Origin of the sequence: Corynebacterium appendicis CIP 107643 (assembly GCF_030408415.1) — a bacterium.
Classification (GTDB): Bacteria; Actinomycetota; Actinomycetes; order Mycobacteriales; family Mycobacteriaceae; genus Corynebacterium; species Corynebacterium appendicis.
Window position 1 is genome coordinate 1,586,309 of record NZ_CP046976.1, and the last position, 456,146, is coordinate 2,042,454.

Sequence of the window (456,146 nt, forward strand, 5' to 3'; positions counted from 1 at the left end):
GGACGTGGAGGGTGACCGAGATGCGGTCGGAGACTTCGAGTCCCTCGTTCTTGCGGGCGTCCTGCAGGCCACGGATGACGTCGGCTGCCCAGCCCTCGGCCTCAAGCTCCTCGGTGAGGGCGGTGTCGAGGACGACGAGGCCGTCCATGCCCTCCACGCGCGCGGTGGAATCCGGGTCGGCGGCGACGAGGCGCTCGGTGTACAGATCCGGGGTGAGAACCAAGTCGCCGTCCACGACGACATTTTCGCCGTCGTGGACGTAGTTACCGGCCTTGACGTTCTTGATCGCGCGCTGGACGTCCTTGCCCAGCTTCGGTCCGGCGACCTTCGCGTTGACAACCACCTCGAAGGAACCTGCGGAATCGACGTCCTGTGTGAGCTCGACGTTCTTCACGTTGACCTCGTCGCGGATGACCGACTCAAACGGCGCGAGAGTGTCCGCCTCCGGCAGCGCGACCTTGAGGCCCGGCAGCGGCAGACGGTTGCGCAGCTTCTTCGCTTTGCGCAGCGAGGACGCCGCGGAGCACACCGCGCGGGTGGCGTCCATCGCGGCGACGAGCTCGTCGTCAGCCGGGAAGTCCGCAGCATCCGGGTAATCCGCCAGGTGCACGGAACGCTCACCGGTGAGGCCGCGCCACATTACCTCGCCGATGTACGGCAGCAGCGGAGCCACGGTACGGGCAAGGACCTCGAGCACCGTGTAGAGGGTGTTGAACGCCTCCGGGTGCTCCTCCTGGCCCGCCCAGAAGCGGTCGCGGGAGCGGCGCACGTACCAGTTGGTCAGGGTGTCGGCGAAGAGACGGATCTCCTCGCACGCTCCGGAAATGTCGGTGGCTTCGAGGGCCGCGCCGGTGTTCTTCACAGTGTCGTGCAGCTTCGCCAGGATGTAGCGGTCGAGCACGTTGTCCGAGCTCGTGTCCCAGGTCGCCTCGCGGTCCGAGTACAGCTGCAGGAAGGTGTAGGCGTTCCAGATCGGCAAGATCGCCTGGCGCACGCCGTCGCGGATGCCCTGCTCGGTGACGATCAGGTTGCCGCCGCGCAGGATCGGGCTGGACATGAGGAACCAGCGCATCGCGTCCGAGCCGTCGCGGTCGAAGACCTCGTTCACATTCGGGTAGTTGCCCTTGGACTTGGACATCTTTTGGCCGTCGGAACCCAGCACGATGCCGTGGGCGACGACCTTCTTGTACGCGACGCGGTCGAACAGCGCGGTGGACAGCACGTGCTGGACGTAGAACCAACCGCGGGTCTGGCCGGAGTACTCGACGATGAAGTCCGCGGGCTGGCGGGTGTCGAATTCTTCCTTGTTCTCGAACGGATAGTGGTACTGCGCGAACGGCATGGAGCCGGACTCGAACCAGCAGTCCAGCACGTCCGGGACGCGTCGCATGGTGGACTTGCCTGTCGGGTCGTCCGGGTTCGGGCGGGTCAGCTCGTCGATGTACGGGCGGTGCAGCGATTCCGGACGCACGCCGAAGTCGGCCTCGAGCTCGTCGAGGGAGCCGTAGACGTCCACGCGCGGGTACTCCGGGTTGTCGGACACCCACGCCGGGACCGGGGAGCCCCAGTAGCGGGTGCGGGAGATATTCCAGTCGCGGGCGCCCTCGAGCCACTTGCCGAACTGGCCGTCACGGATGTGGGACGGGATCCAGTCGATCTCCTGGTTCAGCTCGACCATGCGGTCGCGGATGTCCACGACCTTCACGAACCACGCCGGAAGAGCCATGTAGATCAGCGGCTCGCCGGAGCGCCAGGAGTGCGGGTAGGAGTGCACGATGGTCTGGTCGCGCACGACGCGGCCGCGGGCTTTGAGGTCGCGGATGATGTCGCGGTTGGCGTCGAAGACGAGCTTGCCCTCGTAGTCCGGGACGAGCGAGGTGAACTTGCCGTCCGCATCGACCGGGATGACCAGGCCGATGTCGTATTTCTCACAGGTGATCATGTCGTCCTCACCGAAGGCGGGAGCCTGGTGGACGACACCGGTGCCGTCTTCAGTGGTGACGTAGTCGGCGAGCAGCACCTGGAAAGCATTCGGCTGATCCGCGAAGTAGTCGAAGAGCGGCTCGTAGGTGATGCCCTCCAGATCCGCGCCACGGTAGGTGGCCAGGACCTCAAGGTTCTCCCCAAGCTCCTTCGCGTAGGATTTGATCAGATCGGTCGCGAGGACAAGCTTGGCACCGGCGAATTCCGGCACAGAGGAGTCCTCGCCAACGCGGACCAGGGAGTACTCGATCTCCGGGCCCACAGCCAACGCCAGGTTCGACGGGGTCGTCCAGGGGGTGGTGGTCCAGCCGATGAAGGCGGAGTCGATAAGCTCCTCGTGCCCCTTGGTGTCCTTGATGGGGAACGTGACGGTGACCGTCGGGTCCTGGCGCTCCTTATACGCGTCGTCGAGACGGGTCTCCTGGTTGGACAACGGAGTGTGCTCCGCCCAGGAGTACGGCAGGACGCGGAAGCCCTGGTAAATCAGGCCCTTGTCGTAGAGCTCCTTGAACGCCCACATGACAGACTCCATGTATTCCGGGTCCATCGTCTTGTAGCCGTTCTCAAAGTCCACCCAGCGCGCCTGGCGGGTGACATAGTCCTCCCACTCGTCGGCGTAGTGCATGACGGACTTGGCGCAGTACTCGTTGAACTGGGCCAGACCCATGTCCTCGATCTGAGCCTTGTCGGTGATGCCGAGCTGCTTTTCCGCCTCGAGCTCGGCGGGCAGGCCGTGGCAATCCCAGCCGAACACGCGCGGGACGTGGTAGCCCGTCATGGTGCGGTAGCGCGGGACGATGTCCTTGACGTAGCCGGTGAGCAGGTGTCCGTAGTGCGGTAGGCCGTTCGCGAAAGGCGGGCCGTCGTTGAAGACGTACTCTTCGCAGCCCTCGCGGTTGTCCAGGCTGGCCTGGAATGTCTTGTCCTCGTTCCAGTAATCGAGGACGATCTTCTCCATGTCCGGGAATTTCGACGAGCCCCCGGTCATATCCACCTTGGGGTACACGCCGCCGACGCCTTGCTTGTCTGCCATGATTCCTCCACGCACATCATCGTGCGGGGACGCAGGCGACTGCGCGGTACCACCCCGCTTGGGACCCACCAGGTGGATCCCCACTTCATTGTGGTGAAGGATTGACGTATCCCTTTGCACGTCCGGTTCTACTGGGCCAGCGGCCGACAGCGGCCGCTGGCTGTTCTTCCGGAAACGCTCCCCGGTGATGGCCGGATCGTTGCGTGTCTGGTTCTGACATGGGTCAGTGTAGCGCGAAACGAAAAGACCTGCCCCACAGGGTGGCAGGTCTTGTCGCTTGAGCGTTCAAGAAGTTCGCGCCTACTTCTGGTTCACGTCGCCGCCCGGGGCGGACGTGCCACGGGTCTCGAGCTCCTCGAGCTGGGACTCGAGCAGCGTCTTCAGGCGGGTGCGGTACTCGCGCTCGAAGGTGCGCAGCTCGGCGATTCGGGACTCGAGTGCGGTCTGCTGCTGCTTGACCGTGTTCATGATCTCGGTGTGCTTGCGCTCAGCGTCGTTCTTCAGCTTGGTCGCCTGCTCCTCAGCCTGGCGGATCTGTGCCTCGGCGCGGGAGTTGGCCTCGTTGGTGGTCTCCTCAGCCTTGCGCTCAGCGTCGCTGACGAGCTTGTTGGCGCGCTGCTCGGCTGCCTGGGTGGTCTCCGCGGCCTTCTTCTCGGCGTCGGACACCTGGGTGGTGGCGTTAGCGCGGGCCTCTTCGGTGACGCGCTGGGACTCTTCCGCCGCCTCGCGGGTGAGGCGGTCGGCGGTCTCCTGCGCAAGCTCGAGGACACGGGCTGCCTGGATGTGTGCCTCGCCGGTGGTCTTGGGCTGCTCCTGGTTGACCGGGCGGGAAATGCTCTGCGCCTGTGCGTCGCCCTTCTGGGACTGGGCCTGAGCCTCGGCCTGCTTGCGTGCCTGTGCGGCCTCTTCGCGGGCGGAGCGGATCTCCGCGTCGGCTGCCTCGGCGCGGGAGCGGGCTGCCTTGGCCTCGTCCTCGGCGTCCTTCAGGCGTGCCTCGTACTCCTTGCGAAGCTTGGCCTCGATCTCCTCGCGGATCGCACGCTCGTCGACCTGGTTGGTGGACGGTGCGCCAGCCGCAGCTGTGGCCGGAGCGCCGCTGCCGGAGCCGAGCTCCTCAACGCGTGCGCGGAGATCGTCGTTCTCATCCTGCAACTGGGCGAGAGTGTCCTCGACGAGGTCGAGGAACTGGTCGACCTCGTCCTCGTTGTAGCCACGCTTACCAATCGGCGGCTTGCTGAAAGCGACATTGTGCACGTCAGCTGGTGTCAGCGGCATTTGCGTTCCCTTCAAGTAATGACGTTTGTTGCCGGCCCAGTGTGGACCAGTGGCACGGTCTAGGCTTAGAGCCTAGCTGACAGTAGTTATACCCTCAACGTTTACCCGAGGGTGAGTTTCAAGTTGTTATTTCCTGAACCCTATCTAAAAACTACGTCGCCAGCTAGAGGAAGATGCCGCGGATCAGCGCCTGCAGCACGGCCAGCGCCAAGAACAGCACGATGACGCTGACATCCAGCGCCACTCCACCGAGCGGCAGCGGTGGAATGTATTTGCGCAGCAATTTAATGGGCGGGTCCGTGACCACGAAGAAGAATTCGCCCGCCACCATGAACCACCGCGGCGGGTCGAAGTGCTTGGAGAAGGACTGGATCATCTCGATGATCAGCCGCACGATCACGCACAAGGTGTACAGACCGACGATTGAGTAAAGGACGGCTCCGATCATATTCACGGGGACCTACCCTACCTAGGCGCGTGCGCCGGACGAAGTGACGGTGTTCGCAAATTAGCGGATGTGAGCGGCGCGCTCGAGCTCGCTGACGGTGGTGCGCGCGTTCTCTGGGACGATGGCGAAGACGAGGTGCTCGTCGCCGGTGCGGGAGAGCTTGTGCATCTTGCCGCGGGCAGCGAAGCAGAGACCTGCGGCGAAGTCGATCAGGCGCATTGCGGTCGGCTTGTCCACGTTGGACAGGTCCATGACCACAGCGTCGCCGTCGCGGAAGGGCTCGCCGATCTCCTTGGCGTCGTTGTAGTTGCGCGGGCGGACGCTGATGATCGCCGCGGAGTAGTCGCGCGGTTCGTAGCTGTACTCGCGCTCGCGGGTGCGCGGCTCAGCGGCGGTCGCGGTACGGGAGTACGCGTTCGCGCCTGCCTCTTCGTAGGCCGGGTCGTCGTAGTACGGGTCGTTGGCCGGATCGTACTGGCCGAGGCCGAAGAATTCCTTGAGGCTGTTAGAGAAGGACATGCGCGTAAGTCTCCTGTTCGCGGGGTGTTTTATGGAGTCCGGTCTAGCGTTGTTCGTCAGCCTACGGGGCGTGCTCCCAACAGCCCGGTTCCGACACGCACCACGGTCGATCCGTGCGCAATTGCTTCCGCGAAATCGCCCGACATTCCCGCTGACAGACGCAGGTCACGGCCGAGTTTTTCCGCGTACGCGTCGCAGATGCTTCTCGCCGCCGCGAACACCTCGCCCGGAACCGCTTCACGGGGCGGGACCACCATGAAGCCGGAGAAAAATAGGTGCTCGGCATTCTCGACGGCGGCGACGACGTCGTCAAGAAGCGCCACGTCGTCGCGCGGCACTCCCCCGCGGTTCGCGTCGTTATCGAAGGAGAGCTGGATCAGGCACGGCAAGGTGTCAGCGGTGCGGTCGCCGCGCTCGAGCGCCAGCCCCATCCCACGGTCGAGACCATTCGCGAGCTTCACCGAATCGACGGAGTGGACCTCGCTCGCCCACCGTGCGACGGCATTGGCTTTTTTCGACTGGATCTGGCCGATCATGGCGAACCGCATTTCGATGCCCGCCTCGGCGAGCTCATCGACCTTTCCCCGCGCTTCCTGCTCGCGATTCTCCCCCACCAACTCGATGCCCAGGTCGGCGAGGACCCCGACGTCGGCTGCCGGGTGGAATTTGGTGACAGGAAGAATACTCACGCTGCCCGGCTCGCGGCCGGCCTTTTCTTCGGCAGCGCGGACCTCGACTTGGAGCGACTCCCATTTGGCTGCGATCTCGTCGCGGCGCTCGTCGGTGAATTCCACTAGTTCTCCCTCCCGGAATCGTAAGAATTGCCCGTCAGCCAGATCACACCTGCTTGGCGTCCCGTTGTGCCCTCGCGCCGGTACGAGAAGAAGCTCTCGTCGGTGACCGTGTCGCGGGGGTCGGCGTCGATGTGCGTGACACCGGCGCTCATCAGCTGGCGGACCAGGCCGGCGCGGATGTCCAGGCCCGGCGTGCCCTTTTTCGTCCGCGTGCGGGACCCGGGCAGATGCTTCTCCACGTCGTCGGCCATCTCTTGGGGCACCTCGTAGGATTCGCCCGCCGCGGCGGGGCCGAGCAGAGCCTGAATATTAGCCGGTTCGGCTCCGAGTTCGCGCATCTTCTCCACCGTGCGCAACACGATCCCGTTGCGGGCCCCGAGGCGTCCCGCATGCGCGGCGGCGACGACGCCTGCGTTGTGGTCGGACAGCAGCACCGGCACGCAATCGGCGACGAGCACGCACAGCGCCAGCTGCTTCTCGGTGGTCACGATCGCGTCGGTCGCCTCGACCGGTTCGCCCTGTGGCCCGTCGACGACGGTGACGTTGTTGGTGTGCAGCTGCTCCATCCACACGAACCGCTGCGGGCCGAGCCCGGAAATCTCGGCGAGGCGCGCCCGGTTAGCTCTCACGTCGTCGGCAGAGTCGCCGACGTGGGCACCAAGGTTGAATGAATCGTACGGGGACGCAGAAACCCCGCCCGCACGGCTGGTGAACAGCATGCGGACGGGGCGGCTGGTGGTGTCAATCATGACACCCAAGGCTACTACCGGAGGAAGTCCGGCACGTCGAGGTCGTCGCCGCCGCGGGAATCGCGGGTGTCCTCGTATCGGCGGGACGGGCGGTACTCGCGCTCACGCTCGTACTCGCGGTCGGAGTTAGTGAAGAGGCCGCCACGGGACTCGTCGTAGCGGTGGCGCGGGGTGTACTCGTCTGCAGGTGCGTCGGCCGGTTCTTGGCGGTCACCGGACTCGAACAGGGAGCTGGACGACGGCGCCGGGGTCGGGGTCTCGCTAGCCGCGGCCGGCTCGACCTGGACCTGCTGGGGCTCGACGGCGTGGCTGGCACCCTGGTCTGCCTGCTCCTGGCTCGGAGCCTGTGGGCGGGCGTTGGCTTTCTCGTCGAAACCGGTCGCGATGATGGTCACGCGGACCTCGTCCCCCAGGTTGTCGTCGATGATGGTGCCGAAGATGATGTTGGCGTCTTCGTCGGCCTTCTCCTCGACGATGGAGGCCGCGTTGTTGACCTCCATCAGACCCAGGTCGGAGCCGCCGGCCACGGAGATGAGCACGCCCTTGGCACCTTCCATCGTGGTCTCCAGCAGCGGGGAGTTGATGGCCTGCTCCGTAGCAGTCATGACCCGGTTCTCGCCGCGGGCGGAGCCGACACCCATGAGCGCGGAGCCGGCGTCGGCCATGACGGAGCGGACGTCCGCGAAGTCGACGTTGATCATGCCCGGGATGGTGATCAGGTTGGTGATGCCCTGGACACCGTTGTAGAGCACCTCGTCGGCGGCGCGGAAGGCCTCCATCATGGACAGGTCGGCTTCGCCGAGCTGCAGCAGACGGTCGTTCGGAATGACGATGACGGTGTCGCAGACTTCCTTCAGCGCGTCGATGCCCTCGAGCGCCTGGCGGGTGCGGCGCTTGCCCTCGAAGGAGAACGGGCGGGTGACCACACCGATGGTGAGTGCGCCCATCTTCTTCGCGATGCCTGCGACGACCGGTGCCGCGCCCGTACCCGTGCCACCACCCTCGCCGGCGGTGACGAAGACCATGTCGGAACCCTTGAGGGATTCCTCGATCTCCTGCTTGTGATCCTCGGCGGAGGTGCGGCCCACCTCCGGGTTAGCGCCTGCGCCGAGACCGCGGGTCGCCTCGCGGCCGATGTCGAGCTTGGTGTCTGCGTCAGTGAACAGGAGCGCCTGGGAGTCCGTGTTGATGGCGACGAACTCGACACCCTTCAGGCCCTCTTCGATCATGCGGTTCACTGCGTTGACACCGCCGCCGCCGACACCGACAACGCGGATCATGGCGAGGTAGTTGCTGGGTGAGGTCATGGGTGTGTGCTCGCCTTTCAGATAACGGGGTCGTGTGATTCAAAGACGCCTCCCATCATGACCAACCGCAGCGGAATTTCGGCGAATTTTTTCGGCGTGTCGGCACCCTCAACCTCTACTTTAGGGTTTTGACCTGGCCTTTTACAGAAACCCTCGAGTGGTACGACTATCTCACGGTGATTAGCTGCGGGTTGGTCACGTTGAATTCTTTGCCTTCGCGCTGCAGCACCGTGTCCACCGCGAGCGATTTATTTTCGTTGTCTTCGCTCGCGCCCCACACGATGGTGCGGTCGTCTTTGAGGTTGAGCACGAATTCGTACTTTGATTTCGCCTCGATGGACTTCACGGCACCGCGGCCGGTGTCGCTCAACGCGGCGGCGATGTCGACAGCGTCCTTGCGCACAGTGTCGTCCGCATCAGCTTCCCCGGTGAGCTCAACTGAGTCTTCGGGTGGGGTGTCCACCGCGAATTCTTTGCCTTCACGGTCAATCAGGTGCGTGCCCTCGGAGGAGTCGCGGTACGCGACAGCCACGTTCTCCACCACTTCAACCGAGATGGTCGACGGCCACTTCCTGGACGCGGTCGCGGATTTCACCCACGGTAGGGAGACCACATTGGAGGCGGTCTGGCGCATATTCACCTGCGCCAGCGGCGTTCCCTCGGCCACATCCGCGGCGGCGACCACGTCCTCGTTGTCGAGGTGCGCATTGCCGTCCACTTCCACGTTCTTCACCGAGAACAGCGGGGTGAAGTAGACAACGGCCCACAGGACCGCCAGCACGACCAGGCCGACGCCCGCAATGCCGGCAATGCGGCGCCACGGCACCTCGCGGCGTCCGCGGGCATTGGTCGTCTTCTCCTTCGACCGGTTACCAGACCGGTTCGACCGCTCCGTGTACTTCGAGCGCGCGCGGTCAAGCGAGTTTTCTTCCCGGAGCTCGCGGCCGCGCTCATCGCCGTCGCCGGTGCGGTCGTCGTCGCCGTGGGGCGGGGTCACGGATGTTGACATGGGGGCTACTCCGCTTCCTCGCCGGTGTCTGCGAAGGTGCCGGCAGAAGCACCCGCCAGTGCTTCGAGAATCGGGTCGGCGAGCATCGTGACGGTGCCCGCACCCATCGTGATCACGACATCGCCCGGGGCAGTCACGGACGCCACGGAGGCGGGCGCGCGGGAGAAGTCCGGCTCGTAGACGACCTCGGTGTCGTCGGAGATGTGCTGGGTGATGATGCGGGAGTCCACGCCTTCCACGGGCGCTTCGCGGGCGCCGAAGATGTCGAGGACCACGGCGGCGTCGGCAAGCGACAGCGCGTCGGCGAATTCCTTCGCGAAAGCCTGCGTGCGCGAGTAGAGGTGCGGCTGGAAGCACACGACGACGCGTGCGCCGTTGCCCTCGGACTCGACCTTGCCGCGCGCGGCGGAAAGCACCGCGTAGACCTCCGTCGGGTGGTGGGCGTAGTCGTCGTAGACGCGCGTGCCGGTCTGCTCTCCGGCGGTTATCTCCCCGCGCAGCTCGAAGCGGCGGCGCACGCCGGTGAAGCTGCTCAGGCCTTCGGCGAGCTTGCGCGGATCCGCGCCGGCGATAGCGCAAGACAGCAACGCCGCGGCGGAATTGAGCACCATGTGGCGGCCCGGCAGAGCGAGGTGGTACGCGACCGTGCCCTCGTGGCCCGGAACGCGCAGGTCCACGGCGGCCTCAGTGACGTGGCCTTCCACAGACTCGTCGCTGACCACAGCGCCGGTGGGAATCTCCGGGTGACGGGCGGCCGCGTCGGCAGTGCCGTAGCCCAGAACGGAAATGCCGCGCTCTTTCGCGCGGAGGCCGCAGCGCACAGTCGCCTCGTCGTCCAGGCACACAACCAGCGTGCCGTCGTCCGGAAGGCGGTCGGCGAAATCGTCGAAGACTTGGTAGTAGCTCTCCGCGGAGCCGAAATAGTCGAGGTGGTCCGGCTCAATATTGGTTATCACGGCGACGGACGGGCGGTAGCGCAGCAGCGATGCGTCTGATTCGTCGGCTTCCGCCACGAAGATGCGGCCGCTGCCGTGGTGGGCGTTGGTGCCCGCACGGTTGAGCTGCCCGCCGATGGCGAAGGAGGGGTCCTCCCCCGCCGCCTGGAGCGCGACGACGGCCATCGATGTGGTCGAGGTCTTGCCGTGCGTGCCGGCGAAGAGCACCTGGGTGTAGCCCTCCATGAGCTCGCCCAGAAGGTCGGAGCGGCGGATCACCGGAATCCCGCGCTCGGCGGCGGCGACAAGCTCCGGGTTGTCCTTCGGGATGGCCGCGAAGCTGGTCACCACCGCGGTCGGCTGCGCTCCGGCGAGTTCGAGGTTCTCCGCCGCGTGGCCCACGGCGATGGTGGCGCCCTGAGCGCGAAGTGCGCGGACCGGGCGGGAATCCTTTACGTCGGAGCCGGTGACCACGGCACCGCGGTCGAGGAGGATGCGGGCCACGCCGGACATGCCGGAGCCGCCGATGCCGATCAAGTGGACCCGCGAGAGGTCGATGGGGGCCGCAGAAGTCATGGTTTCCTTTCTCCGATGATGCGCCGCGCGATTTCGTCCGCGGCATTGCCTGCCCCGGAATCATCGAGGGCAGCACGCATGGCGGCGGCGTTGCCACCGGGGCCGAGAATGCCGTTGACGGCTTCGACCAGGGCGTCGGGGGTGAGATCGGCGTCATCGATACGCACTGCTGCGCCCGCGTCGACGACGTGCGCCGAGTTCAAGCCCTGCTCGCCGTTGCCGTGCGGCAGCGGAATGTAGATCGCGGGAACGCCCGCCGCGGAATTCTCCGCCACCGTCATCGCTCCGGAGCGGCAGATGACCACGTCGGCCACCGCGTAGGCGGCCTCCATGTCGTCGATGTACGGCACTGCGGTGTAGCGCTCGTGTGCCGGCGGCGCGTCATTCTTGCGGCCGTATGCGTGGAGCACCTGGTAGCCCGCGGCGGTAAGTCGGCCGACCGCCCCCTGGACCGCGGTGTTGATGCTGCGCGCACCTTGGGATCCGCCGGTGACCAGCACGGTCGGGCGCTGCGGGTCAAGGTTCCATGCCTTGTAGCCGCGCTTCGCCTTCACCCCGTCGTCGTCCACGCCGACGCCCGGGCGGACCGGAATGCCGAGGACTTCGCCGGGCATGCCGGAATCGGGCACAGCGTTGAAGCCGGTACCGCCGAGTTTCACGCCGAGCTTGTTCGCCATGCCGGCAAGGGCGTTGGTCTCCAAGACGTAGAAGGGGATGCGCAGCGACCTCGCGGCAAGGTACGCCGAGGCGGAGACATAGCCGCCTGTGCCGAAGACAGCGCCGGCCTGCGTCTTCTTCAACGTGGCGCGGGTCTGTGCCACGGAGCGGATGAGCTTCGCGGGGACGCCGAGCAACTTCAGCGGTTTCTTGCGCGGAATTGGCACAGGCTCGATGAGCTCGAGCGGGAAGCCGCGGGCAGGAATGATCGTCGTTTCCAGGCCTTTCTCCGTGCCGAGCGCGGTGACCTCCGCGCCGTAGGAATCGCGCAGCACTTCCGCCACTGCCAACGCTGGTTCAATATGGCCGGCAGTGCCGCCGCCGGCCACAACGATGTGTTGTGTTGTCACTGGGTGAATCAACCGCCTTTTCTATCCGGCGCGGCGGGTGTCGTCGGTGTTCCGGTGATTCCGGGGCTCCCTGTTCGCGCGTGGCTCATCGTATCGCGTCCGTGCCGCCGGTCGTTGGCCGCCAACTCTTGCGTCGCCGCGGGACGCATTCCGGAACGCTTCCCGTGGCTGTACCCGACCGCGCTCCCTTGCCCCGCGCCCCTGTCGTTGAGGTTGGCGCTCTGTGCGGCGCTCTTCCTGCGGGGCAGGATTGCGGCGGGCGGTGACCGGAGTGCCGTAGCGCTTGTTCGGTTGCGCCTTCTTCGCCGGCCGTGCGCCAGAGCGCGGGCGGGGTTCCGCCGAGCTCGGCTCGCGGAGGAAAAACAGTCGGTCGAAAAGCGGGCGGCCGTAGTTCTGCATCGAGGAGACAGCGCCGGGCTCGTGGCGCGCCACCGAGGCGACCAAGCCCATCGCGCCGAGGGTGATCACGGCAGAGGTGCCGCCTGCGGAGATCATCGGCAGCTGAATACCGGTCACCGGCAGCAGGCCGATGACGTAGCCGATGTTGATGAATGCCTGGGAGACGATTCCGGTAGTGATCGATGCGGCCAGCAGCGCCTGGTACTGGTTCGCCGCCAGGCGGGCGGTGCGCAGGCCGAAGAAAAGCAGCATGGTGAACAAGATGATCACCAGCGCGCCGCCCCACAGGCCGAGCTCCTCGCCGATGACGGCGAAGATGAAGTCGTTTTTCGCCTCCGGCAGGTAGAACCACTTGGCGCGGGACTGGCCGAGACCGACGCCGAAGAGCGAGCCGTCCGCCAGTGACAGGAAGCCCTGGTAGGACTGGAACGCCACGCCGCGGGTGTCCTCAAAGCGACCGAAGAGAGCGTCGAAATACACGTGGAAGCGCTGGGAGCGGAAGCCGCCGGCGGCCATCACGCCCGCGAACAGCAGGACGCCGAACCCGGCGACAATACCGATGAACTTCCAGGAGATTCCCGCGAAGACGAGGATGAAGGCCACCACGATGCAGAAGGACACGGCCATGCCGAGGTCCCCCTGCGCGGCGATGAGCACCACGCACACCACGGCGACGGCGGCGAACGGCATAAACCCGTTGGTCATGTCGAACATGCGGCGCGGGTCTTTATTCGCCAGGATCGACGCACCCCAGACACAGATGGCTACCCTGGCCACCTCTGACGGCTGGAGCTGGAAGCCGCCGATATAGATCCACGACTGGGAGCCGACTTCCTCTCGTCCGGTGCCGATGCCGGGCAGCAGCACCGCGATGAGCAGCAGGATCGAGATCACCATGAGGATGAGCGCGATTTTCTGCACCCGTTCGGGAGGTATTTGCAGCGCCACCCAGAACACGAACAGGCCCATGGCCACCACGATGACCTGCTTGAGCGGCTGCGCCCAGACAGAAGAATCGTTGAGCGCCGACCAGGTCATCGAGGAACTGGTCACCATGACCACGCCGAGGCCGGCGAGCACGAGCACGATCGTGCGCACCATCGTGTAGTCCAGCAGCGGGCGCGCGTCCATCCACGCATTCAAGCGGGCCAACGCCCGGGCCATGCCCGACGAGTACTGGCCGCTAGCGTTCCGCGGGCGCGCTTGCCCGGGCCGCGGCGCTTGTTTCGCGTGTGGCTTACGGGGCTGGTGTGGCCGTGGTGGGCGCTGAGCTGCTGTGGTCATCGTGTTTCACACTGCCTTAAACGTCGTGTTTTCCGGCGAGGGCGCGCGCAGCGTCGGCGAAGATATTTCCCCTCTGCGCCATTCCGGAGTACATGTCCAGGCTCGCCGCAGCCGGCGCCAAGATCACCGCATCGCCCGGACGCGCCTGCCCAGCGGCAAATTCGACAACCGCGCGCATAGCATCTTCGGGGTCTGTGCTGTCCGTCAGGAAGACAGGGACATCGGGAGCATGCTTATCGACGGCGCGTGCAATCTCTTCCCTGTCCACCCCCAGCAACGCGACCGCCCGGAACTGGCTGGCGTGGTCGGCGACGAGCTTGTCGACATCGGCGCCCTTGAGCTGGCCGCCGGCGACCCAGACGATCTTGCCATCACCGGCACCCCGCAGTGCGGAGTCCGCCGCGTGCGGGTTGGTCGCCTTGGAGTTGTCGATCCAGTCGACGCCGTCTGCGCTGTGGACCACCGCTCCCCTGTGGCCGGACACTTCGTAGGAATGCAGAGCCCGGTCGATCTGTGCCGGGGTGGCGCCGCGGGTGATAGCGACTGCCGCGGCGGCCAGCGCATCGAGGGTTCCGGCGGTTCCGGCGGGCTCGATGCCGTCGATACGCGTGATCGTCGCCGGTTGTGCCCCGATGCGCGAAACAATGCTGCCGTCGACGATGCCGACCTGGTTGTCCTCCGGTTCACCGAGAGTGAAGCCGATGATGTCGCTGCGGCCGGATTTCCCGGCGTAGGCACGCACGTGCTCGTCGTCGATGCCCGCCACTGCCGTCGAGTAGGTGAGGACCTTCGCCTTCGCCTCTGCGTACGCCTCGAAGCTGCCGTGCCAGTCGATATGGTCGTCGGCAAGGTTGAGGAGCAGCCCCGCATCGGCGGTGAGGTCGTGGGACCAGTGGAGCTGGAAGCTGGAGAGTTCGGCGACGAGGACGTCGATGCGCGGTGCGCTCAACAGAGCGTCGCCCACCGCAATGCCGATATTTCCGCAGGCTTCCGCCCGCTTACCGGTGTAGGTGCCCGCCTCTTCCATGATTCGCGCGAGCATTCCCGTCGTAGTCGTCTTGCCGTTGGTGCCGGTGACCACGAGCCAGTCACGCGGCGGGCCGAAGAAGCTGTTCTGGTCAAGCAGGAAGCACAGCTCGACATCGCCGATCACCGTGCAGTCCATGTCCTGCGCGGCGAGGAGGAGCGGAGAATCCGGGCGCCAGCCCGGAGAGGTGACCACGAGCGGGTACTCGGTGACCCGCTCGGCGGCTTCCGCCGTCGTCATGGTGCGGCAGCCGGTCGCCTCGTGCACGGCTGCGCGGTTGGCTTCGTTGTCGTCGGCGACAGCGAAGAAGACGCCCGCCTCACGAAGCAGCTTCGCGGTTCCCAGGCCGGACACTCCGGCGCCGGCGACGAGAACTCCGCCGGAGAGCAGGATGGAGAAAATCCCGTTCACGCTCGAGGTGGAGTGTGCGCTTGGGGTCATGCCAGGTTCACCCCGGTGGCTGAGAGCCATTCGGTGTAGAACACCGCCAGGCCGAGGACAACGGCGATGGCGCAGATGAGCCAGAAACGGACGACCACGGCAGTCTCCGCCCAGCCGCCGTTTTCAAAGTGGTGGTGGAACGGCGCCATGCGGAACACGCGCTTGCCGGAGGTCTTGAACACCGCCACCTGGATGACGACGGAGGCAGCCTCAATGACGAAGAGGGCGCCGATGACGACCATGAGCACCTCGGTGCGGCTGGCGATGGACACACCGGCGACAAGGCCGCCAAGCGCCAGCGAGCCGGTGTCGCCCATGAAGATCTTTGCCGGAGCGGCATTCCACCACAGGAAACCGATGCAGGCGCCCAGACCGGCGGAGCACAGCACAGCCAGGTCGAGCGGATCGCGCACGTCGTAGCAACCGGCGCCCGGAGCCTGGGCGCAAGAGTTCCGGAACTGCCAGAAGGTGATCAGGGTATAGCCGAACATCACCAGCGCCGTGGACCCGGCCGCGAGACCGTCGAGGCCGTCGGTGAGGTTCACCGCATTCGACCACGCCGCGATGAGGAAGTAGACGAAGATCAGGAAGAAGATGGTGCCCAACACGGCGCCGCCGACGGCGATGTCGAAGGTCTCGATGTCGCGGATGAAGCTCAGCTTCGTCGAGCCCGGGGTCAGCCCCGTACGGTCCTGCGGAAACTGCAGGAGCAGGAAGCCGAAGATTAGTGAGACAGCCAGCTGGCCGACCAGCTTGGCCGTCTTGTTCAGACCGAGATTGCGGCTGAAGAAAAGCTTGATGCCGTCGTCGGCGAAGCCGAGCAGACCCAAGCACATGGTCAGCCCGAGCACGAGCAAACCCGAGGCAGTGAATCCGCCGTGGCCGGTGGCTGTGCCCCAGATTCCTACGGCCACATAGGCGACGAGAATGCCAAGCAGGATGGCGATGCCGCCCATCGTCGGCGTGCCGCGCTTGCGGATGTGGGAGGCCGGTCCGTCTTCGCGGATTTCCTGGCCTTTGCCGGCACTGGTGAAGTACCGGATCAGAAGCGGTGTGGTGAAGATGGCGACGAGGAAGCTGATGGCCCCCGACATGATGATCTGGGTCATGGTTGGCTACCTCGTGTCTTCCTGATTGGTCTGCGTGAGCGGCGGGGCGGGGGTTGTCGGCGCGGCATTCGGCCCGTCGGCGAGCAGCGTTTCAGCCACCCGCCACAAGCCGACGGCGTTGGATGCTTTGACCAGCACCACATCGCGGTCGTCGCGGCTGCGCCAGTTCTCCTCCCCTGGCGGGGCGGTGCGCACAATCTCGCCGACGACGCCGGCCGCCTCGTCGACGCCGCGGGCGCTGTGCGTTTCGATGCCGCGTTCTGAGGCGCGCTCAGCCAGGACACGGGTCTCCTCGCTCTGTCCCACCACGACGAGGTGCGTGACACGGTAGCGCGCAAGCTCATCGCCGAGTGCGCGGTGCGCCTCGACCGAATCAGAGCCGAGTTCGCCCATTTCTCCCAGCACCGCGATGGACCGCACACCCGGGCGAGCGGCGGCGGTGAAGCCGAGCGCCGCAATACCGGCGCGCATGGAGTCCGGGTTCGCGTTGTACGCGTCGTTGATCACGGTCAGGCCGTCGGCTCGGGTGTTCACGTCCATCCGGTTCACCGACACACTGTGCGCATTCGACAGCGCATCGGCCACCGTCGCCGCATCCAGCCCGGCTTCGATGCCGACAGCGGCTGCCGCGAGAGCATTGGAGACCTGGTGGGCGCCGAAGACCTTCAGGCTCACCCGCTGCGGGTCCCCTGCGGGGGAATGCATGGTGAAGGCGGCACGCGCGACGTCGTCAAGCTGAATGTCCGTGGCGTAATAGTCAGGCGCATCCCCTTGAGGTGTGGCGACGTTGTCAGCGGAGAAGCACACGACGCGCCCCTGCGTGCGCGGCGTCATGCCCGCGACGAGCTCGTCGTCGGCGTTGAGGATGGCCACGCCGTCGGCCGGCAGAGCTTCGACGAGCTCTCCTTTCGCCTGGGCGATATTCTCGCGCGAACCGAATTCGCCGAGGTGCGCACTGCCGACATTGAGCACCACGCCGATGTGCGGCGGAGCAATGCTGGCCAGCTGGGCGATGTGCCCGATATTGCGGGCGGACATCTCCGCGACCAAGAAGTCTGTGTTCTCCGTGCAGCGCAGCACCGTGTACGGCAGGCCGATCTCGTTGTTGAACGATCCCGGCGGGGCGACCGTCTCCCCGCCGCGGCCGAGCACATTCGCGATGAGGTCCTTCGTGGACGTCTTGCCCGCGGACCCGGTCACGCCCGTGATGCGCAAGCCGTGCTTATCGACGAGCGTGCGCGCCACATGCGCCGCCAATTTCGTCATCCCGGCGACGACGGCGCGGGCTGAACCATCGGGATCCCCCGCGGCGAGGTCCGAATTATCGCCCTCGATGGCGTCGACGGACGGCAAAATGACGGCGGGAACCCCGACTTCCCGGGCGACGAGCGCACCGACCGCGCCACGCGCGATCGCGGATTCGGCGAAATCGTGGCCGTCGACATTGCTGCCCGGCAGGGCGACGAAGAGGCCTCCGGCGGTGATCTTGCGCGAGTCGAACTCGACGTAACTGGTCACCGTCGCATTCGGGTCGGCGGTCTCGCTCAGCGTGCCGCCCGTGACCCGCGCGATGTCTTCCAGCGTCATCGGAATCATGCCTGGTCCTCCTTACTTGTCGTTCCTGCTGGTGCCGTGTCGAAGCCATTGTCGGCCAACGCCTTACGCACTTCTTCCCTGTCGTCGAAGTGGTGGGTGACATCGCCGACGATCTGGCCGACTTCGTGGCCTTTACCCACGACGATAACCGCGTCGCCAGGCTGTGCCCACGCGACGAGTTGTTTGATCGCGTCTGCGCGCGAATCGGACTCGCGGATCTCCACGCTTCCGCTCTCTGCTGCTTCCTCCGCTCCCGCGCGGACTGCCGCGCGGATGGCGGCCGGGTCCTCCGTGCGGGGGTTGTCGTCGGTGACGATCACCAGGTCGGCGCGGCGCGCAGACTCTGCGCCCATGATGGCGCGCTTCGACTGGTCGCGGTCGCCGCCGGCGCCGACGACGATGCCGACGCGGCCGTCAACCTGCTCGCGCAGAGAATCGAGAGCCGCGGCGATCGCTGCGGGCTTGTGGGCGTAGTCGACCACGGCGACGAATTCCTGTCCCGCGTCGATTCGCTCCATGCGGCCGGGCACGGCAGCTCCGCTAACGCCCTTGAGGAAGGTCTCCACGTCGATGCCCGCCGCGTCGGCAAGCGCAGTGGCCAGCGCCGCGTTGGCGACGTTGAATGCGCCCGGCAGCGGCAGGCGAGTCTCGACCGCGGTGCCGTGAAGCGTGACGGTGATGTCCTGGGCGCCGCTGTCCGTGGTGCTGTTCAGCGTCGCCGCGCAGTCAACATCCTGCTGGCCACGGGTGCCCACGGTGACCACGGGGCGGTTGCCGCCGGATGCACGCTCCGCCATTTTCCGGCCCCACTCATCATCGACGCAGATGACGCTCGTCTCCGTCGCCACCGGCGATCCTTCCTCAAAGAGCAGCGCCTTGGCGTCGAAATACTCCTCCATCGTCGGGTGGAAGTCCAGGTGATCCTGCGAAAGGTTGGTGAAGCCGGCAACGGCGAAGCGCGTTCCGGTGACGCGCCCGAGAACCAGCGCGTGGGAAGAGACCTCCATGACCACGTGCGTGACACCGCGGTCCACCATGAGCGCGAAGAGCTCTTGCAGTTTCGGCGCTTCCGGGGTGGTTAGCGACGTGGGCACGTCCTCGCCCTTGATGCGGGTGCCGGTCGTGCCGATCAAGCCGACAGCGCAGCCAGCCGCGGTCAGTCCGGATTCGAGCATGTACGTCGTCGTGGTCTTGCCAGACGTGCCGGTGACGCCAATGACGGTCAGCTTTTCCGACGGGCGGCCGTAGATCTCGGCGGACACGAGCCCCAGGATCGCGCGGACATCGTCGACGACGAGCACCGGGCGGGTCTCCCCCGCCTTAGCGAGAATGTCCCAGCCTGCGTGGTCCGTGAGAATCGCGGCCGCCTTCGAAGAGGCGGCGTAACTGGCGCCGTGCGCCCGGGTTCCCGGGAGCGCTGCGAAGACTGAACCCGCCTCAACGGCGTTGGAGTCGAGGCTGATGCCGGTGACGGTCAGCGTCTGCTCCGGTGCGTTCTCGACGCGTGCGCTGGCGACCTCTGCCACCGTGTCGAAGGCGACGGCGGCCGCAAGAGTCTTGTCCGTGTCGTTCATGACCACTCCTCGCTTTCTCTACTGGGCCTGCAGGACCATCGGCTCGCCCGGGTCCGGGCTCTGGGAAATATTCTCGCGGTTAATCAGCCAGTTGGCGATCTCAGTGAAGATCGGCGCCGAGGACTGTCCGCCTCCGCCGCCCTCGAGCGGCCCGCGCTCCGGGTCGTCCAGCATGACGGCCACGACAAAACGGGGATCATCCGCCGGTGCGACGCCCGCGAACGTGATCCAGTAATCCGAGTTCGAGTACGCGCCGGTATCCGGGTTCACCTTCTGGGCTGTGCCGGTCTTACCGGACAGTTGGTAGCCCGGGATGGAATTGCCCTGGGCGGTGCCGCTGTTCACGCCGTTTGGGTCGTCCTGGAATGCTGCGCGGAACATGTCCACGACAGTCTTCGCGGTCTTCTCGCTGACCACGCGCGTACGTCGCGGGTCGTCCTGCGGGATCTCCTCGCCGGTGGGCTGGGTGACCGACTTGACCACGCGCGGCTCGATGCGTTCGCCCTCGTTCGCCATCGCCTGGTACACGCTCGCCAACTGCAGCGTCGTCACGGACATGCCCTGTCCGATCGGCAGGTTGGCGAAGGTGCCGCCGGACCACTGCTCGCGCGCCGGAACGAGACCCGAGGACTCGTTCGGCAGCTCGATGCCTGTGGACTGGCCGATGCCGAAGCGCTGCAAGTAGTCGTCGAAACGCTCCTCACCCACCTTCTGGGCGAGCATCAAAGTGCCCACGTTGGAGGACTTACCGAAGATGCCGGCTGTGGTGTACGGCGCGACATCGTGCTGCCACGCGTCTGCGACGGTCACCCCAGACATCTCGATAGACCCCGGCACCTGGTGCACCTCGTTTGGTGTGGTCAGGCCCTCCTCGAGCGCTGCCGCCGCCGTGATGATCTTGGCCACGGAGCCAGGCTCGTACGGGTGGGAGATCGACGGGTTCTCGAAATTGCGGCCCGAATCGATCTGGCGCTCCAAGTCGCCGTTCGGGTCGATCGTGTTGGTGTTCGCCATGGCCAGCACTTCGCCGGTCTTGGCGTCGAGCACGACCGCCTCCGCTTCCTTCGCCTTCGCGTTCGACTTGGACTGCTCCAGCAGCTGCTGGACATACGCCTGCAGGTCCAGGTCGACGGTGAGTTCAACCTGCGCACCGTCCACGACAGGGACGACATCGCGCAAGGTGCCGGGGATCGCCTGGCCGTTCGCGGAGACGTCCTCGGTGGAGCGACCGTCGATGCCGGTGAGAATGGAGTCGCTGGAGGCCTCGAGGCCGAACTGGCCCTGGCCGTCCATAGACACACGCCCGACGATATTCTCGCCGATCGCACCGTTCGGGTATTCGCGGATGTCTTGGCGGTCCGCAGCGACCCCGTGGAACTTCTCGGCGACCTTCGCCGCGACATCCGGGTCGACGTTGCGCACGAGGACCTCGTAGTCGCTGTCGGCGTGAAGCTTTGCCAGGATGTCCTTGGAATTCACTCGCGGGGTGGGCAATTTGTCTTTCTCGCCCGAGGACTTCTTATCGTCCCGGTCCCTGTCATCCTTGTTATCCGAGTCCTCGCCCTCGGGATCCTGCACCTGATCGTCGTCGATCATGGTGGGAATCTCATTGGCCATCTGGCGCAGGATGTCCTCGACGCGCGCGTCCTGCTGCGCTTCCGCTTCTGCGCGGCTGGCGCCGTTTTCGTACATCTCGTTGCGGGCGATCTCGCCGAGCTCGCGGCGCAGTGTCACCGGGGAGACGGTCAAGGAACGGGCCTTCATCGTGTAAGCCAGGAAGTTTCCTTCGCGGTCCACGATCGCCCCGCGACGTGCCGGGTCCTCAAAATCGCGCTCGCGCTGCTCCGCCGCGACAGTCTGCAGTTGCGGACCCCACTTCAACTGCACCCAGGCAAGACGCCCGACAAGAATGAGTGCCACCACGAGGAAGAAGGCGGTGAGAATTCGCATGCGACTGGCAGTAATGACTTTTTGTGCGGGCACGTCCCGCACCTGCCGCTTCCGCGGGTCCATTCTGCTCACGTCGCAGACTCACCTACTTCTCTTGTGCCGTGGCGCCCAGTGATTGCCTTCATCTTGCCCCGATCACAGGGCCAGGTTATGACCGCCACACACGAACGTGGAACTAAATCCCTCGATAAACCAATTGCCAGTCAGTTCGCTGGCCGTTAGAAGCCGCCGGGCAGTGCCGGAAGGGCACCACCTGCCGGTGCTTCCTGAGCCGACGCCTCCGGCGTGTCTGCTGCTGGTGCATCAGCCGCGGGAGCCGCTGGTGCAGCTGGTGCGGACGGCGCAGCTTCGCGGCCGTTGGACTGGCTGCCCGGCGTCGGCAGCGACGGTGCGGCACCGCGGCCTGTCGGCAGCGAGTTCGACGGCAGGGCCGACAAGTTGTCGACGATATCGCGCGTGGCATCGCGGTCACTCGTCGCCTTGTCGGTGCGGATAGTCTCCTCGTTCACATCGACAATGCGCAGGTTCTTCTCCGGGTCGGCTTCCCGGGTCTCATTCGCCTTACCGTCGGCCGCGACATCGATAATGCCCGGCTGGACCGGAACGACCATTCCAGCGGCGTCAGCCTTCGCCGCGACCTCTGCGGCGGCACGGCTGTCTTCGACGTTGCGGTTGAGCGTCTCGATCTCGTTGTTGAGCGTGCGCTCCTGGCTCTGCAGCTGCTCGATGGTGAACGTCTGCTGGGTGGACAGGGCCGACAGCAGCATCGCACCGAAGATACCCAAGATCAGCAACGGCAGTGCCATCAGCGACATGGTGGAGAACTTCCGCTTCGCCTCTGTCGTGGTGACGCGGCGGCCGCGGACGGACACGACCTGCTTCGAACCCAGACGGCGCGGGCCACGCGGAACATGCGGGGCAATACGCGGCTTGAGTCCGCTCGGCGCCGGCGCTGTGCGTGTGCGCTCAGCCTGACGGGTCGTGCGCTGCGGGGCGCGTTCCAGCAGTGCAGTCGAGCCACCGGCGTTATTACCGGCGGTGAGGTCTCGGCTTACTCCCATGGTCGTGGTTCCCTTCGCTTGTCGCCGTGCTGAGTGTGATTGGTTGGTCCGGAAGCTCATCGCGCGCCCCCGGGCGGATCGCTGTCTAGCTTCTCCACCGCACGAACCCGCACTGAGGCGGCCCGTCGGTTCAGCTCGACCTCTTCATTCGGGGCCTGTTCGGCTCCGCGAGTGACTAGACGAAATTTCGGTGCCATGCCCGGCAGCTCCGCGGGGAGTCCGGGCGGAGTCTTCGATTCCGTCATCTCCGCGAACGCTCGCTTGACCAGCTTGTCCTCGTGGGACTGGTAGCTCATGAACACTGCGCGGCCGCCTTCACCGAGCGCGTCGGCGACCATCGGAATGACGTTCTCCAGTGCTTCGAGTTCGCGGTTGACTTCCACACGAAGCGCCTGGAATGTGCGCTTGGCCGGGTGACCTCCCGTGCGCCGGGTGGCTGCCGGAATCACGTTGTAGAGCAACGCAACCAAACGGCCGGAGCGGTCGAACGGCTGTTTCTCACGCTCAGCGAGCACCGCAGAGGCAATCTTTCCCGCGAAGCGCTCGTCGCCGTAGGTCTTCAGCACACGCGCGAGGTCCCCGTGGCTGTAGGTGTTCAAGACATCCGCTGCCGTGAGCCCGGCGCTCGGATCCATACGCATATCCAGTGGCGCGTCAACGCGGTACGCGAAACCGCGCTCCTCCTGGTCGAGCTGCATCGACGAGACCCCGAGGTCAAAGAAAGCGCCCGCCAATCCCGTGGTGCGGACGCGATCGAATGCCGGGTTCGCGTTGTTTTCCACTTCCTCGCCGAGGCAGTCGAACCGGCCTCGGACCGGCACGAATCTGTCGGCGAACTTTTCGAGGCGCTTTGATGCCTGTTCCAAGGCGGCAGCGTCACGGTCGATGCCGATCACCGTGACCTCAGGAAATTCAGACAGGAAATATTCGGTGTGCCCGCCGGCACCCAGCGTGCCGTCGACGATCACAGCATCGGTGCCGAATTTCTCCACCGCCGGGCGGAGCAGATCGCCCATACGGTCGCGCATGACGGGGACGTGGCCGTGGTTGGCGTCGATACCGAAGTCCATGTCGGATTTCTGCGCTATATCGTGTGCCACTATGGTCCACCCCCCTTAATGCCCTGTGTGCGGTGTTTCGGATTAGGTCTGACTGCGGTTGAAAGAGTGTGCTCTAGCGGGGAACGTGTAGAGCCCTGCTCGGGGCGGTCATTCTGATATCGGGGAAGTACACCAGAACGACTCGCGCCCCGAGCAGAGTCCGTACACGCTCTCCGCCCGCCCGCTTAGAGCAGGCCCGAGAGAATGTCGTCCTCATCGGCCGCCGAGAAGGCAGCCTCCGTATTTTCTTGGTATTTCTGCCAGGACTCGGCGTCCCAGATTTCCAAGAAATCCACCGAACCGATGACCACGCATTCCTTGGACAGGTTCGCGTAGTCCCGGTGCGCCGGCGACAACGTGATGCGACCAGAACCGTCGAGCGTCTGCTCATCCGCACTTGCCGCCAAGTTACGGATGAACGCACGCGCCTTCGGGTTCGTGCGGGAGACCGCCGCCGCCTTACGTGCGCGGGCCGCGAACTCCTCGCGGGGATAGACCGCCAACGAGTGGTCTTGCCCCTTGGTCACCATCAGTCCGTCCGCCAGTCCCTCGCGGAATTTGGCGGGCAGTGTCAGGCGCCCTTTGTCGTCCAGCTTCGGGGTGTAGGTGCCAAGAAACATCCGGCGCCCTACCTTCCTTCGCTCGACGACTCCGGCTGTGAATTTTTGTCAGATCCGACCCGGCATCGTCACACCGGCCCTTCACTGTGCCCCACTTTAACCCACTATCCCCCACAAACGCCACATTGGAACTCAAAAATCTTTCCGAGTGTCTTGAATTCGCAGTTCAACACACGAATCCCACGTGGCGCGTCCACCCGCCCCCCGCGCCATATCCCACCACAACCACCTCACAACATCCGTTTTGACTACTTCAGCACCTTTCTCACCACCATGCCGCGAGCGCATCCCCGCAGGAAAACTGGATAACGACACCTGAAATAAGACCCGGTGGGTGAAAGTGGGGACTCCCGGTGGGCCGAAGTGGGGAGCCAAGAGTGAGGGCACGTTGAGGCACGAAAAAATCCCCCTCACGTCTCCGTGAAAGGGATCAGGAAAGCCGTCTAAAAATTATGCGGCCGCAGAAAGTTTGCGCTACTGACCTTCGAAACGCCGGCGGAAGTTCTCCTCCATGCGGGAACCGCGTCCTTCGCGGCGCGGTTGCGGACCAGCACTCTTGGAACGCGTTGCCGGCGGGATGTCAGACGGGGCACGCAGCCCCCACACGCCACCGATGAACATGACCACGAATCCAAGGATGCTGAGCGCGATGAACCAAAGACTTTCGGCCGCCAGAGCGACCCCAGAGATCAGCAGCACGAGACCCAGCACAATGAGGGCGACAGCCCGCATCGTCGGACGGAAGCCACCGCCCGCGGATCCGCGCTCGGGCGCGGAGGCCACAGACGACCCGAACTTCGGATCGTCGGCCATCAGCGACTCCTCGATTTCGCGGAGCAACTTCTGTTCCTGCTCAGATAAAGCCACTTTCACTCCCAGCCTGGTTTGGTCGCTGTCTTCTCTGAACTACAACGCTCAGGGGCATCGTTTTGTTCCCTCATCATACCGCCCCATCCCTCAAACAGGACAGTCGCAGCAGGCTAGGCCGCAGACATATCACTTCCCTCCCCAGCAGCCTCCGCAAAGAATTCTTCCGCCAGCTCAACAAGACGCCCCACATCGGCCACTCGAGGCTTCAGCTCGATCCCCGAGGCGACCCGTCCCCTCAGGCGCGAGAAGCCCGAGAACGTATTCGCCCAGTACGTTCCGCGGGATCCCGTCAGGGCCAGCTTCTCCCAGGCGCTAGTGGGCAGACGCTTACGCTTTGCAACCACCGTGGACTGAGCGATTACAGCCCCGGCTGTGCGCAGTGCCGCCCGATATGCGCTCTCCAACGCCAAGTCATACGAACCGGCGGCGAGCTGCGCGTGCGCATCCGCAAGAAGCGCACGAGCCGATTCGAGAAATTCGTCATGCCGCGATGCGACGGGCACCACTCCGTACACCGCACCAGTCGTTGCCGAAATAACGCTAGACATGTAAACCTCCTCCTCGTCTCGCCGTATCGTGCGGCGTTCGATTTCCTGCTTCTATTCCTGCTTCCAACTGCTTTTGTGACTTTCACACTAGAAAGCGACATCAACACAACCCACAAACAATTCGAACACGTTTTCGAGTCTGCTGATCTACAGAACGCGCTCGACCCCTCTGAGCTGGGGCAACCAGGACACACGGTTGTGGATAACGGGGATTTCAACGCAGGCGACCGCGACGCATGGTTCGATGGACAGCGTGTCCGTCACTATCCGCGAGCTGTCCCCGCACGAGTTCTCCGCCATGGCGCCCGAACTCGTGGGGCTCTACATCACGGCCATGCGCTACCCCATTTCCATCCACAATCAGCGGGTATCGGTCTGGCGACGCGATTCGACGGAGGAAGACTTCGCCGCCGTCGCTGCTTTCGACGAAGGGAAACTCGCCGGAATCGCGTACGGGTTCAAGGGATCTGAGCGGCGATGGTGGGATCAGCAGCTCCGCCGCGGGCTGGTGAATAGCCACGCCATGACCCCGAAAATGATCGACATCGTGGAAAATTACTTCGAGTTGGCGGAGATTCACGTCGCGCCCCGGCTCCAGGGCCACGGCATCGGCAGAGTTTTGATCCAGCGACTGCTGGAGCGGGCGCCGCAGCCTTATGTCTTGCTGTCCACCCCCGAGGTCCCCAAAGAGAGCAACGCCGCGTTCGGGCTGTACCGCTCACTCGGTTTCGGGGATGTGCTCCGCAGTTTCCAATACACCGGCGATCCACGGCCCTTCGCCGTGCTCGGCCGGACATTGCCGCTGGAAAATACGTCCCCGGTAGAGTGAGCGGTAATCGTCCCCACCCTGCGGTTAGAAGGAGTCACCACCTTTGAGCGAGCGCACACCTCACCTTGCGGTAGCAGACATCCCGGCGGCGGTGGAACGGGAACTAGAAGTGTTCTTCCAGGAAAACGCCGCAAAGATCAACCAGATCGGCGCTCCAGTCGCTGAGGCAGTGGGCCATTTGCGCGACTTCGTTCTCGGCGGCGGAAAGCGTATCCGCCCCACATACGGCTGGGTCGGCTATGCCGCGACCGCAGGGAAGAATTGCGCCGAATCCCCCAATGCAGTGCTGCGAGCGGTGAGCGCGCTCGAATTGATCCAAGCGTGTGCGCTCATCCACGACGACATTATCGACGCTTCCGACACCCGGCGCGGTAAACCGACCGTCCACCGCGCGATCTCAGCCGAACATGCAAACCGCAGCTGGCACGGGGATTCCGACACGTACGGCGAAAACGTTGCGATTCTCATCGGCGACCTCGCGCTGGCGTGGGGCGACGATATGTGGCGTTACTCCGGGGTGAGCGACGAGGCGCTGAAGCGCGCGGCTGAACCGTGGCGCGGCATGCGCGCGGAAGTGATCGGCGGGCAGATTCTCGACATCGCGCTGGAAGCGTCCGGCAGTGAGAGTGTGGAGCTGGCCGATTCGGTGAACCGGTACAAAACTGCCGCGTACACCGTCGAGCGCCCGCTTCATCTAGGAGCGGCACTGGCAGGAGCAGGCGAAGAGACTATTGCGGCTCTCCGCGGATACGGACGCGACATCGGAATCGCATTCCAGCTTCGCGACGATCTCTTGGGAGTCTTCGGCGACCCGGCAATCACCGGCAAGCCAGCAGGCGACGATCTGCGCGAAGGCAAGAGGACTGTGCTCTATGCCTTGGCGCTGCGGGCAGCCGACGACTCCGACCCGGCTGCAGCAAAGAAGCTCCGCACCGGAATCGGAACTGCAACCGACGCTGACGATATCGCCGAGCTCGCCCGCATCATCGAGACGACCGGCGCAGTGGACGTGACGGAAGACCGGATCACCCGGCTCACCGAGTCCGGCCTCAAGCATCTTGAAAGCGCGGACTTTACCGCCGATGCCGTTGAAACACTCACCGCGTTGGCTATCAAGTCCACGGCACGGCGTAAATAGAGACGTTGACCGAAATGACCGCACGACTTTCCCCGACAGCCGCCTGGTGGCTGGGTACCGCTGGCGCTGCCTTGATGATGGTCGGTTCCTTCGGTGCCGGCGCGACGCGCAACCGCGGTGGCGTACTCGACGCATTTGGCATCAGTTTTCTGTCGTACGGCCACGGCCGGGGTTTGCTCAACATCGCGCTCACCGCGGGTCTCGTCCTGCTCGTCGTCGGCTGGGTCGCCGCCGGACGGTTTGTCCTGGCCGACCGCACCGAGCCCGGCGTGCGCGACCGCTTCGAATTCGCCAAAGCATCGCTGTGGTCCGCCACTGCCCCACTGTTGCTCGCCGCGCCGCTGATGTCGCGCGATGTGTACTCCTACCTCATGCAGGGCGCGATGGTGCGTGACGGATTCGATCCGTATTCGGAAGGTGCCGCCATCAACCCCGGCCCGTACTTGCTGGAGGTTTCGCACGACTGGCGTAACACCACGACCCCCTATGGGCCGTTGCACCTGTGGATCGGCAACGGAGTGACGAGCTTCGTCGGCGACAACGTCATGGCGGGCATCATCTGTTACAAGTTCATTTCACTCGCCGGCTTCGCCACTATCGCTTGGGCGGTTCCCCGCATTGCGCGTCGCCTCGGCGGCGATCCGGCACTTGCACTGTGGTTGGGCGTGGCTAATCCGGTGATGCTGGTCCACATGGTCGGCGGCATGCACAACGAGTCAGTAATGGTCGGCTTGGTCAGCCTGGGCCTGGTCGCCTGTCTGTCGCGCCGTTTCCTGCTGGGCACCGTGCTCATCGGTGTGGCCGTCTCCCTCAAGGCGACCGCGGCTGTGACGCTGCCGTTCGTCGTGTGGATGGCCCTTCACTGCTACGCGCCTGAAGGCACCCGCCTCACCCGCCGCGTGGGCGTGTTCATGGCGGCTGGCTTCGCCGTCGTGAGCGCGTCGGTGGCCACCGTCGCGGCAGTAACGCTCGCATCCGGCACGTCGTGGGGCTGGCTGGCGGAAATCTCCGGCAACTCCAAGGTGGTCAATCCGCTTTCTGGTGCGACGCTTGCGGCCGAGGCAATCACGCCATTCCTGCAGCTTTTCGACGAAGAATTCCCCTACAACACCGTTCTCGGTGTGACGCGAACCATCGGTTCAGTGCTGATGCTGGCGGGGCTCGTGGCCGTGTGGTGGCTTTTCCGCCAGAACGAGCGCCGCAACGTCATGGGCATGGCGCTGGCCTACATGGTCGCCTTCGTGTTCAATGCGGTGACCCTGCCGTGGTACTTCGCATCGTCGGTGTCCGTGGCAGGCACATTCACCCCGGCGCGATGGCTCACACGCCTGACCGTCGGGTTGTCGGTGATCGTCGCGCTGGCGTTCAGCGGCAGTGGAAACCACCACTTTTACAACGTGGCGTGGATGCTTCCTGCGCTCATCGCCGGCTGGTGCGCGGCGGCGTATGTTCTGCCGAGGTCTAAAACGCCATCGCCTGCGCGCGCCTGATCACTTCGCGGGCGCCGTGCCCGTGCAGGGCGTCGATCGGGCGGCCCGGCAAGCTGTCGTCCTCAGTGAACAGGTAGGCCAGGATCTCGTCCTGGTTGAAGCCTCCGTCGAGCAGGACTGTGATGGCGCCGGCGATGAACTTGGACAGCTCGTTGCCATCCTCGAGCATGACCTCGGGGATGACCCTTGCTCCGTCTTTCTGGTACGACACGAGCTTGCCGGCGTTGACGTAATCGTGGACCTTGGTCACGGGCACGCCGAGACGCTCCGCCACCTCGGGGAAAGGCAGCAGCGTTTCACCGCTCAGCAGGGCGTCGAGGTCGTGTGCGTTGGGGTCATGCTCTGTAGAACTCACGCACACCACCTTACGCACCGCATGCCATCTACCGGTTGAGGTGGCGCGTGCACCATACTGGGTGGCATGACTCACCTCGCAGCCGGCGATGTGCTGGAAGGCCGGTACATCATCGACCGTCCCATTGCGCGCGGCGGCATGTCCACTGTGTACCGCTGCCTCGACGACCGTCTCGGCCGCGAGGTGGCCGCGAAGGTGATGGACGAGCGCTACCTCGACGACGAGGTCTTCCTCGACCGGTTCGCGCGCGAAGCCCGGGCAATGGCGCAGCTGAGCCACCCGAATTTGGTGAATGTCTACGATTTCGGAGCCGACGGCGAGGATGTCTTCCTCATCATGGAGCTGATCACGGGAGGCACGCTGCGGGAGCTGCTCGCCGAGCGCGGGCCGATGCCGCCGCATGCCGCCGCCGCTGTCATGCGCGCCATGCTCACGGGGCTGTCCGTGGCGCACCGCCGCGGTCTCGTCCACCGGGACATCAAACCGGACAACATCCTCATTAACGGCGACAGCGCAGTTAAGCTCGCTGATTTCGGTCTCGTGCGGGCGGCGAGCGATGCGCAACATTCCACGGACCAGATCGTGGGCACGGTCGCCTACCTCTCCCCCGAGCAAGTCGACGGCACGGAGATCACCCAGGCCTCCGACGTGTATTCCGCTGGCATCGTCCTTTTCGAGCTCCTCACCGGAACAGTCCCCTTCGACGGGGACACGTCCCTCGGCCACGCGATGGCGCGCCTGCGGTTGGATGTCCCTGCGCCGTCGTCGCGGATGCAAGGCGTGCCGATGCTTTTCGACGAGCTCGTCGCCACCGCCACCGCCCGCGATCCCCGCGAACGCTTCGCCAACGCACAAGAGTTTCTCGACGCCCTCGATGACGTGGCCGCTGAACTGGAACTGCCGAAGTTCACTGTCCCTGTGCCCACGCAATCTGCCGCGAACCGTGCCGCGGCGATCCCCACGAGTGTGACGCAGCTCGAAACCCCGGAACCGGAACCCGAACCGGCGCCTGTGCCCGAACCAGAACCAGAGCCCGGTCTCTTCGGCCGGCGCGACCCCTACGGGTACCGGGATCGTGACGAGCCGCAGGAACCGTACGGCGCAGCGCTCCCGCCGGCGGCTCCGGCACCGGTTCCCGCACCGTACGAACCTCATGTGCCGCCGCACGAGCGCATGGACGGACAGCTGGATGGCCGAGAACGTCAGCGTGAGCGCGAGGCGGAGCAGCCGCCGGTGGAGACGAACCGTTCGGCGGCGGCCATGGTCGTGGCTCTCCTACTCATAACAGCAGCCACCGCAGCAGTCGCTGTCGGTGGCTGGTGGTTCGGCTCCGGAGCCTACGGGGAGATCCCCGAGGTCCTCCGGATGGCTGAGTAGAGCGGGGACACCCCCGCTTTCAGACTCTGCTAGTTGCGGAGCATCTCCGCGACCAGGAACGCGAGTTCGAGGGCCTGCTCAGTGTTCAGGCGCGGGTCGCACGCGGACTCGTAGCGGCCCGGCAGGTCGATGTCGGTGATGTCCTGCGCGCCGCCGAGACACTCGGTAACGTGCTCGCCGGTCAGCTCGATGTGGATGCCGCCCGGGTGGGTGCCCAGGTGGCGGTGCACCTCGAAGAAGCCCTGGACCTCATCGATGATCTTGTCGAAGTGGCGGGTCTTGTAGCCGTTCGACGCGGTGAAGGTGTTGCCGTGCATCGGGTCGGACTGCCAGACCACCTTGTGGCCGGAACGCTCCACGGCATCGACGATGCCCGGCAGAACCTCGCGGACATTCTCGTGGCCCATGCGAGCCACCATGGTGAGACGGCCCGGCTCGCGGTTCGGGTCGAGCTTCTCGGCGTAGGCGACAGCTTCCTCCGGCGTGACCTTCGGTCCGAGCTTGATGCCGATCGGGTTGTCGATCAAAGCGGCGAAGTTGACGTGGAAGTCCTCCATGCCGCGGGTGCGCTCACCGATCCACAGCTGGTGCGCGGAGAGATCATAGAGCTTGGTGTCGCCTGTCTCGTTCTCAGCGAGACGGAGCATCGCGCGCTCGTAGTCGACAAGGAGTGCCTCGTGGGACGCGTAGATCTCGGAGGTGCGCAGCTCACGGTCGTTCACGCCGCAGGCATCCATGAAGTGGAGCGAGCGGGTGATCTCGCGGGACAGCGCCTCGTAGCGCGCGCCGGCGGCGGAATTGGCCACGAACTCGCGGTTCCACGCCTCGACGCGGTAAAGGTCAGCCGTGCCGGAGGTGGTCAGCGCACGGACCAGGTTCATCGCCGCGGACGAGTTCGCGTACGCGCGGATCATGCGGGCCGGGTCGTGGCGGCGGGATTCCTCGGTCGGCTCCACACCGTTGACGATGTCGCCGCGGTAATTCGGCAGGCCGTTCCCGTCCAGGTCGGAGGAGCGCGGCTTGGCATACTGCCCGGCGATACGCGCCAGCTTCACCACCGGAGTCGATGCACCGTAGGTCAGCACGACTGCCATCTGCAGCAGGGTCTTAATGTTGGCGCGGATGTGCGGCTCGGTGTTGGACTCGAAAGTCTCGGCGCAGTCACCGCCCTGCAGCAGGAAAGCTTTGCCCTTAGCCACGTCGGCAAGCTGGCTCTTCAGCTTGTGGATCTCGGGAGCCACCACCACCGGCGGGACAGACTCGAGAATCTTGCGCACATACAAGGACGAGTTCTCATCCCATGACGGCTGCTGCTTCGCATCGCGGGAGATGGCGTCCTGGAACGCCTCGTTGATGTCTCCCGGCAACGGCGGCAGATCGGGCAACACTTCTTTGGGGATGTCTACAGTCCAACTCACCCCTTAACTTCTAGCACGTTTGGTGCGCCGTACCTAGCGAAAGTGGGAAATGAGCTTGGCTTATTCTCCCCGCGAGCTCGCGTGGCCACGACGATCGAGGGGCAGCGAGCGCGCGCAGATCTTGAATTTAAGGAGATTATGGCGCGCGTCGACAAGCGCGTCATGGTTGCCGTTGGGTGCGGGAGGAAGCGTCGGGCGGCCCGCCATATCCCAGTACTGGCGCAGCTCGCGGGTGTAGCGCGGCATCTCCTTCGGGAATTTGGCCATATCGCCCCACAGCTGCGCCAGGACGACATGATCGTACGCGCCCACCCACGCCCACAATTCGGGCTTGGAATCGGCGGCGGTGAGGAACGCGAAGACCTCGTCGCGGATCTTCTGTTTCGGCTTCCACTCGGGACGCTGCGGGTTGGGCAGCTTCTCCAGGACGTTTTCGCGCACCCAAGGATTCGCGCGCGAGGCATCGAAATCGGTGGACACGGCGTAGTATTCGCGTCCGTCCTCGGCGACGATGCCGATGGAGATCAGCTCGATTGTCGTGCCGTCCTCGATGAACTCGGTGTCGTAGAAGTACCTCACTGCATGTTCTGCCAGTCAGGCTCCGTGCCCTCCGGGTATCCGTTGCCGGCCTCGAGCGACTTCTTCACGTCACCGGCGTACGCGTCGACGTATTCGTAGCCGGACAGCTCGACGAGGCGCTCCATGAAGAAGTCGGTGAACGGGCGCCATACTGCGGAATCGTTCGGCTCGTACCCGTTATCGCGCGCCCACTGGTGCGGGTCGACGGGCTCGCCGATCTTCACGCGCACCTTTGCCGGGCGCGGAATCCAAGAGCCGATCGGGTTCGCGTTGCGGGTGCCGATCATGGCGACGGGAATGCACGGCACTCCGGACTCCATGGCTACGCGCGCCATACCGGTCTTGCCCTTGTAGATTCGGCCGTCCGGGGAGCGGGTGCCCTCCGGGTAGATGCAGAACAGGTCGCCTTTGTCGAAGACGTCCTGGGCGACCTCGAGCAGGTGCGCGCCGGCATCCTTCGCCTGACGGTCGATGGGCACCTGGCCCACAGAGGTGAAGAAGAATTTCTGGATGCGACCGACCACGCCCGGCGCAGTGAAGTACTCCTGCTTCGCCGGATGCACGAGCTGGCGCGGGCACACGAGCGGGAAGTAGAAGGAATCCATCACTGCCTGGTGGTTGGACACCATGAGTGCGGGGGCGCCTTCCGGCGGGATGTGCTCGAGCCCTTCAGTTTCGGGGCGGTTCCAGATCCGCAGCCACGGCCCGATCAGGATGTACTTGAAAAACTTGTACCACTTGTTGTTCATGTTTCCTTCTAAACCATGTTTCGGGCCAAATCAGCAACGCCAATCATACCTGCCTGCGCGCCGAGCTCAGCGGTTTCGAGACGCGGAGTGGGACGGAAGCCGGATCCGACGACACCGGAGTTCATGCCCGTGCGGGCAGTATCCATGAACAGGTCCGCGTCCTGGCTCACTCCCCCGCCGAGCACGATGAGCTCCGGGTCTAAAACATCACACACAATCGACAGGCCCTGCCCGAGCCACTGCGCGAAATGGTCCATGGTGGCCAGCGCGAGCGCGTCGCCGGAACGTGCGGCGGCGACGACATCGTTGCCCGACGCACGCTTATCGACGACGCGCCGGTACAGCCCGCACCCGTCGAACCCGCCGCGTTCTGCGATCTCTACAGCAGTATCCACGAGCGCTGTGCCGGAAGCGTAGCGCTCGAGGCAGCCCCGTTTGCCGCAGGAGCAGGCGCGCCCGCCGGGCACGACGGTCAAATGCCCGAATTCGGGCGCTGTGCCGAACGAGCCGCGGTAAATCTCCCCGTGGTGCATGAGCGTGGCGCCGATGCCTGTGCCCACGGCGAAAAGCACCCATGTGTCGGCATCTTTCGCGGCACCGAAGCGGTATTCGCCCCACGCCGCCGAATTAGCGTCGTGTTCCAAGCGCACAGGCAACTCGAGCTCTTCCTGCAGGATATCGCGCACAGGAGCGTTGTCTTTCCAGGGCAGGTGTGGCGCGAAGCGGACGACTTCGCAGGCCGGGTCCAAAAAGCCTGCGGCCGCGACGCCGACGGCGCTGACGGAATGCTTGCGGCGGAGTTGCTCCACCAGCTCCACGATGGCGTGGACGAGGCTGTCCTCGTCTTCCGGCGTGTGGGTGGACACCGTGTCCAGCACCGTGCCCGACGCATCGACTACTCCTGCGCGGGTGTTCGTGCCGCCAATGTCGAATCCGATGGTGAGCGGAACAGCGCTCGGGTCGCTTTCAGCGGTTTCGGCGCGGTTGTGCGTAGGCATGAGTCAATATTCTAGCCCCGGCAGTTCGGGTCCTATATTTCCTCTGCTATTCCGTCTGCGTATAACCCGATACTCGCTGTGTCTCTCGTCTCTCCTTTACACAGCTCCCGGGGGCTCAAGGAGATCCGCGAGGCGCTGCCCCAGCACGTTCCAGGAGAAGTGCTCTCCCACGAACGCGCGTCCGGCTTCGCCCATTGCGGCGCGCCGCTGCAGGTCCCTCAAAAGCTCGATCACTGCTGCGGCGATCTCGTCTGTGTCGTTGCCGTCGGCGACGATCCCGGAAGCATCCGTCACCGTCTCAGGCGCGCCGCCGGAATTACCGGCGATGACGGGCACACCGCACGCCTGGGCCTCGAGGTAGACGATGCCTAGGCCCTCGACGTCGAGACCTCCTCCCCTCGTGCGGGCCGGCATGGCCATGATGTCTGCGGCGGCGACGACATCGCGCATCTGCTCCCGCGGCAGGCGGCCGAGAAAGTGCACGTCGCTGGCGACCCCGTGCAGGTGCGCCAGTTTCCGCAGTTTCGGCTCGTAGTTTCCCTCCCCCACGACAACGAGAGAAGCGCCAGGAACGGCGGCCTGCACACGCGGCCAGCATTCGATCAACCGGTCCTGCCCTTTCCGCGGCACGAGGCGCGAGGCCACCACGACGAGTGGGCCGGCCCCGAGTCCGTGCCTGCTGCGCGCGGCGGCCCGCTGCTCAGGAGCAGCTGGACGGAAGAAGTCGGTGTCCACTCCAGACGGCAGGGGGACGAAGTCTGCCCTGTCCCCGAACGCAGAATGAAATCGGCGCAGCGTGTATTCGGAGATATAGGTGACTGCGTCGGCGGCATTGCCGATGCGGCGCAGCACCTGGCGTGCGCCCGGCACCATCGACCAGCCGACCTCATGGCCGTGGGTGGTGGCGACGATCTTCTTCGCTCCCGCTTTCCGCGCCGCTGGCGCCATCACGGCCAATGGCGCGGCCGCACCGAACCAGACGGTGGTGATGCCGTGCTGGGCAATCAGCTCGTGCATGCGGCGCACCGTCGCCGGAGTCGGAAGCATCACCGAAGCGGGCCAGCGGTGGACGGTGTAGCTCAACGTGGCGTCGTAAAGCGATGCTTCCTGCTCGTCTTGCGTGGAGGCGAAGACGACGAGCGACCCGCTGCCGCGTAGCCGGACGAATTCTTCCGCAAAATCCCGCAGATACGACTGAATCCCGCCGACGGTGGGCGGGAAATCATTCGTGACGAGGAGTGTGGTCATGCCCCTCTAGTAACGGACAGCGCCCTGAACAGGCATGGAGTTCATCGGGACGACCTGGACCGGGATGCCGTAGTCCGACGCGTGGACCACCTGGCCGTTGCCGACGTACATCCCCACGTGGGTCACGCCCGGGTAGTAGCCGATGATGTCGCCCGGCTGAAGCTCAGACAACGGCACCGACGTGCCACCCGCGAGCTGGGCGCTGGACGTGCGCGGAATCGACTTGCCGTTCTGCTGGTACGCCCAGTACATCAGGCCGGAGCAGTCGAACTGGTTCGGACCGGCGGCACCCCAACCGTACGGGGATCCGATCTTGGACAGTGCGGCACCGACAACACCGTTCGCGTTCGCCGACGGCGGGACGTCGAGCGCCACCGGGCCATTCTTGGACTCCCAACGGGAACGCTGTTCCGGCGTGAATGCGTCAACACGTTTCTCCACGTCCTTGACCTGGCCGTCCAACTCGCGGCGTTCCCGCTCGAGCTTCTTGCGCTGGCCCTCCAACTCGGACTGGCGGTAATTCGCCACTGCCACCGCGATATTCGCGTCGGTCGCCCGCTGGGCGGCGACCTGGTTCAGCTTCTGCGACTCGTCGAGCATGCGCTGCGCAGAGCGGGACAGCGAGCCGAGGTACGCAGCGCGGTCGATTGCTTCCTGCGGGTTGGCGGACTCGAGCGCGTTCACGTTCGCGTCGTTGGAGAGGTTGCGATACTGGACGCGCGCCTGGTAGTCCACGTCGCCCTGAGTTCTATGTTGGGCTTTGGAAGCCTTGCGGGCGGCACGCTGTACTTCTTCGGCGGTCTTCTTCAGCGCCTTTACCTCGCGCTCACCCTTAGCGATGTTGTCCTCGATCTCCTTGACCTCTTCCGCCTTCGCGGTGGCCTTCTCGGAGATCTTCTCCATCTCCTTGATCAGGTCGTTGCCCTCGTCGGCATGCGCGGGCACAGCGACGCCGCCGAACGCGACAGCCACCGTCACCAGACCGGCGGCAGCGGAAGTCATAGTGAAGCGGCTGAGGCCACGGGAGCTCAGAGGGGAAGCAGCGCGGTCGATGCCCATGTCGGGAACCTCTACTTTCAAAAACACAGACGCACCCCCCGTTGAAAAGGGGGCACAGCGAAGGATCTATGAGGATTACAAACTTGTAACAAAGTTAATCGGCGGGAGGCCCCCGGTCAAACGCCCAGAACACTTATTTTCCGGAACATCTAACCCTGTGACCACAGTGAATATTGAGAAAAAGAACCGGCCGCGGACATCCCGTTGTTTTAGGGGGCCGCGGCCGGTTGAGCACTGAGAGCTCGTGACGCTTAGAAGCGCACTGCCGAGTGGATCGGCATGTAATTCAGCGGGCGGTAGCTCACCGGGGTACCGGAGTTCAGCGCGTCGATGATCTGGCCGTTGCCGGCGTAGATACCGACGTGGGACGCGCCACTGTAGTAAACGACGATGTCGCCGGGCTGCAGGTCCGAGATAGCGACGTTGCGGCCTGCGGAAGCCTGCGCACCGGAGGTACGCGGAATCTGCTTGCCAGCCTGGGCGTAGACCCAGGAGGTGAAGCCAGAGCAGTCGAAGGCGTTCGGCCCGGCGGCACCGTAGACGTACGGGGAGCCGATCTTGGATTTGGCGATGGACACGATGCGGTCACCCTGGGACTGCTGCGGCTTCGGGGCAGCCTTGGTGACAGCGCGGTACTCGGTCTGAGCCGGTGCCGGGGCGTACTTCGCCTCGACGCCGTTGATCCAGTCGCTGAAGCCCGGGACATTATTGACTCCCGGAACATTCTTCACTGCGGTGATGGCAGCGCGGACATCAGCATTCTTGTCTGCCTTGCCGGCGAGGGACGGGATCCACTGCTCGATGCCCGGGACGCTAGCAATGCCCGGGACGTTCTCGATGCCCGGAACCTCGGCAGCGATGCCGGTGTTCGGGACCTTGACCTGAGCCGCTTCTGCGGTGGCCGGTGCGAAAAGGGTTGCACCCGCGACGAGCGCGGAGGCGGTAGCGATGCTGCGCTTTGCAGTCGCGTTGTGGCGGCGGTGCTTAGCCATGGACAATCTCCAATATCTTCCAGTGACGCCTACCGGGTTAGCTGTCGGGTTCGGTGCAGGAATTCACCTCGGGTTGCTCCGGCACGCTCTACGCGCGCTCCTTGCTTCCCTTTCACCCCAGGAAACGTTCTCGGTTCCCCGGCTTCCATTCCCGCCATGGGGCGAAATGGAATTCGGCTTAGTGTTCTGATGTCTTATCGCTTGCGCCTCTGTGGCCGCAAGGTCTCAGATAGGTTACGAAATGGACACGGACGTTGTCTAGCGACGCGCCCGTTATCGTTTCGTAATCTTTCTCGGCGTCCAGATTATCGGACATTATATGTTCTGAACGTTTAACTGGGAAATTATCTATCATCGCGGCTTTTTCAGCTGACCAGCACAGATAGGAACGGTAAATGCAATCGGGAGGGCTCTTTCGCGAGTCACGGAGACGGCGCAAATAAAACTGTGACACTCGCCACACTGTTACAAAAACGCTATAAACAAGAGGAAACCCCCTCTCCCACCCCGGTTCAGTTCCGGGTGGTCAGGAGAGGGGGTTTTAACCGCGTGCGTTTAGCGCTTACTTGCGCTTGCGCTCGATGGCGCCCGCGTCACGGTCGGAGGCACCCTTCTCGGCCTCGAGGGCACGGAGGGTCTCAATCTCCTCGTGGTGGTTGGCGCGCTTGATCTCGTTACGCTTGGCGGTGATCGAAGGATCATCCGGCGAGAAGATACCGGAGGTCTCCGAATCTGCGTAGCCGAGTTCGTTGAGCTGCTTCGGCACTCGTGCACCGGCGTACTCCAGCGGGATCTGGTGGCCGTCGGCGTCGACCGGACCCAGCGGCTGGTGGACTCCGACAAAGGCGCCGTTCGGCAGCTTCTGGATGACACCGGTCTCAAGGCCGTGCTCCAAGACCTCACGGTCGCTGCGCTGAAGACCCACGCAGATGCGGTACGTGATGAAGTACGCGAGCGGCGGCAGAACAATCAGACCGATACGGCCGATCCAGGTCATCGCGTTCAGCGAAATCTGGAAGTGGTACGCGAACAGGTCGTTACCACCGGACAGCGTCAGCAGCAGGAAGAAGACCAGGCCCATGACGCCGATGCCGGTGCGGACCGGAACATCGCGCGGACGCTGAAGCAGGTTGTGGTGGGCGTCGTCGCCGGTGACCTTCTTCTCGATGAACGGGTAAGTCAGCAGCAGGACCACCATGATGCCGGCCATCAACGCCACCCAGAACACGCCCGGGATGGTGTAGTTGCCGAGGTAGAGTTCCCACGCCGGCATGACACGGGCGGCACCATCAGTCCACAGCATGTAGATATCCGGCTGGGAACCAGCGGAGACCTGCGACGGGTTGTACGGGCCGATATTCCAGATCGCGTTAATGGTGGTGACACCAGCCATCAGTGCGAGAACACCGAAGACCAGCATGCCGAAGCCCACGGCCTTCACGGCGAAGACGGGCATGATTCGGATACCGACAACATTGTTCTCGGACCGGCCCGGTCCCGGGAACTGGGTGTGCTTCTGGAACCAGACGAGCAGCAGGTGCGCCGCGATGAGTGCAAGGATGATGCCCGGCAGGATCAGCACGTGCAGGATGTAGAAGCGGTCCAGCATGAGGTCCGACGGGAAGTCGCCGCCGAACATTGCCCAGTGCAGCCAAGTGCCGATGATAGGCAGACCGACGATGATGGCGGACATGATTCGCAGGCCGACACCGGAGAGCAGGTCGTCCGGCAGCGAGTAGCCCATGAAGCCCTCAGCCATGCCCAGCAGGATCAGGGTCACGCCGATGATCCAGTTAGCCTCACGCGGGCGACGGAATGCGCCGGTGAAGAAGATGCGGAGCATGTGGGCGAACATCGCCATCATGAACATCAGGGCGGCCCAGTGGTGCATCTGCCGGACAAAGAGACCGCCACGGACCTCAAAGGAGATGTCCAGTGCCGTCGCGTATGCGCGCGACATCTCCACACCGTTGAGCGGCAGGTAGCCACCGTCGTAGATGACCTTGGTGATAGACGGGTCGAAGAACAGGGCCAGGTAGACACCGGTCAGCAGCAGGATGATGAAGCTGTACAGCGCCATCTCACCCAGCATGAAGGACCAGTGGGTCGGGAAGACCTTGTTCAGCTGCGGGCGCAGCGCGCCCGAGATAGTGAACCGCGAGTCAGCGTTGTCCGCGGCTTGCGCCAATTTGGTACTCATTATGACTTACGCTCCCAGAATGCCGGGCCGACGGGCTCAATGAAGTCCCCGCGGGCGATGAGGTAACCGTCTTCGTCGATTTCAATAGGCAGCTGCGGCAGAGCGCGGGCCGCCGGGCCGAAGACCGGCTTGCCGTGCTCCAAAGCATCGAACTGCGATTGGTGGCACGGGCACAGAATGCGGTTGGTCTGCGCCTCGTAGAGAGAGGTTGGGCAACCGATGTGGGTGCAGATCTTCGAGTAGGCGTAGTAATCGCCGTAGTGGAAGTCTTCCTGCCCCTCGCGCTCGACAACCTTGGCCGCGTCGGAGGAACGCAGACGGATCAGCATGACTGCATTGCGCGGGCCGTGAATCGAGTGCATGTGGTTCTCGTACACGTCGCGCTCGGCGTCGTACTTGTCGCCGTCGTTGACATCCTCTTCGAGGAGGGGGAAGACCGTCTCCATCGAAGCGGCGTCCAGATCCTCCGGGCGCATGCGCACCAGACGGGAGACACCAGCGGTGCTGTAGTGCTTGCCGGCATCGGTGTCGTGCAGCTCGGCAATCGCGGAGGTGTCGCGGCCGAGGTACAGCTTCTTGCCCTCGCGAGCCAGGGACCAGCCCTGGGTCCACAGGGTGCCGTCGCCGTTGTAATTCATCTGGTGACGCACGCGCCACGGGTTCTTGATGATGCCGCCGAGCGGGGCGATGATGACCAGGCCGGCCATAAGGCCAGCGCCCCCCAGGAGGCCCTTCATGACATTACGACGGCCGAGAGTGGAGGTCTGCCATGCGTCATTCAGCAAAGCCGTCGTGGTGCGGCGGTCAAGCTCGGAGGAACGGCCGTCGTGGCGGCGCTGAACCGCGATCTCCTCTGGGATGAACTTCTTGACGTACTGAACAATCGCGACACCGAGCGCGATCAGGGACAGACCGGAGGTCAGACCCAGCAGCGGGGTGTAGAGGCTGAAGAGGCCCAGGCCCTCCTGGCTGTGGAAGCGGGGCTCCCACGGCCAGAACAAGTACACGCCGAGGAACGCGAGCCCGGCAATGATCGAGATCGCCAGCCAGATGTTCACGCCAGCAGCGGCGCGCTTCTCAGCCGGATCGTTCTCGAGCGGGAAGCGCTCCTTCCGGTACGCCACCGTGACGTCGTCAAGCTCGGTGCCCAGAGCAGCAAGCTCGGCGTTGCTCATCTTGTCCAGCTCTTCGCTGGTGTAATTCTTCTTTACTTCATTGCTCATGAGCGCGATCCAATCCACATTGCGGCTGCACCGATGAGGGTGACGCCGATGATCCACATAGCCAGACCCTCAGCAACAGGGCCGATGCCGCCCAGTGCCCAGCCAGCCGGGCTCGGGGTCTCCTTGGACGACTTGATGAAGGCGATGATGTCGCGCTTCTCGTCAGCGGTCAGCTGACGGTCGGAGAACTTCGGCATGTTCTGCGGGCCGGTCAGCATCGCCTGGTAGATCTCCTGCTCGTTGGCAGGATCCAGCACAGGCGCGTACTTACCGGAGGACAGCGCGCCGCCGCGTCCGGTGAAGTTGTGGCAGGACGCGCAGTTCAGGCGGAACAGCTCGGAACCGCGGGCAACGTCGGCGGCCTGAATGTCGCCGTCGAAGTTCTTGCCGCGCAGCTCCTCCATCGCGATGGAGCCGTCCTCGTTGTACACGAGCTCCGGGCCGCCGCCGTTAGCTGCAACATATGCGGCCATAGCCAGTGTCTGAGCTTCGGAGTAGCGCGGCTTCTTGCGCTCAGCCTGAGCGTCGTTGGACATCATCGGCATACGGCCGGAGTTGACCTGGAAGTAGACGGCGCCTTCGCCGGTGCCGATCAGGGAAGGACCGCGGTCCTTCACGCCCTGCAGGTTCGCACCGTGGCAGGTGATGCAGGCCTGCTCGTAGAGGTCTTTACCTTCCTGAATCAGCGCTTGGTCATCGCGTTGGGCGGTGGCCACCTGCGCATCCGGGGTCAGGGCCGTAGCCAGCAGGCCGGCACCCGAGAGACCGATGCCGAGCGCCAGAGCGCCGGCGGCGGAACGGCGCATCCTGCGGCGGTTCCGCGCCTTCTTTGGGGTGTTATCCATGTTGTTCCCTTAAGCGAAAATCAGTGGTTAGTGCTTACGTCCGGTCAAGGCCGCGCTACTGAACCAAGTAGAGAGTAACGAACACGCCGATCCACACGACATCGACGAAGTGCCAGTAGTAGGAGGTCACCATGGCGGCAGTTGCCTGAGCCGGAGTGAACTTCGACTTGGCCACACGGAGCATGACCACGACGAAGGCGATAATGCCCGCGGTCACGTGCGCCATGTGGAAGCCGGTGATGATGTAGAACACCGATCCGTACACGCTGGACTGCGGGGTGACCCCCGCCATGACCATCTCGGTCCACTCGAATGCGACGAGGCCCAAGAAGACCACGCCGAGCACGATGGTCACGGTGAACCATTTGCGCAGACCGAAGACATCGCCCTTCTCAGCGGCGAAGACACCGAGCTGAGAGGTGACCGAGGAGGTCACTAGGACGATGGTGATGATCGTGCCGAAGACCACGTTGAGGTGGTCCGTTTGGTTCGACCAGTCACCGGTGGACATGCCGTTTGCGCGCGAGGTGAAGTACATCGCGAACAAGCCGGCGAAGAACATCAATTCTTGGGCGAGGAACACGATCGTTCCCACGCTGACCATGTTCGGTCGGTTCAGCACAGGGAGACGGTCGGGCGCTGTCGCCATACCTGGGTTCGTTGTTGCAGTCGTCACGCGTATCAGTATCGCCTTTTTCAACCATAAAGTCACCTTGTTCACCCCCGAATTTTTCATGTGAGCACAACGAGGACCAGCCGTTTTCTTTCTGTTTCCTGCGCGTGTCGGTCCCCATAAAAGTTCCGGGAACTATTTGGGCTCGCTTTACGCCGTTCATCGGTGCAGGTCACCGGCGGACAGAATTTTCCATTCTGGTCCCCCCGCGATTCCGGACAGCTCCTGCACGCATGCACCAAAGCGGCCGTGATTTTCTTTTAGTTCCCAGGTGTGACCGGATTCACATTTAATCCCTGGGGAAACGGTACCCGACCCCTACTTTCGTATGCCCCCCCACTCGGCGCGGATATATAGGTATATCGGCGTGAAAAATCCCCGCACCGATCATGATGTCAGGTGCGGGGTAGGGCGCGCGAAGCGTGGAAGGCTTAGTGCTTCTCGCGCGGGATGCCGTACTGCAGGTTCAGCTTGGTGGTCGCCCAAATGAGGACAACAGCACCGAGAGCCAGCAGCCACAGCTGCCAGAACGCGATGCCAAAGGCCATCAGGCAGATGCCACCGGTCATGGCGAGCGGCCAGATAGAGCCCGGGGAGAAGAAGCCCAGGACGCCAGCACCGTCCTCGACCTCTGCCTCTTCCCAGTCCTCCGGGAGGACATCGCTGCGGTTCTCGGTGAAGTTGAGGTAACCACCGAGCATGAACGAGAAGGCAGACGCCAGGATAAGGGCGACACCGCCGGCCCATTCATAGCCGTAGAGGTATGCGTCGTCGCCGACGTAGTTAGTGCCGAAGGCGTAGATGACCGCCGTGATGGTCAGAAAGACGCCGATGGCGTAAAAGACTTTTGCTCCAGCTCCCATTGCTTTTCCCTAGCCTCTCTTAGACATTCTGCACGGCGTTGTCGCCGCCGCGGGTTCCGGTTCGGTCGGAGTTGAACGGACGGGTGGACGTTGCAAACGGCTCTTCGCCGATGGACTCGAGGGCCTCGGAGTTAGCCGCGTCAGGGTTCTGCTCGCGGAAGCTCATGTAGTCGCGGAACTTCTCCGGGGAGACCGCACGGATCTCGAAGTTCATCATCGCGTGGTAGGTACCGCACATCTCGGCACAACGGCCAACGAAAGCGCCTTCCTCGTTGATCTCCTCGATCTGGAACTTACGCTCCTGCTGGTTCTTCTCCGGGTGCGCGTAGACGTCGCGCTTGAAGAGGAACTCTGGAACCCAGAACGCGTGGGACACGTCGCCGGATGCAAGACGGAACTCAATCGGGGTGTTCGTCGGAAGAACAAGGACCGGAACTTCCTCGGTGGTGCCGACAGTCTCGATCTGGTTGTAATTCAGGTAGGAGTTGTCGCCCATCGAGTTGCCGTGGATCGGGTTCGGGTTGTGAACACCCTCGGCATCCTTCTGGGAGTCCTCGGCGATCTTCTGGCGCTCAGCGTCAGTGCCGTCGTAATCGGAGCCCGTCGGGGAGAGCTCGGCGCCGACGTGCGCGTAGCCGAACTTCCAGTTCCACTGGAAACCGGTGACATCAACGGTGACTTCCGGGTTCTTGTCCAGCGCCACGACCTTGGTCTGTGCCTGAATGGTGAAGAAGAACAGCACCATCACGATAATGATCGGAAGGATGGTCAGTCCCAGCTCCAACGGGACGTTGTACTGCAGCTGCTTCGGGAACTCACCAGCCCCTTTCTTCTCGCGGCGCTTTCCACCCCACGCGAAGATCGCGTAAAGGAAGATGCCCCACATGATGATGCCGATGATCCATGCAGCGAGCCAGACCCAGACCCAGAAGTTGTACATGCTTGCACCCTCAGGGGTGATGGGGTCCGGGAAACCCATGTCGAGCAAGTTCGACAATGCGCTCGGCGGTTCAGCCTCACAGCCGGCGAGACCGAAGCCGCTCAGGGCGAGCAGCCCTGCGACTCCGAGTTTCTTGGCCAGGCCACGGTTCTTTGCCGTATCCACGTGTGTCTGCCTTCCTATCCACACAAACGAAAAAGCTGTGAATATTCTCCAATCCTCCACCTCGACTGTCAGGCAGCCTGAGGCGAGCAGAGCAAAATATTCCTACCCAGTCAGAATAGATTATCCGCGCGCCGGACCTAACCCGCTCCCGTCCGCATGTTCCGCCTGTCCAGCCCGCCACCGGGCACCGCAGTTGAACAGAACCGTTTACCCGCTGGTTACCGGCCACGTCTGCAGCCCCGGACATCTACTGGGAATCCTCGGTGTGCCCGCCGTCACAGAATTTCCTAGAAATATCAACCGGAAGTTGCACCCCTATTGGGGACGGGCTAAAGGTGGGTCCTGAAGGGGCCTGCGCCACGCGGACACGAGCAAATTCCGGCCGTGCAGGGCGGGGCTTCTATTGTGGGTAGAGCTGAACTCATTTTCCTTGAATGACCATCTAAGGAGCCTTTCCCATGTGCGGTCTTCTCGCCATGCTGACCAGCTCGTCTGACGCTTCGCGCTTCGCGGAGGCAGCGGAGCGGGCCCTCCCCTGTTTCCACCACCGAGGCCCGGACGCCGCGGGCACCTGGCACGACGAGGACGCCGTCTTCGGATTCAACCGCCTCGCCATCATCGATCTGGAGCACTCGCACCAGCCGCTGCGCTGGGGCCCGGCCGAGAATCCGGAACGCTACGCGCTGACTTTCAACGGCGAAATCTACAACTACGTCGAGCTGCGCGAGGAGCTCACCGCCGCTGGCCTGAGCTTCAACACCGAGGGCGACTCGGAGACGATCGTGGTGGGTTACCACCACTGGGGCGAAGACGTGGTCAAGCACCTGCGCGGCATGTTCGCCTTCGCCATCTGGGACACCGAGACCCGCTCGATGTTCGTGGCGCGCGACCAGTTCGGAATCAAGCCGCTGTACTACGCCACCACCGAGGCAGGTACCGTCTTCTCCTCCGAGAAAAAGGCGATCATGGAGATGGCCCCGGAGCTCGGTCTGGACCTGAGCCTTGACCGCCGCGCGATCGAACACTACGTCGACCTCCAGTACGTCCCGGAGCCGGAGTCGCTGCACTCGTCTATCCGCCGCCTCGAGTCCGGCTGCACCGCCACGCTGACCCCGGGCGGCGAGGTCCACGCGAAGCGCTACTTCAACCCCCAGTTCAATGTCGTCCCGGTGGCCAAGGGCGATGAGCACCAGCTGTTCATCAAGATTGCCGGGGTGCTCGAGGATTCCGTCGCAAAGCACATGCGCGCTGACGTGACTGTCGGCTCCTTCCTCTCTGGCGGCATCGACTCGACTGCGATTGCGGCCTTGGCGAAGCGCCACAACCCGGACCTGCTCACCTTCACCACGGGATTCGAACGCGAGGGATATTCGGAGGTCGACGTCGCCGCGGAATCCGCTGAAGCGATCGGTGTCGAGCACATCGTCAAGGTCGTCTCGCCTGAGGAATACGCCGACGCGATTCCGAAGATCATGTGGTACCTCGACGATCCGGTCGCGGACCCGTCGCTCGTGCCGCTGTTCTTCGTCGCGCAGGAGGCCCGCAAGCACGTCAAAGTCGTCCTGTCCGGCGAGGGCGCAGACGAGCTGTTCGGCGGCTACACCATCTACAAGGAGCCGCTCTCCCTCGCTCCGTTCGAGAAAATGCCCGACCCCTTGCTGAAGGGCCTGAACAAGCTCGGGCAGATCCTGCCGGAGGGCATGCGCGGCAAGTCCCTGCTGGAGCGCGGCACCACCCCGATGGAGGCCCGCTACTACGGCAACGCCCGCTCCTTCAATTTCGACCAGCTGCGCCGCGTCCTGCCGTGGGCGAAGCCGGAATGGGACCACCGCGAAGTCACCGCCCCGATCTACGCGCGTTCACAGGACATGGATCCGGTCGCGCGCATGCAACACCTCGACCTGTTCACCTGGATGCGCGGCGACATCTTGGTCAAGGCCGACAAGATCAATATGGCCCACTCCCTCGAGCTGCGCGTGCCGTTTTTGGATAAGGAAGTCTTCGCCGTCGCGGAGACCATTCCGCACGACCTCAAGATCGCGAACGGCACAACCAAATACGCGCTGCGCAAGGCGATGGAACAGATCGTTCCGCCGCACGTGCTGCACCGAAAGAAGCTCGGCTTCCCGGTGCCGATGCGTCACTGGCTGGCCGGCGACGAGCTCTACGGTTGGGCGCAGCAGACCATCAAGGAATCGCAGACCGACGACATCTTCAACAAGCCCGAGGTGCTGGAGATGCTCAAGGAGCACCGCGACGGCGTGTCCGACCACTCCCGGCGCCTGTGGACCGTCCTCGCGTTCATGATCTGGCACGGCATCTTCGTCGAGCACCGCATCGACCCCGGCATCGAGCAACGCGACTACCCGGTCAAGCTCTAACGCTCTCCTTCGCCCCCCACCCCCACTACCCCGCCTCGCGGCACGTTCCGTGCCTGCACGCGGGGTAGTGCTGTCTCTACCCCGATCGCATGAACAGAGCTACTGACTTCATTCTCGCGCGGCTGTTCAATGGGCACCATGACAACGACACAGCCAACGACGACGCAGCCAAAGCCGAAGAAGACCGGACGCAGAATACTGACCGTAATAGGGGTGCTCTTTCTCGCGGCCGTGCTCGTCGCTGCAGCCGCCGTGTACTTCTACGGCCCGGCGGTATCAGCAATGACGACCGGCAAGGCGCGTTTCCTCGGCACCGATTCGCCGAAGCGTTACACCGCGACCGTGCTACAGCTCGCCGAGCAGGGCATCTACAGCGATTCGGAGGAATTCGCGGCTGCCAGCGAGCACGCGAAGGAGGTAGCTGAGGACGCGGATTCCGTCGACGACGTGCGCGGTGCGCTTGACGACGCCATCCATGCCGCCGGCGGCAAACACTCGCGCCTGTTCTCCCCGGAACAGGTCGAACAGCGCGCCACTGACGCCGCAGGCAGTACCGCGGGTGCGGGCCCCGCTGTCGACGTGAACGGCGGCGTCGCCGTTGCCACCGTGCCGGGCGTCACCCGCCACGCTGACGTGCAGGGCTACGCCGACACGCTCGCGGGCGGGCTGTCCCAGGCGCGCGATGGCGGCGCATGCGGCGTGGTCGTGGACCTGCGCGGCAACGGCGGCGGCGACATGGGGCCGATGCTGGCGGGCCTGTCCCCCGTCATCCCCGACGGGACGGCGATGGAATTCGTGTATTCCGGCAGGACCATGGCGGTGAGCGTCAACGGCAATTCCGTCTCCGGCGGCGGCACTCCCCTGACCACCGACGGCGGCAAATGGGACGCCCCGACCGCGGTCCTGGTCGACGAGGAGACCGCGTCGTCAGGCGAGGCGACCATGCTGGCGTTCCGCGGACTGGACAACTCCCGCAGCTTCGGCGCTCCAACGGCCGGCTTCGCCTCCGCGAACACAGTCTACGACTTCCCCGACGGCAGCGAACTGACGCTCACGATCGCGAAGGACCGCGACCGGGAGGGCCAGACCTACGCCGAAGAACCGATCGAGCCTGACACGAAGACCGAGTCAGGCGACACCGCCCTCGCCGCGGCCCAGAAGTGGCTGCGCGACGAGCACGGCTGCCAGTAACTGCACCCACGCCAGACTGCAATTTCGAGGCGCCCCGCCGGCGCAACAGGACAAAAAGAAACGCGCCCCGCACAAAACGGGGCGCGATTTCGTCGCTCGCTAGGGGCCTGCCGGCTGACTGTTAGTTGAAGGAGTCGCCGCAGGCGCAGGAACCGCCGGCATTCGGGTTGTCGATGGTGAAGCCCTGCTGCTCGATGGTGTCAGCGAAGTCGATCTCGGCACCCATCAGGTACGGGACACTCATCTTGTCCACCACGAGGCGGACACCGCCGACGACGTCGGCCTTGTCGCCGTCGAGGTCGCGGTCGTCGAAGTAGAGCTGGTAGCGCAGCCCGGCGCAGCCACCCGGCTGAACGGCGATGCGCAGGGACAGGTCATTGCGGCCTTCCTGGTCCAGCAGCGCCTTCGCCTTGGCGGCGGCTGCCTCGCTGAGCTTCACGCCTGTTGCGGAAGTCGGTGCAGTCATGAACGTTTCTCCTTGCCTACGAATCGTTTCAGGTTCCCGAGCCTACTCCGGGCCGGCACCTCGGTGCTAGTGCACCCTAACTTGCGCTGGTCACGCTTCAAAAGGCTGGGGCGCAACGCAGCTGTACGCCACAACACCACCGGGCGCACCCGTATTCCCACCAGCCCACGGGGGTTTTGTAGCCTAGAGTGCGTGAAACTTCCCTGGCAGAAATCCGATGCCCGCGCGGCCGAGAGCGCAGCCGCCGACAGCGGCTCCACCAAGCTCGACCTCGGCGGTGACGCCGCGAAGGACGCTCCCGCGAAGCAGAAATCCGCCTCCGCGGGATCCGGTGCAAAAAAGGACGTGAAGAAAAGCGACCGGCCCCTGGACAAGGACGGCAAGCCCCTGCCGAAGGGCTACACCCCGCCGAAGGGCCGCCCGACGCCGAAGCGCTACGACCAGGAGGTCAAGCGAGGCGTGGTGCGCGACCCGAACGCGATGTCCAAGCCGCAGCAGGCGCAGAAGCGCAAAGAGCTGAAGGCTTCCATGTCCAAGGAGGAGTGGAAGGACTACAAGAAGCAGGAGCGCGCGCAGCGCCGCGAGCGCAACAAGGAAGTCCAGGCACGCATGGACGCGGGCGACGAGCGCTACCTGATGGACCGCGACAAGGGCGATGTCCGCCGTTACGTGCGCGACTGGGTGGATTCGCGCCGCTTCCTGGCCAATTACATGCTGCCCACGATGGTGGTCCTGCTCGCCATCATGATCCTGGGCACCTTCCTCCCCCGAGTGGCGGAGATTCTCTCGCTGGTGTCCATGGTGTTCATCGTGGCCATCTTCGTCGAGGCGGTGCTGATCGGCCGCCGCGCGAATCGCGCTGTGCGCGAGAAGTTCCCGGAGACGGACGAGACGGGCTTCGGTTTGGGCATGTACGCCTACTCGCGCGCTTCTCAGCCGCGGAGCTGGCGCACCCCGAAGCCACAGGTCGAGATCGGCTCCAAGGCGTAGCGCTTACGGCGCAGAAAGCAGGCCCACTCGACCATGAGCGTTTCACTGGTCTTCGATCAGGTACCCACACCGGACAGTGCCGTTCAGGCACGGGTGCGCGCCGCAATGACGGAGAACCCTCGCGGGGCGTCGTTCGGCAGACTCGCGGCCGTCGGAGCGTGGGTCGCTGGACGGCAGGGAGAGGCTCCCCCGCGTCCGATCCAGTCGCCGCGCATCGTCGTCTTCGCCGGCGACCACGGCATCGCCGCGCGCGGGGTGTCCGCGTACACACCGGAGGCCTCCGTGCTGCAGGCCGACGAGATCGACGCGGGCGCGGCACCCGTGAACACGTTGGCGCGCATTGCCGACGCCCCGGTGGAGCTCATCCGCGTCAGCCTCGCCGACAGCGCCTCGCTCATCCGCGAAGCATCCGGCGCGATCGATGTCGAGGACGCCATGAGCGACGACGAGTTCGTCCGGGCCGCGGAGCTCGGGCGCACCGTCGCGGACACCGCGATCGACTCGGGCTGCGACCTCGTCGTCGTCGGTGATGTCGGCGTGGGCAACACCACGGTGGCGGCCGCCGTCATCGGCGCGCTCACCTTCACCGAGCCCGTCGTGGCGGTCGGCCGCGGCAGCGGGATCAACGACGAGACATGGAAGGTCAAGGTCGCCGCCGTGCGCGACGCGATGTTCCGCGCCCGTGACGTGCACGACGATGTCGCGGAGGTCCTCCGCCGCATTTCATCGCCGGATTTCGTCGCCGAGGTCGCGTTCATCGCGCAGTGCGCGGCGCGGCGCACGCCAGTGCTTATCGACGGCGCGTTCCCCTCCGCCGCCGCCTACGCCGCCGAACGGCTCGCACCGGGGGTGCGCGAGTGGCTGCTCGCCGGCCAACTCAGCCCGGAGCCCTGCCACACCGTGTCCCTGAAAGCCCTCGACCTGACACCGGTCGCCGCGTTGGACATGACCACCGGCCAGGGCGCCGGCGGCGCGGCCGTCCTGCCGCTGATCACTGCGGCTGTGGAGCTCGTCGCCGACGAGATGCGCTCCCAGGACGGCGCCGAGCAGTAGCAGCCCCCCCCTACTTCGCGGGCACCAGCGTGTGCAGCCAGCCGTGGGTGTCCTCGACTTCTCCGCGCTGGATCTGGGTCAGGCGCTCGCGCATCTTCATGGTGACGTCGCCGGCCTCGTTGCCGTTGACGGTGAAGTCGATGTCCTCGCCCGCGATGTGGCCGACCGGGGTGATCACGGCGGCGGTGCCGCACGCGAAGGATTCGGTCATCTTGCCGTCGGCAACGTCGTTCTTCCAGTCGTCGACGGAGATGCGCACCTGCTCGGTGGCATACCCCAAGTCTTCGGCGACCTGCAGCAGCGAGTCACGGGTGATGCCCGGCAGCAGCGAGCCGGAGAGCTCCGGCGTGACCACCTTGACGTTGTCGGCCTCGGAACCGTAGACGAACATGAGGTTCATGCCGCCCATTTCTTCGATGTAGGTGCGCTCGATGGCGTCCAGCCAGACGACCTGGTCGCACCCCTGCTCTTGCGCCTGGGCTTGGGCGAGCAGCGAGGCCGCGTAGTTGCCGGCGAATTTCGCGGCGCCAGTTCCACCCGGCGCGGCGCGGACGTAGTCCTCGGAGATCCACACTTTGACCGGAGAAATGCCGCCTGAGAAGTATGCGCCAGCCGGGGACGCGATGACGTAATAGGTGTAGCTGCTCGCCGGTTTGACGCCCAGGCTGATCTCCGTGGAGATCATGAACGGGCGCAGGTACAGCGCCGCTTCGCCGCCAGCCTCCGGCACCCAGTCCGCGTCGATGTCGACGAGCTGGCGCAGGGACTCGAGGAAGAGTTCGTCGGGAAGCTCCGGCATCGCCAATCGGTCCGCGGAATTCTGCATGCGGTGGGCGTTTTTCTCCGGGCGGAATGTCGCGATCGACCCGTCCGGCTGGCGGTACGCCTTGAGGCCTTCGAAGATGGCCTGGCCGTAGTGGAACACCATGGATGCCGGATCGAATTCCAGCGGGGCGTACGGCTGCACGCGAGCGTTGTGCCAACCCTTGCCCTCGGACCAGTCGATCGCGACCATGTGGTCGGTGAATTTCTGGCCGAATTTCGGGTCGGCGAGAATCTCGGCGCGCTGCTCGTCGCTCGCCGGGTTCTCGTTTTTCTGCACGGTGAATTCCAAGTTCGTCATGCTGCCCAAGCATACGCCCGCGGTGAACCACCGCAGCCTGTTAGCCAAACCCAGCTCTGGCGTAGGATCGGCCGCGAGAATCGCACGTAGTCATTGTCTTTCGAAGGAGTATGCGTTCAATGCTTCCTCACACCACCGGTGTTCTTCCATCTCACGGCACGCTGCCCAGCGTCGACTTCGCGGCACACGCCGACAGCACGCTTGTCGACGGCGCCGCGCGACTTATCCCCATCGTTCAGGGCGAGGCTCTGGAGCTGCCGGTGTCCGCGCTGACCCGCGACGGGCTGCTGGAAGCGCTCGAAGCTGTCGGCGCGAAGGGCTCGCACGGCGAGATCGTCAAGGTCGCGCTCGAAGGAGTCCTCTATATTGCAGTCGGTCTGGGCGAGGACACCTCCGCCACCTCTGTCCGCCGCGCAATGGGCGCTGCTGCCCGTGCTCTCAAGGGTGTCGACCGCGTGGTCGTCTCGGGCGAGTTCGGTGTCGGAGCCATCGTCGAAGGCCTGCTGCTCGGCGGCTACACCTACTCCGGTTTGAAGTCCGAGGACAGCGGTGACGGCGAGGCCGACGGGCAAACCGACGAGCGTCCGTCCGCTCCGCAGATCACGGTGATCGGCCGGGACGACGAGCGCGCGGAATTCGAGGCGGCAGCCACCACCGGCCACGCTGTCGCTCTGGCCCGCGACCTGGTCAACACCCCGTCCAATCTGCTCTACCCGGAGGTCTACGCCTCCTACGCGGAGAAAATCGCCACCAATGCGGGCCTGACCGTGGACATCCTGGACGAGACGCAGCTGCGCGAACAGGGCTTCGGGGGCATCACCGCCGTCGGCCAGGGCTCCGCGCATCCTCCGCGCCTGGTGCACCTGACGTGGGCGCCGGAGAACGCCTCAGCGGAGACGTCGATTGCGCTGGTGGGCAAGGGCATCACTTTCGATTCCGGCGGTGTCTCCCTCAAGCCTGCCAACGGCATGGAGCAGATGGTGATGGACATGGGCGGTTCCGCGGCTGTGCTCGCCACCTCCTGCGCAGTGGCGGCACTCGATATTCCGGTGCATCTGGAGGCCTGGATGCCCATGGCGGAGAATATGCCGTCCGGTTCCGCACAGCGGCCGGGCGATGTGATCACCCATTACGGGGGTATTACAAGCGAGATCATCAACACAGATGCGGAGGGCCGCCTCGTTCTCGCCGACGCGATTGCGCGAGCTTGCGAGGACTCTCCCTCCCACCTGATAGAGACCTCCACGCTCACCGGCGCGCAAATGGTGGCACTGGGCAAGCGCACCTTCGGCGTGATGGGCAGCGACGAACTGCGCGACCGTATCGCCGAAAACGGCCGCGAACTGGACGAACCTGGCTGGGCAATGCCGCTGCTCGAGGAGCACGAGGAGGAGATATCCTCCAAAGTCGCCGACGTGAAGAACGCCAACAGCGACCGCTTCGGCGGCATGGAATTCGCGGCTACCTACCTGTCCCGCTTCATCGGCGAGGACACCGAATGGGCGCACGTCGATATCGCCAGCCCCGCCTGGAACAGCGGCGCGCCACACGGCTTCACCCCCGGCCGCGCCACCGGCGTTCCGGTGCGCACGCTGGTCGAGACCATCCGAGGCCTCGTCTAGCCTGAGCTATTCGCCGCGCTCGAACCGGGCGCGGCGTTCCTTTTGCTCGGCGCGCTTGCGCAGGATCCGCTCCTGCTCCATCCGCTTGCGCATGCGGTCGGGATAACCGGTTTCCTCGACATCGTAAAGCGAAATGCCCAAAAGCTTGGCTACCGCGTCGATCCCTTTCGGCCCGCCGATGCGGCGGCGCGTGAACTCGCCGTTCTCTGCGACGAGCACGACCGACATCTCGTTGACCAGCGTTTCCGGTTCAACGAACCCCTCAACGAAAGCGCGCTCCTCCGCCCAGTGTTTGAGGTACTGGGCGTCTTCGGGCCGCACGGTCTCGCCGGGGCCGCGAGGGGGCTTTATCGGCGAGTTCTTTTTGCGGGAACCGAAGATATTGAACACGCACAACATCATATAAGGCGATATAAAACACACCCCAAAGCGGACATCCGCGGACGCGCTTAACTGGTTAAGCAGGTACGCTGGTGGCGTATCACCGTCTGCAAATTTTTGAGGAGACTCCATCAACATGGCTCACTCTGTAGAGATGCCCGAGCTGGGCGAATCGGTCACCGAAGGAACCATCACCACGTGGCTGAAGGAAGTCGGCGACACTGTCGAGGTCGACGAACCTTTGCTCGAGGTCTCCACCGACAAGGTCGACACCGAGATCCCGTCCCCGGTCGCCGGCGTTCTGCTGGAAATCAAGGCTGACGAGGACGACACCGTCGAGGTCGGCGCTGTCATCGCTGTGGTCGGCGACGAGGGCGAGCAGCCCTCCGGCGACAACGACAGCGACTCCGCTGCTGCTTCGGAGGCTGAGGACGAGGAGAAGACCGAGTCCGCACCGAAGAAGAAGCCCGGCGGTTCCGGTTCCGCTACCGATGTCGAGATGCCGGAGCTCGGCGAGTCCGTCACCGAGGGCACCATCACCACCTGGCTGAAGGAGATCGGCGACGAGGTCGAGGTCGATGAGCCGCTGCTCGAGGTCTCCACCGACAAGGTCGACACCGAGATCCCGTCCCCGGTCGCAGGCACGCTCGTCGAGATCCTGGCTGAGGAAGACGACACCGTCGAGGTCGGCTCCGTCATCGCCCGCGTCGGTGACGCTGATGCCGTCGCTTCCAGCGAAGAAGAGGACGTCGCTGACGCCGACGAAGAGGTGGAAGAGGACAACTCCGCCGCAGGCGAGGGCGACAACCCGGAGGACGCACCGAAGAAGTCCGCTTCCAAGTCTTCCTCCTCGAACAAGAAGGGCTCCGGCGAGTCCACCGATGTGGAGATGCCGGAACTCGGCGAGTCCGTCACCGAGGGCACCATCACCACCTGGCTGAAGTCCGTCGGCGACATGGTCGAGGTCGACGAGCCGCTGCTCGAGGTCTCCACTGACAAGGTCGACACCGAGATCCCGTCCCCGGTCGAGGGCACCCTGCTGGAGATCCTCGCCGAGGAAGACGACACCATCGAGGTCGGCGCCGTGATCGCACGCATCGGCGACGCTGAGGCCGCCGCTTCCGACTCCTCCGACGACGATGAAGCCGCCGAGGAGGCCGAGGAGGAGAAGCCGAAGGCTGAGGCTCCGAAGAAGGAAGAGAAGAAGACCGAGCCGAAGAAGACTGAGAAGTCCGAGTCCACCAACACCTCCGCGAAGGTCGACAACGGCGGCAAGGTCCCGTACGTGACCCCGCTGGTGCGCAAGCTGGCCTCCAAGCACGGCGTCGACCTGAACAGCATCGAGGGCACCGGCGTCGGCGGCCGCATCCGCAAGCAGGACGTCATCGCCGCTGCCGAGGGCGGTTCCGCGAAGGGCGCCGAGGCTGCAGACACCAAGGCTGCGGACACCGCCGCCGCTTCCTCCGAGCAGGCATCCGGCCCGCGCGCACGTTGGTCCACCAAGGCTGTGGACCCGGCCAAGCAGGACCTCATCGGCACCACGCAGAAGGTCAACCGCATCCGCGAGATCACCGCTTCGAAGATGGTCGAATCCCTGCAGACCTCGGCGCAGCTCACCCACGTGCAGGAAGTCGATGTCACCCGCATCGCGGACCTGCGCAAGAAGGTCAAGCCGGCATTCGTCGAGAAGCACGGCGCGAACATCACGTTCCTCGCCTTCTTCGTCAAGGCTGCGGCTGAGGCTCTGGTCTCCCACCCGAACGTGAACGCCTCCTACGACAAGGAGACGAAGGAGATCACCTACCACGAGGATGTCAACATCGGCATCGCCGTTGACACCCCGATGGGCCTTTTGGTGCCGGTTCTGAAGAAGACCCAGGACATGTCCCTGGCTGAGATCGCTCAGGGCATCGGAGACCTCGCTGCCCGCGCCCGCGACAAGAAGCTGCGCCCGGACGACCTGTCTGGCGCTACCTTCACGGTCACCAATATCGGCTCTGCTGGCGCGCTGATGGACACCCCGATCCTCACTCCGCCGCAGTCCGGCATCCTGGGCACCGGCGCGATCGTGAAGCGTCCGGTCATCGTCACCGAGGACGGCATCGACTCCATCGCGATCCGCCAGATGTGCTACCTGCCGTTCACCTACGATCACCAGCTCGTTGACGGTGCTGACGCAGGCCGCTTCATCACCACCATCAAGGACCGCATCGAGGCAGGCGACTTCGAGGACGACCTGGACCTCTAAATTTATTCTGACCCTGGGTTCCTAAGACGGCCCGGCACTGACCACCACGGTCAGCTGCCGGGCCGTTTTTCCTGCAAAAACATGCGTTTAACGCAGCGGATACACTGGTTCATATGGCACAAGATTCGACTGAAAACAAGACGAAGAAGAACAGCTACAAGTCCTTCCGCAACGAGCCCCGCCAGTTCATGGAGCAGGCGCTCGGTGGACTCGTGGCCGCGCACCCGAATGCGCAGTGGCACGAGGAAGGCTTCATCAGTCTGAATGAGACAGGGGCTGATGGCAACGGCGACCGCGTCGCGGTGATCTCCGGCGGCGGTTCCGGCCACGAGCCGATGCACGCCGGCTTCATCGGCTCAGGCATGCTCGACGCGGCGTGCCCGGGCCTGCTGTTCACCTCCCCCAATGCAGTCCAGATCACTGCGGCGACCGACTGGGCGGACCGCGGCAAGGGTGTCGTGCACGTGGTGAAGAACTACACCGGCGACGTCATGAACTTCACTGTCGCGGCGAATAGCTCCGACGCCGAAGTGGCCACTGTGACCGTCGCGGACGACGCGGCCACCGAGATCGACGAGGAGGACGACTCCCCCGGCCGGCGCGGCACCGGTGCCACGATCATCGTGGAGAAGATCGCCGGCGCCTCGGCCGCGCGCGGCGACGACTTGGCTACGGTCGCCGCGACCGCCCAGAAGGCCGCCGACCAGTCCCGCAGCATGGCTGTCGCGCTCATGCCGGGCCATCTGCCCACCAGCGACCGCCAGACTTTCGACTTGGCGGAAGGCGAGATCGAGATCGGTGTGGGCATTCACGGCGAGCCGGGCGTAGAGCGCCGCGACACCACCCAGGGCGAGCGCCCGACTGCGACGGCACTCGTCGGCGAGTTGCTGGACGGCATCGCCGAATCCCTCAAGAACGCCGATGTGGCACTCGATGGCGCCGACGTCGTGCTCCTCGTCAACGGTCTCGGCGGTGCGAGCGACCTCGAGCTGGACCTCATATTTGGCGAGGCCCTCTCCCAGCTGTCCGACCGGGGTGCCACCGTGCGCCGCGGTTTGGTCGGAACGCTGGTCACCTCGCTGAATATGGCGGGCGTGTCCCTGACCGTCTCCGTCGTCGACGATGAGCTACTCGAGCTCATCGATGCTGACACCACTGCACCGTCGTGGCCCGCGGTCGTCGCCGACCCGCAGTACACCGCGGCCCGCACGGTCGACGACCAGAAGGCGCCCGACGAGGGCGGCGAGAATGAGTGGCTCAGCGCATTCGCGGAGCGCCTCGGAAAGTCCTACGACGACTTGACTGAGCTGGACCGTGTTGCGGGCGACGGTGACTTCGGGCAGAACCTCGAGGCTGCCTTCGGCGATATTGAGACTCCGCTCAAGGGCACCGACGCCGAGGTGCTCGAGTTCTTCGCCCACCGCATGCTGGTGCGCGCCGGCGGCACTTCCGGTGCGGTTCTGGGCACTTTCTTCCGCGAGTTGGGCGACGCGTTCGCCGAAGCGGAGGTCGATTCCCGCAATGCCGATGCCGCCGACTTCGCGCGCGCACTCAGCGCGGGCCTGAAAAACGGCGTCGACGCGATCACCGAGCTCGGCGGTGCGAAGGAAGGCGACAACACCTTGATCGATTCGCTGGCACCGGCAGCGAAAGAAGCGGCAAAGCTCGCCGACGGTTCAGCCGCGGGCTCAATCCGCGAGGTCCTCGAGCAGATCCATGCCCCCGCTGTCGAGGGCGCCAAGTCCACCCGCGGCATGCAAGCGAAGAAAGGGCGCGCCTCGTACCTGGGCGAATCCGCCGCCGATGTGCCGGACCCCGGCGCGATCGCGATCACGTGGCTGTTTGGCGAATCAGCCGTTGACGAGTTCTAAAACGTGGTTTTCTAGACTCTCAGACAAACGTGTATACGTGACGCACCCAATACTGCAAGGAGCTAGTTGACGTGGATTACATTTCCCGCCACATCGGCCCGACGGACAACGAGCGCAAGGTCATGCTCGACGCCGTGGGCTACGGTTCGATCGACGAGCTTGTGGCCGCCGCTACCCCGGCGGGCATCCTGGCGAAGGAGCCGCTCGATCTTCCCGCACCGCTAACGGAACAGGAAGCGCAGAACCGTCTTCGGGAATTGGCCGGCAAGAACACTGTGCTCAAGGCCTTCCACGGCCAGGGTTTCTCGTCCACCATCACTCCGCCGGTCATCCGCCGCGGCGTGGTCGAGGACGCCGGCTGGTACACCGCGTACACCCCGTACCAGCCGGAGATCTCCCAGGGCCGCCTGGAGGCACTGCTCAATTTCCAGACGATGGTGCAAGACCTCACAGGCCTGCCGATCGCGAATGCGTCGCTTCTCGACGAAGCCTCTGCCGTCGCCGAGGCCATCGGCCTCATGTCCCGCAAGGTGAAGAAGGGCCGCCGCGTGCTTCTCGACGCACGCCTGCACCCCCAGGTCATCGCCGTCGCCGCGGAGCGCGCCCGTGCCCTGGATCTCGAGGTGGAAGTCACCGCGCTCGACTCGAACCTGGTCGGCGAAGACTTCGTCGGCGTCGTGCTGGCGTACCCGGGCACCGAGGGCGATATCGTCGACCCGCGCCCGGTGATCGAAGCGATCCACTCCCGCGGCGGCCTCGCCACCGTGGCCGCCGACCCGCTGTCGCTGCTGCTCCTGGAATCCCCGGGCGAGCTCGGCGCAGATATCGCCGTGGGCACCACGCAGCGTTTCGGTGTGCCGTTGTTCTACGGCGGCCCGCACGCCGCGTACATGGCTGTTTCCGACAAGCTCAAGCGCCAGATGCCGGGCCGTCTCGTAGGCGTGTCCGTCGACACGGAGGGGTACCCGGCCTACCGCCTGGCGCTCCAGACCCGCGAGCAGCACATCCGCCGCGAAAAAGCCACGTCCAATATCTGCACCGCCCAGGCGCTGCTGGCGGTCACCGCCTCGATGTACGCGGTGTACCACGGGCCGGAAGGCCTGCGCGAGATCGCGCAGCAGGTGCATGAATGGGCGGGGCGCTTCGCAGCGTCGATAAGCGGTGCGGGCTTGACCGTCAAACACGACGCGTTCTTCGACACCGTGGCTGTCGCCGTGCCGGGCCGCGCGCAGGGCATTGTCGATGCCCTGGCGGAATCCGGCTACCTCGTGCGCGCCGTCGACGAGGACACCGTGGCCGTCAGCTTCGGCGAGGACACCGAGGAAGCCGATCTCGCGGCGCTGCTCGGCGGCTTCGGCATCATCAACGAGCCTGCGGCGGAGTCTGAGAGCAATCTTCCGGCCGAGCTCGCCCGCACCACCGAAGTGCTCACCCACGAGGTGTTCAACACCCACCACTCCGAGACGATGATGATGCGCTACATCCGCTCGCTCGGCGACAAGGATCTGGCCCTCGACCGCACGATGATCCCGCTGGGATCGTGCACGATGAAGCTCAACCCGACCGCGGGGCTGGAGGCCATCACGTGGCCCGGCTTCGCCAACATCCACCCGTTCACCCCGGACAAGTACACCGAGGGCTGGCGCGAGCTGATCAGCGAGCTCACCGCTTGGCTGGTCGAGATCACCGGCTACGACGCGGTGTCCGTCCAGCCGAATTCCGGCGCGACCGGTGAGCTGGCCGGCCTGCTGGCCATCCACCGCTACCACGTGGCCAACGGCGACACCGAGCGCGACATCTGCCTCATTCCGGCATCCGCGCACGGCACCAACGCGGCCTCCGCGACGCTGGCGAACCTGCGCGTCGTCGTGGTCAAGACCGCCGACGACGGCTCCATCGACATCGCCGACCTGGACGCGAAACTCGAGCAGTACGGCGAGCACGTCGCCGCCATCATGATCACCTACCCGTCCACGCACGGCGTGTACGAGGAGACGGTCACCGAGGTCGCGGACAAGGTTCACGCGGTCGGCGGCCAGGTCTACATCGACGGCGCGAACATGAACGCCCTGACCGGCCTCGCCCGCCCGGGCGATTTCGGCGGCGACGTCAGCCACCTGAACTTGCACAAGACCTTCACCATCCCGCACGGTGGCGGCGGCCCGGGTGTGGGCCCGATCGGCGTGGGCGCGCACCTCACCCCCTTCTTGCCCGCCGACCCGCAAATCAGCGGCGAGGACGCGGCCAAGGAATCCGCAGAGGGTGCCGGTGTGCCGATCTCCGCGACCACCTACGGCTCCGCAGGCGTGCTGCCCATTTCCTGGGCGTACATTGCCATGTCCGGTGCCGCGGGTCTGGCGTCTGCCACCCGCAACGCCATCCTCAACGCCAACTACCTGGCGCACGAGCTGAACTACTCGTTCCCGGTCCTCTACACCGGCAACGCCGGTCTGGTGGGCCACGAGTGCATCATCGACCTGCGCGAGATCACCGACGCCTCTGGGGTCACCGCCGCCGATGTGGCCAAGCGCCTCGTCGACTACGGCTTCCACGCCCCGACCCTGGCGTTCCCGGTGGCGGGCACGCTCATGATCGAGCCGACCGAATCCGAGGACATCGCCGAGCTGCAGCGCTTCGTCACCGCGATGCGCTCCATCCGCGCGGAGATCCAGGACATCATCGACGGCAAGGTCGCCTACGAGGACTCCGTCATTCACCACGCGCCGTACACCGCGCGCAGCCTGGTCACTTCCGACTGGGACTACGCATTCACCCGCGAGGAGGCCGCCTACCCGGTCGAGTCTCTGCTCACCGCGAAATACTTCCCGCCGGTGCGCCGCATCGACGAGGCCTACGGCGACCGCAACCTCGTCTGCGCTTGCCCGCCACCGGAGGCCTTCGACCTCGCCGCGGACACCGAAGACGGCGAGATCATCGAGCCGACCGTCACCGAAGAAAACAGCAAGTAAAGGAGCCCACACATGCCACAGACCCCGCTGCAGGCCAAGCACGAGGCGCTCGGCGCGTCGTTCACCGACTTCGGCGGCTGGACCATGCCGCTCAAGTACGGCAGTGAGCTCGAAGAGCACCGCGCCGTCCGCAACGCCGTGGGCATCTTCGATTTGTCCCACATGGGCGAGATCGACGTCACCGGTCCGGATGCGGGCGCCTACCTCGACTACGTGCTCATCTCCAACCTGTCCAACCTCAAGGTGGGCAAGGCGAAGTACTCGATGATCGTCGACGACAACGGCGGCATCCTGGATGACCTGATCACCTACAAGTTCTCCGACGACCACTTCATGGTTGTGCCCAACGCCGCGAATACCGCGACCGTCTGGGCCGCCTTCCAGGCGCGCACCGAGGGCTTCGACGTTGAGATCCGCAACGACTCCGAGGCGGTCGCTCTCATCGCCGTCCAGGGCCCGGGTTCGCTCGAGGCGCTCACGCCGTTGCTTGCCGACGACCCGGCGCCCCTCGCCTACTACTCCGGCGCGTGGACCACGCTGAAGGCTGACGGCTCCGACGTGGAGGTCTTCGTCGCCCGCACCGGTTACACCGGCGAAGACGGCTTCGAGCTCTTCTGCGTGAACGAGGACGCCGAGAAGGTGTGGGATGCCGTGATCGATGCCGGCATCCCCTGCGGTCTCGCTTCCCGCGACTCCCTGCGTCTCGAGGCCTCCATGCCGCTCTACGGCCACGAGCTCACCGCCGAGATCACCCCCGTCGAGGCGGGCATGGGCCGCGCCTTCGCCAAGAAGGAAGCCGACTTCGTGGGCAAGCAGGCGCTCACCGGACGCGAGCCGTCCGTCGTCATCGCCGGTCTGACCTCTGAGGAGCGCCGCGCCGCCCGCGAGGGCGCCGAGATCTTCCTCGCCGACGACAACGGTTCCGAGCAGCGCATTGGCACGGTCACCTCGGGCCAGCCCTCCCCCACTTTGGGCCACCCGGTGGCTCTTGCGCACATCGACCCCCTGCACGCTGAGCCGGGCACTAAAGTGGAGGTCGACATCAGGGGTAAGCGATACGCCTACACCATCACCGAGACACCGTTCTACTCCCGAAAGGACAAATAGCCATGTCTGATCTGCCCCAGGAATTCTCCTACTCCGAGGACCACGAGTGGGTCAACGCCGCCGCTGACGCAGTCGAGGGACAGACCGTGCGCGTCGGCATCACTTCTGTCGCCACCGAACGTCTGGGCGAGATCGTCTTCGCTGAACTGCCGGCAGTCGGCGACACCGTCACCGCTGGCGAGACCTGCGGCGAGGTGGAGTCCACCAAGTCGGTGTCCGATCTCTACTCCCCCGTCACCGGCAAGGTCACCGCAGTCAACGAGGAGATCGAGGACAGCTACGAGGCGATCAACGAGGATCCTTTCGGCGAAGGCTGGCTCTTCGAGGTCGCCGTCGAATCCTCCGGCCCACTTATGACCGCCGAGGAGTACGGCGCCGCCAACGGCCTGTAAACACCGCGTTGAATTTCTGAGCGGCGGGAGGTCTACCATGTAGGGCATGACCGCCCCGCGTGAACCGTTCTTCCCCGCCCACCTCTCCATCCGAGCCTCAGATTCCCCACTTGACGTGCGGGAACTGGGGCTCGTGGACTATTCGGAGACCTGGGAGCTGCAGGCGAAGCTCGCCGAGCAACGCGCCAACGGCGAGATCGGCGACACCCTCCTGGTCCTCCAGCACCCGAACACCTACACCGCGGGCAAGCGCACCCAACCGGAGGACATGCCGGACAACGGCCAGCCCGTCGTCACCGTCGACCGCGGCGGCCGCATCACCTGGCACGGCGAGGGCCAACTCGTCATCTACCCCATCATCAAGCTCGCCGACCCTGTCGATGTGGTCGACTTCGTCCGTCGCATCGAGGAGGCCATGATCGCCACGATCCGCGACCTCGGCGTGGAGGAAGCCGGCCGTATCGACGGCCGCTCAGGGGTGTGGGTGCCTGCGGATGATCCGTCGATAGGCTTGCGCCGCGACCGCAAAGTCGCCCAGCTGGGAATCCGCATCACCCGCGGCGTGACCATGCACGGCCTGGCCGTGAACTGCAACAACACACTTGAATACTTCGGCCACATCGTCGCCTGCGGCATCAGCGACGCCGACGTGACCACGATGAGCCTCGAGCTCGGCCGCGACGTCACCCCGGACGAACTCGCGCCCCCGCTCATCCGCAATCTCGACCGTGCGCTGTCCGGCGAACTCGCTGTCGCCGACCACACGATTTCGCGCGGCTGACTCTAAACGGGGGCCTGTAGCCAGCGATATTCGCACGTTCGCTCGGACGGCATTAACGTTGAAGCCGTGACTGTCGCAGAAGAAGGACGCAAGCTGCGCCGCGTAGAAAAGCGCAACGCGCAAACCCCCATCGAATCCAAGCCGCGCTGGATCCGCAACGCCGTGAAAACCGGCCCCGAATACGAGGACATGCGGAAGAAAGTGAAGGGTGCTTCCCTTCACACTGTGTGCCAGGAAGCCGGCTGCCCCAATATCCACGAGTGCTGGGAATCCCGCGAGGCTACCTTCCTCATCGGTGGCGCGAACTGCTCCCGTCGCTGTGATTTCTGCCAGATCAACTCCGCGAAGCCGGAGCCGCTTGATCGTGAAGAACCGCAGCGCGTCGCAGAATCCGTCCGCGAAATGCAGCTCAACTACTCCACCATCACCGGTGTCACCCGCGACGACCTCGAGGACGAGGGCGCGTGGCTGTACGCCGAGGTGGTGCGCAAGATCCACAAGCTCAACCCGCACACCGGCGTGGAGAACCTCACCCCGGACTTCTCCGGCAAGCCGGACCTGCTCCAGCAGGTCTTCGAGGCAGAGCCCGAGGTGTTCGCCCACAACCTGGAGACGGTGCCGCGCATTTTCAAGCGCATCCGCCCCGCCTTCCGCTACGACCGTTCCCTGGACGTCATCCGCCAAGCGCGCGACTACGGGCTGATCACCAAGTCCAACCTCATCCTGGGCATGGGCGAGACCCGCGAGGAGGTCCTCGAGGCGCTCGCCGACATGCACGATGCGGGCACCGACATCATCACGATCACCCAGTACCTGCGCCCCGGCCCGATGTACCACCCGATCGAGCGTTGGGTGAAGCCGGAGGAATTCATCGAGTACCGCGACGCCGCGTACGAGATGGGTTTCGCTGCCGTCATGTCCGGCCCGCTGGTCCGCTCTTCCTATCGCGCGGGCAAGCTCTACGTCGAGGCCATGAAGTTCCACGGTCGCGAGCTACCGGAGAATCTGAAGCACCTCGCGCAGACCTCCCAGGGCGCCACCGACCAGGAGGCGGAGACCCTGCTGAACAAGTACGGTGCGTCCGAGGAGACCCCGGTCGTCTCCGCCGGCCGCCCCGCTGTGGGGCTCGGCATGCCGGGCATCGGCGCCGACTAAGGCTCCAGGCCTTAACCGCCCGGCTTCGCGCCAGATCCAGCTATCTGCATCCAGCTAGTTGCCCCGAAAGGGGCGATTAGCGGGATCCAGGTAGCTGATTTTCTTTCGGCACGACGGCGCGTGTGCTTATCGACGAAAAACAATCCCCAGCCGAGTGGCCTCGGCTGGGGATTGAACCGTTGGTGGGGCTACCGTCTACCCCTACTTTTTAGCGGTCGGGATATTGGAGCCGACCCTCATTGCCTCCGGGTTGTCGCGGGAATCGTCCGTGCCGCCGTCCTTGAACAGCGGGCGGTCGAGCACGACAGACGGGACGGCGAAGGCGTCCACGAGCACCTCGGACCACGGGCCGAGGGAGTCGACCAGGTCGTTGATGGAGGCGCGGGCTGCCTTGACGCGGCCAGAGGAGATCACGTTGTGCTCCTGGTACCAGCCAGCCTCGCGGACGATGGTGTCCAAGACGAACAGGTGGCGGACCTGCTCGAAGACAGCGCGCTCGGTGGAGCCGACCGGCAGGGAGCGTTCCGCCTCGATCATGGCCTGAACCATGAGGTTCTCGAGGTAGGCCCACGCCGCGTTCAGCATGTGGTCCTGGGCCTTGTCGATGACCTTGGCGGCCTCGGCCTTGTCCAGCTTGCGTGCGCCCTGGATGCGGCGGATCAGGGAGCGCATGACCAGCTGCTCGCGCATCTGGACGACCTTCAGCTGGTAGTCGGCGTCGAACAGCGACGACTCTTCGTTGGTGAAAGTGTCCACCACGGACTGGACGGTGGAGCCCAGGCCGGCGCGGCTGCGGAAGATGTCGGTCACGTTGGTGGCCGCGAACTTCACGATGTCCATCGCGGACGGGTTAGCCATCTCGCTGGTGTAGGCCGTCAGCAGGTTCTTGCCGGCCAGCTGCAGCAGGACGGTGTTGTCGCCCTCGAACGTGTTGTACACGTCGGTGTCTGCGCGGTAGGTGGTCAGCAGGTTCTCCGACATGAAGCCGGCGCCGCCGCAGGCCTCGCGGCACTCCTGGATGGTGTCCGTGGCGTGCTCGGTGGCCACAGCCTTGAAGGCCGCCGCAAGGGTCTCCATTTCGCGGGACGCGAGCGCCTGCGCATCGGTCGGGTTGGTCACGGACCACTCGCCGGACGCCTGGCGCTCGGTCTGGTCCGCGTAGCGTGCCGTCAACTGGTTCTGCAGCAGCTGGAGCGCGTAGGAGCGTGCCAGCGGAATGATCAGGCGGCGACGGTGCGCGCGGTAGTCGATCAGCTTGTCCTCAGTGCCAGTGTCGCCGTAATCGAACTGGCGGCGCTGGTGCGCGTACTTCAGGGCGATCGCCAGGGAGGACTTGGTCGCACCTGCGCCGGCGGCGCCGACGGCGAGGCGGCCGCGGATCAGGGTGCCCAGCATGGTGAAGAAGCGGCGGTTCTTCGAGTCGATCGCCGAGGTGTAGTTGCCTTCCTCGTCGACGTCGCCGAACTGGTTCAGCAGAGCCTCGCGCGGGATGCGGACATTATCGAAGGTCAGGGTGCCGTTGTCGACACCGAGCAGGCCGCCCTTGTGGCCGTGGTCGCCGATGGACACGCCCTCGACAGGGGAACCGTCCTCCTCGCGGATGCGCACCACGAAGCAGTGCACGCCGTGAGACTCCTCCACACCCGGGGTGTAGAGCTGAGCGAAGACTGCGGACCAACGGCCGTCGCGTGCGGTGTTGCCGATGTAGACCTTCGTCGCGGACGGAGACGGGGAGTTGATCACGAACTCCTTGGTCTCCGGGTCGTAGGTTGCCGTGGTCTCCAGCTCCTGGACGTTGGAGCCGTGGCCGCGCTCGGTCATGCCGTAGGCGCCGAGCTTGGACAGGTCCATGGCGCCCTGCGCGTACTCGCGGTGGCGCTCGGTGCCGAGCACGTCCACAGCGCCACCCCACAGGCCGAACTGCACGCCGGACTTGATAGCCAGCGAACCGTTGAACTGCCCGAGCAGGTCTAAGCCAAGAATGCCGATATGAGCCTCGCCGGAGCCACCGTTGGCCTTGGAGAATGCGGTCTGCATCATGCCCGAGGCAGCCACCATTTTGACCTTTTCCAGCAGGGCAGCGCGGATTTCCTCGACGGATCCCTCGATCATCGGCAGCGATTCTTCGCGGTTGAGCTGCTCGCGGATGTTGTCCTTCTGCTCTTCCCACTGGCCGTCAAGCAGCGTTTTCAGTTTGCCCGCGACTGCTGCGTCCGGGGTCTCCGGCAGTGCCTGCGGGGAACGGGATTCGGGATGCGCCTTCTGGGGGCGGCGCTCCAGATTGACCTTGCGGACTTTATCCTCAACAGAAGTCATGATGCCCTTCTTTCCTTGAATGCTTCCTCTATTGGGTTGGGGTGTGGTGGTTTAGCGCTCGACGATCGCGACAACGCCCTGGCCGCCTGCCTCGCAGACGGAGATCAGGGTGCGGCCGCCACCGTTTTCCTCGAGGGTCTTCGCCGCGGAAGCGAGGATGCGTGCACCGGTCGCCGCGAACGGGTGGCCGGCTGCCAGCGAAGAGCCCTTGACGTTGAGCTTGGAGCGGTCGATGGAGCCCAGCGGGGCGTCCAGGCCGAGGCGCTCGCGGCAGTAGGTCTCGTCTTCCCAGGCCTTGAGGGTGGCAAGCACCTGGGAAGCGAATGCTTCGTGGATCTCGTAGAAGTCGAAGTCCTGCAGGGTCAGGCCGTTGCGCTCGAGCAGGCGCGGAACTGCGTAGGTCGGAGCCATCAGCAGGCCGTCCTTGCCGGAGACGAAGTCCACGGCGGCCAGCTCAGAGTCGACCAGGTACGCGCGGACCGGGAGGTTCTGCTCCTCCGCCCACTCCTCGGAACCCAGCAGGACTGCCGCGGCGCCGTCGGTAAGCGGGGTGGAGTTGCCAGCGGTCATGGTGGCGGTGCCACCGTGCTGCTCCGCGTCCTTCTTGCCGAAGACCGGCTTGAGCTTGGACAGCTTCTCCACGGTGGAATCCGGGCGGAGGTTCGTGTCGCGGTTGACGCCCAGGAACGGGGTCATCAGGTCGTCGAAGAAGCCCTCGTCGTACGCCTTTGCCAGGTTCTGGTGGGAGGTCGCCGCCAGCTCATCTTGGGCCTCACGGGTGATCTCCATCTCGCGGGCGGTGATTGCAGCATGTTCACCCATGGACAGGCCGGTGCGCGGCTCGCCGTTCTGCGGCTGCTCCGGAGCGAGCTGGCTCGGACGGATGGAACCGGCGAGCTTCAACTGGTCCTTCACGGACTTCGCGTTGGACAGACGGATCAGCGTCTTGCGGAGGGTGTCGTTGACAGCCAGCGGCGCATCCGAGGTGGTGTCGGAACCGCAGGCGATGCCGTTCTCGATGCGGCCGAGGGCGATCGCGTCAGCGACCTGGATAGCGGAGGTCAGCGACGTGCCGCAGGCGTGTTGCAGGTCGAAAGCCGGGGTGGAAGGCGCCAGCTCGGAGCCGAGCACGGACTCGCGGACGAGGTTGAAATCGCGCGCGTGCTTCAGCACAGCGCCGCCGACGACGAGACCCATCTCTTGGTCCTGCAGGCCATAGCGTGCGACCAGACCGTTGAGGGTCGAGGTCAGCATGTCCTGGTTAGAGGCCTTCGCGTACTCCTTATTGGAACGCGCGAACGGGATACGATTTCCGCCGAGGATGGCTACTTTGCGGGGTTGATTCATGCTTATTTCCTGCACTTCCCATGGAGCTCGAGGTAAGTAACTGCTGTTCAGTCGTTTACCGTGAGGATTTTGTCTGACATTTTACAAAGTTCGAACTTTGTAAGGTTCGTCACCATTGCGATCTTATAATAGTATCCGACACAGAGCTACCGAATTGATACGGTCGCAACCCCCAAAAGCAGAAGGAGATAATTGTGGCATCGAAAGGCCTCCTCGAACAGTTCATCAACTCCCCTCTCGCCGCTAAGGCGGGTGTCCCCCAGGGCTACCCCCTGCGCCGCTACAAGCAGGGCGAGGCCCTTCTCCACGGCCCGGTCGTCGTCGGCGGCAACGGCCGTCTGGCCGACCAGATCACCACGCTCCTAGATGGCCCGTACAAGCTGATTAAGGCTGAAGCCGACACCAAGCGTGCCGGCATCGTCTTCGACGCCACCGCACTGGAGAAGCCGGAGGACCTCGTCCAGCTCTACGAATTCTTCAACCCGCAGCTGAAGAAGGTCTTGGACAACGCCCGCATCGTCGTCATCGGCACCACCCCGGAGCTTCTCGAGTCCGCTGATGCCCGCATCGCCGCCCGCGCACTCGAGGGCTTCACGCGCTCCCTGGCCAAGGAAATGCGCAAGTCCGCGACCGTCCAACTCGTCTACGTCGACCCGGCGATCGACGGCGCTCAGATCAACAAGGTCGAGTCCACTCTCCGCTTCCTCCTGTCCGGCAAGTCTGCCTTCGTCGACGCGCAGGTCATCCGGATCACCCCGGTCGATGTCCAGCTGCCGGAGAACTGGGACAAGCCGCTCGAGAGCCGTCTGGCCGTCGTGACCGGTGCCGCCCGCGGCATCGGCGCCACCATTGCTGAAACCCTGGCCCGGGACGGCGCCAAGGTCATTTGCGTGGACATCCCGCAGGCTGGCGAGGGCCTGGCCGCGACCGCTAACAAGGTAAAGGGCACCGCTCTCCCGCTCGACGTCACCGACCCGAAGGCTGCCGAGGAGATCGCCAAGCACGCCCAGGAGCGCTACGGCCGCAAGATCGACACCATCGTCCACAACGCCGGTGTCACCCGCGACAAGCTGCTCGTCAACATGGACGAGGGCCGTTGGAACATGGTCCAGAACATCAACCTCGTCGCACCGGTGCGCATCACCGAGGCACTGCTCGACGCCGACGCATTCGCTGAGAAGCCGGCCATCATCGGTGTTTCCTCCATGGCTGGCATCGCGGGCAACCGCGGCCAGACCAACTACGCCACCACCAAGGCTGGCGTAGTCGGCTTCGTCGACGCCCTCGCTGACCGCATCGCAGAGGCAGGCGGCTCCATCAACGCCGTCGCACCGGGCTTCATCGAGACCGACATGACCGACGCTATGCCATTCGGCCCACGCGAGGTCGGCCGCCGCCTGAACTCCCTGAACCAGGGCGGTCAGCCAGTCGACGTCGCCGAGACCGTCGCATACTTCTCCGCACCGTCCTCCGTCGCTGTCAATGGCAACACCGTCCGCGTCTGCGGCCAGAACCTGCTGGGAGCGTAAACACGATGACTACTCCTGTAAACAAGGGCAACGACGGCAACGACCCGAAGAAGAAAGCCGAAGCAGCCGCCGCCGACGCTCAGGCTGAAGTCAAGGAAACTGCAGCCAAGGCTCAGAACAAGGCCGAAAATGTCGCCGGCAAGGCAAAGGATGCCGTCGACGGGGTGAAGGAAAAGGTCGCCGACACCGCTGAGAAGGTCGAGCAGAAGATTGAATCTCAGGACGAGCCGAAGACCTCCACGAAGGCACCGTCGGGCGGCAACCGCACCTACGAAAACCTTTCGTCCATCCCGGACATGAAGGCAATCAACCGCAAGATCTTCCTCAGCGCGATCCCGGGTATCGGCGGCACCCGCGAAGCGAAACAGGACCCGACCTCGGCAATCCAGGTAAGCGGCATCAAGGTGGACAAGGCCAACCTGGCCGACTACACCAGCGCGACCGGGCTGCGCCTGGGCAACGACCTGCCGCCGACCTACTTCTTCGTTCTTTCCTTCCCGCTGGTCATGGAACTGCTCTCCCGCCCGGACTTCCCGTACGCGGCGATGGGCGCGGTGCACGTGACCAACGTGATCGAGCAGACCCGCACGCTCAAGATCGACGACACCTACACCATCCGTTCCCACGGCGAGAACCTGCGCCCACACCGCCGTGGACTGCTGGTGGACATCGTCACCGAAATCTTCGTCGAGGGCGACGACACCAACAAGCCGGTATGGCGCCAGACGTCGACCTTCCTGGGCATGGGCGCGAAATTCGCCAAGTCGGCCGATGTCAGCGTGACAACCCGCGCGGAGGATTCCGGCAAGGTCCTGCCCAAGCCGGAACTGCCGGAGTTCAAGCCGAACGCCCGTTGGCGCTGGAACGGCTCCAATGTCGACGCGTACGTCGAGGCCTCTAACGACCACAACCCGATTCACACCTCCAACCTGGGTGCGAAGCTCTTCGGCTTCCCGGCGCGCATCGCCCACGGCATGTACTCCGCCGCGGCTGTGCTCGCCCCGCTGGAGGGCCGTCTGCCGGATGCGCTGCGCTACTCCGTCGAGTTCGTCAAGCCCGTGGTGATTCCGGCGCAGGTCGCGCTGTGGACCATCAAAGAGGACGACGGCTCTCACGACATCCAGCTGCGCGGTTCCTCCAAGCCGGAGAAGCTGCACCTCAACGCGGAGATCACCCCTCTGTAAGCAGTAAACGCCTGAGCGCTAATTGCACGAACCCGCCGCCCCTCACCGCGAGGGAGGGCGGGTTTTCGCATGGAGGCAGTCAAGGCCGTGGTAGTTCGTGTCCTGCGCGGACTCTTCGATACTCTGGTGGCCATGGCAAAGGACAAGAAGGCAACCGCAGCCGATAAATCCGCGAAGAAGGAGATGCGCTCGGCGAAGCGCACGAAGCGCAAGCAGACTCGTTCGCAGATTTGGCAGGCGTTCAACCTCCAGCGCAAGCGCGACAAGAAGCTGATCCCGCTGATGCTGGCGGCGATCGTCGGCGTGGCGCTGCTGTTCTTCCTCATCGGCCTGCTGTTCGGCGGCGAATGGTTCATGCTCGTGCCGGGCATCCTGTTCGGCTTCGTGCTGGCCATGTTCATCTTCACCCGCCGCCTCGAGGGCTCGATGTACGAAGAGGTCGGCGACACCCCGGGCGCTGCCGGCTGGACGCTCGAGAACATGCGCAACACCATGGGCATCGTGTGGATCACCAAGACCGGCGTCGCCGCGAACCCGCAGATGGACACCGTCCACCGCGTGGTGGGCAACCCGGGCATCGTGCTCGTCGGCGAGGGCGACCCGAAGCGCCTGAAGCCGATGATGGACAAGGAACGCAAGCGCATCGACCGCCTGGTGGCGGGCGTGCCGATCCACGAGATCCTCGTGGGTTCCGGCGAGGACCAGGTTCCGCCGAAGAAGCTCCAGCGCACCCTGTTGAAACTGCCGAAGAACTACGGCAAGGACGAGGTCTACTCCGTCAACGCGAAGCTCGAGGCGATGGACAATATCCGCGGCGGCCAGCGCGCCGGCCTGCCGAAGGGCCCGATGCCGCACCAGGCGCAGAATATGGCAGGCATGAACCGCAAGATGCGCCGCATGCAGCAGCGCAAGGGCAAATAGGAATTATTCCAGCTAAATCCGCTCGTTAGCCGCTCACGGTTACGAGCGGATTACTGCTGTGCCGGTCGCGCGGTCGTGCATGCCGCGACCGTTGGCGTCGACAATCGCTGCGGGGAAGATGAAGCCCGTCAAGATGGTGCGCACCGCTGCGCGCCAGAAGCCGACGGTCTCGCCAGGCTTATCGACGCGGGCGACGCCCATCCCCAGCACCGCCATTCCCGGCGTGCGGGCGAACAGCCAGCCGGTGATGATCCCCATGATCCACCACAGGAAATAGGTCAGTGTTGCCGTTCCACCGAATGCGTCGGTGTTCATGACGATCAGGCCGGAGATGATCCAGCAGATTCCCCAGTCAATGAACACGCCCACCGCGCGCCGCATGACGGAGGCCATGGCGCCGGGACCGGACTCCGGCAATCCGAGGTTCTCCCCCGGCCAGCGCACGACCGCGTAGTCGTCGCCGCCTGCGGGCTGGGGCGAATGTTTTTCGGCGTTGCCGCCACGCTGCGCATTACCCATGGTCATCAAGGATAGAGCACGGTGTTTTCATTCCGAATTCGCTCTTGAGTACACCGGCGGAGACATTCCTGTTGCATGTAACATCGGTTGAAGCACCCAATTTGCACTCAAGGAGTTATTCACCGTGGGCTTTGACAATATCCAGGACACAATGAAGTTCATCAAGGACGAAGAAGTCGAATTCGTTGACGTCCGCTTCACAGACGTTCCTGGCATCGAGCACCACTTCAGCATCCCAGCTTCCATGTTCGACGAGGACGCTGTCGAGGCAGGCCTGGCATTCGACGGTTCGTCGATCCGCGGCTTCACCACTGTCGACGAATCCGACATGATCCTGATGCCGGATCTCGCCACCGCGCAGATCGACCCGTTCCGCAAGGCGAAGACCCTGAACGTGAAGTTCTTCGTCAACGATCCGTTCACCCACGAGGCGTTCTCCCGCGATCCGCGCAATATCGCGCTGAAGGCGGAAGAGTACCTCGGATCCACCGGCATCGCCGACACCTGCTTCTTCGGCGCTGAGGCGGAGTTCTACCTGTTCGATTCCGTTCGCTACTCCGCCGAGGCCCATAAGTCGTTCTACGAGGTCGACTCCGTCGAGGGTTGGTGGAACCGCGACCGCGAGCTGGAAAACGACGGCACCCCGAACCTGGGCAACAAGACTCGCATGCAGGGCGGCTACTTCCCGGTCCCGCCGTACGACCAGACCCTCGATGTCCGCGACGACATGGCCCTGAACCTGGCCAAGGCCGGATTCGACATTGAGCGCTTCCACCACGAGGTGGGTTCCGGCGGCCAGCAGGAGATCAACTATAAGTTCAACACCCTGCTGCACGCCGCGGACGACCTGCAGACTTTCAAGTACATCATCAAGAACACCGCCAAGAAGTGGGGCAAGACCGCGACGTTCATGCCAAAGCCGCTGGCTGGCGAGGCCGGCTCGGGCATGCACGCCCATCAGTCCCTGTGGAAGGACGGCGAGCCGCTGTTCTACGACGAGTCCGGCTACGGCGGCCTGTCCGATATCGCCCGCTTCTACATCGGCGGCATCCTGCACCACGCCGGCGCTGTCCTGGCGTTCACCAACCCGACGCTGAACTCCTACCACCGCCTGGTGCCGGGCTTCGAGGCCCCGATCAACCTCGTGTATTCGCAGCGCAACCGCTCCGCCACGATCCGTATCCCGATCACGGGCACCAATCCGAAGGCGAAGCGCATCGAGTTCCGCGCGCCGGACCCGTCGGGCAACCCGTATCTCGGTTTCGCCGCGATGATGATGGCTGGCCTGGACGGTGTGAAGAACCGCATCGAGCCGCACGAGCCGGTGGACAAGGACCTCTATGAGCTCCCGCCGGAGGAGGCCAAGTCCATCCCGCAGGCACCGACCTCGCTCGAGGCCGCCCTGGCTGCGCTGGAGGAGGACCACGACTTCCTCACCGAGGGCGATGTCTTCACCGACGACCTGATCGAGACCTATATCAAGCTCAAGCACGACAACGAGATCACCCCGTCGCGCATGGGCCCGACGCCGCTCGAGTACGAGCTGTACTTCGACGTCTAAAGCACAGTGATATGCCTGGGGTCCGAGTTTCATCTCGCCCTAGGCGCTTGTTCTTCACGCCCGGTCACTGACGCATGTTCTAGCCATTTTGAGTCGAAACAGGCGTGGTTCACCTTTCCGCATAGACTTTGGGATACAAGGTCGATACGGGTATAGGAGGTGACCATGAAGGACCAAGACCCGTCAACCGAGACTCAGCACGCCCTCGAACTCAAGCTCAATGGCGAAATGGGCGCTATTGATGCCAAGACAGTTGTTGATGGACTCGAACTTCTCAGAAAGTTGGTCGGGAGCTTCACTCCCGGGCGAGGCCCAGTCAAAATGGCATCCCTCCGCTCCGGAAGCGCGGTGACTGGCGTTGTGGCCACACCTGAAGTGGAAACAACGATTCTGCGCGCCATAGATTCGATTCGTGATCACAAGGAAATGCCTTCTAACTGGTCATCTAAGCAGGCGACCCTATTGCAGGACTTGGCGAAGCTATCTAACCGCAGCGGCGTTGACTCAACTGAGCTCTCGGGCAGTTCCAGTCTGCGCGTCACGCAACTCGATTCCGCTCTGCTTGCGTCCATCCAGGAGGCGATGAAGAAGACTCCCATTTCGATCGGCTCTGTGGTCGGGACACTCTACAGTTACCAAGTCAGCGCTAAAGGGCTTAGCGCGAAAATGCGTGACTCACTCACCAACGAAGACGTGAGAGTACTTTTCGATGAAGACCTCGACGAAGCAATCCGCAGCAACCTTCGAGGGCTAGTCGAAGTGTCGGGCGTATTGAAAAGGCACCCTGAAACCAATGCGCCCGAGGAGATAAGCGCTAAGAGTGTTGAGGCACTGCCAATCAAGACGGTTCCTGTTTCGGGGCGCGGTATTTGGCGGCGATTGAAAGAAGAAGGAACGACAGCACAGGACATGATGCGTGCGCTCCGCTCCGAAGGAACCAACGCCCATGGATCGTAAGGAAGAACCAGTCCGCGTTGCCGTGGATTCGAATCTCTTTATCAGCTTGTTTCTGGACGAAGATGAGAACCTCAACGACCGCACCGAAGCGGTGTTGGGTTACGACGGATTCGATGTGGTTCTATCCACGTTGGTTGGCATCGAAGGCGTCGGAGCCGTCGGAATGCGCAAAGGAGCCAGCATTGGCCCTATCGATAACGAAGAAATCCAAGCCGCCCGCAGATTCTTCGATAATGCGGACGTTTTATGGATGGAAGTCAACCGCAAAGTCATGCTTCGCGCCCGTGATTACTCCACACAGTTTGTGATCAAACCGCCAGACGCCACTGTTCTTGCTTGTGCGGTCGAATCTGGCTGCGAGTATTTATTTACGAATGACGTCGGCCTCATAAAACACTCTGACTCGATCCCTGGAATTGAGATATGTCCTCCTCCGCCGCTCACGTTCTTCCCAGGTGAAGAGAAGGGATTCGTTCTTCCAGATCAACCGGGTGGCGAAGCTGAATTGCCTGATTGAGGCTTTCGAAAAGGCTTCAGGAGCTAATTACAGGTTTGACGCATATCGGCGACGGAGCATCATCTGTCCATTCCCCGGAGTGTTTCAGCTACCGCGCGCCCCACGGCTTTCCTTCCCCGGAGAGGTCGTGGGGTTTTATATTTCGCACAATCAGCGTAGATGATTACCATCAGCTGAGTGACTGATAAGTTCCGCCAACTGCCTCCGCCCGGCCCCGCTTGGGGCGGCAGCCTCATGGGCACGTCGATCGTCGCGCGTCTGCTCGTCGAAAAGCAGATGATGTTCGGCGCGAGCGTCTTTAGCGCGATCGCCTGCGTGATCCTCGTGGTGCTCGTGTACGGTTTCGCGCGTTACCGCCACCCGAGCTTCGAGCGCACCACCATGGCGGAATGGTCGATGTTCTTCATCGGCATCTTGGCACTTGGCGCCGCGCTCTCCGGCGTCACGGGCGAGGGCGTGTACCGCCTCATTGGCTTCTGGATCGGTGCGCCCGTCACGGTAGTCACGTGGGCAATCCAGCTCACACGTTTCGACGGCACGCCCCGCTTCACCTGGGGACTGCCTCTCGTCGGGCCGATGATTTCGGCGTCAGTGGCGGGCTGGCTCGCCCGCGATTACGGCGAGATCTACCACATCATGGGCACGGTCTTTTTCGCCATGTCGATCCTGACCGCGGTGCCAGTGTTCATCCGTGTCTATTGGGCGGCGTGGCACCGGAAAGTGGACCTGCGCGGACCGAATTCAGCGACCGCGTGGGTTCCACTCGGCGTTGTCGGCCAGTCCACGACGGCAATGCAGATCCTCTACCCCGGTCCGGTCTCGATCTTCTACGGCCTGATCGCGCTCGGCATCGCCATTCCGCTGGCGCTGTTCGCGATGTTCACCTTCTACCCCAATGTCGTGCGTTGGGTCGAATACTCCCCGGCGTGGTGGTCGTGCACCTTCCCACCGGGAACAATCAGCATGGGTGGCCACCAGCTGGCCCTCGTCAACGGATCGGAGTGGCTCGATGTTGTCGCGCTGAGTATCCCGCTTCTCCTCATCATCCACTGGTCGCTGTGCTCGGGACGCTTTTTGAGCTGGGTGGCAGAAGGACGCCCCAACAAGTCGGAGGTATAAGCCGGTTCCCCCGTTTCCCGGCGAACACGCCTGAGCACATATATATTGGGGCCGTCCGTACAACTGCTCGAAGAAGGCGATGATGACACTTCCGAACACGCCAGGCCCGAACGGCAATCACGGCAACCACGGCACCCCCGGCCCGAGCAGCCCCCACCAACAGTGGGGCAACCAGCCGCACGGACCCGGCGGCCAGCATCCTGCTGGCTCCACCGCCGCGTCGACAAGCTCTTTCTCGATGCCAGGGTGGCCGACGTTCGCGTCGATCGGCTTGTTCCTCCTCACGCTGATCAGCAGTTTTCTTCCCATCCTGAAGATCAAGACGGATCTGGACGCGCAGCGCGCCCAGATCGAGGAAACACTCGGGGATTCCGCCGGAGATTACGGCATCGACGTCGAGGACTTCGTGCTCGACTTCTCGGCCTCCATCAACTGGTGGGCCCAGGTCAAGTTCGACGGCAGCAAACTCGGCGAAATGACTCAAGAGGCTGAGGAAGAGATCGTCGGCGCGGCCGACCTTAACGCTGACCAGGTCCTGCTCATCGCGCTGACCTCGATGGTGCTCATCGCGTACCTCGCCTCCATCGTCCTGGGCTTCTTCAAGCAGGAGCGTTTCAGCGCCATTGTCGGCCTCGTTGCCGCTGCGCTCCAGGTGATCGCGATCGTCATTGCCGTGGTCAATTACGCACGCGCCAACGGCGACGAAGAGATCAATGAGGTCGCGCCGACCAGCCTTGGCAGCGGCTTTTGGATCTGGCTGCTGCTTGCCATCGCCGCCATCGCGGTCTTCGTCTACGCCCTGATCAACAGCATGTCCAACAAGTCGGCCAAGGCACCGGCCTTCGCCGGTCCCGGACGGCCCGGCCAGCCGGGACAGCCGCAGGGCTTCCAGCAGAACCAGCAGTTCCCGCCGCAGGGCCAGCAGGGTCCGGGGTTCAACCCTGGCCAGCAGGGACCGGGCGGCGGCAACCCGTACCAGCAGTACGGCCGCTAAATAGCGCCCCACCACCCGACGGCGATTGCTTACGTGCTGATCACGCGCCGCACATTGACGTCGACCTCGTAGCCGGCGACGAGGCCGCGCGACCCGTACTGCCACATCACGGGAGGTTGCTTTCCAACGCTCCCCGGCCACTGGCGGCCGTCGAGAAGTTCCCGCGGCGGCCCGGCGCGATCCGCGCCGTACTCGGCGGCCCATACAGCGCCGAATTCGGCGGTCGCGGCGCCGAACATCCGCCAGCGCCAATAGCGCGGGTAGGTGTAGATCCCGGCCACGGTCACCCCGCGCGCGGCGAATTCGTCGCGCGCCTGGCGCACATGGTCCACGCGCAGACCGGCGGGAGTTTCGCAGTCGATCCAGACTGGATACACCCGCGGCCCCATCACCGCACAGGAGGCCTCGACCTGCTCAGCGACGGTGGTTCCCTCGGACGGGTTGCGCAGGTAGTGGTAGGCCTCGACGGGCAATCCGGCGCGGCGGGCATCGTCGACATGCGATGCGTACGTCCGGTCGCGGTAGGTGCCGTCGGTGGTGCGCACGACGACGAACTGGATGCCCTCGGCAGCCGCCTGCACCAGGCTCAGCCCGTCCTGGTGCTCGCTGACGTCGATGCCGATCTGGATTCCGGGGGCATCAGGCGTGGCAGGATCCGTCATTGATTCCTAGCGCTTGGAAAAGCCCATGCGCGGCGTGAATGCCGCCGGGTGCTTGCGTTGGGCGACGGCATCGGCGATGACTAGGCGCCACTTCGGGTCGGTCACAGGCATCTGGGCGATGGAGAACCAGCCGGTCTCGGTGTTCTCGTCGTCGCCGACTTTCGGCTCGGCGGCGGGGTTGTCGGCCTCGAGGCGGATGGCCACGGACATGTAGGTGGCGTTGTCGCCGTTGGCGTGCACGACCGGACCGACGGCACCGACGCCGAGCAGAGCAGCGGCAGATGCCGCAATGCCGGTCTCTTCTTCCACTTCGCGCACGGCTGCGTGGTGCGGTTCCTCGCCGGGGTCGCAGATCCCCGTCACGGGCGTCCACGCACCGTTGTCGGAGCGCTTGACAAGGAGCACGTCGGGCACCGCCCACGGGGAGTCGTCGGTGGAATCGCGCAGCACCACGGCGGTGACCGCGGGAATCCACATCAGGTCCGTGCCGATCTTCTTCCGCGTCTCCACGATGAATTCGGGGATGGGCATGTGTGCGCACCTTTCTGTCCGGAAGATTCGAGCGAGTTCGCCGTCCAAGTCTACGTCCCGCGTCCCCGCGCGGGAGGGCGGGTGAACTAACATCATGTGCATTATGAGCACGCAGGGCACACCACCATCACGCACGCAGGACAGCGCCAGGGACGTGCCCCGCCGCGTGCCAGCGGGCGCGTTCATCGTCGGTTTCGGGGCCCTGGTTCTCGTGTGCGTCGTGCTCACGGTCGGGCTGTTCAATTACGAGTCGTCGGCGCAGGAGCGCGCATCAAGCACGGCCACCAGCACAGCGTCGAGCACGTCAAGCACGCAGGACACCCCGACGGTGACCACGGTGACGGGCCCGGACGGGCAGACGAGTGTCTCGCGCCCGCCGAAGCCGACACCGCCGGAGACGAGCGAGGAGCAGGTGCGGTCGTCGATACGCGCGCACTACATCGAGAACGCGGAAACAGCCCGCACGTACACGGGCGTCGCGGTAACAGGCGACATCACGGAGACCGCGCTGAACGACATGCCGGAATTCACAGGGCACGTCAGCCGCCTGCTCGAGCAGAATTGCGTGGATTCGATGGCGCTGACCACACCCGATAATGTGCGCGTGACCTTCAACGGCTTCTGCTACTCCACGATGCCGGGCGAGACGTTCGAGCGCATGTTGGAGGTGGCGCTTGACGGCGAGGCGGATTCGATCGATTTCGCGCACAACCCGTCGTACGGCGGCAACAACTACGTGTCGATGACGTGGTACGTCGACGATGAGGAGCAGGCCGCGCGCGTCCACGAGACGTGGCACGAGGTGCGCCGCCCGCGCGCGGTGGAGGAGGTCCGTTTTTCCACCTACTCGCCCGAGGCGGTTCACCGCCTGGTCAAAGCGCGCGGCCGGGCCGACGCATGGACGGAAGACGAACGGTTCTAAGCATTCGCTTATCGACGTCTCCCCTGCCGCCTACCAGGTCTGCTCCACCCAGTCGACGCCGGGGACGACTCGGTCGATGACTTCCTTGACCTGGTTGTAGTTGGAATACGACATCATCTTGGTGTCGGCGCCTTCTGCGTCGCACGGCTCGCCCGCGCGGCCGGCTTCCGTACCGGAGACGACGCCGATGATGCTGGCGCGCCCGCCGATGAGGTAGAACACCGGCCCGCCGGAATCGCCCGGCAGCGCGCACACGTGGGCGATATCGCCGTAGGTTTCCCGCTCGGTCTCGGCATCGGTGCGGATGATCTGGCTGCGTCCGGACGCCTCGAACTGGCCGCAGGTGAATCCGGTGGTGGCGCCGGTCTTGCAGATCTCCTCCCCGGCGGGAATGTCCCCGGGGTACAGCGCCGTCTCGATCGGCTTGCCCACCAGGTCCATGTAGCGGTCGGGGTCGGTGATTTCGATGATGCCGACGTCGATGTCCCCGGTCTCCCCCACATCCTCGCTGAAAAGGCCCGAGTAGATGTAGTGGCCGACCTCCACCGAGTAGTCCTGGGCAGTCTGCGCGTACGTCGGCCACACCAGGTCGCCTTCGTTGCCGCAGTGGCCGGCCGTGACAGCGTAATTGCGCCCGTCGGGTCCGCTGAAACTGAAGGCCACGGTGCACGACTGCGCCGTGAACTGCTCGCCCGGCTGCGGGTAGTGGTCCGTCGCCTGGATCTTCGTGCCCGGCGCCCACAGCGCGAATGCGGGCGAGGAGACCTGCACGCCCATCGGCGGTTGTTCCGCTGGCTGCTCCGGATTCTCGCCGTTCTCTCCGTCGCCCTGCTGTTCGCCGGGGCGCTGGACGTGCTCGCGCCCCTGGCGCTCTTCCGCCGTCGGTGTCGGGTCCTGCGCCGTGGTCACTCCCAGCCACGCCACGGAGGCGACCATGAATGTGGCGATCACGACCAGAGCCGCCCACAACCCCAACCCCGCCGAGGAATCGCGCTGCTGCACGTGCTGGTGCGCCTGCGGCTGCGGCGTGCGGCCCGCTTCGTAATACGGGTACGAAACATCGGCGGGCTGTGCGGCGTGTTTAGGAGTTCTGCTCTCCGGCATCTGCGTCATCGGTGGTGCTCTTCTCGGCGTAGTCGCCCTTGTCGCCCTTCACTCCGAATTCCTTGATCAGGTTCATGTCGCGGAGGAATTTCTCCGGGTCGAATTCGGTGTAGTGCTCAGGTCCTGCGAACTGCTCCTGGGCCATGGTGGGTCTCCTTGTGCGCTAGCTGTTCTGCCCGGCCGCGGCTGCGTCTGCAGCTGTCTCGGCGATGTACTCCTTGACGGCCTCGGCGTCGTTCGGCATGTCGACCACGTGGCGCTCAGCGTCCATGATGTGCGCGAAACGCTCGGGCACGTCGGGCTCCTGCCCGGTGGCCTCCACGATCGTCTCGGAGAATTTCACCGGCAGGGCGGTCTCCAGCACGACGATCGGGGTGTCCACTTTATCGGCCACACCGCGGGCGACGAAAACGCCGTCGGCGGTGTGGGGGTCGATGAGGACGTCGTGGTCGGAGTGGGTGGCACGGATCGTCGATACGCGGTCCGCGTGCGTCGATGTGCCGGACAGGAACCCGTAGCGCGTGCGGATCTCCTCCATGATGTGGTCCTCGAGCTCGAATCCGTCGGCTTTGGCTTTGACGCCGAAGAGATCCGCGGTCTGGTTCGCGTCGCGCTCGATGACGTCGAAGATGAAGCGCTCGAAATTGGATGCGCGGGAGATGTCCATCGACGGCGACGACGTCGCGTGCGTCTCGGCCGCCGAGCGCGGGCGGTACTGGCCGGTGGTGAAGAACTCGTGGAGGACGTCGTTCTCGTTCGTCGCCACGATCAGCTTGTCCACGGGCAGGCCCATCTGCTTGACGATGTGACCCGCGCAGATGTCGCCGAAATTGCCGGTGGGAACCGAAAAGGAGATCTGCTCGTCGTTGCTCTCGGTGACCTTGATGTAGGTGGAGACGTAGTAGACGGTCTGGGCAAGCAGGCGCGCCCAGTTGATGGAGTTGACCGCGCCGATGTGGTGCTTGGACTTGAACGCGGCGTCGGCGTTGACCTCCTTGACCACGTCCTGGCAGTCGTCGAAGACGCCGTCGAGGGCGATATTGAAGATATTCGGCTCGTCGAGGCCGAACATCTGGGCCTGCTGGAACGGCGTCATGCGGCCGGCCGGGGTGAGCATGAAGACGTTGATGTTGTGGCGGCCGCGCATCGCGTACTCCGCCGAAGAGCCGGTGTCGCCGGAGGTGGCGCCGAGAATATTGAGGGTCTCCTCGCGGCGGGCCAGCTCGAATTCGAAGAGCTCGCCGAGCAGCTGCATCGCCATGTCCTTGAACGCGGCTGTCGGCCCCTCGGACAGGTGGGCGATGTAGAGGTCGTCCTCCAGTGTGCTCACCGGAACGATCTCCTCGTCGGCGAAGACCGGGGTGCGGTAGGCGTTCGCGGTGAGTTCTTCGATCTTCGCCGGCGGGATATCGCTGACGAAGAGCTTGACCACCTCGGCGGCCAGCGCCGGGTAGCCGCCGTCGGCGAGCACACCGCGCCACTGCGTCAGGCGCTCCTCAGTGATCCGCGGGTACGCCACGGGCACGTACAGGCCGCCGTCGGAGGCGAGCCCGGACAGCAGGATGTCGGTGAACTTGTTCGGAGCAGCTGATGCGTCGCGCGTTGAGATGTAATCCACCTAGAGCAGTCTACGTGCTCTCCATCACCAGATAGAAGGCAGGGGGTAGCGCGACGCAGGGTGGCCAGCGAATTTAACGGCTGTGCGCGCCGGGCGGATCCTGTCGCCCGGTGAGGATGTCCATGATTCCGCGCACGGCATTCTCCCCCAGCACCGGCAGGACGCGGTCGTCGAAGCCGGCGGTGTCGCGCGCCTGACGCGGATCGCGCGTGTACCGCGCGGCCCGCTCGTCGTCCCTTCGCGCCATGCTTACCGACGGCGCCGCCACCGAGACCTTCAGCGTCGTGCCGTCCAGTTCCAGCGAGGTGGCGGAGTCCGCGCCGGCGGTGCGCGCGGCGTCCACCAGCGCGACGAGGTCGCCGTAGGTCGCGTCGTTCAGGTCGATCGACAGATTCACAGCCATGCCCGCCAGCATAGTTGCGCGCGCCAAACCTAGTCGTCGTACTCGAAAGACGGCTTCTCGCCCCAGAACACTTCCTCCACGACTCCGTGCGCCCGGCGCGTGAGCTTCAGGTAATGGTCCAGGAAGGCCTGCGCGTCGTGAGGGTCGCAGCCGGCGGCGCCGGCGACCTGGTTGAGCTGCGCGCCCGGCCCGGGCAGCTGGTCGGTGCGCTTGCCGGTCACCAGCACGAGCGCGTTGCGCGCCTCGGTGGCGAGCAGCCACGCCTCGGTCAGCGTGCGCGCCTGGGATGGCGCGATGATGTCCCGCGCTTCGTCGGTGACCAGGAAGTCCAGCACCTCGAGAGTGGAGGTGTTGTGCAGCTCGTCGTATTCGTGGGCGTGCATCATGGTGAGCAGCTGCACGGTCCACTCGATATCCGACAGCGCGCCGCGCCCCAGCTTGGTGTGGGTGGTGCGGTCCGCGCCGCGGGGCAGGCGCTCGTTGTCCACGCGGGCCTTGATGCGGCGGATCTCGCGGATATCGGCCTCGCTGGCCCCGCCTTTCGGGTACCGGAACGGGTCGACCGCGTTCAGGAAGGCGGTGCCCACCTCCCTGTCGCCGGCGACATAGGTGGCGCGCAGCAGCGCCTGCTTCTCCCACACCGCGCCCCATTCTTTGTAATAGCGCTCGTAGGAGGCGATGGTGCGCACGACGGGCCCGGACCGCCCCTCGGGTCGCAGACCCAGGTCGACTTCCAGCGGCGGGTCGCCGGACGGCTTGGACAGGCGCTTGCGCATTTGGTCGATGATCCTTGCCGCCCACGCCAAGGCCTCGGTCTCGTCGACACCCGCGGCGGGTTCGGCGACGACGATCACGTCGGCGTCCGAGCCGTAGCCCAGCTCCTGCCCGCCGAGGCGCCCCATGCCGATCACCGCGATGCGCGCCAGCGGCTCCTCCTCCCCGCGGGCGATGAGGTCGGCGCGCACCTCCGCGCGGATCCCCGCCTCGAGCACAGCGTCCCAGACCCAGGACAGCTGCTCGCAAACCTCGCGCACGTCCATGAATCCGAGCAGGTCGGCAGAGGCGATGCGCGCCAATTCAGCGCGGCGCAGCGAGCGCGCGACTTTCACGGCTTTGTCGGGGTCGGCGTGGCGCTTCGTCGCGGCCACCAGGGCTTTGTACACGCGGTCCGGCGCGGTATCCAGAAGCTTCGGCTGCGAGGCCCCGTCGCCGAGCTGTTTGACCACGTCGGGCGCGGAGATAATCAAGTTCGCCGCGTACGGGGAGGTGCCCAGAATGTGCATGAGACGCTCGCCGACGACGCCCTCGTCGCGGAGCATGCGCAGAAACCACGCCTTATCGACGGCCGCCTCCGACAGCTTCCTGTAGTTCAGCAGCCCCGCGTCCGGGTCGGCGGTCTCCCCCAGCCACGCCATGAGCGTGGGCAGGAGGATCTGCTGCAGCTTGGCTTTGCGCGAGGTGCCCTTCGCCAGCGCCGAGAGGTGCTCGAAGGCGCGGTCGGGGTGGGTGTATCCGAGAGCCTTCAGGCGGGCCTTCGCCGCGTCGGCACCGAGACGTGCCTCACCCACGCTCATCTCCGCGATCGAGTTGAGCAGCGGGCGGTAGAACAGGCGCGTGTGCAGGTCGGTGATCTTCTTGCGCTCTTTTTTCAGGCGCCGGTCCAGCTCGTCGACGGCGGACGCCGTCGGCGAGGAGATGAACCCGGAGGTCAGCGCGAGCCAGCGGCGGTTCTGCACGTCGTCATCGGCGGGCAGCGTGTGGGTGCGCTTGAAGCGGTGCAGCTGGAGGCGGTGCTCGAGCAGGCGCAGGAACTCGTAGGCCTCGACCAGGTCGGCTGCGTCCTCGCGGCCGATGTACCCGCCGGCGGACAGCGCATCGATGGAGGTAATGGTGTTCTGGGTCTGGACGGAGTCGTCGATACGCCCGTGCACGAGCTGGAGCAGCTGCACGGCGAATTCCGCGTCGCGCAGGCCACCGGTGCCAAGCTTCAGCTCGCGCGAGCGCATGTCCTCCGGCACATTCGACAGCACGCGGCGGCGCATCGCCTGGACGTCCTCGACGAAGGAATCGCGCTGGGAGGACTCCCACACCATCGGCCGCAGCCGGTCGTAATAGGCCTGGCCGAGCTCCATGTCGCCGGTCATCGGGCGGGCTTTGAGCAGCGCCTGAAATTCCCACGTCTCCGCCCAGCGCTTGTAGTACGTCTCATGGGAGTCGAGGGTGCGCACCAGCGCGCCGGACTTGCCCTCCGGGCGCAGGTTCGGGTCGACATCGAAGAACGCGGCATTGCCCACCGCGGTCATCTCGCTGGCCACGCGCGTCGCCTTCGCGTCGGCGGGTTCCGCGACGTAGATGACGTCCACGTCCGAGATATAGTTCAGCTCCCGCGCACCGCACTTGCCCATCGCGATGACGGCGAGTTTTCCGTCGTAGTCCTCGTCGCCGTGCACCGCGTACACCCCGACAGCCAGCGCCGCGGTCAGCGCGGCATCCGCGATCGTGGTCAGCAGCTCGGTCACCTCGCCGTAGCCCAGCTCCTCGTGCTGCGCGCCGTAGCCCTTGAACGCGGAATACGTCCCCGCCAGATCCGCCGCCGCCACGCGCATGACCAGCGTGCGGTACGCGTCTTTGAGCAGCTTCTTCGCCTCCGTGCCCGTCACCGCGGCACGGTAGGTACCCGCACAATCGCAGCGTGACGACGCCGTCGGGTCCCCCTCGACCGGCTTAGCCCCAACCGCGCCCAACATGACCTGGAAGATCTCCTCGGAGCGGGGCAACGGTTCGCTGAGCAGCTTCCACTCCTCCGGGTGCGCCACCAAGTGGTCGCCTAGGGCTGTGGAGCCTCCCAACAGGGCGAAGAGGCGGACGCGGAGCACGTCGTCGTCGATAAGCGCTTGGCGCAATTCCTCGTAACCGTCTCCGAGCGCCTCGGCGAGACGGAAACTCGTGTTGAGCGTGAGGTCCGGGTTGCCCGAACCCCCGAGCGTGTAGAGAACGTCATTGTCGCTCCAGCCGAGCTTTTCCAAGTCCTCGGCGGCGTTCGCCCCGGTGAGCGCAAGTTGGGCAGGCGACGGTGAGCTGCTGCGGGCCATGGTTCCTTTCTTAGAGGTTGAGATTATGGGCCAATTCCCACGGCGTGATCTGGTCCTCGTAGGAGTGCCACTCGTCCCACTTGGAGCGCAGGAAGAACTCGAAGACCTGCTCGCCCAGCACTTCTGCCATGAACTCGGACTTCTCCAGCACGCGCAGCGCCTCGTCGAGCGACCCCGGCAGATCCTTGTAGCCCATCGCGCGGCGCTCGCGGCGGGTGAGCGCGAAGACATCGTCCACGGCCGGCTCGCCGAGCTCCATGCCCTCCTCGATGCCGTGCAGCCCGGCCGCGAAGATTGCCGCGTACGCCAGGTACGGATTCGCCGCCGAGTCGATCGTGCGCACCTCGATGCGGCGCGACAACGGCTTGTGCAGGCGGTACGTGGGCACGCGCACCATGGCGGAACGGTTGGACACGCCCCACGTCGCCGCCGTCGGCGCCTCGGAGCCGAACTGGAGGCGCTTGTACGAATTCACCCACTGGTTCGTCACCGCCGAGATCTCGCCCGCGTGCTCGATGACGCCGGCGATGAACTGGCGCGCCGTCGCCGACAGCGAATACTCGTCGTCCGGGTCGTGGAACGCGTTGTCCTCGCCCTCGAACAGCGAGAAGTGCGTGTGCATCGCCGACCCGTTGTGCTCCCGGAACGGCTTCGGCATGAACGTGGCCAGCACGCCATTGAACTCCGCCACCGTCTTCACCACGTAGCGGAACGTGATCACGTTGTCCGCCATCGTCAGCGCGTCCGTGTGCCGCAAGTCGATCTCCTGCTGCCCCGGCGAGCCCTCGTGGTGCGAGAATTCCGTGACAATCCCCATGTACTCCAACGCAGAGATCGCTTGACGACGAAACCGCGGCGCCGCGTTCTGCTTCGCCTGATCGAAATACCCGCCGTCGTCGACCGGCGTCGGCTCATCGCCCTTGAGCACGTAGAACTCGATCTCCGGGCTGGCCATGCACTCGAATCCCGCGTCCGCCGCCTTGGACAGCTGGCGGCGCAGCACCTGCCGCGGATCCGCGTACAGCGGGTTGCCGTCCGGCATCGAGATATCGCAGAACATCCGCGCCGTCTGCAGCCCGTCCTCCACGTCGAACGGCAGCGGCTGGTACGTCGACGGATCCGGCTGCAGCAGCGTGTCCGATTCGGAGACGCGCGAAAAGCCCTCGATCGACGAGCCGTCGAAACCCACGCCCTCGTCGAACGCCGCCTCAAGCTCCGCCGGGGACATCATGACCGTCTTCAACTCCCCGAACAAGTCCGTGAACCAGAGGCGGATGAAGCGGATATCGCGCTCCTCGACATCGCGCAGAACGTTTTCTTGTTGGTTGTTCATGCTTCCCAGACTAGTGAGCGATACCCGGCCAGACGCCACATCGCGTTAGGTAAACTGGCGGTGAACAAGATCCATTTTTGCTCCGACATTTGCAAAGAAGGCCAGATCCAATGAGCACCCAACCGTTTATCGAGGTCGAGGCTAAGTTTGCCGTCGATGACACCATCGCTGTCCCCGACCTGACAGCCCTTACCGCCGTCGAATCCGCCGGCGAGACCGTCCGACACAGCCTGTCCGCCATCTACTACGACACAGCGGACCTGCGCCTGACCCGCGCCAAAGTGACGCTGCGCCGCCGCACCGGCGGCAAGGACGACGGCTGGCACATCAAGCTCCCCGGCACGACCGGCCGCACCGAGCTCCACGCCGAGCTGACCGACCCCTCGACGCCGCCCGACGAGCTTCTCGACGCCGTGCGCGCCATCATCCGCCGCGAGCCCCTATCCCCCATCGCCCAGGTGGACAACGACCGCGCAGAGACCCCGCTGTACGACGCCGCCGGCGACCAGGTCGCCGAATTCTGCGACGACCGCGTCACCGCCTGGTCCCTTCTTCCCGGCGGCCAGCAGACCACCTGGCGCGAATGGGAAGTCGAACTGTCCGGCGAGCTCGCCGAGACCGTCGACGGCAACGCGCTGTTGCACGAGGCCACCTCGCTGCTGATCAACCGCGGCGCCCGGAAGTCCGCCTCCCCGTCCAAGCTCGCCACCGCCCTCGGCGACTCCGCCGCGGCCGCGCCCGTCCCGCCGTACATGAGCGCGGAAGGTCTCGACGAGGGCTCCCCCGCCAAGGCCGTCGTCGACTCCCTGCGCGTCCAGCGCGACCGCCTCGTCGAATGGGACCCCAAGGTCCGCAACGACGAATGGGATTCCGTCCACCAGATGCGCGTGGCCACCCGCGAGCTCCGCAGCCTGCTTGAGACCTTCGAGGGCATTCTCGCTGGCGACCAGCTCAAGCACGTGGAAAGCGAGCTCAAGCAGCTCGCCGCCCTGCTCGGCACTGCCCGCGACGCCGAAGTCGTCGAAGAACGCTTCATCGGCCTGCTCGACTCCGACACCACCGGCATGATCGACGGCCCCGCCTCCGAGCACGTCCGCGGCGACATGCGCCGCGAATACGAGCGCGCCCACCGCCGCATTTTGCGCACCCTCGACTCCGAGCGCTACCTGACGCTTCTCGACGACATCGACGCCCTGCTCGCCAACCCGCCCCTCGCCTCCGACGCTCCGGCCGACGAGGAAGCCGGCGCGGCTGATTCCGGCTCCGCTCCCGGCGAAGCTGGCTCCGAGACTGCGTCTGCCGAGTCCGCTTCCGGAGAGTCCGCTCCGGCCGAGACCCGCTCCTCCGAGGAGATCCTCTACGAGCACCTCGAGCGCGGCTACAAGAAGCTGGCGAAGCGCCACAAGTTGGCCCGCGAGCACTACCCGGACACCTCGCTGCCGCTGCACGACCGCGAAGAATATGTCCACGACGTGCGCAAGGCCGCGAAGAAGCTGCGCTACTCCGCAAACGCCGCCAAGGACAGCGGCCTGAAGGCCGGCAAGCTGTCCAAGGCGTGCAAGGAGCTCCAGGAGATCTTGGGCGACTACCAGGACGCGGTGACCTCGTGGGACCGCATCGAGAAGCTCGCCGCGGGCGCCCGCCAGCGCGGCGAGGATACCTTCGCCTACGGCATGCTCTACCAGCGCGAGATGTCCCGCGGCGACAAGGCGCTCGAGGACTACCCGAAGGCGTTCAAGGAGGTCAAGAAGGCCTTCAAGAAGGTGGAGCCCAAAGACAACTAGCGCCCGGCGGATGACCGCCAAGCGCTAGGACAAGGAATCAAAGGGAGTTATTTCTCCCACGAGGCCGGCTGACCCCAGTTGTCGTCGGCCTCGTCCTGTGCCTCGGCAGCCTCGTTGCGCTGCTTCGCGGTCTCGAGGGCGTGCTCGGCCTCCTCGCGGGTGTCGTACGGCCCCATGCGGTCGTCCCAAGAGCCCTCCTTGCCCTGGGACACTTCGCGGGTGCTGGGGTTGAAGTAGAACTTCTCGTCGCTCATTGTCGAATCCTTTCGGCGGGGTGCGCACGCATACTAGTGCGCTCTGGCGACCAGGCTACCTGGGCACGGTTGGTACTGTTGTGTGGGTAAATTCGCCCGCCCGACCGCGCACCGAAAGGACAGTGCATAACACCCATGGCTGTGTGGACCGCCCCTGAGACTCCCGCGTTCGACCGCATCGTCGATGCTCACCGTAGCCACACCGGGAACGCGCCCGCCCACACCGCTGACGCGCCGGGCACCTTCATCGTTGTCGGCGAGAATTCCGACCACTTCGGCGGCATCACCATCGTCGGCCTGACCGGCCTGCGCGCTGCCGCGGCAGTCAGCCCGCGCGCGGACAGCACCATCGCCGTCCACGCCGAATTCGCGGGCGTCACGGTCGACGAGACGGCCGACTGCGCGCGCATCGCACAGCTCGCCGACCGGGACGAGCCCGGCGCGGATCCCGCCAACGCAGCCGACGCCAACAGCGACGACTCCGGTAGCGCCGAGGCCTTCGAGCACACCCTGGCGGTGCGCTTCGGAGGGCTGGTTCACACGCTCGTCGGCAGGCAGATGCTCTCGCGGGACACGGCGGGCATGGACATCACGGTGATCGCGGACCTTCCGCTCGGCGCGGGGCTGGGCGCGCTGCATGCGGCGGACGCGGCGGTGGCGCTGGCACTGCTCGGCAGCGACGAAGAGGTCGACACGGCTCCCCTGCGCACCCGCCTGGCCGACATCGCGTCGCAGTCGGCGCGCACGTTCTCCCACCTGCCGGTGCTGCGTGCCCGCCACTCGGCGGCCCTGCGCGGCAAGGAGGGCACGGTGTCCGTCATCGATTACGCCGACGGTTCGCTCACCCAGGCGCCGCACCCGGCGAAGGCGGAGGTGCGGATCGTGTCGGTGGCGCCGTCGCACGGGGAGGCGTTCGCCGATAAGTCCCGGGCCGTGCAGGAAGGCCGTGAGTTCATCGACGACGCGTGCGCTAATTTCGGTGTCGCGTCGCTGCGGCAGCTGCCGAATGCGGCGGACCGCGTCGTCGAGTGGGTCGACGCCCGCCACCAGGTCCACGGGAAAGATTCCGCGCCCACGCTCGAGACTGCCCGCGCATGGGTCGATTTCGGGGAGGCGGAAACGGAGTTGTCCGCGACTGCCGCACGCGCGCTGCGCTCCATGCGCGCCGACGAGTTCTTCGAGGTCATCGGCGCTCCCGAGCAAACGCCGGGGCTTCCCGCGCCGGACCAGATCGTCCAGCTTCTTACGCTGCGCGGCGCACGCGCGGCACGTCCCGCGGCCGCGGGCATGTCCGCCGCCGCGCTCGCCTACATCCCGAGCGCGAAGGCGGACAACGCGATCGCGGACCTCGCCGCCGACGGGCTCGCCGTCGTGGAGATCACGCCCGGCGCGCCCGCACGCGTCACCAGCTAGTCAGCGGGCCACGCGAAGAGCACTTCGCGCTTATCGACGTCCGCCCTCACCAGCGACATCCCCACCTCCGTCGCCTCCTCCGGGGTGCCGGCGCACTCGGCGAGCACCGGCGGGTCGGCGATGAAGACGCGGGCGGTGTCGGATTCTTCGTTTGTCTGCAGCACCACGCCGGTGAAATTCTCCCCCACCCACGGCTGCAGCACGGTCGCCTCGGTGAGGTTGAGGCAGGCGCGATCGACGGTGTTGGCCAGCTGGGACGTCCGGCCCATGGTCTTGAGCACCCGGGCGGTGTCGTCGTGCACCCACTGCGGGATCTCGGTGCCGGCGCACAGCGCCAGGCACACCTCGGTGGCGTACCGGTCGACTAGGCGCCGCAGCGGTGCTGTCACGTGCGAGTAGTAGCCGCCGATGCCGGCGTGGACCTCCGGCTCGTCGCCAGTAAGCGCGACGTATCCGGCACCGCGCAGCAGCTTCTGTGCCTCACGCATCACGGCCATGCCGCGCGGGGTGTCCGCATCGACGGTCTGGAGGAATTCACCGATATCTTCGCCCTGTGCCAGCTCGTAGCCCAGCGCGCGGACCTCGCCGCGGAACGCCCGCTCCGCCTTCTCCTCCGCAGGACGCAGCGTCCGCAAAAATCCCACGCCCGCGTCCTCCATCATCCGTCCCGCCGCCATGCCAGTGAGCAGAGAGATCTCCGAGTTGAAGTCCATGACGGGGTGGCGGGGCTCGATGAGGAGCTCGAAGCGGCCGTCGTCAAGCTCGACGACGCGCACAGACGGGACGCGCAAGTTGATCGCGTGTCTGCGTAGCGACGACGCCGCCCGCAACTGCCCCACGTCCGGCAGCAGCGCGATCGACGGGTGCAACTCACTGTTGTCCATGTCCTCCTGCACGCCGTCGTAGTCGAGGCGCGCGACGGAGCGGACCATGGCGCGCTCCACGTTCGTGTCCGTGAGCTCGCCCCGCGCGTCCAGCTCGAAGGTCCACAGCACCGCCGGCTTGTCCTCGTCGGGAAGCAGCGACGCGGAGCCCTCGGAGAGCTCCTCCGGGTGCAGTCGCGCCGGCTCGTCCGGCAGGTAGATGGTTTGGCCGCGCTTCAGCGATTCCTCGTGCAGCGCGCTGCCCGGCTCCACGAACGCCGCGACATCCGCGATGGCATAAAAGACCCGGTAGCCCTCGCCGCTTTTCTCGATCGCCACCGCCTGGTCCAAGTCCATCGACCCCGCCGGGTCAATGGTGACGAACTCGATGTCGCGCGCGTCCCGCCGCTGGTCCGCGTACCTGTCGTGCGCATTCGCCGCCTCGGCATGTAGCTTGGGCGGAAAATCCGTGGGCACGTCGAATTCGTCGGCGATCGCCCGGAAATCAAGTGGCGCGGCATAGAGCTTCATGGGGGCCAATTGTGGCAGAAACTGGGCGAGTGAGTCGGCCTATGAGCCGGATTCTGTGCCCCACCCCGTGCGGGGAGGAGCGGCGATCATCCATCTAGGGCGCCGGTTGCCCGGCGCCTCGAGCAGCTACCTTCGAACTGGGCGGGCAGCCTCGTAACGTCCGACGATCCCTGCGTTCGCGGCAGGGATTCTTGCCTTGCTCCCGGTGGGGTTTACCTGGCCGGTTGTGTCGCCACATCCGCCGGTGCGCTCTTACCGCACCCTTTCACCCTCACCCGGTTTCCCGGGCGGTCTACTTTCTGTTGCACTTTCCCGCGGGTCGCCCCGGGTTGCCGTTAACAACCACCGTGCCCTGTGGAGTCCGGACTTTCCTCGACCCCTGCCAGCCCACATGCGTGGCGGTACAGGGCGCCGCGATCACCCGGCCGACTCACTCGCAGCGCATAACTGTACTCTGTACCCGCCTGTCAGCGGAAGTGGGCGACGTCGTTGAAGCAGCGGACCACGCCGAGCTCACCGTAAAACTCCACCACGCTGATCGATGCCAGGTCCAAAAACATGTGCTTGAACGTCTCCGGCCCCGACGCCAGCGCCTGCCGCATCACCGACTTGATCGGCGTCATGTGTGTGACCACCAGCACGGTCTGCCCCTCGTGCGCTTCCTGCAGCTTCAGGCGCGCGCGGGTCACCCGTCGGTGCGCGGCGCTCACGCTCTCACCTTCCGGAGGAGCTTTGCTTGCCGACGCCTCCCACGCCCCGAATTCCTCCCCGTACTTCCCTTTCGCCTCGTCCCGGGTAAGCCCCTCGAAGACCCCGAAGTCCATCTCCCGGAACCCGTCGACCGTCTCGATCTCGGATGCGTCCATCCCCAGCGCCTCCGCGCAGGCTTCTGCGGTCTGCTGCGTCCGCTTGACCGGTGACGCCACGATCGCGTCGATCTGCCCGAACCGCGCCACCGCCTGCGCCACCGCAGCTGCCTGCTTCTCGCCCAACTCTGTTAGCGCTGGGTCCGACGAACCGCTGTACCGCTTCTCCGCCGAGTGCTCCGTCTGGCCGTGCCGGACTAGCACGAACCGGGTGCGCGGTTGTTCGTTGCCGTGCCAGTGCGCCGGGCTGGCGGTCTCGTGGCTCTTCGACGGTTTTTGGAGAGAGGCGGGCGTCGATAAGCTCTCGTGCTCGACGATGCCCGGCCTCGCGCCTTTCGCCGCTGCGTCCATCGCGACGTTGGACAGCTCGTCGGCCTTCTTGTTCTTCGCGCGCGGCACCCACGAGTACGTCACCGCGCTGAAGCCGGCGGCGATATTGCGCGCGTCGAGCGCCAGCTTCTTCATGTCCGGGTGCTTGATTTTCCAGCGGCCCGACATCTGCTCGACGACGAGCTTGGAGTCCATGTAGACGTCCACCTCGGTCGCACCGAGGTCGCGCGCCGCCTCGAGCCCGCGCAGCAGGCCGTGGTACTCGGCGACGTTGTTCGACGACTTCTGGCCCACGACGTACGCGATCTCCGCGAGCGTCGTGCCGTCATCGTCGTAGACGACGCTTCCCGACCCCGCGACCCCCGGGTTCCCCCGCGAACCGCCGTCGGTGTAGACCGTGACCTTCACTTACACCCCTTTAATCCGTGACGCGGACGAGCAGCGTGCCGCAATTCGGGCAGGTCGGCAGCTCGTTCTCGGGGACCGCCATGACCTCCGCGCGCTCGGCCGGCGGCAGCTGGAGGAAGCAGCTGTTGCAGGTGCGGCCGTTGAAACGCGCGGCGCCGACCGTCGCGTAGACGCCGAGCACGTCCGACGGCAGCTCCGCGCGCAGGGCGTCGGTGTCGACTTCTTCTTTCGCCGGGACCGCCTCAGCCGCGCGGCGCGCCGCCTCGATCTTGCGGTCGAGATCGTCGAGCTTCGCGCCGTGCACGTCGCGGTTGTTGCGCAGCGCCTTGACCTCGCCGTGCGCCTCCTTGAGCTCGTAGAGCAGGTCCGCGATGCGCGACTTCGCCGCGTAGCGGTCGTGCTCCAGATCCTTGCGGCGCTCCGGGTCCGTCTCAGCAGTGAGCTGGCGCTTGTCGTCGAGCTCGCGCTTCTTCAGCTTGCGCTCGTCCTCCTGGATGCGCAGGATCTCCGCCTCCAAGTCGTCGACCGCGAGCTGCGCGGCCGCCGCCGCATTCGCCAGACCGGGGCGCTGCGCCTCGAGCTTCTCCAGCTCCTCCTGCTCCGGCGACGCCGCCGCGTCGTGAGCCTGGCTGCGCTCCGCCTCCGCGAGCGCCAGCAGCGTGCGTTGCTTATCTAGTTCCAGTTCCACGTCAGCCTTCTTTCTTATGTCCTAATCAGTGCGGTTCGCGTTCGTCTGCGGGTGCGCCGAGATCGTCCACGGGTCGGTGCGCAGCGTGATGATCCCAGTCGCCACCTCGGGGCACGCCGCCGCGACGATCTCGCTCGCCTGCTGCGTCCACGGGAATTCGCTCGCCCAGTGCGCGGTGTCGATCACGGCGGGGCCACCGGCGCGCAGGTGCTCGTCGACGGGGTGGTGGCGCAGGTCGGAGGTGACGTACACGTCGACACCCAGACCGCTAACGGCGTCGAGGAAGCTGTCGCCGGAGCCGGAGGAGACGGCGACCTTCTGCACCATCTGGTCGGGGTCTCCAGCGGCGCGGACACCCCAGGCAGTCTCGGGCAGGGCATCGGCGACCTGCTGCGTGAACTCGCGCAAGGTCATCGGCTCGGGCAGCTCGCCCACGCGGCCCAGGCCGGTCGCGCGAGACAAATCCCCAGTTGGAGCGAGCTGCACCACGTCGAACGCGGGTTCTTCGTAGGGGTGCACCTCGCGCAGCACCTCGGTCAGACGGCCACGCAGGCGCGACGGCGCGACGAACTGCACGCGGGTCTCCGGCGCGGAGTAGTGGGAGCCGACTTCGCCATCGGCGGGGTCGGCTCCCGGCTGCGGGGTGAAGCCGCCGCGGCCGTCCCACTGGAAGGAGCAGTGGGAGTAGTTGCCGATTGCGCCGGCGCCGGCGCTGAAAAGCGCGTCCATGACGGCAGTGATGTCTGCGGGCGGGATGTGCACGCCCCACAGGTCCTGGGCGTCAGGGTCGACGACCTTGATGGGGCGGCCGGGCGTGATGCCGACGAGCTCGGCGAGCATGTCGGACACGCCGGGGCGCGCGGAGTCGGCGTTGGTGTGCGCCGCGAACAGCGCGCAGCCGCCGCGCACGAGGGTGTGCACGACCTTGCCCTTCGGGGTGTCCGCGGCGACGGAGGTGACACCGCGCATGAGCAGCGGGTGGTGCACGACCAGCATGTCTGCGCCGAGCTCGACGGCTTGTTCGGCGACGGCCTGGGTGCAGTCGAGGGCGAACGCGACCCGCGCGACCTGCGCGGACGGGTCGCCGCAGATCAGCCCGACGGCATCCCAGCTTTCGGCGAGGCGCGGCGGGTACGCGGTCTCCAGCGCCGCGACGACATCAGCAACAGTCGTAGTCATATTGTCCCAGTCTAGGTCGATTGCCGCCGCGGATACGCACTGCCATGCTGGGGTGCGTGATTACTCTGCTTCTCGACGTCGACGGCACCCTCATCGACTCCTTCCCCGGCATCCGCGCCGGCTTCCTGCACGCGCTCGACGCGGTCGGCTGGGAGCGCCCGTCCGAGGAGTTCACCGCGCGCATCCCGGGCCCGCCGATAGAGGAAACGCTCGCGAGCCTCGGCATGGACGACACCACGCGCGAGAGGGCTTTCGCCGCCTACATGGATTTCACGCGCGCGGGCGGGTGGCAGCGCGCGGAGGCATTCCCCGGGATGCGCGACCTCCTCGAAAGCTGGAAGGACGAGGGGCTCCAGGTGGTCACGGCGACGTCGAAAGGCGAGAGTTTCGCGCGCGCCATCTTGGAGCGCGAGGGCATGCTCGAATTCATCGATTTCCTTGGCGCGGCGCAGGAGGACGGTCCGCGGCGCCGCAAGGCCGACGTCATCGCGCACGTGCTGGATAATGTGGACGTGGGCCGCGGGCTCATGATCGGCGACCGCCTCCACGACATCGAGGGCGCCGCCCAATTCGGCTTCTCGACGGTTGCCGTCACCTGGGGTTACGGCACCCCGGAAGAATGGGACCAAGCGTGGGCGACAGCGCGCACGCCGGCCGAGCTCGCCGACATCGTCGCCGCATTCAAGGAGGAACAGTGATCCACATCGACTTCGTCTGCACCGGCAATATCTGCCGCTCGCCGATGGCGGAAGTCATCGTGCGCCAGAAGCTTATCGACGCCGGGTTGGACCCCTTTGTCCGCGTCACCTCCTCCGGCATCGGCGGCTGGCACGTGGGCCATCCCGCCGACGAGCGCGCCCTGGCCGAGCTGTCCGCCCACGGCTACGACGGCTCTGCCCACCGCGCCCAGCAATTCGGCGGCGAGCAGATGGACGCCGACCTGATCGTGGCGCTTGCCACCCGACACGTCTCCGAGCTCGTCGCCCAAGGCGTGGACGAGAAAAAGGTGCGCCTGCTGCGCTCCTTCGACCCTGCCGCACCCGAGCAGGCCAGCGTCGAGGACCCCTACTACGGCGGGCCCGAAGGCTTCACCGTCACCCGCGAACAGATCGAAGCAGCCGCCGACGGCATTCTGGATTGGGTGCGCTCCCGGGTAGACTAGCCCGCGTGACCGAGCCAAAGAACACACCGATCTGGAGGACATTCCTCACTCCCGGATGGGTACTGGCGCTCGTCTTCGCCGTCGCGTTCTCCTGGTTCGCCATCACGTGGCTCTCCCCCTGGCAGCTGGGGAAAGACCACGACATCCAGGAACGCAACGAACGGATCGAGAAGGCGTTCGAGGGGGAGGCGGTGGACGTCGATAAGCTTCTCGACGCTTCCGCCGACGACGAATGGACGCGCGTCACCATGTCCGGGCACTACCTCCCCGACCAGGAGCTCATCTTGCGTTTGCGCCCCGTCGAGGGTGCGCCCGCGTTCCAATCGCTCGTGCCGTTTCAGCTCGACAGCGGCGAGGTGATCCTGGTCAACCGCGGCTGGGTGCCCGCCGACGACGGCGGCACCGCCGTCCCGGAGATCTCCGCCGCTCCTTCCGAGCCCGTCACGTTGACCGGCATGATCCGGCTCAGCGACACCTCCGCGATGGACCCCCTCGAGGAGCAGGGCTACACCATGGTGCAGACCATCAACACGCAGCAGGCCTCCTCCCTGACCGGCGTCGACATGGCCGCCCCCTACGCCCAACTGCTTGCCGACCAACCCGGTGTCCTCAACTCCATCCCCCTCCCCGTCCTCGACCGCGGCAACCACCTCTCCTACGGCCTCCAGTGGATCGCATTCGGCATCATGGCGCCCGCCGGACTCGCCTACTTCATCTACTCCGAAGTGCGCGAACGCCGCCGGTATGCAGCCGAGCAGCAGGAAATGGCTGCGCTGGCCTCCTCCGAAGCTGCCTCCGCTCCCTCCGGCGAGCCTTCCCCTGCTTCCGCTGCCCCCGCTCGCGCCCGCTACGGGCGCACCCGCAGCAACCCCTGGGCCGCGAAGTCCGACGAGGAGCGCTTCTAGCTTTTTCTGCAGCCTTTTGTTGCCTTCTGCGAGGCCGTGCTACTGTTTCTCCCACGCGCGCCGTTAGCTCAGCTGGAAGAGCAACTGGTTTACACCCAGTAGGTCGGCGGTTCGAGCCCGTCATGGCGCACCAGTTTGCCACAACAGCTCCACAAATGTACGAGCGAAAACGCTTTATCCGGCCGTTGCGTCAAGCCATTGTGGCTACCACCAGCGAGCTCCACGTGAGAATCCTGCGCCATCGTCGTCGACACGACCCTTACTCGGGGCTTCACCCCCCGCCACATCGACCTCTGGGCAGTCTTCGACCGTGCCTTAACAGGCAGCCAGCGGTAATCAGCATGTTTCGTCGCTCAACAATTTTTGTGTGCCGCACGCATAGCTGGATTAGAGCATATTGCGCTAAGTAGGTCGCCGTACGGGTTGAGTCTAACCGCTCCCGCGGATCGCACGATTTACTCGGTTATTCTACGATTCCTGCACTTAACGCATCTTCGTAAGTGAAGTCGTCGTATCCGTCCATGTGGTTTGGCCGTTTTTGATTTCGTTCCCAAAGCCAGCCGGTACACATGTTCTGAAAGTCGGCGCTACTTTCGTACTGCATTACGTCGCCGATCGTGTCCGCTCTCGACAGCCGGTCTGCCCACCACTCCGCCTCGGCCTTCTCCGAGGGCGGGACACGGTTTTCATTCAGTTCGCGTCTAACTCCCGCCCCCTCGATTGGTGCGCTGGCCTGGGTGTACTCGTTGCACCTTTTCCCTTCCCACACCATGCGCTTAGCTTCCTCGTCTTTAAACCCGTCCACGCCAGTCGAACACGCAGCGGCTGGAATAACGGTGATCGCTGCAACTAGGAGTAGAAGTCGTTTCATGCTGGGTATTTCCTTTCCTCTGGGTTGGTCACACGATGAAGCGTCCTGGGTTTCGTTCCGCTTATTTTGCGACCACGGTTGGTGTGGCTGTGTGTTGATAGTAGAGAGTTTCTTTCTCCTGTGGCGTGATGTAGCCGAGGGATTCGTGAAGACGCTGGTTGTTCCACCAGTACACCCACCGCAATGTGGCGAGTTCGACCTCAGCGACTGAGGTCCAGGGCCGGTGCGGGTAAATCAACTCCGTCTTGTACAACCCGTTGATTGTCTCAGCCAACGCGTTGTCGTAGGAGTCGCCGACACTTCCCACGGACGGATCAACCCCTGCCTCGGCGAGGGCTTCACCATAGCGAATGGAGACGTATTGCGACCCGCGGTCACTGTGATGGATTAGACCCTCAGCCCGCAGATCGCCGGCGCTGTGCAACGCGTGCTCGAACGCCTCCAACGGCAGCTCATCAGTGCGCATGCTGGCCCGCGTTGCCACTCCGACGATCTTGCGGGTGTAGACATCGGTGATAAACGCCGTGTACGCAAACTCGGACGGGCCCGGCCCCCGGAAAGTAGACACCGTGGGGGTGAAATTATTGGCTTTACTCTAGCGCATTGTTAGGAAGCGTGAGATTCGTACTCAATGGGTGTGAGGTACTTGCACCAGGAATGCCTTCGGGTGGTGTTGTAGCGCGCACACCATGCGAAGACGTCGCGCCGGCAGACTAGCTGATTGGAAAAGACTTTCTGGTCTTTGAGCACTTCTCGTTTCAACGCCGCGTTAAACGACTCCGCGAGTGAATTATCAGCGCTGCTGCCAACTGCTCCCATCGACTGGGTGACGTTGAGTCTTCGGCAGACAGCCTGAAACTGCGATGAGGTATACACGCTGCCATGATCTGAGTGGAAGATCGCCCCGGAGAGACTGCCACGGGTACGGCGAGCATGCTCGAGCGCTTCTTCGACGAGGTCGGTGCGCATGTGGTCTGCGATCGCGAAGCCGACGAGCATCCGCGAGTAGCAGTCAATCACAGAAGCCAGATACATATTCGACCCGTCTGCGATCGGCAGATAGGTAATATCGCCGACGAGGATCCTATTGGCAGCTGGCGCAGTGAAGTTACGCTTGACCAGGTCAGCGAATATAAAGCGATGACTCCCGCGCTGCGTTGTCGTGACCTTACGTTTTTTCGTGTAGCCGCGCAGCTGAAGCTTCCTCATAATCCGGGCGATGCGCTTATGGTTGACCGGTCCGGTGCTACTGTACGCATCGTTGAAAGTCAGCTCGGCGGCAATGCGTTTTGCGCCGTAGAGCTGCTTCTTGTCGTCGAAGATGGCCTTCACCTTGGCTCCGAGTATGGCATCATCAACCAGTCTGCGGTGCCGCTGGGTGCTGCTAGCTTTCCATTTGTAGTAGGAGCTGCGGTTTAACCCGAGTACGGTGCACATCCGCTTGACCGAGTAATCGGTGCGGTGGTCATCAACGAACCGGAAGCGGATCACCAGTTCGTCTCTTCCATGAAATATTTGGCTGCCTTACGCAAAATATCGCGTTCTTCTTTCAGGCGGGCGTTTTCCTGTTGCAGCTGACGTAGCTTCTCAGCATCGGTCAGTTGCCTCGCACGATCAGCACGTAAGCCCGCTGAAAACTGGGGTTTCGTGCCAGTTCCGTACTTATCAACCCATACGCGAAGCGTGGAGCGGTTGATCCCTAAATCAGCGGCCGCCGCGTTCAACGACACCTGTGGATCGTTCTCGTACATCGCGACCGCGTCGCGCTTGAACTGATCCGAATAAACCTTCCTAGGCATGGAGGTAGATTACCTTTCCCCGACTCAACACAGCCGGAATCAGAGGTGTCTACCAAACAGGGGTCAGGTCCGACATCGTGCGCACGTAGGTGATGTCAGCGACCCACAATCGGTGCGGCGCTAACGCGGTGAAGTCACGATTGACCAAATCAGGGCGGTTGTCCGGTGCTTTCGCCGGAACCGTCGTCACAGGGTTTCTCCCACGGCGTGTGCCCCGAATCCCGGCGAGCTTCATCAACCTGGCTGTTTGATCCCGGCCGATGTCCCACCCAGCCCTGCGCATCGCCTTCCACATTTTGCGGACGCCGTAGACACTGAAGTTGTCCTCGAAGATGCGAACCAACTCCGGGATCAGCATGCTGTCGGACAATGTTCGCGCTTATGGTACCCGTGTTTTCGCCGCACGGTAGCCACGCGAGGAAATGAACCAACAATCTGTCGCACCCAATGTGCGGCAGATGGCCTCGACCCCGAAGCGATCGCGATAGGTATCGATGTAATCGATCATCATCTGGTGGGACGGTCGAGCTCCGCTACCAAAAAAGCCGACGCTGTCTTCAAGATCTCGTTGGCCCTGCGCAGCTCCTTGTTCTCTCGGCGCAAGCGCTTGAGTTCGTCCTCAACGGATTCACTTTGGCCCGCCTCGTCCTTCTTGCGCGCAGGATCGCGTTTGATCCAACCATGAAGCGTGTGCGCAGGAATATCGAGCTTCTGACCGACTTCCGACGCCGCTGCCCACATTGAGCAACCCTCAAGCTCGATATGTTCCTCAGCAAGACGAACCGCCTTCGCCTTGAACTCAGTGCTGCAAACCCTTGGCATGAAACCAATCCTTCCCTAGAAAAGATCGGAACCAGACCCAGGACGCTTCATTTCTTGGTTCCCTTGGCAATCCGATGGATGTCCTGGCTGGTTTCGACCGTCAGGCTGCTTGTGCTGCCGGCGTCAAGCCCGCCACGTATGTCGAGTGGGAGAAGGCCCACGAGGTTTACTTCGGAAAGACCCGCTCCACCCGTAAGCAGGCGCAGGCGGTGCGTATTGCGCGCCAGACGGGCAAGTCGTTGGATCAGATTCTGTTTATCGAGCAGCAGGTCAAAGCCGTCGGCTCCGAGAAAGACAAGTGGAAGCTGCGCCTGGCGTTGTTGTCCGTGCGCGGTAATTATGAGACGTTGAAGCGCCGCGCGAAAGACATCGTTCCCGACCCGGATGCTGATAAGCCTGCCCCGGAGTCCAGCGTCCGGTTCGGCCGGTCACGCAAAGGCAAACGCACATTTAGCGCCACCGGTGACGACCGCGATATCGCCGCCCTTGAACACGCCCTACGCCAAAACCTCGACGCGGATCGCCCTGAAGGCCCGCAGATGTACGAGGCGTTTCACGACCTGCTCCACAACGAGGGGGCTGTTGCCGCCGCTGTGCCGCGCCCGTTGGTGCAGATCCCGCTTCCGGACTATGTGACAATCCTCGCCGGCCACGGCGACGAGACCATCCTAGGCCTGTCGGATGGCACCACCATGACGGGTGCGGAGTACTTGACCCACCACCACTCGAAGGATCTCGAGGTGGCGTTGTTTCACCCGCAGGCCGGTGCGGTGAACCTGTACAACACCAAACGTTTCGCCAACGCCAAGCAGCGGGATTTGGCGCGTGCGACGCTGACAACGTGTCCGGTGCCGGATTGCCGGCACGCCGCCGATAATTGCGAAGTCCACCACATCACCCCATGGGTCCGTGGCGGGCCAACCAACATGGACAACCTGGCGGTGTTGTGCAGGTACCATAACCGCACCAACGACGACGACCCCCACCGCGACCACAGGGGACGAATACAGATGCGCGGCGGGACCCCAGTGTGGGTTTCACCGCGCGGAACACCAGTGCCGAACACCACACACCAATACGGTGCCATGCACCTTCTGTTCGGGACATAGCCGGGGGACCACCACACCCCGCGGCCACTTCCGCGCGCCAACACCACGCCGACATTGCGATCACGCACGCCCTGCGGCCGCGTTGGCATGCGCAAAAGGTGTTCACGGGCCCTGCTGGCGGAAATCCCTGTTGGTGCGTGGCCGCTCTACTGGCCGCTCGCGGGGCGAGCTGGCGGCTGAACCGACGCAGCGCGCGCAAGCGTGTTCGCGCGCAACCGTGTTTCCGTGTTTCAAGCGGACTCGGTTCGAGCCGAATCAGAAACGAACCCGGGCCGTGGCGCCGCGAAAATCGGGCAAAACGGGGGTAGCGAAAGCGGTTTTGAGCGGGTTGGTGGTGAATCTCACAGGGGTGAGGGGATCGTCGAGAAGCGAAATGCTCTGAGCAGCGCTATTTCTTCGCTCCGGCGCTGCGCAGGCACGACCCCTGCCATTGGCCGAGACGGTCCGCTTTCGTCTGAACAAGGCCCGCGAGCTGGGCAGACTCGGAAATATCGCCCGGGTGGACCTCACCGGGCTGATTCGCACCCGGAGTCAGGAGCCAAATGCGGCCGGAGTCGGAGAGATTGCGGGTGGCATCGACCAGCGAATCGACGAGATCGTCGTCGTCAGCGCGGTGCCAAAGGAGGACGACGTCGCAAAGCTCATCCGTATCGTCGTCAAGCAGGGCCTCCCCGATCGCATCCTCGATGGACTCCGAAATCGACGCGTCGCAATCGTCGTCCCAACCGAGCTCCTGGACAATCTCGCCCTTAGTAATACCGAGCTTGTCCACGTAGTTTGCGGCACCAGCGGCGCTCACTATTTCCACTTCCTCCTTGAATGGCGAATACGAATACAGCCAGGATACAGCCCGACTTACCCCCGCGGGCGACGGTTGCGAAAAGAACGTATCCTGGAAGCTTGTAGGCACCGGCGAGTTCGTGCCGGACGTGCATGTGTCGAAACGTCCTGACGTGCGAAAAGCTGGTGGAAAACACACCACGAAATCGGAGGATGGTCTTGTCTGACCCTCAAAACCTGAACGATTCGAACGTCCCCCTCATCCGCGACGGCGTTGCATCGTACCTGCACGACGCTGATCCGGAAGAAACCAAGGAGTGGATGGATTCGCTGGACGGTCTCCTGGAGACCTCCGACCCGGACCGCGCACGCTACCTCATGCTGCGCCTCCTCGAGCGCGCATCCGCACGGCGGGTGCCGATGCCGTCAATGACGTCCACTGACCTGGTCAACACCATCCCGACCAAGCTCGAGCCGGACTTCCCCGGGGACGAGGCAATGGAGAAGCGCTACCGCCGCTGGATCCGCTGGAACGCCGCCATCATGGTGCACCGCGCCCAGCGCCCCGGCATCAAGGTTGGCGGGCACATCTCCACGTACGCGTCTGCCGCGGCACTGTACGAGGTCGGTTTCAACCACTTCTTCCACGGCAAGGACGCCCCGCAGGGCGGCGACCAGGTCTTCATGCAGGGCCACGCCTCCCCGGGCATGTACGCCCGCGCCTTCCTTGAAGGTCGCCTGACCGAAGACCAGATGGACGCCTTCCGCCAGCAGCACTCCCGCCCGAATGAGGGCATGCCGTCCTACCCACACCCGCACGACATGCCTGAGTTTTGGGAGTTCCCGACTGTGTCCATGGGCCTTGGCCCGATGAACGCGATCTACCAGGCACGGTTCAACAAGTACCTGCAGGACCGCGGTATCAAGGACACCGACCAGCAGCACGTCTGGGCATTCCTCGGCGACGGCGAGATGGACGAGCCGGAGTCCCGTGGCCTGCTCCAGATCGCACGCATGTACGAGCTGGACAACCTGACCTTCGTGGTGAACTGCAACCTGCAGCGTCTCGACGGCCCGGTTCGCGGCAACGGCCAGATCATCCAGGAGCTCGAGTCCTTCTTCAAGGGTGCAGGCTGGAACGTCATCAAGATCGCCTGGGGCCGGGAATGGGACGAGTTGTTCGAAAAGGATGAGGACGGCGCACTGGTCAATCTCATCAACAACACCACGGACGGCGACTTCCAGACCTTCAAGGCCAACGACGGCGCCTACGTCCGCGAGAACTTCTTCGCCCGCGACGAGCGCACCGCCAAGCTCGTTGAAGACTGGTCCGACGAGGAGATCTGGAATCTGCGCCGCGGCGGCCACGACTACCGCAAGGTCTACGCCGCGTACAAGAAGGCGCTCGAGACCAAGAACGGCAAGCCGACGGCCATCCTCGCGCTCACTGTCAAGGGTTACGGCCTCGGCCACAGCTTCGAGGGTCGAAACGCAACCCACCAGATAAAGAACCTAACGCCGGACGACCTGAAGCTGTTCCGCGACATGCAGGAAATCCCGATCTCCGACGAAGAGCTGGAGAAGGACCCCTACCTGCCGCCGTACTACAATCCGGGCCCGGACTCCGACGAAATCAAGTACATGCTCGAGCGCCGCAAGGAGCTCGGCGGCTACCTGCCCGAGCGCCGCGAGAACTACACGCCGCTCGAGGTGCCGGACCTGGAGAAGACCTACAAGGCCCTGTTCAAGGACTCCGGCAAGCAGAAGGTCGCCTCCACCATGGCGCTCGTCCGCGCCTTCAAGGCGCTCATGCGCGACAAGGAGATCGGCAAGCGCGTCGTCCCGATCATCCCGGACGAGGCCCGCACCTTCGGCCTCGACTCCTGGTTCCCGACCCTGAAGATCTACAACCCGAAGGGCCAGAACTACGTCCCGGTCGACCACGAGCTTCAGCTCTCCTACCGCGAGGCCCCGGAGGGCCAGATCTTGCACGAGGGCATCACCGAGGACGGCTCGTCGGCAAGCTTCATCGCCGCCGCAACAAGCTATGCGACGCACGGTGAGCCGATGATCCCGATGTACATCTTCTACTCGATGTTCGGCTTCCAGCGAACCGGCGACAACTTCTGGGCTGCCGCCGACCAGATGGGCCGCGGCTTCATCATCGGCGCAACCGCCGGCCGCACCACCCTGACCGGCGAGGGCCTCCAGCACATGGACGGCCACTCCCACGTCCTCGCGTCCACGAACCCGGCAATCGTCGCGTACGACCCAGCGTTCGCATACGAGATTCCGTACCTGATCAACCGCGGTATCGACCGCATGTACGGCCCGGACGGCGGCGAGAACGTCATGTACTACCTCACCGTCTACAACGAGCCGATGCACCAGCCGGCACGCCCGGAGAACCTAGACGTCGAGGGCCTGCACAAGGGCATCTACCTCTACGACCGCGGCGAGGAGAAGGAGAACAACGTCTCCCTCCTGGCTTCCGGTGTCGGCATGCCGTGGGCACTTCGCGCTCAGGAGATCCTTCAGAACGAGTACGGTGTCGGCGCAGCCGTCTACTCCGTCACGTCCTGGACCGAGCTCGCACGCGACGGCGCCGCCCGCAACAAGGCACGCATCCAGAACCCGGCCGAGGATCCGGGCGAAGCATTCGCGACCACGCAGCTCAAGCAGACCGAAGGCCCGTACATCGCGACGAGCGACTTCACCACCGAGCTGCAGGAGATGATCCGTCCGTACGTTCCGGGCCGCTACACCGTGCTCGGCGCCGACGGCATGGGCTTCTCCGACACCCGCGAGGCCGCGCGCCGCTACTTCAACATCGACGCCGAGTCCATGGTTGTCGCAGCGCTGACCTCGCTTGCCGACGAGGGCAAGATCGACATCTCCGTCGCCGCCCAGGCCGCCAAGGACTTCAAGCTCGACGACCCGACCGCTGCGGTTCCGGCTTCCCCGAGCAACGACGACTAAGTCGATTGATGTCTCGCGAGGAGTTCTATCCCCGCGTTAGCGCCCGATGAGCTCTCCGCCCCACCGTGGGTGGGGAGCTTTTCGCGTGGTTGGGCATCGGCCGGCTTTCAGCTCATAGAATGGGGCGCATGGAACTTTCGCAACGCCTCGACTTGGCCAAGCTCGGACTGGATCCGGATCTCGTCCCAGAGGACACGGACAACGACGACAAGGCCGTCGCAGCCGAGGGCAGCACCATGGCTCAGCTGGCCAGCCTTTTCGCCAAGGTCGGCGCCGTTGAGGACGCTGAGGCGGTCAGCGCGGAGGACACGTTCGACAGCCTGGGCGTCGATTCCCTGACGCGTATCGAGCTCGCGGTTCGCGCGGAGGAGCACTTCGGGGTGCGCGTCGACGCGGACACGCTCGATCCCGCGTCCACCGTGGGCGAAATGGCCGCGTTCTTCAGCGACAACACAGCCAACACGGACAGCACGCGCTAATCGACGCTCACCCCAAACCCGAACGTCTCCCCCACCTCCGTCAGCGCGGCGCGGAGTGTCGCCAACTCTTCCTCCGGCGCTTCGATGACTTCACGGCAGCTGACGGTCCCGGCGCGCGACGGTTCCCTGCGCCACCGCGTGAACCAGGGCACGTCCCACACACTCACCAACGACGGTGCGACCTCGGACTCACTCAGATGCTCATGCATGAGTCCCTCGACACGGAGACGCAGGTGGCTCGGCATGCAGGAGATCCGCAGAACACAGCGGTGCGTTACGCGGGCTGCCTTCTCCCCGCCTGCTGACTCATGAGCACACGCGGATCCAGCGCTCATCGCGGCGTCGCTGCTGGCCATCTCGCAGGCATCGACGCGGACATGAGGGGATGCGGCCAGGGTGGTAGTCATGGCGGGGAGAGATCCTTTCGTTAATGGAACGCACCCCGGCAATTCGGCCGGGCAATTCGCGCAGTGCGCACAGTGCGCGCAGCGGGCGGATCGCGGTGGTGCGCCAGACGAGGTTCGTCTTCCCCAACGCCCTCATGTGACTCTTGGCAATTGTTGCTTCGCTCGAGTCACACGGGCAACCCTCAATAACCGCTTGACACCCCCATTCACTCGAGCTGCGGTTGAGGGTTTGCGGTGTTCGCCGGGGAGAGCGGCGAACATATAAGACTGCTACTTGGTGGCAGGCAGCACAGCCCAGCCGCCCTCTGAATCGCGCCCCTCGGAGTCGACATAAACGCGGTAGAGAGCGCTCAAGAATTCGTCGCGGCTAGCAGGCTTGTGGTGCGGAATCGGCGCCGCACCCTGACGGGAGGAGCGGCCGGAGGCGCGGCCCGGGGAACGGCCGGACTTGACGCGGGCGTCCGCGTCAGCACCGGACGCGCGGGCGGCCGAGCCCCGGCCGTGGAGCGGCTCGGCGGCGCCGCGGAGTGCTTCGCGGACTTCGCCCTTGGTGGGCATCATGCCGTCATCGGCGAGCGGGTCGTCGGAGGGGTGGGAGGAGGTGGTGTGGCGCCAGCGTCGTAAAGCTTTTGGCTCGAGTTTGCGCATGGGGGTGAGCATGACCCGCGCCCACGTGTTCATGGGGGCGTTGTCCATGGTGACGGGGACGTACCAGCCGGCCCAGTATGCGGCGGTGCCGAGAATGAAGGCGACGAGCGGCGCGGCGGCGATCGCGGCGGTGGCATGTCCGGCGTTGTAGAGGACCATGGCGGTGATCGACCCGGCGATGGCGGGCACGACGTACATCTGCTGGTCATTGAAGATGCGCGGGATGCGCCCGATGAGCACTTCCCGGATGACCATGCCGCCGGTGGCGGTGAGGATGCCCATGAGGATGCAACCCGGCCACGCGACGCCGGCGCCGATGGCTGTGACGGTGCCTGTGGTGCACCAGACGCCGAGGATGACCATGTCACCGTGGAAGCGCGCAAGTTCCCAGATGTAGCCCCGGAGGTTGGCGTAGAAGGACACGGCGGCGCCGAGGACGGCGATGGAGATGTACCAGGGGTCGGCAAGCGCGGCGACGGGGGTGTTGCCGATCAGGGCGTCGCGCATCATGCCGCCGGCCATACCGGAGATGATGGCGATGAGGATGAACCCGACTGCGTCGAATTTCATGCGCCGTGCGACGGTCCCGCCGATGATGGCGTTGAGGAAGACGCCGATCAGGTCGAGAATCGCGATCGCTTGGCCTACTGCATTGTCAATACCACCGAAATACACGCATGTATCGTAGCTAAACTAGCTCGGCGAAAATGCTGGTACTGGTTTCTTGCCACAGGGGTTTGGCCCAGTCGCCGAATTCGCGGTCGGTAAGGGCGACCATCGCGGCGCCGGCGGCGGGCGAGTCGGACCAGCTGGGCACGACCCAGAGGTAGGTGCCGGCCATGCCGAAGTGGCCGACGGTGTCTTCGGGCATGTTGTCGCCGGTCCAGTGGGGGTCTTTGTGGTCCTTGATTTCGAAGCCGAGGCCCCACGGACACGGCTTCTGCATGCCGTAGCCGGGCACGATGCCGCGCAGGTCGCCGAATTGGTTCGTGAACGCGTCGCGAACGGTCGTTTCCGCGAGCAACGTCGGTGCGAGAAGTTCGCGTACAAACAAGAGCAAATTATCGACGCTCGACCTTCCCCCATGCCCCGCTGACCCGTAGATCTCGGTCGAACTCATGCCGAGGGGCTCGAACACCCCCTGCGCGGCGTAGTCGGTGAAGGTCATGCCGGTCTCGTCTGCGAGGCGCTCGGCGAGAATCTCGTAACCCGCCGAGGAGTAGATGCGGCGCTCCCCTACCGGCTTCAGTGGCTCGCGGCTGTCGAAACCGACTCCCGACGCATGCGCCAGGAGATGCCGCACCGTGGATCCTTCCGGCCCGCACGGGGTGTCCAGCTCGAAGACCCCCTCCTCCACGGCCATGAGGAAGGCGTAGGCGGACAGCAGTTTGGTCACGCTGGCGAGCTCGAAGACGTGCTTCTGATCTCCGAAGGTGCTGGGCTCATCGGCTGCGCCGGGGGCGATCAGCGCGGCGGCGACGGTGTCGGCGGGCCAGTTTTCAAGGTGCGGGGCGAGTTGCATGCCCGCCAGCCTAGCGCGGCAGCGACTAAAGCTGAGGGAGGTGCTACAGCAACGGAAACCGAAAACGGGAAGGTCAGGGCTGGGTGTGGGAAAGGGAGGAAATCGGGGGCGATGAGCCTGTAAGCTGCCGTCCATGAGCGCCACAACCGAAACAAAGCGCAAGGAAAGTACGAACGAGTCGGCGGGATTCCTCGGCTGGATCGAGAAGATCGGCAACAAGCTGCCGGATCCGTTCTGGCTGTTCGTGATCCTCTCGGGAGTCGTGGCGGTGTCGTCGTGGCTGGCGAGCCGGGCGGGACTGAGCGCGGTCGACCCGTCGTCGGGCGAGGAAATCCACGTCGAGAACCTCCTGACGGGCGAAAATCTGTCGCGGATGGTCTCCGACGCGGTGGAGAATTTCATCACGTTCCCGCCGCTCGGCGTGATTCTCGCGGTGATGCTCGGCGTCGCCATCGCGGAGAAGACCGGCCTGCTGTCTGCGCTCGTGCGCCGCATGGTGGTGCGCGTCAGCCCGAAGATGCTCACCTTCATGGTGGCGCTCGCGGGCGTGACCGGGTCTGTCGCGTCCGACGCGATCTACGTGATTATCATTCCGCTCGGCGCGATGGCGTTCTACGCGGTCGGCCGCTCCCCGATCGTCGGCGCGATGGTCGCGTTCGCGGCATCGTCCGCAGGCTTCAACTCGTCGCTGATCCTCAATATCACCGACCTCCTGCTCGCCGGCATCTCCACATCTGCGGCACAGCTTGTCGACGAAACCTACGTCGTCTCCCCCCTCGCCAATATCTTCTTCGTCATCCCGTCTGCCGTGGTTCTGTCACTGATCATCACGGCAGTCACCGAGTTCTACGTGGACAGGAAAGCCAAGCAGCTTATCGACGACGACCACATCGACACCTCCGAACTCGCCTTCGACGACGAGGCGAAGCCGGACGACGCTGACGATGCTTCTGCCGATGCTTCCGAGGGTGAGACTGGGGCTTCTTCCGCTTCCGCCTCTGACTCTCCGGACGATTCCGAGGGCGCCACGCAGGAGGACCTCTCCTTGTCTCCCCTGGAGAAGAAGGGCCTGTTGTGGTCCGGCATCGCGCTGATCGCGTTCCTCGCCGTCTACTTCGCCCTGCTGTTCGTGCCCGGCTCGCCCTTCGCGCGCCCGGACGAGGGCTTCATGCAGTCCCCGCTCATCCAGGCCATCGCCGTGCCGATCGCTCTGGCGTTCTTCCTCAGCGGTCTTGTCTACGGCCTGATCGTCGGCACCGTGAAGTCCGCCGCTGACATCCCGGCGTTCATGGCCAAGGGCCTGGAATCCCTGCTGCCGATGATGGTGCTCTTCTTCGCCGTCGCCCAGTTCCTCGCCTGGTTCCAGTGGTCCAACCTCGGCTCCTGGACCGCGATCCGCGGTGCCGAGCTCCTGCAGAGCTGGGACCTGCCGAACGTCCTGCTCTTCGCCGCATTCGTGCTGATGGTTGCCCTGCTCAACCTCTTCATCACCTCTGGCTCCGCCCAATGGGCACTCATGGCCCCTGTGGTCGTCCCGATGATGATGTACGTCGGCATCGCCCCCGAAGTCACCCAGATGCTGTTCCGCATCGGCGACTCCCCGTCGAACATCATCACCCCGATGTCCCCCTACTTCGCCGTCGCCCTGACGTTCCTACAGAAGTACTACAAGAAGGCCGGTGTGGGTACCCTCATGTCGCTGGCGCTGCCCTACTCCATCGCCATGTGCGTCGGCTGGTTCCTGTTCTTCCTCATCTGGTACTTCCTCGGCATCCCGCTCGGCCCCGAAGCGCCGATGACCTACGACGTGTAGCGAGCAGCTCAAAAACGGTGTTGCCTGAAAATGCCACCAAGAAATGTGAAATCGTGTTAGCAAGAACAGCTAAAAACAGCGTCTGAGCACCTGATTTTGGCTTTCTTTGGTAACGCGCTAAGGTTACATTTCGTTGCACCGAGCACGGAAGCAACACCAAAATATTCCTCCATAGCTCAGTTGGCAGAGCATTCGACTGTTAATCGAAGGGTCACTGGTTCGAGCCCAGTTGGAGGAGCGCTTATATTCACCCCGCCACTAGCTTTCGAGCTGGTCGCGGGGTGTTTTTATTGTGCAGCGGAGGCGGATGGAATAAGGGTGGCCCCGCGTGTCGTTACGTGAAGCGTTGTCCGGGTGCCGCGGATGGATCTGGACGCGAAAAGCTCCCCGACGAGTAGCGAGCCTACGGTCGGGCTACGACGACAAAAACTAAGGAGCACAGCTTTGACCACGAGCAAACAATGGGTCCTCGCCTCCCGCCCAGAAGGCGCGCCGACTAACGAGAATTTTCGGCTCGAGACAGCAGAGCTTCCGCAGCTTTCCGACGGTCAGGTCCTCGTCGAGAACACCTACGCCAGCGTCGACCCCTATATGCGCGGGCGAATGAACGACGTGAAATCTTATATCCCGCCGTTCCAGATCGACGAGCCACTAACGGGCACAGCCATCGGCACTGTCACGGAGTCGCGCTCGGAGAGGTTCAAGGTGGGCGACACTGTGCGGCACTTCGCAGGATGGCGCACGCACGCCGTCCTCAACGAGGATGAGGTTGAACCCATCAATACCAGCATCGCCCCTGCTGAGTCCTATCTGGGCATCCTCGGCGTGACCGGCCTGACCGCCTATGTCGGGCTGACCGCCGTCGGAGAAATGAAGGAAGGCGATGTCGTGTTCATCTCGGGCGCGGCGGGCGCTGTCGGCTCGGCGGCCGGGCAGATCGCGAAGCATCTCGGTGCGTCGAAGGTGATCGGGTCTGCAGGTTCTGCGGAGAAGATCGACTACATCAAGGGGCTCGGTTTCGACGAGGCATTCAATTACAAGGACGGCGATGTGAGTGGCCAGCTCGCCAAGGCCGCGCCGGAGGGCATCGATGTCTACTTCGACAACGTCGGTGGGGACCACCTCGAGGCGGCGATCGCGAACGCGAATACGTTCGGCCGCATCGCGATGTGCGGGGCGATCGCGCAGTACAACGACACCGAGCCCGCACCGGGGCCGCGCAATCTGGGCTTGTCCATCGGCAAGTGCCTCACGCTGCGTGGGTTCGTGGTGGGACAGTATTCCCACCTGGCCGAGGAATTCCAGGAGAAGATCGCGCCGCTCGTCGTCGACGGCTCCATCAGTTACGAAACGACGGTGCGCGACAGCATCGAGAACATGCCGGATGCGTTCCTGGAGCTTTTCAGCGGCGGCAACACCGGCAAGATGATCGTCAAGTTTTAGGAGGACAACATGACCAAGGTACTCATGATCGTTTCGGCGGCCGAGCAGTGGACGCTTAACGACGGCACGCCCCACCCCACCGGCTTCTGGGCCGAGGAGTTGGTGACGCCGTATTCGGTTTTCACCGACGCAGGCTGGGATGTGGATGTGGCAACCCCGGGCGGCAAAGCTCCGACCGTCGATCAGGTAAGCCTGAATGAGAATGCGGGCGACGCTGAGACACTCGCAGCGGTGAAAACGAAGCTGGAAGAGCTGGAACCTGTTCTGGCGCAGCCGCTCAGCCTTGATGATGTCGAGGCCGGAAATTACGACCTCGTCTTCTACCCCGGCGGGCATGGGCCGATGGAAGACCTCGCCGTCAACGAGACGTCGGGACGCATCCTTGGCCAGCGCATGGCTGATAACGCGCCTACGGCCCTCCTCTGCCACGCCCCGGCCGCTGTGCTGGCGACCGAGAATGCGCCCGGCGGCTCGCCATTCGCCGGGCGTGCGATGACCGGCTTTTCCAACGACGAGGAGCGCGCCGGCGGCCTCGCCGACAAGGCGCCGTGGCTGCTGGAGGACAAGCTCGTGGAGCTCGGAGCGAAGTACGAAAAGGCTCCCGAACCGTTCGCCTCCTACGTCGTTGTTGACGGCAACCTGTACACCGGGCAGAACCCGTCCTCGTCGCAGGAGCTCGCGGAGCGCCTCGTAAAGGACCTTTCCTGATCACGGTGACGCGTCGAGATAGTGGGGCCAGCGGGGCTCGAACCCGCGACCAACGGATTATGAGTCCGCGGCTCTAACCGACTGAGCTATAGCCCCTCGCTGCGCCGGACGTGCCCACGGATCCGTGGGCACGGTGGTTCAGGCGCGTCGTCAAAGTATAACTGTGGACTGCGGGCGGCTAGCAATCTCCCTAAGTCACTTTGGCGGGGCGGGTTCGCTACAGTGAAAAGGTACTGGCACGGAGCTCGACAAGGAGGCTGAAACACCATGGGACGTTTGACCCAGCTGGCGATTGGAGCCGCTGCCGGGTATGTCATGGGCTCGAAGGCCGGGCGCAAGCGCTACCACCAGATCGTGGACACCACGCAGAAGGTGGTCAACTCGCCGCTGACGCGGCAGGTGGTGCGCTCGGCACGCAAGACGGTCGCGAACCAGCTCGACCCGGATCCGCGCATGCGCGAGGTCAAGGACCTGCGCCGGGGCCGCGGCAAAAAGGGCAGCGAGATCGACACGATCTACGAGCCCGACGAGGACTAACCCCGGGAAGGGAAAAAGGGGCTAGAGCAGACCGGCGACGATGCCGTCGAGAATATCCTTCTCGCTGATCACGAAGGATGTCACGGCGCCGCCGGTCTCTTTCTCGATGGCGGTCATCAACTGCTCGACGACGGTAGCACCGGAGCCGATCACATCGGCACGCCCGGCATGCATGACGGGGTTCTCCAAACGCTGGGCGGCGGTTTGCGCACGCAGCTTCGCGGTGACAGCACGCATGTCGTCGAAGGTGATCTCCGAGCAGTGAATAGCCTCGGGATCATACGCGTCGAGGTCCTGGGCGATAGCGCTCAAAGTGGTGAAGGTGCCGGCGCAGCCGACGAAGGTCGCGGCGTGGCTGAGGGGGACGGTGGCACGGGCGTCGTCGATAAGCGAATCGATGTACTCGCGCGCGGCGGCTGTCTCCTGGTCGGTCGGCGGATCGGTGCGCATGAAGCGTTCGGTGATGCGGACGCAGCCCATCTGCGTGGAATAAGCGCCTTCGCCGCCGACGATGAATTCGGTGGACCCGCCGCCCAAGTCGATGACGCAGAAGGGGGCGCGCGCATCATCGAGGTCGGTGGTTGCGCCGCGGAAGGACAGCGCGGCTTCTTCCTCGCCGGAGATGACTTCGGCGACGGCGCCGGGTTGGATCCGGCCAAGCAGCTCGCGGGTCATGTCGAAGAACTCGTCGCGGTTCGCGGCATCGCGGGTCGCAGAAGTCGCGACCATGCGGACGGCCTCAACACCTTCGGCCACCATGCGCTCAACGTATGTTTCCAGCGCCTCGCGGGTACGCGCGATGGCGTCGGGGCTGAACTGCCCGGTAGCGTCGACGCCTTCGCCGAGGCGCACGATGGTCATCTCGCGGCAGATCTCGCCGGCCTCAGAATCATGGATGAGCAAGCGGATGGAGTTGGTGCCGCAGTCGACGGCAGCGACGCGGGTCATGCCAGCCCCTCCCCTGCTTCCTCGAGGGTGATGCCGAGAGCGTCAAGCATCGGCCAGTCAGCGGGAATAGCGGTGCCGCGCAGATCGCCGTGCTCGGCGGCCAGCGCCACGGCCTCAGTACCCAACCGGACACGGTCAGGGCCCTCGGCAAGGGCATACGCGATCAGAACGTGCAGGCACTTCACGCGGTCAGGCATTCCCCCGCCGGAGAAATCAGTGCCCAGATCCTCGATGGAGTTGCGCTTGTCCAGGTAGTGGCGGTGCGCGGCCTCGTAATCGGCCTTCAGCTCCGCGTCCGTGCCCAACCGGGCCTCCATCCACTTCATCACCTGCGCGACCTCGAGGCGGGACGCTTCCGCGGTGAGGCGGGGGTCGGTGAGGTAATAGAGGGTGGGGAACGGGGTGCCGTCGTCAAGCTTGGGCGCAGTCGTGACAACCGCGGGTTGCCCGTCTGGCGTCGTGTACGCGATCTCGAGCACGCCGCGCGGCGTACGGCCGAGTTGCTTTTCGACGACCGCCAGCTGCTCCTCCGTTGGTGTTTCCATGGCCCTCATTGTCGCACATGCGGGGCTACGGCTGTTCCGGTGTCTCCTCGGGAGCATCAGCGGGCGGCTCGGCGGGTGCGGGCGCGGGCTGCTCGGCGGACTCCGCCGGTGCGGCCTCTTCCTCCTCGTCCTCCTTGGGCACCTCGCGCAGGGAGTTCCAGAGGACCTCGTTCCACGGCGCGTCCGCGTCGGGGTCCTCGGCGTGCTCGCTGGTGATCGTGGTGCCCTCCATGCGGGGGTCGATGATGCGCCACGCGGTCTCGCCCGGCTCTGTCATGCCGAGGCGGCGGCGTGCCTCCTGCTTGGCGTACTCGGGGTCGCTGTAGCGCTCCAAGTCTTCCTCGAGCTGCGCCTTTTCTTCCTCTTTGGCGGCGATGGACTCGTTGAGGCGGGCGATCTCAGCCTTGCCGGCGTAGTAATTGCGCAGCGGGACGGCGATCGCGATGAGTACGACGAGGACGACGGTGATGAGCACCGCGACGCCCACGATGTCGCCTTTGAGCATGTCCGTGCGCGGACGCTTCCGTTTCTTCGCGGCGCGCTCGGCGTCGCGGCTGGCCACGGGGACTGTCGTCGGGCGACGACGAGAGCCCCCAGCACGTCCGGACATGCCGGTGCGCTGGGGGCTGTTGTCGCTGGTGCGCGCGCCGCGTGCGGAAGATGTGGCCATAGTGACTGTGTAGTCTACGTGGCCCCACGACCCACGTGCGGAAGGCGCGCTACTTCGCGCCGCTATCGACTACTTGTCGAAGCGCGGGAATGCGTCGCGGCCTGCGTAGACCGCTGCCGGGCCGAGCTCCTCCTCGATGCGGATGAGGCGGTTGTACTTGGCCACGCGCTCGGAACGTGCCGGAGCACCGGTCTTGATCTGGCCGCAGGACAGAGCCACTGCCAGGTCGGCGATGGTGGTGTCCTCGGTCTCGCCGGAGCGGTGGGACATCATGGTGCGGTAGCCGTTGCGGTGTGCGAGCTCGACTGCGTCGAAGGTCTCGGTCAGCGTGCCGATCTGGTTGACCTTGACCAACAGAGCGTTCGCCGCCTTCTCCTCGATGCCGCGGGCGAGACGCTCCGGGTTGGTGACGAAGAAGTCGTCGCCGACGATCTGGACCTTGTCGCCGATCTCGGCAGTGAGCTTGGTGTAGCCCTCCCAGTCGTTCTCGTCCAGCGGGTCCTCGATGGACACGATCGGGTAGTTCTCAACGAGGTCGGCGTAGACCTTCGCCATCTCCTCGGCGGAGTGCTGACCGCCCTCGAAGTTGTAGGAACCGTTCTCGAAGAACTCGGAGGAGGCGACATCCAGAGCCAGGGCGATGTCGGTGCCCGGAGTGAAGCCCGCCTTTTCAATCGCCTCGACGATCAGGTCCAGAGCGGCCTTGGTGGAGTCGACGGACGGGGCGAAGCCGCCCTCGTCGCCGAGGCCGGTGGACAGGCCCTTTTCCTTGATGACGGACTTGAGCGCGTGATAGACCTCGGCGCCCTGGCGCAGCGCCTCGGTGAAGGTCTCCGCACCGATCGGGGCGATCATGAACTCCTGGACGTCCACACCGGAATCAGCGTGCGCGCCACCGTTGAGGATGTTCATCATCGGGACCGGAAGGACGTGGGCGTTCGGGCCGCCGATGTAGCGGTACAGCGGCAGGCCGGCGGAATCAGCCGCAGCCTTCGCCACAGCCATGGAGACACCCAGGATGGCGTTGGCGCCCAAGTTCTTCTTGTTGTCGCTGCCGTCCGCCTCGATCATGGTCGCGTCAAGCACGCGCTGATCGTCGGCCTCGATGCCCGCGATCGCATCAGCGATGGTCTCGTTGACGTTGCGCACTGCGTTGCGCACGCCCTTGCCCTGGTAGCGGTCGTCGCCGTCGCGCAGCTCGTGCGCCTCGTGCTCGCCGGTAGAGGCGCCGGACGGAACGGCGGCCAGGCCGTGGGAGCCGTCGTCGAGGAAGACCTCCACCTCGACGGTCGGGTTACCGCGGGAGTCCAAGATCTCGCGGGCGTACGTCAACATGATGTCAGCCACTGGAATTCTCCTTTAATCGAAGTTGGCTTGTACCTCTCCAATTGTTCCAGAAAATCCCCGCGCCGGTCAGGAGGCCTAGGCAGCTCACCGGCATGAACCAAACATGACCCATCAAACGCACGAGCTCCACCAACCCCGCCCCCCTTACACTCTCCTCCCTCTCACAGTGGGAAGAGCCCTGTTCGCAAAACGCCCCGCACAAAGAGAGAAGATTCCGCCCTCAATAAAGCCTTACCGGTGCGCCGGCTGCCCAACGGCATAATTCGCGGCGGCATCGCGCACGCGGATGACGTAGTCGTTGGAGTGGTTGTACCCGAGGATCGCGTCCTGCCAATCCTCCGGCGTGGACAGGTCCCGCCCGCCCGCGCAGAGCAGGTTCGCCGCACCGAGCGCCGCGTCGTCGATCTGCTGCGGGTCGGCGTACCCGTCGCCGTTGGCGTCTCGCCCGTAGCGCGCCCAGGACTCAGGAATGAACTGCATCGGCCCCACGGCGCGGTCGAACTCTGTGTCGTTGTCATGCTCGCCGCCGTCCGTGTCCGGCACATGTGCGAAGCCGTCGCCGTTCAGCGCCGGCCCGATGATCGGCGGGAAAGCCCGGCCGTTCTCATCCAGCCGCGCACCGGCCGCGATCTTGCCGCTGTAGGTGCCGTGGCGCGTTTCCACCCAGCCCACGCCGGCGAGCGTGTTCCAGTGCAAGTTGCATTCCGGCCACGCCTCGCGCGCGATCAGCTCCGCGTTGCCGTAGGCGCGCACCGCCTGCGGGTCAATCTCGATGCCGTCAGCGATCGGCGCCGCCCACTCCCCCAGCAGGTCGGACGTCCGCCCGGGCCCGTGGACGTCGATATCCGGTGGGCTCTCGGCGGCAGCCGGCGGCACATCCTCCGGCACCGGCACGCGCTTCTTCGTACTCAGGGGCGCGTCGAAAATACTGAACAGCCACATCAGCAGCGAGATAATCAGCACGATCGCCATCACGACAGCAAGTGCCGCCCCGCACCCACAGCCCAGGGCATTGCGCGGGCGCCCGGGGGTTCTACGAGACGAATTCACGATCGCTCACTCTACCGCCCGCACCCTCGCACCCATTTATCCGCACGGCATTTCACATCCAAGTCACAATTTTCACTTCAGTCACTGTAGTGTCAACATTCGGATGGAAAACCAGATTCCAACTCCCCGACCACATTCAGCCCGAAAGGACTTCCCCACCATGCGTTTCCGCACCGCCGCCATCGCCACCACAATCGCCGCCGTCGCCACCACCGGCGCCGTCAACGCGAACCAAGCCGAGGCTCAGAACAACACCCTTGAACTCGTCCGCGCCCTCAACGGCGGCATCTCCACCATAGACTGCAACTCCGTGGGCACCTTGCTCCGCGGCGCCAAGCTTGTCGACGACACCACCACCCGCTCCCAGCTCACCTCCAAGCTGAACAAGCAGTTCGGCGCCGACGCCTCCCTCACCCTGATCGCCGCCCCCACTATCAACACCATCGGCGACCGCGCCCAGGCCTGCGGCGTCGTCAAAGCCGACCCCGCCACCCCGCAGAACAAGGCCATCGAATTCGCCTCGCAGCTCTCCTCCCAAGCCGGCCTGCCCGAGCTCCGCAACATCCTGCCCGCCGTCGCCCCCAACGGCAGCAGCTTCTAACGCAGAGTCCCTGGTGCTGAGATCGAGTTCCAGGAGCTCAACTTATACAGCGCTCATTTTCCTCGGAGAGCCAGCATCAATCGATTGTGATACTTTGATTTCGCGTCACTGGGGCATACTTTCGCGCACAGTCGAGTCAAACTGTTGAAAGCCCAGCGGCGCCCCGTCGCTTCAGTGGCCGCACCCCAAAAAAGAGGTGCTGCAGTCCTTGGCCGTTGCTGACCTAAAAACTGCGAGTTGGATGTGGAGCTAGAACCGTGGGCTGGCTGTTCAACCGGTAGGACTTTTTCACCAAGTCCCGCAAAAAACGTTAGCTACTGTTCGGCCGGACAATTTCAAAAAGTGTCGTCCCTTGAGCTCCCCTTCTTCTCCCGCTTTTTCCCCTCCGCCCACAGGCGGTCCTGCTCGTCGACGGGAACAGTGCCGGTGGAGCCGTCGAAGAAATAGGGTGCGCGGTTCTTCATCTTGTCCACGAAGGCTTGGGCGACGTCGGGGAAAGTGAAGGCGCCGCGGCGGGACGCGATCTCGGCGTGGAAAAGGATCTGGAGGAGGAGGTCGGAGAGCTCCTTCTTGAGGGCGTCGTCGGGGTGGTGGTTGCGGATGGCGTCGATAAGCTCGTCTGTTTCTTGCTCGAGGTACTCGATGAGCGATTCGTGTGTCTGTGCCATCTCCCACTCGCCGCGGGTGCGGGCGGTGCGCATGACGGACTGGGCTTGGAAGAGCGGGTCCGCAAGCGAGGGCGCCTCAATGATGCTCTCCCCCGCCACGATGCGCTTCTGCACCTCCGGGTCGGTGACGTCGGTGGTGACCAGTGTGCCCTGCGCAGATTCAGTGGTGGAGATGTCGCCCAGGTTCCAGCGGACGGAGACAGGCACCTCGTCGGTGTACGCGATCGGGCCAGCGAGGCTGGTGGCGGCGGCCAACGGGATCATGTCGGGCCAGCGGGGGTCCAGGACGAGGATGGTCATGGGGTCAATGGTACGACGCGGATCAAAAGGCGCAGGCGCTATCGATCGGTATGATCGGAGCGTGTTTCCGGGAGACGTTCCTGAGTCCAAGAGAACTGGGTAGACGGCACTTGCGAATTGGCAATCACTACACGGGCGATTTTCATTTTCCGGCATTCAGCCTCAACTAAGTCATTCAAATCAGCGAGCGCCTTGTAGAGCGTTGCCTTGTTCCCTCGTACTTCCACTGCAAGTGCGACTTTGATCTGGTCGACACGAAGAGCCCGCTTACAAAACTCCTGTTTATGATGAGTACCGAAGTAGGCATTGGCGACCAGGCGAGCCATCGTGTGGAAGACTTTCAGGGCGAAATCGCGCGGCAAATCTGGGTTTATTTTCTTACCCGGATAGGTGTAATCCTTCACCTCGATCAACCAGAGACGATTTCCTTCCAAGGCCAGCAAGTCGCAGTCTTTCGCGTTGAACGGCTCGTCGGTAAGCGGTTTCGCTCCACGGCTCTGCCCGTACCAGGAGTCATAGTCTTCAACTTCCCAATCCTTCGGAAAGGTAAAGAGCATGTCCTCCACGACGACAGTGTTCGCTGCTTCGTCAGCGGCTAATTTACCCATCGAAATCTTGCTCCAAGTAGCGGAGAGACTGTGCAGCTTCTTCCTCTAAAGCAGTCAAAGTAGGCAACTCCGCCTGTTCCCTCACCGCCATGCCGCTGACACCTACCAAGGCATCATTTCTGCTGCTTTCATCTACACGTTCTAGGCCGACATAGACGGTATCAATCGGATCCTTGTCAATGAGCAGGCGCAATTCACGAAGGATGAAGACACTATGAGTGGCGACAAAAACTTGGGTACCGTGCTTTGCAAGCAAATGGATGGTCTTTGCAACGGCCCGCTGTGTCCGCGGATTAAGATTCGCCTCGGGCTCATCCCAAAACAGGTAGCCACCCTCAAGCAACACGCCCGACTGGACGAGGCGCACAAGCATAGCCAACTTGCGGTACCCCTCGCTAACTAGGTGAGCCTCAATATTTCCAGTGGCCCCGGCTGCCGTTTTCAGTTTCACATAGAACTGCCCCTTATCTTCAACCACTGACCCCTCCAGAATCTCCAAGAGCGGCGCTAGCATCTCGTTAGCCTGCTGCCCCCGCTTACCGAGAAGGGCCGTTCTCCCCAAAAGAGCTGCGGTATCGCGCCACGTTTCATCGAAGGAAGTTTCGCGAGACTCGTAAAGGGCAATCAAGCCCGGGTAGATCGACAGTAGCTCGCGTGAGGGTAAAAATACTGCGGTATCAGGAAGAGTCTGGCTTGGCAGCGAAGAGACTTTCACCTTGTTCGCCGCTTTAGACGAGAAGTTGAATTCGAAGGCTGAGCCCAGCCCGCGATATTTGAGTCTTACTTCTGCTCGACTATTACCTCGAACGCGACTAGCTAAGCGACCCAAGCTATCCGGTTTGAATACACCCACCAGCTTCTTCGCGAGAGCACCCTCCATTCCGGTTTTGGACGGGCCCTCAATCCATCCGTTCTCCATTGTCTTCGTAGACGTATAGAGGAGCTTGAGCAGCTGGGTCTTGCCCGTTCCGTTGTCACCGGTCACAACATTGAGTTGCGGGCTGAAACGCAAGTCTAGACCGCCGAAGGGGCCGAAACTGCTGGCAGACAAATGCTCAATAGGATGAGTGGGCATGCTTAAATCGTAGGCCAAACTTACCGATTCGTCCTACGACCCCCTAAACGCCCGATCATTCAGCTCCCGCCGCGCCTGCTCGAGGGCGACGAGGTCGGAGAAGAGGGCGTTGTAGGCCATCTCGTCGTCGCTGGGGCGCATGCGCTGCAGCTGGGACTTGAGCTGGGCGATCTGGTTGCCCACGCGGACCTCCTGCAGGCGTGACAGGACGGAGTCGGCGTAGGAGGCGGGGTCCTCGGCAAGGATGTCCTCGACGGCGAGCTCGGAGACGAAATTGCGGCCGGCGGCGTCGATCATCTCGTCGGAGACGTGCGCGATCCAGCTGGAGCCGGCATTGGCGGCGCCGCCGACTCGGCCCATGGCGTCGCGGACTGCGCGGTAGGCGGGGTGGGTGAACGCGTCGGGGTTGATGCCGTCGAAGTAGCTGCCGGCGGCCTCCGGGTACTGCAGGGCCACTTTGAGGGCTTCGCGCTGGGCCCACAAAAGCGGGTCCTGCGGGTCGGGCAGCTCGAATGCGGGTTGGTTGGGCGCGGGCTGGTTCTGCTGGGCCGGGGTGGCCATGTCCCAGGCGGAGCGCTTCTGCTGCTTCGGTTTCTTGGCCTCCTCGCGGACCTGGCGGATCACCTCGTTCGGGTCCGGCCAACCCACCCAGCCGGCGAGCTGGCGGGCATATTCGGTCTGCAGCGGGGTGTCGCGGATCTGGGCGACGACGGGGACCGTGCGGCGCAGGGCCTGCAGCCGGCCTTCGGCGGTGTCGAGGGAGAAGTCCTGCAAAAGGGACTCGATGACGAACTCGAACATCGGAATGCGACTGGCCACGAGGTCGCGGACGGCCGAATCGCCCTTGGCCATGCGCAGATCGCACGGGTCCATGCCGTCGGGGGCAACGGAGACGAACGACTGGCCGGTGAACTGCTGGTCCCCCTCGAAAGCGCGCATGGCGGCCTTCTGGCCGGCCTCGTCGCCGTCGAAGGTGTAGATCAGCTCGCCGCGGAAGTAGTTGTCGTCGAGCATGAGACGGCGGATGATGCTCATGTGGTCCTTGCCGAAGGCAGTGCCGCACGCAGCCACCGCCGTTTTCACACCGGCGGCGTGCATGGCCATGACGTCGGTGTAGCCCTCCACCACCACGCACTGGTGGCCGTCCGCGATATTCTTCTTCGCCAGGTCGAGGCCGAAGAGCACCTTGGACTTGTGGTACAGCATCGTGTCCTGGGTGTTCATGTACTTGCCCATCGGGTCGTCGTCGAAGAGCTTCCGGGCGCCAAAGCCGATCACGTTGCCGGCCACGTCCTTGATCGGCCACAGCAGGCGGCGGCGGAACTTGTCGATGGGACCGCGCCGCCCCATTGTCGACAGACCCGCATCGACGAGTTCCTGGACCTCGAAGCCCTTGCGCAGCAGGTGCTTCGTCAAAGTGTCCCACCCGTCGGGGGCGTAGCCGCACTCGAAGTGGTGGATGATGTCGCGGTCGAAGCCGCGGTCGAGCAGAAAGCGGCGGCCCACTTCCGCTTCAGGCTGCTCGAGCTTGTCGCGGTAGAACTCGTGCGCGGCTTTATTCGCCGCGATGAGGCGGGCGCGGGTGCCGGGCTTGACGTCGCGGGCGCCGGTGGATCCGCCCTGGTAGTTGATGTGGTAGCCGATCTCCTCCGCGACGGCCTCGACCGCCTCGGGGAAGCTCAGCTGCTCCATCTCCATCATGAAGGAGAAGACATCGCCGCCTTTGCCCGTGGAGAAGCAGTGGTAGTACCCGCGGACCGGGCGCACGTGGAATGACGGCGTCTTCTCGTCCTTGAACGGGCTCAGCCCCTTCAACGAGTCGTGCCCGGCGGGCTTGAGCTGAACGTACTCGCCCACGATGTCGGCGATATTGGCGCGCTCGCGGATAGCCTCGATGTCACTATCCGGAATTCTGCCCCTAGCCATGGCGCACATCCTACCGCGCGGGGGTTCGTTTAAAATGAATGCATGTCTACTGACGGCGACAGTTCGAGCCATTCAGTGGCTCTGCCTTTGATCCTCATCATCGGCCTCATCACGCTCGTGGCCGTCGTGTACTCGATCGTGCACGACCCAGACAGCCCGGAGCGCACAGGCACCCCGCAAAGCAACGAGAGCGGGATCAGCGAGTGCGCGTCGATTCCGCCAGAAGCAACAGAGCTTATCGACGACATCCACTCCGGCGGCCCCTTCGACCACCCCTCCAACGACGGCAGCCACTTCGGCAATTACGAACAGATCCTGCCGCGTGAAGACTCGGACTACTACCGCGAATACACCGTGGAGACCCCCGGTGTGGATCACCGCGGGGAACGCCGCATTGTCACCGGCGGAGGCACCGAGACCGATCCAGACGTGTACTACTACACCGACGACCACTACGAATCCTTCTGCGAGGTGACCGTCGAATGACGCTCGATCCGGCAACTCCGCACGACTCCGACAACACCTCCGCAGACTCGACCACTTTCGCGAAGACTGTCGTCATTTCACGCCCGGTCCACTCGATTGCGGATCTCGGCGTCGGCATCATCGACGCCATCTACTCCCCCGACGAGCCCGCCGCCACCTCCGCCAGTCCCAGCGCGGAACCTGACCCCGACCCCGGCGCCCGCCCAGTCCCCCGCAACCTCGACGCTCTAGCGGACCTGCTGCGCGAGACCCAGACAGACCGCCTCGTCGTGACGGACTGGCGCGCATCGGAAGAGCTGACCGGAAAGCTGCTCAACGTCTTCTCCCACGAAGGCGTCACACTCGTGCGGGGATAGTGCATCCCTCGCACAAAACCTGAGTCCGCGCGCTCTAATCACCGCCGGATTGCACATTTCAGTGCGCAAATGGGCGTTGAATTCAGGTTTCGAGGAGACACCTGAATTCGTCCGAGGTAAACAGGACGCATGGGGGAAATTCGGGAATGGGTACAACTCGCTGAACAGGACGTACGGGAGCTCCGGCAGCGATATTTGGAAGAGCGAATTCAGGTTTCGCGTCAGGATCGTGGGATGCCCCCGCCAGGCCTTAGTCTCGTGTCGCCGACCAGTGGAATTGCGTCCGAGTGGTTTCGAAGCCTCCGGATGAAGCAGCGATTCGTCGTGCGCGGTGCGGCTGCCGCGAAAGAGACGCGAAAGGCTGTGCTCATGGGTGCCTGGGCGGCCGCGCAATGGGGAATGTGGTTCATGCTGCCGAAAGATCCGGCGGTGGAATTCGCGTTGCCGTCCGGGCATCAACCGTCGAAAAGCATGCTTCCGCCTGGAGTGCGATTCAGGTCCTTGAAGCTCCGGGAGGGCGATGTCGTGCAACTAGACGGTGTGCGCGTGACGCATCCTCTTCGTACGTACCTGGATCTGTGCCGCATGCAGGACCGCACGAATGCGTGGCTCGCGGCGGGGTGGCTGCTCGAGCGCGGTATCAGTGCCCAGGAGATCGCGGAGTACGCGGAGAGCTTCGATGGTCCGATGCATCCGAACCGGAGGCGTCTGGCTGTGTCGCTTCCTCACCGAGCACGGGAGGTGGGCTGGTTCCCGTATCTGCTCGCGTATGCGCTTCTCGAGCACTCCCCTGTTTCCGTCCGTACCCACTGCGAACTGGATGAGATGGGGCACGCGGTTCTGCTCGCTGGGAACGACCTCGTCATCGCCGTCGACGAGGATCCGCTGTGTCGCGAACTGGAAAGCGAAGGTGACGGCGATGGGTTAGCGCGCAACCGCCGCAGGCGCGAGAGGTGGATTGCCGCGCGCGGATTCCGCAAGCTCTACTTCACGGCCGAAGAAATCGAGGCGGACCCGGATGGCTTCGTCAGTGAGGTGCTCGGAGCAACGCGCTTGCGGAACCGGCGGCTGACGTATTGAGTGTGGCAGGCTTTCGCGCTTCTAGAGGTAGCCCTCGAAAGATGCGGTCTTCTTCGCGGTGCGCTCGAGTCGGGACTCGGTCATCGACGCGATCTGGTCGATGATCACGCGCTCGCGCTCGGCGTCCGTACTGGCCTCGTGCCACCACGCGGCGAACATGGTGTCCAGCGACCCCGGCGCGCCGGCGGACAGGTAATCGTAGACGCGCACGATGCGGTTGCGCTGCCTGTCCTGGCGGGCGATGTGGGCGGGCATGTCCATCACGTAGAGGACGGCAACGGTCTTGAGGAGGCGAACCTCGGCTTCAGCCTCGGGCGGGATGACGAGTGAGCCGTGCATGCGGCCGATGGGGCCGTCGTTGGCGGCCTCCGTCGCGGTGATCACGGCGCCGACATAGCGGCCGACCAGCTCAGAGGTCATCTTCTTCAGGGTGACGTAGCCGGAAAGCGAGAAGTCGAAGTCGGCGGCGGCGGAGACGATGGGGAGAGAACGGAGGCGGGCGGCGGCGTCGATAAGCTCGTCTGCTGTGCCGCCGAAAGCTTTCGCGCCTTTGGCCGCGAGCGCGGCGAGCTCGACGAGGTCCCACAGCACATTCAGATCGACGCGGCCGGAGACAATGCCGTCCTCGACGTCGTGGACGCTGTAGGCGATGTCATCGGAGCAGTCCATCACCTGCGCCTCCATGGGCGGGTTGTTGTCGGTGTGGCCTTCGCGCAGCCAGGTGAGAATGTGCGCGTCCTCGTCGTACGCACCGTATTTGCGGTTGATGGTCCCGTCCGATGCCGTGCGCGTGCGCGGGTACTTGCACGCGGCGTCGAGCGCGGCGCGTGTGAGGTTGAGGCCGAATGATGCTCCGCCGTGAAGAATCTTCGGCTCCAGGCGGGTGAGGATCCGCAGTGTTTGCGCGTTGCCCTCGAAGCCACCGCATTCCTTGGCCAGCTCGTTGAGGGCGACCTCGCCGTTGTGGCCGTAGGGCGGGTGGCCGATGTCGTGGGTCAGGCCGGCCATCTCGCACAGGTCGGGGTTGAGACCGATGCCCTGGCCGATGCTGCGAGAGATCTGCGCGACCTCCAGCGAGTGCGTCAGGCGGGTGCGCGGGGTGTCGCCGTCGCGCGGGCCGACCACCTGGGTCTTGTCCGCGAGGCGCCGCAGCGCCGCCGAATGCAGCACGCGGGCGCGGTCGCGTGCAAACGCGTCGCGGTGCTCCTCCATGTTGGCGAGCTGCGAGCCCTTCTCCCCCTCCGCCGCGCGACGGGCAAGGTCCGCGGAATCATACTGGTACGTCATAGCGCCATTGAGCCTAGACGTGTTTTATTCCTGTCCCCGGTCACCACGCGCGCGGGTACCCTAGTGGGCATGACTTCGCGCTATGCCCGTATTGCTCTGGCCGCCCCGATGATCGCTGGCGCCATCGCATTTTCCGCTGCTCCCCTGGCGTTCGCCGCCGTCGACCACGTCGAGGCGCAGGCAACTGCAACAAAAGGAGCCTCGCTGGCTCCGACGGACGTGAAGGATAAGGTCACCGACGACGCCGGTGTTCTCTCCGGCGGTGAAAAGGCGGAGATCGAGGACGCGATCACGCAGCTGCAGCAGTCGAAGCAGCTCAACGCCTACGTGGTGTACCTGAGCACCTTCGGCGGCGAGGACCCGGCGGAGTGGGTGCGCGCCGCGATCACGGACAAGGGCCCAAATACTGCGGTGATCGCGATTTCGCCGGATGACGGCAAGTACAACGTCAACGCCGGCTCCCAGTGGTCGAGCAGCGATGTGGACGCGATGTCGAATGCTGCTTTCGACCAGCTGACCACGAAGAGTTACGGCGCGGCGGGCTTGGACGCGATCAATGCCGTCAACAGTTCGTCTGACGGCGAGGGTGCCGGCCTCGTCGCGGGCGGGCTCGGGGCCGCGGCTCTCGCCGGCGGCGGCTTCTGGCTCTACGGCCGCAACCGGAATAAGAAGCGGGACAAGGAACAGTTGGCCTCGGCGCGCGAGATCAACCCGGGCGATTCCGATTCGCTGGGACGCCTGCCCACGCCGACCCTGGAACAGCTCGCCCAGGACACGCTCGTCCACACCGACGAGTCCATCCGGGAGGGCAAAGACCAGCTGGCGGTGGCCACCTCTGAATTCGGGGCCGAGCGCGTCCGCCCGTTCACGTCCGCGATGAACGAGGCGACATCAGCTCTGCAGCGCGCGTTCAATATTCACCACCGCCTGTACGACGCCATCCCGGAGACCGAGCCGGAAAAGCGCGCGATGCTCATCGACATCATCACCTCCTGCGGCACAGCGAACCAGGCGCTGGCCGATAAGAGCCAGGAGTACGAGGACATGCGCAATGTCCTCATGAACGCCGACCGCGAGATCGACTCGATCTTCCAGCGCACGGTCGATCTGCGCGCACGCGTCGAGCCCGCCCGTTCGACGCTGAGCGGACTCCGGTCGCGCTACTCGGAGCAGATCCTGAGCTCGATCAGCAGCAATGTCGACATCGCCTCCGAGTCCATCGACGAAGCGGAAAAGCAGCTGGAGGAAGCGCGGAAGCTCGCCTCGCAGCCAGCCGGCAAGCAGGGTGCTCTCGTGGACATTCTCCGCGGCGCGCAGCACACCGTCGACGTGGCCGACAAGAACCTCGGCGCCATCGAGCACGCCGACACCAATATCCAGACAGCGAAGTCGAACCTGCCCGCGCTCATCCAGGAGATCGAGGACGAGCTGCGCGAGATCGAACAGCTCAAGGCGGAGCGCGACCGCGGCGCGCGCGTCGATGTCTCCTCCCTCGACTCGATTGCTACCCGCGCCCGCGAGGAGCTGAATGCTCTCGGCGACCGCGGCGATACCGATCCGCTGGCCGTCTTCACCGAGCTGACGGACCTGGACGCGGATATCGATGCGGAGATCGACAAGGCCCGCGGCGCGGCCACCGACCAGCGGCGAAAGCTGCAGCTGCTCGACCAGCAGCTGCAGTCCGCCGGCGCGCAGCTGCAGAGCGCCCAGGACCTCATCCAGTCCCGCGGCCGCATCATCGGCTCCAATGCCCGCGCTCTTCTGGCGGAAGCATCCCGCCACTACGCGGAGGCCCAGCACAACCGGATCAAGAACACGTCCAGCGCGATCGACTCGGCCCGCAAGGCCTCCGAGACGGCCCGCCGCGCAGCGCAGGCGGCCGAGAACGACATCGACAACTACCGCCGCCGGCAGAGTGCCCAGACTGCTAACTCCATGGCCAGCGCGATCATCTGGGGTTCGCTGCTCTCCGGCGGAGGCGGCTTTGGTGGCGGTTATGGCGGCGGCTTCGGTGGAGGTGGCGGCTTCAGCGGTGGCGGCGGAGGCGGCTTCGCCGGCGGAATGGGCGGCCGCGGAGGAAGCTTCTAAGTCTGCTAGTCGCCGCTAGATCTTCGTGGTGCGCCCGGGGGTGTCCATGAAGGTCAGCGCCCAGGTGATGAAGGCGAGGTCGGCGAGCGGGGCGGCGTCGTAAAGCTCGGCGTGCAATTCCGTTCCTCTGCGCGGACGGGTGCGGGCGACGACGACGCCTTCTTTGTCGACAATGGTGCGCGAGGTGGCGAATGCGCTCTCGCGCTGCGCGCGGTAACTGCGCGGGCCGCAATGCGCGACGAGGTTGTTCGTGCCCAGGCCGCGCATGCGAATCTTGTATTCCTCGTGGGGGGTTGCGCCGGTGACTTGCCAGCGGAGGGCGCCGGCGGTGTGGGACACGTCGATGCGGGTGCCGTCCACGGTCAACTCGTTGTCCGCGGTGACGGCGGCGATCACTGTGCCGTCCGCGACCAGCGTCGCGCCGTCCCACACTGCGTTGATCATGGTGTGTGCTCTCCCCCGGGGTTACCTCGGACCGATGAACCACACGGCGACGATGAACACGCTCAGCAGCACCAAGAATGCGATGAGTGCTGTGGAGTTGATCATCTTCCGTGCTTCGAGCACGAGCCGGCTGACCCATGCAAGAGCCACGATATCGACTCGGTCGAGGTCTGTCTCCCCCTCGAATTCGAGGATGGAGCGGCGCACGCCGTTGTGGTCGGAGGTGAACTGGGCGACCTTCTGGCCCTGCTCGTCGTCGATGATCCAGTTCTTGGAGGATTCCGCCACCAGAACGTAGCGGCGGTCACCCACCGTGACCGGGATCTGCTTGTCCCGGCGCAGGGAGCCGTCGGCGCGGACGACGTCGCGGCCGTCGTCGGCACGCGCGACAGCGCCGCCCTCCGGGGTGGTGACGAGTTGCCACACCTCGCCCGAGGTGAGCTCCGCGCGCTCGTGGGTGAATTTCGCGAGCGCGTTCGGGCCGTCCTCTACGACCAGCACGGGCGCCTCACGGTCCGCGCGGTCCCAGCTGACGTAGTGCATGTGTGCTCCTAGCAGCCGATCAGGCGGGCGGCGAGGTAGGACTCGAGCTCGTCGAGCTTGACGCGCTCCTGCTCCATCGTGTCGCGCTCGCGTACGGTCACGGCATTGTCCTCGAGGGAGTCGAAGTCGTAGGTGACGCAGAACGGGGTGCCGATCTCGTCCTGGCGGCGGTAGCGGCGACCGATCGCGCCGGAGGTGTCGAAGTCGACGTTCCAGTGCTGGCGCAGAGTGTCCGCCAGCTCCTGTGCCGGGCCGGACAACTCCGGCTTCTTCGACAGCGGAAGAACCGCGACCTTGACCGGCGCGAGGCGGCGGTCGAGCTTGAGCACGACGCGCTTGTCCACGCCGCCCTTCGCGTTCGGCGCCTCGTCCTCGTGGTAGGCGTCGATAAGGAAGGCCATCATCGCGCGGCCCAGGCCGGCGGCCGGCTCGATGCAGTACGGGATCCAGCGCTCGTTGGTGTCCTGCTCGAAGAAGCTCAGGTCCTCGCCGGAGGCCTCCGCGTGGGTCTTCAGGTCGTAGTCGGTGCGGTTGGCCACGCCCTCCAGCTCGCCCCACTTGGAGCCCTGGAAGCCGTAGGCGTACTCGATGTCCACCGTGCGCTTGGAGTAGTGCGACAGCTTCTCCTGCGGGTGCTCGTAGAGGCGCAGGTTGTCCGGGTTGATGCCCAGGTCGATGTACCACTGGTGGCGGTTGTCGATCCAGTACTGGTGCCACTTCTCGTCCTCGCCCGGCTTGACGAAGAATTCCATCTCCATCTGCTCGAACTCGCGGGTGCGGAAGATGAAGTTGCCCGGGGTGATCTCGTTGCGGAAGGACTTGCCGGTGTTCGCGATGCCGAACGGCGGCTTCAGGCGCGCCGAGGTCATCACGTTCTTGAAGTTCACGAAGATGCCCTGCGCCGTCTCCGGGCGCATGTAGTGCAGGCCCTCCTTGTCGTCGACCGGGCCCAGGTAGGTCTTCATCAGACCGGAGAACTCGCGCGGCTCGGTCCAGTTGCCCGGCTGGCCGGTCTCCGGGTCGTTGATGTCGGCCAGGCCGTTTGTCGGCGGGTGGCCGTGCTTTTCCTCGTACGCCTCGAGCAGGTGGTCGGCGCGGTAGCGCTTGTTGGTGTGCAGGGACTCCACCAGCGGGTCGGTGAAGACTTCGACGTGGCCGGAGGCGACCCACACCTGCGGGGGCAGAATGATGGAGGTGTCCACGCCCACGACGTCGTTGCGCGTTTGCACCATGTGCTTCCACCACTGGCGCTTCAGGTTCTCCTTGAGCTCCACGCCCAGCGGGCCGTAATCCCATGCGGACCGGGTTCCGCCGTAAATCTCGCCGGCCGGGTAGACCAGGCCGCGGCGCTTGCACAGGTTCACAACGGTATCGATCACGGTCGAAGCCATGGGTAGTTCAACTCTCCTGAAAACGGTTTCTTTACGTCAACGGGAACAAGTGTAGCGCCTACCCAGAAGCGCAGATACGGCGGTCGGCACAATCGAATTGCTAACGAAAGCCCTCCGTGTATCGATCTATTGAGTACGAAGCTCAGCAAACAATTTGGCGCAGCCCGCTCGGCTCAACCGGAGGAAATTTCCCCGTGGATTCGCTTTATCCGGGCCATGGGTGAAAATTAGGACACCTTCTTATTAAACTGAAGCGGCAAGTATTTATTCGAAGGCCTGGAGTGAACACGGACTATGAGTGATCCAACGACGTGGCCCGCGGAAAAGCTCGACCGCACCGCCGACATCATTGGCGCTCTCGACTCTCCGTCGCGCATCCAGATTCTTCTGCTTCTGCACAACCGCGACCACGTCGTGCACGAACTCGTCCGTGTCCTGGGAAAGTCGCAGCCCCTGGTCAGCCAGCACTTGCGCGTGCTCAAAGATGCCGGCCTCGTCGGAGCGACCCGCTCGGGCCGCGAGGTGGTCTACAGCCTCGCCGTGCCCGGCGTGATTGCCACCCTCGAATCCCTCTCCCTGCTCGCGGAGCGAACACAAGAAGAGCCAAAGGACGAGCTGGCCGAACGCCGCAAGCGCACGCCCGACTTCATCGACGCGTCGAAGAGCAGTGGTGCGGCAGCCGCTTTCGGCCCGCTTCACGAAGTCACTCCGGACAAGGATCCGGGCCTGAAGCCGGACACCCCGGCCCCGCCGAGCTGAGAACCAATATGGTGTAAGGCATGACTACCCGGAACGACACACCGAAAATCGGCGCGCGGAACACCCGCCAGCGCGCAGCCGTGGTCGATATTCTCCAAGACATCGACCGCTTCGCCTCCGCCCAGTCGATCCACCGGGAACTCACCGACCGCGGGCAGAAAGTCGGCCTGACCACCGTCTACCGCACGCTCCAGACCCTCACCGAGGTGGGCGCGGTCGATGCACTCAATTCAGAAACCGGAGAGACCCTCTACCGCCACTGCCTCACCGACCGGCACCACCACCACTTGGTGTGCACCAATTGCGGCCGCAGCGAGGAGATCGACGGCGGCCCCGTTGAGGAGTGGGCGAAAGACACCGCGAAGAAATACGGCTTCCAGCTCAGCGGCCACGACGCAGAAATCTTCGGGATCTGCCGGACCTGCCAGAAGCTCTAGGCGCCCACCAGCGCGCCGAAGACCACGCCGAGCACGTATGTCACGAGCGCTGCTCCCAGCCCGATCGCGAGCTGCCTGAACGCCCGCAGCGCCGGCTTCTTGCCCGAGAGCAATCCTGTGATGCCGCCGGTGATCAACAGCGCACCCGACACCAAGATCAGCGCCACGATCGCGCCGACCGTCGGCGTCGCGCCGAACAGGAACGGCACGATCGGAATGAACGCGCCGGTGGCGAAGAAGATGAACGAAGCGATCGCCGCCGACCAGGCGCCGCTCGAATCAGAATCCTCCGGTTCCAGCCCGTCCTCGACGTGGTGGTGCTGGCGGCCGGTCATCATGGACCAGAACACATTCTTCGCCTGCGCGTCGGCCTCCTCCGCGCTCATGCCGCGGGCGCGATAAACAAGCGCGAGCTCGTTCTGGTTCACATCCAGTTTCGGGAGCAGGTCGCGGGCTTCGGGGTCGGGGGTCGAGGCGTCGAGAAGCTCTGCCTGCGATTTCACAGAGACGTACTCGCCCGCCGCCATCGACAGCGCACCGGCGAGCAGGCCGGAAATGCCGGTGAGAAGAATGAAATTCGACGACACGCCCGAGCCCATCACGCCCAGGACGAGCGCCACATTGGACACCAGCCCGTCGTTCGCGCCGAACACGGCCGCACGGAAAGAGCCGGAGAGCTTCTCGCGGCCCTGCGTGGCCAAAGCTCTCACGACCTCCGCGTGCATCGCCTCGTCCGCCGCGATCTCGTCCGGCGCGTCCTCGTCCTCCAGGTATGGCGAGCGCTGCTCCGCGGTCTGCATCAGCGCCAGCGCGAACACGGGCGAGACAGTCCGCGCGAGGAACGACATGAAGCGCGTGTGCAGGTCCGGCTTGATGGGCATGCCCACCTCGGGCCCGAGCTTGTCGCGCCAGTACTTCTCGTGGCGCGATTCGGCGTCGGCGATCTCCTCGAGAATCTCGCGCTCGTCCCCCTCGCGCTTCTTCGCCAGCTCGCGGTAGGTCGCGGCCTCCGCGCGTTCGTTGGCGAGGTACTGCCGCCACTTGCGGATCTGGCTGCGTGTCGGCTGTGTCGGAGTCTCCGTCATTTCTTCACTCCTCCGAAGCGGCGGTCGCGCTGCGCGTACTCGAGCACGGCATCGTACAGGTCGTCCACGGTGAAATCTGGCCAGAGAATATCGCGGTAGACCATCTCAGCGTACGCCGACTGCCACAGCAGGAAATTCGACGTGCGCTGCTCGCCCGACGGCCGCAGGAACAGGTCGACGTCCGGCATGTCGGGGCGGTAGAGATATTCGTTTATTCGCGCCTCGTTGATCTGGCTCGGCTTCAACTCCCCCTTCTGCACTGCCTGGGCCATGCGCTTCATACCGTCGGCGAGCTCCGCGCGCCCGCCGTAATTGATGCACATAGCCAACGTGAGGCCGGTGTTGTTCTTGGTCATCTCCTCGGCCGCTTCCAGCTCGCGGATGACGGAACGCCACAAGCGCGGGCGGCGGCCCGCCCACACGATGCGGACATTCTTCGCGTGCAGCTGGTCGCGTTCCGCCCGCATGATGTCGCGGGAAAACCCCATGAGGAAGCGGACCTCGTCCGCGCTGCGGCGCCAGTTCTCCGTGGAGAAGGTGTAGGCGGACAACCATTCAACGCCGCCGAGCTCGATGGCCGCGTCCACCATGTTCATCAGCACTTTCTCGCCGACGCGGTGACCTTCGGTGCGCGGCAGGCCGCGCTCTTGCGCCCAGCGGCCGTTCCCGTCCATGACGAGCGCGATGTGGCGCGGGATGAATTCGCGGGGGATCTCGGGGATGGTGCTCACCCCGCCTATTATGCCTGCTCCATGATCTTCAACGACGCAACGGCCGCTTCGACATTGAACTGCAGGTGAGCGATGGACAGCCGGTGCACCTGCGCCGCCGTCGTCTCTGTCAGCTTGTCCTGCGCGGCGTCGAAATAGCCTTCGGTGAGCAGCCACATGATGTGCAGCGTGTCCTCCTCCACATCGAAAGAGCCCGGCGGCCGGCAGTGCACGCACGCCGCCCCGCCCACTGCCGGGTGGAACGCGTGGTGCGGTCCCCTCCTGCCGCACTGCGCGCAGTTGAACAGGCTCAGCCCCCAGCCGGCATGCGCCGTGGCACGGAGGATGAACGCGTCGAGCACCAGTGTCGAAGAATCTGTGTCCTGCAGAGCCTTGAATGCAGAGCCAACCTCATTGAACAGGAACTCGTCCGCCTCGTCGGCGTAGCTGAGCTTCTCCGCCGCCTCCATTACGGCGCATGCAGAGGCGTACCTGTCGAAATCGTCGATGATCCCCCGCCCGTAGTACGCGACGGTGTCCACCTGCGTGATCGTGGCCAGATTCCGCCCCGGGTACAGCTGCACGTCGATGTCCACGAAGGGCTGCACGCGGGAGCCGAACCGGCTCTTCGTCTTGCGCACGCCTTTCGCGACAGCCCTGACGAGACCGTGGTCTCGGGTCAGCAGCACCACGACGCGGTCGGCCTCACCGAAGTCGTAGGTGCGCACCACGAAAGCGCGGTCGCGGAAGCTGGGTTTAGAAGCCAAGGCGCCCCAAATGCTTCGGGTCGGACTGCCAGTTCTTCAGCACCTTGATGCGCAGATCGAGGTACACGTTCTGCCCCACCAGCTCCATGATCTGCTTCCGCGAGCGCTGGACAATCCCGGACAGTCTCCGCCCGTCCCTTCCCTCGATGATGGTCTTCTGTCCCGGGCGCTCCAGGTACAGCACCGCGTAGATCTTGGTCCGTGTGTTACCCCGGCCGTCGGTTTCGGGGAGCATCTCGTCGATCTGCACGGCCACCGAGTGGGGCAGCTCGTCGCGGAGCCCGCGCAACGCCTCCTCGCGGATCAGCTCCGCGATGCGTGTCTCCATGTCCTCGTCCGTGACGTGGCCTTCCGGATAGAACCGTGGACCTTCTGGAAGGAGAGAAGCGATCACGTCCAACAGGACATCCAGCTGAACATTCTCCGTCGCCGAGACCGGAACCACATCGACATTCTCGTTTCCTGTGGCTTCCACCAGCATCTCGTGCAGGCTCATGAGTTGTTCGCCCACCTGGTCTTTGCCGGCCCGGTCGAGCTTGGTCACGATGCCCACGATGGGCGTGTTCGGCTTCGTCTTCCGCACCGCATCGAGGATCCAGCGGTCGCCGGGGCCGATCTTCTCGTTCGCCGGGATGGTCAGGCCGATCACGTCCACGTCGGCGAAGGTGTCTTTGACCACCTCATTGAGGCGCTCGCCCAACAGGGTGCGCGGACGGTGCAGGCCGGGGGTGTCCACAACGACGATCTGCGCGTCGTCCCGGTTCACGATGCCGCGGATCGGGTGGCGGGTCGTCTCCGGCTGGTCCGCCATGATGGCGATCTTCTCGCCCACCAGCGCATTCGTCAGCGTCGACTTACCGGTGTTCGGGCGGCCGACGAAGCTGACAAATCCGGAGCGAAAGCCCTCCGGGGTATCGGTGAACTGGGAAAGGTAGTCCATGCCTGCATATGGTACTGCCACGAAACTGGCGTCCGGCTCCACAATGAGGTCTTGTCGCTCTACCGAGGGAAGGCCGGCAAAACTGTTGTCCAGCCGCGTGGTCTCCTGCGCCGCCACGACCATGCCGTAGAGGGTTCCGGCGATGTGCTCGAGGCGATCCTTGGGGGCGTCGTCGATAAGCGCTGTGTACATCGCTGCCGCGAGATCCCCCGCGCCGACGACATTGCCGCCGACGCGCGGCGTTTCCACGTACCAGGCAACATCCTCATCGATGTCCAGCATGCCGATCGTCGCCGGATCGCCCGTGTCCACGCTGGTGATGAGTGCACGGCTTGTCAGGGACCGCGCGGCGTCGATCGTCTCCGCGATGGTGCTCAGCTCGCGGCCGGTGAGAAGCGCCAGCTCCCACTGGTTGGGGCAGATCGCGTCGGCGAGCGGAATGATCTCGTCTTTGAAGATGCCCGGGATGTCCTCGTCGACGAACGACCCGACCTTCGCGTTGCCGATCACCGGGTCGCACACCCACTCCGCCTCCGGGTTGGCCTGCTTGACCTTCTCCACTGCGTCCACAATGACGGATGCGAGAGACGACGAGCCCAAATACCCCGTCACCACCACGTCGGCCTCGGGGTAGGCGAAGCTCATCCCGTCCAGCACGTCCGCGACGTCTTCGGGCGCGATCTTCGGCCCGCGCCACGACGGGTACTCCGTGTGGTTGGAGAAGTTGACGGTGTACACCGGCCAGACCTCGTGGCCAAGCCGCTGCATCGGGAAAACGGCCCCGGAATTGCCCACGTGGCCGAAGGACACCGCCGACTGGACCGAGAGAATCTTCACAGCTCACGTACCTCGAACTGCATCTGGGGATGCGCAAAGGAGTCTTGCGATTCCACCAACAGCAGTTCCGGCGAATCCGCCTCGTACGTCGCCTCCAGCAGGTCATAGACACTGGAGGCTGTCTTCGCGAGGGAATCTGCCGCGTTGACCGATTCCACGTAGTGCCCGGTGAATAGTGCGCATGCCACATCCCCGGAGCCATTGCGTTTGAAAGGAAGCCTCGGTGTTTCCACGATCCACGTTCCCGTGTCATCCGACGCGATCATTTCGAGAACACCGTCCGGCTGGTCCGGCCGCTCGACGGACGTCACGAGCACCGTCGACGGCCCCATCTCTTTCGCGGCCTCAATCCCTTTCAGCGTCGAATCAAGGTCGAAACAATCAATCCCCGTCAGGTACCCCAGCTCGAACTGGTTCGGGCAGATGATGTCGGCGACCGGCACCACCTTCTCGCGCAGCAGCGGCGGAATATTGTCCGAGACGTGGCAGCCCGATTTCGCATTGCCCATCACCGGGTCACAGGAATACACGGCGTCCGGATTCAGCTCTTTGACCTGCGCCACCGCGTCCACGACCACGTCCGCGATATCGTCGCCGCCCAGATATCCGGACAGCACCACGTCGACGTCTTTGAGCGCCCCGCGGTCGCCGATGCCTGCGATCACTTCGCGGACATCCTCCGCCGGAATCATCGGGCCCTTCCACGAGCCGTAGCCGGTGTGGTTGGAGAAATTCACGGTGTACACCGGCCACACCTCGTGTCCGATCCGCTGCAGCGGAAAGACCGCCGCCGAATTGCCCACATGGCCGAAAGACACTGCTGACTGGATGGAGAGGATGTTCTTCATGCACCTATTGTGCACTGCCGTCGGGTGAATTCAGGTCTCGGGGCTGCTCGGGGACGTCGATAAGCACTGTGCGCACTTTCACGCGGCCGCGGCGGTCGTGGCCGCCTTCCGCGGTAAACCGCAGGCCCTCGACCTCGACGTACGAGCCCGGCAGCGGCACGCGCCCCAGCTCATAGGACAAAATGCCCGCGACTGTCTCGACGTTGTCCGTGATCTCCTCGTCGAATTCGAGCTCGTAGTTGATCTCGTCGTCGAGGAAATCAACGAGGTCGTCGAGCGGCAACCGCGCCTGAGCGCGGTACGTGCGGCCCACAACGAGTTCGATCGGCGCTTCCTCGTCCGCGTCGTACTCGTCGGCGATCTCGCCCACGATTTCCTCGAGAATGTCCTCCATCGTCATCAGGCCCGCGATGCCGCCGTACTCGTCCACGAGCACCGCGATGTGCGTCTGGTCCCTCTGCATCTCCGCGAGCAGATCGTCCAGGGGCTTCGAGTCGGGCACGAATTTCGGCTCGCGCATCAGCTCGGAGACCGCGACCCCGCTGCCGCTGTCCGTGCGGTTGTAGGTGCGCTCGACGATGTCCTTCAGGTAGATCACGCCCACGATGTCGTCGACGCTCTCCCCGATCACCGGCACGCGTGAGTGCCCAGAACGGATCATGAGGTTCGCCGCCTGGCCGGAGGTCTTTTCCGCCTCGATCCACACCATCTCCGGGCGCGGCACCATCACCTGGCGCGCGTGCGTGTCGGTCAGGTCGAAAATGTTCTGGATCATGCGGTGCTCGACGGTCTCCACCACGCCCTGCTCCTGCGCTATGTCGACGGCCTCGCGCAGCTCGACGTCGGTGGCGTACGGGTTCTCGAGAGATTCCTCTCCCGGCGTTACCAGGTTGCCGATCCAGATCAGCAGCTTCGACACAGGCCCCAGCACGACGTACACGACTGTCAAGACCTGCGCCGCGCGCAAGGAGATCGAGTACGGGTTCAGCTTGCCGGCCCGCCGCGCGATCACGCCGATCACGCCGAAGCGCAACAGCGTCACCGCCACGATCGCCGCCGTGATCGCCCACCCCCGCGACGGAATCGCGTCCAAGGCCGTCAGCAGCGCGAAGACCGCCGCCAGCGTGTCCAGCACCGTCTGGATCAGCGCGAGCAGACCCAAGTGGTTCGACCGCGCATCCACGACGCGAAGCAAAGAGGTAGCTCCCCCCACGCCGTCCTTTGCCATCGACTCCACGCGCGCACGCGAAATGGGAACGAGCGCAGACTCGAGCATCTTGATCACGCCCGCCCCCAGCAGGGAGACCAGGGAGATCAGCAGGTAGGTCACCCAGAGGTCCACTACTCGCCCCGCTTTTCGACGAGCCCGTCCAGTTCCTCCCGGTCCGCCGCCGACGGGAATGCGTGCTTCCCGTCCGGCTTCGGCTGGAATTCAATGCCGCGGGCCGACAGATCGTCGTACCAGTCCGCCAGGATCTCGTTCTGCAGCGCGAACATCTCGCGCTCCTCCGCCGGGGTGGCGTGGTCATAGCCCAACAGATGCAAACACCCGTGCACCGTCAACAGCGCCATCTCGTGGCCGAGGGAATGCCCCGCCGCATCCGCCTGCTTCCGGTCGTAGGCAGGACACAGGATGATGTCGCCCAGCATCGACGGCCCAACCGGGGTGGCATCTGGCCGCCCCGAACCGGGAGTGAGCTCGTCCATCGGGAAGCTCATCACGTCGGTGGGGCCCGGCAGGTCCATCCAGCGCACGTGCATGTCCGCCATCGTGTCGGTGTCCACGCAGGTGATGGTGACCTCGGTGTCCGGGTGGACGTCCATGGCTGTCAGGGCGAACGACGCGACGTCGACAAGCATCTCCTCGTTGACGTCTGCTTCCCCGGACTCGTTGAGGACTTCGATGCTCACTGTGTGTCTCCCTCTTTTTCTGCCCTGTGTGCGTCGTAGCTGTCGTAGGCGGCGACGATCCGGCTGACCAGCCTGTGCCTCACGACGTCCTTCGCGCTGAATTCCTGGAAATGAATGTCTTCCACATCCTGCAAAATTCGCCGCGCCACCCTCAGCCCCGACACGACTCCACGCGGCAGGTCCACCTGCGAAATATCGCCCGTGACCACCATCTTGGAGCCAAAACCTAAGCGCGTCAGAAACATCTTCATCTGCGCCGGGGTCGTGTTCTGCGCCTCATCGAGGATCACGAACGCGTCGTTCAGCGTGCGTCCGCGCATGTACGCCAGCGGCGCGACTTCAATGATGCCCGCCTCCATCAGCTTCGGGATCATCTCCGGATCGAGCATGTCACGCAGCGCGTCGTACAGCGGGCGCAGGTACGGATCGATCTTGTCGTTCAGCGTGCCCGGCAAGAAGCCGAGCTTCTCCCCCGCCTCCACGGCCGGGCGCGTCAGAATGATCCGCTTGACCTCTTTGGCCTGCAAAGCCTGCACTGCCTTAGCCACCGCCAGGTACGTCTTTCCCGAGCCCGCCGGGCCGATGCCGAACACGATCGTGTTCTCGTCGATCGCGTCGACGTACTCGCGCTGCCCCGCTGTCTTCGGGCGAATGATCTTTCCGCGCCGCGCGACGATCTCCTGCCCGAGGATCTCCGCGACGGATTCCGGCATGTCGGTGGCCATGATGTCCACCGCGTGCGTCACCGCATCCGCCGTGATCACGATGCCGCGGCGCGCCATCGCCTCCAGCTCGGAAAGCACGCGCGAAGCGTGCGCCACCTTATCCACCGGGCCGCGCAGCATCACCGAGCCGCCGCGCGCGAAGAGGTCCACGCCCAGCATGTCGTTCAGGGTGCGCAGATTCCCGTCCGTGACGCCGAGAACACTTTGCGCCAGTTCAGGGTCGAGCTCGTAGGAGCTTGAGACCAGTTCTGCCATGCGGTTCACCCTACCAGCGGGAAAGCACCCCGATGGCACTCAATCCGGCGAATGCCGCCGATGCCGTGCGCAGCACTTCCGGCCCCAGCTTCACTTTCACCGCACCCAGCAGCTCCAGCTCGTCCTCTCCGATTCCGCCCTCGGGCCCAACGATGAGGAACAGCTTATCGACGTCCAAATCAACCTCGCCGATCTTCTTCTCCGCATCCTCGTGGAGAACCAGAGCCGTCTCCCCCTGGATCATTTCCGCCAGCTGGTTCGTGGTCACCGGGTCATGAACTTCCGGAATCCACGCACGCCGCGACTGCTTCGCCGCTTCTCGCGCGGTCAACTGCCACTTCTCCACGTTCTTGGCCACCTTCGGACCCTGCCACCGCGCGATCGTCCGGTGCGAGATCCACGGAAGAATCGCGTCCGCGCCTCCCTGCGTGGCCAGATCCACCGCGAGCTCCGCCCGCTCCGATTTCGGAATCGCTTGAACCACGATCACTTCCGGCCGCGGCTGCGAAACGTTCTTCAGCTCCACGACTGTTCCGAAAAGTCGATCCTTTCCCGACGTCCCCGTCACCTCGACCTCTGCCACAGTTCCACGGCCGTCGATTAGCGCAATGCGCTCTCCCGCAGTGATCCTCTTCACCGTGACGGCATGGCGGCCTTCCGCTCCGTCGAGTCTTCCCGACGCCGGGTCGTCCGCGATGAAATACGGCAGGCTCATCAGAAACGGAACCGGTCGCGCAGGCGGGAGAAGAAGCCCTCGTCCTGGCCCGCCTCTTCCTCGACGGACGCCGACTCGTCATGCCCGTCGCGCAGCTCTTCCAGGCTGCGGCGCTGCTCCTTGCTCAGCTCGGTGGGGACGAGCACCTGGACATGCGCGATCATGTCGCCCGCGCCCTCCCGGCGCAGACGCGGCATGCCCTCGCCTGTGAGCACGATTTCCTCCTCCGGCTGGGTGCCCGCAGGAACCTCGATGGTCGTGGTCTCCCCTGCCAGGTCCTCGACCTCGACCGAGGTGCCCAGCGCCGCATCGTACATCGGCACATTGACTTTGAGGTGCAGATTGTCGCCCTCGCGGACGAACACCGGGTGGGTCTCCGTGTCCACCTCGACGTACAGGTCGCCAGCCGGGCCGCCGCCATGGCCGACCTCGCCCTGGCCCGCCATGCGGATGCGCATGCCGCCGACGATGCCCGCCGGAATCTTCACCGAGATATCCCGGCGCGAACGGACGCGTCCCTGGCCGCCGCACTTCTGGCACGGATCGGTGATGATCTCGCCGAAGCCAGAACATTTCGGGCACGACGTCGTGGTCATGATATTGCCCAAGAACGACTGCTGGACCTGCTGCACCTGCCCCTGGCCGCCGCACTCGTCGCAGGTGACCGGCTTGGACTCCGACTCGGAGCCCGTTCCGTGGCAGTGCTCGCACAGGACCGCCGTGTCCACCGTCACGTCCTTGCGGGTACCCGAATAGGCTTCCGCCAGCGAGATCGTCGTCCGCAGCAGCGCGTCGTTGCCCGGCTGAACGCGAGATTTCGGTCCCCGTCCCGCACCGGTTCCAGTGTCCCCGAAGAACGCCTCGAAGATATCGCCGAAGCCGAAGCCGCCCTGCGGGCCGCCAGCGGCGCGACCCTGCTCCATCGGGTCGCCGCCCCGGTCGACGATGCTGCGCTTCTGCGGGTCCAGCAGCACCTCCTGGGCCACGGATATCTCGCGGAATTTCTCCGCGGCTTCTTCCGTGTCGTTCACATCGGGGTGGTACTTGCGGGCGAGGCGTCGATAAGCCTTCTTGATCTCCGCGTCCGTGGCGCCCTGCTCCACGCCGAGAATGCCGTAGTAATCGCGTGCCATCTAAAATCCTTTGTTGCTAAATGTCGTTTTCTAAAAGTCGGAGTGTCGTGGGCGCTATGTCATCCGCCCTCTTCGCCGAGGATGTGGCTGATGTAGTGCGCCACGGCAGCGACCTTACGCATGGTACCGGGGTAGTCCATGTACGTCGGCCCGAGAACACCGAGCCCGCCGAGCGTCTCGCCCGCAGCACCATAGCCGGAGGTCACGATGCTGGCCTTCGACAGCTCCTCGTCCTCGTTCTCCTGCCCGATCACCACCGAGACATTGCCCAGCTCCGGCAGGTTGGTCAGCAGCTTCAGCACGACCACCTGTTCCTCGAGCGCCTCCACGACGCTGAGCAAATCAGTGGTCTTGGGCATCAGATTCGACGCGCCCGCGATCAGGACCCGGTCGCTCGGGTTCTCCACCAGCGTGTCGATGAGCACCGAAATCGCGCTGTTCAGCGGGTCCGCAATGTCGCTCGGCGCCTCGTCTGCGAGGATCACCAGCGAGGTCGACGCGTCCGCCATTGTCTTGCCCACGAGCGCCCGGTTGAGCAGATCCCGCAATTGAGCGAGCGCCTCCTCGCCGATCGGCTGAGCGAGCTCCACATTCCTCTGGTCCACCCGCCCGTTGTCGGTGATGAGCACTAGCAGCAACCGCGTCGGCGTCAGCGTCACCACTTCGCAGTGCTTGACCCGCGAGACCGCCAGCGTCGGCAGCTGCACCACCGCCGCCTGGTGGGTGAGCTGCGCCAGCAGGTACGCCGACCTGCGCATCACGTCCTCTAAGTCGACGCTCGATTCCAAAAACTCCGAGATCGCCCTGCGCTCCGGAAGCGACAGTGGTTTGACGTCGTTGATCGCGTCGACAAACGCCCTGTAGCCCTTCTCCGTCGGCACACGGCCGGAGCTCGCGTGCGGCTGCGCGATAAAGCCTTCCGCTTCCAGCACCGCCATGTCGTTGCGGATCGTCGCCGACGACACGTTGAGTTTGTGCCGCTCCACCAGCCGCTTCGAGCCGACCGGTTCCTGGGAAGAGATGTAGTCCGCCACGATCGCGCGCAGCACTGCCTGCCTGCGCTCGCGTGCGACACCCGCCATACTTGGCACTCTCCTTCCTCGACTGCTAAGTCACGAGTGTAGCGCCCGCATCACTCCGCGGCCAAGATGTCCGTGATCACCCCGTCGATCAGCAATCTTCCGCGGTCGGTCGCGAAAATCCGCCCCGCTACGTCCGCGAGCACGCCGCCGCGCACATGCTTATCGACGACTCCTCTTGCCTTCTCTCCCACCCATTCCCTCGGAATGCCCTCTTTGAGCCGCAGCCCCAGCATGATCTTCTCGAAGTGCTCTTCGTCGTCAGAGATCGTTTCCGTGCCGTCGATCGGAAACTCATTGGCGGCGAGCATCTGCTCGTATTTCTCCGGCCGCTTCACATTCACATACCGAAAACGTTCAACGTATCCGTGCGCGCCCGGGCCTGCGCCCCACCAGTTGCCGCCCTGCCAATACAGCAGGTTGTGCCGGCACTCCCCGCCCGGCTTCGCCCAGTTGGACACCTCGTACCAGTCAAACCCAGCCGACTCCAGCCGGTCCGCGATGATCTCGTACCGGTCGGCGTACACGTCCTCTTCCGGTGCCGGCAGCTGGCCCTTCCTGATCTTCCTCGCCATCGCCGTGCCGTCCTCCACGATCAACGAGTACGCACTCACATGGTCCACGTCCGCACTGAGCACCGCATCGAGGCTCTTCCTGACGTCATCGTCCGTTTCCGTCGGTGTGCCGTAGATGAGATCCAGATTCACGTGCTCGAACCCGGCCCGTTTCGCTTCTTTCGCCGCCTCCACTGCCCTGCCCGGCGTGTGCTGGCGATCGAGCACCTTCAACACCGGCGTCGACGCCGACTGCATGCCCAACGACACGCGGGTGAACCCCGCCGCTTTCAGTCCCTCGAAATACTCGGGGCTTGTCGATTCCGGATTCGACTCCGTTGTCACCTCCGCATCGTTGGACAAGCTGAAGGTGTTCTTGATCCGAGTCAGGATCCGCCCTAAGCCATCTGCCCCCAGCAGAGACGGGGTCCCGCCCCCGACGAACACGGTGTCCGCCGTCCGGCCGACCTTTTCCGCTGCCAGCTCCAGTTCCTTTTCGAGCGCAACGAGATAGGCCTCATACGAGCTTTCCGTCTCGCTCGGCGTGTAGGTGTTGAAATCGCAGTAGCCGCACCGGGTCGCACAGAACGGGACGTGGACGTAGACGCCGAAACTCATGCGCCGCGCCGCGACCGTTTCGCCGCCACCTTCGCCACGATGGCGTCCACACGGGCGCGCTCCTCCAAGAACTTCGGCGGGTTGGACCCGCGCATCGCCCGGGTGAAACCGGGGTGCTCCGCGGCGACTGCGTCGAGCCAGCCGTCCACGGCCGACTCCACCAGCTCGCCCACACGCGCGTAGAGGTGCGGCAAGGAAACCGCAGCCAAGTTCTGCGCGACCATGTCGGTCTGCTCGAGAGTGTAGTCGACCACTTCCTCGAGGTGCTGCACGATCAGGTCCGTCCTCTGCGTGCACACCTCCGTCATCGCCTTGACCGGGGAAGGAGAGCTCAGCGGGAACAGCTCGAACAAGCCCACCGCATCCAAAGGCTCTGGCTCCGGCAACCTCTCATTGGCGGGCAGCGCAGCCGAAATGGAGCCAGCCTTCACGCCGGACACGAGCGCTTGGCGCAAACCGATCAGCTCGCCGACCACGCGGCGGGCATCGGTGCGCGCGTCGTCGACAATCTCGGAGAACTCGGCCAAGCAGTCGTCGGTAAGCTCCCCGTCGTAATCTGCGATGGCTTCGGCAATGTGCTCGATGTACTCCGCGACCTCGTCGCCGATGTTGTAAACCTCTTGGGTCAACTCGCGGTGGCGCAGCGTCGCGGCGGTCCGGTGCACACTGGCCCCCTTCAACTCAAGTCACATTATGGCGTTCGAGCGTTGACTCTAGGCCAGAGCTTCACAGCGTTTTGTACGGCGCGCCGAGACCTACCCGTAAAGCTTCCGCATTTGGTGCGCGAAGTGGTCCAGAACCACCGGGCGCTTCACCTTCAACGTGGCGGTGAGCTCGCCGTCTTCCTCGGTGAGGTCGCGCGGGAGAATCCGGAATTTCTTGATCTGTTCAGCCTTGCTCACCGACTGGTTCACGCGGTTGATCGCATCCTGCATGATCACCGCCCACTCGTAGCGCGCCCCCGACAGCAGCGCGATTCGATCACCTTTCTCCACCCCGATGCCGATGAGTCCTTTGGCGACCTTCCGCACATGCGCAACGAATTCCGCCGCCGTCACATCGGCCCAGTCATGCTCACCGGGGCGCGAAAATAGGACGATATCCGGATTCTTCTCAGCGGTGGCCACCAGCGCCGAGTAGCAATTCTCGTCGGGAGCGACCTCGAAGCCAGCGGGAACAGTGTAAGTGGTCACAAAAAGCCTCCTTCACGGCAAATACTTTCTATCTACAAAGTAGTTGCTGTAAAGGAGGCTCGTAGCGGTTTTAGCGGTACATGCGCTCGATCTGCTTCTCGAAGTTCTCCATGACCACGTTGCGCTTCACCTTCAGCGTCGGAGTGATCTCGCCTTCTTCCTCGCTCAGGTCGCGGGTGAGAATGCGGAATTTCTTGATCTGCTCGGCGTGACTGACGGTCTTGTTCGCCTCGTTGACCACGTTCTGGACGGCTGCGCGCAGCTCGGTCGTCTTCACCAGTTCCTTCAGAGGACGGCTTTCCAGGCCGTTGTCCGCTTGCCAACGGCGCAGCTCGTCTTCGTCGATGGTGACCAAGAGACTGACAAACGGCCTGCCGTCGCCCACCACGACCGCCTGGGAGATCAACGGATCGGAACGCATGATGTCTTCCATCGGCCCAGGCGAGACATTCTTGCCGCCGGCGGTGACGATCAGGTCCTTCTTGCGACCCGTGATTTTCACGTAGCCCTCATCGTCGATCTCGCCGAGGTCACCGGTCACAAACCAGCCGTCGACAAGCGCTTCGTTCGTGGCTTCCTCGTTGTTCCAGTACCCCTTGAACACGCCGTCGCCCTTGAAGCAGATTTCCCCGTCCTCGTTGATCTTGACGGAGTAGCCGTTATTCGGCTTGCCGACGGTGCCGATCTTCGTACCGCCCGGGTAGTTCACGCAGGCGGCCGCCGCCGTCTCGGTGAGGCCATAGCCTTCGTAGATCGGGATGCCCATTCCGCGGAAGAAGTGGAGCAAATCGGTGGAAATCGCGGATCCACCTGAGATGGCGAGCTGAGCCTTGCCGCCAACAGCCTCGCGCAACTGCTTGTAGACGAGGCGGTCGAAGATCTTGTGGCGCACACGGGAACGCAGCGAAAGACGCGCACCGGAGTCCATCGCCTTGGAGTGCTCGATGGCGACCTTCTCCGCCTCGAGGAAGGTCTTCGCCTTGAATGCGGAACCTTCCGCCGCCTTGTTGTAGGCGCCGTCGCGCACCTTCTCGAACACCCGCGGAACGCCGAGCAGCATCTCCGGCTCGAAACGCTGCAGCGCCAGCGTGAGGGTGCGCATGTCCGACCAGTGCGCCTGGTGCGCACCGCCGATAGCGCTCGCGAGAGCGACCGAACGCGCCAAAACATGCGCCAGCGGGAGAATCGTCATGTAGTGAGTGGCGTCTTTGTCGTTGATCAGGTAGCCGATCTTGTTGGCCAGCAGAGCGTTCGCCTGCGACGCCCACACCAGGTGGGTGAGGATGCAGCCCTTCGGGCGGCCGGTCGTGCCCGAGGTGTACACCAGCGACGCCAGATCATCGTGCTTGATATTCGCGATGCGCTCGTCGATCACGGAGTCCTCGACCTCACGGCCGTCCGTGGTCAAAGCGCCAATCGCACCGGTGGCGAACGACAGCGAACGCGTCAGCTGGGACGGAGATCCTTCGAGGCGCGGCGTGCCGTCCTCGCGCAGAATCAGGTAGTCATACAGGTGGCGGTTCCGCTCACTATCGGTGATCACGAGCTTCGCGCCGGAATCCTCCGCAATCCACTGCACCTGGTGCTCGGACGACGACGGGTACACCGGCACGCTCGCCGCACCCGCCGCCCAGATGGCGTAGTCCAGCAGCGCCCATTCGTAGCTGGAGTCCGCCATCAGAATGACGCGATCGCCCTGCTCCACCCCATTGGCGACAATGCCTTTAGCGACAGCGCGGACCTGCTTGGCAAAGTCCTCGCCCGTCACCTGCACCCAGTCGCGCCCCTCCGGGCGGGAGAAGAAGGTCTGATCAGGATGCTTCTCGCATTTCTCCAGCATCATCGTCAGACAGTTGTCTCCGGGTGCCAGCGTGAATTCAGCAGGCTTAGTGAAGACTTTGGATTCTTGTGCGGTCACGGTGAAACCTCCCTCGGTGTGGGCTATCTAACACTGACCGTACTACCGCCCCATATGTCACCGCTCACCAGCACCGACACTTTTCACCAGGAAATCTGTGGGCGCGTTCATTCTTTGGCACAATGACGTGTTGTGGCTGATATGGAACTGCTCGAGCAACTCGCTACCGCCTACGGTTTCAGTTTGACCTACCGGGGCCAGAACAACGAGATCGTGGCCTCGCCGCGCGGGTCGCTCGTCCACCTACTCAAAGCGCTCGACGTTCCGCTTTCTGACGACCCCGCGCCCGAGGAGCTCACCGAAGCCCTCCACGCGTGGCGCACCCACTGGGCCACCCGCCCACTACCCCCGGTCGTCATCGCACGCGAAGGTCGCGAGACTTATTTCAACGTCCACGTCCCAGAGGGCGCCCCCGCCAACGTGACCATCACGCTGGAAGACGGAACCACATCCACTGCCTACCAGGACGAGAACTGGGCCCCGCCGACGGAAGGATGGGGAGAAGCTACCTTCCACACCCGGGGCGATCTGCCGACCGGCTGGCACACCATCCACCTCGAATCGGACGGTATCGACGAGACCTGTTCCCTTGTGGTCACCCCGCAGGTGATCCGCCGGAATCTCGAGCTCCTCAACAACCCCGCCTACGGCGTCATGGCCCAGCTCTATTCGGTGCGCTCCGAGCATTCCTGGGGTATCGGCGACTTCTACGACCTGGGAAAGCTCGCAAAGGTATTGGCCCGCAACGGCGCAGAGTTCCTTCTGATCAACCCCGTCCACGCGGCTCAACCCCTTCCGCCGATCGAGGATTCCCCGTACCTGCCGACGTCCCGCCGCTTCATCAACCCCATCTACATCTCGGTCGAGGACGTTCCCGAATACAAGCTTCTCGACGCCGACACCCGCGAAGACATCGAAGAGTTGGCAGCCGAGTTCAAAGCCCTCAACACCTCGTCCGACTTCATCGAGCGAAACCCGATCTTCGATGCGAAACTGGCCGCCCTCAACGAACTCTTCTATGTTTTCGAAGAGTCCGGGGACCACGAGGCATTCGACGCATTCGTCGAATTCGAAGGACAAGGCCTCCTCGAATACGCCCGGTGGTGTGCAAAACAGGAACTCGGCGTCGACTCTGACGACCTTCCCCGCTTCTACATGTGGCTACAGTTCGTCGCGGACAACCAGAGGAAAGCAGCCCAGCAGGCAGCTCTCGACGCCGGCATGTCCATCGGCATCATGACCGACCTCGCCGTTGGCGTTCACCCCGGCGGATCGGACGCCCACACTCTGCGAAAAGTCTTGGTCGAACAAGCCTCCGTCGGCGCCCCGCCCGACGCGTACAGCCAGCACGGTCAAGACTGGTCCCAGCCCCCGTGGAACCCGTTCAAACTCGCGGAGAATGGATATGTTCCCTGGCGCGAAATGCTCCAGACCGTGCTGCGCCACTCCGGCGGCATCCGCGTCGACCACATTCTGGGCCTGTTCCGTCTCTTTTGGATCCCGCGCATGGGCACCCCGGCCGAGGGCGCCTACATGAATTACGACCACGAGGCCATGCTCGGCATTCTCGCGCTGGAGGCTGACCGGGCAAATGCCGTGGTTGTGGGCGAAGACTTGGGCACCTTCGAACCGTGGGTCCAAGAGGAGCTGCGCGACCGAGGAATCTTGGGCACCTCCGTCATCTGGTTCGAGCACTCCCCCACCGGCGAAAGGCCGATGCAGCCGCAGGAGTACCGCAACCTCGCGCTGTCGTCAGTGGGCACCCACGATCTCCCGCCGACCGCCGGCTACCTGTCCGGTGCCCACAATGAACTGCGCCACCAGCTCGGCTTGATGGACGATTCTTTCGAGGAGATGGATGCCCAAGATATCGCCTGGCAGTCCCACGTCCTCAACACCGCCCGCGAGCACGGTTATTTTGCAAACACCCCGCTCGCCGACACCGACTTCGACGGACTCGGAAGAGAAGAACGCGGAGACGTCGACGAATTGGTGCTGGGGTTGACCCGCTTCATCGCCGACACCGGCTCAGCTTTGACCTGCACCAACCTCGTCGACATGGTCGGCGACACCCGCATCCAGAATCAGCCGGGCACGAATGCTGAACAATACAAAAACTGGTGCGTTCCCTTGAGCGACAAGGACGGAAACGCCGTGCTCATCGAGAACTTGGAAAATATCGACCTCTTCCACAAGGTCGCCGAAGCGAGTTCTAGAACAGCCCGATAATCCCCATCACCAGCACGAGTGCGATGAGCACCCACAGTGCCTGGGTGACGCGGGAGCGGGGGTACTTCCTGCGCGCCTTCGGGAGCTTCATGTCCTCTTTGCGCAGGTCCTCGGGGTTAGCCATGGGTTCCTACTCTACGTCACCACTCAGGACGGCAGCCAGCCAGTCCACCAGCCTGAGCATTCCGACAGCCGCACACACAGCGACCGGCAGCGCCAACACCAAGACAATGGGCAGTTGGAGCCACGGACTTGCCTGCGTCAGTTCGATCATGTCGCTTAAGCTTAGGCCTCATGAGCTCTCCCGTTGAAGTGACGTGCCCCGCCGGGACTGTAATCGGAACATCCGACGGGAGCATCTCCACCTTCCACTCCATTCCTTTCGCCCACTTCCCCGCCCGCTTCGACGATGCAGAAATGGCGCCGAAAGGAGAATTGATCGACGCCCAAAAAGCAAACCCGAACACAGTCGCCCTCACCATCGTCGCGCCGAAACGCGCTAAGGACGCCCCCGTCATCGTCCACATTCACGGCGGCCGCTTCGAGATGGGCAGCCACGAAGACGAGGCATCGCCGGGAAAAAGACTCGCCGAAAACGGCGTCATTCTCGTGCGCATCGGCTACAGGAAAAAGCTTGAGGGCCTCGTTCCTTTCCCGGACGACCAGCCACACCATTTCCGCGCGGTCGACGAGGTCAATCTCGGTCTCGAGTGGGTCCAGCAGAATATCGAGTCTTTCGGCGGCGATCCCACCAATGTCACGCTCACCGGCCAGTCCGCCGGCGCCGCGATCGTGCTGTGGCTCATGCGCAAAGACCATTACCGCGGCGCGTTCAGACGGGCAATCGCGATGTCCCCCGCCTTTCCCCACAAGAATTTCCGTCAGAGAAAATCCTCGCTCCGGATCCCCACCACACGCACATGGCTCAACAGGGCAAACCAAAAAACGCTCGAGCGCGCCTACCAAAGGGTGCGCCGCCGCTACCCCACCGACATGGCTCTTGGTCCCACTCCCCTCCAGCCAGAAGAGATGGCTGACATTCCCCTCGTCATTTCCTCCCACGACAAAGAATTCCAGCACCCGATCATTGGAAAGAGATTGACCAACAAGATCGTGCTGCGCTGGGTCAAGAAGGTCGTCGACAACGCCCCAGGAAAAGTCTGGCACGTCAAGTTCACGAAGAACTCACGGCATTGCGACGAGCTTTTTCCGCTTTTCGACGGCCCCCTCACCCCCTGGCTCGTCGACTATGCGAAAACAGGCGACCCCAACCTCACTCCGGAAACTGCTCTAGCTCTTCCACCAGCCACGGCGAAAAGATGAAGGGAACCCTCTCAACTGCTTCCTTCAGGTTTTCCATCGAGACCCACTCGAACTCACAGACCTCGTCCGGATTCGGATTCAGCTCTCCGTCCACTTCCGCGAAGAACACCGGACAGATCTCGTTCTCCACGATTCCCGACGCATCCACCGCGCGGTAGCGAAAACTGGGAAGCACCGACTCAATCTTCTTAACGGTCGTGCCCAACTCTTCAGAAGCCCTTCTGACCAGCGCATCCTCGAAAGTCTCGTCTGGGCCCGGATGCCCGCAGAAACTGTTGGTCCACACTCCCGGCCACGTCAGCTTATTCAATGCCCGACGCGTCAGGAGCACGTTTCCGCAATCGTCGAAAAGCCATGCTGAAAATGCAAAATGAAGAGGAGTACTAGCTGTATGCACCTCCGCTTTAGGCGCAGTCCCCGCCTTGTGTCCGTCTTCGGTGCACAGCACCACGAGCTCGTCCACTAGTTGTTCAGATTCCCTTCAAAGACGACGTTTCCAATCTTGAACGTGGCGTCGGAAAGATTGCCCGAACTCACGTCGAATGCATACTGCACATTCATGGTCGCGCCCTTGCCCAGCGGAAGATCCAGTCCTTCCATCTCGATCCCCGCGTCCTCAGCGCTGAGGCGGCTGGCACTCTCTTCACCGCCGCGGTACTTCAGTTCCGGTTCACCGAGCGCTTCCGGCGGCATGATGTTGTCCGAGTGGTTCGTCACGGCGACGGTGACCACGGTGCCGCCGTTCGGCGCATAGTTGGTTCCCTGCCACTTGTAGGAGACGTCCATGCCAGGATCCTCGACGCTCTCGCCGCTGATCTCGTCGGTGGTCTTCGGCTCGGCGCTGTGCGTCTCGAATTCCTCCGGCTCCTCCGTCGGCGTCGCCACACCCGTGGTCGGGGTGAGCGAGCTTTCCTGGTCGACGACCCCGTCGTCCCCGCACCCGGCGAGCAAAAGCGTTGAAGATACTGCCGCGATGGTGCAAAGCGCCTTGCGCATGATGTGCCTCCCTGTCGACGAAACTTCAACTCACTTTACAGTGGAGTCCGTGCAGCCACTATTCCGAGTCATCCGTAGCGCGTCCGCTCTTTGGCCTTATTACGTCGGCATTATCGTCGTTTCTTCGGTCACCGCGGCGCTCAACCTTGTGTCCCCGTTCATCATCCGCGAGGCCACCGACACGATTGTCGAGGGGAAAGATCTCGACCCCATTGTCTGGCTCGCAATCGCTTTGTTCGCGGCCTACTCCGCGAACACTTTGATGCAGAATTTCGGCGGCTATTTGGGCGATGTCGTCGCCGCGCGGATCCGGCAAACATTATCGACCCGGTATTTCGCCAAGCTGCTGTCTCTGCCCCAAAGCTACTTCGACGGCCAAGTGACGGGCACGATCATTGCGCGTCTCGACCGTTCGATCATGAATATCACGCAAACGGTCCAGAGCTTTTCCAACACTCTGCTGCCGATGCTCCTGCAGGTGATTGCCATTTTGGGCATCACCGCATTCTTCTACTGGCCACTCACACTCCTCCTTCTCGCCCTGTTCCCCATCTACCTCGCCCTCACCGCGATGACGTCGAAGAGGTGGCAGAGATTCGAGAATGGCAAGAACGAGCAGATCGACCTCGCCAACGGCCGCTTCGCCGAGGTCGTCGGCCAAGTCAAGGTCGCCAAATCATTTGTTTCCGAGACCCGGGAACTACAGAAATTCGGCGACCATTACGGAAAAACCATCGACCTCACCCGGCCCCAGTCCCGCTGGTGGCACGGAATGGACATCGCCCGCGGCATGGCGATGAACGCGGTCTTCCTCGGCATCTACCTCATCCTGTTCATCCAGACCTACAACGGCCGCTTCTCAATCGGGGACATGGTCATGCTCATCCAGCTGGTCACGATGGCGCAGCAACCAGTCCAGATGATGAGCTGGCTCGTCGATTCCGCCCAGCGCGCCATCGCCGGCTCCCGCGACTACTTCAAAGTGATGGACCAACCCGTCGAAGAGTCCGCAAACTCCCAGGTCGTCGCAGCCACCGACGCCGCTGACGTTCCTGTTCTGGACACCACGCCCATCAAGCCGCTGCCCGCTGCCGAACCGATGATCAGCTTCGACGACGTCACATTCGCCTACAACGACGAAGAGCCAGTCCTCACCGACATCTCCTTCTCCGCCCGCCACGGAGAGAAGATCGCGCTCGTCGGCGAGTCCGGCGGCGGAAAATCCACGCTGGTCAACCTCATTTTGGGCCTGTACCCCATCACCGAAGGCAAACTCTCCGTCTGCGGCACAGACATCGGCACCGCCGATATCGAGCGCGTCCGCGCTTCCGTCGGCGTCGTCTTCCAGGAGCCCGCCCTGTTCTCCGGCACCATCCGCGAAAACATCGCGTATGGAAATCCAAACGCGACCGACGAACAGATCAACGAGGTCGCCAAGCGCGCCAACGCCCACACCTTCATCTCCAGCTTCGCCGACGGATACGACACGGTGATCGGAGAACGCGGACTCCGCCTTTCCGGCGGCCAAAAACAGAGAGTCGCCGTCGCCCGCGCGATGCTCAAGGATGCCCCGCTGCTCGTCCTCGACGAGGCCACCTCCGCGCTCGACACCAAATCCGAACGCGCCGTCCAAGCCGGGCTCGATGAACTCATGAAAGACCGGACCACCATCATGATCGCCCACCGCTTATCGACGATCGCCTCCGTCGACACCATCATCACCCTCAAAGATGGAAAAATTGACGAGATAGGCACACCTGCCGAGCTCGCCGTCTCCGGCGGAATTTATTCAGAGCTCCTCGCGCTAACCGCGTCGTCGTCTGCCGAAGACCGCAAGCGACTCAAGGCTTTCGGATTCAAAGCGTAGGTTGGGGCCATGCAGTTCCCAGATCTTGAGACCCTCCGCGCCCGCGGCACCCGCAAGTGGACCCAGTTCGGGGACGATGTCCTCCCCTTGTGGGTCGCCGAAAGTGATTTCCCCACCGCCGAGCCGGTCAAGCGCGCAATTCAGACCGCCGTCGACAACGAGACCTTCGGCTACACGCCCGCCCACCACACGCTCGGAAATTCGTTGAGCAATTTCTATGAGGAACAGTACGGCTGGGCACCCGACCCCGAGTGGGTCTTCCCCGTCGCCGACGTGGTCCGCGGCATGCTGCTGGGCATCCAGTACTTCACCAAACCGGACTCTCCCGTCATCGTTCCGGTCCCCTCGTATCCTCCCTTCCTCGAGCTTCCCGAAACCGCCGGCCGCGAGATGGTCGAGGTCGGGGCGAAGGACGGCCTGGATCTCATGGAGATCGACGCCGCCTTCAAGAACGGTGCCGGCTCGATCCTTCTGGCCTCGCCGAACAATCCGTGGGGTTACACGTTCGACGAAGAGGAGCTCGTCCAGATCACCAATATCGCCGACAAATACGGGGCCCGCGTGCTTGTCGACGAGATCCACGCGCCCATTGTCTACGACAGCTCCCACATCTGCGCCGCCAACGTCAGCGACACCGCCGCCAATGTCTGCATCACCGTCACCGCGACCTCGAAAGCGTGGAATGTCGCCGGCCTCAAGTGCGCCCAGATGGTCTTCAGCAATGTGAAAGACGTGGATACCTGGAAGAACCTCACCGGAGTAGCCAAGGACGGCACCGGCACCCTCGGCATTATCGCCGCCCAGGCCTGCTACGATCATGGAAAAGAGGCCCTCGAAGACCAACTTGCCGTCCTCAAATCGAACCGAAACTACTTGATCGACAACCTTCCAGAAGCAATTCCCGGCATCCAGTTCACCCGCCCAGAAGCCACTTACCTCATGTTCCTCGATTTCAGCGGCACTGAGATCAAAGACGAAAAGCCGGCTGCGTGGATTCGTCGAGAAGCGAAAGTCGCGCTCAATGAGGGAGTCACGTTCGGCACTGGCGGTGCGCACCACGCGCGTCTGAATTTCGCCACTAGCCCCGAAATCTTGGCCGAAGCACTCGACCGAATTTCGACCGCTATTGTTGGGGGCCATGGACGCGACTGACGAGCAGGGTTTCCTCATCGAGGCAGACGCCAGCGAATACGATGCCCCCACCCCCGCCCCCGGCAACGAGCCCTGGGAGCGCCCCGATCCCGAGTGGTATAAGGACGCCGTATTCTACGAGGTCCTCGTCCGCGCTTTCTACGACCCAGACAACACTGGTTCCGGCACGCTGAAGGGTGTCGAGGAAAAGCTCGACTACCTGCAGTGGCTCGGTGTCGACTGCCTGTGGCTCCCGCCGTTCTACGACTCGCCCCTGCGCGACGGCGGTTACGATATCCGCGATTTCCGCAAGGTCCTCCCGGAATTCGGCACCGTCGAGGACTTCGTTTCGCTTATCGACGCCGCCCACAAACGCGGCATCCGCATCATCACCGACTTCCCCATCAACCACACTTCCGATTCGCACCCGTGGTTCCAGGAGTCCCGCCGCGACCCGAGCGGCCCATACGGCGATTTCTACGTCTGGTCGGACACTCCCGCCCCGTACACGGATGCACGCATCATCTTCATCGACACCGAAGAGTCCAACTGGACCTACGACCCGGTGCGCAAGCAGTACTTCTGGCACCGCTTCTTCTCCCACCAGCCGGACCTCAACTACGACAACCCAGACGTCCAAGACGCCATCCTCGACGTGATCCGCTTCTGGCTCGGCCTCGGCATGGACGGTATCCGCCTCGACGCCATTCCCTACCTGTACGAGAGAGAAGGAACGAACTGCGAAAACCTGCCGGAAACGCACGAATTCATCAAGCGCGTGCGCAAGCTTTTCGACGAAGAGTACCCCGGTCGTTTCCTCCTCGCCGAGGCCAACCAGATGCCCGACGAGGTCGTCCAGTACTTCGGCGACAGCGACGAATGCCAGATGGCTTTCCACTTCCCGGTGATGCCGCGCATCTTCATGGGAATCAGCCAAGAATCTGCGCAGCCCATCATCGACATCCTGCGCGAGACCCCCGATATTCCGGAGTCCGCCCAGTGGGGCATCTTCCTCCGCAATCATGACGAGCTCACCCTCGAGATGGTCTCCGAGCAGGAGCGCGACGTCATGTACACCACCTTCGCCACCGACCCCCGCATGCGCGCGAATGTCGGCATCCGCCGCCGCCTCGCTCCCCTCCTCGGCGGCCACCGCGACCGTCTCGAGCTCGCGCACGCCCTTCTCCTCTCACTTCCCGGCTCCCCGTTCCTCTACTACGGCGACGAGATCGGCATGGGCGACAATATTTGGCTCCCCGACCGCGACGGCGTCCGCACCCCGATGCAGTGGAATGCCGACCGCAACGGCGGCTTCTCCCGCACCGATCCCGAGCGCCTTTACCTTCCCGCCATCCGCAACGACACCTACGGCTACCAGGCCGTCAACGTCGAATCCCAGATGGGGCGGGAAAACTCACTCCTCCATTGGGTCCGCGAGCGCGTGCACATCCGCAAGCAATACAAGGCCTTCGGCCGCGGCGACTACCAGGAGGTCGAGCACTCCAACCCGCGGGTTCTCGCCTTCATCCGCGAGTACGACGGAGAAAGAATCCTTTGCGTCAACAACATGAGTTCGCTGCCCCAGCCGGTCGAAATGAACCTGTCGCACCTCGCCGGCGTCGTTCCGCGCGAGCTGTCCGGCAACGTCGAGTTCCCCGCCATCGGCGAGCTTCCGTGGCTGGTCACCCTCGCCCCGCACGGCCACTTGTGGTTCGACATTTCCTAGTTTCGTTTTCTCGTTGGAGCTGATCATGGACCTGAAAAACACCCGATTTTATGGCTCGAAATCAGAGGAGATTCTGAGCCAAAAAGTTGTCGCTGAGATTCCGGCCGCAGACTATCGTTGGCAGATCCTCGAGGTCGACCACGGAAAAATCGACCACTACCAGGTCCTCACCTCCGGCGACGACGATGTTCTCGACACGTCCGAAGGCGCCAAGACTTACCTCGAGCACCTCGCCGATTTCGGCGACATTTCGGGCGATATGTCAGGGAAAACTGCCACCCCTCTAGGTGCCGACCAGTCGAACACGTCCCTCGTGGTCGACGACGAGTGGATCCTGAAAGTTTTCCGCAAGCTCGAAACCGGCCTGAATCCCGATGTCGAACTTCTGACCGCAATTGCCGATTGCCCCCACGTCGCCGGTGTCCGCGGCCACCTCAGTCGGGACGGCCGAACCCTCGCCATGATGCAACAGCTCATCCACGACGGCCGCGACGGTTTCCAGCTCTCGCTCGACCCCGGCCTGCGCAGCGAAGACCACCTCGGCGAGGCGATCCGGAACGTGCATAGTGCCCTGTCCGAAGCCTTCGGCACCGAGTCAGTTCCTGGCTCGCAGATCCGCGATTCCCTCAATGCGCATCTCGACGAGATCCTCACTCAAACCGATGCCCTGTCCGATTTCGAGGGCAATTTGCGGGAAATTTACTCACGGATTTCCGACGATGCGGTCGAGATCCAAAGGATTCACGGCGACCTGCACCTTGGACAGACGCTCCTTTCCGGGGATCGTTGGTATCTGATCGATTTCGAGGGTGAACCTGCCCGCCCCCTCGAGCAGCGCCGGCTTCCCGACCATGCTTTGCGCGATGTCGCCGGCATGGTTCGCAGCTTCGGGTATGCGCATGCGATGGGGGGAAAGGCTGACGTCGATAAGCTTCTTGCTGGCTACGGCATCACTCCCGATCCAATCCTGGATGCGTATATTGCAGACAAGGCTGCGTACGAGGTCGTTTACGAGGCGAATAACCGTCCCGACTGGGTCGAGATTCCGCTGAGCGCGATCCGCGAATTGTCCTAATCTTCCTCCGGCGGCGGTTCATAGCTCGGTATCGGCTGCGGGTGGAACGGGAATCGGAGCCCGAATTTCTCCTCCAATTCCTGGAGCTTGTCGATGCAAGTCGCGTAATCGAAGTCCTGCTCGAAATCGTCCAGGACCTTGTGGCACTGAGCGAAAAATCGTGCATTTTCACGCTTGAGGCGCTTGACGTCGTCGAGCGAACGCGACCACTTCGGGTTCGTCGGGGTGGTCTGGTCTGCCAGCATTCCGTTCGGCTCGACCTTGGCATACGTGCCGTCCGAGAAGAACCAGACGATCTCGCCGGTGACCGGGTCCGGGATGTAGAAGGCGAGTCGGTCAGTCTTCATGTTGTGGTGGTGTTGGCACAGGCAGTAAAGGTTGTCGGCGTTGGTGAGGCCGCCCTCGTCGTATGGGATGCGGTGGTCGAGCTGGCAGCTCCAGGCATCGCGCTCGCAGCCGGGATAGACGCACGTTCCGTCGCGGCCGCGGACATACGCCTTGACCTTGTCGGGAGCGACGTAGCCGGCGACGGTGTGAGCGGCGGCTCCGTCAAGGTCGATGACGCTGATATTGAAGGAATGGAACATTTCGGTGCCGACTGCGCCCGACCAGCCGAAGCGGGGGATGAATACCGGCTTGGAAGTGTCGACAGTTCCATCCCTGTTTTTCGGCGCGTAAGCGAAGATGGTGGCCGGAAGTTCGGCAGAAATGCGGCCGGTGAGGAGCTTAAGGGCCGCATCGGCGTCCGAGAGGCCGTGTTTCCGAGCCGCCGCGGTGATAGAGGACTGTGTTGCCGCCATCGTGGCGTTATCCGCAGAGAACGTCAGTGCAGCGAGGCCGACTCCCGACGGGTCGGGGTGGAAATCGAGTTGGCCGAAGCCGGGCGGGGTCTCGCCGCGCTTCTTCTTTTTCTCCGCGTCGAACGCCACCGAGCAGTCCAAGGTGGCCATCAGCTGATTGAGCTGCCGGGTGATCATGTACGGCGTGGGCAGCTGCTGGTTTGCACTTTTAGGAGTGAACAGGCTGACGAGCAGCTCGTCGATCTGGGCGTAGTCGTCGGGGTCTGCATCGTTGCCGAGGCGGTTCACCGCTTTCTCGATGGCCCACAGGCGCTTGATGTCCAGGCGCTGATGCTCGTCCTGGAGTTCGCGCAACTTCGGCAGCTGCTGGAGGGTCATGTACGCGAACATGCCCTCTTTCACATCGCGGGGTGTCAGGCCGGTGCTGATGCTCACCGCGGTGACCTCTGCGTCCGCGTCGTGGGAGCCGAGGAATTCATCGCGTGTTGCGTAAACACCGAAGATGGCGTGCTGGGCGCGCCGCAAATGGATGCCGGCGGCGGTCATGGGGTCGTCGGGATTCTCGCTCGCGAAGAACGGTTCGGCGGGCGGGTCGGGCGCTTCGACTAGGGCGCTCATGGTCTGCTCCTTTCTGGCCAGTACGAGGGGTCGGTGTGGGTGTGGATTCAGAGCGTTTCCCAACCCCCTTTGAAACGTCTGTGCGAACATCATGGCAAACAACCCGAACACCGAGCCGGCAGAAGATCCACACTTATCCACAGTTCCGCCTGTCTGTTCGAACACCATTTCACAAATCGCAGGCCACACCGGAACGAGGGTGAGGGAATTTCGAACAGCAATGGGCCGTCGATAGGCAAATTTTTCATGTAATGGGATTCTGTTCCGTGGCATGAGATGATAGGGTGACCCCTACGATTTGTTCATTTTCCTAGGGAGGCCCAATGTCTACTGCTGTTTCAAGCGGCAAGAAAGCGTCGACAAGCGCGATCGTGATCACGGCGCTCGCGCTGTTCTCGATGTTCTTCGGCGCCGGAAACCTCATCTTCCCGCCCATGCTCGCTGTTCAGGCGGGCGAAAACTTCTGGCCGGCGATTCTCGGCTTCCTCACCACGGGTGCGCTGCTGCCGGTGCTCGCGGTGGTCGCGATTGCGCTGTCGGGCTCAAACGTGCGCGACCTCGCGCAGCGCGCCGGCACGCTTTTCGGCGTGGCTTTCCCGGTCCTCGCGTATCTCTCCATCGGTGCGTTCTACGCGCTCCCGCGCACCGGCGCCGTGTCTTTCGAGGTGGCGGTGACCCCGCTGTTCGGCTGGGACAGCACGGTCAGCAAGGTGATCTTCAACATCGTCTTCTTCGGAATCGCTCTCGCACTCTCCTGGAACCCGACGCGGATCACCGACACGCTGGGCAAATTCCTCACGCCGGCACTGGTGACGCTGCTGGTCATCATGATCGGCATGGCCATCTTCACGATGACCAACCAGCACTACGCGCCAAGCGAGGACTTCGCGACGAACGCATACGCGTCGGGCGTTCTCGAGGGCTACCTGACCATGGACTCGATCGCTGCTCTCGCGTTCTCCATCGTCGTCATCGCGTCGCTGCGCAATAAGGGGTTTGCCGAGGGCAAGCCGCTGGTCCGCAGCACGATCCTCGCGGGCCTGGGCGCCAGCGTTTTGCTCGCGCTGATCTACCTGGGACTCGGGCTGATCGGCCGCGCGATGCCGGACGCACTCCAGTACGACTCCGGCGCACCTTTGCTTGCCGACGCCGCGTTGCAGCTCATGGGCCGCCCCGGCCAGACCGTCTTCGCTCTGATCGTCGTGCTCGCATGCTTGACCACAGCGATTGGCCTGATCACCTCCACAGGCGAGTACTTCTCCCAGCAGTTCGCCGGCTCGTACCGCACTTGGGCGGTCACCTTTGCCGTGGCCTCCGCCATCATGGCGACGCAAGGCCTGGACTTCGTGATCTCGATCGCCGGCCCGGTCGTCGGCTTCCTGTACCCACCGGCGATCACCCTGATCTTCGTCACCTTGGTTGAGCCGCTTTTCCGCCGCCGCACCCGCCTGCGCTGGGGCTTCTTCCTGCCGATCTGGGTCGCTGTCATCTGGTCGCTCATCAACACCTTCATCTCGCTGGGATGGGCTGCCGATGTGCTGTCCCCGCTCGTCGACTGGTCACCTCTGCAGGCTAACGACCTCGGTTGGATGCTGCCGACGGCGGTGGCGTTCGTGATCGGTGCGGGCATTGATATCGCTAAGCCTCATGCTCCGCTGGAGATCGGCACGCAGGTGACGGTCGATGGAGAGACGATCGAAGAGGCCGAAGCCCACAACGCGTAACAAGAAATAAAGCGGCCTCCTTCCGCGTTGGGATTGACTGAGAAACGATCCCAACTGGAAGGACCACAATGACCCCGCTTTCCCTGCTCGATTTCTGCACCGTCCGCGAGGACGAGACTCCCGGCCAGTCCATGGAACGCTCCGTGCAGCTGGCGCAGACGGCGGAGAAGCTGGGGTACAGCCGCGTCTGGTACTCCGAGCATCACAACATGCCGTCGATCGCGTCGTCGTCGCCGGCGGTGCTCATCGCCCACATCGCCGCCAAGACCGAGAAGATCCGTCTCGGTGCTGGCGGCGTCATGCTTCCCAACCACTCCCCGTATGTGATCGCGGAACAGTTCGGCACCCTGGCGGAGCTGCATCCGGACCGGATCGACCTCGGCCTGGGACGCGCCCCGGGAACCGACCAGAACACGCTGGGAAGAGCCCTGCGGCGCGATCCCCGCGCGGCCGAGAGTTTTCCGAACGACGTGCTGGAGTTGCAGGGCTACCTCGCTGGCGAGCCAGTCGTCCCGGGCGTGACGGCGGTGCCGGGCGCGGGAACGAATGTGCCGCTGTACATCCTCGGCTCGTCGATGTTCGGGGCCACGTTGGCGGCCAAACTTGGCCTTCCCTATTCTTTTGCCTCCCACTTCGCGCCGACGCACTTGGAAGAGGCGACGACGTACTACCGCGAGAATTTCCAGCCATCCGAATACTGCAGCGAACCGTACGTGATCGCGGCGGTGAACGTGACGGCGGCCGACAGCGAGGCGGACGCGGCGCGCCAGTCGGAGCTTGTTCGCAGATCCCGGGTCAAAGCATTTGTGGGACGCCAGGGGCGGACGCTGACTGAAGACCAGGTAGATGCGGTCTTGAACTCGCCGCAGGGCCAGCAGATCGTCGGCATGCTGCGCTACACCGCGCAGGGAACGGACGAGCAGGTCGGTGAGTACTTGGAGGGGTTCGCAAAGCATTCAAAGGCCGACGAATTGATGCTCTCCTTCCAGGCACCGACGCATGAGGAAGTGCTGCATTCGATGGCCATCACAGCAACGCTTATGTAGCTGAACCTATGCATATAAAGGTTCGCTTCAGGCTCAAGCCCAGTAATATATTCAACAATTAGTGGCAACGTGAGAGCCTGGAGAATCGCCATAGCACGCCAACAACATGAGGAAATCGCGCGGTACCTCCGCGACCTGATCCACGACGGCGTACTCGTCCCCGGCGATCCCCTCCCCTCCGAAGCAGAACTCTGCGAGAAATTCGACACCTCACGCGGGCCCGTGCGCCAAGCGGTCGCAGCGCTACGCGGCGACGGACTCATTTCTTCGGGGCGCGGTCGACGCTCGCTGGTATTGGAGGCGCCGAAAGTGAACAGCTTCGACGCGCTGATTTCCACCACGTCCCTCCTCCAAGAAGCTAACCAGGAGGCGGGCGATAAGATCCTCCGCGTCGCACGCGAACCAGCAACGCCGACGATCGCAGAGCTACTGAACCTCGAGATCAATGATCCGGTCGTCGAGATCGTCCGGGTCCGCACGGCGAACGAAACCCCTGTGCTCATCGAGAGGCTGGTGTTTCCATTCACAATCGGTGAGCGCTTTTTGACGTTGGAGCCAGGGGCCGAGGCTTTGCACGACCAGCTTTTCGACGGCGGCGTGGTCATCGACAACGCGTCCCGCACCGCACAGGTGTCCACGGCGACTGCCCACCAGGCAGAGCTTTTGGGCATCGCCGAAGGAGAGCCGGTGTGGAAGCTTGAGATGCGGGCTTCCACCTTCCAAGGCGAGCCCGTCGAATACGCGGAGAATATCTACCGCGGCGATGTGGTCAAGGTCGAATTGAGCAGCGTGCGGGGCGCGTCCATCCCGCTGAAGTTTGAGATCACCGCAGCGCACGAATAGCCTTTTGCTCATGAGAGCAAGAGGTGCCGTGGTGGCGGTGCTTGCGGTCGGATCGCTGTCGGCATGTTCCGCTGGCAGTACGGCATCGAACGTCGGCCGCATTGAACCTGAAAGTGTCGTCGTGGGCACAACATCCGCGCCCGCCTCGCTCGACTTCACAACCACGGGCGGCGCGGCCATTCCTCAGGCGCTCATGGGCAACGTGTACGAGACGCTCGTGCTTATCGACGACACCGGTACGCCCCAGCCCCTTCTCGCCGAGAGCTGGGACGTGAGCGAGGACCGCACTGAGTATGTTTTTCACCTCAAAGACGGGGTCACCTTTTCCAACGGCGAGAGATTCACCGCCGAGACGGCCGCGTTTTCCATCGATTATGTGCAAAATGAGTGGACGAACGGCCTTGCGAAGCAGATGAATCCGGTCAGAGATGTCGAGGCTCTCGATCCACTGACTCTGAAGGTGACATTGGAGTCTCCATCCAATAGTTGGTTGTGGTCGATGGGGACGTTGACGGGGGCGATGATGGCGCCGGAAGGCGTCGATAAGCTGGCCACCGATCCTGTGGGAACCGGGCCGTACGTGGTCGACCGTTTCGCGCTCGGCGAGTCGATTTCTTTTGATGCGCGCGAGGATTATTGGGGCGAGCCGGCGCAGCAGGACGCTGCGATCAGGTACTTTTCGGACGCTGTGTCTTCTGTCAATGCTTTGCGCGTGGGCGATGTCGATGTGCTGTGGGGCTTGCAGGCGCCGGAATTGCTGGAGACACTTCCCGACTCTTTCGGCATCGACGTCGGCACGACGAACGGCGAGGTGCTGCTGAGCTTGAATAACCGGCGTTTTCCATTCGACGACCCGGATGTGCGCCGCGCGGTCGGGTACGCGATTGACCGGGATGCGCTCAACGACGTCGTGTGGAATGGATTAGCGACCGACACTGGCGGCGCCCCAGTGTCCCCGAGCGATCCGTGGTTCACCGGGAAAGACTATTTTCCGTTCGATCCGGACAAGGCGCGGGAATTGCTGCGCGGACGATCTCCGGAAGTGGTGATCACCGTGCCGTCTCTTCCCTACGCGCAAGATGCGGCGGAGCTGATCTTCTCCCAGCTGAAGGATGTCGGCTTCGACGTGAGGCTAGAGACCGTGGAATTTCCCGCGGTGTGGCTGAACCAGGTGCTCCAGCAGGCGGACTACCAGTCATCAATGATCGCGCACGTGGAACCGCGCGATGTGCAGCAATTGTTTTCTCCCGAGTATTACCTCGGGTTCGATTCTGACGCGGTGCGAAGAGATTTCGCGAATGCCGACGCCGGGACGCCGGAAGAGAATGTCGAGTACATGAAGGACGCTGTCGATTCGATCATGGAGGAAGCGGGCGCTGTCACGTTGGCGAATTTGCCCAATATTGTCGTCACGGCGCCCGGCGTGGAGGGTGTGGATCCGACGGTGGTCACCGACGGAATCGACCTTTCGGGGGTGACCAAGCGGTGAAAGCTTTAGTCCGGTTCTTCTCGATGCTCGTCGCGGCGAGCGTCATCATTTTCCTGTTGCTGCGGGCCGTCCCCGGCGACCCGGCGCGGATCGCTTTGGGCGTGACTGCGACCGACGAGGACGTGGCGAAACTAGCGAACCAACTGGGCACGGACAAGCCTCTTTACCAGCAGTATTTCGACTGGATCGGCGGCATGCTCACAGGCAATTTCGGGATCTCGTTGACCAGCAAGCAGGACATCACTCCCCTAGTGATCGACCGGATGCAGGTCTCGCTGATCCTGACGGTGAGCGCCATGGTTTTGTCGATGGCGATCGCGATTCCGCTGGGAACGTATCTGGTCCGGCGCCGCGGGAAGCTGGATACGGCGATCGTGTCGGCCTTGACGCAGGCCGGTATCGCAGTTCCGAGTTTTCTGGTCGGCATTTTGACGGTGGCTGTGTTCTCCGTCTGGCTCGGGTGGTTGCCCGCCAATGGTTGGGTGCCGCCGAATGCGGGATTCGGGGATTTCGTGGCGCACCTTGTTCTTCCGGTGGTGGCTCTGTCGCTCGTTCAGGCGGCGATTCTGACGCGGTATGTGCGCAGCGCCGTCAACGAGGAGTTGGACAAGGACTATGTGCGCACTGCGCGGGCAGTCGGCTTATCGACGAGACAAGCTCTGTACCGGCATGCTTTGCGCAATGCATTTCTCCCGGTTTTGACGGTCACGGGACTGCAGCTCACGACGCTGATCGTCGGTGCGGTGGTGATTGAGAAGGTGTTCGCGCTGCCGGGGCTCGGCTCCATGCTTTTGGATGCTGTGGCGACGCGCGACCTCACCACGGTGCAGACCCTGATGATGCTGCTCGTGGTGTTCACTCTGGCGGTGACGTTGATCGTCGATGTCCTTTATCGCTTCATCGACCCGCGGCTCAGGAGGCAGGCATGAGGAAAATAGTCGGTCTGGTGCTTGTTTCTGTTGCACTTTTTGCCGCCGTTGTGGCGATGGTGTGGACGCCATTTGATCCGGTGCACGCGGTGCCGGGCGAGCGTCTGCAGGGATCGTCGTTGACGCACCTGATGGGAACCGACCAATACGGCCGCGACGTGCTCAGCCGCGTCATGGACGGAGCACGGACGACGCTGACTGTGGCAGTTGCATCGGTGGCGTTGTCGGCGCTGATCGGCGTTCCCCTCGGGGTTGTCGCCGGCATGAAGCGCGGCTGGGTCGAGGGTCTGATCATGAGGACGAATGATTTGCTGCTGGCCTTTCCCGCGCTGCTTCTGGCGATCGTGTTCACTGCTGTTTTCGGCGGCTCGATGTGGATCGTGGTGCTGGCGATCGGCATCGCGGGAATCCCGGGGTTTGCGCGGGTCTCCCGTGTGGGGACATTGCAGGTGATGGCTCAAGACTATGTGCTCTCGGCGAGGATCTCGAAGGTGCCCGGGCTCCTGATCGCGTGGCGGCACGTTTTGCCGAATATTACTTCGACGTTGGCGGTGCAGGTGTCGGTGTCGCTGGCTCTGGCAATTCTGGCGGAGGCGGGGCTGTCGTTTTTGGGCCTCGGCACTCCGGCGCCGTATGCGTCGTGGGGCAGGATGCTGCAGTCGGCGCAGGCGTACCTGTCCACTGCCCCGCACCTGGCGCTGTGGCCGGGCCTGGCCATCGCCGCGACGGTGTTGGGATTCAATCTGCTGGGGGATGCTGTGGCTGACAGGAGGCCGCGATGACTCTCGTGCGCATTGAGAACCTCACCATCGACGGGATCCTGGAGGGGATCTCCTTCGACATTCAGCCCGGCGAAAGGCTCGGGCTGATCGGCGAGTCTGGTTCCGGCAAGTCGATGACGGCGCTGACGATCATGGGGCTGTTGGACGAAAGATTGAAGCCGAGCGGCACCGTGATGCTCGACGGCGCCGACATGATCAATTCGTCCCCGCGGGTGAAGAGGAAGCTGCGCGGCACGAAAGTGGGGATGATCTTCCAGGAACCGATGACTGCCCTGGACCCGCTGATGACGGTCGAACGCCAGGTGGCGGAAGCGTGCTCGCTCGACAAAGCCCGCGAACTTTTGCACGAGGTCGGGGTCGATCGCACCTCGAGCTACCCGCACGAATTGTCCGGCGGACAGAGGCAAAGAGTGTTGATTGCTTTGGCGATTGCAGGTGATCCCGATCTGCTCATCTGCGACGAGCCCACGACAGCGCTGGACGTGGAAGTGCAGCAGCAGATCCTCGATCTGCTGGACAGCCTGGTTCGGGAGCGCGGGATGGCGTTGCTGTTCATCACCCACGACCTCGCCGTGATCAGGAAGATGATCGACCGCGTGATCGTGCTCAAGGGCGGAAGAATCGTGGACCAAAACGCGGATCTGGATGCGCCGAAAGTCGACTACACCGCCCAGCTGGTGGAGGCGTCGAAGCCAAAATCATCAGCAGAAATCCGCGCAACAGGCGAACCGATCATCGAGCTGAAGGACGTGACGTGGCGCCGCGGAAGCACGGTGGCGCTGGACAATGTGAACTTGACTGTTCACGAAGGCGAAAGAGTTGGCATCGTCGGCGGCTCGGGGTCGGGAAAGACGTCCCTGTTGAGGGTCATTTCCGGGTTGAACGAGCCGGATTCAGGCACGGTGCGCGTCGACGGCGACCTGCAGATGGTCTTCCAGGACCCCTACTCTTCCCTCAATCCGCGGCGAAAAGTACGCGATTCCATCAGGGAGGCCGGCGTGGACGAGGCGCGGGCTGACGAAGTTCTTTCCCAAGTCGGGCTGGAGGGAATGGGCTCGAGGTTTCCGAGCCAGTTCTCCGGCGGGCAGCGCCAGCGCATCTCGATCGCGCGCGCCGCGGCCCCGCACCCGGAGATCCTCATCGCGGACGAGCCGGTCTCCGCGCTCGACGTGTCGGTGCGCGCGCAAGTGCTGGAGCTTATCGACGACCTCGTCGTCCACGACCGCGCCACCCTCATCTTCGTCTCGCACGACCTGTCCGTGGTCCGCCAAGTCTGTCCGTCAATCGCGGTGTTGTACCACGGGAAGATCGTCGAAATGGGGCCCACGGAAGAGGTGTGGGCGAACCCGCAGCACGAGTACACGCAGAAATTGCTCGCCGCGATTCCGTAGGCTGTGAAGGCATGAGCATCGTCGTTGTCGGCTCGATCAACGCCGACCTGACCGTCAATGTTGAACGGCATCCTTTCCCCGGTGAGACCCTCTTGGGCGGCGGTGGCGGCATCACGCCCGGCGGCAAGGGCGCCAACCAGGCGGTCGCAGCTGCACGTTTGGGATCAGAAGTTTTCCTCGTCGGAGCGGTCGGCGAAGATGCGCATGCTCACGAGGCAACGCATTTGCTTATCGACGCCGGCGTGGACCTTTCCGCGGTCGAGGTTTCCCCGAAGCCGACTGGTCTGGCGGTCATCACCGTGGCGGCGGACGGAGAGAACACCGTCATGGTGGTGCCGGGGGCGAACGGGGATGTGGGGGCAGGTGTCGTCGATAAGCATGCTGCGTTGATTGCGGACGCGGAACTGGTCTTGTTGCAGGGCGAGATTCCTGCGGATGGGTTTGCGCGGGCGGTCGAGCTGGCGGAAGGGCGCGTCGTGGTGAATCTGGCGCCGGTCATCGACGTGGATCGGGATGCTCTAAAACAAGCTGATCCCCTGATCGTCAACGAGCACGAAGCTCAACTGGTGCTCGGAAAAGAAGCTTCTCCGGAAGAATGTTTGGAAGAGTTGCTGGCAGAGTTTTCTTCTGTCGTGGTGACTTTAGGCGCGGACGGGGCGTTGGTGGGAAATGCCGACGGAATCGTCCGGATTGCTTCTCCGACAGTTGTTGCAGTCGATTCCGTCGGGGCGGGCGATGCGTTCACGGGCGCGCTGTGCCACCGACTGTTGAAGGGCGATAGCTTGGTCGAAGCAGCTGCGTTTGCTTCGAGGGTTGGCGCGTTTTCGGTGACGCGGCCGGGCGCGCAGCCGTCATATCCGAATTATTCGCAGCTACGCCTCGAAAACGGCGCGGAATAGGCCGCACCCTGCGCGAATTCATCGTGATGACGGTTGTCGTTCCCACCACCATCCTCATTCTCGCCTTCAGCATTTTCGGCGGCACCGCGATCTCGTTCTCGCGCGACGGCGTCGAGGGCTTCGACGGGGAATCCACGCCAGAGCAAGTACTTTTCTCGCTTTTCGACGCCCTCCCCCTCTCCTCCGCCACCCCCTATATCCTCATCGGGATCCTGGCCGTTTTCTTCATTACCACTGCTGATTCCGCATCGGTGGTCATGGGGACGATGTCGTCGAAGGGCGACCCCGACCCCAACAAGAAGGTCTCCGTGTTTTGGGGCTTGTGCATGATGGGCGTCGCCGCTGTCATGCTGTTGTCCGGCGGCGAGGATGCGCTGTCCGGTCTGCAGTCTTTGACGGTGCTGATTGCTCTCCCCTTCTCCATCGTCATGCTGGGTCTGCTGTTTTCTTCCGTCCAGGACTTGCGGACTGATCCCCATTCGATCCGCGACAAGTACGCCGAGACCGCCCTCCAATACGCCGTGTGGCACGGCCTTGAAGATTACGGCGACGACTTCGAACTCGTCGTGCAGAAAGCCCGCGAAGGCGACGGCGCCGGCGAGGACTTCGACTCCACCGACGACAAATACACGCGCTGGTACGAGCGTTCCGATGAAAGGGGCAACCGTGTCGGATACGACTACGAGACTGGCACCTGGGAAGACGGCTACATCAAGGACGAAGTCGAGGAAGACTAGCCCTGCTATCGGAGTTCGAATCTTTCGAGGATCTCGTAGCGGGAACCTCCGGCGCGGCCCTGCCCAAGGTGGGATTGGACGAGGCAGATCTCGTCGGCGGTGAAGTCGGGGCCGCGGTAGACGGACAGGGCACGGACGATATCGGGGACGGCGTAAGGGTCGTGGGAACGACGGCCGGTGCGGCCGATGGTGAGGTGGGCTCGCTGACGGGGGCGGACATCCACGGTCGGGTCGGCGCTCTCCGCCATCAGCGTTCTGAGATTGTCTGTATCGCCGCCGACACCGGTCCATAAGGTGCGGTTCTCGAAGGCGCCGGCGCCGGAAAGGTGGAGACTCAGCGGCGGGCGGAATGCAGCGATCTGGACGAGGTGGGCGCGGATCGCGGAGGCCTCGTTGGGCTGGTCGCCGTAGAAGGCGAGGGTGAGATGCCAATTATCGGGGTCAGTCCAGCGGATCTCCTGGCGGGAGAAATCCCGGATCGGGCGCAGCGCCGTGACAAGGTGTTCTTTCGCCTCGTCGGAGGGAAAGAGCGCCGCGAAGACCCGGATCATTATTCCTCGTCGGTGGACAGCGCCGCGACGAATGCCTCCTGCGGCACCGTGACGGAGCCGATGGATTTCATGCGCTTCTTACCGGCTTTCTGCTTCTCCAGCAGCTTGCGCTTACGGGAGATATCGCCGCCGTAGCACTTGGACAGGACGTCCTTGCGCAGGGCGCGGATATTCTCGCGGGCAATGATCTTCGAGCCGATCGCTGCTTGGACGGGCACCTCGAACTGCTGGCGCGGGATGAGCTCCTTGAGCTTCTTGGTCATCTTGTTGCCGTACCACTGCGCGGAGTCGCGGTGGACGATGGCTGAGAACGCGTCGACGGGCTCACCCTGCAGCAGGATGTCGACCTTGACCAGATCGGCAGTCTGCTCGCCAGCCTCCTCGTAGTTGAGGGAGGCGTAGCCCTTCGTGCGGGACTTGAGCATGTCGAAGAAGTCGAAGATGATCTCGCCGAGCGGCATGATGTAGCGCAGCTCGACGCGCTCTTCGGAGAGATACTCCATATTCTTCATCTGGCCGCGCTTGGACTGGCACAGCTCCATCGTGGTGCCCACGAATTCCTGGGGCACGATGAGCGTCATGTTGACGATCGGCTCGAAGACTTCCTGGAGCTTTCCGCCCGGCCAGTCGGACGGGTTGTGCACCAACGACTCGGTGCCGTCTTCCGCGACGACGCGGTAGGTCACGGACGGAGCAGTGGAGATCAGGTCGAGATCGAATTCGCGCTCCAGACGGTCGCGGGTGATCTCCATGTGCAGCAGCCCCAAGAAGCCGCAGCGGAAACCGAAGCCGAGGGCGACGGAGGTCTCGGGCTCCCAGGTGAGGGAGGCGTCGTTAAGCTGGAGTTTTTCCAAGCTCTCGCGCAACGTCGGGAAGTCCTCCTGGGACACGGGGAACAGGCCCGAATAGACCATCGGCTTGACATCCTCGAAGCCTTCGAGGGGCTCGTCGGCGCCCTTGTTCGCCCAGGTGACGGTGTCGCCGACGCGGGTCTCGCGGACGTCCTTCACACCGGTGATGAGGTAGCCGACCTCGCCGGGGCCGAGACCTTTTGCCTTCTGCATCGTCGGGGAGACAATGCCGATCTCGAGGATGTCGTGGGTGACGCCGGTGTTCATCATGGTCACCTTCTGGCCCGACTCCAATTTTCCGTCGATCATGCGGATGTAGGTGACCACGCCGCGGAAGGTGTCGTAGACGGAGTCGAAGACGAGCGCGCGGGCCGGGGCGTCCGCGCCCTCTGCCGCGAGCGGCTTTGGCGGCGGGACGAGCTCGACGACCTTGTCCAGAAGTTCTGCAACGCCCTCGCCAGTCTTGCCGGACACGCGCAGGACATCCTCCGTTTCGCAGCCGATGATGTGGGCGATCTCGGCGGCGTACTTCTCGGGATCGGCGGCCGGCAGGTCGATCTTGTTCAGCACCGGGATGATCTCGAGATCGTTCTCCATCGCCATGTACAGGTTGGCGAGGGTCTGGGCCTCGATGCCCTGCGCTGCGTCGACAAGCAAAATTGCTCCCTCGCATGCGTCGAGTGAACGCGACACCTCGTAGGAGAAGTCGACGTGGCCCGGGGTGTCGATCATCTGCAGAATGGTCTGCTTGCCGTCCGCCGTCGTCCACGGCAGGCGCACGTTCTGTGCCTTGATGGTGATGCCGCGCTCGCGCTCAATGTCCATGTTGTCCAGGTACTGGTCGCGCATCTCGCGCGCCTCGACCACGTTGGAGAGCTGGAGGATCCGGTCCGCGAGGGTGGATTTTCCGTGGTCGATATGCGCGATGATGCAGAAATTCCGGATCTGCGCCGGATCAGTGAACGTCGTCAACGCGAAATTCGTGTTTGCCTTCGCCATCGGCCATCCCTCCTCAAAAACTAACGTCACCATACCGTGAGCTGGACGCCCAAGGGCAATCGCCGTCACGCGCTACAGTGGCCAAGCAGAAAGGAGTCCACGGTGAGCGAAAATATTGGCCCCTGGCTCGGCGGGCAGCCGATGCGCCGCGAGTGGAATGCGTCCGCCGAGCTGTTCCCCAAGGATTTCAGCCGCTTCGTGCTGCCTCAGAACCTGAACCAGTTGATGGACGGGACGAATGCGCACACGTTCCGCACGTACGACGAGTTCATCCGGTTCATCGAGCCCGTCGCGCCCCCTGCCCCGGAGCGGAGGCAAGCCCGCTTCACATTGGCTGCGATCTGCTTGGTTCTCGCGATGGTCGTCATTCCGATCGGTGCGTTGATGGCGAGCGGCGGGGTCATCGCCGCGGGCGTCGGTTTCGGTACGGCATCGGTCATTTTCGGGCTCGTGGCGCTCGGTCAGCAGATGATTCACAGTTCCGAGCAGAGACGGCAGCTTCCGCCGCAGCAGCGGCTGGCCCAGAAATTCGGGGGCGAGCCGGCAGCGGCGTTGCCGGTGTTCATCGCGGACCGTCTCACCATGACGGCCGAGGAGAACGACGTGCTCGACCAATGTTTGGGCCTCTACAACTACTGCCAGGCCAACCATTTGCCGCTCAGCGCCGGCCACTGGCGCGACCTCACCCAGCACGCGCTCGCCCAGACGCGGCTCGCGCGGAACACGGACCAGCCCAAAGCTCTTGAGAATTTACGGTCCAATATCGACCGGCTCGACCTGTAGTTTGCTTGTCGACGTCGCGTGACACCCACTAGGCTCTAACCCATGAAGTTCCTGCGGCGCCTTGCCGACAAGCCCACTGCGCTGGATCAAGGGCTGAAGATCCTCAACGAGCGCATGGGCAACTCCCCCACTCGCGTGCGCCGCCGCCCCGCCCGCACCCGCGTGGTCCCCACCCGCGACATCTCCCGCAGCATCTTCTACGCCCCCGACATGGACGGCCAGGCTGAACCCGGCGAAGTGGTGTGGTTCAACGTTCCCGCCACTCCCCTGAAGGAACGCTCCATGCTCGTGGTGGGACGCGACCGCCACGAGGTCTTGGGCCTGCTCATTTCCGCAAATGAAGACCACGCGGACGATTCCGACTGGGTCGCGATCGGTTGCGGAGAATGGAAAGCCACCGGCGAGCCCTGTTGGGTGCGCATGGACAAGACTCTCTTCGTCCCCGAGACAGACCTGCGCCGCCGCGGGGCGCTGTTCCCGGCACGCCGTTTCGAGCACATCGCCGACCACCTGCGCAAGCACTTCGACTGGGCGTAAACGCGATTTTGGCCAGGCCGCGATGGTTGCTAGGCTCTAAACGTTATTCGGCGCGCCGCATACCGTGGGCAGGACCTTGGGTTCGCGGTCTGTGACAAATTGCGGCGCTTTCAAGTTCCGGATGCACGTTCATTTCACGACCTTCAGGACTTTCAAGAGGTACATCATGGCAAATATCAAGCAGCAGAAGAAGCGCGTTCTCACCAACGAGAAGCGTCGCGTCCGCAACAAGAGCATCCGCTCCGCAGTCCGCACCGAGATCCGCAAGTTCAACGAGATCGTCGACGGCGGCGACAAGTCCGCAGCCGAGGAGCAGCTCCGCGTCGCATCCCGCAAGCTGGACAAGGCTGTGACCAAGGGCGTCTTCCACCGCAACAACGCGGCCAACAAGAAGTCCAACATGGCTCGCGCCCTGAACAAGCTCGGCTAGAGTCTGCCGAGTCGAAAGGATCCGCTCACCTCTCTGGTGGGCGGATTTTTAGTTCCTGGAGCTGATATGTCACGACGGGGTGCGCGCCGTAATATCCCCCTCATGAAAAATCTCCGCCGGGGTGTGGGGACGACACTGCTCCAATCCGGCCTCGGTTTCCGGGCGGTCAGCGTCGACGGCGTGGTCCGCCCGTACACGGTGGTGCTGCCGCGCAATTACAACCCGTTCAAGGCGGTATCCCGTCATCATCGGTTTCGGCGGATGGCAGCACAATGCTGGCCGCACCCGCTCGTACCAGCAACTCGTGTGTGCCGCCGGCGACCGCGCCATTGACATGTAGCCGCAGGGCATGAATAACGCGTGGGGCGGCGCCCCGAACGCGCGCACGGAGATCCACACGGCCCAAAGCGGCGGGCACACGTGGTTCCCCGGCGCCACGAACCGCGTGATGCGCTTCTTCTTGGGCTAGGATCCCAACCCGATAATTCCGCGGACGATCAAGAAAGCGCCGGCGACGATGAAGAATCCGCCGGCACCGATGTCGATAAAAGGCCCGGCCCTGAACAATCTGCGGCGCACCCGCTCGGTGGACACCACGAGACTGAACCCGATGAACAGCAAGAACGCAGTGATCCAGAGGGCGAAGATCACCAGCGCAGCAGTGCCGATGGAGGGGCTCGGCGGCAGCAGAGGAGCGACGAGGGCGGCGAGGAAGAGGACGATCTTGGGGTTTGAGAGGTTCGTCGTCAAGCCTGTGAAGAACGCTTCGCGCATCGTGCCGAGACGCTCCGCCGCGTCATCCATGTCCAGCGGCGGATTCTCTCTGTCCCGGATGCCTTGGCGCGCGGTGGTGTAGCCCATGAACACGATCCAGGCGCCGCCGGCGACCTGGACGAGCTCGAGCAGCCACGGGAACGCAGTCAAAAGAGCGGCGGCGCCGAGAACGGTCAGCGTGATCCAGAAGAACGCGCCGACATAGATGCCGCAAGCGGCCGCGATCGCGTGGCGGCGGGAACGCGTCGCATAACGCGTGAGCAGGACGATATCCGGACCGGGCGTGGCTGCGCCCGCCAGATTCACTAAAACGATCGCCGCGAGGTCCGCGGGATTCACTTGCTCATCTTCTCCACGAGGTCGTCGCGCTCGAACATCCTCGCTGTCGAGATGGCGTCGGGAGTGCCGGCAGCCGGGTCGGCACCGGCGGCGAGGAGGACGTCGACAAGCGCGTCCTCTTTTTTGAACACGACGCCCGCGAGCGGTGCCTGGCCGCGGTCGTTGAGCTTGTTCACGTCCGCGCCGCGCTCGATGAGGCCCTTGACGAGTTCGACGTGGCCGGAGTACGACGCGAGCATGAGGAAGGAATTGCCGTCCTGGTTGGTCATGTCCACGGCGACACCTTGGTCGACGTAGTCCAGCAAGGTGGTGTCGCCGTCGCGCGCCATGTTGAACAGGCGGGTGGCGAATTCTTGCACGTCTGCGGGAATCTCAGTCACGGTGACGCACACTATCACGCGAGCTGCGCGATGCGCCGGACAGCGTCCTCGACGGCGAATTCGGGGTCGCCGCCCTGGCCTTTGACCGTCGCGTCGAGGTCCGCGACGATGATCACAGCCTCGCTGACCGAGCTGCCGGACCAGTTGCGTGCGACCTGCATTGTTTTCTTTGCGACGAACGGGTGCATCCCCACAGTCCGCGCAATCTGGTCGGGGTTGCCGCGGGTCTGGTACAGCTTCGCCACGTCGCCGACCTTGTTCGCCAGCGCCGCCGCGATCGCGACAGGACTGATGCCCAACTGCAATGCCCGGCGCGTGCTGGCCAGTGCGCGGTCGGTGCGTCCCGCGATCGCCTGGTCCGCGATGTCGAAGCCGGAGACCTCCGCGACACCGGTGTAGTAGGCGCGAACTTTCGCGACGGTGAGCTCCCCTTCCGTGTCGGCGACAAGCTGCTCGATCGCCGACGCCAGCTCGCGCAAATCCGAGCCGACGGACTCGAGGAGCGCGCCGATCACGTCGGGCGTGGGGCGGACTCCGTGCCGCCGGAATTCGGCCGTGACCCAGCTTTGGCGTTCGCGCTGGTTCGGAGGGTTCACTTCGTGCACGTCAGCGACTTTGCGGAATTTAGCGACGTACGACTTGTTTCGCCCTTTCCCGCTGTGGACGATCACGAGGGTCATGCCCGGCGCGGGATCGGCGGCGGCCTGCAGCAAAAGTTCGGTCGGTTCCTTGCCTGCGAGCTCAGTGTTGGTGACCACCACGACGCGCTCCTCGGCGAACAGCGACGGGCTGGTGGCCTGCGCGAGCTCGGAGACGGTGATGTCGCCGGCGCGGAGGGTGGACACCTCCGCGGCGGGGCCGACCTCGTCGATGATGCTCTTGGTGGCGCGCTCGGCGAGAAATTCGTCTTCACCGACGACGAGGTGGACTGGGATGATCATGCTGGTCATTGTACGGATAGATCACGGGGATGCCCTCCTCGGTCACGACATTCCGCTCGCGGTTTTTCGGCTCGCGCACAACGACGACGGTCGTACCGTGCGGGACCTTCCCAATGTCGGCTTCGGTTTCGACGACATACGGTTTCCGCTTATCGACGACCTCAGTTTCCCCTCCCATCGCCACCCCCAGGAGCACCGCGGCAGCCGCGATGGTGAGTCTGGGGCGTTCCGCGATGAAGCCGGCGAGAATCCACCCGTAAACGACGATGGCCTGGAGGGGTTCTGCCTCGATCGTGGTGGCGGGCAGACGTGCCCCGGTGTCGGCGACGGTGCGAATCCACCCGGCGAGCGGAGCTACCACCCACAGCAGCGGCGCCGCGAGCGCGGTGTGGATCTGCGCCAGGATCGCCGCCGCCATGCCCAGCACCGTGACTGCCCCGACGACGGGACTGACGAGAACATTGGCGATGACCGCCACGAGCGAGACTTTTCCCGCCATCCCCGCGATGATCGGCGCGGTGGCAAGGTCCGCCGCGATGGCCACTGAGAGTGCTTTCCCGAGAATGTCCGGCCACCTCAGCGGCGCGAGCGCCCGGTAGATCAGCGGCGAGATCGCCACGATGCCGGCTGTGGCCGCGGTGGATAGAGCGAATGCGTAATTGACCGCCAAGTCTGAATCGACCAGCACGAGTCCGATGACGGACAGGCTGAGCACGTGGATCGGCTCCGCCCGTGTGGAGGCGATGATCGCGGTGAACCCGACCAACCCCGAGACCGTGGCGCGCAGGACGCTGGGTTCCGGCCCGACGAGCCCGGCGTAGACAAGCAGAGCTATTCCCGCCGCGATGATCTGCCCGCGCAGCCCGAGCCGGCATGCACCCGCGATGAGCAGCGCGGCCGTTGCGACGTACATGCAATTCGCGCCGCTCACGGCACTCAAGTGGCTCAAGCCTGTGTCGATATAGGCCTGCTGCTCACCGGAGCTTTGCATGGAGACATCGCCCAGCACCATGCCGGGGATGAGGCCTTGGGCGTGCTCCCCCACCGCCGCGTCGACGGCGGACGCGAAAGTCTCTCTCACGTTTGCGGCGAACGCCGCGAACCCGGTGGGCGGGCCGAGCACGTCCACGTCCCCATTCACCGTCACGGTTCCGATGCCGGGGCGGGTGGATTCGCTGAGGGTGCCGGAAACTTCGACAGTGGTGCCGGCAGATAGTGGCTCGATGCCGTCAGTGAAGACTGGGATGGGGGCGGGGTACCCGTCGACATTGACGTTGACGAGCCAGTTACCTGTATCCAGTTTTTTCGGCGCCCCGCTGACGGTGCCGGTGAAGGTCTCACCGAAATCAGATGTGCGGGCCGTCGCGCACCGGGCCCACGCGACTGCCGCCGAACAGGCGCCGAGCCCGCCACACAGAATCGTTTGTCCGTAGGCACGCGCCACGAGACAACACGCGATCGCTACCCCGACTGTTCCGAGCGCCCACGCGGGGCCGGCGAGGATGACGGTCAAAGCGGATATCCACACCGCCGCGGCGGGCGGGACGAGACGCAGTTCGCGCATCAGAGACTGACCAGGTCTTTGATGGCGTCGAATTTGGCGGGACCGATTCCTTTGACGTCGAGAAGCTGCTCGACGCTGGTGAACGAACCAATCGATTCCCGGTGCGCGACGATCGCCGCGGAGGTCGCTTCGCCGACGCCGGGCAGCTCAGTGAGATCCTGCGCAGATGCGGAGTTGATGGATATGCCGGAGCTGGCCTCTCCTCCCGGCACCCCCTCTCCCTGGACAGGGACGACGATCTGTTCGCCGTCGGCGAGGAGTTGGGCGAGGTTGAGGCTGAGCAATTCGGCCTCGGGCAGAGGTTTTGCCTGCTCGAGGGCGTCGGCGATCCGTGCACCGTCGTCGAGGGTGACCAGGCCGGGCTCGGCGACAGCTCCGACCACGGAGACGACGAGCGTGGCGGGAGCGGCTTCCGCGGTCTCCCATTCGGATTCGGGCGGGTCGTCGCGGAGGACGAACCACCCGCAGACAAGGACGAGGACGATCCCCACCGCGGCGGCGGCCTGTTTCGGCGCGACAGCGAGGCGGGGTTCGGGGTACTGGACGGCGAGGAGATCTTCTTCCCCGGTGGGACGTGTGAGTTCGGCGAGGCGTTGCGATACCTTCATGCCGCTCACGCTAAGGCGCATCTAAACGGCTGAACAGCGCACTCGAGAGAAGTTGTGGATAACTGCGTTGCGCGCCGTATCCCTGTGGAATTCGCCTTATGGATAGAAGACAGACAACCCGATCGCGCCCTCGCCGGTGTGGGCGGCGACGGCGTCGGTGAAGGGGAAAAGGTGGACAGACGAGCCGTCGACAAGCTCTTCTTTTAGCATTTCTGCGAGCGCGGCGGCGCTGTCCTCGTCGGCGCTGTACTGGACAGCGGCGAAGACGGGCGAGCCGTCGGCGCGGTCGACAACGTGGGCGACGAGCTTTGAGAATGCCTTCGATTGGGTGCGGGTCTTGATCGCGAGTTCGAGTTTGCCGTCGTTGACGCGCAGGATCGGCTTCGTGGCCAAGAGTGCGGCGGACAGCATGGCGGTGGTCGCGGACAGGCGGCCGGATTTGCGCATGTCGTCGAGTTGCCGCAGGTACAGCCATGTCTCGGACATGGCGAGCGCACCTTCCGCGGCGGCCGCGCACCCGTCGAGATCGGCGCCGGCGCGCGCGAAAGAAGCCGCGACGATAGCTGCCGCGCCGACGGCCATGCCCGCAGAATCGGTGTCCACGACACGCACCGCATCGTCGAAGACGGCGGACGCACTCACCCCCGCGGACCACGTGGATGACAGTCTTTTGGACAAGTGCAGCGCGACGATTCCGTCGTCGCCGCCGCGCTCCAATTGCCGTGCGTACGCCGCGGCAAGCTCCAGGGCGGACAGCCCGGAGGTGGAGGCGTCCTCGTCCTCCATCACATGCAGGTCGAGGACGGTGATGTCAAGCTTCTCCGCGAGCTCCGCCGGCACACCTGCCGAGGAGTCGACGACTACGCGGACAGCCATCAGACCGCCCCCTGATTCCACGCCTCGAGGTACCACTGCACGTCGTTCCACGTACCGTCGCCGCCCATCCGCGGGCGGGCGTACAACTGCGAGGTATTCGTATTTTTCAAGCTTTTGAGCAGCGGATACTGGGCATGGTCGAGCCCCAGGAGATTCGACGTCAGCGCCGAAATCGTTCCGCCGTGAGCGACGAACAGCACGGCGGCACCGTCCCACCCGTCCCATTGCAGGAGCTTATCGACGACCGGTCTCGCCCTTTCCGCCACGCCCAGCCTCGATTCGCCTCCGCCGGGCGGTGCCCACGACGGGTCGTGCCGCCACGCCGCGCGGGCGCCGACAAATGAGCCGTCGACCTCGACGTGCGTCATGCCCTGCCACTGGCCCAAATGGGTCTCGCGCAGGCGGGGATCCAGCTCCACCTCCAGGCCGAGTTTCTCCCCGACGATCTCGGCGGTGGTGCTCGCGCGGGACAGGTCCGACGACACGATTTTCACGATGCCCATGTCTTTCACCCACTCGGCGGCGGCGTGGGCTTGGGAGATCCCGGCGTCGGAAAGCTGCGTGTCCAGCTGTCCCTGCATGCGGCGCGTGGCGTTGTACGTGGTCTCGCCGTGCCGCATCATGATCAAGCGTCGGCTCATGGTCGGCCTAGATATCGTCGTCGTTGCTCGGGCCCTCACCGGCGAGCGGCAGGTCGTCGATGTCTTCGAGCTGGCGCACACCCGCGCCGTCGGCGAACTGGCCGGGGCGCGCCGGCGGTTCGATGCCCTCGACCTCGATGAGCGGGCAGTCCGCGTACAGGCGGTCCAGGCCGTAGAACTCGCGCTCCGCGTCGCGCTGAACGTGCACGACGAGCATGCCGTAATCCAGCAGCACCCAGCGGAATTCGCGGTTGCCCTCGCGGCGCTTCGGCTCCGCTCCCATCTTCGTCAGCGCATCCTCGACCTCCTCCACGACGGCCGCCACCTGGCGCTCACTGTCTGCGGAAATGACGACGAAAATGTCGGTGATGGCCATGACATCCGTGACGTCGATGACGGCGATATCGCGTCCGAGTTTCTCGTCGGCGGCTTTCGCGGCGGCGACGGCCAATTCGCGGGCGGTGTCAGAAGCAGTCAAACGTGCAATCCTTACTCGACAAAGTTCTCTTTCAACCTACGCATTGTCGCACGTCGGCGTCAGTCTGGCCAGTTGGCGTACATCTCGTTCTTGGCGATGTACTGCACGACCCCGTCCGGCACCAAATACCACACCGGGCGCCCCTGCGACGCGCGCTCGCGGCAGTCCGTCGACGAGATCGCCATGGCGGGAATCTTGATCAAGTGCGTTTTGCCGCGGTGGACCTCCGGGAGCATGTCTTCCGTCAGCCCGTAGCCCGGGCGCGTGACGCCAACGAATTCGGCGAGGTCGAACATCTTCTCCCAGTCGCGCCACGACATGATTGATGCAAGTGCATCGGCGCCGGTGATGAAGAAGAGCTCGTCGCCAGGATAGAGCTCTGCGATGTCTTTGAGGGTGTCCACCGTGTAGGTGGGGCCGCCGCGGTCAATGTCCACGCGGGAGACATGGAAGCGGGGGTTGGAGGCGGTGGCGATCACCGTCATCAGGTAGCGGTCTTCCGCGTCGGAGACGTTCCGGTCGGCTTTCTGCCACGGCTCGCCCGTAGGCACGAACACGACCTCTTCCAACGCGAAGATGTCGGCGACCTCACTCGCCGCGACGAGGTGTCCGTTGTGGATCGGGTCGAATGTGCCGCCCATGATGCCAATCCGGCGTGATGTGCGGCGCGGTTCCGTGGCTGCTTCCGTCGGGAATGCCTCCGCTGTGTCGGGTCCTGTCATAGCGAGAAGGTCTTACCTTCAATTTTGGCATGCGCGTCGGGCGCAGCAGCCACTGTACTTCCCAGTGCGACTATTGCGGCCACAACCATAGGAGCGATACGCATCCCGAACTACTTTCTTCCAAAAAGGGGCTTCGTTCTGGGCTTTCCCTGGGGCATAGGTGCGCATTCGAGCGCACTTTGCGACCTTATCCAGGGCAATTCAATAAACCGTTATCTATATCGTACCCCATCGACCCATTTACCAAAACGATCAGCGACGACATTGTCCCACCGCGACTGCCACACAAAGTAGCGGCCGTGGTTGCCCCCTGTTCGCTCGGATGCGCGGAGGGTCGCGATCGATGCGTCGCACACGCCGTCGAGCGGCAGGCAGTAGTTGACGCGGTTGCGGGTCGCGGCGGCAGTCTTGGAGTTCAGCGGGGACCAGCCGACGAGGCCGCCGGCACCGCCGCCTTTGACGCCGAGGGTGGCGGGGTCGCCCGGCGCAGTCATCGGGTTGCCCAGGTAGACGGCGCCGGCGAGCTGGCCGCGGCGGGCGATCTCGCGCTCGGCGTCTTGCAGGATCATCGCGCCCTGGGAGAAGCCGACGACGACGTACTTCGGATGGCAGCCGGTGACACGCTGGGGACGGCGGGGACGATGGTGGCGGTGACGGCGAGGACGAATGCGAGAACCAGTGCGAGCGCGCGGCGACGCGAGAAAAGGATTGACACGGACTGGATTCTAAACTGAAACTAATCGCGCGTCTGGCCAGTTCCCTCCAGAATCCACTTCGTGCTGGTCAGCTCCGGCAAAGCCATAGGTCCGCGGGCGTGCAGCTTTTGCGTCGAGATGCCGATTTCCGCGCCCATTCCGTACTGCTCCCCGTCCGTGAATGCGGTGGAGGCGTTGACCATCACGGCCGCGGCGTCGACCTCGGCGGCGAATTTCTGGCACGTGTACGCGTTTGTCGACGCGATCGCCTCGGTGTGCCCGGAGGAGTATTTTGCGATGTGCTCGATCGCGCCCTCGACTCCGTCGACGATCTGCACGGCGATGTCCATCGAGAGGTACTCGTCGGACCAGTCGGCTTCCGTCGCGGCGACGATATTCTCCACGCCGAGAGCAGAGAGCTTATCGACGTCCCCGTGCACCGTCACCCCCGCCTCCTGCAGCGCAGTGATGACGCGGAGTTGGTCCTCGGGGGAAAGCGCGCCGTCGATAAGCGCTGTTTCGGTCGCGTTGCACACGGACGGGCGGCGTGTCTTGCCGTTCAGCAGCATCGCGATGCCCTCGTCTAGGTCCGCGTCTTTGTCGATGTAGAAGTGGCAGTTGCCGGTGCCGGTCTCGATCGCGGGCACCGTCGCGCCGGTGACCACCGCGTCGATCAGGCGCGCCGAGCCGCGCGGGATGACCACGTCAACGAGCCCGCGCGCCGTGATGAGGTCCTGCACCGAATCGTGTGTCTCGCACGGCAGCAGCTGCACGATATCGCGCGGCAGCTCGTGCTTTTCCGCGACGTCCTGCAGGATCGCCACGAGCGCCTCATTGGAGTTCTTCGCCGACTTCGAGCCGCGCAACAGCGCCACGTTGCCCGACTTGATCGCCAGGCCGAACGCGTCGACAGTGACATTTGGTCGCGCCTCGTAGACCATGCCCATCACGCCCAGCGGCACGCGGACCTGCTTCATGTGGATGCCGTTCGGCATGAGCCCGCCGCGCAACACTTCCCCCACCGGGTCGGTGAGCGACGCAACCTGGCGCAGGCCGCCCGCAATGCCCTCGATGCGCGAGGCGTCGAGCGCGAGACGGTCGATGAGCGATTCGCTCAAACCGTTCGCTTTCCCGTCCTCGATGTCATTGTTATTCGCGGCGAGAATCTCGTCCGTGCGTTCGACGAGCTCGTCCGCGGCGGCGTGCAACACCACATCCTTGTCCGGCGTGGCGAGCGTAGCCAAAACTGGAGCCACCTTCTTCGCCGCGCGGGCCTTAGTCAGGACTTCTTCGCGTTCAATTTCTCTCGAATCGGTCATGCTGGCCCACTGTAATGGAATCGATCACGAATTTAAGCTGTCTTAAGGCCAATCACTCAGGGATAACCAGCCGTCGAAGGGATGACTTCTTAGAAACCAGTTCGCCGGGAAGCTCCGCCAAACTGATCGATGGCCCCGCAACTGCATCCCAACCAATTCTTGCGCCTGTATTTTCAACAAAGTCCACAGCTTGAGCCAGATGGCGCGGCTCGTAGTTGTGCACACCAGTTACCATGCGCCATCCTCGGACGATCCATTCTGGGTCCAACGGCACGTTTAGCGACGGAGCCACAGACCCGGCCAAAACTGCTGTTCCGCCTACGTTCAAGGTCGAAAGTGCCCCTGAGACCCCTTCCGACACTCCCGAAAAATCGAAAACGACATCAGCTTGGGTTCCGTTTAGATCATTGACGAGCTCGTCGGCAGAAGCCTCTGCTAGATGGAACGAGTTCCCATTGATATCGCAGCCAATAATCCTTCCTGCCCTTCTTTTCTCCGCCTCGGAAAGCGCAACAAGTCCCAGCATCCCTATGCCGTTGATGAGCACCGTCCGGCCCTCGATCTCATCTGCCGACTCAAACGCCGACATGACGGTTGCGACTGCACAGCTAGCCACCGAAGCAGCGACATCAGGCACTTCTTGCGCTACCGGAATCACTGTTTGCCCCGCAAGAAGATGAATATGGGTCGCGTATGTCCCCGACAACGGCCATGAGCCACGGAGAGATTCGTGCCCGACTTTTTGCACAGAGAGACATTTCGCCGTCAGTCCACTGCGACACCGAGCACACTCCCCACAAGAAGAAACAACGGAGAACACTACTCGTTGCCCAGTTTCAAGACCGGCCCTTTTGGAAACGACGACCTCGCTCACGCCTTCATGCCCCAACACGGACGGAGAAGGACTTGCTCGGCGTCCTTGGACTGTGTGCCGATCAGAACCGCAGACTGTGGCTCCTGTAAGCCGGACTAGTAGTTCCCCGTCTTTCAGCTCGGGAAAGGCCAACTCCTTCAGTTCAAAGGCTGAGCCACCGTTCCACACTTGTGCAGTTGCAACCATGAGATGGCTCAGGAGGTTGGTGTTAGTGAACTCAGCAGCTGATTCAAGGATCACGTCAGCGCCAAGATCTTCGAAGTCCTGACGGTCAAGGTGGCCACTCATCACCCCCACCGATGTCACACCCGCGCGCTGGGCGGAGACCACGTCCGCTTCAGTGTCGCCGACGCTGATAACTGCATCCTTGTCGGAGATACCGCTACGTTCCATCGCCAGCTGAATCAAATAGGGTTCGGGCCGTCCCACCGGAACTTCATCGCCCGCGGCGAGAACGTCAATCTGGCCATTCTCGCTCCACTCCAGTCCGGACAAAATAATCTCGGCGATCTCGCGGGAGAACCCCGTTGTCAACGCTATCTTCGCGCCCGCTTGGTGAATGGCGTTCAGCGCATCTTCAACGCCGGGAAGCGGCACAGGAGGATTCGCCTCATACGTGGACTTCAGTTCCTCTCTGAACCATGCCCATGCAGTATCAATATTCTCATCACTCGGCTCTACGCCGCCAATTTCAAACAGCTTTCCGATGGCGTACTTCTTCTCTGTTCCTATCAACTGCTGAAACTGCTCGTCCGTGTATGAAGCACCTGCACGTTCGGTTGCTTCACGCAGAACGCGGTATACCTCATCCCGGTCATTGATCGTGGTGCCGGCCATGTCGAAAACGACTAGTTTCTTCATCTTTTTCCTTTCTAACGGATGGTGTTACGGAGCCAAATGGACAGAGCCTCAACCAGGAGAACCACGACCAGCATCAGAATGAGAATCATGGTCACAACGTCGAACTGATTGACTCGCGCCGCATTCAGGAGAAGGAAGCCGACACCTCCAGCTCCGACGACACCCAGCAAAGTGGCTGAGCGAATATTGGTATCCAGCAAATACAGTGAATGAGCAACAAAAGCGGGTGCCGCCTGACGCACCGTTGCGGCGAAGAACACTTGCGCGCCGCTAGCACCGGTTGCGCGAATTGCATCCTGCACCTTGGTGTCAGTCTCTTCTAGAGAATCGGCAACTAGCTTCGAGAGCAACCCGACAGCGCCGACCGCTAGAGCGAGAGTTCCTGCGACTGCTCCAAGTCCAGAGATCACGATGAAAATGATCGCCAGGATCAGCTCCGGAATACCGCGGATGATCACAATCAGCCCCCGGAAAAAGCCGTGAACTCCAGGGTTACGCACAACATTGCGTGCAGCGAGGCAACCGACCGGAACCGCCAGCACGGCACCGATCAAGGTTGCAGAAAAGGCGATCTGCAAAGTGACAATTAGTTGCTCAATCATGGAGCCCAGCGCTCCACCAGTTGACGGAGGGAAGAACAGCCCCATGACTTGCGGAATATCTTTCAGCCCCCCCAGAATCTGTGCCCAATCCAACTCAACTGTCCACAGGCACCAGACTGTAAACGCGATTAGCGCAAGACAGCTCGAAAACCTGGCTACTCGATCGCGATTCCACGGTGGGGTCAAATGAGATGTCTGTTTCGGTGTTCTCTTCCCACCGAGCAATTTGTCAGCCCAGGACCCCTGAGTACTGCGCTCAGAACCATTCAGCAGAATCTTGCGAATCGCACCAGAGATCATTTCCAGCACGATGCACATCGCCAAAACGATCAACGCGAGTGCCATCCCCCGCTGGTAATTCAGCACACGAAGAGAATCCGAAATCGCGAGGCCAATACCGCCGACCCCCACATATCCGAGCAAGACCGACGTACGCAGGTTGATGTCAAACCTGAAGCGTCCTGGGTTTAGTTCCTACCTCAGGTAAGGAAGGATTAGGCACTATGCCCAGAAAGTATTCCGTCGAGTTTAAGGAGAAGGCGGTCCATCAGATCATTGAAATGGTCCGCTTGGAGTCCTGCTCACTACAGCGCGCCTACGAACAGGTCGGCGAGCTCCTCGGCGTATCACGCCATACATTGCGGGCGTGGTACAGCGACAGTGCCTCCACACGAGATGGCCGCACAACGCCGGATAGCGAAACAATGGAAGAAAGGCTCAAGCGTCTTCGCCGAGAGAACCGTGAACTGAAACGAGCAAACGGGATGCTCAAAACTGCTTCGGCTTTTTTCGCAGCGGAACTCGACCGACCCACGACCAAATGATCTCCTATATCGACGCGTATAAAGATCAGTTTGGGGTCGAGGCCATCTGCCGCGTCCTTCGACAAGCAGATTGTGGATTTATCACCTCACGCGGCTACCGGAAAGCCTCTCAACGTATCCCAAGTGCGAGAGCGTTAAGCGATAGCCTGCTCATTCCAGAGATTCGGCGTGTACATGCGGAGAATTTTTCGGTCTACGGTATTCGAAAAATGTGGCACGCTATGAACCGCGAAGGCTTTCATATTGGCCGCGATAAGACTGCCCGGTTGATGATGCTAGCAGGTGTTTCCGGCCGCAGACGTGGACGACGCCCGGTAACAACGGTAAGCCCAAAGACACCTGATTGTCGCCCGGACCTGGTGCAGCGAAACTTTCGTGCGCACGCACCGGGCAGGCTTTGGGTTGCCGATATTACCTATGTTCGCACTTCGTCGGGATTCGCCTACACCGCATTTGTAGTTGATGTCTTCAGTCGGAAAATTGTTGGTGTTGCCACGTGCTCTACGCTGCGCACTGATGCGCTGCCGATGGAGGCTTTAGAGCACGCTTTAACCACTGCTGGAAGAATCCATGGCAACCAGTTGATTCACCATAGTGATCGGGGCAGTCAGTACGTGTCGTTGAAATATTCTACGGCTTTAGCTGAGTCTGGAATTCGCCTGAGTGTGGGAACAGTCGGCGACTCCTATGACAACGCATTGGCGGAGACGGTCAATGGACTCGACAAAGCCGAACTCATCTACCCCCAAGGCCCGTGGACGTCAGTGGGGGAAGTTGAGTTGGCGACCTTGCGGTGGGTGCATTGGTGGAACACCAAGCGCCTTCACGAAGCATTGGAATACGAGTAGAAATCGAGTAGAAATCGAGTACAATCTCACCCGGCCCGTCAATACGGGGTAGTAAAAGAAGCGGAGTAGTAAAAGAAGCGGAACTAAACCCAGGACGCTTCAAGAAGGGAAGACCTATGAACGTGTCTCGAAAGTCACTTGCCGCTGCGGCAGTGGCTGTCTCATTGGTCGCTGGAAGTGTGCATCTGGTGGGGAACGCCGTGGCGTCTCCCTCCGGCTCCGGCGTCAGCTCGGAGTTTTATCCGATGCAGCCGTACGAGCATTGGAGCGTGGTTTCGTTCGGCGATGTGCACATCGAAGCCGAGGCTGAAATGCCGATCGCCGCTCAGGGCAAGCTGAGCTGGAGCAGCACCAACGTCATGCGCAAGTTTGCGAATGAGGCTCAGCCGTACGCACTGATCGCGGGTGAGCTCGACTTCGCTAACTCGAATGGCGAGCTCAAGCTCCTGTCCCCGCGGGCGAAGGTCGCCATCGACAATCCGGGCAACCTTGATGTCCTCATGGTGGATGGCAACGGGGCGCAGGTCATGCCGCGCATCGTCCAAAGTGATCAGGGCTACGATTCGTCGCCGCGCGTGGAGGCGCAATGGCAGCCGGGCGCGGCCGAGGACTTCGAGCTCGGCAAGGGCGTCTTCGGTTCCCTGTTCAGCCAGGGGGCGGCGAGCGGCACCGCTCAGAGGATCGGGCGCATCGCCGGTTCGCAGTGTGTCAACGATATTGCCAATGTGTTGACCGCGGAGTCGGCGGGCGGCGGACGTGTTCTGCTTCCGCTTGAGCCGGGGATCAACTACTGGAACGTTTCTTCCGCCGAGCTAAACAACGCCCGTGAGATCGTCGAGAAGAATGGCTGGCCGCAGGACTCGATTCTGGTGATCAACGTCACGGATGCGGGTCCAATCAACCTCAACCTCGTCGACAATGTGGGCGCCCATAAGCTCGGGCACGTTCTGCTCAACGCGCCAAACGTCTCGAACCTGCAGATCAGCGGCGACTCGATCAACTGGTCGATTCTCGCTCCGAATGCGACTTTCGTGAAGACGTCCGCGAACACGCAGGGACATGTCGTCGTCAACTCCGCGAACCTGGGCGGCTCCGAGGAGCACCTCAACCCGGAGCACGAGTTCCCCTGGGCTCTGCAGGATTGCACCGAGCCGTCCGAGCCGTCCGAGCCGTCTGAGCCGTCCGAGCCGACGGAGACCACGGAGCCGTCCGAGCCGACGGAGACCACGGAGCCGTCCGAGCCGACGGAGACCACGGAGCCGTCCGAGCCGACGGAGACCACGGAGCCGTCCGAGCCGACGGAGACCACGGAGCCGTCCGAGCCGACGGAGACCACGGAGCCGTCCGAGCCGACGGAGACCACGGAGCCGTCCGAGCCGACGGAGACCACGGAGCCGTCCGAGCCGTCCGAGCCGACGGAGACCACGGAGCCGTCCGAGCCGACCACCGAGCCGTCCGAGCCTGGCAAAGACGGCAGCTCGTGGGGTTCTCCGTGGTGGCTGCTCCTAGTGCCGGCTATCCCGGTTGTGACTTGGCTGATTGACAAGATTCCGAGTAGCTCGAACCCGGACCAGACGGCCCCGGATAAGCCGGGCCAGCCGGGTGAGAAGCCCGCTCCGGGCAAACCGGATGCTGAGGGCGACAAGCCTAGCCAGGCACCGGTCGAGCATCCGGTGAACCCTGGCAAGCCGGGTGAGTCGCGACAGGAGATTAAGTCCGTGCCATCTGGCGCGACTGAGAAGGGCGACAACGTTTCTGACTTCATTAGCTAGAAACGTTGGCCGTTCGATACTCTGAATAAAGCGGGCTGGAGGACATCTACCTCCACCCCGCTTTCTCATTTATGAATTAGGATGTTGCAATGAGTACTGGCATACCGAACCCTGACAACCCGCCGGAGAAGGACGTTAGTAAACGTCAACCGGTGGACTCCTCCGAGAGTAATGTCGCCACCGGCCGCCGCCGTAGCCGAGTCCCCTTGATCCTGGTCGCTATTTTGGTGGTGCTTGCTCTCATTGGTGCCGTTGCGCTCATTACGCGGGGTGGAAACGAGGATACGGAGGGGGCGTCGGAGGCGCCGCAACCACGGTTAACCAGCACTGCGCCTGAGATCATTGAGGACAGTTACGTCGATGATACCGGCCAGCAGGAAGAGGAGCTCACGCCGGTTCCTGAAAGTCATGAGGACGTCAATGATATAGCGCTGCAGATGAGTATCGGCATGGCACCGGTCGACTTGGTGGGTCTGACGAATGAGGGTGCGCTCATTCCGCCGGAGGATGTCAGCCGACTCGGGTGGTACGCGGCGTCCGCGATTCCGGGTGACCCGAACGCGAAGGGTTCGACGGTGATCACCGGGCACGTCAACCACCAAACGCAGGGCCAGGGCTTCGCGTACTACTTCACGCAGCTTGAGCAGGGCGACGAGGTCTCCGTGCTTATCGACGGCACCACCCACACCTACCGCGTCACCAAACCCCCATTCCGCGCCTCCAAGGAGGGGGCGCTGCCGGAAGAAGTGAATGATTCCACAGGCGAGAACAAACTCGTGCTAATCACATGCGGCGGCGAGTTCGTCGGCGGATCGCTCGGTTATGCCGACAACGTCTTCGTTATCGCGGAACCAATTTAAGGGTTACACAGGAAGGTACAGAAATTTTCCCGCGAAGCTTTATTTGAAACTAGAAACTAAGTGCGATCCTCAGCGAGCTCTGGCATCTACCTTAAAACCCTCTGGGCGTACGGTGGGCGTTTGACTCCTGCGGTGGCCGCTTCGTTGTATACGCACTTATCGACTGAGACGTGAAGGAAGCCATAGGCTCGCTGCACTTCGGGATGATTCAGTACGGCAAGGTACTTCAAAGTCATATTTAGCCACTTCTGTGCTTGGCCGTAGTGAAATATGATGCCCCGATCTGAGTGAGAGAACTGGGTGCTGTTGCAAAGTTGGGCGGAGAGCAGCGAAGACTCAGTTTCTCATTCCCTGATGGCCGCTGCGTGTGGGCGTTCTCAGGCCGTCTCGAAGACCCGGTTGACGATCACCGCGTCCGGGTTCGGTTGCCCGTAGGCAAACATCGTGCCTTGCCCTTTCCGCAATGAGTGCATCGCCTCCATCCCTTTTCAACGTCCGATATGCAGATGTCCGGTTCTTAAACGCGCCTTTCGGCCCGAAGATCCGCTTCAGCCGACCATGGTCGCCTTCCAGGATTTGTTGAGGTATTTCAACTGCCGGTGTTCCACTGTTGGCAGGCAGATTCCCTCTGCCTTTAACTCGGCAATCGCCTTAGCCAGGGAGGGTGCCTTGTCGGTGCTGATCACCCGCGGATAGCCTGCCGATGTATTCGACCGCAGCGTCTTCGCCAGGAAACGCTTCGCCGCAGCGACGTTTCTCTTTGGGGAGAGGTAGAAATCCAGGGTCTGGCCACCGGCGGTGATTGCCCGATAGAGGTAGCACCACTTTCCCCGCCCCGGATACAGGTCTCATCCACCCGCCAGGACCGTGCCTGCCAGTCAGGAACTTGCCGATACCACCGGGTCTGCTTATCCAGCTCAGGGGCGTATTTCTGGACCCAGCGGTAGATCGTGGTGTGATCGACCGGCAACCCCGCGCTCGGTCATCATCTCCTCGAGGTCGCGATAGCTCACGCCGTAGCGGCAGTACCACCTCACCGCCCACAGGATGATTTCACGAGGGAACTGCCTACCGGAGAAGATGCCCATGGGCCTGATTATTCCACGCCGGTCTTCCTACTGCCCCAACTTTGCAACAGCACCTTCTCTCGTGTGGTCTTCGGTGCCGTTATCGGCTGTGCCCGCACGGTAGGCGGGTGTCCCGCACGGCACCTTGACCCAGATCAAACAACGACAGAACCAGTCGTGCATGGTGGTTCTCCTCCGGTCTTCGCTCCCGCCTATTCACGCAAGGCTTATCTATCCGACTCACTGGACGGTGCGGCAGAACAGGCCCCGGGCTGAGGGGTTTCGGAGAGTTTCTCTCTTCGACATCAAGCGTAACTCGGCAGTTTCCGTTGTTTGATCCAGGTCAAAGAGTTAAACCGGGTTATGCCGTATCTTTAGGGGCGTCCGCATGGAAAGCGCAGTACCTCACGATAAGGAGCCGTTTTCCATGCATCCCCCAGCCATGTTCACGAATGCGACCCTGCGTTCCGAACAGTTTTCCTGCCCGAGTTGTCTGGCCGACATCACCGTCAGGCTCAGTGCTCTCGAGGCCGTGGAGGTAGATTTCCCCTCCGTCGCTGTTCTGGTCACCCATAACCCGGCCGCGGTCCCCATGGCGGAGCTGGCCGCCATGGTCGCCGACACTGACCACACCGCCACTGCCCCGATTATGCCCGCTGCGTAAGCTGCACCACGTCCAACTACTACGTGTCGGGGAAGGCGATAATATGGAGACCATGTCACAGAATCCGGTCCGGCGTAGCTGTGCCCAGCCTCATCACTGCTCACCAGCGGTCCGGCTCAAGGCCATGGCCAGGTCCCCGCTGTCCCGAGACATGGATGTAGACGAGCACCGGGACCTGGATCAATATCTCAGCGCCTGGTCGTGGGCGGAGGGCGACCCGGTGATCCTCGCCGGTGATGAGATCACAGGCAGCTATCTGCTCGTCGCCGGCCGGGCACGAGTGACCCGGGATACTATCGACGGGCGTGAGATTACCGTTGATATTGCCGCCCCTGGGGATGTGATCGGCCCGCTGCACACCCACCCCTCCCAGGCCGTCGACTCTGCCTGGGCGATGGAGACCACCTGCGCGTTATACCTGCCCGCCGATTCCCTGGCGGAGGTGATCACACGCCACCCCACGCTGGCCTTGTCGATCGTGCGGATGCAGCAGGAGCATCTCACCCAGTCCCGGGAACGCGACGTCGGACAGACCACCACAACCGTTGAGCAGCGGGTCGGTGCCTCCCTGCGCCGCCTAGACGGTAAGTTCGGCGAGCACCAGCAGGATGGCTCGAGCCTGCTGCAGGTTCGTCTGCGCCGTGACGATATTGCCGGCATGGCCGGCACCACCGTTGAATCCGCCTCCCGTGCGATGGCGAAGATGAAGAAAACCGGGATCATCAACTCCGGCCGGGAATGGGTCGCCATCCTTGACCGGAACGCTCTCGAAGATCTGGTTGATGGCGAATAACACCTGCTCAGCTCGGTTTACCGTTATTTGATCCAGGTCAAGGAACTAAACCGGGATGGGTCTTATCGTTAGAGATGTCAGCAAGGAACAAGACATCACAAGAAGAGAGGACCTGGTTATCATGGCCGCCCCGACCACGCTGAAGAACACCACCCTGCGTTCCGATGAGTTCACCTGCCCGAGCTGTATCAGCAAAATCGAGAACAAGATGAACGGTCTGGACGGTGTGGAGTCGGCGGAGGTGAAGTTTTCCTCCGGCCGCATCCTGGTTACCCACGACCCTGCCCAGGTGTCGGTGCGCGACCTGGTCGAGGCAGTAGCCGCTGTCGGTTACACCGCCAAGCCCTCAGTCATCTAGACCACCGATTAACCTTCCGGCCTCTGACCCCGACAGCCCGCCCGCACCCTGATGGTGCCGGCGGGCTGTCGCCGTGCACTCTGCAGTCGCTGTGAAGTCGCTCCCTATCTTCTCTGCCCCAGGGTCAGACTGGTTCATGGTTGTTTGATCCACGTCAAGGAAGTGAAGCGTCCTGGGTTTAGTTCCGCTTCTCTTACTACTCCGCTTCTTTTACTACCCCGTATTGACGGGCTGGGTGAGATGGTACTCGATTTCTACTTCCTGCGGGGTGGCGTAGTCCAATGCTTCGTGAAGGCGCTTGGTGTTCCACCAATGCACCCACCGCAAGGTCGCCAACTCAACTTCCCCCACTGACGTCCACGGGCCTTGGGGGTAGATGAGTTCGGCTTTGTAGAGTCCATTGACCGTCTCCGCCAATGCGTTGTCATAGGGAGTGTCAGGAAGTTTGTGTGTGAGGCTCTGATCTAGAAGGAGTTTCACCGATAATGACTACGGTGTCACCGAAGAAAGGCCATGACCCGGCGAGGGTCAACGAGATCAGCGAGAAGCTGATGGAAAATCCTGAGCTGGCCAGCTTGATCAGCGAGCTGTCGACGTCCGCTGATGATGCAAGCGACCTGGTCAAAGGCCTGCTGCAGGCATCGATCAACGCTGGTCTGCAGGCGGAGATGGATGCGCACTTGGGCTACGGACATTCCGACCGCAAGGCCAAAGCCCAGGTGGAAACCGCGCAGGGCGGCAATCACCGCAACGGGTCGTACACCAAGACCGTCAATTCTGGCTACGGTGCAGTGGAAGTGACCGTGCCCAGGGATCGTGCCGGCACGTTTGCACCGAAGATGGTGCCCAAGGGAGCACGCCGGCTGACAGAGCTCGACGACATGATCGTCTCGCTGTATGCCGGCGGGATGACAGTGCGCGATATTCAGCACCATCTCGCAACCACGCTTGGGGTGGATATGAGCCCGGATACGATCAGCACGATTACCGATGCGGTTTTAGACGAGGTGATGATCTGGCAGAACCGCCAGCTCGACGAGTTTTACCCGGTGATCTTCCTCGACGCACTACGAGTCAAAATCCGTGACGGTCACCGCGTGGTCAACAAAGCCTGCTACATGGCTGTTGGCATCGACATCGACGGCATCAAGCACATCTTGGGATTGTGGATCGCTGATAATGAAGGCGCCGCATTCTGGGCATCGGTGTGCGCGGACCTGGCCAACCGGGGTGTCCAAGACGTGTTCATCGTCTGCTGCGACGGGCTGAAAGGTCTACCGGAAGCCGTGGAGGCAACCTGGCCAAATTCTATGGTGCAGACCTGCATTGTGCACCTGATTCGGGCTGCGAACCGGTGGGTGTCCTACCAGGACCGCAAATCTGTCTCCCGGGCGCTGCGTGAGGTCTACACGGCCGCAAACGAGGACACCGCCCGTGCCAGCCTTGATGCCTTCGAGGCCTCAGAGTTGGGCCAGAAATACCCGCAGTCGGTCAAAGTCTGGCGCGACGCCTGGGAGCGGTTCATACCGTTTCTGCAGTTCCCGCCTGCGGCACGGCGGGTGCTCTACACCACCAACTCGATCGAATCACTCAACGCTTAACTGCGCAAAGCCACCCGTAACCGGGGCCAATTCCCGAACGATACTGCGGCACTGGGTTGCGTCCCTTAGTGTGGTGTAACGCTTGCTGATGGTGGGCCCTGGCAGATATAGGGGCGGCCATCGTCAGTAACCTTTCGACTCAACTACCACATCTCACCGAAAGGCACATGACGATGACCGCTGCTCCGCATTCTATCGACCCTGCAACCTATCTGGACGATCTGCTGGCACAGGCCTCCCCGGATCTGATGCGGCAGATGCTGCAAGGGTTTATCAACCAGATCCTCTCCGCCCAAGCTGACACCGTCTGCGGGGCTGAGTATGGTGTCGCTTCTGCCGAGCGGGTCAACCACCGCAACGGGTACCGTCACCGCGACCTTGATACCCGTGTGGGCACGATCGATGTGGCGGTGCCGAAGCTGCGCCACGGAGCGTTCTTCCCGGACTGGCTGTTAGAGCGCCGCTCACGGGCCGAACGCGCCTTATCGACTGTGATCGCGACCTGCTACCTCAAAGGGGTTTCCACCCGCAGGATGAATGACCTGGTGGCAACACTTGGGATTGCCAATATGTCGAAATCTCACGTCTCGCGCATGGCGGAAGAACTCGACGAGATGGTCACAGATTTCAAAAACCGCCCACTCGATCCCGGCGGGTACGCCTACCTGTCGTGCGACGCGCTCACGATCAAAGTCCGTGAAGGCGGCCGGGTGGTCAAATGCTCTGTGCTGCTAGCTACCGGGGTCAACGCCGACGGCTACCGCGAAATGCTCGGCATGCATGTCGCCACCGCGGAATCCAACGCATCGTGGAAAGGCTTCTTCCAAGACTTAAAAGCCCGCGGGCTGCGTGGTGTTTATTTGGTCACCAGTGACGCCCACGAAGGCATCCAGCACGCTATCTCCGAAGTGCTGCCTGATGCATCCTGGCAGCGGTGCCGCACCCACTTTGCGAAGAACCTCTACGAGAAAGTCCCAAAGACCCAGTGGCCGATGGTCTCGGCGATGTTCCAGACAATCTTCCAGCAACCCGACGCCCAATCCACCTGGGCCCAAGCCCGCGAAGTGGTCGACCTGCTGGAACCGAAGTTCCCACAGGTTTCGGCGTATTTGGAGGAATCCCTCGATGAGGTGTTGGCGTTTACCGCAGCCCCGAAACCAGTCTGGACGAAAGTCTGGTCAAACAACCCCACCGAAAGGTTAAACCGGGAGATCCGCCGGCGCACCGACGTCATCGGCATCTTCCCGAACCGCGAATCCATCATCCGGCTCGTCGGCGCTGTCCTAGCCGAACAGCACGACGACTGGATCCAGCAAAAACGCTACATGTCACTGTCCGCACTCGAACACACCAAACAACTCATGCACCACCCAGGAGATGATCATGGCGACCATCACCAGCTAACCGCCTAACCACAACCCCGAACTAAATACCGAGCCGAAAGCTAGACGGCTACACCACTACACGGGACTTGACCGCGGCACTGAAGACGCTATGGCTGATGATCTGCAACATCGAGGACAAGCGCGCTGCCCAGCGAGCGAAGAAAGCGAAACGTGACATCGAATGCAACGGCTATATTGAAGGAGCGAAAGCCACCGGATGGAAACAAGCCATCAACCAACTAGCCGTGGCGTACCCCGACCGATTCGCGGACTACTTGTAACCCAAGCCCCCGCACACAAACAATCGGACACTCTCCCCTCTCCTGCCGCATCAGCTCGAACTTTTCCGTTCGTGTTGCTTCGCAGCGAAGAAGGCACTCGCCTTTGACAAAAGGACCTGACCCCTGTTTGGTAGACACCTCTGATTCCGGCTGTGTTGAGTCGGGGAAAGGTAATCTACCTCCATGCCTAGGAAGGTTTATTCGGATCAGTTCAAGCGCGACGCGGTCGCGATGTACGAGAACGATCCACAGGTGTCGTTGAACGCGGCGGCCGCTGATTTAGGGATCAACCGCTCCACGCTTCGCGTATGGGTTGATAAGTACGGAACTGGCACGAAACCCCAGTTTTCAGCGGGCTTACGTGCTGATCGTGCGAGGCAACTGACCGATGCTGAGAAGCTACGTCAGCTGCAACAGGAAAACGCCCGCCTGAAAGAAGAACGCGATATTTTGCGTAAGGCAGCCAAATATTTCATGGAAGAGACGAACTGGTGATCCGCTTCCGGTTCGTTGATGACCACCGCACCGATTACTCGGTCAAGCGGATGTGCACCGTACTCGGGTTAAACCGCAGCTCCTACTACAAATGGAAAGCTAGCAGCACCCAGCGGCACCGCAGACTGGTTGATGATGCCATACTCGGAGCCAAGGTGAAGGCCATCTTCGACGACAAGAAGCAGCTCTACGGCGCAAAACGCATTGCCGCCGAGCTGACTTTCAACGATGCGTACAGTAGCACCGGACCGGTCAACCATAAGCGCATCGCCCGGATTATGAGGAAGCTTCAGCTGCGCGGCTACACGAAAAAACGTAAGGTCACGACAACGCAGCGCGGGAGTCATCGCTTTATATTCGCTGACCTGGTCAAGCGTAACTTCACTGCGCCAGCTGCCAATAGGATCCTCGTCGGCGATATTACCTATCTGCCGATCGCAGACGGGTCGAATATGTATCTGGCTTCTGTGATTGACTGCTACTCGCGGATGCTCGTCGGCTTCGCGATCGCAGACCACATGCGCACCGACCTCGTCGAAGAAGCGCTCGAGCATGCTCGCCGTACCCGTGGCAGTCTCTCCGGGGCGATCTTCCACTCAGATCATGGCAGCGTGTATACCTCATCGCAGTTTCAGGCTGTCTGCCGAAGACTCAACGTCACCCAGTCGATGGGAGCAGTTGGCAGCAGCGCTGATAATTCACTCGCGGAGTCGTTTAACGCGGCGTTGAAACGAGAAGTGCTCAAAGACCAGAAAGTCTTTTCCAATCAGCTAGTCTGCCGGCGCGACGTCTTCGCATGGTGTGCGCGCTACAACACCACCCGAAGGCATTCCTGGTGCAAGTACCTCACACCCATTGAGTACGAATCTCACGCTTCCTAACAATGCGCTAGAGTAAAGCCAATAATTTCACCCCCACGGTGTCTACTTTCCGGGGGCCGGGCCCAAAACTCGTTGTCGATCTTGGCTTCAGCCAGCTCGCGGCGCAGGCGAACAATTTCTGCGCGAAGATCAGCCTCGCTCATCCCGTCGGATGACCCTCGGCGTTGCCGCTCGTTTTTCACCCACTTGCCTAGCAAGCCCGCGGAAACACCGATTTCCTTGGACACATGCGCGATAGGGCGAGCCGATTCGATCACCAATTTCGCCGCTTCACGCCGATACTCCGGCGTGAACGTCTTACGCGGTTGACTCACAATGAACATCCTCTCCTACGGACACACGATCCATACAAACAAGGTGTCCACTAAACGAGGTAACCTCAGGACCGTAAATCCATCACGCTGCTAGTTCTATCGAAAGGACAGATACACCACACCACCGGACTTGACCCTCCGCGTACCCAATAGGGCGATAACGCCACTTCAGGCGCCCCTACTAAAGCACGTCAAAGGGCCTATCTAATACCCCTGCTCCACATCGACTTCGGTGGGCATTTGGTTGCCGTCGGACAGCGCTTCCCAGTTCTTCAGGGTCAGCCCGGCGATGCGCCGCCTGCCGAAGCGGGGCGTGCTGGCGGTGTGCGGGGTGATCAGGCAGCGGTCCTGTTCCCACAACGGGTGGTCGGCTGGCAGCGGCTCAGGGTCGGTGACGTCCAGTGCCGCACCGGCAATCACGCCGTTGTCCAGTGCCGCGACGAGGTCGTCGGTGACCACGAGCGGGCCGCGCCCGACGTTCACCAGCACTGCGCTTTGCTTCATCTTGTTCAGCACTTTTTCGTCGACCTTGCCGCGCGTGGCGGCGGTCAGAGGGGCGAGCAGGACAACGACGTCTGCCCGTTCCCACACGCCGTCGGCCTCTGCCATTGGAAGCGTTTCATCGGCCCCGGCGACGGGTCGGCCGGACCGGTTCACGGCGATGATCTCCGGATTGAACGGGGCGAGGAATTCTATCAGCTTCGTGCCGATTCCGCCCGCGCCGATGATCGCCACCGTCATGTCCTCGACGAGATAACGCGATTCTGCCTCGATGGCCGCCTTCGTCGACCCGTCCGGGGTGACGCGCGCGAACTGGTGCAGCCCCGCGAGAATGAGGGCGAGGGTGGACTCGGCAACGGTGTCGTCGTAGAGCCCGGCGGCGTTCGCCCACCGCGTGCCGGTCCGCGCGAGGATCCCGGCGCTGTCGAGCGCGTCAATGCCCGCCCACGCGAACTGCACGAACTGGATGCTGTCCGGCAATGCTTCCGGAAAATCCTCCGCGCCGCCGTGGTAGATCAGCACGTCTGGGTTGTCGTCGATGTCGACATGCTGGTGGCCGTGGCCCTCCAGCTCGTCGACGGTGGAGGACCATGGAGTGGGCAGAATCGCGAACTTCATGCCTTAGAGCCTAGACGCGTAATTGGACAGATAGTCGGCGTGCACGACAGAGCGGCGCTGGTGCTCGGGGAGCTCGTCGGTGTGCTTGCCCAGCATGCCGGTGAGCTCTGCTGCGTCGTAACCGACGACGCCGCGGCCGATGGCCTGGCCGTCGGGGCCGAGGATCTCCACGATGTCGCCGGCGTGGAAGTCACCGTCCACACCCGTGATGCCGACAGCGAGCAGCGAGGTGCCGCCGCGGGTGACGGCCTCGACAGCGCCGGCGTCGAGGCGCAGCACGCCTTCGGCGTCGGCAGCGTAGAGCACCCAGAATTTCCACGCGGAGAGCTGGGACTCGGGGCGGGTGTGGAAGACGGTGCCGACAGACGCGTCGCCGAGCGCGTCCTCGATATTCTGCGCGGACGTCAACAGCACGGGCACGCCGCCGCGGGTGGCCAGGCGGGCGGCCGAGACCTTGGAGGCCATGCCGCCGGTGCCGAACACCCCGCCGTCGCCGGCGACGATGCCTTCGAGGTCCTTGCCGGAACGGACCTCGGGAACGAAGGTCGCGCCCGGGTCCTTCGGGTTGCGGTCGTAGAGCCCGTCGACATCCGACAGCAGGATCAAGGCGTCGGCGGCAGTGAGTGTCGCCACGATCGCCGACAGCCGGTCGTTGTCGCCGAACCGCATCTCGGAGGTGGCGACGGTGTCGTTCTCGTTCACGATCGGCACCGCACCCAACTGGCGCAGCTTGTCGATGGTGCGCTGCGCATTGCGCGCACGCTCGCGCACCCCGGCGTCGGACTGGGTGAGCAGAACCTGGCCGATGGTGCGGTTATAGCGTTGGAACGAGCGGCCCCACGTCTGCGCCAAGTGAATCTGGCCCACCGAGGCGGCGGCCTGCTTCAATGCGAGGTCTTTCGGCCGGGTGGACAGTCCCAGCGGAGTCATGCCCGCTGCGACAGCACCGGATGAGACGACAATGACGTCGCCGCCGCGGTCCGTGCGCGCTTCGATCGCGTCGACAATGCGGTCGATCTTTTCTTGGGAGACCGCCGAGTTGGAGTCCACGAGCGAACTCGTGCCCAGCTTGACGACGATCTTCTTCGCCCCCGCAATCTGCTCGCGCAAAGAACCCGGTGTCGCACCCGGCATTATCATTAACCTTGCCACCTCTCTCGGTCGGCTTCCTGCCGGTCGAGCAGGTCGTCGCCGTAGTCGTATTCGTCGATAAGTCCTCGACGGGCCTGCGAGGCGCGCTTGCGCTCGGCCGCGGACATGCGGTCCGTGCCGCCGAGGCGCGCGTCTTGGCCGCGGCCCGCCTTCGTAGGATCGCCGCCGATGGACGGCTCCCAGTCAAAGGAGATCTCCCCGATGGTAACGGTGTCCCCCTCATTCGCGCCGATTTTGCGCAACTCTTCTTCGACACCGGCCTTGTTGAGGCGGTCGGAGAGGTAGCCGACGGCCTCGTCGTTCTCGAAGTCGGTCTGGCGGATCCAGCGCTCGGCTTTCTCGCCGGTGACCAGCCAGCCGCCCGGGTACAACGGGTCCGGGACGACCTGGATGTCGTCGCTGTGGTCGACAGCGCGCGGGCGGATGATCTGCGCGGCCTTAGTGTCGGCGGCCTTACCGGCGACCTTCGGCTGAGTCTTGCGCGCGGTCTGGACGATCTCCCACAGGGCCCACTTCAGTTCGTCGAGGCCTTCGCGTGTGGCGGTGGAGATCATGTAGATCGGCCAGCCGAAAGCTTCGGCCAGGTCCTCGCGCAGGAATTCTGCGAGCTCCTTCGCTTCCGGGACGTCGACCTTGTTCAGGACGATGATGCGCGGGCGCTGGCGCAGGTCGCCGAGGCCCGAATCGCCGTCTTCGGCCTCGATGAGGTCGGCGTACGAGTCGAGCTCGGCTTCGAGCGCCTCGATATCGGACTGCGGGTCGCGGCCCGGCTCGAGGGTCGCAGTGTCGACCACGTGGGCGAGCACGGCAGTGCGTTCGATATGGCGCAGGAAGTCCAAGCCCAGGCCCTTGCCCTGGCTCGCACCCGGGATCAGACCCGGCACGTCCGCGATGGTGAAGGTGTCGTGGCCGGTATCCACCACGCCGAGGTTCGGCTGGAGCGTGGTGAACGGGTAGTCGGCAATCTTCGGCTTCGCGGCCGACAGCACGGAGATCAGCGAGGATTTGCCCGCCGACGGGAAGCCCACCAGCCCCACATCGGCCATGGACTTCAGCTCGAGGATCAAATCATGCGCCTGGCCCGGCTCGCCCTTCAGGGCGAAACCAGGGGCCTTCCGCTTCGCGGTGGCCAGGGCCGCGTTGCCGAGGCCGCCGTAGCCGCCCTCCGCCGCCAGAAACTGGGTGCCCGGCACGACGAGGTCGGCCAACATATTGCCGTCCGCGTCGCGCACCACAGTGCCGACCGGCACCTCCAGCACCAGGTTCTCTCCGCGTGCGCCGTTGCGGTGGTCACCCTCGCCGTTGCCGCCGCGCTTCGCCTTCACGTGCGGCCGGTACTGGAAATCCAGCAGTGTGTGAACCTGCGTGGACACCTCTAAGATGATGTCGCCGCCGTGGCCGCCGTTGCCGCCGTCGGGGCCGCCCAAGGGCTTGAATTTTTCGCGGTGCACCGACACACACCCGTGGCCGCCGTCGCCGGCCTGGAGGTGCAGAACTGCACGGTCGACAAACTGTGCCATGAGGAGGTGCCTGCCTTTCGGGTGGTGTCAGAAGCGGTTTTCCGCGTGCTAGCGAGTGTACGAGAGGCCGCGGTGGACCGTCGATAAGCGAAAGCGCCGTGCGACCCTAGGCGGATCCACGGCGCGATCAAAGAGTTTGCGGGAGTTACGCGGTAGCGGACTTCTCCTCGACGACAGCCTCGTCGACCAGGCCAGCGTCGTTCGCGGCCTCGAGAACCTCAGAGGAAACGCCCTCTGCGTCAGCCGGAATGATGTTGACGATGCGGCGCTTCTTCTTGATGCCGAACTGCACGGAACCTGCAGCCAGAGCGAACAGCGTGTCGTCGCCGCCGCGGCCGACATTGTCGCCCGGGTGGAACTTCGTGCCGCGCTGACGGACGAGGATCTCGCCCGCCTTGACCTGCTGGCCGCCGAAGCGCTTCACGCCGAGGCGCTTGGACTCGGAGTCGCGGCCGTTCGAGGAGCTCGATGCACCCTTCTTGGTTGCCATTGTGGTTGCCTCCTAAGTGGCGTCTCGGATTACTTGATGCCGGTGATCTTCAGCGTCGTGTTGGGCTGACGGTGACCCTGACGCACCTTGTAACCGGTCTTGTTCTTGTACTTGAGGATGTTGATCTTCTTGCCCTTGCCGTGCTCAACGATCTCAGCGGAGACGTTGACCTTGGCGAGGTCCTCGGAATTGGAGGTGACGTTTGCGCCGTCGACGAGGAGAACCGGGGTGAGCGCCACAGAATCGCCAGCTTCACCCTCGATCTTCTCGACCCGAACGAGGTCGCCTTCGGCAACCTTGTACTGCTTGCCGCCGGTCTTGACGATCGCGTACATAGCGGGTTACCCCTTTCTTCATCTCGGACGGCACCTGCATGCCACGGCACCGAAAACCATCTGATACGTAATTAAGCGTTTCGGGGGTTTACGTGGGATGTACGTCGCAGCCTCGCTCGCATGCATGATTCCGCAAAGGCGCGCCCCAAAACAGCGACTGTCAAAGACTACACCGCAGCCACCTGAAAGACCAAACTGCTTCGGCGGCGACATTTCGGGAACATTTTCTCCGCGGCGCTCATTACACTGGCGGAAGACATCGTGTTTCACTCGGCGAAAGGAGGTCCATCATGAACGAGTTCAATGAACCACCGGTTCTTCCGCCGTTCGGCGATCTGTACGCCGATTCCGCCCCTAGCGACGACGCGCTTGCGCGCATGCTCGACGTCGCGTTCGATCCGTCCACGCCGGACCCCGGCGATTCCCTCATTCCAGGTTCGGAGGAAGTGTCGCTCGACGAGTTCGACGAGGGCATTTCGCTTGACGACGGCGCGGGCGCGGCCGACCACGACCCGTCCTCCGCGAATACGCCGGGCTCTCCTACGACGAGCTCGCCGCGCACCAGGGCATTCCCCTGGCCACGGTGAAGAGCCGCCTCAACCGCGCGCGGAAGAAGCTGAAAGACGCTCTCGCGGCGAAGGGTCTCTAGCTTTTAGAGCGCCACGATCAGCACGATGATGAGCAGGAGCACCAACCCGCCGCCGACAGCGCCCGCAATGAGCGGGGTGTTGTTCTTCGACTTCTTCGGTGCGTTCGGAGTGGGGCGTTGAGCCATCGCCGCCATCTGTTGCGGGGGTCGCTGCTGCGGGAAACCAGGGCGCGGGCCCTGCGGACGTTTCGACGGTGACGGCATGACGGATTCCGCGATCATCGACACGGACGGCGACGGCTACGGCGACGTGCAGCTCACCGACACCGACGGTGACGGCTACTACGACGCCGAGGAGGCGATCACGACTGAGAACACCGCCATGGAGATGCCGACCACGGAGCAGCTCGGCTACGCCGGCGGCTACGAGCAGAGCTACGAGGACAGCGGCGACGCAGCCGGCCTCGAGGACGCAGCGACGGACTTCGCACAAACAGCACGACGAGGCCCCGTTCCGCGCAGGAACGGGGCCTTCGCGTGTTCAGCTACCGCGACTTACGCGTCGCGCGCCGACGCCCACGAGGGCCTTTGCTTATCGACGCCCCCTGCGTCCCTTCCTGCCTCTTTTGCCCCTTCCCGGACTGCTTCTCCTGCTGCTGGCGCGGGGTATGTGGCTGGCGCTGCTGGTTCTGCCGCCCGGAGGTACGGCGCGTAGCACGGCGACGACGGCGAGTGCCACGGCCCGCGCCTTCACGACGCTGAGCGGCAGAGGTCGACTCCCCGGAATCCTTCTCGCCCACGATATCCGTGGACGCGGCGGATTCCGCGAACGCCAGAGCATCGGCGGCTTCGCCGATCACGTCCTCGGTGGACGCGTCGTCGTAATCCTTCGGGTCCGGACGGTAATCCGACACCGAATTGCCGCGGGTCTTACGCTTACGGCGCGGTGAACTCTCAAACTCGGCCACAGCTTCCTCATAGGTCTGGCTCTTCTTCTGGCCGGACCGGTTGCCGGACTTCTCCTGGTCCTTGTCTTCGTCGTGGCCTTGGCCGCGCTCGTTGCGCTGCTCATCCTGCTGGCGACCCCGGCCCCGCCCGGAACCGCGGCGGCCGCGGCGGCGGGACGACCGGCGCTTAGGCTGGTCGCCGCGGGAATCAGAAGAGTCTGCGTCAGAAGAGTCTGCGTCAGAAGAATCGGAGTCGGAGGGGTCGGCAACGACGGCGTCGACAAGCTCCTCTGTGCTCTTTTTGTTGCGTTTCTCCATCGCCTTCGCGGCGGGGTGGTCGCCCGCCGCGTGGGCGTGGCGCTGGGGGTGGGAGGAATCGGGGTCGACGGGGTCGTCGGTAAGCACGATGCCGCGGCCGTCGCAATGCTCGCACTTGGTGGAGAACGTTTCCACGAGACCTGTTCCCAGGCGTTTGCGGGTGAGCTGGACAAGACCGAGCGACGTGACCTCCGAGACCTGGTGGCGCGTGCGGTCGCGGCCGAGCGCTTCCTTCAGGCGGCGCAGGACGAGATCCTGGTTCTCGGGCAGGATCATGTCGATGAAGTCGATGATGATCATGCCGCCGATATCGCGCAGGCGCAGCTGCCGGACGATCTCCTCGGCGGCCTCGAGGTTGTTGCTGGTCACCGTCTCCTCCAGCGAGCCGCCGGAACCGGTGAATTTGCCGGTGTTGACGTCGATGACCGTCATGGCCTCCGTGCGGTCGATCACCAGCGTGCCGCCCGACGGCAGCCACACCGTGCGCGACAGGGCCTTCTGGATCTGCTCGTCGACGCGGTGGACGTCGAACGCGTCGCGGCCGTCGTGGGCGCGGCGGTCGAATTTCTCCAGGCGGTCGAGCAAGTCAGGCGCGACGGACTGCACGTAGTTGTGCACGACATTCCACGACTTCTTGCCGTCAATGACGAGCTGGTCAAAGTCCTCGTTGAACAGGTCGCGCACGACCTTGACCAGAAGACGCGGCTCCTCGTACAGGGTGACGGGCTTGGCGCCCTTCGACTTCTTCTCCTTTTCCGCCTCTTCCTGGATGGCCTCCCACTGGGAGTGCAGGCGGTTGACGTCGGCGGCGATGGCTTCCTCCGGCGCGCCCTCGGCGGCGGTGCGGATGATCGTCCCTCCCTTGCCGGGCACGACGCGGACGAGAATGTCCTTCAGGCGCTTGCGCTCTGGCGCGGGCAGCTTGCGCGAAATGCCGGCGCTGCGGCCGCCGGGCACGTACACGAGGAAGCGGCCGGCCAGTGAAATCTGGGTGGTCAAGCGCGCACCCTTGTGCCCCACCGGGTCCTTGGTCACCTGGACCAGCACCTGGTCGCCGGACTTGAGCGCCTGCTCGATGCGGCGCGAACGGCCGCCCAATCCTGCTGCCTTCCAGTCCACCTCACCGGCGTAGAGCACGCCGTTGCGGCCCTGCCCGATGTCGATGAACGCGGCCTCCATGCTCGGCAGCACATTCTGCACGCGACCGAGGTAGATATTGCCGATCATTGACGCGTTGTCGTCGGAATCGACGAAGTGCTCCACCAAAAGGCCGTCCTCGAGGACGCCGACCTGGGTGATGGTGCCGGAGCCGTCGTGACGCTTGCGTTCGCGCACGACCATCGTGCGTTCGACGGACTCGCGGCGCGCGAGGAATTCCGCCTGCGACACGACGCGGGACCGTTTGCGCTCCTCCTCGCGTCGCTCGCTGCGTCGGCGGCGCTGCGCCTCCAGCCGCGACGAGCCCTTGATCGCCTTCGGTTCCTGGATCGGCTCGTCGGTAGCGGTTTCCTCCGGCTTCGGGGCATCGCTTGTCGACGAATCCCCCTGCCTCCTCGCCCTTCTCCTCTCCCCCCGGGGCGCAGCCTTGAACACCGGCGTGTACACGCCGGCGGTTTCCTCGGTGTCCTCCGTCGGGGCCGGGGCCGGCGTGATCTCGGGCTCAACGTCGGTGAGCAGGTCCGCCTCGACCTTCTCCTCGATCTGGTTGATCTCGTTCTCGACGTCCTTGCGGACGCGGTGGCGGATCTTCTCCTCTGCCGCGGCCTCATCCGGCGCGGTGTCCGCGGTTGTTTCGGGCGCGGTATCGGCTTCTGCCGCGTCGGCTGCCGGAGTGCCCTCGACCGCATCGAGCACTTGCTCCGTCTCGGCCTTGCTCAGCGAAGACTGCGCGACCTTCACCAGCCCCAGCTCGTTGAGCTTGACCACAAGGTCCTTCGACGTCATCCCCAGCATCTTCGCCAGGACGAACACCCGGGTCTTCTCGCCCAGCTGCGAACGGTCGACCGTCGCGGGTTGGGTGGTTGCCTCCTGCGCAGCCTTCTCCACATTCGCTTCCGCCGCGCGAGTGGACGACTTTTTAGTTGTCTTCTTCGTCGACTTCTTCGTCGCTTTCGCGGCCTGCTTGGTCGCTTTCTTAGCTGTCTTCTTAGCGGTCGTCTTCGCCGCTTTCTTTGTCGTTTTCTTCGCCGTCGAGCGTGCCCGGCGCTTACGTGGGGTCGTTGTCTCGTCGCTGTCAGCCACGGAAATCTCCTATTGAATTGCCGCGCGCGGAACGCCACCGGGCGCTGGTGGAACGGGTCCACCGCCGCCGCACAGTGCCGTGCACCGCTGGTTACGCGGAATAAATGTAAAGCTTCTCAAGCGTCCGCGACCTGTCGTGGGTCGCGCATGCTTCGGGAACCATTGTGGCACAGCTTCAGCGCGCAGGGGCGAGCAGGTTCACCATGCCGCGGTTCTAATTCCCGCGCAGGATCTCCTCGGTCAAAGTGACGATGGCGGCGTCGGTGTCTTTATTGAGGAGGGAACACACAGCGACACCGATAAGGGAACGGACGACTTGTCGGCCGGTGAGACCGCTAAACGACGCCGCATCAAGCACCTTTTGCACGGCATCGATCACGCCGCGCCAGTGAGCGGAGATCTCTGAAACGAGCTCGGAACTCTCGTGCTGGACATCGACGGTCGCGGTGACAAGGCCCGCGACATGGTCGATCTCGCCGCCGGCGACGACGCGGACGATGAGTTCGGCGAGCTGCGCTGGATCGGATGAAACAGCACCGCCCGCAAGCTCACGGTCGAGGAATTCGCGACGGCGTTCCGCTATGCCCTGGAAACAGGTGGCCAGCAAACGCTCGCGGTTGGAGTAGTAGTACCCGATCGACCCGACCGGCACGCCCGCCTGGGCGGCCACGTTGCGGTGCGTTACGCCGCGGAGTCCTTCGCTGTAGAGGAGTTCCGTGGCGGCCTGCAGGATGGCGAGACGTTTCGCCACCGCGCGTGACTGTTCAGCGCGCTGAGCCACCACGGGCCACCCCTCTCGACAACTTCTAATTCGTGAAAATTTATGTGTCGAGAGCGAATGTATACCTTCCGCCCCGGAAAGACGAACTAGTACAGCTGCTCAAGTGCGCGCTAGCGTTTCTCCTGGAAGCCCTGGCCCGCCACCCAGGTACGGGACACAGCGAGGCTGGCGGACGCACCCGGGTCCTCCACGTCCGAGACACGGTAGAAGTCCATGACCACCTTGTCCTTGGAAATCTTGGCGATGCCGTAACCGTGGGAGTCGAAATCCACGTGGTTGACCCACGGGTTCGCGGAGTACATCACGCCTTCCACGAGGTGGGTGATGCGGTTGTCCTCGGGGGTGTAGGTCTTCGTGTAGATGGCGACGATCTCGTCCACATTCGGCGCCGTGATCGACGAGCACACCATCTCGCAGCCGATCTCGTTGCCCTTGTGGCGCACCGAGTGGGCCCACTCGGAGTGAATGTCGCCGGTAAGGAAAAGGGTGTGAGGGGTGGTGTTGGTGAGGACGTCGAAAAGCCGTGCCCTCTCTGCGCGGTACCCGTCCCACTGGTCGGTGTTGACGGCAATGCCCGCAGAGCGCGTGAACTCGTCCAGGACGTCGTTCGCGGTGCGGTTGTCGGAGCTGGTCGGCGGCAGGTGGCCGATCTCCATCGGTGAGACCATGACCGAGTTGCCCAGCACATTCCACGCGGTCGTGGCGGTTTCCACTTTGCCCTTGACCCAGTCGAACTGCTCGGAACCGAGCATGCTTCGCGACGGATCGTCCTTGTCTCGCCCGATCGCCTTGACCTGCTCGTCGCGGTAGGTGCGCAAGTCCATCATCGTGAGGCTGATCAGATTGCCGAACTGGTAGCTGCGGTAGATATGCCCGCCCTCCGACGGTCGCACCGCACGCACCGGAAGCCACTCAAAGTAGGCCTGGTGGGCGAAGGATTCGCGCTTATTCCACTCCCCCTCGGCGCCCTCGGTGTGGTTCTCTGCGCCGCCGTCCCAAGAGTCGTTGGCGGACTCGTGGTCGTCCCACACGACGACCCACGGCGCAGCGGCGTGCGCCGCCTGGAGGTGCTCGTCGGTGCGGTAGCGGCCGTAGCGGACACGGTAATCCTGCAGCGAGACGATCTCGTGCGCCGGGTGGTGCGGACGGGACACGCCGCTCTTACCCGCGTATTCGCCGGTCGGGTACTCGTAGATGTAGTCGCCCAGGAAGACGACCAGGTCGATCTCGCCAGCCGCCGCCCGCTCCGCCATGTCGCGGTACGCGGTGAAATAGCCGCACTCGTAGTTTGCGCACGAGGCGACGGCGAGCTTGTACTCGCCGATATCCGCGGTGTACGCCGGAGCCGTGTGCGTGACGCCCACCGGAGAGACCTTGCCGTCCCAGCGGAAACGGTAGAAATAGTCGGTCGCCGGCTTCAGGCCGCGCGGATCCACCTTCACAGTGTGGTCCGTTGCGGACGTGGCGCGCTCCGCGCCTGTGCGGACGATGTTCGCGAACTCGCGGTCCGTGGCGATCTCCCACTCGACCGCCGCGTCCGCGCCCTTGCCCGAGCCCGGCACAGCGTCCGGTGACACCGTCACGCGGGTCCAGATGATCACGGAATCCGGTGTCGGATCGCCCGATGCGACACCGTGCATGAACGCCGCGTACTGCTTCGGCTTCGGAGCCTGCGGCAAGCGTGCCGACGACAGCGCCCGCGACGACGGCAGTTGAGCATTCGCCGTGGTGTTACCGGCCACAGCCACACCAGCGGCAGCTGCTGCGGAACCAGCGAGGAAGCGACGGCGGGGAAGATTATTGTTAGCCATGCTGACAACTGTCGAATCCCCCGTTCAGCGGCGCAACTGGAATCCAGCCCCACGTCCCAATGTTCCGCGTGAATTCACGGGGAATTCATGTTGAGGGGTGCGGGGTGAACGTCGATAAGCATGCAACAAGCTCGCGCACGACGGCGCGGGCTGCGAGAAACTGGTTAGAGGTTCGGGAACCAGATACCGATCTCGCGCTCAGCGGACTCCGGAGAATCGGAGCCGTGGACGACGTTCTCGCCGACCGTCAAAGCGAAATCGCCGCGGATCGTGCCCGGGGTCGCCTTCTCGACCGGGTGGGTGCCACCGGCGAGCTGACGCCACGCAGCGATCGCGGACTCGCCCTCGACAATGCCCGCGACCAGCGGAGCGGAGGTGATGAAGTCCACGAGCTCGCCGAAGAACGGCTTGTCCTTGTGCTCCTCGTAGTGCTTCTCGGCAGTTTCGCGGTCTGCGGTGCGCAGATCCATCTCGACGAGCTTCAAGCCCTTGCGCTCGATGCGGGAGATGATCTCTCCCACGTGGCCGTTTGCGACACCGTCAGGCTTAATCAGAATCAGAGTGCGTTCAGTCATGGCCCCAACACTACCGCCTGCTAGTCGACGCCGCGCACAACAGCCGCAGCCTCCTCGTAGCCCGTGTTCCGGAACCACAGCTGCACCTGGCGGACCGCCGAATCCTCACGCCCCTCTGCCTTCAGGTGCGCGACGGTCTCGCGCTGCTCCGGGTCGAGCTCGATCGGAGCGCTCTCCCGGGCGTTGTACTCCCGGTATTTCTCGCGCAGTCCGATGAACAGGAACACGCCTGCAGCCACCACCAGTAACAACGCGATCCAGCGGGGAAGGTCTACGAACGCGAGGACGATCGCGGCCAAAGACAGAGCCGCGGCGAGGGCGAGGGAACCAGCTTTCATGGCTCCCAAAGGTACCTGGACGTGGGCAAACACCGCCGGATGAAAATTATTTCGTTTTTTCATGCAAAGCACTGAGACGAGCGTCACAATAGTAGATAGGTTTTGCCTAGCTAACTTCCACGGCAGGACGTGACATACCGCGAACGCGAAAGGAGACGCGCCATGACGGCCACCCTCACCTCCCCCACGATCTTCCCCAGTCCGTATCCCGACCTCGAACTTTTCGGCGGCACGGTCTACGAGCAGATCTTCAACGACCTCACCGCCGCAGATGCCGCCCGCCCGGCGATCACGGAGCTGACCACCGGCAACTCCATCACCTACGGCGAGCTCAAGGAAAAAGCTGACGCGGTCGCCGGCTACTTGGCGCAGCGCGGCATCGGGCCCGGCAGCGTCGTGTCGCTGCAGATCCCCAACTCGATCAATTTCGCGGTGGCCCTGTTCGGCATCTTCCGCGCGGGTGCGACAGTGAACCCGATCGGCGTACTCATGAATAACGACGACGTTGAAAAGGTCTCGGAAATGGCCGGTGCAGACCTCTTCATCGGGATCTCCGACGTGGGACACGACAAGCACGTGTGGGATTACGAGCTGGAAGAAATCGTCGATAAGCGATTGCCCGCTCCCGATGTCGACGTCGACGGAAGCTCGCTCGCGTCCGTGCCGTTCTCCTCGGGCACGACCGGGATGCCGAAGGGCGTGATGCTCACGCACAGCAACCTCACGTCGAATGTGCTGCAGGCGCGCTACATGCTGGAGAAGAACGGCATCGGCCCGCACACGTCGACCCTGTCTCCCCTGCCCTTTTCGCACATTTACGGCATGACGGCGCTGATGCTCACGCCGATGCTGCAACGCTCGCACATCCACACGATGTCGAAATTCGACCTCGAGGTCTTCCTTCGCGCGCACGGCGAGCACAACATCGAGATGACGTTCATCGCCCCGCCCATGGCCGTCGCGCTGGCGAAGCACCCGGCCGTCACGCCCGAAGGTTTCGCCGCGAATAAGCTCATGTTCTCCGGCGCCGCGCCGCTCGACGAGGAAGTCGCGCGCGCCGTCGAGCGCCGCCTCGGCACCGACTGCGTGCAAGGTTACGGTATGACGGAAACATCGCCGGCGGTCAATATCGGCATCAAGGGCGAGACCAACCCGGGCTCCATCGGCTACGCGGTGCCGAACACGGAGTGCCGCATCGTGGACATCGAGACACTCGAGGACGTCCCCCACGGCGAGCCCGGCGAGCTGCTCGTGCGCGGGCCGCAGGTCATGCAGGGCTACCTGAACAACCAGGAAGCGACCGAGGAGACCTTCGTCGACGGCGGGTGGCTGCGCACCGGCGACGTCGCGCGCGTCGACGAAGACGGGCGCTTCTACATCGTCGACCGCGCCAAGGAAGTCATCAAATACAAGGGCTACCAGGTCGCTCCCGCTGAGCTCGAGGCGCTGCTGCTCACGCACGAAGCAATTGCCGACGCCGGCGTCGTCGGCGTCGACCGCGACGGACTCGAGATTCCGCGCGCATTCGTCGTGCTGCAGCCCGGCGCCTCGCTTTCCGCCGACGAGCTGATGGACTGGGTCGCCGAACGCGTCACCCCCTACAAGAAGGTGCGCGCGGTGACATTCCTCGACGAGATCCCGAAGAACCCCACCGGCAAGATCCTGCGCAAGGACCTGCGTCTGATCCCGCTGGAGGGGTAACTGGAAGGGCCTCTTTCCGCCGGTCGTCCCGCACGCCGGGGGCAGTGCGACGCATGCCACAAAAAGTCCGTGCGAATTCCTCTGTAAAGTTCTGCGACATAAGTCACAATTGAGGATGTTATGGTTTTGCTCCACAATTCCGCGGGGCGAAACCGCTCCCCCGGAACCAAGGAAAGAGGGAATCATGGCAGACAACCCCGTCCACGAACTGCTGGACCCGAAGACCGACTACTACCAGGTGTTCGCCGACATCGAGGGCGAGGACCTCGAGTGGTGGAAGAAGGCCCGCGACTTCGCTGAATTCGCCCGCCCCTACGTCAACGAAGGGTGGGAGAAAGCGGAGTACCAGATCCCCGTCGTCGCCGAGGCTGGCAAGCGCGGCCTGTTCCGCGACGCCATCGAGATCGAGGGTGAGCCGCACATGTCCGTGCGTGCTTCCCGCATGATGGCATTCGAGGTCGCGCGCACCGATGCCTCCCTCGGCACCGCTTTCGGCGTACAGGCCGGCCTCGCGATGCAGTCCATCGCAATGTGCGGCTCCGAGGAGCAGAAGGCGAAGTACCTGAAGCCGATGTGCCACCTGGAGATCCGCGGCGCGTTCGCCCTCACTGAGCCGGACCACGGCTCCGACTCCATCGCCCTGGAGACCACCGCGCGGCGCGACGGCGACGAGTGGGTCATCAACGGCGAGAAGAAGTGGATCGGCCACGGCTCCGTCGGCCACATCGCTGTGGTCTGGGCCCGCGACACGGAAGACGGCCAGGTCAAGGGCTTCATCGTCGACCAGGACCAGAAGGGCTACGAGGCGGAGACGATCGTCGGCAAGGCGTCGCTGCGCGGCATTCCGCAGGCGCACATCAAGCTTAACGACGTTCGTGTCTCCGACGACCGCCGCCTCCCCGGCGCCAACTCCTTCCGCGACTGCGCGAAGGTGCTGGCGGGCACACGCGTGTCCGTCGCATGGGCCTCCCTCGGCTTGGCCACCGACTGCTACGAGAAGGCTCTCGACTACGCACAGCGCCGCGTCCAGTTCGGCCGCCCGCTGGTGAAGAACCAGATCATCCAGCAACGCCTCGCCGACATGCTGCAGGACCTGACCTCCATGTTCCTGTACTGCCGCCGCCTGCTCGAGCTGGAGGAGTCCGGCGAGCTCACCGAGCAGCAGGCCGCACTGGCGAAGGTCCACTGCACCCGCGCCGCCCGCAAGATCTCCGCTGACGCACGCGACATGTTCGGCGGCGTCGGCATCCTCCTCGAGAACGACGTGGCGCGCCACCACGCCGACGTCGAGGCTCTGCACACCTACGAAGGCACCGACACGATGCAGTCGCTCATCGTGGGCAAGTCCATCACCGGCGTCGGCGCATTCGCCGGCTAAGGCACGCTGAAAATGAGCTGCATCGCGACCGAGAACGGGAGCGGTGCAGCTTTTCGCGCGAAAGCTACAGAAAGCGAGAAAGACTCATGACTGAAGACAAGCTGACCGACGGCGTCGCCGCTCTCCTCGACCCGAAAACGGACTACTACCGCGTGTTCGCCGACGTCGACGGTGAGGACCTCGAATGGTGGAAGAAGGCCCGCGAGTTCATGGAATTCGCCCGCCCGTCGATCAACGAGGCGTGGGAGAAGGCCGAGTACAACATCCCCGGTGTTGAGGAAGCCGCGCGCCACGGGCTTGTCACCGACGGCATTTCCATCGACGGCAAGCCAGGGATTTCCATCCGCGCGAACCGTCTGATTCAGATGGAATTCGCGCGTACCGACGCCTCCACCGCCACCGCACACATCGTGCAGTCCGGTCTGGCGATGCGCTCCATCTCCGAGTGCGGCTCCGACGAGCAGAAGGCCAAGTACCTGGGCCCGATGTCGCGCATGGAGATCCGCGGAGCGTTCGCCCTGACTGAGCCGGACCACGGTTCGGATTCCATCGGCTTGGAGACCTCCGCGCGCCGCGAGGGCGACGAGTGGGTCATCAACGGCGAGAAGAAGTGGATCGGCCACGGCTCGGTCGGCCACATCACCATCGTCTGGGCGCGCGACGAGGAAGACGGCGAGGTCAAGGGCTTCATCGTCGACCAGGATCAGGAGGGGTACTCGGCGGAGACGATCGTGGGCAAGGCGTCGCTGCGCGGCATTCCGCAGGCGCACATCACGCTTAACGACGTCCGCGTTTCCGACGACCGCCGCCTCCCCAATTCCCACTCCTTCCGCGACACCGCGAAGGTGCTCACCGGCACCCGCATCGCAGTGGCCTGGGTCGCGCTCGGCATGGCGATCGACTGCTACGAGAAGGCTCTTGACTACGCGCAGCGCCGCGTCCAGTTCGGCCGCCCGCTGGTGAAGAACCAGATCATCCAGCAGCGTCTCGCTGACATGCTGCAGGAGGTCACCTCCATGGCGTTGTACTGCCGCCGTCTCCTGGAGCTGGAGGAGGCCGGCGAGCTCAACGAAAAGCAGGCAGCCCTGGCGAAGGTCCACAACACCCGCGGCGCCCGCAAGGTCGCAGCTGATGCACGCGACATGTTCGGCGGCGTCGGCATCCTGCTGGAGAACGACGTGGCTCGCCACCACGCCGATATCGAGTCGCTCCACACCTACGAGGGCACGGACACGATCCAGTCCCTGATTGTGGGCAAGTCGATTACCGGCGTTTCGGCTTACCGCTCCTAAGCCGCTCATAGGCAGCGCTGAATCACCGGGTTCACTCAATCGGGTGAGCCCGGTTTCTGTGTTCGGGGCAGGGTGGATGCCAGAACGTGCCGAACATTTGCGCGCGGAAACGTGGCGTTGGAAATCAGCGAGGTCAATCGTGACCAGGCGGCGGGTCGGAGCCGAAAAGTGTCGCCATCGCGCCGTATCTGTGGTGCATCTGCGGCACGGGTGTTCCGCGGGGCGAGACCCAGATTGGTGTTCCCTGGCGCATCTCGATGCGGCCTCGCTGCCGGCGCCGCGGGCCGTCGTCGTTGACGCGGTTGTGATAGCTGCACAAGGGGGCGAGGTTGGCCAGGTTGGTTTCCCCTCCCCTGCTCCACGGCGTGATGTGGTGGATCTCGCACGCATCGGCGCCGTGCCGGCAGAACGGCTGCGAGCACGTCGGCATCGCTGCTCGCGCGAGGTCGCGCTGCTTCTGGTTGGCGAACCGGCTCGTCCGGTACAGATTCACCGCGCCCTGCTGCGGGTGGAAGAGCGCGGCCTCCAGCTCGTTGTCGGCGGTAGCGATGAAGCGGTTGAGGAATTCCGCACCGGTCATCGTCGTGCCGTCGGTGAGACCGAGGACGACCTCGTCGCCGTCACCGCGGACAATGCTCGCAAAATCCGGCACGCCCACGAGAACGAGTGGACGCGGGTGCGAGTGCGGGACGCCCGTGGCGGAGGCAGGTGCGCCGTCGGGGTTGCCACCGAAATTGTCGCCGAGATTGCCGCGCAGCAGGTTCTCGAGTCTGGACGCCATCTGGGGCATGGCGGGCTTGGAGGAATCGATGCCGTCGCGCAGGAAGTGCTCGGTGTCGGCGAGCAGGCGCTCGTCAGCGGTCACCGTCATGGAACGCTTGCCCATTCTGGACCGGCCGAACTTCACGGCGTTCTTTGGCGGAGCCGGTTCAGGATCCGGCACCAGCTTCTTCGCGCGGCGCTTCAACGCGTCGAAACTGCCGCGGAAATTCAAAAGGGAAAGGCGGGTCTGCCAGGAGGTGGAGGGGTCGTCGATAAGCGAAAGGCGTGATTCGATGAATGCGAGCTGATCGATCGAGAGCTCGCTCGCGCGTGCCTTATCGAGGGCCTTTCGTTGCCATTTCGTCCACTTCGTGCGGCCGAAATACGTGCGGTGCACTGCTTCCCACTCGCGGACGCGCCGCGGATCGAGCCCGGCGGCGAGCGCGACCTCGCGGTCGAAATCCGCGAGCGAGTCCACGACGCTGCCGCGCAGCGCCTGGACCATGTCAGTGAACCTCATGACTCGAACGCTAATCGAAGCCGCTACCCTCCGAAAGCGATATTTGCGCATTATAGTGCGCAAAACCGGCACCCCGCGATCGTGCGGAATGCCGGTTTCGGGGTGTGGCGACTAGTTGTTCAGCGGCTTGCGCGTGGTCGCCATGGACACGGCGCGGTCGTGGTTCTCCTGGCGCTGGAGCACCTCGGTGGCCGCGTCGACCTGGCGCTGTGCCAGCTCCTCCTCGGTGGCGGTGCCGTCGCCGGTGTAAACCTTGGCCAAGGCCTCGCCGATGGCCTTGTCGGTCTCGGAACCATCGGTGTAGGCGAGGGCATCGGTGGTGAGCGGGAGTTCGGCGTCGGCGGGTGCGGAGTAGCCGTCCGCGAGCTTCTTCACCAGCTCGAGGGCGCCCTCGACAACGTGGTCCGGGGACTGGATGACCTCGTCGTGCTCACGCCAGAAGTCGACGTTGACCGCCGGGACCGGCTTGACGTTGAGCAGCACACCGAATGCAGTGGCGTGCGGGTTCGGGGCGCCGATCTCGACCAGGCGCTCCAGCAGGCGCACCGGGCCGGACCACGCCGGGAACAGACCGACGTTGCGCTCCGGGAAGCCCACGCGGGCCTCGGCGTGGATGACGGACGCGTCGGTGTGCAGCAGCAGCTCCATGCCGCCGCCGAGCGCCACACCGCGGACCGCGCCGACCACCGGGTACGGGGCGATGCGTGCGCCGTGCAGGCCGTCGATGCCCTGCTTGATGGTGCGGGCCAGCTCCTCGGCATCGCCCTCCGGGCCGGAAAGCTTCGCCAGGGTGCCCAGGTCGGCGCCCGCGGAGAAGGCGCGCTCCTCGTCGTTGGCGATGACCAGGCCCTTGAGGTCCCACTCCGGCGCGTGCGTCCACAGCTCGGTGACGGCGTTGGAGTTGGAGTTCATCGGGGTCTTGTAGACGAAGACGCCGAAGCCTGCGTAGTCACCGTCGGTGAGCTTGTACACGGTGGCGTCGTCGTTGCCGGCGATTTCCTCGGCGCCAGCCACCAGGTCAGCAACGCGGATGACGCCCTCGCGGTTCGGCAGGTCGGTCAGGTTGCCGTCGGTGCCGAGCACCTTGCCGCCGGCGTAGAAGCCGCCGGCCTGCTTAGCAGACTCGAGCAGGGACGGGGTGTCGTCGATAAGCGATGCGACGAAGTCGATGCCCAGCGAATCCGCGAGCGCGAACGGGCCCTTCTTCCAGCCGTAACCGAGCTGCATCGCGATATCGATCTGGTCGACCGTCTCCGCGATCTCCGGCGCGGTGTCGCAGCAGTACTTGATGAAGGTCGCAAAGACCTCCTTCGCGTAATCGCCCTCCGGGGTGCCCGACTCGATGAGCTCCTTCGGGTCCTTGCCGACCTCGAACTTCTCCTTCGGACGGTAATCGCCCGCCTCAAAGTCGTAAATCTCGTCGCGGCCGCGGTAGAAGCCGGACTCGGCGGTGCGGCCGGTGAAGCCCTTGTCCAGCAGGGTTGTGAACTCGTCGCGCTCGACGATGTTGTAGTCGTGGTACGCGTCGGACTCCGGCAGGGCCTTCAGCAGCGAACCCCAAATACCCGGGACGAGCTGGATGCCGACGTAGTCGAACAGGCCGAAGATACCGGTGCGCGGCACGCCGAACGGGCGGCCGAACGCGACGTCCGCCTGCTCCGGCTTGATGCCGGTGTCGAAGGCGGTCTTGGCGCCGACGGCCATCCAGAAATTGCCGATGCGGTTGGCGATGAAGCCCGGGGTGTCGCGGCAGTCCACGACGACCTTGCCCATTTGGCGCTCCAGCACGTGGTGCATCTGCTCCTTGACCTCGGCGGAGGTGTCCGGGCCCTCGACGTACTCGACGAGGCGCATCACGCGCGGAGGGTTGAAGAAGTGGGTGATGGAGAAGTCGCGTTTGAACTCGGCGGACGCCTCGCCGAGCAGGACCTCCAGCGGAATGGTGGAAGTGTTGGAGGATACCGGGGTGCCCGGCTTGCGGTGCGCGTCGACCTTGGCGAAGGTGTCGCGCTTGACGTCGATGTCCTCGAAGACGGCCTCGACAATCCAGTCGACCTCGCCGAGACGGTCCAGGTGGTCCTCGGTGTTGCCCGGGGTGACCAGCTCTGCATTCTCGGGGCGCTGGAAGCCGTGGCGCTTCAGCTGAGTGTCGATGCCCTTCTGGGCGCGGCCGTTCCGCTCATCCCCTTCAGCGCCTTCGATCGGCAGATCGAGGAGCTGAACCTTGATGCCCGCGTTGGCCATGTGCGCGGCGATGCCGGCGCCCATGGAGCCGGCGCCGAGAACTGCTGCTGTTTTGATGTCTTTAGCTGCCATGTGTCTTAAACCTCCAGAATGAGTGCGATGCCCTGGCCGCCGCCGATGCAGGCAGTGACGAGGCCGTAGCCGCCGCCGGCGTTCTTGAGCTGGTGGATGAGCTTGGTGGTCAAAACGACGCCGGTGGCGCCGATCGGGTGGCCGAGCGCGATTGCGCCGCCCTGGATATTGGTCTTGTCGTTGTCGAAGCCGAGCTGGTCCGCGACAGCGATGCACTGTGCGGCGAAGGCCTCGTTGGACTCAATGAGTTTGATGTCCTCGAGCTTCAGGCCGGCCTTGTCCAGCGCCTTCGGCACAGCGGCAACGGGGCCGAGACCCATAGTGGCCGGGTCGCAGCCAGCGACACCCCAGGAGACGATCTTGGCCAGCGGCTCCAGGCCGAATTCCTTGAGGCCGGATTCGTTGGTCATGACGGTGGCTGCGGCGGCATCGTTGATGCCGGAGGAGTTGCCGGCGGTGACGGTGCCGTCCTTCTTGAAGGTCGGGCGCAGGCCGCCGAGCTTCTCCAGCGTGGTCTGGCGCGGGTGCTCGTCGGTGGTGAACTCGCCGACCGGGACGATCTGCTCTTTGAATTCGCCGTTCGCGATCGCGGCTGCGGCGCGCTCCTGCGACTGCAGTGCGTACTCGTCCTGGCGCTCGCGGGAGATGTCGTACTTCGCGGCGATGTTCTCCGCGGTCATACCCATGCCGCCGTTGCCCATCGGGTCGGTGAGGGCACCGGTGAGCCAGTCGATCAGGCGGCCGTCGCCCATCTTGCGGCCCTGGCGCATGCCCTCGACGGAGTACGGTGCCTGGGACATGACCTCGACGCCGCCGGCGAGCGACAGCTTCGCGTCACCGGTGATCAGCTGCTGCGCAGCCGAGATAATGGCCTGCACGCCGGAGCCGCAGAGGCGGTTCACGCCGTACGCGTGGGAGCTCTTCGGCAGGCCGGCCTCGAGGGCGACGGCGCGGGAAGTGTAATTATCGCGCGGGATCGTGGTGACCACGTTGGCCCACACGGAGGAGTCGAAATTCTCAGCGGGAACACCGGAGGATTCGATCACGGCCTTGGCGACGTGGGTGCCGAGGTCGATGGTGGCCATCTTCGACAGCGAACCGCCGAACGTGCCGACGGGCGAGCGCTTGGCCTGGGTGATGTAGATAGGCTCAGACATGGATCTCCTTCATCGATTGTGCTGGATTACACATCCCCACAATTATAGGAAAGATCACAGTCAAGTTCCGCGCCTCGATCACTTTTTTCAATCGAGGTAGCCCCGCTCACATTTTTTACGGAGCTTATCGACGGGCACCCCTCAAGCCCGCTACCCCTCGTCCGCGGTGCCGAGGTGCTGCGTGGTGAGCAGTCCGCGGCGCTGGCGCTCCAGGATATCGGCGCGCATTTTCACGATCAGGAACCACACGATCCCGAACATGATGCCCACTGCCCCGACGGACCAGTGGATGAAGAAGCCGATGATGATCAACGGCACCTGGAGGGCGACGTCGAAAAGCAACGCTCCTGGGCGGCGCTGGAAGAATGCCGCGATGAAGTGCACGGCACCCATGGCGGTGACGAAGACCCAGTTGAACGTGGTCCACAGCTCGCCGTCGTTGATCTTGAGGATCACGGTAAGGCACAGCCAGATGGTGATCGCTTCCATGACGAGCGTCCCGGAGAGTACGCCGGACAGGCCCTTGATGGGGTCCTTGACGGGCGCTGAGCCGGGACCGAGCGGGCCGTACTCGACGGGTTTACGGGGCGTGCGGGACATTATTCGGGGTCCTTTCCAAACATGGCGCGGGCCTCGCCGACAGTGACGACCGAGCCGGTGATGAGCACGCCCGAGCCGGACTGCACGCCGACAGCTTCGAGCGCTTCTTCGGCGAGTTCGACGGCGAGCGTGTACGCGGACGGCAGGTGTTCCTCGACGTGGACGCGCTCTTCGCCGAAGATGTCGCGAGCGGTCTCGGCGAGCTCGTAGGCGTCGGTGGCGCGCGGCGACGAGTTCTGGGTGATGACCACCTCGCTCAAGACCGGCTCGAGCGCGGTGAACACGCCGACGGCGTCCTTGTCGTCGAGAATGCCGAGCACACCGATGAGACGCGCGAAGTTGAAGTCGCGCTCGATTGCGGCGGCGAGGGCTTGGGCGCCGTGCGGGTTGTGGGTCGCGTCGATGAACGTCGTGGGGGTGGAGCGCACCCGCTCGAGGCGCCCCGGGGACACGGCTGCGGCGAACCCGGCGCGCACGGTGTCGGCGTCGAGGGGCTTTTCCGCGCCCGCACCGAAGAACGCTTCGACGGCGGCGAGCGCCACGGCGGCATTGCGCGCCTGGTGAGGGCCGGACAGCGGCAGGAAGACCTTGTCGTACGTGCCGGACAGGCCGCGCAGCGTCAGGGTCTGGCCGCCGACGGCCACGCCGGCCTCTTCGACGCCGAATTCTTCGTCGAGGCGAGCAACAGCGGTGCCGACCTCGACGGTGCGCTCCAGGATGACGCGCATCGCTTCTGGCTCCTGGTTCGCGACCACGGTGACAGCTTCGGGGCGGCGCACGATGCCGGCCTTCTCCCCCGCGATCTCGGCGATGGTGTCGCCGAGGTAGTCGGTGTGATCGAGACCGACGGGCATGATGACATCGACGTCGGATTCAACGACGTTGGTGGCGTCCCACGTGCCACCCATGCCGACCTCGACGACGGCGATCTCGACGGGGGCGTCGGCAAACGCAGCGAGTGCGATCGCGACGGTCACCTCGAAATAGGACATCGGGTGGTCGCTTTTGGCATCGACGAGCTCGATGAACGGCTTGATTTCCTCGTAGATGCGCACCAAATCAGCCGGGTGGATCGGCTCGCCGTCGATCCCGACTCGCTCGGTGATCGACTGCAGGTGCGGGCTCGTCGTGCGCCCGACACGCGCGCCGAAGGAGCGCAGCAGCGACTCGATCATCCGCACCGTCGAGGTCTTGCCGTTCGTGCCCGCGACATGGATCACCTTGTACGCGCGCTCCGGGTGGCCGAGGAAGTCCATGAGCATCTCGATGCGCTCGAGGCTCGGGTCGATCTTCGTTTCGGGCCAGCGCGCGAGCAATTCGCTCTCCACGCGCGCGAGTTCCGCGCGGTCCGCGTCGGACACGGGACGCGGGACGGGGGCGGCAGAGTCGGGGTCGTCGGGGGTGCCGTCGATAAGCTCGTCGCCCAAATTGAGCACGAGCCCGTCTTCGTCCATGCGGATGTCGTATCCGCTCTCCTGGTCGCTGTCCGCCACTACTTGGCCTCCGGCAGCGCGGCGAGGCGCGCGGTGACGCGCTCGACTTCTTCTTGCGCGACTTTCTGGCGTTCGCGAATCTTCTCTACGACCTCGGCGGGGGCCTTGGACAGGAAGGACTCGTTGCCGAGCTTCTTGCCGGTGTTGTCCAGCTCCTTCTCCGCTGCGGCGAGCTCCTTCTCGAGGCGTTTGCGCTCAGCCGCGACGTCGACGGTGCCCGAGGTGTCCAGGGCCGCGTCCAGCGTGGTTTCGGCAAGACGCACTTCAATGCTTGCCGACGCCCCGAAGTCCTCCCCCGGCACCTCCACCCTCGCGATGGAGCGGATCATGTCTTCCTGACCCGCGAGGTCTGCCTTGGCAAAGTCCAGGCGCGCCGGGACTTTCTGCGACGGCTTGACGCCCTGGTCGGAGCGGAAGCGGCGCAGCTCGGTGATCAGCGCAATGGCGTCGGTGATGCGGCGCTGGGCGACTTCGTCGACTTCTGCACCGCCATTGGTGTCTTCCGCGGTCGGCCACGGCGCGAGGCACAGAGAGTCCTTCTCCGTGAGTGCCTTCCACAGCACTTCGGTGACGAACGGCATGGTCGGGTACAGCAGGCGCAGGACCACGTCGAGGACGCGGCCGAGCACGATCTGGGTGTTGCGGCCCTTTTCGGAGACGCCGTCGCGCGGGATCTGGGTCTTGGCGATCTCGAGGTACCAGTCGCACAGCTCGTCCCACGCGAAGTGGTAGAGCTCTTCGTTGGCTTTGGAGAACTGGTAGTCGTCGAGAAGCTTATCGACGTGCCCCCTCACCGTTTCCAGCCTGTCCAGAATCCAACGGTCTGCGTCGGTGAGCTCCTCGCGCGCTGGCAGCGGGCCGACAGCCGCGCCGTTCATCAGCGCGAACTTGGTGGCGTTGTAGAGCTTGGTGGCGAAGTTACGGGCGGCCGCTGCGTTGTCGTCGCCGATGGGCAGGTCGATGCCCGGGTTCGCGCCGCGGGCGAGCGCGAAGCGCAGTGCGTCTGCGCCGTAGTCACGCACCCAGTCCATCGGGTCAATGCCGTTGCCGAGCGACTTGGACATCTTCCGGCCCTTCTCGTCGCGGACGAGGCCGTGGAGGAAGATGTTCTTGAACGGTACTTCCGGCCGATCGTCCTGGCCTTGGCCCAGGACATCGGCTGTTTGAGTGCCGGCGAAGGTGCCGAACATCATCATGCGCGCAACCCAGAAGAAGAGGATGTCGTAGGCGGTGACCAGCACCGTCGTCGGGTAGAACTTCTCCAGCTCCGGGGTGGTGTCCGGCCAGCCCATCGTGGAGAACGGCCACAGGGCGGACGAGAACCAGGTGTCCAGGACGTCCGGGTCCTGCTCGTAGCCCTTGGGCGCTTCCTCATCTGGGCCGAGGCAGATGATGTCGCGCTCACCGTTTTCATCCTCCGGGCCGTACCAGATCGGGATGCGGTGGCCCCACCACAGCTGGCGCGAAATGGTCCAGTCGTGCATGTTGTCCACCCAGTCGAAGTAACGCTTCTCCAGGGAATCCGGGTGGATGACGGTGTCGCCCTCGCGGACTGCTTCGCCGGACATGCGGGCCAGCTCGGAGACCTTCACGAACCACTGCAGGCTCAAGCGCGGCTCGATCGGCTCGCCGGTGCGCTCCGAGTGGCCGACGGAGTGGACGTACGGGCGGACCTCTTTGACTATGCGCCCCTGCTCCGCCAGAGCTTCGCGCACCTTCACGCGGGCTTCCTCGCGGGTCAGGCCGTCAAACTCGGTGCCGGTGTCAGCGATGTGGCCGGTCTTGTCCATGATGATTGGCATGTCCAAGTCGTGGCGCAGGCCCATCTCGTAATCGTTCGGGTCGTGGGCCGGGGTGATCTTCACTGCACCGGTGCCCAGCTCCCGGTCGACGTAGTCGTCGGCGATGACCTTCAGCTTCAAGTCGTCGCGGAACGGGTGATCGAATTCCTGGCCGACGAGGTGCTGGTAGCGCTCGTCGTCCGGGTGGACGGCGATGGCGACATCTCCCAGCATCGTCTCCACGCGGGTGGTGGCCACGACGAGGTGCGGCTCGTCGTCGTTGAGCGAACCGTAGCGGATGGAGACGAACTCGCCCTCGACATCCTTGTACACGACCTCGATATCGGAGACGGCTGTCTCCAGCACCGGGGACCAGTTGACCAGGCGGTAATCCTGGTAGATCATCCCGGCGTCGAAAAGCTGCTTGAAAATGGTGACGACCGCTCGGTTCAGCCCTTCGTCGAGTGTGAAGCGCTCCCGCGACCAGTCGACGGAATCGCCGATCGCGCGCATCTGCGACGTGATGGTGCCGCCGTACTTCTCTTTCCACTCCCACACGCGCGAGATGAATTCCTCGCGGCCGTAGTCGTAGCGGTCCTTGCCCTCGGTCTCCTTGAGCATGGCCTCGACCTTGGTCTGCGTGGCGATGCCCGCGTGGTCCATGCCCGGCAGCCACAGCACCTCGTAGCCCTGCATACGCTTGCGTCGCACCAGGGAATCCATCAGCGTGTGGTCCAGCGCGTGGCCCATGTGCAGCTGACCCGTCACATTGGGCGGGGGCAGCACGATCGAGTAGGCGGGCTTGTCCGACGACGGGTCGGCCGTGAAGTAGCCCTTGTCCACCCACTCTTCGTAGATCCCCTGCTCGAGGTCCTGAGGCTCCCAGCTCTTCGGCAGGGCGTCCGCCCTACTGACACCGATGAGCTGCTCGTTGTACGTCGCGCTAGATTCAGTCACGGTTAAATAGTGTAGCCGTCGCGCCCAGCCGGCTTCGAGGGTGTTAGAAGAGCTTGTCGGCGATCTCCGCCTCGGCGCGCAACGCTTCGATGTTGGCGTCGACGCGCGCACGCTGATCGTCGTCAAGCTCGAGCCCCTCCACGACGCCCCAACGGCCGTTGATGCCGATGACCGGGAAGCCGAACACGAGCCCCTCGTCGACGCCGTAGCTGCCCTTCGAGACGACCGCAGCCGTGGTCCACTTGCCCTCCGTTCCGGTGACCCAATCGCGCATGTGGTCCACGGCGGCCGACGCCGCAGACGCCGCCGACGAACGGCCGCGCACCTTGATGATCTCGCCGCCGCGCTTGGCCACCCGCGGAATGAACTCGTTTTCGTACCACTCCCGCTCCACGCGGTCCGCCACGGACTCGCCGCCCACCGTCGCGTACGTGGTGTCCGGGAACTGGGTGTCGCTGTGGTTGCCCCACACGACGATGTTCTCGAACGCGCTCGAGTGCTCCCCGAGCTTCTCCGACAGCATCGAGATCGCGCGGTTGTGGTCGAGGCGCATGAGCGCGTTGAAGTGCTCCGCGCCGACGTCGGGCGCCGCCTTGTTCGCGATGTATGCGTTCGTGTTCGCAGGGTTGCCCACGACGAGCACGCGCACGTCGTCCGCCGCGTGGTCGTTGATCGCGCGGCCCTGCTCGACGAAAATCTTGCCGTTCGCTGCGAGCATGTCCGCGCGCGACTCCCCTTCGCCGCGCGGCTTCGCGCCGACGAGAAAGGCCGCGTTAGCGCCGTCAAACGCCTTCGCCGGGTCGTCCGTGACTGTGATCGAGCGGACATTGCCCAGCGCGGAGTCGTTGAGCTCCATCGCCACACCGTCGACCGTGCCCACCGCCGACGGGATGTCCAGCAGCGCGAGGTCCACGAGCGTGTCTGCCCCGAATACCTCGCCGGAGCCGATCCGCCATAGAAGTGAATACGCGATATTGCCTGCGGCACCCGTGACAGTGACCTTGACAGACGGTGTGGCATCGAGCGGATTAGTCATTTCTTCTCCTTCGCTTGGCTTCCCCTTACCCGACGGGACGGAACCCCCGAATAGGCGTGCGGGCTTCCTGACACCACCCATGCTACCCCCGTCGCACTAGGCAATTTCCACATTCTGCGCCCACATTCTTCCGTTCATTCGGCACGGCCAACCCCATTTGGGCACGATGTTAAGGAGACGGCGGTCAATTTTGACGTCGCAAATAAATGAGGAAGTTTTCGAAGGAGACGCTGTGACGGAGTCCACGCATCCCGGCACCCGGTCCGGCGGCGGCGCGGCGGAGAACACCGACAAGGCCGATGCCGCCGACACCGCCGCACTGGACCGCGCCGTGGACATTGCGCTGACCCACTTCGCACGGGAGGGGTACACCTCCACGAAGCTCGACACGATCGCGCGCGAGGCCGGCATGTCGAAGCGCATGCTGCACTACCACTTCGGCGACAAGCGCGAGCTGTACCGCCGCGCACTCACCCGCGCAGCATGGAGTTTCACCCCGCCGCAGGAATTCCTCGACCGCTCCTACGCGGTACCCGTGGAGGGCATCCGCCGCTTCGTGGACGTGTTGTACAACCGGATGATCCAGAACCCGGATTCCATCCAGCTCTTCCTGCGCGAGAACCTCGACCCGGTTCTAAGCCCGGAGGACGTCACCGCGACACGCAGCGATTCGGAGGTTCTCCTTCAGATCGAACGCCTGCTGCTCATGGGTCAGGACGCGGGCGCGTTCCGCCCGGGAATTTCCGCAACTGACGTGGCAGTGCTGATCGCGTCGCTGACGTTCTTCCGCATCGGAAACCACGCCACGATGGATCAATTCGGCGGGATGAACATGCTCAGCCCCACGAACACGGAGGGCATGCGCCGCCTCACCATCGACGCGGTGCTGACGTTTTTGACGTCGAATATCCCCCACTCGGGCTACGAGTCCTACCTGACGTTTTCCGCACCCGAGGTCGCAGAGCCCGCCGACGAGGACGAGCCCAGCGAGGGAGACTACATAGGCGAGACGCTTATCGACGACATCTACGACCCCAACTACCCCGCCACCCCCTCCGGGGAATAGCGCAGGGTCTTACGCGGACTTCTTGGACTTCCGCAGCACGTATTCCGGCTCGCTGCCGTTATCGATGACGCCGGCATCGACAACGACCTCTTCGACGTCGTCCCGGTCGGGCAGGTCGTACATGATGGGCACGAGCGTGTCCTCCATGATCGCGCGGAGTCCACGGGCACCTGTGCCGCGGTCGGCGGCTTTCTTCGCCACTGCGGACAATGCGTCATCGGTGAAGCGAAGCTCCGCCCCGTCCATCGAGAACAGCCTCTGGTACTGCTTCACTAGGGAATTCTTCGGCTCGGTGAGCACGCGTACGAGGGATTCCTCGTCGAGATTCTCCACTGCCGCCACGATGGGCAGGCGGCCGATGAACTCCGGGATGAGACCGAATTTGACCAGGTCTTCGGGCTGCACTTGAGCGAGCATATTCTGCTCCTCGCGCTCGGTCGCGCTGTCTATCTCCGCGCCGAAGCCAATGCCCTTCTTGCCCACGCGTTCTGCGATGACCTTGTCCAGGCCCGCGAAAGCGCCGGCGACCACGAACAGGATATTGGTGGTGTCCACCTGGATGAACTCCTGGTTCGGGTGCTTGCGCCCGCCTTGCGGCGGAACGGACGCGACGGTGCCCTCCAGAATCTTCAGGAGCGCCTGCTGCACGCCCTCGCCTGAGACGTCGCGGGTGATCGACGGGTTCTCCGATTTGCGGGAGATTTTGTCCACCTCGTCGACGTAGATGATTCCGTTCTGCGCGCGGTCCACGTCGAAGTCCGCGGCCTGGAGGAGTTTGAGCAGGATATTCTCCACGTCCTCGCCGACATAGCCGGCTTCGGTCAGGCTCGTCGCGTCCGCAATCGCGAACGGGACATTCAGCATGCGCGCCAACGTCTGCGCCAGGTAGGTCTTGCCCGAACCGGTGGGGCCAAGCAACAGGATATTGGACTTGGCGATCTCGACGTCCTCGTCCTTCTTCCGCAGACTGCCCTTCTCGGTGCGCACACGCTTGTAGTGGTTGTACACCGCCACCGCAAGGGTGCGCTTGGCCGGGTCCTGCCCGATGACGTACTGGTCCAAAAACGCCGTGATCTCGGATGGGCGCGGAAGCTTTCCTTCCTCACCGCTGTCCTGGGACTGGGAACCGGCGAGCTCTTCCTCGATGATCTCGTTACACAGCTCAATGCACTCGTCGCAGATGTACACGCCGCCGCCGGCGATGAGCTTGCGCACTTGCTTCTGGCTCTTGCCGCAGAAGGAGCACTTCAACAGGTCGGAACTGTCTTGCGTAACTGCCATGGGGTGTTCTACTTCTCGCTTTTCACGTCTTCTCGTCGGTTCAGGATCGTGCTGTGAACCCCAACGCTACCTGGTGGGGTGAACATTCCCGATGCGGCCGTTCGAACCACTCGAACACAGCCGCGTACTTCTCCCCACCACTATTTCAGATGGCCCCCACGCTCGGTGGGAGGCCCCGCTGGGCTCCTGCGGGCGGAGTGTTTTTTGGGAACAATGAAAGGCATGACCACACTGCATTCCATCGTATCCGGCAATGAATCCAGCGAGAAAACCGTCGTCCTCCTGCCGTCCATCGGCACCACGCACGAGGCGTGGGAGCCGCAGCTTCCCGCATTGGAGGACACCTACCGCGTCGTGCGCATCGATCACCGCGGCCACGGCGGATCCCCCACCCCTGCCGTCGATCTCGGCATGACGAGCGTCGACGACCTCGCCCAGGATGTCCTGGAGACCCTGAATTCCCTCGGGATCGAGCGCTGCACCGTCGTCGGGCTGTCCATGGGCGGCGCGGTCGCGCAGTACTTGGCAGCGACCTCCGACCGCATCGAACGCGCCGTCTTCGCCTCCACGGCGACATTCCTCGGCGGCGCCGGCAAGTGGCAGGAACGCTCCGACACGGCCCGCACCAGCGGCATGGATTCCATCGTGGACCCGACCGTGGACAACTGGTTCACGGAAGGGTTCAAGGAACGGGAAGCCGCTGTCGTCGATAAGTTCAAGGCGATGGTGGGCTCCGTCGACCCGGAGGCGTACGCGCAATGCGGCGATGCCCTGGCGAAATGGGGCTTCGACGAGCGCCTGCAGGAGATCACCGTGCCCGTGCTGACGATCGCGGGCGCCGATGACCCCTCCACCGGCCCGAAGCAGCTCCAGGAGATCGCCGCGGGCGTGACCGGCGAGGCCGAATGCGTCGTCATCGATGACGCCTCCCACCAAGTTGGAACCGAGCAGCCCGACAAATTCAACGAGGCGTTGCTGGCTTTCCTGGAAAAGTAGTGGTCGGAGGGCTGGTTCAGGTAAGGCGCTAAGGTATGCGGTAAGCGACATTCGACACGACAAGGACCCTCACACCATGACTACCCGCCGACTCACCGCCGCATTCTTCGCGCTCACTCTCCCGTTGGCTGTCGCCGCCTGCGGCACCGACGATGAGAAGCTCGCCGAACCGGACCTGACCTCCGCGCCGGAGACCTCTTCTGCCGCGGAGGAAAGCGAGAAGGAGGAGACCAGCGAGCGCTCATCGACCACTGTGTCCACCATTTACGAGACTGAGGACGAAGAGGCGGATGCTGAAGACAAGGGCGACAAGGAAGCTGGCGCGGGAGCCGGATCTGACAAGGGGCCGTGCGAGTGGAAGACGGTGGAAGAAGGCGAGGTCGGCGAGGAAGTCTCTGACTACTGTGATGGCCGCTTTGCAAGCGTGGGCATCTACGCCACGGACGCCTCCGCGTACATGTTCTGGAACGGTAAGGAATGGGAGGCCATTGAGTCAGCTGGTCAGACCTACACCGGCTTCAAGTGTTACGACGAAGCGCATCTAGAAGAGCTTGGCGTTCCTGCTGAGCTCAAAGAGCTGATGATCATCTGCGACTAGCCGCCGGAAACGCGATACCCCGCCGCATCCCGGGAGGGATGGGGCGGGGCGTCGATAAGCGAATGCTTTTTAGGCGTTCAGCTTGCGGTAGTCGAAGACCTGGTCGATGATGCCGTATTCGACAGCCTCTTCGGCGGTGAGGATCTTGTCGCGGTCGGTGTCGATGCGGACCTGCTCGGAGGTGCGGCCGGAGTGTCGCGCGAGCGTATCCTCCATGAGGCGGCGCATGCGCTCGATCTCCTTGGCCTGAATCTCGAGGTCGGACACCTGGCCCTGGGTGCCCTGGGTGGCAGGCTGGTGGATGAGCACGCGGGAGTTCGGCAGCGCGGCGCGCTTACCCGGCGCACCCGCTGCGAGAATGACCGCAGCGGCGGACGCGGCCTGGCCGAGGCACACGGTCTGGACATCGGGGCGGACGTACTGCATCGTGTCGTAAATCGCCATCAGCGAGGTGAACGAACCTCCCGGCGAGTTGATGTACATCGTGATGTCGCGATCCGGGTCCTGGGACTCCAGCACGAGCAGCTGCGCCATGATGTCGTTCGCGGACGTGTCGTCGACCTGGGTGCCCAGGAAGATGATGCGCTCCTCGAACAGCTTCGAGTACGGGTTGGTCTCCTTCGTGCCGAACGACGACTGCTCGATGAAGCTCGGCAGGACGTAACGGGAGTTGGGCATCTGGAAAGACATAGTGTTTATCTCCTCTGTGTGTAGCTCTGCCGGTTAGTTGCTGATCGTGCCCTGGGCGCTGGAAATCACGTGGTCCACGATGCCGTACTCCTTCGCCTCCTGGGCGTTGAACCAGCGGTCGCGGTCCGAATCCTTGGTGATCTGCTCGAAGGTCTGGCCGGTGTGCTCCGCGATGAGCTCCGCCATCTCGCGCTTCGTCTGCGCGAACTGCTCAGCCTGGATCGCGATGTCCGCCGCAGTACCGCCCACGCCAGCCGACGGCTGGTGCATCATGATTCGCGCGTGCGGCAGAGCGAAACGCTTGCCCTTCGTGCCGCCGGACAGCAGGAACTGGCCCATCGACGCAGCCAAGCCCATGCCGTAGGTGGCGATGTCGCACGGGGAGTACTTCATCGTGTCGTAAATCGCCATGCCAGCCGTCACTGAGCCACCCGGCGAGTTGATGTACAGCGAGATGTCGCGGTTTGGGTCCTCCGCGGACAGCAGCAGGATCTGTGCGCACAGCTTATTCGCGATCTCGTCGTCCACCTGCTGGCCCAAGAAAATGATGCGCTCGCGCAGCAGACGCTCGTATACCGAGTCGCCCAAATTCATGCCGGTTGCCGGAGAAGTCATCGATGTGCTCCTTTTAGTCATTTCAATCATCGTTTCTCGCCTACGATAACGCCCCACCCTAGTTGCGGATTCCGCCCGCGGGGCCGTGTTCGCTGACAGCGTAGAGGGGCACGCTTTGCTAATCGACGTTCCCCCGACGCGGCAGCGAAGAACCTCCCGGCCGGCGACGAATTCACACGGCTGGGAGGTTCAGAGAAGGGTCTTACTTGTCGTCTTCGGTTTCAGACTCGGTCGCGGCGTCGGCAACAGCCTTGTCGGCGGCCTCAGCCTCAGCGACCTTGTCCTCGTCGATCTCGCCGAAGTACTCGTTCGGGTCGATGGAGTCGCCCTCGTCGTCCTTGACGGTGGTGCGGGAGATCGCGGCGGCGAGAGCCTTGCCGCGGCGGACATCGGCGAACAGGTTAGCTACCTGGCCGGACTGCTGCAGCTGCATGATGAACTGGTTCGGGTCCATGCCGTAGGACTGCGCGGTGAACAGGATGTGGTCGGTGAGCTCCTGCTGGGAGACTTCCGGCTCTTCCAGGTCGGCGACGGCGTCGAGGAACAGCTGGGTGCGGACGGACTCCTCAGCCTGCTCACGAGATTCCTTGTCGAATTCCTCGCGGGTGGTGCCCTGCGCCTCAAGCATCTGGGCGAACGCGTTCTCGTCGTGGGCCATCTGGCCCAAAATCTGGTGGAGCTGGTTGTGGACCTGCTCGTCGACAACTGCCTGCGGCAGCTCGAACTTCGTTTGCTCGAGGGCGGCCTTGAGAACCTCGTCGCGGATGTCGGCGGCCTGCTGGGCCTTCTTGTTCTCCTCGAGCTGGTTCTTGGTGGACTCGCGGAGCTCCTCGACGGTGTCGAACTCGGACGCCATCTGGACGAATTCCTCGTCGAGTTCCGGCAGCTTGCGCTCCTTGGACTGCTGGACGGTGACCTTGATGGTGGCCTCCTCGCCCTTGTGCTCGCCGAATTGGATCTCGGAGGTGAACTCTGCTTCCTCGCCGGTCTTGAGTCCCTTGATGGCCTTGTCCAGACCCTCGATGAGGTCGTCGCGGCCGATCTCGTAAGTGATGCCCTCGGTGGAGGCCTCCTCGATCTTCTCGCCGTCGATGATGGCTTCGAGATCGATGATCGCGAAGTCGCCCTTCTTCAACTTGCGGCGGGTGTCCTTGAGCTCGCCGAAGCGGGCGCGCAGGTTGTCCAGCTCTTCGTCGATGGCTTCGTCGTCGATCTTCAGGGCCGGCACCTCGACGGAGATTGTGGAGAAGTCCGGGACCTCGATTTCAGGACGGATGTCAACCTCAGCGGTGAACTCGACAAAGTCGTTGTCCTCGATCTTGGTGATGTCGATCTCCGGTTGGCCAATGACCTTCAGGTCGTTCTCGGTCACAGCGGTCTCGTAACGGGTCGGCAGCATGTCGTTGACGACCTGCTCGAGAATGGGGCCGCGGCCGAAGCGGGCGTCGATAAGCTGGCGCGGTGCCTTGCCGCGGCGGAAACCCGGGATGTTGACCTGCTGTGCGATGGCCTTGTACGCTTGGTCGATTTCCGGGCCGAGCTCGTCGAACGGAACGGTCACGGTCAGCTTCGCGCGAGTGTCGCTGAGCTTGTCCACGGAAGTCTTCACGGAAATTCTCTCCTGGCTAGTTTTGCGGATTCGTTCAAAGTTTTCGGGGAGCCGCCCTGTTCGGCGCTCCTTGTCGGGGCGACAGGATTTGAACCTGCGACCCCCTGCTCCCAAAGCAGGTGCGCTACCAAACTGCGCCACGCCCCGTTGGTCGTTGCAAGCCCCGGCCGGTGACCGGCGCTAGCTCACGGGAGATGATTCTAGCGTGAGCCGAAAAACCGCCGTTTCATTGGGGGCCGGGTTATTGCGGTCCACATGTTTCCAGGATGCCTGCGGGACGCAAAGAAGCGGCATGCTTATCGACGCCTCCCTGCCACGCGTTCTGGGCTAAGTAGCGAAAAGCCGGCCCCGCATTAGGCGGCGACCGGCCGAAAGTGGAGGGAATGACGGGAATCGAACCCGCGTCTTCAGCTTGGAAGGCTGAGGTATTAGCCACTATACGACATTCCCACGTGCGTAAACGTGTGTGAATACGCGCGGGGTCGAGTGTATCCCACCGCACGGTTCACTCCAAAAAGACTCAGCTAAAGCGTTCCGGAGGGAATGCTGGAGACTCAGTTATCGTTGGAGAAAGCAGCTACGGAAAGGATCGACATGGGACTTCTCACCTTGCTCGTCATCGCGGCGGCCGTCGGCGGCGTCGTGATGCTCATCGGCCGCACGCAGAATAACAGCCAGCGCGCGCAGGTCGAGGGAGCCAATTTCGAGGACGCGCTGGCCGATGCCCGGCGCTGGGTCGAGCGCCTCGGCCACCAGGTGCTGACCATTTCCGGAACAGACACCGCCTCCACCCAGGCAATGGCGGACGCCTCCGAGCGTTACAACGCCGCGAACTCCGCACTGACTCAGGCGCGTACCGTCAAGCAGGCGCAGCTGGCCCGCGAGTCCGCGCTCGAGGGCCTGTATTACGTCAACGCGGCACGGGAGATCCTCGGGTTGGCGCCCGGCCCGCAGCTTCCGGAGCTCGAAGCCCAGCGCCAGGCCGGCCGCGTGAGCGAGCCCCGCAGCGCCGAGTTCGACGGCGAGACAGTGCAGGCATCCCCGTACGCAAGCTCCGCCACCCCGCACTACTACCCCGGCGGCGCTGTCGCCGGCCGCCCCGTCCCAGCCGGCTGGTACTCCACCGCATGGTGGGCACCCGCCGCCATGACCGGTGTGTGGGCGGCGAGCTCCATGATGTTCTACTCCACCATGTTCGCGGGCATGGCCACCGCCGCCAGTGCGAGCAGCTTCGAGGCCGGTGGTCTCGACGGAGCAGGTGCCGACGGCGCTGACATGGGCGACGCTGGCGCGGACGCCGGAGACATGGGAGACGTTGGCGGCGGCGCTGCTGACGGAGGCGGATTCTTCGACGGTTTCGGAGACTTCGGCGGCTTCGGCGACGGCGGCGGCTTCGACTTCGACTTTTAGTAGCGGATCACCAGAGCCCGCGAATCGAGCGGGCCGAGCATCGTTTCGGGACTGAGTCCGAAGATGGTCCAGCGGGTGCGCGCTGCCCACCGGAGAGCTTCCTCGGAGGAATTCTGGCGGAAGTTGACCGCCATGCCGTCGTCGAAGAAACGAATCTGGGTCGCGCCGGTGGGCCAGTTCTTCGCCGCAGGGGTCTCTAAGAACACAGTGTTCTTGGCCACGTCCGGGCGGTTGTTGCGGCCACGGTGAGTGTGGCCGGACAAAACGAGCTTGATGTTGTCCTGGGCAGCGATCATCCGCTGCAGGCGCATGATGTCCATGTCACGGAGCACGAAGGCGGGGCCAGCTGGGTTCGACCACGCTGCCTGACGCGTGGCCGGGTGGTGCAGCATGACCACGGTGGGCGTTACCGTGTCCTCGTCGAAAATCGCTTGGATCTGTGTGAACTGCTCGCGGGAGATCATCTCGCCGCTGGAGTCGAGCTTCGTCGAGTCGATACCCACTACGCGCGCGACGAGATTTCCGCCGGCGCCGCGGACATCTTCCACCCAGGCGGTCTGGCGGGGTTCGAACGCTGCTCCCCAGCCGTCGGTCCGCTTGTCGTCGTAGGCGAGGGCGTCGGCGTACTCGGGCCCGTCGGAAAGCTTGTGCGGTCGGTCGTGGTTGCCGCGCGTGCAGCGCACGGTGCCGTTGAAGCGGCCGAGCAGCTCCTGAGCTTTGGTGATCTCCCACGGGCGAGCTTCCGAGGTGACGTCACCGTTGATGAACAGGTGGCTGGCGCCGACGGAATGCGCGGTGTCGATCACCGCGTCGAGGGAGACTTCCGGGTACGGGCGCTCCCCCGGCAGGGAGCGCGCCGGCGGCGGGAAATTGTTCTTCCAGATGCCGTCGCCGTTCTCGCCGATGTGGGTGTCGTTGGCCACGACGATGGTGCCCAGCATCGGGCCGGACAGACGCGGCAGGGTGGTGAACAGGCGGGTATCCTCCTGCTTCCGTTTTGCGTCGCGGCGGCTTCGGTTCCGTGAGAGGTGGCCAGGAAGGCGTAGGTGGTGTCGGCGCGCAGACCGGTGACTGTGAGCTGGTGGAAATAGCGGTCGGACGGGCTGGCCACCACGGTGGTGTCGGATGAGTTGTCCACTGGCCAGACGCGGAGTTCACCCGCCGTCGGCATACCTTTCGGCGCTTTGTCGCGCGCACTCTCGGCATCCCACGTCAACCATGTGATGGTCGCGGAATCCTCCGTCACCGTGACCACCTGCACGTCGCCGGCAAGAAAGCGGCCGCGGCCGTTGGAGCCGATATTCCCGACGACCAGGCCGGATTCCGATGACCCGACGGACCTCCCGCCCGCGGGACCGAAGAGCTGGAGCACCGACGAGCCGCCGGAGGATCCGCTGCTGGACTGGGCAAATGCGTGGGCCGGGGCGACGAGCGTGGAGCCCGCACCGATCGCGAGCGCCTTGAGCAGAGTGCGACGGGACGTGGAAGACACACTGCGAAAAATATGCGCTCGGACTGACAGGAAAGTTAATTCCACATGGCCGTTCGACGAACCTGGCCGGACACAGCGAACACCCGAGGCCAGTTTCGCGTTACCTACGCAACACTTGCCGCCAATGTGTAATGTGGCTCTCATTAGCTAGTTCGAACAACCGACTCCGGAACAAACGGGTCGAACGAGACGAAAAGGAGAACCGACAATGGCAGCCGCGATTCAGACCCGCGTCAACGAATTGCTCGGCATCGAGCACCCGATAATCCAGGGCGGCATGCAGTGGGTCGGCACCGCCGACCTCGCATCCGCCGTCTCCAACGCGGGTGGCCTGGGCATTCTCACGTCGCTGACGCAGCCGTCGCCGGAAGACCTCGGCAAGGAAATCGACCGCATGCGGGAGATGACCGACAAGCCGTTCGGCGTGAACCTGACCATCCTGCCGACGATCACGCCGCCGCCGTACGAGGAGTACCTGCGGGTGGCAGTCGAGAAGGGCGTGAAGATCGTGGAGACCGCCGGTGCGAACCCCGCGAAGCTCGTCCCGATGCTGAAGGACGCGGGCGTGACCGTGGTCCACAAGTGCACCTCCGTGCGTCACGCGCTCAGCGCGCAGGAAAAGGGCGTGGACATCGTCAGCGTCGACGGTTTCGAGTGCGCCGGCCACCCGGGCGAGGACGATATTCCGGGCCTGGTTCTTCTTCCGGCCGCAGCGGACAAGCTGGACATTCCGATCGTGGCGTCCGGCGGTATCGCCGACGGCCGCGGCATGGCGGCGGCTCTCGCGCTGGGCGCGGAGGGCATCAACATGGGCACCCGCTTCCTGTGCACCGAGGAGGCGCCGGTCCACCGCAATGTCAAGGAAGCGATCGTGGAGCGCTCCGAGCTGGACACCGAGCTCATCTTCCGCACTCTAAACAACACGGCGCGCGTAGCGTCGAACGAGGTCAGCCGCGAGGTCGTCGAAAAGCTCAATGCTGGCGCGCAGTTCCCCGAGGTCCGCGACCTCGTTTCCGGCCAGCGCGGCCGCAAGGTGTACGAGAACGGTGACCTGGACGCGGGCATCTGGTCCTGCGGCATGGTCCAGGGTGTCATCAACGACATCCCGACCTGCGGCGAGTTGGTCCCGCGCATTGCCAACGAAGCAGCGGACATCATCACGGGCCGCCTCGCGGGCTTCGTCAAGTAGAGGCAGCTATGTCAGGCGAACTCAAGGGCAACATCACTTCGCTTATCGACGGCGCGACCGCCCTCGTCCGCATCTCCAACCCCTCCAAGCGGAACGCATTGGAGCCGGATTCCTACTGGGCGATCGGCGATGCCGTCCAGGCGGCGAACGCCAACCCGGAGGTGCGGTGCATCATCGTCACCGGCGACGAGAAGTCCTTCTGCTCCGGCATGGACATCGAGGCATTCACCGGTGAGAGCACCGCGGAGGTCGCCGCTCACTCGCTGGGTGGAATCGAGCACATGATCGGCTCGATCACCCGCGCCGACGTCCCAGTCATCGCCGCCGCCGAGGGCGCCGTCGCCGGTGTCGGGGCGTCGCTCGCCTGCGCGTGCGACCTCATCGTCGCGGCAGAATCCGCGTTCATCACCCTCCCCTTCGGCCGCATCGGCCTCATGCCGGACGGTGGCGCGGTGGCGACGCTGGCGGCGTCGATAGGCAGGCACCGTGCAATGCAGCTGGTGCTGCTGCAGGAGCGCATCCCCGCCGCCGACGCTGTTGATTTCGGTCTTTTCGCGGAAGTCACGCCGACTGGTGGCGCCCTTGAGAAAGCGAAGCAGTGGGCGGAGAGCTTTACCGCCTCCCCGCGCGGCGCTGTCGCCGAGACGAAGCGCGCCGTCAACCGCGTCTCCCTCACCGAGCTGCCGAACAGCATGGTCAACGAGGCCCGCTTCCAGACCGAGCTGCTGCAAAGCCCCGGCCACAAAGAAGGCGTCGCCGCCTTCCTGGAGCGTCGCGCACCGAAGTTCTAGCCACTCGCGCGGGAATGGATATAGTCGCACCATGAATCGCTTCCCTTCCGTTCTCGCGGCGACGACCCTCACTTTCACGCTGAGCGGCTGCGCGCAGGCCACCGCCGGGGAAACCATCGAGGTCACCGCAACCGATACCGAGTGCGCGGTGGCTGTGGACTCGGTAGAGGCAGGCACCTCGACATTTGAAGTCGAGAATTCCGCCGGCGCACCTCTGGCTTTCTTCGTGCTCGCACCGGGCGGCGGGCGCGTGTACGCCTCCCGCGACAACATCATGCCGGGCTCTTCGGCTGACCTCACTGTGTCGCTGGATCCCGGAGACTACGCCACCGCCTGCAAACTTGGGTGGCGCGGCCCCGATATCGGCCCGGCGGAATTCACGGTCACCGGCGATACGGACACCGCCGCCGAAGGTTCCGCAGAGGAGCAGCTCGAGACAGCCCGCGATAATTACGTCACGTTTGCGCGGCGGGAACTCGCTGAGTTCCTTCCTCAGGTCGAGGACTTCGCCGAAGCCTACGCCGCGGGCGACGATGCGCGGGCCAAGCAGCTCTACCCCGCTGCCCGCGAGAAATACATGCGCATCAGCCCGCTGGCAGTGTCCGTCGGCGTGCTCGACGAGCGCATCAACGCACGCGAGGAGGAGTACAGGACGCAGGCCGGTGACCTGAAGGAGCGCGACCAGACATTCACCGAGTGGCTCGGATTCCACCGCATCGAGAAAGACCTGTGGCCGGAATTAGCTGCGGAGACATCCGAGCCGGAAGAACCGACCACTCCGCGCGAGCGCCGCGAGATCGCGGACACACTCATCGGCGATGTCGAACAGCTCAAGATGACCGTCGACAAGTCGAATTTCATCGAAGCCCGCGACATCACCATGGATACGATCGTGCGCGGCGCACTGCGTAAGACTGGGCAGCCGGTACACGATGCCCACGACGCGATCGGGGCGGTTCACGCATCTCGCGCCGTATTCGAAGCGGTCAAAGACTTAGCCGCCGACCGCGGGGAGGAGGGCTCAACACTTGTCAGCGAGACCGAGAACCACCTCGATTCCCTACAGCGCTCTGCGGAAACCGCAATCGGCGAGCTCGAGAACCCCGAGACCGCTGGGGAGACCGGTGGGGGGACCGCTGAGAAATCGGATGTCGAACTCAGCCAGCTCAACGAGGATCTAGCGCGTCTTGCAGACCTCCTCGGCCTCGATGTGGAGGAGCAGGAGGTTTAGGGCGTGCGCTGCCAGGTTCCGTCGATAAGCGCGATTGCTCCCGCTTCCTCGAACGCGCGCAACCATCCCTCCATGGGCCACGTCCCCCATTTGCCGTGGAAGACCGCGGCGTTGCGGAGAATGTCGTCGAGGTGCTGCCACGGCGGCGATGAGACCGGGTGCCACTGGTGGAACGCGTGCGCGCCGCCGACCCACAGAAGGTCGATGCCGTGGGAGCGCAGGTTCCAGGCGAAGTCCGTGTCCTCCCCGCCGTAGCCGGAATATGCCTCGTCGAAGCCGCCGAAAGCCTCGACGATTCTTGCCCATGTCTTAGCGGTGCACGCGAACGACAGGGACCAGAAGAGGTCGTAATTGTCGGCGCGGACGATCTCGCCTGCGGGCGGGTTCGGGCGAGCAGGGTGGGGGTCCGGGCGCACGGTGCGCAGCTCCCCCTCATCCATGTAGGTGACGGGGCCAGCCACGACTGCATCCGGGTGCTCCGCGAGCGCCTTCGTGTAGAGCGGGACGAGATCGCCGCCGGCGAGGCAATCCGCGTCGAGGAAGATGAGCACTTCGTTGCCGCGCGCAATCGCCTCGGCGGCGCCACGGTTGCGCGCGCGGGCGAGATTCGGGTGGCTGGTGGTGTCGTGCTCACCGCTGCCCGTGGAAATCACGTGGCTCTTGGGCACCGCTTTCTCCAGCGCCTTGTGGTCGGCGAGCGCGACCGTGATGTGGTCCGTGCCCTCCGGCGCGAGGTTGACCTGGTGGGTGAGGTGGCTGGCTCGGCCCACGTTGGCGAGCGTCACAATGGCCGCTTTCGCGCCCGCCGGGTCCTCGGCGACGTGCGCGATCACCTCGGCTGCCCGGCGCGCGGACCCGTCTGTTTCCCAGCGGGACCAGTCGGCGCCCAGCTCGCGTGCGGCGGCGAGCACCCCCGGCCAGTCCTCCGGCGCCGGGAAACTCTCGGGCACGACAGCGAGTCCTTTGCGCGCGAGGAGCTGAGCGGACGTCTTCTGCTCGATGAACGGCCGCGGCTGCGGGAGAATCACGGCCGGCGCACCCAGGTGCGCGATGTCCGCGATGGAGTTCTGGCCGCCTGCAGCCACCACGACCCCGGCGGAAGCAATGAGCTCCGTGGGGTCATCCACGCGGTTGTCCCCGGTCAGGAACGTGAAGCGGTAGTCGGGGCAGGCCACCGCCACAGCGTCCCAGTCCCCCGGCTCCCACGTGGACCCGCCCTGGCCGGCCATGACGACGACGTGGTGCGGGTCGCGCTCGGACTCCTGCGCCGGATCGAGCCGCTGGAGCCTGGTGATTCCGCCGACCGGGTGCAGCCGGTCCGAGTGCATGCGCATGTGCTCAGGCACCGGCACCCAGGACGGCCACGCGGCGATAATGGCGTCGGACTGGCGGTAGGCAAGCTGGTGCGGCGGGTCATCCCGCAGACCGGGCATGGCCAGCGTGATCACGGGCACGCCCATGAGGCGCAGGAACATGCACATCTCGGCGGAGACGTCCACGTAGAACGCCGCCGGGTCATTCCCAGCCACCCAGGAAGCGACGGCCGCGAAGCGTTCCCGCAGCCCGCGGTTGCCGTACGGCGCGTAGTGGAGGGTGCCGCCAGCGGTTATCGCGCGGCCGGAGTGGCCGTGGCCGGCGTCATCGGCGATCACCACATCCGCACCCGGCGCGGTGGACAAGATGACGGCGTCCCAGTCCAGCTCGCGCAGTTCACGCTGGATCATCCGGCACCGCTGAATGTGCCCGCTGCCTTGGTGGTGCGAGTAAATACCGATGAGTTTGCTCACCGCACAATCACTTCCCGGTAGAGATCGACGTAGCGCCGCGCTGTCTGTGTCAGGCTGTGGTTCTCCACCACCCAGGCGCGGACTTTGGCTCGGTCAGTGTGGAGAGCGCGGTGGATCGCACCAGCGAGCCCCACCACATCGTCCGGTTTGACCAGCACAGCTGGGGCATGTGCGAGCAGTTCGCCCATCCCGCCGCGGTCAAAGGCCGCCACTGGCGTGCCGCAGGACATGGCCTCGAATGCCGCCAGCCCGAACGGCTCCTCCCAGCGCGGCGTGACCACGCAGACGGCATGGCGGCCGACAAGGCGGCGCAGCTCCGCGTGGGACAGCTCCCCCACCCAGCGGATGAGCTGACCGTCCAGCCGCGGCGCGATCTCCTCCTGGAAGTAGGTGTGGTCGCCCTTCCGGCCCGCGATAGTCAGCGGCAGGCCGAGCAGACGGCACGCGTCCATGGCCAGGTGCAGCCCCTTTTCGGGGACGATGCGGCCGAACCAGACGGCGCCGTCGCCGCCGGGGCCCGCTGCCCACCGCCGCACGTTCACCCCGTTGGGGATGACCTCTATGGGCGTGGGCATGTCCCAGCTGCGCGCCGTGGTGGTGCTCACCGCCGCGAACCGGCCGGCCGCCTCACCCGCGGCGTCCACCACGTCCTGGATTTCCGGCAGCTGCGGGGTGTGCAGCGTGGTCAGCATCGGCAACGGCTCCGGCGACGCCCCCGAGGGGAACATCGCTGGGCTGAGGCTGTTGTTGTGCACCACGTCGTACTGCTCCGCGACGAGGTGCGCACGCAGGTCGAGAAATGCCTGCTCCTCCCGCTCCTTCTCACCGGCCGGGTAGCCGGTGTCCGTGGCGCGCTCGGGGTTGGACCCCCAGTCCACGCCAGGCAGCTCGAAGCCCTTCACGTTGCCGTCCGAGCCCCTGGCGGCGTAGAAGTCCACCTCGTGGCCCTCCTCGCGCAGCGCTTTGACCATGGTGTGGCAGAAGGCCTCCAGCCCGCCGGCATACGGCTCGCGGATGGGATAGCGCGCGGGCGCGACAAACGCGATCCGCAGTTTCGGGGTGCTCAGCACATCGCTAGCTGCGTGCAGAGTGATCGTCATCGCCCCTCCCCTGCGTCGAGCGCAGCCGCGTAAATCCCGGCGTGAGTCTGCTTGATCGCGCGCAGCTGTGCCCCGCGGTCGCCGCGGTACGGCACCGGGCCGGCAGCGAGGAGCTCGGCGGCGGCGCGCCCCGCATCGGCCCCGTCGCCCTTGCGGTACACCGACACAGCCTCGGGCGTGTCCGCTTGGTCGGCGTAGCAGCCGCAATCAGGGACAGCGACGCTCACTCCCAGGTCGCGGCACATTTCCAGCCAGCCAGAGTGCGTCCCCCTGACGTACGGCAGGATGCACACGCGGTGGGAGGCGACAGCGGAGTGCAGTTCAGAGTCGTTCATGGGGGCGTGGGTGACGGGGGTGATGCCGTCGATACGCGCAAACTCCTCCCGCAACTCCCGCGTCGCATCGACGTCGTGCATGTATACGGTCAGCGGGACAAAATTTGCGATCGCGCGGTAGAAATCCACGTCGGCAACGGCATTCGCGCGCAAGGATTTCAGGAAGACCGCGGCATCCGCGTCCGCTTCCACATCGGGCAGTTGCTTGACGACGGCCGGGTGCCCCACCACCGCCACATCCTCCCGCCCGTAGCGCTGCGCGATGGTGGCCGCCGCGGACTCGGTGAGCGTGACCACCTGCGTGGCCGCGCGGACGAGCACGCCCACATTCGCGCGGTGGCGTTCCTGGTCAGCCGGATCCGACAAGTGCGGGTTGTCCAAATCGTGGACGGTGACCACGAGCGGCACCGGCAACGCGTCCACGAGCTCCTGGAGCTGCTCCGGCGTGCGGTGCTCATAACCGAAGTGAATGTGCACGAGATCGACATTGCGCTCCGTGTCCCACCACTGCGCCTCCAGCGCAGGGTGCGGCCACCAGTTGCCGTCGATGTCGGGGTCGGGGTGAAAGCTCACTCCTTCAGGCTGAATCGCCTGCGGGTAGACATGTTCCGCAGGGATCGAGAGAACTTTCATTCCACCGCCCTTCACGTGCTGCTCGCAATAATTGGGCCGGCCCCGATGGGTCGGCCCGTTTCACGTACCTAATATAAACGCTCGCGCACATATCGGCATAGCGCCCGTGATTCGCTGCTGTTTGCGCAGCTATATTGGGGGACCATGCCGTTTCTCACTGTCGTAGGTAATTGCCAGGCCGAGTCCCTGCGCCGTCTCATCTCGTCCGCCGGGGACCTCGAGTCCACGCGGATCGCCCCCGTTCACGAGCTTGAGCCGGAGGACATGGAGTGGTTCGCCGACATGCTCGCCCGCACCGACATCCTGGTCACCCAGCCGATCCGCGACGACTACCGCGGACTGCCCGTGGGCACCTCGCAGACCCTCGCGCAGCTGCCCCGCGGCGCACGCCACGTGATCGTGCCTGTCCTGCGTTACGACGGCCTCATGCCCTACCAGGCCATCATCCGCGACCCGGAGGACTCCTCCCAGGACCCGCCGGTGATCCCGTACCACGACCTGCGCATCCTGGCCGCCGCCGCACGCGGGTTGGATGAGCCGGTCTCCCACCGCCCCGCCGCCGAGGCGTACCGCCGCGCCGCAGACATGTCCGTGGAGCAACTCCGCTCCCGCGAGCAGCGCCACGGCTCCGTGGTCGTGTCCGATTACCTTCAGACCGCCCCTGTCTGGCACACCGTGAACCACCCCGATAACGCGACGCTCGCGGTCGTCGCTTCCCGCGCCCGTGAGGCTCTCGGTTTGGGCGGTGACATCGAATTGCCCGACTACGAGATGCTCGGCGAGCTCGACGCGCCCATCGACGCCCACGCCGCCTCCGCCCTAGGCGCCGACGTACCCGAACGCGCCACATGGACCCGCCGCGGCGCCGGGGAGATCCCCTGGGACGAGATCGTCGCCGCCCAACTGGCGCATTTCCGTGCACGCCCGGCACTCGTCCAACACGGGCTGGAACGCCACGCCGATCGCATCGAGGCGCTGGAGCTGCTGCGATGAGCCAGCCCGCTCACCTCGTTGTCGGGCCCGATGGGCACGGGGTGACGGAGTACGCGCTCGCCCTCGCCGCGGCGGCGGACGCCCCCGTGATCCGCGAAGAAGAGTTCAGCGGTGCACCGCTTCCGGCAGGCTTCATCCACACCACGTTCACCGACCACCTCTTCGGCCCCAGCCCAGACGCTGCCGTGGACAATCTGCTCGCCCGCGCCGGGCAGCGCCGCTTGAGTGTCAGCTTCCACGACATTCCCCAACCGGAGGAGGGCGAGGAGCGTTTCGCCCGGCGCACCCCCGCCTACCTGCGCCTCGCCTCCGCCTGCATGGAATCCGGCGGCGTGGCCGTGACCAACTCGGACCACGAGGCCCACTTCTTCCGCTCCCGCGGCGCCGAGGTCTCCGTCGTGCGCCTGCCCATCCCCCGTGTGGATTCCACGTTCGCCCCGGAACCGGGCACCGTGGGCGTTCTCGGCTTCCTCTACCCCGGTAAGGGGTACGAGGCCCTCATCGACGACCTCGCAGGCACCGATTACCGCCTGCGGTTCTTGGGCTCCGTGTCATCAGGCCACGAGGACTGGGCAGACGGACTGCTCCGGCGCGCCAACGTCGCCGGACTGGACGCGGAGATCACCGGTTGGCTCACCGACGACGAACTCGCCGCTGAGATGGGCCGCATCGCCGTTCCCGTGTGTGCGCACACACACTTCTCCGCGTCCGGTTCGCTCATGACGTGGCTGGGGGCCGGCCGGCACGTGCTGGCCACCGATTCGGATTACACCCGCGAGATCGACGCCTGGTTGCCCGGGCGCATCACGCTCGTCGACCCGTCCGCGCCCGGCGGCTGGGCCGCCGCCGTCGACTCTTTCACTGCGACCGACCCGGCCGCCCCACCGTCATGGACGTGGGACGACGTCGCCGCCCAGTGGCAGACGCTCTGGGAGACCCGCGCATGATCAGCGTCGTCATCCCGCACTACAACGCCCCCGAGCACCTCGCCCGGGTCGTGGAGGCCGTCCGCGCGCAGGACGTTGCCGACGAGGTGGAGATCATCGTCGCCGACGACGGGTCCGACCACGTCCCTCACGTGCCCGACGCGACGGTGGTCACCCAAGACGACCTCGGCTTCCGCGCCGCGGCCGCACGCAACCTCGGCGCGTCCCACGCCCGCGGCGAGATTCTCGCTTTCCTCGACGGCGACACCGTCCCCGAACCCGGCTACCTCGCCGCCGCCGCGCGCCACGTTGCGGCGGACTCGCGCGCCGTGGTCGTGGGCACCCGGCTGACAGGACCGTCACGCACGGAGCCCCAATGGCTTATCGACGCCTGGTCTACCACCCACCACCTCTCCACCCCCGACGACACCTCCTGGCGCTTCATCATCTCCTCCGTGCTCACTTGCTCGAGGGAATTCTTCGAGCGCATCGGCGGTTTCGACGGTTCCTTTATCGGCTACGGCGGCGAGGACTGGGAATTCGGTTTCCGCGCCTGGAACGCCGGCGCGACCTTCGTTCACGAACCCGCCGCCGTCGCCGTCCACGACGAGGACGACTTCGGGGGCCGCTTCCCCGACCCCGCAGAGGAAGCGCGTGTGAAGAATGTGGAGACCACGGCCCTCGCCCACCGCATCACGCATCCCATCGCCCGCCCGTCCGGTGTCCGCTTCGACACCACCGACATCAGTGTGTGCCTGAACCACCATGCCGCGTTCGCCAGCCCCGGTGTCCTCGAGCTGGTGGTCAGCACCTGGCTCGCCCTCGACGCGACCATCTACCTCAGCTCCGCCCTCGAGATCCCCGACCTCTTCCGGGCCGATCCCCGCGTACGCCTTTTTCCGGCGACCGGCTACAGCCCCATTTCGGACCACCGCATCACAGTCAACGTCGACGGTGCTTTCCTTGTCAGCGATGCCGAGCGGTTCCACCGAGCGCTCCGCGAGACAAAGGACGGGCTGTTCTTCGAGTTCTCGTCCCCTTCCTCCACTTCCTCCACGCTTGCGATCCGCTCGCACCGCTCCCGTATTCTGCGCTCCCGCCCACGCACGCTCGACGGGTCCGATAGCTCCCTCGCCTCAGTCGGGATATCACGAGTCGACGGACCCGTACGCCTCGAACGGCGCTTCGCCGGCTGGTAAGAAAGGGTCCATGGACCTCGACACTCTCCTCCAGCTCGAACACGATGGTTGGGATGCACTGTGCGCCCAGACCGGCGGCACCTTCTACGGCGATCTCATGACCGACGACGCTGTCATGGTGCTTGTTAACGGCATGGTCATGGACCAGCCCACAATCGCCAGCACCATGAACCAGGCACCCGCATGGGACCGTTACGAGATCCGCGATCCCCGAGTCATCCCCCTCGGCACCGATTCCGCCGCCCTGGTCTACAACGCCACCGCTGTGCGTGGCGACGACACCTTTGAAGCACTCATGACCAGCACGTACACACTTGTGGGCGGTCACCCCCGCCTCAAGCTCTACACCCAAACCACCACGACCCATTGACCTCCAAAAAGGTGCGATAGTGGAAGCATGAAAGCACTGCGCGTCATCGGGAAAGTCGTGCTCGGGCTATTAGCTGTCATTCTCGTGCTAGTGCTCGTGATTGTCGGCCTGCGCGCCTATAACGGGCAGAAGTATCCGATCACAGAGGCGTCGAATAGCGGATTGAGCTCGGACAAATCCTCCTACGCCACCTCCGAACGCGTCACCGCCATCGAGGGCGAGTACCTGAACGGCTTCCACTTCCGCCCAGAGAAAAAGACGCACCGCGGGGTCGTCGTGGTCTACGGCGGATCGGAAGGGTCCCCGGACTACGACCGTGCGGTGCAGCTTGCAGGCGACGGCTACGAAGTCCTAAGCCTGTTCTTCTTCGGCCAGCCGAATCAGAAACCGACCCTCGCGAATGTCCCGCTGGAGCAGTTCGACGAAGTCATCGACTACATCGGCAAGAATGCCGAAGGCTCCGGCCCCGTCACCGTGATCGGAACATCGAAGGGCGCGGAATTCGCGGAACTGCTCGCAGCGCGCGGCTACCCGGTGGACAATCTTGTCGCCTTCGCGCCATCCCACTATTCGTACAGCGGCTTGGACTTCGCCAGGGGCGAGGAGCTGCCCTCATTCACCGACCGGGGTGAGACGGTGGGGTATGCGTCGTTCAGGGAGACGTCGATAAGCGCTGGCGTGAAACTCGCGTGGGACATGGCGACGGAATACCCCGTCTCCTACCGCACAACATACGAGGGCGCGGCCCGGAATGCGGCGGACGAGGCACCTATTGAGCTCGGCGACTTCGGCGGAAACGTCCTGCTCTTCGGCGGCGAAGACGACCAGATGTGGCAGTCCGCCGATGCCGCGCGTGCGCTGGCGGAGCAGGGCGGGAATATTGAGGCGCACGTTTACCCGGACGCGGGACACGCGTTCTTCCCGGATGCCGATGATGTCCCGAACGGGTGGCAGATCATGTTCGGCGGGACGGTGGAAGGAAATCGCGCCGCCCACGACGACGCGGAAAAGATTCTGCGCGAACGGCTCGCGCAGTGGCATTCCTGATCAAGCGGCTTTGGGGTGGGCGCGCAGAAGGCGGCGGATATCGCTCACGAGCTTGCCAGTCATCACATCGCGCCAACCCGCCCGGATGACGGTAAGCCCCAGACTTTGGAGCTGCTTTTGGCGCTCCAACTCCGCGAGCACCACATCGGTGGGTGCCCCGTACGTCCCGTCGTACTTCAGGCGGCCGTCGAACTCGACGACGAGCCACCCGTTGATGAGCGCGTCCACCACCGCTGTCCGGTACTCGCCGAACGGTCCGGTGTATTCAAACCGAACCTGGAACTGGATGGAATGCACCTCCGGAATCTCCGCCTGTAGCACCGCGTCGCGGCCAATCGTCTCCAGCGGGCTTTGCGACGTCCCCGCGCTCCACCCCACCAATTCCTCGAACCCCCGAATCCCGTTCGCCCTGGGCAACATGCTGTGGACCGCATCCAGCAACTCTTCCTGGGAAATGCGCTGGTGGAAACGCACATGCTCCAAGGGCACCAGCGCTTCGAGCCTGCCGTAGTAGCGGTAAATGTCGAACAGCACGTGAATCGGATGGACAGTTGTAACGCCATTGTGCTCCTGGACCAGGTCAGACCTCACCTGCCCACTGCGATAGATCACCCGCGGGTCCTTCGGTTGTTTCCCCGACTTGGCCCCCGACAGATACCTCAGATCCACCGCCTCCACCCACCCCAAGGTGGGAAACCCCAGTGCAACCGCCGCAGCTGGCCCCGTGACTGCCGCACGAGGAAAAGCAGCTGCAATCTCCCGGATCTCCTGCAGGCTCAGCCCCTGCTGTTTGCTGTGTTTCCCCCTCACGCGTGGTTCTCCCCTCACGCGTGCCAATGATTCCTCTACGCGGCAGGTTGTGCGAGGGAAAAGTGTCCACTTGAGTGGACACTTCCGCACCCTCATAGGTGAAGTTAGTCCCGTTGCAGTGCGACGCCACAGCAGTCACAGCCGACCTGGCCTTTTGCGGAGGCTATTCCGGACGGGACTAACCGCGCTGGGCACGACGGGACTAACCGCGCTGAAACTCAACCTCGGCGCTCACCGAAAACCACCGAAAACACCGAGAACACCGAAAACCCGCTCCGAAGAGCGGGTCAGACCAAAAACTAGGGCATTACAGTGTCTTCGGCGCCGGGATCTCTTCGGTCTCGCCGGTCTCCTCGTAGCGGGCGAGGATGTCGATGCGGCGCTGGTGGCGCTCCTCCACCTGGTGGTCGGGGCCGATGCCGACGAAGGCGTCGACGATAGCGAGGGTCTCTTCGAGCGAGTGCATGCGTCCGCCGATGCCGATGAGCTGGGCGTTGTTGTGCTCGCGTGCGAGCTGCGCCGTCTCAACAGACCACGCGAGAGCGCAACGGGCACCCTTGACCTTGTTCGCGGCGATCTGCTCGCCGTTGCCGGAACCGCCCAGGACGAGGCCGAGGGATTCCGGGTCGGCGACGGTCTTTTCGGCGGCGGCGATGCAGAACGCGGGGTAGTCGTCAGCGGCGTCGTACTCGTGTGCGCCGCAGTCGATCACCTCGAAGCCCTTGGCCTTCAAGTGCTCGGCGATCTGGTTCTTCCGCTCGAATCCGGCGTGGTCCGCTCCTAGGTAAATACGCATGGCGCCCAGCCTACGGGAACTTCACGTCGGATATCCCGCGCCGGCGCGGGCCGCACCGGAACGATTTAGACCTGCGGCGCCTCGGTGCGGGAGCGCTTGAGCTCGAAGAAGTACGGGAACTCGGCCAGGCCGACGGCGTGGTCGAAGAGCTTGCCGGCTTCCTCGCCTTCCGGGACGCGGGTAATCACAGGGCCGAAGAAGGCGGTGTCGCCGAGCTTGAGCACCGGAGTGCCCACCTCGTCGCCGACGGCGTCCATGGCGCCCTGGTGGTAGCCGCGGAGTTTCTCGTCGTAATCATCGGTGTTGGCTACGTCGGCGTAGGACGCATCGAGGCCCACTTCCTCGAGAGCCTTGGCGATGATCTCGTCGTAGGCGCCGTAGCCTTTCTTGCCGCCCTCGCCGCCGGGATGCACGAGGGTGCCCATGGCGGTGTACAGCTCGTCGATCTTCTCGGGCGCCTCAGCTTTGACCTTCGCGAAGACACGCGCCGGCCCCCAGTTCGCTTCCATTGCCTTGGCATAATCGGCGGGGATATCGGCTCCGTCGTTGAGCACAGCCAGGGACATGGGGACCCACTCGACGTTCACGTCGCGGACCTTCTCCACTTCCTTCATCCAGCGCGAGGTCTGCCAGCAGAACGGGCACGCCACGTCGAACCAGAAAGTCACTTGCTCAGTCATAATCCACTCCTCTAGAAATCGGTAACGCCTCCAACGGTACGTTGGTTTGCATGAAGACGAATTTGCTGCGATCCGATGCACAACACCGCGCCGAGCTGATCAGCGGGGTCCACTACGACATCGCGCTGGATATCACCGGCACGGACACCTTCACCGCGCGCACGACGGTGACGTTTGAATCAAAAGAGGGCGAGACGTTCTTCGACCTCGTTGCGGACAGCTTCGAGGCAAGGCTCGACGGCACGCTTATCGACGGCCGCGCCCTCCCCCTTACCCCCGGCCCCCACGAGCTGACCGTGACCTCCACCCACACCTATTCCCGCACGGGCGAGGGCCTGCATAAATTCACCGACCCGGCTGACGGCAAGGACTACCTGTACACCCAGTTCGAGCCTGCGATGGCGATGCGCACCTTCGCGTGCTTCGACCAGCCCGACCTCAAGGCGACCTATGAGATTTCGGTGACCGCGCCGGAACGCTATGTGGTGGTGCTCAACGAGGCCGTGGAGCGCACCGACAACGGCGACGGCACCGCCACCACCCGCACGACGATCGACTACCCGCTGTCGACCTACCTCATTTGCGTGTGCGCCGGCGAATTCGAGCGCGTCGCCGATACCTTCACCTTCACCGATAACGGTGAGGAGCGGACAATCGAGCTGGGCCTCTACGCACGTGCAAGCCTCATTCCGCACATGGATTCGGAGCGCCTGTTCGCACAGACGAAGGACGGTTTCGATTTCTACCACGAGAAATTCGGCCGCACCTACCCGTTCGGCGACAAGTACGACCAGATCTTCTGCCCCGAGTACAACATGGGCGCGATGGAGCACGTCGGTGCGGTGACCTACCGTGACGAGTACGTCTTCACATCCGAGCCGACTCCGTACCGTCTCGAGCGCCGCAACGACACGATCCTCCACGAGATGGCCCACATGTGGTTCGGTGACCTGGTCACAATGCAGTGGTGGGACGATCTGTGGCTCAACGAGTCCTTCGCGACCTGGTCCGCCGCAACAGCCCAGGTGGGCATCGGCGAGTACCCGGAGGCGTGGACGACATTCGCCTCGGTAGAGAAGGCATGGGCCTACAACCAGGACCAGCTGCCGTCGACGCACCCGATCGCGGCTGACGCGCCCGATATCGAGACTGCCGAGCAGAACTTCGACGGCATCACCTACGCCAAGGGCGCCAGCGTGCTCAAGCAGCTCCAGGCTTATGTCGGTTACGAGGAGTTCTTCGCCGGGGTTCGCACTCACTTCGACAATCACGCCTACTCCAATGCGGAGTTCGCGGATTTGCTTGGGGCGCTCGAGGAAGCGTCGGGACGCGACCTGTCCGACTGGGCGCAGCAGTGGCTGCGCACCACCGGCGTGTCCCGTTTGCGCCCGGACATCTCCGCAGACAGCTTCGCCGTCGTGCAAGAGTCCGATGTGATGCGCACGCACCGCGTCCGCGTCGGCCTGTACTCGCTTATCGACGGCACCGTCACCCGCATCAAACAAGTCGAACTGGATGTCTCCGGCGAGCGCACCGAGATCCCCGAGCTGGCGGGCGTGGAGCACGACCTCACGTTGGTCAACGACGATGACCTCACCTACTGCCTCATGGGCCTGACCGAGGAGCATCAGCGTTTCGCCCTGGAACACCTCGGCGATATCGAGGACTCCCTCGCACGCACTCTCGTGTGGTCGTCGTTGTGGGAGTCCGTGCGTGACGGCTTCCTGCCCGCCCGTCAGTTCGTCCAGCTGGTGGCACGCTTTGCCCGCCAGGAGACTCACCCGAGTGTGCAGGAGCGTCTGCTCGCCCAGGCAACCCAGGCAGTCAAGCAGTACGTCGCCGACGACTGGCGCGCCGAGGGCATGGCGCTGCTCAACACCGCTTTCCGCGGCGCCGAGCCCGCTGTCGTCTTCGACCGGGCCCTGGCCCGCCTCACTCCGGAAAAGGAGACGGTGGACCACTTCACGCAGCTGCTGGAGACCTCAGATAACCAGGAAGTGCGCTGGCTGGCCATCACCGCGCTCATCGCCGCCGGCGAGTTGGATCTGTCGGCTGCCGAGGAAGAAAAGGATTCCTCCTCGGAGGGGGCGGTGTCGAGGCTGAGGGCGCGGGCGAGCGTCGATAAGCGCTGGGCGTGGGACAAGCTGGTGAACGAGGACCTCACCAACCTCGAATCCCGCTACCTCATGGATGGCCTGACCTTCTCCCGCGAGGGCCTCGACGGCTTGACCGACGAGTACTTCCGTGTGGCGCCGCAGCTGTGGGAGCGTCTGACCAACGAGATGGCGCAGCGCACGCTCGAGGGCATATACCCGCTGTGGGATGTCTCCGAGGAGGCGATCGCGAAGGCCGATGAAATGCTGGCCAGCGATATCCCGGCTGGTCTGCGCCGCATCATCTCCGAGGGCCAGGACCGCGCCGCCCGCGCACTGCGGAACCGCAAGGTGGACGCGCAGGCCTAAGTGATTCCGGGGCTGGATGCAATCTGCATCCAGCGGACCCGGTCAGAGCTTCGCGAGCGCCTGCTCCAGATCGGCGATGAGGTCGGCCTCGTCCTCGATGCCGACGGAGATACGCACGAGCTCTGGCGGGACCTCGAGCGCGGAACCTGCGACGGAGACGTGGGTCATGGTGGCCGGGTGCTCGAGGAGGCTCTCGACGCCGCCGAGGGATTCGGCGAGACAGAAGAGCTTGGTGGAGCGGCAGAAGGTCTCGGCCTGCTCGACGGTGTTGAAGGCGACAGAGACCATGCCGCCGAAACGGCTCATCTGGCGGGCGGCGATGTCGTGGCCCGGGTGGTCCTCGAGCCCCGGGTAGTAAACGCGGGCGACCTTGTCGGAGGCCTGCAGGTGCTTCGCCACAGCCTCGGCGTTGTCGCAGTGCTTGTCCATGCGCACGCCGAGGGTCTTCAGGCCGCGGCCGGTGAGGTAGGTGTCGAAGGGCGACGGGATCGCGCCGATCCAGCCGAAGAAGAAGCGAAGCTGGTCCTCGAAATCGTTCAGCTTGTCGAAGCTGGCTGCGGTCACGCCGGTCACGCCTTTCGACTCGGTGTCCGCGGGCCGGTTGGCGCACACGACACCGCCGACGACGTCGGAGTGGCCGCCGATGTACTTGGTGGTCGAGTGGAGCACCACATCCGCGCCGAGCTCCAGCGGCTGCTGCAGGTACGGGGAGGCGAAGGTGTTGTCGACGACGAGGGTGGAATCGCCCTTGACCTCTGCGAGGGCCTGGATATCGGCGATGGACAGCAGCGGGTTCGTCGGGGTCTCCACCCACACGACTTTGGTGTTGTCCTGGATCGCGGCGGCGACCTCGTCGGTGTTGGTGATATCCACCGGGGTGTTCTCGATCCCCCACTGGGTGAAGATCTGCTGGATCAGGCGGTAGGTACCGCCGTAGGCGTCGTTGCCGATGACAATGTGATCGCCAGGTTTGAGCAGGATGCGCAGCACGGTATCCACCGCGGCCATGCCGGAGGAGTAGGCGACGCAGTAGTCGGCCTTCTCCAGCGCGGCGACGGTCTTCTCCAGCGCCGTGATGGTCGGGTTGCCCACGCGGGTGTATTCGTAGCCGTTGCGGGTCACCGCCAGGTCGTCCTGCGCGAAGGTGGTCGACGCGTAGATGGGGGTGTTGATCGACCCGTAGAGGGAGTCGGGCTCGTACCCAGCGTGGATGGAATCGGTGCTAAATCCGGCAGACATCACAATCCTTTCTTATCCTCCTCGCACAATAGACCAAGCGGTTCATTACGCCCATGGCGGGTGGTGGATTACATTCACGGACCCGCAAGCGCGCAGCGTAGGATGAGGAGGATGACTACCAACGCGAGCGGCGACGCCGAGAACACGGCCCAAACGATGTATGAGGCACTCGGGGAGGATTTCTTCCGCCGGCTTGTCGGGGGCTTCTACAAGCAAGTGCGTGACGACGACCTGATCGGCCCCATGTACCCCGAAGGCGACTTCGAAGGAGCAGAAGACCGGCTCCGGTGGTTCCTCGTGCAGTACTGGGGCGGGCCGCAGACCTTCTCCGAGCGCCGCGGGGCTCCGATGCTGCGCCGGCGCCACTTCCCCTACACAATCGGCCGCGCGGAAGCGGAGCGCTGGCTGCAGCTGATGGAGAATTCCCTCGACCAGTTCACCGAGGACGAACTGCTGCCGGCCCAGCGTCACGCATTGTGGAACCACATGCAGCGCGTGGCGTACATGATGATCAACCAGCCGGAAGACCACCCGGGAATGAGTCCGCAGGGCGGCAATTTGATGTAGCGGCGCAGGTGCGGGAAATTCGCACCGTGAAAACACCCACATAGTTAGTTTGCTGAAACTACGATGGCGTCATGCCATCTACGGTGATCAGTCCTTCACAGACATTGCTCGCGGTCGTGCCGCCGCTCGTGGAGAGCGGGCAGATAGCGGCCCCGTACGCCGCCGTGGATATCGCAGCCTTCGACTACAACGCGAAGCAGATGGTCGGCCGGGCGCGGGGGTTACCGATCCGGGTGGCGTCGAAGTCGCTGCGCAGCGTCGCAGCACTCCGGAGGGCGCTTGACCACGACGGTTTCCAGGGGATTTTGTCCTACAGCGTGCCGGAGGCGATCCACCTGGCACAGGCGGGATTCGACGATATCGTCGTGGCCTACCCGTGTGTGAACACAGCGGCTCTCAGAGAGCTCGCGGCGGACCAGAAATTGCGCGAGACCATCACCGCGATGGTGGACTGCACCGAGCACCTCGAGCTGATTGAGGCGGCAGCGCAGGGCGCGGGGCCGGTGCGGGTGGCCATCGATTTGGACTGCACGCTCCACCTGCCCGGCGCGGTCATCGGGCCGCGGCGCTCCCCGGTGCGTACGCCGGAGCAGGTGGAGGAGCTGGCGGGGGCGATCGTCGATAAGCGTTGCCTGCGTCTGGTCGGCGTCATGGCGTACGAGGGGCAGGTCGCGTCGGTCGCTGATGCGGAATCGGGCGTGGCGGGTTCCGTGAAGCGGTGGTTGCGGCGCACGTCGATGGAGCAGCTGGCGCCGCGCCGAAAGGCGTGCATCGACGCGGCGCGGCAATTCGCGGACCTGGAATTTGTCAACGGCGGCGGGACGGGCTCGCTGGACGTGAGCGCCGACGAGGGAACCCTGACGGAGCTCGCGGCGGGCTCGGGCTTTTACACGCCGGTCATCTTCGACAACTTCGCCACCGTCAACCACCGCGCGGCCGCATTCTTCATCTGCCAGGTCTCCCGCATCCCGGCGAAGGGCTGGGCGACGGTGAACTCAGGCGGGTGGATCGCGTCCGGCCCGCCCGCCGCGGACCGCGTGCCCGTGGCCGTGCACCCCGGCGGACTGAAATATTCCGCGACGGAGGGCGCGGGCGAGGTGCAGACCCCGCTCCACGGGCCGGGCGCGAGCAGCGTGCGCGTCGGCGACCTCGTGTGGTTCCGCCACGCAAAAGCCGGAGAGATGACGGAGCACGTCGACGGAATCGTCGCCGTCCACCCGGACGGGACAGCAGAAACGTGGGACACATACAGAGGAAATGGGTGGACGCTGCGATGACCTTCACAATCAGCGAACCTGAAATGCGCACGGGCCAAAGTTTCACCAACTGGTCGGGGTCGGTGAGCACCAACCCGACGGCGTTCTACTACCCCGCCACCATCGAGGAAGTCCAGCGCATCGTGCGCACGCTGCCTGCGGGCCAATCTGTGCGCACGGTCGGCGGCGGCCACTCGTTCACGCCGGTCGCAGCGGGCACGCAGGCGATGATCAGCCTGGACAAGCTCGCGGGCATCATGCGCATCGACACGGAGACCAAGCGCGTGCGCTTCCTCGCCGGCACGCGCCTGCACCGCATCCCGGAATACCTCCAGCCGTTCGGCCTCGCGCTCGCCAACCAGGGCGACATCGACGTCCAGTCGGTCGCCGGCGCGATCTCCACATCGACGCACGGCACGGGCATCGAGTGGACCGGGTTCGCGGGCACAGTCACCGGCATTTCGCTTATCGACGCCACCGGTGAGCGCCGCGACTACTCCATCGACCCCGATCCGGACATGCTCCGTTTGGTGACCGTCTCACTGGGCGCCCTGGGCGTCGTCGTCGAGGTGGAAATGCAGTGCGTCGACGCCTTCGACCTGCTGGCGGAAGAGGGCGCCGAAAGCCTGGATGCGGTGCTCGATTCGTGGGAGGAGCGCTCCCGCGCCGTCGACCACTACGAGGCGTTCTGGTTCCCGCACACCGGCCGCGCGATGGTGAAGTCCAATACGCGCCTGGCCCCCGGTGTGCGGGCGCCCGGCGGCGAGCCGAAAGTGCGCGGTAAATTAACCCGTTTCCTCGAAGACGACGTGATCGGCAACGGCGCCTTCGCCGCCTCCCTGGCAGTCGCACGGGCGATTCCGCGCACCACTCCCGTGCTGAACAACATCGCGGCAAGCGCCATGGCCGCGAACCGCTACCGCTCCCGCGCCCACGACGTGTTTGCTACCCCGCGCCGGGTTCGCTTCCACGAAATGGAATTCGCGGTGCCCCTCGAGGCCGGGCCGGAGGCGGTGCGCGAAATCAATCGGGAATTTGAGCGCCGCAACTGGCTCATCCCCTTCCCCTGGAGCTGCGCACCACCGCCGCGGACGATGTAGCGCTGTCCACTTCCACTGGGCGGGAGTCGATGTACATCGCCTTCCACGTGTCTAAGGCGATGAATCCGCACGAGTTCTTCCCCGCGATCCAGGACATCTTGAAAGCCGCGGGCGGGCGCCCCCACTGGGGCAAGATGCACACGCTCGGCCGAGAAGACTTCGCGGAGATGTACCCGCGTTTCGACGAATTCTGCACCCTGCGCGAGCAGATGGACCCGACCCGGAAATTCGGGTCGGAACACCTGACGCAACTGTTCGGATAAGGGTTAACCGAACAGGTTGATCCCGCCGGAGGTGTAGTAGACGCTGCCGAACGGGGCATCGAGGCGGATCCACCGGCCCGCGGTGGAGATGCGCATGTGCCGCGGGATCTCCACCGGGGCGCTCGGGCCCGGTATGAGTCCGAGCGAGGTGCAGGTGAAGATCATCCGCATCGGCACATCGACCGGAGTGCCGCCGGTCTTTTCGGTGTCGGCGGTGAGCACGATCTGCTCGAGAAGCGAGCGCGGCGGGCCCATCGGCCCGGAGAACTGGCGCGCCAAGCGGCGGCCCTGGTCAGCGAGGTCGCGCACCACGTGAACCGGCACAATATCGCGCTGGACGTAGCCGGACTTCGGCGGCAGTGCGCCCAGCCAATTCGCGTCACGTGCCGGTCCGATCTCCAACGGCCCGTTGGAGGAGCCGGAGCTTAGATCGGTAACGCCGGCGAGGGCGTCGCGCAGGTCCTGCAGCGAGACCACTGCCCCGTCGCGGGAGGCCTGCCCCGCCACCCGGCGCGAGGCCACACAGCTAAACGGCGTGGTCACGAACACGTCGACGGAGGGGGTGGGGGCGGCAGGAAGCGTCGATAAGCGTGCTGAACCTGTTGCTTCCAGATGAAGCGCACGCTCGACGAGCGCCTTGAGCCCGGCTGCCCCCGACTCGACCGTGAGTGTCTCTGTACCCACTAGTTTGCGGACTCGCCGGAACCGGCGTTCAGGATGCCGCGCTCTGCCTGCGTGATCTCGCGCGGGGCGGCGGTGGTGAGATCCACGGCGACCAGCACCGTGTTGACCACGCCGCACACACGGCCCTGACGGTCCTTGAGGTCCTGGCGCGTCTTGAACGATGTGTTGCCGATCTCCGTGACTGTTGTCTCCACTTCGACCGCGGTCGTGTCCGCCATGACAGGGCGCAGGTAATCGATGTCCACGTGGCGGACGAACACCCCGAATTCCTGGTCGCGGTCGGCGAAATTCTCGCGCAGGAACGCGATGCGCGCCTCCTGGGAGATGTCCAGGAACTTGCAGTTGTTCAGGTGGTCGTACCGGTCGAAATCGTTCCAGCGCAGCGTGATGTGCTGGATATTGTTCGGGGCGTTGTCAGCCATGAGTCCGTGGATCCTTTCTCTTAAAGCGAGTCCACCCGCGCGGATCGTGGTTGCGCGGGTGGGTGAGCTGCGTGGATTAGCGCGTCAGCTTGCGGTGCGTGACGCGGGACGGCTTGGCGGCTTCCTCGCCGAGACGCTCCACCTTATTGGCTTCGTAGTCGCCGAAGTTGCCTTCGAACCAGAACCACTTGCCTTCCTCAATATTGCCCTCCCAGGCGAGGATGTGTGTGCAAGTTCGGTCGAGGAACCAGCGGTCGTGCGAAATGACCACGGCACAGCCCGGGAATTTCTGGAGCGCATTCTCCAAAGAGCTCAGGGTTTCGACGTCGAGGTCGTTGGTCGGCTCGTCGAGGAGGATCAGGTTTCCGCCCTGCTTGAGGGTCAAAGCCAGGTTCAGGCGGTTGCGCTCACCACCGGAGAGAACCTTAGACGGCTTCTGCTGGTCCGGCCCCTTGAAGCCGAACGCGGACAGGTACGCGCGCGACGGCATTTCGTTCTGGCCGACGTGAATGTAATCGAGCCCGTCGGAGACGACCTCCCACACCGTCTGCTCTGGGTCGATGTTCTCGCGGTTTTGGTCCACGTACGAGATCTGCACAGTGTCGCCGACCTCGACCGAACCGGAATCCGGCTCCTCGAAACCGACGATCGTCTTGAACAGCGTCGACTTACCCACACCGTTCGGGCCGATGACACCGACGATGCCGTTGCGCGGCAGCGTGAACGACAGGTCCTTGATCAGAGTGCGGCCGTCGAAGCCCTTGTTCAGGTCCTTGACCTCGACGACCTTGTTGCCCAGGCGCGGCGGCGTCGGGATCTGGATCTCCTCGAAGTCGAGCTTGCGGTACTGCTCCGCCTCGGCAGCCATCTCCTCGTAGCGCTCCAGGCGCGCCTTGTTCTTCGCCTGGCGTGCCTTCGGCGAGGAGCGGACCCACTCCAGCTCGCCCTTCAGTCGCTTCTGCAGCTTCTGGTCCTTCTTGCCCGCGATCTCGAGGCGCTCAGCCTTCTTCTCCAGGTAGGTGGAGTAGTTGCCCTCGTACGGGTAGAGCTTGCCGCGGTCGACCTCGCAGATCCACTCCGCGACGTGGTCGAGGAAGTAGCGGTCGTGGGTAACGGCCAGGACGGCGCCCGGGTAGTCCTGGAGATGCTTCTCCAGCCACAGGACACTCTCGGCGTCGAGGTGGTTCGTCGGCTCGTCGAGAAGCAGCAGGTCCGGCTGGGACAGCAGCAGCTTGGCCAGTGCCACGCGGCGGCGCTCGCCACCCGAGAGGTTGGTCACCGGGGAATCCGACGGCGGGCAGCGCAGTGCCTCCATGGCCTGCTCGATCTTGGAGTCGACCTCCCACGCGTCAGCCGCGTCGAGCTCCTCCTGCAGCTTGCCCATTTCCTCCATGAGCTCGTCGGAGTAGTTCGTGGCCATCTCCGCGGCGATCTCCTCGAAGCGCTGCTTCTTCTCGAAGATGTCGCCCAGGCCCTCTTCGACATTCTCGCGTACCGTCTTCTCCTCGTTCAGTGGCGGTTCCTGGAGCAGGATGCCCACGGTCGCGCCCGGGTCGAGGAATGCCTCGCCGTTATTCGGCTGGTCGATGCCCGCCATGATCTTCAGCAGCGAGGACTTGCCCGCGCCGTTGGGGCCCACGACACCGATCTTGGCGCCCGGGTAAAAAGCCATCGTGACATTGTCCAGAATGACCTTGTCACCGACCGCCCTGCGAACATTTTTCATCGTGTAGATGAACTCGGCCACTTAAGTCCCCTTTACATGCGTGTAGGTGGAAAAACGTAAATCACCACAAAGGGTACATCACGGGCTTGGCGCGCAGACTCGCTCAGTGGCACCGCGGGCAACTGGCGCGCAGCACAGCGCGCACCCCGCGCCGGAACGTGGAGGTGCGCGCGTGGGAGCAGCTGCGCTAACCGACGGGCACCGGCGCCTTCTGCCCCTCCTGCGCCTCTTGGGTTTCCTGTGCCGATTCGCGCTGCCGGTCGACGAAACTCATTTCTTCGGGCGTGCCGTTCCGCTCGATGACGCCGTCGGTGCCGTCGCCGGCCGGGCCGTTCGCGCCGTTCTGGACACCGGTCTTGGTGGTGCCGACTACCTCTGCGATGTCGTCGCGCGTGGTTTCGGCGACATCGTCCATGCCTTTCAGCGTGCGCTTCTGCACGCTGGTGGAGCGGGAGGAGACCTGGAAGCGGGTGAGCTCCAACGCGATCTGGTTGGCCTTGATGATGTGCTTGTAGCGGGAGTTGCCGTCCGCGTCGGTCCACTTATCGGACACGAGGCGGCCGACCACGACAACGGGCATGCCCTTTGCCAGGGAAGCCTGCGTGTTCACGGCGAGCTGCCCCCAGCACTCGACGTCGATGTAGAGCAGGTCGGTATCCGCCCACTGGGCGTTGCCGTTTGCGTCTTCGGTCTCCGTACGCACGCGGCGGCTGGTGGCCACGCGCATGCGCGTCAGGGTGGAGCCGGTGTCGAAGGTCTTGCACACCGGATCGTCGGTGAGGTTGCCGGACAGGGTGATGGGAAGTTGGGACATGTCGGTTCGAACCTTTCGTTGTGGGAGTTGTCCAGATGTTTGTTAGCGCCACGCACTTGTAACAAGGCGGTGACGCTTCAAGCTTTTCCCATAAAAAGGTTCAGGACGAGAACACGAAGCGGAACCTGTGGATAACCCCCAGTTCCGCGGGGTTATCCACAGGCGCGGTTTGCCAGGCTGTCCCCTACCCGTTCACTTAGTTGGTTCCGTTCGAGCCCCGATTCGAGTTCTGCTTCGACCGCGCCGAGTACTGCGCGAGCATCTCGTTGTAGGCGCGCCACTGCTCGTCATCCGATTCGTCTTCGCGGCGGTCGCTGTCCTTTGCGTCAGCGCGGTCGTCGCGAAGCCAGCCCAGAAGGAGAATGACGAAGACGAGCGCCATCGGGAAGCCGCCGGCCGCCCAGCCGATGCCGCCGCCGATCTTCTGGTCGCGCAGCAGATCTGGGTTCCACGGCAATTCGAGGTTGGTGTAGAAATCCTCGGCCAAGACGTAGGAGAGCTGCATCAGGTACACGCCCATGAATAGGTGGATCGGCATGGAGAAGACGAACCACGCGAAGCGGATCACCGTGGCACGGCGGTTGGGCACATAGTCCGGTCCGATGAGGTCCCAGAAATAGAAGTAGCCCGACAGCAGGAAGACGGCGTTCATGATGAGGTGGCCGGCGTGCTCGGAGACCGCGAATTCGTAGAACGACGGGAAAACGTAGAGCACGTAGAAGACAACAAGGAACTGCACAGTGGACACCGGCGGGTATGTGACCACCTTGAGGAAGGTCGATTCCTCGAACGCTTCGACCCAGGCGCGGGCGTTGAACTCGCCTTCCGGGTACGCCTGTTTGACCAGGGTCAGCGGGGCGCCGAGCACGAGGAAGACGGGCACGACCATCGACAGGATCATGTGCACGACCATGTGCACGGAGAAGCTCGCCGGCATGTACATGCCGATGCCCGACGACATGATCACGACCGTCGTCGCACAGCCGGCCAGCCACCATGCGGTGCGCGAGTGTTTCCAACCGTCCACCCGGCGCACGAGGTGCAGGTAGTAGGCGGCGAGCAGGAGCGCGATGACGCTGAAGAAGACCTCGAAGCGCCACATGCCGAACACGTTGGTCACCGTCGGCGCGACTTCAAGGTTGTAGCCCATCTGGATCTGCATCGGCGTCAAGTCCGGTTGCAGCGGCGCCGGCGGAGGGGTGCGGCCCATCGACACAGCCACGCCCGTAACCGCTGCCATCACGAGCGTTTCGACGACGGCGATCCGCCCGAACAACCGTGGCCTGCTCTCCAACTGCGGAATGGTCAACTGACGGTGCGCGTAGCCCAGCAACCCCAGCACGGCCAGCCCGATGACTTTGAGCAGCACCGTCCACCCGTAGGCCGTCGAGGTCAGATCGGAGAACTGCACCCGTATCAGCGCGTTGACCACGCCGGAGACCATCAGCGTGACGAACGCGAACAGCGCCACCGACGAGTACCGCCGCACAGCGCGCGGCATCTCCGGCCCGAGCCTGCGCGCGTGCGCGATGAGCGCCAGCAGCCCGCCGACCCACAGCAGCATGAACACCAGGTGCCACAGGTAGGAGTTCGTGCCGTAGTCGTGGTTTCCGCCCGAGGCGGAGTGGCCCGACAGGCCCAGCGGGATCACAGTGATGATCGAACCGATGAACAGCGCGACCTGCGACGACCACGAGCTGCACGCGAAACCGAAACCGGCGACGACCGCCGCGATCAGCCCCACGATCAACCAGATCTTCGCCTCCGCGACCCGCTCCAGGGCAGTCGCCCACATCTGCGGGGAGAACATCACCTCGGGCAGCGGTGTGCCCGACACATCCGACAGGACCAGCGGGATCATCACCAGCGCTATCAGCGCCAGCCCTGCGCTCGACCAGGCCGCAGTGCGGGCGGCAAGGTGGCCGTCGACGGCGAGTGAGGCGTCGATTAGCTTCCTGCTATTCGGCGGAATCATGAACGCCGCGAACATGAACGACCCGGTGGCGAGCGCCCCCAGCAACCAGGCCACCCCGCGCAACGCCGGCAACCCCACCGTGGTCAGCGGGCCTGGATCCGGGATGCCCAGCGCCGCCAGGGAACCACCCACGAAACTGAACGACAACGCCCCGGCCACCACGGCGCCGACCGCCAACACCGCGAGGTAGACCGGCCACGCCGACTTCACTGCTTGCTTCTCCGACATGGCAATCACCCTACTTTCGTTGGACGGCAATATGGAAAGCCGTCCCCCGTGCGATACGATGAGGTCCGCCCAAAACACGCGCCCCTCGAGCGCAAAAAAAGGGCAAGCCCCCATAGCTCAGTGGATTAGAGCATCCGGTTTCTACCCGGCTGGTCGCGGGTTCGAATCCTGCTGGGGGCGCTTCGTTTTTGCTGTTCATCTGGGCAAACATCGACCTCCAGCAACGCTAGCCAGTGCCTGTGGACACATTTTGGACACAATTTGAAGTGTCCTGGGTTTAGTTCCGATCATTTCTAGAGAAGGATTGGAATCATGCCAAGGAAGTACAGTGACGAGTTCAAGGCCAAGGCAGTGCGTTTGGCTGAGGACCTCGTTGAGCTCGAAGGGTGTTCGAAATGGGGTGCAGCCGTAGAGATCGGTGAAAAGCTCGGCATTCCAGCACACACGCTCAACGATTGGTTGAAGCCGAATATGGTCTCATCCGATGTTGAGATTGGCGCCGGCGAGTCAACGGCTGACGAACTGAAGCGGCTGCGGAAAGAGATTAAGGAGCTACGCAGGGCTAATGAGATCTTGAAAACCGCGTCAGCTTTTTTCGCGGCGCAACTCGACCGTCCCACCAGAAAATGATCGAATACATCGATGCGTATCGCGATCGCTTCGGGGTCGAGGCTATCTGTCGCACATTGAAAGAGACAGAATGTGGGTTCATCACCTCTCGCGGCTACCGAGCAGCGAAAACACGACCGCCGTCGGCGAGGAGTTTGTCAGATGCGCTGCTCATTCCTGAATTGGTGAGGGTCTACGAGGACAACTTCAGCGTCTACGGGGTCCGCAAGATGTGGAAGGCTATGCAGCGCGCCGGCTGGAGCATCGGTCGTGATCAGACCGCGCGTTTGATGAAGCAAGCTGGCATTTACGGCCGCAGGCGTGGCCGCACACCGATGACAACGCTTCGGGCCAACGTGCCGGATTGCCGCCCTGACCTGGTCAACCGTGACTTCACTGCCCCCGCACCGCACCGGTTGTGGGTCGCTGACATTACCTATGTGCGCACCTTGTCTGGTTTTGCCTACACCGCGTTTATCACCGATGTGTACTCCAGAAAGATCGTCGGTGTCGCGACTCGGGCGAGCATGCGTACCGATGAACTGCCGCTGGAGGCCTTTGAGCACGCCCTGTATCACGCTGGTGATCTTCGCTCAGAAGGGCTTGTCCACCACAGTGACCGCGGCTCGCAGTATGTGTCGATCCGTTACGGTGAAGCGCTCGCCCAGGCGGGTATCGATCCGTCTGTCGGCACCGTTGGCGACTCCTATGACAACGCGTTGGCTGAAACGGTCAACGGGCTCTACAAAACAGAGCTGATTTATCCCCACCGGCCGTGGGCATCGGTCGGTGAAGTCGAGATTGCCACCCTTCGCTGGGTGCACTGGTGGAACAACCAGCGACTTCATCAATCCCTAGGATATATCACTCCACAGGAGATGGAGGACGCTTACTATCAACGATCAGGCGCTCAAACGTTGGGCGTTAAATAAGCGGAACAAAAACCAGGACGCTTCATTAGATGGAGCGGCTTCACCGCATTGCCGCTTGCCCGCCAGGCAGGTACCACAGCCTGATTTGATCAACGGCGCGCAGGAGAAGGCGTGAGTGCGCTCCCCCTGGGGTCTCTGCCCTCGCTTTACGCAGCGACCCTGGGGGGTACCCCGCGCCGAGGATGCCTCCCCCCCCCCCGAGCGTATAGGCGCTAAGGCTGCGTACGGGTCTGGGAATTGGAGGGGGGGAAAGCAAACACCCGACCGAAGTCTTAGGATCCAGGTTGACCAAAAGCTAGAGGCGCGCGCTACAATGGCACTATCTCATCTACCAACGGTAGAAGGAGTTACGGAGCCGTCCCCAAGGGGGCGGCTCTAGCCATTCCTGCCTTCCCAATACTGCGAGAATTTCTTCTCGCGCTTACGGCGTTGGTTGTTGAACTCGATTGGGAATGCTGTCCACAACAGCACCTCGCTCGTACGAGCAGCAACGACAACCAAATAGGTGAAGTCACTCAAAGCGATGTGATATCGGTATTCGCTTCTGCGCTTCTCCACCCACCACGCTATCCGCTCGTTCGAAGGCCGCGGATAACAACTAGCGAATTCATCCAGAATCAGGCGCGGCCACGTGATGCGTTCGAGTCGCTCGAGATCAGGGGTTCGGGAATCTTCTTCCTTCCCACTAGAGGTCAGATGAGCGTAGGTCGCCGGTAACCCGGCGCGGAACGGCTCCCGCTTTTCCCCATACTTCCGATCATCGACGGGCCATGTGGGCTTATCTAGTACGAAGGCCTCTTCGTAAAACAGAAAGCAATGTCGGCGGAATTCTTCGATCCCCCCGTTAAAATCACAAAATTTTTGGGTAGGAAGCCAATCGTGCACTACGCCCTTCCCTCCCATTGGAAGATATTGAACTTCTGCGCCTGGGGGAGAGTTGATTGCAGAAGGGTCGTGCCAGATCGCGCTTTAACTCTTGAAATTATTTCCATTTTGGCTGAGCTAGTCTTGAGACGTCGATTGGCGTAGGAGATGGACCCTAGTAGTAAATCCGCAAGTTGCAGTTGTTCAACTTCGTGCGATTGGACGATCTGGAGCCTCTGAACGATCCGCTTGTCAAAATCGTGGCGTTTATTGGCCAGAATGTCGTGGAGTCGGCTTGCTTTTTCTCCGCCGCGGGTGTCCTTTTTATCGAGGTATATTCGATAGCTTGAATCCGGCTCGAGGAGCCTGACGATCAGCTGGTACATCATTTTGTAGTACCAGTCATCGTGCGTTTGGTTCCAATGGTCGTGGTTCAGGGAAGTTTTGTCGGCTACCACCGCACGGAATCTAAGGTCATCGTCGTCGAAAAAGTAATCGACTAAATCGAGGTAATAGTCTTCTTTCGCTGGCGAGACATTTGTCCACTTAATTTCAAACGCTGGGGGGATTCCGTGCTTTTGTTTGATTTCACGGATTCGGGTAGCGATCTCTCGAGTCTTTCCTAGCGGGCACATGACTGCGCCTAACACCATCACCGGTATCTCGTCCGCAGGCAAATGGCCACTTTCATCGCAGTAGATGTTAAATATCTCCGACATGGAGCACTCCTTCGAATCAAGCGATTTCTAAGACACTATAGAGTCCACGGTGTCCTCGGAAGTAAAGGTAATCAAAGGGCAGTGGCGGTCAGTTGGTTCCGATAGGGGTCATTGGTGGTTTATGACTCCATGAGCGGGATTTGCGTTGTTGATTCTCTGATAAACGGATTATTGTGATTCCCCAATCAATCCCCGGATTGCCTTCGACTTAGAAGGATCCCCCTCGTGAGTCTTAGATCTGCTGCCGCCCTGGCCCCTTCGTCTGCCTGCCATCAGGGTTTTCTTCAGGGTGGTGGAAAGTTACGAGTTTACCTGCGCGAAGGGTGGCTTCGCGGGCCGAGGTCTCGCGCGTGTAGGTGGCTGGGAACGTGCCTCTCATCGGTGGGGCTTCCAACCCCGAGCACCTAGCCACCCGGCACGTGTTTGGGACGTACTCTCAAGAGTTTCGCTCAAAAGTGTTCACATCCTCGGAGATCTTCCCGGCTCCGGGAGTTTTTCGGTGATCCCCGGGAAACTCAAGTTCTGAGCTCTGACGTCCACACTGACCTGCTTTTTTAGGGGCAACCCCAAAGCTTCCGGTGAGCTGGCGGGAGCCTTTTCCTGGGATCGCATGAAACAGTCGTCGGGGACTTCCTGCAGGTATTTGGTGCAAACCCGTACCTCGGTTTTTCGCCGGCGGGAGCCTCTTCATGCGGTCTCCGGTAAAAGCGCCCCCTACCCGACTAATTGATTGTCGCGCCAACATTTTCGTCCTCCGGCCATGGACCCGTTTTGGACACATTTTATTTTGATTCGGTAGTATTGCCTGGGATTTTGCCGAATTAGCGAATACCTCACTACCAGGGATTAGCCTGCTCTCCTGCATATTTGATCCGGTTTCTACCCGGCTGGTCGCGGGTTCGAATCCTGCTGGGGGCGCGTTGTCAACAATCGCGACATCGTTGACAGATCAGTCGCGACATGGTGGATAAACCAGCGCCTAGGTTCTCCCGGGTGCCGGTTTCAGGTATCGGGGCACTGCTTTCCACGAGCCGACACCCAAAGTTTTAAGAAGGTTCGAAAAACCATTCGAGAAAGCTGACAGCTTGGTTCATCCAGTTTCTTAGAGTGCGACATGCAGCGATTCAAAGGCCACAGGTAAGAAGACCGCGCTGAGATGCAAAGCCTTTCTCCACAGTGGCCCGTTCGCTGGGCGCTAGCGCCATATTTCTATCGACCATCCCCCTAGCCACGACGAGGCGGACAGTTCCTGAAAGGGCCAACACATGAGTACCGCATTCAACCCCAACCAGGGTGACCCGCAGTGGATCCAGAACCAGCAGCCACAGTGGGGACAGGGGCAGCCCCAGCCGGGCCAGGCTCCCCAGCAACCCCAGGCGCCCGAGCAGCCAAAGAGGAAGGGAGGCTGCCTGAAGTGGGGCGGAATCATTCTCGGCGGCCTGATTCTGATCGGCATTGGTAGCGCGATTGGCGGCGGCAGCGACAGTGCCGAAGAGCAAAGCTCCGCACCAGAAACCACCGCGATCGAATCCGCCGACGATGCGCCTGAAGCAGCGCCCGCCGACCAGCCAGACGAAAAGGCAGAAGAGGAGCCACAGGAGAAGCCGGAGGAAAAGAAGGAGGACGTTCCCCGCGAATTCAAGAGCGCGCTCAAGAAGGCCCAAACCTACTCTGACACGATGCATATGTCCGAAGCTGGTTTGTACGAGCAGCTCACGTCCGAATATGGAGAGAAGTTCAGCCCAGAAGCTGCCCAGTACGCCATCGAGAATGTGAAGGCGGACTACAACAAGAATGCTCTCGAGATGGCCAAGACATACCAGGACACCATGGAGATGGCACCCGACGCGATCTACGACCAGCTTGTGTCCGAGTACGGTGAGCAGTTCACTCCGGAGCAGGCCCAGTACGCGGTAGACAACCTGCCCCTGTAGCCTGCCCCTTCGGCCCGTGGGGAACATGAGCTGCTCCCATGGGCCAGGGAAGCATCCGCGATTGCGCACTGAAATGTACATTTGACGTGCGCGAACGCGCGACAAGTGCGCCGCGTGAAATTACGATGAGGGCCATGAACGGCACTTCCACGATCACCGCGACACTCAACGAACTCGAATTCCTCATGAGCACCATCTATCCGCCGGCGTTCATGGCTTTAGGCGACGGGATGGCGCTCGCCGATATCCAACGCACGGTGAACGCGTACTCGCCTGTGCTGGAAAAGGCCGGCGTCGATTTCCCGTCCGAGCTGGTCGAACTGTACCACTGGCACAATGGCTCGAACCGCGAGGACATTATCGGCCCAGTCCAGCTACTCAGCCTCGAGGAGGCGTTAGAGACGTGGCGCGCGCTTATCGACGCCAGAGACACCGAATTCCCCTCCGACGACTGGTACTACCCAAGCTGGATCCCTTTCGCCGAATCGTGGTCCGACAGCTACCTGTGCATTGATGCAAAAGGCGTGGCCGGCGGCAACCGCGGCCAGATCGTGGAATTCAACCGCAACCGCCCGTCGAGGACCATTCAGGCGCTTTACATGCGGGACTGGTTCCAGCAGGTGGTGGATGACTACGCGCTCGAGGAACTCACCCGCACCCACGGCATCCCTGCCGGGGAGGAGGGCGAGGACGGGCTCTACGACTACGACCCAGAGGAGCCGCCCGAGGGGCCGAACTGCCACGTGCGATTCTTCGAAGCAGGTGAGTGAGCCGGCCGCCAGCCCACCAGGTTCGGGCGGATTTCCGGTCGCGGCTACCCACGAATGGCTATGCTGGTCCGTGTAAAGCGTCAACAACGTCTTTAGCACTGAAGGAGGACGCTATGTCCAACGAAGGCCCTATCCGCGAGGACAGCATCGACGACCTGACCGATCCGGAGGCCGACGCCGATCTGCAGGACCGTGCAGACAAGACCGGCCAAAAGGACACGGAAACGGACGCAGAGGAGCAGAAATAATGACGCAGCCGGACAACAACACTGGTAACGCAGGCAGCGAAAAAGGCAAGCTTCTCGACGCAGCGACGCGCCGCATCGGCAACGAGCCCGATACCGATCCCATCTCCGATCTGGACCGTCTAGAGTCCCGCGACCTGGACCGCCTAGACGAGGAGGAGATCGGCGAGGACGACAGCAGCTTCGCCAACGACAACCCGGATGGACCAAGCGAGCTGACCTAACCACGCAGCACCGCTCTACCTGGGCCGAACACGCCACCCTGGAAACTGGGTGGCGTTTTTCGTGCGCCCGCACTTGACGCCTTATCTAATCACCCCCCCGTCAATCTGTCCGTTCTGAAAAACAACCGTGCGAAAGCCTTCCAGTTCACCACGCTCACCGCGATCTGCCAGGCGCCCGACTGCCAGCCGGGCGAGGTGTTCTCGGTCAAATAATGCGGGAGCAGTCCGCAGCGCACCTGTAGGCTCGCAGGCATGAGTTTCCCCTCCCCCGCACGTGATTTCTACGCACTGGTCACCGGCGCGAGCCAAGGCATCGGCGAGGCCATGGCCCGCGATTTCGCCGCCGAAGGCCACAACCTCATCATCGTTGCCCGCCGCGAAGACGTCCTGACGCAGCTCGCAGAGGAGCTAGAGAAGGACTACGGCGTCGATGTCGTAGTGGCGGCGCATGATCTATCGGTCACGGAAGACGTCGATACGCTGCTTTCGCTCATCGACGAAAAGCGCATCTCCATCTGCGTCAACTCCGCCGGCATCGCTTCCTTCGGGCCTTTCATGGACCAGGACTGGAACTACGAGACGAACCAGTTCAACCTCAATGCCACGGCTGTCTTCCGCATCACCAAGGCGGTGCTCGACCAGATGGTCCGGCGAGGCGAGGGTGCGCTGTGCAACGTCGGTTCCGCCGCCGGAAATGTGCCGATCCCGAATAACGCGACCTACGTGCTCACCAAAGCCGGCGTCAACGCGTTCACGGAGGCGCTGCACTACGAACTAAAGAAGACCGGCGTGCACTGCACCCTGCTCGCGCCCGGCCCGGTGCGCGACGCCGTCATTCCGGAAGAGGACCAGTCCATCGTGGACAAGGTGGTCCCGGAGTTCTTGTGGACGACCTACGAGTCCTGCTCCCGCGAGACCATCGACGCGATGAAGAAGAACCGCCGCCGCATCACCCCCGGCCCGTTGTCCAAGGCCATGGACTTCGTCTCCTCGTACGCGCCGCGCGGTGCGCTCGCACCGGTCATGGGCTGGTTCTACGCCAAGATGGGTTAGCGTGGGCCTCATGAGTGAAGCACTGGCACAAAAAGACGACCGGATTGTCTGGGTCGATTTGGAAATGACCGGGCTCGACCCCGACCGCCACGTCATCGTCGAGGTCGCTGCCCTGGTCACCGATGCCGAGCTGAATATTCTCGACGACGGCATTGACCTCGTCGTCCACGCCACCGACGCAGAGCTAGCCGAGATGGACGATTTCGTCACCGAGATGCATGGCTCCTCCGGGCTGACGGAGCAGATCAAGGCCTCCACCGTCACGATCGAGGAGGCGGAAGAAGCGGTGCTGGGGCTCGTCGAAAAGCACTGCGGCGAGCACCGCCCTCCGCTGGCCGGCAATTCCATCGCCACGGACCGCTCCTTCATCCGTGCGCAGATGCCGCGCCTGGACGCGGCGCTGCACTACCGCATGATCGACGTCTCCACCGTCAAGGAGCTCACACGCCGCTGGTTCCCCAAGGCCTACTACAACCAGCCGGACAAGGGCATGGCCCACCGCGCTCTGGCCGATATCGTCGAGTCCATCCGCGAGCTCGACTACTACCGCCGCAGCGTGTTCGTGCCCGCACCAGGGCCGTCCTCGTCTGAAGCAAGCGAGAGCACGAAGGCCGCGACCGAGGCGTACCAGCAGTTTTTGTAAAACCGAGCGCGTGAACTAATGTAGAAACCCGCTGCAATTTGCAGCGATGGTGGCTGTAGTTCAGCTGGTAGAGCACCAGGTTGTGATCCTGGGTGTCGCGGGTTCGAGCCCCGTCAGCCACCCCAAAGTCATCAGTCGCGACATCGTTGGCATATGAGTCGCGAGATGGTGGACAAATACCGGCGTCTTGGTTTTCATTTTCCAAGGCGCCGGTTTTTGTCGTTTAACCCGATTAGTCGACGGGATAGCCGGTGACTGGGCCGTCAGTGTTCGGCTGCCAGCCCAGCGCGGGGGCGACGTGGGTGGCGAAGTTTTCCAAGATCTTCACGTTGACGTCGACGCCCATGCCGGTGGGAATGGTGATGAGCAGGGTGTCGGCGGACATGACGGCGGGGTCCGCTTTGAGCTGCTCGATGAGCTTGTCCGGCTCGGCGGCGTAGGTGCGGCCGAAGGTGGTTGAGCCGGCATCAGGCAGCGCGCCCACCTGGTCGGAACCGGTGGCCTGCATGCCGAACATCTGCATGTCCGCGCCGTCGACGATGGGGAAAATGGAGCGGGACACCGACACGCGCGGGGTCCAGTCGTGGCCAGCCTCCTTCCACGCGGCGCGGTAACGGCTGATCTGATCTGCCTGGATCTCACCCAAGGACTCGGCAGTGGTCTCAGAGACCAGGGTGGAGGACATCAGGTTCAACCCGTCCTTGGCGGCCTGATCCGCCGAGGTGTGGGTGCCCGAGCCGTAAAAGATGTGCTTACGCAGCTCGGGCACCATGGGGAAGACCGGCAGGGCGGAGCCGGGCTGGAACATGTTGGGGTACTGCCGGTCCAGCGGAGCGGCAGTGGCGAATCCGTTGCCGTCCACTGCAGCCATAAACGCCTCGAGGTGGCCGCGCGCCACGTCCGCGCCGTTGAGCGCTTCGCCCGTGTAACCGAAGGCCTCCCAGCCGCGGTCAGCCACCTCGGGGGCGCCGCGCGAGACGCCCAAGGCCACGCGGCCACCGGAAATCTGGTAGAGCGACGCAGCCTCCTCGGCGAGGTAGAGCGGGTTCTCATAGCGCATGTCGATGACACCGGTGCCCACCTCGATGTGTTTGGTGGTGGCCGCGACAGCACCGAGCAGCGGCATCGGGGCGGAGGCCTGCGGCACGAAGTGGTGGACGCGGAAGGACGCGTTGTTCGCGCCGATCTCATCCGCAGCCTGGGCGATTTCCAGGTGGATCTTGGCGATCTTTTCCGCAGATGGCCCGTGCTGGCCACCGAAGGCGTAGTGCCCGAAGCTTAAGAATCCGAATGCTTTCATTGGGTAACACTCCTTTTGGTGACGTATCAACAACTAGGGTAATGCCTCACCTCGAGATTGTCACGGATGGTGGCGGATTGAAACCTCCTGGGTTTAGTTCCGATCATTTCTAGAGAGGCCTACCGCCCTCTGCCCCCATTTGAGCAATGGGCGCAGGAGGTTGGACGTCTGGCCTTGAGGATTTAGGAGCGGACGAGGCGGGCGATGGCGTCGGCAGCTTCGACAAGTTTTTCTTCGGCGGCTGGCCCGTCGGTTTGGGCTGCACGAACGACGCAGTGGCGCATATGGTCATCGAGCAGGCTCAGCGCGACGTTATTCAGGGCTGAGGTGATGGAGCTGATCTGGGTGAGGATATCGATGCAATATTTCTCTTCATCGATCATGCGATGAATCCCGCGGGCCTGGCCTTCAATGCGTTTCAATCGGGCCAGGTAGCGGTCTTTGTCACTGATATAGCCGTGGTCAGCGGAATCAGCATGCGGGGTTTTAGTCATGGGCCTGCTTTCTTCGTGCGCCAACGTTGTCACAGCAGTGTCTCATGTTAGGCGTCCATGGTCTCGGGTTTCCGGTCCAGGGACTTAGCAACACTGGCAGCCGGGGTCAGATCCAAGCGGCGCAGCAGCTGGGCATTGAGAGCTACTACCACGGTTGAGGCCGACATCAGAATTGCCCCCACACTCATCGGCAGCATAAACCCGATCGGAGCCAGCACTCCAGCGGCCAGGGGGACGGCTGCGATATTGTAGCCAGCAGCCCACCACAGGTTCTGTTTCATTTTCCGGTAACTGGCCTCGGAGAGCTCAAATACGGACAAGACCGAGCGGGGATCCGAGGAAGCCAGGATAACCCCGGCCGAGCCGATGGCCACATCGGTGCCGGCACCAATGGCGATGCCCACATCGGCCTGAGCCAAAGCTGGCGCGTCATTGACCCCGTCACCGACCATGGCCACTTTGCGGCCCTCAGCTTGAAGTTCTGCGACCTTGGCGGCCTTATCTTCGGGCCGGACCCCAGCAAAGACTCGGTCAATACCCAGCTCTTCGGCCACGGTCTCGGCCACGGCTTGGGCATCACCGGTGATCATCACGACCTGGACCCCCTGGGCATGCAGGGCATCCACGGTGTCACGGGATTCGGGTCGGATTTCATCAGCTAGACGCAGCGCGCCAATAACTTGGCCATCGGCCATCACGTGAAGAATGATTGCGCCTTCGTCGCGCCACCGCTCAGCAATCGCTATCTCATCTTGGGAGTGGTGTTCTAACAGGTAAGGGCCACCGACTTCAATGACCGTGCCATTGACCGTTGCTTTGACGCCCACAGCTGGGGAAGAGGAAAAATCACTGGTGCCAGGTACGTCGAGGTTGCGGGCCCGGGCCGCGCCGACAATGGCCTGCGCTAGGGGGTGCTCGCTGTCGGCTTCAGCAGCGGCGGCCAACGCTAACACCTCATCTTTGGTTCTATCACCCACAGGGTGGATCCCGGTGACGGTGGGCTCACCTTTGGTCAGGGTGCCGGTTTTATCGAACAGTACCGAATCCACGGAGCGCATCGATTCCAGTGCCAAGCGATCTTTGATCAACACCCCGCCACGAGCCGCACGCTCGGTGGCAATCGATACCACCAACGGAATTGCGAGGCCCAAGGCGTGAGGGCAGGCAATGACCAGCACCGTAATGGTGCGTACTACAGCGGCGTCGGGCATACCCAGTATGGACCACACCAGCGCAGTAATTACCGCAGCCCCGAAGGCGAACCAGAACAACCAACCGGCGGCGGTGTCGGCAATGCGTTGGGCTTTGGACGAGGAGGATTGGGCGTCGGCGACCAGTTTCTGGATCCCCGCCAGCGCGGTGTCATCTCCAATGGCGGTGACTTTGACCCGCAGCCCGGAATCCGTGGCCACAGTGCCGGCCACGACGTGGTCGTCCGGGCCGCGTCGGACGGTTTTGGATTCCCCGGTGACCATGGATTCATCCATGGAGGCACTACCATCGACGATCTGGCCATCGGCCGGGACCGCAGATCCAGGCCGAACAATGACGACATCTCCAACGACCAGCTCCGCCGGGGCGACGGTGACAACGTCATCGCCGTCGACCTTCTCAGCTTCATCCGGCAGCAAGGCGGCCAGGGAGTCTAAGGCGGAAGTGGTTTGGGCCAAGGACCGCATTTCAATCCAGTGGCCTAACAACATAATGACCACCAGTAGCGCCAGTTCCCACCAGAAGTTCAGCTCGTAATCCAAGATGCCCAGGGTCGCACCCCAGGAGGCAATGAAGGCCACCGTGATTGCTAACCCGATAAGCAGCATCATGCCGGGTTGTCGGGACCGGATCTCGGAGACGGCCCCCGTCAAGAAAGGCCGGCCACCCCAGAAATAGATGATTGTGCCCAGGATCGGCGACACCCACCACACCCAGGCCGTGTCAGGTAATTGATAGCTCAACAGGTCGGCGAACATCGGGTTGAACGCGACCACTGGAGTTGCCAGCACCAACATGATCCAAAATAACCGCCGGAATTGTCCGACATGATCCCCATGGTCCCCGTGGCCATGTCCGGCATGGCCGCCATGCATCTCGTGGCCGGAATGGTGTTGGCCCTCCTGGCCGTGCCCGCCCGCGCCGTGTTCGTGATGCTCATGCCCGTCGTGCCCCATGGCGCCAGCTTGGCTGGCTTGATGATCCGCCTGGTGGACTTCGGTTTCAGTAGTGCGAGCCTGTTGATGCGCAATGTGGTGTTGGGGGTGATGGTGGTCGCGTTCAACCATGTCAGAAGCCTTTCCGTGGAAGTGATTGTGAAATATTTCCGCGTCCGAAGAGCTGAGCGATATCCATCGAGCGTGTAGCGCCTCGCGAGAACTTGCGGGCTCATGCACTCGTCGGACTGGGTGGCGGTTTCGCACTAGACACGCGACGCGCGTTAACCCGCCGCCTCGACAGCCCATCTTAGTCCGCTTGCTATATACCCTATACCCCTATAGGGTTCGGTTTCAATGGGTGGCATCCCCGTCCACCCCGAAATGACAGGAGCACTGATGAACAAACTGACCCAGATAACTCGACTTACTCTCGTCGCAGCAGTGGGTACCTTGGCCCTGACCAGCTGCGCCGGACCCGGTGACGACGAGACTGTCCCAGAATCCGCGCCCACCCAAGACCAGGTGCAGACCGATACCCCCAGTTCCGATGCACAGGCCCACGATCATGACCCGGATGGCGGTCCAGCACCGTCGGGAATGAAAGAAGCCACCGATCCCACATATGCTGTCGGCGACTCTGTGATCCTCGACGCCGACCATATGCCAGGTATGGATAATGCTGAAGCCACCATCTCTGGCGCATTTGATACGACCACTTATTCTGTGAGCTACACGCCCACTGATGGTGGCACCCCTGTGACGGACCACAAGTGGGTCGTCCACGAAGAACTCGAAGGCCACGGCGAAGCGCCGCTTGAAGCAGGCAGTCAAGTCATTTTGAACGCCGATCACATGCCTGGAATGAAGGGAGCAGAAGCCACCATAGATAGCTCCACCGACGAAACCGTCTACATGGTCGATTTCGAGATGGGCGGCATGGAGATGACCAATCACAAATGGGTCGTGGAGAGCGAAATTCAACCCCGCAACTAAGGCACCGATATAAAAGCGCCTGTGATAAAAGCACCCTGTGCAGTTCCTCTCCGCGAGGATCCGCACAGGGTGTTTGCGTTGACCTGAGTCCGCCTAGCCTTCGTCGACGTTGCCGGCCTTGAGGGTCTCCCAGTCGAGGTTCCAGTAACCGAGGCCGTCCAGGCCCGACAGGGTTCCACCGGAGGTGTTGACCACCTCGACCGGATCCCCCTGCTTGACGTAGTTCATGAACCACTGGGCGTCATCCGGCGTGGCGTTGATGCAACCGTGGGATTGGTTGAAGCTGCCCAGCGCACCGATCGCCCACGGGGCGGAGTGAACGTAGATGCCAGACCAGGACATCTGCGTGGCGTAGTTCACCGGGGTGCGGTAGCCGCCGTTCTCCAGCGCCAAACCGTAGGTGGTGGAGTCCATCACCATGGACTCGTTCCGGTCGCCGATGACGTACATGCCGTTCGGAGTGGCGAACTGGCCGTCGCGGCCGAGGGAGACCGGGAAGGACCTCACCTCTTCACCGTTGCGGTAGACCGTCAGCGTCTTCGTGCTGTCGTCCACGAGCGTTTCCACCAGGTCGCCGACGGTGAAGGTGGACGAGGAGTCCTCCGCACCGTAGATGCCGCCGCCGAGATTCTTTCCGTAGATAACGGACTTCACGGTCACCTCGGTGCCCGGCTCCCAGTACTCCTTCGGGCGCCAGATCAGGTGGGCAGGATCAATCCAGTAGAACGCACCCTCCGTATCATTCGACGACTCGACGGTGATGGCGTCCTGGGCTGCCTGTCGATCACTCGGCGCAATATCGAAGTAGACGTTGATCGCGTGGGCGACACCGACTTCGCTGCCGTCCATCGGGCCGATGTAAGCGTTCGTCTGCCCGCCCGGAACGACGGTGGTGAACACCGACTGGGAGGTCTCGCCCTGGGTGGTGGTTGCCTCGACGGTGTACTCGCGGCCGTAGCCGAGCGGCTCAGCCGTGGTCCACTCCGTCTTGTCCTCGTTGAGCTCGGCCTCGACCTCTTTACCCTCTTCATTGGTCATGGTGACGGACTCAAGGCCGTCGGGGGACGTCACGGCCACCGGCTCGTCCGGCGCCACGCCCTCGGCGCCGTCCTCCACGGAAATGACCGCAGGGTCATGCTTCTCGGGCTCCGTGGTCTCCACCGACTCCCCCGGCTCCGCCGCAGCTCCCTGCCGGTCAATGGTGCACGCCGCCAACGACCCGCCTGCCAGCAGAACGACCGCCCCGGCAGCGATGATCCGGCGCATCCGCGCCCCCGTCTTCTCAGTCATAGTGCAACCACGCAACCCTTGAATCCGCTATGAAGATGCTTATTGTTCCCAGTGCAACGAGTATTTACCCTATAGTCCGCCGCGACCCTAAAGCTAGTTACACGCGCCGAGTTCGAGGAGAGGCTGCTCACCCCCGCGGCACCTCTGCAACGCATGCGCGACAGAAGCTAGATCAACATATTAAGTCCAGTCATGATCCATCCGCCTGACCAGGCGATTTCTCCCATTAGAAACAAGCTGCTATATTTTCTTCTCGTTGCCTTCCACGGCAAAGCGCCATTAGCTCAATTGGCAGAGCAACTGACTCTTAATCAGTGGGTTCGGGGTTCGATTCCCTGATGGCGCACAATACGGCCAGGTCGAACGGTACAAACCGCGACCTGGCCTTCAGCTTTGCGCGCCTCCACCCGGCAGCTACATTGGGGAGGCGTGAATAGCCAGCCGCAGTCCCCCATCACCGCAGTCACGGTCTTCGCCGGTGCGCGCGAGGGCCTGGACGAGTCGATGACCACAGCCGCGTACGGTTTCGGAACCGCACTCGCCCGCCACGGGATCGCGCTGGTGTACGGCGGCGGCCGGCTGGGCATGATGGGCGCTGTCGCGCAGGGGGCGATCGACGCCGGCGGCGAGACTGTCGGCATCATGCCGGAGCACCTGTCGCAGCACGAGATCGCGCACACGGGCCTGAGTGAACTGGTGATCGTCGACACGCTCGCGGAACGAAAACGCCTCATGAGTAAGAGGTGCGGCGCGTTCGTCGCGCTTCCCGGAGGTGCGGGCACACTCGACGAGCTTTTCGACGAATGGACCAACCAGCAGCTCGGCCTCCACACCAAACCGATCGGGCTATTGGGCGCGGAATTCTGGGAACCTCTCACGACGATGATCGACCACATGGTCGCCGCGGGCTTCATCCGCCAGGCTGACCGGGACAGCTTGATAGTGGCGGACGACCCGGACGAGCTCATCGGTGCGCTGGCACAGTGGACGCCGCAACCGCCCCGCTGGGGTTAAACAACGTTGTACGCTGGGTTTTATGGATACCGAGAACCCAGCTGGCACCGCTAGCACCAGCAATGTGAGCAACGGGAACAGAGCGCTCGTCGTCGTCGACGTGCAGAACGACTTCTGCCCTGGCGGAGCACTCGGCACCGCGCGCGGCGACGAAGTCGCTTCCAAGATCGCCGCGCTGATCACAGAGGGCGACAACCGGGGCCACGACTACAGCCACATTGTGGCTACGCAGGACTGGCACATCGACCCGGGCGCGCATTTCTCCGACGACCCCGATTTCGTCGACTCCTGGCCCGTGCACTGCGTCGCGGAGTCGGAGGGGGCCGCACTGCGCGGACCGATCGCGGACATCGCCTTCGACGAGTTCTTCCGGAAAGGCGAGTACGAGGCGGCGTACAGCGGGTTTGAGGGGGCGTCGATAATCGATAAAGTTCTTCTCGCGGATTGGCTTCGTGCGCGCGGCATCAGCGACATCGACGTCGTCGGCATCGCGACCGACCACTGCGTGCGCGCGACCGTGCTCGACGCGCGGAAGGAAGGCTTCGGTGTGCGCGTGCTGCGCGGCATGTGCTCGCCTGTCGACGACGCACGCGGATCCGCCGCCCTCGAGGAGATGCGGTCCGCCGGCGCTGAACTGGTCTAAAACGAAACGCGCCGCTCCCCTTCTCCAGAGAACGGCGCGCGTATCGGCGGGCTGTTTAGCGCTGCGACAGCAGACGCTGCAGCTCCTTCAGATCCTTCTTCTTCTTGCGCTTGTTCGCGGTGCTGATCACGATGAGCGCGGCAATGGCGACGCCGACACCTGCGAGAATCTTCTGCACGTTGTCGTCCTGCAGCTTCGCGGTGGCCTGCTTCTTCGCATCATTCACCAAGTTCTCCGGGCGGGTGCGGTCCGCCAGCTCGTCGATGGTGGCGGCGAGGTTGCCGCGGGTGCGCTCGATGTCGCGCTGAATGTCGTTAATGTCTCGTGCCACTTTTTACTCCCAGATCGAACTGATTGAACGTCAACGAAGCCGATAAAGCTTTTGTCTCGCTCCCACAGTACTTGATGTCGCTACAGTGGCGTACATGACTGAAGCAACACGTCTGACTGAAGGCGACACAGCCCCCGCATTCTCCCTGCCCAACGACAAAGGCGACACGGTCTCGCTGTCCGACTACGCCGGCAAGCGCGTCATCGTGTACTTCTACCCGAAGGCCAACACTCCCGGGTGCACGACCGAGGCATGCGACTTCACCGAGAACCTCTCCGATTTCGAGGACGCCTCCGTCTCCGTCGTGGGTATCAGCCCCGACTCGCCGGAGAAGCTAGCTAAGTTCCGTTCCGACCACGACCTGACCATCGAGCTTCTCAGCGACGAGTCCAAAGAGGTCATGACGGCCTACGGTGCCTTCGGCGAGAAGAAGAATTACGGCAAGATCGTCCAGGGCGTCATCCGCTCCACCTTCCTCGTCGGCACTGACGGCACCATCGAGTCCGCCCAGTACAACGTCAAGGCGACCGGCCACGTCGGCCGCCTGCTGCGCGACCTCGACCTCTAGGCAGCCGTTAGCCCCGGCGCGCGTCGGGGCTACGACTCTGAATATCAAGCAAGGGTTTGTTTTTCTGCGCTGGGCGCAGACGGTACACTGTGAACCGCTTCGAGCGCCCGTGGCGGAATTGGCAGACGCGCTGGATTTAGGTTCCAGTGCCGTAAGGCGTGTGAGTTCAAGTCTCACCGGGCGCACCAATCAAACTTTCGGGGGATTTGCCCCGCTTGCTAGAATGCCGAGCGTGAGCAACGCAGCGACAGACCCCGACCACGGGGATACGGCCAGTGGCGCCGACACCGCGCCCGAGGCCCCCAAGCGGGAGCGCCTACGGGTCCGCGCCTGGCATGTCCTGCTGCTCGTCGCCGCCGTCATCATCTCGCTACTGCTCGCCCGATGGCAATGGGAACGCTTCCAATCCGGCACCGGTTCGCTTCAGAACCTGGGATACGCGCTACAATGGCCGTTCTTCGGTGCCTTCCTCGTCTTCATCTACCGCGCCGGCATGCGCATGGAGAACGAGAAAATCGATGCCGAGAATTCCGGCGACAAAATGCAGGCTCTCTACGAGGCCGACAAAGCCGCATTTGGCGAACCCGAAGTGGTCACGGAGATCGACGAAGACTTTCTGCCCAGCCGGCCCACGATGGACATCGACGAGTACAACGCCCGTTTCGCCCCGCGGCGCGGCGCCGAGGCAGACATGACCGATCCGGACGGATCAGAGAGGTAGGACACACCATGACTGACAATCCCACCGACACCTCCGCGCCGACGAGCGCCCCCGGGGCCTCAAGCACACCGCGCGTCCACCCGGAGCGTCAGCGCCGCGTTCGCACGGCTCTGCGGCTGTTCTCTGTGGCCGCGTGGATCACGGGTGTCATGCTGCTTCTGCTGTGCGCCCGCATGATCATGGAGTACGGCTTCGACATGGATGTCAGCCTGCTCAGCTGGGTCGCCATCCTCCACGGCTGGATGTACGCCCTGTTCCTCCTGGCCACTTTGAACCTGGGCATGAAGGCCCGCTGGTCAACGAGCCAGTGGATCGTCACCGCTATCGCCGGTGTCGTGCCGTTCCTCTCCTTCTTTGTCGAGGCGTGGCGCCGCAAGGAAGTCACGGAGGAATTCGACCTCTAAGGAGGGGGTGGGGCGAACCAGCCCCTATGCCGAGTCCCCTATGCGATGCTGAAATTCGGTCGACTGCGGCCTGGGCTTTTCACATCGCATAGGGGACATCGCATAGTGCGCTCAACTACTCGCACCGAACCGGCTACGAGTAGCCCAGCGGCTACTCGGAAACGCGGGTGAGGACGAGGATGTCCTTCGCGTCGCCGCCGTCCGGGGTCAGGGTGAGGGACTCGTCGGTCTGCTCCATGTCGTACTTCAGGTCCTTGCCGGTGTCGACATCGGCGAGCTTGATGGAGTTGCCGCTCTCCTCGCAGCGCGCGGTCTTCGTCTCACCGGTCGAGGTATCGGTCACCGACCAGTTGCAGTCTCCGCCGTCGATCTCCAGGGAGACATTGCCGGCGGCAGCGCCCGTCTCGGAGTCCTGGCCGGTCCCCTCCCACGTTCCGTCGAGGGAGTTGCCGCAGGCGGTCAACAGACCGGCGGACATCACTGCGGTTCCAGCGAGGACGAGTTTCTTATTCATATCAATGGCTCCTTCGACACACTTATTGATGTCTATGTTCAGCCCCACCGACCCTACCCCCGAAATCTACTGCGCGAGTTCAGCGATGCGGGGGGCCAGTTCACGCAGCGCTTTTCCGCGGTGCGAGCGGGTGTTCTTCTCCTCCGGGGTGAGCTCCGCGGCGGAACGCCCCGGGGCATCGGCGGGTGCGAAGAGCGGGTCGTAGCCGAAGCCGCCTTCCCCGCGCGGTTCGCGCAACAGGGAGCCTTCCCAGCGCCCCTCCGCGGTGAATTCAGCTCCATCGGGAGTCACGAGGGCGCAGCAGGACACGAAGGCAGCGCCGCGGTGCGGGTCGCCGATGTCGCTGGTCTGGGCGAGCAGCAACTCGTTGTTGGAGGCGTCGTCGCCGTGACGGCCGCACCAGCGGGCAGACAGGATGCCGGGCATGCCGTTGAGGGCTGCGACGGCGAGGCCGGAATCGTCAGCCACGCATGGCAGGCCGGTCTGCTTTACGCCCTCGCGGGCCTTGATCAACGCGTTCTCCGCGAATGTGAGGCCGTTTTCCACCGGCTCCGGGTATGCGGGAATGTCTGCGAGAGAGACGAGTTCGACGCCGTCGACTCCGAGTTCACTAAGAACGGTTTCGAGCTCTATCAGCTTCTTCGCATTGCCCGAGGCGACAAGTACCTTCAAAGGGCCGTTCACCATCCCAGCGCCGCCTTCTGCGCGGCGATGAGCTCGGAACAGCCCTTCTCCGCCGCGTCGAGCATCAGGTCGAGCTGCTCGCGGCCGAAGAGGCCGTGCTCGCCGGTGCCCTGCACCTCAACGAAATTGCCGGATTCGCTCATGACCACGTTCAGGTCGACCTCCGCGCGCGAGTCCTCCTCGTAGGGCAGGTCGAGGCTCACGCGGCCGTCGACAATGCCAACGGAGACTGCGGCGACAGGCGGAAGCAGTGGCTCGCCGGGGACAAGGTCTCGTTCCTTGAGGTGCGCGATCGCGTCAGCCAGCGCGACATAGGCGCCGGTGATCGACGCGGTGCGGGTGCCGCCGTCGGCCTGCAGCACATCGCAGTCGAGCTGGATCGTGTTCTCGCCGAGCTGGCTCAGATCCACCGCGGCGCGCAAGGAGCGGCCCACTAGGCGTGAGATCTCGTGGGTACGACCCTTGACCTTGCCCTTCATCGACTCACGTGGCATGCGCTCATGAGTCGCCGACGGCAGCATGGCGTACTCGGCGGTGAGCCAGCCCTCGCCGGAGTCCTTCTTGAAGCGGGGCACGCCCTCTTCCGCGCTGGCGGTGCACATGACGCGGGTGTTGCCGAATTCGACGAGCACGCTGCCCGCCGGGTTTGAGGTGAAGCCGCGGGTGATGCGCACCGGGCGCATCTCGTCGAGGACGCGGCCGTCCGCGCGGACAAAAGGTTCTTGCGGGGTATTCGCTTCAGTCATGGGACCGAGCCTACAGCCCGCGCCAACTAGACCTCGTAGACGTCCTTCGCGTTGCCAATGACGATCTCGCCGTCGAATTCCTCCGCGGCCGCACGGCGGGTCGCTTCCTTGTCGCTCCACGGCTGGATGTGGACGAGCACGAGCTTTTTCACGCCTGCTTCGCGGGCGATGCGGCCGGCGTCCCGGCCGGACATGTGCATGCCTGTCGGAGTGTTCTCGTCCGTTTCCGGCCCCCACGCGGCTTCGCAGAGGAAGAGGTCGGCGTCGCGGGCGGCGTCGATAAGCGTGGGCGTGTAGGCGGAATCGCCGGAGAACGCGATGACCTTGCCCGAATCCTTGTGCTCGATGCGGAGCGCCTGTGACTCTGCGGCCGGATGAACCGCGGGATACGGCGCGACCGTCACCGCGTCGATGTCGACCGGGCGACCGTTCCACGCGCGGATGTCGAAGGTGTCCGAAATATCGTCGATGTCGTTTGGACCGTTGCCGCCGAGGCGACCGAGGTGCTCCGGCGCGTAGCTCGGGCCGACCAGAATGTTGCGGCGGCGGGCTGGGGCCGTCGGGTGGAAACGGCGCCAGATGATCAGCGACGTCGTGTCCGAACAGTGGTCGGCGTGCAAGTGGCTGAACACCAGATGCGCATCCGACGGGTCCGCGACCTCTTGCAGGGCGGCCAATGCGCCTGGGCCGAAGTCCATCAGAATGCCGGGCTGCCCGTCCTCCGTATCGATCAGGTAGGACGAGCCGGGATTGCCCGGGGCCGCGAGCGAGCCCGTGCAGCCGAGAACTGTCAACTTCATGGCCTTACTGTGCCACGAACGCGGGTGAAAATCTAAACAAAAGTGAGGTTTTCGATGCCGTGTCGGGTGTGGTGTTTCACGCCACTTACTGGGCGTCGTGCGCGACAGCGGACATCTGCGGACCGAGGAAACGAGCAGCGAGGCGGTCGAACGCCTCCGGGTCGCCGGTCGTCTCGAATGTCCGCGTCGGCGCGTGGTCCGGGTCGGCGAACATGTTCTTTTCCGTGAGCACGCGCAGCACGTCCTTCGCGGTCTCCTCAGCGGACGACACGAGCGTGACGTCGTCACCTATCGCCAACTGGATCACGCCGGACAACAGCGGGTAGTGGGTACAGCCGAGCACGAGCGTATCGACGCCCGCGGCCTGCAGCGGCTCCAGATAGCCCTGCGCCACCCCGAGGATCTGGCGCCCCGAGGTGACTCCCCTCTCGACGAACTCGACGAATGCCGGGCAGGCGGCAGCGGTGACCTCGACGCCCGACGCGATGGAAAACAAGTCTTGGTACGCGTGCGAGCGGATCGTGGCCTGCGTGCCGATGACGCCGACCTTGCCGTTGCGGGTCGTAGCGATCGCGCGGCGGACCGCTGGCTGGATGACCTCGATGACCGGGACGTCGTAACGTTCGCGCGCGTCGTGCAGGAAAGCGGCCGAGGCCGTGTTGCACGCGATCACGATCATTTTGCAGCCGCGCTCCACCAGTTCATCCGCGATAGCAGTGGCGTGACGGCGGACGTCCGCGATCGGTTTCGGGCCGTAGGGCCCATTAGCGCCGTCGCCGATGTACATGATGGACTCACTGCCCAGCTGGTCCATGACCGCACGCGCGACTGTCAGGCCGCCGAAGCCTGAATCGAAAATGCCGATCGGGGCGTTGTTGTGTTCGCTGCTCAACTCAACCACGGTGACGGATTCTACCGTGGCGCATACCCTGCTAAAGAGACGCTATGCGACACCGGCGGCGGGCAGCTCGGCGCGCTGGCGCGGCGCAGGAACAGCCTCGCCCGCGAGCGCGGCGTTGATGCGGGTCAGCGCAGTGGAGAAAACCTCGAGTTCGTCGCCGGTCAGATTGTCGAAGAGAATGCGGCGCAACTCAGCAATGTAGCCCGGGTGGCCCGCCTGCACTGCGCGCTGTCCGGCCGGAGTCAGAGCCGCGAACGTGGCGCGGCCGTCGTTCGGGTCCGGGATACGGGCGACGAAGCCCTTCTTCTCCAAACGGGTGATGACCCGGGAGAGGTGAGACAGCGACATAGCCGTCGCTTCAGACAAGTCCGTCATGCGGCGGGACGCGTTCGGGTTCTCGCTGATCTTCAGCATCGCCTGGAACTCGAAGTAGGTGACGTCAGCGTCGCGCTTCAGCGTCGCGTCCAGGACGCACGGCAACTGCATGTTGCACGACCACATGCGTGCCCAGGTATCCGCTTCCTCGGCGGTGAGCTTCTCCATGTTTTCCATGGAACTTAGATTAACTTAAGGTTTAAGAGTTCCATAACGGGACACGTCTACATTCTGCAAACTTACTAGACACCACGCACGGCTTAGCATCAGATCACATCCGTGTCATTAAGGAACGGCTTAGCTTGCCTGGAAAGCGATGGTCACAGACTTATTTTTGCGGGAAGCTTCAAGACAAAAGGAACCGGGGCACCGGGCGGTTCATGTTCGTACCGGTGCCCCGCTAGAAGGCTTTTTGCCCCGCTTTACGCCCGCGGCGGATTGTAAAACGGCCCCGACTGCGGAGGGTTGCTTGGGAAGCGCGGGGTGTGCGGGTCCGGCTGCGTCCCCTGGTGGGTGTGCGGGCCCGGCTGCGGATAGGGCTGCTGCTGCGCTGCGGTGGCGCCGACAGTTCGCTCCGCGCGAAGCTTTTCAGCCTTTTTCGCTTCCCGCTTCGCGCGCAGTGCCGGCGGGTCGTCGGACGTGATGAGCATGCCAGCGGCAATGCCGCCGATCGCGCCGAAAAGGTGGGCTTGCCAGCTGATGCCCTCGTCAACAGGCAGCACGCCCCACACCAGACCGGAGTAAAGGAGCCCCAGCACCACGCCCAGCGCGATCTGGGCGCCGGAGCGGTTGAAGATGCCGCGGACGAGCAGGTACGCCAACCAGCCGTACACCAGCATCGATGCACCGACGTGGTTGGTGCCCGGCCCGCCGAACAGCCATGTGCCCAAGCCTCCGATCAGCACCACGAACGCGGTGACCTCCCAGAACACGCGGTGACTAGAACAGCCGATCAGGAACGCGAAGATCGCGCCCGGCACGGTGTTGGACAAGACGTGGCTGAAGTCCACGTGGAGGATCGGGGACGTGAAAATATACGGCAGGCTCGACAGCTCGAGCGGGTGAATGCCGAAGTAGACTAAAGCGCCGCCGAAGATGAGCGTGCTGATGATGTGCACGGCCCAGATGAGCACCACATACCCCACCGCATAGGTCAAGCCACGCTTCATTTGCGCACGGCGCGTGTTCTGCGATGGTCGCTGGTGCGCAGGCGTGCGGAAACCGCCGGGCTGGCCGAACGAAGCGGACTGGCTCTGCTGGTTCGTGCGGTGCGCTTGGGCGGACTGCGCATACGGGTTGTGCGTCTGCTGGTTCCAAGAGTTCTGCGGCGTGGAATACGGGTTATTGCTCATGGTGCCGTTCAGCTTAATGTGCTGCTGTGGCGATGTCTCCCCACGCCGCAACGTCGTAACCGGGCGATGCTGCAGCGACGCCGTCGACGATGGCCGCCTCGACGCAGCGGGCGGACGCGTCGCACAGCGTGTAATAGAGATCGGGGTCGGCATCCGCGGGGCTCACTGCGGAGTAGGCGTCGGCACTGGCAGTAGACACGGCAAAGAGCGAGTCGCCGTCCAGCGGCGAATGCGAGGGGCGAACCGCGCGGGCAATGCCGTCGTGCCCCGTCATGGCGAGACGCTCCAGCTGCGCCTGCGGCAGCGGGCAGTCGGTGGCGATTACACCGATAGTGGTGTTGAGCTTCGGTGCCGGCCGCTCCAGCGCACTGAACTGCTCGAGGTCCACCGGCGGACGCGAGGGGTCGCCGAAGAACCTGCCGGTCTCTGGGTCGATCACACTGCCAAGCGGGTTCGCAACGACAAGCGCTGCGACCGTGTGCACAGCGCCGTTCTCGCCCGCGACGGTGGTCTGCGCGGTGCCCACTCCCCCGCGCAGCACGCCGGCCGTCGCACCGCAGCCGGCACCGACGCTGCCAGATTCGGGCGCACCTCCGTCGTCGAGGGCAGCCTGCACCGCAGCGGCTCCGTCCTGGGCTCCCGGACGGTGGCCGGGGTCGCCGATGATGAGGTCGAAGATCACTGCGGCGGGGACGATCGGCACGCGCGGGCCGGGCTGATCCTCGCCGAAGACAGCGAAGCCGCGGCCGCGGGACTCGAGTTCGCGCATCGCCCCGTCAGCCGCGCCCAAACCGAAAGCGGATCCGCCGGACAAGACGACGGCGTGAACGCGCTGGACAGTGTTGTGGGGATTGAGCAGGTCGGTCTCCCGTGTGCCGGGACCACCGCCGCGCACGTCGACCGCGCCGGTCATGCCCGCGTTATCCGCAGCGACGAGCGCTGTCACGCCGGTGTCACCGAGCGAGACGTGACCAACTCGCAAGCCGGGGATGTCGAATTGTCCGGGCTGCACAGCGGCGGGAGTGGCGGGCACGCTATTCACCCATCAGGGCTTCCAGCAGGGAGTCCTGGCAAAACGCCAGCCACTCGACGAGATTGTCGCGGTCCTGCTCCGCCGCTTCATTCTTCGCGTCGGCGGAGGCGACGTAGAGGCGCATGTCGTTGAGCGCGGCGATAACCTGGTGGGCTTCCTCTTCCTCGACGGTGACGGCCACGCCACCGGTGGGGCCCAGCGCAGCGTTGATCACCTGGAGGTTCATCAACTTCGCCTTGATGATGTCGTTCTCGTGCAGGCTGCGCAGCAACGAGTTGTCCCCGTCGAATTCCTCGTCGCCTTCGCGCTCGAAATCGGGCAACAAGCGCGCCAGGGAAGGATCCTCCGGCGCCTCGCTGTGGCCGGACGGCATGTCCATCATCGCGGCCAGCTCATCCTTCGGCGCCGACTGGGCACGCTGGATCAGCGCCTCAGAGACCGTGGCTGTCAGGTCGCCGATGACTTCGCGCTCCATCGGGTCGAACACGGTGCTGTAACGCGGGGTGCGCATGAGCCCTTTCTTCCGCCGCCACGGCTGCATCTATTCGCCTCTCCCTCGAACCAGTTTCAATGTCTGTCGCTGTCTGTCACTGCCGGTTGAATTCACCGGCATTGGCCGCGGTGCTAGCCGGCCTGCTGCATCGTGGCCCACAGGCCAGCGGTGTGTAGCTTCTTCACGTCGCCTTCGACCTTGTCCTTCTCGCCGGAGGAGACGACGGCTTTGCCTTCGGTGTGCACCTGCATCATTAGCTCTTGGGCGCGCTTGCGCCCGTACCCCAGGACGGTCTGGAAGACGTAGGTGACGTAGCTCTGCAGGTTCACCGGGTCATCCCACACAATGCACATCCAGGGCAGGTTCTCGGCGACATCGACGTCGACGTCGATGTCCTCGTCGAGCTCAGGCGTAGCCATCGGGGAGCCCATCCGAATCTCGCGTGTGACACCAGTCATAAGCCCAAGGGTACTAGACTTCCGCTGCCCGTCGCGGGGCGGCCGTCGTCACGCGTGCGTGTGCCCGCTGAACGCACTAGGGCGCCGTGTGGTCCACCCACGGACTAATGTTGTGCCCATGACTACGCCCGAGTCGGACATCCAGTCCAGCGACCACCAGACCTCCACCGCCTTTTTGACGGACATGTACGAGCTGACCATGCTCGACGCCTCCATGAAGGACGGGACGCATTCGCGCCCGTGCGTGTTCGAGGTCTTCGCCCGCAAACTGCAGCACGAACGCCGCTACGGCGTCGTCGCCGGCACGGGCCGTTTGATCGAGGCAGTGCGCAAATTCCGTTTCACCGAGGAGCAGCTCGCCACCGCCGATTTCCTGAGCGAGGAGACGAAGGACTTCCTGCGCAATTACCGCTTCAGCGGGCAGATCGACGGCTACCGCGAGGGCGAGCTGTACTTCCCCTACTCCCCCATCCTGACGGTGCGCGGCACGTTCGCGGAGTGCTGCATTCTGGAGACGGTGATTCTGTCGATCCTGAACTCGGACTCCGCTGTGGCGACCGCGGCGTCGCGCATGGTCACCGCGGCGGACGGCCGCCCGATCATGGAGATGGGGTCGCGCCGCACCAACGAGCAGTCCGCCGTGACCTCGGCACGCGCCGCGTACATCGCAGGCTTCGATTCCACTTCCAATATGGAGGCCAGCCTGCGGTACGGCATCCCGGCCGCCGGCACCGCGGCGCACGCGTGGACCCTGCTGCACACCGACCCGGACGGCACTCCGAACGAGAAGGCGGCGTTCAAGGCGCAAATCGAGTCGCTGGGGGTGGACACGACGCTGCTGGTGGACACCTACGACATCACCCAGGGCGTGGCCAACGCGATTGAAGTCGCGGGGACGGAACTCGGCGGCGTGCGCCTTGACTCGGGCGATCTGGGCATCATGTCTCGGCGTGTGCGCGCGCAGCTCGACGGCCTCGGCGCTTATAACACCAAGATCATCGTTTCCAGCGACCTCGACGAATTCGCCATCGCCGGTCTGCGCGGCGACCCGGTCGACGGCTTCGGTGTGGGCACATCCGTGGTCACGGGCTCAGGCGCCCCGACCGCGGGCATGGTGTACAAGCTCGTCGAAGTCGACGGCGTCGCGGTGGCGAAGCGCTCGTCCGGCAAACAGATGAAGGGCGGCGCGAAGGGCGCGGTGCGGACCTACCGCGGCACGGGTGTCGCGGTGGACGAGATCGTCTACCCGCAGTCCAACCCGCCGGTGAACCCGACAACGCTGGATTACCGCGAGCTTGTCATCCCGCTGATGCGCGACGGCGAGATCGTCGACGGCCAAGAGGATCTGGATGCCTCCCGCGAGCACCTGGCCAAGCAGCGCGAGACGTTGCCGTGGGAGGGCCTGTCCCTGTCCCGCGACGAACCGGCTGTGCGCACACGCTTTATCGGCTTCCCCGAAGAGTGACGGGCGCGCAAGAGGACAACGAGCAGGATAAGGATCCGGACCGCCCGCTCTCGTTGTCGACGGAAGAGCTTCTCGACGCAGCGGTGGACGCCCTCGGCGGCGCCCGCCGTCCTGGCCAGGTGGCCATGGCGGAAGCAGTGTCGAATGCCGTGGAGTCCGAACGGCACCTCGCGGTCCAGGCCGGCACCGGCACGGGCAAGTCGTTGGCCTACCTGGTGCCCGCAATCCGGCACGCCCAGGCCACTGACACCACCGTGATCGTCTCCACCGCGACGCTCGCGCTGCAGCGCCAGCTCGTGGAGCGCGACCTGCCGCGGCTCGTCGAGGCACTCGACCCGCTGCTGCCGCGCACACCGACCTTCGCCATCCAGAAAGGCCGGTCGAACTACCTGTGCCTCAATAAGCTCACCGTCGACCAGGAAGCGCCGGAAGCGCTCATGGACACCGACGAGGTCTCATGGCTCGGCGGGCACATTAAGCGCGTCCATGAATGGGCCGACGAGACGGAAACGGGCGACCGCGACGAGCTCGAGCCGGGCGTGCCGGATATGGCGTGGCGCCAGGTCTCCGTCACCGCGAACGAGTGCCTGGGCGCCACGCGCTGCCCGCATGGCGAGGAATGCTTCGCCGAGGCCGCGCGCCGCCGCACGCAGGACGTGGACATCGTGGTCGCCAACCACGCTTTGCTCGCCATCGATGCCATGTCGGACGTGAATATCCTCCCCGAGCACGACGTTGTCATCATCGACGAGGCCCACGAGCTCGACGGCCGGGTCACATCCGTGGCCACCAACGAGCTCTCCGCACGCGCACTCACTCTCGCCGCGCGCCGCGCCGGGAAGCTGAAGGCGAAGACCGAACAGCAAAAGCTCGAAGAGCTTATCGACGACTTCTCCGCCGTCCTCGACCTGGAAACCCCCGGCCGCTGGGAGACGATTTCCGATCCTGCCCGCGCCTCGTTTGCCGCTGTCCGCGACGCCCTGTGGCGGACTCGCGAAGCGATCGCGCGCGTACCCGAAGGTGAGGCGACGAATGATCCGGAGACGTTCGCCGAGCGTGAGAACCTGAAGAACCATCTGCAGGAGCAGCACGATTCACTCGTGCGCATCCTCGAAGTCTTCGACGAGGAGGATCCGACTAAGCACTTCGACGTGGTCTGGCTGACCCGTTCGGAGCGCTACGGCGATTCCGTGGCTGTCGCGCCACTGTCGGTCGCCGCCCTTCTGCGCGAGCGTCTCTTCACCGAGCAGACCGTCGTTTTGGCATCAGCCACCCTCGCCGTCGGCGGTAATTTCCGCGCCATGGCGGCCAATTGGGGCCTGCCCGACGGTTCCTGGGACAGCCTCGACGCCGGCACGCCCTTCGACCCGCGAAAGAGCGGCATTCTCTACATCGCACGGCACCTGCCGCCACCCGGACGCGACGGGCTGCGCAGCGAGACCCTCGACGAGATGGCCGAACTCATCACCGCGGCCGGTGGCAGGACGCTGGGGCTGTTCTCGTCGAAACGCGCGGCCGTCGAAGCCGCCGAAGCACTGCACCCCCGCCTGCCCTTCGACATCTATGTCCAAGGCGACGATTCGATCGGTGCGCTGGTCAAAGAGTTCACTAACAACGAGAATTCCTGCCTTTTCGGCACACTGACTCTGTGGCAGGGAGTGGATGTGCCGGGTAGCTCTCTGTCCCAGGTGATCATCGACCGAATCCCCTTCCCCCGGCCCGACGACCCGCTGCTGCAGGCGCGCAGCAACGCCGCCGACGCCGCCGGCCGCTCCGGGTTCATGGAAGTCTCCGCCACACACGCCGCTCTCCTGCTGGCGCAGGGCACCGGCCGCCTGCTGCGCAGCACCACCGACCGCGGCGTCGTCTCGGTGCTCGACAGTCGCCTGGCCACGAAGCGCTACGGCCAATTCCTCCGCGCATCGCTGCCGGATTTCTGGCAGACGACCGACCCGGAGGTCGTCCGCGGCGCGCTGCGCCGGTTGACCGCGCCGCAAAAGGGCGGGAAGTAGACAGCCCTAGGCGTATTTACCCGGCAGGGCGACGACGGTCGTGGATCCGGGAGCGACCTCTGTGAAGCCGCTGTCCTGCACCGCCACCGCGGCGGTGTCGGCGGCGAGCTGCGCGAATTCAGCGCGCGGGATCTCCCGGACTTGCAGCGGGAAGCCGTCGGCGGCCCACGCTGAGACGTGTTCCTCGCTCATCGCGGCGGCGAGCAGCATCGAGCCGTGCCCGGCCTGGGCGGCGGCTTTGCCGGCGGTCATCTCCAGCTCGGCATCGACTGCGATGAGAGGAATCGATGCGTCCGGCTGGCTTTGCTCATCTACCGGCAGCTCCGTGCCGCGGATCTGGAGCTTGGAGAGCAGGTGCGGGACGTCAGCCACCGCCGACGGAATGAACGCGCGGGCGGAAGCTCCACCCACTGTCGCGGTGCAGCCCGGCAGCGCCTGGACATTATCCCACCCGGCACCGCGGGCACGCCGGGCGATTTTGCGGATGCGGTGGCCGTACCACTGCCCCAGCGCGTCGCGCCAGGCGCCGTTTTGGCCCGCACGGGGGTCGAGGCACACCGCGACGACGGCTTGAGCAGCGGCGGCCAGCAGTTCGTCCCGCCTTGGGCGGTCCGGTTTCGGCACGTGCAGCGCGATCTGCATGGCCTGCACCGTCTGCGGGTCGTCGGGGTCCTCGTCGCCCCGCCCGGGGGCGGTTAGGGACTGGACGAGGAAGCGGTGGGCGTCGATAAGCTCGCTTCCCATCAATCGAGTGCGACCTTGCCGTCGATGCCCTGCTCGTCGTTGAGCACGTCGATCTCGTGGCGCGGAACGCCCATGATGTAGAGCACCGAGTCGAGGAACGGGTAGCTCAATGCGGTGTCGGCGACCTCGCGCAGCGCCGGCTTCGCGTTGAACGCGATGCCCAGGCCCGCCTGCGTGATCATGTCGATGTCGTTGGCACCGTCGCCCACCGCGACCGTCTGCGACATGCGCAGCCCGGAATCCGCGGCGAATTCCGCGAGGAAATCAGCCTTTGCCCGCCTATCGACGACCTGCCCGATCACCTCGCCCGTCAGCTTCCCGTCAACGATCTCGAGCGTGTTGGCGCGCGCGTAGTCCAGCTCGAGGTCGGCCACCAGGGGCTCGAGCACCTGGATGAAGCCGCCGGAGACGACCGCTGTGCGGTACCCCATTTGCTTCAGCGTGCGGATCGTCGTCCGCGCGCCCGGTGTGAGCACGATACCGCGGGCGACCTCGTCGATCACCGTCGCGTCGAGCCCCGCCAACGCCTTCACGCGCTCGCGGAGGGACTCCTCGAAGTCGAGCTCGCCGCGCATTGCGCGCTCCGTGACCGCGGCGACCTCTTCCTCGCGCCCCGCGTGCGCGGCGAGCATCTCGATGACTTCGCCCGTGACCAAGGTGGAATCGCAGTCGAAGCAGACCAGGCGCTTCGAGCGGCGCGCGAGCCCGGCACGCTCGATCGCGATGTCCACCCCGAGGCCCGACGACAGCTCGGCGAGCGCCTTGCGCACCGTGTGGCTGACCTCGTCGCCCTGCCCCGGGATGGTGATGGACAGCTCGAGACCCGTCACCGGGTAGTCGGAAATCCCGCGGATGCGATCGATATTGGCACCGAAATCTGCCAAGGTCCGGCCGATCTCCGAGACATCTTCCGCCGTCACCGGATTGCCCAGCACCACCACCGCGTGAGTGGAACGCTTGCGCTGCGGGGCTAGAGCCTCCTCCTCGGTCTCGATCAGGACGGCGTGGTCCGACAGCTCCGATGCGGCCTCCAGATCGCGGCGCAGCGCCTCCACCGCTGACGGTTTGACCCCCGCGAAGGCCGCCAGAGCCAGACGTCCCCGGAAATTAGCCTGTTCCGCGTCGAGGAGCTGCACCCCGTGCTGCGACAGGATGGCGAAAAAAGCCGCCGTCACACCCGGACGGTCCGCTCCCGTCAACGTAATCACGGCGTAGTGGAGACCAGGCTGCAAAGCGACGGCGTAACTCATGGATACGAAACTACAGCACGAAGCCCCGCACCACTCGAAGTGGTGCGGGGCTGTCAATCAGGAGCGGCTTTTCGCAGCCGCTGAGTCGTACGCGACTAGTCGGTCACTTTGGTGGAACCCGATGCCGGACCGCGGCCTTCAGCCGGGCGGACGGTGGTCACCGCTTCAGTCTCGGTGCGCACGGCACGACCATCGGTCTCGCCCGGGGTGGTCGCCTCGGAGCGCGGGTCGTGGTGGCCGGTGTGAGCCTCACGGCGCATGGTCTCAACCATGTGCGGGTAGTGCAGCTCGAAGGCCGGACGCTCCGAACGGATGCGCGGCAGGGACTCGAAGTTGTGTCCCGGAGGCGGGCACGAGGTCGCCCACTCAAGGGAGTTGCCGTAGCCCCACGGATCGTCGACAGTGACGACCTCGCCGTAGCGCCAGGACTTGTACACGTTCCAGATGAACGGCAGGAACGCGATGCCTAGGATCAGCGCGCCGACAGTGGAGATCTGGTTGAACAGCGTGAAGCCGTCAGAGTCCAGGTAGTCGGCGTAACGGCGCGGCATGCCCATGTTGCCCAGCCAGTGCTGGATCAGGAAGGTCGTGTTGAAGCCGATGAAGGTCAGCCAGAAGTGCCACTTGCCCAGGGTCTCGTCGAGCATGCGGCCCGTCATCTTCGGGAACCAGAAGTACACGCCGGCGCAGGAAGCGAAGACCACAGTACCGAACAGGGTGTAGTGGAAGTGCGCGACGACGAAGTAGGAGTCGTGCAGCTGGAAGTCCAGCGGCGGGGAGGCCAGCATGATGCCGGTCAGACCACCGAAGAGGAAGGTAGCCAGGAAGCCCATCGCCCAGATCATCGGCGTCTCGAAGGTCAGGTGGCCGTTCCACATCGTGCCAACCCAGTTGAAGAACTTCACGCCGGTCGGAACCGCGATCAGGAAGGTCATGAACGAGAAGAACGGCAGCAGGATTGCACCGGTGGCGTACATGTGGTGCGCCCAGACAGCCATGGACAGGCCACCAATAGCCAGGGTCGCGAAGACCAGGCCGATGTAGCCGAAGATCGGCTTACGGGAGAAGACCGGAACGACCTCGGAGATGATGCCGAAGAACGGCAGTGCGAGGACGTAGACCTCCGGGTGGCCGAAGAACCAGAACAGGTGCTGCCACAGGATGGCGCCGCCGTTAGCCGGGTCGAAAATGTGGCCGCCGAGCTTACGGTCGTACAGCACACCGAGAGCAGCCGCGGTCAGCAGCGGGAAGATCATCAGCGCCATGATGGACGCGACGAAGATGGTCCAGGTGAACACCGGCAGGCGGAACATAGTCAGGCCCGGCGCACGCAGCGTCAGGATGGTGGAGACCATGTTGATGGCGGACGCCAGGGTACCGATACCGGTCGCACCGACACCCAGGATCCACAGGTCAGCGCCCACACCCGGTGTGTGGATCGCGTCAGCCAGCGGCAGGTACATGGTCCAGCCGAAGTCGGCTGCGCCGCCCGGGGTGAGAAAGCCGGCGAGCATCGCCAAAACACCGGCCTGGGTGATCCAGAAACCGAAGGAGTTCAGGCGCGGGAAGGCCACATCGGGTGCGCCGACCTGCAGCGGCAGCACGAAGTTGGCGAAGCCCCAGACGATCGGGGTACCGAACGCCAGCAGCATCACTGTTCCGTGAAGGGTGAACAGCTGGTTGAACTGTTCGTTGGACAGGAACTGCAGACCCGGGGAGAAGAGCTCCGCGCGGATGAGCAGTGCCATAAGGCCACCGACAAAGAACCACACGAAGGACATGATGATGTAGAAGATGCCCAGCTGTTTGTGGTCTGTCGTGGTCAACAGGTCGTAAAAGCGGGTACCTTTACGTGCCTTTCCGGTCGGCTCCGGCCGGACCGGGGCGACAACGTCGGTCCCAGCCGTGTTGTCGAGCCGTGGTGCCACAGCAGTCATTCGTTTCCTCCTGATTGAGACTCAGCCGCGTCTCACCGCTGGCGCTCTCCGAGTCACCGGCGGCACCCCAAGCAGGCGCATGGGTAGGCGCAACTAGTACCGCTTCATCTTAACGGTCGGCCCAGCCAAAATCCAGACATCACAGGCCACACCCATTTTGGGCGTGGCACCTGCTCGATTGGCCGTGACTGATTGACCCCGGATTGGGGAGAGCGGGCCTGAATCGCTCAGGCCCGCTCCCGATGATGCGGATTGATTTATGAAAAGTCGGGTTTAGAAATCCCAGTCGTCGTCCTGGGTGTCCTCGGCCTTGCCGATGACATAGGACGACCCGGAGCCGGAGAAGAAGTCGTGGTTCTCGTCGGCATTCGGCGACAGGGACGCGAGGATCGTCGGTGAGACCCGGGTCTCATCGGACGGGAACAGACCTTCATAACCCAAGTTGTTCAGCGCCTTATTCGCGTTGTAGCGCAGGAAGCGCTTCACGTCCTCAGTCCAGCCCAACGGATCGTAAATGTCCTCGGTGTACTGGCTCTCGTTGTCGTAGAGGTCGTAGAGCAGATCGAAGGTGTACTCCTTCAGCTCGTCCTTGCGCGGCTCGCTCTCCCCCGCCAGCGCGCGCTGGTACTTGTAGCCGATGTAGTAACCGTGCACTGCCTCGTCGCGGATGATCAGGCGGATGATGTCGGCGGTGTTGGTCAGCTTGGAGTGCACCGACCAGTTCAGCGGCAGGTAGAAACCGGAGTAGAAGAGGAAGGACTCGAGCATCACGGAGGCGATCTTGCGCTTCTGCGGGTCGTCGCCCTCGTAGTAGCTCATGATGATCTTCGCCTTGCGCTGGAGGTTCTCGTTCTCCTCCGACCAGCGGAACGCGTCGTTGATCATCGGGGTGGACGCCAACGTCATGAAGATATTGGAGTAGCTCTTCGCGTGGACGGACTCCATGAAGGCGAGGTTGGTGTACACGGCCTCCTCATGCGGAGTCGTGGAATCCGGCAGCATCGACACGGCGCCGACGGTGCCCTGGATCGTGTCCAGCAGCGTCAGGCCGGTGAAGACGCGCATCGTCGCCTGCTTCTCGTCGTCGGTGAGCGTGTTCCAGCTCGGGATGTCGTTGGACACCGGAATCTTCTCCGGCAGCCAGAAGTTGCCGGTCAGGCGGTCCCAGACTTCCAAGTCCTTATCGTCCGGAATGGAATTCCAGTTGATCGCCTTGATCGGCTGCTCATTAGCGGCCAAGTACGAGTCGTATTCATGCGCGTCAGTCACGCAGATCATCCTATCTATTTGCAGGGAAAACGTCGGGGTGGGAATGCACGCTTCGTCGATAAGCTGCTGCTTACAGCATGCAGGACACGCAGCCTTCGATCTCGGTGCCTTCGAGCGCCATCTGGCGCAGGCGGATGTAGTAGAGCGTCTTGATGCCCTTGCGCCACGCGTAGATCTGTGCGCGGTTGAGATCGCGGGTGGTCACCGTGTCCTTGAAGAACAAGGTCAAAGACAGGCCCTGGTCGACGTACTTCGTGGCCACCGCGTAGGTGTCGATGATCTTCTCGTAGCCGATCTCGTAGGCGTCGGTGAAGTAGTCGATGTTCTCGTTGTCCATGTGCGGCGCCGGGTAGTAGACGCGGCCGATCTTGCCTTCCTTGCGGATCTCGATCTTGGACGCGATCGGGTGGATCGACGAGGTCGAGTTGTTGATGTAGGAGATCGAGCCGGTCGGCGGGACAGCCTGCAGGTAGCGGTTGTAGATGCCGTCGCGCGCGATGTCCGCCTTGAGCTGCGCCCACTGCTCCGCGCTCGGCGGCTGCGCGGAAGAATTGGCGAAGATCGCCTTGACCTTCTCCGTCTTCGGCTGGAAATCCTCCGGGTTGTAGCGGTCGAAGAACTCGCCGGTGGCGTACTCGGAGCGCTCGAAGCCTTCGAAAGCCTCGCCCTTTTCCACGGCGATTGTGTGGGACGCCTTGAGGCATTCATAGAGGACGGATGCGAAGTACGCGTTGGTGAAGTCCAAGCCTTCCTCGGAGCCGTAGTGGATGTGCTCGCGGCCGAGATAGCCGTGCAAGTTCATCTGGCCGAGGCCGATGGCGTGTGACGCGTCGTTGCCCTCGCGCACGGGCGGCACGGAGTCGATGGAGGTCTTGTCCGCCACCGCGGTCAGGCCTCGGATCGCGGTCTCCACCGTCTTCGAGAAATCATCCGAATCCATCGACATCGCGATATTGAGCGAACCGAGGTTACAGGAGATATCGTTGCCCAACTCCTTGTACGTCAAGTCGTCGTTGAGCACCGACGGGGTGTTGACCTGGAGGATCTCGGAACACAGGTTGGACATGTTCACGCGGCCGATCTTGACCGGGTTCGCCCTATTCGCCGTGTCCTCGAACATGATGTACGGGTAGCCGGACTCAAACTGGATCTCCGCGATGGTCTGGAAGAACTGGCGGGCGTTGATCTTGGACTTGCGGATGCGCGGGTCCTCGACCATCTCCTCGTACTTCTCGGTGACCGAGATGTCCGCGAACGGGACGCCGTAGACGCGCTCGACGTCGTACGGGGAGAACAGGTACATGTCGTCGTTGCGCTTGGCCAGCTCGAAGGTGATGTCCGGGATGACCACGCCGAGCGAGAGCGTCTTGATGCGGATCTTCTCGTCCGCATTCTCGCGCTTGGTGTCGAGGAAGCGGAGGATGTCCGGGTGGTGCGCATTCAGATACACCGCGCCGGCGCCCTGGCGAGCACCGAGCTGGTTGGCGTAGGAGAAGGAGTCCTCCAAAAGCTTCATCACGGGGATGACGCCGGACGACTGGTTCTCGATGTGCTTGATCGGCGCGCCCGCCTCACGGATATTGCTGAGCAGCAGCGCCACGCCGCCGCCTCGCTTGGACAGCTGCAGCGAGGAGTTGATCGCACGGCCGATGGACTCCATGTTGTCCTCGACGCGCAGCAGGAAGCAGGACACGAGCTCGCCGCGCTGCGCCTTACCCGCATTCAAAAACGTCGGGGTGGCCGGCTGGAAACGGCCCGTCATGATCTCGTCGACCAGCGCGGACGCCAGAGCCTCGTTGCCGTCGGCGAGGAACAGCGCCGTCATCGACACACGGTCCTCGAAGCGCTCCAGGTAGCGGCGCCCGTCGAACGTCTTCAGCGTGTACGAGGTGTAGTACTTGTACGCGCCGAGGAAGGACTTGAAGCGGAACTTGTAGGAGTACGCGCGCTTGAACGTGGACTTCACGAACTCCCAGTCGTACTTCTCGATCGTCTCCGGCTCGTAGTACTTGTTCTCGACAAGGTAGTCCATCTTCTCTTCCAGGTCGTGGAAGTAGACGGTGTTCTGGTTGACGTGCTGCAGGAAGAACTGGTTCGCCGCCTCACGGTCTTTGTCGAACTGGATCTGGCCGTTCTCGTCGTACAGGTTCAAAAGCGCGTTCAGCGCGTGGTAATCCAGCTGTTCGGTCTGGCTCACCGGCTCAGCTACGGTCTTCCCCACAGTGTCGGTCACGGTTTTCGGGCCTTTCTCAAGCAGTGATCAAATACGTAATTTCAGGGCTAAATATTCAACCGTCCAGTTGGACGGCCAGCAGTTATGCAGCTACACAGCGTGGTAGCGCTCGCGCAGCCGGGCGAGACGCAGTTCACTTTCCGACGTCTCCGCCCGACGCGCCTCCATCACCTCACGCTCCTGCGCGGTCAGCGGTTCAAGGCCGAGCTTATCGACGCCCGCCACCAAGTTCTCGCGGACCTTCTCCACGTCCTCCTCCGAGCCCATCAGCTCGAAGCGGTACAGATACGGCACACCCGTCTTTTCAGCGATGACGTCGCCCGCCTTGCAGAAATCCGGGCCGAAATTCGAGTTCCCCGCGGCGATCACGCCGCGCAGCAGCTTCCGGTTCGCCTCGTCGTTCAAGAAACGGATCACCTGCGCCGGCACCGGCCGCACATTCTCGTGCGTCAACGACACCCCGCCGCCGTAGGTCGGGCACACCAGCACGTACGGCTCGTGAACTTTCAGCGGCGCGTCACTCCTCCGGAGCGGAATCCGTGCACTCGGCAGACCGAGCTTGTCCACAAAGCTGTGGGTATTGCCCGTCGCGGAAGAAAAGTAAACGACCAACATGACTGATTGCCGACCTTTGACTCACAAAATGTCCGACAGAAACGACAAGAACGAGGAACGACTAGAACAAACGATGAAATTATGGATACGCTGCGCGGAGCAACCACCGCTAAACGTTAAGCCGCCAACAACGTGACGGCTTGAACTTCATGCGGGGCGGCTACGCGGCGCTCTCAGCGAGGGAGCGGATGCGGTCCGGGCGGAAGCCCGACCAGTGCTCGCCGTCGACCTCGACGACCGGGGCCTGCAGGTAACCCAGCGCCATGACGTAGTCGCGCGCGGAATCGTCCATGGAGATATCCACGGTGTTGTACTGCAGACCAGCGCGGTCCAGTGCCTTCTTCGTCGCATTGCACTGAACGCAAGCCGGCTTGGTGTAAAGGGTGATCGACATAGTTCTCAAGGCTCTTTTCTTCTCAGAGGATGTTCGGGCTAGTGAGACTTACCTGGCGGCCACAGGGGTGCCGCTAGCGCTCGAATCAACTGAAGAGTGGTGCGGCATCGAGCGATGCGCCGCGCCCGCACCCCATGGGGGCGAACACCAAGAGACACTATACGTTGTGCCATATTATGGCAACCGATACTATATGTAGTAGTTACACGCATGGTATTCGCAGGATAGACAGGGGAAATAACCTACATGTAGTTTCACCACAGCCGTTAGCACACGAAAAACGGCTTACACAGATGGAATTTTCGCCGAAATATTTTCCTCTGCGTCCAAGATCACACCGGAACTGCGCCGAAACCGCGCCGCGACTCCACTGTCTCACGGCATGCCCCGGCAACGAATTCACCAAATCATGCGACGCCTGCTTCGCCGCATCCATACGCGTGCCACCGTCGGCGTCTTCCTCACTCATCGACCACGAGGCATCCAGAAAGGCCAAATCTAACCCCCGTGCGACACGCCGAGCTAGACACACATTTTGTCGTTCAACCCACAAGCTGCGTGCGCAGCGCATGAAAAACGCCCCCGCCGAGAGCACGAAGCTCATTGCGACGGGGGCGTCGATCTTTTTATGCGTTTAGCCCTGGCGTGCCTTGAAACGCGGATCCTTCTTGTTGATCACGTAGACCTTGCCACGGCGGCGGACAACCTGAGCGCCCGGCTTGTTCTTCAGCGACCGAAGGGACTTACGGACCTTCATCGGGCGCTCCTTTCTACTCGTTAATGTTCCGAGTGGCCGCCGCGACTCCACCTAAATACGAGCAGGTGGCGACGGACATTCGTTTCTTTCCTCGGCGCACCGTGAATCGGCGCTGCCGTGCAACGGGAGTCAATGCTACCTGACCGGCCCCGCAGCACCAAAACGGCCGAAGCTCACGCTGTTACTTCCGCGCTACGATAGCGGATATGCCACACGAGTCCGACAATCTGTCCGAGAACCCGTCCCACGACGCGATCGGTGCTACGCAGCAAGAGATCATCGCTGCGCTCGGCGTGAAGCCGTTCATCGCACCCGCCGGCGAGATCGCCCGGCGCGTGGACTTCCTCGTCGACTACCTGGAGAAGACCGGGGCGAAAGGCTTCGTCCTCGGCATTTCGGGCGGCCAAGACTCGACGTTGGCGGGCAAGCTCGCGCAGCTTGCCGTGGAGAAAGCCCGGGAACAGGGGCGCGAGGCCACGTTCGTCGCGGTGCGCCTCCCCCACGGTGTCCAGTCAGACGAGGACGACGCGCAGCTCGCGCTCGATTTCATCCAGCCGGACCGGCGCGTCACGGTCAATATCGAACCCGCGACGACCGCGCTCGCAGCCGAAGTCGCCGGCAGCCTCGACCGCGAGAAGCTCGGCGACTTCAACAAGGGCAACGTCAAAGCCCGTCTGCGCATGACTGCCCAGTACGCGATCGCGGGCGAGCTCGGCCTCCTCGTTATCGGCACGGACCACGCGGCGGAGAACGTCACGGGATTCTTCACAAAATTCGGCGACGGTGCCGCGGACCTCGTCCCGCTCGCCGGTCTGAACAAGCGCCAAGGCGCGCAGCTCCTCGCTCACCTCGAGGCCGACAAGCGCCTCTACGAGAAGGTTCCCACCGCCGACCTCGAGGAAGACCGCCCGGCGCTTCCCGACGAGGAGGCGCTCGGCATCACCTACGCCGAGATCGACGACTACTTGGAAGGCACGCTTATCGACGCCTCCTCCGCCCAGCGCCTCGAGCACCTCTGGACGGTCGGCCAGCACAAGCGGCACCTACCACCCGGCCCGGCAGAGACCTGGTGGGTTTAGCGCGGAACTGGCCATTTACGCCCACCCCTTGTTGGCTTCAATTCCGCAGTTTCTAATTTCGACGTTAGCCACAGGAAATTTTCCCGTCAATGGCATTAACCGACGACGCGCAGCGTCTCCTCCGCCGCGCGGACCAGCGCAGATCCGTAGCTGGGTCCGTGGGTGTAGGCGTGGACGGCGAGCGGGTGGAGCTGGTGGACCGGGATGCGCCGTTCCCAGTCGCCGCCGGAGGCATCGCCCAAGGATCCTCCGGAGGCGAGGTAGCCGTCGATAAGCGAGCGCAGGTGCGGTGCGCCGAAGAGCTCGAGCATCGCGATGTCCGTCAGCGGGTGGCCGCCGTGCGCGGCCGGGTCGATGAACCGCGGGCCGGTCGTTGAAAACAGGAGGTTGCCCGTCCATAGATCGCCGTGAATGCGCGCGAGCGGTGCGTCCTCGTCCTCCGCGAGTAGAGCGTCGCACGCGCGCTGGACCGTGTCTAAGCCTGCCGCGTCCAGGTTGCCTCTCGTGTGGGCCTTCTCTGCGAACGGCAGGACGCGTTGCTCGGTGTAGAACTCCCCCCAACGTTCTGTCGGCGTGCATTCCTGCTGCGCGCGCCCGATGAAATTGGGGCCGTCCCAGCCGTCGGCGGGCGCGCCGAATGCGTCCGCACCCATCGCGTGAATGGCGGCGAGCTCGCGCCCGGCCTCCTTGGCGGCGTCAGCGCTCGGGCGGGCGCTGACGACACGCTCGATGGTGACCGTGTTGGCGTCTTCGTCGAGGCCTAAAACCTCCACTACCGCGTCGGAGCCCTCCCGCAGCCAACGCAGGTACGCCGCCTCAGCTGCGGCGGCGCCCGGCGCGCTGCCCTGCTTCACGAATGCGTCAGACATCGATGCCCTCCAATTCGAGTAGGAATCGCTTTGTTTCGGAGCTGCCACGGTACCCGCCGAGCCCGCCGTCCGCGCGCAGCACGCGGTGGCACGGGACGAGAAGCGGCAGCGGGTTATTCGCGCACGCTCCGCCGATGGCGCGCACCGCCTTCGGGTTGCCGACCTTGCCGGCGAGCTCGCGGTACGTCGTGGTCTCCCCGTACGGCACGCGTGCGAGCTCCCGCAGAACCTGCCCGCGGAAGTCGGTGGCGAAACGGTAGTCCAAAGGCACCGTGAACTCGCGTCGGCGCCCCGCGAAATACTCCTTCAACTGGTGCGCGGCGAGCGGGACCACAGCCTTTGCCCCGATGCGGTCGCGTTCAGCGTCGATCCCGTCGGACTCGAACAGCACCTTGGCAACCCCCGCCTGCGACACCACCAACCCGATCCGGCCGATCGGGGAATCGATCTGGTGAAACTGCAGCTCGTCCATGGCCCCCACGGTACTGATCTTCTCTAGATTTCGCGCAGCTCACGCCATGATCACACAAATCGCCGCTCCGTCCGTCACCGCGCTTCCCGACCTTAAATAATACGGGCTACTCAAATGCGAAAACCCAGCCGTGATCGCGGCTGGGTTTCAATGTTGGTGGAGCTAACGGGATTCGAACCCGTGACCCCCACACTGCCAGTGTGGTGCGCTACCAACTGCGCCATAGCCCCGTTGCTTCAGCGGATCTCCGCGAAGCGACTCCGATAAATATACACCGTGGGTGCGGGCGAGACCAAAATCGCCCGCAGTCAGTGACTTTTAGCTAGCCAGAAGGTCGTCGATCCAGTTCTCGAGGGGGTTGGAGTCGACGTCCTTGCCGTCGACAAGCACGCGCGGGGAGGAAAGCTCGCCGGTCTTGTCCACGAGGTCCTTCTGGTTGGCCTCGCCGAGCTCCTTTGCCTGGTCGACGTAGTCGCCGTTGCGGATGGCGTCGACAGCGTCACCGGAAGCGCCGACGCCCTTCGCGAGGTCGGCGAGCTTCTCCGGGTCGGCGCTGCCGTACAGGCCCTCCTGCTCCTCGAGGAGGGCCTTGCGCAGGTTCCAGTACGCCTCGGTCTCGCCCTTGTCGGCGAGCGCGAGCACAGCGGCCAGGGTGTTCGTCGAGTGGCCGACGGTGTGCTGCTCACCGGTGCCGTCGAGGAAGACCATGGGGCGTATGTGGACCGTGACCTCGCCGGCCTTGATCTTCCCCAGCATCTCAGCGTCGGTCTTCTTCGCCAGGTCGGCGCAGTAGCTGCAGGCGAAGTCCTCGTAGAGGGAGGCTTCCTTCGCGCCGTCGCTGTTCTCGCCGGACAGGGTGATGGTGTTGTCGGTGAGCTCCATGGTCACGCCGTCGACGGGCTCGACGTTCTCGGCGATGCGGTCAGCCTGCGCGCCGCGGCCGTTGTAGACGATCAGGCCGATCACCAGCGCGCCGACGAGGACCAGGGCGAGAAGCGCCCACAGGAAGCCTTTGCCGCCGGTCGAGTTGGGGTTGGACACCTTGGTGGAACCCTTGGTGTTCGACGTAGAAGAGGAAGTCACAGTGCATCACCTTATGAATTGGGGGTCAAGCTGTTTCAGCAGGCAAGTCTACGGGTACAGCGCGAATTTCTTAAACGGGCGGTAGATCATGAACAGCGTCACGGCGATCAGGCCGATGTCGCGGATGATGTCCCAGAGCAGGTCACCGCTGGGGTTTCCCGGGTCCGGCGCGAGACAGCCGCAGTCGATCTGCAGTCCACGGGCATACGCGGACGAAAGGCCGATGACGAACAAGAGGAGCACGCCGAACGACACCCAACCAGCGGGCCGGATTTTGATGCCCAGCAGCAGGATCAGGCCGCCAGCGAGTTCCAGCGGGCCGATGAGGTTCGCCAGCAGACTCGACCAGTACGGGGTGAAAATATCGTATGCTTCGATATTCCGCGCCACCGTCATGTGGTTGCCGAGTTTTGTCGTGCCCCTGACAATCCACATCACGGCGAGACCGAAGCGAGCGAGCGCGGAGAGCACGTCGAGCACGCGTTCGCTTGTCGACGTCTCCCCTGCTCCCGGCTCCGCGCCGTCCAGAGTGTCGGGCTCTGCCACCTGCACATCGTATGTATTCGCCACCTCAACGACCTTAGTCGATGGGCGGGGCGCCGAGAAGTTTCGCGCAGTGAGGTTTCCGTCACGCCGGCAGCGAATTCTTATTCGCCGAGCACTGAACTGACCAGCTCTTGGGCTTCCTTCTGCACCTGCTTCAGGTGCTCCTCACCGCTGAATGATTCGGCGTAAATCTTGTATTTATCTTCCGTGCCGGACGGGCGCGCGGCGAACCAGGCGTTGTCGGTGGTGACCTTGAGCCCGCCGATGGCCGCGCCGTTGCCGGGTGCTTCGGTGAGCTTCGCGGTGATCGGGTCGCCCGCCAGCGTGGTGGCCGTGACCTGGTCCGGGGAGAGCTTCTTCAACGTCGCCTTCTGCTCGCGGTTTGCCTCGGCGTCGGTGCGGGCGTAGACCGGTGCGCCGAATTCCTGCTCCAGTTCCGCGTAGCGCTGCGACGGAGTCTTCCCGGTCACCGCGGTGATCTCGGCGGCGAGCAGATCCATGATCAGGCCGTCCTTGTCGGTCGACCATACGGTGCCGTCTGTGCGCAGGAAGGAGGCACCCGCGGATTCTTCGCCGCCGAAACCGACCGCGCCGTCGATAAGCCCGGGCACGAACCACTTGAAGCCGACGGGCACCTCGACCAGCTTCTTGTCCAGCGACGCCACAACGCGATCAATCATCGAGGAAGACACGAGTGTCTTGCCCACGGCGGTATCCGCGCCCCAGCCGTCGCGGTGGGTGAACAGGTACTCGATGGCCACGGCCAGATAGTGGTTCGGGTTCATCAGCCCAGCATCCGGGGTGACGATGCCGTGGCGGTCCGCGTCCGCGTCATTGCCCGTCGCAATGTCGTATTTATCGCGGTTGGCAACGAGACTCGCCATGGAATTCGGCGAGGAGCAGTCCATGCGGATCTTGCCGTCGGTGTCCAGCGTCATGAACCGCCAGGTGGCGTCCACCGTCGGGTTCACCACCGTGAGGTCGAGCTTGTGTGCCTCGGCGATCGCGCCCCAGTAGTCCACGCTCGCGCCACCCATCGGGTCCGCGCCGATGCGCACGCCTGCGCCCCGGATTGCGTCGATATCCACGACATTCGGCAGGTCCGCGACGTAGTTGTCCATGAAGGGGTGTGTACCCGCGCGCTCGTCGAGCACGCCGCTCACCGCCGTGCGGCGCACACCGTCGAGCCCTTTGGCCAGGTACTCGTTCGCCCGTGCGGCGATCCAGTCCGTCGCGTCAGTGTCGGCTGGACCGCCCGACGGCGGGTTGTATTTGAAGCCGCCGTCGCGCGGTGGGTTGTGGGACGGAGTGATGACGATACCGTCGGCCCGCTTCGGATCCGTGCCGGTGACACCGCCAGCCAGCTTCGCGTTGTGCGCGAGGATCGCGTGGGACACGGCGGGGGTCGGAGTGTAGCGCCCCGCGGCGTCGACAAGCACTGCGACATCGTTGCCGATGAGCACCTCGAGCGCCGACACCATCGCTGGTTCGCTGAGTGCGTGCGTGTCGCGGCCGATGTAGACGGGCCCGTCGATGCTGTTCTCGCGACGGTAGTCGACGATCGCCTGCGTCGTCGCCCAGATGTGCTGCTGGTTGAACGCGTTGTCCAGGCTCGACCCGCGGTGGCCGGACGTGCCGAACGCGACCTGCTGGTCCGGGTCCGCCGCGTCGATGTCGCGCGTGTAGTAGGCGGTGACCACCTCCGCGATGTCGATCAGATCCTCGGGACGTGCCGGCTGGCCGGCTCGCTCGTGTGCCATGGTTGCGCTCCTTCGTGCGTGCTAGTCGGTCATGCTGGTCGGTCGCCTCCCATCTTCCCTTGGTTTCCGCGCGCCCGCCACGGATAAAGCATGCCCGCGGCCGCAACGCCCCCTCTCCGCGCGCCCGACTGCCCTGGGTTACCGTGAAAGCGTGGTGAACACGGCATTCAAAGAAGCTCTCGCGGTCGGTTTCGGCGCGTCTTTCGGCGCACTCGCGCGCTTCGCGTTCACCCCGCTGATCGCGCCGGAGCCGCCGTCCGAGATCGTCATCATCTTCATCATCAATGCGATCGGCTGCTTCCTCATGGGCCGTTTCGACCCGGGCCCGTTCTGGGGCCGCGGCATGATCGGCGGCTTCACCACGTTTTCCGCCGTGTCGTTCCTGGCCATGCAGTCCAGCGCTTTCATCGCGCTCATCTACATGGCCGGCACCATGATCGTCGCGCTCGCAGCATGGGAACTCGGCGACGCTTTACGACGCCGCCGTGACCGCCCCCAGGAGGTGACACCGTGACTCCCCGCACCCCGCAGTACCAGGGCCCCGAGGGCGTCGTCGGCAGCCATCTGCTCGAAGCGCTGAGCACCGAAGACGGCATCCGCACTGTGTTCCTGCTCTTCGTGCTCGTTGGCGCGGGCGCTTTCCTCGGGGGCATGGCCCGCTCGGCCTTGAGCACGCTTCTGCCCGGCAGGACCGGTACCTTCGCAGCCAATATGGTGGGGTCCGCCGTCGTCGGCTTCTCCGCCGCCCTCCCTGTGCTGTGGCCTGCTTTCCTCGGCGCCGGATTCGCCGGAGCCGTGTCCACGCTGTCGACGATGGCGAAGGAGATGGGCGCGATGGTGCGGCAGAAGCAGTGGTGGCCGCTTGCCCGCTACGTTCTTGTCACCTGCGCGTTCGGTATTGTCGCGGCGTGGTTCGGACTCAAATACGGGCTGCGCGTCATGCCTGCCTTCTAGCCGGTTGCTGCGCTATTCAGCGATGGCGTCCAGCGGCGGCGTTTTCGCCGCACGCTGCGCAGGCCACAGCGCGGCAATGATGCCGACGAGCACCGAACCCGCGAGCATTCCCGCGATCATCGTCCACGGATAGGCGATATTCTCCAGGCCCTGGTCGGCCAGCACCGTGAGGAAGGCCCAGCCGAGCAGCAGACCCGTCGCCACGCCGAGCAGCGCGCCGAACACCGCGATCTGGACGGACTCCAGAATGATCATGGTGCGCACCTGCCCGCGCTGCGTGCCCACCGCGCGGAGCATGCCGATCTCCTGACGGCGCTCGATGACCGACAGCGTCAGCGTGTTGATGATGCCCAGAATCGCGATCACCACCGCCAACGACAGCAGCGCGTAGAGGATGTACAGCATCTGGTTGATCATCTGCTGCGCCTCACCGCCGAGCTCCTCCGGGGAACGGACCTGCACCACGATGTCGTCGTGAATAGCCGCCTCGAGATTGGCGCGCAGTTCGTCCTCACTGACAGAACCGTCGTTATTCACGCCCACCATGAGCACCTTGAAGCTCTCCGGCGGCATGAGCTGCTCCACTGTCTTCTGCGACAGGACCCAGGACGCGAAGATTTGGGAGTCCTCGAACAGGCCGGTCACTGTGGCTTCCGCCTCGGGCGCACTCTCCCACTCGGGCGCGGCGATGGTCACCGTGTCTCCGACAGCCACGCCTTTTTCTTGGGCGAGGGAGGCGGGGAGGAGAACGCCGCCGTCGCTAAGCGAAGAGCTGCCCTCCGTCATGGTGAGCGTGACGAGCTTGCCCGGGTCTCCCGCGATGACATCCGTGGCCCCGACCGGGCCGAACTGGTTGCTGAATTCCCCGTTCACCGTCACGCGCGCCTGCGTGTACGAGACGACTTCACCGGCTCCGTCCACGTCCTTGACGCGTTCGGGCAGATCGTTCGGGATAGGGAACGTGCCCAGCTGCGGCCCCTGGAGCACCATGTCGGCATCGACGTCGTTTTCCAGCACGTCGTCGACGGAACGCTCCATCGTGGAACCCAACATGCCGATCGCCGTCACCAGCGCGATGCCGAGCATGAGCGCGAACGCCGTCGCTGAGGCGCGGCGCGGATTGCGCTTCGAATTCGTCGCCGCAAGCGAGCCCACCGAGCCGAACGGCGCGCCAATGACCCGCCCCAGGACCGGAACGACCGGCAACGACAATGCGGGGCCTGCGAGGAAGAGACCGACGATGACGAACACCGCTGCGGCACCGATGAGCAGCGCGCGGCGGCTCGTCGAACCGTCGTCCCACATCACGCCCCAGGCGAGGAACCCGGCGCCCGCGGCGAGCAGCAGTCCGCCCACGACGGTGCGCGCGAGAAGCGGCTGCGGGGTCGCAGACTCGCTGGACCTCATCGCCTCCACCGGCTGGACGCGGCCTGCGCGGCGCGCAGGCGCCCACGCCGAGAGCACCGTCGCTACACCGCCCACGACGATGGGCACCACGACCGCGCTGACCGACAGCCCCGCCCCTGCGCCGGGCAGACCCATGCCCTGGGCGTCCATCACCGCGCGGATCACCGCCACCATGCCGGCGCCGGCGGCCACGCCCAGAACAGAGCCGAGCAGGCCCACCAGGAGCGCTTCCACCACGACTGAGCGGGTGATCTGCCCTTTCGAGGCGCCGAGGGCGCGAAGCAGCGCGAATTCCTTCGTCCTCTGCGCGACGATCATCGAGAAGGTGTTGGCGATCAAGAAGGTGCCGACCAGAAGACCCACGAGACCGAAAGCAGTCAGGAAGTAGCTGATGAAGCTCAAGCCCTCGCGGATTTGCTTGGACATGTCGTCGGCAAGCACGAAGCCCTCTTTGACCGTGACGTCGCTGTGCGCTTTCGCGATGTGGTCTTTCAGTTGCGTGGGCTCTGTGCCGTCCGCGGCTGTGAGTGCAAGGCCGGGGACGTAACGGCCGTTGGTGTAATACTCGAGGAAGGCGCTCTCGGGCACCTTCAGCATGAGCGATGCGCCCTGGTCGAGGTCGTCCGTGTACAAGCCCGTCACCCTCATAGTGTGGCGACCCTCCGGGTCCGCGACGATGACCTCATCGCCCACCGCGAGGCCGTATTTCTCCGCTCCCGCGGCGTTCAGCAACGTCTCCCCCGGCTTCGTCGGGCCAGCGCCCTCCGTGATCTGAAAAGGCGCGCCCACGACCGCGTCGTCCGGGTAGTACAGCCCCACGCGCGACTCGCCGGCGCCGGTCTGGATCGCATTCGCGTCGGCGTCCGCGACGACCACGGCTTCCGATCCGTCCACCGCGACCCGGGCGACCTTCGGGTCCGCCGCGAGCTCGTCGCGCAGCTCCGCGGGGACGATCGACTTTCCTTCCGCTGGCTGGACGACCACGTCGATATCGTCGTACCTGCTCGCCACCGCCTGATCGAAGGAACGCTCGAGCATATTCGTGAACATCAGCGAGCCCGAAATGAACGCCGTGCCCAGCACGACAGCGAGCACCGTGAGAGCGAGCCGCAGCTTATGGGCGCCGATATTCCTCACCGACACCTTCGTCATTGCGCCCGCCATCAGCCCTCGATTCCGCTCATCGTGGACAGGATCTCCTCCATCGTGGGTGCGTGGAGCTCGTCAACAATATTGCCGTCAGCGAGGAATACCACGCGGTCCGCGTACGACGCCGCCCGCGCATCGTGTGTGACAATGACGACGGTCTGCTCGTCGCCGTCGACCGCGGAGCGCAGGATCTCCAGCACCTCACGCGACGAGTTCGAGTCGAGGTTGCCTGTCGGCTCGTCGCCGAAGATGATCTCCGGCCGGCTCACGAGCGCACGCGCGCACGCCACGCGTTGCTGCTGCCCACCGGACAGTTCGCTCGGACGGTGGCTCAGACGCTTCGCCAACCCGAGGCGCTGCGTGATCTCCTCGTACCACGCACGGTCGACCTTGCGGCCCGCAATATCCGCCGGCAGAGTGATATTCTCCGCCGCCGTCAGCGTGGGAACCAGATTGAAAGACTGGAAAATGAAGCCCAAACGGTCGCGCCGCAGCGCAGTCAGTTCCTTCTCATTCAGCGTCGCCAGATCCGTCCCGCCGATCTCCACGGAGCCGGAATCGAAAGAATCCAGCCCAGCCATCGTATGCATAAGCGTCGACTTGCCGGAACCGCTCGGCCCCATGATCGCTGTGAACTCATGCGCCGGGAACTCGTAGCTCACCCCATCCAGCGCAGTGACCTGCGTGTCGCCGTGGCCGTACGTCTTCACCAAGCTCACCGCTCTCGCGGCATAAGCATTCCGCTTATCGACGGCACCGTACCCCACCGAATGCTTCCCCATCAGTATTCTCTCCTTTAACCACGCAGATCTTGCGTCGACCTGACCAAGTGTACGGAATGAATATAGGCATAGAAAAAGGACGGCCCTGAAGGATCGTCATTGTCCTTCAGGGCCGTCCTGCATTCATGAAGTTTTTGGTCGGCGGTAACTTACTCTCCCACACCCTCCCGAGTGCAGTACCATCAGCGCGGGTGGGCTTAGCTTCCGGGTTCGGAATGGGTCCGGGCGTTTCCCCACCGCTATCAACCACCGACACACCTATAAGGGTCTGTCATGGTCGCAACACGTGGTGTGGTGTTGCGGGTTATGCAGTTATGTATCTGTGTGGCCACACCATGGGTTGGTGTGGTGTGTCAGATACTGCATAGTGGACGCGGCAGAAGTTGTTGTTGTCTGCGTTTTTGGTGTTTCGCCCGCGTGCGGGTTTATGAAACATGGTTTGTTGGTTGGTGTATTAGTACCAGTCACCTTCGCACATCACGGTGCGTCCAGATCTGGCCTATCAACCCAGTAGTCTTCTGGGAACCTATGAAACCTCATCTTGAAACAGGCTTCCCGCTTAGATGCTTTCAGCGGTTATCCCTTCCGTACGTAGCCAACCAGCGGTGCTCCTGGCGGAACAACTGGCACACCAGAGGTACGTCCGTCCCGGTCCTCTCGTACTGGGGACAGCCTTTCTCAAGTTTCTGCGCGCGCGGCGGATAGAGACCGAACTGTCTCACGACGTTCTGAACCCAGCTCGCGTGCCGCTTTAATGGGCGAACAGCCCAACCCTTGGGACCTACTCCAGCCCCAGGATGCGACGAGCCGACATCGAGGTGCCAAACCATCCCGTCGATATGGACTCTTGGGGAAGATCAGCCTGTTATCCCCGGGGTACCTTTTATCCGTTGAGCGACACCACATCCACAAGTAGGTGCCGGATCACTAGTCCCGACTTTCGTCCCTGCTCGACGTGTAAGTCTCGCAGTCAAGCTCCCTTGTGCACTTACACTCTAAACACCTGATTGCCAACCAGGCTGAGGGAACCTTTGGGCGCCTCCGTTACTCTTTGGGAGGCAACCGCCCCAGTTAAACTACCCACCAGGCACTGTCCCCAACCCAGATCATGGGCCAAGGTTGAGACATCCACTACGGTCAGAGTGGTATTTCACGTGACGACTCCACACCCACTAGCGTGAGCGCTTCATAGTCTCCCACCTATGCTACACAAACCGTAGTAAACACCAATACCAAGCTATAGTGAAGGTCCCGGGGTCTTTTCGTCCTGCCGCGCGAAACGAGCATCTTTACTCGTAGTGCAATTTCACCGGGCCTGTGGTTGAGACAGCAGGGAAGTCGTTACGCCATTCGTGCAGGTCGGAACTTACCCGACAAGGAATTTCGCTACCTTAGGATGGTTATAGTTACCACCGCCGTTTACTGGGGCTTAAATTCTCCGCTTCGACCACACAGGTCTAACAGGTCCTCTTAACCTTCCAGCACCGGGCAGGCGTCAGTCCGTATACATCAACTTAACCGTCTTCGCACGGACCTGTGTTTTTGATAAACAGTCGCTTCCCTCTCTTTTCTGCGACCCCAACCAGCTCACCAACGCATGTTTGGATCACCGGTTGTGGCCCCCCTTCTCCCGAAGTTACGGGGGCAATTTGCCGAGTTCCTTAACCACAGTTCACCCGACCGCCTGAGTATGTTCTACTTGACTACCTGTGTCGGTTTCGGGTACGGGCCGTACACACACATCGCTAGAGGCTTTTCTCGACAGCACAGGATCACTACCATCACCCCGTTGGGGTTACGCATCACGCCTCACACATATGGCACCCGCATTTCACTAGGTGCCGTGCCGCACGCTTGCACCACAATCCACTAAGTGGCGTAGCTACCACACTGTGTCACCCCATCACTTGACTACTACAGATCAGGCCCCACGCATCACACCCACCTGATGATCAAAGATCATCGTGGCAGGTGGTCAGGGTGGTTAGTATCACCGGTTCATCATTGGGCGCATGTATACGGGTACGGGAATATCAACCCGTTGACCATCGACTACGCCTGTCGGCCTCGCCTTAGGACCCGACTCACCCTGGGAAGACGAACTTGACCCAGGAACCCTTAGTCATTCGGCGGATACGATTCTCACGTATCATTCGTTACTCATGCCTGCATTCTCACTCGCGTACAGTCCACACACCCTTACGATCATGCTTCACCCCATACGCGACGCTCCCCTACCCAGTAAAAAAATTACTGCCGCGGCTTCGGCGGTGTACTTGAGCCCCACTGAATTGTCGGCGCGCAACCACTCGACCAGTGAGCTATTACGCACTCTTTCAAGGGTGGCTGCTTCTAAGCCAACCTCCTGGCTGTCTTCGCGATTACACATCCTTTTCCACTTAGTACACCCTTAGGGGCCTTAACCGGCGATCTGGGCTGTTTCCCTCTCGACTATGAAGCTTATCCCCCACAGTCTCACTGCCACGCAAAAATGTAAGCCGGCATTCGGAGTTTGGCTGACATTGCTAAGATGATAGTCCCGCTCAACCAACCAGTAGCTCTACCTCCGGCACACCTACGCGACGCTGCACCTAAATGCATTTCGGGGAGAACCAGCTATCACGGAGTTTGATTGGCCTTTCACCCCTACCCACAGCTCATCCCCGCAGTTTTCAACCTACGTGGGTTCGCGCCTCCACAACCTCTTACAGCTGCTTCACACTGGCCATGGGTAGATCACCCCGCTTCGGGTCCAGGACATGCCACTAAACACACAATTAGCATTCGCTTTCGCTACGACTACCCCACACGGGTTAACCTCGCGACATGCCGCTGACTCGCAGGCTCATTCTTCAAAAGGCACGCCATCACACACAAAGAGGTGCTCTGACGGATTGTAGGCACACAGTTTCAGGAACTCTTTCACTCCCCTCCCGGGGTACTTTTCACCATTCCCTCACGGTACTTATCCACTATCGGTCACACTGAGTATTTAGGCTTACCGGGTGGTCCCGGCAGATTCACAGCAGATTCCACGAGCCCGCTGCTACTCGGGGAAAATATGGCCACCACACATGCCCATGCATTCGCGTACAGGACTCTCACCAACTCCGGTAGGCCATCCCAGACCACTTCCGCTTACACACACACCATGTGGACGTATCTGGCAGAACACGACCAGCCACACCCCACAACACCGCACACGCAACCCCTGCCAGGTATCACACGCACACGGTTTAGCCTCATCCACGTTCGCTCGCCGCTACTAGCAGAATCATTCTTATTTTCTTCTCCTACCGGTACTGAGATGTTTCACTTCCCGGCGTCACCCCCTGAACAGCTATGCATTCACTGACAGGTAACCGCACATAACCACGGCCAGGTTTCCCCATTCGGACACCCTCGGATCAACGCTTTGTTGACAACTCCCCGAGGCATAACGCAGTCTCACACGTCCTTCATCGGCTCAGCATGCCAAGGCATCCACCATGCGCCCTAAAACAACAAACACACACGAATAACCCAACACACAAACAAAACACACACAAACAAAAAACAAGATGCTCGCGTCCACTATACAGTTCTCACACACCACACCCACCACCACCAACCAGCCCACACGACCAGCCAGCAAATAATGAGCCACAAAAGGAACAACCACCCACACACAAACACGCGCGCAGGCACCATGTGCTGCCCCAGACACCCAACAGTGCACCAATGACCAACCACAACAAAGGTCGAAAAAGTTCAGTTCCTACCGGTTCATGCACCCCGTGCCCACACCACCCAGCATCCTTGAGCCGGGGTGGTACGTGTCCACCTGGAATTTCACAAACAAACGTCGGCAGCACCACGATCGTGTACTCAACCAACAAACACCCACAACTGTGGGYCACAAAAAAGCTCCTTAGAAAGGAGGTGATCCAGCCGCACCTTCCGGTACGGCTACCTTGTTACGACTTCGTCCCAATCGCCGATCCCACCTTCGACAGCTCCCTAACACGTTTGGGCCACTGGCTTCGGGTGTTACCAACTTTCATGACGTGACGGGCGGTGTGTACAAGGCCCGGGAACGTATTCACCGCAGCGTTGCTGATCTGCGATTACTAGCGACTCCGACTTCATGGGGTCGAGTTGCAGACCCCAATCCGAACTAAGGCCGGCTTTAGGCGATTAGCTCCACCTCACAGTATCGCTGCGCGTTGTACCGACCATTGTAGCATGTGTGAAGCCCTGGACATAAGGGGCATGATGATTTGACGTCATCCCCACCTTCCTCCGAGTTAACCCCGGCAGTCTCTCATGAGTCCCCAACCAAATGCTGGCAACATAAGACAAGGGTTGCGCTCGTTGCGGGACTTAACCCAACATCTCACGACACGAGCTGACGACAACCATGCACCACCTGTACACCAGCCACAAGGGAAAGACCATCTCTGGCCCGGTCCGGTGTATGTCAAGCCCAGGTAAGGTTCTTCGCGTTGCATCGAATTAATCCACATGCTCCGCCGCTTGTGCGGGCCCCCGTCAATTCCTTTGAGTTTTAGCCTTGCGGCCGTACTCCCCAGGCGGGGCGCTTAATGCGTTAGCTACGGCACGAACCCCGTGGAAGGGACTCACACCTAGCGCCCACCGTTTACGGCATGGACTACCAGGGTATCTAATCCTGTTCGCTACCCATGCTTTCGCTCCTCAGCGTCAGTTACTGCCCAGAGACCTGCCTTCGCCATCGGTGTTCCTCCTGATATCTGCGCATTCCACCGCTACACCAGGAATTCCAGTCTCCCCTACAGCACTCAAGTTATGCCCGTATCGCCTGCAACCCCGCAGTTAAGCTGCGGTATTCCACAAACGACGCGACAAACCACCTACGAGCTCTTTACGCCCAGTAATTCCGGACAACGCTCGCACCCTACGTATTACCGCGGCTGCTGGCACGTAGTTAGCCGGTGCTTCTTATCCAGGTACCGTCACTTTCGCTTCGTCCCTGACGAAAGGAGTTTACAACCCGAAGGCCGTCATCCCCCACGCGGCGTCGCTGCATCAGGCTTGCGCCCATTGTGCAATATTCCCCACTGCTGCCTCCCGTAGGAGTCTGGGCCGTATCTCAGTCCCAATGTGGCCGTACACCCTCTCAGGCCGGCTACCCGTCGACGCCTTGGTAGGCCATTACCCCACCAACAAGCTGATAGGCCGCGAGCTCATCCCACACCGAAAAAACTTTCCACAATGGCATCCAAACCATCGTCCTATCCGGTATTAGACCCAGTTTCCCAGGCTTATCCCGAAGTGCAGGGCAGATCACCCACGTGTTACTCACCCGTTCGCCACTCGAGTACCTCTGCAAGCAGAGGCCTTTCCGTTCGACTTGCATGTGTTAAGCACGCCGCCAGCGTTCATCCTGAGCCAGGATCAAACTCTCCACAAAAACACCCACAAAAAAGCGAGCATCAATCAGTAAAAGATTACTTAAGCCGTGAAAAGCCCAAAACCCAACCAAAACAAACCACACCACACACAAACAATGCATGGCCTGGCAATCCAAAAATTACTAAACAAACCAAAAAAGGTTCATCACACATTGCTGCCCCTCCGACGAGGAAAAAAGACAACAACAAAAATCCAATCAGTCATGCGACCAACCAGACGAACAACACCCCATCAATGGTTCAGGCATCATCCGACCAGCACACACCACAAAACGATGCAAACACAGTCACACAAACCAACCAAACAAAATCATTGGCACACTATCGAGTTCTCACACAACACACGCACACCCAAACACACCCCACTTCCCGGGGCCTGCTCAAAGCGGCTTGTCCGACCCTACACACACCCACACAACAAACAAAATCGCCTGCCATGCGAATCAAAAGTAAGGATCTACCAGCGCTCGTTTTCCTACCGCCATCTCACCAGAACCACTGCCCGGCGGGGCGTTGTCGGTCACGCTGACTCACATAAAGCTACACACACCCAACCAACAACACAAATCAGCAGGTCAGGCAAGGTAAATGGAACGTCGATAAGCGCTTATTCACGCTACTCGCGTAACGGACGCGCCAAGCTGGTTCAGCTGCTCGACAAAGTGCGGATAACCTCGGTCAATGTGCTCGACATCGTGCACGACAGTCTCCCCGTCCGCGACCAAGCCCGCCAACACGAGGCCAGCACCCGCACGGATATCGGAGGACCACACATCCGTCGAGGACAGCTTGTCGACGCCGTGCAGCACCACATGGTGCCCATCCACCGTCGCATCAGCACCCAAGCGGAGCATCTCGTCCACGAACCGGAAGCGGGACTCGAAGACGTTTTCCGTGATCACTGACGTGCCCTCCGCGATCGCGGCTAGGCCAATCGCCATCGGCTGCAAATCTGTCGGGAAGCCGGGAAACGGTAGCGTCTGATGATCGACAGCCTGCGGGCGGCCGTCCATTCGCACGCGGAAACCCTGCTCGTACGTCTCCACTGCCGCACCAGTAGTCTTCAGCTTCGCCAGCGCGAGATAGAGGTGCCGCGGCGCGATCCCGCCGACGGTCACGTCGCCGCCCGTCATTGCCGCCGCGTACGCCCATGTACCTGCAACAATTCGATCGCCGACCACCGTGTGTTCCGTGGGGCGCAGCTTATCGACGCCATCAATCGTCACCGTCGACGTTCCCGCCCCCTGAATCTGCGCGCCCATGGAATTGAGCATCTCGCACAGGTCGACGATCTCCGGTTCGCGCGCCGCGTTGTCGAGAACTGTGCGGCCGTCGGCCAGCACTGCGGCGGTGAGAATATTTTCCGTCGCGCCCACCGACGGAAAATCGAGACTGATCTTCGCACCCGTCAGCTTCTCGGCGCGCGCGACGACCGCGCCGTGCTCGATGTGCGTCTTTGCGCCGAGCTTCTCCAGCCCCGACTGGTGCATGTCCAGCGGGCGTGAACCGATCGCGTCGCCGCCCGGCAGCGCCACAATCGCCTCTCCGCACCGCGCCGTGAGCGGCCCCAGCACAGCTACCGACGCACGGAACTGCCTCACCGCATCGAAATCCGCATGCGACGACACCTCCGCCGGCGTATGGATCCGCACGACCGTCCCCTCGATCTCCACCTCGCAGCCCAGCCCCTCCAGGACCTTCTGCATCAGCGGCACGTCGAGAATTTCCGGGCAGTTGTTCAGCGTCGTCGTGCCCTCCGCGAGAAGCGACGCCGCCATCAGTTTGAGCACGCTATTCTTCGCGCCCGCCACCCGGACGGAGCCCTGCAGACGTGTTCCACCTTGAACAAAAAAACGCTCTTTCACGCCCACCAGGGTAATGAAATTTCCGCGACTCCTACGCCGACTCGCTCTACGGCAAGGCGCCGATGCGGCGTGCCGCGTTCACCGCTTCGTAGCGGGTGTGCGCGCCGAGCTTGCGCATCACGCTGCGCAGATACGACTTCACTGTCTCGGCGCCGATGCCCATCTCCTCGGCGGCCTCGACATTCGTGTGGCCCAGAGCGACGCACGACAGCACGTCGATTTCGCGCGCCGACAACTTCGTCGACTGCTTCACGCGCACCGGCGAAACCATCTGGTCGCAGAGCTGCTCGAGCTCCTTCCGGAGTCCTTCTTCCTCAACCCGGTTCGCCAGCATGCGCAACTTCGAATGGGTCGCTCGGATCTGCTCCCATTCTGCACCGTTCATCACGCGGCCGGCTTTGGCGGAGCCTTTGCCGCCCTCGACGCGTCGTAAAGCGGAATTGACCGCGAGGTCCTGCTCCAACGTGCGCGCTGTCATGGTGACCTCCTCGATCACCTTGTCCCCCAAGCGCACAGGCGAATGGACGCCGACGTAGAGAACGCCGCGGATCTCGCGCTGCACGATCACCGGGACCGCCACCACAGAATGCAGACCCTCGTCCTGGATAGCGGCGTCATGCTCGTGCGAAATGACATTCGCCCGCGTGTAGTCCGACACACCCACCGCACGGCGGGTGCTCACGACGCGGCCGCCGACACCGTGGTTCGGCTCGATGACCAGGTTCTGCAGAGCCGGCGTGCGCAGGCCGATCCACTGGGTGACCTGGAGACGGTTGTCGGCAAGCAGGGTGCCGTACATCGCCACAGGGATTCCCGTCGCGGTCTTTAGCGATGTGAGCGACGCGCGGATAGCGTCGTCATCGTCTTTGACCCGTTGCGAATCCATTCAAACTCCTTACCGGAAGCCCCCCATTAGAGTGTCCCCGACGGCGGGCGTAAATCGGTCTCGACGGTACAAGTAGGACCATACTAACCCGCCTACGGGGGTAGCAAAATGACCGGCATGCCACAGAACTGGGCCCGCGCGCGCCCGATCGGCCCCGCACTGCGATGCGAAAGCTACCCCCGGTTCACAAAATGTCCCCAACCGCACGTCACCGTGCCAAACCATGCGGTTCAGTTAGATTGAACTGCTCTGTCTAGATTTTCGGCGTCATTCGTGTACCATTGGGGCCGTCCGCGGAAACAAATTAGCTTTCCGCCGAGCAGAGCCCCGCTCAACGGGGCAAACAAAACGTAAAGGAGCAAGAAATGGGAAACGTTTACAGCAACATCATTGACACCATCGGCGGCACCCCGCTCGTCGAACTCAAGGGCATCACCGAAGGCACCGACGCAGCCGACGCGACCGTGCTGGGCAAACTCGAGTTCTTCAACCCCGCCAACTCCGTGAAGGACCGCATCGGCCGTGCCATCATCGACGCAGCCGAGGCTTCCGGCGACCTCAAGCCCGGCGGCACCATCGTCGAGGCGACCTCCGGCAACACAGGCATCGCGCTCGCACTTGTCGGCGCAGCTCGAGGCTACAAGGTCATCCTGACCATGCCGGAGACAATGTCGATCGAGCGCCGCGTCATCCTGCGCGCCTACGGTGCACAGATCGAGCTCACCCCGGGCGCAGCCGGCATGAAGGGCGCCGTCGAGAAGGCCAACGAGATCGTCGAGCAGACCGACAACGCCATCCTGGCCCGCCAGTTCGAGAACGAGGCCAACCCGAAGGTCCACTACGAGACCACCGGCCCCGAGCTGTGGAACGACACCGACGGCAAAATCGACATCCTCGTCGCAGGCGTGGGCACCGGCGGCACCATCTCCGGCGCGGGCAAGTACCTGAAGGAGCAGAACCCGGACATCAAGCTCGTCGCTGTCGAGCCGGCAGCTTCCCCGCTGCTGTCCGAGGGCCAGGCTGGCCCGCACAAGATCCAGGGCCTCGGCGCTAACTTCGTCCCGGGCACCCTGAACCGCGAGATCGTCGACGAGGTCATCGCGATCTCCAACGAGGACGCCGTGGCAACCTCCCGCGAGCTCGCCAAGAAGGACGCTATCCTCGGTGGCATTTCCACCGGCGCGAACGTGAAGGCTGCCCTCGAGGTCGCCTCCCGCCCGGAGAACGCCGGCAAGACCATCGCCACCGTGATCTGCGACTTCGGCGAGCGCTACGTCTCCACCATCCTCTACGAAGACATCCGCGACTAAACACTTTCCGCTTGTCCACGCCGCCCCCTCCCGCTGAATCCAATCCTTCAGCGCGAGGGGGCTTCGCTATTGGCGCTGCTAGACTACGCCCCATGCTGAAGGTGATCAGGACCATCCGAGAGGACCTCGCGAACGCCCGGGACCACGACCCGGCCGCGCGCGGCGACCTCGAGAACGCCCTCGTCTACTCCGGCCTCCACGCTATCTGGATGCACCGCGTCAGCCACGCCCTATGGATCCGCGACTTCAAGGGACCTGCGCGCATCTTGGCGCAGATCACCCGTTTCCTCACCGGTGTGGAAATCCACCCCGGCGCCACCATCGGCCGCCGTTTCTTCATCGACCACGGCATGGGCATCGTCATTGGCGAGACCGCTGAGATCGGCGACGGTGTGATGCTCTACCACGGCGTCACTCTCGGCGGCCAAGTCCTTACCCAGACCAAGCGCCACCCCACCATCGGCGACAACGTCACCATCGGCGCCGGCGCCAAAGTTCTCGGCCCCATCACCATCGGCGAGGGTTCCGCTGTCGGTGCGAACGCCGTCGTGACTAAGGATGTCCCCGCGAACTGCATCGCCATCGGCATCCCCGCCAAGTCCCGCCCCCGCGCGAAAGACGAGCGCAAGCACCTCGTCGATCCCGACTCCTACGTCGCCGAGGACAACAATTACGTCATCTAGAAGTACCGGCCTACCGGGTCAGCACAACTAGCTACCCGCGTAACGGTTCCGCCGGCTCCCTTCATTCAGGGAGGCGACGGCTAACCGCAGAGGTCTTCTCGTCGCGCTTTACGCGACCAGATCCTTGTAGTTGGCGTTCTTCTCCACAAAGTGGTGCACAGCAGAACACGTCGGGATGATTTTCTTGCCGGCAGCCCGGGTGTCGTCGAGAGCCGCCTTCACGAGCTTCCCGGACAAGCCCTGCCCCCGGAACTTCGGGTCAATCACCGTGTGGTTGAAATCGCGCGTGGAATCATCCACGTCGCGGTAATCCGCGAATCCGGCTTCTTCCCCGTCGACGGTAATGACGTAGCGCTGATCCGCTTCGTTGTGCTCGATATTCACGTTCTGATCTGTCGACTGCTCTGCCATGATGGTCTCCTTCAATTACGTTTCATCTAGTTCCGTTTGCGGAGCCACCCATCATATGCAAAAAGTCCTCCCGCATTAGCAGGAGGACTTCATGGTTGTGGCCAGAGCCAGGATCGAACTGGCGACCCCACACTTTTCAGGCGTGTGCTCTACCAACTGAGCTATCTGGCCGGAACCGTGCACCGCGTGGACGAGCACGCGACAACAGTTCAGCGACCCTGACGGGACTTGAACCCGCGACCTCCGCCGTGACAGGGCGGCGCGCTAACCAACTGCGCCACAGGGCCTTATTCTTTTGTTTCGCACTTCCGCGGATATTCATTTTCCGCGTCTTGCACGAATTGATACCTTACACAGGGGTCGTGAAACATTACAAACCAGCATTACATCGCACATTTCACCCCTGCGGGGCACACCTAAATCCTCCGCGGCAGTAATCACTACCCCACCCCTTGGCTTTTGAACCTTATATTTTCCTGTCACGCGCAGGTTGGCGACCGAAAATCGCCGTTTCCGGACACACTTTTCGCCACTTATCCGTGGGGCTGTTTTTGCGCGCACCGATATGGCCGCAGGGCATGCTTCGCCCTCGGCCTGGTGGCGTGAGCTAGGTTCCGAACTAGCTTCCGAACAACAGGTGCATGGCACCGTATTGGTGGGTGGTGTTCGGGACTGGTGTTCCGCGCGGGGATACCCATGTCGGGGTGCCGTTGCGCATGTGTATTCGACCCCGGTTGTGTCGCTCTGGGTCGTCGTCGTTGGTGCGGTTGTGGTACCTGCACAACACCGACAGGTTGTCCATGTTCGTCGGCCCGCCACGGGCCCACGGTGTGATGTGGTGGACCTCGCAATTATCCGCCGCGTGCCGGCAATCCGGCACCGGACAGGTCGTCAGCGTCGCCCGCGCCAGGTCGCGTTGCTTGGCGTTGGCGAACCGCTTCGCGTGGTACAGGTTCACCGCACCCGCCTGCGGGTGGAACAACGCCACCTCCAAATCCCTCGAGTAATAGTGAGTCAAATACTCCGCACCAGTCATCGTGGTGCCGTCCGACAACCCCAGGATCGTCTCATCCCCCTCGCCTGCCAGGATCCTGATGTGCTCGGAAAGCGGGACCTGGATCAACGGACGCGGCACAGACTCCGCAACCCCGGCACCGCCGCGCAGCAACTCCGCGAACGCTTCATACATCTGCGGGCCCTCGGGCCGGTCAGGGTCGAGCCCCTTCCGCAGGGCGTGTTCCAGGTCGGCGATATCGCGTTCGGCGCCGGTGGCGATGACCGTGCGTTTGCCTTTCCGCGTCCGGCCGAACCTGACCGTGGACTCCGGGGCGGGTGTATCGGCGTCCGGGTCGGGGATGATGTCTTTGGCGCGGCGCTGCAGCGTCTTGTAGTCGCCGCGCACCGATAGCAGGGCCAGGCGGAGTTTCCATGTCTCCCGGTCGGAGGACACAGCGCGTACTTGCTGCTCAATGAACAGAATCTGATCCAGAGACTTCCCCGTCTGCCTAGCAACGGTCACGGCGTGAGCTTGCTGGCGAGAAAAGCGGGTTTTACCGAAGTAGACCTCGTGGGCCTTTTCCCACTCGACATACGTGGTGGGCTTGACACCGGCAGCACGAGCAGCCTGACGGTCAAAACCAGCCAGGACATCCATCGGGCTACCAAGTGATCCAAGAAACGCGTCAAAATCGCTCATGCCCCACACGCTAAACAGAACAACGACCCCGAAAAAGAAGCCCCGAAGAATCTGTGGATAACCCGCCCACAAACAGACTTATCCACAGGGGAGCAGCGGGGAGGGTTGCGGGAAGTGCCGAGCTAAGCGAGGTACCGCCCGGTCTCGGAGCCGGTCTCGGCGTGGTGCGCAACGAGGTCCTGCACGGTGCCAGCGGCGACCACGCGCCCACCGTCAGAACCGGCTCCGGGGGCCGAGGTCGATGACGTAGTCGGCGCGCGCGACGAGAGCGAGGTTGTGCTCGACCACGATGACGGTGGCGCCGCCGTCGACCAGCCGGTCGAAAAGGGAGACGAGCCGGGCGGTGTCGGTGAGGTGCAGACCGGTGGTGGGCTCGTCGAGAACGTAGGTGGAAGCCGGCTTCTTCAGGCTCGCGGCGAGCTCGAGGCGTTGGCGCTCGCCGCCGGACAGGGTGGTCAGCGGCTGGCCGAGGGTGACGTAGCCGAGGCCGACGTCGACAAGATGCCCGCACATTTTCGCCGCCGCGTTGACTTTGTTCTCCTTGAAGTACGGCTGCGCGTCCTCGGCGGACATCGCGAGGACTTCTGCGATGTTCTTGCCGCCGAGTGTGTGCACGAGCACGGCGTCGTCGAAACGCCGGCCTTCACAGACCTCGCAGGGCACATCGACGCCCTGCATCAGCCCGAGGTCGATGTAGACGACACCGGCGCCTTTGCAGTGCTGGCATGCGCCGTCGGAATTGGGAGAGAACATCGAGGCGGGTTCGCCGGAGGCCTTGGCGAAGGCTTTGCGGATCGGGTCGAGCATGCCGGTGAAGGTCGCGGGGTTGGAGCGGCGGGAGCCGGAGATGGGGGCTTGGTCGACGAGCACGGCGTCGTCGATAAGCGATGATGCGTCGAGCGCGCGCAGCAGCGACGATTTGCCGGATCCCGCGATGCCTGTGACGGCGGTGAGCACGCCTGTCGGGATGTCGACGTCGATGCCCGCGAGGTTATTTTCGCGGGCGCCGCGCACCCTGAGCCAGCCGGTCGGCGTGCGCGGGTCGTCGTTGAGCGCAACACCGAGCTTCAAGCTTTCGCCCGTGCGCGTGCCGGCCTCGCGCAGCTCATCGACACTCCCCTCGAACACCACCTCTCCCCCGTCCGTGCCCGCACCGGGGCCGAGCTCCACGACATGGTCGGCGGCCTCGATCGTCTGCGGGCGGTGCTCCACGACGAGCACGGTGTTGCCCTTGTCGCGCAGCGCCTTGAGCAGGTTGTTGAGCCGATCAATGTCAGCGGCGTGCAACCCGGCGGTCGGCTCGTCGAAGACATAGGTGATGTCGCTGAGCGCGGAGCCGAGATGACGAATCATCTTCACGCGCTGCGATTCACCGCCGGACAGCGTCGAAGTGGGCCGGTCCAACGTGAGGTAGCCGAGGCCGATCGCGGTGAAATTCGCCAACGCATCGCTTATCGACGACACCAACGGCCCCACCCCCGGCGCCTCCACCGAGTCGAACCACTGCGCCAGGTCGGCGACCTCCATTGCGCACAACTCGGCGATGTTCTTGCCGTTGATTTTCGACTCGAGCGCGTGCTGCGCGAGACGTGTGCCGCCACAAGCTGGGCAATCCACCTGGGTCACGGCGCGGTCCACGAATTCGCGGGCGCCTTTTTGGAGACCTTCTTTCTCCTTGCTCAGAAACGATGCTTCCAAGCGCGGAATCAGGCCCTGGTAGGTGGTGTTGAAGCCCAAGTACTGCACTTTTTCTGGTTCGCCGTAGAGCAGGACGTGGCGCTGCTCGGCGGTGAACTCGCCGACCGGGACATCGACCGGGAACTTGCCCGCCTCGGCGTAGGCGCGGAACTGCCACGACCCAGGCTTGTAGCCCGGCGCGAGAATGGCGCCGTCGTCGATGGAAAGAGAGTCGTCGACGACCTGGGCCTCGTCGAATTTGCTGGCGCGTCCAGTGCCGGAGCAGGCCGGGCACATGCCGCCGGTGCGGGTGTAGTTCTTGATGACCTTTTTCTTGCCCGTCGCATCCGTCAACGCTCCGCCACCGGAGACGCTGGGCACGTTGAAGGAGTAGGCGCCCGGCCCCCCGGCGTTGGGCTCAGCAATGCGCGAGTACAGCACGCGCAGCATGGGCGTGACGTCGGTGGCGGTGCCCACCGTGGAGCGCACGTTCGCGCCGAGCGGCGACTTGCCGGAACCGGACACACCTGCGAACACGGTGAAGCGGCGTTTCGGGATCTCGACTGAGACATTCCGGAGATTGTTCTCATTGGCCCCCTCAACGACGATCGCGTCGTGGGCATCGGCTGCACTAGTACGCCGATTCACAGTAGTCACAGGGAGGCAGTGTAATCGTCGATAAGCGAAATGCCCCGAGGAAAACCTCGGGGCACATTGCGACCCTGACGGGACTTGAACCCGCGACCTCCGCCGTGACAGGGCGGCGCGCTAACCAACTGCGCCACAGGGCCGTGGTACCCCCAACGGGATTCGAACCCGTGTTGCCGCCGTGAAAGGGCGGAGTCCTAGGCCTCTAGACGATGGGGGCACACGCTGTTAGACAGCTCGCCTATCGTAAGCCTGCGCGCATTGAAGCTCCAAACGAGCTGGTTACCCGGCCGAAAGTGAGGCACTCAAGACGGAGATGACCATGGCGAGAATCATCGTGTTGAAGGTGAAGGCGAAGCCGGTGTTGGACCTCAGCTTGCGCCAGGCGAGCCGGTTGGTGGGTGTGGCGGGCAAGGCTGCGCCCATGACGGAGTTCATGAAGGCGAGGGTGACGTAGTCCTCGAAAAGAGGGGTGTCTGAATAGCCGAAGCGGAACAGCGGCTCCCGCTCCCCTGCCCGGGCGGCGTAGTCAAGCTCGAGAAATTCAGCCGCGAAGGCCATCACCATGAATATCCAGGACCCCACCACTGCGGCTCCTGCGAGGACGAGCCACCTCCAATCTTCGCGGAAGAACTCGATGCGGCTGAGCACGATGGCCGCGCTGATCGCGGCGAATGCGCCGATGCTAGCGAGATTCGCGGCCCCCTTGATGCCCATCCACCGCACCCAGCGCTTTTGCCCCGGCCGCTGTTCCGCGAGGGCGTAGTCAGCGAGTTCTTCCGGCTGCCGTCTAGACAGGTGCAGGGTCGTCCACCCGCAGAAGAATGCCACGTAGAGCACCCAGTACACGAGGTAGAAGACGATCAGCGCGAGCCCCCGCCCTTCGGCGAGAACATCGCGCAGAAAAAAGACGATAGCCAGCAACGCAAGCACCGCAGCGGCCACGGTGGAGATTCCGTACCGGGTGAGCTCTGAGTGCATCGCGGGGCGCTTAGCGGGCGACGGGAACCATCCGGGCGCGGTCGTCGCGCGAGCTGACCACGGTCTTGCCGAACGGGAAGCACGTGACCGGGATCAGCTTGAGGTTGGCCCAGGCCAGCGGCAGACCGATGATGGTGACGGCTTGGGCAAGCGCCGTGACGACATGCCCGACAGCGAGCCACAGGCCGGCGAAGACGAACCAGAGGACGTTGCCGAGCACGCTCAGTCCCCCGCCGCTATTCGTGTCGACGACTTCGCGGCCGAACGGCCAGAGAACGAAACCGGCGATGCGGAACGAGGCGAGGCCGAACGGAATGGTCACGATGAGCACACACGCCACGATGCCCGCTAGGACGTAGCCGAGAAACAGCCAGATCCCGGCGGTGAGAAGCCAGATGATGTTGAGGATCAGTCGAATAATTCCCATACCGAAAGCATAGAGGGGCTCTACAGGTCGTGCTTCGCGGAAATGACGTTGAGCATGACCTGTTGCGGCACCACGCGCGCTAGCGTGAACGCGGCGGGGGCCATCGATCCCACCGCATAATGCGGCCGAGGGCGCCCGGCACGAATCGGCCGGAGGATTTCGCGGGCGACGCGTTCAGCGCTGATGCCGGACGCTTCGTTGCGGTTCAGCTTCTTCAGCATCCGCCCAAATTCTGCAGCATACGGCCCGGCCTCGTCCACGTAGGTGGTGCGGCGGGCGGAAAGCCCGGTGGCAATGGCGCCGGGTTCGAGCGTCGTAAGGCCAACCCCGAATGGGGCGAGCTCGCGGCGGGCAGAGGCGGCGAAGCCTTTGATTGCGGCCTTGGACGCGACGTACGAGGAGCGGAAACCGAGCGGGAAACTGCCCAACATGGAGCCCACCATCACGACGCGTCCACGCCCCGTCGCACGCATGGCGGGCAGGAGGCGTTGCGTGAGGTCGACGTGCCCGATCACGTGACCTGGAAGAGACGCTCGAGTGCATCCCGGGGCAGTTCCTCGAATGGACCGGACTGCGATTCGCCCGCATTATTCACCAGCACCGCGGGTGTGCCCAACGCGAGGATTTCCGCGGCGGACGACTCGATCGAAGCGGGGTCGCCGAGGTCGAGGCCGACGTACGCCACGTCGGGCAACCGCTTATCGACGCCCCCAGGTCGCCTCGTCGTCCCCACCACGCGGAAGCCCTCGTCGACAAGCAAACGCGCTGTAGCTTCCCCGATACCGGAGGTAGCCCCCGTGACCACGGCGAGGTCGCCGTCGCCGACGGGCGGAAGCTTCGGAGTGGTGAAAAAGCGTGTGATCCCCAGGCCCGAAGCTTAGGTGAGCAAAACAAGACTCACGGCCATAACGGCCATTCCCGCGACGACGCCGTAGATCGCGCTGTGGTGGCGGCCGGTCGAGATGGCGGTGGGCAGCAGTTTGTCGAGGCTGACGAACACCATGATCCCGGCGATCGCGGCGAAGGTGACCCCTAGTGCGGCGGGGCCTAAGAACGGGCGGAGGAAGAGGTAGCCGATGACCGCTCCGAGCGGCTCCGTAAGGCCTGACAGGGCGGCCCACCCGGCGGCGCGCCATTTCTTGCCGGTGGCTTCGCGCAGAGGCACAGCGACGGCGACGCCCTCCGGGATGTTGTGGATCGCGATCGCGACGGCGATCGGTGCAGCGAGCACCGGGTCCTGCAACGCGACGAAAAAGGTGGCGAAACCCTCCGGGAAATTGTGGACCGCGATCGCCAGCGCGGTCATCACACCGACTTTGCGCATGCGCGCGCCAGCGGCGGCGGGGCTGGGGTCCTCGTGGGGGTTGATCTCGTCGGGCACGAAGCGGTCGATCACCGCAATGAGCAGCACTCCGGCGAAGAACGCCACGGGAGCCCACACATTGGGTGACGCGACTCCGGCTTCCTCAAGGCCGTCGACGCCCTCGGGGAAGAGCTCGACGAAAGAGATGTAGAGCATGACACCGGCGGAGAAGCCGAGGGATGCCGCCAAGAAGCGTTCGCTCGGGCGGCGTTGGAGGGCGACGAGGAGGCCGCCAAGGGCCGTCGATAAGCCCGCGAATAAGCAAATTGCGAACGCCGTCATGCGCGCAGCCTACAGTATGAAGTATGGCTACTGCGAAGATCTATGACGCTGAACTGGACCCAACGAAGGACGAGATGGCCGCGCGCTTTTCGTCGATCACGCAGCTCGACGGCACCTACCGTGCGTACGACCGCGACGACAAGGTCGGCATCGAGGTGCTCGTCGGCCGCGACGAGGAGGGCAACCTCACACAATGCGGCCTCAGCTACCGCGAGGAGGACATGGCGCTTGACGACGTTTTGACGCCGCTCACCCACTCCGTTCTTGGCCGCCGCTCCGTCGCACAGCTGACCGCGGACCCTGTGGCGGTCCGCGAATTCGTCGAGTTGATCGTCAACGGCGGGCAGGGCGCGGACTTCTCCACGGGCGAGCCGATCTTCGGCGTCCGCGGCACGGGCGGCGGGAATGCCACTGTCGACGACGTGGAGATCGAGACCCACGACAAGCTGAACTCCGTGGGAACCCTCACCGTCGACGGCGAGGAGAAGCGCTACCAGCTGCGGCTGCAGCGCATCATTTCAGCCCTGCCGACGGCTGAGAACGGCGACTTGGCGCTGGTCCGCGAGGACGGCGCGATCCTGATGAACCTCGGCCTGTGGGACTAGCTACTCGCTGTCGCGCTCGAGGCGCGCGATGAGCTCGTCGCGCACTTCGCGGCGGCGGATCTTGCCCATCTGGTCCTTCGGCAGGTCCACGAAGTGGTAGAAGCTTCGTGGGACCTTGTACCGGGTGAGATTCTCGCGGGCGAATTCCTTGAGGCTCTCCGGGTTCATCTCCGCGCCGCGGTCCAGGACGACGCAGGCGACGACGTCCTCTGAGCCGTCGCTGCGCGGACGCCCCACCACTGCGACGTCGACGACATCGCGGTGGCCCCGCAGGGTCTCCTCCACCTCCGCCGGGTACACGTTGAACCCGCCTGTGATGATGAGCTCCTTGATGCGGGAGACGAGCTTGATGAAGCCGTCTTCTTCCATCACTCCCATATCCCCGGTGCGGAACCAGCCGTCGTGGAAGACCTTCTCGGTGGCCTCCGGGTTATTGAGGTAGCCGCCGAAGACCTGCGGACCCTTGACCAGGATCTCACCGGCCTCGCCGTACGGCATGATTTCGTCGGGGTTGTCGGGGTTGACGATGCGCACCTCGGTGTCCGGGAACGGGATGCCGATATAGCCCGGTCGGCGGTCGGAGCTCTCCGGGTTGCCGATCACGATCGGGGATGTCTCGGTCAGGCCGTAGCCTTCGACGAGGTGGCCGCCGGTGGCCTCCTCCCACTCCTCGATCACGCTGGCGGGCAGGGACGATGCGCCGGAAAAGCCGATCTGGACCTGCGAGAGGTCGACGTTCTTCTCGCGGGCGGACTGGATGATGCGCTCGAAGACTGTGGGCACGCCCGGCACGAAGGTCGGCGGGGTCTTCTTCACCGCGCGCATGATCAGGTCCATCGTCGGAGCGGGCAGGAGCACGAGCTCGCTGCCGATGAAGAACGTCAACGTCAGGGAGAAGGTCAGGCCGTAGGCGTGGAAGAACGGCAGGGTGGCCAGCATGCGCTGCCCGGGTTCTTGCAGCTCCTTGACCCACGCGCGGCCCTGCACCGGGTTAGCCAGCAGGTTGCGGTGCGTCAGCGCTGCGCCCTTCGGCGCACCGGTGGTGCCGGAGGTGTATAGGATCAGCGCCGGGTCGTCGAGCTCGATATTGTCCGGGGTGCGCACACGCGGCGGAATCACCTTCCGGGCGCCGAGGACCTTCTCCCAGGGCAACGTTCCTTCAGCCGGCGCGGTGAGCTGCTCCCGTGCCTTCTTCAGCTTGCCGACGGGCACCTGCAGCGCCGCCCTCTGCAGCAGCGGCATCGCCTTCGTCATGTCGACGCTGACGACGATCGACAGCGCAGTGCTGTCGTCGTCCTTGATCTTCGTGGCGGTCTCAGCCGCCTTGTCCCACACGATGGCTATGCGGGCGCCGTGGTCGGCGAACTGCGGGCGCAGCTCGTGCGCTGTGTAGAGCGGGTTGTGCTCCGCCACGATTGCCCCGAGCTTCTGCACCGCGAAGAACGCCACCACGTGCTGCGGGCAGTTCGGCAGCATGATGGCTACCCGGTCGCCCTGCTGCACACCCAGGCGCTTCAGACCGTCGGCGGCGCGGCGGACTTCCACATCGAGCTCGCCGTAGGTCATGGTGCGCCCGAAGAAATTCGTCGCGGTCTTCGAGAAGTTGGCGGAAAGATTGTCGTCATAAAGCTCGACGAGTGTTTTCTCCGGATACTCCAGCGAGTGGTCCGTCCACTCCGGGTAATACTGCAGCCACGGCTTGGCGGGGTCCAACTGGGTGTCGTCCGATGCGTTGTTCTCAACAGTCATGCGTCCACACTACGCCCGGGGCAGAGCGTACCGCCCGATTTAAACGCCGAGCTCGTGGAGCTGCGTGAGCACTGAGATGGTCACCACTCCGCCGGTGACGTAGTTGAGCCAGAGGAAGACCCGCCAAGCGCGGTTCACGTCGGCGGACGTTTCGTCGGTGACGTTCCAGAATCTCACCGTGTTTACGACGTACCCCGCACCCAGTAAGCCCACCACCCAACCTGGCCCAGGCAGGAAAAAGCAGAGAACGGCCGCGGTGCCGTAGAGAATGCATGCGAGCCGCGTTGCGCGGCGTGCCCCAAGCTCAGTAGCAACGGACCGCAACCCGCCGGCGCGATCAGACAGCACGTCCTGCACAGCGCCCAGCGCGTGGCTGGCCATGCCCCAAAGAAAGAACGCAGTAAGCGCCAACGCCATCCTGCCGTCCACCCGCGCTCCCCCGATTAGGGCACCGACGACGGCGGGCAACGTGAAGTGGGCGGAGGAAGTCAAGGAATCCAGCACCGGAACTTCCTTGAAACGAAAAGGGGGCGCCGAATACGCCACGACAGCGAACAACGCCAGCGCCAGCGCCACTCCTGACGCCCAGGTCCCGGCGGCGAAGAGGTACAGGGTGAACGGCAACATGGTCGCCGCCGAAGCAATCAGCAGCGGGCGGTGCATTGTCTTCGGCAGCACTGCTCCTTCAACACCCCCTTTGCGGGGATTGCGAATGTCTGATTCGTAATCGAAGACATCGTTGATCCCGTACATCGCAATGTTGTAGGGAATCAGGAAGAACACGAATCCGGCCACCAACACCGCGGAGAATTCGCCCTGAGACAGCGCGTAGGTGAGCGCGAAAGGAACAGCGGTGTTCACCCAGCTAACAGGCCGCGACGCCGCAATGATGCCTCGGAGCACCTGCATTATTTCCGCCCCCAGAACGATGTGACCACCAGCGCAGTGAACAGGGGGTAGAAGAGGTCCTCCACCGGAATCCGCCCCAGATTGAGGCCGACGGTGGTGGCGTGGCCGAATTCGTACAAGCCCGCCCACACCATCAGATTGTCGAAGATGATCGTCAGAATGAACAGGATGCTGGCCACTGCAGCTGTCAATTTCCAGGGCCGTACCCGAGCCCAGAGCGCCGCAGCCACGACAAGGAACGGAGCGGAAATGAGGAGGTATGTCACGCGCGCAACAGTCCCGTCAGGTTCATGGTCAGGTACGTGAGGAAGAACAAGAAGATCGGCTCCTCCAACGGCAGCTGTGGGGCGAGATCCACACCCACCATGTACGGCGAGTCACCCCGCACGAAAGTGCCCGTGGCAATGCCCAGCCCGTCCCAGCAGAGCAGAGCGGCCACGCACCCTGCGGAAAGAAGCAGAGCCCGGCGCGGATCCCGGAAGAACGCAGTCTTCCACCGGTGGTCGATGAGCACCATTCCCGTTAGGGAGAACAGCAGCATTCCCAGGTAAGCGAACTGCATCAGATGGCCTCCGGGAGGGGTCCCGGGCTTAAGTCCCCGCGCAGGCGCTTGATCACGTTCTCCGCGGAGATCAAGCACATGGGTACACCGACTCCGGGTGTTGTCGTTGCACCGGCGTAGTACAAATTATCCAGCTTCCGGCTCTTGTTCGACCCGCGGAGAAAAGCTGACTGTTTAAGCGTGTGCGCGGGGCCGATGGATCCGCCGGACCACGCGTGGTACCGCTCGGCGAAGTCTGCCGGACCGAGCGTCCGCTTGACGACGACTCTTCTGTCCAGCTCTTCCACCCCGCACCACTGCGCGATCTGTTCGACTGCGGCGTCAGCAATTCGTTCAACCTGTTCGCTTGCCCGTCCGCGGTACATATCGCCGTGGCCGATGGCTTCTTCGGCGGCGACGGGAACGAGCACGAAGAGATTCTCGCGCCCCGCAGGTGCGACGTTGGGGTCGGTCGCGCTCGGCTTAGACACGTAGATCGAGCGGGAGGAACCAATCGGACGCTGAGGCACCGGGCCGTCGAAAACCGCCGCGAAATCGTCGTCCCACTCGCGGGAGAAGAGCAGGTTGTGGTGCGCAAGCTCCGGAATCTCCCCTTCCACCCCCAGCATCACGAGCACGGTGCCCAATCCAGGGTCGCGGGGCGCGAAGTACCCTTCGTCGTAGGTCCGTTTTTCTCTGGGCAGGAGACGCGTCTCGGTGTGGTGGAGGTCTGCGCAGGAAACGATGGCGTCGGCGTGAAGCTGGCGGCCGTCGACTAGCGTGATGCCTGTCGCCTCGCGCCCGGAGTAAGTGATGGCAGCGACCTCCGTATTGAAGGAGAAGCGGGCACCTTGCTCAACGGCGAGGCTGTAAAGCGCGTCCATCACCGCCGCGAAACCGCCCTGCGGGTACAGGACGCCCTGGGTGAGGTCGGTGTGGCTCATCAGGTGGTACATCGACGGGGTACGCGCTGGGCGCGAAGAAAGAAAGACCGCTGGATATGTGAGCATCTGCCGTAATCGCACGTCGGTGAAGCGGCGGCCAACGAAGCGGTCGATCGACTCGGCCAGGTAGCGCGCCAACTTGGGGTAATGAGCACTGATTTGCGCCAACGGCCGCACTGACCTGAACGTCGAGTACAAAAAGTACTCCAACGCGAGGTCGTATGTCTCCTGAGCGCTGTCCAGGTACTCGCGTAGTCGAGCACCTGCGCCCGGCTCAATGGACTCGAACAGGGCCGCGGCATTGTCCCTGCCGGATGTGACGTCGAGGGGCGAACCGCCCTCCGGAAACAGCCGATAGGCCGGGGTGAGAGGAACTAAGTCGAGCACTTCCGATGTGCGCTTGCCCAGCAGCGCGAAGAAGTGGTCGAAGGCGTCGGGCATGAGATACCAGCTGGGTCCGGTGTCGAACCGGAAACCGTCGACGGTCTCGTTGCCTGCGCGGCCGCCGTGCGCCGGCAACTTCTCCACCACCGTGGTTTGGATACCCTCTTTGGCCAAAAGTGCTGCCGTGGCCATGCCGGCTACGCCAGCACCGATCACGATCGCTGTTCGTATCTGGGTCATTCGGAACTCGCTTTCCGCGCCGCTTTCCGCACTGCCCTCGCTGTGAGAAGAAGTTTGCGGTGAGTGGGCACACTGACTCTTGTAGCGGCGACATCCGCAGCGGGCATGGTTGCTATGCGTTCGTTGAGTTCACGGAAGAGAGCCTCGGCTGCGGCCACTCCCCTCCTCGCCGGCGTGGGAAGAAGCGGGACCGCTTGGCGGGCTAGGTCCAACTCTGCTGCGATCTCCCCGGTGACGGAGTTCTTCAGGGCCTCGTCGAGAGTGCTGCCGAGGTAACCGCGCCCGAGATTATGGTGGTCCTCCGCGAAATCACGCAGGAAGTTGACCTTCTGGAAAGCGGACCCGAGTGCCCGGGCCCCCTCCTCCATCGTGCGGCGGTCTGTGGGACTCGGGTCGTGGCCGTGCAGGAAAATATCCAGGCACATCAGGCCGATCACTTCAGCGGAACCGTAGATATAGAAACCGAGATCTTCTGCAGAGAAAGAAGAATAACCTGCCCCGTCTTGGGTGTCCCGGCGCATGGATGCGAAGAAAGCGCGCACGTGATCGTCGTTGAGCTTGCAGCGCCGGTGTGTGTTCGCCCATGCATGCAAGACCGGATCGGTGTGGAAGCGGTGCTGTGGCGCGTGGAGAACCAGCTCCTCGTAGACGTCAAGGGCGGTCTCTGGGCACTCGTTAGCTTCGGCAGTGGTGCCGTCGACGATTTCATCTGCGATCCGTACCACGGCGTACACGTTCCGGATGTCGCGCCGCGTCTCCGGGTCGAGCACTTGCGTTGCAAGCGAGAAGCTCGAAGAATACTGCTTTATCACTTGCGCCGCGGCCTGGTCCGCCATCCGGTCGTAGCGGGATAGGTAAGGGTGTGTCACGGTATGCCTTCGGGATGGAGCATGCGATTCATCGTTAGCCTACAGGTCTAGCCGGGTTCCCGCCCTTGCGCGCGCCCAGCGCTCGGGCAGTCGCCGCCATGGCGGCGAGACCGTGAAACCACGCATCATTGTGTACCAGCCCCGCCGCAACCGCCTCAGGATCTGTCGGCGGCCCCGCAATGCCCTGTTGTCCATGCCGACGACGAGCTCCGGGACGAACCAGACCGTCTCCCCGGGGCGGACGGCGAAGGAGAGCTGCATGTCGTCATGTGCCGCTGTGTCTTCCATCGCAAGCGAGCCGTGGACGGATGACCACCAGCTGGCGCGGAATGAACAGTTAGTGCCGAAAAAGGGCGGGTGACCGAGCGCCGAACCCACCGACCACCGGTACACGGCAAGGTAGAGACGGGAAACGGCGCGCGGTGCGGCGTCGAAAAGCGCCCTTCCTGTCACCCCCACTACGCCGGGCGGGGCGGACGACCATGCCCGGTCGAGCGACTCGAGATAATCGTCCGGCAACCACGCGTCAGCGTCGGTGCGCACGATGAACTCAGCACCCCATCTGTAGGCCGCGTCGTATCCCGTCGCAGCCGCCCATGTGATTCCCCGGCGGGGCTCCGCGACGACGCGTGCACCGTGCTCGGCGGCGACACCCGCGGACTCGTCGGTGCAGCCGTTGTCCACCACCACGACGAATTCCGCCCGGCGGGTCTGGCGGTCTAGGCTACCCAGGCACCTGTCCAGCAGCTCCGCGTCGTTAAGGCACGGAATGACTACTGCGATTGTCGTTTGGGCCATGCTGCCAGCGTAGTGGCTGCGCGGGAGACAGCCCCCGGCGTGTAGGCGCCAGGAGCTGCAATGAGTTGTGGGCCCTGTGGGGATCGAACCCACGACCTGCGGATTAAAAGTCCGTAGCTCTACCAACTGAGCTAAAGGCCCGTGCGCATACATGGTAGCGGGCGGGAGGAGGAGGGGAGAAATCGGGGCGTCGATAAGCGAAAGCGCACGTCAGTTTGTGCGACCGCAACGGGAAAAGGAACAATAGCCACGTGACTTCTACACTTCCGCAGCTACGCATCGGCGGCATGAACCTCGATTCGCCGGTCATCCTCGCTCCGATGGCCGGCGTGACGAACATGCCGTTCCGCGTGCTCTGCCGCGAAATCGAGCGTGAGCTGACCGGCACCGCGTCCGGGCTGTACGTCTGCGAGATGATCACGGCCCGCGCGCTCGTGGAAGGCAACGAGAAGACGCTGCACATGACCGCCTTCGCGCCGCAGGAAACGCCGCGGTCGATGCAGCTGTACACGGTCGACCCCGAATACACGTACAAGGCGGTGCGCACCATCGTCGAGCGCGACATAGCTGATCACGTGGACATGAATTTCGGCTGCCCCGTACCGAAGGTGACGCGGCGCGGCGGCGGGTCCGCACTCCCCTACAAGCGGAAGCTGTACGGGCAGATTGTCGACGCAGCCGTGCGCGCAACGGAAGGCACCGACATCCCGGTGACCGTGAAATTCCGCATCGGCATCGACGACGAGCACCGCACGCACCTGGACGCGGGACGCATCGCCGCCGACGCCGGAGCAGCCGCCGTCACCCTGCACGGGCGCACCGCCGCGCAGCGCTACTCTGGCGACGCAGACTGGGGCGAAATCGCGCGCCTCGTCGAGCACATGGACGGCACCGGCGTGCCCGTGCTGGGAAACGGCGATATCTTCGCGCCGCAGGACGCGCAGGCGATGATGGATGAAACTGGGTGCGCCGGCGTTGTCGTGGGGCGCGGGTGCCTCGGCCGTCCGTGGCTATTCGCGCAGCTCGGCGCGCAATTGCGCGGCGAAGACGTGCCGGAGGAGCCGACGCTCGGCGAAGTCGCCCGCATCATGCTGCGCCACGCCGAGCTGTTGGCTGAGCACGAAGGTGAAGATAAAGGCTGCCGAGACATGCGCAAACACGTAGGCTGGTACCTGAAAGGCTTTCCAGTCGGCGGTGAATTCCGCGGCCAGCTCGCCCGCGTGTCCACGCTCGCCGAGCTGAAGGAGCAGCTTTCCACCATCGCCGACTCCACCGAGCGTGCGCAGGCGGCGGATTCCGCGCGCGGACGCCAAGGTTCCGCGGCCAAGGTTGCTCTCCCCGACGGCTGGCTGAACGACCCTGAAGACGACACCGTGCCGATCGGGGCAGAGATCGACTCCAACGGCGGATAGAGGACACCATGCGCACCGAATACCGCGAGCACCTCAACGCATTCTCCGAGGATCTCCAAACCATGAGCGACACGGTGCGCACCGTCATGCGGTACGCGTCCAAGGCGCTTATCGACGGCTCCCTCGAAGACGCAGAAGCGGCCCTCACCGAGGCCGACACGCTGCAGGAAATCCGTGTCCGATGCCAGGAGCGCAGCATGGCTTTGCTGGCTCTGGAAAGCCCCGTGGCCTCCGATCTGCGGCAAGTGTTCACCTCCATCTACATCGTGGAGGACCTCGACCGAATGGGTGCCCTGAGTCGGCATATCGCCAGCACCGCCCGGCTGAGGCACCCGGGCTACGTCTGGGACGAGACGATGAAACCCACCGTCGTCGAGCTGGCGCGTCTCGTGGACACCATGGGCGAACTCATCCACGACCAGCTCATCGCCCCCGATGTGGAGGGCGCGTTGGCGATGAGCGAATTCGACGACGAACTCGACTCCCTCAACCAGCATCTGCTCAACAGCGTCACCGCCAATGACTGGCCCGGAACCAGCCGCACCGCCGTCGACCTCGCACTGGTCGGGCGCTATTTCGAGCGTTACGCCGACCACTGCGTAAACGTAGCCGCCCGCATCGTCTACCTCGTCACCGGGCTCACACCCGAGCGTTACGAGCGCAAGAAGGACAAAGACGGCCACGATCTTGAAATGGACGAGCGCTTCCGGGAACTGGAGCGCTACTTCGGGCAGGGGAACTAGGGGTTCCACGCCCGTCGTCGATAAGCGAAAGCACAGCGCCCCCGACTAGGAATGTGTCCTAGCGGGGGCGCTCGCGTGACGCTGGTTTAGCCGAAGCGGCCAGCGATGTAGTCCTCGGTCTCCTTGCGCTCAGGATTCTCGAAGATGGTGTTGGTGTCGTTGAACTCGACGAGGTGGCCCGGCTTGCCGGTCGCCTCGAGGGAGAAGAACGCGGTCTTGTCGGACACACGCGCTGCCTGCTGCATGTTGTGCGTCACGATGACGATGGTGTACTCGTTCTTCAGCTCGTGGATCAGGTCCTCCACGGCGAGGGTGGAGATCGGGTCCAGTGCGGAACACGGCTCATCCATGAGCAGGACTTCCGGCTGGACAGCGATCGCGCGGGCGATGCAGAGACGCTGCTGCTGACCACCGGAAAGGCCGCCGCCCGGCTTGTCCAGGCGGTCCTTGACCTCGTCCCAGAGGTTCGCGCCGCGCAGGGAGCGCTCAGCGACCTCCTTGAGCTTCTTCTTATTCTTCTCGCCGGACAGCTTCAGGCCGGCGACGACATTGTCCTCGATGGACATGGTCGGGAACGGGTTCGCCTTCTGGAACACCATGCCGACGGTGTTGCGGACAGCCACCGGGTCGACGTTCTTGGCGTAGATGTCGTGGCCGTCGAGCAGCACTTCGCCGTCGACGGTCGCGTTCGGGATGACCTCGTGCATGCGGTTCAGGGTGCGCAGCACGGTGGACTTACCGCAGCCGGACGGGCCGATGAACGCGGTCACAGCCTGAGCGGGAATATCCATGTTGACGCTCTGCACGGCATGGAAGTCGCCGTAGTAAATGTCGAGGTCGTTCAGCTGGAGCTTGATAGACATTGGTTTCTCCTAGATGGGAATGAAGGGCGGGGCGACTTATTTCTTGACCGAGAACTTCGCGGCGATGAGACGTGCCAGGAGGTTCAGGACAACGACGAGGATGACCAGCGTGAGGGCGGCGCCCCACAGACGGTCCATGACCGGCTCCGCGGAACCGGACTTCCACATGTCGAGCATGAACAGCGGCAGCGACGACTGCGGCTGGCCGAACAGGTGGGTCCAGTTCAGCTGCGGTGTGGAGCCGACAAGGATCAGCACCGGAGCGGACTCACCCATGACGCGGGCAATGGCCAGCATGATGCCGGTGACGATGCCTGACAGAGCCGTCGGCAGCACGATGCGCGCGATGGTCTTCCACTTCGGGACGCCGAGCGCGTAGGACGCCTCGCGTAGATCCATCGGGACGACGCGGAGCATCTCCTCAGTGTTGCGCACCACCACAGGGACCATCAGCAGGATCAGCGAGAGCGACACGGCGAAGCCTGAGCGCTGCTGGCCCAGGATGGTGATCCACAGGGCGTAGATGAACAGAGCGGAAACGATCGACGGGACACCGGACAGGATGTCCACCATGAAGGTGGTCAACTTGCCCAGCTTGCTGCCGTTGGAGTACTCCACCAGGTAGATCGCAGTGAAGATGCCGATCGGGATGGAGAACAGCGAGGCGACCAGCGTCTGCATGAGGGTACCCGCGATGGCGTGCAGCGCGCCGCCGCCCTCGCGGCGGGCGCGGACGCCGACCATGTCCTGGGTCCACCAGTCCGGGTTGAGGATGGCCTCGTACCCGCGGGACACCAAGGTGAACAGCAGCCAGAGCAGCGGGATGAGGGCGAGGATCATCGCGAACCACATCAGGCCGCCCATGAAGGAGTTCATGGTCTTGCGGGAAGACGAGATGTGGGTGAACGGGCTACCCTCCGTCGGGGTCGCCTTGTCGCGGGCAGCGGTCGCGGTAGCTGCGGTGGTGCCAGCCGCGGTGTCAGCCGGGGCAGTCTCCGTCACCTTGGTGACCTTCTTGGACTCGCCAGAATTCTTACCGGGGTATGCAGTGCTCATGTCATACACCTACTTCTTGTTGACGATCGCACGGGCGATCGAGTTGACGATGAAGGTCAGCAGGAACAGGACCAGACCCGCGGAGATGTACGCACCGGCGGAGGTCGGGTTGTTGAACTCCGCCGAGGCACTCGCGATGGCGGTTGCGAAGGTCGAGCCGCCGTCGAAAAGCGAACCGCGGAATTCCGGGCCGGTCGGGATGACCATGTAGAGCGCCATGGTCTCGCCCAGTGCGCGGCCGAGGCCCAGCATGGAGCCGGCAATGTAGCCGGAAAGGCCGAACGGCAGAACCGTCATGCGGATGACTTCCCAGCGGGTCGCGCCGAGAGCCAGCGCGGACTCGATCTGGCCCGGAGGCGTCTGCACGAAGATCTCGCGGGCAGTCGCCGCGATGATCGGCAGAATCATGATCGCCAGGACAATGCCACCGGTGAGCATATTGCCGCCCGTCGCGAAAGACGGGGAGTTGATGTACTGCTTGAACAGCACGAAATCGCCTGCCCAGGAGTGCAGCCACTCGTAGAAGCCGGACAGCTTCGGACCGAGCACTTGCGCGCCCCACAGACCGTAGACGATCGACGGGACAGCAGCGAGCATGTCGACGAGTGTCGCCAGCGGGCGCACCAGCTGCTTCGGCGCGTAGTTGGACAGGAAGATCGCGATGCCGAGAGCGATCGGCATGGCGAGGATCAAAGCGATGATCGAGACGGTAATCGTGGTGAAGAAGAGGTTCGGAATACCGAACTTCATCTCCTCCAGGTTCGCGGTCTGCCAGCCGCCGCGGTAAGTGAAGAAGTTCTCCTGGTTCAGGCGCAGCGGGTTGAAGGCCTGAATCATGAGGAACAGGCCCACCGCGATGATGATCACGGTGATCAGGGCAGCAGAGATGGTGGACAGGGCCTCGAAGATACGGTCGCCCGGGCGCTTCACGCCAGCACGAGCGTTGCCGGTGCCAACAGCAGAAGAGTCATCCCGATCCGTTTCTACAGGCGTCGCCTGCGACGAGCCACCGATGGGGTCGGCGCTGGTCACGGAGCCGGCACGACGGTCGTCGCGACCATTATCCGGCAGTTCGTTGTCAGCCATAGTGACGATTCCTTTGAAGAGTGAAAGTCAGTGCGCGGAAAAGCGTGGACGCTCCCCCGCCTTTTGTCGGGGCATACGGCCGACACCGTTGGAGGTTCCCGGACCGCGCCCACCACGTGAACATGCCCCCGGCTCACAGAGGCAGCAGGGGGCATGTTGTCGACCCAGACTGTGAGGCTGGGTACGTGTGACGCTTAGGTCTTAGGAGATGGCGTCGACGGAAGCCTTCAGCTTCTCGGCGAACTCGCCCTTGACCGGGATGAAGCCAGCGTCAGCGAGCTCCTCGTCCTGGGACTCGAGGACGACGGTGAGGAAGTCCTTGACCATGTTCTTGGTCTCCTCGTCGTAGCCCTTGGAGCAGACGATCTCGTAGGTGGTCAGGACCAGCGGGTAAGCGCCCTCGCCCTTGGAAGCGAACAGGGCCTCGGAGTCGACGACCATGTCGTTGCCCTCGGACTTGAACTGGACGTTGTCCAGCGCCTTGTTGACGGTCTCGTCGGACAGTTCGACAGCGCCGCCGCCAAAGTCGACGTTAGCGACACCCAGGTCGAGGTCGCGTGCGTAGCCGGACTCGACGTAGGTGATGGCACCCGGGGTGGCGTTGACTTCCTCGGCGACGGAGGTGGAGCCCTCCTTACCAATGCCGACCTCCTTCGGGAATGCCTTGCCCTCGCCGGTCCACTTGCCGTCGGAAGAGGCAGCCAGGAACTTCTGGAAGTTGTCGGAGGTGCCGGACTCGTCGGAGCGGTAGACCACGGAAATGTTCTGGTCCGGCAGCTCAGCGCCCTCGTTGTTCGCGGCGATCTTCTCGTCGTTCCACTTGGTGATGGTGCCGTCGAAGATCTCGACGATGTTGTCGACGGTGAGGTTCAGCTCGTCAACGCCCTCGAGGTTGTAGGCGATAGCGACCGGGCCGATGACCATCGGCAGGTGCCATGCGTCGTTGCCGCCGCAACGGTTCTTAGCGTCCTCGACCTCGCCCTTGTCTTCCTTCAGCGGGGAGTCGGAGCCAGCGAAGGTGGCCTGGTTAGCGATGAAGTTCTTGATACCGGAGCCGGAACCGGTCGCGTTGTACGCGAGGTTCGCACCGGAGACCTCCTCCGCGTAGCGGGCGCCGAAGTATTCCATAGCGTTCTTCTGGGAGGTAGCACCCTCGGCGACGAGCTGGCCGGTCTGGCCGGACAGGCCCTCGATGGCGCCGGCGTCCTGGCCCTCGGTAGCGGAGTCGCCGCCGCCGTTAGCGTTGTCGGTGCCGTTGTCGTTGGAGTCACCACAAGCAACGAGGGTGACGGAGGTCAGTGCAGCGAGACCTGCGACTGCTGCAGTGCGCTTGATGTTACGGATCACGGGGATACCTTTCCGGTGCGGAATCAGATTGCTTCTGAGCATCGGCCTCAGGCGACCCTTGGCGCCTCTGGGCGCACTGGTGTCCGTGCCTGAGTGCTCACATCTGGGAAAGCTACGGGTTTCTCGTTAACCATGCGACCCCTAAACGGTGAACAATGAGTTAACTTTGGGAACTCCTGTGAATTAGTGGTGCGTTCTGTGTCACACTTCGGGTGCTAAAAGGTGGCGCGCCACCCGTTTTCAGGGCTTTCGCACCGCGAACGGATCACGCCACCTGCACCGCATTCGCCCGATCGGCGGGACCTGCGGAGTAGACCACGTGCCGCTCGGCAACCTCGAAGCCCATGGCTTCGTACCTGCGCACGGCCGGCACGTTATCGGCTTCGACGTACAAGATGACCCGGCACGATCCACCTGCGACGAGGTGCTCGAGTCCGGCGCGCATGAGTGGGTCGCCGAGCCCGCGGCCGCGGTAATCGGAGGACAGCCCCACGACGTAGACCTCCCCCACTTCCTCCGAGTGCCGCTTGGTCCAGTGGAATCCGGCCAGAGGAGGCGGCGAATCAGCCCCAGCACCGTCAGCATCCCACAGCAAGCGCACGCCGTCGGGGTCGAACCAGGGGGCGTCCATGCCGTCGTGAAGCGAATCGAGGCACCAGCCGCCCTGCTCGGGGTGCCAGGAGAACGCGTCGTTATTGACATCCAGCCAGGCCTGTTCAACGGCCTCGCGCCCCCAGCGCGAAGCGGACTCGGAGTAACTCAGGTCCTCGAAGCCTGCGGGCATGGTATCGCCGGTGGCGCCGAATCCACCGATCCGCTGCAGGGCGGCACCGTCGACGGCCATGACGAGCAGCTCGCGGGTGGGGTGCAGCGCCAGGCGTGCGGCGAGCCCCTGGGCGGCAGGCAGGTTGCCGTGGGCCCACAGGCCGGCGTTGGGGCGGGCCTCGAGCACAGCTTCAGCCAGTGCGGTGCCGTGACCGTTGCGGCGGTGGTCAGGATCCACGACCAGTTCGGCTGAACCATCGGGGGCACAGGCGGCGAGGGAGGTGAGGGTGCCCTCGATAAGCGATGCCCAGTAGACGTGGTCTGAGGCGCGGCCGAGCTCCTTTTCGAACCCTTCGGAAAAGGCTTCAACGCCGTCGGTGTCCTGCGCGCGGTCGAGCAACGCGCGGGCGGCGTCGACCAGCTCGGATTCGGCGCCGAGGTCGACGCGTTGCACTCCGGAAGAACCCTGTGTCATACCCCCAGGCTACGGTAAAGGCATGAAGGTGAAGGTGCTCGCGGTTCTCGCGTGTGTTGTGGCTCTCGCATTCGGCGCGGATGCGGCGGTGGCGGCGCATGTGGAGCGCACGCTGGCCACGCACGCGCGGGAGGCGGACGGTCTTCCGTCGGAGCCGGAGACATACGTCGGCGGTTTCCCGTTCGCGCAGGTCGCGCTGACCGGGAAAGTGCCGCGCGTGAGTTTTCAGGCGCTCGATGTGCGCGTTGACGGGGTGGGGATCGCGAATTCGCGCACCGATATCTACGACATCGTCGTCGACGCGGGCAGGGCGGCAAAGGCGGATTTCGCGGGCACGCAAGCCAAACGCGTGGAGCACACGTTGTCGCTCGACGGTGTGGCGTTCGGCCAACTGCTCGGCATGACGGACCTGGATATCGCGAATCCGTACGATATTTCGCCGGCCGGCGGCACCGCGAGCGAGGCCCAGCTCACCGGCACGGTCCCGGGCACGGACGAGAAGACATCGGCGGTGGTCACCCTGCGGCTCGACGGCACGACGTTCCGCATGGAGCCGGCACAGCTTATCGACGTCCCGGCTGACCTCGTCCCCGCCGTCACCGACACCTACACCCTCGAGTTAGACACCCGCGACATGCCCATCGGCGCTCAGGCCGACCTCGTGGAAGTGGCAGGCGGCTCTATCCGCTTCTCCGCGCAGCAGCACGAGGTTGAAGTGACCGACGAGCTGCTCTCCCCCATCGCTGCTCCCGCCAATGGGTGACTACTCTTTAGAGGCATGAGCGATAACGAGAACACCCGGAACGAATCCGCTAACGCCGAGAACGCCGACAACACTGACAACACTTCCCCGAATACGAAGCTGAACGGCAACGATGCCGTCAACCTCGCCGCGGAACAGTCGAGGGGCACCGCGCACCGCAATATCCCGGGTCTGGGCTTGGACGAGATTCCGCTGCCGGACGACACCGCGAACCTGCGCGAAGGCCCGAACCTGCACGACGGCCTGCTCGGCCTGCTGCCGCTGGTGGGCGTGTGGCAGGGCGAAGGCCAGGCGGTGGAACTGCCGGCGTCGCCGGACGAGGAGCCGAAGGATTACGCCTTCGGTCAGCAGCTGGTCATCTCCCACGACGGCGAGAATTACCTGCGTTTCGATTCCCGCATCTGGCGCATCGACTCAAACGGCGAACCGACCGACGCCGACCAGCGCGAGACCGGTTTCTGGCGCATTTCGCTCACCGACGAGATCGAGGTGACGCTGACCAACTCGCGCGGCCTGGTGGAGATTCTCTACGGCTCCCCCGTCAACGAGCGCGCATGGCAGATCACCTCCGCATCCACCATCGCGACGGAGCAGGGCCCGGCCAACCACGGCCCGGGCAAGCGCATGTACGGCCTGATGCCGAACAACAACCTGGGGTGGGTCGACGAACGCGTGGCCGCCGGCACCGCCGACGACGAGCTCGTGTTCATCCCCTACATGTCCGCCGAGCTGAAGCGCATCGCGGGCTAAAAAGGGGAGTTAGCTGGCAACGGCGGCGTCGATAAGCTTGCGGATCTTCGCTTCGTCCTTTTTGCCCGGCGCGGGGAGCTCTTTCCCGTCGATGGCGGTGACGCGCACGCCCCCGCGCACGGAGCTGACCAGCCAGACCTGGTCGGAGCTCAGCAGGTAGTCGACGTCGATGTCTTTCTCCTTGCAGCGCCAGCCGTCCTTCTCGGCGCGGGCGAACACGGCGGCCTGAGTCGTGCCAGGCAGGACGTCGCCGCCGGTCGTGGGCGTGCGCACCTTGTCGCCGCGGACAGCGATGACCGACGATGTCGCCCCCTCGAGGACGCGCCCGGTGGCGGGGTCGATGTAGACGACGTCGTCGAAGCCGCGGCTTTTCGCCCAGCGCACCGCCGACATCGACGCCGCGTAGTTGAGTGTCTTCGCGCCGACGGTGAGCCACGGGGTCTCCTCGGTGGCGGCGAGCGTGTAGCCGCGCGGGGCCGTCATCACTTTCGCGCCGCGCTCGCGCAGCTCCAGCTGCTCGCGCGGGATGGGGCGCACAGTGACCCACGCGCTGGGCACCCCGGTGGATTCGCGGCCGCGGGTGTACGTCCACTGGCATTTCGCGTCGACCTCGGCCGGCTCCAGGCCGGATTCGCGCACGAAATCGGCGACGGCTTGCTCAGTCGCTGTGCGCCACGCCTCGGCGGGCGGTTCTGGGAGGTCGAGCAAGCGCGCGGAATTGGTGAAACGAGCCAGGTGAGCATCCAGATTCGTGGGGGCGCCGGCGGCGACGAGGATGGTCTCAAAGCAGCCGTCGCCACGCGTCACGGCTGCATCATCCCAGTACACGTGCGGCAAATTAGGATTCTGCCGCCGCATGGAGCCGCCGAACGGCTCGACGAGGTAAATGACTGCGTTGTTCGGGCCCATATGTTCCCATTATGCCCGCGTAGACTCGTGGGCGTGAGTAACTACCGTTCGCCCCTTTTGAGCTTTACTGGCGCAGCCGAGCTGCCAGACGCGACGAGCACGCTTATCGACGCCGCAGGTGTCCCCTCCCACTACGGCGACCCCCTGCGCGAACAGCGTTTCGTCTCGCGCGGCGGCGTCGCTGTGGACCGCAGCCACCGCACGGTGATCCGTGTGGCCGGCCCCGACGCCGCGGAATTCTTGAACAACCTCTTGTCGCAAAAGCTCGATGACGCCGCCGAGGGCTTCTCCGCGGCCTTCTGCGACCTGGACATGCAGGGCCGCATCCTCCACCACGGCGACATCACCCGCGCAGACGACGCGTTCTACCTGGACACCCCGTCGTATCTGGGCGAGTCGCTGCTGGACTACCTGACCAAAATGATCTTCTGGTCGGATGTCACGGTCGAGGAGGCGGACCTGGGCATCATCACGGTGCTCGGCGCTCCCGGCTCATTCGCCGTACCGGAAACCCTCGGCACCGTCTATTCCCGCGAGGTCGACTGGGCCGGTCCGCGCCGCATCGACATCGCGGTGCCGCGCGAGCGACTTTCCGACGCCTACCGCACTCTCACCAGCGCCGACGCCGGCCTCGAAAGAGCCGGCCTGATGGCGTTTTCCGCCGAGCGTGTCAAGGCCCTCGAGCCGGAGCAGCGCGCCGACCTGGACGCGAAGTCCATCCCGCACGAGGCCCCCACGCTCATCGCGCGCGGCGGCCACGCCGGGGCAGTCCACCTGAATAAGGGCTGCTACCGCGGGCAAGAGACCATCGCGCGCGTGGAGAACCTCGGGCGCTCCCCGCGCCTGCTCGTGCTGGTGCACCTAGACGGCTCTGCACCGGCGGAACCGGAAGCAGGCTCACCTGTCACCGTGGGCGGGCGCACCGTGGGGCGTCTCGGCACCGTCGTGCACGACTGCGACTACGGGCCGATCGCCCTGGCATTGGTGAAGCGCTCGGCGCTCAATATTCCCGCTGCGGGCACCGCTGCTTCCCCGCTCACCCTGGACATTGAGGCGGGCGACGAGGAAAACGGCACCATGACCGTCACAGCTGCCGTGGACATCGATTCCCTGCCGGCGGATGAGGGGGAAAAAGCGGGGCGCGCCGCCGTCGATAAGCTACGCGGGCGCTCCCGCTAGATGCGTGTCATTGTCGCGCCCCACGCGCACCACGCGACGTGGGGTTTTACAAACGGCGACTCACACGGATCTAATTAGCGCTCGTCTTCGTCAGCGTCCCAGTCGGCGTACTCGGCGTACTGCGGGTCGACATCGTAGTCGTCCTCGCCATCATCCCACTGGTTGTTCGAAGGGGCCTTGCCCGCGAGCTCCCGCTGGAGCGAATCAAGATCCATCTCGGGCGTGTTGTACTTCAACTGGCGTGCGACCTTGGTCTGCTTTGCTTTGGCGCGTCCGCGACCCATGGCGTGACCCCCTTGAGGTGTCTAAAGGGCGGCTCGATTCATCGGCGGCCCTTTTGAAAACGTCTGAAAATTTGTCCTGCATGCCATAATAGCGTGCGAGTCAAATTATGTAGCTCAGCTCCGTCACCTGCGGAAACCTCCCCGACTATGGTCCGCGCAGGTGAGACGCTAGTGCACGTGCGTGCCGACGAGCGTGGCGCGACGTCCCTCGTCCTCCGCCGTCGCGTTGCGCACGACACCGAGCTCCCAGCAATCCACGTGGCGTGCGGTGAGCATCGCCAGCGCGCGGTCCCGGTCCTCCGGTGCGACGACGGCGACCATGCCGACGCCCATGTTGAAGGTCTTCTCCATCTCCGCCTCCGGAACCTTGCCCACGGTGCGGATGGTGCGGAAGATCTGCGGCGGCTCCCACGACGCGCGGTGCATTTCCGCGACCTTGCCATCCGGGATGACGCGCTCCATATTGCCCACCAGACCGCCGCCCGTGACGTGGCAGAACGTGTGCACCTCGCACTCGTGCGCGAGCGCCAGGCAGTCGAGCGAGTAAATGCGGGTCGGCTCAAGCAGCTCCTCGCCGAGCGTTCGGCCCAGCTCTTCGATGTGGCCGTCGAGCGGCAGGCCGGCCTTCCCCAGCAGGACGTGGCGGGCCAGGGAGTAGCCGTTGGAGTGCAGGCCGGACGAGGCCATGCCGATGATGACGTCGCCGTCGCGAACACGGTCCGGGCCGAGCAGCTCGTCGGCCTCGACGACGCCGACGGCGGTGGCGGAGACGTCGTATTCGTCCTCGGCCATCACGCCCGGGTGCTCCGCGGTCTCGCCGCCCAGCAGCGCGCATCCGGCCTGGACGCAGCCCTCGGCGATGCCGCCCACGATCTCCGCGACCTTCTCCGGCACGACCTTGCCGATGGCGATGTAATCCTGCAGGAACAGCGGCTCCGCGCCGCACACCACGAGGTCGTCGACGCACATGGCCACCAAGTCGATGCCGATGGTGTCGTGCTTGTCCATCGCCTGGGCGACTGCGAGCTTGGTGCCCACGCCGTCCGAGCCGGCGGCCAGCAGCGGCTCCTTGTACTTGCCCAGCGCGAACAGTCCGGCGAAGCCGCCGAGACTGCCGCGGACCTCCGGGCGGGTCGCGCGCTTCGCGTGCGGGGCGAAGAGCTCGACGGCCTTGTCGCCGGCCTCGATATCCACACCGGCGGCGGCGTAGGAGACGGAGGTGTCGGCCTGGCTGTCCGGATTTTCCGGCTGGTTCTCCGGCTGCTGGTTGTCGGGGGTGGTCATGAAAGCTACATCCCTTCCTGAATGCGCCGAACGGCATCGGCGTTGGCATTGTGCTCGGGCAGTCCGAGCGGGTAATGGCCGTCGAAGCAGGCGGCGCACAAGCTCGCGGCGGGCTTGCCTGTCGAGGCGACCATGTCGTCGATGCTCACGAACGCGAGCGAATCCGCTCCGATGACGCGGCAGATATTCTCCGCCACGGCCTCGTCGTCGCCGCCCGCGTTATTGGCGATGAGCTCGCCCGGGCTGGCGAAGTCGATGCCGTAGAAGCACGGCCACTTTACCGGCGGCGACGCGATGCGCACGTGCACTTCCGCCGCACCGGCTTCGCGGAGCATGCGGATGAGCTTGCGCTGGGTGTTGCCGCGCACGATCGAGTCGTCGACAACGACGAGCGATTTGCCCTCGATGATTTCGCGGACCGGGTTCAGCTTCAGGCGCAGGCCCAGCTGGCGCAGAGTGTCCGACGGTTGGATGAAGGTGCGCCCCACATAGGCGTTCTTCATCAGGCCCTGCGCGAACGGGATGCCGGATTCTTCGGCGTACCCGATGGCAGCCGGGGTGCCGGATTCGGGCACCGGCATCACGATGTCGCCGTCGACCGGCGCGACGTGGGACAGGCGACGGCCGATCTCCAGGCGGGTGGCGTTGACCGTCTGCCCTTCCACCACGGAATCGGGGCGGGCGATATAGACGTACTCGAACACGCACGTTTTCGGTGTGGAGTCGGCGAAGCGCTCGGTGTGAATGCCGGATTCATCAATGGCGACGAGCTCGCCCGGCTCAATATCGCGGACGAACGACGCGCCGGTGATGTCCAGCGCGGCGGTCTCACTGGCCACGACCCAGCCCTGCTCCAGACGGCCCAGCGACAGTGGGCGCACACCGTGCGGGTCGCGGGCGGCGTACAGGGTGTTGCCGTCGGTGAAAACGAGGCAGAACGCACCCTTCAACGTCGGCAGCAGGTCGCGGGCGGCGTCGAGGAGGGTGCGGCCGTCGCGGACGCCGTCAGCAAGCAATGCCGAGACAACGGCAGTGTCAGACGAGGAACCCTGGCCCTCGACACCCTCAGCCGGCACGAGCTTGCGGCGGATCGCCTCGTTCTGCAGCGTCCTGTAGTTGACCAGGTTGCCGTTATGGGCCAAGGAGACATCCGTGCCGTCCGGCGACGTGCGGAACATCGGCTGGACGTTCTCCCACTTCTGGGACCCGGCGGTGGAATAGCGGGTGTGGCCGATCGCCACATCGCCTTGCAGCGCGTCTAGGATCGCCTCGTCGAAGACCTGGGAGACCAGGCCGCTGTCCTTGAAGACCACGATGCGGCCTTCATCGCCCACCGCGATGCCGGCGCCTTCCTGGCCGCGGTGCTGCAAGGCGAAGAGCCCGAAATACGTCAACTTGGACACGTCCTCCCCCGGCGCCCATACGCCGAAAACGCCGCACTCCTCGCGCGGCTCAGCCTCCTCGGCATCCATGTCCCGGGGGAGATTGGCGGTCACCGACGCATCGGCGACGTCGACGACATCAGCAGCATCAGCATTCAGGCTTTGCACGTGCCCAACCCTAGTGGATGCAGCCACCTAGAGGGCAATCACCGGCAACCCGGCGGCGACCTCCCCTGCGCGCGAGCCCGATGCTTCGACCCGCCCATCGGCCACCGCCGCCGCGTAGTCCAACTTCCCGGTGGCCAACTGCAGCCACACTTCGGGGGCCATCTCCACCACATTCGGCGGGGTGCCACGGGTGTGGCGCGGCCCATCAACACACTGGACAGCCACGAATGGGGGCACCCGCAGCTCCACCGTGTGGCCGGGAAGCTCGGCGGCGAGGGCGCGCACTGAGCGTCGACAAGCGTCTGCTATCAGGCCGCGGGCCGGAACAGGCGCACCATCCGGGTCCTCAATCCACCCTCTGACCGCCTCGATCGCGGCGCGGGTGGCCTGGGGGTCATTCTTAGGAGCCATGAACGCAGTCTACGTATTAAACTCACAGAAATGACCGAGACAGCGGAAACTGCAACTAAGCCCTCATCCATGACCCTCCGCTTCATGGCGGCCCCCACCGACATCATTCACGCGGGTGCGCGCGGTGTTTCCGGCGGCCGCGTGCTGGAGTGGATCGACAAAGCCGCATATGCCTGCGCCGTGCAGTGGTCCTCGACCTACTGCGTCACCGCCTACGTCGGGCACATCCACTTCACCCGGCCGATCCCGTCCGGCCACATCGTGGAGGTGCGCTCCCGCATCGCCATGACGGGCCGAAGCTCGATGCACATCGTCAACGAGGTCCTCTCCGCCGACCCGCGCGAGGGCGTGTTCACCCGCGCCTGCGACTGCCTGGTCATCTTCGTGGCCAAGGACCCGGAGACCGGCAAAGGCATGCAAGTGCCCACTTACGTTCCGCAGACCGAGGAAGAAAAGCGCGTCGAGCAGGCCGCGAAGTCCCGCGTGGAGCTGCGCAAGGACATCGAAGAGCAGATGGCGCAGCAGAGCTACGAGGGCGAGTCGAATGCTCCTCGCGTCATCCACCGCTTCATGGCGAAGCCGACCGACATCAACTGGGGCGGCAAGGTCCACGGCGGCACCGCGATGGAGTGGATCGACTCCGCCGGCACCTCCTGCACCATGGAGTGGTCCGGCGAGCAGACGGTCGCCGTGTACGCCGGCGGCATCCGCTTCTACCGCCCGATTTCCATCGGCGACTTGATCGAGGTCGACGCGCGCCTGACCCGCACTGGCGAGCGCTCCATGAGCGTGGATACCCATGTACGCTCCGGCGATCCGAAGGGCGGCCGCGAGAACCTGAAAACCGCCATCCACGCCAGCTTCACCTACGTGGCCACCGACCTCGACGGCGACCCGCTGATGGCCCGCAAGTTCGTCCCCGAGACCGAGGGCGACAAGGCCCTGTGGGACCACGCCGAGGTACTCAAGAAAATGCGCGAGAAGTACCGCCCGATGCCGCTGGTCAGCCCGAACCCGTCGACGCAACGGACCGACTAGCCGCGCTCAGCGTGCGCTCACGAGTTCAAGCCGCAAGCCGGCACGCGAGCGATCAGAAGGCCCCACGGGCACGCGAGCGATCAGAAGGCCTCACTAGATCCGTAGGAAATCCGGATCCCAAGAACCTCTTGCGTCACACGCCACCAGGGGTTTTACAAAGCAATTTCAAACGCATCTAGTGGGCCCGCCGGATCGGGGCCGCGGGCCAAGCGCACAACAAGACAAGCACAAAGGCGCGGGGATCATTCCCCGCGCCTTTAGTCTTGCCGCCTACCACTTACACCGCCGCGTTCGGGGCATCGGCGTGCGCGAACAGCCCCGGCAGAGTGCCCGCCCACGCAGTGCGCAGTGCCTCCATACCGACGGACTGGCCGGCGCCCGGGGTGCCGTCGGCGAAGGTGATCTCGCCGCTCATATTCGTCGAGCCGATGACGGCGGCCGGGATGCCCAGCTCGACGGCGTCGGCGACGACACGGTCGACACGGTCCGGGCTGCAGGCGACGAGCACGCGGGAAGCGGACTCGGAGAACAGCGCGGTGAACGCGTCGTCGTGGACGGCGGACAGGTCGAGCTCGGCACCCTTCTCGGTGTCCTTGAGCATCTCGAACACGGCTTGGCCGAGGCCACCCTCAGACAGATCGTGCGTAGCGGTCAGGCCGGCGGAAGCGCCGGTGCCGGCTCCTGCCGCAGCATCCGCACCATCAGCCGAGGCCGCGCCGCAGAAGTAATCCGCCAGCGTCGCCTCGTCAGCCAGGTCCACCTGCGGCGGAAGGCCTGCAAGGCCCGCACCGGAAATGTCCTGCCACACAGAGCCACCGAATTCGTCGCGGGTCTGGCCGAGGAGGACGAGGACATCGGGGTCCTCGTTGTTGACCGCGCGGTGGCTCACGGAGTGCGCGACATCGTCGATGACGCCGAGCACGCCGACCACAGGGGTCGGCAGGATCGGGGTCTCACCCGTCTGGTTGTAAAACGACACGTTACCGCCGGAGACCGGAATCCCCAGTTCTTTCGCACCGTCAGCCAGGCCGTGAACGGCTTCGCGGAACTGCCACATCACGTCGGGGTTCTCCGGGGAGCCGAAGTTCAGGCAGTTGGTCACCGCGACAGGGCGGGCGCCGGTCACCGCGACATTGCGGTACGCCTCGGCGAGAGCGAGGCGTGCGCCCATATTCGGGTCCAGGTAGGCGTAGCGGCCGGATGCGTCGGCGGAGACTGCGACCCCGCGGCCGGTCTCTTCGTCGATGCGCAGAACACCAGAGTCCGCGTGGCGCGCCTGGACGGTGTTTCCGCGCACGTAGCGGTCGTACTGCTCTGTGATCCAGTCGCGCGAGCACAGCGCCGGGGACGCGACGAGCTGCAACCACGCATCAGCGACATCCGCGGGCTTATCGACGTCCACCTGCTCCTGCACTCCGTCCTGCCACTCCGGGCGCGCCCACGGGCGCTCGTAGACCGGAGCTTCGTCGGCAATCGTCGACGGCGGCGCGTCGAGGACGATCTCGCCGTTGTGCTCGATGACCAAGCGGTCGTTCTCGTCGGTGACCTCGCCGATCTCCGCGCAGTTGACGTCCCACTTCGCGCAGATTTCCTTGAATTTCTCCACGTTCTCCGGCGCCACGACAGCGCACATGCGCTCCTGGGACTCGGAGGCGAGGATTTCTGCGGCGGACATGTTCTCCGCGCGCAGCGGGACGGCGTCGAGGTTGACGCGCATGCCGCCGTCGCCGGACGCCGCGAGCTCGGAGGTCGCGCAGGCCAGGCCCGCTCCGCCGAGGTCCTGGATGCCGACGACGACGTCGGCGCCGTAGAGCTCCAGGCAGCACTCGATGAGAACCTTTTCCGCGAACGGGTCGCCGACCTGGACGGCCGGCAGCTTGCGCTCCGCCCCCTCCTCGAAAGTCTCGGAGGCCAGGACAGACACGCCGCCGATGCCGTCGAGGCCCGTGCGGGAACCGAAGAGCATGACCTTGTTGCCCGTGCCGGAGGCGAATGCGAGTTTCAGGTCCTCGACCTTCAGTGTGCCTACACACAGCGCGTTGACCAGCGGGTTACCGGCGTAAGTGGCGTCGAAGGAGGTCTCGCCGCCAATATTCGGCAGGCCCAGCGAGTTGCCGTAGCCGCCGATACCGGAAACGACGCCGGGCAGGACGCGCTTCGTGTCGTCCGCGTCCGCCGGGCCGAAGCGCAGCTGGTCCATGACGGCGATCGGGCGCGCACCCATGGCCATGATGTCGCGGACAATGCCGCCGACACCCGTCGCCGCACCCTGGTACGGCTCCACGTAGGAGGGGTGGTTGTGGGATTCGACGCGGAAGGTCACCGCGTCGCCGCCTCCGATATCCACCACGCCGGCGTTCTCGCCGATGCCGGCGAGAATCTTCGACGACATCTCCTCGGTCATGGTCTCGCCGAAGTAGCGCAGGTGGACCTTGGAGGACTTGTACGAGCAGTGCTCGGACCACATCACCGAGTAGACCGTCAGCTCCGCGTCCGTGGGACGGCGGCCGAGGATCTCGCGGATGCGCCCGTACTCGTCGTCCTTCAGGCCGAGCGCGGCGTACGGCTGCTCCCGCTCCGGCGTCGCCTTCGCGGCCTCGACAGTGTCGTTGTGCACGAGCGGGTTCTTCTGCTGTTCACTCACACGAATCACGCTCCGATCTTCGAGATTTCGGCGATGGCGGACTGGATCAGCCCCAAACCATCGGTGGACGGCCCGGTGAGCAGGTCGATAGCGTGCTCCGGGTGCGGCATGAGCCCCACGACACGGCGATTCTCACTGGCCACGCCAGCAATGCCGTTCATGGAGCCGTTGAAGTTGTCGGTGTAGCGGAACACCACGCGGCCTTCCGCTTCAAGCTTGTCGACGGTCGCCTGCTCCGCCTGGAACCGCCCCTCACCGTGCTTCGCCGGGATGAGGATCTTCTGGCCCGCCTCGAATTCGCTGGTCCACGCCGTCCCGGCGTTGGCAACTTCGAGGTGGGTGTCGGTGCAGTGGAAGTGCAGGCCCTTGTTGCGGGTCAGCGCGCCCGGCAGCAGGCCCGCCTCCGTCAGGATCTGGAAGCCGTTGCAGATGCCCAAAACCGGCATGCCTTTGCCCGCGGCCTCGACGACAGCCTTCATCATCGGCGCCATCGCCGCGATCGCGCCGGAGCGCAAGTAGTCGCCGTAGGAGAAGCCGCCCGGGACAATGACGGCGTCAACGCCGGTCACATCCTCGTCGGCGTGCCAGAGCGATTTCGGCTCCGCCCCGGCGAGGCGGACAGCGCGCAACGCATCAACGTCGTCAAGCGTGCCGGGGAATGTGATCACCCCGATGGTCGCTGCCACTTTTACGCCTCCTCTTCGCGCACGACGACGAAGTCCTCGATCACGGTGTTGGTCAGCAGCGTCTCGGCGACGCGTTGCAGCTCTTCATCCGTGACCGAATCGGCGACCTCCAATTCGAAGCGCTTGCCTTGGCGGACATCCGTCACCCCGTTCACTCCGATGCGCCCCAGCGCGCGGTGGACGGCCTGTCCTTGCGGATCCAGAATTTCGGCCTTGGGCATGACATTGACAACGACTCGTGCCATGAGAATCCTTCGCAGTCTTGACGGTCTGAAGACGCCGACAAGTATATCCGACCACCCGACCACGCCCCTGACCCGGCGACCTTCCCGCCACCGCCCGCACCCGGCTAACCGCGCGAGTTGAAAACAGTTTTCATTACTGCTTAGATACTCCCCATGAAATTCACGACGACCACCCGCCGCACCGCCGCCGCCATCGCCGCGCTCACCCTCGCCGGCTCCGGCCTTGCGGCCTGCAACGACTCAAGCAACGACCCGGCCGCCAGCGGCTCCACCGACGGCGCTGCTGATTCCTCCGATGTCCTGGCCACCACCTCCGTGTGGGCCGACGTGGCCTCCGCCGTCACTGGCAACGACGTCGATTCCGTGATCAAGGGCACCGACATCGACCCCCACCACTTTGAGCCTGCCGCCAAGGACCTCGCCCGCGTCCGCGAAGCAGGCACCCTCGTCGCCAACGGCGGGGCCTACGACGCCAGCCTCTACACCGTCACCGAGCAGGACCGCATCATTCACGCCGTCCCGCTCGTGAGCAAGGAAGAAGCCGAGGCCCACATGCACGCGCACGAGCACGGCGAGGAAGGCCACGACCACAGCCACGGCGAGATGGACATCGACGATCTCGAGCACGCGTGGTTCTCGCCCGCCAAGGTCAAAGAAGTCGCGGCTGCGGTGAAAGAGAAGGTGGGGGGTTCGACGGATGACGTCGATAAGCGGATGGCCGCGAACGAGGAGAAGCTCGCCGAGCTCCCGCACACGCACATCGCGATGACGGAGACGATCGCCGCGCCGCTCGTGTGGGGCACGGAGCTGCACGACGTCACCCCTGAGGGGTATATGAAGGCGGCGCTCAACGAGTCCGAGCCGTCCGTGCAGGACATCGCGGAATTCATCGACGAGATCGAGGCGGGGCATATCGACATGCTCATCGTGAACCCGCAGAGCGCCAACAGCGCCACCGAGCAGCTAGCTAACGCCGCGCGCGAGAACGACGTCCCCGTCGTGGAGATGCGCGAGACCCCGCCGGAGGGCGTGAACTTCCTCGACTACTTCGACCAGGTCGTCAACGAGCTCGCCGAGACCGTCCAGAACCTGCCGGACAAAGGCGAGGACGCGCACGCAGAGCACGCGGCTTAACGACGCCCCGCGCACCGTCTGCCGTTGAAATCGATTTTCAGCAGTGGTTTGATCAGACAGTGACTTCTTCCGACTCCCGCTCCCCCGCGGTCCTCGAGCTGCGCGGCGCCGCCGTCGACCCGCTGTGGTCCGGTCTCGACCTGACCGTGCGGCGTGGGGAATTCATCGCGGTGCTGGGCCCCAACGGCGTGGGCAAATCGACGTTGCTGCACGCCATCATGGGCACCCGCCGCCTCACCGCGGGAACCGTCGACGCGGCCGACCGCATCGGGTTCATCCCGCAGCAGCACATGTTCCCCGCCGACCTGCCCGTGCGCGGCCGCGACCTCGTCTCGCTCGCGTGCGCACACGGAATTGCCCGCCGCCGCCCGCCCGCCGGCAAAGTGGATGCCCTCCTCGAACGCGTCGGTGCCACGCATTTCGCCGACCAGCGCGCAGGACTCATGTCCGGAGGGCAGCAGCAACTCATCCGCCAAGCCCAGGCACTCGCCAGCGAGCCGGAGCTCATGCTTGCCGACGAGCCCCTCCTCTCCCTCGACATCGCCCGCGAAAGGGACACCGTGGACAGGCTTGCCGGTCTCGACGCGGGGGTGCTGTGCGTGACGCACTCGATCAACCCGTTCCTGTCGGTCGTCGACCGGGTGCTCTACCTCGGGCCGGAAGGCCACGTCGTGGGCGCAGTCGACGACGTGATGCGCTCCGATGTGCTGAGCGACCTCTACGGCACCCGTGTCCAGGTCGTCGAGGCGAACGGAAGGATGGTGGTCCTGTGAGTGAATGGCTCGCAACGGCAGTGGACACGACGCAGTATCTGCTCGGCATCGACTTCGTCCAGGTCACCCTCGTTGCGTGCGCCTTGCTCGGTGTGCTCTCCGGCGTTATGGCGCCGCTGATCGTGGTGCGCCAGATGTCGTTTTCCGTCCACGCGACCTCCGAGCTCGCCCTCATGGGCGCCGCGGCTGCTCTGCTCTTCGGCCTCAATGTCGGCATCGGCGCAGTCGCCGGCGCGGTGATCGCGGCGGTCGTCCTGGCTGCGCTCGGCTTCCGCGGGCAGCAGGACTCGGCTGTCGGCGTGGTGATGAGCTTCGGCATGGGCCTATCCGTGCTTTTCATCCACCTCTACCCCGGCAATTCCAACCGGGCGCTAGCACTGCTGACGGGCCAGATCGTGGGTATTTCCGGCCAGAATCTGTGGCTGCTCGCCGGCACGACACTTCTCGTTGTCGTGACAGTGGCAGCGCTGTGGCGGCCGCTCCTCTTCGCCTCCGCCGACCCGGTCATGGCGACGGCCTCCGGCGTGAATGTCCGCGCGATGTCCGTGCTCTTCGCCGTCCTCGTCGGCGTGGCGTCGGCTCAGTCGGTGCAGATCGTCGGCGCACTGCTGGTCATGTCGCTGCTGATCACACCCGGCGCGGCCGCGACCCAGATCACCGCGAGCCCCGTGCGCGCCATCGCGTGGTCGGTGCTTTTCGCCGAAGTCTCCGCTGTCGGCGGCATGATCCTCTCTCTGGCGCCGGGCGTGCCGGTGAGCGTGTTCGTCGCATTCATTTCGTTCGGCATCTACCTGGTGTGCCGAGTGATCGGCGGGGTGCAGCGCCGGCGCGTGGGCGGAGCGAAAGCAGCGAAGGCCAGCTAGCTATCCCGTCCGAGGTCCCGGTAGTTCACCGGTTCTAGGCCCTCGCCCGCAGCGGCGAGAGCGGCGGCGACGAAATCGTCGCGGACTTTCTTCTTCGACAGGTTCCTGCCGGAGACAGACAAACGCACAGTGTTGCCGCGCCTGGCGCTGCGGACGGCGGCGTCGATGATGTTTCGGCGCCACCACCCGGCGGCACCGAAGCCCTCGCCGACGGACAGGTTGCGCGAGTAGACGACCTCGCCGGTGCGCAAGAAGTGGACACCCTGCGTGGATGCGGCCAGACGGAAATCGAATTTGTGCAGCGCTTCCAGCGTTCCTTCCGACATGCGCCACCGCGGCGGGGCGAAAGTGTCGAGCTCGAAGCCGAGCTTCTCCATCTGGCGGGTCGCGCCCTTGAGACGCAGCTTCGCCTCGTGAGCCCCGAGGTTGGCGAATTCGGCGCGGCGGCCCTGCACCGGCTGGTCGAAACCGTTGAGGATGAGCCCGCGGCCGGCATCCATCTGCTCTTTGAGCCAGCCGCGGGTCTTGTCGTCCTTGGCCAGGTGCCACTTCTTGTCGATGTGCGGCGCCACCAAGAGCGACACCTGAATCGACTCGCGCTCTAAGTCGGCGACGAGCTTCTGCACGTCCTTCCTTGTCTCATCGAAGATCGACGACACAGAGACGAGCAGGTGGCGGGACATGGCTGTCATCCTACTTTCGAGCGCCCGGCCACGCTCGGCGAGCGCGCTGGCCCGACATTTAGCTCACCGCTCCCGCCGTGTGCAGTGTCCACGCGTACTCGAACGCGGTCTGCTTCCACTTCGCGTAGCGGCCGGAAACACCGCCGTGGCCAGCGGCCATCTCGGTTTTCAGCAGGAACTGCCCGCCGGTCGCGGTCGCGCGCAGCTTCGCGATCCACTTCGCCGGCTCGACGTACAGCACGCGGGTGTCGTTGATGCTGGTTACCGCGAGAATATCCGGGTAATCCTTCGCCTCGACATTCTCGTACGGCGCGTAAGTGGCCATGTAGTCGTAGACTTGGGGGTCGTGGTAGGGGTCGCCCCATTCCTCCCATTCGCCGACGGTCAGCGGGAGTTCGGGCTTCAAAATCGAGGTCAACGGGTCGACGAACGGCACGATCGCCTGGATGCCCGCGAATTTCTCGGGCGCGAGATTCGCCACGGCGCCCATGAGCAGGCCACCGGCGGAGCCGCCCTCGGCGACGAGCATGGAGGGAGCGGTGACGCCTTCGTCGATAAGCGCGTCGGCGCAAGCCACGAAGTCGGTGAACGTGTTCTTCTTCGCCAGCATCTTGCCGTTGTCGTACCACAGGCGGCCCATCTCGCCGCCGCCGCGCACGTGTGCGCACGCCCACACCATTCCGCGGTCGAGCAAGCTCAGCCGCGCCACGGAAAAGGCGGGATCCGTCGACGCTTCGTAGGATCCGTAGCCGTACAACAAGCAAGGAGCAGGCTTATCGACGTCCGCGTCTGCCCGCCTCACCACCGACATCGGCACCTTGGTCCCGTCGTCGGCGGTGGCCCACATACGCTCTGCGACGTATTCGTCCGGGTTGTAGCCGCCGCGGACTTCCTGCTCTTTGAGAAGGGTGAGATCGCCGGTGGCCACGCGGTAGTCGAGCACCTGCGCCGGCTGGGTGAACGAGGTGTAGCTGATGCGCACCACCGGCGCGTCCCACTCCGGGTTGCCGGCCAAGCCCGCGGTGTAGAGTTCCTCGTCGAATTCCAGCTCGCGGAATGCGCCGAACTCGCCTCCCGTCAGGTCGGCGACGGCGAGGCGGCCGATCCCGCCGCGTCGATAAGCGGCGAAGATGAAGTCGCGGTAAGAATCCGTGCCCTCGATACGCACCTCATCGTCGTGCGGCATGAGCTCGGTCAGCTCGCGCAGCGGCGGAAGCTCCCCGCCCGCGGCGCAGACGCCCACCGAGGAATTCGGGCCGTGCGCGTTGTGGGTGACCACCCATCGTTCCTCTTTCTTGCCGCCCTGCTCGAGGACGGCAAGATCCACGTTGTATTCGATGCCCGCCTCGCGGGGCCAGAGCACCTCGAATTCCCCTTCCGGGTCGTCCATGGGCAGCACGCGGTAATCGGTGGTCAGCGACGACGCGGAGACGATGAGGATGTAGCGCTCGGAACGGTCCGCCGCCACGCCAACGCCGAATTTCTCGTCCGCTTCCTCGTAGACGAGCACATCGTCCGAGGCGTCAGTGCCCAGCTTGTGGCGCCACACCTGGTGGGGGCGCCACGCATCATCGACCCGGATATAGAAGATGTGGTCTTCACCGGCCCAGGTGGCACCGTAGAAGATGCCGGGGATGTCGTCGTCAAGCAATTGCTCCGTCTCGAGATCCTTGACCTTGAGATCGAAGCGCTCGTCGCCTGCGGTGTCCGTGGAAAACGCCAGGTAGCGGCCCGACGTGCTGACGCTCGACGCGCCGACCGAGAAGAACTCGTGGCCCTCGGCGAGCGCGTTGAAATCGAGCAGGACCTGCTCCCCCGGAAGTCCCGAACCGTCATCCGGAAGTGTCGGCGGCGCCCACGGGTCACTGCCGTCGGCGACAGGCACGCGGCAGCTGATGCCGTAGTTCTTGCCCTCCTCCGTGCGGCCGTAGTACCACCATCCGCCCTGGCGCTGCGGGACGGACATGTCCGTCTCCTTCACCCGCGACTTGATCTCGTTGTAGATCGTCTCCGTCAGGCCGTCCAGGTGCGCCGTCTGCTCCTTCGTGTAGGCGTTCTCCGCCTCCAAGTACGCGAGCGTTTCCGGCGACTCCTTGTCGCGCAGCCATTCGTAATCGTCCACGAACTCGCGGCCGTGGAAGGTGCGCGTGATCGGGTGCTTCGCTGCTACAGGTGCTGTGGGCGTTTCACTCATGCCCACCGATCGTAGCGCCCCGTCCTTTAAGCGAACTTGCGGCCCGAGAGGCGCTCGTACGCCTCGATGTAGCGGTCGCGCGTCGCCTCCACGACCGAGCCCGGCAGCTCCGGCGGCGGCGTGCCGTCCTCCGGGTCCCAGCCCGCCTTCGGGCCGGTGAGCCAATTGCGCACGAACTGCTTGTCGAAGCTCGGCTGGCTCGTGCCCTCCTCGTACGAATCCGCCGGCCAGTATCGGGAAGAATCCGGCGTCAACACCTCGTCCGCGAGCACGAGCGTGCCGTCTTTATCCAGGCCGAATTCGAGCTTCGTGTCCGCCAGAATGATCCCGCGCGACTCCGCATATTCCGCGGCGCGTGAGTAAATCTCCAGCGTCGCCGCCCGCAACTTCTCCGCGAGCTCAGCGCCGACTTGCTTGACGACGTACTCGAACCGCACATTCTCGTCGTGCTCCCCCTGCTCCGCCTTCGTGGCAGGGGTGAAGATCGGCTCCGGCAGCTTCGATGCTTCCTTCAGCCCCTCCGGCAGGGCGACGCCGCAGACTGCGCCGTTCGCGTCGTACTCCTTCTTGCCCGAGCCCGTCAGGTAACCGCGGGCCACGCACTCGAATGGGATCATGTCCAGCTTCTTCACCACGAAGGCGCTGCCGAGCACCTCCTCCGGGATCCGTTCGTCGTCGAGCGGGCCCGCGAGGTGGTTGGGCACGGCCTCGAGCAGGTCGAAGAAGAACTCGCTCGTGTAGGTGAGGATCTTGCCCTTGTCCGGGATTTCCGGCTCAAGCGCGTGGTCGAATGCCGAAATGCGGTCGGTGGCCACCATCAGCAAGGTGTCGTCGTCGATCTCGTAGATCTCGCGGACCTTGCCGGCTGAAAGATGGTTGTAGTCAGAAAGCTCTGGACGCATGCGTGCGATGTTACGCCCCCGGCTACAGGATCTCTCCTGGAGTGTATCCAGCGGCCTCCGGGTACTTATTCGCCCAGGTCTGGATGCGCTCCAGAACATTGTCCACCTGTGACTCCGCCGCACCGATGAACGCGTGGCGATCCGCCAGCGCGTCCTCGAGCTGCTGCTGGTCGAGCGGCAGACGGTCGTCACCGGCGAGGCGCTGCACCAGGTTCTGCTCCGCGCCGTTCTCGCGCATGTCCAGCGCCATCGCCACTGCGTGCTCCTTGATCACCTCGTGCGCGGTCTCGCGGCCCACGCCCGCGCGGACGCTGGCCATGAGGATGCGTGTGGTGGCCAAGAACGGCAGGTAACGGTCTAGTTCGCGCGTGATCATCGCCGGGAACGCGCCGAATTCCGCCAGAACGGTGTGGAAGGTCTCCATCATGCCGTCGATGGCGAAGAACGCGTCCGGCAGCGCCACGCGGCGCACCACGGAGCAGAACACGTCGCCTTCGTTCCACTGCTGTCCGGCCAAGTCGCCCACCATGGTGAGGTAGCCGCGCAGAATCACCTGGAAGCCGCCCACACGCTCGCAGGAGCGGGCGTTCATCTTGTGCGGCATCGCCGACGAGCCGACCTGGCCCTCCTTGAAGCCCTCTGTCACGGTCTCGTTGCCGGCCATCAGGCGGATCGTGGTGGCCAGGCTCGACGGGCCCGCGCCCAGCTGAACCAGGGCGGACACCGCGTCGAAGTCCAACGAGCGCGGGTAGATCTGGCCCACGGAGTCGAAGATGCGCTGGAAACCGAGGTGCTTCGCGATGGCCTGCTCCAACTGGTTCAGCTTCGCCTCGTCGCCGCCGACCAGGTCCAGCATGTCCTGCGCCGTGCCCATCGGGCCCTTGATGCCGCGCAGCGGATAGCGGCCCAGGATGTCCTCAATGCGGTCCAGGGCCACCAGCATCTCGTCAGCCGCCGAAGCGAAACGCTTGCCCAGCGTCGTCGCCTGCGCCGCCACGTTGTGGGAGCGGCCCGCCATGACCAGGGAGCGGTATTCCCCCGCCCGGTTTCCGATGGCGTTGAGCACCGCCACTGCGCGTCCCCGCACTAGCTCGAGCGAACGGTAGATCTGCAGCTGCTCGACGTTCTCCGTCAGGTCGCGGCTGGTCATCCCCTTGTGGATGTGCTCGTGGCCCGCCAGCGCGTTGAACTCCTCGATGCGCGCCTTCACGTCGTGTCGGGTCACCCGCTCACGCGCGGCGATCGACTCCAAGTCCACCTGGTCCACGACCTTCTCGTAGGCAGCGATCGCGTCCTCCGGGATGTCGATCCCCAAGTCGCGCTGCGCCCGCATCACCGCGATCCACAGCTGGCGCTCCAGGATGATCTTGTGCTCCGCGCTCCACAACGTCGCCATCTCGGCCGACGCGTAACGGTTGGACAGGACATTCGCATTACGGGGTTTCGAGTCAGTCACGCGCACCATTATCGCACGTCGTCCCACGATGCGGGCTAGCGGCCGACCGAGATCTCCCCGTCGATCGCCGGGCGCGCGATATCGCGGCGGTAGAAGGACCCTGCCAGGTCGATCTGCTCGATCGTCTCGTAGGCCGCCGACACCGCTTCCTCCAGGCTCGCGCCGGTGCCGATGATGTTGAGTACGCGGCCGCCGGCCGACACATAGCCGGCGCCTTCGCTGGAAGTGCCGGCGTGGAGGACGTGAGAGGGGTCGTTGAGAAGCGTGCCCTGCGCCGTGATCTCGTCGCCTTTGTGCGGACTAGCCGGGTAGCCTTCGGCCGCGAGCACGACGGTGACGGCGTAACCGTGGCGCCAGTCAAGCGGCTCGAGCTCGTGCAGGGTGCCGGTGGCCGTGGCGTGGAGGACCTCTGCCAGTGGGGTCTCCAACAGTGCGAGGACCGCCTGCGTCTCCGGGTCGCCGAAGCGGGCGTTGAACTCCACGACGGAGGGGCCGTCCGCGCCCCAGGCAAGCCCCGCGTAGAGGAGGCCCGAGTACGGGGTGCCGCGGCGGACCATCTCGGCGGCGACCGGGGCGACGACCTCGTCGACGATGCGCCGCACGCCGTCTTCCGGCAGCCACGGCAGCGGCGTGTAGGCGCCCATGCCGCCGGTGTTGGGGCCTTCGTCGTTGTCGTAGGCGCGCTTGTGGTCCTGGGCGGGCAGGAGGGGCACGACGGTCTCGCCGTCGACGAGGCAGAACAGGGAGACTTCGGGGCCTTCGAGGAAGGATTCGAACAGCACGGGGTTGCCGGCGGCCAGCACCGCTTCCGCGTGCTCCTGCGCGGCCGCGCGGTCCTGTGTGACCACGACACCCTTTCCGCCGGCCAGGCCGTCGTCCTTGACCACGTAGTTGGGGCCGAATTCGTCGAGGGCGGCCGCGACATCCGCCGCATCCGTCACCTGGCGGGCATCGGCGGTGCGCACACCGGCGGCAGCCATCACGTCCTTCGCGAACGCCTTCGACCCCTCCAGCGCAGCCGCTGCCTTCGACGGGCCGAACACGGCGATGCCGGCCTCGCGCAGCGCGTCGGCGACACCCGCCACGAGCGGCTGCTCCGGGCCGATGACCACCAGATCGGCGGCGATCTCTTTCGCCAGGGACACCGCGGCGTCTCCGTCGGTCACGTCAAGTGCGTGCTGCGTGGCTAGACCCGCAATGCCGGCATTGCCCGGCGCGACGTGCAGCTCGTGCTCGCCAGCACCAGCCTCACCAGCGTTACCGTTCAGTGCATGGACGAGGGCGTGTTCGCGGCCGCCCGAACCGATCACAAGGATGCGCATGCGGCCCATAGTATCGCTACCCTGGGCGGGCATGAGCACAGTCTTCACCAAGATCATCAACGGGGAGATCCCCGGCCGCTTCGTCTACCGCGACGAGACCGTCGCCGCGTTTTTGACCATCGAGCCGATCGCGTACGGCCACACCCTGGTCGTCCCGGTCGCCGAGGTGGACAAGTGGACGGACCTCGACACCGAAGTATGGCTGCACGCCAACGAGGTCGCGCAGGAGATCGGCAAGGCCGTCATCAACGCCTTCGGTTCGGAGCGCGCTGGCTACCTCATCGCCGGCTTCGAGGTGCCGCACGCGCACATCCACGTCTTCCCCGCCAACGACATGTCGGGCTACAGCCTCCAGAACATCATGCGTGCCGACGACACCGACCCCGCCGAAATGGACGCCGCCGCCGCGAAACTGCGCGCCGAGTTGGGCACCGGCGAGGACGGCCGCCGCTAAGCCTTTTCCGGCTCCCCGGCAGAACTACCTGCGCCGCCTGCCCCGCCGACTCGCATCCGGGGCAGACTGACGGTGAATTTAGAGCCCTCCCCGAGCTTGGACCGCACAGTGATGGCACCACCGTGCTGCTCGACGATGGATTTCGTGATGGCCAGGCCAAGCCCGGATCCGCCGCCACTCTTGGAGCGGTTGCGCGAGGAGTCGGCGCGGTAGAAGCGCTCGAAGATGTGGTCGGCGTCCTCTTGGGCCATGCCGCAGCCGTCGTCGGCGACGTCGATGTAGACATTGTCGAGGTATTCGCGGACGGTGATCGTCACCGCCGCGTCGTCGCCGGCGTGCTTGAACGCGTTACTGACCAGGTTGAGCAACACCTGATGGAGACGGTCGGGGTCGCCGGAGACAAGAGGGATGTCGGTGGCATCGTTGTCGACGGAAAGCTCGCGGCCGGGGAACGCGGCCTGGGCGGATCCGCTCACCGACATCACCAGTTCGAGGACATCGACTTCGCGCAGGTTGAGGCGGGAGCCTTCGGCACGGGTGAGGGCAAGCAGGTCCTCAACCAGCAGCTTCATGCGCGCGGATTCCTCGTCGATCTTGCTCAGCACCATGTCGGCGTCGTCGGTGGCGCCCGCGCGGTACAGCTCGGTGTAACCGCGCACGCTGGTCAGCGGAGTGCGCAGCTCGTGCGAGGCGTCGCCCACGAAGCGGCGCATCTGCTCCTCTTTCTCGCGGGACTCGTCGAGGGTCTCCTGCAACTGGCTGACCATTGTGTTCATCGCGTACGACAGTCGCCCGAACTCGGTGTCGCGCGGCCACGCGGGGGCGCGGCAGTCGACATTTCCGTCGGCGATCGCCAGCGCGGTGTACTCGAGATCCTTCAGCGGCAGCAGCGCACGCCGCACAAAGAACACTCCGGCCACGCCCATGATCGCCAAAACAAGCACGCTTATCGACGCCAACACTGCCGCCAGCGCCTCCAACATCCCGTTTTCGTGCTCGAGCGACTTGGCCACCACCGTCGACGTCCCGTCCGGCGCCTGCACCGCGATGACCCTGAACCTCGGCTCCTCGCCGCGTTCGAACAGGCAGTCCGCGCTCACGGTGTGGGGGCGGCGGTCGAAGATCAGCTCGGACAGCTTCGGGTAGCAGCCGTCGATATTGTCGATGCGCGTATGCTGCCCCGGCACGGCCGTCATGAGAATGAACTGGCTGGGCAGATACGTGTCCGGGGAGGAATTGCGGATCTCGGGGCTGAGAGCCCACGTCGTCAAGCTTCTGCGTAGATCCTTGTCCACCCGCTCGTACAGCTGGTCCCGGGTGAGACCCCACACGGACACCGACATGCCCGTGAGCCCCAACCCCGAAATGACCATGAGAATGATCAGTAAGCGCGTGCGCACACGCAACGCCGGCATGCGGTTGTGGGCGAAGCGGCTGAGCTTCGCCGGGGCCGGCTCAAGTCTCGGCGACGCCATTACTGGCGCGGCGTACGCAGCACGTAGCCCACGCCGCGGACCGTGTGGATCAGCGGGGTGTCACCCGTGTCAACCTTGCGGCGCAGGTAGGAGATGTAAGACTCCACCACATTGCCGTCGCCGCCGAAATCGTAGTGCCACACATTGTCCAGGATCTTCGCCTTGGACAGGACCACCTCGGCGTTCAGCATCAGGTAGCGGAGAAGATTGAACTCCGTCGGCGACAGCTCGACGATCTGACCGTCCTTGGTGACCTCGTGTGTTTCGTCGTTAAGCGTCAAATCTGCGTAGCGAATCGTTGAATCTTCCGTCTCCCCCTCAGTGACGTTGCCGCGGCGCAAGATCACGCGCAGGCGGGTGATCACCTCTTCGAGCGAAAACGGCTTCGTCACATAATCGTCGGCGCCGATGGTCAGGCCGTGAATGCGGTCCTCCACCCCGTCCTTCGCCGTGAGGAACAGCGCCGGCGCATCGAGCCCCTCGCCGCGCAGCTTGCCCAGCAGCTCGAAACCGTCCATCCCCGGCATCATCACGTCGAGGATGTACGCGTCCGGCTTCAGCTCGCGCGCCATTTCGAGCGCTTCCTGGCCGGACTCCGCCGCCTCCACATCGAAACCCTGGAACTTCAGGGACACTGTGAGCAGCTCGACAATATTCGGCTCGTCATCGACGACAAGCACCTTGACGTTTTGCGGAGTAGGTGTATCAGCCATGGCAGTCACTTTCTTCATTGAGCGTGGTGACGCCGCCCTTCAAAACCCTCCGGGCTGTTGAGCGCACGTCAAGCGGGAACAGGCCTATTAAACAAGCGGAGACTGAACGTTTCCTGTGCGCCTACTGTACCCCCGCATGGGCTTGCGGGGGAGTTCGTGGAGCACGAATCCGCGGGGCTGCGGCGCTCCATTGGCCCAGGAGGTGCCTGTCTTCTCGCGCCCACGAGTGAACCCCAGCCAAACTCGCTGCCTGGCTGGGGTTCCCTTGAGCTGGAGACGAGACTTGAACTCGCAACCTACGGTTTACAAGACCGTTGCGCTACCGATTGCGCCACTCCAGCACTGCGCGAGATTCTACAAGCAGTTGAGCCCCGTCCACAAAAGGGGCCTCTCCTCGCGCCGGGCAGCACGGGCGGATAGTGTGACGGTGTGGCAACGCTGTTCAAGAGTATGCGCGAGTCGATGCGCACCGATAACCCGGTCGCGACCATCGACCAGGCGCGCACGTCTCCGCCGCCGTCGGTCCTGGCGCCTGTCGACCTGACAGACCCCACCCAGGTCGCCGCGGTGATGACGATCGGCGCGCGCGTCGGCGAAATCCTCATCGCCAACGGCACGACCAGTTCGGATGCGAAGGCGCAGATCCACGCCGTCACATCCTCCTACGGTCTGCACTACTGCCATGTGGACATCACGATGAACACGATCACGATCAACTCCGTGATCGGCACCGTGCGCAAGCAGCCGGTGAACGTATTCCGCGTGGTCACGAACATGTCGGAGAATTTCTCCAAACTCCAGGAAGTCGACCGCCTGATCCGCTCGATCCGTGCGGGCGCGACGCCGCCGGAAATCGCGGAGAAGATCCTCGACGAGCTCGAGGCCGCCGCCCCGCCGTACCCGCTGTGGGTGTCCATCGCCGGCTGGGCGATCATGGGCGCCTCGATTGCGATCCTGCTCGGCGGCGACCTGCTCATGTCGGCGTTGGGTGCCGTGACGGCGACGATCATCACCGTCATCAACGCGTGGATGGGCAGGAACGAACTGCCGTACTTCTACCACTGCGTCGTCGGCGGGTTCGTGGCCACGGTGCCGGCGGCGGTGTTCTATACGTTAGCGACGCACGTGGGCACCACGATCGTGCCCAGCCAGGTGATCGCCACAGGCATCATCGTCTTGCTGGCCGGGTTGACGCTGGTCCAGTCTCTCCAAGACGGCGTGACCGGCTCCCCCGTCACAGCCAGCGGCCGCTTCTTCCAAGCGGTGTTATTCACCGGTGCGATCATCGCCGGTGTCGCCGGCGGCATCCAGATCGCCGACATGTTCGGTGCGGGCCTGCCCCCGATCGAGACCCAGCCACCCACCCCGACGTACGGTTCGGCGATCGTGCGCAGTCTCGGCGGCGTGTTCGCCGCCGCCGGCTTCGCGTTGGCAGTCTACGCGGAGATCCCCGCCATCATCGCGACGGCCGCGACCGCTTTCTTCGGCGGTTTCACCTACTACGCGGTGCTGATCCCCTTCGGGTCCGGCCGCCTGTTCGCTACCACGCTGTGCGCCATCATGGTCGGCCTCGCCGGTGGTCTGATTGCCCGCCGCTACTTGATCGCCCCGCTGATCGTGGAAGTCGCCGGCGTGACCCCGTTCCTGCCTGGTTCCGGCGTGTACCGCGGCATGTACGCGCTGCTCAACGACCAAACGGTGCTGGGCCTGAACAATATCTTCATCGCCGTGAGCACCTGTATGGCCCTCGCGGGCGGCGTGGTCCTCGGTGAGTGGATCGCCCGCCGCATCCGCCGCCCGCAGATGTTCAACCCGTACAACGCCTTCCGCGCCGCCGGCCGCATCACCTTCCAGCAGATCCGCCGAGCGGAACAGGCCGCCATGCGCCGCCGCGCCGAGCAGATCGCCCGCAACCAGGCGAAGAAGGAGCAGGCCAAAAAGCAGGCGCCGCAGAAGCCCGCGAAGAAGCAGCATCCCAAGGTGCACGTGCCGAAAGTGCACGTCCCGATCAAGAACCCGCTGGGCAAGAAGCACCATAAACAAACTCCGCACCACGAGCGGCAACAAGCACCGCAGAAGCCGAACCAGCTGAACAAGCAGCAGGGCCCGCAGCAGAGCCCGGGCACCCCGCCCAGCGCAGGCGGCGATGGCGTAGAATAAACGGGTCAAATCTGTTCACCGCCAGGCAAGACCCCAGGAGGTTTTTCGTGCCCCCAAAGATCACCGACAGCCGCCCCAATCCGGATGCAGCCGTCCACACGGTCGAGGAGCAGACGGCCTCCGGCGCGCGCCGGATCGTGGCCACGTACGCGGAGGATCTTGTCGACGGTGTGACGCTCATGTGCATGCTCGGCATCGAGCCGCGGGGCTTGGTGTACAAGCAGTTCGCCGAGGATTTCGAGGCTGAGATCGCCGAGGCCGAAGAAGAGGGCTCCGCCAAGAAGACCACAAAGAAGGCGTCGAAGAAGAAGTCCACCAAGAAGACCTCCAAGAAGAAGTCGACGAAGAAGACCGCCAAGAAGGCGGCGAAGAAGTCCACCAAGAAGACCACGAAGAAGACGGCCAAGAAGGCAGCGAAGAAGGCTGCCAAGAAGTCCAGCACTGATGAGGGATAACCAGTTCGTCGTCGTCGCTAACCGCCTGCCGGTCGACCATGTCGACGGGCAGTGGGTGGCATCGCCGGGCGGTCTCGTCGCAGCGCTCGCGCCCGTGCTCAAAGCCAACCAGGGCTGCTGGGTGGGCTGGCCCGGCGAGCCCGGAGCGAGCTTCGAGCCGTTCGACAACGACGGCATCACGCTCCACCCCGTCCAGCTTGACGACGACGACTTCCACCTCTTCTACGAAGGCTTCTCCAACTCGACGTTGTGGCCGCTGTACCACGACTTGATCGTCACTCCGGCTTACCTCCGGCACTGGTGGCAGCAGTACCGCGCGGTCAACGAGAAATTCGCTCGCGCGGCCGCCGCAGTCGCGGCAGACGGCGCAACCGTGTGGGTGCAGGACTATCAACTCCAGCTCGTCCCCGGGCTGCTGCGCGAGCTGCGCCCTGACGTGACCATCGGCTTCTTCCTCCACATCCCTTTCCCTGGCCCGGATCTGTTCCGCCAATTGCCGTGGCGCGCAGAGGTGCTCCGCGGACTCGAAGGCGCCGACTTGATCGGCTTCCAGCGCGCACGCGACGAGCAGAACTTCCGGGACCTCGCAAAAGCAAGCGGCTTGTCGACGCCCCGTACCGCCACTTTCCCCATCTCCATCGACTCCTCCGATTTCGGGCGGGCCGACCAGGAGGCGATCAACCGGGTGCGCGGCTCCGTCGCCAACCCGCGCACCCTCATGCTGGGCGTGGACCGCCTCGACTACACCAAGGGCATCCTGCAGCGTCTCACCGCCATCGAGGAACTGCTCGAGGAAGGCCGCCTCGACTCCGTCGCGATGATCCAGGTGGCCACGCCGTCGCGCGAGCGCATCGCCAGCTACAAGAAGACCCGCGCCGGCGTCGAGGAAGCCGTCGGGCGCATCAACGGCCGCTACGGCACACTCGGCAACCCGGTCATCCACTACGAGCACCAGTCCGTGCCCAAATCCACACTGCGCGACTACTACTCCGCCGCCGACATCATGCTGGTCACCCCCTTCAAGGACGGCATGAACCTCGTGGCCAAGGAATACGTCGCCTGCCACCCCGACGGCAGCGGCGCGCTCGTCTTGTCCGAATTCGCCGGTGCCGCCGAAGAACTCGACCGCGCCCACCTGTGCAACCCCTTCGACGTGGAGGCGGTAAAGGGGGCGATCATGGGGGCCGTCGATAAGCAAGACTCCGATGAAGCGCGCGATGCGATGCTGGCGATGAACGCGCATGTCCTCGAGCACGACGTTGCTCGTTGGGCCGATGCTTTCCTCGACGCGTTGCGGGAGATAGAACGATGAAGCGCGCACTCGCCGCACTCTGCCTGCTGCCGCTTACCGCGTGCTCGGCCGAACCCGACCACGTCCTGGGCGGCCGAACGTGGGAAGTCACCGCCGTCTACACCGACCCCGACACCCCCGGCGCGGTGCCGGTCGATGCCGCCGGGCGCGCCATCGTCGTCTTCGGCGCCGAATCGCTCACCGCGCGCACCGCCTGCGCCCCGCTGCAGGCCGGCGCCTCGATCGACGACGATGTCGTACGCCTCGAGGGCGTGCGCGTCGGCGATGTTCGCGAGGACTGCATCGGCGGCTCCCGCCACATCCACGACCAGCTCACCGAGTTGCTCACCGAAGGCGCCGAATTCGACGTCGCGCACCTCACCGACGACGTGATCACCCTCAAGCTCCGCGACGACGCCCTCGACCGCCCCACGATTAAACTGGTCGCACAATGACGCTCCCTGATCCGCACGCCACCCTCGACCGTCTCGCGCACTCCGACAGCCTGCTCGTCTGCATGGACTTCGACGGCACCATCTGCCCCTTGGGAACCGACGCGTACTCCGTCACCCCCGACCCGCGCGCGATTGCCGCGCTCGAGGCGCTCGCCGGGCTGCCCGGCACTGACGTCGCCATCCTCTCGGGCCGCCACCTAGACGGTCTGCGCCGCGTCTGCCCGCTCGGCCCGCCCGTCTCACTCGTCGGCTCGCACGGCGCCGAGCCCACCAGCGGCGGCCCAGCTCTCAGCGACGACGACCGCGCCTACCTCGCTGACATCCAGGCCGCGCTCGAGGAGCTCATCACGGGGCATCCCGGCACCTTCGTCGAGACCAAGCCGTACCAGCGTGTCCTCCACGTGGTGCAGCTCGCCGAAACCGACCCCGACGCCGCCGCCTCTCTCCTTCAGCAGGCCCTCGCGCTGCCCACCGGCAAACGCCCCGTCATTCCCGGGCACAATATCGTGGAATTCTCGGCCATCGGCATCACCAAAGGAACCTGGCTCGCCGCCGAGAAAAACGGCTATGCCGCGACCCTGTTCGCCGGCGACGACGTGACGGACGAGACAGCCCTCGCCGTCCTGGACATCTACGGAGCCGATGTGGGCATCAAAGTCCGGCGCACCGACAGCGCCGGCGGCTCCCCCGCGCACGACACCGCGGCGAAATACCAGCTCGGCTCGGTTGCAGACGTCGCGAACTTCCTCACCGAGCTCGCGGCGGCGCGACGGTCCGCCCGGAGCTGAACTCAGTCGGGAGAATCACCCGGGGCGGGGCGTCGGGCCCCGCGTCCGCCGCGCCGGCATCAGCATCTTCAGCCTCGAGCAGCTCGGTGAGCAACCGCCCCACCGTCTCCCCTTTGCGCTTGTTGTGCTGAATGACGGTGGTCAACCCGCACTCGACAGCTCGCTCGACGCCGTCGAAGCCGGTCACGGAGACATCGCCGGGGACATCGAGCCCGGCACGTGCGCAGTAGTCGAGCACACCGAACGCCATGGAGTCGGTGGTGCACAGCACAGCCGTGAGGTCCGGAGCGTGACCGAAGAGCTCGCGGGCAGCGTCGACGGCTGAGGAGTGGTCGTTGAAGTGGCGGGTCACGACGGGCACGCCCGTAATGCCCGCCGCCGCGAAGACGTCCAGCGCGCCCTGGATGCGGCCGCGCTGGACGTGCATGTCGGCGCCGGCGACCTCCGCCGCAGTGACGATGCCGTCGCGGTTTTCGTCGCGGAAGAGCCTCTTGCCCACGATCCCGATGCGCCGGTGGCCCGCCTCCACCAGGGCGCGCGCGGCGGGAGCGATCGCAGAGGCGTCGTCGATGCCGACAAACGCCGCACCAGCCGCGCCCGTGTACGGCTGGTCGCACACCACCACAGGCACACCCCGGGCGAGGACAGCGTCCAAGTGGGGCTCGGAGTGGGGGACGGAGTAGACGACGAAGGCGTCGACAAGCGCGCTCGCGACGAGCGGGCTGAGGCCGCTTCCCTGATTGGGGCCGAGCGGGATGAGGGTGAGCGCGTTGCCCGCGCCCGCGGAACTTTCGCTCAAACCTGCGAGGAAGTCGATCGACGCCTGGTCCTCGAAGGCGTACGCGAGGTGCTCGGTGAGGATCACCCCGACGGCGCCCGCCTGGCGCGTTCGCAGGCTGCGCGCCGTCGGGTCGGGCCCCGTGTACCCGCGCGCCCGCGCAGCCGCCAAGATCCGTTCGCGCAGCTCGGGCGAGAGCTGGTCGGGGTGGTTGTACGCATTCGACACGGTCGTGCGGGACACGCCCACCTCCGCCGCGATCGATGCCAGCGTGCCCCGTCTTTGCGCCATGTGACTACCCTATACAGCGTGATTGTGAACCGCCGCACCATCGAGCACGACGGCATGCAGCGCCGCTTCACCGAAGTGCTCCCCGACGACCCCGCGCCAGATGCGCCCGTGATCCTGTTCCTGCACGGTTCGCTCCAATCCGGCAGCGTCACGCGCCGCTTCACGGGCAACACATTCGACACGCTAGCGGACCGTGGGTGCACGGTGATCTACCCGGACGGCGTCGAGAGGCATTTCAACGACCACCGCGTCGGCTTCCAGGAACAAGCACGCCAATTGCTTATCGACGACTCCTCCTTTCTCTCCTCCCTCCTCCCCGCCTCCCGCGGCCCCATCATCGGCTGCGGTTTCTCCAACGGCGGCGCGATGATTCAGCGTTTCGCTCTCGAGCGCCCCGGCGTGCTGGACGGCATCGCCTGCTTCGGGTCCGCCTGGCCCACCGACGACAACCTGCTACCGGAGGTGGCCGCCCTCATCCCCAACTGGGTCCCCGTTCCTGTCCTGAGCGTGCAAGGCACCGCTGATCCGCTCGTTCCGTACGAGGGCGGGCACTCCGGCATCGGCGACGCCAACCGCGGCACCGCGCGTTCCGCCATCGAGTCCGCGCGCTTTTTCGCCGAGCTCAACGGGCTGAATCCGGCGCACCACACCTCTGCGTCCCTCTCCGGCGGCGGCGTACGTGTCGACCGCTTCGGCCCCGGCGTGCCCGGCTCCCCCGCTCGCGCCGATTCCGCCGACACCGACTCCGCCGGCTCCCCTCAGCAGGCCGCGCCTGTCGAGCTGTGGTCCATCGAAGGCATGGGCCACCTCGTCCCGAGCCCCAAGAAGCTCGACGAGAAAATCGGGCCGGGGACCGACAAGGTGGTGGGCGCGGAGCTTGTCACACGCTTCTTCGGGTTGTAGGAGGGGGTCCTACGTCCTTCCTTAGCATGAATCTATTGCCATGAATCATTCGGCATGAACGAGTCGGCATGAATCGACAGCAGTCCGAGGCGGGGCCTGGGTGGGATCACTCGCCACTCGATTCATGGAAACCAGTTCATGGCAAACGACCTCTCCCCTTCCCCGTTTCGGGAGGCCACGCTCGCCCCCGGAGACGGGGGGCGATGTCTAGTCGCTGCCCGGGGTCTCGTTAGAAACGCGCCGCTGGCGCGCGAACTCGCTGAGCACGACGCCCGCCGCAACGGACGCGTTGAGCGACTCGACCCAGTCTTCGGTGGGAATGGACATGATGACGTCGCAATTCTCGCGCACGAGACGCGAGATGCCCTTGCCTTCGGAACCGACGACGATGACCACCGGGTCCGTCGCCGCGTGGAAGGTGTCCAGGGTATGCTCCCCGCCCGCGTCCAGCCCGACGACCATGTAGCCGTTGTCCTTGAACTGCTTGATCGTGCGGGTGATATTAGTCGCGCGGGCGACTGGCAGACGCGCCGCGGTGCCGGCGGAGGTGCGCCACGCGACACCGGTGACCTGCGCGGAACGGCGCTCCGGAATGATGACGCCGTGGCCGCCGAATGCCGCTGTCGAACGGATCACCGCACCGAGGTTGCGCGGGTCCGTGATGTTGTCGAGCACCACGAACATACCGGTCTGGTTGCGTTCTTTGACCTGCCCGATGAGGTCGAAGACGTCGGCGTACTTGTACGGCTGAATCTTCAGTCCGATGCCCTGGTGCAGGCCGTTGCCGGTCATGGTGTCGAGCTCCCGGCGCGGAACCTCGTGCACCGGGATCTGCCGGCTGTTGGCGATGAGGACAGCTTCGCTCAACCGGTCGTCGTGGCCGGTACCCTGCGCCACGACAAGAGCTTCCGCCGGCACCTTCGCCTGCAGGCACTCAATGACCGGGTTACGGCCGACAACCAGGTCCGCCTGCTCGCGCTCGTGGCGCCCGGAATCGCGGCGCTGGCGCTCCAGCTTCTTCTTGTGGGCGGAGTGGTAGACGCGGTCCTCGGCCTTCGGGGTCGGACCTTTTCCAGCGAGACCGCGGCGGCGCTGGCCGCCGGATCCTTTCGTAGCGCCCTTCTTGTTCCGCTTCTGCTTGTCGGGGCGTTCGTACGGCTTAGCCATTCGGGTTCTCCTCCTGCTCCTTCAGCGACCACGTCGCCCCGTCGGGGGTGTCGGTGACCTCGATGCCGGCGGCGGCCAGGCGGTCGCGCACCTCGTCGGCGGTGGCCCAGTCCTTCTCGGCGCGAGCCTGCGCACGGCGCTCGAGCTCGGCGCGGACGAGCACATCGAGGGCCTCCTGCGCACCGGCGGAATCGGAGGAGGCGGAGCCGTCGCCTCCGACCCCACCACGCGAGGCCCACTCGACCGGGTCGACGCCCAGCACCGCAGTCATCGCGCGCACGGAACCGGCAAGCTCTCGCGCCTGTGCAGCGTCGCCGTCAGCCAGCGCCTTATTCGCCGCGCGCACCGTGTTGTGTATTTCAGCGAGTGCCTTGGGCACGCCGAAGTCCTCGTTCATCGCGGCTTCGAAGGCAGGGGTCCACTGCCCCAGCTCGACGGGGCCGGTGGAGGAGGTGCGGGAGATGAGGTCCTCGATTCGTCGATAAGCAACTGCCGCTTCTTGCAACGCAGCCGGCGAATACTCGAGCACGCTGCGGTAATGCGCGGAACCGAGGTAATAGCGCAGCTCAACGGGGCGGACGTCCTCGAGCATGTTGTCGATCGAGAGCACGTTGCCGAGCGACTTGGACATCTTCTCGCCCGCCATGGTCACCCAGTGGTTGTGCATCCAGTAACGCGCGAAGCCGTCGCCCGCCGCGTGGGACTGCGCCTGCTCGTTCTCGTGGTGCGGGAACTGCAGGTCGAGCCCGCCGCCGTGGATGTCGAAGGTCTCGCCGAGGTACCACGTGGACATCGCCGAGCACTCCAAGTGCCAGCCCGGGCGGCCGTCGCCCCACGGTGTCGGCCAGCTCGGCTCACCGGGCTTCGCCGCTTTCCACAACGCGAAATCGTGCGCGCCGCGCTTCCCGCGGGTATCCGTCTCGCCCTGCTCCATCTCCTCGACGCGGTTGCCGGACAGCGAGCCGTAATCCGACCCGTCCGCAGCGACCCACGCGGCGACGTCGAAGTACACGGAACCGTCCGCCGCGTACGCGAACCCGTTGTCCATCAGGCGCCGCATGTAGTCGACCATCTGCGTGACAAATCCCGTCGCGCGCGGCTCCACGCTCGGCGGCAGCACACCCAGCGTGTTGTACGCGCGCGTGAACTCGCGCTCGTACGTGGACACCCACTCCCACCAGGGGCGACCGTTATCCGCGGCTTTGGTGAGAATCTTGTCGTCGATATCCGTCACGTTGCGCACGAACGCGACGTCCTGCCCGTTCGCCAGAAACCAGCGGCGCACAATATCGAAAGCCACGCCCGAACGAAGGTGCCCGATGTGCGGCGACGACTGCGGCGTCGCGCCGCACACGTACATCGAGACATGCCCGTCGCGGACGGGCTCGAAGTCACGGAGGGTGCGGGTCGCGGTGTCGAATATGCGTTGAGTCACGCGCCCCAGTTTAGCTACCGCTTCTTCACGAGCGCCGTCGCCACCGCCGCCCGTCCCTCCCCCGCACCCGTGAAGCCCATGTGGTCCGTTGTCGTCGCTGACACCGACACCGGCGCGCCGAGCGCCTCCGACAGCACCCGCTCCGCCTCCTCGCGCACAGGCCCCATCTTCGGGGTCTGCGCGATCAGCTGCGCCGAGACATTGACCACCTCAAAGCCACGCTTATCGACGAACCCCCTCAGCTCCCCCAGCAACCTCGCCCCCGTCACTCCCTCGTATTCCGGCCGGCCCACACCCACGAAGCTGCCAAGGTCACCCAACCCCGCCGCAGACAGCACCGCATCCACGATCGCGTGCGAGACCACGTCCCCGTCAGAGTGACCCTCGCACCCCGGTGTGTCCTCGAAGAGCAGGCCCGCGATCCAGCACGGCTTGCCCTCCTCGATCTGGTGGGCATCAAACGCAGTTCCGACGCGCAAATCAGTCATGCTCCCCGAGACTAGCTGCCCGGGACGTCAAAGACCGTCGGCTCCGCCTCTTCCGTGATGCGCTCGGCGAGCACTAGGTCGATCGGGGTGGTGATCTTGAACGCCATCGGGTCGCCCTGCACGGTGGTGACGGGGACACCGAACCACTCCATCAAGCTCGCGTCGTCGGTCGCAGTGAAACCGGGGTGCCCGGCTGCGGGACCTGCCGAAGTTGCGCCCGACGCAGCCGAGCCGACCTGCGCGAAGTATTTCTCGTTGGCTGCGCGCAGGGTGGCCAGGTCGAAGCCCTGCGGCGTCTGCACGGCGCGCAGGGAGGCGCGGTCGGGGGTGCCGAGGACGGTGGAGCCGTCGTCGGAAACTTGCTTGATGGTGTCGGCGACCGGCAGGACAGGTACGACTGCATGGGCCCCGTCCAGGACCGAACGGGCCACACGGGCAATCATTCCGGGCGGGGTGAGGGCACGGGCGGCATCATGGATGAGCACGGTGGCGTCGTCAAGCGAAAGTGCTTGAAGCCCTTCCCACACGGAATCCGCGCGTTCCCCCGCGCCGTGGATGAACTGGACGTCGTGGCCGCGCAGCAGGCGGCGAGCGAGCGGCTCCATGTCCGGGCTGACGATCACGCCGATATGGTCGACGATCTCCGACGTCTCCATCGCCGTGACCGACCGCTCCAGCAGCGAACGTCCGCGCAGCTGCACATACGCCTTCGGGATGTCTGCGCCGAGCCTCGTTCCGCGCCCGGCGGCGGCGACAAGCGCGACGACCGGGGAGCTAGTCCTCGCTGTCATCGTCGTCGAAGCTAAGGTCGTCGAGGTCGACGTCGTCCTCAGGATCGAAATCGCCGCTCGGCTTATCGACGAGCCCCTGCTCCACATGCCGCGCGATCACCGCCTGGATCTCCTTCTCCATGCCGTCGGCCTTCTTCTCGTCCACCGGCTCAGCCAGCGCGAGCTCGCCCACGAGAATCTGGCGGGCCTTGCCAAGCATGCGCTTCTCGCCGGCGGAAAGACCGCGGCCCTGGTCTCGGCGCCACAGATCGCGCACGACCTCGGCGACCTTGTTGATGTCGCCCGACGCCAGACGCTCCTGGTTCGCCTTGTAACGGCGGGACCAGTTGCCCGCCTCCTCCACGTCCGTCTCGCGCAGAACCGAGAAGACCTTCCGCAGGCCCTCCTCGCCGACGACGTCGCGGACGCCGACCAGCTCCGCGTTCTTCACCGGCACGCGCACCGAAAGGTCCGACTGCAGGATATTCAGGACCAGGAAGTCGAGCTCCTCCCCGCCCATCTCACGCTTTTCAATGTCGGCGATTTTGGCCGCACCGTGGTGCGGGTAGACGACCACTTCTCCGACTGTGAAATCCATGAAGTCTCCTCTTCCGGGTCCTCTTCTTAGGGGATCAAACTAACGTGACGATTCTAGCACCTGCGCTCTTGCCCCCGCCCCGCTAACCCGGATACCCCCGGATGACCCCCGTTTTGGCGTGGGGCGCATCTCTGCGTGGTCCCCAAACTGTGTATCGGGGCTGCCGAAAGGCTAAGGTGAATCGGTGATACGCCTTAAAGAACTCTCTATGGAGGACATCGACGTGAAGTCCCTGAAGTCGGTCGCACGCCGCGGTGGCGCTGTTTCTGTCGCCGCCGCATCCGCTTTGCTGCTCGCCGCTTGCTCGGCAGGCCAGATCACCCAGACCTCTTCCCAGGTCGCGGCAGTCAACGGTGCCAGCGCCCAGACCGAGGACGGCTCCGTCGCCGTCCGCGACGTCACCGTGCTTCTCGACGAGACTGGCAAGGCCGCCCTCAAGTTCACCGCCACCAACCAGGACTACGACATGCGCGAGCACACGCTGCAGTCCGTGGAGGTCGACGGCCAGTCCGTGCAGCTCGGCTCCGTCGACCCGATGCCGTACAACACCACCCTCGTCGGCGACTCCGCTGACGGCTTGGACACCATGCCGGAAGCCGACATGGACAAGATCCAGTACGTCGAGACCGCGCTCGACAACGACGACTTCGCGTACGGCGGCAACCTGCCGGTCACGTTCACGTTCGACTCCGGCACGATCGAGACGCTGGCGACCGTCTCCGCGCCGACCGTGAAGTCCGGCGAGTCCCACCGCCAGCCGGAGGCTGAGCACTAATCTCCCAGCGCAGCAGCGCGGGCACTCGATGAAGAAACGCACCGTCCACACGTGCTCCGAGTGCGGCTACTCGTCGCCGAAATGGCTCGGCCGCTGCCCAGAATGCGGCGCGTGGGGCACCCTCCAGGAGCAAGCCAGCGCGCCTTCCGCGTCCGCCGCACGACCGGCATCCACGGGACTTACCCCCACCAGCGCCGCGCAGCCGATCACGAAAATCGCCGCGAGCGCCGCTTATCGACGCCCCTCCGGCATCTCCGAACTCGACCGCGTCCTCGGCGGCGGCGTGGTCCCCGGCTCAGTCGTCCTCTTGTCCGGTGAGCCCGGCGTGGGCAAATCCACCCTGCTTCTCGAGGTAGCGAGCCGTTGGGCCGCCGCCTCCGACTCCGCGTCCGATTCCTCCCCCGCCGCCAGCTCCGAATCACGCGCTGACTCCCCCGCCGCCGGGCGCACCGCGCTGTACGTCACCGCCGAGGAATCCGCCGCGCAAGTCCGCGGTCGCGCCGAACGCACCGGCGGCCTCAACGACAGGCTCTTCCTCGCCTCGGAGTCGAACTTGGACGTCGTCTTCGGGCACGTCGACGCGGTGAAGCCGAGCTTGCTCATCGTCGACTCCGTGCAGACCATGCAGGCGCCCGGTGTCGAGGGTGTCGCGGGCGGCGTCGCCCAGTCGCGCGCGGTGACCGCAGCCCTGACGACCTTGGCGAAGACCACGAACTTGCCGATCCTCCTCGTTGGTCACGTGACCAAGGACGGCAACGTCGCGGGGCCGCGGGTGCTTGAGCACTTGGTCGACGTCGTCCTCACCTTCGAAGGCGACCGCCAGACCAGCCTGCGCATGCTGCGGGGCATGAAGAACCGCTTCGGCGCTACCGACGAGGTCGGCTGTTTCGAGCAGACCTCCGACGGCATCCGCGAGGTGCCGGACCCGTCCGGGCTGTTCCTCTCCCACCGCGGGCAGACACCAGACGGCTCGGCTGTCACCGTCGCGATGGACGGCGTGCGCCCCATCCTCGCCGAAGTCCAGGCCCTGACCGTCGACCCGGTGAATAAATCGCCGCGTCGCGTCGTCACGGGCCTCGACTTCAACCGTGTCCCCATGGTCCTCGCTGTCCTTCAAGCGCGGTGCGGGGAAAGGACTAACGACAAGGACGCGTACGTCGCCACCGTCGGCGGCATGCGCATCACGGAGACGGCGACAGACCTCGCTGTAGCCCTTGCGACCTGGTCGAGCCTGCACAATCAGCCGCTGCCGCCCAAAACGGTCGTGATCGGCGAGGTGGGGCTCGCGGGAGAGCTGCGGCGCGTCCCCAACCTGGAGCGCCGGCTCACGGAAGCTGCGCGCCTCGGCTACGAGTACGCGATCGTCCCCGCCGGAAGCGGTACACGCAGCGGCGCGAAGAGCAAGGGAAGTGCAGGGAGCGCAGGTAACGCAGGCAGCCCGAGTACGAAATCAGGTGCGCGCAGCACAGGCAACGGCGCGAGCATCCCCGGCATGAGCGTCCGGGAGGTGGGGACGCTGGGGGAGGCGATCGCGTGCGTCGATAAGCGGAAGTAGACTTCGTTTCCTATGACCTTCATGCGTGACACGCTCCAGCGTCTCGCGCCCGGAACGCAGCTGCGCGACGGGCTTGAGCGCATCAAACGCGGCCACACCGGCGCGCTCATCGTGCTTGGCGACGGCCCCGAGGTCGCCGACGTGTGTGACGGCGGCATCGAATTCGACGTGCCGTTCACGCCGACACTGCTGCGCGAGCTGTCGAAGATGGACGGCGCCGTCATCTTGTCCGACGACGCGACCCGCATCACGCGCGCGAACATGCAGCTCGTGCCGTCGCCGTCGTTCCCGACCACCGAAACGGGCACGCGCCACCGCACCGCCGAGCGCACCGCACTGCATACGGGGGTTCCGGTGGTGTCCGTGTCGGCGTCGATGAATATCGTGACGGTCTACGCCGACGGGAAACGCCACGTCATCGAGGAACCCGTCGTGCTCATGACGCGCGCACGCCAGGCGATCGCGACGGTGGAGCAGTACCGCTCGCGCGTGGACAAGGCGAACCAGCGTCTCAGCGTCGCGGAAATGAACCGCTACGCCACCGTCGAGGACGTGCTGCACCTGCTGCAACGCCAGCTTCTCCTGCACCGCGCCGCGCGCGACGTCGACGACCAAATCCTCGAGCTCGGCGCCGACGCCCGCCAACTCCGCCTCCAGCTCAGCGAACTACGCGGCAGCATCTACCACGACATCGCCATGCTCGTGTGCGATTACGTCGTCGCCGACGGCGCCCCCAGCAATTCGCTTATCGACGACACCCTCGACCGCCTCTCCCTCCTCCCCGACCCCGAGCTCCTCAACACCTCAGCTCTGGCCAGCGCTTTAGGGCTGCCCGCCACCGAGGAAAACCTCATGGAGGACGTCACTCCGCGCGGCTACCGCGCCCTGACCCGCATCCCCCGCGTGCAGAAATTCCTCATCGACCACATCGTCGCCGAATTCGGCGATCTCGACGCGATCCGTGCCGCCGACCCCGAGCAGCTCGCCACCGCCGAGAACGTCTCGCCGCTGTGGGCGCGCCACATTGTGGAGGGGCTGCGCCGCCTCGGGTAGCCTCCGCGCCGCCGGTCTCCCGCGTCGCCGTTCTCCCGCGCCGCGCTGCTCCCCGCGCCGGCTCACCGATCGATCCTTGTCGCGCCTCTTAGCCTGTGATGTTGAAGGTCACAGGTGCCGAGCTCTTCTCACCTAGGAAGCCGACGGCGGCGTAGGCGCCGGGGGCGGCGGGCTGGCGGGCATCGCAACGCTCGGGCGCCGAGTCCAGTCCCGACCACGCCGCCGTGAACTTCCTCGTCTCGCCCGCCGGGAAGACCTCCTCGCCGGTGATCATCGGCTTATTGCAGTCGGTGTCGCTCCAGATCTGCTGGTAGCCCTCGCGGGCGATGGAGAACGCGGCGAAACGCAACTGGTTGTCGTCGGTGTCGATGACGCAGTCCCCGCCCGTCGGGTTGTGGATCAGCACGCTGAACTTCCGCTCCTCCGCCGGCTCGCCCTGGCCGAAAGCCGTCTTGTTGAGCTCCGCCGTCAGCTGCAGGTCCTCCAGCTCGCACGTCTTCTTCGCGGCGAGGGCTTCGTCGTCGGGCTTCTCTCCGTCTTTGTCCTTGTCCTTGCCGGGTTCGCCTTCTTCGGTGGCCGCTGCGTCGCTGGATTTAGCGTCGGTGCCGGTCGCGTCGGCAGCGGTGGCGTCGGTTTCGTCGCTGGCGGCATCGGCACCCTCGGGGTTCGGCTCGGTCGGGGTCGTGACCAACGTCGACGGCGCGGCGGTGGGAGTCTCCGGGGCATCGTCACCGCCGGAGCGCGCGAACGCGGTCAACCCCCACACCACCAGCGCCACGACAGCGAGGATCACCACGACGGCGGCGACGCGGCGCCGGGTGTAGATCTCCTGCGGCAAGGGCCGGTTGTCGCCGCCGGAGTGCTCGTCTGGGTAGCCGTCATCAAAACGGTCCGCACGGTCCGCACGGTCAGCGCGGTCGGTGTGGCTAGCACGGCCGAGGTCGGCACGGTCGGCGCGGCTGGAGCCGCGGCCGGGGCGGTCAGGTCGGTGGGGCGGTTGGTGTGTCACACCGTGATCCTAACCCGCGAAATGCTCCTGAACGCTTGTGACGCGGCCATCTTCAAGCCTGTATCTTGCGGCTACGACGCCGAGACTGCCGTCAGCCACCTTGCTCTCCAAGGTCGGGATGCGCGCCATGATGTGCTCGGCGGTCACCTCGGCGTGGACTTCTTCGATGCCGGCGCGGTCGTCGCGGCCAGCCCGCTTGGCGGCGAGAACACTCGGTGCGATCTTCTCGACGAACACACGCGTCAGATCCGCCGGCAAGTCCCCCTCTTCGAACGACGACGCAGCCGCGCCGATCGCGCCGCAGCTCTCGTGGCTCAGCACCACGATCAGCGACACGCCCAGCGACTTCACCGCGTACTCAAGGGAACCGGTCACTGCCGCGTCGACGCAGCCGCCGGCGGTGCGGATGACGAAAAGGTCGCCGAGGCCGACGTCGAACAGCATCTCGACCGGCACCCGCGAATCCGAGCACGCCAGCACAGCGGCGAAGGGGGCTTGGCCGGAGCGGAGCTCGGCGCGTCGATAAGCGTTGGTGTTGGGGTGTTCCGGGCTGTCGCTGGCGAATCTCGCGTTACCCGCTTCAAGATGCGCCCACGCATCCCGCGGAATCTTCCTGAAAGGCATAGCCACTATTGTTGCACGCATTGTGATTGATTCCGCGAAAGTCACCGCCTGGTACCGCGACAACGCCCGCGACCTGCCCTGGCGGCGCCCCGGCACCACCCCGTGGGGCATCCTGTTGTCCGAGGTGATGAGCCATCAAACCCCCGTCGCCCGCGTCGCCCCCATCTGGGAAGAATGGATCGCACGCTGGCCCACCCCCGCCGACCTCGCCGCCGCTCCCACCGACGCCGTCCTCCGCGCATGGGGCACCCTCGGCTACCCGCGCCGCGCGCTCCGCCTCAAAGAATGCGCGCAAACGCTTGTCGACGCCTGGGACGGTGCCGTCCCCCAATCCGTCGATTCCTTGCTCGCGCTACCCGGCATCGGCGACTACACAGCCCGCGCCGTCGCCGCCTTCGCCTACGGGCGCGCCGTGCCCGTCGTAGACACCAACGTCCGCCGCGTCTACGCCCGCGCTGTCCTCGGCCGGCCCGTCGCCCGGCCGCAAAAAGCCGAGCTCGCGTGGGTTGCGGAGCTGCTGCCCGACGCCGACGCTGCGCCCGACGCTTCCGCATCCGGCGCCCCAGCCAACCCCGAGGCCGCTGTGTTCTCCGCGGGCCTCATGGAACTCGGCGCCCTCGTGTGCACCGCGACCTCGCCCGCGTGCGGCGAATGCCCGCTCGGCGACGACTGCGCGTGGCTCGTCGCCGGGTCGCCCGCCCCGACGGCCGACGAACTCGCGCGCCGCAAAGTCCAGAAATTCGAGGGCACCGACCGGCAAGTCCGCGGCAAAATCATGAAGGTTCTGCGCGAAGCAGACGCGCCCGTCCCCCAGTCGGCGATCGACGTCGTCTGGCCCGACGACGCCCAACGCTCCCGTGCCCTCTACTCGCTCCTCGAAGACGGCCTCGCCGCCCAAGACGCCGACGGGCGCTTCCGCCTCCCCTAGAGCAGATCCGCGCACGTCGCCTCGGCTGCCGCCCGCTATTTCCAGCGACCGCGGTACGTCAGCCCGCCGGGCAGCTTCACCCACACGCCACCGCGCGAATTGACCGTCAGCGGCCCCATCTTCGTGGACATTGACGCGCCCGACTTGGACACGTTGATCCACGAATTCTTGCCGACCTTCTTTTTGTCCCTGTACAGCAGACCCATAGCGCTTCATACTACGCACCGGATTTGTTTTTGAATAACCCTTAATTCGACTTCAGATTCACATAGCATCAAGAATATGTTTTGCATTGCTAACCACAGCGTTACCCGTTCCGTCTTCGCAATCGCAGTGGCCGCACTGACGCTTGTCACCGCATCCCTCGCGCCGCGCTCAACCGCCGGCGCTCAAACTGCAGACGAGCTCCGCAACGGCATCCACCACGCCGCGACGACGCCTGGCGGCGACCCGGTGCACCGCAACGACCCGTTCTACGACGACCCGGTCCCCGCCGCCGAGCTAGACCGTCCGGGCGAGATTGTGCGCGCACAGCCCGCGCCGCATCTGCTGAATATTCTCGGCCCGGATTTCTACGGCCACGCGAAGCGGATCATCTACACCTCCACGACGGTCAACGGCGACATCGTGCCGGTCAGCGGGGCGATCATCGAGCCGGCGAATCCGTGGCGCGGGAAGGGGCCCCGCCCAACGGTCGTGTTTGGGCCGGGAACGCGAGGGGCGGGGGATGCATGTGCGCCGTCGAGGGGCGCGTGGATGATGGGCAAGGTCGACCTGAAAACTGGCGCGGTGGGCACCAACTACGAGCTGCCGAGCTACCATGCAGCTGCTTTGCTTGGCATGCGGGTTGTCGTCACTGATTACATCGGTTTGGGCACGCGTGGCGCACACACCTATGTGTTGCATGAAGAGGAGGCCAACGCCATGCTCGATGCCGCCCGCTCCACTGCCCCACCCGGGCACCCAGTGGGTTTTTGGGGATATTCGCAGGGCGGCGGTGCGGCTGCTGCGGCAGCGGAGCGCGCCTCCACGTACGCTCCCGATGTGAATGTGAAGGCGACGTTCGCGGGAGCCCCGCCGGCTGATCTCTTAGCGACGATGCGCGGAGTGGACAATTCCACCATCACCGCAGTTCTCGGTTACGCATTGAGTGGTTGGAAGGAACGCTACCCAGAACTAGGCCCTTCGCTCGAGCCTATCTTGAATAATTCCGGCCGCGAGTTCCTGGCTTCGGTCGCCACCGAATGCATTGCGGATAGTGCGGTTCGTTGGGGTATGAGCGATTCCCGGGCTTTCACCACTAACGGGAGGAGCATCAGCGAGGTCGTCGCAAAGCACCCTGAGTTGCACGCGCTTATCGACGCCCAAAAGCTCGGACGCACCTCCCCCTCCTCCCCCATCATGATCACGACCGCCGGTAACGACGATGTGGTCCCCTCGGACCAAGTCGTCCAGCTCGCCCGCGACCACTGCGCACTCGGCGCTGATGTCTCCTTCTACGACGGAGCCCTGCCTCCGCTTACTCCAGGGATCAAAAGCGGCGTCAACCATGCCATCGGCGTGTACGCTCACCTCGCTCCTTCAATGATGTGGATGATGGACCGTTTCAACGGCGTCCCCAACCAATCCAACTGCGGCACTTTCTAGCCGCCCCGCCTGCTACCGCTCATCCGGGCATGAAAAATCCCCACTAGTAAGCGACTGATTTCTCAGTCCACCTAGTGGGGATGTGCGGAGACCTCCCGGGGTAGCTAGGCCTTGTCGCCGTCGGAGCCTTCCTCGCCGTCGCCGTTGTCTCGCGGCGGTTCGAGGGTGTCGGTGCCGGTCGCGGTGCCGCCGTTGGTGGAGGGAGCGCTGGCGTCGGCATCTGCGTCAGCATCGGGATCGCCGTCGGCGTCGGGGTCCGGCGGGGTGGTCGCACGGATCTGCACGTCAGCCTGGCCGTCCTCCGGGGCGATGTCGCGGACATCGTCCTCGTCGAGGTCGCCGAAGGTGTCCTCCGGCAGCGGCTTCGGCTTCGGGGTGAAGGTGAACTCGGCGTTCTCGTAGTCGCGCGGGCTGTCGGTCTTGCCGTCCCAATTCTTCACGTCGACTTCGATGATCTCGCCGGCGCCGATTTCGCCGAAGAGGATCTTCTCGGACAGGACGTCCTCGATCTCGCGCTGCAGGGTGCGGCGGAGGGGGCGGGCGCCGAGAACCGGGTCGAAGCCGCGGGCGGCGAGCAGGTTCTTGGAGGCGTCGGAAAGCTGGATGCCCATGTCCTGAGCCTCGAGGTTCTTCTCCAGGCGGGTGGCCAAGAGCTCGACCATCTCCACGATCTGCTCCTGGGTGAGCTGGTGGAAGACGACGATCTCGTCGATACGGTTCAAAAACTCCGGGCGGAAGTGCTTCTTCAGCTCGTCGTTGACCTTGTTCTTCATGCGCTCGTACTGGGCATCGGCATCCGTGGCGCTGTCGCCGGTGAAGCCCAAGCCGACAGCCTTCGAGATGTCGGAGGTGCCCAGGTTCGAGGTGAAGATGAGGACGGTGTTCTTGAAGTCGACGTTGCGGCCCTGGCCGTCGGTAAGCCGACCCTCTTCGAGCACCTGCAACAGGGTGTTGTAGATCTCCTTGTGGGCCTTCTCGATCTCGTCGAAAAGCACGACCGAGAACGGCTTGCGGCGCACCTTCTCGGTGAGCTGGCCGCCCTCCTCGTAGCCGACGTATCCCGGAGGCGCGCCGAACAGGCGGGAGGCGGTGAAGCGGTCGTGGAACTCGCCCATGTCGACCTGGATCAGCGCGTCTTCCTCGCCGAAGAGGAACTCGGCGAGCGCCTTGGACAGCTCGGTCTTACCAACGCCGGACGGGCCGGCGAAGATGAACGAGCCGGACGGGCGGCGCGGATCTTTCAGGCCTGCGCGGGTGCGGCGGATAGCGCGGGAGACAGCCTTGACGGCGTCGTCCTGGCCGATGATGCGCTTGTGCAGCTCCTCTTCCATGTTGAGCAGGCGGCTCGACTCGGACTCGGTGAGCTTGAACACCGGGATGCCGGTCCAGTGAGCGAGCACGTCAGCGATCTGCTCCTCGCCGACCTCGGCGATGTCCTCGAGCTCGCCGGAGCGCCACTGCTTCTCCTTTTCGGCGCGCTCCTCGCCCAGCTTGCGCTCGGTGTCGCGCAGGCCGGCGGCCTTCTCAAAGTCCTGTGCGTCGATCGCCGCTTCCTTTTCCTTGCGGACGTCGGCGATGCGGTCGTCCACGTCCCGCAGGCCCTTCGGGGCGGTCATGCGCTTGATGCGCATGCGCGCGCCAGCCTCGTCGAGGAGGTCGACGGCCTTGTCCGGCAGGAAGCGGTCGTTGATGTAGCGGTCCGACAGGTTTGCGGCAGCGGTCAGCGCGTCGTCGGTGTAGGACACGCGGTGGTGCGCCTCGTAGCGGTCGCGCAGACCCTTGAGGATCTGGATGGTGTCCTCGATGCTCGGCTCATCGACCTGCACCGGCTGGAAACGGCGCTCGAGGGCGGCGTCCTTCTCGATGTGCTTGCGGTACTCATCGAGAGTCGTCGCGCCGATGGTCTGGAGCTCGCCGCGAGCCAGCTTCGGCTTCAACAGCGAGGCGGCGTCGATCGCACCCTCGGCTGCACCGGCACCGACGAGCGTGTGGATCTCGTCGATGAACAGGATGATGTCACCGCGCTGGTTGATCTCTTTGAGCACCTTCTTCAGGCGCTCCTCGAAGTCACCGCGGTAACGGGAACCGGCCACCAGGGAGCCCAGGTCGAGGGAGTAGACCTGCTTGTCCTTCAGGGTCTCCGGGACCTTGCCGTTGGCGATGTCCAGCGCGAGGCCCTCGACGACGGCAGTCTTGCCGACGCCCGGCTCACCAATCAACACCGGGTTGTTCTTCGTACGGCGCGACAGCACCTGCATGATGCGCTCGACCTCCTTGTCGCGTCCCACGACCGGGTCGAGCTTGCCTTCCTTCGCGGCGGCCGTCAGGTTGCGGCCGAACTGGTCGAGCACCAACGAGTTGGAGCGCTCGCCGCCGCCACCGCGCGGGCCGCCCATGCCGCCCTGGCTGGAGCCAGCACCGGCAAGGCTCGGGCCGCTGCCGCCCTGGCCTTCGGCGACCTCGGGGTTCTGGCCTTCGCCGCCCTCGTAACCCGAGAGCAGCTGGATGACCTGCTGACGCACACGCGGCAAGTCAGCGCCGAGCTTGATCAGCACCTGCGCAGCAACACCCTCACCCTCGCGGATCAGGCCGAGCAGCAGGAACTCCGTGCCGATGTACTTGTGCCCCATCTGCAGGCCCTCGCGCAGAGCGAGCTCCAGCACCTTCTTGGCGCGCGGCGTGAACGGCACGTGGCCGGTGTGCGGCTGCGAGCCGCGGCCGATGATGTCGATGACCTCGCGGCGCACGTCCTCGAGGTTGATCCCCATCGACTCGAGGGCCTTGGCGGCGACGCCTTCGCCCTCCTGGATCAGACCGAGCAGGATGTGCTCGGTGCCGATGTAATTGTGGTTCAGGTCGCGCGCTTCCTGCTGGGCCAGCACGATCACGCGACGTGCACGGTCGGTAAACCGCTCGAACATGTGGCAACCCCTTTTTCGCTGTTCGCTAGAGCTAATTCGTTTTAAGTTCCACCCACCATAACGCGCACGTACACGGCTCCATCCCACGAAAAAAGAGCAAACCTGCAAAACGCCGCAAAACAGCAGCTCCTGGCGCTGTTCGCTGGTAGCGAACGGGGGGTGGGAGCGTCGATAAGCGAAATGCGTAAATAGGATGGAACGAAACGAAAAGGAGCTACCCAATGCCTATCAGCCTGTCCGGCCGCAATTTTCTGAAGCTGCTCGATTTCACGCCCGAGGAGATCCGCTACCTGATCGACCTGTCGCGGCAATTCAAGAACCTCAAGCTCGCGGGCACGCCGCACAAGTACCTCGAGGGCAAGAACATCGTGCTGCTGTTCGAGAAAACATCGACGCGCACGCGCTGCTCGTTCGAAGTCGCCGGGCACGACCTCGGCATGGGCGTGACCTACCTCGATCCGGGCTCGTCGCAGATGGGTAAGAAGGAATCCATCGCCGACACCGCCCGTGTGCTGGGCCGCATGTTCGACGGCATCGAGTACCGCGGCTACGGCCAGGAGATCGTCGAGGAGCTCGGCGCGAATGCCGGCGTCCCCGTCTGGAACGGTCTGACCACCGAATTCCACCCCACCCAAATGATCGCCGACATGCTCACCATCGAGGAGAACTTCCCGCAGGGGCTACGCGGCCTGAAACTCGTCTACATGGGCGATGCGCGCAACAACGTCGCCAATTCGCTCATGGTCGCGTGCGCGAAGCTCGGCATCCACTTCGTCGCCTGCGGGCCGAAGGAGCTCATGCCAGAGCAATCGCTTATCGACGCCTGCGCCTCCCTCCCCTCCTCCGCCCCCATCACCCTCACCGAGAATGTCGACGAAGCCGTCGCCGGCGCCCACGTCATCTACACCGACATCTGGGTCTCCATGGGTGAACCCGACGACATCTGGGAAGAGCGCATCCGGATTCTCGAGCCCTACCGCGTCACCAGCTCCGTCATGGCCAAAGCCGCCTCCAACGCCATCTTCATGCACTGCCTGCCGTCGTACCACGACACCGAGACCACCATCGGCGCCGACATCGCTGAAAAGTTCGGCATCACCGAAATGGAAGTCACCAACGAAGTCTTCGAATCAGCCCAGTCGAAGGTCTTCGACGAGGCTGAAAACCGCATGCACACGATCAAGGCGATCATGTACGCGACGCTCTCGTAACTATTTGCCCACGTCGGCGCGGCCACGCGCTGCTCGATTTCACTCGGCGCGCCCCAGCTGAATCCGCCACCTTTCAACCCGGCAGGTGAGCGACGAGGTATCGAGAATTTCGGTGCATGGCGAACTCCCGCCCGCCGGGTACGTGCTGTGGATGATAGGGAAACTCCCCCCGCAAGCTCCGCCCCAGCAGGACACGGAAAACTTCCTAGCTCCCTAGCCAGGACCCGCCTCGGGGCTAGACCTGCATGAGCCTCGGATTAGCTTTGGCGCGCACCTGAGCGGCCGCAGGGTTGTTGCGCCCTCGGCCTGGTGGTGTGGTCAGGTTCCGAGCTAGCTTCCGAACAACAGGTGCATGGCACCGTATTGGTGGGTGGTGTTCGGGACTGGTGTTCCGCGCGGGGAGACCCATGTCGGGGTGCCGTTGCGGATGTGTATTCGACCCCGGTGGTGTCGCTCTGGGTCGTCGTCGTTGGTGCGGTTGTGGTACCTGCACAACACTGACAGGTTGTCCATGTTGGTCGGCCCGCCACGGGCCCACGGTGTGATGTGGTGGACCTCGCAATTATCCGCCGCATGCCGGCAATCCGGCACCGGACACGTCGTCAACGTCGCACGCGCCAGGTCGCGTTGCTTGGCGTTGGCGAACCGCTTCGCGTGGTACAGGTTCACCGCACCCGCCTGCGGGTGGAACAACGCCACCTCCAAATCCTTTGCGTAATAGTGAGTCAGATACTCCGCACCAGTCATCGTGGTGCCGTCCGACAGGCCCAGGATCGTCTCATCCCCCTCGCCTGCGAGGATCCTGATGTGCTCTGCCAACGGGACCTGGATCAGCGGCCGCGGCACAGACTGCGCGACACCGGCACCGCCCCGCAGCAACTCGGCGAACGCCTCGTACATCTGCGGGCCCTCGGGGCGGTCAGGGTCGAGCTTTGCCCGCAGGGCGTGTTCCAGGTCGGCGATGTCGCGTTCGGCGCCGGTGGCGATGACCGTGCGTTTGCCTTTCCTCGTCCGGCCGAACCGCACTGTGGACTCCGGGGCGGGTTTATCGGCGTCCGGGTCGGGGATGATGTCTTTGGCGCGGCGCTGCAGCGTCTTGTAGTTGCCGCGCACCGACAACAACGCCAAGCGGAGCTTCCACGTCTCGCGGTCGGAGGAGACAGCTTTGAGTTGTTGTTCGATGAATACCAGTTGGTCCAACGATTTCGCTGTTTGCCGGGCAACGGTGACAGCGTTGGCTTGTTGGCGGGAAAACCGGGTTTTTCCGTAGTAGGTGTCAAAGACGCCTTTCCATTCGGCAACGCGGGTGGGGTTGGCGCCGGCGTCGATGAGCAGCTGGGCGTTGAAGCTGCCCAGCATGTCGATGGCGTTGCCTGCGCCCACGAGCGCCGCGAATTGGTTCATGCCACAAACGTTAAACCGCGCGCAACACCAGGTCCATCGAACAATGTCCACTACAGTCGACAACACCAAAACACGCAGGTGAGAAAGGTCGATCGGCCGCGGAATTGAGCGGTGAACGAGGAAAGAGGGACAGCAGGCGAAAAAAGGGTGAGCAAACCCCGCCGCATGCCGAAGGGGCGAGGGCGGGGGGCAGGAGAACCCGGGCGAGCGGGGTTAGAGAAGGTCGCGGAGGACGGGGTCGGCGAGCCGGAGGGCGGCGTCGCGGGCTTCCTTGGCATTCACGGCATCGACAGCGTAGTTGGCCATCTGCTTGCAGGTTTCAAAGTCGTGCAGGCGCAGGGCGGCACGGACCGCGGAGACCTTGGACGGCGCCATGGACAGGGACGACACGCCGAGGCCAACGAGGACGAGGGCCATGAGCGGGTCACCGCCGGCCTCGCCGCAGACGCCGATGTGCTTGCCGGTGGCGTCGCCGCCGCGGCAGGTCTCACGGATCATGGACAGCACGGCGGGCTGCCACGGTGACAGCAGCGGCGCGAGCTCTCCCTGGAGGCGGTCGGCGGCCATGGTGTACTGCGACAGGTCGTTGGTGCCGATAGACGCGAAGTCCGCAATGGACAGCACGTTCGCGGAGCGGATCGCGGCGGCGGGGGTCTCCACCATGATGCCGGCCTTGGGCAGACCGACGGCGCGGCACTTATCGACGAACCACTGCGCCTCATCCACCGTCGCCACCATCGGGGCCATCACCCACAGGTCGGACGACGGGACGGCCTCACGTGCGGCGGCGAGGGCGGCGAGCTGGTCATCCATGAGCTCTTCACGCACCTGGGTCAAGCGCACGCCGCGCTGCCCCAGCGCGGGGTTCTCTTCGGGGCCGAGATCGGCGAAGGCGAGCGGCTTGTCGGCACCGGCGTCCAAGGTGCGCACCACAACGCGGCGCTCGCCAAAGGACTTCAGCACGGAGGTGTAGGTCTCGGTCTGCTCTTCTACCGTCGGGGCCTGCTCGCGGTCGAGGAAGAGGAACTCGGTGCGGAACAGCCCGGAGCCCTCGAGGTCCATGGTGGCGGCGTTGGCGGCATCGGCGGCGGTGCCGATGTTGGCCAGCAGTTTCACCTTGTGGCCGTCCTTTGTGGCGCCTTCACCGGAGGAGCCGGCGAGGGCCTGCGCGCGGCGGCGGGAGCGCTCTTCCAGTTCTTCCACGTCGGAGGCGGACGGGTTGACGATGACTTCGCCGACGCCGCCGTCGAGGGCGAGGGGGGTGGCGTCGATAAGCGATTCGGTGATTCCTGTGACCTTGACTGCGGCTGGAATGCCGAGCTGCGCGGCGAGGATCGCGGTGTGCGATGTCGCGCCGCCTGCCTCGGTGACGATGCCGAGGACCATGTCGCGGTCGAGCGTGGCCGTCTCAGCGGGCGCGAGGTCGTGCGCGACCAGCACCGACGGCTCCGAAAGGTCGGGGACGCCCGGCTCCGGCAGCCCGCGGAGGCGCGCGGTGGCGCGGTCGCGGATGTCGTAGAGGTCGGTGACGCGCTCGGCCATGTAACCGCCGATCTTGCGCAGCTTCTTCGCGTAGACCTCCACCGCGTCGTGCACGGCGGCCGTGACGCCCTTGCCGTTCTTGAGCTCCTTGTCGATGCCCTTGACCAGCCCGCGGTCCTTCGCTAGCGCGGCGGTGGCCTCGAGGATCTGCTTCGACGAGTCCGTCGCGTGCGCCGCGCGCTCCGTCAACCCGGCAGCGACCTGGTCGAGGGCGTCGCGGACACGCTGTCCGTCGACCTCGACGTCAGCCGACGCGGGCTCGTCGTGGTCGATGCCCACCGCGGGTGTCACGAACGCCGCGGGACCCGATGCCGTGCCCGCCGACACCCCGATGCCGTAAAGAACTTTCCTGTCAGTCATGCTCATTCCTTTCCGTGTCCGCCAACCTGGCGATGTGCAAGGTCAGGTAAGCGATCTCGTCTTCCGTCAAAGTCTGGTCGAACCGCAGCTCCGCAACCCGCGCGACCTTACGCGCAAGTCTGTCATGCTGCGGAAATGCTTGCGCGATCTGGGTGCTCACCGCATCGCTCGCGTGGTCAAGCTGCTCCCCGCGCGCCATCCGCACAAACAGGTAGCGCACGTGGGTGATGAAACGCGCCACGCTTATCGACGCCTGCCGCAGCCCCACCCCCCACTCCGCCCCGATGACGTCCAGCATCTGCTGGATCACCCCCGTCATCTGGTACGTGTAGCTCAGATCCCCGGTGGAGAACCCCGCGTTGACAAGGTGCAGCGCCAGCGCCGTCGCCTCTTCCGCAGGGAGCTGCGTCGCCCGCATTTGCTTATCGACGCGCGCGTTAATCTCCCCCAGCAACACCCTCCCCAGAGCGTGCTCGTCCGGGTAGAGGCTGGCCACTTCCGCCTCGAGCGGGTACTGGATAGTCTCCCCGCTCTCCGCCCGACGCTGAGCCTGGGTGACGTGGTCCGCCAAAGCAGTGACCAGCGTGAGTTTCTCCGGCAGTTTCGCCGACGCACCCGTGGCCGCCACCGCGTCCTTGAGCGCCTCCGTGACCAACCGGACCGTTTCGTAGGGCACGTACGCCATCATTTCCCCGGCGTGGTCCGGGTCGCGTCCGTCCGCCGGGACGAAGATCTGCGCGACTTTCGACTCATCGACCTCATCGCCCTGATGCGCACCGAAGCCGATGCCGCGGCCCGTGACCACGACCTGCTCCACAGCCGGGTTCGCCGGGTTCACCGGGTTCGCCGGATCCGCCGAGTTCGCCAGGTTCTCCGGGTTCGCCGGGCTTCCCGGGTTCGCCGGATGCGCCGGGTTCGCCGAGTTTCCTGCCGCGCAGCTCGCCCCACCTGGGCGCACGCGGCTCGCGAGCACCACGTTGTTGTTGAACACGCGCAGGATCTTCATGCTTTCCGTTCTACCGATTTCCGCTACTCGCTGCGCCCAGATATTCGCTACGCCCAGAGCGCGCCGCGGGCAGCGTTGCGACTGCCCACCTGCCCACCTTGCTGACCGGACTCAGCCGGACTCAGCCGCCGCAGCTGCACCCGCTGACCGCCGTCGACCGCCTGGGGAGCGCGGAACGGAGTGGGTGCGGGAGCGGAGCGGTCGGGTTCGCTGTACGGAGGTGGTCGGTGGGCAAGCCCGAGGTGGGATTACTTGGTCACCCGGAGCAGGGGGTCGTTGGGGGTGACGTGGCCGGGGGCGATGTCGTCGATACGCGACATCTTCTTGGAGTTGACCACGCTGGTGATCACCGTGGGGTCGAATCCCGCGGCGTCGACCGCCGCGAAGTCGACGTCCGCCAAGGGCTCGCCGACCTCGACACGCTGCTTCTTCTCCACGCGCGGGGTGAAGCCCTCGCCGTCCATCTGCACTGTGTCGATGCCGATGTGGACGAGGATCTCCACACCTTCGTCGGTCTTGATGCCGTAGGCGTGGCCGGTCTTGGCCACCGAGATGACCTTGCCGGAAACCGGTGCAAGGATCGTGCCGTCAGTCGGGATTACACCAACTGCCTGGCCGAGTGCGCCAGCTGCGAATGCCGGATCCTTGATCGCTTCCTGCGCGACGACTTCACCAGCCACTGGGGCTGCGATGTCGATGGTCACAGCTTCAGCAGCGGTGGCATCAGTTGCGGCGGACTCGGTGGCTGCGGGAGCGGAGTCGGTGGCTGCGGGTGCGGCGGTGGCAGTAGCTGCGGGCGCGGTGGTGGCTGCGGGAGCGGCGTCGGTGGCAGTAGCGGCCGGGGCGGCGCCAGCCGCGGGAGCGACGGCGGCAGCGGGAGCGGTGTCAGAGGTGGAGGGAGCAAGGGTGGCGTCGATAAGCTGTTGCTCCTTGCCCTCGCGGGCGAGGCGTGCGCGCTCGAGTGCTTCTTCCTTCTCTTCCGGCGTGCGGTAGTCGGTGAACAGGATGATGAAGAAGGAGGTGAAGAACGCGACGGCGATGGCGATCATGTACACCCACATCGGGTCGAACACGAACATGGTGGGCAGGGAGGTGAACACGAAGGCGTTCGTCTTCACGCCGCCGAACGGGGTGCCCAGGATGGCGATGGTCAGGCCGCCAGCGAAGCAGCCGACGAGCATGCGCGGGTAGATCTTCTTGTAGCGCAGGTGGATGCCGTAGAGGGACGGCTCGGAAATTCCGCCGAGGAGGCCGGCAGCGAGTGCGGAGCCGGAGGTCTGGCGCATGATCGGGTCGCGGTCGCGCATGGAGATGGCTAGGACGGCTGCGGTGGCACCGAAGGCGGCGAAGTTCCACGCGCCCATGGGGCCCTGGATGAAGTCGTAGCCGAGGGTGTTGATGTTCACCAGCATCAGTGCGTTCAGCGGCCAGTGCAGGCCGAGCGGCACGAGGAACGGGTAGAGCATCGGGATCAGGATGGCGAAGAGGAACGGCGCGTTGCCGTTGAGCCAGGCCAGGCCGGAGCCGATCCAGGCGCCGAGGAGGTACCCGAACGGGCCGATGAGCAAGGCGGTGACCGGGATCATGATCAGCAGCGTCAAAAACGGCACGAAGACCATGTGCACGGCCGACGGGATGATTTTCTGCAGGCCCTTGTACACGAGCGCGGCGATGGCGGCCATGATCAGCGGGACGAAGACGTTCCCGCCGTAGTCGTTGAGCACCAGCGGCAGACCGAAGACATCGATCATGTTCGTCTGGGTGCCAAGCACGGCATTGTCAATGACGCGCACCTCGGGGTGGTCCGCCAGCCCGATGAATTCGGGGGTGAATAGCGCCAGCATGATTGCGGCGGGCACCCACGGGTCAATCTTGAGTTTCTTGCCCGCGTTGTACGCCACAGCCACGGGCAGGAAGTAGAACACGGAGCGCCACATGGCGTCGACGAACTGCCAACCGGGGCTCTTCACGTCGGCGCGGAAGTCGACGATGCTGAATGCGTCGAGAACTGCGGTGAACGCGATGATCAGGGACGCGCCGAGCAGCACGCCGAGAATCGGTCGGAACGAGTCCGAGAGGTACTCGAAGAAGGTGTCCAGCCACGGGAACCGTCCCTGCGCTTTGGCGCGCTGCTCGGATTTGACGTCGTCGTTGGATTTGGCGGAACGGTTCTTCATCGCGGGCAGAGCCTTGATGTCGTTGTACACGTTCGCGACGTCGCCGCCGATGATCACTTGGTAGCGGTCGCCGGCTTGCGGGACGGCGCCCATCACTTTCGGGATCGCCTCAAGCTTTTGCTTATCGACGACTCCCCCGTCCCCCAATTCAAACCTCAACCTCGTCGCGCAGTGTGTCAGGGACCTGACGTTGTCGGCGCCGCCGATGCCGTCCAGAATCTCCTGCGCCACTGACGTTGCCGGGGCAGCGCCGCCTGTTGCGGCCGCGGCGCCCGATCCGTGTGCCGTGTTCATATCCAGCTCCTTTTCGCTGTGTCCGGGCTGTTGTCCGTGCAGCGGGCATGAAAAAAGACCCGGGCATAGGTGAATGCCCAGGTCTTGCCCCGCGTCTGTTGGCGGGTAACAACCCTGTTGGTATGTTCCGGTCTCCAGCTTACCCCCGCGGCCCGGAAATCCCCGCGCAGAAGTTCAGGCGAACGGACACATTCGGGGGTGGTTACTGCAGCGGCACACCGTTAGCGTCGCGGTCGTAGCCGCCGCCACCGGTGAGGACCATGACCATTTCCACCAGAGACCACAGCCACAGCGCGCCGAGAATGAGGAAGCCGATGAGGAAGATCGCCGTGATGCAGCCGACGAAGAACAGGACGAGCTTGGTGATACCGAGGTTGGTCTGCCCCATGTAGAAGTTGCCGATGCCCAACTCACCCAAGAAGAAGAACAGCAGCGCGGCCACGACCTTGTTCTTCGGGGCGTACGGCATCTGCTGGTACTGGTTGTACGGCTGCACCTGGCCCTGCTGGGGCTGACCGTACTGCGGCTGGGAGTACTGAGTCTGCTGCGGCTGGGCGAACGCCGCGTAGTAGTTGTTGGAGCCTGCACCGGAGTTGTTCACCGGCAAGCCGTCCTTGTCGTACTGCTGGCCGTGGGAGTTGCCCTGCCAAGAGGTGCTCATCGGGGGGAGGTCCTTTCGACTATTCGAAGATCACAACAGACTGTATCGCGCTGCGAGCCTACGCGCGACATCGATGGGGAAGATAAATGCGGGGTGAAGGGGTGGGCGTCGATAAGCGTGCTCTTTTTTAGCAGGGGTCCAGCGCCAAACGTGCCTCGTCGACGTCGGCGGCTGAGGCGTCCGGGAACGAGCCGTCGACGAGCGGGCGCACGTTGCCGCCGTAGGTCGACTTCGCTCGGCACGCCGCGTCCTTGTCGCTGCCGAAGTCGAGGTAGATCGGGTAAATGTCCTTGCCGTCGACGCTCTTTCGCAGCGAATCGCAGTGGCCCGGCACCGTGAATTCCTTGCCCTCCGGGTCGGCGAACATGACCGCCTGCACGAGCCGGTCGAAGGTCGCCTTCTCGTCGCCCTCGTCGATCACGGAGTCGACGATCAAGATGTAGCGCCCGTCGCACGCCGGGAACGACGCTTCCTTGCCGGCCTCACCGAGACCGACGTTCGTGATGTAGCCGTCGTTGTTCTTCACGCGGTCGTACGAATACGCACCGTCGTCGGGCTTCTCGCTGGTGGTCTCGGCTGCGACCGTCGTCGTTTCGGTCGCGGTCGTGGTCGTTTCACTTGACGACGGCTCCGACGGTTCCGTTTCCGGAATCACCGAGTTCACCGCCTCCGGCCCCGGCTCCTCCAAGTTCGACGAGCACGCTGCAGTTCCGGTAGCGAGCGCTGCGGCAGCGGCGACGGCGCCTAATGTTCGGGAAAATGCACGCATGAGACGAGCGTAACCCGCCGCCCCCGGGAAGTGGGAACGGCGGGTGAGAACGAGGCGCTGGAAACAGGACGCACAGGTCGCGCGAGCTGCAGCGAGTAAAACCAGCGCGACCGCGGCGCGCTACGCCTCCGGGCGCACCATCGGGAACAGTACGGTCTCGCGGATGCCCAGGCCGGTCAGAGCCATGAGAAGGCGATCGATGCCCATGCCGGTGCCGGCTGTGGGCGGCATGCCTTGCTCCATCGCGGCGAGGAAGTCCTCGTCGAGGACCATGGCTTCGTCATCGCCGTCGGCGGCGAGGCGGGCCTGGTCTTCGAAGCGCTCGCGCTGGATGACGGGGTCGACGAGCTCGGAGTAGCCGGTGGCCAGCTCGAAGCCGCGGACGTAGAGGTCCCACTTCTCGGTGACGCGGGGCTTGGAACGGTGGTCGCGGGTCAGCGGGGAGGTCTCGACCGGGAAGTTGATCACGAAGGTCGGCTCGTAGAGCTGGTCGGAGCAGAGCTCTTCCCAGATTTCCTCGACGAGTTTGCCGTGGCCCCAGCCGGCGTTCTCGGGCACCTTGACGCCGATTTCGGCGGCGATGCCCTTGAGATCGTCGACGGTGGAGTCGATGGTCACCTCGGGCTGGCCGGGGAATTTGCGCGCCAGCGCTTCATTGAGGGACGGGTACATTTCCAGGACTTTCCATTCGCCGCCGAGGTCGTACTCAGTGCCGTCGGCAAGCGTGACGGTGGTGGAACCGAAGACTTCCTGGGCGCAGAACTGGACGGCGCCCTTGATGGTTTCGGCGCCTTCCTTGTAGGTTCCCCACGCCTGGTAGGTCTCCATCATGGTGAATTCCGGGCTGTGGGAGCTGTCGACGCCCTCGTTGCGGAAGTTGCGGTTGATCTCGAAGACGCGCTCGATGCCGCCGACGACGCAACGCTTGAGGTAGAGCTCCGGCGCGATGCGCAGGTAGAGGTCGATGTCGAGGGCGTTGGAGTGCGTCTCGAAGGGGCGCGCGGCGGCGCCGCCGTGCAGCGTCTGCAGCATCGGGGTCTCGACCTCGACGAAGTCCAGCCCGGTGAGGTACTTGCGCAGCGCAGCGATGACCTTGATGCGGGTCAGCGCATTCTTCCGGGCGTCTTCGCGCATGATCAGGTCGGTGTAGCGGTAGCGCACGCGCTGCTCTTCGTTCATGTCGGCGAACGCGACGGGCAGCGGGCGCAGCGCCTTGGACGCCATGTGCCAGGACTTCGCCATGACGGACAGCTCGCCGCGCTTGGAGGCGATGACGCGGCCGCGCACGGAGACGATGTCGCCCAAGTCCGTGTCGGCCTTCCAATCGGCGAGAGCTTCCTCGCCGACTTCAGCCAAGGAGAGCATGACCTGGAGTTGGGTGCCGTCGCCTTCTTGGAGCGTCGCAAAGCACAGCTTGCCCGTGTTGCGCTGGAACATGATGCGGCCCGCGACCGCGACCTCGTCCTGTGTCTCCTGGCCAGCCTCGAGGGTGGTCACCCCGTCAGCGCCAGATTCAACGACGGTGTATTTCTCGCGCAGTTCGCGTAACGACGTCGTCCGGTCCACCTCCACCGGGTACGCGTCTTTGCCCTGCTCGAGGAGTTTTTCGCGCTTTGCGCGGCGGATCTGCTGCTGCTCTGAAAGGTCCTGGGTAGTCACGATGCTCTACCGTAGTCGGTTCCGCCTACCAATAGTCGGGAAGGGTCCACACAGGCGGGTCGTCGAGGGACCCGTCCGTGGTGAGTCTCCTCCAGGTTCTGCGAGCACCCGGCCCACTGCTGCCGCTGCCGCCACACCGTTGCAGCGCGTGCGGCGAGCCGGCTTTTAGCCGCGCGTCTTCTCGCAGAGGTTGAGGTACATGCGCTTGCTCTCCGCCTCGCCGCCGTTGACGACGAGCAGGTACTGCGCGTCGTCGCCCTCCGGCGCGATGCGGTACGCCGGCGGGGTGACGCCGTCCATCTTGTAGGAGCGCGCCGAGCAGACATTGTTGCCGATGACCTCCGCGTCGCCCTCCGGCAACTGCTGGTCGCGGTTGGCCTCCGTGCCGTAGTCGATGACGCTCACGCCGAGCGCCTTGTCCGAGCAGCGGATGCGCGCGTCTTCGCCGCTATTCGGAGCCATGGACGTGCACTTCATGCCCAGCCAGCCCTTCTGGCCGCTTTGCTCGGAGATGATCTGCGGGAACGTATCCGCCATTTCCTGTTCCTTGGCGTTCCAGGCTTCGCCGCTGTTGCTCCACAGCCACCAGCCGCCGGCTGCGATGGCGAGAAGCACCAGCACGATCGCGCCGATAAGCCACGGCGACGCACCCTTCTTCTCCGCTGTGGCGACATCGGACTGCGCGGGATCCGTGGACTGTCCGGACTGCGCCACTTGGGTGTCGCCCGACGTTGGTTGCGTCGACTGGGTTTGCCGCGTCTGCTGCGTATTCTGGTTCTGTTGGCTCGGGTAGCCGTACTGTGGCTGGCTCTGGCTCTGGAATCCGTACTGCCCCGGGAACGAGCCGGTGTTCGGCCCCTGGTAGACGGGGATGTTCGTGGTCGTAGGGAAGGAGCTCCAGTTCGGGGCGGCGCCCGGTGCCCCCGGTGTGCTCTGCGCGCCCTGTGCACTCGTGGCGCCCGGAACCGCCTGACCAGGACGCACTGCCTCGGCGTTCGGGTTAGTGTCCGGGAAGTACTGCTTCGGCTTCTTGCGCTTCGGCTTAGAGGCCGCGATCGAGGAAGAGTCAGCAGCGGTGCCCGGATCGGCGGCAGCCATCTGGCGCAGGGCCGGGACATCGATGGTGGGGGCGGTGGGGTCGTCAAGACGCGTGTCGTACATCTTCCGGCGGCCGGGGTCACCGAGGATGCGGCGGGCGACTTGGAGTTCGTCGCGGGCGGCGTCGCTAAGCGACCTTGAATTGAGGCGCTCGTCGATGACCTTGCCCAGCGTTTCCGCGTCCTTGCCGCGGTCGAGTCCGAGCGAGTCGTAGAAATTGTGGTGTGCCAAAGCGGGGGTCCTTAAGCATGGCCGGAAAATGACGGAAAAACTGCTGCATTAAACATAGCGCGCCAGTTATTTTACGGCCCAGGCTGCTCGCCCATGTTCTTGAAGCCGACCCCGACGGGGACGCCGACATTGTCGATGAGACGCACGTCGCCGAAGCGCGCGGCGGCGAGCAGGCGGGCGTCGCCGACGGCGGGCGCGTCTCCGAAGGACAGGGAGCGCAACGCGAGGTAGTCGGGGGTGATACCGGCGGCCTCGAGGACGCCGCGGGCGGTCTCGATGACTTTCTCGGGGCCGTGCTCTGCGGCGTGCGCGCCGGCGGTGAGCGCGGCGGACAGCGCGAGCGCGTCGTCCTGGAACTGCTCGGGCACATCGGCGTTTCGTAGCGACATGGCCACGCCGTTTCCCGCCCGAACAGTGGGCAGGCTGTGCAGCTGAACCTCCATGCGCAATCCGCTGACCGCCTGCTGGAGCGCGACGAGCTCCTCGAAGTCCTTCTCGCCCACCACGACATCGGTGGCGTGGGTGGCGTTGATCGCGGCGATCGTGCGCGTGACAGCCCGCGCTACCTGCGCCGGGTCTTCGAGGTGGTCGAGCTGCGGCACGACGCGGACCTCGGTGGGAAGCTCGCCGTGGAAGACGACATCGACACCCTCGCGCGCGAAGTCCTCCGGGACGTCGTCGCCATTGTAGGTCACCATGACGACGCCGCCGAGCAGCGATTTCGCCGCGCGGATCAGCGCGATGTGCCCCGCGTGCAAACCTTTTCCGAGCGGCACGAGCACCACGCGCTTACCGGTCTTGCGGAAGGCGCGGCCATACGTCGCCAGCTGCGCGGGGTCAGTGACCACGACAGCTTTACCAGGTTCAAAACTCATGCGTCCCAGGGTACGGCCAGCCGGTTCGAGCCCGACGACGCCCCTCCAACCCCTCGTACAGCTCCCTCGCCGCCGGGTCCGCGAAGGCGGAGCGAATCGTCTCGAGGGTCGCCGCGTCTTCCGGGTATGCGTAAGGCCGCTCCGATCCGTGAATGAAATCCTCGGCCTTCACCTCGATGCCGGGAATGACGCCGCGCAGCAGGTTGTAGGCGTCCAGACGCACTTCGTACTCGAGCGCGCGCAGGCGCTGCGCCGCCATCAGCGTGGGCCGTTGCTCGTCGGCGACCGGGACGGGTGTTCCGCCAATCTCGCTGATCAGCAGGTTCACGGTGGCCTCGCCGAGTTCGTCGGCGGCGGCCGTGACCCAGAAATCGTCGAAAATATGGTGCGCGGCCATCACCACCGCACCGCGCACCTCCAGCGGGTCGAGGATCTGAACACCTTCGCCGAGCAGCGTGTGCAAAACCATCTGGCCGTGCCGGACGTGCGGTTCCAACGCTGTGATCACAGCGGGGGTGTGGGGCGCGGGTGCGTCGATAAGCACGAGATCGTTGTTCGCCGCCTCCGCGACGGGCGCATCAGCGGTGACTGCGTGACCCACGCGCGCGAGTTCGTCGGAGAGTGTGCTGCCGTGGGAGGCCCACACCCGCAGGCGCGGTGCGTGCACTACTGACCCTTCTTGCTGCGTGCGAGCAACTCAGCGACGGTGAGTGCGCCTTCGCGGTTCTCGTCCGCGCGGCGGCGGCCGCGGGAATCAGCTTCCTGCTCCGCCTCGGCTTGACGCGCCTGTTCAGCCTTGCGGGCTTCTTCTGCCTTGTGGGCTTCCTCGGCGCGGCGTGCCTCCTTTGCACGGCGGGCCTCCTCCTCACGGCGCCGCTGTTCCTCGCGACGTTTCTGCTCTACGCGGCGCTCGCGACGCTGCTGGGCCTCCTGCTGCTGACGCTGTTGGAGTTCGCGCTCGCGGTCGAGCTCTTCCTGGCGCTCGCGGATGAGATCCGTCAGCGGGTTGCGGCCTTCCGGCGCGCGGTGCGAGCCGACGCGACCTGCGACGGCATCCGACGACGGGCCGCGGTGCACGTGCGGTTGTTGCCGCGGCTGATCTTGCGCGGCCGGGCGCTGCTGCGGTTGTTGCGGCTGCTGCTCTGCCTGCTGCTGACCGGGCTGCTTTGTCAGCGCGTTGATGGCCTGGTCCTCGTCCGCGTCGCGCACCGGTTTGATGCGGGAGGTGACTTCCTTGTCGTTGGGTGCGGACCAACGCGTGGACTCGCCGCGCTGCGGCTGCTCTGGCCACTGCTTCGGCTTCTCAGGCGCCGGGGCCGGCTTCGGCTGGGCTTGCTGCGGCTGCTGGCGGGACGGCTCGGGGCGCTGCGGCTGTGCGGCCTGCGGGGTCGGCTGCGCCGGTTGCTGGGGGCGCTGCTTCGGCCGGGACTGGGGCTGCGGCGCCTGCTGCTCACGCTGCGGCTGGTGCGCGGGTTGCGGCTGCGCAGCGCGCTGCGGTTGTGCCGGCTGGGCGGCGGCCTGCGGATCGCGCGCCGGCTGCTGCGGCTGGGGCGCGACACGGCTGGCGCGGGCCTCGATCTCCTTCACCCGGCGGGCCTCGGCCTGGAGGGCGGCGGGCTCGTAGCCGAACTCGCGGCCGGAGAGGTCCTCGAGCTGGGCGCGGAGGGTGGCCAGCTCGGCGCGGATCTCGCGGAGGACCTCGGTGTCGACGGCCGGGGGCAGGCCTTCGCCGGCGCGGGCGGCCTCGAGGGCGTGGCGGTCGGCTTCGTTGCGGGCGCGGAGAGCTTCGAGCTCAGCCTGGTATTCGCGCTCGCGGGCGTCGAGCTCGGCGCGGGCGCGGTCACGGTCGTTGCGGGTGCGGGTGACCAGGAGGAAGCCGCAGATGGCGGCCCACAGGGCGGCCAACAGGGCGATTTGCAGCCATACGGCGGAGTCGCTGAACAGCATGATCACTGTAGCGATGAGTGCCAGAGCGATCAGGACGATCATCCACACATTGCCGCCGTCGCGCGACCGATTTTCCGCAGTCATGCCCAACACTCTAACCCGCTGGTTCCCCTTCGGCGGGTGGCGACACCTCGCAGGAGCGTTCAAGAACCACTCCAGCAACGGCCAAAGCGGCCCCGCCGAGCGCCCCGGAGATGACCCCGGGCGCGTCGGCCTGCGCCGCGGTGAGGGTGCCCAGCCGGGGCAGCACCCACACGACAAGGCCCAGGAACACGCCGCCGAGAATCGCGCCGGACCAGGCGCTGGCTTTGCCGACGACCATGAAATTGGCCATCATCATCGGGTTGATCTGCGAGCGGTCGAGCCCCACGCGCCCTTCCTCCCGGCGGCGGCGCACCATCACGGCGAGGAACACGCACAAAGCGGCGACTGCCCACAGCGGCAGCGACCACAGCGGGGAGATGGTCTGCCACGCGCCGTAGAACCGCCGGACCAGGATCAAGGCGGCCGCGGCGAAGAAGCCGGCGGCGCCGACCAGGGCGGTCACGTTGGTGCGGGTCATAGCGGGGTCACCTCGTCGTCAAGCTTTGAAGCAAGCTTATCGACGCCCCGTCCCCCAAGCCGCGCGCCCCTGTCCACCTCGAGCCACGGGACGAGGACGAAGGCGCGCTCGTGCGCGCGCGGGTGCGGGACGGTCAGCTCCGGCGTATCGACGGTGATCTCTTCGCCGCCGTCGCCGTAGAGCGCGACGATGTCGACATCCAGCGTGCGCGGACCCCAGCGGACCTCGCGCACACGGTGGGCGTCCTGCTCGAGGCGCTGGCAGCGCGCGAGAAGCTCGTGCGGGGTCTCGGCGACGTCGACGATGAGGATCTGGTTGAGAAAATCGTCCTGGTCCACCCCGCCCCACGGCGCGGTGCGGTAGATGCGCGAGGCGGCGACGAGCTCATCGGCGAAATCCTTTTCCACCGACGCCAGGTGCGCGCGGGAGTCCTCCAGATTCGACCCGGTCAACAGCACGGCACGCATAGCGGCTCCTTAATTTCCAGCCGCCGGACGGTTGGTCGCCATCGATTTGCGGGAGCGGCGGGCGGTGACGGCGACGTCGTCGAGCACGAGCCCGACTGGCGCATGCGGCTTATGCACGGTGACCTCCACGGCGTGGAGCGCATCGAATGTGGCCATGGCGGCCTCGGCGATCTGCGTGGCCACGGTTTCGACGAGCGCCCGGCGCGTGCCCGCGACGATGTCAGCGGCGAGCTGCGCCAACTCCGCGTAGTTGACGGTCTTGGTCAGGTCGTCGTCGCGGGCCGCATCGGCGAAGTCGAGCCACGCCGTGATGTCGACGATGAAGGGCTGGCCGAATTCCGCCTCGTGCGGCAGGACGCCGTGGCCCGCGTGGACGCGGATGCCGGTGAGCTGGATGCGGTCGGCCATCTACACCTCCCCGGTTTCCGAGCCGTAGGACGCGCCGAGACGCCATGCCGCGGCGACATCGACGGCGTCGCGGGAGACGTCGACCTCGTGGACGCGCACGCCCCACGCGCCGAGGTGCGCGCTGACCGCGGTGACTGCGGCAGTGGCGGGGTCCGCAAGAGACGGGTTCGCTTCCAGGCCGCGGTTCGCGCGGATCTCAGTGAGGAAGCGCTTGCGGGACGCGCCGACAAGAACAGGCAGGTCGCCCGCGATGAACTCGGGCAAAGCGTTGAGCAGCGCCCAGTTGTCGGCGGCGGTCTTGGCAAAGCCGAGACCCGGGTCGAGCACGATCTGCGAGTGCTCCACGCCGGCGGCGACGGCATTGTCGGTCAGGCGCTTCAGGGTGTCGCGAACATCGGCCACGACATCGCCGCCGTGGTCCGCGGAACCGGCGGCGTCGCCGAATTCCGCGTTGTGCACAGTGCGCCAGTGCATCAGGCACACCGGCAGGCCGGTCTCCGCCATGACGGCGTACATGTCCCGGTCGGCGAGCCCGCCGGAAACGTCGTTGATCATGTCCACGCCGGCCTCAGCGGCGACACGCGCGGTCGAGGCGCGCATCGTGTCCACCGACGTTCGGATTCCCTCCGCGTGCAGCGCCTCGATCACGGGCTTCACGCGCTGCGCTTCCAGCTCGGCCGGCACACGCGTGGCGCCCGGCCGTGTTGACTCCGCGCCGACGTCGATCATGTCGGCGCCCTGCGCCACGAGGTCCTTCGCGTGCGCGATGGCGGCATCGCGGTCGAGCCACTTCCCGCCGTCGGAAAAGCTGTCTTCCGTGACGTTGAGAATGCCCATGACCATCGTGCGCCCGGCGGGCGCGGTCAAATCAGCGACAGTGACCAATTTCTACCCCCTGATCAGGCTCAGAACCTCCGCGCGGGAGGCAGCATTTCGTTTGAATCCGCCGCGCACAGCCGACGTCGTCGTCATCGCGCCGGGCTTGCGGATGCCGCGCATCGCCATGCACAGGTGCTCGCATTCGATCACGACGATCACCGATTGAGCATGAAGCTTATCGACGAGTGCATCCGCGATCTGACTCGTCAGCCTCTCCTGCACCTGCGGCCGCTTGGCGTACATGTCCGCCAGGCGCGCCAGCTTGGACAGACCGGTGACGTGACCGTCCTCGCCCGGGATGTACCCGATGTGCGCCACCCCGTAGAAGGGCACGAGGTGGTGTTCGCAGGTGGAGTAGATCGGCACATCGCGCACGAGGACGAGCTCCTCGTGGTTCTCCGCGAAGGTCTTCTCCAGCACCGTCGTCGGGTCCGTGTGCAGGCCCGCGAAGACTTCCTCGTAGGCCCGCGCGACGCGCGCCGGGGTGTCCACCAGACCTTCGCGGTCCGGGTCCTCTCCCACGGCGAGCAGCAGTTCGCGCACGGCCGCTTCGGCGCGCTCGCGGTCGAATGCGGGACGCTCTTCCTTCTCCGCCTGCTCCACCGCCGCGTAATCGTTCTCAGTCATTCTCCGGCCTCCTGTGGCGCGCTCCGTAATCGGGCTCCGTTCGCGGCAACTGCTCCGTGGGTTCCGATCCCTCGCGCAACTGCGGCTCCGCGACACCGGGCGCGTCGGCGCTCGGCGATTCCTCGCCGGTGCTCCCGGCAGTGTTTTCGCCGCTCTTCTTCGCGTTTTCGGCACGGTCGTCCCAGACGTGGTCCGGCTGCTCGCTCTCCGGCAGGCGGAAACCGATCACCTCGGTCGGCGGTGCCGGCTGCGGCTGGTTCGGGTTCGGCTGGTGTTGCTGAGCCTGCGCCGGGTTACCCGGGTTCACCGGGTACTGCGCCTGGCCCGGATGCTGATTCGGGTGCGGCCATTGTTTCGGGCCAGGCTGGCCCGGCTGCGGCTGCGACTGCGGGGCCGGCTGCTGCGCGTGACCGTCGCCGGTGAAGGACCAGTCGGCTGGCGGCTGGGGGCCGTCGTAACGCGGCTGGCTCTGGTTCTGGCCCGGTTGACCGGGCTGGCTCTGGTACTGGCCGGGCTGATCAGGCTGGTTCGGCTGCCAGCGGGTGGAGCCGTCACCCGGAGCGCCCGGGGCCGGAGCATTCTGGCCCTGCGGCATCCAGCGCTGGTTCAGCTCGGCTTCGCGCTGGGCCTGGCGGCGGGCGCGGGCCTGCTGGGAAGCCTCAAGCAGGGAGAACTTCTTCGGCGGTTCCTCGCCGCGCTCCTCGGCGAGCTCCACCGGGGTCTTGACTGGCTCGCGGTCGGGCTGGCGGGGGAAGCGGGCGTCGTCAAGCTCAAGCCCGGAGCCGGCCGGTTCGATGCCGTCGAAGATGGCCTCGAGGTCGCCGCGGCGCAGCGTCTCCTTTTCCAGCAGTTTGGAGGCGAGGGTGTCTAGGTAGTCGCGGTTGTCGGCGAGGATGGAGTAGGCGCGCTGGTGGGCGGCGTCGATAAGCTCGTGCACCTCGCGGTCGATGGTCTCGGCGACGGCGGGCGAATAGTCGAGCGTGCCGCCGCCCATGGCGCGGGCGAAGGGGTCGCCGTCCTCGTCGCCGTACTTGACGGTGCCGAGTGCTGCGCTCATGCCGTATTCCATGACCATGCCGCGCGCGATCTTGGTCGCTTGCTCAATGTCGGCGGATGCGCCGGTGGTGGGCTCGCCGAAGACGAGTTCCTCGGCCGCGCGGCCGCCCATGGCGAAGACGAGGCGGGCGAAGAGCTCGTCGCGGTTGTACATGCCCTTGTCGTCCTCCGCGGCGGTCATGGCGTGGCCGCCGGTGCGACCGCGGGCCAGGATGGTGACCTTGTACACGCGCTCGATGTCTTTGAGCGCCCACGCGGCGAGCGTGTGGCCGCCCTCGTGGTACGCGGTGACCTTCTTCTCCTTTTCGGAGATGACCTTCGACGAGCGGCGCGGGCCGCCGATGACGCGGTCGGTGGCTTCTTCCAGCGCGTCGGCCGTGATCACGTTACCTCCGATGCGGGCGGTGAGCAGTGCGGCCTCGTTGAGCACGTTCGCCAGATCCGCGCCCGACATGCCGGCGGTGCGCTTGGCCAGCGACTTCAAATCAACGTCCGAGCCGAGTGGCTTGCCGTGCGCGTGCACTACGAGGATCTTCTCACGGCCGGCGAGGTCCGGGTTGGTCACCGGGATCTGGCGGTCGAAGCGGCCCGGGCGGAGCAGTGCCGGGTCGAGGATGTCCGGGCGGTTAGTGGCCGCGATGAGGATGACGCCCTCGCGGTCGCCGAAGCCGTCCATCTCGACGAGCAGCTGGTTGAGCGTCTGCTCGCGCTCGTCGTGGCCGCCGCCGGTACCGGAACCGCGCTGTCGGCCAACGGCGTCGATCTCGTCGACGAAGATGATGCACGGGCTATTTTCGCGTGCCTGCTTGAACAGGTCGCGGACGCGGGAGGCACCGACACCGACGAACATCTCCACGAAGTCGGAACCCGAGATGGAGTAGAACGGCACGCCGGCCTCGCCCGCGACGGCGCGGGCGAGCAGCGTCTTACCGGTGCCCGGCGGACCGTAGAGCAGCACGCCGCGCGGAATCTTCGCGCCCAGCTGCTCGTAGATCTGCGGGTCCTGCAGGAAATCCTTGATCTCCTGCAGCTCGTCGACTGCCTCGTCCGCGCCGGCGACATCCGCGAACGTGTTCGTCGGCATGTCCTTGGTCAGCTTCTTCGCGCGCGAGCCGCCGATGCCGAACATCCCGCCGCCCGACTGCATGCGCGACATGAAGAAGAAGATCAGGCCGAAGATCAAAAGCATCGGCAACATGAAGCCGAGCATGGACAGCAGGAACGACTCCTGCGTCACGTTCGTGGTGTACTTGTCCGGCTCCGCCCCCTTGACCGCGTTGAAGATCTCCGGGGTGGTGCGTGCCGGGTACTGCGCCTGGATCTCCTCGATCCCCTCGCGTTCCTCCACGGTGATCGGCTCGCGCAGCGTCAGGCGGACGCGTTGCTCGCGGTCGTCGATCTGCGCTTCCTCGACGTTCTTGTCGGCGAGCTGTTGCAGGGCGACAGAGGTGTCGACTTCGGAATAATTGCGCGAATCGTCGCCGATCAGCGTGAGCAGGTACAGCAGAATCAGCAGGACGGCACCGATGATGCCGTAGCGCGCGACAGTCTTGTTTTTCATCTAGTCCTGTTATGGGGTGATTAGCCGGAAGTTGTAGTTCTTACAGCCTACTCACCGTGGCAAGTCACGCCCTAGCGGCGGTGCTCACGCCCGCCGCGCGGTTTAGATCTCGACGGCTTCCGGCCCCTCTTCGCGCGAGGGCACCGGCTCTTCCCCGACGTCCGAGTACACGCGCGGGTGCAGCGTGCCCACGTACGGCAGATCGCGGTAGCGCTCCGCGTAGTCCAGGCCATAGCCGATGACGAACTCGTTCGGAATGTCGAAGCCCACGTCGAACAGGCCGATCTTCGCCGTCTGCACCTCAGGCTTGCGCAGCAGCGTGATCACATTCAGGCTCTTCGGCTGGCGGCCGGACAGGTTCTTCAGCAGCCACGACAGCGTCAGACCCGAATCGATGATGTCCTCCACCACGAGCACGTCGCGACCGGAGATCTCCTTATCCAGGTCCTTCATGATGCGCACAACGCCCGAGCTCGTCGTCGAGTTGCCGTAGCTGGACACCGCCATGAACTCGACCTCAGACGGGATCGACAGCGCACGCGCGAAGTCGGTGAGGAAGTACACCGCGCCCTTGAGCACGCACACGAGGATGAGGTCGTCTTCCGCGCCGCGGTAGAGCTCGGAGACCTTGTCCGCCATCTCCTGGATACGGTCGTTCAGCTCGTCCTCCGGGATGAGGATCGCTTCCACGTCGTCGCCGTAGCGGTTTGCCGGGACATCGAAATCTTTGCTGTCGCGCAGCCGCGTTCCTTCAGCCATACAGCTATCTTGCCAGACATTCGCTTATCGACGACTCCCCCGCCCCCTCATTCCTCACCCCAGCCACTCTGTCCTTCGATACGCCGGAGGTATCCGGAGATATACGGCAACACCCGGCCTGAATACGGTGCCACTAGATGCGTTTGAAAGCGCTTCCTAAATCCCCAGGTCAACTGTTTCCACTGTGACGGAAGTGACTCGGATCTCAAACGCATCTAGTGGCGTTCTACGTGCTGCGCGAGACGCGGCATGTGCTGCGCGAGACGCGGCATGTGCTGCGTGCGAGACTCGGCATGTGCAGCGTGCGAGACTCGGCTAACAGACAACAAGAAAACTCTCGATGCGGGCGACGCTAAGGCCGCCACCGATCGCCACGGGGCCCTGCCCGTGCCAGTCGGTGCAAAGACGCTCGATATCCGCCAGCTGCGCACCGCCGATTGTTTGCTGCCCTTGCTCGCGCAGCCACGCGAGGATCCGGCGCTGGCGAACGGGCGCGGGAGCGGCGGCCAAAACGGCGCAGTCGCTGGTCGGGCTGAGGTCGGTCAACGACGCGAGGAGAGCCTGGTCCGCGGCGATGCGCTCGGCGGTGCGGGCGAGTGTCGGCACGGCATCGCCGCCGATGAGGTCGGTCAAGGCGGGAATGACTGATTGACGGACGGCGACGCGGCGGTAGGCGGGGTCGTCGTTCATCGGGTCATGCCAGGGTTCAAGCCCGAGCTCGGCGCAGGCGCCGACGGTGTCGGCGCGGCGGACACCCAAAAAAGGCCTGACCAGACGTGGGCCGGCATCGAGAACCGAGACCGGCGCCATTCCGGCGGGGTTGCCGCGCAGGGCACCGAGCAGGAGGGTCTCCGCCTGGTCGTCGAGGGTGTGGGCGGCCCAGATATCGCGGCCGTGTTCCGCCGCGGCGCTGGCAAGCGCAGCGTAGCGGGCAGTGCGGGCGGCGGCTTCGACGCTCTCGCCCGGCGCGGCATCTACGGTCACGCGGACAATATCGGCCAGTACCCCAAGTTCAGCTGCCTGGGCGGCGGCACGGGCAGCCACATCGGCGGAACCGTCCTGCAGCCCGTGGTCGACCACGAGGGCGCGGACGTTCTTGTTCTCGGCGGCGGCTGCGGCAACGAGGGCCAGGGAGTCCGGCCCTCCGGAGAGCCCGATGAAGGCGGGATCGGTGAGGGGGCGCAGGGGGCGTCGACAAGCGAGAAAATGCGGCGACTGGCGAGGCCAGAACGGTGCTTGCGGCATGGGCGCTAGTACTGGCGGAGCGTGGACGTGAATTCGTCCATGAGGCGGCGCGCGGTGAGAATGTCGCTGTCGTTGCTGATCATGGCGAATGTGTACACGTTGCCCACCTCGGACGTGACCGTGCCGACCAGCGCGGACGTGCCGGTCAGCGTGCCGGTCTTCGCGCGGACCCAGCCCTTGCCGTCGAGGTCGCCGTAGCGGTCGTAGAGCGTGCCGTCGCCGCCTGCGATCGCGAGGGTGGGCAGCAGGTCGCGCAGCTCGTCGGTGGAGGTGGCGCGGAGCATGATGTCGTCGAGAAGCCGCGGCGGAATGAGATCGAAGCGCGACAGCCCGCTGCTGTCCGCCAACGTCACGCCGGAGATGTCGAAGCCGTGCTCGGTGAGCGTGTCCAGCGTGGCCTGGGGTGAAGTGCCGCCGCGCTTGCGGGCGACCTCGCGGCCGATCGCTTCGGCCATGACGTTGTCCGATTCCTTGACCATCTCGCGCATGCGCTCGGTCAGTGGCGGCGACTCCACGCTGGCCACGACCTCGCCGTCTTCCGGCGCGGGGCCGAAACCGACGGTCTGCGCGCCGACCTTGTCCGCGAGCGTCTGCGCCACATCCAGCGCCGGGGTGTGGGAGCGCGGCACATCGCCGCTGGGCTCACCGTTCAGGCGTGCGCCGCTGATCATCGCGGGCTCCATGGGGGCGACGAAGCCGCCGTCGATGTCCAGCGGATCCCAGCCCGGCATCTGGGTCTCCTCAGGCCAGATCGACGTGTCGATGTACACGGCGGAGGCGTCGCCGACCTTTTCAGCCAGCTCGTCGACATCTTTCGGTGTGAGCCACACATCTCCCGCAGCCTTGATGGTCACCGCGTCGCCCTTGCGCACGACGTCGGTTTTCAGCGTCGCGTCCGGCTCGAGCGTGTACAGCGCCGCCGCCGCGGTGAGCATCTTCGTCGCACTGGCCGGCTGCAACGGATCGCCAGCCGCCTGCTCGAAGACCGTTGCCCCCGTCGTACCGTTGCTCACGCGCACGTGCAGCTTGCCGAACTGCGGGTTCGCCGCCTGCGCCCCCAGCTCTTCCTTCACCTTCGCCTCGTCGACCGGCTCCCCCGCCGCCGGCTCCACCGGCAACGGCTCCGGCAGCTCCATCGAATACGCCGGCGCATGGTTCAACTCGCCCAGCTCACGCTGCGCCACCACGCCCGTGCCCGCCGCACCTGCGACAGCCACCACTGCGACAGCGCCCACGGCCCACGGCCACTTCTTTTTCGTTTTGCTCATCGGGGTTAAGGGTAGCGCGGATAGTCCATGCCACCGGAACAGACGCCTGCCCTCCGTTTCGGAGAACTCCATCGAGGAAATCAGCGGAGATAATGGTGGCAGAGAGAGGAGGGACAACGATGACTTCGAAGATGACCAAGGAAGATAGACGACGCGAGTGGGCCAAACTTGCGGTCAAAGCTAGCGAGCAGACTGGCGAGCCACTTCCACAAGACTTTTACGAGCGCACTGGGATTCGACCTACCAAGAGCGATTCTTTTCGCGCATACGTCAAGCGGACATCTCGCAAAAGAGTATCTCGCAAGGGGAACAGCGCTAAGCTCCCCGGGCACCGGCAATCAGACTGCGGACATCCCGGACCCTGATGACCGCGTCATCGGCAACCGTCTAGGCAACCCCCGCCTCGATGAAGCGTCGGAGCACGACGCCGGTAGCCACGTTTTCCTCGCGCGCAATCTCGCGCACCGCCTCCAGCACCGCCGTGGGCAGACGCACAGTGAAAGCACTCATCGCGTCCGCACCTGACCGGTCACCGAAATCTGCCGGCGTCGCACGCTCGACAAACTCTGAGGTGTCGGTGTTGTCGTAGAAATCGCGCAACTTCGAAACATCCTCGCTGTGCATAGCTGTTCGCTTCCTCCCTAAACTTTTCACATCCCCGCCCCCTCGTGTACGTATCGCACACGCCCACCGGCGTTGCATTCTCCCCGCTCGCCGTGCTCTCCCACTAGATGCGTCCGAAACCGCCATCTAAAACCGCAGGTGAAATGTTGCCTAAGTTGCTACTGGGATCCGAACCTCAAACGGATCTAGTGGCGCGCCCGGGTCCACGGCCAATCCAGACCGAAACAACCACGAAACCGTGACCACTCCCCGAGCGAAACCGAGCGAAACCGAGCTGCCCGCGCAAACCCCACTACCCCGCACACCCCGCCCAGCCCGCAGGCTACGATGGTCCCCAGAATTGCACCGCTACAGATAAAGGAGCGCACATGGCTATTGAGGTCATCATTGAGATCCCGAAGGGTTCCCGCAACAAGTACGAGGTCGACCACGAGTCCGGCCGCGTCTTCCTGGACCGTTACCTGTTCACCCCGATGGCGTACCCGGCGGATTACGGCTTCATCGACAACACGCTCGCGGACGACGGCGACCCGCTGGACGCCCTCGTCATCACTCCGGAGCCGGTCTTCCCGGGCGTGACGGTCATTGCGCGCCCGATCGGCGTGTTCAAGATGACCGACGAGGCCGGCGGCGACGACAAACTCCTCTGCGTCCTCGACGACGTGCGCTACGAGTCCTACCAGGACATCGACGACGTCTCCGACTTTGTCAAGGACGAGATCGAGCACTTCTTCGTCCACTACAAGGACCTCGAGCCCAACAAGGAGGTCACTGGTTCCGGCTGGGGCGACAAGGCCGAGGCCGAGAAGATCTTCGAGGACTCCCTGAAGAACTTCAAGGCCCAGGGCGAGGAGAACTCCCGCGAGAACCTCGAAGAAACCAAGGAAGCGAAGACCGTCAACTAAAGCCTTTCGCTTCTCGACGAACGCCCTTCCCGCACCCCACCTTCCGTGCGTGAAGGGCATTTTTGCATGAAAGCCGGCCCCTACTCGGGCTGATCCACAACCCCCTGCAGCTGCCACCCGATGACGGCGTTGCGCACGGCATCTTCGAAGGGGTTTGCGGGCTGGATGCAGGAGATGGTGAGCAGGCGGCCGGGCATGGGGACATTGCCCCAGATCTCGGCGGACTGGGACAGGCCCTCCTTGTCGGGCTCGTGGAGGTCGGTGGCTTGGTATGTGAGCCAGCGGTCACCGGATTCCTGGGTCTTCAGATACATGGTGTCGCCGGGGTTGATGGTGTGGCGCTGGCCTTGAACGTCGTAAAGCTTGTCGAAGACGGCGGGCACGCCTGCCGCCGCGTGGCCCGCGATGACGACGATGTCCTCGCTGGTGGTGCCGGGCAGCACGTAGGGCTTGTCCTTGGCGGTGAACGCGCAGGCTTCGCTGAGGGTGTCGGGGTCGATCGCGCCGTCTTTGAAGCGGCAGTCGCCTTCCTCAAATTTGGCGGTCATGTCGAGGCCGGGGATACGCATCTCCACGGGCCGCGACGGCGGGATGTCCGCCTCCCCGACGTCGATGGGCTGCTCCACCGCCTGATTCGCCTGCTCCTTCCACGCCTTCATCTCGCGGTCGTGTTCGCTGGGCACGCAGGCACGGATGAACCCCACGACGAGCACAAGCATCAGCAGCACAGCGACAATGCGGCGCATCTTGTACACCCACGGCGGCTGCGGCTTGAAGCGCCGCGGCGGGGTCGCTGGTTTTACGGAAGGGTCCGGGGTGCGGCGGGGGGCGGCGGGACGTCGATAAGCGTCGCGCGTCGCGAGCGACACCTGCGGGGTTGTCCGCGGTGTGTACCCGCGCGCGTCGTCGCCAGCCATAGCAAAAACAATAGTTCATCTAGACTGGCGCCATGAAGTCAGTACAGGTCAACGAAGTACCCGAAAACGCCCAGCTTATCGACGTCCGCGAGCCCGACGAGTTCTCCGACACCCACGCCAGAGGCGCCGTGAACTTGCCTCTGTCCAACTTCGCAGCTCTCTCCGAGCAGATCGACTTTGATCAGCCCATCTACGTCATCTGCAAATCCGGCGGTCGTTCCGTCGAGGCCTCCCAGTACCTCGAAGCTGTCCGCGGCACCGAAGCGATCAACGTTGTCGGCGGCACCCAGGCGTGGGTCGAAGCTGGTCTGCCGACCGAGTAGTTCCAGCTGGGTTGGTGGGGTGTTTTATCTTCACCCCCAACCAACCATAGGAATCCCCCATCACTGCTAGATTGATGCACATGGCAGAATCCTTGGAGCACCCCACCGCCCTGACCCGATCCCCCTCGTTCCAGATCGAGCGCGTCCGCCGCGCCACGAAGGACGAGGTGGAAAAAGCATTGGCCGCACTCGGCGCAACCATGCGCGAGTTCTGGGTGCTGACATGCACTCTCGAGCACGCCGCGAGCCAGACCCAGCTTTCCGAGCTCCTCGCCATCGACGCCTCCGACATGGTGCGCCTCATCGACTCCCTCGAGACCCACGGCTGGGTCTCCCGCGAGCGCGACCCCAAGGACCGCCGCCGCCAGATCATCATCCCCACCGACGAGGGTGCCAAGGCTCAGGAACAGCTCGCCGCCGCCGTGGCCGAAGCCGAAGACCGAGCTCTCGATGCCACCACGACCAAGCAGCTGAAGCACCTCCGCAAGCTGTCCCAGGCGATCATGACCGAGCCGCACGGCTCCGATGAGGCTGACACTGCCGGGAACGGCTCCCCCGCTGACTCCCCCAAAGACACCGACTCCAACTCGTCGTCCGAGAAGTCGGACAAATCGGAGAAGCCTGCCAAGGCTGACAAGCCCGACAAATCCGAGAAGTCCGGAAAGTCAGGCAAATCCGGGAAGTCCGGCAAGTCCAAGTAGCCTGCCACCGATCCGGCTGGCGGGCGCACACCTGTTCCTCGGGCCGCTGGATCTAGATTGACCTTGACTTCGTTGTGGCACGCAAAAGCCCAGGTCGATTTTTGTGTCCGCGGCAACGACTGGAACTATCTCCGGACGGCAAAACTCCCCACCGCTGCCGGCGAGTGATGCCAGCAGCAGCAGGGTGGGGAGTTGAAGTTCATGCCTTAGACCAGGCGACGGCGACCGAACGCGAAGATCGCTGCACCCATGATGGATGCGAGCAGCAGGCCAACCAAGCCCTTCGCGATGGTGTTGTTGCCGGTCTCAGCGTTGACGCCGCGCTCGGAGTCAGCAGCATCGTTGCCGCCAACCTCGACGACCTCGTCGCCTGCCGGAACATACTGCTCGTCGCCAGCTGGAGCACCCTGCTCGCCCTCAGCGTTATCGGCTTCGAGGGCGATCTTCTTTTCGTCCTCGATCTGGTCGACCGGGGTGTAGACGAGTCCCGCGTCGTTGACGTAGAACTGGCCGTTGCTGTGCAGGTACCAGGTCGCACCCTCGTGGTTGATGGTGGCGGCCGGTGCACCCAGATTCTTCTGAGCGTCGGCAGCCGGTGGGGCACCCAGAGCAAGGGCGCCGGACAGCGCGATGGCAATAGCGGTCTTGTTGAAGCGCTTCATAGATTCTCTCCTCGGGGAAGTTGGAAACGGAAAAGAGTCCCAAAGCAAGGTGGTGAACCGTGCAGCCAAGAGACAAGTCTCGACCCGTACTTCAGGGTTAGCTCCACTGTAAGTGAGAGTCACACTAATCACAACGGCATCACAGGCACCATCCGTGGGCTTTCGATAGCCACGGTGAGGACCGGCTTCGACTTGGCGTCGACGCTGGTGGAGCCCACCATCTGGTCCTGCGCGTTAGTCGACGCGACCGTAGCCCTGTCGAACTTGATGCACTTCGTCTGCGGCAGGGTGGACTCGTCCCCCCACACCCTGTACTCCGCACCGACCTTGAGGTCCTTGACCACATCGTCTTTGTTTCAGCCGACGGTGATCGTGCCCTCCACAGGCGCGATGTTCGGTAGGTAGAGTTTCTTCGCCGCGTCGTAGGTGCCCTCGCGATCGGAGCGGTATTTCACGTTGAAGGTCGCGCCGTCCAGATCCTTGCCGCTCGCATCTTTGCGCGATGTGAGCTGCAGTTGCTTTTCGACGTCGAATTGCGTCGTGCCGCATTTGATCCTGAATCTGTACGCCAGGTTCGGGATCGTGCTCGCTCCGTTCACCTATTCACTGTCCGTGATTTATACATGCAACTGAATGAATTGACTCCCGGCCGAGGAATTGCGTCGGCGGCAACACACTCAGGAGCCGAAGGCCGCCTTGATCGACGCGATCGTCACGGCAGAACCCTCGGCGCATACGATAGCCACTTCGACCGCATCGCCGAAGGTGCCACGGAGCGCGGCGAAGCCGCAGTCGACGGCCGTGGCGGAGTTGATGGGCATACCGGTCATCAGCATGGTGCGGGCGCGGGCACCGCCGACGAGGCCAGCGAGAGCGTCGGCAAGCTCGGGCGTGACGGGAACGCCCATCCGCGCCACCGGAATGGCAAAGCGTGCCGGTGGCGCCACCACCCGGATATCGCACGCCCCCGCCAGCATCGCCCCGGCACCGATCGCCGGGCCGTTCACGTACGCCACCACTGCTTTCTCCGCGCCACGGATGATCTCCAGCACGCGTTTCAGCGCCGGGTAGATCGCGGCAGGATCGCCGGAGGACAAGTCTGCCCCAGCGGAAAAGGCGGAGCCGGCGCCGGTAAGGAGGATCGAGGGGGCGTCGCTAAGCTCCTGCTCAAGCGTTTCCGCGAGCTCGACGAGCAACTCTTCGCTGAGCGCGTTGCGCTTCTCGTCGCGGTCGATGGTCAGGACGGCGACGCTGTCTGCGGGGCGGGTGACGTTGATGAACACACTGACGACCCTATGCCCAGCGGGCGGGGCGCACAACGGGAGCGGGGTTGAATCTCGCTAGGACAGAAACGAAAACTTAGATGTTAACCCCAAAAATTAGTTTCCCGAGTGATCCGACGAACCCGCCGAAATCTCACCTGGGGAAACTAAGTTCTGGGGTCAACATCTAGCCAAGGCTAGAACCCGAGACCTGAGAAACTAGTCCCCGATCTGGTCGCGGCCACGCTTCACGATCAGCGGGTCCGGCTCCCCCACCACGTCGTGGTCCTTGTTCGTGTATTCGAACTTGGACAGGATGTAGCGCATCGCGTTGACGCGGGCGCGCTTTTTGTCGTTGGACTTGATGGTCACCCACGGGGACTCGTCGGTGTCCGTGTAGCGGAACTGCTCTTCCTTCGCGCGGGTGTAGTCGTCCCACTTGTCCAGCGAGGCGAGGTCCATCGGCGACAGCTTCCACTGGCGCACCGGGTCGACCTGGCGGATGGCGAAGCGGGTGCGCTGCTCCTTGCGGGTGACGGAGAACCAGAACTTGGTCAGGGAAATGCCGGAGCCGAGGATCATGTTCTCCAGCATCGGCACCTCTCGCAGGAACTCAGCATGCTGCGACTCGGTGCAGAAGCCCATGACGCGCTCCACGCCCGAGCGGTTGTACCAGGAGCGGTCGAAGAAGACGATCTCGCCGCCGGCCGGGAAGTGCTCGATGTAGCGCTGGAAGTACCAGGAGGTCGACTCGCGCGGCGACGGCTTCTCCAGCGCGACCGTGCGCGCACCACGCGGATTCAGGTGCTCGTTGAAGCGCTTGATCGTGCCACCCTTACCAGCTGCGTCACGGCCCTCAAAGATGATGATATGGCGCTGGCCCGTGTCCTTGGTCCAGTTCTGCCACTTCAGCAGCTCGATCTGCAGTGCGCGCTTCACCTTGTCGTATTCGTCGCGCGTCATTCGCTCGTCGTACGGGTAATTCTCGCGCCACGTCTGAATCGGGGTGCCGTCCGCCTGCAGCAGCACTGGGTCGTCTTCGTCGGAGTCGTCGACGTAGTAGCCTTCGGTCTGCGTCAAGTCGATCAAGGGCATGTCATCATCGTTCGCCATGCACGCCAGTTTAGCGGCGCGCGCGTGCCCCCGCTGACCAACGCTTATCGACGTTCGCCTCAACCCCCCCACCCCCCAATAAATGCAGAAATCCCGCTGCAAAAGCAGCGGGATCCTTGGGTGCTCGCTATATCTCTAGCGAAGCTGGGCTCCTACTACGGGAGGAGGCCGAGCAGGGTCGCGAGGCCGTCAGCGGCGGTGACGAGCGGCTTCATGAAGCTGTAGATCGGCTCCCAGATAGTGCCGATTGCGGATGCGAAGTCGGAAGAACCCTGAATGAATTCCATGATATTTCTCCTGTGATGTATTTAGAGCTGGTAGGTCAGATTAGTTGGAGGACCCGGAAGAGAGGGCCTCGAAGGTCTCCTCCTTGAAGAAATCCTTGATCTTGTCGGTCGGGGTCGAACCGAAGAAATCGGTCAGGCCGCTGATGACCTTGTTCCAGCCGTTCCAGGTGTCCTGGAAGTTCTCGAGGTGCCAGATGATGGTGTTCACGTCCATATGAAAATCTCCTTGAAGTCACCGGCTGACGCCGGATGAGGTTTCTGGTGTTCAGACACCCCGATCGGGCGTCGCGAGTGCAATATTGCCATAGATCTCTCAGCCGTCAATACGTGTGGAGGCTCTACGCGGCTAGAGCTGACAACCTCGGGCGAGACCTGGAACGTGAACTTTAGGTGAAGCGAACGGCGCCATACGCCACTGCCTGCACGTTTTTCGGTGCAAAATTTACAGTTCGGAAAACAACTGCTTTCCTAGTAATACGCCGTAGACAAGCTACGATATGCCGAAACCTTCGGAAAAGAACTTTCCTTGACTATTCCAAAGTCCCCCAATCCGGGGGTATAACAGAGATCCACTTTGACCAAACGTGCTCCTGCGACCCAGTTGCTTCACAGCGCAATGTTGCTGGAACGTGACAGAACAATCCCCACCCTTAAGCAATCGGTACAGCGATCGCCTAGGGGTGGGGACAGTGGGAACGCGGGTAGGCGCGTCGATAAGCGAGAAAGCTCGCTTACATCATGCCGCCCATAGCCTCCGGGTCCATGGCGGGAGCTGCGGGCTCCGGCTTCTGGGCGACGACGGCCTCGGTGGTGAGGAAGAGGCCGGCGATGGAGGCGGCGTTCTGCAGGGCAGAACGGGTGACCTTGGCCGGGTCGGCAATGCCGTTGGCGAGCATCTCGACGTACTCGCCGGTGGCGGCGTTGAGGCCCTGGCCTGCCGGGAGGTTGGCGACCTTGTCGGCGACAACGCCCGGCTCGAGGCCGGCGTTGAGGGCGATCTGCTTCAGCGGTGCGGAAAGAGCCTCGCGGACGATCTTGACGCCCGTGGCCTCGTCGCCCTCGAAGCCGAGGTCGCCCTCGAGCTCCTGGGCTGCCTGCAGGAGAGCGACGCCGCCGCCGGCGACGATGCCCTCCTCGACTGCAGCCTTCGCGTTGCGGACGGCGTCCTCGATGCGCAGCTTGCGCTCCTTGAGCTCGACCTCGGTGGCCGCGCCGACCTTGAGGACAGCGACGCCGCCGGCGAGCTTAGCCAGGCGCTCCTGGAGCTTCTCGCGGTCGTAGTCGGAATCGGAGTTCTCGATCTCGGCGCGGATCTGCTTCACGCGACCCTCGATCTGGGCCTGCTCGCCAGCACCCTGAACGATGGTGGTGTCGTCCTTGGTGATGACGGCCTTGCGCGCCTGACCGAGCAGGGAGACGTCAGCGCCGTCGAGGGACAGGCCGACCTCCTCGGAGATGACTTGGCCGCCGGTCAGGATCGCGATGTCCTGCAGCATTGCCTTACGACGGTCGCCGAAGCCCGGCGCCTTCACTGCCACGGATTTGAAGGTGCCGCGGATCTTGTTCACCACGAGGGTGGACAGGGCCTCGCCCTCGACGTCCTCGGCGATGATCAGCAGCGGCTTGCCGGACTGCATGACCTGCTCCAGGACCGGGACGAGCTCCTTGACGTTGGAAATCTTGCCGGAGACGAGAAGGATGTACGGATCCTCCAGGACAGCCTCGCCGCGCTCCATGTCGGTAGCGAAGTAGGCGGAGATGTACCCCTTGTCGAACCGCATGCCCTCGGTGACCTCGAGGTCAACGCCGAAGGTGTTGGACTCCTCGACGGTGATGACGGACTCCTTGTTCACGGAGCCGTTGCCGACGGCGTACATTGCCTCGGCGATCTTCTTGCCGATCTCCGGGTCAGAGGCCGAAATACCTGCGGTGTTGGCGATCTCCTCCTCGGTCTCGACCTCCTTGGCGGAGTCGAGAAGGACGGAGGACACCTTGTCGGTAGCGGCCTGGATGCCGCGCTTGATGCCCATCGGGTTGGAACCGGCGGCCACGTTGCGCAGACCCTCGCGCACCAGCGCCTGCGCCAGGACGGTCGCGGTGGTGGTGCCGTCGCCGGCGACATCGTCAGTCTTCTTGGCGACTTCCTTGACCAGCTCGGCACCGATCTTCTCGTACGGGTCCTCGAGCTCGATATCCTTGGCGATGGTCACGCCGTCATTCGTAATTGCCGGCGCGCCCCAGGACTTCTCCAGGACGACGTTGCGACCCTTGGGGCCGAGGGTGACCTTCACAGCGTCAGCCAGGGTGTCGAGACCCTGTTCGAGACTGCGGCGTGCTTCCTCGTCGAATGCGATCATCTTTGCCATGTGAGTTTGTTGCTCCTCGTTTATATAGGAAAGGGCGACGCCACTCTCACGTCATAAAAGGTCCAAGCGGGCGCCCGCGACGGCACGGCTGGTGAGTGCAAAACAGCCTCACCCGCTCGAAATGAACTTTTTAGCACTCACTTGGCGGGAGTGCTAAAGCCATTTTTAGCAGTGTGCGGCTGCAAGTGCAATGTTGGGGCGAGGCCGTGGCACGCGCCTCTAGCGCTACTCGACGCTACGTGGCGCTACTTCGTGCTGTCGACAGTCCCGGCGCGCTCAGCGGCGGCTGCCGCATCAGCCGGCGCCGTGATGGGCAGTTCCTTCGCGGCCTTGGCGGTGCGCTTGTAGATGAACGCGATGGCGGCGACGAAGAGGACGACGCCGACCAGCGTGGTCCAGGCGTTCTCCTCGAAGATCTCCAGCGGGCTCTCCCCCTGGGCAGTGGCGATGATGCCGGCATTGACCACGCCGAACAGGGACTCGCCGACGATGAGGCCGGTGGCGCCCAGGGTGCCCATGCGGATCGCGGACTCAGGGTTGCGCTGGTGGGAGGCCCAGCGGTTGTAGAAGTGGCCGATGGCGGCACCGATCGGGACCATCACAGTGACGCTGACCGGCAAGTACATGCCCATGCCAACAGCCAGCGGCGGCAGGGAGTACTTCTTGTCGGTGGTGGCGGTGAGGATCTCGTCGATGATGATCACGACGCTGCCGATGGCGGCGCCGAGGAAGATGAGGTTCCAGTTCAGGGAGTCGTCGAAAATACCGGTGGCGACAGAGGACATGAGCACTGCCTGCGGGGCAGCGAGCGCGTCGGGGCCGGCGCCTTCCATGCCGTCGAAGCCGAAGCCGGTCAGCATCAGCTGGAGCACGGGCGGAATCACCAGCGAACCGAAAACGACACCGATGACGAGAGCGACCTGCTGCTTCCACGGTGTGGCGCCGACGAGCTGGCCGGTCTTCAGGTCCTGCAGGTTGTCGTTGGAGATCGTGGCGATGCCGAAGACGATCGCGGCGGTGAACAGCGTGTAGGCCACCAGGGAGGACGCGGACGCGTCAGTACCCGCGGTGAAAGCGGCGATGAGCAGAGCAGACGCGATCACCGCGATGATGCCCACCGAGGAAATCGGCGAGTTCGACGCACCGATCAGGCCAGCCATGTAACCGCAGACCGAGGCGATCACCAAGCCGGCGATGAGGATGAACAGGACAGAGATCGTCGTCAAAGCGAAGGCGTGCTGGTGAATATCGGTGTCGCGCTGGAAGTCCCAGAGCAGGAAGCCGATCGGGATCATGGACACCAAGATGACTGTGGAGACGATCGGGAACGGTATGTCCTGCTCCGTCACGTCGACCTCTGTGCCGGCGGCGCGCTTGCGCGAGCTGGACAGGGAGGCGCTGACCCCCTTGACCACCGGACCGGTGATCTTGATCAGGGTCCACAGTGCGGCGACGGCCATGGTGCCCACGCCGATGAAGCGGATCTCGGAGGCGAAGGTGGTGGAGACGATCTCGGAGAGATCGGCGACGGAACCGTCGACAATCGACGACGTGCGCCACGGAAGAAGAATGAAGAAGGAGATGACCACACCGGTGAGCATGGCGATGCCGACCGTCATGCCCACGAGGTGGCCCACGCCGATGAGCGCGAGGGAGAGCGAGCCGCCCAACATCGTCGCGCCCTTGGCGAATTTGAAGGTGCCCGCGATCTCGCTGGCAGCCGCCTTCATCGCGGCGAGCAGGCCGTAGAACGCGGAGACGATGCCGCCGATGACGATGGTGCGCAGACCCTTGACGTTCTCCTCGTTATTCGGGTCGCCGTCGCCGACGCGCAGCACCTCGGCTGCTGCCACGCCCTCCGGATACGGCAGGTCGGAGCCGGTGACCAGCGCGCGGCGCAGCGGCACCGAGAACATCACGCCCAGCGTGCCGCCGAGCGCGCACACCAGCGCCGTCGTCCAGAACGGGAAGCCCTGCCAGTAGCCGATCATCACCAGACCCGGCAGCACGAAGATGATCGCAGACAGCGTGCCCGCCGCCGACGCGATCGTCTGCACAATGTTGTTCTCCTTCACATTGTGCCCGGCAAATTTGCGCAGCACCGCCATCGAAATGACGGCCGCAGGAATGGACGTCGCGAACGTCAGGCCCACTTTCAGGCCCAGGTACACATTCGCCGCGGTGAACACGAGCGTGATCAAACCGCCGATGATGATGCCGCGCAGTGTGAGCTCGCGCAGTTGCGTCCCGTTATCCATTTCCAACCTTTCTCACGGTGTAATGGCAGGAACATTACTCTGCCGCCAACAACGGTTGAAAACTGGAACGATCTATGCGGGCCAGGGGTTTTGACCGGCCACGCGCCGTCGATAAGCGTTGCCCCTAGAACTCGCTGTGGAACCTGCCGCTCTTTCTGCGCACGACCACCACGGGCCTCGGCTGCGGGAGCCAGTAGCGGAAATAGCGCTCCTTCATGTGTGCGATTGCCGCTTGATGTCTTTGGGCAGGCCGATCGCCTCGCCACACTAGCCGAACGGCAGCTCCTCCCCCGACAGCATGCGCGCGACCTTTCGGTTCTGCATCGGGTCCTCGTTGCCTTTCCAGCGCGCGTTCTTGTCCACAGAGATGTCCACGGCGACCATGCTCCCGCTTGACGACGGGGTCGAACAGGTTCCTGACATACGGCCACGCGATCTGCACGACCAGCGAGACGAGCAAAAGGGTCAGGACGACCGTTTTGAACGGATCCTCCGCCATGTGCCCCGCGAACCATTCCGTCACCTCACGCACCCCCCTAGGTCGATGTAGCGCCGATGCTACAAGGCAGACGCGCCGCGCACCGCGGATTCGGGCGCTGGTACGTTCGAGCTCATGAGCACTTTTGAACCGAACCGCGAACGGATTTTCAACGACCTTTCCGCACTCGTGTCCTTCAATTCGCCCCACTCCGTGCCGGAGCTCGCCGAGCAGCACGCCGGCGCCGCCGACTGGGTCGCAAGCGCCTTGGCCGAGCGCGGCCTCGAGGTCGAGCGCCACGCCACCGTGGACAACGCCGACGCGATCATCGCCCGCAAGCACGTCAGCGACGACGCCCCGACCGTCCTCCTTTACTCCCACTACGACGTCGTCCCGGCCGGCGACCCGGCAGCCTGGACCGCGGACCCGTTCACGCTCACCGAGCGCGACGGCCGCTGGTACGGCCGCGGCGCCGCCGACTGCAAGGGCAACGTCGCGATGCACCTTGAGGCACTTCGGCTTATCGACGAAGCCGGCGGCACCGACGCCAACCTCGTCGTCCTCGTCGAGGGCTCCGAGGAGCTCGGCGGCGGTGGTCTGGAGAATCTGATCGAGGAGAAGCCGGAACTGTTCGCAGCCGACATCATTCTCATCGCCGACTCCGGCAACGTCACCGTGGGCACCCCGACCCTGACCACCGCTCTGCGCGGCGGCGCCCAGCTCAAGGTCACGGTGGAGACCCTCCGCGGCGCCATCCACTCCGGCACCTTCGGCGGCCCCGCCCCGGACCCGGTCGCCGCCCTCATCCGCACGCTCGATTCGCTCCGCGACGAGACTGGCCGCACCACCATCGACGGCCTGGGCGACGCCCTTTCCGCCACCTGGCCCGGTCAGCCCTACGACACCGAAGCCTTCCGCAAGGACGCCGGCGTCCTCGACGGCGTCTCCCTCATGGGCGACATCGACTCTGGCGGCGAGAACGCCGCCGACATGGTGTGGGCCCGCCCCGCCGTCACCGTCATTGGCTTCACCTCCACCCCGGTCGACGAGGCCGTCAACGCCATCATCCCCCGCGCCGAAGCCCAGCTGAACCTCCGCGTCCCCGCTGGCATGGACCCCGCCGCGGCCGCCGAGGCCCTGAAGAAGCACATCATCGACCACACCCCCTGGGGCGCCAAGGTCGAGGTGGAGATCTTCGACGTCAACCACGGCTTCGCTACCGACCCGTCCCGCCCGGCCATCGCCCTCCTCGGCGAGTGCCTCGAGGAGGCGTACAAGGAGGCACCCGCTTCCGCCGCCCCCGGCGGCGTGTCCAACGACCTCGTTTCCGTCGGTTCCGGCGGCTCCATCCCCCTGACCGCCAAGCTGCAGGAGCACTACCCCGACGCCGCCATCGCCATGTACGGCGTCGAGGACAACAACGCCGGCATCCACTCCGTCGACGAGTCCGTGCACCCGTTCGAGATCGAGCGCGTGGCCGTCGCCGAGGCGAAGTTCCTCCAGCGTGTCACCTCGCTGTAAGTCGGGCTAGGGTGCCGCGCCCCGCCGGCCACGGCAACAGTCGGCTACGGCACAAACCCAGCTACTTAGACCCAGCTAATTGCCCTAAAACCGGTGAATAGCTGGATCCAGGTAGCTGGGTTTTCATTGCGTGGCCGCAGCTGCCCGAACTGGCGCAATCTGGACCCCGCGGCGAGACCGCGAAAACTAATTTCTCGAAATGTGTTGCGCATCACGCTTTACGTTGGCTAGTCTCAGACACATGCGAAAGCCGATTCTTCTACGAGCCCTAGTACTCAAGGTGGTACTAGAGGCCACCGACCCCAACGCGGAGTAACCGACTCCCCGCGGCGTGGGGCAGTGGTCGTTAACCACCCAGTACAGCGAGTCGGTACACCCCACACAATCACCGCGAAACGTAGAAGGACACGTGACCGTGTTTCACACCTCGACTCAGCACACCCAGCGCACCCAGAATTCCGGCAACCAGACTCGTACCACCGCAACTTCCACCGCAACCACCTCGGAGTTTGTCGGCAACGGCTTCACTACCACCCAGAACAACGCTCCCCAACGGACCCGCACGGAAGAGCGCGACCCGTTCCAGATCCGCTTCGATTCCCAGCGCCGCCTGCCGCGCGAGCTGCGCGAAGAGGCCATGGGCATGAACTGGACGCTCTTCAGTGCGACGTACGCGCCGACGCCGACGGTCAAGATCGCAGACATCGAGGCCCGTCGCGACCACTGGTGTTACACCACCTACTCGGCGAATATCACGCGCACGTCGAAGACGTTCCCGCCGGAGACGACGCACCACGAGGTCGCCACGTCGGGTCCGGCGCACGCGTTCGGGGCGATGCTTGCCGACGCAGGCCGCTACGTCGAGATCCTCGAATTCCACCAATTCACTCTGCACGAGGCCACGTTCACCGCCATCAAAGTCGCTCACCAAATCAACGAGAGCGACACCGCGTGGGCGATCGGGTTCGGTGCGACGAGCGAGACATCGATCGCCGCCGCGATGGCCTCGGGCGCACAGCGCATCTACGGCTAACACCGCGGACACAACACTGCGATTAAGAACGAGGTGCCGTGCGAATGGAAAAAATTCGCCACGTCACCCCCGAATAAAACTGAGTAGGTAGACTGCAAACGTTGGTCGCGCCAGCGATGACGCGCCTTTTTGATTTGGTTATACGTTGTTTTCCCAAGTTGGCAGGGTGTTTTCGCGTGCGCGCTGTTGGTTCAAGTGCTGCTTTCCGCATGGGCCAACGCACTCTTGATACCCCGCCGGACACGACACTCGGGAGGGCCGTGACACCGTGATCACCCTGCTTCTGGCGCTGATCGCCGCCGCAGCAGCAGCACCGCCATTGCTGCGGACGTTTGGGCGTCCGGCATTCGGCCTGCTAGCGCTCGTGCCGGGGCTGGGTTTCGGGTGGCTGGTCTACCAGTTCGCGAACGGCACGTTCAAAGACGGCGGCGAAATCCAGGCGGCGTATCCCTGGATGCCGGGAATGCACCTCAACCTCGAATTCCGGCTCGACGCGTACGCGGGGCTGTTCGGCCTGATCATCCTGGGCGTTGGCGCGCTGGTGCTCTTGTACTGCTGGGGGTATTTCAACTCGAACCCGCGGCGGCTGAGCATTTTCGGCGCGGAGCTGACTATGTTCGCGATGGCGATGTACGGCCTGGTCATCGCAGACAACTTCCTGATGATGTACATCTTCTGGGAAATCACCTCGGTGCTGTCGTTCCTGCTGGTCTCCTACTACGGCGAACGGGCGTCGTCGCGCAGGGCGGCGACGCAGGCGCTGTTGGTCACCACGTTCGGCGGACTGGCGATGCTTGTGGGGCTCATTCTCTTCGGCACGCAGACTGGGGCGTGGAAGATCTCGCAGATCGCCGGAATGACGGATCTGGACCAGATCACGGGCATCACCGCGGCAATCACGCTGATCTTGCTGGGCGCGCTGACGAAGTCGGCGCAAGCCCCGTTTCACTTCTGGCTCCCGGGTGCGATGGCGGCGCCGACACCGGTGTCGGCATACCTGCACTCCGCTGCCATGGTGAAGGCAGGCATCTATCTGGTGGGGCGGTTGGCGCCGGACTTCGCGTCGATAAGCGTGTGGCACATTGTGGTGCTGCCTGCCGGCGTGTTCACGATGCTGCTTGGCGGCTGGATGGCGCTCAAGCAGCGCGATCTCAAGCTGATTCTCGCCTACGGCACGGTCTCGCAGCTGGGGTTCATGACGGCGGTCGTGGGCGTGGGTTCGCGCGAGGCGACCATGGCGGGGCTCGCATTGGTCTTCGCGCACTCGCTGTTCAAGGCGGCGCTGTTCATGATCGTCGGCGCGATCGACCACACCTCAGGAACTCGCGATATCCGTGAGCTGTCGGGCCTGGGACGCAAGGAACCGCTGGTCGCCGTGCTGGCGGCGATCGCGGCGGCGTCGATGGCGGGCATCCCGCCACTGTGGGGCTTCGTCGCGAAGGAAGCGGTGCTCGAAGCCACGCTCCACGAGGAGCTGTTGTACGGCATGCCGCGCAACGTGCTACTCGTAGGTTTCGTGCTCGGCTCCGTGCTGACCATGACGTATTCGCTGTACTTCCTGTGGGGCGCGTTCGCGCGCAAACCGGGAAAGGAAATGCGCGCAGAGCTTATCGACGGCACCTCCCCCGCCGTCCGCGACATGCACCCCATCGAATTCCTGCAGTGGGCTCCCCCTGCGGTCCTCGTGCTGCTCACAGTGGTCTTCGGTCTCGTGCCGGCGCCGCTGTCGAACCTGTTCAACCAGTACCTGAACGTGCGGTTCCCGGAGGCCGAGCACCAGGACTTGGCGCTGTGGCACGGCGTCACGATCCCGCTGGGCCTGAGTGCCGTGATCATCGCGGCCGGCGCGGTGATGTTCTGGCAGCGCGAGGTAGTCAAAAAGGCGCAGTTCGAACGACCCGCCCTGGGCGATGCGGATGCGCTATGGGACAACATGCTGATAGTGCTGCGGCAGGCGTCGCTACGCCTGACGGCGTCGACTCAGCGCGGTTCGCTGACCATCAACCTCGCGGTGATTTTCAGCGTGCTCATGGTAGTTCCGCTGGGTGCGCTGCTCTTCGGAGATAGCGCGGACACGCACATGATCCTGTGGGATAACCCTTGGCAAGGCATGACAGTGGTCGTGATCGCTAGCGCCGCCGTGGCAGCGACCGTGATCCGGAATCGTCTGTCGCTGATCATTCTGGTCGGGCTCACCGGCTACGGCTCGGCGGTGCTCTTCGCGCTGCACGGCGCCCCGGACTTGGCGCTGACGCAGGTGCTGGTGGAGACCCTGGTGATGGTCGTGTTCATGCTGGTCCTGCGCAAGCTTCCCACCGAGATCGACGTGAAGAAGGACGCCGACGTGCGCATGCGCGCGTGGCTGTCGGTGGGAACAGGCCTGTCCGTCGTCGTGGTCGCGATGGCGGCGATGTCCGCGCGCATGCGCGAGCCGATTTCGAAGCTCATGCCGGACCTCGCCTACGAGATCGGCCACGGCCGCAATACCGTGAACGTTCTGCTCGTGGACCTGCGCGCGACGGACACCCTGGGCGAGATCAGCGTGCTGGTCATCGCCGCGACCGGCGTGGCCAGCCTGATCTACCGCACCGAATCCTTCACCCGCGACTCGCGCCGCCCGACGCTGTCCGCGCGCCGCCCGCGCTGGCTCGCCTCGGGCGTGGAGGGCGAGAAGGCCCAAAACCGCTCGATCATGGTCGACGTGGTCACCCGCCTGCTCTTCCCGGCCATGGTGCTGCTTTCCGCCTACTTCTTCTTCTCCGGCCACAACTCCCCCGGTGGTGGCTTCGCCGGTGGCCTAGTCATGGGGCTTGCTCTCACGCTGCGCTACCTGGCCGGCGGCCGCGACGAGCTGGAGGAGGCACTGCCGGTCGACCCGTCGAAACTGCTCGGCACCGGTCTGCTGCTCTCCGGAGCGGCAGCCGTCATCCCAATGTTCCTCGGCCACCCGCCGCTTGCCAGCGGCTACATCGAGCCGGAGCTTCCGCTCATCGGGACCGTCACGGTGCCGTCGGCGCTGCTTTTCGATGCTGGCGTCTACACCATCGTCATCGGCCTGGTCATGCACATCCTCACCTCACTCGGCAGCCAGATCGACCGCGAAGAGGACCAGCGTAAGGAACGCGCCCGCGACCGTGCCCGCGCCCTGCAGCGCAAGAACGAGGAGCGCAAGCGCGCCCGCGAAGAGAACGCCCGGCAGCGAGCGGCGGAGCGTGCCGAGCAACGCTCGGCGGAGCAACGCGCCGCCGAGCGGTCCTCCGAGCAGGCGGCCGAGCGCATCGCGCAGCGGGTCTCCCAGCGCTCATCGCAAAGACGGTCGCAGAGTTCCGGCTCCACCAGGCTGAAAGAGCATGAGGGCGGGACGGATGTCGTCGATAAGCGTGCTGAAAATGGAAGGGAGGCGTGACCGTGGAAGCGAACCTATTTTTGATCATCGCCTCCGGCGTGCTGATCGCGGCGGGCGTGTACCTGATGCTCGACCGCGCGATGACGCGGATGCTGCTCGGCGTGATACTGATCGGCAACGGCGCGAATTTGCTGCTGCTCCAATCGGGTGGTCAAGCGGGCGCTCCGCCGATCATCGGCCGTGAGTCAATGGCCGCGGACCAGACGGCGGACCCGCTGGCGCAAGCGATGATTCTGACCGCGATCGTGATCTCGATGGCGATGGTGTCGTTCATCTTGGCGCTGCTCTACAGGCAGTACCGCTACCGCACCGACGACGTCATCGAGCACGACGCGGAGGACCAGGCGATCGCCGCGCGCCCGGCGACCCCCTCAGCTGCGCCTGATGCGGATGCATCCGACGACCCGGAGACCGGCCGTCTACGCAGCGGCGGCGACGCATTCGGCCCGCGCTCCTTCGAGGAGCCGCTGAAGGAGGGTGACGATGACTGATCCTGCATTCGCACACCCGACGTTCTACGAGAACTACGTCGACTTCCTGCTGCCGGTGATGCCGTACCTCATCCCGCTGCCGGTGCTGCTGCCGGCACTGGCCGCGGCGCTGATTCTGCTTGCGGGCAAGAGTCGCGCTCTGCAGCGCAATATCGCGTTCTTCACCTTCCTGGTGCTCGCGGTGATCGCGGCATCGATGATTCTGGTGGCGGATATCGCCGGCATCCAGACGCTGCAGATGGGCGGCTGGGATGCGCCGATCGGCATCACGTTCGTGGCCGACCGGTTGTCCGGAATCATGCTGTTCGTCTCGGCGATCGTGCTGTTCTGCGTCATGTGGTTCGCGATCAGCCAGGGTATCCGCGACGGCAACGAGAACGACCCGGTCGATGTCTTCCTGCCGATCTACATGCTGCTGTCGATGGGCGTGAACTTGTCGTTCCTCGCGGGCGACCTGTTCAACCTGTACGTCGGCTTCGAGATCTTCCTGGTGGCGTCCTACATCCTGCTCACCATGGGCGCCTCGCCGCTGCGTGTGCGCGCGGGTATTAGCTACGTGATGGTCTCGATGGCGTCATCGATGATCTTCATCTTCGCCCTCGGTCTCGTCTACGCGTCGGTGGGCACAGTGAATATGGCGCAGGCGGGCATGCGGCTGGAGGAGATTCCCGACGGCACGCGCGCCGCGATCTTCGCCACCTTGCTCGTGGCCTTCGGCATCAAGGCGGCGGTCTTCCCGCTCGACGCGTGGCTGCCGGACTCCTACCCCACCGCCGCATCCCTGGTCACCGCAGTGTTCGCGGGCCTGCTCACCAAGGTCGGCGTCTACTCCATCATCCGCGTGCGCGTGACCATGTTCCCCGACCAACCGTTGAGCAACCTGCTCATGTGGGTCGCGCTCGCCACGATGGTGGTGGGCGTGATGGGTGCACTGGCGCAGAACGACATCAAGCGTCTTTTGTCGTTCACCCTGGTCAGCCACATCGGCTACATGATCTTCGGTGTCGCCCTGGGCACCTCGCACGGACTAAGCGGCGCGATCTTCTACGCTGTCCACCACATTCTGGTGCAGACCTCGCTGTTCCTCGTGGTCAGCCTCATCGAGCGCCAGATGGGCTCCTCGCAGCTGCGCCGCCTGGGCTCGCTGATGTACACCGCGCCCGTCATCGCACTGCTCTACATCGTCCCCGCGCTCAACCTGGGCGGCATCCCGCCGTTCTCCGGCTTCATCGGCAAGGTCATGCTCATCGAGGCCGGCGCCGAGGACGGCTCGTGGCGCTCGTGGGTGCTCATCGTCGGCGCCGTTGTCACCTCGCTGCTCACGCTCTACGCCATGATGATCGTTTGGTCCAAGGCATTCCTCCGCGACCGCTCCGACGCTCCCGAAGGCAATGTCGTCTCCGTCCGCCTCAGCCCGCTCGGCGACGTCTCCGACACCGTCGCGCTCGAAGACAGCCACGACGCCGGCCGCGTCCCCGCCGGCATGGTCGCCTCCACCGCAACACTCGTCGCCGCGTCCGTGGCCATCACCTTCCTCGCCGGCCCCATCTCCGCGATCACCGGCCGCGCCGCCGACTCCGCGCTCGACACCGCGCTTTACCGCCACGCGGTGCTTGGCGACGACTGGTCGAATCCTTCCCGGACGCTGGATCACACCACGCTTGACGACGATTCCGACGCCCTCCCCAACCGCGTCCACGACATCGAGGAACCCAGCCCCGGCGTGACGACGATACCCGTTCCCTCCCCCGTGCCCGAGTCGGGCGAGCCGGCTGGGCCTGCGGAGCCGGCTGAACCTGATGAGGAGGCGAACCAATGATTCCCGATAACCTCCCCTCGCCGCGCCTGACGTCGGCCGGCAGTCTCTCCGACCGCTTCCGCCCCTGGTTCATCTTCTGGATGACGCTCATGTGGATCCTGCTCATGGGCGAGATCACCTGGGCGAATGTTGTCGCCGGGGCTGGCCTGGGATTGGCAATCACGATGCTGCTGCCCCTGCCGAAGCTGCCCACCGGCGGCGTGAGCGTGAACCTGCCGAAGCTGGTCGTGTTCCTCATCCGGTGGGTGGGCGAACTCCTCGTCGCGGCGGTCCAGGTGTCGTGGTTGGCGATCCGCCCGGCGGGCCCGCCCAAAAGCGCGATCTTCAAAGTCCCGATGCGTCTCAATTCCGAGCTGGTGCTCTACTTCGCCACGTGCGCCTACAACCTCCAGCCCGGCGGCTGCGTCACCGATATCGACCTGGCGAACCGCACGTGGACCATCCACGTCCTGTCCGCGGGGACGCAGAAGGATGTGGAGAAGGCGCTGGCGGACGTCGATAAGCTTGAGCGCTCGATGATCGCTATTTTTGAGAAGAGAAAGGCCCACAAACATGGATGACGCGATCTACAACTCCGTGCTCGCGGTGGCGGCTGTGCTGCTCGTAGTCGGGTTTTTCATCACGACATGGCGACTGGTGATCGGGCCGAATTCGCTCGACCGCGCCATCGCGATGGACGGCATTGTCGCCTCCATCCAGTGCGCGCTGGCGACCTATATTTGCTGGACGCTGGACACGACCGTGGTCAACGCGATGGTCGTCGTGGCGCTCCTCGGCTTCATCGGCTCGCTGTCCGTCGCCCGCTTCCGCAAGAGGGACGGTGCGGTCTAATGTCGCTGAATTGGGAATTCATCTCCGACGTCCTGTCGCTGATCTTCATCGTGCTCGGCGCGCTGCAGGTCTTCTTCGCGTCCGTCGGCATCGCGCGCTTCAACACCACGCTCGCGCGCGTCCACGCCGTGACCAAGCCGCAGACCGTCGGTCTCATCATGGTGATCCTCGGTGTCATCTTCCGCCTGACCGGATCCGAGCATTTCGACGTCGGCCAGCGCGGCGACGTGGGCATGCTCTTCCTGCTCGTCCTCTTCGCGCTCATGACCAACCCGGTCACCGCACAGCGCCTCGGCCGCGTGTCCCGCCGCGAGGGCCTCTACGGCGACGAGGACGACATCGCCGTCAACGAGCACCCCGGCGATCTGCAGCGGAGCGCTTAGCTCGGGCGCTCGGGTTTTGAACGCTGGGTTTTATGCGCCCGGGTGCCCGGCGCGGAGCTCGTCCACCGCCTGGTCCACCGCGCCGCGCCAATCGCCCGTCGCCTCGTACACCGCGCGCTGACGCTGGTAGGCCGCGCCGTTGTCCACGATCTTTTCAATCAGGTTCAGCTCGTCGACGCAGCTGAGACGCTTAGCGACGGGCCGCAGCTGACCCACCATGTCCCTCAACTCATCGGTGACCAGGCGCTCGTCTGTGTCCCGGCTGGTGATCACCTCGGCCTCGAGCCCGTAGCGGGCCCCGCGCCACTTATTCTCCGCCACGTGCCAGGGCTGGAGAGTGGGGAGTTCCTCTCCGCGGTCGATCATCTCGTCGTAGTGCACGACGAGGCAGTGCGTCAGCGCGACAATGGCGGCGAGCTCTTCCAGGTTCGTCGCCGCGTCCGAAATGCGCACCTCGACGGTGCCCCACTTGGCGGCGGGGCGGACGTCGAAATGCATGGATCCGGTGTGCGACGTCACGCCAGACTTCGTCTGGTCGCGCATGAAATCGACCCACTCCTGCCAGCTTCCGAACTGGTACGGCATGCCCGCTGTGGGCAACTGCTGGTAGAGCATCGTGCGGTTCGACGCGTAGCCGGTGTCCAGGCCCTCCCACGCCGGGCTCGACGCGCTAATGGCCAGCAGGTGCGGGTACTTCGTCATCACCGCGTTGATGATCGGCCACACACGGTCCTCATGGCGGATGCCCACATGCACGTGCGTGCCCCACAGCAGCATCTGCTGGCCCCAGTACTGGGTCCGGTTGATGATCTCCGTGTACGTCGGCTTGTCCCCCACCGGCTGCGTCCGGAAATCCGCGAACGGGTGTCCTCCGCCCGCCCACAGCTTCAAGTTCTTCTCGTCCGTGACTTGCTGGATCTTGTCCTTGGTCTCCCGCAGGTAGGCCATCGCCTCGGCGGTGGTCTGGCACACCGGCGTGACCAGCTCGATGGTGTTCTTCAGGAACTCCTTTTCCAGGTGCGTCTCCGGCCACCGCTGCTCCACCGCCTCGATGACCTCGGCCGCGTACGGCACCAAGTCCCTGGTCTCCGGGTCGACGAGAGCGATCTCCCACTCGACCCCCAGGCTCGGCCCCTCCGAACGGTTGAAGTCCCGGAAAGGATCCATCACTGCCTGGTTTTCTGGCACAGTCATTCTCTCTGAATACGGCAAGAACCGCCCCCGCGCAAATCATTGCGGGGGCGGTCCGGGGTTTAGTTTCAGGGTTCTAGCCGTGGCGGCCGCTCTAGTTTGGCTCGGGCCGCACTGAGACCGCGTTTACAGGGCGACCTCGCGGTTCTCCGCCAGCACCAGCGTCAGCGAACCGGGCTTCTTGGCCTCGGCGGGGACGCGGTCGTCGTTAGCAATCGCGATGCCGCCGACCGTGTCCGCCAGCTCGCGCGCCCGGTCCTCAGCCCCCGGCGTGGCGGGGTCGAACAGCACCGTGTTCTGCTCGAAGATCGCGGACTCGCCCGGGATGTTGCCGACCTCGCCGACATTGATTCCCTTGCCGCGCGCCTGGCCCGCGACCTGGTCCGCGAAGCCCGGCATCGCCGAGTTGTTGTAGACGTTCACCGTCTGGTTCTCCCGCGTCATCGGGTTGTTCGGGCCTGCCGGCGCGTTGTTGTCGGCCTGGCCTGCGCCCGCGCCCGGCTGGCGGTTCTGGTCGCCCGCCTCGCCGCCCTGCTGGGCGTTGGCGTTCTCGGCATTCTGGCCGTTTTGGCCGTTGGCGTCGTCGGAGTTCTGGCCTGCGTTATTCCGCGCGTTCGGGTCGTTGGGGTTCTCGCCCTGGGCCGCGCCGTTCTGGCCGCTTTGGCCGTTCTGCCCCTGCACGTCCTGGCCGCTCTGGTCCTGCGCCGACTGGCTTGCCGGATCGTTGGCCGCCTGATCGTCGGAGCCTCCCTTAGTCATCGCGTACACACCCCACAGTGCCAGCAGCAGTGCCACGGCAATGAGGATCATGGCGAGACCGCGCTTCGGCACGCCGCCCGCAGCGGCCGCGGTGCTCGATCCGGTGCCGGCTGCACCTGCCGCTCGCTTGCGCGGTGCGCCTTCGCTAGCGGCGGCCGTGGCGCCAGCTCCTGCGGCGGCGACGGCTCGGTCGTCTTCATCGTTGACGTGTTCTGCGCGGTCATCGACGCGGTCGTAATCGTCGTAGTCGGCGCGATCGTCGTAGGCCGCGGCTTTGGAGGTGTAGCCGTAGTCGTTGTCGCCCTCGATGTAATCGGCGGGTTCGAGTTCGGGCTCGACATAATCGGCACCGGCTGTTCCGGCTTCGTGGTTAGGCGCGTAGCCGTAGCCATCCCCGCGGGTTTCGCGGCCCCCGGTGTAGCCGTAGCCGGCAGAGTCGGCCTCGTCGCGACGGTGGTGCTTGCCGCGCGCAACCGGTTCACGCTGGGCGGCCTCGTCAGCTGTAATTTCACCGGTTGAAGTCGTGTGGTACGTGCGGTCGGCTCGGGGGTCGTACTGGTCGCGGGAGTCGTAGTACTCATCCAACGCCTCGTCGAAGGAGCTGTCACCGGCGGCTTCGTAGTGGTCGGATGCAGGTTCCTGCACCAGGTCGTCCGCGAGGTCGTCGCGGTCCTGCAGCAGATCCTCGCCTTTGTCGCGGCTAAAGAACTTGCGTGCGCCGCCGAAGCGGCCTTTGCGCGGGTCACGGTTACCAGGATTCACATTAGTCACAGCCGTCACCCTAATGTGCTGAACCGTTCATTCTTTATCCCAACACGCCGAAACCGCCAACTATGCGCTGCATAGTCCCAGGGGAAATGCCGGTGCCTGCCGCGTGCCGACTATGCCCTGCATAGTTCCTGCGGTTATGCCGAGACCGACGAGCGGAGGGAGCCAAGCGGACCCAGCAAACCGCTACCCCTCACCACCACCGAGAACGCGCTGCTCCCGGATGCGCTGCAGACGCCGGACGAGCTGGGGCCGCTCGGCGAGCGCGTCGGGAGAATCGATCAGAGAGTTGAGCTTCTGGTAGTACCGGAACGGAGATATGCCCAGCTCAGCGCGGATGGCGTCTTCGCGGGCGCCGAGGCTGCGGGGGGCGCGGCCAGCGAAATCGAGAATAGCCAAGTCAGACGGGTCCACAGCCGAAACTATAACGGCCCGACCCGCGAAACTATACTGAACCGCATGATCCGACCGATTGTCATTTACGGCGACCCTGTCCTGCATACCCCGACTGAACCGGTGACGGAGCCGATCGAGGAGCTGCAGGAGCTCATTGCGGACATGCACGAGACGATGGACGCGGCGCACGGGGTGGGGCTAGCGGCGAACCAGATTGGCGTCGATAAGCGGCTGTTCGTCTACCACTGCCCGGACGGCGACACGATGCGCCGCGGCACGGTGATCAATCCGGTGCTGGAGACTAGCGAGATCCCGAAGACGATGCCGAGCGAGGACGACGACGAAGGCTGCCTGTCCGTCCCGGGCGAGTCCTTCCCCACCGGCCGCGCGGACTGGGCGAAGGTGACGGGCCTGGACGAGAACGGCAACGAGATCGAGGTCGAGGGCGCCGGTTTCTTCGCGCGCTGCCTGCAGCATGAGGTCGGCCACCTCGACGGGTACGTCTACCTGGATGTCCTCACCGGACGCTACAAGCGTGAGGCCAAGCGCGCGATCAAGCGCAACGGTTGGGACCACGCGGGCAACACGTGGCTGCCGGGCACGGACCCCGACCCGTTCGGCCACTAGTGTTCCGTAAAGAACCGGTCAGCCCCGGCGACCGCGTCGTCGTCCGCCGCAGGCACGGCAACCACGCCACAGACGTCATCGGGCACGTGGTCACGCTCGACCCGCTCGTCGTCCGCCCGCAGAAAGTTGGTGGCCTCCCATCGGACGCGGAGGCGATCCGCATCGACGAACCGATCGTCGTCCGCCGCCTCAGCCCGCGCCGCATCCGCAACAGCGACATCCGCGCCGTCGAGACCGCCACGGCCCGCGCGTTCCCCGGCCAAGAGCATTCGCTTATCGACGCCTGGCTTGCCCGCTCCGGCTCCTCCATCACCGAACGCTCTAATTCCGCTACCCCGATCGGGCACTCGGCCAGCCTGCAGCCGGTGCCGATCGACAAGATTGGGCAGTTCTACCGCGAACGCAGGATGCCGGTGCGGTTGCTGATCCCGGAGCGCATCGGCAAGCCGGCTCTCCACTTGGTCGAACGAAATCCGAACGCTTGGGAGCTCGGCCCGGAGATCATCACGATGACCCGGTCGCTCGAGGATCTCGGGGACCTACCCGCCTCCAAGCCCGACGTAGAATTCCGCATCGACACAGAGCCCGACGACGCCTGGCTGGACATGTACCACTTCCGCGGCCGTCCGCTGCCGCCGGAAGCGCTCGCGGAGCTGGCAGAGGAGATCGACGGGGAGCTCGGCTTCGGCCGCCTGCTCGCGCACGCCCGCGAGCCCGACGAGCACACCATCGCGATCACACGCGGCACCATCACCTCGTCCGATGACGGACGCGTCTGGCTCGGCTACTCCGCCGTCGAGGTCGCGCCGGACTACCGCCGCCAAGGCCTCGGCATCGCGCTCGGCGAGCACATGCTCCACTGGGGAGCCTCCCGCGGCGCGACCAACGCCTACCTGCAAGTCCTCGCCACCAACGACGCCGGGATCGGGCTGTACGACAAGCTCGGATTCATCGAGCACCACCGCCACCGCTACGCCACCCTGAAACTCGAGGGTGATCTAGGGTAGAGCGCATGCGGATTGCCACGTGGAACATCAACTCGGTGCGTACGCGCGTCGACCGCGCCGTCGCGTTTCTGGAGCGCAACGACATCGACGTCCTGGCTATGCAGGAAACCAAGTGCGCGGACGACAAATTCCCGTACTCGGCGTTCGAGGCGGCGGGCTACGAGGTCGCCCACGTCGGCTACCACCAGTGGAACGGTGTCGCGCTGATTTCGCGCGTGGGCCTGGACAATGTCAGAGACCACTTCCCCAACCAGCCGCGCTTCCACAAAGATCCTGAAAAACCGCAAGAACGAGAGGCACGAGCAGTCGGCGCCACCTGCGGCGGGGTGGACATCTGGAGCCTGTACGTCCCCAACGGCCGCGAGATCGGCGACCGCCACTACGACTACAAGCTCGAGTTCCTGTGGCGCCTCGCCGAGGCCGTCGAGCCGGGTACTCCGCAGGTCTTCTGCGGCGACTACAACATCGCCCCGACCGACAAGGACGTGTGGGACCGCGCCTTCTTCGAAGGCAAGACGCACGTCACGGAGCCGGAGCGTGCGGCCTTCGACAACCTCCTCGAATCCGGGCTCGCTCCCATTAAGCACGAGGACCCGTATTCATATTGGGATTACAAGGCCATGCGCTTCCAAAAGAATGAAGGCATGCTCATCGATTTCCAGTTGACGGGAATGGAGGCAGGGGGGTTCGTCGATAAGCATGAGCGCGAAGGCAAGGGCGCTTCTGACCACGCACCCGTCGTCGCGGACTACGACGTGACGCGCGTGCTTATCGACGACGTCCGATGATCCCCGACCTTTCCACCTGGCAACTGATCCTGATGATCGTGGATTACACGATCAAATTCGCCGTGATCGGTGTCATCCCCGAAAACCGCAAACCGTCCAGCGCGAACGCATGGCTGCTGGTCATCCTCCTGATCCCGTTCATCGGCCTGCCGCTGTATTTCTTCTTCGGTTCGACGTATCTCTCGCGGCGGCGCCACCGCATCCAAAAAGAAGCGCACAACGAGATCAACGACGTCCACGCCGAATTCCCCGACGTGCCCGACAGCGTGCGACTCTCCGGCGACGTCGCGTCGATGGCGCACCTCAACCGCACGCTCACCGGGTACCCCGCGCTCGAAGGCCACGCGAAAGCGCTGTGGACCGACTACCAAAAGACAATGCTGCGCATCGCCGAGCTTATCGACGCCTCCACCTCCCACGTCCACATCGAAATCTACGCCCAAGCCTGGGACACCACGACAGCCCCCGTGTTCGAGGCAATGGAGCGCGCCGTTTCCCGCGGCGTGAAAGTCCGTGTGCTTTTCGACCACATCGGCTCCCAGAAATACCCCGGCTTCCGCGCGTTCAAGCGCAAGCTCACCGCCGCCGGCATCGAGTGGAACCTCATGCTTCCCCTGCTGCCGCTGCAGTGGCGCTTCCGCCGGCCCGACCTGCGCAACCACCGCAAGCTCATCGTCATCGATGACCGCGTCGCGATGATGGGCTCCTTCAACCTCATCGACCGCTCCTACCTGGTGCGCAGCCACGTCAAGAAGGGACGCCAGTGGGTGGACTCGTTTGTCGAACTCACCGGCCCGATCGTCGCCTCGCTTGAGTCCCTGTTCGCCGTCGACTGGTACACCGAATCCGGCGAAGTCATCGACATCACCCCGCCGCACGACAACGAGCCAGCTGCCGACACTTCCACGTTGCAGCTCATCCCCTCCGGCCCCGGATACACCACCGAGCCCAACCTGCGGATGTTCAACACCCTCATCCACCACGCGCGTGAAAGGTTGGTTCTTTGTTCACCATATTTCGTGCCCGACGACTCCATGCTCGAGGCCATCACCACCGCTTGTTACAGGGGTGTCCGTGTGGATCTTCTCGTGGGCGAGAAAGCCGACCAGTTCATGGTCCAACACGCCCAATCCGCCTACTACCAGCAGCTTCTCGAGGCCGGCGTCCACATCTGGCAGTTCCCCGCCCCCTACGTCCTCCACTCCAAGTTCGCCATCGCCGACCCCGTCGCCTGGGCCGACTCCCCTTCCGAACAGTCCAATCCGGAAGCTTTCGAAGGCTCCCCCAAAGCCAGCTCCACCCCTGATGCCGCGACCGCCGCCGACCTACACGAAATCGCCATCATGGGCAGCTCCAACATGGACATGCGCTCGTTCTCCCTCAATTACGAGAACAGCCTGTTCGTCCTGGACGGCCCCCTCATCACCGACCTGTGCGACCTCGCCGCCGCCTACCTCTCCGTCTCCCACGAGCTCACCCTCGAAGAGTGGAACCAGCGGTCCTGGTTCCGCCGCTACATCGACAACGTGCTCAAACTGACTTCGGCGCTGCAGTAGCACGCACCCAAGATCGTGCAGGCAAGCTACCCAGTGAATCTGTTTACATATCCCACTTGCACGCTTCCTTATATGCGCAGGTAGGAGCGTTTATGGCTTTTCGGACGGTACCGCGAAATGTAAACAGATTCACCAGCGGGTTCTGAAAGCGCGCGACCCGCGCCCTGGCCATGACGCGGCACCGAGGAAAGAGTGAAAAAGAACGGGAAAAGAAAACCTGCGGCGGGAAGATCCAACCGCAGGTGACTCCTTGTTTGTGGGCTCACGCTTAGGCGTCGCGGCGCTCCAGGAGCAAAAGGCCGACGCAGTAGACCACGACTGCCCACACAACGACGATGCCGAAGGCGCCCCACACGCCGATCGCGTCGCCTCCGAAGGGGTTGGGCGCCTGCGGCGGGGTGTTCAGTGCGAAGATGGTCATGTTCTGGAACGGAGCGATGAACTGCAGCTTCGTCCCGATCTTGGGAATGAAAGCGAGGATCGTCTCGATGATCGGCAGTGCCAGCACGATCACCACGACACCGGCCGTAGCCCGGATGATCCAGCCGAGCCCCTGCACGAGCAGGACAACGATGAAGGACAGGAGCGGCAAAGCCCACAGGGCACGCCGGGCGAAGATATCGCTGGTCCAGTTGATCGGGTTGGGCGCCAAAGCATCGCCGACTGTGTACGAGACCACCAAGGTGACCAGCGTGATCACTGCGGCGATCAGACCGTAAACCACCAGCTTGGCCAGGGCGACCTGCCAGCGGCGGGGCGTGATCGCGAAGTTGATGGAGTTGACGTTGTAGCGGTATTCGGTAGTCACGACCATCGCCGCCTGAATCATCAGCGGGATGAGGCCCAAGGCCAGGAAGTTCTGGGCGGCGATCGCGGCGGCATAGAGCGGGTACTCAGTGCTATCCAGGGCCGCACTGACACCGGTGAAAAACACCGGAAGCAAGATGGCCAGGCCCGTGGTCCACCAGAGGGACTTGGTGGTGCGGAGTTTCGTCCATTCGGAAAGCATTGTATTAAGCACGGTGATCTCCCGTCATGGAATCGAAAGTGTCGGGGCCAGCCGACGCGGAACCAGTGGGGTCAGCGGAACCAGCGGCAGGACCAGCGGCCGGCCCCGCGGGCATCCCAGTCTGGTATTCGACGGCGCTCTCGGTGCGGCGGATGTAGGCGTCTTCGAGGGAGGCGCGGCGCTCGGAAAGCTCGGTGAGCATGATGCCGGTCGAGAACGCGAGTGCGCCGATGTCCTCGGAGGAGCGGCTGGGGATCTCCAATACAGCGCGGCCGTCGAGGTCGGCGGCTTGGGTGAACTCAATTCCTTCCGAGCGAAGGGCAGCGGCGAACTGGTCGAGGTGCGGGGTGCGCACGACGGTGGTGACGGCGGAGTTCTCCTTGATGAACTCGTGGACGGCCCCGGCTGCGACAAGGCGGCCCTTGCCGATGACCACGAGCTGGTCGGCGGTCTGAGCCATCTCGGAAAGCAGGTGGGAGGACACCAGCACGGTGCGGCCTTCAGCGGCGAAGCGGCGCAGCAGTTCGCGGACCCAGCGGATGCCTTCGGGGTCGAGGCCGTTGACGGGCTCGTCGAGGATCAGGTATTCGGGGTCGCCGAGCATGGCTGCGGCAATGCCGAGGCGCTGGCCCATACCGAGGGAAAAACCACCAGCCTTTTTATTCGCCACAGAGGTCAGGCCGACCAGGTCGAGCACTTCATCGACGCGGGAGGTCGGGATGCCCGAGGCTTGGGCCTGCCACAGCAGCGCGTTGCGGGCGGAGCGGTTGGGGTGGATCGCCTTGGCATCCAGAAGCGCCCCGACCTTGCGGAGGGGGTTGGAAAGGGAGCGGTAGGGGGCGCCGTCGATAAGCGCGGTGCCTGATGTTGGCGTGTCGAGGCCTAAGATCATGCGCATCGTCGTCGATTTGCCGGCGCCGTTCGGCCCGAGGAAGCCGGTGACCACGCCGGGCTCGACCTGGAACGTGAGGTCGTCGACCGCGCGGACCTGCCCATATTCTTTGGTCAGGTTCTGTACGTCAATCATGCGATTCAGCGTGCCACAAAAGCACGCTTAACGACGACTCAAACCCCCGGTGCAGCTCATACTCCCTGATTCTGTTCAGCGGAACCCACAGAAGCTCCATAGATTCTGCGTTGGGTTCAAGGTCGATGGGCTCACCGGTCGTGGTGTGCGCCATGACGGTGGTGTAGGTCCAGCCGGGCTCTTCGCCTGCGGTGACCAGCTCTTTTTCCACTGAGACGAGCGAGGTGTCGATCCCGCACTCCTCCACCGTCTCGCGCAGCGCCGCCTCCTGCGCCGTCTCGTGCGAATCGCGCGCGCCGCCGGGCAGCGCCCACGTCCCGCCGTCGGCGACCCAGTGCGCCCGGTGCTGCAGCAGCACCGTGCCCCCGGCGCGCAGGAACAGTCCCGCCGCACCGTACTTTCCCCACACGCGCTTGCCGCCGGGGCCGTCGACCCACCCGTTGCCGTCACCTTCCATGCGAACCAGTCTAACGGTGCACATGAACCACGGTGCTAGTGCGCTATTCTGGGGCAATGACGCGGGCACAGCGGGCGGAGCGAGCGAAGCGGCGGGAGAAGGCAGCCACCCAGGCCGTCGTTGCCGCCGCCGAACCAGCCGACCGCAAGGCCGTCAAACTTCCCCGCTTCACCCCGCGGAAGTCGAAGGCTCGCCCGGACGACCTGGTGGCGCACGAGGACGCATGGCTGGACCAGCTGGAGGAGACGCCGCGGCGGAAGGGGCTGCACGGCATCAGGACCCGCCTGGGGGAGTACATGGGCGGCACAGGTCGTTGGGTGGGGGATGCGTGGGGGTTTGTGAGTTCGACCGTCGGCAAGCTTTTGCTGATGTTGCTGATGGTGACGTTGTTCATGGTCGCGGGCGCGTGGGCGGCGTCGCAGGCGAGCGCGAACCGTGAGTCGGGGCTGCAGACGCTGCTGAATGCGACGGAGCCGATGAGCAATTCGGCGCACACGCTGTTCACGTCGATGAGCCAGGCGGACGCGTTGGCGACAACGTCGTTCGTGCAGCCCGGTCTGCAGACGGCGGAGTCGCATCAGGAATACCTGGACGCGATCGACAGCGCGGTGGTCGCGGCGGACGAGGTGCTGCGCGGCAGCGTGGTCACGCGCGCGGACGACACGGACTCGGTGCAGGACCTAGTGCGCGAGATTCAGCGCCTCATCCCGCAGTACACGGGCTTAATGGAGCGCGCGCAGGCGAATCAGCGCGTGGGCAACCCGCTGGGCGTGGCGTACATGACACAGGCGAGTTCGCTGATGCACGAGACGATGTTGCTGAAGGCTCAGGTCATCCTCGATACCACGCGCGAGCAGGTGGAGGACGAGATGAACCGTCTCACCCGCGCGCAGCTGGTTCCGCTCTCGGGGCTGCTCGCCGCGCTCCTCGTGCTGGGTGGCGCGCAGTACGCGTTGTGGCGCATGTTCCGCCGCCGCCTGAACAAGGGTTTCCTCGCGGCGACAGCGCTCACGCTCGTCGCGATGGTGTGGCTGGGCGCGTCGAATATCGCGGCGTGGGACGCGGGCCGCCACGAGTTCGCGGGCACCGCGGGCCCGTACGAGCAGCTCACAAACGCGCGGACGCAGGCGCAGGAGATGCGCACCGCGGAGACGATCACGCTGCTCACGCGCAATACGCAGCGCACGACAATGTCGATGAACGACACCTCGGCCGAGGTCGCGAACGCGCTCGACGCGGTGTCCGCCGTGACGAACGCGGACGAGATCATCACCGCCCGCAACGCGCTCGCGGATTGGCGCCTCACCCACACGTCCATGATGAACGCGCTGAACAGCGGCGACTACGACCGCGCAGTCGAGCTCTCCGCGGACAGCGAGGAGCCGACGACAGCGACCGCGTTCTCGCTTCTCGACGACTCCCTCGGCGAGCTCATCGGCACCGCCCGCTACGCCCAACGCGCGCACATCAACGACGCGCTCGGCACCACCCGCGGCATGTCCACGGGCCTTCTGGTCCTCATGCTCGCCGCCATCGTGTGCGCATTCATCGGCGCCCGCCCCCGGATTCAGGAGTACGTGTGATGGCACGCATCGCTTATCGACGCCCACCCCTCCCCCACCCCGCCGCTTCCCTCACCGCAGCTCTCGCCGCCGTGGCTCTCACGCTTTCCTCCTGCGCGCCCACCCCTCCCCCGCCGCAGGAGCAGGCCAGCAACGACACCACCCACGACGAGCTGTTCCCTCCCGGCGCGCAGCTCGACGAGCCCGGTGAAGAGCCCAGCGAGACCGCCGAGCCCGCCGACTGGGAAGGCTCGCTGCGCCCGGACGACACAACACCGGAGGAACGGATCCCGGAGATCCACAAGCGCGGCCGCATCATCATCGGTGTGGACCAGTCCCAGTACCTGCTGAGCTTCCGCGACAACGCCACCGGCGAGCTCAAAGGCTTCGAGATTGACCTTGCCCGGGAGATTTCAAGAGACATTTTCGGCGACCCGGACAAGGTCGACTTCCGCTTCATCGACTCCACCATGCGCACGGAGGCGATCGTGTCGGGCCAGGTGGATATCGTGGTGCGCACCATGTCGATCACCAAGAAGCGCCTGGAGGCGATCGATTTCTCCGCCCCCTACCTCGATTCCAGCGTGCGAATGCTCGTCCCGTCTGCCTCCGGCATCGAGTCCACCGGCGACATCACCGACGCGCGCATCTGCGTCGCCGACGGTTCCAATGTCGTCGACATGGCCCGCCGCACCTTCCCCGACCAGGAGATCCTGCGCACCCGCACCTGGACCGACTGCCTGATGGCCATGCAGCAGTTCCAGACCGGTGCCATCCTCGGCGACGAGACCATTCTCGCCGGCGCCGCCGCCCAGGACCCGCTGACCACCGTCACCGGCGAGGCGGTGGCGGACCAGCAGTACTCCGTCGGCATTCCCAAGGGCAATGACGGCCTGACCCGCCAGGTCAACTCCACCCTCGAGCGCATCCGCGGCGACGGCACGTGGGACGCCATGTTCGACAAGTGGCTCAGCCCGCATATCGGCGCCCGCTCCGCCCCCGCCCTCAAATACCGCCCCGACGAGCCCGACGCCGGCAACCCCGACAGCGCGGAAGGAGATTAAGCCATGGCCGACCGTCAGTCCGACCGCACCCCCGACGAGCAGGACCTCCCATGCGACCGCGACGACCTGCACGACCCGGAGCCGACCCAGGCCGTCGCCTTCGACCCGTTCGCGGAAGACGAAGAAGACGAGACCGCCGGCGAGACCGCCAACGAGAACAGCACCGACGACGACTGGCTCTCCTGGTACGACCACGGCGACATCGACCAGGTGACCGAGCACGCCCGGCCGAAAGAGCCTGAAAAGGCGGAAGAATCCGCCCCAGCAGAAGAGCCGCAGGCGACGCAGGCGGTCGCGTTCGACCCGTTCGCGGACGACGAGGACGGCGAAGACGAAGGCGAAGCCACCAGCGCAGACGCAGACGACGCCGGCGGCCCCCAGGCGACGGAGGCGGTGGCTTTCGACCCGTTCGCGGACGAGGACGACGAAGAGATCACGGACAGCACCCACGTGCCGGAATTGGACGAGGCGGATCTGTACGGCAGCGCGGGCGAGTACGCGGGCCTCTTGAAAGACCTGGGTGAACTGCGTGCCGGCCAGGTGCAAAGAGCGCAGGCGGCGCACGCGGAGAAGGAAGCGAACGAGCGGGCGCAGCAGGAAGCGCTGGCACGGGCACAGGCCAGCACGAGTGAACGGGCGCGCAGGCAGGCGCTGGACACATTCCGCGAACTGCGCGGCGTCAAGCGTGCGACGCGCACGGTGGCCGACGGCATGGTGGAGCTGCCGTGGGTCGCACCGGTGGAGCCGAATGAGGCGATCAAAGATCCGACGAACGCGATCGTCAACAAGAAGATCCCGGCGCCGCAGCTGCAGCAGGGCGATGTCGTCGCAGGCCAGTACCGGATCCTGGGCGTGATCGCGCATGGCGGCATGGGCTGGCTCTACCTGGCGCAGGACGATTTCGTGGCGGGCCGCCACGTGGTGCTCAAAGGCATGCAATCGGAGAAGAGCGAGGACGAGGCGGCTGCCGCGGCGGCGGAGCGCGAATTCCTGGCGGACATCACGCACCCCGGCATCGTGAAGATCTTCAACTTCATCGACGACCCCAGGGTTGACGGGGGATTCATTGTGATGGAGTTCGTGGGTGGGCCGTCGTTACGCGAACGAAAAAATGAGCAAGAAACGCACCTTCTTCCCATCGAGCAGGCGATCGCGTACATCCTGGAGGTGCTTCCCGCGCTGGGATACCTGCATAGTCGCGGCGTGGTGTACAACGACCTCAAACCCGACAACATCATTGTCACGGAAGACCAGGTCAAGCTCATCGACCTCGGCGCGGTCAGCGGCATCGGCGCGTACGGCTTCATCTACGGCACGAAGGGCTACCAGGCGCCGGAGGTCGCGCGCGAGGGTCCGAGCATCGCCAGCGACATCTACACCGTCGGGCGCACGCTCGCCGCGCTCATCCTCGAGCTGCCGAAGGAGGGCGGCGCGTACTCGCACACGCTGCCCACGCCGAGCGACTCGCCGACGCTGCGCCGCTATATCTCGCTGTACCGTCTGCTCGCGCGGTGCTGTAATCCGGACCCGCGGCAGCGTTTCCGCAGCGTGGAAGAGCTCGAGGGACAGCTGCTCGGCGTCCTGCGCGAAATCATTGCGCTGCGCGACGGCATCAACCACCCCGCGCAGCATTCGCTGTTCTCGCCGCAACGTACGACATTCGGCACAAAGCACCTCGTCTTCCGCACCGATCAGCTTATCGACGGCATCGACCGCACCGTCGAAATCACCCCCTCCGAAGTGGTGTCCGCGCTGCCCACTCCCCTCATCGATCGCTCCGATGTCGGCGCGGGACTGCTCTCCGGCACCTCCTACGCCGAGCCCCAGGAGACCCTGGAAGCTCTGCGCCAGGCCTTCAAGGCCACCGAATACGCCCACTCCGCCGAAATCCCCTTCGCCGTTGCCCGCGCCATGCTCGACCTCGGCCTGACCACGCAGGCGCAGCACTGGCTCAGCCAGCTCGACGGTCCGCTGCGTTCCGACTGGCGCTACCACTGGTACCAGGGGCTCACCGAGCTCATCCACGGCGATTTCGCCTCCGCGCAGCGCGACTTCTCCGCCGTCCTCGACATCGTCCCCGGCGAGGCCGCACCCAAGCTCGCGCTCGCCGCCGTCGACGAGCTTCTCCTCCAGCAATCAGGACTACAACAACAAAAGCTTATCGATGACACCCTCGCCCGCCATCTCTCCTCCATCCGCACCGACCTGGGTGAATTGCCCAACTCCTATTTCCGGTCCCAGGAGAAAGCCGGCGTGATCTCGCCCAAGTGGTCTCACGTGACCGACCATCCGGCAACACTCCGGCTCAATGCGATGCGCCTCTACGCCCTCGTGTGGGCCGCCAACCCCACCACGGTCTCGTCCGCCTTCGGCCTGGCCCGCCAGCTCATGTACGAAGGCGAAGTCGAGATGGCCGTCGCCGCCCTGGACAAGGTGCCGCAGCAGTCCCGCCACCACCGCATGGCAAAACTGACCTCGATCCTCTACCTGGTCAGCGACGCGCTCACCGAGTCCCGCATCCGCCGCGCCGCACGCCGCCTCGAGGAGATCCCCACCAACGAGCCCCGGCTGCTCCAGATCAAGGTCGCCGTCCTCCGCGCCGGCCTGACATTCCTCCGCGACTCCGGCGCCTCCGCCGCCACCGCGAAGACCCAGCTCTTCGAGTACGACTTCACCATCAAGGACCTCCGCCGTGGCCTGGCCATCACCCTGCGCGAACAAGCCCGCCGGGCCCCGTTCGCCCGCCACCGCTACGCGCTGGTGGACACCGCGAACAAAGTCCGCCCCGCGACCTGGTTCTAGCGGCTGCGGGGCGCGCCTACGGGGCAGGCCTACGGCCACTCGCATCAACTGTCCTGGATCAGTTGACCTGCATGTAGTGACCTGCATGAACTGAGTGGCCCGCCGGTTTTTTCGCCGAAAGCAGCCACCGCACTCGGTTCATGCCGAAAAGTCCATGCAAGTCAGCCCATGCCGTTGAGTTCATGCGGGCTCCGAGCAACGCGACCACGGTGAAAACGCGAAACCCGGCCCCAGCAGTGCTGGAACCGGGCTGACTAGCGCGGGCGGCGTCCGCGGCGGGCTCTGAGAGGAGAGGCGCTTAGAGCGACTCTGCGATCGCGGCGGACTTCTGCGCGATGGCAAGTTCCTCGTTCGTCGGGACGACGAGGACCTTGGTGGCGGAGTCCTCGGTGGAGATGATGCGGGGGCCGGAACCGTTCTGGTTCTTCTCCTCGTCGATCTTGATGCCGAAGTTCTCCAGGTCGGCCAGGGAGTTGGTGCGGACGGTGGCGTCGTTCTCGCCGACACCGGCGGTGAACGTGATGGTGTCCACGCGGCCCAGGGTGATCATGTAGGCGCCGATGTAGCGGCGGAGGCGGTGAATGTAGACGTCGTAAGCCAGCTTGGCCTTCTCGTCGCCTTCCTCCATCTTCTCGTGCAGGACACGGAAGTCGTTGACGCCGGACAGGCCCTTCACACCGGAGTGGCGGTTGAGCAGGTCGTCGATGGCGTCGATGTCCATGCCGGCGGTGCGGTAAAGGTGGAAGATCACGCCCGGGTCGATGTCACCCGAGCGGGTGCCCATGACCAGGCCCTCGAGTGGGGTGAGACCCATGGTGGTGTCCTGTGCCTGGCCGCCACGGATGGCGGAGACGGAGGCGCCGTTTCCGAGGTGGAGGACGATCTGGTTGAGCTCCTCGACGGACTGGCCGAGGTGGTCGGCGACCTCGCGGGCAATGAACTCGTGGGAGGTGCCGTGGAAGCCGTAGCGGCGGATCTGGTGCTGTTGGGCGACGTCCAGGTCGATGGCATAGTTCGCGGAGGCTGCCGGCAGGTCGGTGAAGAAGCCGGTGTCGAACACAGCCACGTGCGGGACGTTCGGCAGCAGGTCGCGGGCGACCTCAATGCCGTCGACGTTCGCGGTGTTGTGCAGCGGCGCAAGGGGGACGAGTTCGCGGATCTGCTCGACCACCTCGTCGTCAACAAGCACAGGCGCGCTGAAGGTCTTGCCGCCGTGGACGACGCGGTGGCCGCAGGCGATGATGTCCACCGCGGTCGGGCCGGCGCCGTTGGCGTCCAGCATGGCGATGGCCAGCATCAGGCCGCCGCGATGGTCGCGGATCGGCATATTCGACTCGACGTGGCGGCCCTCAATCTTGATGGAGATGCGGCCGTTCGGCTCGCCGATGCGCTCGACCAGGCCGGTCACGAACGGGCGGTCGGAGGCGGATGCGGTGGGGTCGACGATCTGGAATTTGATCGACGAGGAACCGGAGTTGAGGACGAGTGCGTAGGCCATTAGTGAGCTCCTTGCGCCTGGATAGCAGTGATAGCGACGGTGTTGACGATGTCCGGGACAGTCGCGCCGCGGGACAGGTCATTGACCGGCTTGTTCAGGCCCTGCAGGACGGGGCCGATGGCGAGCGCGCCGCCGGTGCGCTGCGCGATCTTGTAGCCGGCGTTGCCGGCCTCGAGGTCCGGGAAGACGAAGACGTTCGCCTGGCCGGCCACCGGGGAATCCGGGGCCTTCTTCTTGCCCACGCCGGGGTCGGCGGCGGCGTCGAACTGCAGCGGGCCATCGATAGCCGTGTCCGGGGCAAGCTCCTTGGCCTTGGCGGTCGCCTCGACAGCGCGCTCCACGTCCGGGCCGGAGCCGGAGGAACCGGTGGAGTAGGACAGGATGGCCACCTTCGGGTCGATGCCGAACTGCGCCGCGGTCTTCGCGGACACGGCGGCAATCTCACCGATCTGCTCGGCAGTCGGGTTCGGGTTCACGGCGCAGTCGCCGAACGCCCACAGGCGGTCGCGCATGACCATCAGGAACACGGACGACACAACGGATGCGCCCGGCGCGGTCTTGATGATCTGGAACGACGGCTTGATGGTGTGCGCCGTGGTGTTCGCCGCACCGGAGACCATTCCGTCAGCGAGGCCCTTGTGGACCATCATGGTGGCGAAGTAGGAGATGTCCTTCATCGTCTCGCGCGCTTCGGAGACGGTGACGCCCTTCTTCTTGCGCAGCTCAGCGAATTCTTCCGCAAACTCGTCGAGCAGCTCGGAATTCAGGTGGTCGATGATGTTCGCGCCCGACAGGTTCAGGCCCTTTTCGTCGGCGCGGCGCGCAATATCGTCGCTGACACCGAGGATGGTCAGGTCTGCCACGTCCTGCTTGAGCAGCTGGTGAGCGGCCTCCAGGATGCGGTCGTCCTCGCCCTCCGGCAGGACGATGTGCGCGCGCTTCTCCTTCGCGCGCGGGATCAGCCAGTTCTCGAACACAGCGGGGGACATGACCTGCCGCGCGCCCGCGCCGAGTGCGGCGTCGAGAGCAGAAGCATCGAGCTTATCGACGCCTCGTGCTTCCGCCCCCAGCTCCCCCACCCGAGCCAGAGCGAGCTCTGCCGCCGGGCTTTCAGCTGCGCCGTCTGCGGTGAGCAGCAGCACCGGGACACCGAGCGCCGCGGCGACCTCCGCGTCGAAGGTGTAGTCGCCGGTGCCGATGATCAGGCTGTCACCGTCAGCGAGCAGGTCCGCCGACACGATTGCGGAAAGATCGCGCTCCTGGTCGCTCAAATTCACGACCTTCAGGTTCTTCTCCCCCGCTAGCGCCTCGATGTCACCCCCCTCGAGTGCGCGGCCTAGCGCCGTGATGAGAACGGACCTGTTTGCAGCCATCTAGAAACAACCTTTCCGGGCATTCGCCCTTGGCTTCACGGTGTATTCGCGCCTTGCACGCGATGTGTGCGCGTCTCGCGCAGCTGATCGACGCGCTCACCTGCGCGCGCTGTCCAGCTTTTTTCAAGTGTAGTCCCCGCCCAGGACACACGCAGGTGGCGTTGGCTACACCGCCGATGGGCATCAATCTCTCCCCACCCCGCACACCGGCTAAACCAAGCAGTCCGAATCGAAAAGACCGCTTTGTCTAGAATTGTTTGGCTCATGCCCTATACTGGCGCTACAAATAACAGCAAGAACCATCCGCAGGATGCCCTGCGTGAGACAACACCGACAGCACAAAGGACAGTTTCGACCTCTATGAGTACTCCCACTTCCGACAACACCCTCCGCGTCGCCGTCGTCGGCTCCGGCCCCGCCGGCATCTACGCCTCCGACCTCTTGGTCAAGTCCGATGTGGACGTGCACGTGGACCTCTTCGAGCGCATGCCCGCCCCCTTCGGCCTGATCCGCTACGGCGTGGCACCGGACCACCCGCGCATCAAGGGCATTGTGAAGTCCCTGCACAACGTGCTGGACAAGCCGGAGATCCGCCTGCTGGCCAACGTGAACGTGGGCGAGGACGTGACTGTCGAAGAGCTGCAGGAGTACTACGACGCCGTCATCTTCGCCACCGGCGCGACCGCCGACCGCGACCTGAATGTCCCAGGTGCGGAGCTCGACGGCCACTACGGTGCCGGCCAGTTCGTCGGCTTCTACGACGGCAACCCGAACTTCACCCGCGACTGGGATCTCACCGCTGAGAAGGTCGCCATCGTCGGCGTCGGCAACGTCGCGCTCGACATCGCCCGCGTGCTGGCCAAGACCGCCGACGAGCTCAAGGTCACGGAGATCCCGGACAACGTCTACGACAACCTGAACGCGTCCGCTGCGAAGGAGATCCACGTCTTCGGCCGCCGCGGCCCCGCCCAGGCCAAGTTCAGCCCTCTCGAACTGAAGGAGCTGGACCACTCCGACAGCATCGAGGTCATCGTCGACCCGGAGGATATCGACTACGACGAGGCGTCGGAGGCGGCTCGTCGAGAAGCGAAAAGCGTCGACCTTGTGTGCCAGACCCTGGAAGGCTACGCGATGCGCGACCCGAAGGGCGCCCCGCACAAGCTGTTCATCCACTTCTTTGAGTCCCCCGTGGAGATCATCGGCGAGGACAGCAAGGTCAGCGGCTTTGTCACTGAGCGCACCGAACTCGACGGCAACGGCGGCGTGACTGCCACCGGCGAGACCACCACCTGGGACGTCCAGGCCGTCTACCGCGCCGTCGGCTACCGCTCCGACGCCGTCAACGGCGTGCCTTTCGACGACCACCGCGCCGTCATCCCCAACGACGAAGGCCACGTCCTCACCGAATTCGGCGGCGACATCATCCCCGGCCTGTACACCACCGGCTGGATCAAGCGCGGCCCCGTCGGCCTGATCGGCAACACCAAGTCCGACGCCAAGGACACCACCACCATGCTTCTCGACGACTACCGCAACGGCACCCTCACCCCCACCGAACACCGCGACGACCAGGCCATCCTCGACCACCTCAAGGACAAGGGTGTCAAGGTGACCACCTGGGAAGGCTGGCACAACCTCGACGCCGCCGAGCGCGCCCTCGGCGAGGCCGAAGGCCGCGAGCGCAAGAAGATCGTCGAGTGGGACGACATGGTCAACGCCTCCCACCCCGAGTACTCAATCTAGGGGCACAGCTCGAAGACGTTGGAAGGCGGTCATGGACCCGCCTTCCAACGTTGCTCGCTCCTATCTAGATACGCCAGCCTCAATAGGAACGTGCTTAGTTGGTGAAGCCGACTCCCTTACGCCAGTTCAGCATCACTGTGGAACGGACCGCAGATGCGGGGTCGGTGATGTTGTCCGCGCGGATCCACGTCATGTCCACATCGTCCGGTCGGATCGTCGCGACACAGTAGCCGTGAGCATCCCAGTCGACGTGGCGTAGCTGCGGATTGGAGTTGTGCAAGTAGTTGTAGGCGATTCCGTTCAAGGTCGGGTGCGGTCCGACCGCATGGCCGAGAATATCTCCCACACCAGTGGCGGAGATCGAGGCGCAGACCATCTCGCAGCCCAGCGGCTTGTCTCCATCGTAGACCGTGTGCGCCCATTCGGAGTGGATATCGCCGGTCAGAAACAGCGGGGTGACGCCGGCTTCAGCCATGTCGACAATGAGCTGCTTTCGCTCCATCAGGTATCCGTCCCACTGGTCAGAGTTGACCAGGAAACCATACTCGGCCACATCTGTGAAGAGCTGAACATTGTCGCCGAGGTTCTCCACCATGGCATCGAGCACCGGCTTGACATTCGGGTCGTTGCGCAAGGCACCGACCGCCAGCGGGGAGAACATCACGGAGTTACCCAAGACGTTCCACTTAGTCTTCGAGCCCCGCAGAGTGTTGACCAGCCACTGGTACTGTTCGTCACCGAGCATGCTGCGTGGTGCGCTCGGCGAAAGCGCGCCACTGATGCGTCCCACCTTGTCGCGGTAAGTGCGCAGATCCATCATAGTCAGCTCAACGAGATCGCCGAAGGTGAAGCTTCGGTAGAGCTTGCCGCCCTCTCCCAGCGCCTTAGAGCGGATAGGCATCCACTCGATGTAGGCCTGCGATGCAGCCGCACGGCGGGCGCGGTAGCTACCTTCGGTGAATTCTGTGTGGTTCTGCGCGCCGGTGTCGTAGTTGTCGTTGGCCACCTCGTGGTCGTCCCACACAGCGACCCACGGCAAGGCGGCGTGAGCCGCCTGGAGATCGAGATCCGTACGAGCCTGGCCATAGCGGATACGGTAATCCTCGAGGTTGAGAATCTCGTGCGGGGGCTGGTATAAGCGAACAGACGGGATCGCCTTGCTGGCGCGCTGTTCGTACTCGTAGATGTAATCGCCGAGGCACACTGCCAAATCGAGTTCGTCGCGACGACCCCGCTCAGCCATGTCGCGGTACGGGGTATAGAACCCTGCCTCCCAGTTTGCGCACGAAAAGCTAGCGACCTTAAAGGACTCGACGTGAGCGTCGTTAGCTGGCGCGGTCTTCGTGCGGCCGACCGGCGAGTGAGCGCCGGCGTGCGGGCCACCCTCAATAATGAACCGGTAATAGTAGACGGAGGCGGGAGCGAGCCCCTTCACGTCAATGTGCAACGTGTGGTCCGAAGAGCGGGATGTTCGAGCCGTACCGGAAGCGACGACCGAATCGAAGGACTCGTTCGGGCTCACCTCCCAACGGACATCGGTGGCCTCGCCGGTGCCCGATCCCGGACGGGCGTTCTCATCGGGGGTGACGCGAGTCCACAGGATGACCGAGTCCGGCAGAGGGTCGCCCGATGCGACACCGTGACAAAACGGCAGCGGCTGCGGAGCCGGCTCGAGCGGAGCTGGTTTGTTGAAGTAGCCCCACGAACTCTGCGCGGATGCCGGCGCGACACTCGTCACAGCTGCGGAAGCTGCAATGGCGGCCGCACCGCCTTTGAGAAAGTTACGGCGGGTACTACGGATAGCTTTCGGTTCGGTGGATGGGGTCTGGTTCTGGCTTGTGTCCGACATAACTCCATCGTTCCACTTTCGGTCACCTCTGTTGGGCGGGAGGTGGCATGAACAAGTACCTCTTAAAGATGAATTCACTTCAATTTCAGACAGACCATATGAGTGCGCATCTAAATTTTTCGTCGTCAAGAACCGCCGCCCTTTAAGAAAGTCAAAATGGGTGTTCAGCGCCATATTTACGTCGCCTTCTCCTTATGTTCACCTAGTCTTCTCCCAGCTTCTATTGCAACTATTTAAAGGCGCTAATAACTTAATTTTCATGACCAAGAACTCCCGCGTTGTTAGCGCAGCTGCAGCAGCAATGCTCAGCCTTGCCACTATCTCCCCGTCCGTCGCTGTTGCCCAGCCGCTTGAGGCACTGAACTTCCAGCTTCCAGAAGGCGCATCACTCACCGCTCCTCAGCTAAAAAGCCCGGTCACTGGCTCCAGCACCGGTGGAGTCCCGGCACAGCACGCGGGCGCGCCAGTCCCCACTCCCTTCAGCCCCGACTACCTCGCCGGCTACATCTCCGATGTCTCCCCGTACTACGGCGGTATCTACTACCAGGTCAACCAGCTCTTCCCGTCTGTTCGCCGGAACCACCCGGAGATCATGCAGAAGAATCTCGACACCGCCGTTCAGATCAACAACTACGCCTCTCCGGAGCGCATCGCCGATGCACAGGTCGACGCTCTCGCAGCTTCCGATAATCTCGTTGAAACCCTTTCTCCGGCCCTGGGCCAGGAATTCGGCAAGGCCGTCCGCGACGCACTGGAGGAAAACCGCCTTCCGAAGACCCAGTACCTGCTCGGCAACGGCTTCCTCGCCCGTGCAGGCGGAATCGCCAGCTCGACCGGCATCGAGAAGATTCTCTTCAACCAGGATCGCCCGTTCGTCGTCGCCCCTGACCGGATCAAGGAATACAATCTCTACGAAGACGACCTGTACGGTGAGAGCCCGGCATTCCCATCCGGCCACGCCAACCAGGCGACCTGGGTCACTTCGCTCCTCGCCTACATGGTTCCCGAAGTCGCTCCGCAGCTCCACTACCGCGGTGCACTCGCAGGCAACAGCCGCATCGTTCTCGGCGTGCACTACCCGCTCGACGTGATCGGTGGTCGCATGTCCGGCCAGGCAGCAGCCGCTGACCGCCTCAACGACCCGAAGATGCGTAACGCCATCGACCAGGCCGCCGCCGAACTTCGTGCCGAGGTCGAGTGGCGCACCGGCAAGTCCATTCCGGAACTCGTCGCCACCGACACCCCGTTCATCTCCACCCAGGAGGCCGTCAAGCAGTACACCGAGTGGATGAACTACGGCTTCGACACTATCTACGACCCGAATGCCGCTATGATCGTTCCGCAATCCGCACCGGTACTGATCTCGAACTCCTACCCGGGATCTGACTACGGAAAGCGCGCAGGCGTGCTGCACACCACTGCCGGAAAGGCCGGCAATCCGCTCGATTGGCAGGGCGAGGGTGGCTCTTGGCAGCGACTGAACCTGGCCAAGGCGACTGCCGAAGCCGGCACCATCAACCCGAACGGCAGCCTCAAGCTCAAATAGCCTGACCAATTCCAAATCCTCCCTGACGCACTACAGCGTCTGGGAGGATTTTGCTTTTGCAATCGTACGGTCGGTATGGATGTCTCGTATCTCAGGTGCTTAGCGATGGATCTCAATCACGCTCGGCAAGAATATTGCAGGTGAGTTCCCACCCCACAATTCCGCTTAATGGGACATCTCGGCAGCTAGATCCACACGGTAACTCTGAGCGAACCCCAGTGTGATATGAACTGTTCCCATTAGGTCGGGTGAGAAGTCAGCACTGGACACAGATGCATTTCTCCCCAGTCGCGGACCTGCTCGACCGTGCGGTTTTTTCTCCCCGTGCCCACATCGCTGACATCGGTGTTGACCTCAGCGGCGATAACAGAAGCGGTCACGACCGGGTACATGAGTAAATCATGAAAAAGTACTTCGAACGGCGGTACACAGCGACCACCTCCAGGAACGAGTCAAGGGCCTGAACCCGATGCAATATCGGGATCAGACCCTTTAACCCCTAACGGCTTCGACCTGAACCAGTCCAGATTTCGGAGGCTAGTTCGCCTAGTCTCCGGGGGCTTCAGCTTGACGGTTCAGCCCGACCGGCAACTCTTACGAGTCGAGCAGCGCGGTAGCGTTCTTCAGTGCGCGGTCGCGGTTCGGGCGCGGGCGCTCAACAATCTGCGGGGCAGCAGCCTTCGGAATAGCGACGCGGAGGAGGGCCGGATCGGTGCGGCCGCTCAGGTCGTCGATGAACTTCAGGAAGTCGCCAAAGCCGCCGCGGTTGAGCACGCGTGCGTTGGTCCACTTGGTGCCATCCTCGCGGGTGCCAGACTCGTACCGAACGTGGGTGGCCAGGGCCGCAACGGTACCGATGACTGCACCGATGAGTGCCGGGACGAGAGCCACAGCGACGCCGAGGAGAGCACCGATGATGACACCCAAGACCGCCCCGTAAATCGCACCAAAAAGAACGCCGATTGGAATGGCGATCAGCGGAGCGATGATTGCGACCAAGATGGCGATCGGGATGAGCAGGAAGTTGAATGCCGATGCTGCGAGTGCAGCCACGGTGATCAGGATCGAGCTCACCACACCGACCGCGAGTCCAGCTGCAGCACCCAGAGCCACACCCAGCAGGGCGAAAGCGATGACCGGCAACGGGAGAGTCAGCGGCAGGAAGACAGCGCCTGCGAGGGCTCCGGCGATTGCGCCGCGGGCGATCATGGCCAACAGGTTGCGCCCGTCGATGAACGCGATCATATAGAGGATGTTGTTG

The 456,146-nt window shown here is 64.2% G+C and carries 414 protein-coding genes, 16 tRNA genes, 3 rRNA genes, 1 other RNA gene, 14 pseudogenes and 1 riboswitch (2 of these 449 running past the window's edge); of the genes and pseudogenes, 163 read left to right on the forward strand and 285 right to left on the reverse strand.

The features are described 5' to 3' along the window. The 21 genes from ileS to CAPP_RS07895 all read right to left on the reverse strand — a co-directional run. Window positions 1–3,016, reverse strand: partial view of an isoleucine--tRNA ligase gene (ileS, locus tag CAPP_RS07795; RefSeq protein WP_076598720.1) — the 5' portion only. The gene continues 149 nt to the left of window position 1, outside the view; 3,016 of the gene's 3,165 nt are visible here — the first part of the coding sequence; the start codon lies at window positions 3,014–3,016; its stop codon lies beyond the left edge, outside the window. Window positions 3,017–3,316: 300 nt separating this feature from the next. Then, window positions 3,317–4,291 (reverse strand): DivIVA domain-containing protein, encoded by a 975-nt coding sequence (locus tag CAPP_RS07800; RefSeq protein WP_076598719.1) that lies wholly within the window; start codon window positions 4,289–4,291, stop codon window positions 3,317–3,319. Between the two features lie 163 nt (window positions 4,292–4,454). Then, on the reverse strand, window positions 4,455–4,739 hold the full coding sequence (locus CAPP_RS07805) for a YggT family protein (protein ID WP_076598898.1): 285 nt from the start codon (window positions 4,737–4,739) through the stop codon (window positions 4,455–4,457). A 60-nt stretch (window positions 4,740–4,799) separates the two neighbouring features. After that, a complete protein-coding gene (locus tag CAPP_RS07810; protein ID WP_076598718.1) occupies window positions 4,800–5,258 on the reverse strand; it encodes a cell division protein SepF in 459 nt (152 codons plus the stop codon). A 56-nt stretch (window positions 5,259–5,314) separates the two neighbouring features. Then, on the reverse strand, window positions 5,315–6,052 hold the full coding sequence (locus tag CAPP_RS07815) for a YggS family pyridoxal phosphate-dependent enzyme (RefSeq protein WP_076598717.1): 738 nt from the start codon (window positions 6,050–6,052) through the stop codon (window positions 5,315–5,317). Then, entirely contained in the window at window positions 6,052–6,801 is a 750-nt protein-coding gene (gene pgeF, locus CAPP_RS07820; RefSeq protein ID WP_076598716.1) for a peptidoglycan editing factor PgeF, read from the reverse strand. Before pgeF ends, CAPP_RS07815 begins: the two co-directional genes overlap by 1 nt. Before the next feature lie 14 nt (window positions 6,802–6,815). Then, window positions 6,816–8,108: a cell division protein FtsZ gene (ftsZ, locus tag CAPP_RS07825; RefSeq protein WP_076598715.1), complete on the reverse strand. Its 1,293-nt coding sequence runs from the start codon at window positions 8,106–8,108 to the stop codon at window positions 6,816–6,818. A 166-nt stretch (window positions 8,109–8,274) separates the two neighbouring features. Then, window positions 8,275–9,117 carry a cell division protein FtsQ/DivIB gene (locus CAPP_RS07830; RefSeq protein WP_084560508.1) on the reverse strand — a complete coding sequence of 281 codons (843 nt, stop codon included), beginning with the start codon at window positions 9,115–9,117 and terminating at the stop codon, window positions 8,275–8,277. A 5-nt stretch (window positions 9,118–9,122) separates the two neighbouring features. Continuing rightward, window positions 9,123–10,628 carry a UDP-N-acetylmuramate--L-alanine ligase gene (murC, locus tag CAPP_RS07835; RefSeq protein ID WP_076598714.1) on the reverse strand — a complete coding sequence of 502 codons (1,506 nt, stop codon included), beginning with the start codon at window positions 10,626–10,628 and terminating at the stop codon, window positions 9,123–9,125. Further along, window positions 10,625–11,695, reverse strand: coding sequence for an undecaprenyldiphospho-muramoylpentapeptide beta-N-acetylglucosaminyltransferase (gene murG, locus CAPP_RS07840; protein ID WP_076598713.1), 1,071 nt, complete (start codon window positions 11,693–11,695; stop codon window positions 10,625–10,627). The genes murC and murG overlap by 4 nt, the downstream gene beginning before the upstream one ends. 21 nt (window positions 11,696–11,716) lie before the next feature. Beyond that, on the reverse strand, window positions 11,717–13,378 hold the full coding sequence (locus tag CAPP_RS07845) for an FtsW/RodA/SpoVE family cell cycle protein (RefSeq protein ID WP_084560507.1): 1,662 nt from the start codon (window positions 13,376–13,378) through the stop codon (window positions 11,717–11,719). Between the two features lie 16 nt (window positions 13,379–13,394). Next, complete coding sequence (gene murD, locus CAPP_RS07850; RefSeq protein ID WP_076598712.1) at window positions 13,395–14,846, reverse strand: UDP-N-acetylmuramoyl-L-alanine--D-glutamate ligase; 1,452 nt, start codon at window positions 14,844–14,846, stop codon at window positions 13,395–13,397. Then, on the reverse strand, window positions 14,843–15,955 hold the full coding sequence (gene mraY, locus CAPP_RS07855) for a phospho-N-acetylmuramoyl-pentapeptide-transferase (RefSeq protein ID WP_076598711.1): 1,113 nt from the start codon (window positions 15,953–15,955) through the stop codon (window positions 14,843–14,845). The genes murD and mraY overlap by 4 nt, the downstream gene beginning before the upstream one ends. A 6-nt stretch (window positions 15,956–15,961) precedes the next feature. Then, window positions 15,962–17,551: a UDP-N-acetylmuramoyl-tripeptide--D-alanyl-D-alanine ligase gene (locus CAPP_RS07860; protein WP_076598710.1), complete on the reverse strand. Its 1,590-nt coding sequence runs from the start codon at window positions 17,549–17,551 to the stop codon at window positions 15,962–15,964. Further along, window positions 17,548–19,125 carry a UDP-N-acetylmuramoyl-L-alanyl-D-glutamate--2,6-diaminopimelate ligase gene (locus tag CAPP_RS07865; protein WP_076598709.1) on the reverse strand — a complete coding sequence of 526 codons (1,578 nt, stop codon included), beginning with the start codon at window positions 19,123–19,125 and terminating at the stop codon, window positions 17,548–17,550. Before CAPP_RS07865 ends, CAPP_RS07860 begins: the two co-directional genes overlap by 4 nt. 18 nt (window positions 19,126–19,143) lie before the next feature. Next, window positions 19,144–21,138: a peptidoglycan D,D-transpeptidase FtsI family protein gene (locus CAPP_RS07870; RefSeq protein ID WP_076598708.1), complete on the reverse strand. Its 1,995-nt coding sequence runs from the start codon at window positions 21,136–21,138 to the stop codon at window positions 19,144–19,146. Between the two features lie 155 nt (window positions 21,139–21,293). Beyond that, a complete protein-coding gene (gene ftsL / locus CAPP_RS07875) occupies window positions 21,294–22,136 on the reverse strand; it encodes a cell division protein FtsL (RefSeq protein ID WP_076598707.1) in 843 nt (280 codons plus the stop codon). Window positions 22,137–22,192: 56 nt separating this feature from the next. Further along, window positions 22,193–23,206: a 16S rRNA (cytosine(1402)-N(4))-methyltransferase RsmH gene (gene rsmH / locus CAPP_RS07880; protein ID WP_200803263.1), complete on the reverse strand. Its 1,014-nt coding sequence runs from the start codon at window positions 23,204–23,206 to the stop codon at window positions 22,193–22,195. Window positions 23,207–23,421: 215 nt separating this feature from the next. Further along, a complete protein-coding gene (mraZ, locus tag CAPP_RS07885) occupies window positions 23,422–23,856 on the reverse strand; it encodes a division/cell wall cluster transcriptional repressor MraZ (RefSeq protein WP_076598706.1) in 435 nt (144 codons plus the stop codon). 474 nt (window positions 23,857–24,330) lie between these two features. Further along, window positions 24,331–24,723: a DUF3040 domain-containing protein gene (locus CAPP_RS07890; RefSeq protein WP_076598895.1), complete on the reverse strand. Its 393-nt coding sequence runs from the start codon at window positions 24,721–24,723 to the stop codon at window positions 24,331–24,333. Between the two features lie 113 nt (window positions 24,724–24,836). Then, complete coding sequence (locus tag CAPP_RS07895) at window positions 24,837–25,274, reverse strand: SAV_6107 family HEPN domain-containing protein (protein ID WP_076598705.1); 438 nt, start codon at window positions 25,272–25,274, stop codon at window positions 24,837–24,839. A 244-nt stretch (window positions 25,275–25,518) separates the two neighbouring features. Here CAPP_RS07895 and CAPP_RS07900 point away from each other — a divergent pair, with 244 nt between their 5' ends. Genes CAPP_RS07900 through CAPP_RS07910 form a run of 3 tightly spaced genes read left to right on the forward strand, consistent with a single transcriptional unit; the run spans window position 25,519 to window position 28,731 of the window. After that, window positions 25,519–26,103, forward strand: coding sequence for a GNAT family N-acetyltransferase (locus CAPP_RS07900; protein WP_327077541.1), 585 nt, complete (start codon window positions 25,519–25,521; stop codon window positions 26,101–26,103). Window positions 26,104–26,146: 43 nt separating this feature from the next. Next, window positions 26,147–27,241, forward strand: coding sequence for a polyprenyl synthetase family protein (locus CAPP_RS07905; protein ID WP_076598704.1), 1,095 nt, complete (start codon window positions 26,147–26,149; stop codon window positions 27,239–27,241). A gap of 14 nt (window positions 27,242–27,255) precedes the next feature. After that, the gene (locus CAPP_RS07910; protein WP_076598703.1) at window positions 27,256–28,731 is read left to right on the forward strand and encodes an alpha-(1->6)-mannopyranosyltransferase A; all 1,476 of its coding nucleotides are present in this window, start codon (window positions 27,256–27,258) and stop codon (window positions 28,729–28,731) included. Here the strand turns inward: CAPP_RS07910 and CAPP_RS07915 are convergent. Next, a complete protein-coding gene (locus tag CAPP_RS07915) occupies window positions 28,703–29,092 on the reverse strand; it encodes an Rv2175c family DNA-binding protein (RefSeq protein ID WP_412459490.1) in 390 nt (129 codons plus the stop codon). The two genes, CAPP_RS07910 and CAPP_RS07915, sit on opposite strands and share 29 nt — an antisense overlap. Before the next feature lie 60 nt (window positions 29,093–29,152). Here CAPP_RS07915 and CAPP_RS07920 point away from each other — a divergent pair, with 60 nt between their 5' ends. Further along, the gene (locus CAPP_RS07920) at window positions 29,153–30,463 is read left to right on the forward strand and encodes a protein kinase domain-containing protein (protein ID WP_076598701.1); all 1,311 of its coding nucleotides are present in this window, start codon (window positions 29,153–29,155) and stop codon (window positions 30,461–30,463) included. A 29-nt stretch (window positions 30,464–30,492) separates the two neighbouring features. Here the strand turns inward: CAPP_RS07920 and CAPP_RS07925 are convergent, their stop codons facing one another. The 13 genes from CAPP_RS07925 to ctaC form a co-directional block, all read right to left on the reverse strand. After that, window positions 30,493–31,881: a class II 3-deoxy-7-phosphoheptulonate synthase gene (locus CAPP_RS07925; protein ID WP_076598700.1), complete on the reverse strand. Its 1,389-nt coding sequence runs from the start codon at window positions 31,879–31,881 to the stop codon at window positions 30,493–30,495. A 60-nt stretch (window positions 31,882–31,941) separates the two neighbouring features. Next, window positions 31,942–32,460 (reverse strand): polyadenylate-specific 3'-exoribonuclease AS, encoded by a 519-nt coding sequence (locus tag CAPP_RS07930; RefSeq protein ID WP_076598699.1) that lies wholly within the window; start codon window positions 32,458–32,460, stop codon window positions 31,942–31,944. Then, window positions 32,457–33,209: a lysophospholipid acyltransferase family protein gene (locus CAPP_RS07935; protein ID WP_076598698.1), complete on the reverse strand. Its 753-nt coding sequence runs from the start codon at window positions 33,207–33,209 to the stop codon at window positions 32,457–32,459. The genes CAPP_RS07930 and CAPP_RS07935 overlap by 4 nt, the downstream gene beginning before the upstream one ends. A gap of 8 nt (window positions 33,210–33,217) precedes the next feature. Further along, on the reverse strand, window positions 33,218–34,207 hold the full coding sequence (locus CAPP_RS07940) for an ROK family protein (protein WP_076598697.1): 990 nt from the start codon (window positions 34,205–34,207) through the stop codon (window positions 33,218–33,220). A 96-nt stretch (window positions 34,208–34,303) separates the two neighbouring features. Further along, window positions 34,304–35,455, reverse strand: a complete 1,152-nt coding sequence (locus CAPP_RS07945) for a glycosyltransferase family 4 protein (protein ID WP_076598696.1) — start codon at window positions 35,453–35,455, stop codon at window positions 34,304–34,306. A 6-nt stretch (window positions 35,456–35,461) separates the two neighbouring features. Next, entirely contained in the window at window positions 35,462–36,457 is a 996-nt protein-coding gene (locus CAPP_RS07950) for a C40 family peptidase (RefSeq protein WP_353959214.1), read from the reverse strand. A 308-nt stretch (window positions 36,458–36,765) separates the two neighbouring features. After that, entirely contained in the window at window positions 36,766–37,506 is a 741-nt protein-coding gene (locus tag CAPP_RS07955; RefSeq protein WP_076598694.1) for a C40 family peptidase, read from the reverse strand. Window positions 37,507–37,517: 11 nt separating this feature from the next. Continuing rightward, window positions 37,518–37,695: riboswitch (cyclic di-AMP (ydaO/yuaA leader) on the reverse strand. Between the two features lie 373 nt (window positions 37,696–38,068). Beyond that, window positions 38,069–39,706, reverse strand: a complete 1,638-nt coding sequence (gene qcrB / locus CAPP_RS07960) for a cytochrome bc1 complex cytochrome b subunit (RefSeq protein ID WP_076598693.1) — start codon at window positions 39,704–39,706, stop codon at window positions 38,069–38,071. After that, window positions 39,706–40,929, reverse strand: a complete 1,224-nt coding sequence (gene qcrA / locus CAPP_RS07965) for a cytochrome bc1 complex Rieske iron-sulfur subunit (protein WP_076598692.1) — start codon at window positions 40,927–40,929, stop codon at window positions 39,706–39,708. Before qcrA ends, qcrB begins: the two co-directional genes overlap by 1 nt. Beyond that, entirely contained in the window at window positions 40,926–41,774 is an 849-nt protein-coding gene (gene qcrC / locus CAPP_RS07970) for a cytochrome bc1 complex diheme cytochrome c subunit (protein WP_076598691.1), read from the reverse strand. Before qcrC ends, qcrA begins: the two co-directional genes overlap by 4 nt. A gap of 55 nt (window positions 41,775–41,829) precedes the next feature. Beyond that, window positions 41,830–42,450 carry an aa3-type cytochrome oxidase subunit III gene (gene ctaE / locus CAPP_RS07975; RefSeq protein ID WP_200803261.1) on the reverse strand — a complete coding sequence of 207 codons (621 nt, stop codon included), beginning with the start codon at window positions 42,448–42,450 and terminating at the stop codon, window positions 41,830–41,832. Window positions 42,451–42,878: 428 nt separating this feature from the next. Further along, the gene (ctaF, locus tag CAPP_RS07980) at window positions 42,879–43,310 is read right to left on the reverse strand and encodes an aa3-type cytochrome oxidase subunit IV (RefSeq protein ID WP_076598688.1); all 432 of its coding nucleotides are present in this window, start codon (window positions 43,308–43,310) and stop codon (window positions 42,879–42,881) included. Between the two features lie 19 nt (window positions 43,311–43,329). Next, the gene (gene ctaC, locus CAPP_RS07985) at window positions 43,330–44,415 is read right to left on the reverse strand and encodes an aa3-type cytochrome oxidase subunit II (protein WP_076598687.1); all 1,086 of its coding nucleotides are present in this window, start codon (window positions 44,413–44,415) and stop codon (window positions 43,330–43,332) included. A gap of 458 nt (window positions 44,416–44,873) precedes the next feature. Here ctaC and asnB point away from each other — a divergent pair, with 458 nt between their 5' ends. Beyond that, complete coding sequence (gene asnB, locus CAPP_RS07990; RefSeq protein WP_076598686.1) at window positions 44,874–46,796, forward strand: asparagine synthase (glutamine-hydrolyzing); 1,923 nt, start codon at window positions 44,874–44,876, stop codon at window positions 46,794–46,796. A gap of 138 nt (window positions 46,797–46,934) precedes the next feature. Then, window positions 46,935–47,987, forward strand: coding sequence for a S41 family peptidase (locus tag CAPP_RS07995; RefSeq protein WP_076598893.1), 1,053 nt, complete (start codon window positions 46,935–46,937; stop codon window positions 47,985–47,987). Window positions 47,988–48,108: 121 nt separating this feature from the next. Here CAPP_RS07995 and CAPP_RS08000 read toward each other — a convergent pair whose 3' ends face one another. Then, entirely contained in the window at window positions 48,109–48,453 is a 345-nt protein-coding gene (locus CAPP_RS08000) for a HesB/IscA family protein (protein ID WP_076598685.1), read from the reverse strand. Between the two features lie 192 nt (window positions 48,454–48,645). Between CAPP_RS08000 and CAPP_RS08005 the strand changes: the two genes are divergently transcribed. Both CAPP_RS08005 and CAPP_RS08010 read left to right on the forward strand, forming a co-directional pair. Next, window positions 48,646–49,443 carry a DUF3043 domain-containing protein gene (locus tag CAPP_RS08005; protein ID WP_076598684.1) on the forward strand — a complete coding sequence of 266 codons (798 nt, stop codon included), beginning with the start codon at window positions 48,646–48,648 and terminating at the stop codon, window positions 49,441–49,443. Between the two features lie 33 nt (window positions 49,444–49,476). Next, the gene (locus CAPP_RS08010; protein WP_076598683.1) at window positions 49,477–50,496 is read left to right on the forward strand and encodes a nicotinate-nucleotide--dimethylbenzimidazole phosphoribosyltransferase; all 1,020 of its coding nucleotides are present in this window, start codon (window positions 49,477–49,479) and stop codon (window positions 50,494–50,496) included. A gap of 10 nt (window positions 50,497–50,506) precedes the next feature. Here CAPP_RS08010 and CAPP_RS08015 read toward each other — a convergent pair whose 3' ends face one another. Beyond that, the gene (locus tag CAPP_RS08015; protein ID WP_076598682.1) at window positions 50,507–51,619 is read right to left on the reverse strand and encodes a branched-chain amino acid aminotransferase; all 1,113 of its coding nucleotides are present in this window, start codon (window positions 51,617–51,619) and stop codon (window positions 50,507–50,509) included. Between the two features lie 119 nt (window positions 51,620–51,738). On the opposite strand from CAPP_RS08015, the gene CAPP_RS08020 reads away from it, so the two are divergent. Then, window positions 51,739–53,241, forward strand: coding sequence for a leucyl aminopeptidase (locus tag CAPP_RS08020; RefSeq protein WP_234958740.1), 1,503 nt, complete (start codon window positions 51,739–51,741; stop codon window positions 53,239–53,241). Window positions 53,242–53,247: 6 nt separating this feature from the next. Here CAPP_RS08020 and CAPP_RS08025 read toward each other — a convergent pair whose 3' ends face one another. Next, window positions 53,248–53,631 (reverse strand): oxidoreductase, encoded by a 384-nt coding sequence (locus CAPP_RS08025; protein ID WP_076598892.1) that lies wholly within the window; start codon window positions 53,629–53,631, stop codon window positions 53,248–53,250. 127 nt (window positions 53,632–53,758) lie between these two features. Here CAPP_RS08025 and sucB point away from each other — a divergent pair, with 127 nt between their 5' ends. From sucB to lipA, 7 genes are all read left to right on the forward strand, one after another. Then, window positions 53,759–55,870 carry a 2-oxoglutarate dehydrogenase, E2 component, dihydrolipoamide succinyltransferase gene (sucB, locus tag CAPP_RS08030; RefSeq protein WP_076598680.1) on the forward strand — a complete coding sequence of 704 codons (2,112 nt, stop codon included), beginning with the start codon at window positions 53,759–53,761 and terminating at the stop codon, window positions 55,868–55,870. A 113-nt stretch (window positions 55,871–55,983) separates the two neighbouring features. Beyond that, entirely contained in the window at window positions 55,984–57,741 is a 1,758-nt protein-coding gene (locus CAPP_RS08035) for a dihydroxyacetone kinase family protein (RefSeq protein WP_076598679.1), read from the forward strand. Between the two features lie 71 nt (window positions 57,742–57,812). Next, entirely contained in the window at window positions 57,813–60,710 is a 2,898-nt protein-coding gene (gene gcvP / locus CAPP_RS08040) for an aminomethyl-transferring glycine dehydrogenase (protein WP_076598678.1), read from the forward strand. Window positions 60,711–60,722: 12 nt separating this feature from the next. Beyond that, window positions 60,723–61,817, forward strand: a complete 1,095-nt coding sequence (gene gcvT / locus CAPP_RS08045) for a glycine cleavage system aminomethyltransferase GcvT (protein WP_076598677.1) — start codon at window positions 60,723–60,725, stop codon at window positions 61,815–61,817. Between the two features lie 2 nt (window positions 61,818–61,819). Next, complete coding sequence (gene gcvH / locus CAPP_RS08050) at window positions 61,820–62,209, forward strand: glycine cleavage system protein GcvH (protein ID WP_076598676.1); 390 nt, start codon at window positions 61,820–61,822, stop codon at window positions 62,207–62,209. Window positions 62,210–62,255: 46 nt separating this feature from the next. After that, window positions 62,256–62,990, forward strand: a complete 735-nt coding sequence (gene lipB / locus CAPP_RS08055) for a lipoyl(octanoyl) transferase LipB (RefSeq protein WP_076598675.1) — start codon at window positions 62,256–62,258, stop codon at window positions 62,988–62,990. A 66-nt stretch (window positions 62,991–63,056) separates the two neighbouring features. Then, window positions 63,057–64,145 carry a lipoyl synthase gene (gene lipA / locus CAPP_RS08060; RefSeq protein ID WP_076598674.1) on the forward strand — a complete coding sequence of 363 codons (1,089 nt, stop codon included), beginning with the start codon at window positions 63,057–63,059 and terminating at the stop codon, window positions 64,143–64,145. 201 nt (window positions 64,146–64,346) lie between these two features. Here the strand turns inward: lipA and CAPP_RS08065 are convergent, their stop codons facing one another. Both CAPP_RS08065 and CAPP_RS08070 read right to left on the reverse strand, forming a co-directional pair. Beyond that, a complete protein-coding gene (locus CAPP_RS08065; protein WP_076598673.1) occupies window positions 64,347–66,461 on the reverse strand; it encodes an acyl-CoA dehydrogenase family protein in 2,115 nt (704 codons plus the stop codon). A 51-nt stretch (window positions 66,462–66,512) separates the two neighbouring features. Further along, on the reverse strand, window positions 66,513–67,808 hold the full coding sequence (locus CAPP_RS08070) for an acetyl-CoA C-acetyltransferase (protein ID WP_412459488.1): 1,296 nt from the start codon (window positions 67,806–67,808) through the stop codon (window positions 66,513–66,515). Window positions 67,809–68,002: 194 nt separating this feature from the next. Between CAPP_RS08070 and CAPP_RS08075 the strand changes: the two genes are divergently transcribed. The 3 genes from CAPP_RS08075 (at window position 68,003) to CAPP_RS08085 (ending at window position 71,442) form a co-directional block, all read left to right on the forward strand. Next, entirely contained in the window at window positions 68,003–69,337 is a 1,335-nt protein-coding gene (locus CAPP_RS08075; protein WP_076598672.1) for a 3-oxoacyl-ACP reductase, read from the forward strand. Between the two features lie 5 nt (window positions 69,338–69,342). Beyond that, on the forward strand, window positions 69,343–70,521 hold the full coding sequence (locus tag CAPP_RS08080) for a MaoC/PaaZ C-terminal domain-containing protein (RefSeq protein WP_084560505.1): 1,179 nt from the start codon (window positions 69,343–69,345) through the stop codon (window positions 70,519–70,521). A gap of 132 nt (window positions 70,522–70,653) precedes the next feature. Next, window positions 70,654–71,442 (forward strand): DUF4191 domain-containing protein, encoded by a 789-nt coding sequence (locus CAPP_RS08085; RefSeq protein WP_076598889.1) that lies wholly within the window; start codon window positions 70,654–70,656, stop codon window positions 71,440–71,442. Between the two features lie 39 nt (window positions 71,443–71,481). On the opposite strand, the gene CAPP_RS08090 is transcribed toward CAPP_RS08085, so the two are convergent. After that, the gene (locus CAPP_RS08090; protein WP_076598888.1) at window positions 71,482–71,961 is read right to left on the reverse strand and encodes an RDD family protein; all 480 of its coding nucleotides are present in this window, start codon (window positions 71,959–71,961) and stop codon (window positions 71,482–71,484) included. Between the two features lie 151 nt (window positions 71,962–72,112). Here CAPP_RS08090 and glnA point away from each other — a divergent pair, with 151 nt between their 5' ends. From glnA to CAPP_RS08115, 5 genes are all read left to right on the forward strand, one after another. Then, window positions 72,113–73,522: a type I glutamate--ammonia ligase gene (glnA, locus tag CAPP_RS08095; protein WP_234958779.1), complete on the forward strand. Its 1,410-nt coding sequence runs from the start codon at window positions 72,113–72,115 to the stop codon at window positions 73,520–73,522. 165 nt (window positions 73,523–73,687) lie between these two features. Continuing rightward, window positions 73,688–74,479: a hypothetical protein gene (locus CAPP_RS08100; protein WP_076598670.1), complete on the forward strand. Its 792-nt coding sequence runs from the start codon at window positions 73,688–73,690 to the stop codon at window positions 74,477–74,479. Beyond that, complete coding sequence (locus CAPP_RS08105) at window positions 74,469–74,996, forward strand: type II toxin-antitoxin system VapC family toxin (RefSeq protein ID WP_076598669.1); 528 nt, start codon at window positions 74,469–74,471, stop codon at window positions 74,994–74,996. The genes CAPP_RS08100 and CAPP_RS08105 overlap by 11 nt, the downstream gene beginning before the upstream one ends. A gap of 177 nt (window positions 74,997–75,173) precedes the next feature. Beyond that, window positions 75,174–76,115, forward strand: a complete 942-nt coding sequence (locus CAPP_RS08110; protein ID WP_076598668.1) for a TDT family transporter — start codon at window positions 75,174–75,176, stop codon at window positions 76,113–76,115. Between the two features lie 82 nt (window positions 76,116–76,197). Further along, a complete protein-coding gene (locus tag CAPP_RS08115) occupies window positions 76,198–77,109 on the forward strand; it encodes a hypothetical protein (RefSeq protein ID WP_143313838.1) in 912 nt (303 codons plus the stop codon). A 29-nt stretch (window positions 77,110–77,138) separates the two neighbouring features. Here CAPP_RS08115 and CAPP_RS08120 read toward each other — a convergent pair whose 3' ends face one another. Both CAPP_RS08120 and CAPP_RS08125 read right to left on the reverse strand, forming a co-directional pair. Then, a complete protein-coding gene (locus CAPP_RS08120; RefSeq protein ID WP_084560504.1) occupies window positions 77,139–77,771 on the reverse strand; it encodes a glycoside hydrolase family 25 protein in 633 nt (210 codons plus the stop codon). 6 nt (window positions 77,772–77,777) lie between these two features. Beyond that, a complete protein-coding gene (locus CAPP_RS08125) occupies window positions 77,778–78,302 on the reverse strand; it encodes an NUDIX hydrolase (protein ID WP_076598666.1) in 525 nt (174 codons plus the stop codon). A 103-nt stretch (window positions 78,303–78,405) separates the two neighbouring features. Between CAPP_RS08125 and CAPP_RS08130 the strand changes: the two genes are divergently transcribed. Further along, window positions 78,406–79,224 carry a hypothetical protein gene (locus CAPP_RS08130; protein WP_143313837.1) on the forward strand — a complete coding sequence of 273 codons (819 nt, stop codon included), beginning with the start codon at window positions 78,406–78,408 and terminating at the stop codon, window positions 79,222–79,224. A gap of 30 nt (window positions 79,225–79,254) precedes the next feature. On the opposite strand, the gene CAPP_RS08135 is transcribed toward CAPP_RS08130, so the two are convergent. The 6 genes from CAPP_RS08135 to CAPP_RS08160 all read right to left on the reverse strand — a co-directional run bounded on the left by CAPP_RS08135 (window position 79,255) and on the right by CAPP_RS08160 (window position 86,774). Next, window positions 79,255–80,337 carry a S1 family peptidase gene (locus CAPP_RS08135; RefSeq protein WP_234958737.1) on the reverse strand — a complete coding sequence of 361 codons (1,083 nt, stop codon included), beginning with the start codon at window positions 80,335–80,337 and terminating at the stop codon, window positions 79,255–79,257. Continuing rightward, the gene (locus CAPP_RS08140) at window positions 80,306–80,473 is read right to left on the reverse strand and encodes a hypothetical protein (RefSeq protein WP_200803260.1); all 168 of its coding nucleotides are present in this window, start codon (window positions 80,471–80,473) and stop codon (window positions 80,306–80,308) included. The genes CAPP_RS08135 and CAPP_RS08140 overlap by 32 nt, the downstream gene beginning before the upstream one ends. 18 nt (window positions 80,474–80,491) lie before the next feature. Next, window positions 80,492–81,946, reverse strand: coding sequence for a threonine synthase (thrC, locus tag CAPP_RS08145; protein WP_076598664.1), 1,455 nt, complete (start codon window positions 81,944–81,946; stop codon window positions 80,492–80,494). A gap of 73 nt (window positions 81,947–82,019) precedes the next feature. Beyond that, window positions 82,020–82,349 carry a hypothetical protein gene (locus CAPP_RS08150; RefSeq protein ID WP_076598885.1) on the reverse strand — a complete coding sequence of 110 codons (330 nt, stop codon included), beginning with the start codon at window positions 82,347–82,349 and terminating at the stop codon, window positions 82,020–82,022. Between the two features lie 29 nt (window positions 82,350–82,378). Further along, the gene (locus CAPP_RS08155; RefSeq protein WP_076598663.1) at window positions 82,379–85,441 is read right to left on the reverse strand and encodes a bifunctional [glutamine synthetase] adenylyltransferase/[glutamine synthetase]-adenylyl-L-tyrosine phosphorylase; all 3,063 of its coding nucleotides are present in this window, start codon (window positions 85,439–85,441) and stop codon (window positions 82,379–82,381) included. Window positions 85,442–85,451: 10 nt separating this feature from the next. Continuing rightward, entirely contained in the window at window positions 85,452–86,774 is a 1,323-nt protein-coding gene (locus CAPP_RS08160; protein ID WP_076598662.1) for a glutamine synthetase family protein, read from the reverse strand. 110 nt (window positions 86,775–86,884) lie between these two features. On the opposite strand from CAPP_RS08160, the gene CAPP_RS08165 reads away from it, so the two are divergent. Continuing rightward, window positions 86,885–88,558, forward strand: coding sequence for a CYTH and CHAD domain-containing protein (locus CAPP_RS08165; protein ID WP_076598661.1), 1,674 nt, complete (start codon window positions 86,885–86,887; stop codon window positions 88,556–88,558). A 47-nt stretch (window positions 88,559–88,605) separates the two neighbouring features. Here CAPP_RS08165 and CAPP_RS08170 read toward each other — a convergent pair whose 3' ends face one another. Beyond that, complete coding sequence (locus tag CAPP_RS08170) at window positions 88,606–88,812, reverse strand: hypothetical protein (RefSeq protein ID WP_076598660.1); 207 nt, start codon at window positions 88,810–88,812, stop codon at window positions 88,606–88,608. A gap of 135 nt (window positions 88,813–88,947) precedes the next feature. On the opposite strand from CAPP_RS08170, the gene CAPP_RS08175 reads away from it, so the two are divergent. Continuing rightward, a complete protein-coding gene (locus tag CAPP_RS08175; protein ID WP_076598659.1) occupies window positions 88,948–90,225 on the forward strand; it encodes a galactokinase in 1,278 nt (425 codons plus the stop codon). Here CAPP_RS08175 and CAPP_RS08180 read toward each other — a convergent pair. From CAPP_RS08180 to CAPP_RS08200, 5 genes are all read right to left on the reverse strand, one after another. After that, window positions 90,222–91,619 carry an RNB domain-containing ribonuclease gene (locus CAPP_RS08180; protein WP_076598884.1) on the reverse strand — a complete coding sequence of 466 codons (1,398 nt, stop codon included), beginning with the start codon at window positions 91,617–91,619 and terminating at the stop codon, window positions 90,222–90,224. The genes CAPP_RS08175 and CAPP_RS08180 overlap by 4 nt on opposite strands. A 26-nt stretch (window positions 91,620–91,645) precedes the next feature. Further along, window positions 91,646–92,052, reverse strand: an RNA gene (gene rnpB, locus CAPP_RS08185) — RNase P RNA component class A. A 34-nt stretch (window positions 92,053–92,086) separates the two neighbouring features. Next, entirely contained in the window at window positions 92,087–93,223 is a 1,137-nt protein-coding gene (locus CAPP_RS08190; protein ID WP_076598658.1) for a bifunctional RNase H/acid phosphatase, read from the reverse strand. A 10-nt stretch (window positions 93,224–93,233) separates the two neighbouring features. Continuing rightward, entirely contained in the window at window positions 93,234–93,911 is a 678-nt protein-coding gene (locus CAPP_RS08195) for a C4-type zinc ribbon domain-containing protein (RefSeq protein WP_076598657.1), read from the reverse strand. A gap of 21 nt (window positions 93,912–93,932) precedes the next feature. Next, window positions 93,933–95,090 (reverse strand): Nif3-like dinuclear metal center hexameric protein, encoded by a 1,158-nt coding sequence (locus CAPP_RS08200; protein WP_076598656.1) that lies wholly within the window; start codon window positions 95,088–95,090, stop codon window positions 93,933–93,935. A gap of 56 nt (window positions 95,091–95,146) precedes the next feature. Here CAPP_RS08200 and CAPP_RS08205 point away from each other — a divergent pair, with 56 nt between their 5' ends. The 4 genes from CAPP_RS08205 (at window position 95,147) to CAPP_RS08220 (ending at window position 97,290) form a co-directional block, all read left to right on the forward strand. Further along, window positions 95,147–95,788: an HAD-IA family hydrolase gene (locus CAPP_RS08205; protein WP_234958734.1), complete on the forward strand. Its 642-nt coding sequence runs from the start codon at window positions 95,147–95,149 to the stop codon at window positions 95,786–95,788. Then, window positions 95,785–96,252 carry a low molecular weight protein-tyrosine-phosphatase gene (locus CAPP_RS08210; RefSeq protein ID WP_076598654.1) on the forward strand — a complete coding sequence of 156 codons (468 nt, stop codon included), beginning with the start codon at window positions 95,785–95,787 and terminating at the stop codon, window positions 96,250–96,252. The genes CAPP_RS08205 and CAPP_RS08210 overlap by 4 nt, the downstream gene beginning before the upstream one ends. 5 nt (window positions 96,253–96,257) lie before the next feature. Then, entirely contained in the window at window positions 96,258–97,157 is a 900-nt protein-coding gene (locus CAPP_RS08215) for an SURF1 family cytochrome oxidase biogenesis protein (protein ID WP_234958732.1), read from the forward strand. A gap of 57 nt (window positions 97,158–97,214) precedes the next feature. Further along, window positions 97,215–97,290: transfer RNA gene (locus tag CAPP_RS08220), tRNA-Val, on the forward strand. 330 nt (window positions 97,291–97,620) lie between these two features. Here the strand turns inward: CAPP_RS08220 and CAPP_RS08225 are convergent. The 4 genes and pseudogenes from CAPP_RS08225 to CAPP_RS08240 all read right to left on the reverse strand — a co-directional run. Beyond that, on the reverse strand, window positions 97,621–98,028 hold the full coding sequence (locus CAPP_RS08225; protein ID WP_076598653.1) for a hypothetical protein: 408 nt from the start codon (window positions 98,026–98,028) through the stop codon (window positions 97,621–97,623). Between the two features lie 61 nt (window positions 98,029–98,089). Then, window positions 98,090–98,596, reverse strand: a pseudogene (locus CAPP_RS08230) (integrase core domain-containing protein); the annotation flags it as partial. A 38-nt stretch (window positions 98,597–98,634) separates the two neighbouring features. Then, a protein-coding gene (locus CAPP_RS08235) for an IS3-like element IS3502 family transposase (protein ID WP_290172838.1) occupies window positions 98,635–99,827 on the reverse strand; the annotation gives its coding sequence in 2 pieces (ribosomal slippage) (window positions 98,635–99,539 and window positions 99,539–99,827; 1,194 coding nt in all). 70 nt (window positions 99,828–99,897) lie between these two features. Continuing rightward, window positions 99,898–100,649: pseudogene (locus tag CAPP_RS08240) on the reverse strand (IS3 family transposase); the annotation flags it as partial. 74 nt (window positions 100,650–100,723) lie between these two features. On the opposite strand from CAPP_RS08240, the gene CAPP_RS08245 reads away from it, so the two are divergent. Further along, window positions 100,724–101,758, forward strand: coding sequence for an HNH endonuclease signature motif containing protein (locus CAPP_RS08245; RefSeq protein WP_076599599.1), 1,035 nt, complete (start codon window positions 100,724–100,726; stop codon window positions 101,756–101,758). Window positions 101,759–102,146: 388 nt separating this feature from the next. Here the strand turns inward: CAPP_RS08245 and CAPP_RS08250 are convergent, their stop codons facing one another. Continuing rightward, on the reverse strand, window positions 102,147–102,557 hold the full coding sequence (locus CAPP_RS08250; protein WP_143313906.1) for a DUF3052 domain-containing protein: 411 nt from the start codon (window positions 102,555–102,557) through the stop codon (window positions 102,147–102,149). 194 nt (window positions 102,558–102,751) lie between these two features. Between CAPP_RS08250 and aceE the strand changes: the two genes are divergently transcribed. Both aceE and CAPP_RS08260 read left to right on the forward strand, forming a co-directional pair. Beyond that, a complete protein-coding gene (aceE, locus tag CAPP_RS08255; protein WP_076599598.1) occupies window positions 102,752–105,517 on the forward strand; it encodes a pyruvate dehydrogenase (acetyl-transferring), homodimeric type in 2,766 nt (921 codons plus the stop codon). Window positions 105,518–105,645: 128 nt separating this feature from the next. Beyond that, a complete protein-coding gene (locus tag CAPP_RS08260; RefSeq protein ID WP_084560625.1) occupies window positions 105,646–105,996 on the forward strand; it encodes an acyl carrier protein in 351 nt (116 codons plus the stop codon). Here CAPP_RS08260 and CAPP_RS08265 read toward each other — a convergent pair. From CAPP_RS08265 to CAPP_RS08275, 3 genes are all read right to left on the reverse strand, one after another. Then, entirely contained in the window at window positions 105,993–106,403 is a 411-nt protein-coding gene (locus CAPP_RS08265) for a hypothetical protein (RefSeq protein WP_084560624.1), read from the reverse strand. The two genes, CAPP_RS08260 and CAPP_RS08265, sit on opposite strands and share 4 nt — an antisense overlap. Window positions 106,404–106,673: 270 nt before the next feature. Continuing rightward, window positions 106,674–107,726 (reverse strand): trimeric intracellular cation channel family protein, encoded by a 1,053-nt coding sequence (locus CAPP_RS08270; RefSeq protein WP_076599597.1) that lies wholly within the window; start codon window positions 107,724–107,726, stop codon window positions 106,674–106,676. 13 nt (window positions 107,727–107,739) lie between these two features. After that, on the reverse strand, window positions 107,740–108,573 hold the full coding sequence (locus tag CAPP_RS08275; RefSeq protein WP_076599596.1) for a serine hydrolase domain-containing protein: 834 nt from the start codon (window positions 108,571–108,573) through the stop codon (window positions 107,740–107,742). Between the two features lie 133 nt (window positions 108,574–108,706). Here CAPP_RS08275 and CAPP_RS08280 point away from each other — a divergent pair, with 133 nt between their 5' ends. The 4 genes from CAPP_RS08280 (at window position 108,707) to CAPP_RS08295 (ending at window position 112,537) form a co-directional block, all read left to right on the forward strand. Next, window positions 108,707–110,386 (forward strand): AbgT family transporter, encoded by a 1,680-nt coding sequence (locus CAPP_RS08280; protein WP_076599595.1) that lies wholly within the window; start codon window positions 108,707–108,709, stop codon window positions 110,384–110,386. Window positions 110,387–110,551: 165 nt separating this feature from the next. Continuing rightward, window positions 110,552–110,624: transfer RNA gene (locus tag CAPP_RS08285), tRNA-Asn, on the forward strand. Window positions 110,625–110,830: 206 nt separating this feature from the next. Beyond that, window positions 110,831–111,829, forward strand: coding sequence for an NADP-dependent oxidoreductase (locus CAPP_RS08290; RefSeq protein ID WP_076599594.1), 999 nt, complete (start codon window positions 110,831–110,833; stop codon window positions 111,827–111,829). 9 nt (window positions 111,830–111,838) lie between these two features. Continuing rightward, complete coding sequence (locus CAPP_RS08295) at window positions 111,839–112,537, forward strand: type 1 glutamine amidotransferase domain-containing protein (RefSeq protein ID WP_076599593.1); 699 nt, start codon at window positions 111,839–111,841, stop codon at window positions 112,535–112,537. A 22-nt stretch (window positions 112,538–112,559) separates the two neighbouring features. Here the strand turns inward: CAPP_RS08295 and CAPP_RS08300 are convergent. Beyond that, window positions 112,560–112,633, reverse strand: a tRNA-Ile gene (locus tag CAPP_RS08300). 180 nt (window positions 112,634–112,813) lie between these two features. On the opposite strand from CAPP_RS08300, the gene CAPP_RS08305 reads away from it, so the two are divergent. After that, window positions 112,814–113,074: a hypothetical protein gene (locus tag CAPP_RS08305; protein ID WP_076599611.1), complete on the forward strand. Its 261-nt coding sequence runs from the start codon at window positions 112,814–112,816 to the stop codon at window positions 113,072–113,074. Between the two features lie 21 nt (window positions 113,075–113,095). Here CAPP_RS08305 and CAPP_RS08310 read toward each other — a convergent pair whose 3' ends face one another. From CAPP_RS08310 to CAPP_RS08330, 5 genes are all read right to left on the reverse strand, one after another. Next, entirely contained in the window at window positions 113,096–114,022 is a 927-nt protein-coding gene (locus CAPP_RS08310; RefSeq protein ID WP_076599592.1) for a Ppx/GppA phosphatase family protein, read from the reverse strand. Further along, window positions 114,019–114,567, reverse strand: a complete 549-nt coding sequence (locus CAPP_RS08315; RefSeq protein ID WP_076599591.1) for a DUF501 domain-containing protein — start codon at window positions 114,565–114,567, stop codon at window positions 114,019–114,021. Before CAPP_RS08315 ends, CAPP_RS08310 begins: the two co-directional genes overlap by 4 nt. Window positions 114,568–114,592: 25 nt before the next feature. After that, complete coding sequence (locus tag CAPP_RS08320) at window positions 114,593–115,237, reverse strand: septum formation initiator family protein (RefSeq protein ID WP_234958919.1); 645 nt, start codon at window positions 115,235–115,237, stop codon at window positions 114,593–114,595. A gap of 69 nt (window positions 115,238–115,306) precedes the next feature. Further along, complete coding sequence (gene eno / locus CAPP_RS08325) at window positions 115,307–116,584, reverse strand: phosphopyruvate hydratase (RefSeq protein WP_076599590.1); 1,278 nt, start codon at window positions 116,582–116,584, stop codon at window positions 115,307–115,309. Between the two features lie 231 nt (window positions 116,585–116,815). Then, the gene (locus tag CAPP_RS08330; protein WP_076599589.1) at window positions 116,816–117,556 is read right to left on the reverse strand and encodes a lytic transglycosylase domain-containing protein; all 741 of its coding nucleotides are present in this window, start codon (window positions 117,554–117,556) and stop codon (window positions 116,816–116,818) included. A gap of 238 nt (window positions 117,557–117,794) precedes the next feature. On the opposite strand from CAPP_RS08330, the gene CAPP_RS08335 reads away from it, so the two are divergent. After that, window positions 117,795–118,235, forward strand: coding sequence for a hypothetical protein (locus tag CAPP_RS08335; protein WP_076599588.1), 441 nt, complete (start codon window positions 117,795–117,797; stop codon window positions 118,233–118,235). Window positions 118,236–118,570: 335 nt separating this feature from the next. Here the strand turns inward: CAPP_RS08335 and CAPP_RS08340 are convergent, their stop codons facing one another. The 4 genes from CAPP_RS08340 to dnaG are packed head-to-tail and all read right to left on the reverse strand — an operon-like array spanning window position 118,571 to window position 122,812. Further along, a complete protein-coding gene (locus CAPP_RS08340) occupies window positions 118,571–119,203 on the reverse strand; it encodes a MazG nucleotide pyrophosphohydrolase domain-containing protein (RefSeq protein WP_076599587.1) in 633 nt (210 codons plus the stop codon). A 38-nt stretch (window positions 119,204–119,241) separates the two neighbouring features. Continuing rightward, entirely contained in the window at window positions 119,242–119,811 is a 570-nt protein-coding gene (locus CAPP_RS08345; protein ID WP_076599586.1) for a hypothetical protein, read from the reverse strand. Next, window positions 119,804–120,886 carry an AAA family ATPase gene (locus tag CAPP_RS08350; RefSeq protein WP_076599585.1) on the reverse strand — a complete coding sequence of 361 codons (1,083 nt, stop codon included), beginning with the start codon at window positions 120,884–120,886 and terminating at the stop codon, window positions 119,804–119,806. The genes CAPP_RS08345 and CAPP_RS08350 overlap by 8 nt, the downstream gene beginning before the upstream one ends. A gap of 33 nt (window positions 120,887–120,919) precedes the next feature. Beyond that, a complete protein-coding gene (gene dnaG / locus CAPP_RS08355; protein WP_076599584.1) occupies window positions 120,920–122,812 on the reverse strand; it encodes a DNA primase in 1,893 nt (630 codons plus the stop codon). 42 nt (window positions 122,813–122,854) lie between these two features. Between dnaG and CAPP_RS08360 the strand changes: the two genes are divergently transcribed. From CAPP_RS08360 to CAPP_RS08370, 3 genes are all read left to right on the forward strand, one after another. Next, complete coding sequence (locus CAPP_RS08360) at window positions 122,855–123,298, forward strand: guanyl-specific ribonuclease (RefSeq protein ID WP_076599583.1); 444 nt, start codon at window positions 122,855–122,857, stop codon at window positions 123,296–123,298. Then, a complete protein-coding gene (locus CAPP_RS08365) occupies window positions 123,295–123,654 on the forward strand; it encodes a hypothetical protein (RefSeq protein WP_076599582.1) in 360 nt (119 codons plus the stop codon). Before CAPP_RS08360 ends, CAPP_RS08365 begins: the two co-directional genes overlap by 4 nt. 306 nt (window positions 123,655–123,960) lie before the next feature. Beyond that, window positions 123,961–124,734: a hypothetical protein gene (locus CAPP_RS08370; RefSeq protein ID WP_143313904.1), complete on the forward strand. Its 774-nt coding sequence runs from the start codon at window positions 123,961–123,963 to the stop codon at window positions 124,732–124,734. Between the two features lie 21 nt (window positions 124,735–124,755). On the opposite strand, the gene CAPP_RS08375 is transcribed toward CAPP_RS08370, so the two are convergent. Beyond that, complete coding sequence (locus CAPP_RS08375; RefSeq protein WP_076599580.1) at window positions 124,756–126,021, reverse strand: deoxyguanosinetriphosphate triphosphohydrolase; 1,266 nt, start codon at window positions 126,019–126,021, stop codon at window positions 124,756–124,758. 69 nt (window positions 126,022–126,090) lie between these two features. Between CAPP_RS08375 and CAPP_RS08380 the strand changes: the two genes are divergently transcribed. Next, window positions 126,091–128,109, forward strand: coding sequence for a TPM domain-containing protein (locus tag CAPP_RS08380; protein ID WP_076599579.1), 2,019 nt, complete (start codon window positions 126,091–126,093; stop codon window positions 128,107–128,109). Window positions 128,110–128,124: 15 nt separating this feature from the next. On the opposite strand, the gene CAPP_RS08385 is transcribed toward CAPP_RS08380, so the two are convergent. Genes CAPP_RS08385 through CAPP_RS08395 form a run of 3 tightly spaced genes read right to left on the reverse strand, consistent with a single transcriptional unit; the run spans window position 128,125 to window position 130,487 of the window. After that, on the reverse strand, window positions 128,125–128,553 hold the full coding sequence (locus tag CAPP_RS08385; RefSeq protein WP_076599578.1) for a hypothetical protein: 429 nt from the start codon (window positions 128,551–128,553) through the stop codon (window positions 128,125–128,127). Window positions 128,554–128,574: 21 nt separating this feature from the next. After that, on the reverse strand, window positions 128,575–129,096 hold the full coding sequence (locus CAPP_RS08390; protein WP_076599577.1) for a hypothetical protein: 522 nt from the start codon (window positions 129,094–129,096) through the stop codon (window positions 128,575–128,577). 8 nt (window positions 129,097–129,104) lie between these two features. Continuing rightward, entirely contained in the window at window positions 129,105–130,487 is a 1,383-nt protein-coding gene (locus tag CAPP_RS08395) for a glycine--tRNA ligase (RefSeq protein WP_076599576.1), read from the reverse strand. A gap of 294 nt (window positions 130,488–130,781) precedes the next feature. On the opposite strand from CAPP_RS08395, the gene CAPP_RS08400 reads away from it, so the two are divergent. Beyond that, window positions 130,782–131,246, forward strand: coding sequence for an ArsR/SmtB family transcription factor (locus tag CAPP_RS08400; RefSeq protein WP_076599575.1), 465 nt, complete (start codon window positions 130,782–130,784; stop codon window positions 131,244–131,246). Window positions 131,247–131,266: 20 nt separating this feature from the next. Then, the gene (locus tag CAPP_RS08405) at window positions 131,267–131,683 is read left to right on the forward strand and encodes a Fur family transcriptional regulator (protein WP_076599574.1); all 417 of its coding nucleotides are present in this window, start codon (window positions 131,267–131,269) and stop codon (window positions 131,681–131,683) included. Here the strand turns inward: CAPP_RS08405 and CAPP_RS08410 are convergent. The 15 genes from CAPP_RS08410 to CAPP_RS08485 all read right to left on the reverse strand — a co-directional run bounded on the left by CAPP_RS08410 (window position 131,680) and on the right by CAPP_RS08485 (window position 146,896). Continuing rightward, window positions 131,680–132,768 carry a VIT1/CCC1 transporter family protein gene (locus CAPP_RS08410; RefSeq protein ID WP_076599573.1) on the reverse strand — a complete coding sequence of 363 codons (1,089 nt, stop codon included), beginning with the start codon at window positions 132,766–132,768 and terminating at the stop codon, window positions 131,680–131,682. The two genes, CAPP_RS08405 and CAPP_RS08410, sit on opposite strands and share 4 nt — an antisense overlap. Next, complete coding sequence (locus CAPP_RS08415; RefSeq protein ID WP_234958935.1) at window positions 132,765–133,442, reverse strand: isoprenyl transferase; 678 nt, start codon at window positions 133,440–133,442, stop codon at window positions 132,765–132,767. Before CAPP_RS08415 ends, CAPP_RS08410 begins: the two co-directional genes overlap by 4 nt. A 65-nt stretch (window positions 133,443–133,507) precedes the next feature. Then, the gene (recO, locus tag CAPP_RS08420) at window positions 133,508–134,245 is read right to left on the reverse strand and encodes a DNA repair protein RecO (protein ID WP_076599572.1); all 738 of its coding nucleotides are present in this window, start codon (window positions 134,243–134,245) and stop codon (window positions 133,508–133,510) included. After that, complete coding sequence (era, locus tag CAPP_RS11295) at window positions 134,235–136,022, reverse strand: GTPase Era (protein ID WP_076599571.1); 1,788 nt, start codon at window positions 136,020–136,022, stop codon at window positions 134,235–134,237. Before era ends, recO begins: the two co-directional genes overlap by 11 nt. Further along, on the reverse strand, window positions 136,019–136,870 hold the full coding sequence (gene pdxY / locus CAPP_RS08435; protein ID WP_076599570.1) for a pyridoxal kinase PdxY: 852 nt from the start codon (window positions 136,868–136,870) through the stop codon (window positions 136,019–136,021). The genes era and pdxY overlap by 4 nt, the downstream gene beginning before the upstream one ends. 4 nt (window positions 136,871–136,874) lie before the next feature. Beyond that, complete coding sequence (locus tag CAPP_RS08440; RefSeq protein ID WP_076599569.1) at window positions 136,875–138,212, reverse strand: hemolysin family protein; 1,338 nt, start codon at window positions 138,210–138,212, stop codon at window positions 136,875–136,877. Further along, on the reverse strand, window positions 138,212–138,781 hold the full coding sequence (gene ybeY / locus CAPP_RS08445) for an rRNA maturation RNase YbeY (protein ID WP_076599568.1): 570 nt from the start codon (window positions 138,779–138,781) through the stop codon (window positions 138,212–138,214). Before ybeY ends, CAPP_RS08440 begins: the two co-directional genes overlap by 1 nt. Further along, the gene (locus CAPP_RS08450; RefSeq protein WP_076599608.1) at window positions 138,778–139,761 is read right to left on the reverse strand and encodes a PhoH family protein; all 984 of its coding nucleotides are present in this window, start codon (window positions 139,759–139,761) and stop codon (window positions 138,778–138,780) included. The genes ybeY and CAPP_RS08450 overlap by 4 nt, the downstream gene beginning before the upstream one ends. Window positions 139,762–139,771: 10 nt before the next feature. Then, entirely contained in the window at window positions 139,772–140,476 is a 705-nt protein-coding gene (locus CAPP_RS08455; RefSeq protein WP_076599567.1) for a 16S rRNA (uracil(1498)-N(3))-methyltransferase, read from the reverse strand. Next, window positions 140,476–141,609: a molecular chaperone DnaJ gene (gene dnaJ, locus CAPP_RS08460; RefSeq protein WP_076599566.1), complete on the reverse strand. Its 1,134-nt coding sequence runs from the start codon at window positions 141,607–141,609 to the stop codon at window positions 140,476–140,478. Before dnaJ ends, CAPP_RS08455 begins: the two co-directional genes overlap by 1 nt. A gap of 59 nt (window positions 141,610–141,668) precedes the next feature. Continuing rightward, window positions 141,669–142,691, reverse strand: coding sequence for a heat-inducible transcriptional repressor HrcA (gene hrcA, locus CAPP_RS08465; protein ID WP_076599565.1), 1,023 nt, complete (start codon window positions 142,689–142,691; stop codon window positions 141,669–141,671). Between the two features lie 50 nt (window positions 142,692–142,741). Next, window positions 142,742–143,860 carry a radical SAM family heme chaperone HemW gene (hemW, locus tag CAPP_RS08470; protein WP_076599564.1) on the reverse strand — a complete coding sequence of 373 codons (1,119 nt, stop codon included), beginning with the start codon at window positions 143,858–143,860 and terminating at the stop codon, window positions 142,742–142,744. After that, complete coding sequence (locus CAPP_RS08475; protein WP_076599563.1) at window positions 143,857–144,525, reverse strand: hypothetical protein; 669 nt, start codon at window positions 144,523–144,525, stop codon at window positions 143,857–143,859. The genes hemW and CAPP_RS08475 overlap by 4 nt, the downstream gene beginning before the upstream one ends. A 90-nt stretch (window positions 144,526–144,615) precedes the next feature. Then, window positions 144,616–145,053 (reverse strand): AMP-binding protein, encoded by a 438-nt coding sequence (locus CAPP_RS08480; protein WP_076599562.1) that lies wholly within the window; start codon window positions 145,051–145,053, stop codon window positions 144,616–144,618. Between the two features lie 70 nt (window positions 145,054–145,123). Further along, window positions 145,124–146,896, reverse strand: a complete 1,773-nt coding sequence (locus tag CAPP_RS08485; RefSeq protein ID WP_143313908.1) for an AMP-dependent synthetase/ligase — start codon at window positions 146,894–146,896, stop codon at window positions 145,124–145,126. 207 nt (window positions 146,897–147,103) lie between these two features. Here CAPP_RS08485 and CAPP_RS08490 point away from each other — a divergent pair, with 207 nt between their 5' ends. After that, window positions 147,104–149,200: a 4-alpha-glucanotransferase gene (locus tag CAPP_RS08490; protein WP_143313903.1), complete on the forward strand. Its 2,097-nt coding sequence runs from the start codon at window positions 147,104–147,106 to the stop codon at window positions 149,198–149,200. Here the strand turns inward: CAPP_RS08490 and CAPP_RS08495 are convergent. Both CAPP_RS08495 and CAPP_RS08500 read right to left on the reverse strand, forming a co-directional pair. Beyond that, window positions 149,184–149,324, reverse strand: a complete 141-nt coding sequence (locus tag CAPP_RS08495; RefSeq protein WP_200803293.1) for a hypothetical protein — start codon at window positions 149,322–149,324, stop codon at window positions 149,184–149,186. The two genes, CAPP_RS08490 and CAPP_RS08495, sit on opposite strands and share 17 nt — an antisense overlap. Before the next feature lie 6 nt (window positions 149,325–149,330). Continuing rightward, window positions 149,331–149,474, reverse strand: coding sequence for a hypothetical protein (locus CAPP_RS08500; protein WP_200803292.1), 144 nt, complete (start codon window positions 149,472–149,474; stop codon window positions 149,331–149,333). 20 nt (window positions 149,475–149,494) lie between these two features. Here CAPP_RS08500 and CAPP_RS08505 point away from each other — a divergent pair, with 20 nt between their 5' ends. Continuing rightward, window positions 149,495–150,523 (forward strand): carboxylesterase family protein, encoded by a 1,029-nt coding sequence (locus CAPP_RS08505; RefSeq protein WP_084560622.1) that lies wholly within the window; start codon window positions 149,495–149,497, stop codon window positions 150,521–150,523. Here the strand turns inward: CAPP_RS08505 and idi are convergent. Next, a complete protein-coding gene (gene idi / locus CAPP_RS08510) occupies window positions 150,474–150,986 on the reverse strand; it encodes an isopentenyl-diphosphate Delta-isomerase (protein ID WP_076599558.1) in 513 nt (170 codons plus the stop codon). The genes CAPP_RS08505 and idi overlap by 50 nt on opposite strands. Next, window positions 150,986–151,519, reverse strand: coding sequence for a lipoprotein (locus tag CAPP_RS08515; RefSeq protein ID WP_076599557.1), 534 nt, complete (start codon window positions 151,517–151,519; stop codon window positions 150,986–150,988). Before CAPP_RS08515 ends, idi begins: the two co-directional genes overlap by 1 nt. Window positions 151,520–151,568: 49 nt before the next feature. Between CAPP_RS08515 and CAPP_RS08520 the strand changes: the two genes are divergently transcribed. Genes CAPP_RS08520 through CAPP_RS08535 form a run of 4 tightly spaced genes read left to right on the forward strand, consistent with a single transcriptional unit; the run spans window position 151,569 to window position 157,318 of the window. Beyond that, window positions 151,569–153,386, forward strand: coding sequence for an ABC transporter ATP-binding protein (locus tag CAPP_RS08520; protein WP_076599607.1), 1,818 nt, complete (start codon window positions 151,569–151,571; stop codon window positions 153,384–153,386). 9 nt (window positions 153,387–153,395) lie between these two features. Then, complete coding sequence (locus CAPP_RS08525) at window positions 153,396–154,538, forward strand: MalY/PatB family protein (RefSeq protein ID WP_076599556.1); 1,143 nt, start codon at window positions 153,396–153,398, stop codon at window positions 154,536–154,538. Beyond that, window positions 154,525–156,243: a maltose alpha-D-glucosyltransferase gene (gene treS, locus CAPP_RS08530; protein ID WP_076599555.1), complete on the forward strand. Its 1,719-nt coding sequence runs from the start codon at window positions 154,525–154,527 to the stop codon at window positions 156,241–156,243. Before CAPP_RS08525 ends, treS begins: the two co-directional genes overlap by 14 nt. 25 nt (window positions 156,244–156,268) lie before the next feature. Then, complete coding sequence (locus tag CAPP_RS08535; protein WP_076599606.1) at window positions 156,269–157,318, forward strand: phosphotransferase; 1,050 nt, start codon at window positions 156,269–156,271, stop codon at window positions 157,316–157,318. On the opposite strand, the gene CAPP_RS08540 is transcribed toward CAPP_RS08535, so the two are convergent. Then, complete coding sequence (locus tag CAPP_RS08540) at window positions 157,315–158,736, reverse strand: HNH endonuclease signature motif containing protein (protein ID WP_076599554.1); 1,422 nt, start codon at window positions 158,734–158,736, stop codon at window positions 157,315–157,317. The two genes, CAPP_RS08535 and CAPP_RS08540, sit on opposite strands and share 4 nt — an antisense overlap. A 323-nt stretch (window positions 158,737–159,059) precedes the next feature. On the opposite strand from CAPP_RS08540, the gene brnQ reads away from it, so the two are divergent. The 9 genes and pseudogenes from brnQ to CAPP_RS08585 form a co-directional block, all read left to right on the forward strand. Beyond that, entirely contained in the window at window positions 159,060–160,460 is a 1,401-nt protein-coding gene (gene brnQ, locus CAPP_RS08545) for a branched-chain amino acid transport system II carrier protein (RefSeq protein ID WP_076599553.1), read from the forward strand. 68 nt (window positions 160,461–160,528) lie between these two features. After that, window positions 160,529–161,506, forward strand: a complete 978-nt coding sequence (locus CAPP_RS08550; protein ID WP_076599552.1) for an LLM class flavin-dependent oxidoreductase — start codon at window positions 160,529–160,531, stop codon at window positions 161,504–161,506. Window positions 161,507–161,575: 69 nt separating this feature from the next. After that, complete coding sequence (locus CAPP_RS08555) at window positions 161,576–162,349, forward strand: GntR family transcriptional regulator (RefSeq protein WP_084560621.1); 774 nt, start codon at window positions 161,576–161,578, stop codon at window positions 162,347–162,349. Window positions 162,350–162,359: 10 nt separating this feature from the next. Beyond that, complete coding sequence (locus CAPP_RS08560; protein ID WP_076599551.1) at window positions 162,360–163,838, forward strand: ABC transporter substrate-binding protein; 1,479 nt, start codon at window positions 162,360–162,362, stop codon at window positions 163,836–163,838. A 23-nt stretch (window positions 163,839–163,861) separates the two neighbouring features. Continuing rightward, the gene (locus CAPP_RS08565) at window positions 163,862–164,767 is read left to right on the forward strand and encodes an ABC transporter permease (RefSeq protein WP_076599604.1); all 906 of its coding nucleotides are present in this window, start codon (window positions 163,862–163,864) and stop codon (window positions 164,765–164,767) included. Then, window positions 164,764–165,549, forward strand: coding sequence for an ABC transporter permease (locus tag CAPP_RS08570; RefSeq protein WP_076599550.1), 786 nt, complete (start codon window positions 164,764–164,766; stop codon window positions 165,547–165,549). The genes CAPP_RS08565 and CAPP_RS08570 overlap by 4 nt, the downstream gene beginning before the upstream one ends. After that, complete coding sequence (locus tag CAPP_RS08575) at window positions 165,546–166,940, forward strand: ATP-binding cassette domain-containing protein (RefSeq protein ID WP_076599549.1); 1,395 nt, start codon at window positions 165,546–165,548, stop codon at window positions 166,938–166,940. Before CAPP_RS08570 ends, CAPP_RS08575 begins: the two co-directional genes overlap by 4 nt. An 11-nt stretch (window positions 166,941–166,951) precedes the next feature. Next, a complete protein-coding gene (locus CAPP_RS08580) occupies window positions 166,952–167,839 on the forward strand; it encodes a ribokinase (RefSeq protein ID WP_076599548.1) in 888 nt (295 codons plus the stop codon). Continuing rightward, a pseudogene (locus tag CAPP_RS08585) lies at window positions 167,839–168,576 on the forward strand (BCCT family transporter); the annotation flags it as partial. The gene CAPP_RS08580 and the pseudogene CAPP_RS08585, both read left to right, overlap by 1 nt. A 5-nt stretch (window positions 168,577–168,581) precedes the next feature. On the opposite strand, the gene thpR reads toward CAPP_RS08585, so the two are convergent. Then, complete coding sequence (thpR, locus tag CAPP_RS08590) at window positions 168,582–169,127, reverse strand: RNA 2',3'-cyclic phosphodiesterase (RefSeq protein ID WP_076599547.1); 546 nt, start codon at window positions 169,125–169,127, stop codon at window positions 168,582–168,584. After that, window positions 169,127–170,977 carry a translation elongation factor 4 gene (gene lepA, locus CAPP_RS08595; protein WP_076599546.1) on the reverse strand — a complete coding sequence of 617 codons (1,851 nt, stop codon included), beginning with the start codon at window positions 170,975–170,977 and terminating at the stop codon, window positions 169,127–169,129. The genes thpR and lepA overlap by 1 nt, the downstream gene beginning before the upstream one ends. A 102-nt stretch (window positions 170,978–171,079) precedes the next feature. On the opposite strand from lepA, the gene CAPP_RS08600 reads away from it, so the two are divergent. The 3 genes from CAPP_RS08600 to rpsT all read left to right on the forward strand — a co-directional run bounded on the left by CAPP_RS08600 (window position 171,080) and on the right by rpsT (window position 172,727). After that, the gene (locus tag CAPP_RS08600; RefSeq protein WP_076599545.1) at window positions 171,080–171,760 is read left to right on the forward strand and encodes a hypothetical protein; all 681 of its coding nucleotides are present in this window, start codon (window positions 171,080–171,082) and stop codon (window positions 171,758–171,760) included. A gap of 42 nt (window positions 171,761–171,802) precedes the next feature. Then, on the forward strand, window positions 171,803–172,297 hold the full coding sequence (locus CAPP_RS08605) for a type II toxin-antitoxin system PemK/MazF family toxin (RefSeq protein WP_076599544.1): 495 nt from the start codon (window positions 171,803–171,805) through the stop codon (window positions 172,295–172,297). 166 nt (window positions 172,298–172,463) lie between these two features. Then, on the forward strand, window positions 172,464–172,727 hold the full coding sequence (rpsT, locus tag CAPP_RS08610) for a 30S ribosomal protein S20 (RefSeq protein ID WP_076599543.1): 264 nt from the start codon (window positions 172,464–172,466) through the stop codon (window positions 172,725–172,727). Window positions 172,728–173,192: 465 nt separating this feature from the next. On the opposite strand, the gene CAPP_RS08615 is transcribed toward rpsT, so the two are convergent. From CAPP_RS08615 to phnE, 14 genes and pseudogenes are all read right to left on the reverse strand, one after another. Then, entirely contained in the window at window positions 173,193–173,840 is a 648-nt protein-coding gene (locus CAPP_RS08615) for a LysE family translocator (protein ID WP_076599542.1), read from the reverse strand. Next, on the reverse strand, window positions 173,837–174,169 hold the full coding sequence (locus tag CAPP_RS08620; protein WP_076599603.1) for an ankyrin repeat domain-containing protein: 333 nt from the start codon (window positions 174,167–174,169) through the stop codon (window positions 173,837–173,839). The genes CAPP_RS08615 and CAPP_RS08620 overlap by 4 nt, the downstream gene beginning before the upstream one ends. Window positions 174,170–174,234: 65 nt before the next feature. After that, on the reverse strand, window positions 174,235–175,170 hold the full coding sequence (gene holA, locus CAPP_RS08625; protein WP_076599541.1) for a DNA polymerase III subunit delta: 936 nt from the start codon (window positions 175,168–175,170) through the stop codon (window positions 174,235–174,237). Beyond that, entirely contained in the window at window positions 175,130–176,725 is a 1,596-nt protein-coding gene (locus tag CAPP_RS08630) for a ComEC/Rec2 family competence protein (RefSeq protein ID WP_076599540.1), read from the reverse strand. The genes holA and CAPP_RS08630 overlap by 41 nt, the downstream gene beginning before the upstream one ends. Beyond that, on the reverse strand, window positions 176,725–177,333 hold the full coding sequence (locus tag CAPP_RS08635; protein ID WP_084560620.1) for a ComEA family DNA-binding protein: 609 nt from the start codon (window positions 177,331–177,333) through the stop codon (window positions 176,725–176,727). Before CAPP_RS08635 ends, CAPP_RS08630 begins: the two co-directional genes overlap by 1 nt. Window positions 177,334–177,429: 96 nt before the next feature. Beyond that, window positions 177,430–178,209, reverse strand: a complete 780-nt coding sequence (locus CAPP_RS08640; protein WP_076599538.1) for a DegV family protein — start codon at window positions 178,207–178,209, stop codon at window positions 177,430–177,432. Then, window positions 178,209–178,850, reverse strand: a complete 642-nt coding sequence (locus CAPP_RS08645; protein ID WP_076599537.1) for a histidine phosphatase family protein — start codon at window positions 178,848–178,850, stop codon at window positions 178,209–178,211. Before CAPP_RS08645 ends, CAPP_RS08640 begins: the two co-directional genes overlap by 1 nt. 7 nt (window positions 178,851–178,857) lie before the next feature. Continuing rightward, on the reverse strand, window positions 178,858–179,328 hold the full coding sequence (rsfS, locus tag CAPP_RS08650; protein WP_076599536.1) for a ribosome silencing factor: 471 nt from the start codon (window positions 179,326–179,328) through the stop codon (window positions 178,858–178,860). 59 nt (window positions 179,329–179,387) lie between these two features. Beyond that, window positions 179,388–180,050 (reverse strand): nicotinate-nucleotide adenylyltransferase, encoded by a 663-nt coding sequence (gene nadD / locus CAPP_RS08655; protein ID WP_076599535.1) that lies wholly within the window; start codon window positions 180,048–180,050, stop codon window positions 179,388–179,390. Window positions 180,051–180,262: 212 nt separating this feature from the next. Further along, entirely contained in the window at window positions 180,263–180,619 is a 357-nt protein-coding gene (locus CAPP_RS08660) for a hypothetical protein (RefSeq protein ID WP_076599534.1), read from the reverse strand. After that, window positions 180,616–180,765, reverse strand: coding sequence for a hypothetical protein (locus CAPP_RS08665; protein ID WP_290172847.1), 150 nt, complete (start codon window positions 180,763–180,765; stop codon window positions 180,616–180,618). Before CAPP_RS08665 ends, CAPP_RS08660 begins: the two co-directional genes overlap by 4 nt. A 21-nt stretch (window positions 180,766–180,786) precedes the next feature. Continuing rightward, entirely contained in the window at window positions 180,787–182,064 is a 1,278-nt protein-coding gene (locus tag CAPP_RS08670; RefSeq protein WP_076599533.1) for a glutamate-5-semialdehyde dehydrogenase, read from the reverse strand. Window positions 182,065–182,116: 52 nt separating this feature from the next. After that, a complete protein-coding gene (locus CAPP_RS08675) occupies window positions 182,117–183,799 on the reverse strand; it encodes an HAD hydrolase-like protein (RefSeq protein WP_234958916.1) in 1,683 nt (560 codons plus the stop codon). 11 nt (window positions 183,800–183,810) lie between these two features. Further along, window positions 183,811–184,854: pseudogene (gene phnE, locus CAPP_RS08680) on the reverse strand (phosphonate ABC transporter, permease protein PhnE); the annotation flags it as partial. 50 nt (window positions 184,855–184,904) lie between these two features. On the opposite strand from phnE, the pseudogene CAPP_RS08685 reads away from it, so the two are divergent. From CAPP_RS08685 to CAPP_RS08695, 3 genes and pseudogenes are all read left to right on the forward strand, one after another. Next, a pseudogene (locus tag CAPP_RS08685) lies at window positions 184,905–186,125 on the forward strand (IS3 family transposase). A 148-nt stretch (window positions 186,126–186,273) separates the two neighbouring features. After that, window positions 186,274–187,845 carry a collagen-binding domain-containing protein gene (locus tag CAPP_RS08690; protein WP_290172848.1) on the forward strand — a complete coding sequence of 524 codons (1,572 nt, stop codon included), beginning with the start codon at window positions 186,274–186,276 and terminating at the stop codon, window positions 187,843–187,845. Window positions 187,846–187,934: 89 nt separating this feature from the next. Beyond that, entirely contained in the window at window positions 187,935–188,705 is a 771-nt protein-coding gene (locus CAPP_RS08695; protein ID WP_084560617.1) for a class F sortase, read from the forward strand. Between the two features lie 377 nt (window positions 188,706–189,082). Here the strand turns inward: CAPP_RS08695 and CAPP_RS08700 are convergent. Further along, window positions 189,083–189,793, reverse strand: a pseudogene (locus CAPP_RS08700) (IS6 family transposase). Window positions 189,794–190,199: 406 nt separating this feature from the next. Between CAPP_RS08700 and CAPP_RS08705 the strand changes: the two are divergent. The 3 genes from CAPP_RS08705 to CAPP_RS08715 all read left to right on the forward strand — a co-directional run bounded on the left by CAPP_RS08705 (window position 190,200) and on the right by CAPP_RS08715 (window position 191,587). Beyond that, a complete protein-coding gene (locus tag CAPP_RS08705; RefSeq protein WP_076599529.1) occupies window positions 190,200–190,436 on the forward strand; it encodes a hypothetical protein in 237 nt (78 codons plus the stop codon). Window positions 190,437–190,560: 124 nt separating this feature from the next. Beyond that, window positions 190,561–191,229, forward strand: coding sequence for a Crp/Fnr family transcriptional regulator (locus tag CAPP_RS08710; RefSeq protein WP_076599601.1), 669 nt, complete (start codon window positions 190,561–190,563; stop codon window positions 191,227–191,229). 121 nt (window positions 191,230–191,350) lie between these two features. Then, a complete protein-coding gene (locus tag CAPP_RS08715) occupies window positions 191,351–191,587 on the forward strand; it encodes a cation transporter (protein ID WP_076599528.1) in 237 nt (78 codons plus the stop codon). Between the two features lie 213 nt (window positions 191,588–191,800). Here the strand turns inward: CAPP_RS08715 and CAPP_RS08720 are convergent. Next, window positions 191,801–192,016 (reverse strand): annotated as a pseudogene (locus CAPP_RS08720) (integrase core domain-containing protein); the annotation flags it as partial. Window positions 192,017–192,072: 56 nt separating this feature from the next. On the opposite strand from CAPP_RS08720, the pseudogene CAPP_RS08725 reads away from it, so the two are divergent. The 4 genes and pseudogenes from CAPP_RS08725 to CAPP_RS08740 form a co-directional block, all read left to right on the forward strand. After that, window positions 192,073–193,185 (forward strand): annotated as a pseudogene (locus tag CAPP_RS08725) (IS256 family transposase); the annotation flags it as partial. A gap of 176 nt (window positions 193,186–193,361) precedes the next feature. After that, a complete protein-coding gene (locus tag CAPP_RS08730; protein WP_290173264.1) occupies window positions 193,362–194,600 on the forward strand; it encodes an IS256 family transposase in 1,239 nt (412 codons plus the stop codon). A gap of 62 nt (window positions 194,601–194,662) precedes the next feature. After that, a pseudogene (locus CAPP_RS08735) lies at window positions 194,663–194,854 on the forward strand (IS256 family transposase); the annotation flags it as partial. 183 nt (window positions 194,855–195,037) lie between these two features. Then, window positions 195,038–196,230, forward strand: a protein-coding gene (locus CAPP_RS08740; protein WP_290172838.1) for an IS3-like element IS3502 family transposase whose coding sequence is annotated in 2 segments (ribosomal slippage) — window positions 195,038–195,326 and window positions 195,326–196,230 — 1,194 coding nt in all. Because the reading frame shifts where the segments join, the coding sequence is not laid out codon by codon here. On the opposite strand, the gene CAPP_RS08745 is transcribed toward CAPP_RS08740, so the two are convergent. The 6 genes from CAPP_RS08745 to rplU form a co-directional block, all read right to left on the reverse strand. Then, window positions 196,227–196,553 (reverse strand): transposase, encoded by a 327-nt coding sequence (locus CAPP_RS08745; RefSeq protein WP_290172850.1) that lies wholly within the window; start codon window positions 196,551–196,553, stop codon window positions 196,227–196,229. The genes CAPP_RS08740 and CAPP_RS08745 overlap by 4 nt on opposite strands. 195 nt (window positions 196,554–196,748) lie before the next feature. Continuing rightward, window positions 196,749–197,663, reverse strand: coding sequence for a D-isomer specific 2-hydroxyacid dehydrogenase family protein (locus CAPP_RS08750; RefSeq protein ID WP_076599663.1), 915 nt, complete (start codon window positions 197,661–197,663; stop codon window positions 196,749–196,751). 3 nt (window positions 197,664–197,666) lie between these two features. Then, window positions 197,667–198,797 carry a glutamate 5-kinase gene (gene proB, locus CAPP_RS08755; protein ID WP_076599662.1) on the reverse strand — a complete coding sequence of 377 codons (1,131 nt, stop codon included), beginning with the start codon at window positions 198,795–198,797 and terminating at the stop codon, window positions 197,667–197,669. A 5-nt stretch (window positions 198,798–198,802) separates the two neighbouring features. After that, a complete protein-coding gene (gene obgE, locus CAPP_RS08760; protein ID WP_076599661.1) occupies window positions 198,803–200,335 on the reverse strand; it encodes a GTPase ObgE in 1,533 nt (510 codons plus the stop codon). A 145-nt stretch (window positions 200,336–200,480) separates the two neighbouring features. Then, on the reverse strand, window positions 200,481–200,825 hold the full coding sequence (gene rpmA / locus CAPP_RS08765) for a 50S ribosomal protein L27 (RefSeq protein WP_076599660.1): 345 nt from the start codon (window positions 200,823–200,825) through the stop codon (window positions 200,481–200,483). Between the two features lie 29 nt (window positions 200,826–200,854). Further along, window positions 200,855–201,160 (reverse strand): 50S ribosomal protein L21, encoded by a 306-nt coding sequence (gene rplU, locus CAPP_RS08770; protein WP_076599659.1) that lies wholly within the window; start codon window positions 201,158–201,160, stop codon window positions 200,855–200,857. Between the two features lie 290 nt (window positions 201,161–201,450). On the opposite strand from rplU, the gene CAPP_RS11300 reads away from it, so the two are divergent. Together CAPP_RS11300 and CAPP_RS11305 are read left to right on the forward strand one after the other, a co-directional pair. Continuing rightward, window positions 201,451–201,747 (forward strand): hypothetical protein, encoded by a 297-nt coding sequence (locus CAPP_RS11300; protein WP_412459499.1) that lies wholly within the window; start codon window positions 201,451–201,453, stop codon window positions 201,745–201,747. Continuing rightward, window positions 201,723–201,809, forward strand: a pseudogene (locus CAPP_RS11305) (RNA polymerase sigma factor); the annotation flags it as partial. The gene CAPP_RS11300 and the pseudogene CAPP_RS11305, both read left to right, overlap by 25 nt. 3 nt (window positions 201,810–201,812) lie before the next feature. Here the strand turns inward: CAPP_RS11305 and CAPP_RS08780 are convergent. The 6 genes from CAPP_RS08780 to CAPP_RS08805 form a co-directional block, all read right to left on the reverse strand. After that, the gene (locus CAPP_RS08780; protein WP_268753101.1) at window positions 201,813–201,935 is read right to left on the reverse strand and encodes a hypothetical protein; all 123 of its coding nucleotides are present in this window, start codon (window positions 201,933–201,935) and stop codon (window positions 201,813–201,815) included. A gap of 359 nt (window positions 201,936–202,294) precedes the next feature. After that, window positions 202,295–205,003, reverse strand: coding sequence for a translation initiation factor IF-2 N-terminal domain-containing protein (locus CAPP_RS08785; protein ID WP_412459500.1), 2,709 nt, complete (start codon window positions 205,001–205,003; stop codon window positions 202,295–202,297). Window positions 205,004–205,469: 466 nt separating this feature from the next. After that, window positions 205,470–206,006, reverse strand: a complete 537-nt coding sequence (locus tag CAPP_RS08790) for a TetR/AcrR family transcriptional regulator (protein ID WP_159437742.1) — start codon at window positions 206,004–206,006, stop codon at window positions 205,470–205,472. A gap of 140 nt (window positions 206,007–206,146) precedes the next feature. Next, window positions 206,147–207,847, reverse strand: a complete 1,701-nt coding sequence (locus CAPP_RS08795) for an alkaline phosphatase D family protein (RefSeq protein ID WP_076599656.1) — start codon at window positions 207,845–207,847, stop codon at window positions 206,147–206,149. 164 nt (window positions 207,848–208,011) lie between these two features. Further along, window positions 208,012–208,422 (reverse strand): nucleoside-diphosphate kinase, encoded by a 411-nt coding sequence (gene ndk / locus CAPP_RS08800; RefSeq protein WP_076599655.1) that lies wholly within the window; start codon window positions 208,420–208,422, stop codon window positions 208,012–208,014. Between the two features lie 20 nt (window positions 208,423–208,442). Next, window positions 208,443–208,760, reverse strand: a complete 318-nt coding sequence (locus CAPP_RS08805; RefSeq protein ID WP_076599654.1) for a hypothetical protein — start codon at window positions 208,758–208,760, stop codon at window positions 208,443–208,445. A gap of 162 nt (window positions 208,761–208,922) precedes the next feature. Between CAPP_RS08805 and CAPP_RS08810 the strand changes: the two genes are divergently transcribed. The 3 genes from CAPP_RS08810 (at window position 208,923) to CAPP_RS08820 (ending at window position 213,131) form a co-directional block, all read left to right on the forward strand. After that, entirely contained in the window at window positions 208,923–210,461 is a 1,539-nt protein-coding gene (locus CAPP_RS08810; protein ID WP_076599653.1) for an AMP-binding protein, read from the forward strand. 184 nt (window positions 210,462–210,645) lie between these two features. Then, window positions 210,646–211,839, forward strand: a complete 1,194-nt coding sequence (locus CAPP_RS08815; RefSeq protein WP_076599652.1) for an acyl-CoA dehydrogenase family protein — start codon at window positions 210,646–210,648, stop codon at window positions 211,837–211,839. A gap of 86 nt (window positions 211,840–211,925) precedes the next feature. Beyond that, window positions 211,926–213,131, forward strand: coding sequence for an acyl-CoA dehydrogenase family protein (locus CAPP_RS08820; protein ID WP_076599651.1), 1,206 nt, complete (start codon window positions 211,926–211,928; stop codon window positions 213,129–213,131). A 133-nt stretch (window positions 213,132–213,264) separates the two neighbouring features. On the opposite strand, the gene CAPP_RS08825 is transcribed toward CAPP_RS08820, so the two are convergent. The 7 genes from CAPP_RS08825 to CAPP_RS08855 form a co-directional block, all read right to left on the reverse strand. After that, entirely contained in the window at window positions 213,265–214,413 is a 1,149-nt protein-coding gene (locus CAPP_RS08825; protein WP_076599650.1) for an HNH endonuclease signature motif containing protein, read from the reverse strand. A gap of 111 nt (window positions 214,414–214,524) precedes the next feature. After that, window positions 214,525–216,729: a 3-hydroxyacyl-CoA dehydrogenase/enoyl-CoA hydratase family protein gene (locus CAPP_RS08830; protein ID WP_076599649.1), complete on the reverse strand. Its 2,205-nt coding sequence runs from the start codon at window positions 216,727–216,729 to the stop codon at window positions 214,525–214,527. Window positions 216,730–216,734: 5 nt separating this feature from the next. Then, window positions 216,735–217,886, reverse strand: coding sequence for an acetyl-CoA C-acyltransferase (locus CAPP_RS08835; protein ID WP_076599648.1), 1,152 nt, complete (start codon window positions 217,884–217,886; stop codon window positions 216,735–216,737). 150 nt (window positions 217,887–218,036) lie between these two features. Continuing rightward, entirely contained in the window at window positions 218,037–218,486 is a 450-nt protein-coding gene (locus tag CAPP_RS08840; RefSeq protein ID WP_076599647.1) for a DUF4233 domain-containing protein, read from the reverse strand. Next, window positions 218,486–219,940 (reverse strand): bifunctional tetrahydrofolate synthase/dihydrofolate synthase, encoded by a 1,455-nt coding sequence (gene folC / locus CAPP_RS08845; RefSeq protein WP_076599667.1) that lies wholly within the window; start codon window positions 219,938–219,940, stop codon window positions 218,486–218,488. The genes CAPP_RS08840 and folC overlap by 1 nt, the downstream gene beginning before the upstream one ends. Before the next feature lie 38 nt (window positions 219,941–219,978). Then, on the reverse strand, window positions 219,979–222,717 hold the full coding sequence (locus CAPP_RS08850; protein WP_076599646.1) for a valine--tRNA ligase: 2,739 nt from the start codon (window positions 222,715–222,717) through the stop codon (window positions 219,979–219,981). Between the two features lie 43 nt (window positions 222,718–222,760). Then, window positions 222,761–223,753, reverse strand: a complete 993-nt coding sequence (locus CAPP_RS08855) for a malate dehydrogenase (protein ID WP_076599645.1) — start codon at window positions 223,751–223,753, stop codon at window positions 222,761–222,763. A gap of 232 nt (window positions 223,754–223,985) precedes the next feature. Here CAPP_RS08855 and CAPP_RS08860 point away from each other — a divergent pair, with 232 nt between their 5' ends. After that, a complete protein-coding gene (locus CAPP_RS08860; RefSeq protein ID WP_076599644.1) occupies window positions 223,986–224,819 on the forward strand; it encodes a TetR/AcrR family transcriptional regulator in 834 nt (277 codons plus the stop codon). Window positions 224,820–224,828: 9 nt separating this feature from the next. Here CAPP_RS08860 and clpX read toward each other — a convergent pair whose 3' ends face one another. Next, a complete protein-coding gene (gene clpX, locus CAPP_RS08865) occupies window positions 224,829–226,100 on the reverse strand; it encodes an ATP-dependent Clp protease ATP-binding subunit ClpX (RefSeq protein WP_076599643.1) in 1,272 nt (423 codons plus the stop codon). A gap of 222 nt (window positions 226,101–226,322) precedes the next feature. On the opposite strand from clpX, the gene CAPP_RS08870 reads away from it, so the two are divergent. Together CAPP_RS08870 and CAPP_RS08875 are read left to right on the forward strand one after the other, a co-directional pair. Then, window positions 226,323–227,096, forward strand: a complete 774-nt coding sequence (locus tag CAPP_RS08870) for an alpha/beta fold hydrolase (RefSeq protein ID WP_076599642.1) — start codon at window positions 226,323–226,325, stop codon at window positions 227,094–227,096. 76 nt (window positions 227,097–227,172) lie between these two features. Beyond that, entirely contained in the window at window positions 227,173–227,694 is a 522-nt protein-coding gene (locus tag CAPP_RS08875; RefSeq protein ID WP_076599641.1) for a hypothetical protein, read from the forward strand. A gap of 69 nt (window positions 227,695–227,763) precedes the next feature. Here CAPP_RS08875 and CAPP_RS08880 read toward each other — a convergent pair whose 3' ends face one another. The 5 genes from CAPP_RS08880 to CAPP_RS08900 form a co-directional block, all read right to left on the reverse strand. Next, on the reverse strand, window positions 227,764–228,384 hold the full coding sequence (locus CAPP_RS08880) for an ATP-dependent Clp protease proteolytic subunit (RefSeq protein ID WP_076599640.1): 621 nt from the start codon (window positions 228,382–228,384) through the stop codon (window positions 227,764–227,766). Window positions 228,385–228,417: 33 nt separating this feature from the next. Further along, entirely contained in the window at window positions 228,418–228,999 is a 582-nt protein-coding gene (locus CAPP_RS08885; RefSeq protein ID WP_200803294.1) for an ATP-dependent Clp protease proteolytic subunit, read from the reverse strand. Between the two features lie 202 nt (window positions 229,000–229,201). After that, window positions 229,202–230,608 (reverse strand): trigger factor, encoded by a 1,407-nt coding sequence (tig, locus tag CAPP_RS08890; protein WP_076599638.1) that lies wholly within the window; start codon window positions 230,606–230,608, stop codon window positions 229,202–229,204. Window positions 230,609–230,681: 73 nt separating this feature from the next. Further along, a tRNA-Pro gene (locus CAPP_RS08895) sits at window positions 230,682–230,755 on the reverse strand. Between the two features lie 228 nt (window positions 230,756–230,983). Continuing rightward, window positions 230,984–231,058: transfer RNA gene (locus tag CAPP_RS08900), tRNA-Gly, on the reverse strand. Between the two features lie 144 nt (window positions 231,059–231,202). Here CAPP_RS08900 and CAPP_RS08905 point away from each other — a divergent pair. Further along, entirely contained in the window at window positions 231,203–232,018 is an 816-nt protein-coding gene (locus tag CAPP_RS08905) for a hypothetical protein (RefSeq protein ID WP_076599637.1), read from the forward strand. Here the strand turns inward: CAPP_RS08905 and CAPP_RS08910 are convergent. Both CAPP_RS08910 and CAPP_RS08915 read right to left on the reverse strand, forming a co-directional pair. Continuing rightward, a complete protein-coding gene (locus CAPP_RS08910) occupies window positions 232,015–232,923 on the reverse strand; it encodes a metallophosphoesterase family protein (RefSeq protein ID WP_290173266.1) in 909 nt (302 codons plus the stop codon). The genes CAPP_RS08905 and CAPP_RS08910 overlap by 4 nt on opposite strands. Further along, window positions 232,821–233,510, reverse strand: coding sequence for a fibronectin type III domain-containing protein (locus tag CAPP_RS08915; RefSeq protein WP_234958943.1), 690 nt, complete (start codon window positions 233,508–233,510; stop codon window positions 232,821–232,823). The genes CAPP_RS08910 and CAPP_RS08915 overlap by 103 nt, the downstream gene beginning before the upstream one ends. A 208-nt stretch (window positions 233,511–233,718) precedes the next feature. Here CAPP_RS08915 and CAPP_RS08920 point away from each other — a divergent pair, with 208 nt between their 5' ends. From CAPP_RS08920 to CAPP_RS08930, 3 genes are read left to right on the forward strand one after another with little or no spacing between them, the layout of a single operon-like run. After that, the gene (locus CAPP_RS08920; RefSeq protein ID WP_076599636.1) at window positions 233,719–234,699 is read left to right on the forward strand and encodes an NAD(P)H-dependent flavin oxidoreductase; all 981 of its coding nucleotides are present in this window, start codon (window positions 233,719–233,721) and stop codon (window positions 234,697–234,699) included. A gap of 8 nt (window positions 234,700–234,707) precedes the next feature. Beyond that, window positions 234,708–235,490 carry an enoyl-CoA hydratase-related protein gene (locus tag CAPP_RS08925; RefSeq protein ID WP_076599635.1) on the forward strand — a complete coding sequence of 261 codons (783 nt, stop codon included), beginning with the start codon at window positions 234,708–234,710 and terminating at the stop codon, window positions 235,488–235,490. A gap of 31 nt (window positions 235,491–235,521) precedes the next feature. Beyond that, the gene (locus tag CAPP_RS08930; RefSeq protein ID WP_076599634.1) at window positions 235,522–236,721 is read left to right on the forward strand and encodes an imelysin family protein; all 1,200 of its coding nucleotides are present in this window, start codon (window positions 235,522–235,524) and stop codon (window positions 236,719–236,721) included. On the opposite strand, the gene CAPP_RS08935 is transcribed toward CAPP_RS08930, so the two are convergent. Genes CAPP_RS08935 through CAPP_RS08945 form a run of 3 tightly spaced genes read right to left on the reverse strand, consistent with a single transcriptional unit; the run spans window position 236,718 to window position 240,576 of the window. Then, complete coding sequence (locus tag CAPP_RS08935) at window positions 236,718–238,508, reverse strand: glycosyltransferase (protein WP_076599633.1); 1,791 nt, start codon at window positions 238,506–238,508, stop codon at window positions 236,718–236,720. The two genes, CAPP_RS08930 and CAPP_RS08935, sit on opposite strands and share 4 nt — an antisense overlap. Continuing rightward, on the reverse strand, window positions 238,505–239,608 hold the full coding sequence (locus tag CAPP_RS08940; RefSeq protein WP_084560632.1) for a glycosyltransferase family 4 protein: 1,104 nt from the start codon (window positions 239,606–239,608) through the stop codon (window positions 238,505–238,507). Before CAPP_RS08940 ends, CAPP_RS08935 begins: the two co-directional genes overlap by 4 nt. Next, window positions 239,605–240,576 (reverse strand): glycosyltransferase, encoded by a 972-nt coding sequence (locus CAPP_RS08945; protein WP_076599632.1) that lies wholly within the window; start codon window positions 240,574–240,576, stop codon window positions 239,605–239,607. Before CAPP_RS08945 ends, CAPP_RS08940 begins: the two co-directional genes overlap by 4 nt. A gap of 144 nt (window positions 240,577–240,720) precedes the next feature. On the opposite strand from CAPP_RS08945, the gene CAPP_RS08950 reads away from it, so the two are divergent. Genes CAPP_RS08950 through CAPP_RS08970 form a run of 5 tightly spaced genes read left to right on the forward strand, consistent with a single transcriptional unit; the run spans window position 240,721 to window position 245,111 of the window. Beyond that, entirely contained in the window at window positions 240,721–241,569 is an 849-nt protein-coding gene (locus CAPP_RS08950) for a WcbI family polysaccharide biosynthesis putative acetyltransferase (protein WP_076599631.1), read from the forward strand. Then, entirely contained in the window at window positions 241,566–242,516 is a 951-nt protein-coding gene (locus tag CAPP_RS08955) for a glycosyltransferase family protein (protein ID WP_076599630.1), read from the forward strand. Before CAPP_RS08950 ends, CAPP_RS08955 begins: the two co-directional genes overlap by 4 nt. Further along, on the forward strand, window positions 242,513–243,694 hold the full coding sequence (locus tag CAPP_RS08960) for a glycosyltransferase family 2 protein (protein ID WP_076599665.1): 1,182 nt from the start codon (window positions 242,513–242,515) through the stop codon (window positions 243,692–243,694). The genes CAPP_RS08955 and CAPP_RS08960 overlap by 4 nt, the downstream gene beginning before the upstream one ends. 10 nt (window positions 243,695–243,704) lie before the next feature. Continuing rightward, a complete protein-coding gene (locus CAPP_RS08965) occupies window positions 243,705–244,064 on the forward strand; it encodes a nuclear transport factor 2 family protein (protein ID WP_076599629.1) in 360 nt (119 codons plus the stop codon). Between the two features lie 27 nt (window positions 244,065–244,091). After that, window positions 244,092–245,111: a dienelactone hydrolase family protein gene (locus CAPP_RS08970; protein ID WP_076599628.1), complete on the forward strand. Its 1,020-nt coding sequence runs from the start codon at window positions 244,092–244,094 to the stop codon at window positions 245,109–245,111. Here CAPP_RS08970 and CAPP_RS08975 read toward each other — a convergent pair whose 3' ends face one another. From CAPP_RS08975 to CAPP_RS08985, 3 genes are all read right to left on the reverse strand, one after another. Beyond that, complete coding sequence (locus CAPP_RS08975; RefSeq protein WP_076599627.1) at window positions 245,112–245,921, reverse strand: putative endonuclease domain-containing protein; 810 nt, start codon at window positions 245,919–245,921, stop codon at window positions 245,112–245,114. A 307-nt stretch (window positions 245,922–246,228) separates the two neighbouring features. Next, window positions 246,229–246,717, reverse strand: a complete 489-nt coding sequence (locus tag CAPP_RS08980; RefSeq protein ID WP_076599626.1) for a ribose-5-phosphate isomerase — start codon at window positions 246,715–246,717, stop codon at window positions 246,229–246,231. 65 nt (window positions 246,718–246,782) lie between these two features. Further along, the gene (locus tag CAPP_RS08985) at window positions 246,783–247,397 is read right to left on the reverse strand and encodes a DsbA family protein (RefSeq protein ID WP_076599625.1); all 615 of its coding nucleotides are present in this window, start codon (window positions 247,395–247,397) and stop codon (window positions 246,783–246,785) included. 50 nt (window positions 247,398–247,447) lie between these two features. Between CAPP_RS08985 and pepN the strand changes: the two genes are divergently transcribed. Next, the gene (pepN, locus tag CAPP_RS08990; RefSeq protein ID WP_076599624.1) at window positions 247,448–249,859 is read left to right on the forward strand and encodes an aminopeptidase N; all 2,412 of its coding nucleotides are present in this window, start codon (window positions 247,448–247,450) and stop codon (window positions 249,857–249,859) included. 42 nt (window positions 249,860–249,901) lie between these two features. Here pepN and CAPP_RS08995 read toward each other — a convergent pair whose 3' ends face one another. Further along, complete coding sequence (locus CAPP_RS08995) at window positions 249,902–251,098, reverse strand: cystathionine gamma-synthase (protein WP_076599623.1); 1,197 nt, start codon at window positions 251,096–251,098, stop codon at window positions 249,902–249,904. A gap of 111 nt (window positions 251,099–251,209) precedes the next feature. Between CAPP_RS08995 and CAPP_RS09000 the strand changes: the two genes are divergently transcribed. The 3 genes and pseudogenes from CAPP_RS09000 to CAPP_RS09010 all read left to right on the forward strand — a co-directional run bounded on the left by CAPP_RS09000 (window position 251,210) and on the right by CAPP_RS09010 (window position 254,284). After that, window positions 251,210–251,665, forward strand: a complete 456-nt coding sequence (locus CAPP_RS09000) for a globin (RefSeq protein ID WP_076599622.1) — start codon at window positions 251,210–251,212, stop codon at window positions 251,663–251,665. 71 nt (window positions 251,666–251,736) lie between these two features. Further along, a complete protein-coding gene (locus CAPP_RS09005) occupies window positions 251,737–252,942 on the forward strand; it encodes an alanine racemase (RefSeq protein ID WP_076599621.1) in 1,206 nt (401 codons plus the stop codon). A gap of 23 nt (window positions 252,943–252,965) precedes the next feature. Next, window positions 252,966–254,284 (forward strand): annotated as a pseudogene (locus CAPP_RS09010) (D-arabinono-1,4-lactone oxidase). Between the two features lie 3 nt (window positions 254,285–254,287). Here the strand turns inward: CAPP_RS09010 and CAPP_RS09020 are convergent. The 5 genes from CAPP_RS09020 to CAPP_RS09040 form a co-directional block, all read right to left on the reverse strand. Continuing rightward, window positions 254,288–254,968 carry a DUF8185 domain-containing protein gene (locus CAPP_RS09020; protein WP_076599620.1) on the reverse strand — a complete coding sequence of 227 codons (681 nt, stop codon included), beginning with the start codon at window positions 254,966–254,968 and terminating at the stop codon, window positions 254,288–254,290. After that, window positions 254,968–255,390, reverse strand: a complete 423-nt coding sequence (locus tag CAPP_RS09025; RefSeq protein ID WP_076599619.1) for an acyl-CoA thioesterase — start codon at window positions 255,388–255,390, stop codon at window positions 254,968–254,970. Before CAPP_RS09025 ends, CAPP_RS09020 begins: the two co-directional genes overlap by 1 nt. A gap of 76 nt (window positions 255,391–255,466) precedes the next feature. Then, window positions 255,467–257,137 carry an energy-dependent translational throttle protein EttA gene (gene ettA, locus CAPP_RS09030; RefSeq protein ID WP_076599618.1) on the reverse strand — a complete coding sequence of 557 codons (1,671 nt, stop codon included), beginning with the start codon at window positions 257,135–257,137 and terminating at the stop codon, window positions 255,467–255,469. A gap of 166 nt (window positions 257,138–257,303) precedes the next feature. Continuing rightward, window positions 257,304–257,930, reverse strand: a complete 627-nt coding sequence (locus tag CAPP_RS09035; RefSeq protein ID WP_076599617.1) for a single-stranded DNA-binding protein — start codon at window positions 257,928–257,930, stop codon at window positions 257,304–257,306. A gap of 196 nt (window positions 257,931–258,126) precedes the next feature. Beyond that, on the reverse strand, window positions 258,127–260,133 hold the full coding sequence (locus CAPP_RS09040; protein ID WP_076599616.1) for a bifunctional copper resistance protein CopD/cytochrome c oxidase assembly protein: 2,007 nt from the start codon (window positions 260,131–260,133) through the stop codon (window positions 258,127–258,129). A 106-nt stretch (window positions 260,134–260,239) separates the two neighbouring features. Here CAPP_RS09040 and CAPP_RS09045 point away from each other — a divergent pair. Both CAPP_RS09045 and CAPP_RS09050 read left to right on the forward strand, forming a co-directional pair. Next, a tRNA-Arg gene (locus tag CAPP_RS09045) sits at window positions 260,240–260,313 on the forward strand. A 132-nt stretch (window positions 260,314–260,445) separates the two neighbouring features. Then, window positions 260,446–261,674 (forward strand): IS3 family transposase gene (locus tag CAPP_RS09050; protein ID WP_290172854.1). Its coding sequence is split into 2 segments (ribosomal slippage): window positions 260,446–260,722 and window positions 260,722–261,674, totalling 1,230 coding nucleotides; the frame shifts between segments, so codons are not numbered across the junction. Between the two features lie 375 nt (window positions 261,675–262,049). Here the strand turns inward: CAPP_RS09050 and CAPP_RS09055 are convergent. Together CAPP_RS09055 and CAPP_RS09060 are read right to left on the reverse strand one after the other, a co-directional pair. Continuing rightward, on the reverse strand, window positions 262,050–262,559 hold the full coding sequence (locus CAPP_RS09055; RefSeq protein WP_076599926.1) for a glycosyltransferase family protein: 510 nt from the start codon (window positions 262,557–262,559) through the stop codon (window positions 262,050–262,052). Further along, window positions 262,559–263,257 (reverse strand): DUF3800 domain-containing protein, encoded by a 699-nt coding sequence (locus CAPP_RS09060; protein WP_076599914.1) that lies wholly within the window; start codon window positions 263,255–263,257, stop codon window positions 262,559–262,561. The genes CAPP_RS09055 and CAPP_RS09060 overlap by 1 nt, the downstream gene beginning before the upstream one ends. Window positions 263,258–264,522: 1,265 nt before the next feature. Here CAPP_RS09060 and CAPP_RS09065 point away from each other — a divergent pair. The 8 genes from CAPP_RS09065 (at window position 264,523) to CAPP_RS09100 (ending at window position 268,251) form a co-directional block, all read left to right on the forward strand. Beyond that, complete coding sequence (locus tag CAPP_RS09065; RefSeq protein WP_084560758.1) at window positions 264,523–265,191, forward strand: Ltp family lipoprotein; 669 nt, start codon at window positions 264,523–264,525, stop codon at window positions 265,189–265,191. Between the two features lie 134 nt (window positions 265,192–265,325). Further along, complete coding sequence (locus CAPP_RS09070; RefSeq protein ID WP_076599913.1) at window positions 265,326–265,961, forward strand: SMI1/KNR4 family protein; 636 nt, start codon at window positions 265,326–265,328, stop codon at window positions 265,959–265,961. Window positions 265,962–266,074: 113 nt separating this feature from the next. Then, window positions 266,075–266,209, forward strand: a complete 135-nt coding sequence (locus CAPP_RS09075) for a hypothetical protein (protein WP_268753104.1) — start codon at window positions 266,075–266,077, stop codon at window positions 266,207–266,209. Continuing rightward, entirely contained in the window at window positions 266,209–266,430 is a 222-nt protein-coding gene (locus CAPP_RS09080; RefSeq protein ID WP_076599912.1) for a hypothetical protein, read from the forward strand. Before CAPP_RS09075 ends, CAPP_RS09080 begins: the two co-directional genes overlap by 1 nt. 45 nt (window positions 266,431–266,475) lie before the next feature. Beyond that, window positions 266,476–266,643 (forward strand): helix-turn-helix domain-containing protein, encoded by a 168-nt coding sequence (locus CAPP_RS09085; protein ID WP_076599924.1) that lies wholly within the window; start codon window positions 266,476–266,478, stop codon window positions 266,641–266,643. A 39-nt stretch (window positions 266,644–266,682) separates the two neighbouring features. After that, window positions 266,683–267,483, forward strand: coding sequence for a mycolate reductase (cmrA, locus tag CAPP_RS09090; protein WP_076599911.1), 801 nt, complete (start codon window positions 266,683–266,685; stop codon window positions 267,481–267,483). A gap of 10 nt (window positions 267,484–267,493) precedes the next feature. After that, the gene (gene orn, locus CAPP_RS09095; protein WP_076599923.1) at window positions 267,494–268,126 is read left to right on the forward strand and encodes an oligoribonuclease; all 633 of its coding nucleotides are present in this window, start codon (window positions 267,494–267,496) and stop codon (window positions 268,124–268,126) included. Between the two features lie 49 nt (window positions 268,127–268,175). After that, a tRNA-His gene (locus tag CAPP_RS09100) sits at window positions 268,176–268,251 on the forward strand. Between the two features lie 107 nt (window positions 268,252–268,358). On the opposite strand, the gene CAPP_RS09105 is transcribed toward CAPP_RS09100, so the two are convergent. From CAPP_RS09105 to CAPP_RS09115, 3 genes are all read right to left on the reverse strand, one after another. Further along, window positions 268,359–269,426: an LLM class flavin-dependent oxidoreductase gene (locus CAPP_RS09105; protein ID WP_076599910.1), complete on the reverse strand. Its 1,068-nt coding sequence runs from the start codon at window positions 269,424–269,426 to the stop codon at window positions 268,359–268,361. Window positions 269,427–269,608: 182 nt separating this feature from the next. Further along, window positions 269,609–269,920 carry a metal-sensitive transcriptional regulator gene (locus tag CAPP_RS09110; RefSeq protein WP_076599909.1) on the reverse strand — a complete coding sequence of 104 codons (312 nt, stop codon included), beginning with the start codon at window positions 269,918–269,920 and terminating at the stop codon, window positions 269,609–269,611. 47 nt (window positions 269,921–269,967) lie between these two features. Continuing rightward, a complete protein-coding gene (locus CAPP_RS09115) occupies window positions 269,968–272,088 on the reverse strand; it encodes a heavy metal translocating P-type ATPase (RefSeq protein WP_200803308.1) in 2,121 nt (706 codons plus the stop codon). 378 nt (window positions 272,089–272,466) lie between these two features. On the opposite strand from CAPP_RS09115, the gene CAPP_RS09120 reads away from it, so the two are divergent. Next, window positions 272,467–273,063 carry a YdhK family protein gene (locus CAPP_RS09120; RefSeq protein WP_076599906.1) on the forward strand — a complete coding sequence of 199 codons (597 nt, stop codon included), beginning with the start codon at window positions 272,467–272,469 and terminating at the stop codon, window positions 273,061–273,063. A 93-nt stretch (window positions 273,064–273,156) separates the two neighbouring features. Here the strand turns inward: CAPP_RS09120 and CAPP_RS09125 are convergent, their stop codons facing one another. Continuing rightward, window positions 273,157–274,353 carry a L,D-transpeptidase gene (locus tag CAPP_RS09125; RefSeq protein WP_084560752.1) on the reverse strand — a complete coding sequence of 399 codons (1,197 nt, stop codon included), beginning with the start codon at window positions 274,351–274,353 and terminating at the stop codon, window positions 273,157–273,159. Between the two features lie 273 nt (window positions 274,354–274,626). On the opposite strand from CAPP_RS09125, the gene CAPP_RS09130 reads away from it, so the two are divergent. From CAPP_RS09130 to CAPP_RS09140, 3 genes are all read left to right on the forward strand, one after another. Then, window positions 274,627–274,699 (forward strand) — tRNA-Lys (locus CAPP_RS09130). 83 nt (window positions 274,700–274,782) lie between these two features. Further along, on the forward strand, window positions 274,783–275,367 hold the full coding sequence (locus CAPP_RS09135; protein ID WP_076599904.1) for an LOG family protein: 585 nt from the start codon (window positions 274,783–274,785) through the stop codon (window positions 275,365–275,367). 22 nt (window positions 275,368–275,389) lie between these two features. After that, complete coding sequence (locus CAPP_RS09140; RefSeq protein WP_076599903.1) at window positions 275,390–276,010, forward strand: nicotinamidase; 621 nt, start codon at window positions 275,390–275,392, stop codon at window positions 276,008–276,010. Window positions 276,011–276,065: 55 nt separating this feature from the next. Here CAPP_RS09140 and CAPP_RS09145 read toward each other — a convergent pair whose 3' ends face one another. After that, window positions 276,066–276,341 (reverse strand): DUF3618 domain-containing protein, encoded by a 276-nt coding sequence (locus CAPP_RS09145; protein ID WP_076599902.1) that lies wholly within the window; start codon window positions 276,339–276,341, stop codon window positions 276,066–276,068. A gap of 94 nt (window positions 276,342–276,435) precedes the next feature. Between CAPP_RS09145 and bcp the strand changes: the two genes are divergently transcribed. The 4 genes from bcp (at window position 276,436) to CAPP_RS09165 (ending at window position 278,034) form a co-directional block, all read left to right on the forward strand. Next, complete coding sequence (gene bcp, locus CAPP_RS09150) at window positions 276,436–276,909, forward strand: thioredoxin-dependent thiol peroxidase (RefSeq protein WP_076599901.1); 474 nt, start codon at window positions 276,436–276,438, stop codon at window positions 276,907–276,909. Window positions 276,910–277,012: 103 nt separating this feature from the next. Continuing rightward, a tRNA-Leu gene (locus CAPP_RS09155) sits at window positions 277,013–277,097 on the forward strand. A gap of 44 nt (window positions 277,098–277,141) precedes the next feature. Next, window positions 277,142–277,630 carry a hypothetical protein gene (locus CAPP_RS09160; protein WP_234959002.1) on the forward strand — a complete coding sequence of 163 codons (489 nt, stop codon included), beginning with the start codon at window positions 277,142–277,144 and terminating at the stop codon, window positions 277,628–277,630. A gap of 8 nt (window positions 277,631–277,638) precedes the next feature. Further along, complete coding sequence (locus CAPP_RS09165; RefSeq protein ID WP_076599900.1) at window positions 277,639–278,034, forward strand: DUF3817 domain-containing protein; 396 nt, start codon at window positions 277,639–277,641, stop codon at window positions 278,032–278,034. Between the two features lie 151 nt (window positions 278,035–278,185). On the opposite strand, the gene CAPP_RS09170 is transcribed toward CAPP_RS09165, so the two are convergent. The 10 genes and pseudogenes from CAPP_RS09170 to clpS all read right to left on the reverse strand — a co-directional run bounded on the left by CAPP_RS09170 (window position 278,186) and on the right by clpS (window position 285,390). Beyond that, the gene (locus CAPP_RS09170; RefSeq protein WP_084560750.1) at window positions 278,186–278,548 is read right to left on the reverse strand and encodes a hypothetical protein; all 363 of its coding nucleotides are present in this window, start codon (window positions 278,546–278,548) and stop codon (window positions 278,186–278,188) included. Window positions 278,549–278,614: 66 nt separating this feature from the next. Then, window positions 278,615–279,220 carry an RdgB/HAM1 family non-canonical purine NTP pyrophosphatase gene (rdgB, locus tag CAPP_RS09175; protein WP_076599920.1) on the reverse strand — a complete coding sequence of 202 codons (606 nt, stop codon included), beginning with the start codon at window positions 279,218–279,220 and terminating at the stop codon, window positions 278,615–278,617. 8 nt (window positions 279,221–279,228) lie between these two features. Beyond that, window positions 279,229–279,978: a ribonuclease PH gene (rph, locus tag CAPP_RS09180; RefSeq protein ID WP_076599899.1), complete on the reverse strand. Its 750-nt coding sequence runs from the start codon at window positions 279,976–279,978 to the stop codon at window positions 279,229–279,231. Window positions 279,979–280,004: 26 nt separating this feature from the next. Further along, window positions 280,005–280,778, reverse strand: coding sequence for an MBL fold metallo-hydrolase (locus CAPP_RS09185; protein WP_076599898.1), 774 nt, complete (start codon window positions 280,776–280,778; stop codon window positions 280,005–280,007). An 85-nt stretch (window positions 280,779–280,863) separates the two neighbouring features. Further along, window positions 280,864–281,679, reverse strand: a complete 816-nt coding sequence (gene murI / locus CAPP_RS09190; protein WP_076599897.1) for a glutamate racemase — start codon at window positions 281,677–281,679, stop codon at window positions 280,864–280,866. A 42-nt stretch (window positions 281,680–281,721) separates the two neighbouring features. After that, on the reverse strand, window positions 281,722–282,231 hold the full coding sequence (locus CAPP_RS09195) for a MarR family winged helix-turn-helix transcriptional regulator (RefSeq protein WP_076599896.1): 510 nt from the start codon (window positions 282,229–282,231) through the stop codon (window positions 281,722–281,724). 407 nt (window positions 282,232–282,638) lie between these two features. Next, window positions 282,639–283,223 (reverse strand): annotated as a pseudogene (locus tag CAPP_RS09200) (rhomboid family intramembrane serine protease); the annotation flags it as partial. A gap of 196 nt (window positions 283,224–283,419) precedes the next feature. Continuing rightward, window positions 283,420–284,439, reverse strand: coding sequence for a P1 family peptidase (locus tag CAPP_RS09205; protein ID WP_234959000.1), 1,020 nt, complete (start codon window positions 284,437–284,439; stop codon window positions 283,420–283,422). Window position 284,440: 1 nt separating this feature from the next. Continuing rightward, entirely contained in the window at window positions 284,441–284,980 is a 540-nt protein-coding gene (locus CAPP_RS09210; RefSeq protein ID WP_076599895.1) for a DUF2017 domain-containing protein, read from the reverse strand. An 83-nt stretch (window positions 284,981–285,063) separates the two neighbouring features. Next, window positions 285,064–285,390, reverse strand: coding sequence for an ATP-dependent Clp protease adapter ClpS (gene clpS / locus CAPP_RS09215; RefSeq protein ID WP_234958999.1), 327 nt, complete (start codon window positions 285,388–285,390; stop codon window positions 285,064–285,066). 118 nt (window positions 285,391–285,508) lie between these two features. Here clpS and CAPP_RS09220 point away from each other — a divergent pair, with 118 nt between their 5' ends. Continuing rightward, window positions 285,509–286,855 (forward strand): nicotinate phosphoribosyltransferase, encoded by a 1,347-nt coding sequence (locus CAPP_RS09220; RefSeq protein WP_076599894.1) that lies wholly within the window; start codon window positions 285,509–285,511, stop codon window positions 286,853–286,855. Beyond that, window positions 286,852–288,867, forward strand: a complete 2,016-nt coding sequence (locus CAPP_RS09225; RefSeq protein WP_076599893.1) for an ATP-dependent DNA helicase — start codon at window positions 286,852–286,854, stop codon at window positions 288,865–288,867. The genes CAPP_RS09220 and CAPP_RS09225 overlap by 4 nt, the downstream gene beginning before the upstream one ends. Before the next feature lie 6 nt (window positions 288,868–288,873). Here CAPP_RS09225 and CAPP_RS09230 read toward each other — a convergent pair whose 3' ends face one another. From CAPP_RS09230 to ykgO, 8 genes are all read right to left on the reverse strand, one after another. Further along, window positions 288,874–289,611: an aminoacyl-tRNA hydrolase gene (locus CAPP_RS09230; protein WP_076599892.1), complete on the reverse strand. Its 738-nt coding sequence runs from the start codon at window positions 289,609–289,611 to the stop codon at window positions 288,874–288,876. Next, a complete protein-coding gene (gene serB / locus CAPP_RS09235; RefSeq protein WP_076599891.1) occupies window positions 289,611–290,861 on the reverse strand; it encodes a phosphoserine phosphatase SerB in 1,251 nt (416 codons plus the stop codon). The genes CAPP_RS09230 and serB overlap by 1 nt, the downstream gene beginning before the upstream one ends. Window positions 290,862–290,956: 95 nt before the next feature. Continuing rightward, window positions 290,957–292,798: an aa3-type cytochrome oxidase subunit I gene (ctaD, locus tag CAPP_RS09240; protein ID WP_076599890.1), complete on the reverse strand. Its 1,842-nt coding sequence runs from the start codon at window positions 292,796–292,798 to the stop codon at window positions 290,957–290,959. Window positions 292,799–293,071: 273 nt separating this feature from the next. Then, complete coding sequence (gene nrdF, locus CAPP_RS09245) at window positions 293,072–294,076, reverse strand: class 1b ribonucleoside-diphosphate reductase subunit beta (RefSeq protein WP_076599889.1); 1,005 nt, start codon at window positions 294,074–294,076, stop codon at window positions 293,072–293,074. 61 nt (window positions 294,077–294,137) lie between these two features. Continuing rightward, a complete protein-coding gene (nrdE, locus tag CAPP_RS09250) occupies window positions 294,138–296,300 on the reverse strand; it encodes a class 1b ribonucleoside-diphosphate reductase subunit alpha (RefSeq protein ID WP_076599888.1) in 2,163 nt (720 codons plus the stop codon). A 90-nt stretch (window positions 296,301–296,390) separates the two neighbouring features. Continuing rightward, window positions 296,391–296,915 carry a class Ib ribonucleoside-diphosphate reductase assembly flavoprotein NrdI gene (gene nrdI, locus CAPP_RS09255; RefSeq protein ID WP_076599887.1) on the reverse strand — a complete coding sequence of 175 codons (525 nt, stop codon included), beginning with the start codon at window positions 296,913–296,915 and terminating at the stop codon, window positions 296,391–296,393. Window positions 296,916–297,075: 160 nt separating this feature from the next. After that, window positions 297,076–297,309 (reverse strand): glutaredoxin-like protein NrdH, encoded by a 234-nt coding sequence (gene nrdH / locus CAPP_RS09260; protein WP_076599886.1) that lies wholly within the window; start codon window positions 297,307–297,309, stop codon window positions 297,076–297,078. A gap of 634 nt (window positions 297,310–297,943) precedes the next feature. Continuing rightward, window positions 297,944–298,066, reverse strand: a complete 123-nt coding sequence (gene ykgO, locus CAPP_RS09265) for a type B 50S ribosomal protein L36 (protein ID WP_003852698.1) — start codon at window positions 298,064–298,066, stop codon at window positions 297,944–297,946. A gap of 206 nt (window positions 298,067–298,272) precedes the next feature. On the opposite strand from ykgO, the gene nadE reads away from it, so the two are divergent. Next, window positions 298,273–299,145, forward strand: a complete 873-nt coding sequence (gene nadE / locus CAPP_RS09270; RefSeq protein ID WP_076599884.1) for an NAD(+) synthase — start codon at window positions 298,273–298,275, stop codon at window positions 299,143–299,145. Window positions 299,146–299,240: 95 nt separating this feature from the next. On the opposite strand, the gene CAPP_RS09275 is transcribed toward nadE, so the two are convergent. From CAPP_RS09275 to pgm, 6 genes are all read right to left on the reverse strand, one after another. Continuing rightward, window positions 299,241–300,014 (reverse strand): fructosamine kinase family protein, encoded by a 774-nt coding sequence (locus CAPP_RS09275; protein ID WP_076599883.1) that lies wholly within the window; start codon window positions 300,012–300,014, stop codon window positions 299,241–299,243. Beyond that, window positions 300,007–300,486, reverse strand: coding sequence for a methylated-DNA--[protein]-cysteine S-methyltransferase (locus CAPP_RS09280; RefSeq protein WP_084560739.1), 480 nt, complete (start codon window positions 300,484–300,486; stop codon window positions 300,007–300,009). Before CAPP_RS09280 ends, CAPP_RS09275 begins: the two co-directional genes overlap by 8 nt. A 154-nt stretch (window positions 300,487–300,640) precedes the next feature. Then, window positions 300,641–300,716: transfer RNA gene (locus CAPP_RS09285), tRNA-Ala, on the reverse strand. Between the two features lie 88 nt (window positions 300,717–300,804). Continuing rightward, window positions 300,805–301,569 (reverse strand): DsbA family protein, encoded by a 765-nt coding sequence (locus CAPP_RS09290; protein WP_076599882.1) that lies wholly within the window; start codon window positions 301,567–301,569, stop codon window positions 300,805–300,807. A 48-nt stretch (window positions 301,570–301,617) separates the two neighbouring features. Next, window positions 301,618–302,097: a MauE/DoxX family redox-associated membrane protein gene (locus CAPP_RS09295; RefSeq protein ID WP_268753105.1), complete on the reverse strand. Its 480-nt coding sequence runs from the start codon at window positions 302,095–302,097 to the stop codon at window positions 301,618–301,620. 119 nt (window positions 302,098–302,216) lie between these two features. Continuing rightward, a complete protein-coding gene (gene pgm, locus CAPP_RS09300) occupies window positions 302,217–303,875 on the reverse strand; it encodes a phosphoglucomutase (alpha-D-glucose-1,6-bisphosphate-dependent) (protein WP_076599881.1) in 1,659 nt (552 codons plus the stop codon). A 151-nt stretch (window positions 303,876–304,026) separates the two neighbouring features. Here pgm and CAPP_RS09305 point away from each other — a divergent pair, with 151 nt between their 5' ends. Then, on the forward strand, window positions 304,027–304,389 hold the full coding sequence (locus CAPP_RS09305; RefSeq protein WP_234958997.1) for a CrcB family protein: 363 nt from the start codon (window positions 304,027–304,029) through the stop codon (window positions 304,387–304,389). Next, on the forward strand, window positions 304,386–304,829 hold the full coding sequence (locus CAPP_RS09310) for a FluC/FEX family fluoride channel (protein ID WP_234958995.1): 444 nt from the start codon (window positions 304,386–304,388) through the stop codon (window positions 304,827–304,829). Before CAPP_RS09305 ends, CAPP_RS09310 begins: the two co-directional genes overlap by 4 nt. A 12-nt stretch (window positions 304,830–304,841) precedes the next feature. Here the strand turns inward: CAPP_RS09310 and CAPP_RS09315 are convergent, their stop codons facing one another. From CAPP_RS09315 to ramA, 7 genes are all read right to left on the reverse strand, one after another. Further along, window positions 304,842–307,388 (reverse strand): ABC transporter permease, encoded by a 2,547-nt coding sequence (locus CAPP_RS09315; RefSeq protein WP_234958993.1) that lies wholly within the window; start codon window positions 307,386–307,388, stop codon window positions 304,842–304,844. An 11-nt stretch (window positions 307,389–307,399) separates the two neighbouring features. After that, complete coding sequence (locus CAPP_RS09320) at window positions 307,400–308,167, reverse strand: ABC transporter ATP-binding protein (protein WP_076599879.1); 768 nt, start codon at window positions 308,165–308,167, stop codon at window positions 307,400–307,402. Window positions 308,168–308,303: 136 nt separating this feature from the next. Beyond that, window positions 308,304–308,421, reverse strand: a 5S ribosomal RNA gene (rrf, locus tag CAPP_RS09325). A gap of 180 nt (window positions 308,422–308,601) precedes the next feature. Continuing rightward, a 23S ribosomal RNA gene (locus CAPP_RS09330) occupies window positions 308,602–311,677 on the reverse strand. Window positions 311,678–312,081: 404 nt separating this feature from the next. Then, a 16S ribosomal RNA gene (locus CAPP_RS09335) occupies window positions 312,082–313,598 on the reverse strand. The 16S, 23S and 5S rRNA genes sit together here, the layout of an rRNA operon. A gap of 612 nt (window positions 313,599–314,210) precedes the next feature. Beyond that, window positions 314,211–315,464 (reverse strand): UDP-N-acetylglucosamine 1-carboxyvinyltransferase, encoded by a 1,254-nt coding sequence (murA, locus tag CAPP_RS09340; protein ID WP_076600037.1) that lies wholly within the window; start codon window positions 315,462–315,464, stop codon window positions 314,211–314,213. Window positions 315,465–315,510: 46 nt separating this feature from the next. Beyond that, window positions 315,511–316,350, reverse strand: a complete 840-nt coding sequence (ramA, locus tag CAPP_RS09345; RefSeq protein WP_076600033.1) for an acetate metabolism transcriptional regulator RamA — start codon at window positions 316,348–316,350, stop codon at window positions 315,511–315,513. Between the two features lie 365 nt (window positions 316,351–316,715). Here ramA and cysK point away from each other — a divergent pair, with 365 nt between their 5' ends. Both cysK and epsC read left to right on the forward strand, forming a co-directional pair. Next, on the forward strand, window positions 316,716–317,660 hold the full coding sequence (cysK, locus tag CAPP_RS09350) for a cysteine synthase A (protein WP_076600034.1): 945 nt from the start codon (window positions 316,716–316,718) through the stop codon (window positions 317,658–317,660). Window positions 317,661–317,752: 92 nt separating this feature from the next. After that, window positions 317,753–318,343, forward strand: a complete 591-nt coding sequence (epsC, locus tag CAPP_RS09355; protein ID WP_076600035.1) for a serine O-acetyltransferase EpsC — start codon at window positions 317,753–317,755, stop codon at window positions 318,341–318,343. Between the two features lie 108 nt (window positions 318,344–318,451). Here epsC and CAPP_RS09360 read toward each other — a convergent pair whose 3' ends face one another. From CAPP_RS09360 to zupT, 12 genes and pseudogenes are all read right to left on the reverse strand, one after another. Next, complete coding sequence (locus tag CAPP_RS09360; RefSeq protein WP_076600038.1) at window positions 318,452–318,754, reverse strand: GNAT family N-acetyltransferase; 303 nt, start codon at window positions 318,752–318,754, stop codon at window positions 318,452–318,454. Between the two features lie 98 nt (window positions 318,755–318,852). Next, a tRNA-Phe gene (locus CAPP_RS09365) sits at window positions 318,853–318,925 on the reverse strand. A gap of 42 nt (window positions 318,926–318,967) precedes the next feature. Further along, a tRNA-Asp gene (locus CAPP_RS09370) sits at window positions 318,968–319,041 on the reverse strand. A gap of 332 nt (window positions 319,042–319,373) precedes the next feature. After that, window positions 319,374–320,450 (reverse strand): HNH endonuclease signature motif containing protein, encoded by a 1,077-nt coding sequence (locus CAPP_RS09375; RefSeq protein WP_290172859.1) that lies wholly within the window; start codon window positions 320,448–320,450, stop codon window positions 319,374–319,376. Between the two features lie 122 nt (window positions 320,451–320,572). Then, window positions 320,573–322,775 (reverse strand): annotated as a pseudogene (locus CAPP_RS09380) (ATP-binding cassette domain-containing protein). A 69-nt stretch (window positions 322,776–322,844) separates the two neighbouring features. After that, a tRNA-Asp gene (locus CAPP_RS09385) sits at window positions 322,845–322,918 on the reverse strand. Window position 322,919: 1 nt separating this feature from the next. Next, window positions 322,920–322,995: transfer RNA gene (locus CAPP_RS09390), tRNA-Glu, on the reverse strand. A gap of 62 nt (window positions 322,996–323,057) precedes the next feature. Then, window positions 323,058–323,756, reverse strand: coding sequence for a DUF1345 domain-containing protein (locus tag CAPP_RS09395; protein WP_084560538.1), 699 nt, complete (start codon window positions 323,754–323,756; stop codon window positions 323,058–323,060). Between the two features lie 10 nt (window positions 323,757–323,766). Continuing rightward, window positions 323,767–324,183, reverse strand: a complete 417-nt coding sequence (locus CAPP_RS09400) for a YccF domain-containing protein (protein ID WP_076598930.1) — start codon at window positions 324,181–324,183, stop codon at window positions 323,767–323,769. A 20-nt stretch (window positions 324,184–324,203) separates the two neighbouring features. Beyond that, window positions 324,204–324,698 (reverse strand): SDR family NAD(P)-dependent oxidoreductase, encoded by a 495-nt coding sequence (locus CAPP_RS11250; RefSeq protein WP_327077545.1) that lies wholly within the window; start codon window positions 324,696–324,698, stop codon window positions 324,204–324,206. Beyond that, window positions 324,695–324,988, reverse strand: a complete 294-nt coding sequence (locus CAPP_RS11255; protein ID WP_327077546.1) for an SDR family NAD(P)-dependent oxidoreductase — start codon at window positions 324,986–324,988, stop codon at window positions 324,695–324,697. The genes CAPP_RS11250 and CAPP_RS11255 overlap by 4 nt, the downstream gene beginning before the upstream one ends. 72 nt (window positions 324,989–325,060) lie before the next feature. Continuing rightward, complete coding sequence (gene zupT / locus CAPP_RS09410) at window positions 325,061–325,828, reverse strand: zinc transporter ZupT (RefSeq protein WP_076598931.1); 768 nt, start codon at window positions 325,826–325,828, stop codon at window positions 325,061–325,063. 23 nt (window positions 325,829–325,851) lie between these two features. Here zupT and CAPP_RS09415 point away from each other — a divergent pair, with 23 nt between their 5' ends. Next, entirely contained in the window at window positions 325,852–326,433 is a 582-nt protein-coding gene (locus tag CAPP_RS09415) for a CG0192 family protein (protein WP_076598932.1), read from the forward strand. Here the strand turns inward: CAPP_RS09415 and CAPP_RS09420 are convergent, their stop codons facing one another. From CAPP_RS09420 to CAPP_RS09455, 8 genes are all read right to left on the reverse strand, one after another. Continuing rightward, window positions 326,434–328,182, reverse strand: coding sequence for a long-chain-fatty-acid--CoA ligase (locus CAPP_RS09420; RefSeq protein WP_076598933.1), 1,749 nt, complete (start codon window positions 328,180–328,182; stop codon window positions 326,434–326,436). It abuts the gene before it with no gap. Between the two features lie 39 nt (window positions 328,183–328,221). Beyond that, window positions 328,222–329,091, reverse strand: coding sequence for a prenyltransferase (locus tag CAPP_RS09425; protein ID WP_143313854.1), 870 nt, complete (start codon window positions 329,089–329,091; stop codon window positions 328,222–328,224). Then, window positions 329,091–329,357 carry a lycopene cyclase domain-containing protein gene (locus CAPP_RS09430; RefSeq protein ID WP_076598934.1) on the reverse strand — a complete coding sequence of 89 codons (267 nt, stop codon included), beginning with the start codon at window positions 329,355–329,357 and terminating at the stop codon, window positions 329,091–329,093. The genes CAPP_RS09425 and CAPP_RS09430 overlap by 1 nt, the downstream gene beginning before the upstream one ends. Continuing rightward, complete coding sequence (locus tag CAPP_RS09435) at window positions 329,354–329,653, reverse strand: lycopene cyclase domain-containing protein (RefSeq protein WP_076598935.1); 300 nt, start codon at window positions 329,651–329,653, stop codon at window positions 329,354–329,356. The genes CAPP_RS09430 and CAPP_RS09435 overlap by 4 nt, the downstream gene beginning before the upstream one ends. Then, entirely contained in the window at window positions 329,653–331,200 is a 1,548-nt protein-coding gene (gene crtI / locus CAPP_RS09440) for a phytoene desaturase family protein (RefSeq protein WP_076598936.1), read from the reverse strand. Before crtI ends, CAPP_RS09435 begins: the two co-directional genes overlap by 1 nt. Then, window positions 331,197–332,069, reverse strand: coding sequence for a phytoene/squalene synthase family protein (locus tag CAPP_RS09445; RefSeq protein ID WP_234958794.1), 873 nt, complete (start codon window positions 332,067–332,069; stop codon window positions 331,197–331,199). The genes crtI and CAPP_RS09445 overlap by 4 nt, the downstream gene beginning before the upstream one ends. Before the next feature lie 39 nt (window positions 332,070–332,108). After that, window positions 332,109–332,867: a glycosyltransferase family 2 protein gene (locus CAPP_RS09450; RefSeq protein WP_076598937.1), complete on the reverse strand. Its 759-nt coding sequence runs from the start codon at window positions 332,865–332,867 to the stop codon at window positions 332,109–332,111. A gap of 68 nt (window positions 332,868–332,935) precedes the next feature. Then, window positions 332,936–333,008: transfer RNA gene (locus tag CAPP_RS09455), tRNA-Lys, on the reverse strand. Window positions 333,009–333,154: 146 nt separating this feature from the next. Between CAPP_RS09455 and dusB the strand changes: the two genes are divergently transcribed. Beyond that, a complete protein-coding gene (gene dusB / locus CAPP_RS09460; protein ID WP_076599077.1) occupies window positions 333,155–334,279 on the forward strand; it encodes a tRNA dihydrouridine synthase DusB in 1,125 nt (374 codons plus the stop codon). 8 nt (window positions 334,280–334,287) lie between these two features. After that, window positions 334,288–335,022 (forward strand): phosphate signaling complex PhoU family protein, encoded by a 735-nt coding sequence (locus CAPP_RS09465; RefSeq protein ID WP_076598938.1) that lies wholly within the window; start codon window positions 334,288–334,290, stop codon window positions 335,020–335,022. 86 nt (window positions 335,023–335,108) lie between these two features. Here CAPP_RS09465 and pstB read toward each other — a convergent pair whose 3' ends face one another. From pstB to mshD, 5 genes are all read right to left on the reverse strand, one after another. Continuing rightward, window positions 335,109–335,885 carry a phosphate ABC transporter ATP-binding protein PstB gene (pstB, locus tag CAPP_RS09470; protein WP_076598939.1) on the reverse strand — a complete coding sequence of 259 codons (777 nt, stop codon included), beginning with the start codon at window positions 335,883–335,885 and terminating at the stop codon, window positions 335,109–335,111. A gap of 36 nt (window positions 335,886–335,921) precedes the next feature. Next, window positions 335,922–336,761: a phosphate ABC transporter permease PstA gene (gene pstA, locus CAPP_RS09475; protein ID WP_234958813.1), complete on the reverse strand. Its 840-nt coding sequence runs from the start codon at window positions 336,759–336,761 to the stop codon at window positions 335,922–335,924. A gap of 189 nt (window positions 336,762–336,950) precedes the next feature. Beyond that, window positions 336,951–338,027 carry a phosphate ABC transporter permease subunit PstC gene (pstC, locus tag CAPP_RS09480; protein ID WP_084560539.1) on the reverse strand — a complete coding sequence of 359 codons (1,077 nt, stop codon included), beginning with the start codon at window positions 338,025–338,027 and terminating at the stop codon, window positions 336,951–336,953. A gap of 201 nt (window positions 338,028–338,228) precedes the next feature. Next, window positions 338,229–339,374 (reverse strand): phosphate ABC transporter substrate-binding protein PstS, encoded by a 1,146-nt coding sequence (pstS, locus tag CAPP_RS09485; RefSeq protein ID WP_234958798.1) that lies wholly within the window; start codon window positions 339,372–339,374, stop codon window positions 338,229–338,231. Window positions 339,375–339,639: 265 nt separating this feature from the next. Continuing rightward, window positions 339,640–340,614: a mycothiol synthase gene (gene mshD, locus CAPP_RS09490; protein WP_076598941.1), complete on the reverse strand. Its 975-nt coding sequence runs from the start codon at window positions 340,612–340,614 to the stop codon at window positions 339,640–339,642. Window positions 340,615–340,636: 22 nt separating this feature from the next. Between mshD and CAPP_RS09495 the strand changes: the two genes are divergently transcribed. Together CAPP_RS09495 and CAPP_RS09500 are read left to right on the forward strand one after the other, a co-directional pair. Continuing rightward, window positions 340,637–341,377 carry an LmeA family phospholipid-binding protein gene (locus tag CAPP_RS09495; protein ID WP_076598942.1) on the forward strand — a complete coding sequence of 247 codons (741 nt, stop codon included), beginning with the start codon at window positions 340,637–340,639 and terminating at the stop codon, window positions 341,375–341,377. 15 nt (window positions 341,378–341,392) lie between these two features. Further along, complete coding sequence (locus CAPP_RS09500; protein WP_076598943.1) at window positions 341,393–342,127, forward strand: heme-binding beta-barrel domain-containing protein; 735 nt, start codon at window positions 341,393–341,395, stop codon at window positions 342,125–342,127. A 9-nt stretch (window positions 342,128–342,136) separates the two neighbouring features. Here CAPP_RS09500 and CAPP_RS09505 read toward each other — a convergent pair whose 3' ends face one another. Then, entirely contained in the window at window positions 342,137–343,036 is a 900-nt protein-coding gene (locus CAPP_RS09505; RefSeq protein WP_076598944.1) for an aminodeoxychorismate lyase, read from the reverse strand. Here CAPP_RS09505 and ygfZ point away from each other — a divergent pair, their 5' ends adjacent. Further along, the gene (ygfZ, locus tag CAPP_RS09510) at window positions 343,037–344,215 is read left to right on the forward strand and encodes a CAF17-like 4Fe-4S cluster assembly/insertion protein YgfZ (protein ID WP_076598945.1); all 1,179 of its coding nucleotides are present in this window, start codon (window positions 343,037–343,039) and stop codon (window positions 344,213–344,215) included. It begins immediately after the preceding gene. 74 nt (window positions 344,216–344,289) lie between these two features. Here ygfZ and CAPP_RS09515 read toward each other — a convergent pair whose 3' ends face one another. From CAPP_RS09515 to CAPP_RS09530, 4 genes are all read right to left on the reverse strand, one after another. After that, complete coding sequence (locus tag CAPP_RS09515; RefSeq protein ID WP_076598946.1) at window positions 344,290–344,499, reverse strand: DUF3073 domain-containing protein; 210 nt, start codon at window positions 344,497–344,499, stop codon at window positions 344,290–344,292. Window positions 344,500–344,667: 168 nt separating this feature from the next. Next, the gene (purM, locus tag CAPP_RS09520) at window positions 344,668–345,783 is read right to left on the reverse strand and encodes a phosphoribosylformylglycinamidine cyclo-ligase (protein ID WP_076598947.1); all 1,116 of its coding nucleotides are present in this window, start codon (window positions 345,781–345,783) and stop codon (window positions 344,668–344,670) included. 5 nt (window positions 345,784–345,788) lie between these two features. After that, window positions 345,789–347,255: an amidophosphoribosyltransferase gene (gene purF, locus CAPP_RS09525; RefSeq protein ID WP_076599080.1), complete on the reverse strand. Its 1,467-nt coding sequence runs from the start codon at window positions 347,253–347,255 to the stop codon at window positions 345,789–345,791. A gap of 105 nt (window positions 347,256–347,360) precedes the next feature. Beyond that, entirely contained in the window at window positions 347,361–347,744 is a 384-nt protein-coding gene (locus CAPP_RS09530) for a sterol carrier family protein (protein ID WP_076598948.1), read from the reverse strand. A 30-nt stretch (window positions 347,745–347,774) separates the two neighbouring features. On the opposite strand from CAPP_RS09530, the gene CAPP_RS09535 reads away from it, so the two are divergent. Continuing rightward, window positions 347,775–348,782 (forward strand): acyl-CoA thioesterase, encoded by a 1,008-nt coding sequence (locus CAPP_RS09535; RefSeq protein WP_076598949.1) that lies wholly within the window; start codon window positions 347,775–347,777, stop codon window positions 348,780–348,782. A 277-nt stretch (window positions 348,783–349,059) separates the two neighbouring features. Here the strand turns inward: CAPP_RS09535 and purL are convergent, their stop codons facing one another. Genes purL through purS form a run of 3 tightly spaced genes read right to left on the reverse strand, consistent with a single transcriptional unit; the run spans window position 349,060 to window position 352,357 of the window. After that, window positions 349,060–351,435 carry a phosphoribosylformylglycinamidine synthase subunit PurL gene (gene purL / locus CAPP_RS09540; RefSeq protein ID WP_412459492.1) on the reverse strand — a complete coding sequence of 792 codons (2,376 nt, stop codon included), beginning with the start codon at window positions 351,433–351,435 and terminating at the stop codon, window positions 349,060–349,062. Then, window positions 351,432–352,112 carry a phosphoribosylformylglycinamidine synthase subunit PurQ gene (purQ, locus tag CAPP_RS09545; RefSeq protein ID WP_076598950.1) on the reverse strand — a complete coding sequence of 227 codons (681 nt, stop codon included), beginning with the start codon at window positions 352,110–352,112 and terminating at the stop codon, window positions 351,432–351,434. Before purQ ends, purL begins: the two co-directional genes overlap by 4 nt. A 2-nt stretch (window positions 352,113–352,114) precedes the next feature. Beyond that, on the reverse strand, window positions 352,115–352,357 hold the full coding sequence (gene purS / locus CAPP_RS09550; RefSeq protein ID WP_076598951.1) for a phosphoribosylformylglycinamidine synthase subunit PurS: 243 nt from the start codon (window positions 352,355–352,357) through the stop codon (window positions 352,115–352,117). Between the two features lie 153 nt (window positions 352,358–352,510). Between purS and CAPP_RS09555 the strand changes: the two genes are divergently transcribed. From CAPP_RS09555 to CAPP_RS09565, 3 genes are read left to right on the forward strand one after another with little or no spacing between them, the layout of a single operon-like run. After that, window positions 352,511–353,491: a metal ABC transporter solute-binding protein, Zn/Mn family gene (locus CAPP_RS09555; protein WP_076598952.1), complete on the forward strand. Its 981-nt coding sequence runs from the start codon at window positions 352,511–352,513 to the stop codon at window positions 353,489–353,491. Window positions 353,492–353,550: 59 nt separating this feature from the next. Continuing rightward, complete coding sequence (locus tag CAPP_RS09560) at window positions 353,551–354,264, forward strand: metal ABC transporter ATP-binding protein (RefSeq protein WP_076598953.1); 714 nt, start codon at window positions 353,551–353,553, stop codon at window positions 354,262–354,264. Further along, the gene (locus CAPP_RS09565) at window positions 354,261–355,127 is read left to right on the forward strand and encodes a metal ABC transporter permease (protein ID WP_076598954.1); all 867 of its coding nucleotides are present in this window, start codon (window positions 354,261–354,263) and stop codon (window positions 355,125–355,127) included. Before CAPP_RS09560 ends, CAPP_RS09565 begins: the two co-directional genes overlap by 4 nt. Here CAPP_RS09565 and CAPP_RS09570 read toward each other — a convergent pair. Genes CAPP_RS09570 through purD form a run of 5 tightly spaced genes read right to left on the reverse strand, consistent with a single transcriptional unit; the run spans window position 355,124 to window position 361,684 of the window. Further along, window positions 355,124–355,810, reverse strand: a complete 687-nt coding sequence (locus tag CAPP_RS09570) for a DUF2334 domain-containing protein (RefSeq protein WP_076598955.1) — start codon at window positions 355,808–355,810, stop codon at window positions 355,124–355,126. The two genes, CAPP_RS09565 and CAPP_RS09570, sit on opposite strands and share 4 nt — an antisense overlap. 58 nt (window positions 355,811–355,868) lie before the next feature. Then, window positions 355,869–358,004, reverse strand: coding sequence for a S9 family peptidase (locus CAPP_RS09575; RefSeq protein ID WP_076598956.1), 2,136 nt, complete (start codon window positions 358,002–358,004; stop codon window positions 355,869–355,871). Window positions 358,005–358,030: 26 nt separating this feature from the next. Next, on the reverse strand, window positions 358,031–358,906 hold the full coding sequence (locus CAPP_RS09580; protein ID WP_076598957.1) for a phosphoribosylaminoimidazolesuccinocarboxamide synthase: 876 nt from the start codon (window positions 358,904–358,906) through the stop codon (window positions 358,031–358,033). A gap of 22 nt (window positions 358,907–358,928) precedes the next feature. Then, a complete protein-coding gene (gene purB / locus CAPP_RS09585; RefSeq protein ID WP_076598958.1) occupies window positions 358,929–360,371 on the reverse strand; it encodes an adenylosuccinate lyase in 1,443 nt (480 codons plus the stop codon). A 26-nt stretch (window positions 360,372–360,397) separates the two neighbouring features. Beyond that, complete coding sequence (gene purD / locus CAPP_RS09590; RefSeq protein WP_076599082.1) at window positions 360,398–361,684, reverse strand: phosphoribosylamine--glycine ligase; 1,287 nt, start codon at window positions 361,682–361,684, stop codon at window positions 360,398–360,400. A 31-nt stretch (window positions 361,685–361,715) separates the two neighbouring features. Between purD and CAPP_RS09595 the strand changes: the two genes are divergently transcribed. Beyond that, window positions 361,716–362,138, forward strand: a complete 423-nt coding sequence (locus CAPP_RS09595; protein ID WP_076598959.1) for an HIT family protein — start codon at window positions 361,716–361,718, stop codon at window positions 362,136–362,138. Here CAPP_RS09595 and CAPP_RS09600 read toward each other — a convergent pair. The 3 genes from CAPP_RS09600 to CAPP_RS09610 form a co-directional block, all read right to left on the reverse strand. After that, on the reverse strand, window positions 362,135–363,613 hold the full coding sequence (locus CAPP_RS09600; protein WP_084560541.1) for a sensor histidine kinase: 1,479 nt from the start codon (window positions 363,611–363,613) through the stop codon (window positions 362,135–362,137). The genes CAPP_RS09595 and CAPP_RS09600 overlap by 4 nt on opposite strands. After that, window positions 363,613–364,326, reverse strand: a complete 714-nt coding sequence (locus tag CAPP_RS09605; RefSeq protein ID WP_076598960.1) for a response regulator transcription factor — start codon at window positions 364,324–364,326, stop codon at window positions 363,613–363,615. Before CAPP_RS09605 ends, CAPP_RS09600 begins: the two co-directional genes overlap by 1 nt. A gap of 268 nt (window positions 364,327–364,594) precedes the next feature. After that, a tRNA-Thr gene (locus CAPP_RS09610) sits at window positions 364,595–364,667 on the reverse strand. A gap of 121 nt (window positions 364,668–364,788) precedes the next feature. On the opposite strand from CAPP_RS09610, the gene thrE reads away from it, so the two are divergent. From thrE to otsB, 5 genes are read left to right on the forward strand one after another with little or no spacing between them, the layout of a single operon-like run. Then, complete coding sequence (thrE, locus tag CAPP_RS09615; RefSeq protein ID WP_327077548.1) at window positions 364,789–366,486, forward strand: threonine/serine exporter ThrE; 1,698 nt, start codon at window positions 364,789–364,791, stop codon at window positions 366,484–366,486. 47 nt (window positions 366,487–366,533) lie between these two features. Beyond that, window positions 366,534–366,941: a histone gene (locus tag CAPP_RS09620; RefSeq protein ID WP_076598961.1), complete on the forward strand. Its 408-nt coding sequence runs from the start codon at window positions 366,534–366,536 to the stop codon at window positions 366,939–366,941. Continuing rightward, window positions 366,931–368,253, forward strand: coding sequence for an alpha,alpha-trehalose-phosphate synthase (UDP-forming) (locus CAPP_RS09625; RefSeq protein WP_076598962.1), 1,323 nt, complete (start codon window positions 366,931–366,933; stop codon window positions 368,251–368,253). Before CAPP_RS09620 ends, CAPP_RS09625 begins: the two co-directional genes overlap by 11 nt. Further along, on the forward strand, window positions 368,250–368,687 hold the full coding sequence (locus CAPP_RS09630) for a hypothetical protein (protein ID WP_076598963.1): 438 nt from the start codon (window positions 368,250–368,252) through the stop codon (window positions 368,685–368,687). Before CAPP_RS09625 ends, CAPP_RS09630 begins: the two co-directional genes overlap by 4 nt. Further along, on the forward strand, window positions 368,684–369,475 hold the full coding sequence (otsB, locus tag CAPP_RS09635) for a trehalose-phosphatase (protein ID WP_076598964.1): 792 nt from the start codon (window positions 368,684–368,686) through the stop codon (window positions 369,473–369,475). Before CAPP_RS09630 ends, otsB begins: the two co-directional genes overlap by 4 nt. Here otsB and CAPP_RS09640 read toward each other — a convergent pair. Then, entirely contained in the window at window positions 369,435–370,544 is a 1,110-nt protein-coding gene (locus CAPP_RS09640) for a LacI family DNA-binding transcriptional regulator (RefSeq protein ID WP_076598965.1), read from the reverse strand. The two genes, otsB and CAPP_RS09640, sit on opposite strands and share 41 nt — an antisense overlap. Before the next feature lie 18 nt (window positions 370,545–370,562). Here CAPP_RS09640 and CAPP_RS09645 point away from each other — a divergent pair, with 18 nt between their 5' ends. Beyond that, on the forward strand, window positions 370,563–371,447 hold the full coding sequence (locus CAPP_RS09645; protein ID WP_200803269.1) for a CE1 family esterase: 885 nt from the start codon (window positions 370,563–370,565) through the stop codon (window positions 371,445–371,447). 207 nt (window positions 371,448–371,654) lie between these two features. Here CAPP_RS09645 and rlmB read toward each other — a convergent pair whose 3' ends face one another. Genes rlmB through CAPP_RS09670 form a run of 5 tightly spaced genes read right to left on the reverse strand, consistent with a single transcriptional unit; the run spans window position 371,655 to window position 375,905 of the window. Beyond that, a complete protein-coding gene (rlmB, locus tag CAPP_RS09650) occupies window positions 371,655–372,614 on the reverse strand; it encodes a 23S rRNA (guanosine(2251)-2'-O)-methyltransferase RlmB (RefSeq protein ID WP_076598967.1) in 960 nt (319 codons plus the stop codon). Further along, window positions 372,607–374,049, reverse strand: a complete 1,443-nt coding sequence (gene cysS / locus CAPP_RS09655; RefSeq protein WP_076598968.1) for a cysteine--tRNA ligase — start codon at window positions 374,047–374,049, stop codon at window positions 372,607–372,609. The genes rlmB and cysS overlap by 8 nt, the downstream gene beginning before the upstream one ends. Window positions 374,050–374,063: 14 nt before the next feature. Beyond that, on the reverse strand, window positions 374,064–374,537 hold the full coding sequence (ispF, locus tag CAPP_RS09660; RefSeq protein ID WP_076598969.1) for a 2-C-methyl-D-erythritol 2,4-cyclodiphosphate synthase: 474 nt from the start codon (window positions 374,535–374,537) through the stop codon (window positions 374,064–374,066). An 11-nt stretch (window positions 374,538–374,548) separates the two neighbouring features. Beyond that, entirely contained in the window at window positions 374,549–375,328 is a 780-nt protein-coding gene (gene ispD, locus CAPP_RS09665) for a 2-C-methyl-D-erythritol 4-phosphate cytidylyltransferase (protein ID WP_076598970.1), read from the reverse strand. Continuing rightward, complete coding sequence (locus tag CAPP_RS09670; protein WP_076598971.1) at window positions 375,312–375,905, reverse strand: CarD family transcriptional regulator; 594 nt, start codon at window positions 375,903–375,905, stop codon at window positions 375,312–375,314. The genes ispD and CAPP_RS09670 overlap by 17 nt, the downstream gene beginning before the upstream one ends. Window positions 375,906–376,113: 208 nt before the next feature. On the opposite strand from CAPP_RS09670, the gene CAPP_RS09675 reads away from it, so the two are divergent. The 3 genes from CAPP_RS09675 to disA are packed head-to-tail and all read left to right on the forward strand — an operon-like array spanning window position 376,114 to window position 379,288. Then, a complete protein-coding gene (locus CAPP_RS09675) occupies window positions 376,114–376,680 on the forward strand; it encodes a hypothetical protein (RefSeq protein WP_076598972.1) in 567 nt (188 codons plus the stop codon). A 28-nt stretch (window positions 376,681–376,708) separates the two neighbouring features. After that, entirely contained in the window at window positions 376,709–378,235 is a 1,527-nt protein-coding gene (locus CAPP_RS09680; RefSeq protein WP_076598973.1) for a DNA repair protein RadA, read from the forward strand. Between the two features lie 12 nt (window positions 378,236–378,247). Beyond that, on the forward strand, window positions 378,248–379,288 hold the full coding sequence (gene disA, locus CAPP_RS09685) for a DNA integrity scanning diadenylate cyclase DisA (RefSeq protein WP_076598974.1): 1,041 nt from the start codon (window positions 378,248–378,250) through the stop codon (window positions 379,286–379,288). An 88-nt stretch (window positions 379,289–379,376) separates the two neighbouring features. Here disA and CAPP_RS09690 read toward each other — a convergent pair whose 3' ends face one another. Then, on the reverse strand, window positions 379,377–380,297 hold the full coding sequence (locus tag CAPP_RS09690) for a hypothetical protein (RefSeq protein WP_200803270.1): 921 nt from the start codon (window positions 380,295–380,297) through the stop codon (window positions 379,377–379,379). 9 nt (window positions 380,298–380,306) lie between these two features. After that, on the reverse strand, window positions 380,307–380,921 hold the full coding sequence (locus CAPP_RS09695; protein WP_076598975.1) for a carbonic anhydrase: 615 nt from the start codon (window positions 380,919–380,921) through the stop codon (window positions 380,307–380,309). A 22-nt stretch (window positions 380,922–380,943) separates the two neighbouring features. On the opposite strand from CAPP_RS09695, the gene CAPP_RS09700 reads away from it, so the two are divergent. After that, a complete protein-coding gene (locus tag CAPP_RS09700; protein ID WP_290172868.1) occupies window positions 380,944–381,849 on the forward strand; it encodes an HhH-GPD family protein in 906 nt (301 codons plus the stop codon). 35 nt (window positions 381,850–381,884) lie between these two features. Here the strand turns inward: CAPP_RS09700 and CAPP_RS09705 are convergent, their stop codons facing one another. Continuing rightward, window positions 381,885–382,055, reverse strand: coding sequence for a DUF4236 domain-containing protein (locus tag CAPP_RS09705; RefSeq protein ID WP_076598976.1), 171 nt, complete (start codon window positions 382,053–382,055; stop codon window positions 381,885–381,887). Window positions 382,056–382,131: 76 nt separating this feature from the next. Here CAPP_RS09705 and CAPP_RS09710 point away from each other — a divergent pair, with 76 nt between their 5' ends. Beyond that, window positions 382,132–383,496, forward strand: a complete 1,365-nt coding sequence (locus tag CAPP_RS09710) for a lipase family protein (RefSeq protein WP_076598977.1) — start codon at window positions 382,132–382,134, stop codon at window positions 383,494–383,496. Between the two features lie 104 nt (window positions 383,497–383,600). On the opposite strand, the gene CAPP_RS09715 is transcribed toward CAPP_RS09710, so the two are convergent. Beyond that, the gene (locus CAPP_RS09715) at window positions 383,601–386,417 is read right to left on the reverse strand and encodes an ATP-dependent Clp protease ATP-binding subunit (protein ID WP_076598978.1); all 2,817 of its coding nucleotides are present in this window, start codon (window positions 386,415–386,417) and stop codon (window positions 383,601–383,603) included. Window positions 386,418–386,638: 221 nt separating this feature from the next. Between CAPP_RS09715 and argF the strand changes: the two genes are divergently transcribed. After that, window positions 386,639–387,628, forward strand: a complete 990-nt coding sequence (gene argF / locus CAPP_RS09720) for an ornithine carbamoyltransferase (RefSeq protein WP_076598979.1) — start codon at window positions 386,639–386,641, stop codon at window positions 387,626–387,628. A 330-nt stretch (window positions 387,629–387,958) separates the two neighbouring features. On the opposite strand, the gene CAPP_RS09725 is transcribed toward argF, so the two are convergent. The 21 genes from CAPP_RS09725 to CAPP_RS09825 all read right to left on the reverse strand — a co-directional run bounded on the left by CAPP_RS09725 (window position 387,959) and on the right by CAPP_RS09825 (window position 411,107). Continuing rightward, on the reverse strand, window positions 387,959–389,032 hold the full coding sequence (locus CAPP_RS09725; protein WP_076598980.1) for an HNH endonuclease signature motif containing protein: 1,074 nt from the start codon (window positions 389,030–389,032) through the stop codon (window positions 387,959–387,961). A gap of 213 nt (window positions 389,033–389,245) precedes the next feature. Beyond that, entirely contained in the window at window positions 389,246–390,934 is a 1,689-nt protein-coding gene (gene ptsP / locus CAPP_RS09730; protein WP_076598981.1) for a phosphoenolpyruvate--protein phosphotransferase, read from the reverse strand. Further along, window positions 390,927–391,940 (reverse strand): PRD domain-containing protein, encoded by a 1,014-nt coding sequence (locus CAPP_RS09735; protein ID WP_084560542.1) that lies wholly within the window; start codon window positions 391,938–391,940, stop codon window positions 390,927–390,929. The genes ptsP and CAPP_RS09735 overlap by 8 nt, the downstream gene beginning before the upstream one ends. Window positions 391,941–392,188: 248 nt before the next feature. Beyond that, window positions 392,189–394,411 carry a glucose PTS transporter subunit IIA gene (locus tag CAPP_RS09740; protein WP_076598982.1) on the reverse strand — a complete coding sequence of 741 codons (2,223 nt, stop codon included), beginning with the start codon at window positions 394,409–394,411 and terminating at the stop codon, window positions 392,189–392,191. Window positions 394,412–394,613: 202 nt separating this feature from the next. After that, on the reverse strand, window positions 394,614–395,072 hold the full coding sequence (locus CAPP_RS09745; RefSeq protein WP_084560543.1) for a TM2 domain-containing protein: 459 nt from the start codon (window positions 395,070–395,072) through the stop codon (window positions 394,614–394,616). A gap of 127 nt (window positions 395,073–395,199) precedes the next feature. After that, window positions 395,200–395,841, reverse strand: coding sequence for a hypothetical protein (locus CAPP_RS09750; RefSeq protein ID WP_143313855.1), 642 nt, complete (start codon window positions 395,839–395,841; stop codon window positions 395,200–395,202). A gap of 120 nt (window positions 395,842–395,961) precedes the next feature. Then, complete coding sequence (lysS, locus tag CAPP_RS09755) at window positions 395,962–397,500, reverse strand: lysine--tRNA ligase (RefSeq protein WP_076598984.1); 1,539 nt, start codon at window positions 397,498–397,500, stop codon at window positions 395,962–395,964. Window positions 397,501–397,665: 165 nt separating this feature from the next. Beyond that, entirely contained in the window at window positions 397,666–398,829 is a 1,164-nt protein-coding gene (locus CAPP_RS09760) for a hypothetical protein (protein WP_076598985.1), read from the reverse strand. Window positions 398,830–398,900: 71 nt separating this feature from the next. Next, window positions 398,901–399,704 (reverse strand): pantoate--beta-alanine ligase, encoded by an 804-nt coding sequence (locus tag CAPP_RS09765; RefSeq protein WP_076598986.1) that lies wholly within the window; start codon window positions 399,702–399,704, stop codon window positions 398,901–398,903. Continuing rightward, the gene (locus tag CAPP_RS09770) at window positions 399,694–400,371 is read right to left on the reverse strand and encodes a Rossmann-fold NAD(P)-binding domain-containing protein (RefSeq protein WP_076598987.1); all 678 of its coding nucleotides are present in this window, start codon (window positions 400,369–400,371) and stop codon (window positions 399,694–399,696) included. Before CAPP_RS09770 ends, CAPP_RS09765 begins: the two co-directional genes overlap by 11 nt. Beyond that, window positions 400,371–401,735, reverse strand: coding sequence for a DUF6779 domain-containing protein (locus tag CAPP_RS09775; RefSeq protein ID WP_143313856.1), 1,365 nt, complete (start codon window positions 401,733–401,735; stop codon window positions 400,371–400,373). Before CAPP_RS09775 ends, CAPP_RS09770 begins: the two co-directional genes overlap by 1 nt. A 10-nt stretch (window positions 401,736–401,745) precedes the next feature. Then, a complete protein-coding gene (locus tag CAPP_RS09780) occupies window positions 401,746–402,213 on the reverse strand; it encodes a DUF3180 domain-containing protein (protein ID WP_076598989.1) in 468 nt (155 codons plus the stop codon). Further along, the gene (gene folK / locus CAPP_RS09785) at window positions 402,210–402,680 is read right to left on the reverse strand and encodes a 2-amino-4-hydroxy-6-hydroxymethyldihydropteridine diphosphokinase (RefSeq protein ID WP_076598990.1); all 471 of its coding nucleotides are present in this window, start codon (window positions 402,678–402,680) and stop codon (window positions 402,210–402,212) included. Before folK ends, CAPP_RS09780 begins: the two co-directional genes overlap by 4 nt. Before the next feature lie 9 nt (window positions 402,681–402,689). Continuing rightward, window positions 402,690–403,088 (reverse strand): dihydroneopterin aldolase, encoded by a 399-nt coding sequence (gene folB / locus CAPP_RS09790; RefSeq protein WP_076598991.1) that lies wholly within the window; start codon window positions 403,086–403,088, stop codon window positions 402,690–402,692. After that, window positions 403,089–403,931: a dihydropteroate synthase gene (gene folP, locus CAPP_RS09795; protein ID WP_076599088.1), complete on the reverse strand. Its 843-nt coding sequence runs from the start codon at window positions 403,929–403,931 to the stop codon at window positions 403,089–403,091. 45 nt (window positions 403,932–403,976) lie between these two features. After that, entirely contained in the window at window positions 403,977–404,594 is a 618-nt protein-coding gene (folE, locus tag CAPP_RS09800; RefSeq protein ID WP_076598992.1) for a GTP cyclohydrolase I FolE, read from the reverse strand. Beyond that, window positions 404,587–407,211: an ATP-dependent zinc metalloprotease FtsH gene (ftsH, locus tag CAPP_RS09805; RefSeq protein ID WP_076598993.1), complete on the reverse strand. Its 2,625-nt coding sequence runs from the start codon at window positions 407,209–407,211 to the stop codon at window positions 404,587–404,589. The genes folE and ftsH overlap by 8 nt, the downstream gene beginning before the upstream one ends. Before the next feature lie 102 nt (window positions 407,212–407,313). Then, window positions 407,314–407,970, reverse strand: coding sequence for a hypoxanthine phosphoribosyltransferase (gene hpt, locus CAPP_RS09810; protein ID WP_076598994.1), 657 nt, complete (start codon window positions 407,968–407,970; stop codon window positions 407,314–407,316). 315 nt (window positions 407,971–408,285) lie between these two features. Next, on the reverse strand, window positions 408,286–409,215 hold the full coding sequence (tilS, locus tag CAPP_RS09815) for a tRNA lysidine(34) synthetase TilS (protein ID WP_076598995.1): 930 nt from the start codon (window positions 409,213–409,215) through the stop codon (window positions 408,286–408,288). 5 nt (window positions 409,216–409,220) lie between these two features. After that, window positions 409,221–410,483: a D-alanyl-D-alanine carboxypeptidase/D-alanyl-D-alanine endopeptidase gene (gene dacB / locus CAPP_RS09820; RefSeq protein WP_076598996.1), complete on the reverse strand. Its 1,263-nt coding sequence runs from the start codon at window positions 410,481–410,483 to the stop codon at window positions 409,221–409,223. 387 nt (window positions 410,484–410,870) lie between these two features. Next, window positions 410,871–411,107 (reverse strand): hypothetical protein, encoded by a 237-nt coding sequence (locus CAPP_RS09825; RefSeq protein ID WP_076598997.1) that lies wholly within the window; start codon window positions 411,105–411,107, stop codon window positions 410,871–410,873. 368 nt (window positions 411,108–411,475) lie between these two features. Here CAPP_RS09825 and CAPP_RS09830 point away from each other — a divergent pair, with 368 nt between their 5' ends. Beyond that, window positions 411,476–412,012: an inorganic diphosphatase gene (locus CAPP_RS09830; RefSeq protein WP_076598998.1), complete on the forward strand. Its 537-nt coding sequence runs from the start codon at window positions 411,476–411,478 to the stop codon at window positions 412,010–412,012. 80 nt (window positions 412,013–412,092) lie between these two features. Here the strand turns inward: CAPP_RS09830 and CAPP_RS09835 are convergent, their stop codons facing one another. After that, on the reverse strand, window positions 412,093–412,929 hold the full coding sequence (locus tag CAPP_RS09835; RefSeq protein WP_234958806.1) for a sortase family protein: 837 nt from the start codon (window positions 412,927–412,929) through the stop codon (window positions 412,093–412,095). 32 nt (window positions 412,930–412,961) lie between these two features. On the opposite strand from CAPP_RS09835, the gene CAPP_RS09840 reads away from it, so the two are divergent. Next, window positions 412,962–413,252 carry a rhodanese-like domain-containing protein gene (locus CAPP_RS09840; RefSeq protein ID WP_076598999.1) on the forward strand — a complete coding sequence of 97 codons (291 nt, stop codon included), beginning with the start codon at window positions 412,962–412,964 and terminating at the stop codon, window positions 413,250–413,252. A gap of 80 nt (window positions 413,253–413,332) precedes the next feature. Next, a pseudogene (locus CAPP_RS09845) lies at window positions 413,333–413,758 on the forward strand (MarR family winged helix-turn-helix transcriptional regulator); the annotation flags it as partial. A 401-nt stretch (window positions 413,759–414,159) separates the two neighbouring features. On the opposite strand, the gene CAPP_RS09850 reads toward CAPP_RS09845, so the two are convergent. From CAPP_RS09850 to CAPP_RS09890, 9 genes are all read right to left on the reverse strand, one after another. Then, window positions 414,160–414,615 (reverse strand): hypothetical protein, encoded by a 456-nt coding sequence (locus CAPP_RS09850; RefSeq protein ID WP_076599000.1) that lies wholly within the window; start codon window positions 414,613–414,615, stop codon window positions 414,160–414,162. A 128-nt stretch (window positions 414,616–414,743) separates the two neighbouring features. After that, window positions 414,744–414,959, reverse strand: a complete 216-nt coding sequence (locus CAPP_RS09855; RefSeq protein WP_076599001.1) for a hypothetical protein — start codon at window positions 414,957–414,959, stop codon at window positions 414,744–414,746. Between the two features lie 12 nt (window positions 414,960–414,971). Then, a complete protein-coding gene (locus tag CAPP_RS09860; protein ID WP_076599002.1) occupies window positions 414,972–415,214 on the reverse strand; it encodes a hypothetical protein in 243 nt (80 codons plus the stop codon). Between the two features lie 78 nt (window positions 415,215–415,292). Beyond that, on the reverse strand, window positions 415,293–415,898 hold the full coding sequence (locus CAPP_RS09865; protein ID WP_076599003.1) for an enoyl-CoA hydratase-related protein: 606 nt from the start codon (window positions 415,896–415,898) through the stop codon (window positions 415,293–415,295). 198 nt (window positions 415,899–416,096) lie between these two features. Continuing rightward, window positions 416,097–416,990: a polyphosphate kinase 2 gene (gene ppk2 / locus CAPP_RS09870; RefSeq protein WP_076599004.1), complete on the reverse strand. Its 894-nt coding sequence runs from the start codon at window positions 416,988–416,990 to the stop codon at window positions 416,097–416,099. Between the two features lie 155 nt (window positions 416,991–417,145). Beyond that, entirely contained in the window at window positions 417,146–417,277 is a 132-nt protein-coding gene (locus CAPP_RS09875; RefSeq protein ID WP_268753093.1) for a hypothetical protein, read from the reverse strand. Window positions 417,278–417,317: 40 nt separating this feature from the next. Further along, complete coding sequence (locus CAPP_RS09880; protein ID WP_159437729.1) at window positions 417,318–417,491, reverse strand: hypothetical protein; 174 nt, start codon at window positions 417,489–417,491, stop codon at window positions 417,318–417,320. A gap of 517 nt (window positions 417,492–418,008) precedes the next feature. Then, window positions 418,009–419,643, reverse strand: coding sequence for a chaperonin GroEL (gene groL / locus CAPP_RS09885; RefSeq protein ID WP_076599005.1), 1,635 nt, complete (start codon window positions 419,641–419,643; stop codon window positions 418,009–418,011). A 245-nt stretch (window positions 419,644–419,888) separates the two neighbouring features. Next, window positions 419,889–421,901, reverse strand: a complete 2,013-nt coding sequence (locus CAPP_RS09890) for an OPT family oligopeptide transporter (protein ID WP_084560546.1) — start codon at window positions 421,899–421,901, stop codon at window positions 419,889–419,891. A 613-nt stretch (window positions 421,902–422,514) separates the two neighbouring features. Between CAPP_RS09890 and CAPP_RS09895 the strand changes: the two genes are divergently transcribed. From CAPP_RS09895 to mnhG, 8 genes are all read left to right on the forward strand, one after another. Further along, window positions 422,515–423,900, forward strand: a complete 1,386-nt coding sequence (locus CAPP_RS09895; RefSeq protein ID WP_076599006.1) for a M20/M25/M40 family metallo-hydrolase — start codon at window positions 422,515–422,517, stop codon at window positions 423,898–423,900. Window positions 423,901–424,309: 409 nt separating this feature from the next. Then, window positions 424,310–424,933 carry an acetyl-CoA acetyltransferase gene (locus CAPP_RS09900; protein ID WP_234958807.1) on the forward strand — a complete coding sequence of 208 codons (624 nt, stop codon included), beginning with the start codon at window positions 424,310–424,312 and terminating at the stop codon, window positions 424,931–424,933. A 268-nt stretch (window positions 424,934–425,201) separates the two neighbouring features. Continuing rightward, window positions 425,202–428,339 (forward strand): Na+/H+ antiporter subunit A, encoded by a 3,138-nt coding sequence (locus CAPP_RS09905; protein ID WP_084560547.1) that lies wholly within the window; start codon window positions 425,202–425,204, stop codon window positions 428,337–428,339. A gap of 2 nt (window positions 428,340–428,341) precedes the next feature. After that, window positions 428,342–428,830 carry a Na(+)/H(+) antiporter subunit C gene (locus tag CAPP_RS09910; protein WP_076599091.1) on the forward strand — a complete coding sequence of 163 codons (489 nt, stop codon included), beginning with the start codon at window positions 428,342–428,344 and terminating at the stop codon, window positions 428,828–428,830. Next, window positions 428,823–430,649, forward strand: a complete 1,827-nt coding sequence (locus CAPP_RS09915) for a Na+/H+ antiporter subunit D (protein ID WP_076599007.1) — start codon at window positions 428,823–428,825, stop codon at window positions 430,647–430,649. Before CAPP_RS09910 ends, CAPP_RS09915 begins: the two co-directional genes overlap by 8 nt. Next, window positions 430,646–431,209, forward strand: a complete 564-nt coding sequence (locus CAPP_RS09920; RefSeq protein ID WP_076599008.1) for a Na+/H+ antiporter subunit E — start codon at window positions 430,646–430,648, stop codon at window positions 431,207–431,209. The genes CAPP_RS09915 and CAPP_RS09920 overlap by 4 nt, the downstream gene beginning before the upstream one ends. Then, a complete protein-coding gene (locus CAPP_RS09925) occupies window positions 431,202–431,480 on the forward strand; it encodes a monovalent cation/H+ antiporter complex subunit F (RefSeq protein ID WP_076599009.1) in 279 nt (92 codons plus the stop codon). The genes CAPP_RS09920 and CAPP_RS09925 overlap by 8 nt, the downstream gene beginning before the upstream one ends. Window positions 431,481–431,485: 5 nt before the next feature. Then, window positions 431,486–431,863 carry a monovalent cation/H(+) antiporter subunit G gene (gene mnhG / locus CAPP_RS09930; protein ID WP_084560559.1) on the forward strand — a complete coding sequence of 126 codons (378 nt, stop codon included), beginning with the start codon at window positions 431,486–431,488 and terminating at the stop codon, window positions 431,861–431,863. A gap of 30 nt (window positions 431,864–431,893) precedes the next feature. On the opposite strand, the gene CAPP_RS09935 is transcribed toward mnhG, so the two are convergent. From CAPP_RS09935 to CAPP_RS09945, 3 genes are all read right to left on the reverse strand, one after another. Continuing rightward, window positions 431,894–433,030, reverse strand: a complete 1,137-nt coding sequence (locus tag CAPP_RS09935) for a glutamate--cysteine ligase (protein ID WP_143313861.1) — start codon at window positions 433,028–433,030, stop codon at window positions 431,894–431,896. 150 nt (window positions 433,031–433,180) lie between these two features. Then, complete coding sequence (locus CAPP_RS09940; RefSeq protein ID WP_143313858.1) at window positions 433,181–434,584, reverse strand: LytR C-terminal domain-containing protein; 1,404 nt, start codon at window positions 434,582–434,584, stop codon at window positions 433,181–433,183. A gap of 183 nt (window positions 434,585–434,767) precedes the next feature. Next, window positions 434,768–434,995, reverse strand: a complete 228-nt coding sequence (locus tag CAPP_RS09945) for a DUF3263 domain-containing protein (RefSeq protein ID WP_076599013.1) — start codon at window positions 434,993–434,995, stop codon at window positions 434,768–434,770. Between the two features lie 45 nt (window positions 434,996–435,040). Here CAPP_RS09945 and CAPP_RS09950 point away from each other — a divergent pair, with 45 nt between their 5' ends. From CAPP_RS09950 to CAPP_RS09965, 4 genes are read left to right on the forward strand one after another with little or no spacing between them, the layout of a single operon-like run. After that, window positions 435,041–435,604, forward strand: coding sequence for a peptide deformylase (locus CAPP_RS09950; RefSeq protein WP_076599014.1), 564 nt, complete (start codon window positions 435,041–435,043; stop codon window positions 435,602–435,604). After that, entirely contained in the window at window positions 435,604–436,611 is a 1,008-nt protein-coding gene (locus CAPP_RS09955; RefSeq protein ID WP_076599015.1) for an N-acetylglutamate synthase, CG3035 family, read from the forward strand. Before CAPP_RS09950 ends, CAPP_RS09955 begins: the two co-directional genes overlap by 1 nt. Window positions 436,612–436,616: 5 nt before the next feature. Further along, the gene (locus CAPP_RS09960) at window positions 436,617–437,399 is read left to right on the forward strand and encodes an exodeoxyribonuclease III (RefSeq protein ID WP_076599016.1); all 783 of its coding nucleotides are present in this window, start codon (window positions 436,617–436,619) and stop codon (window positions 437,397–437,399) included. Further along, complete coding sequence (locus tag CAPP_RS09965; protein WP_076599017.1) at window positions 437,396–438,955, forward strand: phospholipase D-like domain-containing protein; 1,560 nt, start codon at window positions 437,396–437,398, stop codon at window positions 438,953–438,955. Before CAPP_RS09960 ends, CAPP_RS09965 begins: the two co-directional genes overlap by 4 nt. Before the next feature lie 268 nt (window positions 438,956–439,223). Here CAPP_RS09965 and CAPP_RS09970 read toward each other — a convergent pair whose 3' ends face one another. From CAPP_RS09970 to CAPP_RS09980, 3 genes are read right to left on the reverse strand one after another with little or no spacing between them, the layout of a single operon-like run. Continuing rightward, window positions 439,224–439,976 (reverse strand): ABC transporter permease, encoded by a 753-nt coding sequence (locus CAPP_RS09970; protein WP_084560549.1) that lies wholly within the window; start codon window positions 439,974–439,976, stop codon window positions 439,224–439,226. Next, a complete protein-coding gene (locus tag CAPP_RS09975) occupies window positions 439,969–440,991 on the reverse strand; it encodes an ABC transporter ATP-binding protein (RefSeq protein ID WP_076599019.1) in 1,023 nt (340 codons plus the stop codon). Before CAPP_RS09975 ends, CAPP_RS09970 begins: the two co-directional genes overlap by 8 nt. Further along, the gene (locus tag CAPP_RS09980; RefSeq protein ID WP_076599020.1) at window positions 440,984–441,448 is read right to left on the reverse strand and encodes an NUDIX domain-containing protein; all 465 of its coding nucleotides are present in this window, start codon (window positions 441,446–441,448) and stop codon (window positions 440,984–440,986) included. The genes CAPP_RS09975 and CAPP_RS09980 overlap by 8 nt, the downstream gene beginning before the upstream one ends. A gap of 56 nt (window positions 441,449–441,504) precedes the next feature. Between CAPP_RS09980 and CAPP_RS09985 the strand changes: the two genes are divergently transcribed. Genes CAPP_RS09985 through CAPP_RS09995 form a run of 3 tightly spaced genes read left to right on the forward strand, consistent with a single transcriptional unit; the run spans window position 441,505 to window position 446,876 of the window. Then, window positions 441,505–443,031, forward strand: a complete 1,527-nt coding sequence (locus CAPP_RS09985) for a GlnX family signal transduction membrane protein (protein WP_084560550.1) — start codon at window positions 441,505–441,507, stop codon at window positions 443,029–443,031. Next, a complete protein-coding gene (locus CAPP_RS09990) occupies window positions 443,031–444,074 on the forward strand; it encodes a glutamate ABC transporter substrate-binding protein (protein WP_076599021.1) in 1,044 nt (347 codons plus the stop codon). Before CAPP_RS09985 ends, CAPP_RS09990 begins: the two co-directional genes overlap by 1 nt. Window positions 444,075–444,077: 3 nt before the next feature. Beyond that, entirely contained in the window at window positions 444,078–446,876 is a 2,799-nt protein-coding gene (locus tag CAPP_RS09995; RefSeq protein WP_084560551.1) for a serine/threonine protein kinase, read from the forward strand. A gap of 298 nt (window positions 446,877–447,174) precedes the next feature. On the opposite strand, the gene CAPP_RS10000 is transcribed toward CAPP_RS09995, so the two are convergent. Beyond that, window positions 447,175–448,374 carry an acetate kinase gene (locus CAPP_RS10000; RefSeq protein WP_076599022.1) on the reverse strand — a complete coding sequence of 400 codons (1,200 nt, stop codon included), beginning with the start codon at window positions 448,372–448,374 and terminating at the stop codon, window positions 447,175–447,177. Beyond that, window positions 448,374–449,747, reverse strand: a complete 1,374-nt coding sequence (gene pta / locus CAPP_RS10005; RefSeq protein WP_076599023.1) for a phosphate acetyltransferase — start codon at window positions 449,745–449,747, stop codon at window positions 448,374–448,376. The genes CAPP_RS10000 and pta overlap by 1 nt, the downstream gene beginning before the upstream one ends. A 360-nt stretch (window positions 449,748–450,107) precedes the next feature. On the opposite strand from pta, the gene CAPP_RS10010 reads away from it, so the two are divergent. Next, complete coding sequence (locus CAPP_RS10010; RefSeq protein ID WP_076599024.1) at window positions 450,108–451,490, forward strand: FAD-dependent oxidoreductase; 1,383 nt, start codon at window positions 450,108–450,110, stop codon at window positions 451,488–451,490. A 94-nt stretch (window positions 451,491–451,584) separates the two neighbouring features. Here CAPP_RS10010 and CAPP_RS10015 read toward each other — a convergent pair whose 3' ends face one another. After that, window positions 451,585–453,339: an alkaline phosphatase D family protein gene (locus tag CAPP_RS10015; protein WP_076599025.1), complete on the reverse strand. Its 1,755-nt coding sequence runs from the start codon at window positions 453,337–453,339 to the stop codon at window positions 451,585–451,587. A gap of 259 nt (window positions 453,340–453,598) precedes the next feature. On the opposite strand from CAPP_RS10015, the gene CAPP_RS10020 reads away from it, so the two are divergent. Continuing rightward, window positions 453,599–454,885, forward strand: a complete 1,287-nt coding sequence (locus CAPP_RS10020) for an acid phosphatase (RefSeq protein ID WP_076599026.1) — start codon at window positions 453,599–453,601, stop codon at window positions 454,883–454,885. A gap of 239 nt (window positions 454,886–455,124) precedes the next feature. Here CAPP_RS10020 and CAPP_RS10025 read toward each other — a convergent pair whose 3' ends face one another. Together CAPP_RS10025 and CAPP_RS10030 are read right to left on the reverse strand one after the other, a co-directional pair. Next, the gene (locus CAPP_RS10025) at window positions 455,125–455,265 is read right to left on the reverse strand and encodes a hypothetical protein (protein ID WP_290172873.1); all 141 of its coding nucleotides are present in this window, start codon (window positions 455,263–455,265) and stop codon (window positions 455,125–455,127) included. 214 nt (window positions 455,266–455,479) lie between these two features. After that, window positions 455,480–456,146, reverse strand: partial view of a hypothetical protein gene (locus CAPP_RS10030; protein WP_076599027.1) — the 3' portion only. It continues 1,421 nt past the right edge of the window; only the last 667 of its 2,088 coding nucleotides appear in the window; the start codon falls outside the window, past its right edge; the stop codon is at window positions 455,480–455,482.

Bases quoted from the DNA above. Each gene is read 5' to 3' on its own strand.
- CAPP_RS08180 (WP_076598884.1), bottom strand. From the start codon at position 91,619: ATGAAGCTCTATGCCGCGCCACTTGATTTCCGGGCGATCGCCGACGAA.
- lepA (WP_076599546.1), bottom strand. From the start codon at position 170,977: ATGGCGAAGGCAAACACGAATTTCGCGTTGACGACGTTCACTGATCCG.
- purS (WP_076598951.1), bottom strand. From the start codon at position 352,357: ATGGCACGAGTCGTTGTCAATGTCATGCCCAAGGCCGAAATTCTGGAT.
- CAPP_RS09075 (WP_268753104.1), top strand. From the start codon at position 266,075: ATGTCCAACGAAGGCCCTATCCGCGAGGACAGCATCGACGACCTGACC.
- CAPP_RS08260 (WP_084560625.1), top strand. From the start codon at position 105,646: ATGGAACTTTCGCAACGCCTCGACTTGGCCAAGCTCGGACTGGATCCG.
- CAPP_RS07910 (WP_076598703.1), top strand. From the start codon at position 27,256: ATGACCGCACGACTTTCCCCGACAGCCGCCTGGTGGCTGGGTACCGCT.
- CAPP_RS08560 (WP_076599551.1), top strand. From the start codon at position 162,360: ATGAGAGCAAGAGGTGCCGTGGTGGCGGTGCTTGCGGTCGGATCGCTG.
- CAPP_RS09915 (WP_076599007.1), top strand. From the start codon at position 428,823: ATGACTGATCCTGCATTCGCACACCCGACGTTCTACGAGAACTACGTC.
- CAPP_RS08820 (WP_076599651.1), top strand. From the start codon at position 211,926: ATGACTGAAGACAAGCTGACCGACGGCGTCGCCGCTCTCCTCGACCCG.
- CAPP_RS08675 (WP_234958916.1), bottom strand. From the start codon at position 183,799: ATGAAGAAACTAGTCGTTTTCGACATGGCCGGCACCACGATCAATGAC.
- CAPP_RS08350 (WP_076599585.1), bottom strand. From the start codon at position 120,886: ATGCCCACTCATCCTATTGAGCATTTGTCTGCCAGCAGTTTCGGCCCC.
- CAPP_RS09035 (WP_076599617.1), bottom strand. From the start codon at position 257,930: ATGTCCCAACTTCCCATCACCCTGTCCGGCAACCTCACCGACGATCCG.
- pgeF (WP_076598716.1), bottom strand. From the start codon at position 6,801: ATGATTGACACCACCAGCCGCCCCGTCCGCATGCTGTTCACCAGCCGT.
- CAPP_RS08870 (WP_076599642.1), top strand. From the start codon at position 226,323: ATGACCACACTGCATTCCATCGTATCCGGCAATGAATCCAGCGAGAAA.
- CAPP_RS09025 (WP_076599619.1), bottom strand. From the start codon at position 255,390: ATGGCTGACAACGCCCCGAACAATATCCAGCACATCACGCTGCGCTGG.
- sucB (WP_076598680.1), top strand. From the start codon at position 53,759: ATGGCTCACTCTGTAGAGATGCCCGAGCTGGGCGAATCGGTCACCGAA.
- CAPP_RS08395 (WP_076599576.1), bottom strand. From the start codon at position 130,487: ATGGCTTCGACCGTGATCGATACCGTTGTGAACCTGTGCAAGCGCCGC.
- CAPP_RS08160 (WP_076598662.1), bottom strand. From the start codon at position 86,774: ATGAACAACCAACAAGAAAACGTTCTGCGCGATGTCGAGGAGCGCGAT.
- CAPP_RS09925 (WP_076599009.1), top strand. From the start codon at position 431,202: ATGGATGACGCGATCTACAACTCCGTGCTCGCGGTGGCGGCTGTGCTG.
- ndk (WP_076599655.1), bottom strand. From the start codon at position 208,422: ATGACTGAACGCACTCTGATTCTGATTAAGCCTGACGGTGTCGCAAAC.
- zupT (WP_076598931.1), bottom strand. From the start codon at position 325,828: ATGACGGCGTTCGCAATTTGCTTATTCGCGGGCTTATCGACGGCCCTT.
- CAPP_RS08105 (WP_076598669.1), top strand. From the start codon at position 74,469: ATGGATCGTAAGGAAGAACCAGTCCGCGTTGCCGTGGATTCGAATCTC.
- CAPP_RS08345 (WP_076599586.1), bottom strand. From the start codon at position 119,811: ATGGGTAAATTAGCCGCTGACGAAGCAGCGAACACTGTCGTCGTGGAG.
- CAPP_RS09625 (WP_076598962.1), top strand. From the start codon at position 366,931: ATGAGGGATAACCAGTTCGTCGTCGTCGCTAACCGCCTGCCGGTCGAC.
- CAPP_RS08880 (WP_076599640.1), bottom strand. From the start codon at position 228,384: ATGTCTTTCCAGATGCCCAACTCCCGTTACGTCCTGCCGAGCTTCATC.
- CAPP_RS09875 (WP_268753093.1), bottom strand. From the start codon at position 417,277: ATGGAATTCATTCAGGGTTCTTCCGACTTCGCATCCGCAATCGGCACT.
- CAPP_RS08295 (WP_076599593.1), top strand. From the start codon at position 111,839: ATGACCAAGGTACTCATGATCGTTTCGGCGGCCGAGCAGTGGACGCTT.
- CAPP_RS08225 (WP_076598653.1), bottom strand. From the start codon at position 98,028: ATGAAACGACTTCTACTCCTAGTTGCAGCGATCACCGTTATTCCAGCC.
- groL (WP_076599005.1), bottom strand. From the start codon at position 419,643: ATGGCAAAGATGATCGCATTCGACGAGGAAGCACGCCGCAGTCTCGAA.
- CAPP_RS07870 (WP_076598708.1), bottom strand. From the start codon at position 21,138: ATGGACCCGCGGAAGCGGCAGGTGCGGGACGTGCCCGCACAAAAAGTC.
- ptsP (WP_076598981.1), bottom strand. From the start codon at position 390,934: ATGACTGACAGGAAAGTTCTTTACGGCATCGGGGTGTCGGCGGGCACG.
- CAPP_RS09185 (WP_076599898.1), bottom strand. From the start codon at position 280,778: ATGAAGTTGACAGTTCTCGGCTGCACGGGCTCGCTCGCGGCCCCGGGC.
- CAPP_RS08715 (WP_076599528.1), top strand. From the start codon at position 191,351: ATGGCCGCCCCGACCACGCTGAAGAACACCACCCTGCGTTCCGATGAG.
- pepN (WP_076599624.1), top strand. From the start codon at position 247,448: ATGAAGACGAATTTGCTGCGATCCGATGCACAACACCGCGCCGAGCTG.
- CAPP_RS09070 (WP_076599913.1), top strand. From the start codon at position 265,326: ATGAACGGCACTTCCACGATCACCGCGACACTCAACGAACTCGAATTC.
- gcvH (WP_076598676.1), top strand. From the start codon at position 61,820: ATGTCTGATCTGCCCCAGGAATTCTCCTACTCCGAGGACCACGAGTGG.
- dnaJ (WP_076599566.1), bottom strand. From the start codon at position 141,609: ATGGCACGCGATTACTACGGCATTCTCGGCGTGGAGCAGGGCGCCACG.
- CAPP_RS08080 (WP_084560505.1), top strand. From the start codon at position 69,343: ATGACTACTCCTGTAAACAAGGGCAACGACGGCAACGACCCGAAGAAG.
- CAPP_RS11300 (WP_412459499.1), top strand. From the start codon at position 201,451: ATGAACGAGTTCAATGAACCACCGGTTCTTCCGCCGTTCGGCGATCTG.
- CAPP_RS09125 (WP_084560752.1), bottom strand. From the start codon at position 274,353: ATGACTGAGAAGACGGGGGCGCGGATGCGCCGGATCATCGCTGCCGGG.
- CAPP_RS08830 (WP_076599649.1), bottom strand. From the start codon at position 216,729: ATGGCAGCTAAAGACATCAAAACAGCAGCAGTTCTCGGCGCCGGCTCC.
- nrdF (WP_076599889.1), bottom strand. From the start codon at position 294,076: ATGATCTGCGTGACTGACGCGCATGAATACGACTCGTACTTGGCCGCT.
- CAPP_RS08130 (WP_143313837.1), top strand. From the start codon at position 78,406: ATGAGCACGCAGGGCACACCACCATCACGCACGCAGGACAGCGCCAGG.
- hrcA (WP_076599565.1), bottom strand. From the start codon at position 142,691: ATGGCGGGTGTCGCACGCGAGCGCAGGCAGGCAGTGCTGCGCGCGATC.
- CAPP_RS09605 (WP_076598960.1), bottom strand. From the start codon at position 364,326: ATGGCTGATACACCTACTCCGCAAAACGTCAAGGTGCTTGTCGTCGAT.
- CAPP_RS09950 (WP_076599014.1), top strand. From the start codon at position 435,041: ATGATCCGACCGATTGTCATTTACGGCGACCCTGTCCTGCATACCCCG.
- ftsL (WP_076598707.1), bottom strand. From the start codon at position 22,136: ATGGGAGTAAGCCGAGACCTCACCGCCGGTAATAACGCCGGTGGCTCG.
- CAPP_RS08965 (WP_076599629.1), top strand. From the start codon at position 243,705: ATGGACCTCGACACTCTCCTCCAGCTCGAACACGATGGTTGGGATGCA.
- CAPP_RS08365 (WP_076599582.1), top strand. From the start codon at position 123,295: ATGACGCTCGATCCGGCAACTCCGCACGACTCCGACAACACCTCCGCA.
- CAPP_RS09435 (WP_076598935.1), bottom strand. From the start codon at position 329,653: ATGCAGTTCGCTTACCTGGGAATGCTGCTGTTCTCCCTAACGGGAATG.
- CAPP_RS08745 (WP_290172850.1), bottom strand. From the start codon at position 196,553: ATGTTCATTGTGAGTCAACCGCGTAAGACGTTCACGCCGGAGTATCGG.
- CAPP_RS08330 (WP_076599589.1), bottom strand. From the start codon at position 117,556: ATGGCGATCGTGCTGATTATCTCGCTGCTGATGTGGCTGTTCAGTATT.
- mraY (WP_076598711.1), bottom strand. From the start codon at position 15,955: ATGACCCAGATCATCATGTCGGGGGCCATCAGCTTCCTCGTCGCCATC.
- CAPP_RS08780 (WP_268753101.1), bottom strand. From the start codon at position 201,935: ATGGCTCAACGCCCCACTCCGAACGCACCGAAGAAGTCGAAGAACAAC.
- CAPP_RS08155 (WP_076598663.1), bottom strand. From the start codon at position 85,441: ATGGCCCGCAGCAGCTCACCGTCGCCTGCCCAACTTGCGCTCACCGGG.
- CAPP_RS09990 (WP_076599021.1), top strand. From the start codon at position 443,031: ATGGCACGCATCGCTTATCGACGCCCACCCCTCCCCCACCCCGCCGCT.
- CAPP_RS08495 (WP_200803293.1), bottom strand. From the start codon at position 149,324: ATGGCTAACCCCGAGGACCTGCGCAAAGAGGACATGAAGCTCCCGAAG.
- CAPP_RS09715 (WP_076598978.1), bottom strand. From the start codon at position 386,417: ATGTTCGAGCGGTTTACCGACCGTGCACGTCGCGTGATCGTGCTGGCC.
- CAPP_RS07945 (WP_076598696.1), bottom strand. From the start codon at position 35,455: ATGACCACACTCCTCGTCACGAATGATTTCCCGCCCACCGTCGGCGGG.
- holA (WP_076599541.1), bottom strand. From the start codon at position 175,170: ATGACCAGCATGATCATCCCAGTCCACCTCGTCGTCGGTGAAGACGAA.
- CAPP_RS08375 (WP_076599580.1), bottom strand. From the start codon at position 126,021: ATGACGTACCAGTATGATTCCGCGGACCTTGCCCGTCGCGCGGCGGAG.
- CAPP_RS09000 (WP_076599622.1), top strand. From the start codon at position 251,210: ATGACTACCAACGCGAGCGGCGACGCCGAGAACACGGCCCAAACGATG.
- nrdI (WP_076599887.1), bottom strand. From the start codon at position 296,915: ATGTTGGTCGTTTACTTTTCTTCCGCGACGGGCAATACCCACAGCTTT.
- CAPP_RS09555 (WP_076598952.1), top strand. From the start codon at position 352,511: ATGAAATTCACGACGACCACCCGCCGCACCGCCGCCGCCATCGCCGCG.
- CAPP_RS08280 (WP_076599595.1), top strand. From the start codon at position 108,707: ATGAGCGCCACAACCGAAACAAAGCGCAAGGAAAGTACGAACGAGTCG.
- CAPP_RS08825 (WP_076599650.1), bottom strand. From the start codon at position 214,413: ATGAGGTTCACTGACATGGTCCAGGCGCTGCGCGGCAGCGTCGTGGAC.
- pstA (WP_234958813.1), bottom strand. From the start codon at position 336,761: ATGAACTCCTTCATGGGCGGCCTGATGTGGTTCGCGATGATCCTCGCC.
- ramA (WP_076600033.1), bottom strand. From the start codon at position 316,350: ATGGATTCGCAACGGGTCAAAGACGATGACGACGCTATCCGCGCGTCG.
- CAPP_RS09530 (WP_076598948.1), bottom strand. From the start codon at position 347,744: ATGGCTCCTAAGAATGACCCCCAGGCCACCCGCGCCGCGATCGAGGCG.
- CAPP_RS08995 (WP_076599623.1), bottom strand. From the start codon at position 251,098: ATGTCTGCCGGATTTAGCACCGATTCCATCCACGCTGGGTACGAGCCC.
- CAPP_RS09735 (WP_084560542.1), bottom strand. From the start codon at position 391,940: ATGAAGATCCTGCGCGTGTTCAACAACAACGTGGTGCTCGCGAGCCGC.
- CAPP_RS09780 (WP_076598989.1), bottom strand. From the start codon at position 402,213: ATGACCCGCACCAACGTGACCGCCCTGGTCGGCGCCGCCGGCTTCTTC.
- CAPP_RS08010 (WP_076598683.1), top strand. From the start codon at position 49,477: ATGAGCGTTTCACTGGTCTTCGATCAGGTACCCACACCGGACAGTGCC.
- CAPP_RS09895 (WP_076599006.1), top strand. From the start codon at position 422,515: ATGAGCACTTTTGAACCGAACCGCGAACGGATTTTCAACGACCTTTCC.
- mraZ (WP_076598706.1), bottom strand. From the start codon at position 23,856: ATGTTTCTTGGCACCTACACCCCGAAGCTGGACGACAAAGGGCGCCTG.
- ispD (WP_076598970.1), bottom strand. From the start codon at position 375,328: ATGACAGCGAGGACTAGCTCCCCGGTCGTCGCGCTTGTCGCCGCCGCC.
- CAPP_RS10015 (WP_076599025.1), bottom strand. From the start codon at position 453,339: ATGTCGGACACAAGCCAGAACCAGACCCCATCCACCGAACCGAAAGCT.
- CAPP_RS08200 (WP_076598656.1), bottom strand. From the start codon at position 95,090: ATGACTACGACTGTTGCTGATGTCGTCGCGGCGCTGGAGACCGCGTAC.
- CAPP_RS08835 (WP_076599648.1), bottom strand. From the start codon at position 217,886: ATGTCTGAGCCTATCTACATCACCCAGGCCAAGCGCTCGCCCGTCGGC.
- CAPP_RS07805 (WP_076598898.1), bottom strand. From the start codon at position 4,739: ATGATCGGAGCCGTCCTTTACTCAATCGTCGGTCTGTACACCTTGTGC.
- treS (WP_076599555.1), top strand. From the start codon at position 154,525: ATGGACGCGACTGACGAGCAGGGTTTCCTCATCGAGGCAGACGCCAGC.
- CAPP_RS09210 (WP_076599895.1), bottom strand. From the start codon at position 284,980: ATGCAGCCGTGGCGGCGGAAGAAAGGGCTCATGCGCACCCCGCGTTAC.
- CAPP_RS08015 (WP_076598682.1), bottom strand. From the start codon at position 51,619: ATGACGAACTTGGAATTCACCGTGCAGAAAAACGAGAACCCGGCGAGC.
- brnQ (WP_076599553.1), top strand. From the start codon at position 159,060: ATGTCTACTGCTGTTTCAAGCGGCAAGAAAGCGTCGACAAGCGCGATC.
- CAPP_RS08630 (WP_076599540.1), bottom strand. From the start codon at position 176,725: ATGCGCGAACTGCGTCTCGTCCCGCCCGCCGCGGCGGTGTGGATATCC.
- CAPP_RS09750 (WP_143313855.1), bottom strand. From the start codon at position 395,841: ATGCGTGCATTTTCCCGAACATTAGGCGCCGTCGCCGCTGCCGCAGCG.
- CAPP_RS09705 (WP_076598976.1), bottom strand. From the start codon at position 382,055: ATGGGTCTGCTGTACAGGGACAAAAAGAAGGTCGGCAAGAATTCGTGG.
- purF (WP_076599080.1), bottom strand. From the start codon at position 347,255: ATGGATGCCGAGGAGGCTGAGCCGCGCGAGGAGTGCGGCGTTTTCGGC.
- mshD (WP_076598941.1), bottom strand. From the start codon at position 340,614: ATGACACAGGGTTCTTCCGGAGTGCAACGCGTCGACCTCGGCGCCGAA.
- CAPP_RS08885 (WP_200803294.1), bottom strand. From the start codon at position 228,999: ATGACTTCTCCGGCAACCGGCATGAATTTGGGCGACTCGGTATACGAG.
- CAPP_RS08315 (WP_076599591.1), bottom strand. From the start codon at position 114,567: ATGGAAACACCAACGGAGGAGCAGCTGGCGGTCGTCGAAAAGCAACTC.
- CAPP_RS09040 (WP_076599616.1), bottom strand. From the start codon at position 260,133: ATGTCGGAGAAGCAAGCAGTGAAGTCGGCGTGGCCGGTCTACCTCGCG.
- serB (WP_076599891.1), bottom strand. From the start codon at position 290,861: ATGAGTTACGCCGTCGCTTTGCAGCCTGGTCTCCACTACGCCGTGATT.
- CAPP_RS08570 (WP_076599550.1), top strand. From the start codon at position 164,764: ATGAGGAAAATAGTCGGTCTGGTGCTTGTTTCTGTTGCACTTTTTGCC.
- CAPP_RS08640 (WP_076599538.1), bottom strand. From the start codon at position 178,209: ATGGCTGTCCGCGTAGTCGTCGACTCCTCGGCAGGTGTGCCGGCGGAG.
- clpS (WP_234958999.1), bottom strand. From the start codon at position 285,390: ATGACTGGTGTCACACGCGAGATTCGGATGGGCTCCCCGATGGCTACG.
- CAPP_RS08695 (WP_084560617.1), top strand. From the start codon at position 187,935: ATGAGTACTGGCATACCGAACCCTGACAACCCGCCGGAGAAGGACGTT.
- CAPP_RS08020 (WP_234958740.1), top strand. From the start codon at position 51,739: ATGCTTCCTCACACCACCGGTGTTCTTCCATCTCACGGCACGCTGCCC.
- CAPP_RS08065 (WP_076598673.1), bottom strand. From the start codon at position 66,461: ATGACTTCTGTTGAGGATAAAGTCCGCAAGGTCAATCTGGAGCGCCGC.
- CAPP_RS08000 (WP_076598685.1), bottom strand. From the start codon at position 48,453: ATGACTGCACCGACTTCCGCAACAGGCGTGAAGCTCAGCGAGGCAGCC.
- CAPP_RS10010 (WP_076599024.1), top strand. From the start codon at position 450,108: ATGAGTACTCCCACTTCCGACAACACCCTCCGCGTCGCCGTCGTCGGC.
- CAPP_RS08070 (WP_412459488.1), bottom strand. From the start codon at position 67,808: ATGAATCAACCCCGCAAAGTAGCCATCCTCGGCGGAAATCGTATCCCG.
- CAPP_RS09515 (WP_076598946.1), bottom strand. From the start codon at position 344,499: ATGGGTCGCGGACGCGCCAAAGCAAAGCAGACCAAGGTCGCACGCCAG.
- CAPP_RS10000 (WP_076599022.1), bottom strand. From the start codon at position 448,374: ATGGCCTACGCACTCGTCCTCAACTCCGGTTCCTCGTCGATCAAATTC.
- CAPP_RS09935 (WP_143313861.1), bottom strand. From the start codon at position 433,030: ATGGATCCTTTCCGGGACTTCAACCGTTCGGAGGGGCCGAGCCTGGGG.
- rsmH (WP_200803263.1), bottom strand. From the start codon at position 23,206: ATGGACTTCGGTATCGACGCCAACCACGGCCACGTCCCCGTCATGCGC.
- CAPP_RS09740 (WP_076598982.1), bottom strand. From the start codon at position 394,411: ATGAACACGGCACACGGATCGGGCGCCGCGGCCGCAACAGGCGGCGCT.
- CAPP_RS09395 (WP_084560538.1), bottom strand. From the start codon at position 323,756: ATGCACTCAGAGCTCACCCGGTACGGAATCTCCACCGTGGCCGCTGCG.
- obgE (WP_076599661.1), bottom strand. From the start codon at position 200,335: ATGGCACAGTTTGTCGACCGTGCAGTTCTGCACCTCCAGGCCGGCGAC.
- CAPP_RS09995 (WP_084560551.1), top strand. From the start codon at position 444,078: ATGGCCGACCGTCAGTCCGACCGCACCCCCGACGAGCAGGACCTCCCA.
- CAPP_RS08455 (WP_076599567.1), bottom strand. From the start codon at position 140,476: ATGAGCCTGCCGTATTTCATCGCGGACGACCCGGCGTCGGGAAGACTC.
- argF (WP_076598979.1), top strand. From the start codon at position 386,639: ATGCCTATCAGCCTGTCCGGCCGCAATTTTCTGAAGCTGCTCGATTTC.
- tilS (WP_076598995.1), bottom strand. From the start codon at position 409,215: ATGCCGCAAGCACCGTTCTGGCCTCGCCAGTCGCCGCATTTTCTCGCT.
- CAPP_RS08950 (WP_076599631.1), top strand. From the start codon at position 240,721: ATGCCGTTTCTCACTGTCGTAGGTAATTGCCAGGCCGAGTCCCTGCGC.
- epsC (WP_076600035.1), top strand. From the start codon at position 317,753: ATGCTGAAGGTGATCAGGACCATCCGAGAGGACCTCGCGAACGCCCGG.
- CAPP_RS07845 (WP_084560507.1), bottom strand. From the start codon at position 13,378: ATGACCACAGCAGCTCAGCGCCCACCACGGCCACACCAGCCCCGTAAG.
- CAPP_RS08670 (WP_076599533.1), bottom strand. From the start codon at position 182,064: ATGACCGATTCGAGAGAAATTGAACGCGAAGAAGTCCTGACTAAGGCC.
- CAPP_RS07950 (WP_353959214.1), bottom strand. From the start codon at position 36,457: ATGACTTCCGCTGCCGCCGGTCTGGTGACGGTGGCTGTCGCGTTCGGC.
- CAPP_RS09600 (WP_084560541.1), bottom strand. From the start codon at position 363,613: ATGGCGTCGCCGAGACTTGAGCCGGCCCCGGCGAAGCTCAGCCGCTTC.
- CAPP_RS08275 (WP_076599596.1), bottom strand. From the start codon at position 108,573: ATGCAACTCGCCCCGCACCTTGAAAACTGGCCCGCCGACACCGTCGCC.
- proB (WP_076599662.1), bottom strand. From the start codon at position 198,797: ATGCCGGGTGCGACACCGGGTTCTTTGCGCGAGCAGATTGCGGGGGCG.
- CAPP_RS08120 (WP_084560504.1), bottom strand. From the start codon at position 77,771: ATGACGGATCCTGCCACGCCTGATGCCCCCGGAATCCAGATCGGCATC.
- CAPP_RS08905 (WP_076599637.1), top strand. From the start codon at position 231,203: ATGGGACTTCTCACCTTGCTCGTCATCGCGGCGGCCGTCGGCGGCGTC.
- CAPP_RS08605 (WP_076599544.1), top strand. From the start codon at position 171,803: ATGAAGTTCCTGCGGCGCCTTGCCGACAAGCCCACTGCGCTGGATCAA.
- CAPP_RS09170 (WP_084560750.1), bottom strand. From the start codon at position 278,548: ATGAATAAGAAACTCGTCCTCGCTGGAACCGCAGTGATGTCCGCCGGT.
- orn (WP_076599923.1), top strand. From the start codon at position 267,494: ATGAGTGAAGCACTGGCACAAAAAGACGACCGGATTGTCTGGGTCGAT.
- CAPP_RS09315 (WP_234958993.1), bottom strand. From the start codon at position 307,388: ATGACGAAGGTGTCGGTGAGGAATATCGGCGCCCATAAGCTGCGGCTC.
- CAPP_RS09505 (WP_076598944.1), bottom strand. From the start codon at position 343,036: ATGGGCCCGAACAACGCAGTCATTTACCTCGTCGAGCCGTTCGGCGGC.
- CAPP_RS08855 (WP_076599645.1), bottom strand. From the start codon at position 223,753: ATGACTAATCCGCTCGATGCCACACCGTCTGTCAAGGTCACTGTCACG.
- CAPP_RS08035 (WP_076598679.1), top strand. From the start codon at position 55,984: ATGGCACAAGATTCGACTGAAAACAAGACGAAGAAGAACAGCTACAAG.
- CAPP_RS07995 (WP_076598893.1), top strand. From the start codon at position 46,935: ATGACAACGACACAGCCAACGACGACGCAGCCAAAGCCGAAGAAGACC.
- CAPP_RS08550 (WP_076599552.1), top strand. From the start codon at position 160,529: ATGACCCCGCTTTCCCTGCTCGATTTCTGCACCGTCCGCGAGGACGAG.
- qcrB (WP_076598693.1), bottom strand. From the start codon at position 39,706: ATGAGTACCAAATTGGCGCAAGCCGCGGACAACGCTGACTCGCGGTTC.
- CAPP_RS08390 (WP_076599577.1), bottom strand. From the start codon at position 129,096: ATGCACTACGTCAGCTGGGACCGCGCGGACCGTGAGGCGCCCGTGCTG.
- CAPP_RS09920 (WP_076599008.1), top strand. From the start codon at position 430,646: ATGATTCCCGATAACCTCCCCTCGCCGCGCCTGACGTCGGCCGGCAGT.
- ppk2 (WP_076599004.1), bottom strand. From the start codon at position 416,990: ATGGCGAACGATGATGACATGCCCTTGATCGACTTGACGCAGACCGAA.
- folK (WP_076598990.1), bottom strand. From the start codon at position 402,680: ATGCGTGCCGTGCTGTTGACCGGGTCGAATCTGGAGGACTCCCGCGCG.
- CAPP_RS09765 (WP_076598986.1), bottom strand. From the start codon at position 399,704: ATGAGTTTTGAACCTGGTAAAGCTGTCGTGGTCACTGACCCCGCGCAG.
- CAPP_RS08415 (WP_234958935.1), bottom strand. From the start codon at position 133,442: ATGGACGGGAACGGCCGCTGGGCGCAAGAGCGCGGCCTGCCGCGCACC.
- nrdH (WP_076599886.1), bottom strand. From the start codon at position 297,309: ATGTCGATCACCCTTTACACCAAGCCGGCTTGCGTTCAGTGCAATGCG.
- lipB (WP_076598675.1), top strand. From the start codon at position 62,256: ATGACCGCCCCGCGTGAACCGTTCTTCCCCGCCCACCTCTCCATCCGA.
- CAPP_RS07810 (WP_076598718.1), bottom strand. From the start codon at position 5,258: ATGTCCTTCTCTAACAGCCTCAAGGAATTCTTCGGCCTCGGCCAGTAC.
- murC (WP_076598714.1), bottom strand. From the start codon at position 10,628: ATGACTTCTGCGGCCCCCATCGACCTCTCGCGGGTCCACTTGATCGGC.
- CAPP_RS09450 (WP_076598937.1), bottom strand. From the start codon at position 332,867: ATGGCCCAAACGACAATCGCAGTAGTCATTCCGTGCCTTAACGACGCG.
- pdxY (WP_076599570.1), bottom strand. From the start codon at position 136,870: ATGAAGAACATCCTCTCCATCCAGTCAGCAGTGTCTTTCGGCCATGTG.
- qcrC (WP_076598691.1), bottom strand. From the start codon at position 41,774: ATGGATAACACCCCAAAGAAGGCGCGGAACCGCCGCAGGATGCGCCGT.
- CAPP_RS09630 (WP_076598963.1), top strand. From the start codon at position 368,250: ATGAAGCGCGCACTCGCCGCACTCTGCCTGCTGCCGCTTACCGCGTGC.
- CAPP_RS09980 (WP_076599020.1), bottom strand. From the start codon at position 441,448: ATGGAAGGTGACGGCAACGGGTGGGTCGACGGCCCCGGCGGCAAGCGC.
- dacB (WP_076598996.1), bottom strand. From the start codon at position 410,483: ATGAGCAAAACGAAAAAGAAGTGGCCGTGGGCCGTGGGCGCTGTCGCA.
- rph (WP_076599899.1), bottom strand. From the start codon at position 279,978: ATGACTGAAGCGAATACCCCGCAAGAACCTTTTGTCCGCGCGGACGGC.
- CAPP_RS09220 (WP_076599894.1), top strand. From the start codon at position 285,509: ATGACTACGCCCGAGTCGGACATCCAGTCCAGCGACCACCAGACCTCC.
- rplU (WP_076599659.1), bottom strand. From the start codon at position 201,160: ATGTACGCGATCGTCAAGACCGGCGGCAAGCAGTACAAGGTTGCCGAA.
- CAPP_RS07935 (WP_076598698.1), bottom strand. From the start codon at position 33,209: ATGAACAACAAGTGGTACAAGTTTTTCAAGTACATCCTGATCGGGCCG.
- CAPP_RS09060 (WP_076599914.1), bottom strand. From the start codon at position 263,257: ATGTCGGAGATATTTAACATCTACTGCGATGAAAGTGGCCATTTGCCT.
- CAPP_RS08175 (WP_076598659.1), top strand. From the start codon at position 88,948: ATGGCTGTGTGGACCGCCCCTGAGACTCCCGCGTTCGACCGCATCGTC.
- CAPP_RS08815 (WP_076599652.1), top strand. From the start codon at position 210,646: ATGGCAGACAACCCCGTCCACGAACTGCTGGACCCGAAGACCGACTAC.
- CAPP_RS08925 (WP_076599635.1), top strand. From the start codon at position 234,708: ATGTCAGGCGAACTCAAGGGCAACATCACTTCGCTTATCGACGGCGCG.
- CAPP_RS09830 (WP_076598998.1), top strand. From the start codon at position 411,476: ATGGCTATTGAGGTCATCATTGAGATCCCGAAGGGTTCCCGCAACAAG.
- CAPP_RS09165 (WP_076599900.1), top strand. From the start codon at position 277,639: ATGACTGACAATCCCACCGACACCTCCGCGCCGACGAGCGCCCCCGGG.
- CAPP_RS07920 (WP_076598701.1), top strand. From the start codon at position 29,153: ATGACTCACCTCGCAGCCGGCGATGTGCTGGAAGGCCGGTACATCATC.
- CAPP_RS09500 (WP_076598943.1), top strand. From the start codon at position 341,393: ATGAGCGATAACGAGAACACCCGGAACGAATCCGCTAACGCCGAGAAC.
- CAPP_RS08540 (WP_076599554.1), bottom strand. From the start codon at position 158,736: ATGAGCGCCCTAGTCGAAGCGCCCGACCCGCCCGCCGAACCGTTCTTC.
- purD (WP_076599082.1), bottom strand. From the start codon at position 361,684: ATGCGCATCCTTGTGATCGGTTCGGGCGGCCGCGAACACGCCCTCGTC.
- CAPP_RS08340 (WP_076599587.1), bottom strand. From the start codon at position 119,203: ATGACCATCCTCGTCCTGGACCCCCGCTGGCCCGACATGATCCCGTTG.
- CAPP_RS09495 (WP_076598942.1), top strand. From the start codon at position 340,637: ATGAAGGTGAAGGTGCTCGCGGTTCTCGCGTGTGTTGTGGCTCTCGCA.
- CAPP_RS07895 (WP_076598705.1), bottom strand. From the start codon at position 25,274: ATGTCTAGCGTTATTTCGGCAACGACTGGTGCGGTGTACGGAGTGGTG.
- CAPP_RS08960 (WP_076599665.1), top strand. From the start codon at position 242,513: ATGATCAGCGTCGTCATCCCGCACTACAACGCCCCCGAGCACCTCGCC.
- CAPP_RS09420 (WP_076598933.1), bottom strand. From the start codon at position 328,182: ATGACTGTTGAGAACAACGCATCGGACGACACCCAGTTGGACCCCGCC.
- CAPP_RS08840 (WP_076599647.1), bottom strand. From the start codon at position 218,486: ATGTCCCGCACGCCCCGTAAACCCGTCGAGTACGGCCCGCTCGGTCCC.
- CAPP_RS07800 (WP_076598719.1), bottom strand. From the start codon at position 4,291: ATGCCGCTGACACCAGCTGACGTGCACAATGTCGCTTTCAGCAAGCCG.
- CAPP_RS08135 (WP_234958737.1), bottom strand. From the start codon at position 80,337: ATGACGCAGATGCCGGAGAGCAGAACTCCTAAACACGCCGCACAGCCC.
- CAPP_RS08405 (WP_076599574.1), top strand. From the start codon at position 131,267: ATGACTACCCGGAACGACACACCGAAAATCGGCGCGCGGAACACCCGC.
- CAPP_RS09275 (WP_076599883.1), bottom strand. From the start codon at position 300,014: ATGTCTGACGCATTCGTGAAGCAGGGCAGCGCGCCGGGCGCCGCCGCA.
- CAPP_RS09195 (WP_076599896.1), bottom strand. From the start codon at position 282,231: ATGGAAAACATGGAGAAGCTCACCGCCGAGGAAGCGGATACCTGGGCA.
- CAPP_RS09320 (WP_076599879.1), bottom strand. From the start codon at position 308,167: ATGGGGAAGCATTCGGTGGGGTACGGTGCCGTCGATAAGCGGAATGCT.
- ctaF (WP_076598688.1), bottom strand. From the start codon at position 43,310: ATGGGAGCTGGAGCAAAAGTCTTTTACGCCATCGGCGTCTTTCTGACC.
- CAPP_RS09575 (WP_076598956.1), bottom strand. From the start codon at position 358,004: ATGAGTGAAACGCCCACAGCACCTGTAGCAGCGAAGCACCCGATCACG.
- CAPP_RS07860 (WP_076598710.1), bottom strand. From the start codon at position 17,551: ATGATTCCGATGACGCTGGAAGACATCGCGCGGGTCACGGGCGGCACG.
- CAPP_RS09710 (WP_076598977.1), top strand. From the start codon at position 382,132: ATGTTTTGCATTGCTAACCACAGCGTTACCCGTTCCGTCTTCGCAATC.
- CAPP_RS08090 (WP_076598888.1), bottom strand. From the start codon at position 71,961: ATGGGTAATGCGCAGCGTGGCGGCAACGCCGAAAAACATTCGCCCCAG.
- glnA (WP_234958779.1), top strand. From the start codon at position 72,113: ATGAAGTTCATCAAGGACGAAGAAGTCGAATTCGTTGACGTCCGCTTC.
- CAPP_RS09595 (WP_076598959.1), top strand. From the start codon at position 361,716: ATGAGCACAGTCTTCACCAAGATCATCAACGGGGAGATCCCCGGCCGC.
- CAPP_RS08410 (WP_076599573.1), bottom strand. From the start codon at position 132,768: ATGACGGAGACTCCGACACAGCCGACACGCAGCCAGATCCGCAAGTGG.
- nadD (WP_076599535.1), bottom strand. From the start codon at position 180,050: ATGACAGGACCCGACACAGCGGAGGCATTCCCGACGGAAGCAGCCACG.
- CAPP_RS08525 (WP_076599556.1), top strand. From the start codon at position 153,396: ATGCAGTTCCCAGATCTTGAGACCCTCCGCGCCCGCGGCACCCGCAAG.
- pstC (WP_084560539.1), bottom strand. From the start codon at position 338,027: ATGGCTGACAACGAACTGCCGGATAATGGTCGCGACGACCGTCGTGCC.
- CAPP_RS09680 (WP_076598973.1), top strand. From the start codon at position 376,709: ATGAAGAAACGCACCGTCCACACGTGCTCCGAGTGCGGCTACTCGTCG.
- CAPP_RS08810 (WP_076599653.1), top strand. From the start codon at position 208,923: ATGACGGCCACCCTCACCTCCCCCACGATCTTCCCCAGTCCGTATCCC.
- CAPP_RS08535 (WP_076599606.1), top strand. From the start codon at position 156,269: ATGGACCTGAAAAACACCCGATTTTATGGCTCGAAATCAGAGGAGATT.
- ftsH (WP_076598993.1), bottom strand. From the start codon at position 407,211: ATGAAAAACAAGACTGTCGCGCGCTACGGCATCATCGGTGCCGTCCTG.
- CAPP_RS09375 (WP_290172859.1), bottom strand. From the start codon at position 320,450: ATGAGCGATTTTGACGCGTTTCTTGGATCACTTGGTAGCCCGATGGAT.
- CAPP_RS09580 (WP_076598957.1), bottom strand. From the start codon at position 358,906: ATGCGTCCAGAGCTTTCTGACTACAACCATCTTTCAGCCGGCAAGGTC.
- CAPP_RS08645 (WP_076599537.1), bottom strand. From the start codon at position 178,850: ATGAGCCGACGCTTGATCATGATGCGGCACGGCGAGACCACGTACAAC.
- CAPP_RS08705 (WP_076599529.1), top strand. From the start codon at position 190,200: ATGCATCCCCCAGCCATGTTCACGAATGCGACCCTGCGTTCCGAACAG.
- CAPP_RS08125 (WP_076598666.1), bottom strand. From the start codon at position 78,302: ATGCCCATCCCCGAATTCATCGTGGAGACGCGGAAGAAGATCGGCACG.
- CAPP_RS09230 (WP_076599892.1), bottom strand. From the start codon at position 289,611: ATGGGAAGCGAGCTTATCGACGCCCACCGCTTCCTCGTCCAGTCCCTA.
- CAPP_RS08385 (WP_076599578.1), bottom strand. From the start codon at position 128,553: ATGATCAACGCAGTGTGGGACGGCGCGACGCTGGTCGCGGACGGCACA.
- hemW (WP_076599564.1), bottom strand. From the start codon at position 143,860: ATGAGTTTCGGCGTCTACGTCCACGTCCCGTTCTGTGCGACCCGGTGC.
- thpR (WP_076599547.1), bottom strand. From the start codon at position 169,127: ATGATCCGGGTCTTCGCGGCGCTCTTTCCCTCCGACGAGGCGAAAGAA.
- CAPP_RS07955 (WP_076598694.1), bottom strand. From the start codon at position 37,506: ATGGCTAAGCACCGCCGCCACAACGCGACTGCAAAGCGCAGCATCGCT.
- CAPP_RS09140 (WP_076599903.1), top strand. From the start codon at position 275,390: ATGGATACCGAGAACCCAGCTGGCACCGCTAGCACCAGCAATGTGAGC.
- CAPP_RS08245 (WP_076599599.1), top strand. From the start codon at position 100,724: ATGGATGTCCTGGCTGGTTTCGACCGTCAGGCTGCTTGTGCTGCCGGC.
- CAPP_RS09570 (WP_076598955.1), bottom strand. From the start codon at position 355,810: ATGTCCCGCCACCTGCTCGTCTCTGTGTCGTCGATCTTCGATGAGACA.
- murD (WP_076598712.1), bottom strand. From the start codon at position 14,846: ATGACCCCAAGCGCACACTCCACCTCGAGCGTGAACGGGATTTTCTCC.
- folE (WP_076598992.1), bottom strand. From the start codon at position 404,594: ATGACTGAGAACGATTACGCGGCGGTGGAGCAGGCGGAGAAGGAAGAG.
- CAPP_RS08930 (WP_076599634.1), top strand. From the start codon at position 235,522: ATGAATCGCTTCCCTTCCGTTCTCGCGGCGACGACCCTCACTTTCACG.
- CAPP_RS08750 (WP_076599663.1), bottom strand. From the start codon at position 197,663: ATGAAGTTCGCGATTCTGCCCACTCCATGGTCCTCCACCGTCGACGAG.
- CAPP_RS08400 (WP_076599575.1), top strand. From the start codon at position 130,782: ATGAGTGATCCAACGACGTGGCCCGCGGAAAAGCTCGACCGCACCGCC.
- disA (WP_076598974.1), top strand. From the start codon at position 378,248: ATGACCTTCATGCGTGACACGCTCCAGCGTCTCGCGCCCGGAACGCAG.
- CAPP_RS08515 (WP_076599557.1), bottom strand. From the start codon at position 151,519: ATGCGCAAGGCGCTTTGCACCATCGCGGCAGTATCTTCAACGCTTTTG.
- CAPP_RS08360 (WP_076599583.1), top strand. From the start codon at position 122,855: ATGTCTACTGACGGCGACAGTTCGAGCCATTCAGTGGCTCTGCCTTTG.
- CAPP_RS08635 (WP_084560620.1), bottom strand. From the start codon at position 177,333: ATGAAGGTATCGCAACGCCTCGCCGAACTCACACGTCCCACCGGGGAA.
- CAPP_RS08265 (WP_084560624.1), bottom strand. From the start codon at position 106,403: ATGACTACCACCCTGGCCGCATCCCCTCATGTCCGCGTCGATGCCTGC.
- CAPP_RS09120 (WP_076599906.1), top strand. From the start codon at position 272,467: ATGAACAAACTGACCCAGATAACTCGACTTACTCTCGTCGCAGCAGTG.
- CAPP_RS07865 (WP_076598709.1), bottom strand. From the start codon at position 19,125: ATGAACGACACGGACAAGACTCTTGCGGCCGCCGTCGCCTTCGACACG.
- gcvT (WP_076598677.1), top strand. From the start codon at position 60,723: ATGCCACAGACCCCGCTGCAGGCCAAGCACGAGGCGCTCGGCGCGTCG.
- folC (WP_076599667.1), bottom strand. From the start codon at position 219,940: ATGGACGAAGACGGGCTCGTGCTCAATTTGGGCGACGAGCTTATCGAC.
- pta (WP_076599023.1), bottom strand. From the start codon at position 449,747: ATGGCTGCAAACAGGTCCGTTCTCATCACGGCGCTAGGCCGCGCACTC.
- CAPP_RS09745 (WP_084560543.1), bottom strand. From the start codon at position 395,072: ATGAGCACCTCTTGGCAGGGCAACTCCCACGGCCAGCAGTACGACAAG.
- CAPP_RS09775 (WP_143313856.1), bottom strand. From the start codon at position 401,735: ATGACTGCGGAAAATCGGTCGCGCGACGGCGGCAATGTGTGGATGATC.
- hpt (WP_076598994.1), bottom strand. From the start codon at position 407,970: ATGGCTGAAGGAACGCGGCTGCGCGACAGCAAAGATTTCGATGTCCCG.
- CAPP_RS09005 (WP_076599621.1), top strand. From the start codon at position 251,737: ATGCCATCTACGGTGATCAGTCCTTCACAGACATTGCTCGCGGTCGTG.
- CAPP_RS07830 (WP_084560508.1), bottom strand. From the start codon at position 9,117: ATGTCAACATCCGTGACCCCGCCCCACGGCGACGACGACCGCACCGGC.
- CAPP_RS09725 (WP_076598980.1), bottom strand. From the start codon at position 389,032: ATGAACCAATTCGCGGCGCTCGTGGGCGCAGGCAACGCCATCGACATG.
- aceE (WP_076599598.1), top strand. From the start codon at position 102,752: ATGGTCTTGTCTGACCCTCAAAACCTGAACGATTCGAACGTCCCCCTC.
- CAPP_RS09105 (WP_076599910.1), bottom strand. From the start codon at position 269,426: ATGAAAGCATTCGGATTCTTAAGCTTCGGGCACTACGCCTTCGGTGGC.
- CAPP_RS08085 (WP_076598889.1), top strand. From the start codon at position 70,654: ATGGCAAAGGACAAGAAGGCAACCGCAGCCGATAAATCCGCGAAGAAG.
- CAPP_RS08730 (WP_290173264.1), top strand. From the start codon at position 193,362: ATGACCGCTGCTCCGCATTCTATCGACCCTGCAACCTATCTGGACGAT.
- CAPP_RS09965 (WP_076599017.1), top strand. From the start codon at position 437,396: ATGATCCCCGACCTTTCCACCTGGCAACTGATCCTGATGATCGTGGAT.
- CAPP_RS09695 (WP_076598975.1), bottom strand. From the start codon at position 380,921: ATGCCTTTCAGGAAGATTCCGCGGGATGCGTGGGCGCATCTTGAAGCG.
- CAPP_RS09840 (WP_076598999.1), top strand. From the start codon at position 412,962: ATGAAGTCAGTACAGGTCAACGAAGTACCCGAAAACGCCCAGCTTATC.
- pstB (WP_076598939.1), bottom strand. From the start codon at position 335,885: ATGTCTATCAAGCTCCAGCTGAACGACCTCGACATTTACTACGGCGAC.
- CAPP_RS08920 (WP_076599636.1), top strand. From the start codon at position 233,719: ATGGCAGCCGCGATTCAGACCCGCGTCAACGAATTGCTCGGCATCGAG.
- CAPP_RS08170 (WP_076598660.1), bottom strand. From the start codon at position 88,812: ATGAGCGACGAGAAGTTCTACTTCAACCCCAGCACCCGCGAAGTGTCC.
- CAPP_RS09465 (WP_076598938.1), top strand. From the start codon at position 334,288: ATGCGCACCGAATACCGCGAGCACCTCAACGCATTCTCCGAGGATCTC.
- CAPP_RS08140 (WP_200803260.1), bottom strand. From the start codon at position 80,473: ATGGCCCAGGAGCAGTTCGCAGGACCTGAGCACTACACCGAATTCGAC.
- CAPP_RS07940 (WP_076598697.1), bottom strand. From the start codon at position 34,207: ATGCCTACGCACAACCGCGCCGAAACCGCTGAAAGCGACCCGAGCGCT.
- CAPP_RS09080 (WP_076599912.1), top strand. From the start codon at position 266,209: ATGACGCAGCCGGACAACAACACTGGTAACGCAGGCAGCGAAAAAGGC.
- cmrA (WP_076599911.1), top strand. From the start codon at position 266,683: ATGAGTTTCCCCTCCCCCGCACGTGATTTCTACGCACTGGTCACCGGC.
- CAPP_RS07900 (WP_327077541.1), top strand. From the start codon at position 25,519: ATGGACAGCGTGTCCGTCACTATCCGCGAGCTGTCCCCGCACGAGTTC.
- folB (WP_076598991.1), bottom strand. From the start codon at position 403,088: ATGGCCGACCGCATCCAGCTCACCGGCATCCGCGTCCACGCGGGCCAC.
- CAPP_RS09425 (WP_143313854.1), bottom strand. From the start codon at position 329,091: ATGCAGGTGCTCCGAGGCATCATTGCGGCGTCGCGGCCTGTTAGCTGG.
- dnaG (WP_076599584.1), bottom strand. From the start codon at position 122,812: ATGGCTAGGGGCAGAATTCCGGATAGTGACATCGAGGCTATCCGCGAG.
- CAPP_RS08565 (WP_076599604.1), top strand. From the start codon at position 163,862: ATGCTCGTCGCGGCGAGCGTCATCATTTTCCTGTTGCTGCGGGCCGTC.
- CAPP_RS09975 (WP_076599019.1), bottom strand. From the start codon at position 440,991: ATGATTGACGTACAGAACCTGACCAAAGAATATGGGCAGGTCCGCGCG.
- CAPP_RS09850 (WP_076599000.1), bottom strand. From the start codon at position 414,615: ATGAAGCGCTTCAACAAGACCGCTATTGCCATCGCGCTGTCCGGCGCC.
- CAPP_RS08115 (WP_143313838.1), top strand. From the start codon at position 76,198: ATGACACTTCCGAACACGCCAGGCCCGAACGGCAATCACGGCAACCAC.
- folP (WP_076599088.1), bottom strand. From the start codon at position 403,931: ATGGTCATGGGCATTCTCAACGTCACGGAAGACAGCTTTTCCGACGGC.
- CAPP_RS09115 (WP_200803308.1), bottom strand. From the start codon at position 272,088: ATGGGGCACGACGGGCATGAGCATCACGAACACGGCGCGGGCGGGCAC.
- CAPP_RS09835 (WP_234958806.1), bottom strand. From the start codon at position 412,929: ATGGCTGGCGACGACGCGCGCGGGTACACACCGCGGACAACCCCGCAG.
- CAPP_RS08980 (WP_076599626.1), bottom strand. From the start codon at position 246,717: ATGCGTATTTACCTAGGAGCGGACCACGCCGGATTCGAGCGGAAGAAC.
- CAPP_RS08710 (WP_076599601.1), top strand. From the start codon at position 190,561: ATGGCCAGGTCCCCGCTGTCCCGAGACATGGATGTAGACGAGCACCGG.
- CAPP_RS08660 (WP_076599534.1), bottom strand. From the start codon at position 180,619: ATGATCCTGCAAGACGCCGAGCGCGAGATCGCCCGCCGCGGCCAGCTC.
- CAPP_RS08580 (WP_076599548.1), top strand. From the start codon at position 166,952: ATGAGCATCGTCGTTGTCGGCTCGATCAACGCCGACCTGACCGTCAAT.
- CAPP_RS08795 (WP_076599656.1), bottom strand. From the start codon at position 207,847: ATGGCTAACAATAATCTTCCCCGCCGTCGCTTCCTCGCTGGTTCCGCA.
- CAPP_RS08575 (WP_076599549.1), top strand. From the start codon at position 165,546: ATGACTCTCGTGCGCATTGAGAACCTCACCATCGACGGGATCCTGGAG.
- ftsZ (WP_076598715.1), bottom strand. From the start codon at position 8,108: ATGACCTCACCCAGCAACTACCTCGCCATGATCCGCGTTGTCGGTGTC.
- CAPP_RS08485 (WP_143313908.1), bottom strand. From the start codon at position 146,896: ATGATGCTGGAGAAATGCGAGAAGCATCCTGATCAGACCTTCTTCTCC.
- CAPP_RS09110 (WP_076599909.1), bottom strand. From the start codon at position 269,920: ATGACTAAAACCCCGCATGCTGATTCCGCTGACCACGGCTATATCAGT.
- CAPP_RS08620 (WP_076599603.1), bottom strand. From the start codon at position 174,169: ATGGCGCGCGACGGCGACACCACCTTGCTGGACTACGTCGACCAAGGT.
- CAPP_RS09890 (WP_084560546.1), bottom strand. From the start codon at position 421,901: ATGGATAACGGGACGCAACTGCGCGAGCTCACACTGCGCGGCATCATC.
- CAPP_RS09415 (WP_076598932.1), top strand. From the start codon at position 325,852: ATGGCTACTGCGAAGATCTATGACGCTGAACTGGACCCAACGAAGGAC.
- CAPP_RS08985 (WP_076599625.1), bottom strand. From the start codon at position 247,397: ATGACTGAGCAAGTGACTTTCTGGTTCGACGTGGCGTGCCCGTTCTGC.
- CAPP_RS08955 (WP_076599630.1), top strand. From the start codon at position 241,566: ATGAGCCAGCCCGCTCACCTCGTTGTCGGGCCCGATGGGCACGGGGTG.
- CAPP_RS08380 (WP_076599579.1), top strand. From the start codon at position 126,091: ATGACTTCGCGCTATGCCCGTATTGCTCTGGCCGCCCCGATGATCGCT.
- qcrA (WP_076598692.1), bottom strand. From the start codon at position 40,929: ATGAGCAATGAAGTAAAGAAGAATTACACCAGCGAAGAGCTGGACAAG.
- ispF (WP_076598969.1), bottom strand. From the start codon at position 374,537: ATGACTGATTTGCGCGTCGGAACTGCGTTTGATGCCCACCAGATCGAG.
- CAPP_RS08320 (WP_234958919.1), bottom strand. From the start codon at position 115,237: ATGGCCACATCTTCCGCACGCGGCGCGCGCACCAGCGACAACAGCCCC.
- CAPP_RS09065 (WP_084560758.1), top strand. From the start codon at position 264,523: ATGAGTACCGCATTCAACCCCAACCAGGGTGACCCGCAGTGGATCCAG.
- bcp (WP_076599901.1), top strand. From the start codon at position 276,436: ATGACTGAAGCAACACGTCTGACTGAAGGCGACACAGCCCCCGCATTC.
- CAPP_RS09535 (WP_076598949.1), top strand. From the start codon at position 347,775: ATGACCGAGACAGCGGAAACTGCAACTAAGCCCTCATCCATGACCCTC.
- CAPP_RS09400 (WP_076598930.1), bottom strand. From the start codon at position 324,183: ATGGGAATTATTCGACTGATCCTCAACATCATCTGGCTTCTCACCGCC.
- CAPP_RS09985 (WP_084560550.1), top strand. From the start codon at position 441,505: ATGACGCGGGCACAGCGGGCGGAGCGAGCGAAGCGGCGGGAGAAGGCA.
- CAPP_RS08875 (WP_076599641.1), top strand. From the start codon at position 227,173: ATGACTACCCGCCGACTCACCGCCGCATTCTTCGCGCTCACTCTCCCG.
- CAPP_RS09825 (WP_076598997.1), bottom strand. From the start codon at position 411,107: ATGCACAGCGAGGATGTTTCGAAGTTGCGCGATTTCTACGACAACACC.
- asnB (WP_076598686.1), top strand. From the start codon at position 44,874: ATGTGCGGTCTTCTCGCCATGCTGACCAGCTCGTCTGACGCTTCGCGC.
- CAPP_RS08100 (WP_076598670.1), top strand. From the start codon at position 73,688: ATGAAGGACCAAGACCCGTCAACCGAGACTCAGCACGCCCTCGAACTC.
- CAPP_RS09960 (WP_076599016.1), top strand. From the start codon at position 436,617: ATGCGGATTGCCACGTGGAACATCAACTCGGTGCGTACGCGCGTCGAC.
- CAPP_RS08805 (WP_076599654.1), bottom strand. From the start codon at position 208,760: ATGAAAGCTGGTTCCCTCGCCCTCGCCGCGGCTCTGTCTTTGGCCGCG.
- ctaD (WP_076599890.1), bottom strand. From the start codon at position 292,798: ATGACTGCTGTGGCACCACGGCTCGACAACACGGCTGGGACCGACGTT.
- rpsT (WP_076599543.1), top strand. From the start codon at position 172,464: ATGGCAAATATCAAGCAGCAGAAGAAGCGCGTTCTCACCAACGAGAAG.
- CAPP_RS08370 (WP_143313904.1), top strand. From the start codon at position 123,961: ATGAAGCAGCGATTCGTCGTGCGCGGTGCGGCTGCCGCGAAAGAGACG.
- CAPP_RS10020 (WP_076599026.1), top strand. From the start codon at position 453,599: ATGACCAAGAACTCCCGCGTTGTTAGCGCAGCTGCAGCAGCAATGCTC.
- CAPP_RS08310 (WP_076599592.1), bottom strand. From the start codon at position 114,022: ATGACCCGCGTCGCTGCCGTCGACTGCGGCACCAACTCCATCCGCTTG.
- CAPP_RS08505 (WP_084560622.1), top strand. From the start codon at position 149,495: ATGAGCTCTCCCGTTGAAGTGACGTGCCCCGCCGGGACTGTAATCGGA.
- CAPP_RS08150 (WP_076598885.1), bottom strand. From the start codon at position 82,349: ATGGCTGTGAATCTGTCGATCGACCTGAACGACGCGACCTACGGCGAC.
- rpmA (WP_076599660.1), bottom strand. From the start codon at position 200,825: ATGGCAACCAAGAAGGGTGCATCGAGCTCCTCGAACGGCCGCGACTCC.
- purM (WP_076598947.1), bottom strand. From the start codon at position 345,783: ATGACCACCCCCGACAACCAGCAGCCGGAGAACCAGCCGGAAAATCCG.
- CAPP_RS08450 (WP_076599608.1), bottom strand. From the start codon at position 139,761: ATGGCAGAACTGGTCTCAAGCTCCTACGAGCTCGACCCTGAACTGGCG.
- CAPP_RS08335 (WP_076599588.1), top strand. From the start codon at position 117,795: ATGCGTTTCCGCACCGCCGCCATCGCCACCACAATCGCCGCCGTCGCC.
- CAPP_RS08940 (WP_084560632.1), bottom strand. From the start codon at position 239,608: ATGACGATCACTCTGCACGCAGCTAGCGATGTGCTGAGCACCCCGAAA.
- CAPP_RS09880 (WP_159437729.1), bottom strand. From the start codon at position 417,491: ATGGACGTGAACACCATCATCTGGCACCTCGAGAACTTCCAGGACACC.
- CAPP_RS09280 (WP_084560739.1), bottom strand. From the start codon at position 300,486: ATGGACGAGCTGCAGTTTCACCAGATCGATTCCCCGATCGGCCGGATC.
- CAPP_RS09360 (WP_076600038.1), bottom strand. From the start codon at position 318,754: ATGGCAGAGCAGTCGACAGATCAGAACGTGAATATCGAGCACAACGAA.
- ykgO (WP_003852698.1), bottom strand. From the start codon at position 298,066: ATGAAGGTCCGTAAGTCCCTTCGGTCGCTGAAGAACAAGCCGGGCGCT.
- ygfZ (WP_076598945.1), top strand. From the start codon at position 343,037: ATGTTCCCATTATGCCCGCGTAGACTCGTGGGCGTGAGTAACTACCGT.
- rlmB (WP_076598967.1), bottom strand. From the start codon at position 372,614: ATGGCTAAGCCGTACGAACGCCCCGACAAGCAGAAGCGGAACAAGAAG.
- CAPP_RS08945 (WP_076599632.1), bottom strand. From the start codon at position 240,576: ATGAAAGTTCTCTCGATCCCTGCGGAACATGTCTACCCGCAGGCGATT.
- crtI (WP_076598936.1), bottom strand. From the start codon at position 331,200: ATGACCCAGATACGAACAGCGATCGTGATCGGTGCTGGCGTAGCCGGC.
- cysK (WP_076600034.1), top strand. From the start codon at position 316,716: ATGGGAAACGTTTACAGCAACATCATTGACACCATCGGCGGCACCCCG.
- CAPP_RS08500 (WP_200803292.1), bottom strand. From the start codon at position 149,474: ATGATCGAACTGACGCAGGCAAGTCCGTGGCTCCAACTGCCCATTGTC.
- otsB (WP_076598964.1), top strand. From the start codon at position 368,684: ATGACGCTCCCTGATCCGCACGCCACCCTCGACCGTCTCGCGCACTCC.
- purB (WP_076598958.1), bottom strand. From the start codon at position 360,371: ATGGTGCGCGTGACTGACTCGAAACCCCGTAATGCGAATGTCCTGTCC.
- thrE (WP_327077548.1), top strand. From the start codon at position 364,789: ATGCGCACCGATAACCCGGTCGCGACCATCGACCAGGCGCGCACGTCT.
- CAPP_RS09640 (WP_076598965.1), bottom strand. From the start codon at position 370,544: ATGGCGCAAAGACGGGGCACGCTGGCATCGATCGCGGCGGAGGTGGGC.
- nadE (WP_076599884.1), top strand. From the start codon at position 298,273: ATGCCACACGAGTCCGACAATCTGTCCGAGAACCCGTCCCACGACGCG.
- dusB (WP_076599077.1), top strand. From the start codon at position 333,155: ATGAACCTCGATTCGCCGGTCATCCTCGCTCCGATGGCCGGCGTGACG.
- CAPP_RS09675 (WP_076598972.1), top strand. From the start codon at position 376,114: ATGGAGGACATCGACGTGAAGTCCCTGAAGTCGGTCGCACGCCGCGGT.
- CAPP_RS08970 (WP_076599628.1), top strand. From the start codon at position 244,092: ATGAAAGCACTGCGCGTCATCGGGAAAGTCGTGCTCGGGCTATTAGCT.
- CAPP_RS09670 (WP_076598971.1), bottom strand. From the start codon at position 375,905: ATGGATTTCACAGTCGGAGAAGTGGTCGTCTACCCGCACCACGGTGCG.
- pgm (WP_076599881.1), bottom strand. From the start codon at position 303,875: ATGGCACACGAGCGAGCCGGCCAGCCGGCACGTCCCGAGGATCTGATC.
- CAPP_RS08165 (WP_076598661.1), top strand. From the start codon at position 86,885: ATGAGCACCCAACCGTTTATCGAGGTCGAGGCTAAGTTTGCCGTCGAT.
- clpX (WP_076599643.1), bottom strand. From the start codon at position 226,100: ATGGCAGTTACGCAAGACAGTTCCGACCTGTTGAAGTGCTCCTTCTGC.